Origin of the sequence: Mycobacterium paraintracellulare (assembly GCF_000276825.1) — a bacterium.
GTDB lineage: Bacteria > Actinomycetota > Actinomycetes > Mycobacteriales > Mycobacteriaceae > Mycobacterium > Mycobacterium intracellulare.
Genome location: NC_016948.1, coordinates 1,765,486 through 2,226,858, shown reverse-complemented (window position 1 = coordinate 2,226,858; position 461,373 = coordinate 1,765,486). Strand labels below are relative to the sequence as shown.

425 protein-coding genes, 3 tRNA genes, 1 other RNA gene and 5 pseudogenes (1 of these 434 only partly in view) are annotated in these 461,373 nt (G+C 66.8%); 210 read left to right on the top strand and 224 right to left on the bottom strand.

The genetic code is table 11. The features are described from left to right. Positions 1-41: 41 nt before the first annotated feature. Entirely contained in the window at positions 42-1,601 is a 1,560-nt protein-coding gene (locus OCQ_RS10450; protein ID WP_139826562.1) for an alpha/beta hydrolase, read from the bottom strand. Between the two features lie 137 nt (positions 1,602-1,738). Next, entirely contained in the window at positions 1,739-3,295 is a 1,557-nt protein-coding gene (locus OCQ_RS10445; protein WP_008255962.1) for an alpha/beta hydrolase, read from the bottom strand. 189 nt (positions 3,296-3,484) lie between these two features. On the opposite strand from OCQ_RS10445, the gene panB reads away from it, so the two are divergent. Beyond that, positions 3,485-4,330 carry a 3-methyl-2-oxobutanoate hydroxymethyltransferase gene (gene panB / locus OCQ_RS10440; RefSeq protein ID WP_008255960.1) on the top strand — a complete coding sequence of 282 codons (846 nt, stop codon included), beginning with the start codon at positions 3,485-3,487 and terminating at the stop codon, positions 4,328-4,330. A 187-nt stretch (positions 4,331-4,517) separates the two neighbouring features. After that, a complete protein-coding gene (locus OCQ_RS10435) occupies positions 4,518-5,726 on the top strand; it encodes a glycoside hydrolase 5 family protein (RefSeq protein ID WP_197538614.1) in 1,209 nt (402 codons plus the stop codon). 10 nt (positions 5,727-5,736) lie between these two features. On the opposite strand, the gene OCQ_RS10430 is transcribed toward OCQ_RS10435, so the two are convergent. Then, the gene (locus tag OCQ_RS10430; protein ID WP_026071569.1) at positions 5,737-6,117 is read right to left on the bottom strand and encodes a heme-binding protein; all 381 of its coding nucleotides are present in this window, start codon (positions 6,115-6,117) and stop codon (positions 5,737-5,739) included. 128 nt (positions 6,118-6,245) lie between these two features. Between OCQ_RS10430 and OCQ_RS10425 the strand changes: the two genes are divergently transcribed. From OCQ_RS10425 to OCQ_RS10415, 3 genes are all read left to right on the top strand, one after another. Next, complete coding sequence (locus OCQ_RS10425; RefSeq protein WP_080588010.1) at positions 6,246-7,457, top strand: FAD-dependent oxidoreductase; 1,212 nt, start codon at positions 6,246-6,248, stop codon at positions 7,455-7,457. 105 nt (positions 7,458-7,562) lie between these two features. Then, positions 7,563-7,817, top strand: coding sequence for a hypothetical protein (locus OCQ_RS10420; RefSeq protein WP_008255952.1), 255 nt, complete (start codon positions 7,563-7,565; stop codon positions 7,815-7,817). A gap of 91 nt (positions 7,818-7,908) precedes the next feature. Then, the gene (locus OCQ_RS10415; RefSeq protein WP_008255950.1) at positions 7,909-9,471 is read left to right on the top strand and encodes a CYTH and CHAD domain-containing protein; all 1,563 of its coding nucleotides are present in this window, start codon (positions 7,909-7,911) and stop codon (positions 9,469-9,471) included. 19 nt (positions 9,472-9,490) lie between these two features. Here the strand turns inward: OCQ_RS10415 and rnpB are convergent. After that, positions 9,491-9,892: RNase P RNA component class A (rnpB, locus tag OCQ_RS25660), an RNA gene on the bottom strand. A gap of 87 nt (positions 9,893-9,979) precedes the next feature. Between rnpB and OCQ_RS10410 the strand changes: the two genes are divergently transcribed. Continuing rightward, positions 9,980-10,690, top strand: coding sequence for a 2OG-Fe(II) oxygenase (locus tag OCQ_RS10410; protein ID WP_008255948.1), 711 nt, complete (start codon positions 9,980-9,982; stop codon positions 10,688-10,690). A 3-nt stretch (positions 10,691-10,693) separates the two neighbouring features. Here OCQ_RS10410 and OCQ_RS10405 read toward each other — a convergent pair whose 3' ends face one another. After that, positions 10,694-11,323 carry a class I SAM-dependent methyltransferase gene (locus OCQ_RS10405; protein ID WP_008255946.1) on the bottom strand — a complete coding sequence of 210 codons (630 nt, stop codon included), beginning with the start codon at positions 11,321-11,323 and terminating at the stop codon, positions 10,694-10,696. A gap of 46 nt (positions 11,324-11,369) precedes the next feature. Here OCQ_RS10405 and OCQ_RS10400 point away from each other — a divergent pair, with 46 nt between their 5' ends. From OCQ_RS10400 to OCQ_RS10390, 3 genes are all read left to right on the top strand, one after another. Beyond that, positions 11,370-11,942: a helix-turn-helix domain-containing protein gene (locus tag OCQ_RS10400; RefSeq protein ID WP_014384539.1), complete on the top strand. Its 573-nt coding sequence runs from the start codon at positions 11,370-11,372 to the stop codon at positions 11,940-11,942. 84 nt (positions 11,943-12,026) lie between these two features. Continuing rightward, a complete protein-coding gene (locus tag OCQ_RS10395) occupies positions 12,027-12,869 on the top strand; it encodes a helix-turn-helix domain-containing protein (RefSeq protein ID WP_014384538.1) in 843 nt (280 codons plus the stop codon). After that, on the top strand, positions 12,823-13,227 hold the full coding sequence (locus OCQ_RS10390) for a VOC family protein (protein ID WP_014379932.1): 405 nt from the start codon (positions 12,823-12,825) through the stop codon (positions 13,225-13,227). Before OCQ_RS10395 ends, OCQ_RS10390 begins: the two co-directional genes overlap by 47 nt. Here OCQ_RS10390 and OCQ_RS10385 read toward each other — a convergent pair. From OCQ_RS10385 to cobC, 4 genes are read right to left on the bottom strand one after another with little or no spacing between them, the layout of a single operon-like run. Beyond that, on the bottom strand, positions 13,216-14,355 hold the full coding sequence (locus tag OCQ_RS10385) for a bifunctional RNase H/acid phosphatase (RefSeq protein WP_014384537.1): 1,140 nt from the start codon (positions 14,353-14,355) through the stop codon (positions 13,216-13,218). The genes OCQ_RS10390 and OCQ_RS10385 overlap by 12 nt on opposite strands. Next, on the bottom strand, positions 14,352-15,089 hold the full coding sequence (locus tag OCQ_RS10380; protein ID WP_014384536.1) for a zinc ribbon domain-containing protein: 738 nt from the start codon (positions 15,087-15,089) through the stop codon (positions 14,352-14,354). The genes OCQ_RS10385 and OCQ_RS10380 overlap by 4 nt, the downstream gene beginning before the upstream one ends. Then, a complete protein-coding gene (locus OCQ_RS10375) occupies positions 15,086-16,234 on the bottom strand; it encodes a Nif3-like dinuclear metal center hexameric protein (RefSeq protein WP_041784953.1) in 1,149 nt (382 codons plus the stop codon). Before OCQ_RS10375 ends, OCQ_RS10380 begins: the two co-directional genes overlap by 4 nt. Continuing rightward, a complete protein-coding gene (gene cobC / locus OCQ_RS10370) occupies positions 16,231-17,259 on the bottom strand; it encodes an Rv2231c family pyridoxal phosphate-dependent protein CobC (protein WP_014384534.1) in 1,029 nt (342 codons plus the stop codon). The genes OCQ_RS10375 and cobC overlap by 4 nt, the downstream gene beginning before the upstream one ends. A gap of 90 nt (positions 17,260-17,349) precedes the next feature. Between cobC and OCQ_RS10365 the strand changes: the two genes are divergently transcribed. From OCQ_RS10365 to OCQ_RS10355, 3 genes are read left to right on the top strand one after another with little or no spacing between them, the layout of a single operon-like run. Next, positions 17,350-18,015, top strand: a complete 666-nt coding sequence (locus tag OCQ_RS10365; protein ID WP_029385120.1) for an HAD-IA family hydrolase — start codon at positions 17,350-17,352, stop codon at positions 18,013-18,015. 55 nt (positions 18,016-18,070) lie between these two features. Then, the gene (locus OCQ_RS10360; RefSeq protein ID WP_231119635.1) at positions 18,071-18,505 is read left to right on the top strand and encodes a low molecular weight protein-tyrosine-phosphatase; all 435 of its coding nucleotides are present in this window, start codon (positions 18,071-18,073) and stop codon (positions 18,503-18,505) included. Then, positions 18,505-19,335: an SURF1 family cytochrome oxidase biogenesis protein gene (locus tag OCQ_RS10355; protein WP_041784952.1), complete on the top strand. Its 831-nt coding sequence runs from the start codon at positions 18,505-18,507 to the stop codon at positions 19,333-19,335. The genes OCQ_RS10360 and OCQ_RS10355 overlap by 1 nt, the downstream gene beginning before the upstream one ends. On the opposite strand, the gene OCQ_RS10350 is transcribed toward OCQ_RS10355, so the two are convergent. Next, the gene (locus tag OCQ_RS10350) at positions 19,317-20,261 is read right to left on the bottom strand and encodes a cobalamin biosynthesis protein (RefSeq protein ID WP_014384532.1); all 945 of its coding nucleotides are present in this window, start codon (positions 20,259-20,261) and stop codon (positions 19,317-19,319) included. The genes OCQ_RS10355 and OCQ_RS10350 overlap by 19 nt on opposite strands. A 139-nt stretch (positions 20,262-20,400) precedes the next feature. Between OCQ_RS10350 and OCQ_RS10345 the strand changes: the two genes are divergently transcribed. Next, complete coding sequence (locus OCQ_RS10345) at positions 20,401-20,796, top strand: VOC family protein (protein ID WP_008255921.1); 396 nt, start codon at positions 20,401-20,403, stop codon at positions 20,794-20,796. A gap of 5 nt (positions 20,797-20,801) precedes the next feature. Here the strand turns inward: OCQ_RS10345 and OCQ_RS10340 are convergent, their stop codons facing one another. Continuing rightward, entirely contained in the window at positions 20,802-21,929 is a 1,128-nt protein-coding gene (locus tag OCQ_RS10340; protein WP_008255919.1) for an epoxide hydrolase family protein, read from the bottom strand. A 60-nt stretch (positions 21,930-21,989) separates the two neighbouring features. On the opposite strand from OCQ_RS10340, the gene OCQ_RS10335 reads away from it, so the two are divergent. After that, the gene (locus tag OCQ_RS10335) at positions 21,990-22,727 is read left to right on the top strand and encodes an adenosylcobinamide amidohydrolase (protein ID WP_179960070.1); all 738 of its coding nucleotides are present in this window, start codon (positions 21,990-21,992) and stop codon (positions 22,725-22,727) included. 80 nt (positions 22,728-22,807) lie between these two features. Here OCQ_RS10335 and OCQ_RS10330 read toward each other — a convergent pair. From OCQ_RS10330 to OCQ_RS10315, 4 genes are all read right to left on the bottom strand, one after another. After that, positions 22,808-22,879 (bottom strand) — tRNA-Val (locus OCQ_RS10330). Positions 22,880-22,923: 44 nt separating this feature from the next. Then, positions 22,924-23,385, bottom strand: a complete 462-nt coding sequence (locus OCQ_RS10325; protein ID WP_014384530.1) for a peroxiredoxin — start codon at positions 23,383-23,385, stop codon at positions 22,924-22,926. Continuing rightward, a complete protein-coding gene (locus OCQ_RS10320; protein ID WP_008255913.1) occupies positions 23,385-23,807 on the bottom strand; it encodes a DUF3052 domain-containing protein in 423 nt (140 codons plus the stop codon). The genes OCQ_RS10325 and OCQ_RS10320 overlap by 1 nt, the downstream gene beginning before the upstream one ends. 84 nt (positions 23,808-23,891) lie before the next feature. Then, positions 23,892-24,479: a hypothetical protein gene (locus OCQ_RS10315; protein WP_036390648.1), complete on the bottom strand. Its 588-nt coding sequence runs from the start codon at positions 24,477-24,479 to the stop codon at positions 23,892-23,894. Between the two features lie 183 nt (positions 24,480-24,662). On the opposite strand from OCQ_RS10315, the gene aceE reads away from it, so the two are divergent. From aceE to OCQ_RS10275, 7 genes are all read left to right on the top strand, one after another. Further along, positions 24,663-27,452, top strand: coding sequence for a pyruvate dehydrogenase (acetyl-transferring), homodimeric type (gene aceE / locus OCQ_RS10310; protein ID WP_014384528.1), 2,790 nt, complete (start codon positions 24,663-24,665; stop codon positions 27,450-27,452). Between the two features lie 192 nt (positions 27,453-27,644). Beyond that, the gene (locus OCQ_RS10305) at positions 27,645-28,967 is read left to right on the top strand and encodes a PucR family transcriptional regulator (RefSeq protein WP_008255910.1); all 1,323 of its coding nucleotides are present in this window, start codon (positions 27,645-27,647) and stop codon (positions 28,965-28,967) included. Between the two features lie 143 nt (positions 28,968-29,110). Further along, complete coding sequence (locus tag OCQ_RS10300) at positions 29,111-30,019, top strand: ACP S-malonyltransferase (protein WP_008255909.1); 909 nt, start codon at positions 29,111-29,113, stop codon at positions 30,017-30,019. Positions 30,020-30,094: 75 nt separating this feature from the next. Next, entirely contained in the window at positions 30,095-30,442 is a 348-nt protein-coding gene (gene acpM, locus OCQ_RS10295; RefSeq protein WP_008255908.1) for a meromycolate extension acyl carrier protein AcpM, read from the top strand. Then, on the top strand, positions 30,439-31,689 hold the full coding sequence (gene kasA / locus OCQ_RS10290; RefSeq protein WP_008255907.1) for a 3-oxoacyl-ACP synthase KasA: 1,251 nt from the start codon (positions 30,439-30,441) through the stop codon (positions 31,687-31,689). The genes acpM and kasA overlap by 4 nt, the downstream gene beginning before the upstream one ends. A 135-nt stretch (positions 31,690-31,824) precedes the next feature. After that, on the top strand, positions 31,825-33,084 hold the full coding sequence (gene kasB / locus OCQ_RS10280; protein WP_008255906.1) for a 3-oxoacyl-ACP synthase KasB: 1,260 nt from the start codon (positions 31,825-31,827) through the stop codon (positions 33,082-33,084). A gap of 32 nt (positions 33,085-33,116) precedes the next feature. Next, positions 33,117-34,538, top strand: coding sequence for an acyl-CoA carboxylase subunit beta (locus tag OCQ_RS10275; protein WP_008255905.1), 1,422 nt, complete (start codon positions 33,117-33,119; stop codon positions 34,536-34,538). A gap of 74 nt (positions 34,539-34,612) precedes the next feature. Here the strand turns inward: OCQ_RS10275 and OCQ_RS25640 are convergent. Next, positions 34,613-35,020, bottom strand: a pseudogene (locus OCQ_RS25640) (FAD-dependent monooxygenase); the annotation flags it as partial. A 100-nt stretch (positions 35,021-35,120) separates the two neighbouring features. Here OCQ_RS25640 and OCQ_RS10270 point away from each other — a divergent pair. Further along, positions 35,121-35,552, top strand: coding sequence for a nucleoside deaminase (locus OCQ_RS10270; RefSeq protein WP_008255903.1), 432 nt, complete (start codon positions 35,121-35,123; stop codon positions 35,550-35,552). Here OCQ_RS10270 and OCQ_RS10265 read toward each other — a convergent pair. After that, positions 35,549-37,090, bottom strand: a complete 1,542-nt coding sequence (locus tag OCQ_RS10265) for a glycerol-3-phosphate dehydrogenase/oxidase (protein ID WP_014384524.1) — start codon at positions 37,088-37,090, stop codon at positions 35,549-35,551. The genes OCQ_RS10270 and OCQ_RS10265 overlap by 4 nt on opposite strands. Continuing rightward, positions 37,087-37,653 (bottom strand): TetR/AcrR family transcriptional regulator, encoded by a 567-nt coding sequence (locus OCQ_RS10260; RefSeq protein WP_009957851.1) that lies wholly within the window; start codon positions 37,651-37,653, stop codon positions 37,087-37,089. The genes OCQ_RS10265 and OCQ_RS10260 overlap by 4 nt, the downstream gene beginning before the upstream one ends. Positions 37,654-37,700: 47 nt before the next feature. Between OCQ_RS10260 and OCQ_RS10255 the strand changes: the two genes are divergently transcribed. Both OCQ_RS10255 and OCQ_RS10250 read left to right on the top strand, forming a co-directional pair. Continuing rightward, entirely contained in the window at positions 37,701-39,281 is a 1,581-nt protein-coding gene (locus OCQ_RS10255) for an FAD-binding oxidoreductase (protein WP_085978370.1), read from the top strand. After that, complete coding sequence (locus OCQ_RS10250; protein ID WP_014379915.1) at positions 39,278-40,198, top strand: diacylglycerol kinase; 921 nt, start codon at positions 39,278-39,280, stop codon at positions 40,196-40,198. Before OCQ_RS10255 ends, OCQ_RS10250 begins: the two co-directional genes overlap by 4 nt. A 13-nt stretch (positions 40,199-40,211) precedes the next feature. On the opposite strand, the gene OCQ_RS10245 is transcribed toward OCQ_RS10250, so the two are convergent. Further along, a complete protein-coding gene (locus OCQ_RS10245; protein ID WP_009957848.1) occupies positions 40,212-40,505 on the bottom strand; it encodes a hypothetical protein in 294 nt (97 codons plus the stop codon). Positions 40,506-40,672: 167 nt separating this feature from the next. Between OCQ_RS10245 and OCQ_RS10240 the strand changes: the two genes are divergently transcribed. Then, a complete protein-coding gene (locus OCQ_RS10240) occupies positions 40,673-41,158 on the top strand; it encodes a nitroreductase family deazaflavin-dependent oxidoreductase (protein WP_009957846.1) in 486 nt (161 codons plus the stop codon). Between the two features lie 96 nt (positions 41,159-41,254). Here OCQ_RS10240 and OCQ_RS10235 read toward each other — a convergent pair whose 3' ends face one another. From OCQ_RS10235 to OCQ_RS10225, 3 genes are all read right to left on the bottom strand, one after another. Further along, on the bottom strand, positions 41,255-41,767 hold the full coding sequence (locus tag OCQ_RS10235; protein WP_008255895.1) for a DUF3145 domain-containing protein: 513 nt from the start codon (positions 41,765-41,767) through the stop codon (positions 41,255-41,257). A gap of 152 nt (positions 41,768-41,919) precedes the next feature. Continuing rightward, the gene (locus OCQ_RS10230; RefSeq protein WP_008255893.1) at positions 41,920-42,738 is read right to left on the bottom strand and encodes a serine hydrolase domain-containing protein; all 819 of its coding nucleotides are present in this window, start codon (positions 42,736-42,738) and stop codon (positions 41,920-41,922) included. Next, positions 42,738-43,796: a class I SAM-dependent methyltransferase gene (locus OCQ_RS10225; RefSeq protein ID WP_008255885.1), complete on the bottom strand. Its 1,059-nt coding sequence runs from the start codon at positions 43,794-43,796 to the stop codon at positions 42,738-42,740. The genes OCQ_RS10230 and OCQ_RS10225 overlap by 1 nt, the downstream gene beginning before the upstream one ends. A 77-nt stretch (positions 43,797-43,873) precedes the next feature. Here OCQ_RS10225 and OCQ_RS10220 point away from each other — a divergent pair, with 77 nt between their 5' ends. The 4 genes from OCQ_RS10220 to OCQ_RS10205 all read left to right on the top strand — a co-directional run bounded on the left by OCQ_RS10220 (position 43,874) and on the right by OCQ_RS10205 (position 47,180). Further along, positions 43,874-44,959: an S-(hydroxymethyl)mycothiol dehydrogenase gene (locus OCQ_RS10220; protein WP_008255882.1), complete on the top strand. Its 1,086-nt coding sequence runs from the start codon at positions 43,874-43,876 to the stop codon at positions 44,957-44,959. After that, positions 44,959-45,582, top strand: a complete 624-nt coding sequence (locus OCQ_RS10215) for an MBL fold metallo-hydrolase (RefSeq protein ID WP_008255879.1) — start codon at positions 44,959-44,961, stop codon at positions 45,580-45,582. Before OCQ_RS10220 ends, OCQ_RS10215 begins: the two co-directional genes overlap by 1 nt. Positions 45,583-45,642: 60 nt before the next feature. After that, complete coding sequence (locus OCQ_RS10210; RefSeq protein WP_008255876.1) at positions 45,643-46,737, top strand: class I SAM-dependent methyltransferase; 1,095 nt, start codon at positions 45,643-45,645, stop codon at positions 46,735-46,737. 74 nt (positions 46,738-46,811) lie between these two features. Then, entirely contained in the window at positions 46,812-47,180 is a 369-nt protein-coding gene (locus OCQ_RS10205) for a hypothetical protein (protein WP_014384518.1), read from the top strand. Positions 47,181-47,239: 59 nt separating this feature from the next. Here the strand turns inward: OCQ_RS10205 and OCQ_RS10200 are convergent, their stop codons facing one another. Both OCQ_RS10200 and OCQ_RS10195 read right to left on the bottom strand, forming a co-directional pair. After that, on the bottom strand, positions 47,240-48,943 hold the full coding sequence (locus OCQ_RS10200) for an Hsp70 family protein (protein ID WP_014384517.1): 1,704 nt from the start codon (positions 48,941-48,943) through the stop codon (positions 47,240-47,242). 109 nt (positions 48,944-49,052) lie between these two features. Continuing rightward, the gene (locus OCQ_RS10195; RefSeq protein ID WP_036455157.1) at positions 49,053-50,138 is read right to left on the bottom strand and encodes an NAD(P)H-dependent amine dehydrogenase family protein; all 1,086 of its coding nucleotides are present in this window, start codon (positions 50,136-50,138) and stop codon (positions 49,053-49,055) included. 90 nt (positions 50,139-50,228) lie between these two features. Here OCQ_RS10195 and OCQ_RS10190 point away from each other — a divergent pair, with 90 nt between their 5' ends. The 4 genes from OCQ_RS10190 to OCQ_RS10175 all read left to right on the top strand — a co-directional run bounded on the left by OCQ_RS10190 (position 50,229) and on the right by OCQ_RS10175 (position 52,988). Continuing rightward, positions 50,229-50,576 carry an MmpS family transport accessory protein gene (locus OCQ_RS10190; protein WP_026071561.1) on the top strand — a complete coding sequence of 116 codons (348 nt, stop codon included), beginning with the start codon at positions 50,229-50,231 and terminating at the stop codon, positions 50,574-50,576. Between the two features lie 38 nt (positions 50,577-50,614). Further along, positions 50,615-51,922 (top strand): cytochrome P450, encoded by a 1,308-nt coding sequence (locus OCQ_RS10185; RefSeq protein WP_014384515.1) that lies wholly within the window; start codon positions 50,615-50,617, stop codon positions 51,920-51,922. A gap of 40 nt (positions 51,923-51,962) precedes the next feature. Continuing rightward, a complete protein-coding gene (locus OCQ_RS10180; RefSeq protein ID WP_014384514.1) occupies positions 51,963-52,505 on the top strand; it encodes an ester cyclase in 543 nt (180 codons plus the stop codon). A 78-nt stretch (positions 52,506-52,583) separates the two neighbouring features. Continuing rightward, positions 52,584-52,988 (top strand): septum formation family protein, encoded by a 405-nt coding sequence (locus OCQ_RS10175; RefSeq protein ID WP_225337581.1) that lies wholly within the window; start codon positions 52,584-52,586, stop codon positions 52,986-52,988. A 4-nt stretch (positions 52,989-52,992) separates the two neighbouring features. Here the strand turns inward: OCQ_RS10175 and OCQ_RS10170 are convergent, their stop codons facing one another. Continuing rightward, positions 52,993-54,480, bottom strand: a complete 1,488-nt coding sequence (locus OCQ_RS10170) for a flavin-containing monooxygenase (protein ID WP_014384513.1) — start codon at positions 54,478-54,480, stop codon at positions 52,993-52,995. 66 nt (positions 54,481-54,546) lie between these two features. Then, a complete protein-coding gene (locus OCQ_RS25980; protein ID WP_014384512.1) occupies positions 54,547-54,813 on the bottom strand; it encodes a hypothetical protein in 267 nt (88 codons plus the stop codon). Between the two features lie 220 nt (positions 54,814-55,033). Here OCQ_RS25980 and OCQ_RS10165 point away from each other — a divergent pair, with 220 nt between their 5' ends. Then, positions 55,034-55,792 carry a cutinase family protein gene (locus OCQ_RS10165; protein ID WP_014379904.1) on the top strand — a complete coding sequence of 253 codons (759 nt, stop codon included), beginning with the start codon at positions 55,034-55,036 and terminating at the stop codon, positions 55,790-55,792. Between the two features lies 1 nt (position 55,793). On the opposite strand, the gene OCQ_RS10160 is transcribed toward OCQ_RS10165, so the two are convergent. Continuing rightward, on the bottom strand, positions 55,794-56,540 hold the full coding sequence (locus OCQ_RS10160; RefSeq protein WP_014384511.1) for an Rv3717 family N-acetylmuramoyl-L-alanine amidase: 747 nt from the start codon (positions 56,538-56,540) through the stop codon (positions 55,794-55,796). Positions 56,541-56,619: 79 nt separating this feature from the next. On the opposite strand from OCQ_RS10160, the gene OCQ_RS10155 reads away from it, so the two are divergent. Then, complete coding sequence (locus OCQ_RS10155; RefSeq protein ID WP_014384510.1) at positions 56,620-57,789, top strand: acyl-CoA dehydrogenase family protein; 1,170 nt, start codon at positions 56,620-56,622, stop codon at positions 57,787-57,789. On the opposite strand, the gene OCQ_RS10150 is transcribed toward OCQ_RS10155, so the two are convergent. From OCQ_RS10150 to OCQ_RS10100, 11 genes are all read right to left on the bottom strand, one after another. Next, positions 57,769-58,311 (bottom strand): TetR/AcrR family transcriptional regulator, encoded by a 543-nt coding sequence (locus OCQ_RS10150; protein WP_172417570.1) that lies wholly within the window; start codon positions 58,309-58,311, stop codon positions 57,769-57,771. The genes OCQ_RS10155 and OCQ_RS10150 overlap by 21 nt on opposite strands. A 108-nt stretch (positions 58,312-58,419) precedes the next feature. After that, the gene (locus OCQ_RS10145) at positions 58,420-58,965 is read right to left on the bottom strand and encodes a carboxymuconolactone decarboxylase family protein (protein WP_014384509.1); all 546 of its coding nucleotides are present in this window, start codon (positions 58,963-58,965) and stop codon (positions 58,420-58,422) included. Next, complete coding sequence (locus OCQ_RS10140; protein WP_232065591.1) at positions 58,962-59,483, bottom strand: carboxymuconolactone decarboxylase family protein; 522 nt, start codon at positions 59,481-59,483, stop codon at positions 58,962-58,964. The genes OCQ_RS10145 and OCQ_RS10140 overlap by 4 nt, the downstream gene beginning before the upstream one ends. Positions 59,484-59,529: 46 nt before the next feature. Beyond that, positions 59,530-60,033, bottom strand: coding sequence for an Rv2253/PknI dimerization domain-containing protein (locus OCQ_RS10135; RefSeq protein WP_014384507.1), 504 nt, complete (start codon positions 60,031-60,033; stop codon positions 59,530-59,532). Positions 60,034-60,044: 11 nt separating this feature from the next. Further along, positions 60,045-61,313 (bottom strand): cytochrome P450, encoded by a 1,269-nt coding sequence (locus OCQ_RS10130; RefSeq protein ID WP_014384506.1) that lies wholly within the window; start codon positions 61,311-61,313, stop codon positions 60,045-60,047. Positions 61,314-61,338: 25 nt separating this feature from the next. After that, positions 61,339-61,944, bottom strand: a complete 606-nt coding sequence (locus OCQ_RS10125) for a TetR/AcrR family transcriptional regulator (protein ID WP_041784951.1) — start codon at positions 61,942-61,944, stop codon at positions 61,339-61,341. Between the two features lie 116 nt (positions 61,945-62,060). Beyond that, positions 62,061-63,263: a thiolase family protein gene (locus OCQ_RS10120; RefSeq protein ID WP_014384504.1), complete on the bottom strand. Its 1,203-nt coding sequence runs from the start codon at positions 63,261-63,263 to the stop codon at positions 62,061-62,063. Next, complete coding sequence (locus tag OCQ_RS10115) at positions 63,260-63,682, bottom strand: Zn-ribbon domain-containing OB-fold protein (RefSeq protein ID WP_041784950.1); 423 nt, start codon at positions 63,680-63,682, stop codon at positions 63,260-63,262. Before OCQ_RS10115 ends, OCQ_RS10120 begins: the two co-directional genes overlap by 4 nt. Next, positions 63,679-64,893, bottom strand: a complete 1,215-nt coding sequence (locus OCQ_RS10110) for a CaiB/BaiF CoA transferase family protein (RefSeq protein WP_014384502.1) — start codon at positions 64,891-64,893, stop codon at positions 63,679-63,681. Before OCQ_RS10110 ends, OCQ_RS10115 begins: the two co-directional genes overlap by 4 nt. Continuing rightward, entirely contained in the window at positions 64,894-65,925 is a 1,032-nt protein-coding gene (locus tag OCQ_RS10105) for a phosphotransferase (RefSeq protein ID WP_014384501.1), read from the bottom strand. Then, positions 65,922-67,253, bottom strand: a complete 1,332-nt coding sequence (locus tag OCQ_RS10100; protein ID WP_232065590.1) for an alpha/beta hydrolase domain-containing protein — start codon at positions 67,251-67,253, stop codon at positions 65,922-65,924. Before OCQ_RS10100 ends, OCQ_RS10105 begins: the two co-directional genes overlap by 4 nt. A 152-nt stretch (positions 67,254-67,405) precedes the next feature. Here OCQ_RS10100 and OCQ_RS10095 point away from each other — a divergent pair, with 152 nt between their 5' ends. Next, positions 67,406-67,771 (top strand): hypothetical protein, encoded by a 366-nt coding sequence (locus OCQ_RS10095; protein WP_041785572.1) that lies wholly within the window; start codon positions 67,406-67,408, stop codon positions 67,769-67,771. A 188-nt stretch (positions 67,772-67,959) separates the two neighbouring features. On the opposite strand, the gene OCQ_RS10090 is transcribed toward OCQ_RS10095, so the two are convergent. From OCQ_RS10090 to OCQ_RS10055, 8 genes are all read right to left on the bottom strand, one after another. Continuing rightward, entirely contained in the window at positions 67,960-68,256 is a 297-nt protein-coding gene (locus OCQ_RS10090) for a cupin domain-containing protein (protein ID WP_041785569.1), read from the bottom strand. A 102-nt stretch (positions 68,257-68,358) separates the two neighbouring features. Next, entirely contained in the window at positions 68,359-68,979 is a 621-nt protein-coding gene (locus OCQ_RS10085) for a TetR/AcrR family transcriptional regulator (protein WP_041784949.1), read from the bottom strand. A 62-nt stretch (positions 68,980-69,041) separates the two neighbouring features. After that, positions 69,042-69,470: a nitroreductase family deazaflavin-dependent oxidoreductase gene (locus tag OCQ_RS10080; RefSeq protein WP_014384496.1), complete on the bottom strand. Its 429-nt coding sequence runs from the start codon at positions 69,468-69,470 to the stop codon at positions 69,042-69,044. Continuing rightward, on the bottom strand, positions 69,463-70,713 hold the full coding sequence (locus tag OCQ_RS10075; protein ID WP_014384495.1) for a cytochrome P450: 1,251 nt from the start codon (positions 70,711-70,713) through the stop codon (positions 69,463-69,465). Before OCQ_RS10075 ends, OCQ_RS10080 begins: the two co-directional genes overlap by 8 nt. Beyond that, positions 70,710-71,495, bottom strand: coding sequence for an SDR family NAD(P)-dependent oxidoreductase (locus OCQ_RS10070; protein WP_014384494.1), 786 nt, complete (start codon positions 71,493-71,495; stop codon positions 70,710-70,712). The genes OCQ_RS10075 and OCQ_RS10070 overlap by 4 nt, the downstream gene beginning before the upstream one ends. After that, positions 71,495-72,703: an amidohydrolase family protein gene (locus OCQ_RS10065; protein WP_014384493.1), complete on the bottom strand. Its 1,209-nt coding sequence runs from the start codon at positions 72,701-72,703 to the stop codon at positions 71,495-71,497. The genes OCQ_RS10070 and OCQ_RS10065 overlap by 1 nt, the downstream gene beginning before the upstream one ends. Continuing rightward, positions 72,700-74,166, bottom strand: coding sequence for an aldehyde dehydrogenase family protein (locus OCQ_RS10060; protein ID WP_014384492.1), 1,467 nt, complete (start codon positions 74,164-74,166; stop codon positions 72,700-72,702). The genes OCQ_RS10065 and OCQ_RS10060 overlap by 4 nt, the downstream gene beginning before the upstream one ends. Before the next feature lie 92 nt (positions 74,167-74,258). Continuing rightward, positions 74,259-75,815 (bottom strand): AMP-binding protein, encoded by a 1,557-nt coding sequence (locus OCQ_RS10055; RefSeq protein ID WP_014384491.1) that lies wholly within the window; start codon positions 75,813-75,815, stop codon positions 74,259-74,261. 266 nt (positions 75,816-76,081) lie between these two features. Here OCQ_RS10055 and OCQ_RS10050 point away from each other — a divergent pair, with 266 nt between their 5' ends. The 8 genes from OCQ_RS10050 (at position 76,082) to OCQ_RS10015 (ending at position 86,459) form a co-directional block, all read left to right on the top strand. Further along, positions 76,082-77,347, top strand: coding sequence for an MCE family protein (locus OCQ_RS10050; protein WP_014384490.1), 1,266 nt, complete (start codon positions 76,082-76,084; stop codon positions 77,345-77,347). Continuing rightward, the gene (locus OCQ_RS10045; RefSeq protein ID WP_014384489.1) at positions 77,344-78,369 is read left to right on the top strand and encodes an MCE family protein; all 1,026 of its coding nucleotides are present in this window, start codon (positions 77,344-77,346) and stop codon (positions 78,367-78,369) included. Before OCQ_RS10050 ends, OCQ_RS10045 begins: the two co-directional genes overlap by 4 nt. Then, entirely contained in the window at positions 78,369-79,433 is a 1,065-nt protein-coding gene (locus OCQ_RS10040) for an MCE family protein (protein WP_014384488.1), read from the top strand. The genes OCQ_RS10045 and OCQ_RS10040 overlap by 1 nt, the downstream gene beginning before the upstream one ends. After that, positions 79,430-80,770, top strand: a complete 1,341-nt coding sequence (locus tag OCQ_RS10035; RefSeq protein WP_014384487.1) for an MCE family protein — start codon at positions 79,430-79,432, stop codon at positions 80,768-80,770. Before OCQ_RS10040 ends, OCQ_RS10035 begins: the two co-directional genes overlap by 4 nt. Next, positions 80,767-81,972 carry an MCE family protein gene (locus OCQ_RS10030; protein ID WP_041784948.1) on the top strand — a complete coding sequence of 402 codons (1,206 nt, stop codon included), beginning with the start codon at positions 80,767-80,769 and terminating at the stop codon, positions 81,970-81,972. Before OCQ_RS10035 ends, OCQ_RS10030 begins: the two co-directional genes overlap by 4 nt. A 2-nt stretch (positions 81,973-81,974) precedes the next feature. After that, positions 81,975-83,555: an MCE family protein gene (locus OCQ_RS10025; RefSeq protein ID WP_041785566.1), complete on the top strand. Its 1,581-nt coding sequence runs from the start codon at positions 81,975-81,977 to the stop codon at positions 83,553-83,555. A 135-nt stretch (positions 83,556-83,690) separates the two neighbouring features. After that, entirely contained in the window at positions 83,691-85,256 is a 1,566-nt protein-coding gene (locus tag OCQ_RS10020) for a serine/threonine-protein kinase (RefSeq protein ID WP_041784947.1), read from the top strand. A 318-nt stretch (positions 85,257-85,574) separates the two neighbouring features. Next, positions 85,575-86,459: an HNH endonuclease gene (locus tag OCQ_RS10015; RefSeq protein WP_041784946.1), complete on the top strand. Its 885-nt coding sequence runs from the start codon at positions 85,575-85,577 to the stop codon at positions 86,457-86,459. 37 nt (positions 86,460-86,496) lie between these two features. Here the strand turns inward: OCQ_RS10015 and OCQ_RS26540 are convergent, their stop codons facing one another. The 5 genes from OCQ_RS26540 to OCQ_RS09995 all read right to left on the bottom strand — a co-directional run bounded on the left by OCQ_RS26540 (position 86,497) and on the right by OCQ_RS09995 (position 91,142). Continuing rightward, complete coding sequence (locus OCQ_RS26540) at positions 86,497-87,027, bottom strand: class I SAM-dependent methyltransferase (protein WP_158023542.1); 531 nt, start codon at positions 87,025-87,027, stop codon at positions 86,497-86,499. A gap of 40 nt (positions 87,028-87,067) precedes the next feature. Next, a complete protein-coding gene (gene hxsC / locus OCQ_RS25975; protein WP_232065654.1) occupies positions 87,068-87,928 on the bottom strand; it encodes a His-Xaa-Ser system radical SAM maturase HxsC in 861 nt (286 codons plus the stop codon). 296 nt (positions 87,929-88,224) lie between these two features. Further along, complete coding sequence (gene hxsB / locus OCQ_RS10010; protein ID WP_014384480.1) at positions 88,225-89,688, bottom strand: His-Xaa-Ser system radical SAM maturase HxsB; 1,464 nt, start codon at positions 89,686-89,688, stop codon at positions 88,225-88,227. 287 nt (positions 89,689-89,975) lie between these two features. After that, positions 89,976-90,272, bottom strand: a complete 297-nt coding sequence (gene hxsA2 / locus OCQ_RS10000) for a His-Xaa-Ser repeat protein HxsA2 (RefSeq protein ID WP_139826590.1) — start codon at positions 90,270-90,272, stop codon at positions 89,976-89,978. A 417-nt stretch (positions 90,273-90,689) separates the two neighbouring features. Further along, entirely contained in the window at positions 90,690-91,142 is a 453-nt protein-coding gene (locus tag OCQ_RS09995; protein ID WP_014384478.1) for a VOC family protein, read from the bottom strand. A gap of 155 nt (positions 91,143-91,297) precedes the next feature. On the opposite strand from OCQ_RS09995, the gene OCQ_RS09990 reads away from it, so the two are divergent. After that, the gene (locus OCQ_RS09990; RefSeq protein WP_014384477.1) at positions 91,298-92,566 is read left to right on the top strand and encodes a cytochrome P450; all 1,269 of its coding nucleotides are present in this window, start codon (positions 91,298-91,300) and stop codon (positions 92,564-92,566) included. A 4-nt stretch (positions 92,567-92,570) separates the two neighbouring features. On the opposite strand, the gene OCQ_RS09985 is transcribed toward OCQ_RS09990, so the two are convergent. Beyond that, positions 92,571-93,167 (bottom strand): TetR/AcrR family transcriptional regulator, encoded by a 597-nt coding sequence (locus tag OCQ_RS09985; RefSeq protein ID WP_014384476.1) that lies wholly within the window; start codon positions 93,165-93,167, stop codon positions 92,571-92,573. A 69-nt stretch (positions 93,168-93,236) separates the two neighbouring features. On the opposite strand from OCQ_RS09985, the gene OCQ_RS09980 reads away from it, so the two are divergent. Beyond that, complete coding sequence (locus OCQ_RS09980) at positions 93,237-93,728, top strand: DUF1707 domain-containing protein (RefSeq protein ID WP_014384475.1); 492 nt, start codon at positions 93,237-93,239, stop codon at positions 93,726-93,728. A 73-nt stretch (positions 93,729-93,801) separates the two neighbouring features. Here the strand turns inward: OCQ_RS09980 and OCQ_RS09975 are convergent, their stop codons facing one another. Beyond that, a complete protein-coding gene (locus tag OCQ_RS09975; RefSeq protein WP_041784944.1) occupies positions 93,802-95,283 on the bottom strand; it encodes a serine/threonine-protein kinase in 1,482 nt (493 codons plus the stop codon). Positions 95,284-95,471: 188 nt separating this feature from the next. Between OCQ_RS09975 and OCQ_RS09970 the strand changes: the two genes are divergently transcribed. Further along, the gene (locus OCQ_RS09970) at positions 95,472-96,857 is read left to right on the top strand and encodes an FAD-binding oxidoreductase (RefSeq protein ID WP_014384473.1); all 1,386 of its coding nucleotides are present in this window, start codon (positions 95,472-95,474) and stop codon (positions 96,855-96,857) included. 13 nt (positions 96,858-96,870) lie between these two features. Here the strand turns inward: OCQ_RS09970 and OCQ_RS09965 are convergent, their stop codons facing one another. Together OCQ_RS09965 and OCQ_RS09960 are read right to left on the bottom strand one after the other, a co-directional pair. Then, complete coding sequence (locus OCQ_RS09965) at positions 96,871-97,524, bottom strand: carboxymuconolactone decarboxylase family protein (RefSeq protein ID WP_014384472.1); 654 nt, start codon at positions 97,522-97,524, stop codon at positions 96,871-96,873. Positions 97,525-97,526: 2 nt separating this feature from the next. Next, positions 97,527-97,928 carry a nitroreductase family deazaflavin-dependent oxidoreductase gene (locus tag OCQ_RS09960; protein ID WP_014384471.1) on the bottom strand — a complete coding sequence of 134 codons (402 nt, stop codon included), beginning with the start codon at positions 97,926-97,928 and terminating at the stop codon, positions 97,527-97,529. An 85-nt stretch (positions 97,929-98,013) separates the two neighbouring features. Between OCQ_RS09960 and OCQ_RS09955 the strand changes: the two genes are divergently transcribed. Beyond that, entirely contained in the window at positions 98,014-98,598 is a 585-nt protein-coding gene (locus OCQ_RS09955) for a TetR/AcrR family transcriptional regulator (protein ID WP_041784943.1), read from the top strand. A 236-nt stretch (positions 98,599-98,834) separates the two neighbouring features. On the opposite strand, the gene OCQ_RS09950 is transcribed toward OCQ_RS09955, so the two are convergent. Beyond that, positions 98,835-99,500 (bottom strand): TetR/AcrR family transcriptional regulator, encoded by a 666-nt coding sequence (locus OCQ_RS09950; RefSeq protein ID WP_014382337.1) that lies wholly within the window; start codon positions 99,498-99,500, stop codon positions 98,835-98,837. A 120-nt stretch (positions 99,501-99,620) separates the two neighbouring features. Between OCQ_RS09950 and OCQ_RS09945 the strand changes: the two are divergent. Then, a pseudogene (locus OCQ_RS09945) lies at positions 99,621-100,925 on the top strand (cytochrome P450); the annotation flags it as partial. An 8-nt stretch (positions 100,926-100,933) separates the two neighbouring features. Here the strand turns inward: OCQ_RS09945 and trxB are convergent. Further along, positions 100,934-101,926 (bottom strand): thioredoxin-disulfide reductase, encoded by a 993-nt coding sequence (gene trxB / locus OCQ_RS09940; protein WP_041784942.1) that lies wholly within the window; start codon positions 101,924-101,926, stop codon positions 100,934-100,936. 289 nt (positions 101,927-102,215) lie between these two features. Here trxB and OCQ_RS09935 point away from each other — a divergent pair, with 289 nt between their 5' ends. Then, the gene (locus OCQ_RS09935; protein WP_014379887.1) at positions 102,216-103,883 is read left to right on the top strand and encodes a nitrite/sulfite reductase; all 1,668 of its coding nucleotides are present in this window, start codon (positions 102,216-102,218) and stop codon (positions 103,881-103,883) included. Beyond that, positions 103,880-104,596, top strand: coding sequence for a sirohydrochlorin chelatase (locus OCQ_RS09930; RefSeq protein ID WP_014384468.1), 717 nt, complete (start codon positions 103,880-103,882; stop codon positions 104,594-104,596). The genes OCQ_RS09935 and OCQ_RS09930 overlap by 4 nt, the downstream gene beginning before the upstream one ends. Before the next feature lie 92 nt (positions 104,597-104,688). Here the strand turns inward: OCQ_RS09930 and OCQ_RS09925 are convergent, their stop codons facing one another. Next, a complete protein-coding gene (locus tag OCQ_RS09925; RefSeq protein ID WP_014384467.1) occupies positions 104,689-105,630 on the bottom strand; it encodes a LysR family transcriptional regulator in 942 nt (313 codons plus the stop codon). Between the two features lie 224 nt (positions 105,631-105,854). Here OCQ_RS09925 and fdxA (OCQ_RS09920) point away from each other — a divergent pair, with 224 nt between their 5' ends. Together fdxA (OCQ_RS09920) and OCQ_RS09915 are read left to right on the top strand one after the other, a co-directional pair. Beyond that, the gene (fdxA, locus tag OCQ_RS09920) at positions 105,855-106,181 is read left to right on the top strand and encodes a ferredoxin (protein ID WP_008255784.1); all 327 of its coding nucleotides are present in this window, start codon (positions 105,855-105,857) and stop codon (positions 106,179-106,181) included. Positions 106,182-106,225: 44 nt separating this feature from the next. Further along, the gene (locus tag OCQ_RS09915) at positions 106,226-107,500 is read left to right on the top strand and encodes an alpha/beta hydrolase (RefSeq protein WP_014384466.1); all 1,275 of its coding nucleotides are present in this window, start codon (positions 106,226-106,228) and stop codon (positions 107,498-107,500) included. A gap of 19 nt (positions 107,501-107,519) precedes the next feature. On the opposite strand, the gene OCQ_RS09910 is transcribed toward OCQ_RS09915, so the two are convergent. Beyond that, on the bottom strand, positions 107,520-107,954 hold the full coding sequence (locus OCQ_RS09910; RefSeq protein ID WP_020415603.1) for a protease inhibitor I42 family protein: 435 nt from the start codon (positions 107,952-107,954) through the stop codon (positions 107,520-107,522). A 147-nt stretch (positions 107,955-108,101) separates the two neighbouring features. On the opposite strand from OCQ_RS09910, the gene OCQ_RS09905 reads away from it, so the two are divergent. From OCQ_RS09905 to OCQ_RS09880, 6 genes are all read left to right on the top strand, one after another. Beyond that, complete coding sequence (locus OCQ_RS09905) at positions 108,102-109,706, top strand: Na+/H+ antiporter (protein ID WP_014379881.1); 1,605 nt, start codon at positions 108,102-108,104, stop codon at positions 109,704-109,706. A gap of 33 nt (positions 109,707-109,739) precedes the next feature. Then, positions 109,740-110,918 (top strand): AAA family ATPase, encoded by a 1,179-nt coding sequence (locus tag OCQ_RS09900; RefSeq protein ID WP_008255771.1) that lies wholly within the window; start codon positions 109,740-109,742, stop codon positions 110,916-110,918. A 206-nt stretch (positions 110,919-111,124) separates the two neighbouring features. Next, a complete protein-coding gene (locus tag OCQ_RS09895) occupies positions 111,125-111,757 on the top strand; it encodes a TetR/AcrR family transcriptional regulator (protein ID WP_014384464.1) in 633 nt (210 codons plus the stop codon). Next, a complete protein-coding gene (locus OCQ_RS09890; protein ID WP_014384463.1) occupies positions 111,750-113,276 on the top strand; it encodes an FAD-dependent monooxygenase in 1,527 nt (508 codons plus the stop codon). Before OCQ_RS09895 ends, OCQ_RS09890 begins: the two co-directional genes overlap by 8 nt. 89 nt (positions 113,277-113,365) lie before the next feature. Further along, the gene (locus OCQ_RS09885; protein WP_014384462.1) at positions 113,366-114,505 is read left to right on the top strand and encodes a glycosyltransferase; all 1,140 of its coding nucleotides are present in this window, start codon (positions 113,366-113,368) and stop codon (positions 114,503-114,505) included. A 58-nt stretch (positions 114,506-114,563) separates the two neighbouring features. Beyond that, on the top strand, positions 114,564-115,412 hold the full coding sequence (locus OCQ_RS09880) for a sulfurtransferase (protein WP_014941741.1): 849 nt from the start codon (positions 114,564-114,566) through the stop codon (positions 115,410-115,412). A 1-nt stretch (position 115,413) separates the two neighbouring features. On the opposite strand, the gene OCQ_RS09875 is transcribed toward OCQ_RS09880, so the two are convergent. Both OCQ_RS09875 and OCQ_RS09870 read right to left on the bottom strand, forming a co-directional pair. Then, positions 115,414-116,670: a cytochrome P450 gene (locus tag OCQ_RS09875; RefSeq protein ID WP_014384460.1), complete on the bottom strand. Its 1,257-nt coding sequence runs from the start codon at positions 116,668-116,670 to the stop codon at positions 115,414-115,416. Next, a complete protein-coding gene (locus OCQ_RS09870) occupies positions 116,667-117,239 on the bottom strand; it encodes a TetR/AcrR family transcriptional regulator C-terminal domain-containing protein (RefSeq protein WP_014384459.1) in 573 nt (190 codons plus the stop codon). The genes OCQ_RS09875 and OCQ_RS09870 overlap by 4 nt, the downstream gene beginning before the upstream one ends. 134 nt (positions 117,240-117,373) lie before the next feature. Here OCQ_RS09870 and OCQ_RS09865 point away from each other — a divergent pair, with 134 nt between their 5' ends. Beyond that, entirely contained in the window at positions 117,374-118,252 is an 879-nt protein-coding gene (locus OCQ_RS09865) for an LLM class F420-dependent oxidoreductase (RefSeq protein ID WP_041784941.1), read from the top strand. Then, the gene (locus OCQ_RS09860) at positions 118,252-118,980 is read left to right on the top strand and encodes a hypothetical protein (RefSeq protein ID WP_014384457.1); all 729 of its coding nucleotides are present in this window, start codon (positions 118,252-118,254) and stop codon (positions 118,978-118,980) included. The genes OCQ_RS09865 and OCQ_RS09860 overlap by 1 nt, the downstream gene beginning before the upstream one ends. Here OCQ_RS09860 and OCQ_RS09855 read toward each other — a convergent pair whose 3' ends face one another. From OCQ_RS09855 to OCQ_RS09845, 3 genes are read right to left on the bottom strand one after another with little or no spacing between them, the layout of a single operon-like run. After that, positions 118,981-119,394, bottom strand: a complete 414-nt coding sequence (locus OCQ_RS09855) for an ArsI/CadI family heavy metal resistance metalloenzyme (protein ID WP_036429198.1) — start codon at positions 119,392-119,394, stop codon at positions 118,981-118,983. Positions 119,395-119,396: 2 nt separating this feature from the next. Beyond that, positions 119,397-120,905 (bottom strand): ACR3 family arsenite efflux transporter, encoded by a 1,509-nt coding sequence (arsB, locus tag OCQ_RS09850; RefSeq protein WP_179960067.1) that lies wholly within the window; start codon positions 120,903-120,905, stop codon positions 119,397-119,399. Continuing rightward, complete coding sequence (locus OCQ_RS09845; RefSeq protein ID WP_014384456.1) at positions 120,893-121,249, bottom strand: ArsR/SmtB family transcription factor; 357 nt, start codon at positions 121,247-121,249, stop codon at positions 120,893-120,895. The genes arsB and OCQ_RS09845 overlap by 13 nt, the downstream gene beginning before the upstream one ends. Positions 121,250-121,323: 74 nt before the next feature. Between OCQ_RS09845 and OCQ_RS09840 the strand changes: the two genes are divergently transcribed. Further along, on the top strand, positions 121,324-121,836 hold the full coding sequence (locus OCQ_RS09840; RefSeq protein ID WP_041784940.1) for a lipoprotein LpqH: 513 nt from the start codon (positions 121,324-121,326) through the stop codon (positions 121,834-121,836). Positions 121,837-121,880: 44 nt separating this feature from the next. Further along, positions 121,881-122,870, top strand: a complete 990-nt coding sequence (locus OCQ_RS09835) for an alpha/beta fold hydrolase (RefSeq protein ID WP_014384453.1) — start codon at positions 121,881-121,883, stop codon at positions 122,868-122,870. Positions 122,871-122,882: 12 nt separating this feature from the next. Here the strand turns inward: OCQ_RS09835 and OCQ_RS09830 are convergent, their stop codons facing one another. Together OCQ_RS09830 and OCQ_RS09825 are read right to left on the bottom strand one after the other, a co-directional pair. Beyond that, the gene (locus OCQ_RS09830) at positions 122,883-124,088 is read right to left on the bottom strand and encodes a cytochrome P450 (protein ID WP_014384452.1); all 1,206 of its coding nucleotides are present in this window, start codon (positions 124,086-124,088) and stop codon (positions 122,883-122,885) included. Positions 124,089-124,125: 37 nt separating this feature from the next. Then, entirely contained in the window at positions 124,126-124,788 is a 663-nt protein-coding gene (locus OCQ_RS09825) for a TetR/AcrR family transcriptional regulator (RefSeq protein WP_008255744.1), read from the bottom strand. Between the two features lie 196 nt (positions 124,789-124,984). Here OCQ_RS09825 and OCQ_RS09820 point away from each other — a divergent pair, with 196 nt between their 5' ends. Together OCQ_RS09820 and OCQ_RS09815 are read left to right on the top strand one after the other, a co-directional pair. After that, positions 124,985-125,773: a spirocyclase AveC family protein gene (locus OCQ_RS09820; RefSeq protein ID WP_008255742.1), complete on the top strand. Its 789-nt coding sequence runs from the start codon at positions 124,985-124,987 to the stop codon at positions 125,771-125,773. A 76-nt stretch (positions 125,774-125,849) separates the two neighbouring features. Further along, complete coding sequence (locus OCQ_RS09815; protein WP_014384450.1) at positions 125,850-126,962, top strand: ABC transporter substrate-binding protein; 1,113 nt, start codon at positions 125,850-125,852, stop codon at positions 126,960-126,962. A 71-nt stretch (positions 126,963-127,033) separates the two neighbouring features. Here the strand turns inward: OCQ_RS09815 and OCQ_RS09810 are convergent, their stop codons facing one another. From OCQ_RS09810 to OCQ_RS09800, 3 genes are read right to left on the bottom strand one after another with little or no spacing between them, the layout of a single operon-like run. Then, on the bottom strand, positions 127,034-128,008 hold the full coding sequence (locus OCQ_RS09810; protein WP_014384449.1) for an LLM class flavin-dependent oxidoreductase: 975 nt from the start codon (positions 128,006-128,008) through the stop codon (positions 127,034-127,036). Positions 128,009-128,053: 45 nt separating this feature from the next. Beyond that, on the bottom strand, positions 128,054-129,130 hold the full coding sequence (locus OCQ_RS09805) for an NAD(P)H-dependent amine dehydrogenase family protein (protein ID WP_014384448.1): 1,077 nt from the start codon (positions 129,128-129,130) through the stop codon (positions 128,054-128,056). 13 nt (positions 129,131-129,143) lie between these two features. Then, positions 129,144-129,476, bottom strand: a complete 333-nt coding sequence (locus OCQ_RS09800) for a hypothetical protein (protein WP_051019735.1) — start codon at positions 129,474-129,476, stop codon at positions 129,144-129,146. 153 nt (positions 129,477-129,629) lie between these two features. Here OCQ_RS09800 and OCQ_RS09795 point away from each other — a divergent pair, with 153 nt between their 5' ends. Next, on the top strand, positions 129,630-130,724 hold the full coding sequence (locus tag OCQ_RS09795; RefSeq protein WP_041784939.1) for an NAD(P)H-dependent amine dehydrogenase family protein: 1,095 nt from the start codon (positions 129,630-129,632) through the stop codon (positions 130,722-130,724). A gap of 66 nt (positions 130,725-130,790) precedes the next feature. Continuing rightward, positions 130,791-131,930 carry a MalY/PatB family protein gene (locus tag OCQ_RS09790; protein WP_407937425.1) on the top strand — a complete coding sequence of 380 codons (1,140 nt, stop codon included), beginning with the start codon at positions 130,791-130,793 and terminating at the stop codon, positions 131,928-131,930. Between the two features lie 11 nt (positions 131,931-131,941). Here the strand turns inward: OCQ_RS09790 and OCQ_RS09785 are convergent, their stop codons facing one another. Continuing rightward, on the bottom strand, positions 131,942-132,670 hold the full coding sequence (locus tag OCQ_RS09785) for a DUF2652 domain-containing protein (RefSeq protein ID WP_014384443.1): 729 nt from the start codon (positions 132,668-132,670) through the stop codon (positions 131,942-131,944). Between the two features lie 111 nt (positions 132,671-132,781). On the opposite strand from OCQ_RS09785, the gene OCQ_RS09780 reads away from it, so the two are divergent. The 6 genes from OCQ_RS09780 (at position 132,782) to OCQ_RS09755 (ending at position 137,622) form a co-directional block, all read left to right on the top strand. Beyond that, entirely contained in the window at positions 132,782-133,687 is a 906-nt protein-coding gene (locus OCQ_RS09780; RefSeq protein WP_008255736.1) for a haloalkane dehalogenase, read from the top strand. A 178-nt stretch (positions 133,688-133,865) separates the two neighbouring features. After that, positions 133,866-134,351 carry a MarR family winged helix-turn-helix transcriptional regulator gene (locus tag OCQ_RS25960; RefSeq protein WP_014384442.1) on the top strand — a complete coding sequence of 162 codons (486 nt, stop codon included), beginning with the start codon at positions 133,866-133,868 and terminating at the stop codon, positions 134,349-134,351. Positions 134,352-134,554: 203 nt separating this feature from the next. Further along, positions 134,555-135,271 (top strand): NAD(P)-dependent oxidoreductase, encoded by a 717-nt coding sequence (locus OCQ_RS09770; RefSeq protein ID WP_009952291.1) that lies wholly within the window; start codon positions 134,555-134,557, stop codon positions 135,269-135,271. Between the two features lie 19 nt (positions 135,272-135,290). Continuing rightward, complete coding sequence (locus OCQ_RS09765; protein WP_009952292.1) at positions 135,291-135,659, top strand: DoxX family protein; 369 nt, start codon at positions 135,291-135,293, stop codon at positions 135,657-135,659. Next, positions 135,656-136,081 (top strand): hypothetical protein, encoded by a 426-nt coding sequence (locus OCQ_RS09760; RefSeq protein WP_009952293.1) that lies wholly within the window; start codon positions 135,656-135,658, stop codon positions 136,079-136,081. The genes OCQ_RS09765 and OCQ_RS09760 overlap by 4 nt, the downstream gene beginning before the upstream one ends. Continuing rightward, complete coding sequence (locus OCQ_RS09755) at positions 136,078-137,622, top strand: multicopper oxidase family protein (protein ID WP_009952296.1); 1,545 nt, start codon at positions 136,078-136,080, stop codon at positions 137,620-137,622. Before OCQ_RS09760 ends, OCQ_RS09755 begins: the two co-directional genes overlap by 4 nt. 31 nt (positions 137,623-137,653) lie before the next feature. On the opposite strand, the gene OCQ_RS09750 is transcribed toward OCQ_RS09755, so the two are convergent. Continuing rightward, positions 137,654-138,382, bottom strand: a complete 729-nt coding sequence (locus OCQ_RS09750) for a 3'(2'),5'-bisphosphate nucleotidase CysQ (protein WP_008255731.1) — start codon at positions 138,380-138,382, stop codon at positions 137,654-137,656. A 146-nt stretch (positions 138,383-138,528) separates the two neighbouring features. On the opposite strand from OCQ_RS09750, the gene OCQ_RS09745 reads away from it, so the two are divergent. After that, positions 138,529-139,116, top strand: coding sequence for a hypothetical protein (locus tag OCQ_RS09745; protein WP_008255730.1), 588 nt, complete (start codon positions 138,529-138,531; stop codon positions 139,114-139,116). Positions 139,117-139,167: 51 nt separating this feature from the next. Here the strand turns inward: OCQ_RS09745 and OCQ_RS09740 are convergent, their stop codons facing one another. Continuing rightward, on the bottom strand, positions 139,168-140,343 hold the full coding sequence (locus OCQ_RS09740; protein ID WP_014384439.1) for a thiolase family protein: 1,176 nt from the start codon (positions 140,341-140,343) through the stop codon (positions 139,168-139,170). A gap of 151 nt (positions 140,344-140,494) precedes the next feature. Between OCQ_RS09740 and OCQ_RS09735 the strand changes: the two genes are divergently transcribed. Next, positions 140,495-141,625, top strand: coding sequence for an NDMA-dependent alcohol dehydrogenase (locus OCQ_RS09735; RefSeq protein ID WP_014384438.1), 1,131 nt, complete (start codon positions 140,495-140,497; stop codon positions 141,623-141,625). 29 nt (positions 141,626-141,654) lie between these two features. After that, positions 141,655-142,047 carry a DoxX family protein gene (locus tag OCQ_RS09730; RefSeq protein ID WP_008255727.1) on the top strand — a complete coding sequence of 131 codons (393 nt, stop codon included), beginning with the start codon at positions 141,655-141,657 and terminating at the stop codon, positions 142,045-142,047. A 252-nt stretch (positions 142,048-142,299) separates the two neighbouring features. Here the strand turns inward: OCQ_RS09730 and OCQ_RS09725 are convergent, their stop codons facing one another. Then, on the bottom strand, positions 142,300-142,659 hold the full coding sequence (locus OCQ_RS09725) for a bleomycin resistance protein (RefSeq protein WP_014711398.1): 360 nt from the start codon (positions 142,657-142,659) through the stop codon (positions 142,300-142,302). Between the two features lie 119 nt (positions 142,660-142,778). On the opposite strand from OCQ_RS09725, the gene OCQ_RS09720 reads away from it, so the two are divergent. After that, the gene (locus OCQ_RS09720) at positions 142,779-143,522 is read left to right on the top strand and encodes a sensor domain-containing protein (RefSeq protein WP_008255725.1); all 744 of its coding nucleotides are present in this window, start codon (positions 142,779-142,781) and stop codon (positions 143,520-143,522) included. 44 nt (positions 143,523-143,566) lie between these two features. On the opposite strand, the gene OCQ_RS09715 is transcribed toward OCQ_RS09720, so the two are convergent. The 3 genes from OCQ_RS09715 to htpG form a co-directional block, all read right to left on the bottom strand. Further along, positions 143,567-144,586, bottom strand: coding sequence for a TIGR03617 family F420-dependent LLM class oxidoreductase (locus OCQ_RS09715; protein WP_008255724.1), 1,020 nt, complete (start codon positions 144,584-144,586; stop codon positions 143,567-143,569). 42 nt (positions 144,587-144,628) lie between these two features. Beyond that, positions 144,629-144,844 (bottom strand): hypothetical protein, encoded by a 216-nt coding sequence (locus OCQ_RS09710; protein WP_008255723.1) that lies wholly within the window; start codon positions 144,842-144,844, stop codon positions 144,629-144,631. Between the two features lie 69 nt (positions 144,845-144,913). Then, positions 144,914-146,848, bottom strand: coding sequence for a molecular chaperone HtpG (gene htpG / locus OCQ_RS09705; protein ID WP_008255722.1), 1,935 nt, complete (start codon positions 146,846-146,848; stop codon positions 144,914-144,916). A 115-nt stretch (positions 146,849-146,963) separates the two neighbouring features. Between htpG and OCQ_RS09700 the strand changes: the two genes are divergently transcribed. Continuing rightward, positions 146,964-147,584 carry a TIGR03085 family metal-binding protein gene (locus tag OCQ_RS09700; RefSeq protein ID WP_008255721.1) on the top strand — a complete coding sequence of 207 codons (621 nt, stop codon included), beginning with the start codon at positions 146,964-146,966 and terminating at the stop codon, positions 147,582-147,584. An 81-nt stretch (positions 147,585-147,665) separates the two neighbouring features. On the opposite strand, the gene OCQ_RS09695 is transcribed toward OCQ_RS09700, so the two are convergent. From OCQ_RS09695 to OCQ_RS09685, 3 genes are all read right to left on the bottom strand, one after another. Then, a complete protein-coding gene (locus tag OCQ_RS09695; protein ID WP_014384437.1) occupies positions 147,666-149,207 on the bottom strand; it encodes a class I adenylate-forming enzyme family protein in 1,542 nt (513 codons plus the stop codon). Positions 149,208-149,209: 2 nt separating this feature from the next. After that, positions 149,210-150,052 carry a thioesterase family protein gene (locus tag OCQ_RS09690; RefSeq protein ID WP_014384436.1) on the bottom strand — a complete coding sequence of 281 codons (843 nt, stop codon included), beginning with the start codon at positions 150,050-150,052 and terminating at the stop codon, positions 149,210-149,212. Between the two features lie 100 nt (positions 150,053-150,152). Then, entirely contained in the window at positions 150,153-150,866 is a 714-nt protein-coding gene (locus OCQ_RS09685) for a VIT1/CCC1 transporter family protein (protein ID WP_014384435.1), read from the bottom strand. A gap of 203 nt (positions 150,867-151,069) precedes the next feature. Between OCQ_RS09685 and OCQ_RS25955 the strand changes: the two genes are divergently transcribed. Next, positions 151,070-151,702, top strand: a complete 633-nt coding sequence (locus OCQ_RS25955; RefSeq protein ID WP_014384434.1) for a hypothetical protein — start codon at positions 151,070-151,072, stop codon at positions 151,700-151,702. 96 nt (positions 151,703-151,798) lie between these two features. Here the strand turns inward: OCQ_RS25955 and OCQ_RS09675 are convergent, their stop codons facing one another. From OCQ_RS09675 to OCQ_RS09655, 6 genes are all read right to left on the bottom strand, one after another. Beyond that, entirely contained in the window at positions 151,799-152,434 is a 636-nt protein-coding gene (locus tag OCQ_RS09675; RefSeq protein ID WP_014384433.1) for a class I SAM-dependent methyltransferase, read from the bottom strand. After that, positions 152,431-153,363 (bottom strand): SAM-dependent methyltransferase, encoded by a 933-nt coding sequence (locus OCQ_RS09670; RefSeq protein WP_036455114.1) that lies wholly within the window; start codon positions 153,361-153,363, stop codon positions 152,431-152,433. Before OCQ_RS09670 ends, OCQ_RS09675 begins: the two co-directional genes overlap by 4 nt. A 133-nt stretch (positions 153,364-153,496) precedes the next feature. Continuing rightward, entirely contained in the window at positions 153,497-153,787 is a 291-nt protein-coding gene (locus tag OCQ_RS27035; RefSeq protein ID WP_085318490.1) for a hypothetical protein, read from the bottom strand. A gap of 141 nt (positions 153,788-153,928) precedes the next feature. Further along, the gene (locus OCQ_RS09665) at positions 153,929-154,360 is read right to left on the bottom strand and encodes a nitroreductase/quinone reductase family protein (RefSeq protein ID WP_008255709.1); all 432 of its coding nucleotides are present in this window, start codon (positions 154,358-154,360) and stop codon (positions 153,929-153,931) included. Between the two features lie 87 nt (positions 154,361-154,447). Continuing rightward, positions 154,448-154,765, bottom strand: a complete 318-nt coding sequence (locus OCQ_RS09660; RefSeq protein ID WP_008255707.1) for an STAS domain-containing protein — start codon at positions 154,763-154,765, stop codon at positions 154,448-154,450. After that, on the bottom strand, positions 154,765-157,335 hold the full coding sequence (locus tag OCQ_RS09655; RefSeq protein ID WP_014384430.1) for a SpoIIE family protein phosphatase: 2,571 nt from the start codon (positions 157,333-157,335) through the stop codon (positions 154,765-154,767). Before OCQ_RS09655 ends, OCQ_RS09660 begins: the two co-directional genes overlap by 1 nt. 116 nt (positions 157,336-157,451) lie before the next feature. Here OCQ_RS09655 and OCQ_RS09650 point away from each other — a divergent pair, with 116 nt between their 5' ends. Genes OCQ_RS09650 through OCQ_RS09640 form a run of 3 tightly spaced genes read left to right on the top strand, consistent with a single transcriptional unit; the run spans position 157,452 to position 167,291 of the window. After that, positions 157,452-164,957 carry a BTAD domain-containing putative transcriptional regulator gene (locus tag OCQ_RS09650; RefSeq protein WP_280523836.1) on the top strand — a complete coding sequence of 2,502 codons (7,506 nt, stop codon included), beginning with the start codon at positions 157,452-157,454 and terminating at the stop codon, positions 164,955-164,957. Further along, on the top strand, positions 164,954-165,643 hold the full coding sequence (locus tag OCQ_RS09645; RefSeq protein WP_014384428.1) for a Type 1 glutamine amidotransferase-like domain-containing protein: 690 nt from the start codon (positions 164,954-164,956) through the stop codon (positions 165,641-165,643). Before OCQ_RS09650 ends, OCQ_RS09645 begins: the two co-directional genes overlap by 4 nt. A gap of 46 nt (positions 165,644-165,689) precedes the next feature. Then, positions 165,690-167,291: a bifunctional aminoglycoside phosphotransferase/ATP-binding protein gene (locus OCQ_RS09640; protein ID WP_014384427.1), complete on the top strand. Its 1,602-nt coding sequence runs from the start codon at positions 165,690-165,692 to the stop codon at positions 167,289-167,291. Here the strand turns inward: OCQ_RS09640 and OCQ_RS09635 are convergent. After that, the gene (locus tag OCQ_RS09635; RefSeq protein ID WP_014384426.1) at positions 167,288-168,172 is read right to left on the bottom strand and encodes a TPM domain-containing protein; all 885 of its coding nucleotides are present in this window, start codon (positions 168,170-168,172) and stop codon (positions 167,288-167,290) included. The genes OCQ_RS09640 and OCQ_RS09635 overlap by 4 nt on opposite strands. Before the next feature lie 216 nt (positions 168,173-168,388). Here OCQ_RS09635 and OCQ_RS09630 point away from each other — a divergent pair, with 216 nt between their 5' ends. Then, positions 168,389-169,795 carry an aldehyde dehydrogenase family protein gene (locus OCQ_RS09630; protein ID WP_014379848.1) on the top strand — a complete coding sequence of 469 codons (1,407 nt, stop codon included), beginning with the start codon at positions 168,389-168,391 and terminating at the stop codon, positions 169,793-169,795. Positions 169,796-169,904: 109 nt separating this feature from the next. Here the strand turns inward: OCQ_RS09630 and OCQ_RS09625 are convergent, their stop codons facing one another. The 3 genes from OCQ_RS09625 to OCQ_RS09615 form a co-directional block, all read right to left on the bottom strand. Next, positions 169,905-170,192 carry a hypothetical protein gene (locus OCQ_RS09625; RefSeq protein WP_014384425.1) on the bottom strand — a complete coding sequence of 96 codons (288 nt, stop codon included), beginning with the start codon at positions 170,190-170,192 and terminating at the stop codon, positions 169,905-169,907. Between the two features lie 74 nt (positions 170,193-170,266). Next, positions 170,267-170,806 carry a hypothetical protein gene (locus OCQ_RS09620; RefSeq protein ID WP_041784937.1) on the bottom strand — a complete coding sequence of 180 codons (540 nt, stop codon included), beginning with the start codon at positions 170,804-170,806 and terminating at the stop codon, positions 170,267-170,269. Between the two features lie 15 nt (positions 170,807-170,821). Beyond that, entirely contained in the window at positions 170,822-172,294 is a 1,473-nt protein-coding gene (locus OCQ_RS09615) for a putative alpha/beta hydrolase (protein ID WP_029385664.1), read from the bottom strand. Between the two features lie 170 nt (positions 172,295-172,464). On the opposite strand from OCQ_RS09615, the gene OCQ_RS09610 reads away from it, so the two are divergent. Further along, positions 172,465-172,641: a hypothetical protein gene (locus tag OCQ_RS09610; protein WP_014384423.1), complete on the top strand. Its 177-nt coding sequence runs from the start codon at positions 172,465-172,467 to the stop codon at positions 172,639-172,641. A 160-nt stretch (positions 172,642-172,801) separates the two neighbouring features. On the opposite strand, the gene OCQ_RS09605 is transcribed toward OCQ_RS09610, so the two are convergent. Further along, positions 172,802-175,348 carry an excinuclease ABC subunit UvrA gene (locus OCQ_RS09605; protein ID WP_014384422.1) on the bottom strand — a complete coding sequence of 849 codons (2,547 nt, stop codon included), beginning with the start codon at positions 175,346-175,348 and terminating at the stop codon, positions 172,802-172,804. Between the two features lie 120 nt (positions 175,349-175,468). Between OCQ_RS09605 and OCQ_RS09600 the strand changes: the two genes are divergently transcribed. The 5 genes from OCQ_RS09600 to OCQ_RS09580 all read left to right on the top strand — a co-directional run bounded on the left by OCQ_RS09600 (position 175,469) and on the right by OCQ_RS09580 (position 180,678). Next, the gene (locus tag OCQ_RS09600; RefSeq protein ID WP_041784936.1) at positions 175,469-176,620 is read left to right on the top strand and encodes an alpha/beta fold hydrolase; all 1,152 of its coding nucleotides are present in this window, start codon (positions 175,469-175,471) and stop codon (positions 176,618-176,620) included. 360 nt (positions 176,621-176,980) lie between these two features. After that, complete coding sequence (locus OCQ_RS09595; protein WP_014384420.1) at positions 176,981-177,799, top strand: alpha/beta fold hydrolase; 819 nt, start codon at positions 176,981-176,983, stop codon at positions 177,797-177,799. Between the two features lie 500 nt (positions 177,800-178,299). Then, complete coding sequence (locus OCQ_RS26530) at positions 178,300-179,208, top strand: hypothetical protein (protein ID WP_014384419.1); 909 nt, start codon at positions 178,300-178,302, stop codon at positions 179,206-179,208. 221 nt (positions 179,209-179,429) lie between these two features. After that, on the top strand, positions 179,430-180,032 hold the full coding sequence (locus OCQ_RS25950; protein ID WP_158023541.1) for a DUF4145 domain-containing protein: 603 nt from the start codon (positions 179,430-179,432) through the stop codon (positions 180,030-180,032). Beyond that, positions 179,986-180,678, top strand: coding sequence for a DUF4145 domain-containing protein (locus tag OCQ_RS09580; protein WP_139826576.1), 693 nt, complete (start codon positions 179,986-179,988; stop codon positions 180,676-180,678). Before OCQ_RS25950 ends, OCQ_RS09580 begins: the two co-directional genes overlap by 47 nt. On the opposite strand, the gene OCQ_RS09575 is transcribed toward OCQ_RS09580, so the two are convergent. The 4 genes from OCQ_RS09575 to OCQ_RS09555 form a co-directional block, all read right to left on the bottom strand. Further along, positions 180,675-181,103, bottom strand: coding sequence for a site-specific integrase (locus tag OCQ_RS09575; protein ID WP_014384418.1), 429 nt, complete (start codon positions 181,101-181,103; stop codon positions 180,675-180,677). The two genes, OCQ_RS09580 and OCQ_RS09575, sit on opposite strands and share 4 nt — an antisense overlap. 191 nt (positions 181,104-181,294) lie before the next feature. Next, positions 181,295-182,454, bottom strand: a protein-coding gene (locus OCQ_RS09570) for an IS3 family transposase (protein WP_085978335.1) whose coding sequence is annotated in 2 segments (ribosomal slippage) — positions 181,295-182,163 and positions 182,163-182,454 — 1,161 coding nt in all. Because the reading frame shifts where the segments join, the coding sequence is not laid out codon by codon here. A gap of 100 nt (positions 182,455-182,554) precedes the next feature. Beyond that, entirely contained in the window at positions 182,555-183,100 is a 546-nt protein-coding gene (locus OCQ_RS09560; RefSeq protein WP_014384417.1) for a hypothetical protein, read from the bottom strand. A gap of 263 nt (positions 183,101-183,363) precedes the next feature. Beyond that, positions 183,364-183,633, bottom strand: a complete 270-nt coding sequence (locus tag OCQ_RS09555; protein WP_232065587.1) for a DNA-binding protein — start codon at positions 183,631-183,633, stop codon at positions 183,364-183,366. 216 nt (positions 183,634-183,849) lie between these two features. Between OCQ_RS09555 and OCQ_RS09550 the strand changes: the two genes are divergently transcribed. Further along, positions 183,850-185,025 (top strand): hypothetical protein, encoded by a 1,176-nt coding sequence (locus OCQ_RS09550; RefSeq protein WP_014384415.1) that lies wholly within the window; start codon positions 183,850-183,852, stop codon positions 185,023-185,025. Positions 185,026-185,305: 280 nt separating this feature from the next. Here OCQ_RS09550 and OCQ_RS09545 read toward each other — a convergent pair. Further along, positions 185,306-186,600 (bottom strand): IS3 family transposase gene (locus tag OCQ_RS09545; RefSeq protein ID WP_139826619.1). Its coding sequence is split into 2 segments (ribosomal slippage): positions 185,306-186,327 and positions 186,327-186,600, totalling 1,296 coding nucleotides; the frame shifts between segments, so codons are not numbered across the junction. A 134-nt stretch (positions 186,601-186,734) separates the two neighbouring features. Here OCQ_RS09545 and OCQ_RS27030 point away from each other — a divergent pair. Then, positions 186,735-187,175 (top strand): hypothetical protein, encoded by a 441-nt coding sequence (locus tag OCQ_RS27030; protein WP_232065586.1) that lies wholly within the window; start codon positions 186,735-186,737, stop codon positions 187,173-187,175. Positions 187,176-187,966: 791 nt separating this feature from the next. On the opposite strand, the gene OCQ_RS09525 is transcribed toward OCQ_RS27030, so the two are convergent. From OCQ_RS09525 to OCQ_RS09500, 6 genes are all read right to left on the bottom strand, one after another. Next, positions 187,967-188,040 (bottom strand) — tRNA-Ile (locus OCQ_RS09525). 130 nt (positions 188,041-188,170) lie between these two features. Continuing rightward, a complete protein-coding gene (locus tag OCQ_RS09520) occupies positions 188,171-188,590 on the bottom strand; it encodes a DUF732 domain-containing protein (RefSeq protein ID WP_051019733.1) in 420 nt (139 codons plus the stop codon). Positions 188,591-188,915: 325 nt separating this feature from the next. Continuing rightward, positions 188,916-189,314 (bottom strand): hypothetical protein, encoded by a 399-nt coding sequence (locus tag OCQ_RS09515; protein ID WP_009953104.1) that lies wholly within the window; start codon positions 189,312-189,314, stop codon positions 188,916-188,918. 438 nt (positions 189,315-189,752) lie between these two features. Further along, positions 189,753-190,619, bottom strand: coding sequence for a carboxymuconolactone decarboxylase family protein (locus OCQ_RS09510; protein ID WP_009953103.1), 867 nt, complete (start codon positions 190,617-190,619; stop codon positions 189,753-189,755). A gap of 41 nt (positions 190,620-190,660) precedes the next feature. After that, complete coding sequence (locus OCQ_RS09505; RefSeq protein WP_014384413.1) at positions 190,661-192,034, bottom strand: TldD/PmbA family protein; 1,374 nt, start codon at positions 192,032-192,034, stop codon at positions 190,661-190,663. Then, on the bottom strand, positions 192,031-193,548 hold the full coding sequence (locus OCQ_RS09500) for a TldD/PmbA family protein (protein WP_014384412.1): 1,518 nt from the start codon (positions 193,546-193,548) through the stop codon (positions 192,031-192,033). The genes OCQ_RS09505 and OCQ_RS09500 overlap by 4 nt, the downstream gene beginning before the upstream one ends. Positions 193,549-193,606: 58 nt before the next feature. Here OCQ_RS09500 and OCQ_RS09495 point away from each other — a divergent pair, with 58 nt between their 5' ends. Genes OCQ_RS09495 through OCQ_RS09485 form a run of 3 tightly spaced genes read left to right on the top strand, consistent with a single transcriptional unit; the run spans position 193,607 to position 196,639 of the window. Then, positions 193,607-194,491, top strand: coding sequence for a carbohydrate ABC transporter permease (locus tag OCQ_RS09495; RefSeq protein WP_008255663.1), 885 nt, complete (start codon positions 193,607-193,609; stop codon positions 194,489-194,491). After that, complete coding sequence (locus tag OCQ_RS09490) at positions 194,478-195,302, top strand: carbohydrate ABC transporter permease (RefSeq protein ID WP_014384411.1); 825 nt, start codon at positions 194,478-194,480, stop codon at positions 195,300-195,302. The genes OCQ_RS09495 and OCQ_RS09490 overlap by 14 nt, the downstream gene beginning before the upstream one ends. Beyond that, positions 195,299-196,639, top strand: coding sequence for an extracellular solute-binding protein (locus OCQ_RS09485; RefSeq protein ID WP_014384410.1), 1,341 nt, complete (start codon positions 195,299-195,301; stop codon positions 196,637-196,639). The genes OCQ_RS09490 and OCQ_RS09485 overlap by 4 nt, the downstream gene beginning before the upstream one ends. 8 nt (positions 196,640-196,647) lie before the next feature. On the opposite strand, the gene OCQ_RS09480 is transcribed toward OCQ_RS09485, so the two are convergent. The 4 genes and pseudogenes from OCQ_RS09480 to OCQ_RS09470 all read right to left on the bottom strand — a co-directional run bounded on the left by OCQ_RS09480 (position 196,648) and on the right by OCQ_RS09470 (position 201,117). Further along, a complete protein-coding gene (locus OCQ_RS09480; RefSeq protein ID WP_014384409.1) occupies positions 196,648-198,102 on the bottom strand; it encodes an amino acid permease in 1,455 nt (484 codons plus the stop codon). A 42-nt stretch (positions 198,103-198,144) separates the two neighbouring features. Next, positions 198,145-198,219, bottom strand: a pseudogene (locus tag OCQ_RS27330) (hypothetical protein); the annotation flags it as partial. Positions 198,220-198,229: 10 nt separating this feature from the next. Continuing rightward, positions 198,230-199,084, bottom strand: coding sequence for an energy-coupling factor transporter transmembrane component T family protein (locus tag OCQ_RS09475; RefSeq protein WP_008255659.1), 855 nt, complete (start codon positions 199,082-199,084; stop codon positions 198,230-198,232). Beyond that, positions 199,081-201,117, bottom strand: coding sequence for an ATP-binding cassette domain-containing protein (locus tag OCQ_RS09470; protein WP_232065585.1), 2,037 nt, complete (start codon positions 201,115-201,117; stop codon positions 199,081-199,083). Before OCQ_RS09470 ends, OCQ_RS09475 begins: the two co-directional genes overlap by 4 nt. A gap of 109 nt (positions 201,118-201,226) precedes the next feature. Here OCQ_RS09470 and OCQ_RS09465 point away from each other — a divergent pair, with 109 nt between their 5' ends. The 3 genes from OCQ_RS09465 to OCQ_RS09455 all read left to right on the top strand — a co-directional run bounded on the left by OCQ_RS09465 (position 201,227) and on the right by OCQ_RS09455 (position 206,168). Next, positions 201,227-201,715 (top strand): MarR family winged helix-turn-helix transcriptional regulator, encoded by a 489-nt coding sequence (locus OCQ_RS09465; protein WP_008255657.1) that lies wholly within the window; start codon positions 201,227-201,229, stop codon positions 201,713-201,715. Positions 201,716-201,829: 114 nt separating this feature from the next. Continuing rightward, the gene (locus OCQ_RS09460; protein ID WP_041785548.1) at positions 201,830-204,166 is read left to right on the top strand and encodes an ATP-binding cassette domain-containing protein; all 2,337 of its coding nucleotides are present in this window, start codon (positions 201,830-201,832) and stop codon (positions 204,164-204,166) included. A 49-nt stretch (positions 204,167-204,215) separates the two neighbouring features. Next, complete coding sequence (locus OCQ_RS09455) at positions 204,216-206,168, top strand: acyl-CoA dehydrogenase family protein (protein ID WP_014384406.1); 1,953 nt, start codon at positions 204,216-204,218, stop codon at positions 206,166-206,168. A gap of 44 nt (positions 206,169-206,212) precedes the next feature. Here OCQ_RS09455 and OCQ_RS09450 read toward each other — a convergent pair whose 3' ends face one another. Then, positions 206,213-206,680, bottom strand: coding sequence for an LppP/LprE family lipoprotein (locus OCQ_RS09450; RefSeq protein WP_014384405.1), 468 nt, complete (start codon positions 206,678-206,680; stop codon positions 206,213-206,215). A 329-nt stretch (positions 206,681-207,009) separates the two neighbouring features. Between OCQ_RS09450 and OCQ_RS09445 the strand changes: the two genes are divergently transcribed. Together OCQ_RS09445 and OCQ_RS27025 are read left to right on the top strand one after the other, a co-directional pair. Then, entirely contained in the window at positions 207,010-211,251 is a 4,242-nt protein-coding gene (locus tag OCQ_RS09445; protein WP_014384404.1) for a bifunctional nitrate reductase/sulfite reductase flavoprotein subunit alpha, read from the top strand. A 117-nt stretch (positions 211,252-211,368) separates the two neighbouring features. Next, positions 211,369-211,656, top strand: coding sequence for a hypothetical protein (locus tag OCQ_RS27025; RefSeq protein WP_014384403.1), 288 nt, complete (start codon positions 211,369-211,371; stop codon positions 211,654-211,656). A gap of 13 nt (positions 211,657-211,669) precedes the next feature. Here OCQ_RS27025 and OCQ_RS09435 read toward each other — a convergent pair whose 3' ends face one another. The 11 genes from OCQ_RS09435 to OCQ_RS09385 are packed head-to-tail and all read right to left on the bottom strand — an operon-like array spanning position 211,670 to position 222,423. Beyond that, on the bottom strand, positions 211,670-212,176 hold the full coding sequence (locus OCQ_RS09435; protein WP_041784926.1) for a CAP domain-containing protein: 507 nt from the start codon (positions 212,174-212,176) through the stop codon (positions 211,670-211,672). A gap of 14 nt (positions 212,177-212,190) precedes the next feature. Continuing rightward, complete coding sequence (locus OCQ_RS09430) at positions 212,191-212,766, bottom strand: membrane protein (protein ID WP_014384401.1); 576 nt, start codon at positions 212,764-212,766, stop codon at positions 212,191-212,193. Further along, the gene (locus tag OCQ_RS09425) at positions 212,763-213,401 is read right to left on the bottom strand and encodes a hypothetical protein (protein ID WP_014384400.1); all 639 of its coding nucleotides are present in this window, start codon (positions 213,399-213,401) and stop codon (positions 212,763-212,765) included. Before OCQ_RS09425 ends, OCQ_RS09430 begins: the two co-directional genes overlap by 4 nt. Positions 213,402-213,418: 17 nt before the next feature. Beyond that, positions 213,419-214,888, bottom strand: coding sequence for an MCE family protein (locus OCQ_RS09420; RefSeq protein WP_014384399.1), 1,470 nt, complete (start codon positions 214,886-214,888; stop codon positions 213,419-213,421). Beyond that, entirely contained in the window at positions 214,889-216,010 is a 1,122-nt protein-coding gene (locus OCQ_RS09415) for an MCE family protein (RefSeq protein ID WP_041784925.1), read from the bottom strand. After that, entirely contained in the window at positions 216,007-217,329 is a 1,323-nt protein-coding gene (locus OCQ_RS09410) for an MCE family protein (protein ID WP_407937424.1), read from the bottom strand. The genes OCQ_RS09415 and OCQ_RS09410 overlap by 4 nt, the downstream gene beginning before the upstream one ends. Before the next feature lie 2 nt (positions 217,330-217,331). Continuing rightward, the gene (locus tag OCQ_RS09405) at positions 217,332-218,516 is read right to left on the bottom strand and encodes an MCE family protein (protein ID WP_014384396.1); all 1,185 of its coding nucleotides are present in this window, start codon (positions 218,514-218,516) and stop codon (positions 217,332-217,334) included. Beyond that, a complete protein-coding gene (locus OCQ_RS09400; protein ID WP_014384395.1) occupies positions 218,513-219,541 on the bottom strand; it encodes an MCE family protein in 1,029 nt (342 codons plus the stop codon). Before OCQ_RS09400 ends, OCQ_RS09405 begins: the two co-directional genes overlap by 4 nt. Continuing rightward, positions 219,538-220,806 (bottom strand): MCE family protein, encoded by a 1,269-nt coding sequence (locus OCQ_RS09395; RefSeq protein ID WP_014384394.1) that lies wholly within the window; start codon positions 220,804-220,806, stop codon positions 219,538-219,540. The genes OCQ_RS09400 and OCQ_RS09395 overlap by 4 nt, the downstream gene beginning before the upstream one ends. Before the next feature lie 4 nt (positions 220,807-220,810). Continuing rightward, positions 220,811-221,659, bottom strand: coding sequence for an ABC transporter permease (locus OCQ_RS09390; protein WP_014384393.1), 849 nt, complete (start codon positions 221,657-221,659; stop codon positions 220,811-220,813). After that, on the bottom strand, positions 221,656-222,423 hold the full coding sequence (locus OCQ_RS09385; RefSeq protein ID WP_014384392.1) for an MlaE family ABC transporter permease: 768 nt from the start codon (positions 222,421-222,423) through the stop codon (positions 221,656-221,658). The genes OCQ_RS09390 and OCQ_RS09385 overlap by 4 nt, the downstream gene beginning before the upstream one ends. 532 nt (positions 222,424-222,955) lie before the next feature. On the opposite strand from OCQ_RS09385, the gene stf0 reads away from it, so the two are divergent. The 8 genes from stf0 (at position 222,956) to OCQ_RS09350 (ending at position 231,043) form a co-directional block, all read left to right on the top strand. After that, on the top strand, positions 222,956-223,759 hold the full coding sequence (gene stf0, locus OCQ_RS09380) for a trehalose 2-sulfotransferase (RefSeq protein ID WP_041784922.1): 804 nt from the start codon (positions 222,956-222,958) through the stop codon (positions 223,757-223,759). A gap of 139 nt (positions 223,760-223,898) precedes the next feature. Continuing rightward, the gene (locus OCQ_RS26730; protein ID WP_162130190.1) at positions 223,899-224,051 is read left to right on the top strand and encodes a hypothetical protein; all 153 of its coding nucleotides are present in this window, start codon (positions 223,899-223,901) and stop codon (positions 224,049-224,051) included. Beyond that, a complete protein-coding gene (locus OCQ_RS09375; RefSeq protein WP_036458652.1) occupies positions 224,045-225,175 on the top strand; it encodes a YeiH family protein in 1,131 nt (376 codons plus the stop codon). Before OCQ_RS26730 ends, OCQ_RS09375 begins: the two co-directional genes overlap by 7 nt. A gap of 485 nt (positions 225,176-225,660) precedes the next feature. Further along, the gene (gene cysK, locus OCQ_RS09370; RefSeq protein ID WP_008255646.1) at positions 225,661-226,593 is read left to right on the top strand and encodes a cysteine synthase A; all 933 of its coding nucleotides are present in this window, start codon (positions 225,661-225,663) and stop codon (positions 226,591-226,593) included. Between the two features lie 2 nt (positions 226,594-226,595). Then, positions 226,596-227,279 carry a serine O-acetyltransferase gene (gene cysE, locus OCQ_RS09365; protein ID WP_008255645.1) on the top strand — a complete coding sequence of 228 codons (684 nt, stop codon included), beginning with the start codon at positions 226,596-226,598 and terminating at the stop codon, positions 227,277-227,279. A gap of 142 nt (positions 227,280-227,421) precedes the next feature. Next, a complete protein-coding gene (locus OCQ_RS09360) occupies positions 227,422-228,543 on the top strand; it encodes an LLM class flavin-dependent oxidoreductase (RefSeq protein WP_041784920.1) in 1,122 nt (373 codons plus the stop codon). After that, positions 228,540-229,661, top strand: coding sequence for an LLM class flavin-dependent oxidoreductase (locus OCQ_RS09355; RefSeq protein ID WP_014384388.1), 1,122 nt, complete (start codon positions 228,540-228,542; stop codon positions 229,659-229,661). The genes OCQ_RS09360 and OCQ_RS09355 overlap by 4 nt, the downstream gene beginning before the upstream one ends. Beyond that, the gene (locus OCQ_RS09350) at positions 229,658-231,043 is read left to right on the top strand and encodes an NtaA/DmoA family FMN-dependent monooxygenase (RefSeq protein ID WP_008255635.1); all 1,386 of its coding nucleotides are present in this window, start codon (positions 229,658-229,660) and stop codon (positions 231,041-231,043) included. The genes OCQ_RS09355 and OCQ_RS09350 overlap by 4 nt, the downstream gene beginning before the upstream one ends. A gap of 28 nt (positions 231,044-231,071) precedes the next feature. Here OCQ_RS09350 and OCQ_RS09345 read toward each other — a convergent pair. Beyond that, positions 231,072-231,144 (bottom strand) — tRNA-Asn (locus tag OCQ_RS09345). A 142-nt stretch (positions 231,145-231,286) separates the two neighbouring features. On the opposite strand from OCQ_RS09345, the gene OCQ_RS09340 reads away from it, so the two are divergent. Continuing rightward, positions 231,287-231,565: a hypothetical protein gene (locus tag OCQ_RS09340; RefSeq protein ID WP_009953068.1), complete on the top strand. Its 279-nt coding sequence runs from the start codon at positions 231,287-231,289 to the stop codon at positions 231,563-231,565. On the opposite strand, the gene dnaG is transcribed toward OCQ_RS09340, so the two are convergent. From dnaG to OCQ_RS09325, 3 genes are all read right to left on the bottom strand, one after another. After that, entirely contained in the window at positions 231,549-233,501 is a 1,953-nt protein-coding gene (gene dnaG / locus OCQ_RS09335; protein WP_014382309.1) for a DNA primase, read from the bottom strand. The two genes, OCQ_RS09340 and dnaG, sit on opposite strands and share 17 nt — an antisense overlap. 30 nt (positions 233,502-233,531) lie before the next feature. Continuing rightward, positions 233,532-234,149 (bottom strand): superoxide dismutase[Cu-Zn], encoded by a 618-nt coding sequence (sodC, locus tag OCQ_RS09330; RefSeq protein WP_008255630.1) that lies wholly within the window; start codon positions 234,147-234,149, stop codon positions 233,532-233,534. Between the two features lie 67 nt (positions 234,150-234,216). After that, on the bottom strand, positions 234,217-235,494 hold the full coding sequence (locus OCQ_RS09325) for a deoxyguanosinetriphosphate triphosphohydrolase (RefSeq protein ID WP_014382307.1): 1,278 nt from the start codon (positions 235,492-235,494) through the stop codon (positions 234,217-234,219). An 87-nt stretch (positions 235,495-235,581) separates the two neighbouring features. Here OCQ_RS09325 and OCQ_RS09320 point away from each other — a divergent pair, with 87 nt between their 5' ends. Then, positions 235,582-237,558, top strand: coding sequence for a TPM domain-containing protein (locus OCQ_RS09320; protein WP_014384387.1), 1,977 nt, complete (start codon positions 235,582-235,584; stop codon positions 237,556-237,558). Positions 237,559-237,752: 194 nt separating this feature from the next. On the opposite strand, the pseudogene OCQ_RS27020 reads toward OCQ_RS09320, so the two are convergent. The 3 genes and pseudogenes from OCQ_RS27020 to OCQ_RS09305 form a co-directional block, all read right to left on the bottom strand. Further along, positions 237,753-237,897 (bottom strand): annotated as a pseudogene (locus tag OCQ_RS27020) (hypothetical protein); the annotation flags it as partial. 503 nt (positions 237,898-238,400) lie between these two features. Beyond that, positions 238,401-239,627 (bottom strand): PPE family protein, encoded by a 1,227-nt coding sequence (locus OCQ_RS09310; RefSeq protein ID WP_014382304.1) that lies wholly within the window; start codon positions 239,625-239,627, stop codon positions 238,401-238,403. A gap of 251 nt (positions 239,628-239,878) precedes the next feature. Beyond that, positions 239,879-241,270 carry a glycine--tRNA ligase gene (locus tag OCQ_RS09305; protein WP_041784918.1) on the bottom strand — a complete coding sequence of 464 codons (1,392 nt, stop codon included), beginning with the start codon at positions 241,268-241,270 and terminating at the stop codon, positions 239,879-239,881. 183 nt (positions 241,271-241,453) lie between these two features. Here OCQ_RS09305 and OCQ_RS09300 point away from each other — a divergent pair, with 183 nt between their 5' ends. Further along, entirely contained in the window at positions 241,454-241,879 is a 426-nt protein-coding gene (locus OCQ_RS09300) for an ArsR/SmtB family transcription factor (RefSeq protein WP_173662756.1), read from the top strand. Continuing rightward, positions 241,876-242,271: a Fur family transcriptional regulator gene (locus OCQ_RS09295; RefSeq protein ID WP_008255605.1), complete on the top strand. Its 396-nt coding sequence runs from the start codon at positions 241,876-241,878 to the stop codon at positions 242,269-242,271. Before OCQ_RS09300 ends, OCQ_RS09295 begins: the two co-directional genes overlap by 4 nt. Before the next feature lie 3 nt (positions 242,272-242,274). Here the strand turns inward: OCQ_RS09295 and OCQ_RS09290 are convergent, their stop codons facing one another. The 3 genes from OCQ_RS09290 to recO form a co-directional block, all read right to left on the bottom strand. Continuing rightward, a complete protein-coding gene (locus tag OCQ_RS09290) occupies positions 242,275-242,703 on the bottom strand; it encodes a hypothetical protein (protein WP_008255604.1) in 429 nt (142 codons plus the stop codon). After that, positions 242,703-243,572 carry a decaprenyl diphosphate synthase gene (locus OCQ_RS09285; RefSeq protein ID WP_008255602.1) on the bottom strand — a complete coding sequence of 290 codons (870 nt, stop codon included), beginning with the start codon at positions 243,570-243,572 and terminating at the stop codon, positions 242,703-242,705. The genes OCQ_RS09290 and OCQ_RS09285 overlap by 1 nt, the downstream gene beginning before the upstream one ends. A gap of 165 nt (positions 243,573-243,737) precedes the next feature. Beyond that, entirely contained in the window at positions 243,738-244,535 is a 798-nt protein-coding gene (recO, locus tag OCQ_RS09280; protein WP_008255600.1) for a DNA repair protein RecO, read from the bottom strand. A gap of 62 nt (positions 244,536-244,597) precedes the next feature. Between recO and OCQ_RS09275 the strand changes: the two genes are divergently transcribed. Continuing rightward, positions 244,598-246,088 (top strand): amidase, encoded by a 1,491-nt coding sequence (locus OCQ_RS09275; protein ID WP_008255598.1) that lies wholly within the window; start codon positions 244,598-244,600, stop codon positions 246,086-246,088. A gap of 76 nt (positions 246,089-246,164) precedes the next feature. After that, positions 246,165-247,625: an aminotransferase class I/II-fold pyridoxal phosphate-dependent enzyme gene (locus OCQ_RS09270; RefSeq protein WP_008255597.1), complete on the top strand. Its 1,461-nt coding sequence runs from the start codon at positions 246,165-246,167 to the stop codon at positions 247,623-247,625. Between the two features lie 8 nt (positions 247,626-247,633). Here the strand turns inward: OCQ_RS09270 and era are convergent, their stop codons facing one another. The 8 genes from era to hrcA all read right to left on the bottom strand — a co-directional run bounded on the left by era (position 247,634) and on the right by hrcA (position 255,883). After that, on the bottom strand, positions 247,634-248,533 hold the full coding sequence (gene era / locus OCQ_RS09265) for a GTPase Era (protein ID WP_008255596.1): 900 nt from the start codon (positions 248,531-248,533) through the stop codon (positions 247,634-247,636). Continuing rightward, the gene (locus OCQ_RS09260) at positions 248,526-249,836 is read right to left on the bottom strand and encodes a hemolysin family protein (RefSeq protein WP_008255591.1); all 1,311 of its coding nucleotides are present in this window, start codon (positions 249,834-249,836) and stop codon (positions 248,526-248,528) included. Before OCQ_RS09260 ends, era begins: the two co-directional genes overlap by 8 nt. Positions 249,837-249,874: 38 nt before the next feature. After that, positions 249,875-251,095, bottom strand: coding sequence for a hypothetical protein (locus OCQ_RS09255; protein WP_263646491.1), 1,221 nt, complete (start codon positions 251,093-251,095; stop codon positions 249,875-249,877). A 50-nt stretch (positions 251,096-251,145) separates the two neighbouring features. Continuing rightward, positions 251,146-251,679, bottom strand: coding sequence for an rRNA maturation RNase YbeY (gene ybeY, locus OCQ_RS09250; protein ID WP_008255587.1), 534 nt, complete (start codon positions 251,677-251,679; stop codon positions 251,146-251,148). Between the two features lie 20 nt (positions 251,680-251,699). Continuing rightward, entirely contained in the window at positions 251,700-252,758 is a 1,059-nt protein-coding gene (locus OCQ_RS09245; protein WP_036428749.1) for a PhoH family protein, read from the bottom strand. Positions 252,759-252,871: 113 nt separating this feature from the next. Further along, the gene (locus OCQ_RS09240) at positions 252,872-253,633 is read right to left on the bottom strand and encodes a 16S rRNA (uracil(1498)-N(3))-methyltransferase (protein WP_014384384.1); all 762 of its coding nucleotides are present in this window, start codon (positions 253,631-253,633) and stop codon (positions 252,872-252,874) included. A gap of 13 nt (positions 253,634-253,646) precedes the next feature. Then, a complete protein-coding gene (gene dnaJ / locus OCQ_RS09235; protein WP_008255583.1) occupies positions 253,647-254,795 on the bottom strand; it encodes a molecular chaperone DnaJ in 1,149 nt (382 codons plus the stop codon). 56 nt (positions 254,796-254,851) lie between these two features. Next, complete coding sequence (gene hrcA / locus OCQ_RS09230; protein ID WP_008255582.1) at positions 254,852-255,883, bottom strand: heat-inducible transcriptional repressor HrcA; 1,032 nt, start codon at positions 255,881-255,883, stop codon at positions 254,852-254,854. Between the two features lie 171 nt (positions 255,884-256,054). Here hrcA and OCQ_RS09225 point away from each other — a divergent pair, with 171 nt between their 5' ends. From OCQ_RS09225 to OCQ_RS09215, 3 genes are all read left to right on the top strand, one after another. After that, positions 256,055-256,369 (top strand): type II toxin-antitoxin system VapB family antitoxin, encoded by a 315-nt coding sequence (locus OCQ_RS09225; RefSeq protein WP_008255581.1) that lies wholly within the window; start codon positions 256,055-256,057, stop codon positions 256,367-256,369. Positions 256,370-256,452: 83 nt separating this feature from the next. After that, a complete protein-coding gene (locus tag OCQ_RS09220) occupies positions 256,453-257,049 on the top strand; it encodes a carboxymuconolactone decarboxylase family protein (RefSeq protein ID WP_014384383.1) in 597 nt (198 codons plus the stop codon). Next, positions 257,046-257,957, top strand: a complete 912-nt coding sequence (locus OCQ_RS09215; RefSeq protein ID WP_014379799.1) for a sigma-70 family RNA polymerase sigma factor — start codon at positions 257,046-257,048, stop codon at positions 257,955-257,957. Before OCQ_RS09220 ends, OCQ_RS09215 begins: the two co-directional genes overlap by 4 nt. On the opposite strand, the gene OCQ_RS09210 is transcribed toward OCQ_RS09215, so the two are convergent. The 10 genes from OCQ_RS09210 to OCQ_RS09165 all read right to left on the bottom strand — a co-directional run bounded on the left by OCQ_RS09210 (position 257,951) and on the right by OCQ_RS09165 (position 280,682). Next, a complete protein-coding gene (locus tag OCQ_RS09210) occupies positions 257,951-258,469 on the bottom strand; it encodes a hypothetical protein (RefSeq protein WP_014379798.1) in 519 nt (172 codons plus the stop codon). The genes OCQ_RS09215 and OCQ_RS09210 overlap by 7 nt on opposite strands. 280 nt (positions 258,470-258,749) lie before the next feature. Continuing rightward, positions 258,750-259,286, bottom strand: coding sequence for a hypothetical protein (locus OCQ_RS09205; protein WP_009976241.1), 537 nt, complete (start codon positions 259,284-259,286; stop codon positions 258,750-258,752). Between the two features lie 249 nt (positions 259,287-259,535). Continuing rightward, positions 259,536-259,751, bottom strand: coding sequence for an MbtH family protein (locus tag OCQ_RS09200; RefSeq protein WP_008255573.1), 216 nt, complete (start codon positions 259,749-259,751; stop codon positions 259,536-259,538). Beyond that, positions 259,732-261,018, bottom strand: a complete 1,287-nt coding sequence (gene mbtG, locus OCQ_RS09195; protein WP_008255571.1) for an NADPH-dependent L-lysine N(6)-monooxygenase MbtG — start codon at positions 261,016-261,018, stop codon at positions 259,732-259,734. Before mbtG ends, OCQ_RS09200 begins: the two co-directional genes overlap by 20 nt. After that, positions 261,015-265,454 (bottom strand): non-ribosomal peptide synthetase, encoded by a 4,440-nt coding sequence (locus tag OCQ_RS09190; protein WP_014384382.1) that lies wholly within the window; start codon positions 265,452-265,454, stop codon positions 261,015-261,017. The genes mbtG and OCQ_RS09190 overlap by 4 nt, the downstream gene beginning before the upstream one ends. Further along, the gene (locus tag OCQ_RS09185; protein WP_008255566.1) at positions 265,451-272,026 is read right to left on the bottom strand and encodes a non-ribosomal peptide synthetase; all 6,576 of its coding nucleotides are present in this window, start codon (positions 272,024-272,026) and stop codon (positions 265,451-265,453) included. Before OCQ_RS09185 ends, OCQ_RS09190 begins: the two co-directional genes overlap by 4 nt. A 1-nt stretch (position 272,027) precedes the next feature. Then, positions 272,028-275,075, bottom strand: coding sequence for a mycobactin polyketide synthase MbtD (mbtD, locus tag OCQ_RS09180; protein WP_014382295.1), 3,048 nt, complete (start codon positions 275,073-275,075; stop codon positions 272,028-272,030). Continuing rightward, positions 275,075-276,394, bottom strand: a complete 1,320-nt coding sequence (locus tag OCQ_RS09175; RefSeq protein WP_014384381.1) for a beta-ketoacyl [acyl carrier protein] synthase domain-containing protein — start codon at positions 276,392-276,394, stop codon at positions 275,075-275,077. The genes mbtD and OCQ_RS09175 overlap by 1 nt, the downstream gene beginning before the upstream one ends. Positions 276,395-276,399: 5 nt before the next feature. After that, entirely contained in the window at positions 276,400-277,170 is a 771-nt protein-coding gene (locus OCQ_RS09170; RefSeq protein WP_008255555.1) for a thioesterase II family protein, read from the bottom strand. Between the two features lie 8 nt (positions 277,171-277,178). Next, the gene (locus OCQ_RS09165; RefSeq protein ID WP_014384380.1) at positions 277,179-280,682 is read right to left on the bottom strand and encodes a non-ribosomal peptide synthetase; all 3,504 of its coding nucleotides are present in this window, start codon (positions 280,680-280,682) and stop codon (positions 277,179-277,181) included. 95 nt (positions 280,683-280,777) lie between these two features. Here OCQ_RS09165 and OCQ_RS09160 point away from each other — a divergent pair, with 95 nt between their 5' ends. After that, positions 280,778-282,415, top strand: coding sequence for a (2,3-dihydroxybenzoyl)adenylate synthase (locus tag OCQ_RS09160; RefSeq protein ID WP_014384379.1), 1,638 nt, complete (start codon positions 280,778-280,780; stop codon positions 282,413-282,415). A gap of 139 nt (positions 282,416-282,554) precedes the next feature. On the opposite strand, the gene OCQ_RS09155 is transcribed toward OCQ_RS09160, so the two are convergent. Together OCQ_RS09155 and OCQ_RS09150 are read right to left on the bottom strand one after the other, a co-directional pair. Then, positions 282,555-283,622 (bottom strand): 3-deoxy-7-phosphoheptulonate synthase, encoded by a 1,068-nt coding sequence (locus OCQ_RS09155; RefSeq protein ID WP_009955698.1) that lies wholly within the window; start codon positions 283,620-283,622, stop codon positions 282,555-282,557. 306 nt (positions 283,623-283,928) lie between these two features. Continuing rightward, the gene (locus tag OCQ_RS09150; protein ID WP_014384377.1) at positions 283,929-284,789 is read right to left on the bottom strand and encodes a LysR family transcriptional regulator; all 861 of its coding nucleotides are present in this window, start codon (positions 284,787-284,789) and stop codon (positions 283,929-283,931) included. Positions 284,790-284,895: 106 nt separating this feature from the next. On the opposite strand from OCQ_RS09150, the gene OCQ_RS09145 reads away from it, so the two are divergent. Continuing rightward, positions 284,896-285,606 (top strand): SDR family oxidoreductase, encoded by a 711-nt coding sequence (locus tag OCQ_RS09145; protein ID WP_009976223.1) that lies wholly within the window; start codon positions 284,896-284,898, stop codon positions 285,604-285,606. Between the two features lie 42 nt (positions 285,607-285,648). Beyond that, the gene (locus OCQ_RS09140; protein ID WP_014379789.1) at positions 285,649-286,014 is read left to right on the top strand and encodes a cupin domain-containing protein; all 366 of its coding nucleotides are present in this window, start codon (positions 285,649-285,651) and stop codon (positions 286,012-286,014) included. On the opposite strand, the gene OCQ_RS09135 is transcribed toward OCQ_RS09140, so the two are convergent. The 3 genes from OCQ_RS09135 to OCQ_RS09125 all read right to left on the bottom strand — a co-directional run bounded on the left by OCQ_RS09135 (position 286,011) and on the right by OCQ_RS09125 (position 288,394). After that, complete coding sequence (locus OCQ_RS09135; protein WP_009955693.1) at positions 286,011-286,628, bottom strand: TetR/AcrR family transcriptional regulator; 618 nt, start codon at positions 286,626-286,628, stop codon at positions 286,011-286,013. The genes OCQ_RS09140 and OCQ_RS09135 overlap by 4 nt on opposite strands. Positions 286,629-286,723: 95 nt before the next feature. Next, the gene (locus OCQ_RS09130; RefSeq protein ID WP_041784914.1) at positions 286,724-287,407 is read right to left on the bottom strand and encodes a maleylpyruvate isomerase N-terminal domain-containing protein; all 684 of its coding nucleotides are present in this window, start codon (positions 287,405-287,407) and stop codon (positions 286,724-286,726) included. A gap of 195 nt (positions 287,408-287,602) precedes the next feature. After that, positions 287,603-288,394, bottom strand: a complete 792-nt coding sequence (locus tag OCQ_RS09125) for a hypothetical protein (RefSeq protein WP_041784912.1) — start codon at positions 288,392-288,394, stop codon at positions 287,603-287,605. 109 nt (positions 288,395-288,503) lie between these two features. Here OCQ_RS09125 and OCQ_RS09120 point away from each other — a divergent pair, with 109 nt between their 5' ends. Continuing rightward, a complete protein-coding gene (locus OCQ_RS09120) occupies positions 288,504-290,135 on the top strand; it encodes a diflavin oxidoreductase (RefSeq protein WP_014384374.1) in 1,632 nt (543 codons plus the stop codon). 10 nt (positions 290,136-290,145) lie between these two features. On the opposite strand, the gene OCQ_RS09115 is transcribed toward OCQ_RS09120, so the two are convergent. Next, complete coding sequence (locus OCQ_RS09115; RefSeq protein ID WP_041784909.1) at positions 290,146-291,804, bottom strand: NAD-dependent malic enzyme; 1,659 nt, start codon at positions 291,802-291,804, stop codon at positions 290,146-290,148. A 906-nt stretch (positions 291,805-292,710) separates the two neighbouring features. On the opposite strand from OCQ_RS09115, the gene OCQ_RS09110 reads away from it, so the two are divergent. The 10 genes from OCQ_RS09110 (at position 292,711) to OCQ_RS09070 (ending at position 305,429) form a co-directional block, all read left to right on the top strand. Then, positions 292,711-294,102 (top strand): condensation domain-containing protein, encoded by a 1,392-nt coding sequence (locus OCQ_RS09110; protein ID WP_014384372.1) that lies wholly within the window; start codon positions 292,711-292,713, stop codon positions 294,100-294,102. 33 nt (positions 294,103-294,135) lie between these two features. Further along, positions 294,136-295,782: an ABC transporter permease gene (locus OCQ_RS09105; RefSeq protein WP_014384371.1), complete on the top strand. Its 1,647-nt coding sequence runs from the start codon at positions 294,136-294,138 to the stop codon at positions 295,780-295,782. Further along, positions 295,782-297,128: a condensation domain-containing protein gene (locus tag OCQ_RS09100; protein ID WP_014384370.1), complete on the top strand. Its 1,347-nt coding sequence runs from the start codon at positions 295,782-295,784 to the stop codon at positions 297,126-297,128. Before OCQ_RS09105 ends, OCQ_RS09100 begins: the two co-directional genes overlap by 1 nt. Beyond that, on the top strand, positions 297,125-298,378 hold the full coding sequence (locus OCQ_RS09095) for a hypothetical protein (RefSeq protein ID WP_014384369.1): 1,254 nt from the start codon (positions 297,125-297,127) through the stop codon (positions 298,376-298,378). The genes OCQ_RS09100 and OCQ_RS09095 overlap by 4 nt, the downstream gene beginning before the upstream one ends. Before the next feature lie 195 nt (positions 298,379-298,573). Then, complete coding sequence (locus OCQ_RS25940; protein WP_014384368.1) at positions 298,574-298,903, top strand: hypothetical protein; 330 nt, start codon at positions 298,574-298,576, stop codon at positions 298,901-298,903. Between the two features lie 354 nt (positions 298,904-299,257). Next, the gene (locus OCQ_RS09090) at positions 299,258-300,649 is read left to right on the top strand and encodes a PPE family protein (RefSeq protein WP_014384367.1); all 1,392 of its coding nucleotides are present in this window, start codon (positions 299,258-299,260) and stop codon (positions 300,647-300,649) included. 443 nt (positions 300,650-301,092) lie between these two features. Continuing rightward, positions 301,093-301,578, top strand: coding sequence for a hemerythrin domain-containing protein (locus OCQ_RS09085; protein WP_029248447.1), 486 nt, complete (start codon positions 301,093-301,095; stop codon positions 301,576-301,578). Between the two features lie 130 nt (positions 301,579-301,708). Next, positions 301,709-304,033: a nitric-oxide reductase large subunit gene (locus OCQ_RS09080; protein ID WP_014384363.1), complete on the top strand. Its 2,325-nt coding sequence runs from the start codon at positions 301,709-301,711 to the stop codon at positions 304,031-304,033. Between the two features lie 2 nt (positions 304,034-304,035). After that, the gene (locus tag OCQ_RS09075) at positions 304,036-304,662 is read left to right on the top strand and encodes a hypothetical protein (RefSeq protein WP_014384362.1); all 627 of its coding nucleotides are present in this window, start codon (positions 304,036-304,038) and stop codon (positions 304,660-304,662) included. After that, positions 304,659-305,429, top strand: coding sequence for a slipin family protein (locus tag OCQ_RS09070; protein WP_009976204.1), 771 nt, complete (start codon positions 304,659-304,661; stop codon positions 305,427-305,429). Before OCQ_RS09075 ends, OCQ_RS09070 begins: the two co-directional genes overlap by 4 nt. A 34-nt stretch (positions 305,430-305,463) precedes the next feature. Here the strand turns inward: OCQ_RS09070 and OCQ_RS09065 are convergent, their stop codons facing one another. Next, positions 305,464-306,561, bottom strand: a complete 1,098-nt coding sequence (locus OCQ_RS09065; RefSeq protein WP_041320890.1) for a 3-keto-5-aminohexanoate cleavage protein — start codon at positions 306,559-306,561, stop codon at positions 305,464-305,466. A gap of 330 nt (positions 306,562-306,891) precedes the next feature. Here OCQ_RS09065 and OCQ_RS09060 point away from each other — a divergent pair, with 330 nt between their 5' ends. From OCQ_RS09060 to OCQ_RS09045, 4 genes are all read left to right on the top strand, one after another. Then, positions 306,892-308,415, top strand: a complete 1,524-nt coding sequence (locus OCQ_RS09060) for a PucR family transcriptional regulator (RefSeq protein WP_014384360.1) — start codon at positions 306,892-306,894, stop codon at positions 308,413-308,415. A gap of 180 nt (positions 308,416-308,595) precedes the next feature. Further along, the gene (locus OCQ_RS09055; RefSeq protein ID WP_051019731.1) at positions 308,596-309,216 is read left to right on the top strand and encodes an Rv1733c family protein; all 621 of its coding nucleotides are present in this window, start codon (positions 308,596-308,598) and stop codon (positions 309,214-309,216) included. Positions 309,217-309,351: 135 nt separating this feature from the next. Then, positions 309,352-310,629, top strand: coding sequence for an NAD(P)/FAD-dependent oxidoreductase (locus tag OCQ_RS09050; RefSeq protein ID WP_041784904.1), 1,278 nt, complete (start codon positions 309,352-309,354; stop codon positions 310,627-310,629). Between the two features lie 96 nt (positions 310,630-310,725). Beyond that, positions 310,726-311,193: a GreA/GreB family elongation factor gene (locus OCQ_RS09045; protein ID WP_014384357.1), complete on the top strand. Its 468-nt coding sequence runs from the start codon at positions 310,726-310,728 to the stop codon at positions 311,191-311,193. Between the two features lie 205 nt (positions 311,194-311,398). On the opposite strand, the gene fdxA (OCQ_RS09040) is transcribed toward OCQ_RS09045, so the two are convergent. After that, the gene (gene fdxA, locus OCQ_RS09040; protein ID WP_043954708.1) at positions 311,399-311,752 is read right to left on the bottom strand and encodes a ferredoxin; all 354 of its coding nucleotides are present in this window, start codon (positions 311,750-311,752) and stop codon (positions 311,399-311,401) included. A 52-nt stretch (positions 311,753-311,804) separates the two neighbouring features. Here fdxA (OCQ_RS09040) and OCQ_RS09035 point away from each other — a divergent pair, with 52 nt between their 5' ends. Both OCQ_RS09035 and OCQ_RS09030 read left to right on the top strand, forming a co-directional pair. After that, complete coding sequence (locus OCQ_RS09035) at positions 311,805-312,212, top strand: cupin domain-containing protein (RefSeq protein ID WP_232065583.1); 408 nt, start codon at positions 311,805-311,807, stop codon at positions 312,210-312,212. Positions 312,213-312,328: 116 nt separating this feature from the next. Then, positions 312,329-313,075: a succinate dehydrogenase/fumarate reductase iron-sulfur subunit gene (locus tag OCQ_RS09030; RefSeq protein WP_041784902.1), complete on the top strand. Its 747-nt coding sequence runs from the start codon at positions 312,329-312,331 to the stop codon at positions 313,073-313,075. Between the two features lie 15 nt (positions 313,076-313,090). Here OCQ_RS09030 and OCQ_RS09025 read toward each other — a convergent pair whose 3' ends face one another. Both OCQ_RS09025 and OCQ_RS09020 read right to left on the bottom strand, forming a co-directional pair. Continuing rightward, positions 313,091-313,528 carry a group III truncated hemoglobin gene (locus OCQ_RS09025; protein WP_014384353.1) on the bottom strand — a complete coding sequence of 146 codons (438 nt, stop codon included), beginning with the start codon at positions 313,526-313,528 and terminating at the stop codon, positions 313,091-313,093. Next, positions 313,521-314,255 carry a helix-turn-helix transcriptional regulator gene (locus tag OCQ_RS09020; protein WP_014384352.1) on the bottom strand — a complete coding sequence of 245 codons (735 nt, stop codon included), beginning with the start codon at positions 314,253-314,255 and terminating at the stop codon, positions 313,521-313,523. Before OCQ_RS09020 ends, OCQ_RS09025 begins: the two co-directional genes overlap by 8 nt. Positions 314,256-314,385: 130 nt before the next feature. Between OCQ_RS09020 and OCQ_RS09015 the strand changes: the two genes are divergently transcribed. From OCQ_RS09015 to OCQ_RS08985, 7 genes are all read left to right on the top strand, one after another. Beyond that, a complete protein-coding gene (locus tag OCQ_RS09015) occupies positions 314,386-315,366 on the top strand; it encodes an Acg family FMN-binding oxidoreductase (protein ID WP_014384351.1) in 981 nt (326 codons plus the stop codon). 86 nt (positions 315,367-315,452) lie between these two features. Further along, positions 315,453-318,248 carry an aconitate hydratase gene (gene acnA / locus OCQ_RS09010; RefSeq protein WP_041785536.1) on the top strand — a complete coding sequence of 932 codons (2,796 nt, stop codon included), beginning with the start codon at positions 315,453-315,455 and terminating at the stop codon, positions 318,246-318,248. Positions 318,249-318,292: 44 nt separating this feature from the next. Beyond that, the gene (locus OCQ_RS09005; RefSeq protein ID WP_041785533.1) at positions 318,293-318,619 is read left to right on the top strand and encodes a carboxymuconolactone decarboxylase family protein; all 327 of its coding nucleotides are present in this window, start codon (positions 318,293-318,295) and stop codon (positions 318,617-318,619) included. Between the two features lie 4 nt (positions 318,620-318,623). Further along, complete coding sequence (locus OCQ_RS09000) at positions 318,624-319,757, top strand: mandelate racemase/muconate lactonizing enzyme family protein (protein ID WP_014384348.1); 1,134 nt, start codon at positions 318,624-318,626, stop codon at positions 319,755-319,757. Between the two features lie 89 nt (positions 319,758-319,846). Next, positions 319,847-320,293, top strand: a complete 447-nt coding sequence (locus OCQ_RS08995) for an OsmC family peroxiredoxin (protein ID WP_014384347.1) — start codon at positions 319,847-319,849, stop codon at positions 320,291-320,293. A gap of 37 nt (positions 320,294-320,330) precedes the next feature. Beyond that, the gene (locus OCQ_RS08990) at positions 320,331-320,804 is read left to right on the top strand and encodes a hemerythrin domain-containing protein (RefSeq protein ID WP_014384346.1); all 474 of its coding nucleotides are present in this window, start codon (positions 320,331-320,333) and stop codon (positions 320,802-320,804) included. Positions 320,805-320,841: 37 nt separating this feature from the next. Beyond that, positions 320,842-321,033 carry a ferredoxin gene (locus OCQ_RS08985; RefSeq protein ID WP_041784900.1) on the top strand — a complete coding sequence of 64 codons (192 nt, stop codon included), beginning with the start codon at positions 320,842-320,844 and terminating at the stop codon, positions 321,031-321,033. A 96-nt stretch (positions 321,034-321,129) separates the two neighbouring features. Here the strand turns inward: OCQ_RS08985 and OCQ_RS08980 are convergent, their stop codons facing one another. Continuing rightward, on the bottom strand, positions 321,130-321,897 hold the full coding sequence (locus OCQ_RS08980; RefSeq protein WP_014384344.1) for a DUF2249 domain-containing protein: 768 nt from the start codon (positions 321,895-321,897) through the stop codon (positions 321,130-321,132). 96 nt (positions 321,898-321,993) lie between these two features. On the opposite strand from OCQ_RS08980, the gene OCQ_RS08975 reads away from it, so the two are divergent. Genes OCQ_RS08975 through OCQ_RS08965 form a run of 3 tightly spaced genes read left to right on the top strand, consistent with a single transcriptional unit; the run spans position 321,994 to position 326,376 of the window. Continuing rightward, positions 321,994-322,704 carry a helix-turn-helix transcriptional regulator gene (locus OCQ_RS08975; protein ID WP_041784898.1) on the top strand — a complete coding sequence of 237 codons (711 nt, stop codon included), beginning with the start codon at positions 321,994-321,996 and terminating at the stop codon, positions 322,702-322,704. Further along, the gene (locus OCQ_RS08970; protein ID WP_179960065.1) at positions 322,694-323,785 is read left to right on the top strand and encodes a hypothetical protein; all 1,092 of its coding nucleotides are present in this window, start codon (positions 322,694-322,696) and stop codon (positions 323,783-323,785) included. Before OCQ_RS08975 ends, OCQ_RS08970 begins: the two co-directional genes overlap by 11 nt. Next, positions 323,782-326,376, top strand: a complete 2,595-nt coding sequence (locus OCQ_RS08965) for a multicopper oxidase domain-containing protein (protein ID WP_014384341.1) — start codon at positions 323,782-323,784, stop codon at positions 326,374-326,376. Before OCQ_RS08970 ends, OCQ_RS08965 begins: the two co-directional genes overlap by 4 nt. Positions 326,377-326,387: 11 nt before the next feature. On the opposite strand, the gene OCQ_RS08960 is transcribed toward OCQ_RS08965, so the two are convergent. Together OCQ_RS08960 and OCQ_RS08955 are read right to left on the bottom strand one after the other, a co-directional pair. Beyond that, on the bottom strand, positions 326,388-326,720 hold the full coding sequence (locus OCQ_RS08960) for a cupin domain-containing protein (protein WP_014384340.1): 333 nt from the start codon (positions 326,718-326,720) through the stop codon (positions 326,388-326,390). Positions 326,721-326,803: 83 nt separating this feature from the next. Beyond that, positions 326,804-328,213, bottom strand: a complete 1,410-nt coding sequence (locus tag OCQ_RS08955) for a WS/DGAT/MGAT family O-acyltransferase (RefSeq protein ID WP_041785530.1) — start codon at positions 328,211-328,213, stop codon at positions 326,804-326,806. 322 nt (positions 328,214-328,535) lie between these two features. On the opposite strand from OCQ_RS08955, the gene OCQ_RS08950 reads away from it, so the two are divergent. Next, positions 328,536-329,591, top strand: a complete 1,056-nt coding sequence (locus tag OCQ_RS08950; RefSeq protein ID WP_043954702.1) for an Acg family FMN-binding oxidoreductase — start codon at positions 328,536-328,538, stop codon at positions 329,589-329,591. On the opposite strand, the gene OCQ_RS08945 is transcribed toward OCQ_RS08950, so the two are convergent. From OCQ_RS08945 to OCQ_RS08935, 3 genes are all read right to left on the bottom strand, one after another. Further along, on the bottom strand, positions 329,588-330,784 hold the full coding sequence (locus OCQ_RS08945; RefSeq protein ID WP_014384337.1) for a cytochrome P450: 1,197 nt from the start codon (positions 330,782-330,784) through the stop codon (positions 329,588-329,590). The two genes, OCQ_RS08950 and OCQ_RS08945, sit on opposite strands and share 4 nt — an antisense overlap. Positions 330,785-331,170: 386 nt before the next feature. Beyond that, positions 331,171-331,782, bottom strand: a complete 612-nt coding sequence (locus OCQ_RS08940; protein WP_014384336.1) for a nitroreductase family protein — start codon at positions 331,780-331,782, stop codon at positions 331,171-331,173. Between the two features lie 44 nt (positions 331,783-331,826). After that, positions 331,827-332,912, bottom strand: coding sequence for an NAD(P)H-dependent amine dehydrogenase family protein (locus OCQ_RS08935; RefSeq protein ID WP_014384335.1), 1,086 nt, complete (start codon positions 332,910-332,912; stop codon positions 331,827-331,829). Between the two features lie 123 nt (positions 332,913-333,035). Between OCQ_RS08935 and OCQ_RS08930 the strand changes: the two genes are divergently transcribed. Both OCQ_RS08930 and OCQ_RS08925 read left to right on the top strand, forming a co-directional pair. Continuing rightward, positions 333,036-333,944 (top strand): enoyl-CoA hydratase, encoded by a 909-nt coding sequence (locus OCQ_RS08930; protein ID WP_009956460.1) that lies wholly within the window; start codon positions 333,036-333,038, stop codon positions 333,942-333,944. 43 nt (positions 333,945-333,987) lie between these two features. After that, positions 333,988-334,404, top strand: a complete 417-nt coding sequence (locus tag OCQ_RS08925; RefSeq protein ID WP_009956461.1) for a PaaI family thioesterase — start codon at positions 333,988-333,990, stop codon at positions 334,402-334,404. Here the strand turns inward: OCQ_RS08925 and OCQ_RS08920 are convergent. Next, positions 334,383-335,402 carry an acyl-CoA dehydrogenase gene (locus OCQ_RS08920; RefSeq protein ID WP_009956462.1) on the bottom strand — a complete coding sequence of 340 codons (1,020 nt, stop codon included), beginning with the start codon at positions 335,400-335,402 and terminating at the stop codon, positions 334,383-334,385. The genes OCQ_RS08925 and OCQ_RS08920 overlap by 22 nt on opposite strands. A gap of 104 nt (positions 335,403-335,506) precedes the next feature. On the opposite strand from OCQ_RS08920, the gene OCQ_RS08915 reads away from it, so the two are divergent. Continuing rightward, on the top strand, positions 335,507-336,667 hold the full coding sequence (locus OCQ_RS08915) for an acyl-CoA dehydrogenase family protein (protein ID WP_014384334.1): 1,161 nt from the start codon (positions 335,507-335,509) through the stop codon (positions 336,665-336,667). Here OCQ_RS08915 and OCQ_RS08910 read toward each other — a convergent pair. Further along, complete coding sequence (locus tag OCQ_RS08910; RefSeq protein WP_009976174.1) at positions 336,656-337,450, bottom strand: TetR/AcrR family transcriptional regulator; 795 nt, start codon at positions 337,448-337,450, stop codon at positions 336,656-336,658. The two genes, OCQ_RS08915 and OCQ_RS08910, sit on opposite strands and share 12 nt — an antisense overlap. Before the next feature lie 299 nt (positions 337,451-337,749). Between OCQ_RS08910 and OCQ_RS08905 the strand changes: the two genes are divergently transcribed. Then, entirely contained in the window at positions 337,750-338,937 is a 1,188-nt protein-coding gene (locus tag OCQ_RS08905; RefSeq protein WP_008255450.1) for an amidohydrolase family protein, read from the top strand. Between the two features lie 16 nt (positions 338,938-338,953). On the opposite strand, the gene OCQ_RS08900 is transcribed toward OCQ_RS08905, so the two are convergent. Genes OCQ_RS08900 through OCQ_RS08885 form a run of 4 tightly spaced genes read right to left on the bottom strand, consistent with a single transcriptional unit; the run spans position 338,954 to position 342,864 of the window. Further along, positions 338,954-339,781, bottom strand: a complete 828-nt coding sequence (locus OCQ_RS08900; protein ID WP_009956468.1) for an enoyl-CoA hydratase/isomerase family protein — start codon at positions 339,779-339,781, stop codon at positions 338,954-338,956. Between the two features lie 40 nt (positions 339,782-339,821). Beyond that, positions 339,822-340,901 (bottom strand): hydroxyacid dehydrogenase, encoded by a 1,080-nt coding sequence (locus tag OCQ_RS08895; protein ID WP_009976171.1) that lies wholly within the window; start codon positions 340,899-340,901, stop codon positions 339,822-339,824. Positions 340,902-340,917: 16 nt separating this feature from the next. Then, on the bottom strand, positions 340,918-342,033 hold the full coding sequence (locus OCQ_RS08890) for a TauD/TfdA family dioxygenase (protein ID WP_014384332.1): 1,116 nt from the start codon (positions 342,031-342,033) through the stop codon (positions 340,918-340,920). 42 nt (positions 342,034-342,075) lie between these two features. Beyond that, the gene (locus OCQ_RS08885) at positions 342,076-342,864 is read right to left on the bottom strand and encodes an HpcH/HpaI aldolase family protein (RefSeq protein WP_179960064.1); all 789 of its coding nucleotides are present in this window, start codon (positions 342,862-342,864) and stop codon (positions 342,076-342,078) included. Between the two features lie 89 nt (positions 342,865-342,953). Between OCQ_RS08885 and OCQ_RS08880 the strand changes: the two genes are divergently transcribed. Both OCQ_RS08880 and OCQ_RS08875 read left to right on the top strand, forming a co-directional pair. Then, positions 342,954-344,096 carry an acetyl-CoA acetyltransferase gene (locus OCQ_RS08880; RefSeq protein ID WP_009956472.1) on the top strand — a complete coding sequence of 381 codons (1,143 nt, stop codon included), beginning with the start codon at positions 342,954-342,956 and terminating at the stop codon, positions 344,094-344,096. A gap of 2 nt (positions 344,097-344,098) precedes the next feature. Then, positions 344,099-344,503 carry a Zn-ribbon domain-containing OB-fold protein gene (locus OCQ_RS08875; protein ID WP_023879882.1) on the top strand — a complete coding sequence of 135 codons (405 nt, stop codon included), beginning with the start codon at positions 344,099-344,101 and terminating at the stop codon, positions 344,501-344,503. A gap of 18 nt (positions 344,504-344,521) precedes the next feature. On the opposite strand, the gene OCQ_RS08870 is transcribed toward OCQ_RS08875, so the two are convergent. After that, positions 344,522-346,045: a class I adenylate-forming enzyme family protein gene (locus OCQ_RS08870; protein WP_014941657.1), complete on the bottom strand. Its 1,524-nt coding sequence runs from the start codon at positions 346,043-346,045 to the stop codon at positions 344,522-344,524. Between the two features lie 116 nt (positions 346,046-346,161). Here OCQ_RS08870 and OCQ_RS08865 point away from each other — a divergent pair, with 116 nt between their 5' ends. Next, positions 346,162-347,028: an SDR family NAD(P)-dependent oxidoreductase gene (locus OCQ_RS08865; RefSeq protein WP_014384329.1), complete on the top strand. Its 867-nt coding sequence runs from the start codon at positions 346,162-346,164 to the stop codon at positions 347,026-347,028. A 9-nt stretch (positions 347,029-347,037) separates the two neighbouring features. Here the strand turns inward: OCQ_RS08865 and OCQ_RS08860 are convergent, their stop codons facing one another. After that, entirely contained in the window at positions 347,038-347,871 is an 834-nt protein-coding gene (locus tag OCQ_RS08860; protein ID WP_014384328.1) for an enoyl-CoA hydratase/isomerase family protein, read from the bottom strand. 92 nt (positions 347,872-347,963) lie between these two features. Between OCQ_RS08860 and OCQ_RS08855 the strand changes: the two genes are divergently transcribed. From OCQ_RS08855 to OCQ_RS08800, 11 genes are all read left to right on the top strand, one after another. Then, positions 347,964-349,214, top strand: coding sequence for a hotdog family protein (locus tag OCQ_RS08855; protein WP_014379756.1), 1,251 nt, complete (start codon positions 347,964-347,966; stop codon positions 349,212-349,214). A 4-nt stretch (positions 349,215-349,218) separates the two neighbouring features. Continuing rightward, positions 349,219-350,025 (top strand): enoyl-CoA hydratase/isomerase family protein, encoded by an 807-nt coding sequence (locus OCQ_RS08850; RefSeq protein WP_009956480.1) that lies wholly within the window; start codon positions 349,219-349,221, stop codon positions 350,023-350,025. A gap of 13 nt (positions 350,026-350,038) precedes the next feature. After that, entirely contained in the window at positions 350,039-351,286 is a 1,248-nt protein-coding gene (locus OCQ_RS08845) for an acyl-CoA dehydrogenase family protein (protein ID WP_014384327.1), read from the top strand. Then, the gene (locus tag OCQ_RS08840; RefSeq protein WP_008255430.1) at positions 351,283-352,098 is read left to right on the top strand and encodes an enoyl-CoA hydratase/isomerase family protein; all 816 of its coding nucleotides are present in this window, start codon (positions 351,283-351,285) and stop codon (positions 352,096-352,098) included. Before OCQ_RS08845 ends, OCQ_RS08840 begins: the two co-directional genes overlap by 4 nt. After that, positions 352,095-352,895: an enoyl-CoA hydratase/isomerase family protein gene (locus OCQ_RS08835; protein WP_009956482.1), complete on the top strand. Its 801-nt coding sequence runs from the start codon at positions 352,095-352,097 to the stop codon at positions 352,893-352,895. The genes OCQ_RS08840 and OCQ_RS08835 overlap by 4 nt, the downstream gene beginning before the upstream one ends. Then, entirely contained in the window at positions 352,892-354,355 is a 1,464-nt protein-coding gene (locus OCQ_RS08830; RefSeq protein WP_014384326.1) for a class I adenylate-forming enzyme family protein, read from the top strand. Before OCQ_RS08835 ends, OCQ_RS08830 begins: the two co-directional genes overlap by 4 nt. A 366-nt stretch (positions 354,356-354,721) precedes the next feature. Next, positions 354,722-355,381 carry a hypothetical protein gene (locus tag OCQ_RS08820; protein ID WP_009956485.1) on the top strand — a complete coding sequence of 220 codons (660 nt, stop codon included), beginning with the start codon at positions 354,722-354,724 and terminating at the stop codon, positions 355,379-355,381. A 34-nt stretch (positions 355,382-355,415) separates the two neighbouring features. Then, entirely contained in the window at positions 355,416-355,820 is a 405-nt protein-coding gene (locus OCQ_RS08815; protein ID WP_009956486.1) for a hypothetical protein, read from the top strand. 1 nt (position 355,821) lies between these two features. Beyond that, a complete protein-coding gene (locus tag OCQ_RS08810; protein ID WP_009956488.1) occupies positions 355,822-356,427 on the top strand; it encodes an SDR family oxidoreductase in 606 nt (201 codons plus the stop codon). Further along, positions 356,424-357,182 (top strand): SDR family NAD(P)-dependent oxidoreductase, encoded by a 759-nt coding sequence (locus OCQ_RS08805; protein WP_009956490.1) that lies wholly within the window; start codon positions 356,424-356,426, stop codon positions 357,180-357,182. Before OCQ_RS08810 ends, OCQ_RS08805 begins: the two co-directional genes overlap by 4 nt. A 65-nt stretch (positions 357,183-357,247) precedes the next feature. Continuing rightward, positions 357,248-358,432: an amidohydrolase family protein gene (locus tag OCQ_RS08800; protein WP_009956491.1), complete on the top strand. Its 1,185-nt coding sequence runs from the start codon at positions 357,248-357,250 to the stop codon at positions 358,430-358,432. Positions 358,433-358,451: 19 nt separating this feature from the next. On the opposite strand, the gene OCQ_RS08795 is transcribed toward OCQ_RS08800, so the two are convergent. The 4 genes from OCQ_RS08795 to OCQ_RS08780 are packed head-to-tail and all read right to left on the bottom strand — an operon-like array spanning position 358,452 to position 363,373. Next, positions 358,452-360,014: a class I adenylate-forming enzyme family protein gene (locus tag OCQ_RS08795; protein ID WP_009956493.1), complete on the bottom strand. Its 1,563-nt coding sequence runs from the start codon at positions 360,012-360,014 to the stop codon at positions 358,452-358,454. Continuing rightward, the gene (locus OCQ_RS08790) at positions 360,011-361,213 is read right to left on the bottom strand and encodes an acyl-CoA dehydrogenase family protein (RefSeq protein WP_009956496.1); all 1,203 of its coding nucleotides are present in this window, start codon (positions 361,211-361,213) and stop codon (positions 360,011-360,013) included. Before OCQ_RS08790 ends, OCQ_RS08795 begins: the two co-directional genes overlap by 4 nt. Continuing rightward, positions 361,210-362,169, bottom strand: a complete 960-nt coding sequence (locus OCQ_RS08785) for an acyl-CoA dehydrogenase family protein (RefSeq protein WP_008255411.1) — start codon at positions 362,167-362,169, stop codon at positions 361,210-361,212. The genes OCQ_RS08790 and OCQ_RS08785 overlap by 4 nt, the downstream gene beginning before the upstream one ends. A 7-nt stretch (positions 362,170-362,176) precedes the next feature. After that, on the bottom strand, positions 362,177-363,373 hold the full coding sequence (locus tag OCQ_RS08780; protein ID WP_008255409.1) for an amidohydrolase family protein: 1,197 nt from the start codon (positions 363,371-363,373) through the stop codon (positions 362,177-362,179). A gap of 268 nt (positions 363,374-363,641) precedes the next feature. On the opposite strand from OCQ_RS08780, the gene OCQ_RS08775 reads away from it, so the two are divergent. Together OCQ_RS08775 and OCQ_RS08770 are read left to right on the top strand one after the other, a co-directional pair. Further along, positions 363,642-364,742 carry an acyl-CoA dehydrogenase family protein gene (locus OCQ_RS08775; RefSeq protein ID WP_014384324.1) on the top strand — a complete coding sequence of 367 codons (1,101 nt, stop codon included), beginning with the start codon at positions 363,642-363,644 and terminating at the stop codon, positions 364,740-364,742. A gap of 10 nt (positions 364,743-364,752) precedes the next feature. Next, positions 364,753-365,655 (top strand): TIGR03619 family F420-dependent LLM class oxidoreductase, encoded by a 903-nt coding sequence (locus tag OCQ_RS08770; RefSeq protein ID WP_008255406.1) that lies wholly within the window; start codon positions 364,753-364,755, stop codon positions 365,653-365,655. A gap of 3 nt (positions 365,656-365,658) precedes the next feature. Here the strand turns inward: OCQ_RS08770 and OCQ_RS08765 are convergent, their stop codons facing one another. Further along, positions 365,659-366,105 (bottom strand): nuclear transport factor 2 family protein, encoded by a 447-nt coding sequence (locus OCQ_RS08765; RefSeq protein ID WP_008255405.1) that lies wholly within the window; start codon positions 366,103-366,105, stop codon positions 365,659-365,661. A gap of 74 nt (positions 366,106-366,179) precedes the next feature. Here OCQ_RS08765 and OCQ_RS08760 point away from each other — a divergent pair, with 74 nt between their 5' ends. From OCQ_RS08760 to OCQ_RS08750, 3 genes are all read left to right on the top strand, one after another. Beyond that, positions 366,180-366,791 (top strand): isochorismatase family protein, encoded by a 612-nt coding sequence (locus OCQ_RS08760; RefSeq protein ID WP_009956502.1) that lies wholly within the window; start codon positions 366,180-366,182, stop codon positions 366,789-366,791. A gap of 90 nt (positions 366,792-366,881) precedes the next feature. Beyond that, complete coding sequence (locus tag OCQ_RS08755; protein WP_008255403.1) at positions 366,882-368,075, top strand: amidohydrolase family protein; 1,194 nt, start codon at positions 366,882-366,884, stop codon at positions 368,073-368,075. Next, a complete protein-coding gene (locus OCQ_RS08750) occupies positions 368,072-368,548 on the top strand; it encodes a MaoC family dehydratase (protein WP_008255402.1) in 477 nt (158 codons plus the stop codon). The genes OCQ_RS08755 and OCQ_RS08750 overlap by 4 nt, the downstream gene beginning before the upstream one ends. Positions 368,549-368,570: 22 nt before the next feature. Here OCQ_RS08750 and OCQ_RS08745 read toward each other — a convergent pair whose 3' ends face one another. Next, a complete protein-coding gene (locus tag OCQ_RS08745; protein ID WP_041784892.1) occupies positions 368,571-370,970 on the bottom strand; it encodes a CaiB/BaiF CoA transferase family protein in 2,400 nt (799 codons plus the stop codon). Then, positions 370,967-372,428: pseudogene (locus tag OCQ_RS08740) on the bottom strand (aldehyde dehydrogenase family protein). Before OCQ_RS08740 ends, OCQ_RS08745 begins: the two are co-directional and overlap by 4 nt. A gap of 257 nt (positions 372,429-372,685) precedes the next feature. Between OCQ_RS08740 and OCQ_RS08735 the strand changes: the two are divergent. Genes OCQ_RS08735 through OCQ_RS08700 form a run of 8 tightly spaced genes read left to right on the top strand, consistent with a single transcriptional unit; the run spans position 372,686 to position 379,396 of the window. Beyond that, the gene (locus OCQ_RS08735) at positions 372,686-373,858 is read left to right on the top strand and encodes a cytochrome P450 (protein ID WP_008255399.1); all 1,173 of its coding nucleotides are present in this window, start codon (positions 372,686-372,688) and stop codon (positions 373,856-373,858) included. Next, positions 373,858-375,057, top strand: coding sequence for an acyl-CoA dehydrogenase family protein (locus tag OCQ_RS08730; protein ID WP_008255398.1), 1,200 nt, complete (start codon positions 373,858-373,860; stop codon positions 375,055-375,057). The genes OCQ_RS08735 and OCQ_RS08730 overlap by 1 nt, the downstream gene beginning before the upstream one ends. Then, positions 375,054-375,605: an FAS1-like dehydratase domain-containing protein gene (locus OCQ_RS08725; protein ID WP_009976136.1), complete on the top strand. Its 552-nt coding sequence runs from the start codon at positions 375,054-375,056 to the stop codon at positions 375,603-375,605. Before OCQ_RS08730 ends, OCQ_RS08725 begins: the two co-directional genes overlap by 4 nt. Continuing rightward, entirely contained in the window at positions 375,605-376,018 is a 414-nt protein-coding gene (locus tag OCQ_RS08720; RefSeq protein WP_014711340.1) for a Zn-ribbon domain-containing OB-fold protein, read from the top strand. The genes OCQ_RS08725 and OCQ_RS08720 overlap by 1 nt, the downstream gene beginning before the upstream one ends. A gap of 20 nt (positions 376,019-376,038) precedes the next feature. Continuing rightward, a complete protein-coding gene (locus tag OCQ_RS08715; RefSeq protein WP_009976133.1) occupies positions 376,039-377,148 on the top strand; it encodes an acyl-CoA dehydrogenase family protein in 1,110 nt (369 codons plus the stop codon). Continuing rightward, a complete protein-coding gene (locus OCQ_RS08710) occupies positions 377,145-377,597 on the top strand; it encodes a MaoC family dehydratase (RefSeq protein WP_009956512.1) in 453 nt (150 codons plus the stop codon). Before OCQ_RS08715 ends, OCQ_RS08710 begins: the two co-directional genes overlap by 4 nt. After that, the gene (locus OCQ_RS08705; protein ID WP_014382240.1) at positions 377,594-378,772 is read left to right on the top strand and encodes a lipid-transfer protein; all 1,179 of its coding nucleotides are present in this window, start codon (positions 377,594-377,596) and stop codon (positions 378,770-378,772) included. The genes OCQ_RS08710 and OCQ_RS08705 overlap by 4 nt, the downstream gene beginning before the upstream one ends. Before the next feature lie 21 nt (positions 378,773-378,793). Beyond that, on the top strand, positions 378,794-379,396 hold the full coding sequence (locus tag OCQ_RS08700) for a TetR/AcrR family transcriptional regulator (RefSeq protein WP_009956515.1): 603 nt from the start codon (positions 378,794-378,796) through the stop codon (positions 379,394-379,396). 206 nt (positions 379,397-379,602) lie between these two features. On the opposite strand, the gene OCQ_RS25920 is transcribed toward OCQ_RS08700, so the two are convergent. Beyond that, positions 379,603-380,511, bottom strand: coding sequence for a helix-turn-helix domain-containing protein (locus tag OCQ_RS25920; protein WP_080588007.1), 909 nt, complete (start codon positions 380,509-380,511; stop codon positions 379,603-379,605). An 87-nt stretch (positions 380,512-380,598) separates the two neighbouring features. Between OCQ_RS25920 and OCQ_RS08690 the strand changes: the two genes are divergently transcribed. From OCQ_RS08690 to OCQ_RS08660, 7 genes are read left to right on the top strand one after another with little or no spacing between them, the layout of a single operon-like run. Further along, positions 380,599-381,837, top strand: a complete 1,239-nt coding sequence (locus OCQ_RS08690; protein ID WP_014384318.1) for an alkyl sulfatase dimerization domain-containing protein — start codon at positions 380,599-380,601, stop codon at positions 381,835-381,837. Then, positions 381,834-382,583: an SDR family NAD(P)-dependent oxidoreductase gene (locus OCQ_RS08685; protein ID WP_009976125.1), complete on the top strand. Its 750-nt coding sequence runs from the start codon at positions 381,834-381,836 to the stop codon at positions 382,581-382,583. The genes OCQ_RS08690 and OCQ_RS08685 overlap by 4 nt, the downstream gene beginning before the upstream one ends. Beyond that, the gene (locus OCQ_RS08680; protein ID WP_009976124.1) at positions 382,580-383,785 is read left to right on the top strand and encodes a sulfotransferase family protein; all 1,206 of its coding nucleotides are present in this window, start codon (positions 382,580-382,582) and stop codon (positions 383,783-383,785) included. The genes OCQ_RS08685 and OCQ_RS08680 overlap by 4 nt, the downstream gene beginning before the upstream one ends. 1 nt (position 383,786) lies before the next feature. Next, positions 383,787-384,551 carry an SDR family NAD(P)-dependent oxidoreductase gene (locus OCQ_RS08675; protein WP_029248439.1) on the top strand — a complete coding sequence of 255 codons (765 nt, stop codon included), beginning with the start codon at positions 383,787-383,789 and terminating at the stop codon, positions 384,549-384,551. 25 nt (positions 384,552-384,576) lie between these two features. Then, complete coding sequence (locus OCQ_RS08670) at positions 384,577-385,389, top strand: sugar phosphate isomerase/epimerase family protein (RefSeq protein WP_009976120.1); 813 nt, start codon at positions 384,577-384,579, stop codon at positions 385,387-385,389. Between the two features lie 58 nt (positions 385,390-385,447). Beyond that, positions 385,448-385,933 carry a VOC family protein gene (locus OCQ_RS08665; protein ID WP_009976118.1) on the top strand — a complete coding sequence of 162 codons (486 nt, stop codon included), beginning with the start codon at positions 385,448-385,450 and terminating at the stop codon, positions 385,931-385,933. Next, entirely contained in the window at positions 385,930-386,940 is a 1,011-nt protein-coding gene (locus tag OCQ_RS08660) for a zinc-dependent alcohol dehydrogenase (RefSeq protein WP_014384317.1), read from the top strand. Before OCQ_RS08665 ends, OCQ_RS08660 begins: the two co-directional genes overlap by 4 nt. A 345-nt stretch (positions 386,941-387,285) precedes the next feature. Here OCQ_RS08660 and OCQ_RS08655 read toward each other — a convergent pair whose 3' ends face one another. The 3 genes from OCQ_RS08655 to OCQ_RS08645 form a co-directional block, all read right to left on the bottom strand. Continuing rightward, the gene (locus tag OCQ_RS08655) at positions 387,286-388,518 is read right to left on the bottom strand and encodes a cytochrome P450 (RefSeq protein ID WP_009976113.1); all 1,233 of its coding nucleotides are present in this window, start codon (positions 388,516-388,518) and stop codon (positions 387,286-387,288) included. Beyond that, a complete protein-coding gene (locus OCQ_RS08650; RefSeq protein ID WP_014379739.1) occupies positions 388,515-389,747 on the bottom strand; it encodes a CaiB/BaiF CoA transferase family protein in 1,233 nt (410 codons plus the stop codon). The genes OCQ_RS08655 and OCQ_RS08650 overlap by 4 nt, the downstream gene beginning before the upstream one ends. A 134-nt stretch (positions 389,748-389,881) precedes the next feature. After that, positions 389,882-390,358, bottom strand: a complete 477-nt coding sequence (locus tag OCQ_RS08645) for a nuclear transport factor 2 family protein (protein WP_009976111.1) — start codon at positions 390,356-390,358, stop codon at positions 389,882-389,884. Positions 390,359-390,526: 168 nt separating this feature from the next. Between OCQ_RS08645 and OCQ_RS08640 the strand changes: the two genes are divergently transcribed. Next, on the top strand, positions 390,527-392,146 hold the full coding sequence (locus tag OCQ_RS08640; protein ID WP_009956520.1) for a class I adenylate-forming enzyme family protein: 1,620 nt from the start codon (positions 390,527-390,529) through the stop codon (positions 392,144-392,146). Here OCQ_RS08640 and OCQ_RS08635 read toward each other — a convergent pair. Beyond that, entirely contained in the window at positions 392,136-392,570 is a 435-nt protein-coding gene (locus tag OCQ_RS08635; RefSeq protein ID WP_009976109.1) for a VOC family protein, read from the bottom strand. The genes OCQ_RS08640 and OCQ_RS08635 overlap by 11 nt on opposite strands. 110 nt (positions 392,571-392,680) lie before the next feature. On the opposite strand from OCQ_RS08635, the gene OCQ_RS08630 reads away from it, so the two are divergent. Together OCQ_RS08630 and OCQ_RS08625 are read left to right on the top strand one after the other, a co-directional pair. Further along, the gene (locus OCQ_RS08630; protein ID WP_009976108.1) at positions 392,681-393,469 is read left to right on the top strand and encodes an SDR family NAD(P)-dependent oxidoreductase; all 789 of its coding nucleotides are present in this window, start codon (positions 392,681-392,683) and stop codon (positions 393,467-393,469) included. Between the two features lie 76 nt (positions 393,470-393,545). Beyond that, positions 393,546-394,586 (top strand): NAD(P)H-dependent amine dehydrogenase family protein, encoded by a 1,041-nt coding sequence (locus tag OCQ_RS08625; protein WP_009956524.1) that lies wholly within the window; start codon positions 393,546-393,548, stop codon positions 394,584-394,586. Between the two features lie 145 nt (positions 394,587-394,731). On the opposite strand, the gene OCQ_RS08620 is transcribed toward OCQ_RS08625, so the two are convergent. The 4 genes from OCQ_RS08620 to OCQ_RS08605 form a co-directional block, all read right to left on the bottom strand. Next, complete coding sequence (locus tag OCQ_RS08620) at positions 394,732-395,442, bottom strand: alpha/beta fold hydrolase (protein ID WP_009976107.1); 711 nt, start codon at positions 395,440-395,442, stop codon at positions 394,732-394,734. Then, a complete protein-coding gene (locus tag OCQ_RS08615; protein WP_014379733.1) occupies positions 395,439-396,362 on the bottom strand; it encodes a dihydrodipicolinate reductase in 924 nt (307 codons plus the stop codon). Before OCQ_RS08615 ends, OCQ_RS08620 begins: the two co-directional genes overlap by 4 nt. A 252-nt stretch (positions 396,363-396,614) precedes the next feature. Then, entirely contained in the window at positions 396,615-397,679 is a 1,065-nt protein-coding gene (locus OCQ_RS08610) for a spirocyclase AveC family protein (protein WP_014384315.1), read from the bottom strand. A gap of 1 nt (position 397,680) precedes the next feature. Next, positions 397,681-397,929, bottom strand: a complete 249-nt coding sequence (locus tag OCQ_RS08605; RefSeq protein ID WP_009976100.1) for a hypothetical protein — start codon at positions 397,927-397,929, stop codon at positions 397,681-397,683. Positions 397,930-398,268: 339 nt separating this feature from the next. Between OCQ_RS08605 and OCQ_RS08600 the strand changes: the two genes are divergently transcribed. After that, positions 398,269-399,027: an SDR family oxidoreductase gene (locus OCQ_RS08600; RefSeq protein WP_009976099.1), complete on the top strand. Its 759-nt coding sequence runs from the start codon at positions 398,269-398,271 to the stop codon at positions 399,025-399,027. A 29-nt stretch (positions 399,028-399,056) separates the two neighbouring features. Further along, entirely contained in the window at positions 399,057-399,860 is an 804-nt protein-coding gene (locus OCQ_RS08595; protein WP_009976097.1) for an SDR family NAD(P)-dependent oxidoreductase, read from the top strand. Positions 399,861-399,867: 7 nt separating this feature from the next. Here the strand turns inward: OCQ_RS08595 and OCQ_RS08590 are convergent, their stop codons facing one another. From OCQ_RS08590 to OCQ_RS08580, 3 genes are read right to left on the bottom strand one after another with little or no spacing between them, the layout of a single operon-like run. Then, positions 399,868-400,863, bottom strand: a complete 996-nt coding sequence (locus OCQ_RS08590; protein WP_014384313.1) for a hypothetical protein — start codon at positions 400,861-400,863, stop codon at positions 399,868-399,870. A gap of 34 nt (positions 400,864-400,897) precedes the next feature. After that, a complete protein-coding gene (locus OCQ_RS08585) occupies positions 400,898-401,962 on the bottom strand; it encodes an NAD(P)H-dependent amine dehydrogenase family protein (protein ID WP_031351582.1) in 1,065 nt (354 codons plus the stop codon). Positions 401,963-401,977: 15 nt separating this feature from the next. After that, positions 401,978-403,216: a cytochrome P450 gene (locus tag OCQ_RS08580; RefSeq protein ID WP_009976092.1), complete on the bottom strand. Its 1,239-nt coding sequence runs from the start codon at positions 403,214-403,216 to the stop codon at positions 401,978-401,980. A gap of 131 nt (positions 403,217-403,347) precedes the next feature. On the opposite strand from OCQ_RS08580, the gene OCQ_RS08575 reads away from it, so the two are divergent. After that, positions 403,348-404,406 carry an NAD(P)H-dependent amine dehydrogenase family protein gene (locus OCQ_RS08575; protein WP_014379726.1) on the top strand — a complete coding sequence of 353 codons (1,059 nt, stop codon included), beginning with the start codon at positions 403,348-403,350 and terminating at the stop codon, positions 404,404-404,406. Here the strand turns inward: OCQ_RS08575 and OCQ_RS08570 are convergent. Then, positions 404,398-405,540: an ABC transporter substrate-binding protein gene (locus OCQ_RS08570; RefSeq protein ID WP_009976088.1), complete on the bottom strand. Its 1,143-nt coding sequence runs from the start codon at positions 405,538-405,540 to the stop codon at positions 404,398-404,400. The two genes, OCQ_RS08575 and OCQ_RS08570, sit on opposite strands and share 9 nt — an antisense overlap. A gap of 145 nt (positions 405,541-405,685) precedes the next feature. Here OCQ_RS08570 and OCQ_RS08565 point away from each other — a divergent pair, with 145 nt between their 5' ends. The 5 genes from OCQ_RS08565 (at position 405,686) to OCQ_RS08545 (ending at position 410,870) form a co-directional block, all read left to right on the top strand. Continuing rightward, positions 405,686-406,810 (top strand): NAD(P)H-dependent amine dehydrogenase family protein, encoded by a 1,125-nt coding sequence (locus OCQ_RS08565; RefSeq protein WP_009976085.1) that lies wholly within the window; start codon positions 405,686-405,688, stop codon positions 406,808-406,810. Positions 406,811-406,865: 55 nt separating this feature from the next. Continuing rightward, positions 406,866-407,498, top strand: coding sequence for a TetR/AcrR family transcriptional regulator (locus tag OCQ_RS08560; RefSeq protein ID WP_009976084.1), 633 nt, complete (start codon positions 406,866-406,868; stop codon positions 407,496-407,498). Positions 407,499-407,616: 118 nt separating this feature from the next. Further along, entirely contained in the window at positions 407,617-408,897 is a 1,281-nt protein-coding gene (locus tag OCQ_RS08555) for an amidohydrolase family protein (protein ID WP_009976083.1), read from the top strand. Positions 408,898-408,913: 16 nt separating this feature from the next. Next, entirely contained in the window at positions 408,914-409,684 is a 771-nt protein-coding gene (locus OCQ_RS08550) for an SDR family oxidoreductase (RefSeq protein ID WP_009956543.1), read from the top strand. Positions 409,685-409,706: 22 nt separating this feature from the next. Continuing rightward, entirely contained in the window at positions 409,707-410,870 is a 1,164-nt protein-coding gene (locus OCQ_RS08545) for an NDMA-dependent alcohol dehydrogenase (protein ID WP_009976079.1), read from the top strand. Between the two features lie 10 nt (positions 410,871-410,880). Here OCQ_RS08545 and OCQ_RS08540 read toward each other — a convergent pair whose 3' ends face one another. After that, entirely contained in the window at positions 410,881-412,500 is a 1,620-nt protein-coding gene (locus OCQ_RS08540; RefSeq protein WP_014384310.1) for a thiolase C-terminal domain-containing protein, read from the bottom strand. Continuing rightward, positions 412,497-412,742 (bottom strand): hypothetical protein, encoded by a 246-nt coding sequence (locus OCQ_RS26525; RefSeq protein ID WP_009976077.1) that lies wholly within the window; start codon positions 412,740-412,742, stop codon positions 412,497-412,499. The genes OCQ_RS08540 and OCQ_RS26525 overlap by 4 nt, the downstream gene beginning before the upstream one ends. A gap of 7 nt (positions 412,743-412,749) precedes the next feature. Here OCQ_RS26525 and OCQ_RS26520 point away from each other — a divergent pair, with 7 nt between their 5' ends. Next, on the top strand, positions 412,750-413,013 hold the full coding sequence (locus tag OCQ_RS26520; RefSeq protein ID WP_009976076.1) for a hypothetical protein: 264 nt from the start codon (positions 412,750-412,752) through the stop codon (positions 413,011-413,013). A gap of 624 nt (positions 413,014-413,637) precedes the next feature. Here OCQ_RS26520 and OCQ_RS25630 read toward each other — a convergent pair. The 4 genes from OCQ_RS25630 to OCQ_RS08520 all read right to left on the bottom strand — a co-directional run bounded on the left by OCQ_RS25630 (position 413,638) and on the right by OCQ_RS08520 (position 419,210). Continuing rightward, positions 413,638-414,351, bottom strand: coding sequence for a TetR/AcrR family transcriptional regulator (locus OCQ_RS25630; RefSeq protein WP_080588006.1), 714 nt, complete (start codon positions 414,349-414,351; stop codon positions 413,638-413,640). 39 nt (positions 414,352-414,390) lie between these two features. After that, entirely contained in the window at positions 414,391-417,255 is a 2,865-nt protein-coding gene (locus OCQ_RS08530) for an MMPL/RND family transporter (protein WP_080588005.1), read from the bottom strand. Further along, positions 417,252-417,683 carry an MmpS family transport accessory protein gene (locus OCQ_RS08525; protein WP_014384307.1) on the bottom strand — a complete coding sequence of 144 codons (432 nt, stop codon included), beginning with the start codon at positions 417,681-417,683 and terminating at the stop codon, positions 417,252-417,254. The genes OCQ_RS08530 and OCQ_RS08525 overlap by 4 nt, the downstream gene beginning before the upstream one ends. Before the next feature lie 909 nt (positions 417,684-418,592). Continuing rightward, positions 418,593-419,210, bottom strand: a complete 618-nt coding sequence (locus OCQ_RS08520) for a TetR/AcrR family transcriptional regulator (protein ID WP_041784885.1) — start codon at positions 419,208-419,210, stop codon at positions 418,593-418,595. Positions 419,211-419,512: 302 nt separating this feature from the next. Here OCQ_RS08520 and OCQ_RS08515 point away from each other — a divergent pair, with 302 nt between their 5' ends. Beyond that, positions 419,513-419,842: a DUF732 domain-containing protein gene (locus OCQ_RS08515; RefSeq protein WP_041784884.1), complete on the top strand. Its 330-nt coding sequence runs from the start codon at positions 419,513-419,515 to the stop codon at positions 419,840-419,842. Positions 419,843-420,424: 582 nt separating this feature from the next. After that, entirely contained in the window at positions 420,425-421,480 is a 1,056-nt protein-coding gene (locus tag OCQ_RS08510; RefSeq protein ID WP_139826617.1) for a hypothetical protein, read from the top strand. Between the two features lie 159 nt (positions 421,481-421,639). Here OCQ_RS08510 and OCQ_RS08505 read toward each other — a convergent pair whose 3' ends face one another. From OCQ_RS08505 to OCQ_RS08485, 5 genes are all read right to left on the bottom strand, one after another. After that, entirely contained in the window at positions 421,640-422,707 is a 1,068-nt protein-coding gene (locus tag OCQ_RS08505; RefSeq protein ID WP_051019729.1) for a phosphotransferase, read from the bottom strand. A 230-nt stretch (positions 422,708-422,937) separates the two neighbouring features. Next, the gene (locus OCQ_RS08500) at positions 422,938-423,771 is read right to left on the bottom strand and encodes a hypothetical protein (RefSeq protein ID WP_197748736.1); all 834 of its coding nucleotides are present in this window, start codon (positions 423,769-423,771) and stop codon (positions 422,938-422,940) included. A 113-nt stretch (positions 423,772-423,884) separates the two neighbouring features. Then, complete coding sequence (locus tag OCQ_RS08495) at positions 423,885-425,138, bottom strand: phosphotransferase (RefSeq protein WP_014384300.1); 1,254 nt, start codon at positions 425,136-425,138, stop codon at positions 423,885-423,887. 59 nt (positions 425,139-425,197) lie between these two features. Continuing rightward, a complete protein-coding gene (locus tag OCQ_RS08490) occupies positions 425,198-426,367 on the bottom strand; it encodes a phosphotransferase (RefSeq protein WP_041784882.1) in 1,170 nt (389 codons plus the stop codon). A 12-nt stretch (positions 426,368-426,379) separates the two neighbouring features. Next, complete coding sequence (locus OCQ_RS08485) at positions 426,380-428,089, bottom strand: phytoene desaturase family protein (RefSeq protein WP_041784880.1); 1,710 nt, start codon at positions 428,087-428,089, stop codon at positions 426,380-426,382. Between the two features lie 489 nt (positions 428,090-428,578). Here OCQ_RS08485 and OCQ_RS08480 point away from each other — a divergent pair, with 489 nt between their 5' ends. From OCQ_RS08480 to OCQ_RS08455, 7 genes are all read left to right on the top strand, one after another. Beyond that, entirely contained in the window at positions 428,579-429,259 is a 681-nt protein-coding gene (locus OCQ_RS08480) for a TetR/AcrR family transcriptional regulator (RefSeq protein WP_014384297.1), read from the top strand. 53 nt (positions 429,260-429,312) lie between these two features. Next, entirely contained in the window at positions 429,313-429,870 is a 558-nt protein-coding gene (locus OCQ_RS08475; protein WP_014384296.1) for a TetR/AcrR family transcriptional regulator, read from the top strand. Between the two features lie 128 nt (positions 429,871-429,998). Then, on the top strand, positions 429,999-430,367 hold the full coding sequence (locus OCQ_RS27325; protein ID WP_139826607.1) for an SDR family NAD(P)-dependent oxidoreductase: 369 nt from the start codon (positions 429,999-430,001) through the stop codon (positions 430,365-430,367). 508 nt (positions 430,368-430,875) lie between these two features. Beyond that, positions 430,876-431,565, top strand: a complete 690-nt coding sequence (locus tag OCQ_RS08470; protein ID WP_232065581.1) for a tyrosine-protein phosphatase — start codon at positions 430,876-430,878, stop codon at positions 431,563-431,565. A gap of 224 nt (positions 431,566-431,789) precedes the next feature. Then, positions 431,790-431,990 carry a hypothetical protein gene (locus OCQ_RS26515; protein WP_014384294.1) on the top strand — a complete coding sequence of 67 codons (201 nt, stop codon included), beginning with the start codon at positions 431,790-431,792 and terminating at the stop codon, positions 431,988-431,990. A 58-nt stretch (positions 431,991-432,048) separates the two neighbouring features. Continuing rightward, entirely contained in the window at positions 432,049-432,990 is a 942-nt protein-coding gene (locus OCQ_RS08460; RefSeq protein WP_051019770.1) for a hotdog family protein, read from the top strand. Positions 432,991-433,335: 345 nt separating this feature from the next. Further along, on the top strand, positions 433,336-433,617 hold the full coding sequence (locus OCQ_RS08455; RefSeq protein WP_014384292.1) for a hypothetical protein: 282 nt from the start codon (positions 433,336-433,338) through the stop codon (positions 433,615-433,617). 47 nt (positions 433,618-433,664) lie between these two features. On the opposite strand, the gene OCQ_RS25625 is transcribed toward OCQ_RS08455, so the two are convergent. Together OCQ_RS25625 and OCQ_RS08440 are read right to left on the bottom strand one after the other, a co-directional pair. Then, positions 433,665-434,099, bottom strand: coding sequence for a nuclear transport factor 2 family protein (locus OCQ_RS25625; RefSeq protein WP_051019727.1), 435 nt, complete (start codon positions 434,097-434,099; stop codon positions 433,665-433,667). 90 nt (positions 434,100-434,189) lie between these two features. Beyond that, positions 434,190-435,401 (bottom strand): cytochrome P450, encoded by a 1,212-nt coding sequence (locus OCQ_RS08440; protein WP_041785509.1) that lies wholly within the window; start codon positions 435,399-435,401, stop codon positions 434,190-434,192. A gap of 117 nt (positions 435,402-435,518) precedes the next feature. On the opposite strand from OCQ_RS08440, the gene OCQ_RS08435 reads away from it, so the two are divergent. Next, positions 435,519-436,712 (top strand): aminoglycoside phosphotransferase family protein, encoded by a 1,194-nt coding sequence (locus OCQ_RS08435; protein WP_197748735.1) that lies wholly within the window; start codon positions 435,519-435,521, stop codon positions 436,710-436,712. 84 nt (positions 436,713-436,796) lie between these two features. On the opposite strand, the gene OCQ_RS08430 is transcribed toward OCQ_RS08435, so the two are convergent. Both OCQ_RS08430 and OCQ_RS08425 read right to left on the bottom strand, forming a co-directional pair. Beyond that, the gene (locus OCQ_RS08430; protein ID WP_051019725.1) at positions 436,797-439,337 is read right to left on the bottom strand and encodes a bifunctional FO biosynthesis protein CofGH; all 2,541 of its coding nucleotides are present in this window, start codon (positions 439,335-439,337) and stop codon (positions 436,797-436,799) included. 234 nt (positions 439,338-439,571) lie between these two features. Further along, positions 439,572-440,711 (bottom strand): LLM class flavin-dependent oxidoreductase, encoded by a 1,140-nt coding sequence (locus tag OCQ_RS08425; protein ID WP_014384287.1) that lies wholly within the window; start codon positions 440,709-440,711, stop codon positions 439,572-439,574. A gap of 106 nt (positions 440,712-440,817) precedes the next feature. On the opposite strand from OCQ_RS08425, the gene OCQ_RS08420 reads away from it, so the two are divergent. Next, the gene (locus OCQ_RS08420; RefSeq protein ID WP_041785504.1) at positions 440,818-441,444 is read left to right on the top strand and encodes a TetR/AcrR family transcriptional regulator; all 627 of its coding nucleotides are present in this window, start codon (positions 440,818-440,820) and stop codon (positions 441,442-441,444) included. 127 nt (positions 441,445-441,571) lie between these two features. Here the strand turns inward: OCQ_RS08420 and OCQ_RS08415 are convergent, their stop codons facing one another. The 20 genes from OCQ_RS08415 to OCQ_RS08320 all read right to left on the bottom strand — a co-directional run bounded on the left by OCQ_RS08415 (position 441,572) and on the right by OCQ_RS08320 (position 458,468). Beyond that, a complete protein-coding gene (locus OCQ_RS08415) occupies positions 441,572-442,393 on the bottom strand; it encodes an SDR family NAD(P)-dependent oxidoreductase (protein WP_232065580.1) in 822 nt (273 codons plus the stop codon). Between the two features lie 25 nt (positions 442,394-442,418). After that, positions 442,419-443,504: a TIGR03857 family LLM class F420-dependent oxidoreductase gene (locus OCQ_RS08410; protein ID WP_014384284.1), complete on the bottom strand. Its 1,086-nt coding sequence runs from the start codon at positions 443,502-443,504 to the stop codon at positions 442,419-442,421. Beyond that, complete coding sequence (locus tag OCQ_RS08405) at positions 443,501-444,619, bottom strand: oxidoreductase family protein (protein ID WP_139826612.1); 1,119 nt, start codon at positions 444,617-444,619, stop codon at positions 443,501-443,503. Before OCQ_RS08405 ends, OCQ_RS08410 begins: the two co-directional genes overlap by 4 nt. A gap of 30 nt (positions 444,620-444,649) precedes the next feature. Then, positions 444,650-445,795 (bottom strand): LLM class flavin-dependent oxidoreductase, encoded by a 1,146-nt coding sequence (locus OCQ_RS08400; RefSeq protein ID WP_014384282.1) that lies wholly within the window; start codon positions 445,793-445,795, stop codon positions 444,650-444,652. Positions 445,796-445,860: 65 nt separating this feature from the next. Beyond that, positions 445,861-446,931 (bottom strand): ABC transporter ATP-binding protein, encoded by a 1,071-nt coding sequence (locus OCQ_RS08395; RefSeq protein WP_014384281.1) that lies wholly within the window; start codon positions 446,929-446,931, stop codon positions 445,861-445,863. A gap of 60 nt (positions 446,932-446,991) precedes the next feature. Further along, entirely contained in the window at positions 446,992-447,309 is a 318-nt protein-coding gene (locus OCQ_RS08390; protein ID WP_014384280.1) for a DUF732 domain-containing protein, read from the bottom strand. A gap of 68 nt (positions 447,310-447,377) precedes the next feature. After that, complete coding sequence (locus OCQ_RS08385) at positions 447,378-447,647, bottom strand: hypothetical protein (protein ID WP_232065579.1); 270 nt, start codon at positions 447,645-447,647, stop codon at positions 447,378-447,380. Positions 447,648-447,744: 97 nt separating this feature from the next. Next, entirely contained in the window at positions 447,745-448,272 is a 528-nt protein-coding gene (locus OCQ_RS08380) for a hypothetical protein (protein WP_080588000.1), read from the bottom strand. Continuing rightward, the gene (locus tag OCQ_RS08375) at positions 448,269-448,691 is read right to left on the bottom strand and encodes a hypothetical protein (protein WP_041785496.1); all 423 of its coding nucleotides are present in this window, start codon (positions 448,689-448,691) and stop codon (positions 448,269-448,271) included. Before OCQ_RS08375 ends, OCQ_RS08380 begins: the two co-directional genes overlap by 4 nt. Positions 448,692-448,758: 67 nt before the next feature. Next, a complete protein-coding gene (locus OCQ_RS26510) occupies positions 448,759-449,049 on the bottom strand; it encodes a hypothetical protein (RefSeq protein ID WP_014384277.1) in 291 nt (96 codons plus the stop codon). Between the two features lie 211 nt (positions 449,050-449,260). Further along, entirely contained in the window at positions 449,261-449,764 is a 504-nt protein-coding gene (locus tag OCQ_RS08365; protein ID WP_014384276.1) for a hypothetical protein, read from the bottom strand. A 183-nt stretch (positions 449,765-449,947) separates the two neighbouring features. Then, entirely contained in the window at positions 449,948-450,631 is a 684-nt protein-coding gene (locus OCQ_RS08360) for a hypothetical protein (protein ID WP_014384275.1), read from the bottom strand. Between the two features lie 36 nt (positions 450,632-450,667). Further along, positions 450,668-451,621, bottom strand: coding sequence for an MlaD family protein (locus OCQ_RS08355; RefSeq protein WP_014384274.1), 954 nt, complete (start codon positions 451,619-451,621; stop codon positions 450,668-450,670). After that, a complete protein-coding gene (locus OCQ_RS08350) occupies positions 451,618-452,613 on the bottom strand; it encodes an MlaD family protein (RefSeq protein ID WP_080587999.1) in 996 nt (331 codons plus the stop codon). Before OCQ_RS08350 ends, OCQ_RS08355 begins: the two co-directional genes overlap by 4 nt. Next, on the bottom strand, positions 452,610-453,578 hold the full coding sequence (locus tag OCQ_RS08345) for an MlaD family protein (protein ID WP_232065578.1): 969 nt from the start codon (positions 453,576-453,578) through the stop codon (positions 452,610-452,612). The genes OCQ_RS08350 and OCQ_RS08345 overlap by 4 nt, the downstream gene beginning before the upstream one ends. 119 nt (positions 453,579-453,697) lie before the next feature. Continuing rightward, positions 453,698-454,678 carry an MlaD family protein gene (locus tag OCQ_RS08340; protein WP_014384271.1) on the bottom strand — a complete coding sequence of 327 codons (981 nt, stop codon included), beginning with the start codon at positions 454,676-454,678 and terminating at the stop codon, positions 453,698-453,700. After that, positions 454,666-455,670, bottom strand: coding sequence for an MlaD family protein (locus OCQ_RS08335; protein WP_041784874.1), 1,005 nt, complete (start codon positions 455,668-455,670; stop codon positions 454,666-454,668). Before OCQ_RS08335 ends, OCQ_RS08340 begins: the two co-directional genes overlap by 13 nt. Next, positions 455,667-456,740: an MlaD family protein gene (locus OCQ_RS08330; RefSeq protein ID WP_232065577.1), complete on the bottom strand. Its 1,074-nt coding sequence runs from the start codon at positions 456,738-456,740 to the stop codon at positions 455,667-455,669. The genes OCQ_RS08335 and OCQ_RS08330 overlap by 4 nt, the downstream gene beginning before the upstream one ends. A 49-nt stretch (positions 456,741-456,789) precedes the next feature. Beyond that, the gene (locus tag OCQ_RS08325; protein ID WP_051019720.1) at positions 456,790-457,641 is read right to left on the bottom strand and encodes an MlaE family ABC transporter permease; all 852 of its coding nucleotides are present in this window, start codon (positions 457,639-457,641) and stop codon (positions 456,790-456,792) included. After that, the gene (locus tag OCQ_RS08320; RefSeq protein ID WP_051019718.1) at positions 457,641-458,468 is read right to left on the bottom strand and encodes an ABC transporter permease; all 828 of its coding nucleotides are present in this window, start codon (positions 458,466-458,468) and stop codon (positions 457,641-457,643) included. Before OCQ_RS08320 ends, OCQ_RS08325 begins: the two co-directional genes overlap by 1 nt. Before the next feature lie 1,124 nt (positions 458,469-459,592). Here OCQ_RS08320 and OCQ_RS08315 point away from each other — a divergent pair. Next, on the top strand, positions 459,593-461,113 hold the full coding sequence (locus OCQ_RS08315; protein ID WP_051019766.1) for a PEP-utilizing enzyme: 1,521 nt from the start codon (positions 459,593-459,595) through the stop codon (positions 461,111-461,113). Continuing rightward, positions 461,110-461,373: the 5' portion of a DUF7065 domain-containing protein gene (locus tag OCQ_RS08310; RefSeq protein ID WP_041784868.1), read on the top strand. Its footprint extends 654 nt past the window's final position; 264 of the gene's 918 nt are visible here — the first part of the coding sequence; its start codon is at positions 461,110-461,112; the stop codon falls past the right edge of the window. The genes OCQ_RS08315 and OCQ_RS08310 overlap by 4 nt, the downstream gene beginning before the upstream one ends.

Here is a 461,373-nt window from a genome sequence, read left to right as displayed (position 1 = left end):
GATGCCCGCTCAGAACCGTTGCGATGGCCGCGACAGGCTGGTCAGGACCGGCAGGTGTAGGCGGCCGGCGGCGTGCCCGCGACCAGGTAGCGCACCACGGCGTTGTCCACGCATTGGTCGCCGTTGAACACCGCGGTGTGCTGCGTGCCGTCGTAGGTGATCAGCGGGCCACCCAGCTGGCGCGCCAGGTTCACCCCGGCCTGATACGGGGTCGCCGGGTCGTGCGTGGTGGAGACGACGACGACCTTGCCCGGCGCCATGGCCGGCGCGGCGTGCGGCGCCGACGTCGGCGGCACCGGCCAGAGCGCGCACAAATCGCGGGGAGCGTTTCCGGTGAACGGCCCGTAGCTGAGGAAGGGAGCGGCCTGGCGGATCCGCTGATCCGCGGTCACCCAGCTGGCCTGGTCCGTCGGGTTCGGGGCATCGACGCAGCGGATCGCGTTGAACGCGTCCTGGTCGTTGGAGTAGTGCCCGTCGCGGCCGCGTCCCTGATAGTCGTCGGCGAGCAGCAGCAGGTCGCCGGCGTCGGTGCCGCGCGCCAGGCCGAGCAGGCCGCTGGTCAGGTATTTCCAGTGCGTCGGGGTGTAGAGCGCGTTGATGGTGCCGGTGGTCGCGTCGGCGTAGCTCAGCCCGCGTGGGTCCGCGGTGCGGGCGGGCTTGGTGGCCAGCGGGTCGACCAGGGCGTGGTAGCGGGCGACGAATTGGGACGGGTCGGTGCCCAGCGGGCAGCCCGGCGAGCGGGCACAGTCGGTGGCGTAGTCGTTGAAAGCCGTTTGAAATCCGGCCATTTGGTTGACGTTCTCGTCGATGGGGCCGACGGTCGGGTCGATGGCGCCGTCGAGCACCATCGCCCGCACGTGGTTGCCGAACTTCTCCAGGTAGGCGGTGCCCAGCTCGGTGCCGTAGCTGTATCCCAGGTAGTTGATCTGTTCGTCGCCCAGCGCCTGGCGCACCGCGTCCATGTCACGCGCGACGGACGCGGTGCCGGCGTTGGCCAGAAACGCGCTGCCCATCCGGTTGACGCATTGCTGGGCCAGCTGCCGGTAAAGCTGCTCGATGTGCGCGACACCGGCCGGGCTGTAGTCGACCATCGGTTCGCGCCGGTACGCGTCGAACTCGGCGTCGGTGCGGCAGCGCAGCGACGGAGTGGAGTGGCCCACCCCGCGCGGGTCGAAGCCGACCAGGTCGAAGTTGCGCCGCACGGGCGAGTTCTCCAGGTCCGGCGCCATCGCGGCCACCATGTCGACCGCCGAGCCGCCGGGCCCGCCGGGATTGACCAGCAACGACCCCATCCGTTGTCCGGTCGCGGGCACGCGGATGACCGCCAGTTTGGCCTGGGCGCCCCCGGGGCTGTTGTAGTCGATCGGGACCGACACCGTGGTGCATCGCGCGGCGGGGATATCGCTTGTGTCCGAGACGAATTGGTCGCAGCTCCCCCAGCCCTGCGGCACCGCGGCCGCCGGCGGGTTCGGCGCCGGGGTCTGCCCGGCACCGGGCTCGGGCGTGGCGCCGGCCACCGGCAGCGCGGCGGAACCACCGAGCACCAGACCGAACGAAAGCAGCGCCGAGCTCAAGGGTCTCAGGCGCGACATGGCAGTCATCGTTGCAGCCGCGGGTACCCGTGGCAGCGCGAAACGATTACGCCTTGGTCTCGGCTCTCAACCGGCTCGCGTCGCCACCGAGCGTGCACGCACGGCGACGAATCGACGAAAAACCCGCCGGGAGTGCACGTTCGGCGTCAGCACTTGGCGCCGCTGGGCGGCGTGGTGCCGCCGACCAGATAGGCCGTCACGTAGTTGTCGATGCAGCTGTCGCCCTGGAAGACGACGGTGTGCTGGGTTCCGTCGTAGGTCAGCAGCGAGCTGCGCAGCTGGTCGGCCAGGTCCACGCCGGCCTTGTAGGGGGTCGCCGGGTCGTGCGTGGTCGACACCACCACCGTGGGCGCCAGGCCGGGCGCGGAAATGGTGTGCGGCTTACTCGTCGGCGGTACCGGCCAGAACGCGCAGGTGCCCAGCGGCGCGTTGCCGGTGAACTGCCCGTAACTCATGAACGGTGCGATCTCCCGGGAGCGGCGGTCTTCGTCAATCACCTTGGCGCGGTCGGTGATCGGCGGCTGGTCGACGCAGTTGACCGCCACCCGCGCGTCGGTGGCGTTGGTGTAGTGGCCGTGGGCGTCGCGGCGCATGTACATGTCGGCCAGGGCGAGCAGGGTGTCGCCGTGGTGGTCGACGAGTTCGGACAGGCCGTCGGTCAGGTGGTGCCACAGGTTCGGTGAGTACAGCGCCATGATGGTGCCGACGATGGCGTCGCTGTAGCTCAGCCCGCGCGGGTCGTTGGTCGGGACCGGCCGGCCGATCATGGGGTTGTTGGGGTCGACCATCGGGTCGACCAGGCTGTGGTAGACGTCGACGGCCTTGGCCGGGTCGGTGCCCAGCGGGCAGCTCGGTTGCTTCGCGCAGTCGGCGGCGTAGTTGTTGAACGCGTCCTGGAATCCCTTGGCCTGCCGCAGGTCGGCCTCGATGGGATCGGCGTTGGGGTCGACGGCCCCGTCGAGGATCATCGCCCGCACCTTGTTCGGGAACGCCTCGGCGTACGCCGAGCCGATCCGGGTGCCATAGGAGTAGCCGAGGTAGGTCAGCTTGTCGTCGCCAAGCGCGGCCCGGATGGCGTCGAGGTCCCTGGCGACGTTGACCGTCCCGATGTTGGCCAGAAAGCCCTTGCCCATCTTGTCGACGCAACGGCCGACGAACTGCTTGGTCTCGTCCTCGATGTGGGCCACGCCGGCCGGGCTGTAGTCGACGTTGGGCTCGGTGCGCAGCCGGTCGTTGTCGGCGTCGGAGTTGCACCAGACCGCGGGGCGCGACGCGCCCACCCCGCGGGGATCGAAGCCGACCAAATCGAACCGTTCGCGGACCCGCTTCGGCAGCGACTGGACGACGCCCAACGCCGCTTCAATGCCGGACTCCCCCGGCCCGCCGGGGTTGATCACCAACGAACCGATCTTGTCGCCGGTCGCGGGAAAACGGATCATCGCCAGCGTGGCGTCGTCGCCGTCGAGGTTGTCGTAGTCGACCGGAACCGCGAGCTTGCCGCACAACGCGCCGGCCGGCAGCTTGACCTTCGGGTTCGCGGCCCGGCACGGCGTCCACTCCACCGCCTGGCCCAGCTTGGGTTCGGACATGACGGCGCGCCCCACCACCACGCGCGCGCAGCCCGCCACCAGCAGCGCGACGGCAGCGACCGACGTCCAGATCAGCAGCGTGCGCGCGCGCGTGCCGCGGCGAGTCAAACCCATGCCAACATATGCTGCCAGAGGAAACCTGAGATCCTGATCAGCGGCACCGCCGCGCGCGGAGCATGGCCTGTCTCACACTGTCGCGCCGTTTCAACCGCGCCGAAGAAATGGCAGAATGACACCGTCAGACGAACCCGGGGACCCGCTTTGGGCCACGAGGATCGACCCGACCACCCACTAGGGACAATGATGTCTGAGCACAACGTTTACGGTGCCAACTCGCCTGCGCCCGCGCAGCCGCTCACCAAGATCCGCACCCACCACCTGCAGAAGTGGAAGGCCGAGGGGCACAAGTGGGCGATGCTCACGGCCTACGACTATTCGACCGCCCGCATTTTCGACGAGGCGGGCATCCCGGTCCTGCTGGTCGGCGACTCGGCGGCCAACGTCGTCTACGGCTACGACACCACCGTGCCGGTGTCGGTCGACGAACTGATCCCGTTGGTCCGCGGCGTGGTGCGCGGCGCCCAGCACGCCATGGTCGTCGCGGACCTGCCGTTCGGCAGCTACGAGGCCGGGCCCGCCGCCGCGCTGGCCGCCGCCACGCGGTTCATGAAGGAGGGCGGCGCGCACGCGGTGAAGCTCGAGGGCGGCGAGCGGGTCGCCGAGCAGATCGCCTGCCTGACCGCCGCCGGCATCCCCGTGATGGCGCACATCGGGTTCACCCCGCAGAGCGTGAACAGCCTCGGCGGCTTCCGGGTCCAGGGCCGCGGCGACGCGGCCGAACAGACCGTCGCGGACGCGATCGCCGTCGCCGAGGCCGGGGCGTTCTCCGTGGTGATGGAGATGGTGCCGGCCGAGCTGGCCACCCAGATCACCGGCAAGCTGACCATTCCGACCATCGGGATCGGGGCCGGACCGAACTGCGACGGCCAGGTCCTGGTCTGGCAGGACATGGCCGGCATGAGCAGCGGCAAGGCCGCCCGCTTCGTCAAGCGCTTCGCCGACATCGGCGGGGAATTGCGCCGCGCCGCAACGCAATATGCGCAAGAGGTGGCCGGTGGGGTTTTCCCCGCCGACGAACACTGCTTCTGATCCGGCGCGCCACCGCACGATTCACGGCACGTCCTGCTGCGCGCCGGGACCACCGCGCTGAGGGTCCCGCCTCGTTGACCACCACGTTACCCCGGTCACAACGAAAGTGCCGAAAAACGTTGTGTGGCAGGCATGTACGATCGTTGTTAAGAGACGATCCGGACTCAAAAGAGCAAAGGTGGACCACATCGACCGGGGGGACCGTGGTGGCTTCGTACACCGTCGAACGGTGCTGAAGTTCCCGCTGCTAGTGGCAGGAGGCATCGTTTTGGCCCGCACACCGCACGCGTCCGCGCAGCCGCCGCGCACCTCGCCGCAGGCAAGCCGATGGTCACCCGAGCGAGCCAACCGCTGGTATCAAGCGCAGGGCTGGCCGGTGGGCGCCAACTACATCACGTCCAATGCCATCAACCAGCTGGAGATGTTCCAGGCCGATACCTTCGATCCCGGGCGCATCGACACCGAACTGGGCTGGGCCCAGTCCAACGGGTTCAACGCGGTGCGGGTCTTTTTGCACGATCTGCTCTGGGCGCAGGACCACCGCGGGTTCCAGGGCCGGCTCGCGCGGTTTGTCGACATCGCGGCCCGCCACGGCATCAAACCCCTGTTCGTGCTGTTCGATTCGTGTTGGGATCCGTTCCCGCGCCCGGGTCCGCAGCCCGCGCCGCGGCCCGGCATCCACAACTCCGGCTGGGTGCAGAGCCCGGGCGCCGAGCGCCTCGGCGACCGCGGCTACGTCCGCACCCTGCGCGGTTATGTCACCGGGGTCCTGACCCAATTCCGCAATGACGACCGCATTTTGGGCTGGGACCTGTGGAACGAGCCGGACAACCCCGCGGACACCTACGCCTCAGTGGAGCGCAAGGACAAGCTCGACCTGGTCGCCAACCTGCTCCCCCAGGTGTTCGAGTGGGCGCGGTTGGTCGATCCCCGCCAGCCCTTGACGAGCGGCGTGTGGCACGGCGAGTGGGCCGACCCGGCGCGCCGCAGCGTCATCGCCGGGATCCAGCTCGACAACTCCGACGTCATCACCTTCCACTGCTACGGCGAGCCGGCGGCGTTCGAGAGGCGCATCGCCGAGCTCGTCCCGCTGGGGCGCCCGATCCTGTGCACCGAGTACATGGCCCGGCCGCTGGGCAGCACGGTGCAAAACATCCTGCCGATCGCGAAGCGCACCGGCGTCGGCGCGTTCAACTGGGGATTCGTCGCCGGCAAAACCCAGACGTACTTTCCCTGGGACTCCTGGGACCACCCGAACCCGGATCCGGCGATGCCGCAGGAATGGTTTCACGACTTGCTCGGTCCCGACGGACGGCCGTTCCGCGACACCGAGATTGAGACGATCCTCGAGTTGAGCGACCTGGCGATGCATCTGCGGCCGCCGCCGGCCGGCTGACCCGCAGGCGTCAGCGGCACCGATTCTGGAAGTCGGTGAGCGGCTGGCGAATGCCCTCGAGGTCGGCGTGGGTCTGCGGGTTGGCGTCCATGTACTGCTTCAACTGATCACGCATGTCGCTGCGCGGCTGGCCCTTCAAGCTGGTGAAGTAGTCGTTGACGTCGGGGTGCGTGAACAGGTACGCCGACGTGGCCGCGGCGACGCCCGAGGACACCTGGGCCAGGTCGGCCGCCGTGCAATTGGGTTGCGACGCGGGCGCCGGCTCCGGCTCGTCGGCCGGCACGTCCGCGGCGGCCCAACCCGCCGTCGCGAAAAGCATTGCCACAGTGGCCGCGCAGGCCGCCATCCCGCCGGCAACGGCCCGGGCCGCCGGGCGAACAAAAGACCCCATGCAAACGCTCCTTCGTCGACCATCGCCCAAGGCGAGCGGTATTCGTACCGCAAACCATAAGGGGTTTGCCCGCCGCGCACGCGCGAATCAGGCGGCAAACGAGTGCGCGACCGCGGTAGGGTCGGGCCGTGGCGGAAGTGCTTCAGACCCAGGTTTGCGTAGCCGGTGGGGGCCCCGCCGGTCTCGTTCACGCGCTCTTGCTCGCCCGCGCGGGGATCCGGGTTGTCGTCTTGGAGAAGCACAATGACTTCCTGCGCGACTTCCGCGGCGACACGGTGCACCCGAGCACCCTGCGGATCATGGACGAGCTCGGGCTGGTCGATGAGCTTCTGCGCCTGCCGCACACCAAAGTCGACCGCGTCGCGTTCGACACCGACGGGACGATCCGCACCTTCGGCAACTTCGGCGTGCTCAAACGGTTGGGTTTCAAACAGCCGTACATCGCGTTGATGCCGCAGTGGGACTTCCTCGACTTCCTCGCCGAAAAAGCCTCTGCCTACCCGGAATTCACGCTGATCCGCAACGCCGAAGTCAAGGACCTGATCTTTGACGGCGATCGGGTGATCGGGGCGCGCACGCCCGAAGTGGAGGTGCGCGCCGACCTGGTCGTCGGCGCGGACGGGCGCAAGTCCGCGGTGCGGGCGGCGGCCGGCCTAAGGACCGCCGCCGCGCACTCCCCGATGGACGTGCTGTGGTTTCGGCTCAACTGGCGACCCGGCGATCCGCAGGAGCTGTACGGGGTGGCCCGTCGGGGCCTCACCATGGCGCTGATCTACCGGGGCGACTATTGGCAGATCGCGTATCTGATGCCCAAGGGGTCCGACCCCCGCGACGGGTCGCTGGAGGCGTTCAAAGAGCGCATCGTGGCGGCGCGGCCACAGCTGCGCGAACACGTCGACGACCTTCGTTCCTGGGACCAGACCAGTCAGCTCGACGTGCGGGTGGACCGGCTCGAGAGGTGGTGGCGCACCGGCCTGCTGTGCATCGGGGACGCGGCCCACGCCATGTCGCCGATCGGTGGCGTCGGCATCAATCTGGCTGTCGCCGATGCGGTGGCGGCCGCCAACATCCTGTGCGCCCCACTGCGCGACGGACGTCTGCGCGACGCGGACCTCGCCAAGGTGCAGCGTCGGCGAGAGCTGCCCGCCCGGGTCATCCAGGCGATCCAGGTGTTCGCACAGGACCGGGTGATCGCGCCCAATCTGAACGGCGGTGACCTGTCACCCATCCCGATCCCCGCGATCGTGGGACGGGGCCCGCTGCGCTCCATCCCGCCGATCGCCTTCGGGCGCGGCCTTCGTCCCGAACACGTCCGCACCCCGAACGTGCACACCGCTTAACACTTTTCTGCGGCGGCGTCGGAGGCGGCGTCGATATTCAGATTCCGGGCCCGCCCGCCGCGCTGTGACGGCACAATGCACTGAGGGGTCGGAAGGAGAGTGCAGATGAATCGCCGCCGCGGGCTTGCCGCATTGCTGGTGTTCTCGGGCGTGGTGTCCGTCCCCGCGATTCTCACCGCGGCGCCATCCGCCGATCGGGTCGAAGCGACCGTGTGCGTGGGCGCGGGCCGACGCATCTCGGTAAGCGGCTGCACCAACATCGCCGACAACATCGCCCGCTATGCCCCTCCACCCGCGGTCTATGCGCCGCTGCCGGAGGACGAGACGACGGCTCCGCCCCCTCCTCCGCCGCCGCCATAACGTCGTCACCTCCGTATGGCAGGCTATGGGTCTCATCCCCACCGTCCACCACGTTCAAGGCCGCGGCGACGCGCCCTCAACGGAGCCGAAGATGCCTGCAAAAACGCCGCAGACCTCGCGTCACCTGGAGGTAGAGCGCAAATTCGATGTCGGCGAGTCCACCGTGTCGCCGTCGTTCGAAGGGATCGCCGCGGTCGCCCACGTCGAGAAGGCGCCGACGCAAACCCTGGATGCGACGTACTTCGACACGCCCGCACATGACCTCGCGCGCAACAAGATCACGCTGCGCCGCCGCACCGGCGGCTCCGACGCCGGGTGGCACCTGAAGCTGCCGGCCGGGCCCGACGCGCGCACCGAGGTCCGGGCGCCGCTGGACGCGTCCGGACCCGACGGCAACAACACCGTGCCCGCCGAGTTGGCCGACGTCGTGCTGGCGATCGTCCGTGACCGTCCGCTGCAGCCGGTCGCGCGCATCACCACCGAGCGCGAGAGCCAGGTGTTGTACGACGCCGCGGGCGTCGCGCTGGCCGAGTTCAGCAACGACTCCGTCACCGCATGGTCGACGCGGGGGCCCGATGACAGCTCCGATGAATCCGGTGCGCCGCCCACCGAGCTCGAATGGCGGGAGTGGGAATTGGAGCTCCTCGAAGCGGGCGGCCACTCCAACGGCGCGGCCGGCACCGAACTGCTGAACCGGTTGAGCAACCGGCTGCTGGACGCCGGCGCCGCGCCCGCCGGACACGGCTCCAAGCTGGCGCGGGTGCTCGGCACCCCGCCACCGCCCAACGGCGCGCAGCCGAGCGAGGATCCGTTGCAGCGCGCCATCGCCGAGCAGGTCCGCGAGCTGCTGGTGTGGGATCGCGCCGTGCGCGCCGACGCCTACGACTCCATCCACCAGATGCGGGTGACCACCCGCAAGCTGCGCAGCCTGCTGCGCGACTACCAGGATTCGTTCGGCTTGCCCGACGAGGGGTGGGTCCTGGACGAGCTGCGTGAGCTCGCCGGGATTTTGGGGATGGCGCGCGACGCCGAGGTGCTCGCCGAGCGCTACGAGCGTGACTTGGACGGGCTCGCACCGGAATTGGTGCGCGGTCCGGTGCGCGAACGGCTGGTCGGGGGCGCGCAGCGCCGCTACCAGACCGGCCTGCGCCGCTCGTTGATCGCGATGCGCTCGCAACGCTACTTCCGGTTGCTCGACTCCCTGGAGGCGATCGCGGTCCAAACCCCCGGCGCCGCCGCGGCCGAGGAGCAGGCCCCGGTCACCGTCGAGGCCGCGTACAAGAAGGTCCGCAAGGCCGCCAAGGCCGCCGCCCAGGTCGATCGGGAGAACCCCGGCGACCACCACCGCGACGAAGCGATACATCGAATCCGCAAGCGCGCCAAGCGACTTCGATACACCGCGGCCGCCACCGGGGAAGCCAAAGTGTCCGAGCGGGCCAAGGCCGTGCAGTCGCTGCTCGGTGATCACCAAGACAGCGTGGTCAGCCGGGAACACCTGCGCCAGGAAGCGGACATCGCACACGCCGCCGGCGAGGACACCTTCACCTACGGCCTGCTGTATCAGCGGGAAGCCGACCTGGCGCAGCGGTGCCGCCGCGAACTCGACGGCACGCTGCGCAAGCTCGCCAAGGCGGTGCGCAAGGCCGGGCACTAGTCGCCGAAGGGGCTGAAGGCGGACGAGTTGGCCTGTAAGCCGGATTCTGTTCCCCACCGCCGCGCGTGAGCAACGGCGGTGCGGCGGCGACCATCCATCTGGACACACCGTCACCGGGTGCCTCGAGCGGCCTACCCGCAGGCTCGGGCGAGCAGCCCTCGAACGCCTGCGCGGCCGCACCAGCGGTACGGCCTTCTTGGCCTTGCTTCGGGTGGGGTTTGCCGAGCCACCCCGGTCACCCGGGATGCTGGTGCGCTCTTACCGCACCGTTTCACCCTTACCACCGCGAGGGTGGCGGTCTGTTTTCTGTGGCACTTTCCCGCGAGTCACCTCGGATTGCCGTTAGCAATCACCCTGCTCTGTGAAGTCCGGACTTTCCTCGAACCGCCTTGCGACGGCCCGCGGCCGCCCGGCCAACTCGTCCGCGACGATAAACGGTACCCGCTGCACCCGGCCGGGGCCAGCAACCGTTTACCGTGGACTCGGATCACGAATGGGAAGGCCCGCGATGTCCCGGTGGAAAAGGCGTGTCGATTCAGGCGATTGGGACGCGATCGCCGCCGCGGTCGACGAGTACGGCGGGGCGCTGCTGCCGCGACTGATCACGCCCAGCGAGGCGGCGCGGCTGCGCGCGCTCTACGCCGACGACGCCCTGTTCCGCTCCACGATCGACATGGCGCCCAAACGGTACGGGTCCGGGCAGTACCGCTATTTCCACGCGCCCTACCCGGCGCCGATCGAGGAACTCAAACAGGCGCTCTATCCGCGGCTTCTGCCGATCGCCCGCGACTGGTGTGCCAAGCTCGGCCGGGACGCGCCCTGGCCGGACCGCCTCGACGACTGGCTGGCGGCCTGCCACGCCGCCGGCCAGACCCGATCCACCGCCCTGATGCTGAAATACGGTGCGGGCGACTGGAATGCGCTGCACCGGGACCTCTACGGGGACCTGGTGTTCCCCCTGCAGGTGGTGATCAATCTCAGCGACCCGGCCACCGATTACACCGGCGGGGAGTTCCTGCTGGTCGAGCAGCGACTGCGGGCGCAATCCCGGGGCACGGCAACACAATTGCCGCAGGGACACGGCTACGTCTTCACCACGCGGGAGCGGCCGGTGCCCTCGGCCCGCGGTTGGTCCGCGGCACCGGTGCGCCACGGCGTGTCCGTGGTTCGCACCGGGCAGCGCTACGCCATGGGACTGATCTTTCACGACGCGGCGTGAGGGTTATCGGTCTCGCCGCAAGGCGATCACGTGGTCGGGCACCCTGGCCGTTTCCCCGTTGACGGTCATTTCGCGTTCGACGGCCTCGGCCCGCAGCCGCGTCCAGGCGGCGGTGTCCAGCCGCAACGAGGCGATCACCTCCTCGATGCCGAGGAAGGAGTGATCGTGGTGCTGCGCCCACGGCGGCACCGCCCCGTGGTCCACGATCAGCAGCACGCCACCGGGATTCACCCGTTCGGCGGCGTGCCGCAGCACGTCTTCGCGGTCCAGGCGGGCCGGCGAATGAAAGTACTGGGCGGAGATCAGGTCGAACATCCCTTGCGGGAACGTCTCGTTGAGGTTGTGCCGCTGAAAGTCGATGCGGGAGGCCATATTCCGCGCCGATGCGGCCGCGCGGGCGCGTTGCAGCGCGGTGTCAGAGACGTCGACGGCCACCACCTGCCAGCCGCGGTCGGCCAGCCACAGGGCGTCGGCTCCCTCCCCGCAGCCCAGGTCCAGGGCGCGGCCCGGCGGCAGGTCGGCGACCACCTCGGCGAGCCGGGGGTTGACCCGGCCGCTCCACACCCGCTCGGTCGAACGGTAGCGGTCTTCCCAGAATTGCTGGGCATCATCGGGTTTGCACGAACTGTCCATACCGCGAGCTTGCCGATTCCGCCCCGACTTGCCAAGCTGAATTGCCATGCAGGCAAAAACCCCCGATATCGACCTGGTGGTGCGGCGCAGACTGCGGGAGCTGCGCGCGCAGCGCGGCATGACGCTGCAGGAGGTCGGCGCGCGGGCGGGCATCGACGTCTCGACGCTGAGCCGCCTGGAGTCCGGCAAACGGCGCCTGGCGCTGGATCATCTGCCGCGGCTGGCCCGGGCCCTGTCGGTGAGCACCGACGAGCTGCTGCAGACCTCGTCGGCGCCGGACCCGCGGGTGCGCGGCGCCGCGCACACCCACCACGGCGTCACCTACTGGCCGCTGACCCGTCAGGGTCCCGCCGGTGGCCTGCACGCGTTCAAGGTTCGGGTCAGCGCCCGGCGCCGCAATCCGCCCGCCGAGCTGCCCGTGCATGAGGGGCAGGACTGGATGTACGTGCTCTCCGGCCGGATGCGCCTCATCCTCGGCGACCGCGACTTCACCATCGACCCGGGCCAGGCCGTCGAATTCTCGACGTGGACGCCGCACTGGTTCGGCGTGGTGGACGGGCCGGTGGAGGCGATCGTGATCTTCGGCCCGCACGGCGAGCGGCTGCACCTGCACAGCTGACCGGTGCGGCGTTAGCGTGGAGCGATGGACCGGGGCTCGGAATACCATCTCGCACCGCCGCACAGTGCGCCGGGCGTGACGTCCATGGTCGGATACCGCACGCTCGACGTTCCCGAGACCGTGCACCGCGGCATGCCATCCGCGTTGTTGACGTTCATCGTCAGCCTCGACGACGGGGTGGAAGCCGGCGACAGCGCCGACGCGCTGGCCGTCGCGCGCCCCAACCCGCTGCTGCTGAGCGGGCTGCACGTGCAGGCCAGCCACGTGCGGCAGCGCCGGGGCCAGGCCGGCGTGCAGCTGGCGGTGCATCCGCTCGCATCGCGCGCGCTGTTCGGCGTGCCGAGCGCCGAGCTTCCCGTCGCCGAGTACGACGCGACCGCCGTGCTGGATCGCGGCGGCCGCGAATTGCACGATCGCGTGACCGAGGCGCACGGCTGGCCGGACGTGTTCGCCCTGGTGGCCCGCTACCTCATCGAGGCGCGGCGGCGCCGCGAGAGCGCGAGCGTGCGTCCCGAGGTCGCGCATGCCTGGCACCTGCTGGAGCGCAGCCGGGGCCGGATACCGGTCGCTGCCTTGGCGGAGACGGTCGGCGTGACCACCCGGCACCTGACGACGCTGTTCGGCCAGGAGGTCGGCCGCTCGCCCAAGACGGTGGCGATGCTGATGCGCTTCCAGCACGCGACGGCGCGCATCGCCGCGTCGGCGCGCCGGCACGGACGCGTCGACCTCGCGGGGGTCGCGGCCGCCACGGGGTTCAGCGACCAGGCGCACCTGACCCGCGAATTCGTCCGGTTCGTCGGAGTGCCGCCGCGACGGTGGCTGGCCGACGAGTTCCGAAACATTCAAGACGGCGGCCACTCGTTCGGCGCACAGTGGGACCATGACCGCTTCGAATCCGACCGTCTGGTTGACATTGCAGGCCCATGACGCCCCCACGCTGATCGATTACTACGTCGAGACATTCGGCTTCGTCCTCACGGCGCGCTACGGCCAGGGCGAGACCGTCGATCACGCGCAACTGAACTGGCCGTACGGCTGCGGAGGGATCATGCTGGGCAGCCACAAGCCCGACGCGCAGTGGTGCCGCGAACCGGGCACCGCCGGCGGCTACGTCGTCACCGCCGATCCCGACGCGCTCTACGAACGGGTGCTGCGGCACAAGGCCGAGGTGGTGCGGCCGCTGGCCGAAACCGACTACGGCGCACGCGAATTCACCGTCCGCGATCCCGAAGGCAACCTGTGGTCCTTCGGCGACTACGGCGGCGCGTCGCCCTCAGCCGGCTAGGTACGCCGTCTGGTTCACCAATCGCACCGAAGAGGCTCCGTCGGAATAGAATTCGGCGATGCTCAGCGACGCCAGATCGAGGTGCAGCCGGTACAAGATGCCCGGCCCGGCGTCCAGCGCCTCCCGCAGCAGCATCTTGATCGGCGTCACGTGAGACACCACCAGCACCGTCGTGCCTTGCTGGGTGGCGAGGACGCGGTCACGGATCCGTGATACCCGGTCGTGCACCGCGTCGAAGCTCTCGCCGCCCGGCGGGGCGGTGCTGGTGTCGCGCAGCCAACGACGGTGCAGTTCCGGGTCGCGCTCGGCGGCCTCGGCGAACGTCAGCCCCTCCCAGGCCCCGAAATCGGTCTCGATCAGGTCGTCGTCGACGGTCACATCGAGGCCCAGGGCCTTGGCCGCCGCCGCCGCGGTGTCGTAGGCCCGCTGCAGTGGGGAGGAGAAGACCGCCGAAATCCCGCCGCGCTGAGCCAGATACCGCGCCGCCGCGTCGGCCTGCCGCCGCCCCACCTCGGTGAGCGCCGGGTTGCCGCGCCCCGAATAGCGGCGCTGCACTGACAGCTCCGTCTGGCCGTGTCGCAGTAGCAGCAGCCGGGTGGGGGTGCCGCGCGCGCCGGTCCAGCCCGGCGCCGTCGGCGACGGTGCCGCAACGGTTTTCGCCGTCTCGGCGCTGGGGGGCTCGGGCTTTTCGGCCGGCTCGGGCGTCTCCGCCGCACCGTTGGCCTGGGCCGCGGCGTCCATCGCCTCGTTGGCCAACCGATCGGCGTGCGAATTGCGCTCCCGCGGAATCCACGAGTAGCTGATCCTGTCGAACCGCGCCGCCAGCGCTCGGGCCTGGGCATTGAGTTCGATCAGGTCGGGGTGCTTGACCTTCCACCGCCCGGACATCTGTTCCACCAGCAGCTTGGAATCCAGATACACCGCGGCCTCGCTGGCGCCGAGCTTGAGGGCGTCGTCCAAACCGGCTATCAGGCCGCGGTATTCGGCGACGTTGTTGGTGGCTCGGCCGATGGCCTGCTTGTTCTCGGCGAGGACGGTCGCGCGGTCCTCGGTCCACACCACCGCGCCGTAGCCGGCCGGTCCGGGGTTGCCGCGTGATCCGCCGTCGGCTTCGATGACGACCTTCACTGATCGAATCCCTTGACCCGCAGCAGGATCGCGCCGCATTCCGGGCATCGCACCACGTCGTCTTCGGCGGCGGCCGAGATGCGGGCCAGCTCCCCGCGGTCGATCTCGAGCCGGCAGGCCCCGCACCGCTTTCCCAGCAGCTGCGCGGCGCCCGGCCCTCCCCCGGCGCGCTGCCGTTCGTAGAGCGCGGACAGGGCCGGGTCCAGCGCGGCGCTCAGCGAGTCGCGTTGTGACGAATGCAACTCGCGGGCTTCGGTGAGCTCGGCGAGCGCGGCGTCCAGCGCCTTTCGCGCACCGGCCATTTCGGCCTCCAGGGTTTCGAGGGCCTTCTGCTCGGTGTCCAGCTGGGACTGCAGCTCCTCCCGACGTTCCATCACCTCGAGGAGGGAATCCTCCAGGCTGGTCTGGCGACGTTGCAGGGTCTCCAGCTCGTGCTGCAGGTCCGCCAGTTGTTTGGCGTCGGTCGCTCCCGACTGCAGCAGCGCCCGGTCACGGTCTTCGCGCTGGCGCACCGCGTCGATCTCCGATTCGAGCCGCTTGACGTGGGCGTCGATGTCTTCCAGGGCGATCCGCACCGCACCGATGCGGTCGCCGGCGGCGTCGTATTCCTCCTGCATGCGCCGGCAGGCCTCTTGCTCCGGCAGATGGGCCGCCCGGTGCGTGAGGCGGGACAGCTCGGCATCCAGTTTCGACAACTCGAGCAGCGAACGTTGCTGTGCTACTTCGGCTTTCATGACCCTTCTCCCCCGGACTCGTTGTCACCGCGCTCGACATTCCAAGGGTCGGTGCGAATCGCGCTCACCCGCACCGCAAGCTCCGCACCGAAACGCGACCGCAGCAGGTCGGCGGCCTGTTCGCACCACGGGAATTCACTTGCCCAATGTGCCACATCGATCAGGGCAACGTCCGAGGCGCGGCGGTGCTCGTCGGCGGGGTGGTGCCGCAGATCGGCCGTGACGTAGGCCTGCACCCCCGCGCCGGCCGCGGCGGCCAGCAGCGAATCTCCGGCGCCGCCGCAGACGGCGACCCGCGAAACCGGCATGTCGGGGTCACCCGCGGCCCGCACCCCCCAGGACGTCCGCGGCAACGCGGCGTGCACGCGGGAGACGAAGTCGCGCAACGGTTCCGGTCGGGTCAGCGTGCCGACGCGGCCCAGCCCGGCGTCGCCGGGTGGGGGGACCATCGCGAAGATGTCGAACGCGGGTTCCTCGTAGGGGTGGGCGGCGCGCAGGGCCGCCAGCACCGCGGCCCGGGCCCGCGCGGGCGCGACGACCTCGAACCGGTCCTCGGGGACCCGCTCGACGTTGCCGACGCTGCCCACCGCGGGCGAGGCCCCCTCGTGCGGCAGGAACTGCCCGATGCCGGTGACGGTCCAGCTGCAATGCGAGTAGTCGCCGATGTGGCCGGCCCCGGCGTCAAACACCGCCGCCTGCACCGCTTCCGCGTTCTCGTTGGGCACGTAGATGACCCACTTGTCGAGGCCGGGCGCACCCGTCGCCGGCTCCAGCGCGGCCTCGACCTCGAGCCCGAGGGCGGCCGCCAGCGCGTCGGACACCCCCGGGTTGGCCGAGTCGGCGTTGGTGTGCGCGGTGAACAGCGAACGCCCGGTGCGGATCAGCCGGTGCACGAGCGCGCCCTTGGGCGTGCTGGCCGCCACGGTGTCCACCCCCCGCAACAGCAGCGGGTGATGGGCCAGCAGCAGGCCGGCGTCGGGAACCTCGTCGACGACCGCGGGCGTCGCGTCGACCGCGACGGTCACCGACTCCAGCTTGTCGTCGGGGTCACCGCATACCAGGCCGACCGAATCCCATGCCTCGGCAAGCCGAGGCGGGTACGCCTCATCGAGCACCGCGATGACGTCGGCCAGCTTCACGCTCACCGGCGCACCTCCGAAATCGCCTGCACCAGCAGCGGCCACTCCCGGCGCACCGCGGCCCGCAGGTACTGCTCGTCCAAGCCGACGAACGTATCACAGCGACGGATGGCAATTCCCCTGTCATGCAGTCGTTTTCGCAATGCAACGGCATCCGGCATGCGGAACAGCACGAACGGCGCCCGGCCGTCGACCACGTCGGCGCCCACCGACGCCAGCCCGGCCACCATCTCGGCGCGCAGCTGCCCCAGTCGCGCCGCCCCGGCCGCCGCGTCGGCAACCGCCTGCGGAGCGCAGCACGCCGCGATGGCCGTCAACTGCAGCGTGCCTACCGGCCAGTGCGCCCGTGTGGCGGTCAACCGCGCCAACACCTCCGGCGACCCCAGCGCGTAGCCCACCCGCAGCCCGGCCAGCGCCCACGTCTTGGTCAAGCTGCGCAGCACCAGCACGTCGGGCAGCGCGTCACCGGCCAGCGATTCGGGCTCCCCGGGTATCGAGTCGGCGAAGGCCTCGTCGACCACCAGGATCCGGCCGGGCCGGCGCAACGCGAGCAGCTCCTCGCGGCGGTGCAGCACCGAGGTGGGATTGGTGGGATTGCCCACCACGACGAGGTCGGCGTCCTCGGGGACCACCGCACCCGCGAGGCCGAACGGCGGCCGCAGCACCACGTGGTGCACCGGCACTCCGGCGGCACTCAGCGCCGCCTCCGGCTCGGTGAATGCCGGCGCGATGATCGCCGCCCGCGCCGGGCGCAGGTTGCCCAGCAGCGCGAAGGCCTCGGCCGCCCCGGCCAGCGGCAGCACCTCGTCGCGGGCCCGGCCGTGCCGCTGGGCGGCCGCGTCCTGCGCCGCGTGGACGTCGTCGACGCTCGGGTAGCGCGCCAGGTCGGGCAGCCGCGCGGCCAGCCGCCCCAGCAGCCAGTCGGGCGGTTGGCCGTGACGGACGTTGACGGCGAAGTCCAGCATCCCGGGCGCGACGGCCTGATCGCCGTGATAGCGCGCCGCAGGCGGGCTCAGGTTCAGACTCGCCATCCGTGAAACACTAGTGCGCCGCGCGGGCCGGCCGGACGAACACCGGTAACACCGTCGTACCCGTCCGCGCCCATCGAGGACAATGGTGAGGTGACAGGCGCAACGTCCACCGATCGCCAAGCCCCAGGGGCGCAGCTGGTGATCTTCGATCTCGACGGCACGCTGACCGACTCCGCGGAGGGCATCGTGGCCAGCTTCCTGCATGCGCTCGATCACATCGGCGCACCGGTGCCCCCGGGCGACCTCGTCGCCCAGATCGTGGGTCCGCCGATGGACGACACCTTCCGGTCCATGGAGCTCGGCGACGACGCCGAGGAGGCGATCGCGGCCTTCCGCGCGGAGTACGGCGCCCGGGGGTGGGCGATGAACGCGCTCTTCGACGGCATCGAGGCGCTGCTGGTCGATCTGCGCGCCGCCGGCGTCCGGCTGGCCGTGGCCACCTCCAAGCTGGAACCCACCGCGCGGCGCATCCTGGCCCATTTCGGGCTCGACCACCATTTCGAGGTCATCGCCGGGGCGAGCCCCGACGGCTCCCGCAAAGCCAAGGTCGAGGTGCTCGCCCACGCGCTTTCGCAGCTGGAGCCGCTGCCCGAGCGGGTGCTGATGGTCGGCGACCGCAGCCACGACGTGCACGGCGCCGCCGCGCACGGCATCGACACGGTGGTGGTCGGCTGGGGGTACGGCCGGGCCGACACGTTCAGCGGGGTGACGCACGCCGCGACCGTCGACGAGCTACGGAGGGCCCTGGGTGTCTGAGCGCGAGCCGCTGCACATCACGTTCGTGTGCACCGGCAACATCTGCCGGTCGGTGATGGCCGAGAAGATGTTCGCCGACCAATTGCGCCGCCGGGGTCTGGCCGACGCGGTGCGGGTGAGCAGCGCCGGCACCGGCAACTGGCATGTCGGCGAGTGCGCCGACGAGCGGGCCGCCGGCGTGCTGCGCGCCCACGGCTACCCGACCGAGCACCGCGCCGCGCAGGTCGACGCCGAGCACCTGGCGGCCGATCTGGTGGTGGCCCTGGACCGCAACCACGCCCGGATGCTGCGGCACCTGGGCGCCGACGAGGAGCGCGTCAAGATGCTGCGGTCTTTCGATCCGCGCACCGGCGCGCACACACCCGACGTCGACGACCCCTACTACGGCGACACCAGCGACTTCGAACGCGTCTACACCGTCATCGAGGCCGCGCTGCCCGGCCTGCACGACTGGGTCGACGAACGCCTCGCGCAGAACGGGTCGGGGTGATGCGCAGGTTGGCGTTCGTGCTGCGCCCGGGCTGGATCGTGCTGGCGCTGGTGGTCATCGCGTTCGCCTATCTGTGCTTCACGGTGCTCGCGCCGTGGCAGCTGGGCAAGCACAACAGGACCTCGCGGGAGAACCACCAAATCGAGCACTCCCTGAACACCGCGCCCGTCCCGGTGAAAACCCTGCTGCCGCAGCAGAACTCGGCCGCCCCCGGCGATCAGTGGCGTCAGGTCACCGCGACCGGGCATTACCTGCCCGACGTCCAGGTGCTGGCCCGGCTGCGGGTGATCGACTCCAAACCGGCCTTCGAAGTGCTGGCGCCCTTCGTCGTCGACGGCGGCCCCACCGTGCTGGTCGACCGCGGTTACGTGCGTCCGTTGGAGGGATCTCGCGTTCCGCCGATCCCCCGCCCGCCCGCCGACACGGTGACCGTCACGGCGCGGCTGCGCAACTCGGAGCCCCCCGTGGCGGGCAAGGATCCGTTCGTGGGAGACGGTGTGCAGCAGGTGTATTCGATCGACACCGGGCAGATCGCCGTGCTGACCAAGGTCCCGCTGGCCGGGTCCTATCTGCAATTGGTCGACGGTCAGCCCGGCGGCCTCGGGGTCGTCGGCGTGCCGCAGCTGGACGCCGGCCCGTTCCTGTCCTATGGCATCCAGTGGATCGCGTTCGGCATTCTCGCCCCGATCGGGTTGGGCTACTTCGCCTATTCCGAGATCCGGGCTCGTCGCCAGGAAAAGCAGTCACCCGCCGCCGCGTCGGCGCCCGCCCCCGAGGCGCCGCAGACGGTGGAGGACAAACTCGCCGACCGTTACGGCCGTCGCCGGTAACCGGCCAGCAGCCCGGCCAGCAGCGCGGCGCCCGCTTGCACCAGCGACGACAGCGCGACCGCGCGCCGCAGGTCGGCCACCGTGGGTTCCCGGCCGTCGCCGAGCGTCGGCCGGATCTGCAGCTCGTGACGGTATTGGGTGGGCCCGCCCAGGCGCACACCCAGCGCCCCGGCGAACGCCGCCTCGACGGCGCCGGCGTTGGGGCTGGGGTGGCGGCCGGCGTCGCGCCGCCACGCCCGCGCCGCCCCCGACGCTGAGCCGCCGACCAGGGGTGCGGACAGCACCGCCAGCGACGCCGTCACCCGCGCGGCAATGTAGTTGGCGACGTCGTCCAATCTCGCTGCGGCCCAACCGAATCGGAGGTAGCGCGGCGACCGGTAGCCGACCATGGCGTCCAGGGTGTTGACGCCGCGGTAGGCCAGCACCGCGGGCACCCCGCCGGCCGCCGCGTAGAGCAGCGGCGCCACCTGGGCGTCGGAGGTGTTCTCGGCGACCGATTCCAGTGACGCCCGGGTCAGGCCCGCGCCGTCCAGCGACGCGGGGTCGCGCCCGCACAGCGACGGCAGCAGCCCGCGCGCGCCCTCGACGTCGCCGCGCTCCAGCAGCTCCGCCATGGCCAGCCCGGTGCGCGCCAACGACGTTCCGCCCAGGCAGACCCAGGTGGCCGCGGCGGTCACCGCGATCGAGCACGGCCGGCCGCCGCGCCCGGCGGCCCGTTGCGCCGCCGCTCCCAGCAGTCCCAACGACCCGATCAGCAGGCCGACATGGACGGCGCCGGCGGCCCTGCTCTCGCGGTAGGTCAGGCTCTCCAGCGCGGCGGCGGCCGTGCCGAACGCGGCGACGGGGTGGCCGCGTCGCGGGTCGCCCAGCGCGCGATCGGCCAGGTAACCGACCAGCACGCCGGCCGTGCGGGGCGTCGCAAACACCCCGGCAGCGTCTCACACCGGAGGTGACCGTCCCCACGAGGCGCCCGGCGCGCGACCCGGGTCGCATCACTTTGCCTGTGGGGCAGGCGATCTCGGGCACGTCTGCGCCGCCGGCCCGTCGAGGGTTAGAGTCGACACCATGGCTTTCCCAGCGCTCAACCACGTCGCGGTCACCGTGCGCGACATCGAAGTCAGCGGCCAGTGGTATCGCAACCTGCTCGGCACCGACCCGATGCTCGACGAACACACCGACGCCGGCTTCCGGCACCAGGTGTGGATGCTCGACGGCGGCACCGTCTTCGGAATTCACCAGCACGACCGCCCGGCTACCGACGAACGATTCAGCGAACACCGCGTGGGCCTGGACCACGTCGGCTTCGGCTGCGCCGGCCGCGCCGAGCTGGAGAACTGGGTCACCCGGCTGGGCGAACTGGGCATCGAGCACGGCGGCATCGTGGACGCCCCCTACGGCTCGGGCCTCAGTTTCCGCGACCCCGACGGCATCGCGCTCGAGTTCTTCGCCCCGCCGGGCTGATTCGTTCAGCGCACCGTCGCGAAAAACGCGCGCAGATCCTCGACGAACAGCTCCGGTTCCTCGAACGCCGCGAAGTGCCCGCCGCGCGGCATGTCGGTCCAGTGGGTGATGTTGTAGACCGGCTCGCACCAGCTGCGCGGCGCCTTGAGCAGTTCGCCGGGGAAAGCCGCGACGCCCGTGGGCAATTCGACGCGGTCTCCCCTACCCCACACCGCGAAGCTCTCCCAGTACAGGCGGGCCGAGGACGCGGCGGTGTTGGTCACCCAGTAGACCATCACGTTGTCGAGCAGCTCGTCGCGGCTGACCGCGTTCTCGGGATGCCCGTCGCAATCCGCCCAGTCCCAGAACTTTTCGACGATCCACGCCAGCTGGCCCACCGGCGAATCGGCCAACCCGTAGCCCAGCGTTTGCGGCCGGGTGGACTGTTGCTTGGAGTAGCCGGTGCCCCATTTGCGGTGATTGGCCAACCCGGCCATGGCTTGCCGCTCCTCCTCGGTGGGATTCGACAGCGCTTCCTTGGTGGGCCTGCCGACCGGCATGTTGAGGTGGATGGCCGCGCAGTGGCCCCGGTTGCGGCCGATCTGGGTGGTGACCGCGGCGCCCCAGTCGCCGCCCTGGGCGCCGTAGCGCTCGTAGCCCAGGCGCACCATCAGCGTTTCCCACGCCTCGGCGATCTTTTCCACGCCCCAGCCCGCGCCGTTGGGCTTGCCGGAGAACCCGTAGCCCGGCAGCGACGGGCACACGACGTGGAAGGCGTCCTCGGCGCGACCCGACGCGGGGTTGGTCAGCGGCTCGATCACCTTGTGAAACTCCACGATCGAGCCCGGCCAGCCGTGGGTGATCACCAACGGGAAGGCGCCCTCGTGCGGCGAGCGCTGGTGGATGAAATGGATGTCGAGCCCGTCGATCTCGGTGATGAAGTGGTCGAAGCGATTGAGCGCGGCCTCCCGCGCCCGCCAGTCGTAGTCGTTGGCCCAATAGTCGGCCAGCTCGCGGGTGTAGGCCAGCGGCATGCCCTGGCTCCAGTCGTCGACGCATTCGGCCTCGGGCCAACGGGTTCGGGCCAGCCGCGCGCGCAGATCGTCGAGAACCTCGTCGGAAACGTCGATGCGGAACGGTTTCACGCGCTTCATAGTGCCGCCGTCGGTGACACCGGCGACGCGCGGGGTGGGTCGGCACGCGAGGATGTGACCATGGATCCCAGGTTGACCACGCGAGTGGAACACAGTCGGTCGATCCCGTTGCTCGTCTGGCAATTCCGCGAGCCCCGGCTGTGCATCTCGTCGGGCCCGCTCGGCGGCGGCGTCGGCGCTCGCGACTGGTTGGTCAACGCGACGGTCCCCCTGGATTACGACCGGACCGACCCGGACCGCCACCTGACCGAGATCGGCTCCGCGCTGGGTCTCGCCGGCACCGGCTGCGGGCTGCTCACCGCGGTCGACGTGACCCGTCACCACCTCGCCGCCGACGGCGGTGTGCACGCCACCGCGACGGTCGGGCTGTCCAGCCCCGCCTGGGCGGCCGCGCCCGACCGGCACTTCCGCCGGGAGGTGCCGGCCGGCCTGCGCACGACCGCGTTCACCGACTACGAGATCGTCGAGTACCGGCCGCTCACCGATGGCGACGGGTACCGGGTGGGGACCATCAACATCGTGGTCGCGGTGCCGGTGCGGCTGTCCGGGGCGGCCCTGGTCAACGCCGTGGCCACCGCCACGGAGGCCAAGGCGCAGGCGTTGCACGAGGTCGGGGTGCGCGCCACCGGAACCGCGTCGGACGCGATCGTCGTGCACTGCCCGACGGACGGGGCCGAGGAGACCTACGGCGGGCCGCGCTCGGTGTTCGGCGCCCGGATCGCCCGGGCGGTGCACGCCGCGGTGCTCGCCGGCGCCCGGGCCTGGATTTCGGGGCCCGAGTACCGGCCCTCCGGATAGGGCGCCGCGCACGTAACGGCACGGCGAAAATCGGCGCCTAAAGTCGCCGCCACGTTACGGCCGCGAACCGCCAAAAGGAGTGGGCGCGGACGGTATCGAACCGCCGACCGCTGGTGTGTAAAACCAGAGCTCTACCACTGAGCTACGCGCCCGTTGCTGCGGGCAGGCTACCCGCCCGCCGGCCAAGTCCCCAAAATCAGGCCCGCAAGGCCGCCAGGGCGTCGGTCCACAACCGTTGATCGCGCGACTCACCGGGCTGTTTCATCTCGGCGAATCGAATGATCCCGGCCCGGTCGACGACGAACGTCCCGCGGTTGGAGTAGCCGGCGTCCTCGTTGAACACGCCGTAGCTCTGGCTGACCGCGCCGTGCGGCCAGAAATCCGACAGCACCGGGAAGGTGAAGCCGCTGTCCAGCGCCCAGACCCGGTGCGTGGGCGGCGGGCCCACCGAGATGGCCAGCACCGCGCTGTCGTCGTTCTCGAAGTCGGGCAGATGATCCCGCAGCTGGTCCAGCTCGCCCTGGCAGATCCCGGTGAACGCCAGCGGGAAGAACACCAGCAGCACGTTCTTGGCGCCGCGGTAGGAGCTCAACGTGACGCGTTGTTGATTCTGGTCGCGCAGAGTGAAGTCCGGGGCGGCGGTGCCGACCGACAGCATCAACGCTTCCCGGCCCGGGACTTGGGCTGCACCAGACGGCTGGCGGCCCAATCCCCCAGGTTGACCGACGAGGTCGGCATCAGACCGGCGGTGGGGGCCGCCTCGGCGATCTCGGCCGGCAGCACGTGTCCCGGTTTCCCGGTCTTGGGGGTCAGCACCCAGATCACGCCATCCTCGGCGAGCGGGCCGATCGCGTCCATCAGCGTGTCCACCAGGTCGCCGTCGCCGTCGCGCCACCACAGCAGCACGACGTCGACTACCTCGTCGGTGTCCTCGTCGAGCAGCTCGCTGCCGCAGGCTTCCTCGACCGCCGCGCGGATCTCATCGTCGGTGTCTTCGTCCCAGCCCCACTCCTGGACAACATGGTCGGGTTGGATGCCCAGTTTGCGAGCGTAGCTCGGGGCGTGATCCGCCGCGACCACCGTGGAGCCTCCTTCAATTCCCTCGCGATGTGCGCTTCGGGATTATCGTCGCACAGCGCGAACCCCGTTCACACTTCCGCCTCATTACGTTGCCAAGCAGAGTTTGATCGCCTTCTTTTTCGTGTCGTTGAGCTGATCGACGCGTTTGTTGAATTCCGACGTCCCCGCGTGTGTGCCAATGGCGTTGGCCACCGAGTGCGCGGCGTCGATGTACGCGTTGAACGCGTCCTTGATCTGCTGCGACATCGCATCATTGAAGCTGTTGGCCACCGTGGTGGCGCTGTCGTTGAGGGCGTCGATCGCCGGGCCCTCGGTGGGGCCGGTGCCGCGGCCCGAGTTGAACGCCTGGACGAATTCGTTGGTCTTGTCGATCGCGTTCTTGCTGGTGGTGATCAGCGAGGCGCAGGCGGTACGCACCGCCTTGGTGGTCAGCGACTGCTGGCGCTGGGACTCCCGGACGCTCGACGTCGCCGACGAGGCCGACACCGACGCGGACACCGACTGGCGGTAGGCGGGGGCGACTTTGGTGTCCGGGGTCGCCGTTCCGTTGGTGACGGAGGTGCATCCCACGATGCCCATCAGCGCGGCGGCGACACAGCCCAGGGCCAACGCGCCACGCCGGGGGAAAGCCCCCACCTGCCTCGGGGGGACGGCACGCCACCGGATGAGCACAGGCCTGACGTTACCGGGTGGCTTGTGCACCCGCCCCATACACGCCGAGTTGACGCGCACCGGGCGAGCCTTTGCCGGCTACCAGATGGCGGCTGCCCGCCCGAAACACCCGTGCGGCACGATGGTGGAGAGGGCGCGACCCGCCCTCACGTCACACATCCCGCCAATTACAGGAGTAGTGGGTTGACAACCGAATTCGTGCGCCACGATCTGGCCACAAGTCCCAACAGCGCAACCGAACCCGACCGCGTCCGGGTGATCCGCGACGGGGTGGCTTCCTACCTCCCCGACATCGATCCCGAAGAGACCTCGGAGTGGTTGGAGTCCTTCGATGAACTGCTGGAGCGCTCCGGCCCGTCGCGGGCGCGCTACCTGATGTTGCGGCTGCTGGAGCGGGCGGGTGAGCAGCGCGTCGCCATTCCGTCGCTGACGTCCACCGACTACGTCAACACCATTCCCACCGAATTGGAGCCGTGGTTTCCCGGCGACGAGGACGTCGAACGGCGCTACCGGGCGTGGATCCGCTGGAACGCCGCGATCATGGTGCATCGCGCCCAGCGCCCGGGAGTCGGTGTGGGCGGCCACATTTCGACCTACGCGTCGTCCGCGGCGCTCTACGAGGTCGGCTTCAACCACTTCTTCCGGGGCAAGTCGCATCCCGGCGGCGGGGACCAGGTGTTCATCCAGGGCCACGCCTCCCCCGGCATCTACGCGCGGGCGTTCCTGGAGGGCCGGCTGACGACCGACCAACTCGACGGCTTCCGCCAGGAGCACAGCCACCCCGGCGGCGGCCTGCCGTCCTACCCCCACCCGCGGCTGATGCCCGACTTCTGGGAATTCCCCACGGTGTCGATGGGTCTGGGTCCGATGAACGCGATCTATCAGGCCCGGTTCAACCATTACCTGCACGACCGCGGCATCAAGGACACCTCCGACCAGCACGTGTGGTGCTTCCTGGGCGACGGCGAGATGGACGAGCCGGAAAGCCGCGGCCTGCTGCACGTCGGCGCGCTCGAGGGCCTGGACAACCTGACGTTCGTGATCAACTGCAACCTGCAGCGCCTCGACGGCCCGGTGCGCGGCAACGGCAAGATCATTCAGGAACTCGAGTCGTTCTTCCGCGGCGCCGGCTGGAACGTCATCAAGGTGGTCTGGGGCCGCGAGTGGGACGCCCTGCTGCACGCCGACCGCGACGGCGCGCTGGTGAACCTGATGAACACCACGCCCGACGGGGACTACCAGACCTACAAGGCCAACGACGGCGCCTACGTGCGCGACCACTTCTTCGGGCGCGACCCGCGCACCAAGGCACTCGTCGCGAACATGAGCGATTCCGAGATCTGGAATCTCAAGCGCGGCGGCCACGACTACCGCAAGGTCTACGCCGCCTACCGGGCCGCCGTCGACCACAAGGGGCAGCCCACGGTGATCCTGGCGAAGACCATCAAGGGCTACTCGCTGGGCGCGCACTTCCAGGGCCGCAACGCCACGCATCAGATGAAAAAGCTTGCGCTGCAAGACCTCAAGGACTTCCGCGACGCCATGCGGATACCGATCAACGACGCTCAGCTGGAAAAGGATCCATACCTGCCGCCCTACTTCCACCCCGGCTCCGACGCCCCGGAGATCCGTTACATGATCGACCGCCGGCGCACCCTCGGGGGCTACCTTCCCGAGCGTCGGACGAAGGCCAAGGCGTTGCGGCTGCCCAGCCGCGACATCTATGCCGCGCTGAAGAAGGGCTCGGGCACCCAGGAGGTCGCCACCACCATGGCGACGGTGCGCACCTTCAAGGAAGTGTTGCGGGACAAGGAGGTTGGCCCGCGCATCGTGCCGATCATTCCCGACGAGGCGCGCACGTTCGGCATGGACTCGTGGTTCCCGTCGCTGAAGATCTACAACCGCAACGGCCAGCTGTACACCGCCGTGGACGCCGATCTGATGTTGGCCTACAAGGAAAGCGAAGTCGGCCACATCCTGCACGAGGGCATCAACGAGGCCGGGTCGGTGGGGTCGTTCATCGCGGCCGGCACCTCGTATGCGACGCACAACGAGCCGATGATCCCGATCTACATCTTCTATTCGATGTTCGGGTTCCAGCGCACCGGCGACGGCCTGTGGGCGGCCGCCGACCAGATGACGCGCGGCTTCTTGCTGGGGGCCACCGCGGGACGCACCACGCTCACCGGCGAGGGCCTGCAGCACGCCGACGGGCATTCGCTGCTGCTGGCGAGCACCAACCCGGCGGTGGTCGCCTACGACCCGGCGTTCGCCTACGAGATCGCCTACATCGTGGAAAGCGGGCTGGCCCGGATGTTCGGGCAGGACCCCGAGAACGTGTTCTTCTACATCACCGTCTACAACGAGCCGTACGTGCAGCCGCCCGAGCCGGACAACTTCGATCCCGAGGGCGTGTTGCGGGGCCTGTACCGCTACCATGTCGCCACCGAGCAGCGCGCCAACAAGGCACAGATCCTGGCGTCGGGGGTGGCGATGCCGGCGGCGCTGGACGCCGCGAAGATGCTGGCCGCCGAATGGGACGTCGCCGCCGACGTGTGGTCGGTGACCAGCTGGGGTGAATTGAACCGCGACGGCGTCGCGGTGGACAGGGAGAGGCTGCGCCACCCGGACCGGCAGGCGGGCGTCCCGTACGTCACCCAGGCGCTGTCGGACGCCGTCGGCCCGGTGGTCGCCGTCTCGGACTGGATGCGCGCCGTTCCCGAGCAGATCCGGCCGTGGGTGCCCGGCACCTACGTCACCCTGGGCACCGACGGGTTCGGCTTCTCCGACACCCGGCCCGCGGCGCGGCGGTACTTCAACACCGACGCCGAGTCGCAGGTGGTGGCCGTGCTCGAGGCGCTGGCCCGCGACGGCGAGATCGACCCCTCGGTGCCGGTGGCCGCCGCCCGCCAGTACCGGATCGACGACGTGCAGGCCGCGCCGGAGCAGACGTCGGACCCCGGCGTGGCCTAAGGGCTGGCATAAGGCTGGCATAAGGGCTGGCGCGTGACTCCCCGGGCGCTCCAGCCATCCACCGGCCGCCACTCGCCGAGCGTGCGGCCAGCCGCACATTGAGTGCCGAACGTGCGGCCAGCCGCACGTTCGAGCACGGCGCCACGCGCCTCTTTGGCGGAAACTTCCAGAAAAGTCGCGTACGTTTTAGGGGTGAGTGACAATCCCTTCGCCGGCCCGTTCGCCAAGCACCCCCGGTCGCCGCTGGAAACGCTGGATTCGGTGCCCGACTCCGTGCTGCGCCGGCTCAAGCAGTACTCCGGGCGGCTGGCCACCGAGGCGGTCAACGCCATGCAGGACCGGTTGCCGTTCTTCGCCGAGCTGGAGGCGTCCCAGCGGGCCAGCGTCGCGCTGGTGGTGCAGACGGCGGTCGTGAACTTCGTCGAATGGATGCAAGACCCACACAGCAACGTCAGCTACACCGCGCAGGCCTTCGAGCTGGTGCCCCAGGAGCTGCAGCGCCGGATCGCGTTGCGCCACAGCGTCGACATGGTCCGCGTCACCATGGACATCTTCGAGGAGGTCGTCCCGCTGCTGGCCCGCTCCGAGGAGCAGCTGACCGCGCTGACCGTGGGCATCCTGAAGTACACCCGCGACCTGGCGTTCACCGCGGCGGGGGCGTACGCCGACGCGGCCGAGGCGCGCGGCACCTGGGACAGCCGGATGGAGGCCAGCGTGGTCGACGCGGTGGTCCGCGGCGACACCGGCCCGGAACTGCTGTCCCGCGCGGCCGCCCTGAACTGGGACACCACCGAGCCCGCGACGGTGGTGGTCGGAACCCCGGCGCCCGGGCGCGACGGGTCGACCGGCCCCGGCGACAGTGAGCGCGCGAGCCAGCACGTCCGCGACATCGCCGCGCAACACGGCCGCGCGGCCCTCACCGACGTGCACGGCACCTGGCTGGTCGCCATCGTGTCCGGGCAATTGTCGCCGACCGACAAGTTCCTCGGGGAGCTGCTGGCCGCGTTCGCCGACGGCCCCGTGGTCGTCGGGCCGACGGCGCCCATGCTGACCGCGGCCTACCACAGCGCCAGCGAGGCGATATCCGGGATGAACGCCGTCGGTGGCTGGCGCGGGGCGCCGCGTCCCGTGCTGGCGCGCGAGCTCCTGCCGGAACGGGCCCTGATGGGCGACGCGTCGGCGATCGTGGCGCTGCACACCGACGTGATGGGGCCGCTGGCCGACGCCGGCCCGACGCTCATCGAAACTCTTGACGCTTACTTAGATTGTGGCGGCGCGATTGAAGCCTGTGCCAGAAAGTTGTTCGTTCATCCAAACACGGTGCGCTACCGACTCAAGCGGATCACCGACTTCACCGGGCGCGATCCCATGCAGCCGCGTGACGCATATGTCCTGCGAGTGGCGGCGACGGTGGGCCAGCTCAACTATCCGACGCATCCCGCCAGCGCCGCCAACAACGCCATGCCCGTCGTTCCGCTGCCGGTCAAAGGGGCTGCGGTGGGCCAGATCGGGTGATAGTGACCCAGGCGACAGGTCGCGGGACGATATCAAACCCGTAGCTTACGGAGCCGTTTTGTAGGGTGTACACAAAAACCTAAGACGAGGTTCATAATCTGTTACACCCGCCAAAACCGTTTCCACAGTGTTCTCTTAAACACGTGATTGCATTGCTTGCGCCCGGACAGGGTTCGCAGACCGAGGGGATGCTCTCGCCGTGGCTGGAGCTCGCCGGCGCCGCCGACCAGTTGGCGCTGTGGTCCAAGGCCAGCGGCCTCGACCTCGTGCGCCTGGGCACCACCGCATCGACCGACGAGATCACCGACACCGCGGTCACCCAGCCACTGGTCGTCGCGGCCACGCTGCTCGCACACCAGGAACTGACCAAGCGCGGCCTGCTCGCCGGTGAAGACCTGGTCGTGGCCGGTCACTCCGTCGGTGAGATCGCCGCCTACGCGATCGCCGGCGTGATGGCCGCGGACGACGCCGTCGCCCTGGCCGCCACCCGGGGCGCCGAGATGGCCAAGGCGTGTGCCGTCGAGCCCACCGGCATGTCCGCGGTGCTCGGCGGTGACGAGGCCGAGGTCCTCGCCCGCCTCGAGCAGCTCGACCTGTTCCCCGCCAACCGCAACGCCGCCGGGCAGATCGTCGCCGCCGGCTCGCTGGACGCGTTGGAGAAGCTCGCCGAAGACCCGCCGGCCAAGGCCCGCGTGCGCGCGCTGGGGGTGGCCGGTGCGTTCCACACCAAGTACATGGCGTCGGCGCTCGACGGTTATGCCGCCGCGGCCGCCGCCGTCCAGACGTCCGAGCCCACCGCGACGCTGCTGTCGAACCGCGACGGCAAGCCCGTCGCCTCGGCCGCCGCGGCGATGGAGGCGTTGGTCGCCCAGCTGACCCGGCCGGTGCGCTGGGACCTGTGCACCGCGACGCTGCGCGAGCTGGAAGTCGGTGCGGCCGTGGAGTTCCCGCCCGCGGGCACGCTCACCGGTATCGCCAAACGAGAACTTCGGGGAGTTACGGCTCGCGCCGTCAAGTCGCCCGCAGACCTGGACGCTTTGGCCGAGCTCTAAGTCGGCCGCATCCAGTACAACCACATAGCACGTCAGTTCGACTATCTCACAACACATTACGAAGGGAAGCACGCTGTGGCTGTCAGCCAGGAAGAAATCATCGCCGGTATCGCCGAGATCATCGAAGAGGTCACCGGTATCGAGCCCTCCGAGGTCACCCCGGAGAAGTCCTTCGTCGACGACCTGGACATCGACTCGCTGTCGATGGTCGAGATCGCCGTGCAGACCGAGGACAAGTACGGCGTCAAGATCCCGGACGAGGACCTCGCCGGTCTGCGTACCGTCGGTGACGTCGTCTCCTACATCCAGAAGCTCGAGGAAGAGAACCCCGAGGCTGCCGAGGCGCTGCGCGCCAAGCTGGAGACCGAGAACCCCGACGCGGTCGCCAACGTCAAGGCAAGGCTGGAAGCGGACACCAAGTGAGTAAGCCTTCCACTGCTAACGGCGGTTACCCCAGCGTTGTGGTAACCGCCGTCACGGCGACGACGTCGATCGCGCCGGACGTCGAGAGCACGTGGAAGGGTTTGTTGGCCGGCGAAAGCGGCATCCACGTCCTCGAAGACGACTACATCACCAAGTGGGACCTTCCCGTCCGGATCGGTGGACACCTCAAGGAGCCCATCGACGAGCAGATGAGCAGGCTCGACATGCGACGTATGTCGTACGTCCAACGGCTGGCCAAGCTGCTCAGCACCCAGCTGTGGGAGAGCGCCGGCAACCCGGAGCTCGATCCCGACCGGTTCTCGGTCGTGGTCGGCACCGGCCTCGGTGGCGCCGAAAGGATCGTGGAGAGCTACGACCTGATGAACGAGGGCGGCCCCCGCAAGGTGTCGCCGCTGGCCGTCCAGATGATCATGCCCAACGGCGCCGCCGCCGTCGTGGGCCTGCAGCTCGGCGCCCGCGCCGGGGTGATCACCCCGGTGTCGGCGTGTTCGTCGGGCTCCGAAGCGATCGCCCACGCCTGGCGTCAGATCGTCATGGGTGACGCGGACGTCGCGGTGTGCGGTGGCGTCGAGGGCCCCATCGAGGCGCTGCCGATCGCGGCGTTTTCGATGATGCGGGCCATGTCGACTCGCAACGATGAGCCCGAGCGCGCATCGCGGCCGTTCGACAAGGACCGCGACGGCTTCGTGTTCGGCGAGGCCGGTGCGCTGATGCTCATCGAGACCGAGGAGCACGCCAAGGCCCGCGGCGCCAAGCCGCTGGCCCGGTTGATGGGTGCCGGCATCACCTCGGACGCGTTCCACATGGTGGCCCCGGCGGCCGACGGTGTGCGTGCGGGTCGGGCGATGACGCGGTCGCTCGAGCTGGCGGGGTTGTCCCCCAAGGACGTTGACCACGTCAACGCGCACGGGACCGCCACGCCGATCGGTGACACCGCGGAGGCCAACGCCATCCGAGTCGCCGGTTGCCAGCAGGCGGCGGTCTACGCGCCGAAGTCGGCGCTGGGCCACTCGATCGGTGCGGTCGGGGCGCTGGAGTCGGTGCTCACGGTGCTGAGCCTGCGCGACGGCGTCATTCCACCCACCCTCAATTACGAAACCCCCGACCCCGAGATCGACCTGGATGTTGTTGCGGGCGAACCTCGCTACGGCGATTTCCGTTACGCGATCAACAACTCGTTCGGCTTCGGTGGCCACAACGTGGCACTCGCCTTCGGGCGTTACTAGAGCTGGCGTCCGGCGACGACGCGGGCCGCGAACGGCCCGAGGAGGAGCCGGACACCACGGAAGGTGGCGATCCGCGTCCCGGCCCCGCCGGGTTCGCGGTCACCACTTAGCAGGAAAGGAACGTTCGCAAGACCCATGACAGAGCTGGTTACCGGGAAGACCCTCCCGAACGTGGTCGTCACTGGCGTTGCCATGACGACCGCACTGGCGACTGACGCCGAGACCACCTGGAAGCTGTTGCTCGACAGCCAAAGTGGTATCCGCAAACTCGAGGACCCGTTCGTCGAGGAGTTTGACCTGCCGGTGCGCATCGGCGGTCATCTGTTAGAGGAATTCGACAGCCAGCTGACCCGCGTCGAGCTGCGCCGGTCGGGCTACCTGCAACGGATGTCGACGATCTTGGGCCGGCGGGTCTGGGAGAACGCCGGCTCGCCCGAGGTCGACAGCGACCGCTTGCTGGTGTCGATCGGTACCGGTTTGGGCTCGTCGGAAGAGATGGTCTTCAGCTACGACGACATGCGCGCTCGTGGCATGAAGGCGGTCTCTCCCCTCGGTGTGCAGAAGTACATGCCCAACGGCGCGTCGGCGGCGGTGGGTCTGGAACGGCACGCCAAGGCCGGGGTCCTCACGCCCATATCGGCGTGCGCGTCGGGTTCCGAGGGCATCGCCCAGGCGTGGCGCAACATCGTCTTCGGCGAAGCCGACATCGCGATCTGCGGTGGGGTCGAAACGAAGATCGAAGCGGTGCCGATTGCGGCGTTCGCCCAGATGCGGATCGTGATGTCGACCAAGAACGACGACCCCGTCGGCGCGTGCCGCCCGTTCGACCGCGACCGGACCGGCTTCGTGTTCGGCGAGGCCGGCGCCCTGATGGTGATCGAGACCGAGGAGCACGCCAAGGCCCGCGGGGCCAACATCTTGGCCCGCATCATGGGCGCCAGCATCACCTCCGACGGCTACCACATGGTGGCCCCCGACCCCAACGGCGAACGCGCCGGGCACGCCATGACCCGCGCCATCCAGCTCGCCGGGCTCTCCCCCAGCGACATCCACCACGTCAACGCCCACGCCACCGGCACCTCGGTCGGCGACGTCGCCGAGGGCAGGGCCATCAACAACGCCCTGGGCCCCCACGGCGGCAACGCCGCCGTCTACGCCCCCAAGGCCGCCCTGGGCCACTCCGTGGGCGCCGTCGGCGCCGTCGAATCGATCCTGACCGTGCTCGCGCTGCGCGACCAGGTCGTCCCCCCGACACTGAACCTGGAAAACCTCGACCCCGAGATCGACCTGGACGTGGTGGCCGGCAAACCCCGCCCCGGCAACTACGAGTACGCGATCAACAACTCGTTCGGCTTCGGCGGACACAACGTGGCCATCGCCTTCGGGCGGTACTAAACCGAGCAACACCGGAATATCAGGAGACTGCGATGACTATCACGGCCCCCGAGGCGGTCGGCGAGTCGCTCGACCCCCGCGACCCGCTGTTGCGCTTGAGCAATTTCTTCGACGACGACAGCGTCGAACTCCTGCACGAGCGTGACCGCTCCGGCGTGCTTGCGGCCGCCGGGACCGTGAACGGTGTGCGCACCATCGCGTTCTGCACCGACGGCACCGTGATGGGCGGCGCCATGGGCATCGAGGGCTGCACGCACATCGTCGACGCCTACGACACCGCCATCGAGGAGCAGAGCCCGATCGTGGGCATCTGGCACTCCGGTGGCGCCCGGCTGGCCGAAGGTGTGAAGGCGCTGCACGCGGTGGGCCTGGTGTTCGAGGCGATGATCCGCGCCTCGGGCTATGTCCCGCAGATCTCGGTGGTCGTCGGCTTCGCGGCCGGCGGCGCCGCCTACGGGCCGGCGCTGACCGACGTCGTCGTGATGGCGCCGGAGAGCCGGGTGTTCGTCACGGGCCCGGACGTGGTGCGCAGCGTCACCGGCGAGGACGTCGACATGGCCTCGCTCGGTGGCCCCGAGACCCACCACAAGAAGTCCGGGGTGTGCCACATCGTCGCCGACGACGAGCTCGACGCCTACGAGCGCGGCCGCCGGCTGGTCGGATTGTTCTGCCAGCAGGGCCATTTCGACCGCACCAAGGCCGAGGCCGGCGACACCGACATCCACGCGCTGCTGCCCGAGTCGGCGCGGCGGGCCTACGACGTGCGCCCGATCGTGACCGCGATCCTCGACGACGAGACGCCGTTCGACGAGTTCCAGGCCAACTGGGCGCCGTCGATGGTGATCGGGCTGGGCCGGCTGTCGGGCCGCACGGTCGGCGTGCTGGCCAACAACCCACTGCGCCTCGGCGGCTGCCTGAACTCCGAAAGCGCCGAGAAGGCAGCGCGTTTCGTGCGTCTGTGCGACGCGTTCGGCATTCCGCTGGTGGTGGTCGTCGACGTGCCGGGTTATCTGCCCGGTGTCGACCAGGAGTGGGGCGGCGTGGTGCGCCGCGGCGCCAAGCTGCTGCACGCGTTCGGCGAGTGCACGGTTCCGCGCGTCACGCTGGTCACCCGAAAGACCTACGGCGGGGCCTACATTGCGATGAACTCCCGCTCGCTCAACGCGACCAAGGTGTACGCCTGGCCGGACGCCGAGGTCGCGGTGATGGGCGCCAAGGCCGCCGTGGGCATTCTGCACAAGAAGAAGCTGGCCGCCGCGCCCGAGCACGAGCGCGAGGCGCTGCACGACGAGCTGGCCGCCGAGCACGAGCGGATCGCGGGCGGCGTGGACAGCGCCATCGAGATCGGCGTGGTCGACGAGAAGATCGACCCGTCGCACACCCGCAGCAAGCTCACCGAGGCGCTGGCGCAGGCGCCCGCGCGCCGCGGCCGCCACAAGAACATCCCGCTGTAAGTCACCTACTTACCGCGGACGTAACGCCACGGCGAAAAATCGCGACAGAAGTCGCCGCCACGTTACGTCCGCGGCTCCGTTCCGTAGCGTGCCCCGCTTCCTCGCCGGCGGGTGTCGGCCAGCAGCATCGGCTCCAGCTTGCTCTGCGGACAATACTGCGCGGGGGGTTCCGGGCTGAGTCCCACGAAGGGCGCGAAGATGGCGTCGACGTCGATGGCGGGCGCTTGGTCCACGCTGTTCAGCGTCGGCTTGACCACCATGCCGGAAACCCCATCGGCGACCGCGTGCACCTGATCGCTCAACCCCAGACCGCGCAGAATCTCCAGGCTGCGAAAGCTCAGGTTGCGGGCTTTCGGATAGATGAAGACTTCGCGACGCTTCTCGATCAGCATCGACCGGACCCCATACTTGGCCAGCAGCGCGGAGGTGGCGAGCCCGGCCGCGCCGGCACCGACGATGAGCACGGGAACCCGCGACGCCATCTCGGCCCCTTCCGATGCGACGGATCCCAAGTATCGAGATCGCCTATCCCTGCGCTGCAGCGTAGTGGAGGATGAACGCGTGAGCCTCTCAGCACCGGCAATGCTGGACGTCGCGTTCGAGGAAGCGCGGTCCGGGCTGGCCGAGGGCGGCATCCCCATCGGCGCCGCCCTGTTCACCGCCGACGGCGTCCTGCTCGGGCGCGGCCGCAATCGCCGTGTGCAACAAGGTGATCCGTCGTTGCACGCCGAGGTCGACGCGTTTCGCGCCGCGGGCAGACAGCGCGACTACCGCTCCACGGTGATGGTGACGACGCTGTCGCCGTGCTGGTATTGCAGCGGCCTGGTGCGCCAGTTCAACATCGGCGCGCTGGTGGTGGGCGAATCCCGCACGTTCACCGGCGGGCACGAATGGCTGGCGCAGCACGGCGTGACGGTCACCGTGGTCGATGACCCGCGCTGCACACAAATGATGTCCGCCTTCATCGCCGAGCACCCCGAGCTGTGGCACGAGGACATCGGGCGGGCGCCCTAACCGAACCGCGCCAGAAACTCCTCGGCCACCGCGACGGCCCGGTCCCGATCGCGCGACACCAGGCCGATCCTCGTCCGCCGGTCGAGGAGGTCGGAGACGTCCAGCGCGCCCTCGTGGGTGATCGCGTACTCGAATTCGGCTCGGGTGACGTCGATTCCCTCGACGGCCGGCTCGCTCGGCCGCTCGCAGGCGGCGCTGGCGACGACCTTGGCGGCCTCGGCGCCGTAGCGCGACACCAGCGACTCGGGTAGCCCGACATCCGGCGCCGCGATGATCCCCGGGTTGGCCGGCGCCCCGATCAGCGGCAGGTTGCGGGTCTGGCATTTCGCGGCGCGCAGTCGCCGCGCCCGGACGGCGCGATCCAGCACATCCTGTGCCATGTACCGGTATTCGGTCAGCTTGCCGCCGATCACGCTGATCACCCCGGACGCCGATTCGACGACGGCGTGCTCGCGCGAGACGTCGGCGGTGCGGCCCTCGCCGGTGTCGATCAGCGGCCGCAGCCCGGCGTAGGCACCGATCACGTCGGTGGCGGTGAGGACCGTCCCCAACGCGGTGTTCACCGTGTCGAGCAGGAACGTGATCTCGTCGACCGATGGCTCGGGCACATCCGGGATCGGGCCGGGCGCCGCCTCGTCGGTCAGGCCCAGGTATACCCGGCCCAGCTGCTCGGGCATGGCGAAGACGAAGCGGTTGAGCTCGCCCGGAATCGGAATCGTCAGCGCCGCAGTCGGATTGCCGAACGCGGCGGCATCGAACACCAGGTGCGTCCCGCGGCTGGGCCGCAACTTCAACGAGCCGTCGATCTCGCCCGCCCACACCCCGGCCGCGTTGACGACGGCGCGAGCCGAGACGTCGAAAGACTCGCCCGTGCGCGCATCGGTCAACCGCACCGAGGTGCCGGTGGCCTGCGACGCCGACACATGGGTGAGGATCCGGGCGCCGTGCTGCGCCGCGGTGCGCGCGACGGCGGTGACCAGTCGGGCGTCGTCGATCAATTGCCCGTCGTAGGCCAAGAGCCCGCCGTCGAGGCCGTCGCGGCGCACGGTGGGGGCCATTTCCACGACGCGGCGCGCCGAAATCCGGCGCGACCGAGGCAAAGTCGAGGCCGGCGTGCCCGCCAGCGCCCGCAAAAGGTCACCGGCCAGGAACCCACCCCGCACCAGCGCCCGCTTGCCCGGGCTCATCGACGGCAGCAGCGGCACCAGCTGCGGCATCGCCCGAACGAGGTGGGGCGCGTTGCGGGTCATCAAGATTCCGCGCTCGATGGCGCTGCGGCGGGCGATGCCCACGTTGCCGGTCGCCAGGTAGCGCAGGCCGCCGTGGACGAGCTTGGAACTCCAGCGGCTGGTGCCGAACGCCAGGTCGTGCTTTTCGACCAGCGCGACGCGCAGCCCGCGCGCCGCGGCGTCCAGCGCGATCCCTGCGCCGGTGATGCCGCCGCCGATCACCACGACGTCCAGCGGCTCGCCCTCGGCGAGCGCGGTCAGGTCGGCGGCGCGCCGCGCGGCGTTCAAGGCGGTGGGGTCAGGAATCACGACAGGTATCCGTTCAGCGAGTGGGCCAGCTCGGCGGCCAGCGCGTCGGCGTCGAGCATCGGTGCGACGATGCGCGCCGACTGGATGGTCGACTGCGCGATCAGCAACACCATGGTGGCCATCTGGACCGGGTCGCCGCTGCGGACGCTGCCGTGGCGCTGGGCGACTCGCAGGCGGGCGGCCAGGGCGTCGATCAACATGCGCTGGCTGGTCCCGAGGCGCTCGGTGATGTAGGTGGTCGCGAGCTCCGAGTGCAGGACCGACATCACCAGCGGGTCCTGGCGCAGCAGGTCGGCCACCGTAACGATCTGTCGCACAAGCGATTCCCGGTCGTCGCCGAGCAGCGGCGCGTCGCTCATCACCTCGGTGACGTGCCGGGTCAAGAGCGCCGCGACGACCGAGTGGGTGTCCGGCCAGCGCCGGTACACCGTCGGCCTGCTGACTCCCGCGCGTCGGGCAATCTCGGCGAGGGTCACCCGGTCCACGCCGAAGTCGACCACACAACTGGCGGCCGCCGCGAGGATCCGCTCCCCGACATCCAGCTCGTTACGGATTGACAACATATGTAATACTGTAACGCATGACGCATCCCGAGGGGCTCCTGCCGCCCATGAAATGGAACGCGTGGGGAGATCCCGCCGCGGCCAAGCCCCTCTCGGAAGGGATCCGGTCGTTGCTGCAGCAGGCTGTGGGGGTCGAGGGGTCCCCCGCGGCCGAACTGCAACCCGACCAGGTGGAGCTGCGGCCGTCGGCGTTGTCGCCGATCGACCGGGAGGCGCTGGCCGCCATCGTCGGCGCCGACTACTGCCGCACCGCGGACTCCGACCGGTTGCTGCACGCGGGCGGCAAGTCCACCGTCGACCTGCTCAACCGCAAACAACGCGGGCCGCAGGACGCGCCCGACGCCGTGTTGCTGCCCGCCGACGAGGACGCCGTCGCCGCGATCCTGCGCCACTGCAGCGAGCACCGCATCGCCGTCGTGCCCTTCGGCGGGGGCACCAGCGTGGTCGGCGGGCTGGACCCGCATCGCGCCCAGTTCGGCGCCGTCGTCTCGCTCGACCTCCGTCGCCTCGATCGGCTGATCTCGCTCGACGAGGTGTCCGGCCAGGCCGTCTTGGAGGCGGGCGTCACCGGGCCCGTCGCCGAAAAACTCCTTGGCGCACACGGCTTTTCGCTCGGCCATTTCCCGCAGAGCTTCGAGTACGCCACCATCGGCGGCTTCGCCGCGACCCGCTCGTCCGGGCAGGACTCGGCGGGCTACGGCCGGTTCAACGACATGGTGCGCGGACTGCGGGTGATCACCCCGGTGGGCACCCTGGACCTGGGCCGCGCACCGGAATCGGCCGCGGGCCCCGATCTGCGTCAGCTGCTGATCGGCTCGGAAGGAACCCTGGGCGTCATCACCCGGGTGCGGCTGCGGGTCCACCGCGCCCCGGCGGCCGTGCGCTACGAGGCCTGGTCGTTCCCCGATTTCGAGACCGGCGCCGCCGCCCTGCGGGCCGTCGCCCAAAATGCCACCGGCCCCACCGTCGTTCGGCTTTCCGACGAGGCCGAGACGGGCGTCAACCTGGCCACCACCGAGGCTATCGGCGAATCCCAGATCACCGGCGGATGCCTGGCCATCACCATGTTCGAGGGCACCGAGGAGCACGTCGAGAGCCGGCACGCCGAAACCAGCGCGCTGCTCGCGGCCCGCGGCGGAACCTCGCTGGGCGAGGGGCCCGCGCGGGCGTGGGAGCGCGGCCGGTTCGGCGCGCCCTACCTGCGCGACTCGCTGCTCGCGGCCGGTGCGCTGTGCGAGACGCTGGAGACCGCCACCGACTGGTCGAACGTCACCGCCCTGAAAACCGCTGTCACCCAGGCACTCACCGAATCCCTCGCCGAAACTGGCACCCCGGCGCTGGTGATGTGTCACATTTCGCACGTCTACGCATGCGGCGCCTCGTTGTACTTCACCGTCGTCGCGGGCCAGCGCGGCAACCCGATCGAACAATGGAAGACCGCGAAAAGGGCGGCGTCGGATGCGATCATGGCCACCGGCGGGACCATCACCCACCACCACGCGGTCGGCGCCGATCACCGGCCGTGGATGCGCGACGAGATCGGCGAGTTGGGAGTGCAGGTGTTGCGCGCGGTCAAGGCGACCCTGGATCCGGCCGGAATCCTCAATCCCGGCAAGCTGATTCCGTGACTCCGCTGCGCCGGCGCGAGGTCGGCAAGGTGATCGCGCTGACCAACCCGATCTCGGGGCACGGCACCGCCGTGCGCGCCGCGCAGGTCGCGATCGCCCGGCTGCACAAGCGGGGGGTGGAGGTCGTCGAGATCATCGGCGACGACGCCGACGACGCGCGGCACCTGGTCGGCGCGGCGCTGGACAAGGGCGCCGACGCGGTCATGGTGACCGGCGGCGACGGCGTCGTCTCCAACGCGCTGCAGGTGTTGGCGGGCACCGACATTCCCGTCGGCATCGTTCCCGCGGGAACCGGCAACGACCATGCCCGCGCATTCGGCATCCCCACCCAGGACCCCGAGGCGGCCGCGGACCTCGTCGTCGACGGCTGGACCGAAACCATTGACCTGGGCCGGATTACGGACAGCGAAGGGGTGAGCAAGTGGTTCGGCACCGTGGCGGCCACGGGCTTCGATTCGCTGGTCACCGATCGCGCCAACCGGATGCGCTGGCCGCACGGTCGGCTGCGCTACTACCTCGCGATGCTCGCCGAGCTGTCGCAGTTGCGGCTCTTACCCTTTCGCTTGGTGCTCGACGGCACCACGGAGATCGACGCCGACATCACGCTGGCCGCGTTCGGCAACACCCGCAGCTACGGCGGCGGCATGCGGATCTGTCCCGCCGCCGATTACACCGACGGCCTGCTCGACATCACCATGGTGCACTCGGCATCCCGCACCAAGCTGGTCCGCCTGTTCCCCACCGTGATGAAGGGCACGCACGTCGACCTCGACGAGGTGAGCACCGCGCGCGCCCGATCGATCCACGTCGAGTGCCCCGGCATCAACGTCTACGCCGACGGCGACTTCGCGTGCGCGTTGCCGGCCGAGATCTCCGTGGTGCCAGGCGCTCTGCAGATTTTGCGCCCGGCCCGGTAGCCATGCGCACCGTTCACCGCAGGTTGCCGATTTCGTTACGGACGTCATCGAGGTAATCGTCGTAAGCGGCGATGACGTCGTCGAGGTCCAGTTGCGGTGGTAGATCGTCGGGGCGCTGACGCACCGTCAGATAGGCCATGGTCGCGGCGATGACGCGCGCTTCGTCGGCCTCGGGTCCGGCAATCCGCGCGACGACCTCGGGCGTAGCCCGCACCCGGATGGTCACACGTTCCTCGTCCTGGCCGACACGCACGAGGTAATCGTGATCACCGAGCGCTTCGATTACGGGGGTTTCGATATCTTTCATGGCCGCTTCTTACTTCCCGGATGGCTCGTCGCCTGTTTTCCGCCATGGCTGACTGACCCGTAGCGTTGCCGTCCCGATGTGTGCACCTGCACAAAGTCTATTTTAACGATTATAATCCTTTAAAAGAAGACCTGCCGAGCGCGCGACCCGAACAAGGAACAGAAACAATGTGGCGTTGGCCGGCTAACACTCGCAGGGTCGACGCCAAGCGGCCCCCCGTCCTCATTTCGGTTCTGGCTCCGCGACTCCTGAAATGGGTTTCCAAGGCGAACGTGGCTATTTATCGCGCCACCGACGGCCGCCTTGCCGGCCACGAGTTGGGACTCGCACTGTGCCTGTTGACCACGACCGGCCGCAAGAGCGGGTTATCCCGCACCACTCCACTGATATTCATGGCCGACGACGCGCGACTGGTCCTGGTGGCGTCACAGGGCGGTCTGCCCACACACCCAATGTGGTTTCTGAACCTCCGCGCCAACCCCGATGTGCGCGTCCAGATCCGAGCGCAGACTCGCAGCATGCGTGCCCGCGTCGCCGACGAGACGGAACGCACACAACTGTGGCCGCGACTCACCGCGCACAACCCGCGGTGGGCCAGATACCAATCCTGGACCGACCGGGTGATTCCGGTGGTGATCTGCGAACCGACCTAGCCGTCCGCGGGTTCCGTAGTCGGCCCGGCCTTTTCGCTAGACCGGTCAGCGCCGTTCACTCGGCGCGAAGGCTCTTGCGTCCCACCGCCGGGAAAACTAACCGACCCCCCGGCTCAGCCAGCTCACCTCGCCGCCGTCGCCGCCGTCGCGATACGCCTCGAGCGCCTCGTCCCAGGCCGTTCCCAGCACGGAATCCAGTTCGGCGGCCAGGGTGTCGGCGCCCTGGGCCATCATCGCCCGCAGCCGCATCTCCCCGACCATGACGTCGCCGTTGGCGCTCATCGCCCCGCTCCACAGGCCGAGCTGCGGGGTGTGGCTGAACCGATGGCCGTCGACTCCGGGGCTGGGGTCCTCGGTGACCTCGAACCGCAGCACGGACCAGGAGCGCAGCGCGTTGGCCAACTTGGCGCCGGTGCCGACGGGACCGACCCAGTTGGTGACCGCGCGCAGTTGACCGGGCATCGCCGGCTGGGGCGTCCAGTTCAGGTTCGCCTTGGCGCCCAGGGTCGACGACAACGCCCACTCGACATGCGGGCACACCGCCGCCGGCGAAGCGTGCACGTACACCACGCCAGTCGTCACGTCGGCGAATTGATTCGACGCTCGCATTTCCTGCTCCTTCGGTTCCACCAGGGACGTCTTCCCCAACGACCTGTGGACCCGGCAAGCAGGGCAGCTTGCGCAAAATCTTCGATTATTTGTGTGTCGTGCGTGTCTATTGTGCCTTGTGATACCCGTGTTGCGCTAGTGTGCAGTCCGAATTAGCTGTACTCGGCTATCACGGCATCGGAAATCTCCGGCCAGGGCCGCAGCGCCCACTCCCCGAATTCGCGGTCGGTCAGCACCACCAGCGCGAGCTCGATTTCCGGATCCGCCCAGATAAACCCGCCCGCCTGGCCGAAATGGCCGTACGTTCGCGCCGAGTTCCGCGCGCCGGTCCAGTGCGGCGATTTCGCGTCCCGAAGCTCGAATCCGAGCCCCCAGTCGTTGGGCCGCTGCACCCCGTATCCGGGCAGCACGCCGTCCAGGCCGGGAAACTGCACGGTCGTGGCCTCGGCGTGCAGGCCTGCCGAGACCGTCACCGGGCGCAGCAGGTCCCCGGCGAACGCGGCCAGGTCCGCCACGGTCGACGTCGCGCCGAACCCGGCGGCCACCGCGCCCCCCTCGAGGCGGGTCGCCGCCATGCCCAGCGGCTCGCACACCGCCTCGGCAAGGTAGCGGGCGAAGTCGATGCCGGTCTCGCGTTCCACGGTCTGCCCCAGCACGGTGAAGCCCTGGTTGGAGTAAATGCGGCGGGCACCGGGCGCGGCCAGCACCTTCTCGGAGTGCATCGACAGGCCCGAGGTGTGCGCCAGCAGGTGGCGGACCGTGGAACCGGGCGGGCCGGCGGGCGTGTCGAGGTCGACGGCGCCCTCCTCGAGGGCGACGTGCACGGCCCGGGCCGCCAGCGGCTTGGTCACCGAGGCCAGCTCGAACACCCGCCCGGGGTCGCCGTGGCCGGCCAGCACGCCGCCCGGCCCGACGACGGCGGCGGCCGCGGCCCCGACCGGCCAGTCGGCCAGCACGTCGAGGGGCGCCATCACTTTCGGGCGATGTAGTAGTTGTTGATCGGGTCCGCCTCGATCCCGGCGACCCGCACGTCGTCGAACCCGGCGTCGCCGAGCATCGCGACGGCCAGCTGCGTTCCCCAGGCGGTGCCCAGCCCGGCGCCGTCGAGCGCGAGCGACACCGTCATGCAGTGCATCAGCGACGTCGTGTACAGGTAGGTGCTCATCGGCACGCCGACGTTCTCCTCCAGCCGGCTCGACGCCTTGATGTCGGCCATCAGCAGGACGCCCCCGGGCCGCAGCGCCCGGTAGATGTTCTCGAGCACCCGCGCCGGCCGGGCCTGATCGTGAATGGCGTCGAACACCGTGATGACGTCGTAGGCCTCGGGCTTGTCCAACTCGGACAGATCGTGGCTTTCGAACGTGGCATTCGTCAGGCCACGGTCGGCGGCCTCGCGGATGCCGGTGGCGATGGCCTGCTCGGAGAAGTCGATGCCGGTGAAGCGGCTCGCCGGAAACGCCTGTGCCATCACGTTGACGGCGTGGCCGCTGCCGCAGCCGAAGTCGGCCACGTCGGCGCCGGCGCGCAGCCGCTCGACGAGGCCGTCCACCAACGGCAGCACGACGTCGACGAGCGAGGCGTCGTACATCGCGCCGCTCTCCTCGGCCATCAGCTGGTGGAAGCGCGGGAATTCGCTGTAGGGCAGGCCGCCGCCCGCGCGGAAGCAGCCGATGATCTTCTGTTCGACCTCGCCGAGCAGCGGCAGGAATTGGGCCACCACGGCGAGGTTTTGGGGCCCGGCGGCGCGGGTCAGCACGCCGGCGCGGTGGGCGGGCAGCGAGTAGGTGGCGGTGTCGGCGTCGTATTCCACCACGCGCCCGGTGGTCATGCCGCCCAGCCACTCGCGGACGTAGCGCTCGTCGAGCCCGGCGGCGTCGGCGATCTGGGCGCTGGTGGATGGCGGCAGGCCGGCCATGGTGTCCAGCAGGCCGGTCTGGTGCCCGATGCTCAACAGGATTGTGAGGCTGGCGCCGTCGAGGGTCGCGGCGATGCGTTCGGTGAATTCTTCGGTGGTTTCCCTGGCCGTCACGCCCTGCGACGCTACACCGGCCCGATGGGTGGACGGCCCGCCGCGAGATGTATGGCGGCGATCAGTAGGTTGGAGCCATGAGTCAGACAGTGCGCGGCGTGATTTCACGCAAGAAGGGCGAACCCGTCGAGTTGGTCGACATCGTCGTCCCGGACCCCGGGCCGGGCGAGGCTCTCGTCGACGTGATCGCCTGCGGGGTGTGCCACACCGACCTGACCTACCGCGAGGGCGGCATCAACGACGAGTACCCGTTCCTGCTCGGCCACGAGGCCGCCGGCCGGGTCGAGGCCGTCGGGCCGGACGTGACCGCCGTGGCGCCGGGCGACTTCGTGATCCTGAACTGGCGCGCGGTGTGCGGGCAGTGCCGGGCCTGCAAGCGCGGGCGCCCGCACCTGTGCTTCGACACCTTCAACGCCACCCAGAAGATGACGCTGACCGACGGCACCGAGCTGACGCCCGCGCTGGGCATCGGGGCGTTCGCCGACAAGACGCTGGTGGCCGCCGGCCAGTGCACCAAGGTCAATCCCGAGGCCGACCCCGCGGTCGCGGGTCTGCTGGGCTGCGGCGTGATGGCCGGGTTGGGCGCGGCGATCAACACCGGCGCCGTAACCCGGGACGACACCGTCGCGGTGATCGGCTGCGGCGGGGTGGGCGATGCCGCGATCGCGGGGGCGGCGCTGGTGGGCGCGCGGCGCATCATCGCCGTCGACACCGACAACACCAAGCTGGACTGGGCGCGCAAGTTCGGCGCCACGCACACCGTCAACGCCCGCGAACTCGATGTGGTCACCACCATCGCCGACCTCACCGACGGGTTCGGCGCGAACGTGGTGATCGACGCGGTGGGCCGGCCCGAAACCTGGAAGCAGGCCTTCTACGCCCGCGATCTCGCCGGAACCGTTGTGCTGGTGGGTGTTCCGACCCCCGACATGACGCTGGAGATGCCGTTGGTGGACTTCTTCAGCCACGGCGGTTCGCTGAAGTCGTCGTGGTACGGCGACTGCCTGCCCGAACGCGACTTCCCCACGCTGATCGACTTGTACCTGCAGGGCCGGCTCCCGCTCGAGCAGTTCGTCTCCGAACGCATCGGGCTCGGCGACATCGAGGAGGCGTTCCACAAGATGCACGGCGGCGAGGTGCTGCGCTCGGTGGTGGTGCTCTGATGGCGGCGATCGAGCGCCTGGTCACCCACGGGACGTTCGAACTCGACGGCGGCAGTTGGGAAGTCGACAACAACATCTGGATCGTCGGGGACGACTCCGACGTCGTGGTGTTCGACGCCGCGCACGCCGCCGAGCCCATCCTGGCCGCGGTCGGTAAGCGCAACGTCGTCGCGGTGGTCTGCACCCACGGGCACAACGACCACGTCACGGTGGCCCCCGAACTCGGCGCGGCCCTGGACGCGCCGGTCCTGCTGCACCCCGGCGACGACGTGTTGTGGCGAATGACCCACCCGGACAAGGACTTCCGCACGATCGCCGACGGCGACACGATCGACATCGCCGGCACCGAGCTGCTGGCTCTGCACACGCCGGGGCACTCCCCGGGCTCGGTGTGCTGGTTCGCCCCCGAACTCGGTGTGGTGTTCAGCGGGGACACCCTGTTCTCCGGCGGCCCGGGCGCCACGGGGCGTTCCTATTCGGATTTCCCGACCATCCTGCAGTCGATCTCCGGGCGGCTGGGCACCCTGCCCGGCGATACCGTGGTGCACACCGGCCACGGCGACAGCACCACCATCGGTGACGAGATCGTGCACTACGAGGAATGGGTGGCGCGCGGCCACTGACATCGCCCGGCCCGCTCGCCACGCCGAACTGACCACCAGCCCAACCACTATCGTTGCCCTATGCAGCCTGAACCGCCGATGCCCGAATCGAGCATTGTGGTCCGCCCCGAGCCGACCTTCAGCGAGGCGTCGCGGCTGCGGGCGGCCGGGTTGGCGAAGGCGATCGCGGTGTTCGAGCGGGCCGCCGAACAGGTTGCGCTGCCCCGGTCTCCACAGCCGATGGTCCTCGCCGACTACGGCGCCGCCAACGGCCACAATTCGCTGCGGCCGCTGTCGGCGGCCATCGCGGTGTTGCGCCGGCGCACCAGCCACGACCACGCAATCCTGGTGGCGCACACCGACGTACCGCGCAACGACTTCACGGCGCTGTTCGGCACGGTGGCCGACGACCCCGAAAGCTACCTGCACCTCGACGGGGCCACGTTCACCTCGGCGATCGGCCGGTCCTTCTACAACCAGATCGTCCCGTCCAAGACCGTCAACCTGGGCTGGACGTCCTGGGCGACGCAGTGGCTGAGCCGAACGCCCTGCGAGGTGCCCGATCACGTGCACGTCTCGTGCACCGCCGACGACGCGGTGCGATCCGCCTATTCCGACCAGGCCGCCCTGGACTGGCACAACTTCGTGGCGTTCCGCGGGCGCGAATTGGCGCCCGAGGGCCGGCTGGTGGCGCTGACGCTGGCGGCCGACGAGGACGAGACGGCGGGCTTCGCGCCGCTGCTCGACGCGATCGTCGGCGCGCTGGACGAGCAGCGACGCGACGGCCTGCTGAGCCCAGATGAGCTGCGGCGCATGACAATTCCCACCTTTGCCCGCACCGAGAAGGATTTTCGCGCGCCGTTCGCGCCCAAGGGGCGGTTCGAAGGGCTGATGATCGAGCACCTCGAGATCTTCAACGCCGAGGATCGATTCTGGGCCCGCTTCCAGTCCGACCACGACGCCCACGCCTTCGGCGCCCAGTGGGCCGCCTTCGCGCGGTCCGCGCTGTTCCCCGCCCTGGTGCGCGCGCTCGACGGCGGCATCCACGACCCACGGGCCGGGCAGTTCGTCGAGCAGCTGCAGGCCGCGGTCGCCGAGCGGCTGTCCAGCGCACCCGAGCCGATGCGGATCCCGCAGGCCCTGGTTGTGCTGGTCAAGGGCGACGGGGCGCGCTGAGGAGAGTTTCGGCACAGCCGCGCAACGGGTAATCCCCCGCCATCGTCGAATCTGCGATGCAAGGGGGTAGATGCATGAGCGTGCAGGACGACAAATCGTCCGGTCAGGACGACGAGCAACGACTGACCGAGAAGCCGGAGCCGGACGAGGACGACAAAGAAGAGGCCGCCAAGATGATGGAGGCCTACAAGGACAAGCCCACGATCGTGCTGCCCGGCACCGGCGGGAGCGTGTCCGGCACCGCCGTCAACGAATGGTTGGACGAGGACGGTAACCCGAAGCATGAAGTCGCCGAGGGCACGGACTCCCAGGCCAAGGACGATGACGGCCGCGAGCCGAAGGATCTGCAGGACCAGATCGAGAAGGACAAGGCCCTCAACGAGGTGCTGAGGGAAGCCGCCACCGCGGAGAACAAAGGCGAAAAACGTATCACCGAAAGGTAATTCGTGAACCGGCCCCCGGTGGGCGGGTAAGGGTCGCTCAGCGGGCGGGTAAGGGTCGCTCAGCGGGCGGGTAACGGCCCGAGGGCGTTGACGCCCAGGCCGCCCTGGATCTCCTGAAGGATCTGGTTGACCCGGTCGAGCCCGGGGATGGGCTCGTTGAGCCCGGGAATCGGTGGAATGGGCGGGACGGCCACGCGGCGCGGAGCTGCCGGGCGCGGGGGCGGGGCCGCCTGGGGAGTCGCCCGCGGCGTCGTGGTCGTCGGCGTCTCCGTCTCGGCCGGCGGGTTGGTGTCGGAGGTCGACGGCACCGGGACGTCCACGGGCCCGGGTTCCGCGGTCGCGCTCGCCGGCGCCGGCGGCGTCGTGGTCACCGCCGGGGCGGGTGTCGTCGCCGATTTGTCCGGCGGGTTCAGCCCGACCGCCAGCGCGGCCCCCACCAGCAGCACCGCCGCGGCGGTGACAAGGACGGCGGCCGCCGGCAGCAGGCGCCATCGGGCGAACAGCCCCTTGCGCCGCGCGGCCGGGGCGGCGATCCGGGTGGTCGGTGCCTCCGCGTCGCCGGCCGGCATGACGCGCGACTGATGGGCCGTGGCCGACCAGGCCCGGATCGGCATCGGCGTTGGGCCCGCGGGCGGCAGTTGGGTCGTCGCGGTGCGGTCGGGCCTCGCCGCCCGGGCCGTCGCGGCGGCGGGCACGGCAGGCGCCGCGGACGTCGCATCGCCGGCGCCGCGCGCCACCCGCAGCGCGGCGCCGACCGCCGCGGTGAGTTGCGGCCGCGGCGTGGTGGCGACCGGGACACGGAGATGCCGCGCCAGCGTGGTCGTGATGGCCGGGAGGTTCGCCCCGCCCCCCGACGACACCACCGCGACGAGGTCGCGGATTCCGTTGCGCGCCAACGTTTCATCCAGCCGCGCGAGGAAGCCGGTCAGCGCCGGCCGGATCGCGTCGTCGAGTTCGTGTCGGGCGAGCCGGATTTCACCTTGCGCCCCGGTCAGCCCATTGGTCAGCGTCGTCGCGGCGCTCGAGGACAGCTGTTCCTTGGCGATCCGGCACCCGGTGCGCAGCCGGCTCAGCGAGCCGATCGCCGCCGTGCCCGTCGGGAACGCGCCGGTGGTCGGCATGTTGGCCACCACGACGCCCAGCAGCGCCTGGTCGATCAGGTCGCCGGAGAAGTCGCGGTGCCGCACGGTCGGCGCCACCGCCCGGTAGTCACCGTCGGCGTCCATCAGCGTGATGCTGGTGCCGCTGCCGCCGAAGTCGCACACCGCCACGGTCCCGCGCGCCGGTATGCCCGGGTTGGTCCGCACGGCGAGCAGCGTCGCGGCCGCGTCGGGAATCAACAGGATGGGGCGCGCGCGCCCCGACCATTCGGGGATTTCGCCCAGGGCGGCGCCCAGGGCCTCCACGGCCGGCGACTCCCAATGGGCCGGGTAGGTGACCGCGACGTCGTCGGGCAGCGGGCGTCCGCCGGTCGCGGCGTAGGCCAGCGCCCGCAGCCCGTCGGCGAGCAACACCTCGCCGCGGTGCACCGAGCCGTCGGGGGCCACGACGCCGCGCGGGTCGCCGACGCGGTTCACGAAGCCGGTCAGCACGACACCCGGCCCCTTCAGGCGGGGGTTTTCGGCGGGGATGCCGATCTCGGCGGGCCGGTCCGGATACAGGGTCAGAACGGGTTTGCGGGTGATGGCGTTATCGGAGGTCGCGGCCGCCAGGTTGGTGACACCGATCGATAGGCCCAGTGCGGTCCCAGCTCCATTGGCCATATTTCGATCCCCGTTGTTCGCAGCACCAATTCGCATCCGGCTAGCCGCTATTGTGCCGCCAAATCCTGTATCGCGTGTCGGTGCCGGCTATGTGGCCGCTGTGCGCCAGTCAGCGAATGTTGCCGGCCCCGGCGATGAGTGGCAGGTCGAGCGGGGTGACCCAGCCCGGCCGGAGGTCGTTGACCGCCGGCACGGCGTTGAGGGCCCGCAACCCGGTGGCCAGGCAGCCGGCCGCGGCGGCGTCGCGGCCGGAGCCGTCGGTGAACCGGAACGCGGTCTCCTGGAAGATGCTCGGGGTCCCCTCGATGTCCACGCGGTAGACGTCGTTGTCGTGGCCCCGCGGCCAGTCCGGGGCGGCGTCGAGCCCGATGCGGTTGACGTGCTCGAGCTGGATGCGGGTCTCGCCCTGGTACACGCCGTTGATGGTGAACCGGACGGCGGCGACGTGGCCGGGCTTGATGACGCCGCGGGCCGAGTTGCGCTCCGTCGGCGTCACCCACTTGTCCCAGGTGGTGGTGATCTCGTCGAGCATGATGCCGGCGGCGTGGGCGATCATCGGGACGGTGGCGCCCCACGCGAAGATCAGCATGTCGCGGTCCTGCAGCATCGGCGTGAATTCGGGCTCGCGACCGATGCCCATCTCGAATTCGTAGTCACCCTCGTAGTTGGTGTAGTCCAGCAGTTCCGACGCGCGCACCCGCCGCACCTCCGACGTCAGGCCCATCAACGTCATCGGGAAGAGGTCGTTGGCGAATCCGGGGTCGATGCCGGTGGTGAAGCAGGACGACTCACCCAGTTCGCAGGCCTCGGTGATCGGCTCGATCCAGTTCGGCGGGTTCAGGTGCATCGTCGGCCACACCCACGGGGTCATCGCCGTCGAGCACACGTCGATGCCGGCCCGCAGGAACCGGGTGATCAGCAGGATGTTCTCTTTGGCGTGCATGGCCGTCGGGCCGTAATGCACCAGCGCATCGGGCTTCAAGGCGATCAGGGCGTCGATGTCGTCGGTCGCGAGAATGCCCACTTTCTCGCCCATTCCGCAGATCTCGCCGACGTCGCGGCCGACCTTGTTCGGGTTGCTGACGCCGACGCCCACCAACTCGAACGAGGGGTGTTTGACGATCTCGGGGATCACCATCTTGCCGACGAAGCCGGTGCCGAACACCACCACGCGCTTTGAGCCGTGTCCCGCCATGCCTTTACGCCACCTTTCCACTCACCAGCCCCCGCTTGGAACTTCACATTAAGCTTCCCTACCGTCGCCCGTGGTGACACGATGCAATTCATGACGAAGCACCTCACCGGACCTGCGATCGTGTTGGCCGTCGGTTTAGGGTTCGCGAATGCCGGCGGCGTGGCCCACGCGCTGCCCCAGATGCCGCAGATCCGCTACGAGGTCAACGGGCCCGCGGTCGCCGAATTTATCTACTACCAAACCGACACCGGGCAGCTGCATCAGGTGAATGCGCCGCTGCCGTGGTCGACGGAGTTCACCGGGTTCGGTGGCGAGGTGTTCACGATCAGCGCGCAGGGGCCGGGCCCCATCTCCTGCAAGATCTTGGTCGACGGCAACGTGGTCAGCGCGGCGACGGCCACGGTCGGCACGCCCGCCCGAACGGTCTGCACCCACTGACCGTGCCGCACGCCCCCGCACGACACGAGGAGGTCTAGGTGAGCCTCAAGACGGGTCCCAAAAAGGGCCTGGCGGCGCGGACGAACGGGGCGCCGCCGCCCGAGATCCCGCTGGCCGACATCCACCTCGAGTCGCTGGACTTCTGGGCGCTCGACGACGATGTCCGCGACGGCACCTTCGCCACCCTGCGCCGCGAGGCGCCGATCTCGTTCTGGCCCGCGGTCGAGTACGAGGGGTTCGAGCCGGGCAACGGGCACTGGGCGCTGACCAAGCATGACGATGTGTATTTCGCGAGCCGTCATCCGGACATCTTCAGCTCCAGCCCCAACATCACGATCAACGACAACACCCCGGAGATCAGCGAGTACTTCGGCTCGATGATCGTGCTCGACGATCCGCGGCACCAGCGGCTGCGCTCGATCGTCAGTCGCGCGTTCACCCCGAAAGTGGTGGCGCGCATCGAGGCATCGGTCCGCGAGCGGGCCCGGCGGCTGGTCGCCTCGCTGATCGCGAACCATCCCGACGGGGAGGCCGAGCTGGTCGGCGAGCTCGCCGGTCCGCTGCCGCTGCAGGTCATCTGCGACATGATGGGCATCCCGGAGGAGGACCATCAGCGAATCTTCCACTGGACCAACGTGATTCTCGGGTTCGGCGACCCGGACCTGGCCACGGACTTCGGGGAGTTCCTCCAGGTGTCGATGGACATCGGCGCCTACGCCAGCGCGCTGGCCGAGGACCGGCGGTCGAATCACCACGACGACCTGACCACCAGCCTGGTGGAGGCCGAGGTCGACGGGGAACGGCTCACGTCGGCCGAGATCGCGTCGTTCTTCATCCTGCTGGTGGTGGCCGGCAACGAGACGACGCGCAATGCGATCAGCCACGGTGTGCTGGCGCTGTCGCGCTACCCCGCCGAGCGGGACAAGTGGTGGTCCAACTTCGACCGCCTGACGCCGACCGCCGTCGAGGAGATCGTGCGGTGGGCGTCCCCGGTGATCTACATGCGCCGCACGCTGACCCGGGACTTCAAGCTGTCCGGCACCAAGATGAAGTCCGGCGACAAGGTCACGCTGTGGTACAACTCGGCCAATCGCGACGAGTCGACGTTCGACCATCCCTGGCTTTTCGACGTCGCGCGCACCCCCAATCCCCATTTCGGCTTCGGCGGCGGGGGCGCGCATTTCTGCCTGGGCGCCAACCTGGCTCGTCGCGAAATCCGGGTGGTCTTCGACGAATTGCGACGCGAGATCCCCGACATCGTCGCGACGGACGAGCCCGCGCGGCTGCTGTCGCAGTTCATTCACGGCATCAAGACCCTGCCGGTCGCCTGGACTCCCCCGCGGTAGGTCACCTCCAATCGCGAGGTCGCGGGCTTACGCTGACCACGTGACCATCCCCGCGTTCCCGCCCCCCGAGGTGCTGGCCGCGCGCCAGAAGCTCGTGCTCGACCACTTTCATGACGAGGTCCGCCAGGCATGGGACGACGTCTTGGCGACGTTCCCGCATCCGCGCTACGAGCTGATCCCCCAGATGCTCGTGCACGACGGCGATGCGGCGGTGCGCGGCTACTACGCCGAGACCCGCACGGCGTTTCCCGACCAGGATCACGAAATCATCGCGCTGCGGCACAGCGCCGACGCGGTGATCGTCGAATTCTGGTTGATGGGCACCCACCAGGGCAACCTGGGCAAGGTCCCGCCGACCGGCAGCCGGTTCCGTGTCCGCATGACCGCCTACTTCGTCTTCGACGACACCGAAACCCTTGTCTGCGAACGCATTTACTTCGACAGCCTGACCATGGTCAAACAGCTCCTGGGCGGGCTGGACATGAAAAAGCCGGCGAACTGGTGGCTGGCCGCGCGCTGCGTGCGCGGGTTCCTATCGATGTCGTCGGCAAAACCGGACCCGGCGCTGACCAACACCTCCTAAACTCCACCGCTAAGAGCAACGGAGGCTGCGATGCGCACTTCACCCCTTCACCCGGTGGGCGTCCTCGTCGTCGCGGCCATGTTGGGCCCCTGCGCCGCCGCCATCGCCGCTCCGCTGCCGCCCGGCTCGCACACCGAGAAATGGATCGACCTGCGGGCCGGTGAGTGCGTGGCCGACCTGCCGCCGGCCGACGGCAGCCGCGTCGACGTCACCGTCGTCGACTGCGCGACAGCGCATTTGGCCGAGGTATATCTGCGTGCCCCGATGGCAGTCGACACCGCCATCGCCGCCGTCGCCACCAAGGACTGCGCCGCCGGACTCGCCCCCTACACCGGGCAATCCGTTGACGCCGGCCGGTTTTCGATCACCTATCTGATCGACTCGAACCAGGACCGCACCGGCGCCAACCCCACCCCGAGCACCGTCATCTGCTTGCTGCAGTCCGCCAACGGGCAACCGTTGACCGGATCCGCGCGCCGCTGAGGCGCTAGGCGATCACGTAGTCGCTGAGCGGGAAGGTCTGCGCTTCGCGCACCGAATTGAGCGTCGACGTGGGCCGCAGCAGCGACGCCTCGCCGCTGGGGCTGAAGTAGTATGACCGCGACGTGGCGCAGTCGCCGCTGTAGAACACCGAACTGTCCAGCAGTTTGGTCATGCGCTCCATGAACCGGTCGTTGGCTTCCTCGGTCACCTCGAACGTCGTCGCGCCCCGGCGCTTGACCTCGCCGAGCAGCCGGTCCATGTGCCGCATCTGGTATTCGATGGTGTGGAAGAAGGACAGTCCGGAGAAGGCGAACGGGCTCGCCAGGCCCAGATAGTTCGGGAAGTACGGCACGGAGACGCCCTGGTAGGCCTGGAACCTGGTCTCGCGCCACCACTTACCGAGATTGCGGCCCTTGCGGCCGATCACCTCGATGGCCGGGAAGTTGGCCTCCCACAGGTCGAAACCGGTCGCCAGGACCAGGGTGTCGATGACGGTCTTGCGCCCGTCGGTGGTGACGATGCCGTCCGGCTCGATCCGCTCGATCGAGTTGGTCTCCAGGTGCACGTGCGGCTTGGCGAACGCGGGATAAAAGCTGTTGGACAGGGTGGGCCGTTTGCAGCCGCAGTCGTAGTCCGGGGTGAACTTGGCCCGCAGATCCTTGTCCCGGATCCACCGGAAGCGGTTGATCTTGGCCAGGTCGGCGGCCGAGATGTTGCCGCGCCCTCGCGATTCCCGATAGTGCAGCGCCCCGACGACCATGATGATTTCCAGGATGATGTCGGTGACCCACCGCAGCGCGCGCTGCGAGGCCGGCACCCGGGCGAACAGGCGTCGCACCGCCTGCGGGAACTCGAAGTCGGGCTTGGGCATGATGTGGGTCGCGGTGCGCTGGTAGACGGTCAGCTCGCCGGCCTGCTTGGCAAGCTCGGGAATGAGCTGAACCGCCGAGGCGCCGGTCCCGATGACCGCGATGCGGCGGCCCGTGTAGTCGTAGTCGTGGTCCCAGGCCGTGGTGTGGACGATCTTGCCCTCGAAGCCGGTGATGCCGGGGATGTCCGGCAGGCGCGGCTGGGACAGGAAGCCGGTCGCGGTGATCAGGAAGCGGGTGGTCAGGTTTTCGCCGCCGGCCAGCGTCACCCGCCAGACCGCGGCGTCCTCGTCCCACTCGGCGCCTTCGACGGTGGTGTTGAACCGCATGTGGCGGCGCACGTCGTACTTGTCGGCGACGTCGGCCGCGTACGCCTTGACCTCGGCGCCCGGCGCAAACAACCGTGACCACCCGGGATTGGGCTCGAACCAGTACGAGTACGTGGTGGAGGGGATGTCGACGGCGATGCCCGGGTAGTGATTGACATGCCAGGTGCCACCCAGGTCATCCTCTCGGTCGAGGATGACGAAGTTCTCAAAACCGAGGCGCTTGAGCTGAATTGCGGCGCCGATGCCGCCGAAACCTGCGCCTATGATGATCGCGTCGAAACGGTCCGTTTTCACAGCCTTGCTCCGTGCTACCTGTTTCCATACTTAACGAATCATAAGCTTTCCCTAAGATACGTCACTCTAATAGGGCGCCACGCCGAGCGCACCTGAGCGTTGCCCGTATGTGACCATGCCGACACCTGTGCGCCCGCTCAGCATTTTCGGCTCACGCGGAAACCAATTCGCCGCACCGGCGTCCTCATCGCGGGGCCGGAGGCAATCCCATTCGGTCCCGCGCGGGTTGCGTCGCGCGCGCGGGTCGTCGTCGCGGCCCGATATCACCGAGTGGTGTTGAACGGAAAAGAGATCGAGTGTTACACCGCCGAAACCCGTTTCGCCCGTTGCCATGTCGCCGCCCCTCTGATTGGCAGAGTCCCGCGATCTGCGGCTACCCTCGACAGACGAAATCAAACGACGGCTTAAAGTGTTTTTTGGTAACCAGATGCGCACTGGCCGCGTCGGTCCGATGGAGGCGACGGAGCCGCTATCCACCGCATGCCGGCGCGCGCCGGTATACAGGAAAACATCACGAAATGGTCGGCAAGTTGACAGTTTGGGAGGGGCTCGCATGGGCACGTTGGACGGCATGATCGTGCGTCGCATTGTTCGTTCTTTTGGTCCAGCAGTAGTTATCGCCGCATCGGGCATGGCCGCCTCAGCCGTCTCCGGTTCCCTCATCCCCACCGCCGCCGCCCAATGTCCCGACGTGCAAGTGGTCTTCGCCCGCGGCACCGGCGAAGAACCCGGCGTCGGCCCCACCGGCCAAGCCTTCGTCGACGCCCTGCACCAACGCGTCGGCGACCGCTCCTTCGACGTCTACCCCGTCAACTACCCCGCCACCGACCAATGGGACACCGGCATCGACGGCATCCGCGACGCCGGCGCCCACGTCGTATCCATGGCCCATGACTGCCCCAACACCAAAATGGTCCTCGGCGGCTACTCCCAAGGCGCCGCCGTCATGGGCTTTGTCACCTCCGCCGCCGTCCCCGAAGGCATCGACCCCGCCACCGTCCCCAAACCCCTGTCCCCCGACGTCGCCAACCACGTCTCCTCGGTCGTGCTCTTCGGCATGCCCAACGTGCGCGCCATGAACTTCCTCGGCGAACCCCCCGTCGTCATCGGACCCGCCTACCAAGACAAAACCCTCAAAGTCTGCGCCACCGAAGACCCCGTCTGCTCCGACGGCATGAACTTCGCCGCCCACAACACCTACGCCGACGACGGCTCCATCATCGACAAAGGCGTCGCCTTCGCCTCCAGCCACCTCGGCCTCGGCGGCCCCGCCCCGGCGCCGCCACCCGCGAGCGGAGGCTTCGGCAGCTGAGTCAGCCGGCCTTGGCGCCGAGGAAGGCGACGATCCCCCGGGTGACTGCGGCGGCGTAGGCCGCCCGGCCGTCCGCGCTTTCCATCCGCGCGGCGTCGCCCGCGTTTTTCATGTTGCCGAGTTCGACCAGCACCGCCGGGTATTGGGCCAGGTTCAGCCCGGCGAGGTCGTCGCGGCCGTACAGGCCGTCGGAGCCGATGTAGTTCGCCGGCTGTAACCCCGACTGGGCCAAGGCATCCCGCATCGCGTGGGCCAGCTGCACGGCGGGCCCGGCCTGAACATCGCCCAGTGGCGGGCTCGAGTAGTTGACGTGGAATCCGCTGCCCGACGGCGGTCCCCCGTCGGCGTGGATGCTCACGATCGCGTCCGGGCGCATGGCGTTGGCCGCGGCCGCGCGTTGGTCGATGCACGGGCCGACGCCGCCGTCGCCGTCGCGCGAGAGCTGGGTGCGAACGCCCATCTGGTTCAACTGGTCGGCGATCAGCCCCACCACCGCCCAGGTGAACGCGTGCTCGGGATAGCCGTCGCCGGCCGCGGCGCCCGAGGTCTGGCACGGCTTGGTGCCGCCGCGGCCGTTGGGCACCTGCTGATTGATCGAGGCGTCGTTGACGGCGTTGTGGCCGGGATCGAGGAAGACCGACATCCCGGCGACACCGGCGGTCGCGCGCGGGGCGGGCAGGACGGCGGCGGCGCCGAGGATCGCCGGCAGGACACCGGCGATCTTCAGGACGTCGCGGCGTGATCGCATCCGTCCCGGGCGATCGCTCACCGGGCGATGGTAACAACCGGCGCCGCTACATACTAAAAAGTATGTTACGGTCGTCGGCATGTCCGTGGTCGACAGCCGTCCCCTGCACGGCATCACCGACGAATTCGTGGCGCGGCTGGCCGAGCGCGCCGAGGAGGCCGAGCGGCTGCGGCGCCTCCCCGCGGCGACGGTGAGCGATTTCCGGCAGACCGAGCTGTTCCGCCTGTTGCTGCCGGCGCGGTTCGGCGGCCTGCAGGCCTCGTTTCCCGAACTGCTGCAACCGATTCGGCGGATGGCGCACGGCTGCGCCTCGAGCGCCTGGACGCTGGGTTTCTACGCGCTGCACAACTGGATGCTGTCGTTGTTCGATCCGCGGGCGCAGGAGGAGGTGTTCGCGTCCGGACCGGTGCTGGCGCCGGCGCCCCTGGCCCCGACCGGCCGCGGCGTCCCGGCCGACGGCGGGGTGCGGGTGACCGGCAGGTGGGCGTGGGCGACGGGGGCGATGGACGCCGATTGGATGATGGTCGGCGCGCTGATCGAGCGCGCGGACGGGATCGACCCGGCGCTCGTCGTGCTGCCCGCCGACCGGGTCGAGGTCGTCGACACCTGGCACACGGCCGGCATGCGCGGCACCGGTTCGCATGACCTCGTCGTCGACGACGTGTTCGTCCCCGAGCATCGGTTGGTCGCGGTGGCCGACATCTACGGCGGCACCGCACCCGGCGCGCGGGCGCACGGGGTCCCGACGTATCGGTGGCCGATGGTGCCCGCGCTGGCGCTGACGGCGTCGATGCCCGTGCTCGGGGCGGCCGAACGGGTGACCGAGCTGTTCGCCGAGCGGCTCGGCGGGCGGGTGCTGGCCTACAGCGGGGTGGCGCAAAAGGATCAGCCCGCCGCGCAGATCCGGCTCGGCGAGGCGCGGGTGCGGCTGAGTGCGCTGCGGGCGTTGATCGCGGCGACCGCCGACGAGATCGAGGCGATCGTGGTCAGCGGCGGGCGGGTGAGCCGGTCGGTGCGCGCCGATGCCCGGCTGGCGGCCGCGCGCACGGTGCACGAGTGCCGGGCGATCATCGCCGATCTGTTGGAAGCGTCCGGAGCCAGCGCTCATTTCCTGTCCAGCCCGTTGCAGCGCGCCAAGCGCGACGTGGACATCGCCGCGGGGCATGTGGTGTTCGACTACGACACGAGCCGAGAGTTGGCCGGGGCGTTGGCGATTGGCGCGAAGATCTCACCCATCGCCATGATCTGAGCCGGCGGTTCCCGCCTCGCCCAGCATCACGGCCAGGAATCGTTCTCGCTGGGACAGCGATTGGGCCTGCTCGGCCGAGCTGGTGAGGTGCAGCAGGCCGATTCCCGCGGCGAAGGTCAACTCCGCGCGCAGCTTGGCGTCCTCGAAGCTGAACCCGTAGTCGCAGTAGGCCTTCACCACGGTGCGCAGCAAGAGCCGGTCGGCCGCGCGGATGTTTTCGGCCGCGACCGGGTCCAGGCGGGCCCATTCGCGCATCGCCCGCTCGAGCATCCAGTACTGGGGGCTGACCAGCGTGCGCGTCAGGGCCAACAGGCGCTCCCGGGGTGGCAGCTCGTCGAGCTTGGACAGCGCCTGGCGGTCGCGTTCGAGGAATTTGTTCCAGGATTCGACGAGCGCGGCCCGGTAGTGGTCGATGTCCTCGAAGTGCCAGTAGAAGCTGCCGCGCGTGACGCCCGCCTGTTGGCAGAGGCGTTCGACTTTGAGTGCGCGCACACCCTCCTCGGCGAGCACGGTGTAGCCCACCTCGAGCCAGTCCTCGGCCGACAGGCGGGTCGACGGCTGCTTGCGCACCACCACACCGTGGAGATTACGGGAAGGCCGATTGGCCGGTGGGGGAACCGCGGGTTACCGTCATTTTGTTGGCGGTATCGGCAGTCGGGCGGTCTCATCGAGGTCCACGTCGAGCGCGTTGAGCATCAGCGCCAGGCCCGCGTAGCGATTGATGACCATCAACGCCTCCATGGTGGCCTCCGAACCGAGGGATTCGTGCACCTGAGCGAAAAGCTCGGCCGCGACGCGCCGGGTGGTGACCAGCTCCGTGGTCAGGTTTAGCACGGCCAGCTCCGTGGGGTCGAAATCGCCGGTTTGCCAATCGGATTCGGAGGTGAGCGCCGCGATGCTGTCGCTGTTTAGGCCGGCCGTTTGGGCGACGTCCTTGTGTTGGCCGAGCTCATAGGCGCAGTCCATGAGATAGGCGGTGCGCAGGACGATGAGTTCGCGCAGCCTCCTCGGCAGCACCGGGCTGGTCAGGGCGGCGTCGCCGGCCACCATCCAGCTGGTGAATACGTTCTCGGCGTTGGCCAGCGCGCGGTAGACGTTGAGATTGCCGCGCCGCGCGGTCAATTCGCGGGCAAGCTCGGGCATGTCCTCGGGTTCGCGGTACGGGATGCGGGTCATGCGGGCGCGTCGATGTCGAGGTCGACGGCGTTGAGCACCAGCGCCAGGCCGTAGTAGCAGCTGACGATCATCAGCATCTCGGTGAGCGCCTCGTCGCCGAGGAGTTTGTGGGCTTGGGCGAAGGAGCCGTCGCTTAGCCGGCGGGTGGTGCACAGCTCGGTGACGGCGTCGATGACGAGGCGTTCGCCGCTTTCGAACCCGGCCGCGTCCAGGTCCGCTTTGTCCTGGAGGGCGTCGACCTGCCGGTCCGTCAGTCCCGCCTTTCGGGCGAAGACCACGTGCTGGGCGAGCTCGTAGGGCGACTCCTGCAGGTGGCCCACCCGCAGGATGATGACTTCGCGCATCCGTGGGGTGAACGTCGGGCTGTCAAAAAGCTGCCCGGCCATCTGCGCCCACTCTTCGAAGACGTTGGGGGCGTTGGCGATCAGGCGCAGCACGTCGAGCGTTCCGGGGCGTTCGAGCAGCTGACGGATGCTTTCGGATTGCTCGTCCGCGTTGGCGAGCGGCATGCGGGTCACGCGTTCTCCTTTTCACCGGGGTAACTCGACCCTAGCCGCGCCGAAATCAGCTCACCTTGTCCAGCCGGAATGGCAGCGAGATCACCAGCGCCTTGTTGATGCCGCACGCCCCGCTGTCCCCCGTCGTCTGGTCCACGCCGGCCAGCGTCGTCACGGTGGAATCGGTTGCCACCCAGCCCCTCTCGTCGACCGGATAGAACCGATAGATCTGGTGTCCGGTTCGGGCGGCACCGTTGGGGCACGGCTGCCAGTTGGGAATGTCGCGTTTGACCACGTATTCGCTGCCGTGCAGGCCGACGTCGGCGCTCCAGCCGAGGTCGCTGGTCACCCGGCCGGCGCATTCCAGCGGCGTGCTGCATGTGGTGGTGATCGTCCACCTGCTTCGCACGGTGGCCTCATCGTGGTAGATGTCGTTGGTTTTCGCCCAGTCGCCGTTCGATGTCGCCTGGTAGGTGCCGTTGAGCCCCCACTCGTCACCCGAGGCCGTCGGCGCCGCGCCGCCGGCGAGAACCACAGCCGCAAGCGCCACCACCGAGATCAGCCGCCGCACTCCGTCACCGCCTAGGCGATAGGCGTGAACTGGAGGTGCAGCTCGTTGAGCCCGCGCAGGATGTAGGTCGGCGCGTAACTGTAGCGGCGGTCGCCCGCCGGGCCGTGGATGGCTTCGTTGACCCGGATGTCGCCCATCCGGTCCAGGATGCGCTCCAGCGAGACCCGGCCCTCGACGCGGGCCAGGGGCGCGCCCGGGCAGCTGTGCACGCCGCGCGCGAAAGCGATGTGCTCGCGCACATTGCTTCGGTCGAGCCGGAATTCGTGCGGCTCCTCGAAGCGGTCCGGGTCGCGGTTGATCGCTCCCGGGCACAGCATGACCGTGGTCCCGGCCGGGATGTCGACGTCGCCGACCCGGGTTGCCTTGCGCGCCAACCGGAACGTCGTCTTGACCGGGGCCTCCATCCGCAGCGCTTCCTCGATGAAGGCGGGGATGAGGCTGCGGTCCTTGCGCAGCGCCTGCTGCAGTTCCGGCTTGTCGCACAGGATCTGCAATGCGGCGCCGAGCAGCTTAGCGGTGGTTTCCTGGCCGGCCCCGAACAGGAACGTGGCGGATCGCACGACGTCGACAACCTCGGGCGTGGATTCGTCCGGGTACCGCGCGGCCGCGAGGTCGCTCAGCACGTCACCGCGCGGCTCGCGGCGACGGTCCTCAATGTAGAAGCTGAACTTCTCGTCGAGGAATTCCAACGGGTTGATCGCGGCCGGATCGTGGTCGAGGTTGCCCGCGGTATGCGAATTCGCCAGTGCGGCGCGGAATTCCTTGTGATCCGCTTCGGGCACCCCGAGCAGGTTGGCGACAGCCAGCAGGGCGTAGGGCTTCGAATACGCGTCGAGAAACTCGCACTCTCCGCGTTCCACGAATTCGTCCAGCTGCTGGTCGGCCAGGCTCCACAGGAAGTCCTGGTTCTCCTTCAGGCGCGCCGGCGTAAGCAGGCGGCTCAGCACCGATCGGGCGCGGGTGTGATCCGGCGGGTCCATCGTGACCATGTGCTCGTGCAGCGGCATCTGCGCGCGGTGCTCGTCGATCAGCCCGCTGATGTCGTCCCCGACGGGCTCGAACGGCAAGGGCGGAAACGGGCCGCCCACCGCGATGCAGCTGGAAAACGAGTCGACGTCTTTGTACAGCGCCATGGCCTCGTCGTAGCCGGTGACGGCGACCACCCCGTGGTGGGGCTCGGTGACCACCGGGCCCTTGGCGCGCAGGTAGTCGAAGTAGGGGTGCGGGTTGGGGACGAGCGTCGGGTCGGTGAAGAAGTCGAAGTCGTCAAAGTCATTCACTGGCACCCTCCTTGGCGATCGGCGGTCATGCGCGCGCCGCTCCGAGCGCGGCTTGGCAGAATTCCCAAAGGTTTTCCTCGGTGGCCTTGAGGTCCTCGTCGGTTTTTGCCGCGTAGGCGTAGTAGTGGTAGATCGCGCGCTGTAACTCGACGATGAACCAGGTGTCCCAGTCGGGATTTCGCGGACGCAGCAACCCCTTCTCGGCGGCGGCCGCGACCTCGGCCCGCAACAACTCGACGAACGGCTGCTCGGCCTCGGCGAGTTCGGTCGGGAAGATGCGGTGCAGGTGCCAGTGTGCGGAGACGATGAACCGGATGCCGGCCGCGTCCTGGCTGTCGCCGTGGAACTGCTGCAGCGGGGCGGTGATGTAGGAACGCAGACGCGCCATCGGGTCTGACATTTCGGCGGCGGCTTTGGCCCAGCGGTCGCAGGCCTCGGTCATCGCGTCGCCGATGACCGCCAGCAGCAGTTCGTCTTTGGAGGCGAAGTACCGGTAGAACGTCTGCAGCGCCACCCCGGCCTCGGCGACCAATTCCTGGGTGGTGAAGTCGTCTTTCGTCTGGATGAGCCGCCGGGCGGCGTCGAGCATCAACCGCACCTGATTGGCGATGCGGGTGCGGGAGCGCTGCACGGCCGCTGACCGATCGACAGCGCGCTCCACCCAGGACTCCGACGGGACTGTCACAACGACTCCCTAAACGCCAGTAACAGTAGAACGATATTCTCCTGCACCGGAGAACGCAACTCTCAAAACGGCTCGGAGCTGTAAACCACCGCCCCACCGAAGTGAGGCGAGGAATGGCAGGCCAGCCCGGTGGTGACGCGCTCGCGCTGCCGGTCCCCCGCGCGCCGGGCCAGCTGCAGGTAGCACTCGAGCATCTGCGGGATGCCGTGCATGCGCCCGTTGCCGAGGGCGCCACCCCCCGACAGCGCGGGGACGCCGTCCGGGCGGTCGCTGTCGATGCCGCCGGTTTCGACGAAGCGGTGCGCCTCGCCGGGCGGGCACAGGCCCAACACCTCCAGCCAGAGCCAGACGAACAGCGAAAAGCCGTCGTACACCTGAGGCAAATCGATGTCGGCGCCCGACATTCCGCTGTGCTCCCACAGCCGCCGCGCGGTCTGGACGCCGCCCTCGACGATGTCGTCCAGCGGCCAGTGCAAGGGCAGACGCCGACGGGTGGGCATCCCGGAGGCGTATCCGGTGATGTACACCGGGCGGTGGGGGAGGTCCTTCGCCCGGTCGGCCGACGTGAGCACGAAGGCCGCGACCCCGTCGACCGGAATGTCGCAGTCGTAGCGGCAGACCGGGTCGAAGAGCATTGGCGCGGACAGATATTCGTAGGCGCTCAGTGGGCGATCGCGCCAGAACGACCACGGGATGCGCGCGCCGTTCTTGCGCGCCTCCACCGCCACGGCCGCCATCGATTCCCGTCGCGCGCCGAAGCGCTGCAGATACTCGTTGTGCGGCAGGGCGATCATCGCCAGCGGCCCGAAAAAGCCTTGGGGCGCCGTCCATTGCTGAGGGCCGCGCGCCTCGCGCATCGGGTTGGCGTGGTAGCGCCCGGCGGGGTTATGCAGGGCGCGGTGCAGCAACACGTAATCCGCGGCGCCGCTGGCGATGGCGTTTACGGCGATGCCGACCGAACCGGTGACCTGGCCGATACCGTCGAACCCCGCGACGTAACGCGGTACGGCGCCAAGGTTTTGGGCGAGCCAGGACGAGGACACCGTGCTGACGCCGTCATCGGTGGACTGGCCACCCGCGCTGGGTAGCAGGCTCGAGCTGACGAACCCGTCGATCTGGTCGAGGCGCAGTCCCGCGTCCGCGATGGCGGCCCGGGCGGTGTCGAGGGCCAGCACCCCCAGCGGCCGCTCGGCGCGGCGGCACACCTGGCTGTGTCCGTAGCCGACGATGGCGACCTTGTTGCTCGCCGCGAATCGGGCGCTCACGCCAGCTCGAATGCCGGGACGGCCACGCCGGGCGCGAGGTCTTCGAAGGCGACTGCGACCGGGTGACCGACGTGCAGGCCCGCATCCAGGACTTTGGGGCCATCCAGCAAGCGGCCGATGAGCCGCAGCTCGGCCTGTTCCGCGAGTTCGACGTCGACGAGCACGAAGGGCAGGTCCGCGTCGAAGCCCGGCAGGAAGGCTTGCCGCACCACGGTCCAGGACCGGACGACGCCGCGCCCGCTGACCGGGGTGAATCCGAAACCGGGATCGGTTGCGTGGCAATGGGGGCACGCCACATCGGGGGGCATGCTGAACTTTCCGCACCGCCCGCAGCGGGCCACGGTGAGGACGTGGTCGGCGGCGGCCGACCAGAAGGGCGCCGACGACTCGTCGGGCACCGGCAACGGCCGTGCGCTCACGGGATCACGCCCTGGTCGGCCAGCTCGGAGATCCGGTCCCAGTCGTAGCCGAGCTCGGCCAGCAGCGCCTCGGTGTGCTCGCCGTGCTCGGGCGCGCGCCGCAGGGGCGGCGTCTGCTCGTCGAGTTGCACGGGCACGGCGGGCAACCGGTAGGCCTGGCCACCTTCGAGCCGCACCTCCCCCACGTAGCCGTTGGCGAGCACCTGCGGGTCCTCGACCACCTCGGACACGGATTGCACTGCGGCCCACGGGGCGTCGAGCTTGGCCAGCAGCTCCTTCCATTCGGCAAGGGTGTGGCGGGCGAACACGGCGTCCAGTTCGGCCACGCAGGCCGCGGCGTTGGCGCGCCGGGCGGCCATGTCGGCGAAGCGCGGATCGTCGATCAGGTCGTCGCGGCCGACCAGGCGGCAGAACTCGGCCCAGTAGCGGTCGCCCTGTAGGAACATCAGCTGGATGTGGCGGCCGTCCCTGGTGCGGTAGTTGCCGGTGAGCGGGTTGACCTGCGGGCCGCGGCCGCCCACGGGTCCGGCCTCGCCGCCGTTGAGCACGGCGAGCAGATCCGAGGACAGCATCCACATGGCGGTGGCCAGCAGCGAGACGTCGACGATCGACCCAGCGCCGGTGTTCGCGCGCTTGAGGAGGGCGGCGGCGATACCGAAAGCCAGTGCCATGGCGCCGATTCGGTCGCCCATCGCGCCGCGCTGGCTGATCGGGTAGTCGCGTTCGGGCGGGGTCAGGATGTGGCCCACTCCCCCGCGCGCCCAGAACGCCGAGCTGTCGTAGCCGGGCTGGTTGGCGTCCGGGCCGCGTGTCCCGAAGCCGTGCCCGCGGGCATAGATCAGGCCGGGGTATCGAGCGCGCAGCGTGTCGGCGTCCAGGCCGAGCCGGGCCAGCGCGCCGGGGCGCAGGCTGGTCAGGAAAACGTCTGCGGTGGACAGCAATTCGTGCAGGACAACCATTCCGGAATCGTGCCGCAAATTCAACGCTATTGATCGCTTGCCGCGATTAGCCAGCGCCATCGAGAGATTCACGCCGTCGCGGTCGGTGCCGATGCCCTGCGTCGCCAGCCCCCGGTAGGGGTCGCCCTCGAGGCGCTCGATGCGGATGACATCGGCGCCCCAGTCGGCCAGCAGCGCGCCGGCCACCGGGACGAAGACCCATTGCGCCAGCTCGACGACGCGCAGCCCGTGGAAGGCATCGGATGCGTCCATCTATTTCCTCCTCAAAGCGTCGTGGTCGGCCACCGCGGTGCCGAGGCGGTGCAGCAGGGTGGCGATGATCGCGGGCTGCACTTTGGTCGTGATGCTCCACAGATAGAAGCCGTGCACCATGCCGAAACCGATGGCGCGCCAGGCCTCATCCCAGGGCGGCGGCGTGACTCCGTGCGAGGCGAGCGCATCGAGGTAGTGCCGCAACAGGTCTCGCTCGGCGCGCCGGCGGTCGTCGACGGCCAGGGTGGACGCGATGTGGTAGCCGACGTCGAGGTTCCAGCCGCCGCGCTGGACGAGTTGCCAGTCGACCAGGCATCCGGCGCCGCGTGCGTCGAGAAAGACGTTGCCCACGTGGGCATCCCCGTGGATCACGCACCAGGGCTCCTGCGCCTCCCTCTCGATAAGGGCGCGGTAGGCGTCGACGACGCGTTGGGGGTCGCTTACCGAGGCGGGGATCCGTTGCCCATTGGAGCCGTCGAAGTTGCGGCCGATGATGTCGAGGGTGGCCGACAGCCCCCACACGTCGAGCGCCCGCCCCAGCCGAGGCGCCAGCCACGGCGCGTCGGTGCAACGCGGCGAGCCCCAGGTCGCGGCGTGCAGCCGGGCGAACTCGCCGAGTGTCTGCGCGGTGCGGTCGGGTGTGTACGGGCTGTTGCCGTCCAGGAACGTAGCGCCCTGCGCCACAACGTCGTCGGTGATGATGACGCCGTGTCGGGTGTGCGGATCGATGTCGGCGTACACGCTATGCAGGGTGCGCACGCCGGTCGCGGTGGCCAGTTCGCGGTAAAAGTAGGCCTCGGGAGCCCCGACGTAGCGGGCGGCCCGGCCGATCTCGTTGAAATAGCCCTTGACGCATAACTTCTGCGAACGGCCGTCGGCGCAGCGGATTGTGAATCTCGCATTAGTGGAGATCCGATCAACGATCGGACCGGGCGTTACCTCAACGACGTCGGTGCCCAGGGCCGCGGTCAGCCATTCGACCGACAGCGCCTGCTCGAGGCTGTCCGGCACGGGCACGGTCGCCACGCTCATGCCGGTGCGGCCGTCCGGGCGAAGGCCGCGTGCGCCTTGGCGGTCTGGTCTTTCAGGAGTCCCGCGCGGTCTTCCTTGAGGAGGTAGCCGGCCCGAATGGTGGCGTCGAGGCTGATCGTGAACTCGGCGAGGTAGGTCTGCAGGTCACCGTAGCGCTCGGCGAGCACCTCGTACGGCAGGGGCACCTCGCGGCCGGCGAGCTTGCACAGCGGCCCCGGGGTCGAGTGCGCGTCGTAGCGGGCGAGCGGCGCGTCGAGGAAGGGTGACGGCACGCCGCCGATCGCGTTGCCGAATCGGTCGACGTCCGCCTCGGCCACCTGGCCGCCGACGCGCAGGGCGATGCGCGGCGCGCTGGGCGGCGCGATGCCGTCCTCGACCCACCGGAACAGGTTGCGCAGTGCGGCGCGCACGAACGCCGACACCGGAAAGCTCGAGCCTTCTCCGTCGCACCCGGGGACCTTGGCCGCATGGGGCGCGCCCGCGATTTCGTACAGCCGGAACCGGTCCCCCGGTTCGTCGCCGTCCGCGCGCCGCACCGAGGCGCTGCCGGGGTTGACGAACCCGTCGACGCCGAATCCCTCGACGTCGCTTTGGGGTTGGATCTCGACGACCGGAGCTCCGGCCCCGCGTATCGGCGCGTACTCGAAACGCGGCAGGCCTTCCCCCACGGCCAGGGGCGTCAGGCTCGCAGCGTGGCAGGCCGGGAAGTACCCGTCGTAGGCGGGTCGGGTGAGCGCGCCGAAGGCCGCGGCGAAAGTGGCGGTGTCGACGCCGCTTTGGGAGTAGCCGCCGAGATAGACGTGCCGGACCGGCAGGTGACGCAACGGGCTGTGCTCGCCGCCCTCTTTGAGGGTGAGGCCGATCGCCCGCAGCAGGTCCCAGGCGAGGTCGTTGGAGCCGATTTCGAGGTCGGCATAGCGACCAGGGTCGGAGCCCTTGAGTTGCGTTGCCGACGTGGCGCGTTCGGTGATGCCGATCCAGGCGTCGCCCTGCGCCTGCAGCAGCCCGCCGACGTGTAACCACAACGCGTCGCGGTCGACGCCGTAGGTGGTGTTGAACGGCTCGACCACCACCCGTCCGCTGAAGCGGGACGGGTCATTCGGGTAGCGGGTCAGCACCCGGGTGACGTAGCGGTGCCCGTCGCTGACCACCGTGGGGGGTCCGATCGCGGGACCGGTGTAGCGATTCGCCGTGCCGACGAGCAGATACTCGACTTCGGTGTAGTCCGTGCAGAATTCCGGGAGATCTTCGTCGAACCCGGATGGCGGCCGGGTGGCGCTGGTCTCGGGAACGCCTGAGCCGCTTGGAATCCCCAGCAGTCGGGTCACGTCGTCAACCATCTATCGAAAAAGCCGTTGCCCAAGTAAAATTGGGGACTCGAACAATGAGGAGCGTCATGGGATTCAAACTGTTCGCAGGCAAGGTTTCGGCGCTCCTCGGGATGCTGGCCGTCGTCGCCGCCCCGGCCGCCCGGGCGGGTATGCCGTTCGGCAACTACGACCTTCACGTCGAGGGCCGATACGACTTCCACACCTGGGTGTGGGCGATCACGGCGTGCCCCGGTGGCGGGTGCGTGCATGTGAACGCGATCGCCCGGCCGGTGGCCAAGGCCTTCCCCTACACCGGCGACGCGCACCTGACCGACGGCCGGTATGTCTTGCCCGTCGACGTTCCGGACGGCCTGAGGTGCGACGACATCTATTACGGCCCAACGCTTCCCACGCACGACGTGTACACGTGGGACGCGGTCACGCTCGCGGGCGAGCTGCAATCGTCGTTCGACATGGGTTGTCATGGTGCGCCCGCCGGCTCCGCTACGTATCCGTTCACGCTGTCCCGGCTGTAGCCCCGCCGCCGGCGGGTCGGGCCGGGCATGTCGCTCTGGTCACATCGGCCACAGGCGCCCCCGGCTGGAGGCACAAGGCGATTTGCCCACCTCTCAGCGACAATCATTGAATCGTCCGAGCTGTCGCTGGGAGGTGGGCAATTCGTCACATGCCTTCCGGACCGTGGCCAGTGCGACCGGTGGGGTTGTCATGACTGCCCGACCCGCTGCATCGCGTCCATGCACTGCTGCAGCGCGAACGCAGGATTCAATTCGAGCGCGCGGGTCCGTTCCGGATAGATCAGGATGTGGCCGGCCGGAAAGAAATACACCTCGCCGGCGGCCGCCGTCTCGTCGGGCCAGTCGGTGTTGGGATAGGTCGCGCGGATCGAGCCTTCGAAGATGAATCCGTAATGCGGACAGGGGCATACGCCGCCGGGAAGCCCGCCGACCTGGTAGAGCTGCGTGCAATCCAGCGGCCCGGTGGTCGTGTAGCCGACCTCCATGTCGCCCCACTGCACCGACCGGAAGTTGTCGCCGGCCAACGGCCACCGTCCCCCTCCACCGCTGGGCAGTTCGTCGGGTTTCGCATGGGGCATGACGTACCTCTATTTCGTTCGGCTACCGCGCGACTTGCGTGCCGTCCCGCCCAATGCGGTCAGGCAGAACTGCCACAGTTGCTCTTTGACGTCGACCTGGCGCGGCGCGTAGGCGTAGTAGTGGTACACCGACCGAACCAGTTCGGCGATGAACCACGCGGCCCATTCCGGGTCCGCCGGCGCCAGCAGCCCGGCCTCGATTCCCGCGTTGATCTCGCCGAGGAGCAGATCCACGAACGGCTTCTCGGCCTCGGCGAGTTCGTCGGGAAAGATGCGGTGCAGCCGCCAATGCGTCGAGACGACGAACTTCGCGGTGCCGCCGTCGCCGCCCTCGCTGTCGAGCACCTCGATGACCGCGGTGACGTAGAAGCGCAACCGCGCGACCGGATCGGGCAGGTCCCGGGCGGCGTCCGCCCAGCGGGCGCAGGCGTCGGTCATCGCGTCGGCGATCACCGCCAGCAGCAGCTCGTCCTTGGTGGCGAAGTAGCGGTAGAAGGTCTGCAGCGCGACGCCCGCCTCTTTGACCAGCTCCTGGGTGGTGAAACTGTCGCCCTTTTCCCGAATCAGCCGCAGGGCGGCGTCGAGCATCAGCCTGACTTGATTGGCGATGCGCTCGCGCGAACGCTGCACCGCCGCCGACCGCTCCGCGGCCCGTTCTTCAGCACGTGACACCGAAGAAATGCTAGCCGTGCTCATGCCGGTGTGAGGCGAACGACGGGAATGTCGCGCTCGGTCCGCGACTGGTAGACGTCGTAGTTGGGCCACCGGTCGGTCATGATCTTCCACAGCCGCGGCTTCTCGGCGGCCGTCGAGGTGCGCGCCACGACCGCGAATTCGTCGGCCCGGACCTGAATGCCGGCCGCGGGATTGGCTTGCAGATTCAGATACCACGCCGGGTGCATGGGCGCGCCGCCCATCGAGGCCACCACCAGATAGTCGTCGCCGTCGCGGCCGAAGATCAGCGCCGACGTGCGTTGTTGCCCGGTGCGGCGCCCGGTCGTCGTGAGCAGCAGGGTCGGCACGCCGTTCCACAGGTAGCCGGTCTCGCCGCCGGTCTCCCGGTAGGCGCGGATGTGGTCCTCGCCGAGCAGGGTCAGGTCGGGCTGCTGGTAATCAGACATCGAACACCACCGGGATGGCCGTCGCCCCACGCTCGTACATCCCGACGAAGCGGGGCGGCTCGGCGTCGGGGTCCAGGCGCAGGTTGGGCAACCGGTCGAGCAGCGCCGAGATCGCGATGGTCATTTCGGCGCGGGCCACGTGCATGCCGAGACAAATGTGCGCGCCCTGCCCGAAACCCAACGACGGCTTGAACTTTCGAGTGATGTCGTACTCGTCGGGCCGTTCCCACCGCGCGGGATCCCTGTTGGCGGCGCCAAGCGCGAGGTGCACGACGGACCCGGCGGGGATCGCAACGCCGGCCAGTTCCGTGTCGGCCATGACCCAGCGGGAGAACATCGGGTCGGTCGGCATCCAGCGGATCGCCTCCTCGATGGCGGGTCGCAGCAGGGTCCGGTCGGCCCGCACCGCCTCGAGGAGTTCGGGACGCTGCAACAGCGTCGTCAGCGTGGTGCCCATCTGCTTCCAGGTGGTGCCCGAGCCCGCGCCGAGCAACAGCAGTACGAAGGAATCGATTTCGCGATCGGTGAGCCGGTCGGTGACGCCGTTGTCGTCGGTGAGCTCGGCCTGGATGAGGATGCTGATCAGGTCGTCGCGGGGGTCCTCGCGGCGCGCGGCGATCACCGGCTTGAGGAGGTCGACCACCTTCTGCGGATCCCGCGCCAGCGCCTCCCGGATGTCGAGGGCCTGCTCGACGGGTACGCCGAAACTGCCCGTGATGGTCAGCACCGGGATGGCCGCGCAGAAGTCGACGTTGAGTTCGGCGCGGCCGTCGTGGGCGAGCCCGTCGACCAGCAGGTCCACGGTCTCGGAGATCCAATTGTCAATCCACCACTTGCTGTTCGCCGGCAGGAACGACGGTTGCACCAGCGCGCGATAGCGCTTGTGCTGCGCGCCGTTCATCGACAGCATGCTGTTGGTCAGCCCGAGCGGCCCGTTGTCGAGGTCGACCGGCTCCGGGGACGAGGCGAACACGTCCGGGTTGCGGTAAACGACCATGCAGGTGTCGTAGTCGAACACGGTGAAATGCGGGCTGTCGGGATACGGCAGCCCATGGAAGAACATCGTGTCGGTGCTGCCGGTCAGCTCGTGCAGCACGCCGGGCAGCACCGGCCCCTGCTCGCGCAACCGGTGCCAGGCCGGGTACGGATCGTCCTCGTAGGCACCACCACTGAACGCGTTGTAGGAGCTGCGCAGGTCGAACAGCTCACGCAGCCGACCGCGATCCAGTGCGGGGGCGGTCATTTCGCCACGAATCCGCCGTCGACGGGCAACGCCACCCCGGTGACATTGCGGGACGCGTCCGAGACCAGATACAGCGCCGCCTCCGCACAGTCCTCGGCGGTGATAGCGCGCCCGAGCGGATGCTGCCCGCCGACCGACTCGGCGATCGCCGCCTGCTGCTCCGCGTCGACGTGAAGCCCACCCGCCGCCATAAACCCGGTCAGCGGCATGGCGGCCGGGCAGATTGCGTTGACGCGAATCCCGAAGGGGGCGGCCTCGATTGCGACCGCCCGGGTGAGCTGGATGACCCCACCCTTGGTGGCGCCGTACACCGAGCCGCCCCAACCGACCAGGCCGGCCACCGACGCGGTGTTGAGGATGACGCCACCGGAGCCCTGCTCCTTGAAGCGCAGCACCGCGTACTTGCAGCCGAGGAAGACCCCGCCAAGGTTGACCGCGACCAGGCGGTTGAAGTCGTCGAGGGTGTGGTCCTCGAAGATCATGCCGAGGCGCGGCGTCGGGATGCCGACGTTGTTGAACAGGATGTCCAGCCGGCCGTACTGATCGACGGCGGCCCCGATCATCGCCTGGACCTGTTGCTCGTTCGCGACGTCGGTCCCGACAGCGATCGCGGTGCCGCCGGCCGATTCGATCTGGCGCACAGTGTCTTTCGCGTGGTCGACGTCGATGTCGGCCGCCACCACGCGCGCGCCCTCCTCGGCGAACCTCAGCGCCGACGCCCGGCCGACCCCGGAGCCGGCCCCGGTGACGATGGCGCTTTTGCCGTCCAGTACGCCCGACATCAGGCGTCAGCCCGGACGGGGGGCTCGGCCGGGGTGAACCGGTACAGGCGTTCGGCGTTGCCGCGCAGCAGCTTGTACTGCACGTCTTCCGGGAGGTCCTTCATGGTGTTGCGGGCGACGCCGATGCAGTCGGGCCAGGTGGAGTCCGAGTGCGGGTAGTCGGTCTCGCACATGATGTTGTCCTCGCCGAGTTCGTCCAAGCTCTTGACGGCGTGGCGGTCTTCGATGATGCAGCCGTAGATGTGGTTGCGGAACGTCTCGCGGATGTCGAGCGTGTCGAGGTCGATCGCCTTGCCCGCGCCGGCGTGGGTGTCGAACTTCGCGCCGCGCATCACCCAGTACCGCTGCTTGTCCAGCACCTGCTCGGCGCGCTCCAAAAAGTAAGGCATCCAGCCGACTTCGCCCTCGGACAGCGCGATCTTCAGGTTGGGGTAGCGCTGGAACATCCCGCTGAACAGCCAGGACAGCATGGTGCCCGAGGTGCGCGAGGCGCCCCAGGTGAGGTTGGCCATGAACGGTGCGTCCGCGCAGATCTTGGGCAGCGTCGACGAGGAGCCGACGTGCATGCTGGCCACCATGTGCAACTCGTTGGCCGCCGCCATCACTGGCTCCCAGTAACCGTCGGCGTCGTGAATCGTGGGCAGCCCCAATGGTTCCGGGTTCTCGGAGAAGGCGAACGTCGTCACGCCCCTGGCCGCCATGCGTTCCATCTCCTTGGCGGCGAGCTTGGGATCCCACATCGGGATCAGCATCAGCGGGATGTAGCGGCCGGGCGCCGCGCCACACCATTCCTCGACCAGCCAGTCGTTGTAGTGCTGCAGGCATTCGAAACCGAACTCGCGGTCGCTGGCCTCCATGAACAGCTGCCCGCAGAACCGGGTGATCGTCGGAAAGCACAGCGACGCAAGCACTCCCGAGCGGTCCATGTCTTCGACGCGGGCCTTGGCGTCGTAGCAGCCCGGCCGCATCTCCGAATACGACAGCGGTTCGGGGCTGAACTCCTCCTTGGACTTGCCGACGACGGCGCTCAGCCCGGAGTTCGGATAGCGCTTGCCGTCGTAGACCCAGTTGTCGATGCCGTGGTCGTCCTTCTCCATGTGCGGGGCGCGGTCGCGGTCCTTGGCGGCCACCCGGTCGACCCACAGGTTGGGCGGCTCGAGGATGTGGTCGTCGACCGAGATCAGCCAGTTCAGGTCGTATTCGCTCACTTCAGCTCTCCGATCGACATGTGCTTGACCTCCTGGAATTCGCGGATGCCGTCCGGGCCTCGTTCGCGGCCCAGCCCGCTTTGCTTGTAGCCCCCGCTCGGGGCGTAGGCGGAGAAGACACTGGTGTTGACGTTGACCGCGCCGGTGCGCAGCCGGCGCGCCACCTGCAGGGCCGCGGTCGTGTCGCTGCCGTACACCTGGCCGGACAGGCCGTAAATGCTGTCGTTGGCGATGGCCACCGCGTCGTCGATATCGCGGTAGCCCAGCACGCCGATGATCGGGCCGAAGATCTCTTCCTGCGCAGCGGGATTGGCGTTGCTGGGCAGGTCGAGCACGGTGGGCTCGAAGAAGTAGCCGCGGTCCAGGCCCGCCGGGCGGCCGCCGCCGCAGAACACCTTGCCGCCGTGCTCTTCGGCCAGCTTCACGTACCGCTCGCATTTGTCGCGCTGGGCGGCGCTGATGACGGGCCCCATCATGGCCGATTCGTCGCTGGGCGGCCCCACCTTGATCGACCCGTAGGCGCCGCTCACCGCGTCGAGCACTTCGTCCTTTTTGTCCTGCGGCACAAGCATTCTCGTCGCGGCCACGCACGCCTGTCCGGCGGTGGACAGGACCACGATCATCGCGCCGCCGGCGGCGCGCTGCACGGCGTCGGGCAGGTAGATCTGCGCAGACTTGCCGCCGAGTTCCAGCGAGACCCGTTTGACGGTCGGCGCCGCCTGCGCGAGGATCTTGCGGCCCGCGACCGTCGAGCCGGTGAACGACACCATATCGACCCCCGGATCGCTCGTGAGCAGTTCCGCCCCGGCGATGCCCGATTCCACGACGACGCTCAGCACGCCGGGCGGCAGGCCGGCCGCGTCGGCGGCCGCCCCGAAGATCAGCGACGAGATCGGCGTGAGCGGGCTAGGGCGCAGGATCACCGAATTGCCCGCCATCAGCGCGGGAATCAGCTTCTGGAAGCCCATGATCAGCGCCGCGTTGTACGGCGTGATGGCGGCGACCACGCCGACGGGTTCGTGGCGGCGAACGCTCAAAGCGACCCGGCCGCGCACCAGATCGTCGACGGGTACCGGGCTGGCTTCCTCGTGGGCCATCGACCGGTAGAGGTCGATGGTTTGACGCGCGATGGCCGCACCGGCGCGCAGTTGCGTCATCTCGGCGAAGAAGGTCGACTGGCCGGCCTCGGCGACCAGGGTGGGAACCAGCGTGTCGCGGGCGGATTCGACGTGGTCGACGAACGCGTTCAGGATTCGCGCCCGCTCGCTCGGCGCCGCGTCAGCCCAGACGCCGTCGTCGAAGCTGCGGCGCGCCTCGGTGATCGCCCGTGCCACCTCGGCCAGCGGTGTCACGGTGACGTCGGCGACGTGGCTTTCGTCGGCGGGGTTTTCGACGCTGACCACGTCGTCGCCGGTGACCCAATCGCCCGCGACATAGGTCCGCTGCTCCGCGACTATCGCCACGTCAACTCCTAAATATCAGGTGACGGTAGAACGATATTCTTCTTTTGCCAGATATTCAACTCTCATCTACGAATCGGTCGGAGCGGCCACCGCTACCGCGCTTCCGTAAGCTTGTCCCGAATGCTTTGTCGGACAACGTACTTCTGCACCTTGCCGCTGGCGGTGCGCGGATAGTCGTCCACCTGGTGCAGGGATTCGGGCCATTTCTGCTTGGCCACCCCGGCGCGTTCGAAGTGCGCGCGGACCTCGCCCAGAGTGGGCATGACCTGCCCTGCCTTGATGCGCAGCACCGCCGCGGCGTGTTCACCGAGCCGGGCGTCCGGCGCGGAGACCACGACCGCCTCGGCGACCGCGGGCATCCCGAGCAGGACCTCCTCGACCTCCAGGGCGCTGATGTTCTCGCCGCCGCGGATGATGATGTCGGACTTGCGGTCGGTGATGGTCAGATAGCCGTCGTCGTCCATGACCCCGATGTCGCCGGTGTGGTACCAGCCGTCTTCGTCGAACGCGCGGGCCGTCAGCGCGGGGTCGGTGTACCCGACGAATAAATCCGGTCCGCGCGATAGTATTTCGCCGTCGTCGGCCAGGCGGACCTCGACGCCCGTGCGCGCGTTGCCGTCGGTGAAGAGCCGCTTATCCTCGGGCGCGGTGTAGTGCGACCCGGTGATCGACGGGTGTTCGGAGCTGCCGTAGGAGCGGGTGACGAGGATCCCGAGGTCGGCCAGGCGCCGGGTGACGGCGGCCGGGACGGTGGATCCGCCGAGGCCGATGTGCGTGATGTAGCGCAGGTGCTCGGCGGTGAACCGGGGGTGGTCGAGCAGGCTGGTGACGAAGTAGGGCGGCCCGCCGCCGAGCGCGACGCCGTCGGAGTCCATCAGGTCGATCGCGCGGTCCGGGTCCCACACGTCGCAGAGGTCGATCGGGGCGCCGTCGAGCACCGGGATCAGGAACGCGCCGAGCATGCCGATGAAATGCCCGACGGGCAGCGCGGTGAGTTGCCGCCCGCGCCCCGGCGGGTAATTTGCCAGCAGCTGGCGCGTTTCGAAGCCCAGCGTCTGATGGCTGTGGATCACCCCCTTGGGGTTGCTGGTGGTGCCCGACGTGAACGCGATCAGCGCCGGACCGTCGGGGTCGGCCGCCAGCGTGCCGGCCATCGGCTCGTCGGCCAGCAGCGCCGCAAAGCTTTCGCCCACCACCGCGACGATCGGCACATCCGCGCAGACTTCCGGGTCGTAGGTCATCCGCCCGAAGCCCTCGGCGGTGACGAAGACCCGCGGCCGGACGCTGGAGAGGATGTAGCGCAATTCCTTCGGGCCGTAGAAGTGGACGATCGGGACGACCACGGCGGAAAGGAACGCCGACGCCCAGAACGTGACCGCCGCCTCCACCCAGTTCGGCAGCTGGAAGGCGACCACATCGCCCGGGCCGACGCCGCGCGCTCGCAGGCCCGCCGCGAGCCGGCGGGCCATTAGTTCGACGTCGCCGAAGGTGCCGGTGAACGGCCGCACCGACGAATGGACGCGAAACGCGGTGTCCTGGTTGCCTTTGAGGCCGCGGGCCACCAGGTCCCCGAGCGTGTCCGGGGTCCACCAGCCCTGCTCCTCGTAGTGCTGCGCCAACTCGGGCGCGACCACACGGATACCGGTCACATTGCTCCTCGGGCGACGCTTCAGCCGTGGCCAGCGTAGAACGGCACTCTCGTGCTGACCAGTATTGAAGTTCTAGTAATGCGGATGTATCGTTCTGCTCGCTACTACGTGAGATTTGTATCACACCGCGGACCGGTTGGCTTGGAATGACGATGGATCGGGACAGCGTTATGGGGGACTGTAGCCGGCATGGCCATGCGACTTCCCTTGCCGCACCGGCTATCTCGCGCGGCCTCCCGAGCCTCTGCTGCGGCGAAGGGGCCTAGGTGACCAGACGTTTCCAGGCGCTCCCGGCGGGGCACCGACCGCCGTCGGCGGACCCGCCGGCCACCGCCGAACGCCGGACCACCTTCCGCTACGCGCGCCCGCTGGCGGGATTGGTGACCGTCATCGTCGCCGCCGCGATCGTCGGCCTGGCGGTCACGCAGTTCCGCGGCGGCTTCACCACCACGGTGCCGGTGACCGTGATCGCCGGGCGGGCGGGTCTGATGATGAACCCCGGCGCCAAGGTCAAGCTGCACGGCGCGCCGGTGGGCAGCGTCGCCTCCATCCAGGATTCGCCCAACGGGCAGGCGGCCATTCGGCTGGCCCTCGAGCCGTCCCGGCTGCAGCTCATCCCGGCCAACGTCCTCGTCAACATCGTGGCGACGACGGCGTTCGGCGCCAAGTTCATCCAGCTGATCCCCCCGGAGAGCCCGTCGCCGCAGCGCCTGCGTGCGGGGCAGGTGCTCGACGCCGGACGGGTCACCGTCGAAATCAACTCGGTATTCCAGCAACTCACCTCGGTGCTGGCGAAAATCGACCCGGCCAAACTCAACGAGACGCTCGGCGCGATGGCGACCGCGCTCAACGGCCGCGGGGCACGGCTCGGCCAATTGTTCAGCGACCTGAACGCGTTTCTCGGCAAGCTCGAGCCCAGCCTGCCCAACCTGAGCCACGACATCGAGGCCACCGCCGACGTGTCCAGCGCCTACGCCGACGCCGCACCGGACCTGGTCACCGTCGCGGACCGCACGACGCGCATCAGCCAGACCCTCGTCGACGAACAACAGAACCTCGACGCGTTGTTGATCAGTTCGATCGGCCTGGCCGACCTCGGCAACGACGTCCTGGGGGCCAATCGCGAAAAGCTGGCAGCGGTAACGCATCTGCTAGTGCCGACGACCGATCTGACCAACGAGTACCACCAGGCGTTGACGTGTTCGCTCAAGGGCATGTTTCCGCTGGCGCTGCAGCCGCCCACGCCCGTGCCGGGGCTCGAGGTGCTGGGTGGCATCACGCTGGGCGCCGAGCGCTACCGGTACCCCAAGAACCTGCCCAAGGTCGCGGCCAAGGGTGGCCCGCAGTGTGAGCACGAATTGCCCGTCCCCTACAACACTTTCCCGCCGTTCGATGTCGCCGACATCGGCGCCAACCCGTGGCAGTACGGCCAACAGGGCATCCTGCTGAACTCCGACGCGCTCAAGCAGTTCCTCTACGGCCCCCTCGATGGGCCGCCCCGCAATACCGCGCAGATCGGCCAACCGGGATGAGCGGCACCGGCCGCATCGCGGTGAAGTTCGGCATCTTCGCCGCGGTGATGCTGACCCTGACGACCTGCCTGTTCTTCATCTTCGGCCAGTTCCGCAACGGCCCCACCCACCGGTACTCGGCGATCTTCGTCGACGCCTCGCAACTGAAGCCCGGAGATTCGGTGCGGGTGGCCGGAATTCGGGTCGGAACCGTCAACGCCGTCGCGCTGCAGCCGGACAACAAGGTGCTGGTGGGCTTCGACGCCGACCAGGACGTCGCGCTGACCACCGGCACCCGCGCGGCCGTGCGTTACCTCAACCTGGTGGGCGATCGCTACCTCGAACTCATCATCGGGCCCGGCTCGATGCGAGTGCTCCCGGCGGGGTCCCGGATCCCCATCGACCACACCATGCCCTCGCTGGACCTCGACCTGTTGCTCGGTGGGCTGAAACCCGTTATCCGGGGCCTGAATCCGAGCGACGTCAACGCGCTGGCCGGCGCGCTGCTGCAGGTGTTCCAGGGGCAAGGCCAGACGTTGCAGTCGCTGCTGGCGAAGACGTCGTCGTTCTCCAGCGACGTCGCCGAGAAGAACAAGGCCATCGAGAGCCTGATCGACAACCTCAACACCGTGGTGCGCACCCTCGCCGACCAGGGGGGCCAGTTCTCCGGGGCGATCGAGCGCCTGCAGCGTCTCGTCAGTGAGCTTGCGCAAGAACGCGATCCGATCGGGGACGCCATTCAGGCGCTGGCCACCGGCACCGCGTCGGTCACCGACCTGCTCAGCGCCGCGCGCCGGCCGCTGGCCGGAACGGTCGATCAGCTCAACAGGCTGGCCCCCTTGCTCGAGCACGGCAAGGGACGCCTCGACGATGCGCTGCAGCGGGCGCCCCACAACTTCCGCAAGCTCGCCCGCACCGGGGCCTACGGCAGCTTCGTCAACTACTACATCTGTGGGCTGACGTTCCGCGTCACCGATCTGCAGGGCCGCACCGCGGTCTACCCCTGGTTTAAGCAAACCGAGGGAAGGTGCGCGGAGCCCTGATGTTGAAATACCGTGGCGCAAAACTCATTCGACCGGGCTTCATCGGGACGGTGCTGATCCTGCTGGTCGTCTTGGTCGGGTTGGCCCCCGACCGGGTGGTGTCCTGGGCGACGACGGTCCGCTACGAGGCGCTGTTCTCCGAGGCCGGGGGGCTCGAACCCGGAAACAAGGTCCTGATCTCCGGGGTCAACGTCGGTACGGTTTCCGCGGTTTCGCTCGACGACGACGGCGCGGCCGTGGTCAAGTTCAGAGTCAACGGCACGGTGCGGCTCGGGCCGCTGACCACCGCGCATATCCGCACCGGTTCGCTGCTCGGCGCGCGCGTGCTGACCTTGGAGTCGGCCGGCACAGGGCAACTGCGTCCGTCGGATGTCATCCCGCTGGCGCGGACGTCGTCGCCGTATTCGCTGACCGAGGCCGTCTCGGAGGCGACCACGAACCTGGCGGCCACCAGCACCGACACGCTCAACCAATCGCTGGACGCACTCTCGGCGACCATCGACCAGATCGCCCCGCAGCTGGGCCCGACGTTCGACGGGCTGACCCGGCTGTCGCGGGCGATCAACAGTCGCGGCGAAACCCTCGATGCGCTGCTCAACAGCGCCAACGACGTCACCGGCATCCTCTCCGAGCACAGCCAAGGCGTGAATTCGCTGATCCTTGACGGCAATGTGCTGCTCGAAACGTTGGTCCACCGGCGCGACGCGATCGGCGAGCTGCTGGCCAACGTCTCCGCGGTCGCCAAGGAGCTGACCGGACTGGTGGCCGACAACGAGGCCAAGCTCGCGCCGACGCTGGACCGGTTGAATTCCGTTGCGGCCATGCTGGAGAAGAACCGCGACAACCTCTCGAAGGCGCTGCCCGGCCTGAAGAAGTTCGAGATCACCTCCGGCGAGTCGGTGTCCAACGGCTTCTACTACAACGCCTTTGTGCCCAATTTGGCGATCCCCGAGCTGATTCAGCCGTTCTTCGACTACTACTGGGGGTTCCGGCGCAACGACCCGAACATGCCGCGGGCGCTGTTCCCCTGGCCGCACAACGGCATTCCGGGTGGTTCGCGATGACCGCGCGCCGACTCGTGGCCGCGCTGTTGGCCGGGGTGTTCCTGGCCGCGAGCGGATTCCTGGTGCGCGAGGCGTTCTTTCGTCCGCTGACGATCACGGCCTACTTCCCGTCGGCGACAGGGATCTATGCCGGCGACCAGATCCGCGTATCCGGCGTCAAGGTCGGGACCGTGGCCTCCGTGCAGCCGCAGCCCAGCCGGGCCAAGCTGGTCTTGCACGTCGACCGCCGCGTGTCGATCCCGGCCAACGCCAAGGCGATCATCGTCGCGCAAAACCTGGTGGCCGCGCGCTACGTCCAGCTCTCCCCCGCCTATCACCGGGGCGGCGGGCCGAAGATGGCCAGCGGGGCCGTGATCGACGTCGACCGCACCGCGATCCCGGTCGAGTGGGACCAGGTCACCGAGCAATTGACCCGGCTCGCAACCGATCTCGGGCCGGCCGGTGACGTGTCGTCGACGTCGGCGAGCCGGTTCATCACGTCCGCCGCCAACGCCCTGGACGGCAACGGCGAAAAGCTGCGCCAGACCCTCGCGCAGCTCTCGGGGATCAGCCGGATCCTGGCCAACGGCAGCGGCAACATCGTCGACATCATCAAGAACCTGCAGAACTTCGTCACCGCCCTGCGCGAGAGCAATCAACAGATCGTGCAGTTCCAGAACCGGCTGACGACGCTGAGCACCGTGCTCGACGACAGCCGCTCGGATCTGGATGCGGCGCTGTCGAACCTGTCGGTGGCCGTCGGTGAGGTGCAGCGCTTCGTCGCCGGAACCCGGGACATGACCGCCGAGCAGATTCAGCGGCTCACCAACGTCACCCAGGTTCTGGTCGATCACCGGATGGATGTGGAGAACATCCTGCACGCCGCGCCGACCGCGTTTTCCAACGGCTACAACATCTACAACCCCAACACGCCGGGGGCCATGGGCAGCTTCATCATCAACAACTTCTCCAACCCGGTTCATTTCCTGTGCGACGCGATCGGGGCGGTCGCGAACGTCACCGCGACGGAATCGGGGAAGCTGTGCGCGGAGTACGGCGGCCCGGGGATGCGGACGGCGAACTTCAACTACCTGCCGATCCCGACGAACATCATCCTGCAGCAGATCGCCACGCCCGGGAAAATCATTTACGCCGAGCCGCGTTTGGCGCCGGACGGCGAAGGGCCGTCGTCGATTCCCCCCGAGACCCCGCCGGCGGTGTCGGCCTATACGAGCATCAACGGTGATTCCGCGCCGCACAGCCTGGAGGACTTGCTGCTGCCCGACCACAGCCGACCCGCACCGAACGATCAGCCGGCGGCGGCCGGCCTGGGGGCGCCCGGGGGGGCGCCGCCATGACCAGGCTTCTCGGGCTTTGCCTTGTGGCGTGCTTCGCTCTTTGCGGTTGCGCATTTCAGGGGGTGAATTCGCTATCGCTGCCCGGCGCGGTCGGGCGCGGGCCGCATGCGAGCGTCTATCACGTCGAGATAGCCAATATCGGGACGCTGGAATCGAATTCGCCGGTGATGATGGCCGATGTCGTGGTGGGCAGCGTCGGCAAGATGCGGGTCAAGGGCGATCACGCCGACGTCGAGGTCTCGGTCAAGCCCGATGTGGTGGTGCCGGGCAACGCGGTGGCCGCCGTCGGGCAAACCAGCTTGTTGGGGTCGATGCACGTGGAGCTCAATCCCCCGCTCGGCCAGCCCCCGCGGGGACGCCTGCAGCCGGGGGCGACGATTCCGTTGGACCGGTCGTCGTCGTATCCATCGACCGAGCAGACGTTGTCGGCGTTGTCGGTGGTGCTCAATTCCGGTGGCCTGGGCCAGATCGGCGACATCGTCCACAACTTCAGCGCCGCGCTATCCGGTCACTCGACCGATGTGCGCCAGCTGTTGACGCGCCTCGACGAGTTCGTCGGCGTGCTGGATCAGCAGCGCGACAGGATCATGGCCTCGATCGATTCGTTGAACCGGCTGGCCAGCACGTTCGCCTCGCAGCGGACGGTGATCACCCAGGCGCTGCGCAAGATTCCGCCCGCGCTCGACGTGCTGATCCGCGAACGCCCGCGCATTACCGCGGCGCTGGACAAGTTGCGGGTCTTCAGCAACACCACCACCCGGCTCGTCAATGACACCCAGGCCGATTTGGTGAAGAACTTGCGGAACCTGGAGCCGACGATCCAGGCGCTCGCCGAGGTGGGCCCCGACCTCAGCACCGTGTTGGGGTATGTGCCGACGTTCCCGTTCACGCAGAACTTCATCGACCGCGCGGTGCGGGGAGACTACTTCAACGTTTTCGCCGTCATCGACATGACCATCCCGCGGCTCAAGCGGACGCTGCTGGCCGGCACTCGCTGGGGTGACCCGGATGCGCCGCTGGTGCCCGCTCCGGGTGATCCCTGGTATGGCAACTACACCTATGACCCGCTGGGGTTCGGCGTCGCTCCCCCTTTGCCGGCGCCTGGTCCTCCCCCGCCGGCCGGCCCGCCCGCTCCCGCTGTTGTGGCCCCCGATCTGAGTGCCATTGCGCCCGTGGATGAACCGTCGCGGGGCGGTGGCTGATGCTGCTGACGCGTTTCGTCCGGATGCAGCTGACCATCTTCGCGCTGGCCTCTGTGGTGGCGATGGGGTTCATGTTCTTCCAGTACATGCAGGTTCCGACGCTGCTCGGGGTCGGCAAGCTCACCGTCACGTTGGAGCTGCCCGATACCGGTGGGTTGTACCGGTTCAGCAACGTCACCTATCGGGGCGTGCAGGTTGGCAAGGTGACCGCGGTCGGCCCAACCGCCGTCGGCGCGAAAGCCACACTGGCCATTGACACTTCGCCGAAGATTCCCGCGGACGTGCACGCGGCGGTGCGCAGCATGTCGGCCGTCGGCGAGCAATACGTCGACCTGGTGCCGCGCTTGGAGTCGGGCCCTTACCTGCGCGACGGGTCGGTGATCGCCGCGCGCGACACCAGCATTCCGCGGCCGGTGGGGCCGATGCTGGACAAGCTCAGCGCGCTGGTCAAGAGCATCCCCAAGGACAAGCTCGGGCAGTTGCTCGACGAGACGTTCACGGCGTTCAACGGAGCGGGGTACGACCTGGAGTCGATGCTGGATTCGTCGGCCAAGCTGTCGCACGACGCGTCGGCGGTTGTCGACCACACCCGCGCGCTGGTCGATGACGGTCGGCCCTTTCTGGACGCGCAGGCCCAGACTGCCGATCAGACGCGGCGGTGGGCGCGCAACCTGACCGGGTTTACCGATCAGATAGTGAAGGACGACGCGCAGTTTCGGAAGCTGGTGCAGACGGGACCCGGCTTCGCGCAGGAGGTTTCGCGGCTGCTCGATCAGGTAAAGCCGACGCTGCCGGTGTTCTTGGCGAACCTGACCACCATCGGGCAGGTCGGGGTGACCTATCATCCGGCGTTGGAACAGTTGCTGGTGCTGCTGCCCCCGTCGGTCGCGGCGTATGGGTCGTATGGCGTCACCAACAATCCGACCGGCCTGGCGGTCGGCGGGTTCACGCTGACCATCGCCGACCCGCCGGCGTGCACCGTGGGGTTCCTGCCGCCGTCGCAGTGGCGCTCGCCGGCTGATGTGAGCGAGGCCGACACACCGGACAATCTCTATTGCAAGCTGCCGCAGGACTCGCCGATATCCGTGCGCGGCGCGCGCAACTATCCCTGCATGACCAAGCCTGGAAAGCGCGCTCCCACAGTCGAAATCTGCAACAGTGATAAGCAGTACGTGCCGCTGGCGGAGAGGCAGCACGCGCTGGGGCCGTATCCGTTGGATCCGAACCTGCTGTCGCAGGGGCTCCCGCCGGATGATCGGGTTGGTATCGAGCAGAGGACTTTTGGTCCGGTCGACGGGACGCCGTTGCCGCCGGGAGCGGCGCCCGTCGGAACACCGCCGGGGCCGGTTGCGCCGGGGACGGTCAACCAGCCGCCGACAGCGCCCGATGCGGGTGCCGTGCCAGCGGCGCCAAGTGCGTTTGGCGCCAACGGTTCTGGTGTGTCGCCGTCGGTTGCGGTGTTGCATTACGATCCCGGCACTGGGCGGTATGTTGCGCCTGATGGCGCGCTTTATCGGCAGTCGGATTTGGTGCGGTCGAAGGGGCCGAAGACGTGGAAGGACATGCTGATTACGCCAGCCTGAAGCCGAGACCCTTGGGGAACTTGAACTTGGTTCCGCGCATTACCCCAAAGATAAATACAAAGCTTTCTAGGTAAAATCCCTGCGCAGCCCAGCCCCTCGTCAGATACTGATCGCGGTGGTAAAACGCAGGAGGGTCTGGTGTCGCTCGTCGGCAGCAAGTTCGGCAAATATGAAATCAAGCAGCTGCTTGGCGAGGGCGGCATGGGTGAGGTCTATGCGGCCTACGACACCAACAAGGGCAGAACAGTTGCCCTAAAAATACTCACCGATAGATACGCCAGTGATGAAACATTTCGTGCCCGGTTTTTGCGCGAGTCCCGCGCCGCGGCGATCCTGCAGGAGCCGCATGTCATCCCCATCCATGACTGGGGCGAGATCAACGATGTTCTCTACATCGATATGCGACTGGTCCAGGGCCGGACATTGCACGAAATGGTCAAGAAATGTGCGCTTGAGCCGGAGCGGGCTACCGACATCATCCGGCAGGTCGCATCGGCTTTAGACGCTGCCCACGCTGCAGGGCTGATTCATCGTGATGTGAAACCCCAGAACATCATCGTCACGCCAGACGATTTCGCTTATCTGGTCGACTTTGGCATCGCCGAAACGAGAGGTGACACGCACCTGACCATGGCGGGATATACAGTCGGAAGCTTCGACTACATGGCTCCCGAACGATTCGGCGACGACGAAGCAACGTCAGCGGTCGATGTCTACTCGCTAGCATGCGTCCTTTACGAGGCACTCACGGGCGCCAAACCGTTTCCGGTTCACAGCGCCGAGCAGGCCATCCGCGCCCACGTGTCGTCGCCGCCACCGCGGCCAACTGCCGTGAATCCACGCGTTCCGGCGTCCTTTGACGAGGTCATTGCTCGCGGCATGGCAAAGCACCCGGATGACCGTTACGGCAGCGCCGGGGCGCTGGGACGCGCGGCGAAGCGTGCGATCGCACCGGATCCGACCGTCTCGCCCGGCACAGACACACTGCTGGGGCCTCAGTACGTCGTTGCGCCTCCTAGTTACCCGCCGTTCAATGCCCAATATCTTTATCCCGCAACGGATCCAACAGGCACAGGTGGCGCAGAGCAAGGCTCCTCGAAGAGATTAATTGTGTTGACCGCTGTGGGGATCACGGTGGCGCTGTTGTTGGGCGGCGTGGGACTGGCCGTCGGACTTCTCGCCCATGAAAATTCGAGCAACTCGGAGCCATCCACAGCGCCCCCTGCCACCTACACCAACCCCGTCACTACGTACGAGACTGAGTCACCACCCTTGGCTACCCAGCCGGCTCGAGTGCCCAATACGGTCACATCTGCGCCGCAAGATCCCCTGCAGCAGCTACACCAGATCGCGAATGACGATCGGTCATACGTCAGCGCGCAACTCGCCGACTACTGGGTTCCGCAACTCAGCTCCAAGCGACCCGGCGTCGTCGACAACGGCGTTGTATGGGACAACGCGATGACGCTCCGGGAACATCTGCAGCTAAGGCAGCGCTACCCCAACGTGAGATTGCTTTGGTCAGGTGATTGGTCAACATTTTCGGGGCCGGACTTCTGGGTTACCGTCGCGGGCATTACCTTTACCGACTCTGCCGGTCCAATGGCCTGGTGCCGGACCCAGGGATTTGATCGGGATCACTGCGCTGCCAAGCTGATCAGCACGACGCATCCCGAACCGGGAAGCACGGCATATAACTGATTAGTTGTCACCCGCGGATGTCGTGATTAGTTATCACCCGCCGATACTGCACCGATAAGCATTGGCTTGAAGACCATCTCCCTAACCGTCGAGTCGACTGTCGCCGTCAGTTCCGATCTTTAGTTAACGGCTCACCACAACATGACGACCGCAGCGTTGCCACCGCTGCCGTTGCCCGACCTCGCAGGGCTCAGCCTTACCAGGCGTTCGAAAGTTGAATCACGCCGCGAACGCAAGAGCCGAGACGGCCACCACCAATGTTGAATCGTCGGTGGCAAACCGCCTTTCATCCAGCACGCTCTGTGACAAACTCTTTGCGTGGATAGCGAAGTCGAGCTGCATCTCCGTCATCTCATCTTCGACAAACTGTCCGAACTCGTCGCAGAAAGCGGTGTTGTCAGTAGGACCCAACTCGAATCTCTGCAGGTGGGAGACGAAAGGCATCGCCTCATCGATCAAGGGCGGGGCATTAGAAATCCGAGATACATGCTCGCCACCCTTTCCGTTGTGTCTAGTCCCGATGGCCCCTACGCGGACACCCAAGTTGGCAATGGCCTCCTAGCCTACGATTACCGAAAGGGCAGCACCGATGGCGACAATCGGAAACTACGTCGAGCGGCCGACCTCGGACTTCCTATCATATTGCTTCGCAAAATCCAGGCCAGCCTTTATGTCCCAGTGTTTCCCGCATACGTCATTAAGGATGATGCCGCTAACCGGCAATTCTTGATTGCCTTCGATGAGAGCTTTCGATCTGTAGCCGATCCGTTCCATCTCGAGCCGATCGAGCGCGAATATGCAGAGCGCGCGATAAGACAACGATTGCATCAGCCCGTGTTCCGGGGTCGAATCATGCTTGCGTACGAGCAGCAGTGCACCGTCTGCAAACTCCGGCACGGCAAGCTGCTCGATGCCGCACACATCATCGGTGACGACAAATCACACGGGCTTCCACTGGTCGAGAACGGACTAAGCTTGTGCAAGATCCACCACGCGGCCTATGACGCAAACCTGCTAGGGATCTCGCCAGATTATACGGTCCGAATAAACAGCGAGATTATGGACGAAGTCGACGGGCCAATGCTTTTGCATGGTCTACAAGAAATGCATCAGCGGATGATCGCATTGCCGAAGCGGCGCGCTGATCGGCCGTCCAAGGACAGGCTGGCCGAACGATTCGACGAATTCCTAGCTGCAGGTTAATGCACAAATAGCGCAATAAAGTTACCAGATGATTTCTTCATTTCTTTTGAGCAAGCATTCGGACGGTAACTTTACCACTATCAATCGGGCCGGCGCGCCTTTCTTTTATATATAGATAATCAAAATCATCTCCAAATATGCGCTGGATTTCGCCGGCCTGCGGGAGTTGTATAAAATTACCTTTTCTGTTTGTAACTGTTTCGATATAGACCAAACCACCTGGGTCCAAAGAGTATGCGATGTTACTTAACAACTTGGCCCCATGGAAATGGATGTTCAATGCACCACTGAACTGGCCTTTTTCGAACGGCCAATCGTCATTAACCACATCGACCCTAAATAGTTCAAGTTCTTTTCGCCCATCTGCCGCGGGAATCTCATTCAAGCACGCCAGGTGCTCGAGAGCTTTATCGTCAATATCTACACATGCGACCCGGCAGCCAATCTCTTGCAAGGAAAGCGCATGGCGGCCATAGCCACACGGTGCATCTAATATTGGTCCGTCGAGCGCTCCAAAAAGGGGCATAAACTCTCTGAATTCTGGAGTCAAGGACCTTTCCAACGTCACGTCCATAGGATAGGAATGCCTCGTCGTGTTATTCGGTGAATTAAATCGGAGCTATCCCGCGACTGAATTTTGGTCGCCCTGTCGAGAAGAAGCCTGCGCATTCGCGGCGAGCTGAGCAGTCATCGCATTCTGCCACATACGCGTTCTTCCAGTCTGAGATGGATTGCACCGAGAACTGTCGAATGCTGGGATCAAGCACGCAGAGGGGCAAGTTATAAATCGAAACATTGACGCCGGCCGCCGAGAGTACATCGATCCCAGCCGCTAACTGTTCTTGATAGTCGAGCGGATCGATCCAAAGCACACCGTCGTTGGCGATGGCAAAGCCGGTATTTTCCAGGCCCATCAGCGCAACATGATCCACGAAGGGCAGATTTCGAGCGATCCACGAGCAGGTTTCGCGTAGGCGAGGTGCAGTGATGGCGTGGAGGACAATGCGAATTTCAACTCGTTGACCGCGGTCCTTTAAACGGAGCACACCAAGGAGAGTCTGGTCGAAAGCTCCCCTCGCTTGTACGACGTAATCGTGTATGTGATCGACGGCGGCATATATTGGTATGCCTGCGGAGAGCTTTGGATGGCGAACCGCTGCCCAGGCGCTCGCAACGTCGGGAGAGGCGAAGGCGCGTCCATTAGTTAACACATGGACCGCCGTGTCCGGGAGCAGATCACGTGTTAGCTCCAGGACAGTGATGAACCTGCGCCATTCCGTGAGAGGTTCGCCGCCGGTGAATGTCAGTGTGGGCGTCGAGGGGTCGATTAGCGGCAGAGTGTCCTCGATCTCATCCATCAGCCAGCCGTCATCGACCGACTTAGGGGGCTGCGAGCACATCAGGCAGTAGTTGTTGCAGCGTTCCGTCACGAGGAAAAAGTTGTGCCTAGAGGACCGGCGGTAGAGCACCCGAAGTCGGCCGTTTCTAGGTTGGATGCGTAGCACATCGCCGTCGCCAAGCTCGGCGAATCCAGCGGGTAAGCGAACGTAGCTCAACGAAACCTGGGCGGGAGGTTCATCACGACTGATGGCGAGTCGGTAGCCATGAGCTTGGGCCAGTCTCCAATCGTCTGGTACCGCAACTAAAGCGGCATCCCGACCGTCCGCTGGGAAACTCGTCGGCGACCGAAGCCGCCAGGACTGCCGCTCCCCGCTTAGCTTGGCGAGGTCGGCTGCTGGCGCGCGCCCCGATAAAAGAAGCGGTTTCACTGTGCCCACCTCCGAAGGATTGCAGCATCCTCCGGGGAATATTCCAGTAGCTCGAACAGGTGCGTGATCACGCCTTTCTGCCGTTCGCAGAACTCCGACAGCGGCTTGATCCCTAACGAATCATTCTGCGTCGCATGGTGATAGACGGGATCAGCCCCGCAGTGGGGCTCAAAGACACAGCTTGAGCACTGCGGCGCCGTTTGCGTTAGTGAATCGGCGACTGCCGTAACCAACGTGTCAGACAACACCAGGTCCCGATAGCTATGCTCATGTACGCTGCCTAGTTCAAAGGTGCGGTCTCCCATCTCTGCAAGCATCCGAGCCTCATCGGAGGCGAACACTGCGCCGTCGTAGTTGTAGACAAGGGCTCCGAGGCCGGCCCCGGCCGGGCTTCTCAGATCGACATATCCGATAGGCACATCGCTCAGCATCCGGCGAAGGATCAATGCCGAATAGAACTCGGGGAAATGTCGGCCGGACTTATTGATCTCGAGGATGTAGCGGAGGCCGCGTTTCCAAAATCGGAGCCAATCCTGGGCTCGATACTTGTGAAACTGCTTCGTCTTGATCGCGTACCCGTAGGGAGACATCGGCCGAAGGAAGATCCCGTCGAGACCCTGCCGCAGATATTCGTCGACGATCTCCTCGACGCGGTCCAGGCTTGCCTCGGTTGTGGTCATCAAGGCACCGACCCTTCCCGGCCCGAGGCGCTTTTTGATGCGCTCGATCCCCGCCACCGCGAGTTCATAGCTGTTCTGTCCCCGGCGCGGTCGGTTCTTGTTGTGGAGGTCACGAGGCCCGTCGAGTGACGTCGACAAAAGGACGTCATGCTCAGCGCAGAAGTCCAGCACCTCGTCATTGAGCAGCGCCAAGTTAGTCGTGATTACGAACTGCAGCACCTTCCCGCGGGGGGCTGCTCGCTCCTTCGCGGCCAACACAATCCACTGGATCAGGTCAAAATTAAGGAGCGGCTCCCCTCCCTGGAACTCGATTTTGATCAGCGGAGCCGGTGCGGACAGCGCAATGTCCAGTGCCTTCGAAGCCGTCGCTTGGTCCATGTCGTAGCGCGCGCGGTCCTTACTTTGCCGAGACACTTGGCAATAAGGGCACGAGTGTTCGCAACGCAGCGTGACGACAAACAGGTGAAGAGGCGTCGCCGCTCGCAAGAAACTTAGGCGGCTACGCAAGCGGAGCGCTAGGAGCTGCCGCTGGGCAGTTTGCTCAACCGATCCGATGAGTAGGTTCTCAAACGCTCGCTCATATAGGCCGTCGCCAGGCGCAAGGTCGAGCGCACAAAGGCGGTCCAGTTCGGTTTGGGTCATCTCAGTCATGTCGCCAACCAAGTTGCCAACAATGAAGCGATCCGCGCCGAGCCGTTCGAAGCGGATAGGCAGGAGTTGAAGCGTCGACGCCGTAGGCAGAAACGAATCCGGTGGAGCGAAGCCTGCCACAATCGTCACTGTTCCTCTGCCAAAGATCCGAACGCTAGAGCGACAATTACGTCGCGGAGCCGGTCAGTCTCTCGCCTCACCTTCTCCCGAAGGTTCTCGTCTGTAACCAGATTTAGGAAGTGGGCACGCAGCTGGTCGTCATCAACCCCCGAAACCCGTGGTGAGAGCCAGCAAACGTATCGCCCATCCGCTTCGTCTATTCGGCAAGCGGCCTGGCCGATCAGGCGATAGGCAGCTTCCTGCAGTGCGCCGAGCGACTGCGTGGACGAGCTGAAGTCAACGACGATGTCCGACATTTAATACGAGCTGGACGCGTGCGATGCGTGCGATGCGTGCGATGCATGCGATACGTGCGAAGAGTGCTGCGGCACCATCATGCCGTCGCTCTTCTGGTCAACGGTGAAGCTCATAAGTGCTCCGCCACGCGACGACTCAAGCTCGGCCTTCGTCTCAGTTCCGACATCGGACGCCGCCGCTTCGGCGATACGAGCGTCGTCGGACTCGGCGGCATTCGCGACTGCGGGTGCGGTGGCCGGGGCCGCGAGGGCGCTGAGCGCGGTAGCAAGATTCAAAACTTTCGTAGTCTTGCGCATGTACATCCTCTCAGCTCGCCTAACCCGCGTTTGGCGATGCTCATCTCTTGCGACTTGGCCAACTGCTCGATCAGAGCGTAGACAGTTCCGCGCTTTTATGCACCGACAATTGTGAAAATTCCGGTTGCAGTGGTAACTCAGTCGGTCAACTCGCGGCGTCCATCGAAGGGCCATGCCCGCCGCGTCCGGGCCAAAGGTCTCGGGTATCGCCCTGCTAAAGGCCGCTGTCCGCAGCGTCGGGAAGAAGTGGCAAGCCTGGTTCACTCATTCGCATCGAGTAGGTCGACGCAAGGAGTAGGGGTGGCCCTCGGTGAGCGACGACCCGCGTCTTAATCAAGGCGGCAGTTCTCTCGGACGGCAAATTGGCCGTCTGCCGGCACCTGGCAGCTCGAGCTGCCAGAGTCATACTTTTCCGCCCTACGGCCGCGCCGGCAACGCCTTCAACCACCCATCCGAAAGCAACTCCAACAACTGCCCGTCCGGATCCCGGATCATCGCCGCGCTGGCGGACACTGACGAATCGACCACCGATCCCCCGAACTCGGCCACCCGAGCCAGCACTCCGGGAAGATCGGACACCGAGAACGAGATGTGCGTCAGCCCGATCTGGTCCATCACCCGCTCGGAGCCGGCATGAACCTGACGCTTCGAGTAGTCCATGAGTTCGAGCACGAACCCGTCCCGCACCAGATACGTCGCGTGCACGCCGAGCGGCTCGGGCAGCCCCACCAGCTGGGCTGTCGCCCCATCGGGCGGGTCGAGTTCCCACCAGAACTGGAACCCCAGCAGTCCCTCGTAGAACCGGCGCGACCGTTCGCGATCGGTGACGCATAACCCAACGTGATTGAAAACCGTTCGATGACTACTCAACCCAACCTCCGCAGCAAGTCAGACCCCTAATGAACGCAATCGCTACCGCCCTAAGCAAGCTTCTCCACGCCACTCAAAAGCGCAATAATGCAAAGATAAACCAATAAGCGCCCGTCACCGCCAACTAAGCAGACCGCTTCCGTGAAAGAGCTTCGATGGTCACACGCCCGAAGGTCCGGCCCGACGCCACCGTCGACTTCGACCATCATTCCGACGCGTTCAACCTCAACGAGCTGGCCGTCAATGCCGAACTGCGGCAACGATGTCCGGTCGCCTGGAACGAGAACTACGACGGCTTCTGGTACCTCAGCAGCTACGACGCCGTCAGCCACACCGCCCGCGACGGCGACACCTTCGCCCACAAATACGAACCCAACGCCGAAGACGGCGTCGACTACCAGGGCGAGATGGGCGTCCCGCGCCCCGACGGCCAACCGGCCCTGGGCATCGGCGAAGTCGACGGCCCCTACCACCAAGCCCTCCGCCACGCGCTGGCCCCGTTCTTCTCCCCCGGCGCCGTCGAGAAACTCAAGCCGTTCATGGAGCAGTCCGCGCACTGGTTCCTCGACCAACACATCACAACAGGGCAGATGGACCTGGTGCTCGACTACGCCAGCCCGGTCCCGGCCATCCTGACCATGAAGCTGATGGGCCTGCCCTACGACAATTGGCACTTGTACGCCAACCTCTTTCACTCCGTCATGGCCGTCCCGCAGGACAGCGACGAGTACGCCGACGCGATCGCCAAAGTCCCCGCCATGATGCAAGAAGTCATCGAATTCGCCACGGCCAGACGCAGCAACCCCGAAGACGACCTGACCAGCTTCCTGCTGCAATTCGAATTCGACGGCCACCGCCTCACCGACGAACAGCTGCTCAACATCCTGTGGAACCTCATCGGCGGCGGCGTCGACACCACCACCTCGCAAACCGCACTGACCCTAAGGCACCTGGGCACTCACCCCGACCTCAGACAGCAACTCATCGACCATCCCGAGCTCTACCGCACCGCCACCGACGAATTTCTGCGCTACTTCTCGGTCAACCAAACCCTCAGCCGCACAGTCACTCACGACGTCGTCCTCGGCGGCCAATGCCTCCGCAAGAACGACAAAGTCGTCCTCAGCTGGCTCTCGGCCAACCACGACGAAACCGAGTTCGACCGGCCCGACGAGATCATCCTCGACCGCGCACCCAACCGCCACGTCGCGTTCGGCCTGGGCCCGCACCGCTGCATCGGATCGCATCTCGCCCGGCTGATGTCGGCAGTGATGGTCAAGGCCGTCCTCGACCGCATCCCCAACTATCAGGTCGACGTCGAAAACGTCCACCAATACCTGGGCAACCCGAGCATGACCGGGCTGGGCAAGCTCCCGGTCACCTTCACCCCCGGAACCAGCCGGGAAACAGAACGACCGTGGTGATCACTCAAAGCACTTGCGCCACAACGCCGTCGACCAGTTCGTCGGGAGCCTGGGCGATGCCGACAGCCTGCAGGTGCCCGCCGATCGCAAGCGTCGCGATGCCGTGCACCAGCGACCAGAGCGGCCCGGCCACCTCGCGGGGATCCTGAGCCGCGACGATCCCGGCCTCCTGGCACCGGGTGATCGCGTCGAGCAGGTCCCCGAACGCCTGCTCGCCGGCTATCGCAAGGCCCTGCTCGGCCTTCAGCGACGCCCCGAACATCACCTGATAGTGATCGGGATGGGCGATGGCCCACCGCACGTAGGCGCGGCCGAGCTCGGTCACCCGTTCCTTCGGATGCGACGCGCGATCGGCCGCCGCGGCCAACTCGGCGTGCAGGTCGCGGAATCCCTGTTCGGCGACGGAGGCCAGCAGCTCGGCCTTGTCGGCGAAGTGCCGGTACGGCGCCGCGGCGCTGACCCCGGCGCGGCGCGCCGCCTCCGTGAGGGTGAACCCTTTCGGCCCCTTCTCGGCCACCAGCGACAGCGCGGCGCTGGTCAGCGCGCGCTTGAGATCACCGTGGTGATAGCTCTCCCGCCGGCGCACGGTCGACCGCTTCACAGCCATGTTGACGAGATTAACATTAGGGTCTATGTTAATGGCATTCACATCGGCGACCAAGGAGGCGACATGACGAATCTGCTTGAGACCACATCCACGCTCGCCGGCACCCACGACCGGGAGAAGACCGCCGACCTGCTCGGCCAGGCCCTCGCCCAGGGCTACCTGCAGATCGACGAGTACGACCGACGGCTACAAGCCGCTTTCCAGACGCAGACCGACCACGAACTCCGCGAACTCCTCGCCGACCTGCCGGTCGATCGCATCCGGCGTCGCGACCCCCGCCGGCGCGCCGCCCGCGTCGCCGCGGCCCGTCGCGGTGTGCGCGCCCACCTCGCCGCATACCTCGCCATGGTCGTCATCGTGCTCACCGTCTGGACGGCCGTCGCACTGACGACCGACGCCACCTACTTCTGGCCGATCTGGCCCATCCTCGGTGCGGGAATCGGACTCGGCAGCCACGCCGTGTCGATCCCGCGGCTCAAACAAAGCCGTTGGCAACCAATGCTTTCGGCCGTGCTTGCACCTGGTTCGTGCGCAAACCGCTATCACATCCGCTAGCGCGTTCGAAAGACATGTGGCTCCCGCCGCGTTGGCACGGCCCGGTACGCCGAAGACGTTGGCTTCCCAGTGATTACGACGCCGTCGCGTACTGCAGCACGGGTTCCGACGAATCGACGTGCCCGTAGCTGATGATCCGCAGCCGGTGCGGGCGGACCTCGTAGACGACGCCATCGACCGGATTGGTGACATCGAATCCGTCCTCGACGGGCTTGGCGTTGGAAAGCTCGATGTGGGCGCCATCGCGAATCCGCTCGCCGCGGTAATAGTAAGTCCCGCTGAGGTTTTGACACACCACCGCCAGCGACTTGGCGGTGCGTACCACGGCGGCCGGCGGGTTGCCCGGGTCGCAGCGGGCCGTCTCGCCGACGAACCCGAGCCCGTCGGCGCCCTTCACCGGACGCGACAACGTCGGCGTCAGCGGCGGCGGTGAGCTGGACGGCGCGGGAGGTGCGGCCGCTCGCGCTGACGACGGCCCCGGCGAGGCCGAACTGTTGTGATGAGTGCCGACAACGGATTTCACCGACAACACCAGGCCGGCGATCAGCAGCACCGTCGCCACCGCGGTCACCACGAGCGGCGCGTGGCCTACCATCAGCCGGCGCGCGGGCCGCGGCGACGCAGGGGGCGGCTCGGGGGCGTCGCCGTCGGGGCCGGTATCCGGAAGCGCCACCGCCGGGAACGGACGGGTGCGCGGGAGCGGGAGCTGGCCGGCCCCAACGGAAACCGGCTCGTACGCCGCGAACACCGCTTCGCTGGCGGCCCGGGCCAGTGCGCCGGCCGAGTCAAATCGCGCCGTGCGCTGTTTGGCCATGCCCCGGGTGATGATGTCGTCGTAGTCGCGGCCGACGCCGCGGCGCATGATGCTGGGCCTCGGCGCCGGCGACAGCAGGTGCGCGCTCTTCAGCTCCCCCGCGTCCTCGGTCTCGAACGGCGGCTGCCCGGTGAGGCACTCGTAGAGCACACACGTCAAGGAGTAGACGTCGGTCTGCGACCCGATGCGTCCGGTGGTGAATCGCTCGGGCGCCATGTAGGTCCGCGAAAGGGACTCGTCCCCGGCGGCTTCGGCGATGCCGAAATCGGCCAGGTAGGTGAAGTGGTCGTGGGTGAGCAGGATGTTTTCGGGTTTGACGTCGAGGTGCACCAGCCCGGCGGCATGTGCGGCGTCCAGGGCGCGCGCCACCTGGGCGGTGATCGATGCCGCACGGGAGGGCTCCAGCGCACCCTGCTCGCGCAGCAGGTCCTTGAGGCTGCCGCCGTCGTCGACCAGGTGCATGTCGATGAAGGGCACCCCGTCGATCTCACCGAAGTCATGCAGCGGCAGGACGTGGGGCTCCTGCAGCCGCGTCACCTTGCGGCATTCGCGCCAAAGTCGTTGCTGGAAGCCAGGGTCCGCGGCCGTCTCGCCACGTAATAGCTTGAGCGCGACCATCCGGTCCTTAACCGTGTCGTAGGCCCGATAGACCTCGCCCATTCCCCCGGCACCGATCAGTGATCGCAGCTCATACGGCCCGAACCGGGTACCGAGCCGCGAACCGCGGGACGAGGAGGCCACTGCGCAATCCTTTCGCAACGTCGAAGACAGTCCAGCCCGCGTGTTCCCGAATCGGGCGTCGACATAACGTGCGCAGGCTCACGCGTGTCGCAACCGCACGGCAGCGCCGCCCCCAACTACGGTGCGCCGCCGTCCCCCACACTCCCGATACAGTGAGTCACTGTCCGACGGGAGAAGGTGGGCCTTCGATGACCGACATGACAGCGCGGTTCGCGACGATCGTCGGCGCGCACCACATCCTAACGGGCGACGCCATCTCCGACGACTACGCACACGACGAGGTGCTGACCAAGCCCCCGCAACGACCCGCGTACCTGGCCAAGCCCGCGACCGCCGACGAGGTGGCGCAACTGCTCAAGGCCGCCACGGAACACCACGTGCCGGTGACGGCCCGCGGCTCGGGAACCGGCCTGTCGGGCGCGGCGATCCCCCGCGCCGACGGCCTGCTGATCTCGTTCGAGCGCATGAACGCCGTGCTCGAGGTCGACGTCACCAACCAGGTCGCCGTCGTCCAGCCCGGCGTGACGCTCACCGAGCTGGACGCCGCGACCGCCGGCACGGCGCTGCGGTACATGGTCCACCCCGGCGAGCTGTCGTCCAGCGTTGGCGGCAACGTCGGCACCAACGCCGGCGGCATGCGCGCGGTCAAGTACGGCATCGCCCGCCACAACGTGCTCGGACTGCAGGCCGCGCTGCCCACCGGCGAGATTATCCGCACCGGCGGCAAGATCGCCAAGGTCTCCACCGGCTACGACCTGACCCAGCTCATCGTCGGCTCCGAGGGCACCCTGGCGCTGGCCACCGAGGTGATCGTCAAGCTGCATCCGCGCCTCGACCACAGCGCCACCGTGCTCGCGCCGTTCGCCGACTTCGACCAGGTCATGCAGGCGGTGCCGAAGATCCTCGCCAGCGGCATGGCGCCCTACATCTTGGAGTACATCGACAACGTGACGATGGCCGCGCTCGTCCATACCCAGAACCTGGAGCTCGGCGTTCCCGACGACGTCCGCGACAGCTGCCAGGCCTATCTCGTTGTGGCGCTTGAGAACCGGACCGTGGATCGGCTGGACGAGGATGTCGAGGCGACGGGTGAGCTGCTCGCCGAGCTGGGTGCCGTCGACGCCTATGTGCTCGACGGCGGCGCGGCGCGCAAGCTGATCGAGGCGCGCGAGAAGGCGTTTTGGACGCTCAAGGCGGTGGGCGCCGACGACCTCATCGACGCCGTCGTGCCGCGCGGCGCGATGCCGAAGTTCCTGTCCACCGCACGCGATCTGGCAACGGCGGCCGGCGGTGCCGCAGCGGGATGCGGGCACGCCGGCGACGGCAACGTGCACCTGGCCATCTTCTGCCCGGACCCAGTCACGCGGAAGAAGCTGTTGACCGACATCTTCGCGCTGGCAATGGAATTGGGTGGGGCGATCTCCGGCGAGCACGGCCTCGGCCGCGCCAAGGCCCCGTACTTCGTCGAACTCGAGGATCCCGTCAAGGTGGACCTGATGCGCCGCATCAAGGCCAGCTTCGACCCGGCCGGGATCCTCAACCCCGACGTCGTGTTCGCTTCGGGCGACGCGTAATTCGCCAGACGCCCTAGCCGACTAACACGTCGTCAAGCGCCCGCAGGGCCGCCGCGGCGCGCCCGACGCCGTACTCGGCGCAGAAGCGAATCACGTCACGGACGTCGTCGGCGCTGAGACCGGCGTCGAGCGCGAGTTCGACGTGGCGGCGCAGCGACACGTCGAGATCCCGCTGGCCGACATCGGAGGTCAGCGCCATGATGGCGCGCTCGCGCCTGCTCAACAGGTCCTCCGACCACGCCCGGGACAGCTGCCAGTCGACGAATTCGGCGGCCCATTCGTCGGCGATGTCGGGGCGCCCCGCGGCGTCGCTCACCGCGCCGGGCCCCGGTTGCTCACCGAGATCACTTGTGTCCACTCCGGTTTCGACCGCGATCTCGGTGAGACGGGCCAGCGCATCCGCCGCCGCGGGGTAGCCCGAGTACGGGGCGACGAACCGGATCGCGGCCAACAATTCGGCGTAGGTAACACCGTGCATCGTCGCCGCCGTGACGTGCATCCGGAAGGCGAGGCCCAGATGGGCGCGGCAGATGTCGAGCGTCACGGTCTGCAGCAGCTTTTCGCGAACGCTCGTCCCCGGCAGCCCGAACGTGAACGCGGCCACCTCCAGTCCGAGCTTCTCGAATTGCGGATCCAGCTCCCCCAGCGGGCTGCTCGGCAGGTCCATCGTCAACGCGCCGCTGCCAATTGGCTCACGATGTCGAGGCGGAGGAACTCCGGTGCCTTGATCACCCTGCGCAGCATGAACCGGATGAACGCCGGCATGTCGGTCGCGTCCTCGTCGCGGAACACGACCGGGGCGCCGAGCTGATACCGCCGGCGCCGGGTCTGCAGTTCGCAGCCCCCCGCGGCGAGAACGTTGCGCACCCAATCGGTTTCGGGACCGTACGTCAGCGCGATCACAAATCCGTTGCCGCGCCGGAAGGCCCACAGCGGGGTGCGGAAGGTGCGCCCCGATTTGCGTCCGCGATGGACGACGATTGCCCATCCCGGCGCCCACGGGGCGATGTACTTGGTGAACCGATTGAGGCCGATCTTGTTGGCCCGGGCAACCCATCGCGGTGCTGGCATCTCCTTAACTCCTCACTTGGGGAATTTATGAGTCCACGGTAACGCCGCAGCATTCGGAAGTCAACGCCTGTAGAATTTCTGGATTGTGCCCCCCATTGGACGACGCCCGGGCAACCCCGACACCCGGAACGACATCGTGGCGACCGCTCGACGGCTGTTCGCCGAGTCGGGATACGACAAGACCTCCGTCCGCGATATCGCCGCCGGCGCCGGCGTCGACCCGGCGCTGATCCGGCACTATTTCGGCAGCAAGGCCGAGCTGTTCCGGTCCACTATGGGGTGGCCGTTCGACCCGGCCGAGGTCAGCGCGCGCATTGCCGGCGGCGATCGCGAGGAAATCGGCGCGCGCCTTACGCGGGTGTTCTTCGAAGCATGGGAGCGGCCGGACTCGCGCGCTTCCCTACTGGCGATCCTGCGGGGCGCCGCGACCCACGACGAGTCGGCCGCCCTGGTGCGTCAGTTCATTCAGGGCCAGCTGTATCCGCAGATGGCCAAACTGCTGACGGGATCGGATGCGCAACTGCGTGTCGATCTGGCCATGGGCCAACTCCTGGGCATCGCCTACTTGCGCCACGTCCTGCAGGTCGAGCCGATCTCGTCCGCTCCAGTGGACGAACTCATCGCGCGGGTCACCCCGATCGTCACCGCGCATCTCACGCCGCGGGATTAGACGACCTCGGGACGCCGCGGGCGGTAATTCGGTGCCGTCGCGGGGCGGTATTCCGGTGCGACGCCGGGCGGTATTCCAGTGCCACCGCGGTCCGGACGACCATACGAAGTGCCCACCTCCGAGCGACAACGCACTGCCGCGCATCGCGTTTGTCGCTCGGAGGTGGGCAAAAGGTGTGCCGCCTCGCGGAGAGACGAAAGTGGCGGATGTGACTCACCCCGGTCAACGGCAGCCGACTAGCTCGGCCCGGTGACCATCGGCATCAGGTAGTTGCGCACGTAGGTGCGGGTGTCGTCGATGGTGGCCAGGTTGATGCCGGTGTGCGGGGTGACGATGAATGACAGCGTCAGCCGGGTGTGCAATTCGGCGACGGTGCGAAGGTGGCGCTCCTGGGCTGCCGTGGTTTTCGACGTGCCGTAGAGCGCGGCGCGCAGCAGCCCCATGGCGTGCTCGGTGGCGAAGTCGAGAATGGCGCCCGCGTCGATGGTCAGGCTGGGCAGAATCGTTTCGGGCTCGGTGCGGAGCAGCTTCTTGAGCAAGGCGTGTTCGCGCATGAACGTCACCGAGAACAGCGTGCTGTAGACCATGCGCTCTTCGAGTGTCGTGCCACGCGCCCAGGCCTGCGCGTCGCCCTCGAGGAAGCGGCGCGCCTCGGCCAGCACGACGGCATCGACGAGCGCCGCCTTGGTCGGGAACCGCCGATACAGGGTGGCGCGCCCGACGCCGCTGCGCCGCGCGACATCTTCCATGGTGGTCCGGCGCATCCCCACCAGCTCGGCCTGTTCGGCGGTGGCGGCCAGGATGCGGGCGGTGATCTCGTCGGGGTTGTCGACCTGCGCAAGCACGACGGGATCGGGCTCGGTGAGTCGCCGCACGAACTCCGCCGTTCGCGTCGAGGTCACGAATCCCTCCTTGCCCGCTCGTCGCGGTCGTCGTATCGTAGCGATCGGAACATACGAGACATTTAGGGTCTCATTGTATCGCAGGGTGCAAGCGGGGTTGAGGTTCCGGGAGGGATCCGTATGCGTGTCGGACTCAGGGCCCGGTGGGCGGCCATGCACGGCGTGCCGCGGGCGTACTTCGCCGTTCAGGCCCGCCGCGGCGACCCCCTGGCGCGGCTGCTGCGCAGCGGAACGGCCGATGACCGCTATGCGCTGATGGAGCAGATCCGGGCGCGCGGACGCGTGGTGCGCTCCCCGTACGTGTGGGCCAGTGTCGACCATGCCGTGTGCCGACAAATCCTGCGGGACAAGCGCTTTGGTGTCACCGCGCCCAGCGAGATGGAATTGCCCCGCCCGCTGAAGGCGCTCATCGCCAAAACCGACCCCGGCGTGGCCAACCCGGTCGAACCACCCGCGATGGTGATCGTGAATCCGCCCGATCACACCCGCTACCGGCAACTGGTGGCACAAAGCTTCACCCCGCGCGCGATCGACTCACTGGACACCCGGGTCGCCGAAGTGACGATGGAGTTGATCGAGCGCACCGCCGCCATCCCGCAGCCCGATTTGATCGCCGACTACGCGATGCAACTGCCGGTCGCTATCATCGCCGAAATCCTTGGCCTGCCGCCTGATTCGTATCCGCGCATGCTGGGGTGGGGCCGCAGCGGTTCCCCGCTGCTGGACATCGGGATCGACTGGAAGACCTACCGCGACGCCATCGACGGACTGCGCGGCGCCGACGATTACCTGCTCGAGCACCTCCACAGACTGCGCGCCGGCCAGAAGAGCGACAATCCGTTCGGCCGCATGGCCGCCGACGGCTCGCTGACCGATCGCGAACTCACCGCCAACGCCGCGCTGATCGTCGGCGCGGGATTCGAGACGACGGTGAACCTGATAGGCAACGGCATCGTGCTGTTGCTGCAGCACCCCGAGCAGTTGGCGCTGCTGCACGACAATCCGGACCTTTGGCCCTCCGCGGTCGAGGAGATCCTGCGGTTCGCCAGTCCGGTTCAGATGACCGCGCGCACCCCGAACTGCGACGTCGAAATCGCCGGGGCCCACATCGCGTCGGGCGACATGGTCGGACTGTTCCTCGGCGGCGCCAACCGCGACCCGAAGGTGTTCATCGATCCAACGACTTTCGATATCACCCGGGCCAACGCGCGCGACCACCTCGCGTTCGCATCCGGCATCCACGCCTGCCTCGGTGCCGCCCTGGCCCGCATCGAGGGAGCGACCGCCCTGCGCGCACTATTCGAGAGTTTTCCCGATCTGCGCCTGACGGCTCCCCCACAACCGCGAGGGCTGATCAACTTGCACGGATACACCCGGCTGCCGGCCCAACTCGGCGGTCGCAGAACGACTCCGCCAAACTTCCCGTCTAAACCTCAGTTACGCAACGGTTCTCGACCTATAGCCGGCGTCACGGACGCGTCCACGTCGGTTTCCTCGTGGTCGGCGAGCCAGCGTTCGGCGTCGATGGCGGCCGAACAGCCGCTGCCGGCGGCGGTCACGGCTTGGCGGTAGGTGCGATCCACCAGATCCCCGGCGGCGAACACCCCCTCGATCGAGGTACTGGTGGTGCGGCCACGCACCAACACATACCCGTCCGCGTCGGTGTCGAGTACCTCGCGCACCAACTCTGAGCGCGGGTCATGCCCGATGGCCACGAACACCCCGGTCACCGCCAGCGTCGACTCCGCACCGCTCACCGTGTCACGCAACCGCAACCCCGTCACCGTCTCGGCGCCCTCGACCGCCTCGACCGCCTTATTGGTCAGGAAGTTGATCTTGTCGTTGGCCCGGGCCCGCTCCAACATGATCCGCGAGGCCCGGAACTCCTCACGGCGATGCACCAACGTCACACTGCGGGCAAACCGGGTCAAAAACGTGGCCTCCTCCATCGCCGAATCCCCACCACCGATCACCGCGATGTCTTGATCCTTGAAAAAGAACCCATCACAGGTCGCACACGAGCTCACCCCACGCCCCAGCAACTCCTGCTCCCCGGGCACCCCCAAATAGCGGGCCGCCGCGCCCATCGCCAAGATCACCGCCCGTCCGCGCACGGTGTCCCCCTCGCTGGTGGTCACCGACTTCACCGCGCCCTCCAGCGACACCGATTCGACGTCTTCCATGCGCAGATCAGCACCAAACCGCAACGCCTGCTCACGCATCTGATCCATCAACTCCGGACCCATGATCCCGTCGCGAAAACCCGGGTAGTTCTCCACCTCGGTGGTCGTCATCAACGCCCCACCAAACGACGTCCCCTCAAACACCACCGGCGCCAACTGCGCCCGCGCCGCATACAACGCCGCGGTATACCCAGCAGGACCCGAACCAATAATGATCACGTCATGGATGTCGGAGGAGCTCATAAGCGGCCACACTACTGTGAGTCCGGCCAATCCCTCTGGCCGCCAAGGCAACGCCGTGAAGCAGCGCACACAACGCGAGGTTGTGCCCTCACAACATGTGACCTCTACTGACGCCGGCGCGACTCGTGCACTATGGAATCGCGCCCCGTGGGTCCAATGACGAACCTGCGGGTGCCCACAGACCCAACATCATCGCGAATGCCCGGTAGCCGAGAAGGCCCGCAGCCCGCCTCCGGCCGCACGCCGCCAATCTGAGCCGCCGCGACGAAGTTCGCGAAGGAGCACGCATATGACCACCGCACGTCCCGTCAAGACCCGCAACGAGGGTCAGTGGGCGCTGGGGGATCGCGAACCCCTCAATGACACCGAGAAGATCAAGAACGACGACGGGCCGCTGAACGTCCGCGACCGCATCATCAACGTCTACTCCAAGCAGGGCTTCGACAGCATCGACAAGTCCGACCTGCGCGGACGGTTCCGCTGGATGGGCCTCTACACCCAGCGCGAGCAGGGCTACGACGGCAGCTGGACCGGCGACGAGAACACCGACAAGATCGAAGCCAAGTACTTCATGATGCGGGTCCGCTCGGACGGCAAGGCGATGACGGCGCACACGATGCGCACGCTGGGCCAGATTTCGACCGAATTCGCCCGCGACACCGCCGACATCAGCGACCGCGAAAACCTCCAACTGCACTGGGTCCGCATCGAGGACGTCCCCGAGATCTGGCGGCGCCTCGACTCCGTCGGACTGCAGACCACCGAGGCCTGCGGCGACTGCCCGCGCGGCATCCACGGTTCGCCGCTGGCCGGCGACTCGCTCGACGAGGTGCTCGACCCGTCGGCCGCGATCGACGAGATCGTCCGCCGCTCGCTGAACAACCCCGAGTACGCCAACCTGCCGCGCAAGTACAAGACCGCGGTCTCCGGGCTGCAGGACGTCTCCCACGAGACGCACGACATCGCGTTCGTCGGCGTCCACCACCCCGAACACGGCCCCGGCCTTGACCTCTGGGTGGGCGGCGGCCTGTCGACCAACCCGATGCTGGCCCAGCGGCTCGGCGTCTGGGTTCCGCTGAACGAGGTGCCCGACGTCTGGGAGGCCGTCACCCAGCTGTTCCGCGACTACGGCTACCGCCGGCTGCGCGCCAAGGCCCGGTTGAAGTTCTTGGTCAAGGACTGGGGCGTCGAGAAATTCCGCGAAGTCCTCGAAGAGGAATACCTCAACCGCCGGCTAATCGACGGCCCGGCCCCCACGCCCGTCAAGCACACCATCGACCACGTCGGCGTGCAGCGCATCAAGAACGGCCTCAACGCCGTTGGCGTCGCACCGATCGCCGGCCGCGTGTCGGGCAGCACCCTGTCGGCCGTGGCCGACCTGATGGAGAAGGCCGGTTCCGACCGGGCGCGATGGACCCCGTTCCAAAAGCTGGTCATCCTCGACGTCGCCGACGACAAGGTCGACGAACTGGTGGCGGGGCTGGACGCGCTCGGGTTGCCGTCGCGGCCGTCGTCGTGGCGCAAGAACACCATGGCGTGCACCGGGATTGAGTACTGCAAGCTGTCGTTCGCCGAAACCCGTGTCCGCACCCAGACTTTGGTGCCCGAGCTCGAGCAGCGCCTGGCCGACGTCGAGTCGCGACTGGACGCGCCGATCAGCGTGCACCTCAACGGCTGCCCGAACTCGTGCGCCCGAATCCAGGTCGCCGACATCGGGTTCAAGGGCCAGTGGATCGACGACGGTGACGGCAATTCGGTCGAGGGCTTCCAGGTGCATCTGGGCGGCGGCCTGGGTGAGCAGAGCGGCTTCGGCCGAAAACTGCGCCAGCACAAGGTCACCAGCGCCGAGCTGGGCGACTACATCGACCGGGTGACCCGCAAGTACCTCGAAAAGCGTGACAGCGGTGAGGCTTTCGCGTCGTGGGCGCTGCGCGCCGAGGAGGACGACCTGCGGTGAGCACGCTCGTCCTCACCGCGCACGGCAGCCGCGACCCCCGGTCGGGTGCCAACGCCGAAGCCGTGGCCGACCGCCTGAGGCGGATGCGGCCGGGCCTCGACGTGCGGCTGGCGTTCCTCGAGCTCAACGCCCCGAACTTCGTCGACGTGCTGGCCGGGCTGCCCGAGAGCCGCCGTGCGGTCGTGGCCCCGTTGCTGCTGGCCAGCGCGTATCACGCGCGCCTGGACATCCCCGAACAGATCGCCCGCGCCGGCGCTCAGGGCATCCGGCAGGCCGATGTGCTCGGCGAGGACGACCGTCTTGTCACCGTCCTGCGCGAGCGTCTGACCGAGATCGGCGTGTCGCCCCTCGACCAAGATCTCGGGGTGCTGGTCGTCGCGATCGGCTCGTCGAACCTGGCCGCCAATGCCCGCACCGCGAAGGTGGCGTCTCGGCTGGCCGCCGGCACCCGATGGGCCGGGGCCGCAACGGCGTTCGCCACCCGGCCCGAGGCGTCGGTGGCCCGGGCCGCCGACCAGTTGCGCCGCCGCGGCGCGCGCCGGCTGGTGATCGCGCCGTGGTTCTTGGCGCCGGGATTCATCACCGACGGCGTGTCAACCTTCGCCCGGGACAACGGGATTCGGATGGCCTCCCCGCTGGGCGCGCACCCGCTGGTGGCCGAGACCGTGCTCGACCGCTACGACGAGGCGCTGGCCGCCGACGCCGCGGCCTGAGCCCTGCCTCTCTCCTTCTTCCCGCCGAACGTCGAGTTGTTGCGGCAAAACGCCCGGAAACGCAGCAACAACTCCACGCTCGGCCAAGCGTCCTACGCCGTCGTGCGGTTGATGATGTGACTCAACAGGTCGCGGATCGCCCCGGCGGGCGGGGTACGCCCGCCGACCCAGATGGCCCGAAACTTGCGGCGCAGATCCAGCTTTGGAATGTGGACCGCGTGCAGCCGGCCGACCGCCAGGTCGTCGGCCACCGCCAGCCGGCTCATCGCCGCCGGGCCCGCGCCGGCCAGGACGGCGGCGCGCATCGCCGCCGACGAGGTCAACTCCAGCACGGGTGCGGCTTGCTGCATGTCCTCCCCGAGCACCTGGCGCAGCGCCGCCGCCAGCGAATCGCGGATGCCGGAATGGAGTTCGCGGGACACCAACGGCGTCTGCGCGAGCTCGCGCGCGGTCACGATCCGCGACCGTCGGGCCCACTTGTGGTCCGGCGGGACGACGATCACCAGCTCGTCCTCCCCCACCACGCAGCTGCCCAAACCCTTTGGTGTGCCGGGGTTTTCGACGAACCCGAGGTCGGCGGAGCCGTCGCGCACCGAGGCGATCGCGTGGTCACTGTTGGTGGCGGTCAGGATGACCTGCGGCGCGGTGTCGCCGCGCCGCGCCGCATCGGCCTGCAGGGACAGCAACCAGTGCGGCATGAGTTGCTCGGAGATCGTCTGGCTGGCCGACACCCGGATGCGTTCGCGGCCTTCCTTGCGCAGCGAGCCCAGCCCGGCGTCGACCTCATGGGCGACGTCGAGGAGGCGGGTCGCCCAGTCCGCGACGATCAGGCCCGCGGGCGTCAGTTGGGAACCGCGCGTGGTCCGGACGGCCAGGGTGACGCCGATCTGGGCCTCCATGGTGGCCAGGCGCCGGGAGATCGCCTGCTGGGTCAGCCCCAGCTCGCGCGCGGCCCGGCCGAGGCTGCCCGTCTCGGCGATCGCCAAAAACGCCTCGAACGAGGCCAGTTCGGGCAGCCGCGGGCTGAGTGGCATGATGCAGCGCTCACAATCAAATCGTGTGGCCACAACTATAGCTTGTGACACCACAACGCCAAACCTCTACTCACGCCCCGCGCGGGCCGGAAGCATGGGAAACATTGCCGCCCGAAAGGGCCGGTGAGCCGCGCGGATGCCGCCGCGCTAAATTAGCCAGCCTGACCGAGTTGCTGCGGCCCGCAGCCGGCTGACCCCGCTAGCCAGACGGAAGGACAACATTCGTGGCCTACGTGATCGCCGAACCCTGCGTCGACATCAAAGACAAGGCATGCATCGAGGAATGCCCCGTCGACTGCATCTACGAGGGCGCCCGGATGCTCTACATCCACCCCGACGAGTGCGTGGACTGCGGCGCCTGCGAGCCGGTGTGCCCGGTCGAGTCGATCTTCTACGAGGACGACCTGCCCGACGAGCACAGCGGATACCTGCAGATCAACGCCGACTTCTTCGCCGAGCTCGGCTCGCCCGGCGGAGCCGCGAAGGTCGGGCTGACCGAGAACGACCCCGCCCCGGTGAAGAACCTCGAGAGCAGGGCAGAGGCGTCGTAGCCCGCTAATCCGAGACGAACCCACCCGTTTCGTAAGGTGAGGCAATGCGGACAGCTCGAATCATCCACCTCGCCCGGCAAATCGGGTCGCTAGCGGTCACCGCGGTGACCGCGGCGTCCACACTCAACGCCTACCGCCCCCTGGCGCGCGGCGGCTACCCGTCGCTGTACTCGTGGATGGTCGGGCTCATCGTCACCGAGTTGCCGCTGCAGACGCTGGTCAGCCAGCTCGGCGGGCTGGCCCTGACGGCACGGCGCCTGACGCGGCCCGTGCGCATCACCGCATGGTTGGTCGCCGGGCTCTCGGCGCTCGGCTTGCTCAACCTGAGCCGCGCCGGCCATCGCGCCAACGTGCCGCTGACCGAGGCGTTGGACAGCGGGCTGGGAGCCGACCGGCTCACCGAGTCGGCGAGCCTGTGGCGCCGGCCGAGCGGCAGCGGCACCGCCAAGACGCCCGGACTCCTACGGATGCTGCGGATCTACCGCGACTACGCCCACGACTCCAACATCAGCTACGGCGAATTCGGCGGCGCCAACCGCCTGGACATCTGGCGGCGCCCCGACCTCGATCCGGCCGGCAAGGCCCCGGTGCTGTTCCAGATCCCCGGCGGCGCCTGGACGACGGGAAACAAACGCGGACAAGCGCATCCGCTGATGAGCCACCTCGCCGAACTCGGCTGGATCTGCGTGGCGATCAACTACCGGCACAGCCCGCGCAATACCTGGCCCGACCACATCGTCGACGTCAAGCGCGCCCTCGCCTGGGTCAAGCAACACATCGCCGAGTACGGCGGCGACCCCGACTTCATCGCCATCACCGGCGGCTCGGCCGGCGGCCATTTGTCGTCGCTGGCCGCGCTCACCCCAAACGACCCGCAATTCCAGCCGGGCTTCGAAGACGTCGACACCCGCGTGCAGGCGGCCGTGCCGTTCTACGGCATCTACGACTTCACCCGGTTCGACAAGTCGCTGCACCCGATGATGCCCGGACTGCTGATCAAGTCGATCATCAAACAAAAGCCCGCGACCCACCGACAGACGTTCGAAACCGCGTCGCCGGTCAACCACATCCATGCCGACGCCCCGCCGTTCTTCGTCCTGCACGGCCGCAACGACTCGCTGGCCTACGTCGAACAGGCGCGCACCTTCGTCGAAAAGCTGCGTCAAACCAGCGCGCAGCCGGTGCTCTACGCCGAATTACCTTTCACCCAACACGCTTTCGACATCTTCGGCTCGGTGCGCGCCGCGCACACCGCGGTGGCCGTCGAGCAATTCCTCGCCGAGATCTACGCCCGACAGCGCCAGGTCGCCGTCGCGTAACCGCTGACGCCACAAGGACTTATCGCACGGTCACGGTCAGCGTATAGACGCACCCCGGCTTGGCGTCCTTCTCCACAAAGCTGTTGTACGTCGCGACGATGGTGGTGGTCCCCGGCCTCATGGCCGCGAACGTCCACGTCTCGGTGCCCGGCGCCCCCAAGGCATCGGAGGCCGGCGGCACGAACTCGTGACTGAGCTGCCTGATGATCGCCGAGTCGCCGATCTTGGTGTCGGGCGTCCACCGGTAGGGCGTGGTGTAGTTCGAACCCAATTCCACGACCAACGTGTTGCCGACGTCGAGGGTGATGCTCTGGTTGATCTCGCTCTGGGTCAGCACTTTGGTCATCGGGACCTGGAGGGTCTTGGTCGACGGCGGATTCCTGGACGCGAAATGGCAGCCCACCACCGACGACAACATGAGCACGGCGACTGTTGCCAGCAGCCTCACCTTCACCAGGTCCCCCTTCAATTCCGCTCCGGAGCCTATCGGTCTGATCCAGACCGAAGATAGGCGCCGACGCCATCGTGCGTGACCGGGCGGGCCGTCAGACGTCGAGCGGCCCGCGCAGCCACCGACCGCGTCATCCGGCAGGATGGGCTGGTGTTTGGCCTCGAACTGATCGTCGCCCTGGTGTCCACCGTCATCGTGGGGACGGTCATCGGGCGGCGCTATCGCGTGGGTCCCCCGGTGCTGCTCATCTTGATGGGCGTGCTGCTGGGTCTGGTCCCCCATTTCGGTCATGTGCGGGTCAACGGCGAAATCGTGTTGCTGCTGTTTCTTCCCGCGATCCTGTACTGGGAGGGCCTGAACACCAGCTTCCGCGAGATCCGGGCCAACGCGCGCATCATCGTGTTCCTCAGCGTCGCCCTGGTGATCGCGACCGCGGTGGCGGTGTCGTGGACGGCGCGGGCGCTGGGCATGAATCCGCACGCGGCGGGCGTCCTGGGCGCGGTGCTCTCGCCCACCGACGCGGCCGCGGTCGCCGGCCTCGCGAAGAAGCTGCCACGCCGGGCGCTGACCGTGCTGAAGGCCGAGAGTCTCATCAACGACGGCACCGCCCTCGTCTTGTTCGCCGTCAGCGTCCACGTCGCGATCGGGGGGGCCGCGATCAGCCCACCCGAAGTGACGGCCCGGTTCATCGGCTCCTATCTCGGCGGCATCGCCGCCGGGTTGCTGGTCGGCGGCGCGGTCACGCTGCTGCGCAAGCGAATCGACGCGCCCCAGGAGGAGGGGGCGCTGAGCCTGGTGACGCCGTTCGCGGCGTTCTTGCTCGCGCAATCGATGGAATGCAGCGGGGTGGTCGCGGTGATGGTGTCCGCGCTCGTGCTGGCCTACGCCGGACCCGTGGTCATCCGGGCCCGCTCGCGACTGCAATCCTCGGCCTTCTGGGACATCGCGACCTTCCTGCTCAACGGCTCGCTCTGGGTGTTCGTCGGCGTCCAGATCCCCGGCGCGCTGCGCGGCATCGCCGGCGTCGACGGCGGAATTCGCCACGCGTTGTTCGTCGCGCTGGTGGTCACCGCCGTCGTGATCGTGTCGCGCATCTTCTGGGGCGAGATCACCACGCTGCTGATCCGGCTGATCGACCGGCGTCAGGTCCAGCGCGAACGTCGGGTCAACTGGCGCCAGCGCTTCGTCACCGTCTGGGCGGGGTTCCGTGGGGCCGTATCGCTGGCCGCCGCGGTCGCCGTGCCGATGACGACGCTGAGCGGCGCGCCCTTCCCGGACCGCAGCCTGTTGATCTTCATCGTGACCGTCGTCATCTTGGTGACCGTCCTGGTCCAGGGCAGCACCCTGCCGGCCGTGGTCCGATGGGCGAAAATGCCCGAGGACGCCACCCACGCCGAGGAACTGCAACTGGCTCGTTGTCGGGGGTCCCAGGCCGCGCTCGCCGCGCTGCCGACGGTCGCCGACGAGGTCGGCATCAGCGACGATCTGCGCCGGCGGCTGCAAACCGAATACGAGGAAAAGGCCGCGCTGGTGCTGGCCACCGAGGACGGGTCGACCGACCACCGCATCCTCAAGGGCCGCGAGAAGGTCCGCCAGGTGCGCCTGGGCGTGCTCGAGCACAAGCGCCGGGAAATCACCGCGCTGCGCAACCAGAACCTCATCGACGACATCGTGCTGCGCGAGCTGCAGAACGAGATGGATCTCGAGGAGGTGCAGCTCCTCGCCGCCGCGGCCGACGAGGACGAGGGCGACTAGGGCCAGTCGGTGGCCGACCGTACAGTCGGCCGCATGCTGCAGACCGTCGCGATCCGCGGATATCGCTCGCTGCGCGAGGTGATCCTGCCGCTGGGCCGGCTGTCGGTGATCACCGGCGCCAACGGATCCGGCAAGTCGTCGCTGTATCGCGCGCTGCGGCTGCTGGCCGACTGCGGGCGCGGCGAGGTGATCGGGTCGCTCGCGCGCGAGGGCGGGCTGCAGTCGGTGCTGTGGGCCGGCCCCGAGCAGGTGGCCGGGGCCCGGCGCACCGGCAAGACCGAGGGCACGGTGCGCACCCGGCCCGTGTCGCTCGAAATGGGCTTCGCCGCGGACGATTTCGGATATCTGGTGGACCTGGGCATCCCGCAGTCCGCCGGGAAGTCGGTGTTCGCCCGCGATCCGGAGATCAAACGGGAAGTGTTGTTCGCCGGCCCGGTGCTGCGGCCCAGTACGACGCTGGTGCGCCGGTCGCGGGTGTTCGCCGAGGCCCGCGCGGACTCCGGTGGTGGGTTCGACGAGTTGTCCCGATCACTGCCGTCGTATCACAGCGTGCTGGCCGAATACGCCCACCCGCACGCGCTTCCCGAGCTCGCGGCCGTGCGAGAACGGCTGCGCGGGTGGCGGTTCTACGACGGCTTCCGGGTCGACGGCGGGGCGCCCGCGCGGCACCCGCAGGTCGGCACCCGCACCCCGGTGCTCTCCGACGACGGCAGCGACCTCGCGGCCGCGATCCAGACCATCCTCGAAGCGGGGTTCGACGATCTGGGCCGCGCCGTCGCGGAGGCGTTCGACGGCGCCACCCTCTCGGTGGCCATCCACGACGGGCTGTTCGACCTTCAGCTGCGACAGCGCGGCATGCTGCGCGCGTTGCGCGCGGCCGAGTTGTCCGATGGCACACTGCGTTTCCTGCTGTGGGCCGCCGCGCTGCTGAGCCCGCAACCGCCCTCGCTGATGGTGCTCAACGAACCCGAGACCTCGCTGCACCCGGACCTGGTGGCGCCGCTGGCGTCGCTGATCCGCACCACCGCCGCCAAGACCCAGGTTGTGGTCGTCACACATTCGCGCGTCCTGCTCGAATTCCTGGACGCGGCGCCGATGGGCGAAGACTCCGACGGTGCCATCGAGATCGAGCTGTACAAGGACTGGGGCGAAACGCGCATCGGCGGCCAGACCCTGATCACGACCCCGCGGTGGGATTGGGGCGCGCGCTAGGCGCGCTTGGCTTGGCGTGCTCTCTGCGGCGTTCGCCCCGCCTGCGCGGCGAGTGTGAATCCTGGGCGTTACGAGTTAAACCTGGGCGGGCTTCACCGGCGTGTCGCCGCCGTGGCTTCACTCCGAAAGCCCTCAGTGCACACTCGACGTTAATTGCCTACTAGGCAATATTGCCTAGTAGGCATCTTTTGCGTACGGTGGCGCCTATGTCCGGACTGCGCGAACGCAAAAAGGCCGACACCCGGCGCGCGCTCAGCGATGCCGCGCTGCGCCTGGCTTTCGAGCGCGGGCTGGACAACGTGACGCGCGAAGACGTCGCCAACATGGCGGGCGTCTCACTGCGCACGTTCAACAACTACTTCAGCGGTAAATACGAGGCGCTGGCCTACCGGCAAGCCGAACGCCTGCGTCGCAGCGTCGCATTGCTCCGGGAGCGTCCCGCCGACGAGCCGCTCTGGACGGCGATCGCCCACGCCGTGCTGGAGCCCTTGGAGGACGACTTCGGCGACGTCTACGGCGACGAGAACCGGGCACCCAGCCGCCAGGAACTCGTCGAGGTGCGAAAGCTGCTCATGCAGCCGCAAGTTCGAAACTCGGTGCCGCAGAACCTGTTCGACGAGTTCCTCAGCGTGATCGCCGATCGCACCGGCACCGACCCGAAGCATGACCTGTACCCGCGACTGGTCATGTCCGTCGTGCGGGCCGTCGGCGACGCCGCGGCCGACGCCTATGCATGGGCCGACCCCCCGGTGGCGATCACCACATTGATCCGCTCGGGCTTCGCCGCCGTCGAGGCGGGGCTACCGGAACCCACCAGAAAGAAGGCAGCCCATGGCTGACGAACACGCCGACGTCGTCGTCGCCGGCGCCGGCCCCAACGGGCTGATGCTGGCCTGCGAGCTGGCGCTGGCCGGTATCAGGCCCGTCGTGCTGGACGCCCTGCCCGGCCCCAGCCCCGAGCCGAAGGCCAACGGCCTTGTCGGACAGGTCGTTCGGATGCTCGACATGCGCGGGATGTATCGGGACTTCACCGGTGACGAGGGCCCCCCGCGGCCCAGCCCGGGATGGATGTTCGCGGCCATGCCGCTGATCTTCCCCGAGGGCCGCGACAACCCGATGTACGCGATGCTCATGCCCCAGCCCCGGCTCGTGCGGCTGCTGGAGAAGCGGGCCCGCGACCTCGGCGTGGATGTGCGCTGGGGCCACGAACTCGTCGGGATCGTGCCGGGGCCGGAACCCGTTGCGCTGCACGTCTCGTCACCCGGAAGCGACTACGCCATCGCCGCCGGTTACGCGGTCGGCGCGGACGGCGGGCGCAGCCTGGTGCGCAAGTCCCTGGGCATCGACTTTCCCGGCACCACCTCACCGATGGTCGCTCGGCTGGCCCACGTGCACATTCCCGACCAGTACCGCCGCCCGGACATCGCCAGCATCGAGGTCCCGGGATTCGGTCCGCTTCGCTTCGGGCACAGCCGCTTTGACCGGGGCGGGATGATCTATGCCGAGTTCGAGCCGGGCCGCGCGCTGCTCGGGACCATCGAATTCGGCCCGCCGGTGGACGAGGTGCCGATGAGTCTGGTCGAGTTGCGCGAGAGCGCACGCCGGGTGCTGGGTGTCGACGTTCCGTTCGAGGAGCCGAAAGGCCCCGGGCCCCACGCGCTTCGGCGCATCAACGGACAAAACACCCGGCATGCCGAACGCTACCGGGTCGGCCGCGTCCTGCTGCTCGGCGACGCCGCGCATGTGCACAGCGCGATGGGCGGCCCGGGCCTGAACCTGGGGTTGCAGGACACCATGAACCTGGGCTGGAAGCTGGCCGCCGAGATCAACGGAACGGCGCCGGCCGGACTGCTCGACACCTACCAGTCCGAGCGCCATCCGGTCGGCCAGCGCGTCATGATGCACTCGCTGTCCCAGATCGCGCTCATGGCGCCGGGACCCGAAGTCGCCGCGCTGCGAACGCTGTTGGGCGAGCTGTTCACCTTCCCGGACGCACAAAGGCACATGGCGGCGCTGCTGGCCGGCTCCGACGTGCGCTACGACGTGGGCGACGACCACCCGCTGTCGGGCCACCTCGTGCCCGACCTGACCCTCGATGGCGGCCGACGGGTGGCCGACGTACTCCACGATGGCCGTCCGGTCCTGCTCGACCTCGGCGGCGGCGTCGCGAACGCGGCGCAAGGCTGGGCCGCTCGGGTCGACGTCGTCACCGCAAGTACCGCCGAGCGCCCCGCCGCGGCGATGTTGATCCGGCCGGACGGCTATGTGGCCTGGGCGGCCGACGAATTCGGCAGCACTCACCAAGAGGCGCTGCGCGCGGCGTTGCGGCGCTGGTTCGGGCCGCCGGCCAACGGATAGCGGCACCCGCGAGCGAAATTCATACAGTGTTCAGGCGCGCGTCGGTTCGGCATTGATGTGCGCACACGCGCACCGCGTGTCCTCGCGTTATGCGCGTTGTACAGGTCGCCAATTTCTACGGCCCTCGCTCCGGCGGCCTTCGCACCGCGATCGACCGGCTGGGCGCCGAATACTGCGCGGGCGGTCACGAGGTCTTCTTGATCGTTCCCGGACGGCGCGCCGGGCACGTCCAGCTCTACACCGGCGTGGTCCGAATCACCCTGCCCGCCAGGCTGATTCCCTTCACCGGCGGCTACCGCGCGGTGATGCCGGGTCCCGTCAAGGCCCTCCTGGCAGCGTTGCGGCCCGACGCGCTGGAGGTGTCGGACCGGCTCACGCTGCGATCGCTGGGCCGGTGGGGCCGCGACCACGGTGTCACCACGCTGATGATCTCCCATGAGCGCCTGGATCGCCTTGTGGGCCAGGTGCTTCCGCGCCGGGCCGCGCGGAAGTTCGCCGATGTGGCCAACGCACGCACCGCCGCGAACTACGACACCGTGGTGTGCACCACCGGTTTCGCGCGCGAGGAGTTCGACCGGATCGACGCAAGCAATACCGTCACAATCCCGCTGGGCGTGGATCTGCAGACGTTCCATCCGAGCCGCCACTCGCATCTGGTGCGCCGGCGCTGGGCGGCGCCGACGCAGCTGCTGCTGGTCCATTGCGGTCGGCTCTCGGTGGAAAAACGTGTCGACCGCAGCATCGACGCGCTCGGCGCCTTGCGCCACGCGGGCGTCGACGCGCGGCTCGTGGTCGTGGGCGAGGGCCCGTTGCGGTCCCGGCTGCAGCGCCAGGCCGCGCGCCTACCGATCGACTTCACCGGTTTCGTCTCCGATCGCGAGGTCGTGGCGCAGCTGCTGGCCTCGGCCGACGTGACGCTGGCCCCGGGCCCGCATGAGACCTTCGGGCTGGCCGCGCTGGAGTCGCTGGCGTGCGGAACACCGGCCGTGGTCTCTCGCACGTCCGCGCTGACCGAGATCATCACGCCCGACAGCGGCGCGGCGGCCGACAACGACCCGGCCGCCATCGCGGCCGCGGTCAGCTCCATCGTGGGCCGACCCGAACACCAGCGCCGCGGTGCCGCGCGGCGCCGCGCCGAGGATTTCACCTGGCACCGGGCGGCGGCCGGGATGCTCGCGTCGATGGGCGCGCCCGCCGCTACCGGCGGCGCTTCCGAACGGACGGCATAGCCGCTCACACCGTGCCATTCGCCTGGCTAGTCTCGATGCAGACGACAAGGAGGGGCCAGTGCAAGCACGCGATCGGGTGTTGATCAGCGCCACCGAGTTAGCCGGCGTCATCGACGCCGGCGATCCGGTGAGCGTCGTGGACGTGCGGTGGAGGATCGACGAAACCGACGGGCGCGCGGCGTACCTGGAGGGGCACATACCGGGCGCGGTGTACGTCTCGCTCGAGGACGAACTCAGCGACCACTCGATTTCCGGGCGGGGCCGTCACCCCCTGCCGTCGGGCCGCGACCTGGAGGTCGCCGCGCGCCGCTGGGGAGTCCGGCAGGACACCCTGGTGGTGACCTACGACGACTGGAATCGGGCCGGTTCCGCGCGCGCATGGTGGGTGCTGACCGCGGCCGGACTGGACAACGTCCGCATCCTCGACGGCGGTTTGGCCGCGTGGCGCGCGGCCGGCTACCGCCTCGAGACCGGCCCCGTCGAACCGGCGCCAGGCAATGTGGCTGTGCCGCACGATGATCTGTATGCCGGAAGCCTTCCGACTCTGACGGCCGAGCGGGTGGCCGAGGGCTCGGTGCCGCTACTCGATGCGCGAGCGCCGGAGCGCTACCGCGGCGACGTGGAACCCCTCGACGCCGCCGCGGGCCACATTCCCGGCGCCAAGAACCTTCCCAGTGTCGCCGTCTTGGCGGCCGACGGCACCTTCCTCGACGACGACTCGGTCGCCCGATTGTTGTCCGATCAAGGGATCGAGCGTCACGACACGGTGGGGGCCTACTGCGGCTCGGGCGTCACCGCTACGGTCGCGATCGCGGCGCTCGCCGCGCTGGGCCGAGAGGCCGCCTTGTATCCCGGGTCGTGGTCGGAGTGGAGTTCGGATCCGTCCCGCCCGGTGGAACGCGGCTGAATCACGTTGTGCACGGCAGTCTTTTGATGCCGTGGAAGAACGACGAGCGCAGCCGGTCCGGCGGTCCGGTGACGGCCAGGCCGGGCACGTTCGCATAGAGCTCTTCGAGCATGACGCGCAGTTCGAGCCGGGCCAGTTGTGCGCCGAGGCAGAAGTGCACTCCCCCGCCCCCGAACGCGGCGTGGCCGGCGTCGGGGCGGGTGACGTCGAACTGGTCCGGCCGGTCGAAGACCTCCTCGTCGCGGTTGGCGGACAGGTAGTGCATCAGCACCCAGTCGCCGGAAGGGATTCGCTGCCCGCGGATCTCGACGTCGCGGACCACGGTGCGCCGGAAGTGCATCACCGGGGTCGCCCAGCGCAACAGCTCTTCCACCGCGGGCTTGATCGCCGCGGGATCGCGGGCGAGCAGCGCTTGTTGCTCGGGGCGCTCGGCGAGCGCCAAGATGCCGTGGCTCAGCGTGTTGCGGGTCGTTTCGTTGCCGGCGATGGCCAGCAGTAGGAAGAACTCGTTGAGTTGGTCGCGGTTGAGCTTTTCGCCGTCGACCTCCGCGGCGAGCAGCGCCGACAAGATGTCGTCGGTGAGGCCGTGCTTGCGGCGATGCTCCACCAATTCCCCGCAGTAGGCGAACATTTCGGCCGCGGCCTGGCCCAGTGCTTCCGGCGTGGGGGCGTAGTCGGGATCTTCGATGCCCAGGCTTCCGATGGCGTTGCTCCAGCGGAAGACGTCCATCCGGTCCTCGGCCGGAACGCCGAGGACGTCGGCGATCACCTGCAGCGACATCTCGGCGGAAATGTCTGTCACGGCGTCGAATTCGCGCTTGTCGGTGATGGCGGCGACGATGCCGCGCGCCACCTGCCGCATTTTCGGCTCCAGCCGCTGCACGTTGCGGACGGTGAAGCCCTGGTTGATCAGCTTGCGGAAGTGGACGTGACGGGGCGGATCGATGCCGGGCAGCATCGCCGAGTTCGGCCCGGCCTCGGCCTCCACCAGTGTGTTGCCCTTGCTGCTGGTGAAGGTGTCGGTGTCGCGGCTGACCAGGCGCACGTCGGCGTGTTTGGTCAACAGCCACGCCCTGGGCAGCCCGGGCAGCTGCACCGGGTGCACCGGCGAGGTGGCGCGCAGCCTCGTCATCGCGTCGTACGGTGCGCCGGTGACGAAGGTGTCGGGATCGAGCACGGCGGCCGCGTCGCGGTCGGCGGCGGTGTCCAGGTTCTGCGGGACCAGGGATTTCACCAGCGTGGGTTTGGCAATGCTCACGACGGCGCCGATCCGTCCGGTCGCGAGGCCCCGATCCCGGCGATGATCACCTCGAGGCCGGCGCGAAAGTGGTTGGCGGCCTGGCGCTTGCCGCGGTGGGCGGGCCGCGTCTCCTGCAGGCTCACCGAACCCAGCAGGTAGGTGTACAGCACCGAGTGGGCCGCCGCCGCAACCGGTTTGGTGAGGCCCGCCTCGGCGAGCAACGTACGGCTGAGCTTGTCGAGCCGACGGGCGGAGTCGCCTCCGCCGCCGGTTTGCAGGACGCCCGCGATGCCCGGCACCGACAGGATCACTTCACGGGCCGCGCGATAGAGTTCGGCCAGCCGGGTGTCCCAGGACCCGGTCTCGACGACGGGGATCTCGGCCAGCACGGATTCGGCGAGCAGGTCCAGGGCCGCCTGCTTGCCCGGCACGTGGTAGTAGACCGAGGGCACCGCGGCGCCGAGTTCGGCGGCCAGCTCGCGCATCGTCACACCCTGCACACCGACGCGGCGGGCCAGGTCGCGCAGTGAGGTCACCACGCGGGCGCGGTCGAGTTCGCCATAGGGCCGGCGCACCGCGGCCGTCATCGCGGCACCCGCTTACCCACGGCGGCGGTTCGACTCCCGCCAGATTCGAGCACTGTTAGAATCTACCCCCGCATGAATCATCCTGGGAAGACCACGTTATGCATCCCCGTCGACGCCGGAGGATGCGTGCACCGATGAGCGGTCACGCCAAACTGTCGGTCGCCACCCCGGTCGTGACGATGTTCCCTCACAGCGCCGGCGACTGGGAGAAGGACGCCACCATCGAGGACCTGGCGCGGATCGCCGAGGCCGCCGACGGGCTCGGCTACCACCACCTGACCTGCAGCGAGCACGTCGCCCTGCCCGCGACCGAGACGGGCCGCCGCGGCACCCGCTACTGGGACCCGCTGGCGACCTTCGGCTACCTGGCCGCGCGCACGCGACGAATTCGGTTGGCCACCAACGTGCTGGTGCTCGGCTACCACCACCCGCTCGATATCGCCAAACGCTACGGCACCCTGGACCGGATCAGCGGCGGCAGGCTGATCCTGGGGGTCGGCGTCGGCAGCCTCAAAGAAGAATTCGACCTGCTCGGCGCGCCCTACGACGACCGCGGCCGGCGCGCCGACGACGCGCTGCGGGCCCTGCGCGCCGCGCTGTCAACGCCCGAACCCGAATACCACGGCGAGTTCTACTCCTTCGCCGGCATGGTCGTCGACCCGTGCGCGGTCCAAGACCGCGTCCCCCTCTGGATCGGTGGGCAAACGCTGCGCTCACTGCGCCGGGCCGCAACGCTGGCCGACGGCTGGGCGCCGTTCAACGTGAGCCTGCGCCAGGCGCGAGACTGGCTGAGCCGCTTCGACCTCGGCCCTGGTTTCGACGTCATCCTGCCCACGCCCTCGCTGCTGGACCCGATCGATGCACCGGAACGGACCCGCGATCTCGTGGGCGAAACCGCCGCGCACGGCGCCACCATCGTCAGCGCCGCGTTCCGGCACACCTCGCTGCCCCATTACCTGGAGAACCTGCAGGCCCTCGCCGAACTTCATCCCCCGTCCGGCGGTGCCACGTAATGCGCGTCAAAGCAGGCATATTCAGCCTCACCGCCGCGGCGCCACCCGACGATGACGGCAGCTACCTGCGTTGGCACCTGCTGGATCACATGCCCGAGCAATTTCAGCTGTCGGGCATCGTGCATGGATTGCGCTGGATCGCCGACGGCGACTACGCCGACCATCGCCTGGCCGCCCACGGACCGTTGGGCGACATCGGCAACGCGGTGCACTATCTGGTCACCGACCCGGTCGAAGAGACCTTCGACGAGTTCGTCACCCTGGGCCGCGCGTTGCGCGACAACGGCCGCTTTCCCGTCGTGCGGCCGTCGCTGCAAGTGGCGGGCTTGCGCCTGCTGCAGTGGCGGTCCTCGCCGCGCGCGCTGATCTCGCGCGAGGTGGTGCCGTTTCGGCCGCACCGCGGCATCGTGCTGCTCGTCGAGGAACCCAGCGACGGCCGCCCGGACGAATGGCTGCAATGGCTGCACGCCGAGCACTATCCGGCGCTGCTCGCCACCCCGGGCACGGCCGGCGCGTGGACATTCGGATCCAGCGCCGGGTGGAGCCACTTACCCCGGGGGTGGCGCACCGACCACCAGTACATCAGCGTCGTCTATCTCGACGAGGATCCGCTCGCCACCGTCGAAGTCTTGGCTCCGCTCATCGAAGAACGTTGGCGCTCAACGGCTGTGCGGCCGGTGTTCGCCGGGCCGCTGCGCAGCATGATCGCCTGGGAGGCCTGGCCGTAGCTACGAGGCGCAGCAGGTGGACTGCGATTCGTCGGCCGGCCCGAAGGTCTCGGAATCGGCCTTGACCGTGTAGATCTCCCAGCGTTCACCGCCCGGGCCGCTCACCCACACCTTGTCCTGGGTGGCATAGCAACAGGTCGAGTCGATCTCTTCGTCGGTGAGCAGACCCGCCTGCGCGAGCCGGCTGTTTTCGGTGAGCACGGCGTCGCTGGTGGGAACCTCGACGCCGAGATGGTTGAGGGTCCCGCCCTGGCCGGCGTTTTCCAGCAGCACCAGTTTGAGCGGCGGGTCGGCGACGACGAAGTTCGCGTAGCCGGGTTTGACCTTGGCCGGCTCCACGTCAAAGAGTCTGGTGTAGAACGTGATCGCCTCGTCGAGGTTGTCGACGTTGAGAGCGAGTTGGATGCGCGACATGATCACTGTCCTTTCGTGGCGGGCACATCGATCGTCATCGTGATCCCGAGCAGCTCCCGGATGAGGGCATAGACATGCTCGGCGATGTCCTCGCGGATTTCCCGCACCGTCTCGACCGGCTGACCGGCGGGGTCGCGCAGGGGCCAATCGCGGTACGAGACGCCCGGGAAGAACGGGCAGGTATCACCGCAGCCCATGGTGATGACGACGTCGCTCGTCCGCACCACGTCGGCGTCGAGTGCTTTCGGGACGTCGGTGATATCGATGCCCCATTCGGCCATCGCGGCCACCGCCGCGGGATTGATCTGATCGGCGGGTTCCGTTCCGGCGGAACGGACGTCGATGCGGTCGCCGGCCAGGTGGCGCAGCAGCGCGGCGGCCATCTGGGAACGACCGGCGTTATGCACGCAGACGAACAGGACGCTGGGCCTGTCGGCGCTCGACCGCGAACCGTCGGCCGCACCAAAGAGCCGGGGCCGCAAGGCCAGGGAAACGTAAACCAATGCGACCAGGATCGGCACTTCGATCAGGGGTCCCACGACGCCGGCCAGCGCCTGACCCGAGGCGGCGCCGTAGGTCGCGATCGCCACTGCGATCGCGAGCTCGAAGTTGTTGCCGGCGGCGGTGAACGCCAGGGTGGTGGTGCGCGCATAGCCGAGCCGCAGCAGCACCCCCAGCGCGTATCCGCCGGCCCACATGATCGCGAAGTACGCCAGCAGCGGCAGCGCGATCCGGGCGACATCCCAAGGACGGGACGTGATTTGGTGGCCTTGCAGCGCGAAGAGGATGACGATGGTGAACAGCAACCCATACAACGCCCAGGGCCCGATCCGCGGCAGGAAGCGATTTTCGTACCAGCCGCGGCCCCTGGCGCGTTCGCCGAGGTGGCGCGACAGGTACCCGGCCAGCAGGGGCAGCCCCAGGAAGATGAGCACCGATTTGGCTATCTGCCAAGCGGATACGTCGATGCCGGTCGTGCTCAGCCCCAGCCACCCCGGGAGCACGGACAGATAGAACCAGCCCAGGGCGGCGAACATGACGACCTGGAAGATCGAATTCAGCGCGACCAGGACCGCCGCGGCCTCGCGGTCCCCGCGGGCGAGGTCGTTCCAGATGATGACCATGGCGATGCAACGCGCCAGCCCCACGATGATCAGCCCGGTGCGGTACTCCGGCAGATCCGGCAGCAGGAGCCAGGCCAGCGCGAACATGACGGCGGGTCCGACCAACCAGTTCAACGCCAGCGACGTCGCCATCAGTTTGCGGTCCGCGGTCACGGTATCGAGCTGGTCGTACCGAACTTTGGCCAGGACCGGATACATCATCACCAGCAGCCCGATCGCGATGGGCAGCGAGATCCCGTCCACTTGAACGGCGCTCACCGCCCCTCCCAGGCCGGGGACAAGCCGGCCCAGCAGCAGGCCGGCGACCATCGCCATTGCGATCCATCCGGGCAGGAATCGATCCAGCGTCGAAAGCCGCGCGCTCACCGCCTCGTTCATGAGCGGCATCCCGCGCCCGACAGGGCGTCGACGTGCAACACCGACGAAAGCTGTTGCAGCGCTTCGGGAACCACCCAGTAGTACACCCACGTGCCGCGCCGTTCGCAATCCAAGAGCCCCGCCGACCGCAGCGTTTTCAGGTGATGGGAGATCGTCGGCTGCGACACGTCGAACGTCGGGGAGATCTCGCAAACACAGGCCTGACCGCCCGGGTGGCTGGCGACCAGGCTCAACAGCCGCAACCGCACCGGATCGCTGAGCGCCTTGAACATCGCCGCCAGTTCCGCGGCTTGCGGCTCGGCCAGCGCGGCCGCCCCCAGCGCCGGGCAACACGCCGTGGTTTGATTCGACATGCATCTATATAAACGCATATCGAATCAGAAGGCAAGGTTCTATAGTCCTCATGACCGTCTAGCGGAGGACCGATATGACACACCCTCGGCCGTGGATCGTTCGTGCGGGTTCCGCGCTCGGCGCGCTGGCGCTGGGGGCGAGCCTGCCGGCCTGTTCGGGCAAGGAGAGTCAGCCGGCGAGTCCCCCCAGTTCGACACCGGCTTTGACGAGCACGACCGTGATGATCGATGGGAACAAGCACACGCTCATCGCCGCGGTCGACTGCACGAGCTCGGCGGCCCAGCCGAATGCGTCGCCGCCGGAATCGGGAGATCTCACGACCCGCATCAGCGTGCACGACGACGCGGCGTCGGTGTCGCTGGCCGTCTCGGACGAACGGCCCCCCACCGTCGACGGGTTCGCGATTTCACTCAAGCTGCCCAATGGCCAATATCAGCTGCCCTATCAAGGCACCAATTCGCCGACGCAGGTGCAGGCGACCAAGGACGGCAAGGGCTACACGATCACCGGAACGGGCCAGGCGACCACGCCCGGGCAAAGCGGCGTGCGCGACGTGAGGTTCGGGATCCACGTGACGTGCCCCTAGCCGCCGTGGTTGTCTGCCGCGGCCCCCTCTGAGAGGCTGACAGCTTGGACATCTTCGCGCAGTGGCAAAACGGCGGCACCCAACTTCGTTGGCGGTCGACCACCGCGGCCAACGAGGCCAGAGAAGTCACGATCTTCAGCCGCCGTTGCGGCACGCCCGGCGCGCCCGCGCTGGTGCTGGTGCACGGCTTTCCGACGTCGAGCATCGACTACTTCGCGCTGGCGGCCGAACTGCGCGCGGAGTTCGACATCTACCTGCTCGACTTTCCCGGCTACGGCCTGTCCGACAAACCGCCCGAGCCGTATGTGTACTCGCTGTACGACGACGCGCGGCTGCTGGTCTACGCCATCACCGAGGCGTGGCAGCTCACCGACTACCGCATGCTCACCCACGACCGCGGCAGCAGCGTGGGGATGATCGCGCTGGGCATGCTGGCAGCCCTTGATCCGCCGTCGCTGCCCGCCGACCTGATCGTGACGAATGCCAATATCTACCTTCCCCTTTCGAACCTCACCGCGTTCCAGACCGCGCTGCTCGATCCCGGGACCGGGCGCGCCACCGCGGCGGCGACGACGCCGGAGATGCTGGCGGCCGGTTTGGGCGCCAGCACGTTCATACCGCGGCGGACATTGGACGATCCGGAGATCGCCGCGCTGGCCAAGTGTTTTGCCCACAATGACGGAATCCGCGTGCTGCCCGATACCATTCAATACCTCCACGAGCGCGCCGCCGACGAAACCGGTTGGCTGGAGGCGCTTTCCACCAGCGAAGTCAACACCACGGTGGTGTGGGGCCTCCACGACAACGTGGCCCCGTTGCGGGTTCCCAACCACGTCTGGCAGACCTATCTGAAGAACAAGCCGGGCCGCAATCGCTACTGGGTGGTGCCGGGCGCCGACCATTGTCTGCAGTGCGACGCCCCGGAACAGCTCGCGCAGATCGTGCGCCTCACCGCCGACGGCGGGGACATCCCGCTGCAGACGCTGGGAAACCGGCCCGACGGCGCGGTGTTGGTGGACCGGAGCGAGCCCTAGCGGTGCCCCGGCTCAACGAGTGACCACCGGCAGGCGCGCCCATCCGCGCACGCTCGCGGTGTGCGCACGCTCGGCGTTGGCGTAGTCGACCTCCCAGTCCGGCCAGCGCTTGAGCACCTCCTCGAAGGCCACCCGCGCCTCCATCCGGGCCAGCGCCGAGCCCAGGCAGAAGTGCAGGCCCTGCCCGAAGCTGAGGTGGCCGCCCGCCTGCCGGTGGATGTCGTAGCGGTCCGGATCGGCGAACCGCCGGGGGTCGCGGTTTGCGGAACCGTTGAGCAGCAACATGAATGACCCCTCGGGGACGACACGGCCGTACTGCTCGGCGTCCTGGGCCACGTAGCGTGCCTGCACCGGCGACGGGGGTTCGAAACGCAGCGTCTCCTCGATCGCGCCCGGGATCAAGGACGGGTCGGCGACGAGCTCGCGGCGCTGCTCGGGATGGTCCGACAGCAGCTGTCCCATGAAACCGATGAGCCGGGCGGTCGTCTCGTTGCCGGCGCCGGCGATCATGGCGGTGTAGGCCAGCACCTCGGTGCGCGACAGCGGGCGCCGGGTGCCGTCGGGCTCGTCGATCTCGGCCCGCAGCAGCTCGGTCATCAGGTCGTCGGAGGGATGACTGGCCCGCCACTCGATGTACTCGGCGAACAGGGCAATGGAGTTCGCGAAGATGTTCGCGTCGACCGCGGCGGGGTCGCTGTCCGTGGACAGTTCGATGTTGGCGACGCTGCGGTCGCGGATCTTTTCCTGGTCGGCCTCGGGGATGCCCAACAGGTAGCCGATGGTCCGCATCGGCATCATCGCCCCGAGGTCGGCGATGAAGTCGAAGCCGCCGGCGCCGACGAGCGGGTCAAGCTCGCGGACGCAGAACCCACGCACCAGGTCTTCGACGGCCAGCATGCGCCGGGGCGTGAAAACACGCGAGAGCAGGCGGCGGTGCAGATCGTGCAGCGGGGGGTCCTCGAACAGCAGAATGCCGGGCGGCACTTCGATATTGGCGAACAGGATGTCGGCGGTGGTGCCCCGGCCGGATCGGTAGGTCTGCCAGTTGGGCAGTTCGCGCGCCACGTCTTCGTAGCGGCTCAGCGCGTAGAAGTTGTACTTCTCGTTGTAGTACAGCGGCGCTTCTTCGCGCATCCGCTTCCATACCGGGTAGGGGTCGTCGTCGATGACGGAGTCGAAGGGGTCGTAGTACAACTCGATCGCGCTGGTGTCTGCCATGAACCAATTCCTCTGAGTAGAGCGGTCTTTCGAAAGCTCAGCCGTTCCTGTGCAGGAAGCCGTGCAAGATGGCCTGGATGAGTTCGTCGACGATGGTCTCCCTCGACGGCGGCTCGGTCCCGAAGTAGGTCGACCGCAACGCCGCCATGCCGGCGATCATCGCCACCGTCGAGTGGGCGGGCAGGTCGGGATGGTCCGAGCGCAGCCCGCGCAGGTGCATGCCCTCGGCGCTGATCTGCCCGAGCGCCGTGACGGCCTGCCGGATCTCGGCGATGCCGGCGTCGGCCTTTTCCTCCTCGGACAGCGCCTCGGATGCCATCAGGGTCAACAGCAGGCCCTGATGCTCGACGAACACGTCGTAGAGCTGCCCGACGAACCGGCGCGCCAACTCCTCCTCGTCGGTCTCCTCCGGGACGACCGACTGCCAGGTCCGGCGGAACTCCTCGACGAAATCGGTGAAGGGCAGGACGAGCGCCTCACGGAACAACGCCGCCTTGGAGCCGAAGTGGCGAAACAACAGATGCTCGGTAACGCCTGCGGCCTGGGCGATTTCGCGCGTCGTCGTGCTGCGGTAGTCCTGGCGAGCGAAGCGGGCCCGGGCGGTGTCGAGCAGCAGCTTGCGCGGAGCGCCGCGGGGCCGGCGCACCGAGGCCGACGCCTCCGCCGCGCCGCGTTTCGTGCCGGACGACCGCTGAACCACGTCACTGCCTCCTCACCCGATGGTTGACTCCCTTTAGGATAGTAGGCACTATCTAATCAGTCGAGCTCGAATCGGAAGGGATTGCGACTGTGGGCGCTGTCATCATGCTGGGCACGCTGTTCGGCTTGATCGTTGTGATCTTCGGGCTGGTGCTGCGCTTCGACCCGCAGGCACGCCGGAGTCAAGGGGTCGACCGGTGAGCTCCCAGATGACGCCGGTGATGCAGGCGGCCAGCGATTTCGCGCTCGTCGGCGGCATCACGTTCACCGCCCTCGGGATCTATCTGAGCGTGCGCCAGCGGCGCGTGCACCCCCTTCTGCTGCTGTGCATCTCGGCGATGTCGTTCTCGTGGATCGAGGCCCCCTACGACTGGGCGATGTACGCGCAGTTCCCGCCGGCCATCCCCCGGATGCCGTCGTGGTGGCCGCTGAACATGACGTGGGGCGGGCTGCCGCTGTTCGTTCCCGTCGGCTACATCTCCTACTTCGTGCTGCCGGCCGTGACCGGCGCGGCCCTGGGCCGATGGGTGGCCGCCCGGTTCAACTGGCGCAGACCCCAGACGCTGTTGGTGGTCGGACTGATCGTCGGCTTCTGCTGGGCGCTGTTCTTCAACGGGTTCCTGGGCGCCAAGCTCGGCGTGTTCTACTACGGCCGCGTGATTCCCGGGCTCGCGATCCGCGAGGGGACCCTGCACCAGTACCCGCTCTACGACTCGCTGGCGATGGGCATCCAGATGATGCTCTTCACCTACCTGCTGGGCCGGACCGACGACCAGGGACGCAACGTCATCGAGATGTGGGCGCAGAACAGGTCGAAGAACCGCGTCACCTCCTCGATCCTGTCCGTCGTCGCCGTGATCGTCATCGGAAACGTCCTCTACGGCGCCGTTTTCGCGCCCCACCTGGCAACCAAGCTGGGCGGCTGGGTGACCACCGAGCCGCCGGCGGGCGAGCTGTTCCCGGGCGTCCCGAACCAACCGCGCTAGCGACGAACGTGGAGTTGTGGCGCGGAATCGCGACCATTTCGCGCAACAACTCCACGCTCGGCACCAAGGAGTTCAGATGAGCTACGAAAGCAAGGCCGAGCCGATCAAAATCGGCTACCTGATGGACTTTCGGCTGCCCGAGGGCTTTCCCACAACGTATTTCGAGGACCTGACGCAGCCGTTCGACCTGGTCTTCGGCAAGGGCGTCGAGCAGGGGCTGATCGATCGCCCGATCGAGATCGTCTACCGCGAGGTGGAGGGGTTGCCGAAGGGATCGGTCAAAGCGGTCATCGACGCCTACGGCGAGTTGTGCGACGAGGGCTGCCTGGCCGTCTTCGGCCCCAACATCGGCGACAACGCGATCCCGACGCGAGAGGCCATCGAGGAGCGTTTCAAGGTTCCCTGCATCAGCGTCACCGGGTCCGACGTCGCGCTCGGCGAATGGTTCTTCGCGTTCCCGATGGGCTCGCACACCGACGAGCCGATCTTCTGGTCCGACCTGCTGGCCAAGGGCGGCCACACCGAGATCGGCGTGCTCGTCGAGCAATCCCTGGTCGGCGAGGCCTACCTGAAGAACCTCCGGGATGCCTGCCGCCGCAAGGACATTCGCATCGTCGCCGAGGCGCCCATCGCGCAGACCGCCGGCGACGTGACCGCCGCCGTGCGGGCGCTGCACGAGGCGAAGGCCCAGGCCATCGTGCACTGCGGGTTCGGCTTCGGGATCGTGTTCGTCAACCCGGCGCTCGACGCGCTGGGTTGGGATCCGCCCCGGTTCTGCGGGACCGCCTTCCAGAACGCATGGCTCAACCCGGTGATGTGGAACGCGTTCATGGGCTGGACCGGGGTCGACCAGTACGACGAGGGCAACGTCGTCGGGCAGAAATTCCTGGACGAATACCAGCAGGCCTACGGGCGGCGCCCGGAATGGTGTGTGCCGGTGGTGAATCGCGACGTGGCGTTCACCCTGTTGCGGGCGCTCGCGGACGCGCACCCGTTGAGCCCGCGGGGGGTCAAGGAGGCGCTCGAGCGCGTCAAGATGATGCCGGCCGCGTCCGGCGCCCCGGGAACGCGGGTGTCGTTCGGCAACTGGTCGCGGCGCGCCTGGGTGGGGGCGGGGTACCTGGTGGCGCGGCGGCTCGACGCCGACGGCGTCAATTCACACCTGGTCGATCGCTTCGGCGAGGAGTAGCCGCCGAGCGTCGAGTTGTTGGGCGAAATCGCGAGCATTTCCCGCAACAACTCCACGTTCGGCACGAAAAATTACGACAGGGCCTCCGGGAGCACGACCTCGCCCACCCGCTTGAGATAGGGCCACGCGATGTCCGGTGGCAGCCCGCCGCACAGTGGCGACAGGTTGAGCACCTGACCGGCCTTCACCCGCGAAACCGCCTCGGGAACAGAGATAATCACGTGTGACGTTCCGGTCTCGCGTAGCTCGTCGACGGTGTTCACGTGCGAGAAGCCGGCCGTCGTCTCGTCGCCGGGGTTCCACGCGGCGTAGGTCCGCACGTCGTGCAGCAGGTGGTCGCCGATCTCTTTCCACGCCCGATCGACGTCGTCGGCGACGAACACGACCGACGGGGTGTTGCGGTCGGGAAACATGGTGGGGCCCGGCGTGTGGCCGTGCTCGCGGCAGGCCTCCTCATAGGCCTCCCGGATGCCCGGGGCGTTGGCGTTGCCCAGCATGCCCAGGCCGTACCTGCCGGCCCGGCGGGCCGCCGCCAACGTTCCCCCACCCCACATCAGCCCCGGGCCGCCGGGGGTCAGCGGGCGCGGCGTCACGGTGATCCGCCGCCCGTCCTCGATCACGGTTTCACCGGCGAGCAATCGCCGCAGCAGCGCGAGTTTCTCGTCGCAGACGCGACCGCGCTTCTTGATCGGCACGCCGAAGTGCTCGAACTCCTCGGGCCGGTAGCCCAGGGCCAGGATGTACGACGCCCGGCCATTGCTGATGATGTCCAGGACCGCCATGTCCTCGGCGAGGCGCACGGTCTCGTAGAACGGCAGGATCAGGATCAGGCTCAGCGCCAGGCGCTGCGTGCGCGCCGCCACCGCCGAGGCCAGCAAGAACGGTGACGGCAAATACCCGTCCTCGGAGCCGTGGTGCTCACACAGCACGGCGGCAAGACCGCCGTGCTCCTCGGCCCAGGCCGACATTTCGGGCGCCGCGGCGTACAGATCGGTTGGGGCCGCGGCCCATTCGGGATCGCGCATGTCGAAGCGCAGTGTGTACACGGCAAACTCCTAGGTGGCCTAATCTTGGTGATGCACGTTACACCTTCAGTCGAAGGCGTAAAGCGGCAGCGTCATCGGAATGTCCAGCGAGCTCAGCAGGCCGGCGGGTGCGGTGACCACATACGGGATCGCGTTGACCACCCGCATCGCCGTCGACGCCATGGCGGCGTGCCCCGCGCCGTGGCCTTCGGCCTCCCCCATCCTCATCTCGCAGTGGACGTCGGGATCGCCGTCGATGTCGACCCGATAGGTGGCGTCGGACTCCGAGGTCGGCCAATCGGGCGCGACGTCGCGGGCCATCCGGATGACGTGTTCGATCACGATGGCCTCGCGACCGTTCACCACGCCCGCCGCCCGGGTCCGCACGGCGCCGCAGGTGCCCGCCTTGATGGTGCCGAATGCCACCTCGATGTCGCGGTCGGCCAACCGTCGGTCCAGGGAGCCACGCACCTCTTCCACCTCGACCCCCAGGCCGCCGGCGATCAGGTATATCGGTGCCTGCCAAGCCATTTCGATGAAGCCGGGCGTGGCGAGCATCGGCTGAAACTCCAGCGGGTGGCCGAATCCCATCCCGTTCATCATCACGTCGGCCACCGGGTAGTGGTCGTTGAGCGCGACCTCGCTGGCCGTGATGGTCCGGATGCGCTTCGACTGCGTCGTCATCAGCAGCGCGAGCTGATCGGAGGCGAAGCCGGGAAAGATGCCCGACGCGTAGAACGAGGCGCCGCCTGCGGTGGCCGCCGCCTCGAGCTGGTCGCGCCAGTCCGGGGCGAAATACGACGGCGGATGCACCAGGCTGGTCGACGACGTCGACACGACGTTGATGCCGGCCGCCAGCAGCCGCAGATAATCGGGCACCGCCCCGTCGCGCTCGGGACCGCTGGCCGCATACACCACGCAGTCCGGCTTGCACGCGATCAGGGCCTCGGCGTCGTCGGTGGCCGCCACCCCGAGCGGGTCGCCACCGGCCAGCTCCCCCGCGTCCCGGCCGACCTTGTCCGCCGAATGTACCCATACCCCAACGAGTTCCAGGTTTGGGCGCCGGTTGACGGCGTCGATCGCGACCTTGCCGACGCCGCCGGTGGACCACACGACGACACGCAGAGGCTGTTGGATCGACACCGGTGCTCTCCTTTTATTGGGTGGCGGCGCGCGCGGCGCGTTCTAGGTAGGGCCAGGCGACGTCGGGGGCGCTGCCGCCGCACAGCGGGTGCAGCGGCAGCGGCCGGCCGCCACGGACGTACTCGGTTGCCTCGGCGGTGGTGAAGATGCGGTAGGGGCCGCCCTCCGCGCGCAGTGCGTCCCCGCCGTCGGCCCGGGTGATGCTGGCCACCCGGTCGTCATGGGGGCGGTAGGACGCGGCCATCACCGCGTCGTGCACCAGGTGCGGGCCCAACTCGTCCCCGGCCCGGCCCACGTCGTCGGCCACGACGCCCGGAGGCGCGAAAAACTCGGATTCGGCCCTCACCGCTGCAGACTAACCTAAAATTTGTTCGTTAAGATAGTGTCTGCTTTCTTAAACCTGACCGCTCGAACCGGCCGCGCGCGTCGCGAACACACGAAAACCGCGGCGGCCGTTGGTCTTAGACCAGCGGCTGATATGGACTTGAGGAGAAACGAGATGACGACTCATCGCGTGGTGGTGTGGGCGACCGGCGGCATCGGCTCGATCGCCATCCGCGCCCTCGCCCGGCGCCCGAATCTGGACCTGGCCGGCGTCTGGGTGCACTCGGACGACAAGGTCGGCAAGGACGCGGGCGAACTGGCCGGCGGGGAGCCGATCGGCGTGGCAGCCACCAACGACGCCGACGCGCTGATCGCGTTGAAGCCCGACTGCGTCATCTACGCGGCCAGCGGCCCGGAGCGCGACGCGCTGGCCATCCCGGACTACGTCAAGCTGCTCGAAGCCGGGATCAACGTCGTGACGACCAGCACGACGCGGCTGGTCAACCCGCACGCCTACGAACCGGCGGAGTGGCGCGACCAATTGGTCGCCGCCGCCAAGCGGGGCCAGGCATCGCTGTACGCGTCCGGGATCGAGCCGGGCTTCGCCGCCGACTACCTGCCGCTGGTGCTGTCGACCCAGTCGTCGGTCATCGAAAAGATCCACTCGTTCGAGATCGGCCTCTACGACGATTACGGGGTTCCCGACATCATGAGCGACGCGCTGGGTTTCGGCCGCCCGCTCGACTACCAACCCTGGATCGGCTTTCCCGGCGCGATCGCCGGCGAATGGCAGGGCCAGATCCGGTTGATCGCCGACGCCCTCGGGGTCGAAGTCCAGGAAGTCCGTGAGGGTTTCGATCGCGCGGTCACCAACCGGACGCTGGAAGTCGCGATGGGCACCGTCGAGTCCGGAACCTGTGGCGCGCTGCGGATGCAGGCGATCGGGGTGGTCGACGGCCGCGAGGCCATCGTCATCGAACACGTCACCCGGCTCGCCCACGACGTCGCGCCCGACTGGCCCATCGGGATCGGCGACCTGTCCTATCGCGTCGTGATCACCGGCGACCCCGACCTCGACTGCACCCTGGCGGCGACGCTGCGGGATCCCGGCCGGGCCGGGATCGCGGGCATGACCTCGGGGGCCGGCGCGATGGTCGCCACCGCGATGCGCGTCGTCAACGCGGTGTCGTATGTCGTTGCCGCGAAGCCGGGATTGCTCAGCTCGGTCGACCTGCCGTTGACGATTCCGAAGCACGCGTTCGCCACATAATCTGCCCGAGTGACTTTTAATCCCTTCGAGGAGCTCACGCTCGAGCAGTTGCGGCTTCGCACCAGCATGAAATGGCGGGCGCATCCCGCCGACGTCCTGCCGCTGTGGGTCGCCGAGATGGACGTGCACCTGCCGCCGACGGTGGCCGAGGCGCTGCGCAGGGCCGTCGACGACGGCGACACCGGATACCCGTGCGGCACGGCGCTGGCGGAGGCGGTCAGCGAATTCGCGGCGCGGCGCTGGGACTGGGACGACTTGGAGGTGGGCCGCACCGCGCTCGTTCCCGACGTCATGCTCGGCATCGTCGAGGTGTTGCGTCTGGTCACCGATCGCGGTGACGCCGTCGTCGTCAATCCCCCTGTGTACGCACCGTTTTACGCGTTCGTGGCGCACGACGGCCGCCGCGTGATCGAAGCGCCGCTCGCCGAGGGGCGCATCGATCTGGGCGCGTTAGCGGAGGCCTTTTCCCGGGCCCGCGCGACGCACGGGAACGTGGCCTACCTGTTGTGCAATCCGCACAACCCGACCGGCACGGTGCACACGCCCGAGGAGCTGCGCACGGTGGCCGAACTCGCGCGCGGATACGGCGTCCGCGTGGTGTCCGACGAGATCCACGCGCCCGTCATCCTGCCGGGATCGCGGTTCACCCCCTTCCTGACCGTCCCCGGAGCGGAGAACGCCTTCGCCCTGACGTCGGCGTCCAAGGCCTGGAATCTGTCCGGGCTGAAGGCGGCGGTGGCGATCGCCGGGCCGGAGGCGGCCGCCGACCTGGACCGGATGCCGGAGGAGGTCAGCCACGGGGCCAGCCATCTCGGCGTCATCGCGCACGCCGAGGCGTTCCGCAGCGGCGCCGACTGGCTCGACGCGACGCTGTCCGGCCTCGACGCTAACCGGAAGCTGCTGGGCGAGTTGGTCGCCGTGCAGCTGCCCAGCGTGAAATATCAATGGCCACAAGGCACTTACCTGGCGTGGCTGGACTGCCGGGCACTCGGTATCGACGAAGAGGAAAGCGATGGCCTCGCGGTGGTCGCCGACCTGTCCGGACCCGCCCGCTGGTTCCTCGAGCACGCCCGGGTGGCGCTCAGCTCCGGCCACGTGTTCGGCACCGGCGGAGCCGGGCACGTGCGGCTGAACTTCGCCACCTCACGCGCCATCCTCACCGAGGCCCTGTCGCGCATGGGCCGCGCCCTCGCCGGCGCTCAGTAGCGGCGCGGGGGCTACGCGGAGATTTCTTCGGTCCCGCGCCCCAAGTTGCGGAACCCCTCGCCGGGCTCCCGCATGCCCAGGGTGAACGGCAGGGTGTTGAACTCCAACTTCATCGTCGCGCCGAGCCGGCGCAAGAAACTGCGCTCGGACTCCACGGCGGGAACCTGCAACGACGCGAGGTCGATGTAGTGCGTCGACGTTTCGCCGATGCCGTCGAACACGTGCAGCATGGGTGTGCACAGCCCACGCATCGACTCGTCGAGGCATTCCGCGACGGGATCGGTCATGAGCACGTATTCGGCTACCGGCACCATGTTTTTCAGCATTCGGTGCACCAGGATTACATCGAAGCCGGCCAGCTCGACATGGCGCTTCACCTTCTGATCCGCCACCTCGCCCACGTGCACGACGAACTTGAGCGACAGCTTCTCCAGCTGCGCGCAACTCGCGCACTGGCAGGCGATGTCGTTTTTCATCCGCTCCCGCCGCTCCAGGAACGACGTGCGCATCCGTGACAGCCGCTCGCACACCACCACTTTGGCGTTGGTGTCCGGCGCCCAGAAGAACGCGGCGTCGCCCTCGAGCTTGGCCAGCTTCAGCCCCTTGGCGGCGTTGATGACCGACTCCAGCAGGCCCGCGACCGTCAGCTGGGCGTGGGCAAGGTGCGTCCGGTTCCACTGCATGTAGTGCGTGTAACCACCGATGTCGGCTATGAGCAGAACCGCGCGCCGAATTGCCATGAATAAGCCAGTTTAATGGCCAGCGCGGCCCAGCTCAATGAATCTCCCACTAGACGAATGCGCCTCGGCGAGAGAGGCTAGCAGAGGTGCCGGTTCACCGGAGGAGCTGATATGCATGTGCTGCGAACCCCGGACTCCCGTTTCGAAAACCTGGAGGGCTACCCGTTCGTAGCGCATTATCTCGACGTCACGGCAAGCGACACCCGGCCGCTGCGCATGCACTATCTCGACGAGGGGCCGATCGAAGGGCCGCCGATCGTCCTGCTGCATGGCGAGCCCACGTGGAGCTATCTGTACCGCTCCATGATCACGCCCCTGACCGACGCCGGGAACCGTGTGCTGGCACCCGACCTGATCGGTTTCGGCCGGTCGGACAAGCCCAGCCGCATCGAGGATTACACCTACCAGCGGCACGTGGAATGGGTGGTCTCGTGGTTCGAGCACCTCAATCTGTGGGATGTCACGTTGCTCGTGCAGGACTGGGGATCGTTGATCGGCCTGCGCATCGCCGCCGAGCAGCCCGACCGCGTCGGGCGGCTGGTGGTGGCCAACGGTTTCCTGCCCACCGCGCAGCGGCGCACCCCGCCCGCCTTCCATGCCTGGCGCGCCTTTGCGCGCTACTCCCCCGTGCTGCCGGCGGGACGCATCGTGGGCGCCGGGACCGTCCGCCGGGTGTCGTCGAAGGTGCGGGCCGGGTATGACGCCCCCTTCCCGGACAAGACATATCAGGCCGGGGCCCGCGCGTTCCCCCAGTTGGTCCCCACCTCGCCCAGCGATCCGGCGATTCCGGCCAACAGGAGGGCGTGGGAGGCGCTCGGGCGCTGGGAGAAGCCGTTCCTGGCCATCTTCGGTGCGCGCGACCCCATCCTCGGGCAAGCGGATACCCCGCTGATCAAGCACATCCCCGGCGCCGCGGGCCAGCCGCACGCCCGCATCAACGCCAGCCACTTCATCCAGGAGGACCGCGGACCCGAACTGGCCGCACGCGTCCTGTCGTGGCAGCAGGCCCTGCTCTGAGAGACCTTTATGCGCAGCGGCTCTTGCGGGGGCGGGCGCGGCGGGATCGACACGCCACGGCAACGGTCAAGAACTGTACCGGCCGATGACGATCTTGTAGGATGATAATCCCTGCACTGGCAACGCTTCGTACGTAAAGCGTTGCGGCGCAAACAGTCCAGTAGTCGAGGAGCCGACGTTGCCCAAGCCGCCGAGTGAACATCACTCCGGCATTGCTGAACTCGACGAACGAATCCCGTTTCTCCTCGCGCAACTCGGCGCCCATATCAGCAGCGACTTCCAGCGCCGGCTTTCGTCGATAGGGGCCGACCCCCGCACGTACGCAGTTCTGCTGGCACTCGCTAGTGCCGACGGCCAATCCCAGCGTCAGCTCTCCGAACGCCTCGGGATCCACCGCAATGCCATGGTTGTGGTCATCGACCAGCTTGAACAGCGAGGACTCGCAAAGCGGTTACCGCACCCCGAGGATCGGCGCGCGGTCGCTGTCACGCTCACCGCCAAGGCCCGCCGCCTGCTGCCCGCGCTGCATGAGCAGGGCCGCGACCTCGAAAACGAAATAGCCGCGCCCCTGTCTGCGAAAGAACGCGACACGCTGCGCCGCCTTCTTCAGCGCGTCGCCGCGGGGGCAGGGCTCATTCCCGGAGTTCATCCCCAACTGGCGTGATCGCCGGTCATTGACCAATCGGCGGGCGCGACGAGGCAACGCGCTCGTCGGCCGCATTCCCTAAGCCATACGGCGCGAAGTCACGACACCGTGCTGCCGGCGCCGGGCAGCGCGGCTTCAGTCTCCTTACATTCAGTCTGGCACCGTGCATAATCGTCATGTACCGTGATAATCACTAGTTGTGACAAATTGGGAAGTGAACGATGAAGACGGTCATCTTCGGAGCCAACGGGCCAACGGGCCGACTCGCCGTCAGATGCGCGCTGACCGCCGGGCACGCCGTGGTCGCCGTGACCCGACATCCACGCGAATTCCCCATCACGCACCCGCAATTGACGGTTGTGGCGGCCGACGTGCGGAACGACTCCGCGGTCCGTGCAGCCATCGCAGGGGCCGATGCCGTGGTCTCGGCGCTCGGGGTGCCCTTCGCCCGCCACCGGGTCGACACCTATTCGACCGGAACGACCAACATCGTCAACGCCATGCGTGCGTCGGGGACGCGCCGCCTGATCGTCGTGAGCTCCACGTCGGTACATCCCACGCGACGCCTGCACGCCCCGCGCTTGCTGCGCCTGATCGACCCCATCATCAGGACGACGATCGGTAAGACGGTGTACGACGACATGCGCCGCATGGAAACCATCGTGTGCGGCAGCGGCCTCGACTGGACGATCGTTCGGCCCTCCGGCCTGTTCGACCTGCCCGAACCGACCGACTACATCAGCGGACCCATCGAGCCGGTGGGCGCGTTCACCGCACGTATCGACTTGGCCGACTATCTGATTTCCCTCGTCACCGACTCGGCTTCCCTCCGGCGCATCGTGGTCATCTCGACGACCCAGTCCACCCCGACCCTGTGGCAGATGGTACGTCGAGAGGCACTGTCGGCCAAAGACTCTGACTCGATACCGACGAGATGAATTCCCCGGGGAGGACACGGTGCACACCGCATATTTGATCGTGACATTCACTGCGATCGCCTTCGATGGATTCTCGGGTATCGCGGCGCTGGTTCACTTCGCGCCGATTCTGCCCGGGATGGCGAGCGCGGGCGTGCCGGTGTCGTGGTTGAGGTTTCCTATCGGCACCCTGAAGACATTGGGAACCGTGGGACTCATCGTGGGCCTGTGGATACCGGCAATAGGCATTGCCGCCGCTGCGGGGTTGGTCATATTTTTTGTGTGCGCCGTGTACACCCATGTGCTGGCCCACGACATCACGGGCCAGATGATGTTCGGCGGATTCCTGCTGGCGCTCAACTGCGCCGCCCTCGGCGTGGCGATTGCAGCACACCCGGCGGTCCTGTGAACGCCGGTGGCCGGCGAGGCCCGACCACACGGGGACCGCTGCTGTTGGCGCGTGCCAGCACCGCATCGATGGTGGTGCTCGCGCTCGCGCAGGCCACTTTGGCGGGCAATTTTCTCGGCGGCCAGTACGACGCGCTGATGCTGCACTCGCTCGGGGCGAAAGCGATCACCCTCACCTCTGCGGTGCAAGTCGCTATCCTCGCCTGGATCTGGCGTCTCGGCGGCCCGCGGGGCGCGTTCTTGGGCGGCGTGGCGCAGACGTTGTTGCTCGTCGCCGAGTTCGCCGCAGGCGAACTGCGACTGACTGCCGTACACGTTCCGCTGGGCGTATTGCTCGTCGTCGGGATTGTCCAAGTGGCGACGGTGATTTGGCGCACCCCGCTGCCGGCTCGGCGCGCCGTCGACGGCGAGGTGGCACCGTGAAGCGGCGCACCCTGCTGCGCGCCGGCTTGCTCACGGCGGGCGTCGGTGTCGCAGGAGCGGGATGGCCCGCGGCGCAGCTGGCGCTGGGTCCCGCCGAGCCCGGCAAGCTGCTGCGCAGCCAGGTACCATTGCCGCCGCTCTACCGGACGCGGTTGCCGATCCCAATTCGGCTGGCCCCCGTCGCCAGCGACGCCGCAAGCGATTACTACGAGATCACCCAGTGCGCCGCCGATCTGCCGATACTGCCCGGCCTCACGACGCACGCCTGGACGTATGGCGGAACCTTTCCCGGTCCCACAATCGTCTCCCGGTCGGGTCGGCGCACCGTGATCCGCCACCACAACGCGTTGCCCGTTCCCGTTGCTGTGCACCTTCATGGCGGCCATACCCCGCCCGACAGTGACGGTTATCCGCTCGACCTCATCGAACCACAGGGCCCGAAGGTCACTCCCGGTGACGGCGGCATGGCGGCGGGAATGTCACGCAATTCCGTTGTCGGGCAACGCGAATACGTCTACCCCATGCAGCAACGCGCGGCGACGCTGTGGTATCACGACCACCGAATGGGCTACACCGGCCAAGCCGTCTGGCGTGGGCTCGCGGGATTTCACCTCGTTCACGACGATGAAGAGCTGGCCCTGCCGCTGCCGAAGGGTGATCGCGACATCGCGCTGATGATCACCGATCGATCGTTTGCCGCGGACGGCTCGTTCCAGTACCCGCTCGCCGACGGCGGTGAGGTCGCCGCCCCCTATATGAACGGCGTGCTCGGCGACGTCGTACTGGTCAACGGCGCGCCATGGCCCGTGCTCGACACCGATCCCGCACGGTATCGATTCCGAGTACTCAACGCCTCCAACGCCCGCCGCTACCGATTGCGGCTCGACCCGCCACCACCCGAGGGACCGCCGTTCACCCAGATCGGAAGTGACGGTGGGCTTCTGAGCAGTCCGATCACGCATGACGCGATCGACATCGCGCCGGCCGAACGCTTCGACGTCGTCGTCGACTTCTCCCGCTACCGTCGCGGCACCCGGGTACGGCTCGTCAACACCCTTGGCGCACAGTCCACTACGGAGGTCATGCGCTTCGACGTCCTCGGCACCGACCGCTCAGACGAATCAAGCATTCCCGAACGGCTCAGCGAAAGCGTTGCACCCCTGGACCGGAGGCGTGCCACGACCACCCGCACCTTTCTGTTCGGACAAGGCCGGGCCGGTGTGTGGACGATCAACAACAAACCCTACAAGCCCGGCACTCCGGTTGCGACGCCGCGCATCGGCGATGTCGAAGTCTGGCGCTTCATCACCGACATCCGGCATCCAATCCACGTCCATCTCAACCCGTTTCAAGTCTTGTCGCGCAACAACAAGCCGCCCGGGCGCTTCGATCACGGTTGGAAAGACACCGTCGACGTGGCCCCGGCCGAAGCCGTGGAAGTGATCGTGCGGTTCACCGACTATCGCGGAACCTATCTGGTCCACTGCCACAACCTCGAGCACGAGGACATGGCCATGATGGCGGATTTCGTCACGGTCTAGCGGTCCCCTGGACGCAGGCCGGCGCGGCCGGTCAGCCGGTAACCGCGAGTACGGCCTCCGCGAGCTCGGGACGACACACCACGAGGTCCGGCAGCTTCGGGTCCGGCTGGTTGTAGGCCAGAGCGGACCCGTCGATGCGGGAGGTGTGCAGCCCCGCGGCGCGCGCCACCGCCACCGGGGCGGCGGAGTCCCATTCGTACTGCCCGCCGGCGTGCACGTACACATCGGACAAGCCCTGGACGATCGACGCCACCTTGGCGCCGGCCGAACCCATTTCGACCAGAACGCCGTCCAGGGCGTCCCGGACGTTCAGCGCGATGGCGGGCGGGCGGGTGCGCGAGACCACGATCCGTGGCTTGCCCGGCGCCGCCGGAGGCGACGCGATGTCGGGCGTGGCGAACGTGATGCCCTGCGCCGGCAGCGCCACGGCGCCGGCAACCAGCTCGCCGGCCTCCCATAACGCGACGTGCACCGCCCAGTCGTCGCGCCCGAGCTCGGAGAACTCCCGCGTCCCGTCCAGCGGATCGACGATCCAGACGCGCTCCGCGCGCAACCGCACCGGGTTGTCGGCGCCCTCCTCGGACAGCACCGCGTCGCCGGGGCGCTGCGCGGCGAGCGCAGCCATCAGAAAGTCGTGGGATCGCTTGTCCCCCGCGGCTTTCCGTTCGTTCGCTTCCGCGTCGGCGAACTCCTGCCGGACCCCGAGCAGCAGCTGGCCCGCGTCGGTGGCCAACCGCGCGGCCAGGTCATGGTCATTCATCGGCATCTCCACGGAATCCTTGATAAGTTGGCAGCGATGACCAACTTTACCCTGAGAAGCCATCGCGGGTTGCCACCCCCGACCAGAAACTGGTCCGTAATCTGGTGGTTGTGAGCGGCAACGCCAACGTCCCTACATCGAGGCGGTTGCGGCACATCTCGCGGGGGCGTTTGATCGCGATCGGCATCGCGGCGGTCGTGCTGGTCGGGGTTTTGGCCGTCGTGGGGGTGCGCGTAACCGAAGGCAACCACAGCGCGACGGGTCCCACCACCAGCCCACCGCTGTCGGCACCGGAGAGCTTCGCCATCCCCGGCTGCTACAACCCGTCCGTCCCTCCGGTCGCGCGTCCCAAGAAGCTCAACGTTCTGGGGTGCGCCAGCGTGGCGGTTGCGCTGCAGGACATGTCGTGGAGCTCCTGGGGACCGCAGGGCGCCGACGGGACCGGCACGGCCGTGTTCAAGCTCTGCGACCCGAATTGCGCGACGGGATCTCAGCTGACCGAGCCGGTCGTGGTGCACGCGTGGAATCCACAGCCGCCCCGGCGCGAAGCCATCTGCCAGGCCGGCCTGGAGATTTTCGCCGACATGATCCTGGCCTTCCCCAAAGACGTCCCGCCGCCGTCCGTGCAGCAGATGAACACGCAGTACGACGGAAAACCGGCCGTGCACTTCGCCAACTACGCCAGCGGCGACACGCGCGGCACCCAGTTCATCGGCTACACGTTCTGTAACTGACGCCGCTAGACCTGATGGCGGCGACCCGCTTTGCCGCCCTCGCGATCGCCGCTAGACCTCGATGACGACAGCGCCGCCCTGGCCGCCGCCGGCGCACATCGCCGCGACGCCGATGCCGCCGCCGCGGCGGGCCAGCTCGTAGGCCAGCGTGGTCACCATGCGCGCGCCGGAGGCCGCGATCGGGTGGCCCAGGCTGCAGCCGCTACCGGAGAAGTTCACCTTCTCCTCGTCGAGGCCGTATTCCCGGCACGCCGCGATCGGCACGGACGCGAACGCCTCGTTGATCTCCCACAGCGCCACATCGCCGGGCGACAACCCGGCGCGCTGCAACACCTTTCCGATGACCTTGACCGCACCCAGGCCGCAGTCCCGTGGCGGCACGCCCGCGGCGGCCCACGCCCTGACCGTGCCCATCACGTTGAGCTTCTCCGCGTCGGCGTACTCGCGGTCGACCAGCGCGACCGCGGCCGCGGCGTCATTGGTGCCGCTGCTGTTGCCCGCCGTGATCGAGAAGCCCTCGATCTCGGGGTGCAATACCTTGAGGCCGGCCAGCTTTTCGACGGTGGTGTCACGGCGGGGGTGCTCGTCGACGGCGAACTCGATGACCGAACCGTCCGCCTGCGAAATCTTCAGGGGCAGGATCTCATCGACGAACTTGCCCGCGTCCTGCGCCGCGACGGCGCGCTGATGCGAGCGGGCCGCCCAGGCGTCCATCTCCTCGCGCGTGATGCCGACGGTCTGGGCGGTGTTCCAGCCGACCGTGATCGACATGTCCTTGGCCGGCGCGTCGGGCGTCTCGACGTGCGTCGGCGGCATCCACCGCTCCTCGAACTTCAGCTCGGGTCCGGGGATGCGCCAGTTGGTCAGCGGCGTCATCGACAGCGACTGCACGCCGCCGGCGATCAGCACCCGCTCCATGTCGGAACCGATCTGCGCCGCCGCGTTGCCGATCGCGGTGAGGCTGCCCGCGCAATGCCGGTTGACGGATTGACCGGGGACATGTTCGAGGCCGGTCGCGGTGGCCGCATACCGCGCGAGATCGCCGCCCCCGTAATGGGATTCGGCGAAAATGATGTCATCGATGGCGGCCGGGTCCACACCGGACCGGCGCACCACCTCGGGAAGGACCGCGGTGATCAGCGTCTCGGGCGGCGTGTTGACGAGCGTCCCCTTGAAGGAACGGCCGATCGCCGTTCGGACGGCTCCAACGATGACGGGTTTACCCATGTTTACAACCTCGAGCGGTCTGGCGGCGTTCAGTCGCGGCGAATCGTTTCAAATACTGTATAGACAATAGTATTGGTCTAAGTTCGGTGGGGGCCGGTCTGTGACCGCGCTAACAATTAAGCGGTTAGTACACGTTCAGGAGGCCTCCCCGTTGAAAACCAAAGGCGCCCTGATCTGGGATCTCAACGAACCCTGGGTGATCGACGAGATCGAGATCGGCGATCCCCGCCCCGGCGAGGTGACGGTCCGGTTGGAGACGGCAGGGTTGTGCCACTCCGACCACCACCTGCTGACCGGTGACTTTCCCATCCCCTGCTTCCCGGTGCTCGGCGGGCACGAGGGCGCCGGGATCATCACCGAGGTCGGCGAGGGCGTCGAGCACCTAGCCGTCGGCGACCACGTGGTCATGTCGTTCATCCCCTCCTGCGGCAAGTGCACGCCGTGCCAGACGGGGCTGCGCAACCTGTGCGACCTGGGCATGGGATTGCTGTCGGGTCAATCGGTGTCCGACGGATCGTTTCGGGTCACCGCGCGGGGCCGCGACGTCATCCCGATGTCACTGCTGGGGACGTTCGCGCCGTACGCGGTGGTGCACCAGACCTCGGTGGTCAAAATCGATCCCGCGATCCCGTTCGACGTGGCCTGCCTGGTGGGCTGCGGGGTGACCACCGGCTACGGCTCGGCGGTGCGCAGCGCGGCGGTCGCACCGGGTGAGGACGTCGCTGTCATCGGCATCGGCGGCGTCGGCGTCGCCGCGCTGCAGGGCGCCCGCATCGCCGGGGCCCGACGGATATTCGCCGTCGATCCCTACGAATGGAAGCGCGAGCAGGCGCTCAAGTTCGGCGCCACAGCGGCTTTCGCGGACGTGGGCAGCGCCGCGGCCGGAATTGCCGAGGCGACGCGAGGCATGATGTGCCGCAAGGTAATCGTCACCGTGGGCCACGTGGAGGGCAAAGACGTCGAGTCGTGGATGGCGCTGACGGCCAAGGGCGGAGTATGTTGCCTCACCGGCATGGCCAGCGTGTTGGCCAACGACGTCACCCTCAACCTCGCCGGGCTCTCGCTGCTGCAGAAGAGCTTGCAGGGCAGCATTTTTGGTGGCGGCAATCCCCAGTACGACATCCCGGCGATCCTCGAGTTGTACAAGCTGGGGCAGCTCAATCTCGACGACATGGTCACGCGGGAGTACACCCTCGAGCAGATCAACGACGGCTATCGGGACATGCTCGAGGGGCGCAACATTCGCGGCATCATCCGCTACACCGACGCCGACCGCGGGTAGGCCGTGGCCGCAATGGGCACAATGTCTCCATGACAACGAGACCCCTCGCCGGCCGTGACGCCACCCAGCGACTCGCCTTCCGCGTCGCGGCGATGCTGCTCGGCATCGGCACCCTGCACTTCGTGGCGCCCAAACCGTTCGACTCGATCATCCCCGTCGAACTGCCCGGCAGCCCGCGGCTGTACACCTACGGGTCGGGAGTGGCCGAGCTGGCGATCGGGGCGCTGCTGGTGCCGCGACGCACCCGGCGAACCGCCGCGCTGGCCGCCGTCGCCCTGTTCGTCGGGGTCTTCCCGGGCAACGTCAACATGGTCCGGTTGTGGTGGGACAAGCCGTGGGCGATGCGGATCGTGGCCCTGGCCCGGCTGCCGCTGCAGATTCCCATGATCACCACCGCGCTCAGGATCCGGCGCGAGAGCTGACGCGCGCGTCGCGGCATCACCGCTTGTTGACCACGGCCGTCACGTAGGGAGCTTTGGCGCCGCCCGGGGAGGATGACCGCAAATGCCCACCTCCGAGCGACAACCGCGCGGGGTGGTCCGGTGTTGGGGCGGTGTCCCGCCGCTCCCGCTCGGATTGTCGCTCGGAGGTGGGCATTTCGTCTGTCGCCCGGCGGAGGGACGCGTGTTGCGCCTGTGACCACTGCGCCACGAAGCCGGCGCGACGGCCGAAGATCAGGTCAGGGGCGAGCCGACCCGGTGCGCGGTCCCGTCGGGATCGACATAGGCGAACTCCCGCAATCCGTAGGGCGTGTCCTGCGGCGCGATCAAGCGGCCCTCGAGATTCTCCAGCGCGGACCACTCGGCGTGCAGCGCGTCGGCGTCGCTGACGTAGAAGTACACGCTCGCGGCGGTGCGCAACGGGTCGTGTTCGTCCCACTCGGTGAGGTGCAGCGACACCGACCCGCGGTCGACGAAGCCGTAGCGGTCCGGGCCGTCGTATGCGCGCGCGTCGAACCCGAGCCGCCGGTAGCGGTCCAGGGCGACATCGAGATTCCGAACGGGGACGATCGGCGCGACGGACGCGAAGTTCACTGCGGACACCCCGCGAAGATAGCGCTTCGCGCCGAACCGGCGCGCCGCGGCCAGTGCTGTCGTATGCTCCACCGCAAACGACCCCTGAGGAGTCGGCTCAAGCAGGAAGGGCACCCACCATGCGCCAGCTAACTGCCGCCGTCGCCGTCGCCGGGCTACTGGTCGCCGGGTGCGGTGACAGCAGCGCAGGCGACACCGCGGCGTCGTCGAGCACGACCACCACGGCGTCGCCCAAGACTCCCCTCGCGAAGGCCGCGCTGCCCGACCTGATGCTCAGCCCCGACGACATCGACAGCGCGCTGGGCACCCGGGGAACGACGAGCGACCCGCCGTTCACCAACCTCGGCGAGGACCCGGTGCACCGCACCGACTACACCTTTCCGCCCGAATGCAAGTACACGATCCATGCCGGATTGGCGTCCGAATACGCCGACAGCGGAAGCACCGGCGTGTACGGCTACCACGACATCGCACCGACGCCGCCCCGCGGCAACCAATTGGAAAGCCCCGACGTCTACCAGTTCGTGGTGTTGTATCCCTCCCCCGAGCAGGCGAACGCCTTCTTCTCCACGTCATCTCAGCGCTGGCCCGCCTGCGCCAACCGCCAGGACACCGTCCCCGCCGACGGCACCCACCCCGAGCTTCAGTGGAAGGTGAGGCAGGTGTCCAACGCCAATGGGGTGCTGAGCACGTCGGTGATCGTGACCGTCAACGGGGACGGCACGAACGTCACGATGCCCTGTCAGCGGGCGCTGACCGCCCGCCGCAACGTCGTCATCGACGTCGACGTGTGCCGCAAGGATGTCGGGGACCTCGGCGTCAACATCGCCAATCAGATCGCCGCGAAGGTCGACAAACAGTAGCGGACTCCGATGCTCGACGGCCCCGATAGCCTTCTGCCGTAACGCTATTGGCGGTGCCGTATCCGCCGCGCCACCTCGCCGTAGCGCTCGAAGCGGTCCTGGTCGGCCACGGAGTTGTACATCACCAAACGCGTTGCCATGCCGGCGTATTTGTCGGTCAACGCGTCGGCCAGGCCGTCCCAGCTGGACTCGGTGGCGAAGACGGCGATGTGGTCGTCGCTGACCTGGGCGGCCATGCCGGCGAAGTCTCCGGCCTTTTGTTTCTCCCGGATCCGGGCGGTCGTGCCCTCGAAACCGGCCTCGTCCCAGATGAACGCGTAGTTGGGCGTGCTTCCGTAGAACGCCATGCTGGCGCGCACGACTTCGCGCTGCTTGTCGCGCTCCTCGTCGCTGTCACCGACGATCGTCATGACGGGCACGATGATCGCGAGGTCCGACACCGAACGCCCGGCCTTGGCCGCCCCTTCGGCGACCGTCGGCAGGACGTGGCGGGCCAGGTATCCCGGTTCGCCGATCGGGTGGACGTGCACCCCGTCGGCCACCTCGCCGGCCATCCGCAGCATCCACGGATTCACCGCCGCGATATCGACTTTCGGGTCGACAGCGCCGATGGGTCCCGGGCTCCACTGCGGGGTGATGAAGTCGAGATCGTAGAAGTCGCCGTGGTGGTCGAGCGTCCCGGAGCGAAAGGCCGCGAAACACGCCTTCACGGCGAGCAGGTAGTCGCGCAGCCGCGGCCCGGGCCGTTCGAAGGCCGTGCCGTAGCGCCGCACGACGTGGGTGCGCACCTGAGTTCCCAAACCCAGCCGGAACTTTCCCTCGGTCGCTTCCTGCAGTTCCCACGCCGCGGCGGCGGTGACGAAGGGGCTGCGCGGGAACGCCACCGCGACACCCGTGGACAGCTCGAGACCGGGCGCGGCCTGCGACGCGACCGCGGCGTTCAGGTAGGCGGTGCGGCCCGTCTCGGTGAACAACAAACCGGAGAAGCCGGCGGATTGGGTCCGGCGGGCAAGTTCGCCGATTTGAGCGAGCGGCTGGGGCGTCGTCATCGCGTCGACATGCATGGTGGGAGCCTACGTGGCCGGCCGCGCGCGACGATCGTTGATTCAGCGCTTCGTCGGCCGTCGGCTCACCGGGGCGGTAAAGCCTTCGGTGTCATCGAAGAAGGCCCACTGCCCGTCGTCGTTGACCTCCATGCGCCAGCCCAGCTCGGTGTTGCCGCCGACCGAGTGGACGAACCATGCGTGCGCGGCCTCGGCGTTGGCGAAATTCTTCGTCGCGACCACCCGCCCGTGAGGGTCGATGACGCGGAACTCAGCCATGGGACCTAATTATCCCCACCCGCGGCGTTTCAATCCGAAAAACTTCGGCATCCGGCGCCCAAGCCCGGCCTACACCGTGCGGGCCAACCGATCGGCCAGCATCTCGGCAAACCGCGCCGGATCGTCGAGCGCGCCGCCCTCGGCGAGAAGCGCTGTGCCGTAGAGCAATTCGGCGGTCTCAGCGATGGACGGGTCGTCGCTGCGGTCCTGGTGTGCCTGGCGAAGGCCCGTGACCAGCGGGTGGTTCGGATTGAGCTCGAGGATCCGCTTGCCCACCGGGATGTCCTGCCCCGAGGCGCGGTAGAGGCGCGCGAGCGCGGGCGTGATCCCGAACGCGTCGGTGATCAGGCAGGCGGGCGAGTCGGTGAGCCGAGTGGAGAGCCGAACCTCCTTGACGTGATCGGCGAGGGTGTCCTTCATCCAGGCGAGCAAATCGGCGAATTCCTTCTGCTGCTCTTCGCGCTCGGCCTCGCTCTCGTCGCCCTCGGCGCTCAGGTCCACCTCGCCCTTGGCGATCGACTGCAGCGGCTTGCCGTCGAATTCGGTCACCGTTCCCACCCAGACCTCGTCGACCGGGTCGGTGAGCAGCAGCACCTCGTAGCCCTTGGCTTTGAACGCCTCGAGGTGCGGCGACTTCAGGATCTGCTGACGCGTCTCCCCCGTGGCGTAGAAGATCTGCGTCTGGCCGTCCTTCATGCGCTCCACGTACTGGGCGAGCGTGGTGGCTTCCTCCTCGCTGTGCGTCGAGGCGAACGAGGAGATCTGCAGCAGCGTCTCCTGGTTGTCGAAGTCCGACAGCAGACCTTCCTTGACGACGCGGCCGAATTGGGTCCAGAAGGTCCGATAGTCGTCGGGGCGCTCGGACTGCAGATCCTTGATGGTGGACAGGACCTTCTTCGTCAACCGTCGCCGGATGGCTTTGATCTGCCGATCCTGTTGCAGGATCTCGCGAGAAACGTTGAGCGACATGTCCTGCGCGTCGACCACACCCTTGACGAAGCGCAGGTATTCGGGCATGAGCTGATCGCAGTCGCCCATGATGAACACGCGCTTGACGTAGAGCTGGATGCCGGTCTGGGCGTCGCGGTTGAACAGATCGAACGGCGCGTGCGACGGAATGAACAGCAGCGCCTGGTATTCGAAGGTGCCCTCGGCCTTCATCGCGATGACCTCGAGCGGGTCGTCCCAGGCGTGCGCGATGTGCTTGTAGAACTCCTTGTATTCCTCCTCGGAGACCTCGTCTTTGGGCCTGGCCCACAGGGCCTTCATCGAGTTGAGGGTCTCGGTCTCGATGGTGACGGTCTCCTCGCCGCCCTCCTCGCTGGCCGGTTCCCGGCGCTCGACCTGCATGCGGATGGGCCAGGCGATGAAGTCGGAGTACTTCTTGACCAGACCCCGGAGCTTGAACTCCGAGGTGTAGTCGTGCAGCTCGTCCTCGGCGTCTTCGGGCTTGAGGTGCAGGATGACCGACGTCCCCTGCGGCGCATCGTCGATCGATTCGATCGTGTACGTGCCCTCGCCGCTCGATTCCCATTTGGTGGCGTCGCTCTCGCCAGCCTTACGGGTCAGCAGCTCGACCTTGTCGGCCACCATGAAGCTCGAATAGAAGCCGATGCCGAACTGGCCGATGAGTTCCTCCGACGCGGCCTCGTTCTTGGCGTTCTTGGCCTCGCGGAGTTGCTGGCGCAGCTCGGCGGTGCCCGACTTGGCCAGCGTCCCGATCAGGTCGACCACTTCGGCGCGGGTCATGCCGATGCCGTTGTCGCGGATGGTCAGGGTGCGCGCCTGGTGGTCGACGTCGATCTCGATGTGCAGGTCGGAGGTGTCGACGTCGAGGTCCTTGTTGCGGAACGCTTCGAGCCGCAGCTTGTCCAACGCGTCGGAGGCGTTGGAGATCAGCTCCCGCAGGAACGAGTCCTTGTTGGAGTAGACGGAGTGGACCATCAGATCCAGCAGTTGCCGAGCCTCTGCCTGAAACTCCAACTGCTCGACGCGCGCGTTCATGACTTCTCCTATATCTCCTTTCCAGGGCCGGACGGTCTCAAATTTACCGAGCCGCCGACCGTCGGTGTGTGGTGGACCCGTCCTCTTCGGGGGTGACCGGCTCTACGCTGAACCCATGTCTGTTGCTCAACGCGAACGCGCCGCCCTGGTGGACACCATGCGCGAGGTCGGTCCGGACGCTCCCACCCTGTGCGAGGGCTGGACGACGCGGGACCTGGCCGCTCACCTGGTGATCCGGGAGTATCGGCCCGACGCCGCCCCGGGCATCCTGATCCCGTTCTTCGCCTCCCACACCGCCAAGGTGCAAAACCAGGTGAGCGAGCGAAACGAGTGGGACGAGCTGGTCGGCAAGGTCGCCGCCGGCCCGCCGGTCTACTCCCCGCTCAAGCTGCTCGACCCGGTCGCCAACGTCGCCGAGATGTTCATCCATCACGAGGACGTGCGCCGCGCGCAGCCGGGCTGGCAGCCGCGCGCGCTGGAGCCCGCGCTGAGCACGATGCTGCGCCGCACCCTGCCGCTGATGGCCCGGATGACGCTCGCCAAGGTGCCCGCCCGGGTGGCGCTGCGCACCCCGGAGGGCAAGACGTTGCTCACCGCCGGTCAGGGTCCGGCGGTCACGGTGACCGGCGCGCCCGCCGAGCTGTTGCTGTTCTCCGTCGGGCGCGCGGCGCAGGTCGAGTTCGACGGCGACGCCGCGGCGGTGCAGGCGGTTCGCGACGCGCCCAAGGGGTTATAGCATCGCGCCGCGGGCGTAACGCCACGGCGAAAAATTCAGCGGAATCTCGCCGTGGCGTTACACGTGCGCGAATAGGGAAGGTCACCCAAACGCCGCGCGCAGGTCCTTTTTGATCACCTTGCCGAATTGATTGCGCGGGAGCGTGTCGACGACCACGAGATGTTCGGGGTGCTTGTAACGGCTCAGCCCTCGCGATTGGCAGTGTTGCACAAGGGATTCCAACGTCACACCGTCGGCGGTGGCGGGCACCACGACGGCGCAGACGCGTTCGCCGGTGCGCGGGTCGGGGATCCCGATGACGGCGACGTCGGCGACGGCGGGATGGGTCGCGAGCGCATTCTCGATCTCGAGGGCGGAGATGTTCTCCGCGTTGCGGATGATCGCGTCTTTGGTGCGACCGGTGACGCGGACGTTGCCGCCCGCATCGATCAGGCCGAGATCGCCTGTGCGCAGCCACCCGTCGTTGTCGAAAGCCTCGGCGTCCAGCGAAGGATCGGCGTAACCGAGGAAACATTGGGGGCCCTTGAGTCGCAGCTCCCCCTCCTGGCCGGCGCCCAGTTCGACCTCGTAGTTGTCGACCACGCGAACCTTGACCCCGGGCACCGGCGGGCCGACGGTGTGGTCGAGCACCTCCGGCGGGGCGGTCAGGGGCGGCGAAGTCGCACACGGAAACTCGGTCATCCCCCACGCGTTGGCGATCCCGGCGATGCCGAAGGTCTCCCGGACCTGCCGTCCGAGTTCGGCGGTGATGGGCGCGCCTCCCGCCAGGCCACCCCGCACGGACGGAAACAACGGCCGATCACCGTGGGCGCGTTGGGCTTCCAGGAACGCCACGAAGAACGGGGTGGCGGTGCCCAGGAACGTCGGGTTGTGGGCGGCGATGGCCAGCGGCGTCGTCGCGGGGTCGAACGACGCGAACAGCGCCAGCCGCATGCCGGTCAGCAGGGCCGTCGCCAGCATCGCCGCCCCGCCGATGTGAGCGATCGGGAAGGCGATGGGGTCCACGTCGCTGCTCGTGGCCCCGACCATGCCCACCACCCCCGCCGAGCCGGCGATGACCGAGGTATCGGTGTGGCGGATCCCTTTGGGGTCCGCGGTGGTCCCGGAGGAGTAGTAGACCCAGCGGGCGTCGTCGGCCGATCGTGGGGGCGCGGGCAGGGATCCGTGGTGGGCGCCGGGCAGCCGCAGCCCGCCGGACGGAGGCGTTTCCAGGTCGAGGGTGATGACCTCAAAACCCTTGTCCCGCGCCAACTCGCGGGCCAGGCCGCCATGGTCGAAGCCGCGCCAAACATCTGGTGCCACAAGGAATTCGGTGTTCAACTGGCCGGTGATGAAGCCGACTTCGCTCTCGCGCAGCAACGGGATGATCGGGTTTTGCACCGCACCCAGCCGGGCCAGCGCGGACATCACCACCAGGGTTTCCAGCGTGGTGGGCAGCTGCCAGGACACCACGGTTCCCGCGCGGACACCCCGTTCGGCGAAGGCGGCGGCAGTGGCGCACGCGGCGTCGTGGAGCTGGCGTGCGGTCAGGCTGCGACCGTGCTCGTCGGCGAGAAGCGGCCGGTTCGATCCACGTTGCGCCGCATCGGCAATCAACGCCCAGAACGTGCCGGCGCCAGCCAACGTCAGCGAACCGTCGGGTCGGTGGAGGGCGGGCGAAATCCCGAATGCGCGACGGCGACCGACACACCGGTGCCGATCGGGCCCTTCTCGTCGACGAGTACCGCGGAGCCGCTGGCCACCCCGTCGTGGCTGTGATGCATGAGGGAAGCCAGCCCGATGTGCGGTCCCTCGGGCAGCCGGGTCAGCGTCAGCGTGTAGTCGACGTTGATGAATTCCAGGGAGTTGGTGCCCCAGTTGGCGATCGAGGCCGTGATGTCGCCCGCCATCGCGGCGCGGGTGAAGGCGGACAGCGGTTCGTCGTCGATCAACGGGCGGTTCTCGTGCAACCAGCTGTATTTCGGGCCGTCGGTCTGGGGCCAATCCGGCTCGGGGTTCTGCACCTCCGAGCCCCAGCCGTAGGTGCGCATGAAAAGCGTCGGGGAAGTCTCACCCAGCGGCATCGGCGGCATCTGTACCGGCGGTGACCAGATGTGTCCGTCGGGCTGGGGACCGCGCCGCACGAACAGCGCGCTGGCCTGTGCCACGGGGGCGCCGTCCTGGATGATGACGGCCTCGACCAGCCGCAAACGCCGCCGGTCCTGGCGCACCTCGGTGTGCACCTCGAGCGGTTTGAGCGCCGTCGGCCGGGGCAGGTCGACGGTGAGCCGCGCGGGTTGCAGGTGCGCGTCCGGCGCGGCCCGCTCGACCGCCCACGCCAAGAGTCCGCCGACGACGTGGCCGCTGAGCGATGGGCCCCATCCGCCGCGCGCGATTTGTGTTGGTACGAAATGTTTTTCGTCGCGCACGAAATACGGCGCCGGTTCCGCCCATTGGGCTTCATCCGGAACGAAATTGGGCTCGGCCACTGCATGACCCTTCGCGTGAGGGGATCGCGGAACCCTGCTGAGATCCGCAACGGTGAATGTTACAGTTGCGCTTCCAGTCGCTGGATGCGCACCGTGCCGGTCAGTCGATGGCGGCGCCCACCAGGTGACCGATCACGTAGGTGACCGTCAGTGCGAGGCTGCCCCCGATGGCGTTGCGCAGCACCGCGCGAAGCTTCGGCGCCCCGCCCAGGCCGGCCGAGACCGCTCCGGTGACCACCAGCGCCATCAGCACCGCCACCATGGTGACGGGGATCCGCCACGTGGTCGGCGGGGCCAGAATGGCGATCAACGGCAGCAGGGCGCCGATCGCGAAGGACAGGGCCGACGACGCCGCCGCCTGCCACGGATTCGTCAGCTCCTCGGGATTGATGCCGAGTTCGACCTCGGCATGGGCCAGCAACGGATTCTGATCGGTGAGTTCCTCTGCCACGGTGCGCGCGGTGGCGGCCGTCAGGCCTTTCGCTTCATAGAGTTCGGCGAGCTCGTCCAGTTCGGCGGCCGGATCGTCGCGCAATTCGCGACGCTCCTGGCGCAGCAACGCCCTTTCCGTGTCGCGTTGGGTGCTGACGGATACGTATTCGCCGAGCGCCATCGACACCGCTCCGGCGACCAGCGCGGCGCTTCCGGCGGTCAAGATCGGCGCTCGCAGGGTCGTTGCCGCCGCAACCCCGACGACGATGCCCGCGGTGGAGACGATCCCGTCGTTGGCGCCCAGCACGCCCGCGCGCAGCCAATTCAGCTTCGAGGACACCGATCCGACATGCGGTTCGGCCGGATGTGACGTAGTCGACACGGCGGCAACGATATAGAGGAAAACCCTGGCCGACTAGCCAACCTAGCCTTGCCAAACCGGTGCGTGTCGATGCCCCGCCCAAGCATTGCATGGGCCAGACACAGCTAGTCCATAGGGAAGCTATCTAGCGTCTGGGTTGTGTCGGGGGGAGGTTCCGAGCACATCCCTAGTTGAAGAAGTCCCTAGTGGATAGGTGAAGCACCATGAAGTTGAAGCAGCTTGTCGGAGGGGTGACCATCGCCGGCGCGCTCAGCGCCGCGGCCCTGGGAATGGGCGCCGGGTTTGCCAACGCCGCGCCGGGCGGTCCGCCGCCCGGTCCCGGTGGTCATGGCGCACCGCAACCCGGGGGCTTCCACGCCCCCACCGGGCCCAACGATCCCGGCGGACCCGGTGGTCCTGGCGGTCCCGGTGGTCCTGGTGGTCCGCCCGGGGGCCCGGGTGGACCCGGTCATTCCGGTGGGCCTGGCGGGCCTGGCGGCCCCGGCGGCCCCGGTCCCGATCACCCCGGCGGTCCGGGCGGTCCGGGTGGTCCCGGCGGCCCCGGTCCCGATCACCCGGGTGGACCCGGTGGTCCGGGCGGACCCGGTGGTCCGGGCGGCCCGTGGCACGGCGATGACCAGCGCGGCTACTTCCACGGCGCCCCGTGGGGCGACGGGCCCGGCCCGTGGGGCCCGGGCGCACCGCCGCGGCCGGCGTGGGATCGACCGCTCCCCCCGCCCGGCGGTCACTGGGTTTACGGCCCGATCGACTACTGGGGCTACCAGGAAACGCCGTACTGGAACCCTCGTTTCAACCAGTGGGGATTCGACTTCTTCGGGGTCTGGATTCCGCTGTAAAGATCGCTGAACGCGATGCCCGCCTCGCCGATCGGCGACGCGGGCATCGTCGTTTAATGCGTTGGCGGCGAACGCTTCCGCGGTTCGACGCGAGTTTCAGCGTTTGGTGCCGACGGTCAACAGGTCGGACACGAGGCGGGTCCAGACCGGCCGCGGGATCCGGTGCTGATCGCTGATCACGAACCCGGCGTCTTCGAACAGCGCCCGCATCTCGGGCGCCGACGTGTTGTGTTGCGGCTTCCACCGGTTCTGCGCGGAAGACTGCAGCCGCGGTTGCCGCGTGCTCAGGGCCGACACGGCCACCAGGCCGCCGGGCGCGAGCACGCGATGGAATTCGCGCAGCGCCGCGGGCTGATCGAAGAAGTGGAACGCCGAGGTCGTCACGACCGCGTCGAGCGCACCGTCGTCGAAGGGAAGCTGTTCGGCCGGGCCGCGCAACCACTGCACCCGATCCGATTTGGCCCGGGCCTGGCTGAGCATGCCGTCGGACATGTCGACGCCATAGATCTCGTCGGGATTCAGTTCACGCTGGATCCGGTCACTGAGAATCCCCGTGCCGCAGGCGATATCAGCGATCTTTCGCGCTCCGTGGTTGCGCAGCTGCGCGATCACCTCATTGTGCGGCGGCCGGTATACCCACTGCTGCAGGAACGGCAGGTCGTAGGCCGGCGCGAGGAGGGTCCACATCCGGGTGACGGCTTCGTTGAGCCCGCGGCGCTGCGGTGCGGTCACTTGGCCAGCACCGAGCTGAAGTAGACGGTGTCAGCCACCGAGACCGAGTCGTTGGTCTGCGGGATCGAGTCCAGGCCGAAGTCCGCCAGCAGCTCACTCATCTGGACGCCGACCGAGCGCCAGCCCAGGTTGTCGAGGTACGCGGCGACGTCGCTGCGCTCGCCCTGGTAGCCGAGATCACCGAATTCCAGGTCGAAGCCGTGCTCACGCCATTTCGCGGTGGCCCTGCGCATCATTTCCTGAGCTTTCTCGGTGTCTACCTCGGACATGTCCGGAATAGCTTCGCACGCCAGCCGGCTGCCCTCGGCGCTGAGTGCGGTGATGTTGTCCAGCAGGCGGTCCTGCGCCTCGGGCGGCAGATAACCGAAGAGCCCTTCCGCGATCCACGCCGTGGGCCGGCTCTTGTCGAATCCCGCGTCCGCCAAGGCTTTTGGCCAATCGTTGCGCAGATCGACGGGGACCGTGCGCAGCTCGGCCTGCGGGGCGGCGCCCAGCTCTCCCAGGGCGGCGGCCTTGAATTCGATCACCTGCGGCTGATCGATCTCGAACACCGTCATGTCGGCGGGCCAGGGCAGCCGGTAGGCGCGTGCGTCCAGGCCGGACGCCAAAATCACCGCCTGCCGGATCCCGGCCTGCGTCGCGGCCTGGAAGAACGAGTCGAAGAAGCGGGTGCGGGCGGCCATCGCGGCAGGCATGTGTTCGAGCTTCCAGCCGGACTCGTGGTCGTCGACATCGGCGGCGACCAGGTCGCCGGAGACCCAGCGCGTGAAGAAGTCCACGCCGACGGCACGAACCAGGGGCTCGGCGAATCGGTCCTCGATCAGCGGGTTGTCGGCGTTGGTCGCGATCGCCCGGGCGGCCGCCACCATCGTGGCGGTCGCACCCACACTGGTCGCAAGGTCCCAGGTGTCGTTGTCTGTGCGTGGCATGCGGCTGTTGTCCCCCTCGGAATCGGATTACTTAGCCGGTATAACGACCGGCGGGCGGGTGGAGTTCCCGCGCGCCGACCATCCGGCGATGTCGCCGATTCCAGGCGGGCGTTGCCGCAGCTAAGCGGGCCTTTTAGTGCGCTCCTGGGTGGCCGGGCGCACCGGGTCCGCCGGGCCCACCGGGGCCTCCGGGCCCACCAGGACCGCCGGGCCCGCCCGGTCCACCGGGCCCCCCGGGGCCTCCCGGGCCATTTGCGGCCGGAAGCAAGAACACGCACTCATTCAGCTCGACGCTCCAGCCCCAGCCCGGGGCGCATTCACCGTCGGCGCGGGCGATCGCGGACGTCCCGAGCACCGTCACCGGCAACCCCGCCAGCGCGAGGGCGAACACGCCGATCAGGGAGCGCCGCAGATACCGTCTCATCGCCGACCTCACTTTGTCCTTGGGGCAGGGCGCGCGGCGTTGGCCGTCGCATCAGGCCGGACCCGCGCACATCATTGTGCGGCAATCGACGCGTTAGCGTGCCGAATCGGCGGACCTGAATGTTGTTGGCGGCTCGCGCCTTCAGTCGGTCATCAATTCGAAGACCGGGATGACGCGATCGGTGCGTTGCTGGTATTCGCCGAAGCCGGGAGCGCGCTCGACGATCACGGGATAGATCAAATCCCTTTCCTCGCGCGGCAATTCGCGCGCGGTCACCGACTTGGGAGCGTCGGAGCCGATCTCGACGGTCAATTCGGGGACGGCGCGAATGTTGTGCACCCACGCGGGATGGTTGTCCCGGCCGGCCGCCGAGCCGACGATATAGATTTTGCCGTCGATGTCGAAGTAGGCGACCGGGTTGACGCGTTGGGCGCCGCTGCGCGCACCCTCTGACGTCAGCAACAACAGCGGGAAGCCCTCGAACTGTCCGCCGACCTTGCCACCATTGCGGCGAAACTCTTCGATGTTGTGCTCGTTGAAGTCCCGTTCCGAGCTCAGCGCGTCCTCACCCATTGCGCCATCGTGGCACGCAGGAGGCACATGGGCCAGTCATAACAGGTTATATGTTGCGCCGCAAGGATATTCAACACCGAGAAAGTGTTAGCGCTTCTCGGTCGGCGGCGCGGGGACGATGGCGGTGAGCTCGGTCAGGCCGCTGACCTTAAGGACGGGCATCAGGATCGGGTGCGCAACCAGCTCAATGCGGTCGGCGTGGGCGGCCAGGGCATTGATGGCGGCGCTGTCGAGGTACTCCACGGCGCTGAGATCGACAAGCACCGCCCCGTCGCTGCCGGTGGCGGCGGTGGACAGGGCCAGGGTGAAGGCGTCGACATTGGTCAGGTCGATTTCCCCCGATGCGACCAGCACGAGTTTCCCGTCGCGCCCGCGCGCGGTGTCGAGCGTGAGCGGCGTGGTCATCAGGTGATCCGCGCCGATAGGTGAACGGTGGTTCCGTCGTGCGCCGGTCGGATGTCGACGTCGTGCATCAGGCTTCGCATCAGCGGGATGCCCCGGCCGCGACGATGATGGGAGGCCGGCTGCGGAGCCTTCCACGAACCGGTGTCCGTGATCGTCAACTTCACCTCATCGCCCACCGCGACCGCGCCGAGCCGAATGAGGCCCTCCGGTCTGTGCCGGTGGCCGTGCTCGATCGCGTTGGCGACCGCTTCCCCGGCGGCAACCAGCACGTTCAAGGCCTCCTCGGGGCCCACCCGGACGCGGGCCAACCACTTACGCAAGGCGTTGCGGGTGGGCGCGAGCTGGCTGACATCGGCGGGGAAGTTCAGCTCCAACGGCGCCGGATGACGGTAGAGCAACAGGACGACGTCGTCCTGGTACCCGCCCGGCGGCGCGACGCGGGTCATGACCTGGTTGGCCAGATCTTCCAGTCCCAGCGTTCGAGCGTCCTGCGCGACGTCGGCGACGCGAAAGATGCCCCGATCCAGTGGACTGCGGCGACGCTCGACCAGCCCGTCGGTGTAGAGCAGCAGGGTCGTGCGCGCCGGTATGGTCACGCGGGCCTCCGGGCGCGACCAGTCCCCCCGTATTCCCAAAGCAATGGTGTGGCCGTCGTCGAGCAATTGGGTGCTGCCGTCGCCGTGCACCAGGATGGGCGGCGGGTGCCCGGCGCTGGAGTAGACCAGTTCACCGGTGTCGGGGGTCAGGACCGCGCACACCGCGGTGGTGCATTGCGCGCCGGGCAGCCGCGCGGCGAAGCGATCCAACCCCGCGAGAGCTGCAGCGGGGCTTGGGTTTTCGAACAATAGCGCACGACAGGCGCTGCGCACCTGACCCATCACCGCGGCAGCGGCGAGGCCATGGCCGACGCAGTCGCCGACAACCAACGCGATGCGCCCGTCCTCGAGGTCGACGATGTCGTACCAATCGCCGCCCACTTGCAACGGCCTTGTGGCGGCCTGATAGCGCACCGCGAATCCGCTGGGCAGATCGGCCGGGCCGAGGATCGCGTGCTGCAGGGCCAGAGCGGTTTCGCGCTGCTGGTCGACTTGGTGCACCCGCTGCAGACCCTGGCCGAGGCGGCCGGCCAGCACGGTGAGCAAGGTCTGGTCCTCCAGGGTGAACGGGCGTTGCTCGGCCAGGTCGATCCAGACGACGAGCACGCCCTCGGGGTGCTGCAGCGCGATGCCCGCCGTCCCCGGCTGCGTCGTCGTCGGGGTGAGTAAGTCGCCGTCCCGCAACGAGCTGAGCGCCCCTTGGGTGTCGGACGGCAGGTCGGCCCACTGCGCGGGCTCGCCCACCGACACCACCTGCGGCGCGCCGAAGGCCGTCTCCGTAGACGAGCCGTACGCCGGAAAGGTGACGGCCAGGACCCGGCGCGCCCGCCACAGCCGGCGCAGTTCTTCGGCGGCGGTGTGGACCGCTTCCTCGACCGTATCGGCTTGGGCCAGTTCCTGATTGAGCGCGTGTTCGCGGCCCACCGCCAGCGCCAACGCGATCGCGGCGTGCCGGGCGAAGTCGCTGACGAGGTCGAGGTAGTCGTTGCCGAACGGGGGCTGGCGCGGGTCGCGCGCGACGGCGATGACACCGAGCACCGCGCCGTCCGCGATGAGCGGGATGACTATCGCCGGGCGTTCACCGACATCGGTGAAGCCCTCGATCGGGTATTGGAAGGAATCGGTGATCAGCGGCAGACCGCGTCGCGCCACACCGCCCGTGGTCGAGCCCTCCATCGGTACCTGCCGACCGATCACTTCCGACGAATAGCGGCCCGCCGTTGCGGCCACCACCAGCGTGTCGGCCTCGTCGGCGACCGAGTCCGGCTCCCGGGGCACCAGCAAGATCGCCTGCTCGGCGCCGGCCAACTCCAGCGCCCTGTTCACGATCAGCTGCAGCGGCCCCGTCTGCGGGTCGCCGGACAGCAGCGCGGTCGTGATCTCACGACTGGCCGTCGTCCATTTCGCCGTTTCACGCTCGCGCTCGAAAAGTCGTGCGTTGTCGATGGCGGCGGCGGCCGCCGTGGCCATCGCTCGTACGGCACCCTCTTGCGAGTCGGTGAAGACGCGCCCGGGCCGGTCGTCGGCCAGGTAGAGGTTGCCGAAGTTGGCCGCCCGCACGGTGATCGGGATTCCCAGAAACGCCCGCAACGGTGGGTCCTGTGCGGGCAGCCCGGCGGTCTGCGGATCGGCGCTCAGATCGTCGACGCGCAGCCCGTCGCCGACCGGGAGGTCGCCGAGCCGTCGCGCTGCCTCCCCGTCGATGCCCGCGTGCACGAAGGACACGAGGCTGCCGTCGGGGGCGCGGATGCCCAGGGCGGCGTAGCGGGCGCCGGTCAGCTCCATCGCCGCTTTGAGGACCCGGTGCAGCGTCACGTCCAGGTCCAGATCGGAGCCCAGTTCGACGATGACCTGCACCAGTTGTTCCATCTGGTCGCGCGCCGCCACCAGCTCATCGAGCTGGTCGTGCATCTGGCCCACCAGTTCGCGCCGGCCCTGCCAGGTGAAGGCGGAGTCACTCCGGTCGCTGTCCATAGGCACCAAGGTAGTGCGTGGGGTTGCCGGCGCGCGGGCGCAGCGGCCTTTACTGAATCTTGACCGGGTATTGAATTGCCCCGCCGACGATAGGCAAGGTGAGTACCCTTTTGGCGGTGGAACTGGGGGTTTTAGGCCCTCTCCAGGTCCGGCGAGGCGGAGCGGCCGTCGGTATCCCGGGCGCGAAACCTCGCGCCATCCTCACCATGCTCGGACTGCACGACGGTTCCGTCGTGCCGGCCGACACCCTCGTCGAGTTGCTGTGGGGCGAGGATCCGCCGCGCACCGCTGACAAAGCCCTGCAGACCCACATCTCCGCGCTGCGCCGCACGCTCGGTGACGGCTTCGTCCTGACACAGGGCGCGGGTTGGGTCCTCGCCGACAGCGAGGTCGATGCCTCGCGGTACAAGACGGCCACCCGCCTGGGACGCGCTGCCGCCGCCGCCGGCGACACGAGCCAAGCGGTGGCCCGGTTCGACGAGGCCCTCGCGCTGTGGCGCGGAATCCCCGAACTTCCCGATGGCCGGCGCGGCACGTCCGAAAAAACGCGGTGGATGGAGGGCCACGCCGCGCTGGTGGAGGATCGAGCCGACGCGTTGCTGGCGACGGGCCGCGCCGCGGAAGTCATCGGCGATCTGGAGGCCGCGATTGCTGATGCTCCGCTGCGCGAAAGGCGGTGGGGCCAGCTGATGCTCGCCCTCTACCGCGCTGGCCGGCAAGGCGAAGCCCTCGGCGCGTACCAACGGGCGCGGGCGCTGCTTGCCGACGAGCTGGGGGTCGATCCCGGACCGGAACTTCGCCGGCTCGAGGCCGCGATCGTCGCGCAGGACTCGTCCCTGGACATTGCTGTGGCACAACATGTTCCGTCGGTGACCCGCGCGGTGACGTTCCTTCTCACCGATATCGAGGGGTCGACGGCCGCCTGGGAGGCGGAGGCCGGGGCCATGGCGGCAGCCCTCGCCCGACACGACGAGTTGATCGAGCACGTGGTCACGTCGCGTGGCGGTCGGCTGATCAAGACGCGCGGCGAGGGCGATGCCACCTTCTCGGTTTTCGAACGGCCGTCTGCGGCGGCCTCGGCAGCGGTCGAGTTGCAGGACGCGATCGCGCATGAACCCTGGGCGCTGCGGCAACCCATCCGCGTCCGGGTGGCGCTGCATACCGGCGAGGTCGAGCTTCGCGACGGCGACTACTTCGGCCGGGCCGTCAACCGGGTCGCGCGGCTGCGGTCGCTGGCCGAGGGTGGCCAGATCCTGTGCTCGGGCGCGACCGCCGAGCTCGTCATCGACTCGCTCGCCGACGACGTGGTGCTCACCGACCTGGGGATGCGCCAGTTGCGGAATCTCGCACGGCCCGAGCACGTCTTCGAGTTGCGACTGGAAACCGCTGAGCAGCGTCCGCAGCCGGCGGCGGCCGAAACCCCGATGGAGCGCCCCGGGCTTCCGGCGGTGCTCGTCGGCCCCGGGCCGTTCGTCGGGCGGGGCCGCGAACTCGAAGGCCTGCTGTCGGCGTGGCAGGGTGCACTGACGGGGGGCGTGCGCACGGTGCTGATCGCCGGCGAACCCGGCGTCGGCAAGACCCGCCTGGCCGGTGAGTGGTCGCAGCGGGCCTATGAAATGGGCGCGGTCGTGCTGTACGGCCGGTGCGACGAGGACCTCGGAGCGCCCTATCAACCGTTCGCGGAAGCGCTCCGTGCGCTCGTGCCGTGTATGGGCGCTGGGCGGCTGCGGGGACTGCGTGGTATCGAGGCGTTGCTGCCGCTCGTGCCCGGGCTGGCCGATGCGGTGCCCGACCTCGCTCCCCCGGCGCACGCGGATCCCGACACCGAGCGATACGCACTCTTCGATGCCGCCGTTGCCCTGCTCGAAATCGCCTCCGCGAGCGCACCGGTGCTCTTGATCCTCGACGACCTGCACTGGGCGGCCAAGCCGACGCTGCTCCTGCTGCGGCACCTGCTGCGCTTCGGCGACCACGCCCGCGTGCAGATCGTCGGCACCTACCGCAGCACCGACCTCGACCGCTCCCACCCCCTGGCGGCGATGCTCGCCGACCTGCACCGCGACGGCACGGCCAACCGGCTCAACCTCGGCGGCCTCGACGAGGACGACGTGACCACTTACGTCACCGAAGCCGGCTACGACGACGAAGAACTCGCGCACGCGCTGGCGTCGGTCACCGCCGGTAACCCCTTCTTCCTCATCGAGGCCTTGCGTCACGTCGACGAGAGCGGCGGCGTGTGGGACCAGAGCACCCTTCCTCAGGGCGTACGAGAAGCCGTGAGCCGCAGGCTTTCTCGTCTGCCCGTCGAGACCAATAAGGCGCTTGCCGCCGCCGCCGTCGTCGGCAGCCGGTTCTCCCTGGAACTGGTGGAGCAGGTGGTCGGCAACGACCTCATCGACGCGTTCGACGAAGCGCGCAACGCCGGCATCGTCATCGAAGAACCGGGCGGCAACTACCGGTTCAACCACGCCCTGGTCCGGCAGTCGCTGCTGGCCGAGTTGGCGTCCGTGCGGCGCATGCGGCTGCACCAGCGCATTGCGACGACACTGGAGGCGATGCCGGGCGCCGACGACGAACTGCTGGCCGAGTTGGCGCATCATTACTTCGAATGCGCTTGGGCGGGAAACGCGGCCAAGGCAGTCTTGTACTGCCGGCGCGCGGCGGACCAAGCGATGGCACGACTGGCCTACGAGGGCGCGGCCGACCTGTACCGCCACGCGCTGCACGCGCTGGAAGAGCTCGATGATGAGCTGCCCGATCGCGACGATCAGGTCGCCGAGCTATTGGTCGCGCGTTGCGAGGCCTTGTTGGCCGCCGGTGACGTGACGTCGGCCGCGGGTGCGGTCTCCCAATTGCGGGCGGCGACAGTCGATTCGGCCCGGCTCGCGGCGTGGGCGACCTGCTTCGACGGGCAGCTGTCGATGCTGATCCACCCCGAACGGTTGGACGAGGTCGAAGCCGCGTTGGCCGTGGCCGCCGCCAAACTCGCCGAACAAGACGACGCCGCCGGAGAAGCCACGGCGCACACCGTCCGCGCTGGGTGCCTAGCCCGTCTCGGGCGGATCGCCGATTGCGAGGGCGCCCTCGACGACGCGCTGAACGCGGCGCGTCGCGCGCGCGAACACCGCCGCGTGAACGCGGTTTTGGCGGGTGCTCCCCTCGCGGCGCTGTGGGGCCCCAACCCGGTGCCCCGTGCGGGCGGGCGGTGCCTGGACGTGGTGCGGCTGCTGCGGATCACGACCGACTCCCCCGCCGTCGAAGCCACCTCGACACGATGCCAGGCCGTGTTGGAGGCCTTTCGCGGCCGCGCCGCGGCGGCCCGTCGGATGATCGACTCGGCCCGGCGCACGGTGAGCGAGCTCGGCTTGCGTCATGCGCTATTGGAAGTTGAGCAGTTCGCCGGGATCGTCGAGCTCATCGTCGACGATCCGGCCGCAGCCGAGTCGCATCTGCGCAAGGCTTACAACGGCTTTCGTCGCATGGGCCTGGACGCCGACACTGCCGAGACCGCCGCGTTGTTGGGCCGCGCATACCTTGCACTCGGGCGCGAATCCGAGGCAGACGAATTGTGTTCGGAGAGCGAGCGTCTCGCTGGGCACGCGCTGAAGGCGTCGATCGCGTGGCGTACCCTGCGTGCGCACTTGCTGGCGCGGGGCAACGACCACGACGGGGCCCGGCGGATCGCCTCAGAGGCGGTCGCTCTGGCCGAGCGCACGGACGCCCTGGTCGATCACGGCGACGCATGTTTCACGCTGGCAACGGTGTTGGGGGCCGCAGGCGACGTGGCCGGGGCCCGGGCCGCCGCCGAGCAAGCGGTCGAACTGTATGAGCGCAAAGGCGCTGCGGCGCTTGCGGAGAGGGCGCGGGAAGTCCTCGGCAGGCGCGAGGTGCCTACCCCACCGATAGCGCCCGCACCTGAAGCGCCACGCGTCGAACTCGACAACGCCTGCGTGCGAGCGATTCGCCAGATAGACGCCGCCTACGATCGCGAAGCCTGGGACGAGATCGGGCAGCACGTCGCAGCCGTCGTCACCTGTGAAAGCCGCCGGAAGATAGTTGGCCTCGGCCGTCATGATCTTTCTTATGACGAATGGGAATGCGAAGCCAGACGTCTCCGCGAATTATTGGCCCCAGTGCGGTACCACCACGTGGTTGTCGCCGTGCGTGGCGAGCGCCTGGCTCTCACCCGGTTAGAGGTAGGTCCTGCAGACCAGAGCCCTGGGGCACCGCGGGACGAGTGGCTTCAGCTATACGGCCTCGACCAGGAAGGTCGAATTGCGCTGCATGTGTTTTTCGACCTCGAAGACATGGACGCCGCACTCGCCGAGCTCGATGCCACGCAGGCCCGATTCGAGACAGAACATCCTCGGGCGCGGCTCGAGAACGCCGCGACGCGGGTATACGAACGCTTCTGGTCGCACTTCGCCGCCCGCGACTGGGCTGCCGTAGGAACCATTGTCTCCGAAAGCCTTTCCGGCGCCGATCACCGACGGGTCGTGAATGCCGGGGACCGAGGCAGCCGAGAATCCGTGATCGAGGATCTGCAGGTGGCCGCCGACCTCGGGTTCACGATCGGGATGGCCGACGTCGTGGCGATCCGCGGCGAGCGCCTCGCCCTCACACGGGTGCGGGCGGCCGGCCGCGACCCGGAAACGATTCAAAACGATGCGATCAATGTCGTCGAGATCGACGCCGACGAGCGACTCACGTTGATCGTCGTCTACGACCTGGACGACTTCGACAGTGCCATAGACGAACTCGACGCTCGCTATCTTGCCGACGAGGCAGCACCGTACGCAGACGCATGGTCGGCCATCACGCAGGGCTACGGCCCCTTCAACCGGCGCGAAGGGATTGCGACGACGCCGGATTGGGTCAACATCGACCACCGGCGGGCTGTAGCCGTCGCCCCCGGCGAGTTGACTGACTACGTCCATGCCGCATGGGACCTCGAACAAGATGTCAGCATCTATATCGAGGCCGTGCATCGGCTAACCAACCGTGGGGCGGTCATCAGCCATGCGACGCGTGCCACCTCGCGGGAAGGCTTCGATGCCGAGTGGCGGATGGTACTTCTGGTGGCGGTGGACGGCGTGGTCAACCACTGCGAAGTCTTCGATGAGGGAGACCTCGACGTCGCGCTAGCGAGATTCGATCACCTCAACAGACCGGCACAGCGGCTGGAAAATGCTGCGAGCCAGATAGCGGAGCGCTTCTTTGCGTACTTCGCAGCCTGCGATTGGGACTCCTTGGCGACGACACTGGCCGACAATGTCTCGCACGACGATCGCCGGCACGTGGTTAACGCTGGGGTCCTACACGGTCGAGATACGCAAATTGCGAACCTGCAAGCTATCGCTGAGGTCGGTATCACGGATTTTTCGTCGACAGTCATCGCGACCCGCGGCGCGCGTCTCGCCCTCGTCCAAACCCGTTCCTCGGGACCAGACCAGGTTTCCGACGGCGTCCTCACTGAGGAACTCGGAGTCGTCGAGATCAACTCCGACAACCAGATGGCAGCCTACGTCACGTTCGACCCCGGCGACTTCGACTCCGCCGTCGCCGAACTCGACGCCCGCTATCTCGCGGGCGAAGCCGCTCCTTACGCGCGAACGTGGTCGTTCATCACGCGAGCCTATGCCGCGGTCAATCGAAACGAACTGCCCGCGATGACACCGGATTCAGAGTTCATCGACCATCGAGCGGTCTTAACAGCCGAGCGGGAGGATCTGACGGGATATCTTCCCGCCCTGTGGGACCTCACGCCAGATGTCAGAGTCTACGTCGAAGCGGTGCATCGGCTGAATGAGCTGGGAGCGGTCATGACCCATACTGCGCGCGGCACTTCGCAGGAGGGCTTTGATGCCGAGTGGCGGACGGTCGTCGTTGGCGTAACCGACGGCGATCTCTACCACCGCGTCGAGGTCTTCGACGAGTCCGACTTAGACGCCGCGCTGGCGAGATTCGAAGAGCTGCACCGGCAGGCACCGCGGCTGCAGAACACGGCAAGCCAAGTCAGCGACCGCTTCCTGGCGCACTTCGCGGCGCGCGACTGGGGTGCGATGGCCGAGATGACGGCCGACGACTTTTCGAGTGACGATCGTCGTCGCGTAGTGGGCGCGGGAGTCCAACTAGGCCGGGATGTCGATATCGACAATATGAGGGCGTGGGCCGACGTCGGGATTGCGAGCATGACATCACACGTCATCGCGACCCGGGGCGACCGCCTTTTCCTTGGCCGCACCCGTTTCTTCGGCCCTGAGCAAGGGCCCGACACGTTCCACAGCGAGGTGGTCGGCCTCGTCGAGATCGACACCGAAAACCGAGTCGTCGCGCGGGTCGTATTCGAGGCGGACGAACTCGACGCGGCCATCGCCGAACTCGATGCGCGATACCTCGCCGGGGAGGCCTCCACCCGCTCCCACACCTGGACGCTGGTGACGGAAGCCTTTGTGGCGCTGAACCAGCGGAAAATCCCTGCGACGACATCAGATTGGGTAAACATTGATCACCGACGACTGGTGCCGATCGGCACGGGTGATCTGGCGGCATATCTCTCTGTCGCGTGGGAACTTTCGCCGAAGTCCTACCTCTACGTTGCCGCCGTGCACCGCCTGAGCAGCCTTGGCGCGGTGATCACTCATGTCGCGGCTGGGACTTCGCCCGAAGGGCTCGACGCCGAGTGGCAGGTAATCGACGTTATGACTTTCGAAGGCGATCGGATCAACCGCTGTGAGCTTTTCGACGAGTCAGACCTAGACACCGCGCTCGCCAGGTTCGATGAGCTGCACGGCCAGACGCGGAAGCTGGAGAACGCGGCAAGCCACGCAGAACACCGACTCTTTGATCGCTCGAGCACCCACGATTGGGCGGCGATAGCCGAAATCTTGGCGCCGGACAGTTTCGTCGACGATCGACGTCGAGTGGTGAATGTCGGCTTCTGGGACGGTCGCGATGCCGTGATGGCAAATATGCGAGCACTGGCCGAGGGCCTTGCGCAGGTGTCCTTGACGGTGATCGCGACTCGTGGAAAGCGCCTCTCGCTCGCCCGCGTCCGCTCGTTCAATCCCGACTCCCGGCGGGAGGGATTTGCGGTAGAGCTGCTGGGAATCGCCGAAATTGACACCGACGGGCGGATCGCCGCCCACGTCTTTTTCGACGCCGACGATATCGATGCTGCCTTCGAGGAACTCGATGCGCGCTACCTCGCCGGCGAAGCGGCCGCGTACGCGCACACTTGGTCGGTGACTTCAAGGGCTAACGCCAAATTCAATCGTCACGAGCTTCCCGCGACGACGCCGGATCCGGTTTACATCGATCATCGATCGCTCGTATCGATCGAGGGGGTTGATCTGGCCACATCCGTGGGTGCCCTGTGGGACCTCACTTCGGATACCAGCGCCTACATCGAAGCCGTGCATCAGCTCACCGAATACGGAACCGTCACTACTCAAGTGCTGAAAATGACCTCGCAAGATGGATTTGACGCGGAATTGCGGTTGACCTACGTGATCGTGGTCGAGGGAAACCTGCTTAGCCGCGTCGAAGTCTTCGAGGGGTCAGATCTCGAGGTGGCCCTTGCGCACTTCGATCAGGTTACTTGCAGAGACCAGCCGAAGTGACAGCGCCACAACGCCAACCGCTCTACCTGCTAGCGGATAGTCAGCTGCTGTTCTGGAAGCGCGACGGCCGCCCGCTACTGGAAACGGCGCTCGACGGATTGGCTCGAGACAAACCGTTGAGCGCCGCCTACATCGGGGCCTCCAATGGCGACCGGCCGGAGTTCTACGAAATCTTCGAGGCGGCCGTGGACGCCGTCGGGATCACCGACCGTCGCATGATCCATTCGTCGTTCGGCCGGGCCGACCGCGCCTTCCTCGAAGGCGCCCAGGTGATCGTCCTCGCAGGCGGCGATGTCCGCCTCGGCTGGAACACCTTCGAGAAAACCGGCATGAAGGAGACGATCCTGAACCGCTACGCCAAAGGCACTGTCCTCGTGGGTATTTCGGCCGGCGCGGTCCAGCTCGGACGCTATGGAATCCTCGAGCTCCCAGGCACCGAACTGCTCGACGTGTTCGGCCTCGTCCCCATGGTGATCGACGTGCACGACGAACGCACCGAGTGGGCGCGGCTGACGCGGACAATCCAATCGCTGCACGGAGAAGCGACCGGGCTCGGCATCCCCACGGGCGGCGGAGTCGTCGTCCACGCGGATGCCAGCATCGAACCCCTGCGCCATCCCGCGCACATAGTCGCTTATGACGGCACCGCCGTCACGCACTCACTGTCGCGACCGGCGCGAACCTGACGTTCCTTGACGGCCGCCCTGCCCGCCTGTAATCGTCGGCGGGAGCATGACACACGCCTTCGACCCGAGCGGACCCGACGGCCACCCGCGCATCGTCGCCGACTTGCTACGGCCCGACGCGTACGACCCGCCGGCCCACGACGTGCGTCTTCACGAGACGCACAGCTCATGGGTCCTGCTCGCCGGCCCCTATGCCTACAAGCTCAAGAAGCCGGTGGACCTCGGGTTTCTCGACTTCACCAGTATCGAGCGGCGCCGCGCCGACTGTGACGAGGAGCTGCGCCTCAATCGGCGGTTCAGTCCCCAGATGTACTTGGGCGTCGTCGAAGTCACCGAGCAGGACGGCCACTACCGCATCGACGGCGAGTCCGGCTCGGGCGAGCCGGCGGTGTGGATGCGCCGCCTGCCGGAGGAGGGCATGCTGCCGGCCAAGCTCGCGCGCGGCGAGGTCGACCTTCGACTCGCGCGACGAATCGGCCGCACGCTGGCCAAGCTTCACGGCAGGACCGAATCCGGCCGCGACATCGATGCGTACGGCAGCCCGTCCAGCGTGGCCGCGAACTGGCAGGAGAACTTCGATCAGATGGGCCCGTTCGTCGGCCGGACCATCTCAAGCGACGTCAACGACCACATCCGACGCTACGTCGACGAGTTCCTGCGAACGCGGGCGCCGGTGCTCGAACGACGCGTGGCCGACGGGCACGTGCGCGATGGCCACGGCGACCTGCACGCCGCCAGCATCTGCATCGACGACGGCCAGATTCTGCTGTTCGACAGCCTGCAATTCGCGCCGCGTTATCGTTGCGCCGACCTCGCCTCCGAAGTCGCCTTTCTGGCAATGGATCTCGAATACCACGGTCGCGCGGATGTGGCGTGGGGGTTCGTCGATTCCTACGTGCGGGCCAGCGGCGACGACGGTCTGCTCGACCTGCTCGACTTCTACGCCTGCTACCGGGCCTACGTTCGCGGCAAGGTCCGCAGCCTGCGCCTGGCCCAGACGGAACAGGCGTCCGGTGGTGACAACCGTGAGCTCATCGCCGAGTCGCGCGCGTACTTCGACCTGGCCTGGGCGCACGGGGGTGGGCTGCCCCGCCCCCCGATGGTGGTCACCATGGGTCTGCCGGCCAGCGGCAAGACCACCCTGGCGCGCGCGCTCGCCGGCCGACTCGGGCTGGTGCATCTCTCGTCCGATATGGCGCGCAAGCGGATGGCGGGCATCGAGCCCACCCAGCGCGGCAGCGACGAATTCGGTTCGGGGCTCTACGATCCGGCGATGACGCGCAGCACGTATGCCGCCCTGCGCCGTGATGCCGCGCGCTGGTTGCGTCGCGGCCGGGGCGTAGCCGTCGATGCGACGTTCGGCAATCCGCGCGAGCGCGCCCAGATGCGGCAACTGGCGCACCGCCTCGGGGCCGACCTCCGCGTCGTGCTGTGCGACGCCGACGACGCCACCCTGATCGCGCGACTCGAGCGGCGCGCCACGGAGAAGGGCGTTGTCTCGGATGCGCGGATCGAGCTGTGGCCCGAGCTGCGCGCCGCATTCACGCCACCCGACGAGCAACCGTCCGTTCTGCGGGTCGATGCGACGCGCGACAGCGAGGAGACCGTCGAGCAGGCGCTGGCGCTGCTGCGCGCTTCCTACCGCTAACGGCGCCGTCGCGTGCCATGGTGTCCTAGCACGTCGGCGTTGGCCAGCGTCTGCGCCTGAGCGGCCAGCGTCGACGCCCTGTTGGCGTGCGCGAGCGCCTCGTCGTCGTTAGTGGATTCCTTGCCGCGCGCCGCCGCCAAATGCCGCTGGGCCTCGTCGAGCCGGGCCTGGGCCTCGGCGCCGACGCTGTCGCGATGCCGGGCCACATAATCCGAGATTTGGCGCACCCGCGCATCCGCGGTGGACAGCGCCTGCGGCAACGAATCACCGTGCCCCGCAACGCTGCCCGGCGCGCGCCGGCGCCGACGTGCGCGATAGAGCACGAACAGCAACAGCAGAACCACGACGACGATGACGCCGATCGCGACCAGCGGCCAGATCGGCTTCGACGAGCTCGCCGGCTTGGCCGAACTCGCCAATTTATCCAACCCGTCGGCCGCGGCGACCGCCGCTCCGCTCCAGTCCTTGGCGCCCAGCACGGGTTCAATCTGGTTGCGCCGCAGGCTATCCAGCCCGGCAGCGGTCGGCCCCTGCACCTGCGGCGGCACGGTGAACGAGTACGCCTTGGTGTTCGTGGCTATGGCCAGCAGCGCATCCTGGCCGCCCAGCCCGCTGGCGCTGCGGGTGCGATCGGCCCAGTTGTCGGGCTTGAAGCGAGAGAAGTTGTCGGTGTAGACCACCCAGAGTTGGATGTGACGATCGCGGTACAGCCGATCGATCGCTTCGCTGACCGCCGCGCGACCGGAATCGGTCAACACCCCCGTGGTGTCGGTGACGTGATCCGTGAGCTTCGACGGCGGTTGCGCGGCGGCGGGGCTTACCAGCAGCAAGCCCGCGGTGAGGATCGTCAGGACGGCACCGAACAGGCGAATAACCCGCATACAGGTAACTTAGCCGCCAATTCGCGTTGGGTCAGGAGGGCGCCGCATCCGCGGCCAACGGGGCCCGTATCGCTCTGCGCACGTCTGCGACCAGCAGAATCCGCCCAGAACCCCCGCCCACCACGACCCCCGCACGCACTGGACACCCACTGGTTACGCGCGTAACCTCTGTCGCGCAACGACAGCATTCTCGCGAGCGAAAGGCCACTGAGAACCGTGAGTAACGCCATTAAGGTCTTCAACCCGTCCACCGAGGAGCTGATCACCGAGGTCCCCGACTCCGACCAGGCGGCCGTCGACGCGGCGGTGGCCCGCGCGCGTGAGACCTTCGAGTCGGGCGTGTGGCGCAAGGCGCCGGCGTCGCACCGGGCCAATGTCCTCTTCCGCGCGGCGCGCATCATCGAGGAGCGCACCGACGAGCTCGCCGCGCTCGAAGGCCAAGACAACGGCATGAACCTGACGGCCGCGCGGCACATCATCCCGGTGTCGGTCGACATGCTGAAGTACTACGCCGGCTGGGTCGGCAAGATCCACGGTGAGTCGGCCAATCTGGTGTCCGACGGCCTGCTGGGCACCTGGGAGACCTACCACACCTTCACCCAGCTCGAGCCGGTCGGCGTCGTCGGCCTCATCATCCCTTGGAACGGCCCGTTTTTCGTCGCGATGCTCAAGGTCGCGCCCGCCCTCGCGGCCGGCTGCAGCGCCGTCCTCAAGCCCGCCGAGGAGACGCCATTGACCGCGCTGAAGCTCGAGGAGATCTTCCGCGAGGCGGGCCTGCCCGACGGCGTCCTGAACGTCATCACCGGCTACGGCGAGACCACGGGCGCCGCGCTCACCGCGCACCCCGACGTCGACAAGATCTCGTTCACGGGGTCGACGGAGGTCGGGCGGCTGATCGTCAAGGCGGCCGCCGGCAACCTCAAGCGGCTGACGCTCGAGCTCGGCGGCAAGTCCCCGCTGATCATGTTCGACGACGCCAACCTCGACAAGGCGATCTTGGGGGCGGGCATGGGCCTGCTCGCCGGTTCGGGGCAGAACTGCTCGTGCACGTCGCGCATCTACGTCCAGCGCGGCATCTACGACGACGTCGTGCAGCGGCTGGCGGAGTTCGCCCAGATGCTGCCGATGGGTGGCAGCGAGGATCCCGACTCGGTGTTGGGCCCGCTGATCAGCGACAAGCAGCGCAAACGGGTAGAAGGCATCGTCAATGACGGCGTGGCCGGCGGCGCGCAAATCATCACCGGCGGCAAGCCGATGGACCGCAAGGGCTACTTCTACGAGGCGACAATCATCACCAACACCACGCCCGACATGCGGCTCATCAAGGAGGAGATTTTCGGGCCGGTCGGCTGTGTGATCCCGTTCGACGACGAGGACGAGGTAATCGCCGCCGCGAACGACACGCACTACGGGCTGGCCGGGTCCATCTGGACCGAGAACCTCTCCCGCGCCCACCGGATGGTGAATGAGCTTCGGGCGGGCCAGGTTTGGGTGAACTCCTCACTCGCGGCCGACCCGTCGATGCCGATCAGCGGCCACAAGCAGTCCGGGTGGGGCGGCGAGCGCGGCCGCAAGGGCATCGAGGCCTACTTCAACACCAAGGCGGTCTACATCGGTCTGTAACCTGCTGCCCCGGGCGGCCGCGCGCGTAACGCCACGGTGGAACTATTGCCGATTTTTCGCCGTGGCGTTACGCCCGGGCCATCCCGGAGACTTTGGGCTACAGCGGCTTTCAGTGGGACGCTACGAGGGCACGGCCCTCGTCGGTGCATCCGGCAATGAAGTCAGGCGCCGAGTCCACTTGAGCGATCTTCCCGCTTTTCAGATCGCTCTGAAGGACCCTCTGGCAGTACTGGTTCCAATCGGTGTCAGCATTCAGCTGCACGTGATAGTGCTGAATCTGCTCATCGATGGCCTGTTTGCCTTGGTTGTACGAGGGCGACCCGGGGTCGGCGTCCGCGCCGGGCGCGAAGACAACGGCGGCGGCACTAAGCACCGCTGCCAACGTCAACCCGCGCATGCGACTCACGCCGACAATCTTACGTGGATTTTGCCGCCAGCACATCCGCCTCGATCGCGGGGGACGGCGGCGGGTTAGAACGTCCACGAGCCGGCGGACTGAAGTACGAAGCCACGGTTGAGGATTGGATCGATGCAGGCGGTCAGGCGGTCAGCGCCCACGACGCATGTGATGTCGCCTTTGGTGAGCTTTTGGCCGACGTTGAGCAGCGGCGAGGTGATGATCGGGCAGCCGGTGCCCTTTTGAAAGCTGTACGGGTTGAGGTCTGTCGGAAGCGATGACGGCGAGGCGACCACCGAGCAGCCGTCGCTGCCGACGGGGGCGTTGTCCGGCAGACCAGGCAGTGGCCCATCGCAGCTGGCGCTGACGTGATCGCCCGGCTTGGGCGGGTTGGGGAGGATGCACTGCAGCCCATCGGGTGTCGCGAAATAGGCCGCGCCGCCGGCGCGGGCCGCGGCGGTATAGGGCGCGGCGTCGACCGCTTGAAATGCGTTCAGATCGGGAAATTTCGGCGGCGGCGTGGCCGTCGCGACGCCGGGGGCGTTGCGGGAACATGCCAGGCTCAGGACCGCAACGCTCGCGGTGATCACCGCTAGGGTCACCCTGCTCAGCATGTGGTGTCCCCCTTCCTAGTGTTGGACGCCAAAGGTTGTCGTCCACGTGTTGGGATCATAGGTCGGCCCGGGCGGCCAGGTGCTCACTCGAAGCTGAATCGTCTCAAGGCCGGTCGCGGGGTCGAGCGTCGTGCCCGTGATGGTGGGGCCGTAGACGGTCGGAAGCTGGTTGGGGGCCACCAGCGTTTGGGGTGTCGCCCCCATCAGCCCTTGCGGTGTGGCGGCGGTGATGCCCTGCACGGGGCCGCCATTGGTCGCGCCGACGAGCATGAATCCACCACCTTTGAGCGAGACCAGTTGGCTTTCACGATCGCCGGGGAGGCTGACGGTGCCGACGCGCTGCAAGTTGTTGATCCAGCTGTTGGGTTTGGCCGGATCGATGGGTCCCGACACCCACATGCCGCGGGTGGTGTCGCCTACCCGGTTGCTGGTGTTGCCGACGATCACCATCTGGTTGGTGGCGGGATCGTAAACGCCGCTGGCCTGGTAAATCCCCGGCAGCTCACCGACTTTCACGGGATGGGTGGGATCGGTGTAATCCCAGACCGACCCGTTGGTCGCGAATTCGTTGAACCCGGGGGTCACGGACCCATCCGGGTGGCTGAAAAACGCGTAGCGATGGCCGTCGGGCCCCAGCGCGGTCCCTGTCGGCAGCGGGCGGGTGCCCGGCGGCCCTTGCGCGAGCTCCGATGCCGGGCTGCGGGGGAAACCGTCTCGGGGGTCGCCGCCAAAGGTGGGGCCCTGGCCGTCTTGGAACTGGTCTTGGAGGTCGTAGGTGTTTTGCTCGTGTTGGGGCGGGCCGGCCGGTCCGGTGATCCTGGGGTCGCTGGGCGGAGCGTCTTGCCCGTCCCCGAAGCCCGCCGGCTTGAACTCGGCGACCGCGGCGGCATCTTGCGGGGTGAGGTGTCCGTTCGCCTGTGCTTCACGCAGCGATTTCGTGTAGGTGTCGCGGATCGAGTTCATCTGCTTGAGGGCGTCCCGCGTGTCATCGGCGGCGTCGGCTTTGGCGTCCTTGATCAAGGTCTCGAGCGCCCGGCGGCTCTTCGCATCGAGGGTGGGGTCTTGCAGATCCTTGGTGGCCGCGCCGATCAGTTTGTCCAGCAACTGCAGTTGTCGTTCCAGCGTGGCGATCTCCGCGGAGCCCTCTTTTTGCGCGGCGGCCAGCATGGCGGCGATGTTTTCCAGGTCCGCGGCGATCTTGGGCAACTGGTCGGTCTGCAGGCGAAGCGATTTGGTCAGCCGCTGCACTTCTTCTGAGCCGTTGATCGGATGGTCGCCGTTCTGGTGGTTCCAGGCCTGATCGAAGCGCTTGCGGGCCTGCTCGAACTCCTCTTGGGCGGCGGTGGAGCACCGGCCCGCCGCGTGGAAGGCCTCCGCCAATTGGGAGATCTGAAAGGGGTTGCCGGCCTGCAAACTGCGGTTGACCGCCCAGGGATCGCCGCCGGCCTGGGCAATCAGATCGGCAACGCTCAACCAGTTCAGCTGCATCGCCCCGCCCATTTGTGCTTTTGACCAGCTTTGACGCTACCTCCGCTGGGTCCCCTGTCCCCCTATTCCACCCGAAAAGGCGCTGCAATTCACTTCAGTGCGCTCGGCGCGGAGCTAATCGGGGACACGTGGCGAGGGGCGCGCTTCAATAGCATTGCGACCAGGAGGACATGATGGCGCGCTTCAAAACCGAAATGGAAGTCTGCCCGCACTGCCGGCGCTCGGCGGAGGCCACGGTCGAATACAGCTACGACAACGACGGCAAAGTCACCGCCAGGCGGGTGCGGGACGTCAACTGCCGGTATGCGGACTGCCCGGGTAGCGAGGTGCCGCCGCACTGGGGCTAGGCGATGTCGGTCGCCCGCTGCTTCGTGTCGGACTCCTTGTCGGAGAGAAGATCCCCTTCTTGGGGCATTCAAAGTTTGGCGACGCCGCCGATTCCACGCTCAACTCGCTACGGGCGTCCAGGATCACCCGCCGCGCCGAGCCCGCGGTGAGACAACGTCTTCACTGGGTGCCAGACGGCGCCAACCGCTTCGCCAGGTACGGCGCCGTGCGGCTCTGTTTGGCCCGTGCCACCTGCTCAGGTGGCCCCGCCGCGACGACCCGGCCGCCATCGCTGCCGGCTCCCGGTCCCAAGTCGATCACCCAATCTGCACCCGCGACCATCCGCATGTAGTGCTCGGCCACCACCACGGTGTTGCCCGCGTCGACCAGGCGGTGCAGTTGACGATCGAGCAGATCCACATCGGCGGGGTGCAGCCCGGTGGTCGGCTCGTCGAGGACGTAGAGGGTGTGCCCGCGCCGGGGTCGCTGCAGTTCGGCCGCGAGCTTGATCCGCTGTGCCTCGCCGCCCGACAGCTCGGTGGCGGGCTGTCCGAGACGGAGGTATCCGAGCCCGACCTCTTGCAGCGTGGTCAGGCTGCGCGCCGCGCTGGCGACGTCGGCAAGAAACTCCGAAGCCTCATCGACGGTCATCGCGAGGACATCGGCGATCGTACGGTCGCGATAGCGAACCTCGAGTGTCTCGTCGGAGTACCGCGCTCCTTGACACGCCGGGCAGGTGGCGTATGTGCCTGGCAGGAACAATAATTCGACCGACACGAAACCCTCCCCCTGACAGGTGGGGCAGCGACCGTCGGCCACGTTGAACGAGAACCTGCCCGCCGTCCAACCGCGGCGGCGCGCCTTCGGGGTCGCAGCGAATTCACGGCGCACGGCGTCAAACAAGCCGGTGTAGGTCGCCAGCGTCGAGCGCGGCGTGCGTCCGATCGCACGCTGGTCGACCGATACCAGCCGGTTGATGTTTTCGGCCCCCTCTGCCGTCACGCCGATACTCGCGTCATGATCGAGATCGACTATCCCGCTGTCGGTTTCGTCGTCGTCGGGTTCGGCAGGCTCGACCGCTCGTCCGGTGCCGAGCTGGCTGTGGACGACATCGCCGAGGACCTTGACGACGAGTGTCGACTTGCCGGAACCGGACACCCCGGTGACCGCGGTGTACACGCCGAGGGGCAGGTCCACGTCGAGGTCTTTCAAATTATGGAAGCAGATCCCGCGCATCCGCAGCTGCCCGGACGGCGTACGTGGTTGTCGACGCGGCGGCCGGGCACCGTCGAAAAGGTAGTGACGAGTGACGGACCCCTCGATGTCGGCGAGGCCGGACACCGGCCCGCTGTAGAGCACGCCCCCACCGAGTTCTCCGGCCCCGGGCCCAACGTCGACGATCCAGTCGGCACGGCGCACGACGTCCATGTCGTGCTCGACCACGAATAACGAATTGCCCGCGCGCCGCAGGCGATCGAGCACCTCGAGCAGCGGCTCGGCGTCGGCCGGGTGCAGGCCGGCCGACGGTTCGTCTAACACGTAGAGCACGCCGAACAAGCCGGCGCGCAGTTGGGTGGCCAGCCGCAACCGCTGCAGTTCGCCGGGTGACACGGTCGGGGTCCGGCGACTGAGCGTGAGATAGCCGAGGCCGAGATCAATGAGTACCTGCAGGCGTGCGACCAGGTCGGCGGCGATCATGGTCGCCACTTCCGTCAGCTCGCCGGATGTCATGGACTCGTACGCGGCGGCGGCGTCGGTCCGAGAAGCCGTCGGGCGCAACGTGTCCGCGAGGTCGCCCAGTGGCATGGCCGTGTAGTCGGCGATGGTGCGGCCGGCGAAGGTCACCCGCAACGCCTCCGGCCGCAACCCAGAGCCGTCGCATACCGGGCATTCGACGGTGTCGACGAATTGCAGTACGCGGCGGCGCATCATCGCGCTATGGGAGTTGGCCAACGTGTGGCGGACATGGCGTTCGGCGCTGGAAAACGTGCCGTTGTAGTAATAATCGGCTTGCACGGGGTGCTGGCTCGGATCGATTTCGACGGTCGGCTGCTCCTCGGTGAACAGAATCCAATTGCGTTGCCGCTTAGGCAGTTTCCGCCATGGCTTGTCGATGTCGTAGCCCAGCGTGACGAGGATGTCGCGGAGATTTTGGCCCTGCCACGCGCCGGGCCATGCGGCGACGGCGCCTTCGCGGATGGTCAGCGAGGGGTCCGGCACCAGTGTCTCTTCGGTCACCCGATGGATTCGTCCCAGCCCGTGACATTCGGGGCACGCCCCCACCGCGGTATTCGGCGAGAACGCATCGGAGTCCAGTCGTTCCGTAGCCCCCCGCGGGTAGGTCCCGGCGCGGGAGAACAGCATCCTCAACAAGTTCGACAGGGTGGTGACGGTGCCGACCGTCGACCGCGATGTCGCCGAACCCCGGCGCTGCTGCAGTGCAACGGCAGGCGGTAGCCCGGTGATGTCATCGACCTTTGGCGCGCCGGTTGGCAATAGCAGGCGACGGGCGTACGGAGCGACCGATTCGAAGTAGCGGCGCTGGGCCTCGGCATAGATGGTCCCGAAGGCTAGCGACGATTTGCCGGATCCGGAGATTCCGGTGAACGCGACCAGCGCGTCACGCGGCGCTACGACGTCGACACCCCGCAGATTGTGCACCCGCGCCCCGTAAACGCGCACAGAAGGATCGATTTCGTCGGTGCGTCGATACGGGATTTGCGTCATCTTGCTCAGCCGAGTACCCCCGGTTGCGGCCGCACAAGCCTGCGCTCCCCGGCAGCGACCAGCGAGGGCCTGTCGGCAATCCGTTTTGACGCCCCGCCGGCCGGGAATTCCGCCGTGGCCATGACGGAAACATCACCAAGCCGGATCCGCCTGAGCCATCACGTCGTGGAACTCGATGACGGGCGGCGGATCGGGCTTTCAGTCGGCGGCCGCGGAGTGCCGTTGTTGTTCATGCACGGGCTCCTGCTGAGTCGGAAGGCCTATCTGCGGATGCTCAGCCGGATCGCCGGAATGGGATTCCTGGTCGTCGCCGTCGATGCCGCCGGTCACGGAGATACCGGGCGACTGCCCAGCGACGCGTGCGGCTTCACCGATCGCGCCGATTCGGTGTTGCGCACGCTGGACGCCCTTGGCATCGGGCAGGCGTTGTTCGTCGGCCATTCGATGGGCGGGCGAATGACCATCCAGCTGGCCGCACGCGCGCCTGAGCGGGTACTCGCCGCCGTGCTGTTCGACCCGGCGGCCGGAGCGCGGTTCGACACGACCATCCCGAAATTGGTGAGGTCCCCAACCAAGGCGTTGGGCGCGGCCTACACCGCTGTCCGCGACACACTGGGCGACCCGACGCAGCTCTCACCCAGCGAGCAACTCGGATACTTCCGGGTGCTGGCCGCGGTGGCGGTGCCCAACCTGCGTGATCCACTCGCGGCCGTCCGGACGATCAGGGCCATCGTCGAGTCCGGTGATTACACGCCGATGCTGCACACCATGCGCGACGAGGGGATGCCCACGATGGTGGTGCACGCCGAAAAAGACATGATCGTGCCGTTCCCGCACGCGCGCGAAATCGCCAACGAGGCCGACGCGACGCTGTACAGGGTGCCGGACGCGTATCACTCGTGGATGATCGCCAATCCGCGCCAGGGCGCCGATGCGTTTCGCCAACTGCTCGATGGCGAATTGGGCGAGGTGCTTCGCGACGCCGCCGACACGATGGGCATCGCCGACCTCGATGACCACGAGGCGTGGGAGCGCGAATTGCTGGACCCCGATGCGCTGGTGTTGCAGTTCATCCACGGTCGCGACCGAATCGAAATCGGAGCCGAGGAGCTTGACCATGTCGACCTCGAGCTGGTGCGCCGTACGGAGCGCTCGCAGGAGCGGCTGTCCTGGGCTCGACGGACGTATCGCCGGTGGGCGGCCAAGCACCTGCATCAGGCGCGATCGCTGATCCGGCAGAGTACCCGGATCGAGCCGGAGCACCACGAATAGCTACCGGCGGAACTGAGTGGGGCGGGCGGGGCTCGAACCCGCGACCAACGGATTATGAGTCCTTTTCCGGCGCTCCGCCGACCAGCCGAAACGGGTTAGCCGCTCGCAGTGAACGCCTGCAAGAAAGGGCTTTTGGGCGTTGCCAGTACGGCCGGGTTACGCCTTCGGTACGGCTACAAATCGCCCTCGGTCGCCGGTATGTCGCCGGTACGAACGTATTAGCTAACGGTGGGACGAGAGCACGCGACAGCTCGCAGCTGTCGACTTGCGGACAGCTCGCAGGAAAAACTTGTGGCTTGCGGTTAACTAACTACTCGATCGCGGGTGGCGCCCGCGACAGCGACTGCGGGAGGAACGACTATGCCCACCATCACCACGTCGGACGGTGTCAAGATCTTCTATAAGGACTGGGGCTCTGGCCAACCGATCGTTTTCAGTCACGGTTGGCCGCTGACGGCCGACGACTGGGATGCGCAGATGATGTTCTTCCTGCACCAGGGCTATCGAGTGATCGCTCACGACCGGCGCGGGCATGGCCGATCCGAGCAAGTCGGGACCGGCAATGACATGGAGCACTGGGTGGCCGACCTGGCCGCGTTGACCGAGCAGCTCGACCTGCGGGGGGCCGTCCATATTGGGCACTCCACCGGCGGCGCGGAAGTGGCCTGCTACGTCGCGCGCCACCAGGAGCGAGTCGCCAAGGCGGTACTGGTGTCCTCCCCGACACCAAGCATGCTGCAGACCGAGAACAATCCAGGCGGCCAACCCCAGGAGTGGTTCGACGCGGTGCAGGCGGGTGTCTTGGGGAATCGATCGGAGTTCTTCCGCGCCGTGCCAGAGGGTCCGTTCTACGGATTCAACCGTTCAGGGGTAGAGCTGTCCGAGGCGGTCATCGCGAACTGGTGGCGACAGGGCATGTCCGGCAGCGCCCACGCTCACTATGAGACCGTGTTTTCCTGGCTGCAGGACTACACCGAGGATTTGCGCACAATCACCCTTCCCGTCCTGGTGATGCACGGCGACGACGATCAGATCGTGCCATTCACCAGCGCGGTGCCCCGAGCGGTCGACCTACTCCAGAACGGCGCATTGAAAACCTATGCCGGCTACCCGCACGGAATGCCGACCACGCATGCGGATGTGCTCAACCCGGATCTGCTCGCGTTCATCGCGTCCTGATCGGCAGCGTTCGCCGGACAAAGAGATGCGCGGCTTAGCATGGGGCCAATTGCAGACCACGTGCGCTTAACTCCCTTATCTTGGCAGTGTCAAGGAACGACCGAAAGTAACTGTCAGCCATCACCCGAAGACGAAATGTCAAGCACCAACCGACGTCATCCACCCTTGCTTTGTGAGTGGGGCGGGCGGGGCTCGAACCCGCGACCAACGGATTATGAGCCCCTAGGTCTGGCTAGATAGCAAACTCAGCTGGGTCCGAAATTTGCCCGGCAGCGGCTCCAATCCCCTAGTTTTCCAGCGCTTCTGTTCAAAAACCGGGCCCAGCAGCGGCTGCTATCGGGTTGCGGCAAATCAGCAGGTTAGGTCACGTTTGTGGACGCGGTGTGGACGCGGGCAGGTCTGCAGACGGTTGTTGCAATACAGGGCGTGTCAGCTTGCATCGAACAGATGTTCGCCTACGCTGGAGCGAGCCAGAAGCCCCTACAAGCACAGCAGAGTCCATGACAGAACCCACCGACGACTACCAACACCCGAAGTGCTACGCGAATGCGCGCGGCGGATGCTCCACCAAGATTTCCGGTGAACACTATGTGTCGCACGGCCTCATCAAGCTGTACGGCGAAAACGATCCGGCTTTCACAGTTCAGCACAAAACCGGCAAGGGTGTCGGCCACCCCGTTACGCCAAAGAACTTCAAGGCGAACATCTTGTGCCAAACGCACAACACGGCCTTGCATCCAGCAGACGATGCCGCGCTGGCGTTCGCAACGTTTCTGCGCCGCATCGCAATTCAGTACGACGCTGGTGCCGGAGAGTGGGGTGAAGCGGAAGAAATCACTATCTCCGGTAATGATATGCAACGGTGGGTGCTCAAGATATTCTTGAATCACGCTGTGACAGGACATTTTGCGGAGCAACAGGACCGCGAGGTCAGTTTTCCGGCTGCGGCGATTGATCTGCTACTAAATCGCACGCCTTGGCCTGCAAACTGGGGCATTGCGGTGCCAGGTGAAACGCGTAGCAGAGACTTTCGGGCTTGCCCGTTTCAGCCGATAGATGTTGTCAACAGCCATTGGTGGGGTGTAAGGCCGTTCGTACATAAGGACCGCACTTGGATGGGCGGCGCGTTAGTTGATCTCGCGCACCTGAGTTTTGGGCTGACGTTGTTTGACGACGCGGGTTGGCGGGCACCAGGCTACTTCGAGGACAATCCCATCAATCCGATAGGCGGATCGTTGCAGAATCCGGCCCACATCGGGTGGGAAATGAACGGCGTTGAGAAGCGCATCAATTTCACCTGGGACTACCCATTGCACCACATAGGTCTGACGTACCAGCTGCGGCCTCAGAACAAGGCCGACCGATTAGCAGGGAAATTGCCTGTTGGACAACAGATTTGGCTTGAGTAGACCGTGAATACCGCGTTATTAATCGCACAACACTGCATGGCGTCAAGACTGCTCGCACACAGTTGGGTAGCATCCAGCCGTCGAACAGCTAAGCCAAGAATCAGGGCATGGTAATGGACATACTGGAGAACATTTCGACTGTCAGAGGCCATCACCTCTATGCCGCGACAGATACGCAGGCTTGGTCAGCTGCGACGTGCCCAAATTGCCACAATCCAAATATGCTGACCGTCGCCATACGTGAAAGGGAAGTCTACTATTCACACGGCTATGCACTGAACGCCTGGCTACTCTGTGTCAGTTGCGGGACTGGTGCCGTGGCCGACGAATACGGCCGAATTTCGCCTAGCATCAAGGAGTTTCCAACACCTGATGGCACTCCAAGCGCAGAGAAGAAAGTATGGGAAGAGGTGCGCGACTGTTTGGCTGTCGGCGCCTACAATGCGTCGGCAATGCTATGCCGTAAACTGTTGCTACACCTAGTGTTTACGCACGAGAGAAGCCAGGACCCAGGGGCGACGGCCCGCAACATTAATTTTGCGCAGGCGGTCCAATACCTTGTCGACCGAGGAGTCATTACTGCCGCGTACGGGCCTCTTGCAACGGAAATCAGGAACATCGGAAACCGGGCGAACCATGAGCTTCCCGACATAACGCGAGACGAGGCCCGAAAGATCGCACTGTTTACTCATCACATGTTCGTGAGTGTGTACGAGATGCCCAAGAAGGCTAGTATCTCTACTGCTTTCGTAGGCGCCGCGGCAGAACCCTACGAGGGTGACCTCGAACCCGAAGCAACACCGGCAGAGGCTGGTGGCGAGTAATATGTCATGGCTGGAGTTCGTCGTTCAGATGTCGAGCGCCTTGGCCTGGCCCGCTGTGGCAAGTGGGGCAATTGTTCTCCTGAGAAAGCAGATCAAAACCGCTGCGACGGCATTGGTTGAACGCATCGGTGAGATAGCAAATCTGAAGGCGCCCGGCGTATCTATCGAGTTTAGGCAAGATGTCGAAAAACTCGCCGAATCCACCGACAGCCTTGTCGGCGATAAGGGAATGCCAGCCATTACCGCCGGAACATCACCAAGAACCGTTGTGCTGCCACAAGAAACGACTGACGAACGCTACATGCGGTACCTAGAGGTGTCAGCGATCGATCCCAAGGCCGCGGTTCTTTGGGCATTCGCGGACTTCGAATCGCTACTGCGAGTCCAGTACAAGCGGCGCTACCCTAACGAGAGACCCAACGTCGGCTTCCGCCAGATAATAAACAGGTTTGCCGGTGACGGCTTACTGACGGAGGACTTGTACGGGTCGATGCGGGAACTAAGCAACCTTCGTAATCGTGCGGCCCATGAAGACACCGCCATAGATGCAGCCACCGTGTACTACTACCTGCAATCAGTCGGCAATGTCGTTAGAACACTGGAAGGTAAAGGGTTCTTCGTTGGCGAGTCTGAGCCGCAGAATTAGTTCGTCTTCCGGTTCAACGGCACTACCGTATGCCTTTCCTTCACCTCGGCAACGGGTCGCGCAAACTTAGGTGCTGCCGTGTCATCCTCTCTGATGTAGTCCGCATAGGTGGTTAGCGTGAGCACGAAACTGGAATGCCCCAGCCACTTCGACACCTGCATGTAGTGCTCCCCCGCCGACAGCGCCAGTGTGGCGAAGGTATGGCGCAGATCGTAAAACCGAACGCTCCCAAGACCTAACGCCTTGCAGGCAGGCTGAAAGTAGTTGTGATAGATGTTGTCCACCACTATCGGCTTGGCCCAATCGAAGTCCTCTACCGACACCGCCGCCTTACCCGCGCGGGTGCGCTTACCCGGGAACAGCGGCGCATGGGCAATACGCTTCTTGCCGGCAAACGGGTGGACTCGAGACAAGTAGTCCCGCATATCGTCTGCCAACCATGGCGCAAGCGGGATGGTGCGGTCAGTTGAGGCATCACCTTTTCGGCGTGCCTTCAATCCACACCAACGGCTCTGGCTTTCGGTATCGTCACCTTCGCTGACAGCGCGGGCCTTCTTCTTCGTACGAGTTACACGTGGGACTGCCCCGCATTCAGTTGACTCGCGGGGTGGGATTTTCAGGCCGCGGTTGCGGCTTGTGTGTGGAGCAGTTCGAACTCTATCGGGGTGAGTCTGCCGAGTGCGCGTTGCCGGCGGCGTCGGTGGTAGGTCCGCTCGATCCACGACACGATCGCCAGGCGTAGTTCGGCTCGGGTGGACCAGCGTCGCCGGTCGAGCACGTTGCGTTGCAGAAGGGCGAAGAACGACTCCATGGCAGCGTTGTCACCGCACGCGCCGACACGACCCATCGATCCGTGTAATCCGTTGTGCGACAGTGCATGGACGAACTTTCGTGAGCGAAATTGGCTACCCCTGTCCGAATGAACGATCGTCGCGGCAGGTGAACGCAACGCCACGGCGTGATCGAGGGCGGCCACTGCCAGCGAGGACTTCATCCGCGAGTCCATCGAGTAACCCACGATCCGGTTGGAATAGACGTCTTTGATCGCGCAGAGGTAGAGCTTGCCTTCATCGGTGCGGTGTTCGGTGATGTCGGCCAGCCAGACCTGGTTGGCGGCCTGGGCGCTGAACTGACGCTGCACGAGGTCGTCGTGAACTGGCGGCCCGGATCTGCGGTTCAGTCCTCGCTTCTTGGCGAAGACCGACCAGATGCGCTCCTGGGAACACAACCGTGCGACACGGTTCTCGCTGGCGAAGATACCGCGTCCGGGAAGTTCGTCGGCGATGAATCGGTAGCCGAATGCGGGGTCGTCGGCATGGATGTCGCGGGCGGCGTTGATCAGGTGCGCATCATCCCAATCTCGCTGCGATAGAGGTGCTTTGCGCCATTTGTAGAACGCCTGGGTGGAAAATCCCAGGACCCGGCAGGTCACCGTGACGGGCACGCCGTCATCGGCAAGGTCGAGGACCAGCGGGTACATCATTTTGGGTTGGCATCCCGGGACAAGTAGCCGACCGCGCGACGCATCACTTCAGCCTCCTGCTCGAGGAGCTTGATCCGCTTATGCGCCTCGCGCAGCTGCGCCGACACATCCTCAGAGACCGCCGCAGGCGACAGCCGGTTGGCACCGTCCTCGCGGTCGGCGATCTTAAGCCAGCGATGCAGGCAGGCCTCCGAAATCCCGAAGTCCTTCGCGATCTGGCGCAACGGCGCCTCACCCTTGCGGGCCACAGCGATGACATCGGCTCGGAACTCGGCGGGAAACGGTCTCGGCACGAGGTTGATCCTTCCAGCAAGGACGAATCCTCACAGGTCAGGAGTCAACCAAACCGGGGGCAGACCCCTCGTTCGCCGTGGACCAGTTCAAGGGGTCCGGTCAATCGGGATCATCTACGCCAGCACCGATATCGATGTGCAGCAGGCAGTGATGGCACGCAGTAAACACGCAGATGTACTCGCCGCGCTTGATGGCCAGAAACTCGACGGGGTACTCCGCGTTTGAACCGCCAGTTTTCCGGCCGCAGTGCCGGTTCACGAGGGTGTCGCAGCGCCAAGCTCCCCGCATGTCTTTCTTGATCTCGCGCAACTGCTCGATATTGCGAAGAGCTATCGCGTATGCCGAGTCGTAGCAAGGACCTAACACATACAAGGTGGCCTCTGATTCAGGGCACCACCCTTCGTAGACCAATCGCCGCTTGCTCGCATCACAGGCCTTGCTGTGGGCCTTGACGACCTGTCCGGCGATACGCCGTGCCACAGGGTCGCGGTCGTACGGAAGCTCTAAGCAGATCGCATCGTCCATGGCTTGCGCGGCTGCCCAGTCGTCGGGCATCACACAGGTTTGACCTGTCTCCGCGTACATCTGGTTAAGCCGGTGCCAAAAGCTTTGGTCATACAACTTGCCGTTGCCGTCCTCCGACATGTGTTCCTCCTACTCATCCCAATTCGGTACTGGGTCATCGAAAGCGTTATCGTCGCGGTTGCTTGGCGACAGGGATTGCATCTTCACGTGATATCGGCGTAGATCGGCACCGGTGGAGCACGGCGCGTTTGCCGTGAATCTGACTGCAGCGTTTAGCCACTGATGGTGGTGGACCGCACCGCAATACGGGCACAGCACGTCCAGGCGGACAATCCCTGGCTCGCGGTCGACAGAAACAACCTGCGCTACAGGCAGTTCCGTCATCACAGCGCCTCCACCAACGCATCCAACGACTCGCGACTCCAATGCGCCTTACGGCCAACGATCTTCGGACGGGGCAGCTTGCCGGTGTAGTAAGCGTGATACTTGACGGTTTCGACCGTGGCCGCAGCAAAGCCAAGGGAGTTTAGGTACCTGACAGCCTCTTGCAGGTCGAGGTACTGAGCGAAGGTCGCGGTGCGTGTCATGATTGTAATGCGCTCTCTGGCAATAGTTTCCGAAATCGACTGCGGCACTTGGTCGCTGGTGCCCATGATAGCCCACGCCAGCCCACGCGTCCCGCCCAAAATTGGGTGGTGCGCGCCGAATGCCGGTGCGCTATAACTGGTCTCAGCGGGCGGCGGCATGGACCGCGTAAGTTCCTGTACGGCGTGAGTCGGCACCTAGCGCAGGCGCGGCTGAGATTCCTTTCAGTCCGGGCCGCGCTTGCGAGCCTGGTGTTACAGAACAACTTTGGAAAGGCTCGCACAATGAGTGCTCTTACGACTCCCCGAATCAACCCCGATGTCTTGCAGTCGCTTACGCATCTGCCGCCGTTTGGCGCGGAAGGCGGTTACGCCACCGAAGGCGACGTGCTGGTCAACACCACCGCCGACGGCGTAGACCTGAATGTCATCTGGGACGAAGTCGCTTCAGTGGTGAGGGCTTGGAACGCCGAACGCAGCGCCCTGACAAGCCTTCTGACGTTCAACACGACCAATACCGCCGATGCCATCCCGCAGAGCCGGTCTAGCGATAGCTTCGAGGAAGCTTCTGAGTTCGGTGAGCCCGAATCTATCCGCCCACCAGCCGATTACGCGTTGATGGGCTACACGTTCAAGGACTACGACAAGGCTTCGCGCTGGACCTGGAAGTACCTTAGGGACTCTACGGCCGAGCAAGTCCGCGCGGTGGCCAACTATGCGTTGGAAGCCGACAACAAGCTGACCACCGGAACGATTTTGCAGCGGCTGTTTGATCCTGCGCAGGGAACTAACGAGTGGGGCCACACGGTTTACGGTTTGTACAACGGTGATTCGATGGTCCCGCCCGCGTATCTAGGCAAGGATTTCGCCACAGCTCACCAGCACTACCTGGTGTCTGGTAGCGACACTATCGACTCCGGCGACCTAGAAACCGCTATCCGCCAGGTCACCGAGCACGGGTATGGAACCGAACCCAACTCAAAGCTTTTGGCGCTTATGAACCCCGCACAGGCGGAAGTGGTGGCGTCGTTCAAAGCTGGCGTGCAGAACGCGCCGGACATCATCGCCAAGCACGACTACATTCCGTCCGCTGGCGCTCCGGCCTACTTCTCGCCTGACGAGATTGTTGGCCAGGTGGCACCGGAATCGTACAACGGCCTGAAGGTTCAGGGCAGTTACGGTCCCGTGTGGGTGATTCAGAGCGACTTTATTCCTGAGGACTATTTCGCCGTGGTCGCCACCTACGGAGCCAACAGCCCTGACAACGCCATCGGCTTCCGCGAGCACGTGCAGCGTCAATATCAAGGCCTGCGAACCATTCCCGGTTTGGTGCCGGGCTATCCCATCAACGGAGCATTTTTCCAGCGCGGCTTTGGAGTGGGCGTGCGCCGTCGCGGCCAGGCATCCGTAACGCAAATCAAGGCCACGGGTACCTACGACGTGCCGGTGATCCCGCGATGACCCCGTCAGATTGGCTGCAAGCCAACCTGTCGGCGGTCATCGTCGCGGTGGCAACCGCGAATGCAGTCCTCGCCGGCGTCGAGAACCGTAGTGCTACAACCGCGCCTCAGGAAGGTGCGCACGATGCCGGGAGTATCTGACTACAATCCTCGGCACGCCATGGACTGGGGTGCCATGGACTCGGAAGCGTCCGAGTTTTCCTGGGGATCAGGTCTGGAGCCTAAGGGCCTAAGGGGTGCCCCGCCGTCGGAAGGTGGCCGGTATTGAACCATCCCGAGTTTCATGCACCCTCGGGGTTCTGTGAGCCGGCCGATTGGTCGGTCACGAGTTGGGAATAGTAGCGGGTCTCGGCTTCGGCGGGTGGGATGCGTCCGAGGCGGTGCATGAGGCGCTGCTGGTTGTACCAGGCGACGTAGTCGGCGGTGATGTACTCGACGTCGCCCACGGTGTTGAGCTTGCCGCGGCGGAACGGGGAGTCGGCTCGGACGCACTCGTTTTTGTAGAGCCCGATCGTGGTCTCGGCCAACGCGTTATCGTAGGCGTCACCGACACTACCGACCGACGGTCGGATCCCCGAAAGACTCAGTGTCTCACCGAATCTCACGCTCGTATATTGCGACCCGGCATCGCTGTGGTGGATCGCACCGTCGATCGGATGCCCCTGGCGGCGGCGTAGTGCGGCGGCCTGACGGATGGCTGATTCGACGAAGCGGGTGTGCTTGGAGGCCGACGCCTCCCACCCCAAGATGGCTCCGGCATAAGCGTCGATGACAAACGCGACATAGACGAAGATCCCGGTCACCAACTTCACGTAGGTGAAGTCAGCCACGAGCAGCAGGTTGGGAGCGGGCACGGCGAACTGGCGGTCCACCAGATCCGGTGGCCGCACCGCGGCCGGGTCCGGGATCGTGGTGCGCACCTTCTTGCAGCGTCGCACGCCCTGCCAGCCGTTTTTACGCATCAGCCGTTCCACCGTGGACTTGGCCACCGGGATGCCCTCGCGCTGCAGATGGGCCCACATCTTCAGCGACCCGTACAGCGACTCCGGTTTGCGGCGGCCCTGCTCGTCGGGCTCGTAGCAGCCGGCCAGGATCTGCGTGATCGTGGCATCCCACAGGGCCCGTTTCGAGGGCGCCCGCGTAGCCCAGGCGTGAAACGTTCTCGGGGCGATCGGCATCCCGTGCTCGGAGAGCACGCGGCAGATCGGAGCGACCCCGAAACGGTCCCTGTTCTCGGCGATGAACTCGCAGACCGTGGCTGTCAGCGGCGGTTGCGCGGGTCGCTCTCCCGCACGAAGAAACTCGTTGCCGCTTTGAGGATTTCGATGGTCTGCTCCAGCTCGGCGTTACGGCGCTTGAGCGCGCGGATCTGCGCCGCAGCGTCACTGGACACACCGTCGCGCTCACCCTCGTCGACCTGATGCCGACGGATCCAACTTCGCAGCGTCTCGGCGGTCATCCCCAGCCGCTGAGACACCGCAGTGATCGCCGCCCACTCGCTTGGATAGTCATCACGATGATCCAGCACCAAACGCACAGCCCTGGCCCGGGTCTCCGGGTCGTACTTGCTCGCCACGACATGCACCTTCCCAAGAAGAGAGGTGCGCATCAAACGCGGGACGGTTCATATCGCGGTACCAGTCCGCCGTGCGAGAACCGCATCGGCTAATGCCTTCGCGGTTTATGTCGTTGCTGCCCTCCACTTGGGCCATGTCCGGTGGCGATCACTACCCACTTGACTTGCTGGGTGTTACGCACGGGTGGCGGTGGTACCGGGTGGAGGGCGGCAAGCTGCATTCGCCTCTGCAGGGCTATCCACTACAGCTACCACGCGATGGCCATTTGCCCGGTGCCTACTTCATTCCCAGTGCAGTCCGAATGTGGCCGATGGTGCTTATGCTGCGCGACAAGCGTTGGTACGACTTCGCTTTGACATTCGGCACCGTATCCGGCCCTTTTCAACGGGACTTCCAAATGCCGCGCGTGGGGTCCATGTCAGCCAGCGACTATCAGGCCCAGGTGATCCTGTCGGACGGCAACGTTGATATCGATGATGAGTGGTATGACCTTCCCGTTTTCCAGCAGGAAATCGAGCTGGACATGTTGAAGCGCGTCGAATCTGCCGTAGGGCGCTTGGCCGATACCTCCTGACGGGCGCCATCGCGGGGTGTGTGGCGAAGGCAGATGCCGGGGTGGGTTCACTGTGAAGTTGTCAAGGTGCTGGCCTAAGCGATAGGCGTGCTGTGCCAGTCGCGGAATCGAACCGCGATTCGGGCAATAGGAAGCCGGAGACCCCAGTCTGGCTAGAAGCCTTAGCGCTTCAACTCCGTAACCGGCGGGAAACCGCCACCCTGCGCGGCCTTCGGAAGCAACGTTGTCACCACCTGGTACCACCGGTCCCCGTCGCGATCTGTGTAGGCGGGCGTGAAATGAATCGAATGCCCATCTTCGGCGAAACATCTGACGAGCTCTCCAAGCTCTCGATCACTGTCAAACGCGCAGTAGAAGGATGAATGCGCGCCAGTGCGAGCCTTGCTGTCGGTAGTCATTGCTATCCCTTCGGTGTGAACGGCCGCTCTTTAGCGGCCATCTCCACGGTAAGCAGGTTGCGCTTTGCTGCACAAGGGATTTCGGCCGGAGCGATAGGGCTTTGAACAGCTATTACCGGCGGAATGGCGTTACCGTAGCTATTAGCTGCTGTACGGCACTTGGGCGGTTTAGCGGCTGAATTGGCAACAAGGGTGCTGCAGCAGCTGCAGGAGGGGTGACTGTGGCTGGCGGGCCTGCTTGAGGTGAGGCTGGCCAGTGGGGTCACCGGAAGGCAGCCCGGCGATCAAAAGCCGTCGGAATGTGGACGCGGTGTGGACGCGGCGCTGTTTTCAGGCAGACGCGGCACACAGCGACAGAGCCGAAAATATGCCTCTACCTGCAGAAACGTGAAGTGGGGCGGGCGGGGCTCGAACCCGCGACCAACGGATTATGAGTCCGCGGCTCTAACCAACTGAGCTACCGCCCCCGACGGGGTAGTTCCGTAGGAAACCGTAGCCGAAGACCGGAATCAGTGTCCGTCGGGCGGCAGGCGCCCACATGGCAGGTCACACAGCGATGGGCGCCACGTCGCGGTGGCGCCCATCGACAAAACGCACTCAGGCGGGCGACGACGCCTGTGCCGCCTGTCCCTTGATCGCGGGGATCATTTCCGGCGCGTAGACGAAGATCGCGGACTCGACCTCCCACTCAGCCTGCTCCGGCTTCAGCGGGGTCGTGTTGGTCACCATGTTCACGAGCCGTTTCCCGGCGGCCAACGGATTGTCAGCGCTGCGGACCTGGTCGGCGAACCAGCGGCCCTCGGCGGTCATGTTGCAGTCGTTGAACTCGGCGGAGTGGATCATCTTGTTCTGCGCAAGCAGGTTGATGTACTGGTCGTCCTTCGGGGTCATGTTGCAGGCGGCCGCTGCCTGCGGCGCGGACAACAGCGCTCCGCCCAGCATCGACGTCGCCACGACGGCGCCGGCCGCCCCCAACGCCAGCATCTGCCCGCACGAGCGTGTACGTCTGATGGTCATCTTTCGAACTCCTTCGCGTAGATATTTGCTGATCCACCTGTCGCACACCAATGGGTACACGGACAGAGAGCACGACAAACGGCGGGAGTACAAACAATGGATGAACAAAGAAGGCTGAAAACACTAGCGCGAGAAGCTATTTGAGCGACCGCTCCGCTCAGGGATCGACGAGCTTCTCCACCGGCACGGCGGCGTCCGGCATCGCCGTCAGCGGTTCAATGTGCCGCTATTCAATTAGCTGACAGCATCAAATACAGCGGATCAAATTCAAAGCCGTTGCGGCCGTTGGATATTCGTTAGGCAGGGCAGACGCGGGCCCGGGGGATCAAGACTCCGTCGGCCAGTTTTGCTTGGCGGCCTGGTCCTTGATCTTTGGGATCACTTCCGGCGCGTACACATAGATCGCCGACTCGACTTCCCACTCGGCTTTGTCGGCCTTGAGCGGCGTCGTGTTGGTCACCATGTTGACGAGTTCTTTGGCCCGACCGAACGGATCGGACGAGCTCTTCACCTGGTTGGCGAACCACCGGCCCTCGGCGGCCTCATGACAGTCGCTGTACTCGGCGGTGTGCACCATGTTGTTCTGCGCGAGCAGGTTGATGTATTGGTCATCCGCAGGGCTCAAGTCGCACGTCGCCGAAGCCACGGGCGCTGAAAGCACCGCTCCGCCGAACATCGAGGCCCCCAGCGCGACACCGGCAGCCCAGACCGACGACACCCGCATGCGCGAGCGGGTACGGGTGCTTGTCATGTTCGAACCTCCCTCTGCGCAGGAACTCGATTGGCTCCGACGCAAACCCAAGCTACGAATGCTGCAAACAACGAACCGGGAAATCCATCGGCATGACGGCTCATGACGTACGTCCCATGGCCACCCGGCTGGGGCCACGCTGCCATTTCGCTACCGTCACGTCTCAGTGGTCATTTCAGTGTCGGCGACGGGGCTTAAGTTATCCAACGACCCCCGCACACAGCGAAAACGCACGCTTGCGCGTCGATGTACGAATGGTTAACATTTCGTGCCCTCGCGCCCGGATGAGCTCCTGGCTCACCCGCCGGCCACGTCGCGGCGCAAACGTCGCAGAGCCCTGCCGCCGGGCGTCGCGGTCCGCGCAGCTAAACGGCGGGCGGCAATCGACTACCGGGTTAACACCGGCCGCGGTCAGCTAAATACCGTGTGCCCCTCGGCGTCGATCAGATACCGCTCGGTGCCGCTCTCGACGCGTGGGGCGTCGGCGCCCAATGACACGGCGACTTTGTTGCTGGCATTGCGCATGATGTCGAAGGTGAGCTCGACGGATTCCGCCTCGGAGAAGCGGGAGCGCACCTCGGCGGCATCGTCGGCGGCGAGGTGCGCAGGGGTCCAAATTAACCCATCCGCATAGCGCAGCGCTGCTTTTGCGCGGTCGTCGAGCAAACCCGACGATTCGAACCGCTCGATCTCCTCGTACAGCGTTTCCGAACCGCCGGCGTCGAGCGCGCCGCCCTCGCGTAGCGAGTTGCACAGCCGGCAATTGTGTTGCGCCGCGCCCCGCAACCGCACCAGTTCGGAGGTGACCGGGTCCAGCGCACGCATTCGCGCCACGGCGATTAAAAAGTCGTTGAACACCAGATCCGACGGGTCGGTGGTGTGATCCCAATTGATCGGTCCGGCCGCCCAGCCCAGGTACTGCGAGCCGACCCCGAGCGCTTCCAGCCCGGCCCGCACCCGCGGGACGAAGTCGGCGATGTACATCTGCACGACGACCCCAAAGGTGCGGTCCCCGAGGTGTTTCGACAACCGGGACCGTTGCTCGGCGGTGATCGCCGCGACGTCGGCGCTGAATTGTTCGGCGAAGTCGACGACGGCCGCCTCGGCGTCGGATTCCGGCTCGCCCACCTCGACGGCCGAGGGCAGCGGCGGCAGCGACACCGTCTGCGCGCACACCCGCCGGATCAACGCCGCGATGCGCGCGTCGGCGGGCGCCGCGGGAAACAGCGCCACCAGGCGCGTGAGCTGGTCTTCTCGAACCGAAACCGGGGCCGCCATTTGTCACACGCTAGAGCGCGTGCCGCCCGGCGGCAATGGATCTATTGGGCCTGGCTCACCGAGGACATGTGGAAGTCCGGGATCCGCAGCGACGGCATCGCGGCGCGGGTCGCCCAATCTCCCCATTCGCGCGGCAGCGTCTTCTCGCTCGCACCGGCCTCGGTGGCCCGTCGCAGCAGGTCCAGCGGGCTTTCGTTGAACCGGAAATTGTTGACGGCGGCGGTCACGCGTCCGTCTTCGATGAGGTAGACGCCGTCGCGGGTGAGTCCGGTGAACAACAGGGTGGTGGAGTCGACGACCCGGATGTACCACAGCGTGGTCAACAGCAGGCCTCGCTCGGTGGCCGCGATCATCTCGTCCTGGGTGGCCGTCCCCCCGGTCATCACCAGGTTGTCGGCGGCGACGGCGACCGGGGCGTCGTACTTCTCGGCGGTGGCCCGCGGGTAGGCCAGCGCGTTGATCGCACCGTCGCGGATCCAGTCCACCTGGGTGATCTCCATGCCGTTGTCGAACACCGACAGCGTCTCCGAGGAGCTGCTCGCCGCGACGAACGGCGTGCAGGCAAGGCCGGGCGCCATCGGATCGGAGAACAGGGTCAGCGGCAGATCGGTGAGCCGCTCCCCCACCCGGGTTCCACCGCCGGGCGCCGAGAACGCGGTCCGACCCTCCTGCGCGCCGCGGCCGGACATCGACCACGCCATGTAGATCATCATGTCGGCCACGGTCGACGGCGGCATGATCGTCTCGTAGCGCCCCGCCGGCAGCTCGACGCTGCGCTGCGCCCAGCCCAGCCTGGTCGACAGCTGCTCGAGCAGCGAATCGATTGGCACATCGACGAAGTCGGGTGTCCCGACGCCCGCCCACGCGCTGGCGTCGCCGCGTTTGGCGTTGATCTCCACCGCCCCGGTGGGTTGGCTGAAACGCCGCCGCAATCCGGTCGACGATGCCAGGAACGTCGTCGAAACGCTATGGTGCGCAAAGCCGTAGAGCCGATCCGCGCCCTTGAAGCCGCGGCTCAGGGAGTCGGCCGCGTCGGCGAAGACCAGCGGCCCGGTCCCCGGCACCGGCGCGTCCCAGTCGGCGGGCACCCCGCTATCGGCGAGCAGCGGCGCGGCATCGCCGGCCTCCGGCGCCGAGCTGGCGGCCTCCTGCGAGGCCGCCACCAGGCCGGGGAGCACCCGCGGATCCGCCTCGGCGGACACGACCGTGCCGATGCGCGCGCCGCCGCCCCGACGCACCACGGAGATCACCGATACGCTGCGGCTCACCGAAACCCCGTTGGTGGTCATCGAATTGCCCGCCCAGCGCAGGGTCGCCTCGACCTTGTCGGTGACCAGCACCATCGTCTCGTCGGCGCCGCCCAGCTTGGTCGCCTCGTCGAGCACGATGTTGACGACGTGCTGCGGGCGGATCATCGCCCGCCCTCCGTCCGGGTGTTCAGCACGTTGACGCCGCGGAACAGCGCCGAGGGACAGCCGTGGCTTACCGCCGCGATCTGCCCCGGCTGGGCCTTGCCGCAGTTGAACGCCCCACCCAGGCGCCAGGTGGACCGGCCCCCCACGGCCTCCATCGAATTCCAGAAGTCGGTCGTGGTGGCCTGATAGGCGACGTCGCGCAATTGCCCGTCGAGGCGGCCGTCGCGAATGCGGAAGAACCGTTGGCCGGTGAACTGGAAGTTGTAGCGCTGCATGTCGATCGACCAGGATTTGTCGCCGACGATGTAGATGCCGTCCTCGACCCGGCCGATGAGCTCGTCGGTGCTGATGTCCTCGGGGGCCGGCTGCAGCGACACGTTGGCCATGCGTTGGATCGGCACGTGGTGCGGCGAGTCGGCGTACGAGCAGCCGTTGGAGCGCTCATGCCCCAGGCGCCGCGCGAACACCCGGTCGAGCTGATAGCCGGTGAAGATCCCGTCGCGCACCAGATCCCAACTCTGCGCGGCAACTCCTTCGTCGTCGTAACCGATGGTGGCCAAACCGAATTCGTCCGTCCGGTCCGCGGTCACGTTCATCACCGGCGACCCGTACCGCATGGTGCCCAGTTTGTCCGGTGTGGCGAACGACGTTCCGGCGTAGGCGGCCTCGTAGCCGATCGCGCGGTCGTATTCGGTTGCGTGACCGATGGATTCGTGAATCGTCAGCCACAGGTTGGTCGGGTCGATCACCAGGTCTGTGGGACCCGGAACAACGGTGGGCGCCTTCACCTTCTCGGCCAGCAGCGCCGGCAGCTGCGCCAGCTCGTCGGTCCAGTTCCAGACCTCGTCGCCAGTTAGGACCTCCCAACCCCGGCCCATCGGCGGGATCAGCGTGCGCATCGAATCGAAGCTGCCCGCCGCGGGGTCGACGGTCACCGCCTCCAGGGTGGGCTGGATGCGGACGCGCTGCTGGGTGATCGAGGATCCGAACGTGTCGGCGTAAAACGTCTGCTCCTTGACCGCGGTCAGCACGGCTGAGACGTGATCGATGCCGTCGGCGCTGAGCAGCCGCCCCGAGTAGTCCTCGAGCACGGCGATCTTGTCGGTGGTGGAGACGTCGAACGGGTCGATGCGGTAGTTCGACACCCAGGTCGCGTCGGTGTAGACGGGTTCGGGCGCCAGCTCGACGCGCTCGGTGCTCAGCATCGCCAGCGTGGTGGCGACCTGCACCGCGTGCCGCGCGGTCTCGGCGGCGACCGACGGCACCAACTCGGCGTGCGAGGCGAATCCCCAGGTGCCGTCGACGATCACCCGCACCGCCAGCCCGACCTCGCGGTTGATCACCGACGTCTCGAGCGCGCCGTCACGCAGCTGGATGATCTCGGTGGTGATGCGATGAACGCGCAGGTCGGCGTGCGTGGCCCCGGCCGCGGTGGCCGCTGCAAGCGCGGCGTCGGCCAGTTCGTGGCGCGGCAGGCCGAGGAAGTCGGCATCGATCCCCCGGTTCGGTGTCACGGCTCCACCGTAACGGCCGCTCACCCCAAACCGCGGCAGCGCCCGCTTTAATTACCCCATGGCCGGCGCCGCACGCAGGATTCGTCCTCGATCGACCGCGCTGGGCTATGCGCTGCTGGCGCCGAGCCTGTTCGGGGTCCTCGCCTTTCTGCTGTTGCCCATCCTGGTCGTGATCTGGCTGAGCCTGTGCCGGTGGGATCTGCTGGGACCGCTGCGCTTTGTGGGCCTGTCCAATTGGCGGTCGGTGCTGACCGACGGCACATTCGGCAATTCGCTGATCGTCACCGCGATCTTCGTGGCGATCGTGGTGCCGGCGCAGACGGCGCTGGGATTGCTGGCCGCGTCGATGCTGGCCCGCCAGCTTCGTGGCACCGGCCTGTTTCGCACCGTGTTTGTGCTGCCATGGATTTGCGCCCCGCTGGCGATTGCGGTGTTGTGGCGGTGGATCCTGGCTCCCACCGACGGCGCCGTGAGCACCGTGTTGGGACACAGCATCGAATGGCTTTCCGATCCTAGCTTCGCGCTGCCGCTCGTGTCGGCCGTCGTGGTGTGGACCAACGTCGGATACGTCTCGCTGTCGTTCCTGGCGGGCCTGCTGGCCATCCCCGACGAGGTCCACGCCGCCGCACGCACCGACGGCGCCAACGCGTGGCAGCGGTTCTGGCGCATCACCATACCGATGTTGCGGCCGACGACCTTCTTTGTGCTGGTGACCGGGATTGTCAGCACCGCACAGGTTTTCGACACGGTGTACGCCCTGACCGGCGGCGGGCCGGCGGGCAGCACCGACCTGGTGGCCCACCGCATCTACGCCGAGGCGTTCGGTTCGGCGGCGATCGGCCGGGCGTCGGTCATGGCGGTGGTGCTGTTCGTGATCCTGATCGGCGTCACGTTGCTTCAACATCTGTATTTTCGGCGACGGATCAGCTATGACCTCACCTAGCCGCGCCAGCAACGCGCTGATCTATTCCGGGCTGACCCTGGGCGCGTTGATCACGTTGGCGCCGTTCACCCTTGGCTTGATGACCGCGTTTACCTCGGCGCACCAATTCGTCACGGGTACGCCGCTGCAGCTGCCGCGGCCACCGACGCTCGCAAACTTCACCGACCTCGCCGGCGCCGGGTTCGGCCGCGCGGCGGCGGTCACCGCGTTGATGACGGCGGTGATTCTGGTGGGCCAGTTGACATTTTCCGTGCTGGCCGCGTACGCCTTCGCGCGCTTGCAGTTTCCCGGGCGCGACGCGCTGTTCTGGGTGTACATCGCGACGCTGATGGTGCCGGCGACGGTCACGATCGTGCCGATGTATCTCATGATGGCCCAGCTAGGCCTGCGCAACACGTTCTGGGCGCTGGTGCTGCCGTTCATGTTCGGCTCGCCCTACGCGATCTTCTTGCTGCGCGAGCACTTTCGCATGATCCCGAACGACTTGGTCAACGCCGCCCGCCTGGACGGCGCCAACACGCTGGACGAGATCGTGCACGTGGTGATCCCGTCGAGCCGGCCTGTCCTGGCCGCCCTGGCGCTGATCACCGTGGTCTCGCAGTGGAACAACTTCATGTGGCCGTTGGTGATCACGAGCGGCCACAAGTGGCGGGTGCTCACCGTGGCGACCGCCGACCTGCAGTCGCGGTTCAACTCCCAATGGACGCTGGTGATGGCGGCCACCACCATTGCCATCGCCCCGCTCATCGTGCTGTTCGTGGCCTTCCAGCGCCACATCGTCGCCTCGATCGTCGTCTCGGGGCTCAAGTGACCCGGCCCCGGTTTTCCACGCTGGTCGCCGGAGCGCTCGGGGCGGTTGCGGTGTTGCTGGCGGCGACGGCGGTGCTGCTGGATTACTCGGGTCAGCCCCATGGCGGCAAGACCATTGTGACGGTGCGTATCTGGGGCGATCAGATCGCCGCGGCCTATCGGCAATCGTTCCAGGAGTTCAGTCGCGCCCATCCCGACATCGAAGTGCACGTCAACTTGGTGGCGTATTCGACCTACTTCAATACCCTGCGCACCGACGTGGCGGGCGGCAGCGCCGATGACATCTTCTGGCTGTCCAACGCCTACCTCGCGGCGTACGCCGACAGCGGCCGGTTGCTGGATATCGGTGCGGCGCTGGGCCCCACCGCCGCGTCGGACTGGGAGCGACCGGTCGTCGAGCAGTTCACCCGCAACGGCACGCTTTGGGGCGTGCCGCAGCTGACCGACGCCGGGATCGCGTTGTACTACAACGCCGACCTGCTGGGCGCGGCCGGCGTCGACCCTGCCCAGTTGAGCACGTTGCGATGGGGTCCCGACGAGCGGGACACGCTGCGGCCCGTCCTCGCCCGGCTCACCGTCGATGCCGACGGAAACCGCGGCGATAGCAAGGGATTCGACGCCGGGCGGGTGCGGCAGTGGGGATACAACGCGGCCAATGACCCCCAGGGGATCTACCTGAACTACATCGGGTCGGCCGGCGGTGTGTTTCAGCGTGGCGACGAGTTCGCGTTCGACAATCCCGGGGCCGTGACCGCGTTTCAATATCTGGTCGACCTGATCAACCGCGACCACGTCGCGCCTCCCGCCGCCGACACCAACGACAACGGCGACTTTTCCCGCAACCAGTTCCTGGCCGGCCGGATGGCGCTGTTCCAGTCCGGTACCTACAACTTGGCCCCGGTGGCCCGCGACGCCCGCTTCCATTGGGGTGTGGCGCTAATGCCGTCGGGCCCGGCGGGCCGGGTCAGCGTCACCAACGGCATTGCCGCGGCGGGCAATGCGGCATCACGGCATCCCGACGCGGTGCGCCGGGTGCTGGCCTGGATGGGCAGCAGGCAGGGCAACGAATACCTGGGCCGCCACGGTGCGGCGATCCCCGCGGTGTCGTCGGCCCAGCCGGTCTACTTTCACTACTGGGCCACCCGGGGCGTCGATGTCACGCCCTTCTTCACCGTGCTGAACGGCCCGCGCATCGCGGCGCCCGGCGGCGCGGGGTTTGCCGCGGGCAATGACGCCCTGCAGCCGTATTTCGACGAAATGTTCCTGGGCCGCGGCGATGTCGCGTCGACGTTACGGCGCGCTCAGGCGGCGGCCAACGCCGCCGCGGCGCGTCAGTGAGCGCCTGATCACGGCGAGCCGCTCGAAACCTCGCCGACCGTCTCGTCGTTGAGCGCGCTGTGGTGGCGGCCCCAGACGAAATAGAAAACCAACGCCAGCACGACCCAGCCGCTGAACGCGACCCAGGTGTACCAGTGCAGGCTGGCGAGGATGTACCCGCAGGCCGCCACCGAAAGGACCGGCGTGACAGGGTAACCCGGGACCTTGAAGCCCCGCGGCAAGTCGGGCTCGCGCACCCGTAAGACGATCACTCCGACAGAAACCACCACGAACGCGGTCAGGGTGCCGATGGACACCATGTCCGCGAGCTTTTGCAGCGGGACGAAGGCGGCCAACGTCGAGGCCGCGAGCGCGACGATCACCGTGTTGTTCACCGGGGTCATGGTGCGCGGGTTCACTTTTGCGAACCTCGCGGGCAGCAGGCCGTCCCGCCCCATGGCGAACAGGATGCGCGTCAGGCCGTACATGGTGACCAGCGTGACGCTGAAGATCGAAATGACCGCGCCCGCAGCGAGGATCGAGCCAGCCCAGCTCCCGTGGGTGACGTTCTCGAGAATCGTTGCCAGCCCGGCCTCCTGCTGTCCGGCGAAAGCTTGCCAGGGCTGCGCGCCCAGTGCGGCCACCGCAACCAATACGTAGACGCCGGTGACGGTCAGCAGCGCGGCGATCAGCGCGCGCGGCATGGTCTTCTGCGGGTTGTTCACCTCGTCACCCGCGGTGGACACGGCATCGAGGCCGATGTAGGAGAAGAAGATGGTGCCCGCGGCCGACCCGATGCCCGCGACGCCGAACGGCGCGAAGTCCCGCAGGTGGTGCGCGTCGAACGCGGTGAAGGCGACGATCGCGAACACGACGAGCACGCCGAGCTTGATCATCACCATGATGGCGTTGACCTTCGCCGATTCGCTGGCGCCGCGGATGAGCAGCAACGCGCACATCCCGATCAGCGCGATCGCCGGCACGTTCAAATAGCCGGGCTGCGCGTCCCACGGCGCGGCCGACAAGGCATGTGGCAGTTGAAATCCCACCACGTTGCTCAGCAGCCTGTTGAGGTAGCCGCTCCAGTTGACCGCGACAGCGGCGGTGGCCACCCCGTATTCCAGAAGCAGGCAGGCCGCCACGCCCATCGCCACCACCTCCCCGAGCGTGGTGTACGCGTACGAGTACGACGAACCCGAAACCGGCACCGCCGAGGCCAATTCGGCGTAGCACAGGGCCGCGAGGCCGGCGGCGAGGCCCGCCAGCAGGAAGGAGACGATGACTCCCGGCCCGGCCTCGGGCACGGCCACGGACATGACGAAGAAGATGCCGGTGCCGATGGTCGAGCCGACCCCGAACATGGTCAGCTGAAAGGTGCCGATGCCGCGCTTGAGGCCCTCCGCGGCACCGGGCGCGACGTGCGCGCCCACCACCGGGCGGCGCCGCAGCAGCTGCTCCTTCAGGCCAACCGACGTGGCTGCCAATTGCGCCTCCTGTTTCCGGTTCGGCGATCAGCGCCGGCGAAGCCCTCCGGACCCGTCGGCCGCCAGGTGGCGCACCCCGGGCTCGGTCCAGGTGCCCGGATCGTCGAAGGCGCGCACGGCTTCGCGCCTAGTGAAGCTGGAGGATCGAGTCGACGACCACGCCGGCGGCGCCGGCCGCGGCGGTGATCGCCAGTGTCACCCAGTCCGCGAGCTTCGGGCGTCCGGGAGCGGCCGAGAGCTGACCGATTCCGCCACGCGCGGTGATCGCATCGCCCATTTCGTCGGCGCGCCGCAACGTCACAACGATTGCCGCGGTGAGCAAGTCGATCATGTCCCGCGCCTGCTGGCGCCGGCGCGCCCGGCGGCTGCGCGGAGTCTCGTTGGGACGCAGCCGCCGGGCGGCGTAGAGCACCTGGAACTCTTCGATCAACATCGGGAAGGCGCGCAGCGCGAGCGCCAGGGCAACCGCCCATTCGTCGCTCGGGATCCGCAACCACCGCAAGGGCCGGCCCAAAGCGGCTAGCGCCGGCCCCATTTCGGCGACGTTGGTGGTCCAGGACAGCATCGCCCCCAACCCGATCAACACGATCGACAGCGCGGTGACCCGCACGAAGTGCAACGTGCCGCCCAGCCCGATATGCACGCCGGCAATCGAGACCACGGGGCTTCCGGCGCCGAGAGCGGCGGTGATGCCGCCCACCGCGAGGACGATCCATATCCAGCGCCGCGGCGAGGGCAGCGCGCCGCGGGGAATGTGCGCGAGCCGGGCCGCCGTGATCAGCAACACCAACATCAGCCCGACGCTCGCCCAACCCGGGTAGAAGGTCAGCAGTATCGAGACGCCCAGCACCACCAACAGTTTGGTGCCGGCCCACAGTTCGTGAATTTTCGACGTTCCGGGCACCGGCACCAGCAGGACGACCGGCCGGGGAGTGCGCCGTGTTTTTCCCTTCGCCGACTTGGCGTCCGCGGGCGCGGTCATGGCATGCCCCCCGCCGCCGTCGACGCCGTCTCGAGCACGCCGTTGCGCAGATACAGGGATCGCGGGCAGAGCTCCTCCAGCCCGACGATGTCGTGGGAGATGACCACCAGCGTCAAACCTCGTTCCCTGCGCAGGTTTTCCAGCAGCCGCAGCAGGCCCCGCTGACTGCCGACGTCCAATCCCGCCAGTGGTTCGTCGAGGACGAGCGCCCGCGGGGAACGGGCCAGCAGCCCGGCCAGCACGACACGGCGCATCTGGCCGCCACTGAGTTGATCGATGCGCCGCGTGCCCATCGCCGGGTCCAGGCCGACCGATATCAGCGCCTCGGCCACCCGATCTTTGTCATGATGCGAAAAGCCCGCTGCGGAAGCGACTTCGGCGTCGACGTGGTCGCGCATCAGCTGCAACCGGGCCGACTGGAACGAGAGCGCGACCTCCCCGACGTGCTCGTGGGTGGGCTCGCCGTCGATCAGGCAGGTACCGCTGGTCGGAGTCGTCAACCCCGCCATGATCCACGCCAAGGTCGATTTGCCCGACCCGTTGCCGCCGTGGATCAACACCCCGTCACCCTGCTCGACCACGAAGCTGACATCGCGCAGGGCGACCTTGGCCCACGGTGTGCCGCTGGCGTATTCGTGGCTGACGTCGACGAGCTCGAGCACCGGCGTGCGCGACGGGGCCGCGACGTGAGGCGCCTGGGCGTGGGTGGCCGGGGCCTCGGCCTTGGCGGTGTTATCCGGTGAATCGCTGAGCGTGATGATGCGGTCGGCGGAGGCGGCCTCGTTGTCGTAATGGGTGATGTGCACCAACGCGCTCTGGTGGCGTTTCGCGAGACCAGAGAGCACGCCCAGCAACGCATCTCGCCCCTGCTGGTCGACCATCGTGGTGACCTCGTCGGCGATGAGCAACGCCGGATCGCGCGCCAGCGCCGCCGCGAGCGCAAGGCGCTGCAGCTCTCCGCCGGACAGGCTGCCGGTGTCGCGCTCGGCAAGTCCCTCGAGCCCGACCTCGCGCAGCAATCCGCCCACATCGATCTCCGCCCCCGGCGGCAAACCCCACACCACGTCGTCGGCGACGCGCGTGCCCAGAACTTGACTTTTGGGGTGCTGCAAGACAATTGCGGTGCCGCCCATTTCGCCCAGCCCCACCGCGCCGGGGCGGTCGATGGTTCCCGACGTCGGCTCCCGGCCGGCCAGCATCAACATCAACGTGGTCTTGCCCGAACCGTTGGCCCCGGTCACGGCGATGTGTTCGCCGGCCTGGACGGCGAGGCTGATCTCGCGCAGCGCGTCCCGGTCGGCGCCGGGATACCGGAACGACACCTTGTCAAGCCGCACGGGGACCGGCCCCACCGGAGCACTGCCAGCACCCTCGGAGACGTCCAACTTGTGCACGTCGGGAATCTTGCGCATCCGCTCCAGGAGGCGAGACAGCGCCGACCAGCTGATGAACGAAACGATGACGACCAACAAGACCATGTACGGGAAAATCAGTAGCTGCCAGTGGTGTATCCCGTTGGCGACGTATCGCTTCAAAGCGTCGCCCACGCCCGGCAGCTGTACCCAATTCAGGAATGCCGCGACCCCGTTGGCATTGGCGGTGATGACGTCGAAGAACAGCTGCCGCAGCCGCGTCAGCACCGCCAGGACCGCGACCCACCCGGCGCCCCACAGGACTCCGGCGATCAACGACAAGAAGGCGACCGTCGGCGTGCCCCGGCCCTTGCGCTTGACGATTCCGCACAGTCCGCCGACCCAGGCGCAGTCGACGAGCATGAACAGGCTGCCCAGTCCGGCGATCAAAAAGGCGATCACCCCCCCGGCTACGGTCGCGGCCATCAGGGCGCGGGGGCGGTAGCGGTACGCCAGCAATCCCATGGGCACGGTGCCCAGCACGCCCAACCCCTGAGCGAATGGGATTACCGCGGCGAGGATCTCGATCGCCGCGCAGAGGGCCCCCATGACCGCGGCCTGTGCCAACTCATTCGGACGCAGGGCCCCTTCCCCGGGTTGCCGAATACGCAGCAAGGTCACTTGGGCGATTCTGCCAGTCCCGCGAGGGGGTGTCCGCTGAAGAAGGGTTTTGGCGCGGCACGCCTGGTCGCTTAGCCCTCGCTTAGCAAAGCTATGCAACCATGGATACATGGACAATGTCGTCGACACCGCAAAGCTCGAGGGAGCGCAGGGGCTGGGGGCCGATCTGCTCGCCGTGGTCGCGCGGCTCAACCGCCTCGCCACCCAGCGCATCCAGATGCCGCTGCCGGCCGCGCAGGCAAGGCTGCTGGCCACCATCGAAGTTCACGGCGAAGCCCGAATCGGTGACCTCGCCGCCGTCGATCACTGTTCGCAACCGACGATGACCACGCAGGTGCGTCGCCTCGAGGAAGCGGGTCTGGTGACCCGCATGGTCGACCCGGGAGACGCGCGCGCCGTCCGCATCCGCATCACCGCCGAGGGCAGGCGCACCCTCAACGCGGTCCGGGCCGACCGCGCCGCCGCGATCGAACCCCAATTGGCGCTGCTCGACGCCGGTGACCGCCAGGTGTTGATGCAAGCGGTCGACGTGTTGCGCCGACTGCTCGACGATGCCACCCTGGCCACCTCGCTCGCGGGCCGCCGTACCTCGCTGTGAACGTCACAATGCTGGAGAGCGGACCGCGAGCGCGGGTAGACACGTAACCGAACGGGCGACCGGCGCCTGACGGCGAGACCCAATCGAGCTGACCGGTGACGAAAGGTGGCGGCCATGCCGACCGAGGCTTCGGCCGTTCCGGCCTCCCCGCTGACCGTGTGGGCCGGACCGAGCAGGTATGTCTTTTCGCCGGGACGCGACGTGCTCGTCGGCTATGGCCCGGGCTGCGACATCCCGCTGGAGCGCCTCGGAAGTCCCGCGCCGCCGCCCGCGCCCCATCCGGATGTGGTGCTCCGGTTCACCGGGGCCCAATGGGTGGCCATCGATCTGAGCCACCGCGGCATCTTCCTCGACGGATTTCGCGTGCCGACGGTCGAGATCCGCGACGGCCTGGGGATCACCATCGGCGATCCCCAGCACGGCCCGCGGCTGATTTTCCAGCTCGCGCCCGCCCCCGCCGCACCGGGACACCCGCCGCCCGGCGGGCCCGATCCGCGGGTCCCCACCCAAAGCGCCACCCAGCGCATGCCCGTGGTGGCGCCCCCACCGACCCCGGCGCCCCCACCCCCGCCAGTAACGCCGCATCCCGCGGCGCTCCCTCCCTTTCAGCCACCGGTCGCACCGACGCACCCGCCCGTCGCACCGGCCGAACAACCAAAAGGCCCGGGCCTGATCGAGCGGGTGATCACCTCGAAGCTGCGCGCCCAGCGCCCCTCCATTCGCAGCGACGAGGCCAACTCCACCTTCCGTCTGCCGCTGCGAACCGCGGCGCGCACCACCGGGGTGACGGCGTACCAGCTGGGCCTTGCCGTCGACGGGCGGCAGATCCTGTCGGACATCTCGTTCGGGGCCCGTCCGGGCACCATGACCGCCGTCATCGGGCCCTCCGCCGCGCGCAATTCCGCGCTGCTGGCCGTGCTGGCCGGCACCAGGGCACCCAGCTCCGGGCGCGCCACCGTCGATGGGCACGACGTGCACGCCGAACTGCAAGCCATGCGCAGCCGCATCGGGATCGTCGCGCGTGACGACCGGCTGCACCGCCAGCTCACGGTCGAACAGGCCGTGCAGTACGCCGCCGAAGTCCGGCTGCCACCGGAGGCCTCGGCCGAGCAGCGCGAGCGGGTTGTCGGCCAGGTGCTCGACGAGCTCGACCTGACGCCGCACCGCGCCACCCGGATCCGCAAGCTCGCCCCCGAGGTGCGCCGGTGCGCCGCCCTGGCGATCGAGCTGATCACCCGGCCGAGCCTGCTCGTGGTCGACGAACCCACCGCCGGGCTGGACCCGGCGCAACAGCGCCACGTCATGGCGGTGCTGCGGCGCCAGGCCAATATCGGCTGTGTCGTCGTCGTCGCGATCTCGGCGCGCGCGTCGCTCACCGACGTCGACACGTGCGATCAGGTGCTGGTACTCACCGGGACGGGCAAGGTCGCGTACCTGGGCACACCCCTCGACGCCGGATCCGCCATGGGCGCCACCGACTGGTCGCAGGTCCTCGCCCGGGTGGGCGCCGATCCCGACGGAACGCACGCCGCATTCCGCGCGCGGCCGCAGCCGTTGACCGCCCCGCCCGAGGTCGCCGCGCCGTGGACGCCGCCGGCCGGGCTGCCCCGGCACCGCCAGATCCGGTTGCTGGCCCGACGGGAGGTCCGCCTGCTCCTGGCCCATCGCAGCTACTTCGCGTTCCTGGCGATCCTGCCGTTCGCGCTGGCGGGGCTGACGCTGCTGATCCCGGGCGACGCAGGCCTGACGCGGCCCGGGCCGAGCGGCGCCAACGGGCACGAAGCCATCGAAATCCTCGCCGCCCTCAACGTCGGCGCGGTGATCCTGGGCACGGCCCTGACCATCCGCGCCCTGGTCCTCGAGCACCGCGTCTTCCGCCGGGAACAACAGGTAGGACTGTCCGCGCCGGCCTACCTGGCCGCCAAGCTCACGGTGTACGCGCTGGCCGCCGCCCTGTGGACCGCCGTCATGTTCGCGATCGTCGTCGCCGTGCGGGGCGGACCGGCGGGCGACGCCGCGTTGCTGCGCAACGCCACGGTCGAGCTCTACGTCACCGCGGCGGCCACCGCGATCGTGTCCGCGGTGATCGGCCTCACCCTCTCGGCGCTGGGCACCGCGCTCCGGCAAGTCCTACCGCTGGTGGTCCCGGTGATCCTGGCGTCCGCGCTCTTCAACGGGAGCCTGGTGCAGCTGGTGAGCCTGTGGGGGTTGCAGCAGATCAGCTGGTTCGTCCCGGCCCAGTGGGGCTTCGCGGCCTCGGCGTCCACGGTGAATCTGCGCAGGACCGACGCGCTGGCCGCCAACGTCTTGACGTGGACCCACTACAGCGGCTGGTGGGTCTTCGACATGGTGATGCTCGGCCTGTTCGGTGCCGTCGCGGCCGGGTTCACGCTCTACCGGCTGCGCTCGCCGCTGCCCGGCCAGCACCGCCCACCGGTCCGCGGCACCTGAACCGTCGTTCTTGTTCCCCGCGGCGCGAGCCGCGCATTACTGTCGGCTTATGGCGCCACAAAAGACAAGCACCGCAGAACATCTCCGCAACGCGCTGGACGGCCGGTGGCGTGACGTCAGAAACCGGATGCGGACGACGCTGACCGAGGACCTGTTCCGCCCGCACTACACCCCCAACACGGTGATCGCCCGCACCAAAGTGGCGGAGCAGATGAGGATCATGGCGGCGTTCGGCGCGGCCGCCGACAGCTTCCGCAAAGAACATGGCGGCACCGGCGACGTCGGCGCGGCGATCACGATGATCGAGATGCTGGCGATGTCGGACCTCTCGCTGATGGTGAAGGCCGGGGTGCAGTGGGGGCTGTTCGGCGGTGCCGTGGAGAACCTGGGCACCGAGCGCCACCACGAGACCTACGTGCCCAAGATCATCAGCCTGGAATTGCGCGGCTGTTTCGCGATGACCGAGACCGGGCACGGCAGCGACGTGCAGTCGCTGGAGACCACCGCGACCTACGACGCCGAGACGCAGGAGTTCGTCATCGACTCCCCCACCCCGTCGGCGCGCAAGGACTACATCGGGGGCGCGGCCGAAACCGCAACCATGGCAGCGGTTTTCGCGCAACTGATCACCACCGAGGACGGCAAGCCAGTCAATCACGGCGTGCACTGCGTGCTGGTCCCGATCCGCGACGAGGACGGCAACGACCTGCCTGGGATCACCACCTCGGACTGCGAATACAAGGGCGGGCTGCCCGGAGTGGACAACGGCCGCATCGTGTTCGACCACGTTCGCGTCCCGCGGGTGAACCTGTTGAACAAGTACGGCGATGTCGCACCCGACGGCACCTACAGCTCGCCAATCGAGAACCCCAACCGCCGCTTCTTCACCATGCTGGGCACTTTGGTCCGCGGCCGGATCACCGTGGGCGGCAGCGCCGGCGCCGCCGGCCGGGTGGCACTGGACATCGCGACCCGATATGCGTTGCAGCGCAGGCAGTTCAACGCCCCCGACGACGGTTCCGAGGTGCTGATCATGGACTACCTGGTGCACCAGCGTCGGCTGTTCCCGCTGATCGCGAAGTCATACGCCCTGCAGTTCGCGCAGAACGAACTGGTCAGCAAATGCCATGACGTCCAGAGCGCCGACGCACCCGACGCCGACGAGCAACGCGAGCTCGAAGCCCGCGCGGCCGGGCTGAAGGCCGCCAACACCTGGCATGCCAGCCGCGCGATCCAGGAATCCCGCGAGGCGTGCGGCGGCGCGGGCTACATGGCCGAAAACAGGCTGATCGGGCTGCGCGGCGACACCGACGTCTTCACCACGTTCGAGGGCGACAATCACGTGCTGACCCAGCTGGTGGCCAAGGAACTGCTGACCGCGTACGCCGACGACATCAAGAGCATGAGCCCGGTCGAATGGGTGCGCTTCGCCGCCAACACCGTCGGTGAACGCGTCATCAAACGCACTGCGGCAGAAACCATTATCCAAACCATTGTGGACACCCGCCAGGACAGCGAGGAAGAGGGCAGCCTGTTCAACCGCGGCACGCAAATCAAGATGTTCGAAGACCGCGAGGAATACCTGCTGGCGTCGGTGGCGCGCCGCCTGCAGGCGAAATCCAAAGAGATGTCGGAATTCGACGCGTTCAACTCGGTGCAGGACCACGTGCTGCACGCGGCGAGCGCCCACATCGACCGCGTGGTGCTCGAAGCGTTCGTCGCCGGGATCGACGGCTGCGCGAACGAGGAGGCCCGCGAGCTGTTGGGGATCCTATGCGACCTGTACGCGTTGTCGGTGATCGAGGACGACAAGGCGTGGTATATCGAGCACCGGTACCTGTCCACCGAGCGCGCCAAGGCCGTCACGCGGGGAATCAACGACCGCTGCCGGGCGCTGCGCCCGCACGCCGCGACACTGGTCGACGGCTTCGGGGTTCCCGAGCAACTGCGTTACGCCGAGATGCTGCACCCGGAGAACTTGGCGGACGCCGTCACAAGCTGACGGGCGAAGCCGATCGGCGTCGTCGAAGTCGTTGGCCCGACTCGCTATTGGTTCGGAACCTTACCGACGGTTTGCAGCTTGCCGTCCGGGCCGATCCGGAACTTCACCGTCCCGATCCCGCTGGGACAGCACAGCTGATCATTTCCCTTCTGCCACTGGTACTGAACGGTCACGGTGTCATCCGAGGGCGCCAGCACGGTGATGTACGGCTTTGGGTTCGGGGTGGCGGTCCCGAGCGGCCTGTTGTGGTCGAAGAAGAGCAGCTGCTGGGGAGTCGACTCATTCGCGATCGTGGGGATGATCTGCACCCACGACAACCGGCAGTTGCGGGTATGGCCGCGCCCGATTTCAACCCAGATGGTGCCGGGGATCGCGATGGGGACCGCGGTGATCGCCTGGCGCACGGTGTCGGCGGTCGGCCCGTCGGAGGCCTTGCAGGTGTCGGGCTTGGCCTGCGGTGGCGCGGGCGCTTTGCCGCCGCAACCACAGGCCAGCAAAACCAGCAGGATCACAGTGAGCCGACGCACGCGGTGAGCTTAGCGAAGACTGTGAATGTTCCGTCGGTTTGGTCGGAAAGCCCGTTCTGAGAAGCGTCGTGCGGGGTGCGCGACGTAACCTCGTGCGGGGCGGGTGGTCAACGGTGACCTGCGGTAACGCGATCCCCCGCCGCGAATTCCCCCGGCGATTTCACAGCGGCGTGTCGGCCGGTGAGAGAAGAAAGTAAACGGGGGGAAATTTCGGGGAGCGGCGGCGAAACATGCCTGCTCCACAATGAACTCACTCGATACGGAGCTAACCCGTACGCACTCGACGGAGGGACGTGAGCGTGGCCACGGAGTCCATGGCGGAGGACAACGCCGTGAACACCATGTGCGCGTATTGCGGCGTCGGTTGCGGCATGGTGTTGCAAATCACAACGGACCCGGAAACGGGTCGCGGTCACGTCACCAAGTCGGTTGGCAACAAAGAACATCCGGCCAACTTCGGCCGGCTGTGCACCAAGGGCGCCACCACCGCGGACATGCTGGGCGCCCCCGGCCGCATGGACTCGGCGTACGTGCGCACCGATCGCGGCGAACCGCTGCAGGCCATCGACACGGATCAGGCGATCACCCAGTGCGCGAGACGGTTACGGGCGATCATCGACGAACACGGCGCGGACGCGTTCGCGATGTACGTGTCCGGCCAGATGTCCATCGAGGCGCAGTACCTGGCGAACAAGCTGACCAAGGGCTTCATCGGCACCAACCAGATCGAGTCGAACTCGCGACTGTGCATGGCCAGTGCGAGTTCTGGCTACAAGCTTTCGCTGGGCGCCGACGGCCCCCCGGGTTCGTATCAGGACTTCGAACACGCCGACGTCTTCTTCGTCATCGGCGCCAACATGGCGGACTGCCACCCGATCCTTTTCCTGCGCATGATGGACCGCGTCAAGGCCGGCGCAAAACTGATCGTCGTCGACCCGCGCCGCACGGCGACCGCCGACAAGGCGGACCTCTTCCTGCAGATCGCCCCGGGGTCGGATCTGGCGCTGCTCAACGGCCTGCTGCACCTGATCGTCGAGAACGGCCACACCGACCCCGAATTCATCGCCGAGTTCACCGAGGGCTGGGAGGTGATGCCCAGCTTCCTGGCGCAGTACACCCCCGACAAGGTCAGCGAAATGACCGGCATCCCCGAAGACGACATCCGCGCCGCGGCCCAGATGATCGGCGAGGCCGACAATTTCGTGAGCTGCTGGACGATGGGGCTCAACCAGAGCACCCACGGCACCTGGAACACCAACGCCATCTGCAACCTGCATCTGGCCACCGGGGCCATCTGCAAGCCCGGCAGCGGTCCCTTCTCCCTCACCGGGCAGCCCAACGCGATGGGTGGCCGCGAGATGGGTTACATGGGACCCGGCCTGCCGGGGCAGCGGTCGGTCGCCTCGGCCGAGGACCGCGAGTTCGTCGAAGACCTGTGGGGCGTCCCCCGCGGAACGCTGCGCACCGAGGTCGGCACCGGCACCATCGACATGTTCTCCCGAATGGCCGCCGGACAGATCAAGGCGTGCTGGATCGTCTGCACCAATCCCGTTGCCTCCGTTGCCAACCGCAAGACGGTGCTGGCCGGACTGGAGCGCGCCGAATTGGTGATGGTCCAGGACGCGTTCCTCGAGACGGAGACCGCCGAATACGCCGACGTGTTATTGCCGGCGGCCCTGTGGGCGGAGTCCGAGGGGGTGATGGTCAATTCCGAGCGCAACATGACGCTGTTCCAGCCGGCGGTCCCCGTACCGAGTCACGCGATGCCGGACTGGCGGATCATCGCCCGGATCGCCTGCGAGATGGGCTTTTCGGAGGCGTTCAGTTACGACTCCGCCGAGGAGGTCTTCGAGGAAATCAAGCGGTTCTCGAACCCGAAGACCGGTTATGACCTGCGCGGGATCAGCTACGAGCGGTTGCGCCGGAGTCCGGTGCAGTGGCCGTGCGCGCCGGACAGCGAGGCCGATCGCAACCCGATCCGCTATCTGAACGACGGTGTCAGCCAATCACAGTTGGTCCGCGACGACGGCACGGTGCCGCGACTGGCCTTTCCGACCCCGAGCGGCCGTGCGGCGTTCTTCGCCCGCCCGCACCTGCTGCCCGAGGAGATGCCGGACGACGACTACCCGTTCCTGCTGAACACCGGCCGGCTGCCGCACCAATGGCACACCATGACCAAGACCGGCAAGGTCGCCAAGCTCAACAAGCTCAACCCCGGACCGTTCGTCGAGATCCACCCCGACGACGCCGCGAGGCTTGATATCGCCGACGACGATCCGATCGAAATCGCTTCTCGCCGCGGCCGCGCGGTGCTGCCCGCGGTCGTCAGCGATCGGGTGCGTCCGGGCAACTGCTTCGCGCCGTTCCACTGGAACGATGCCTTCGGCGAGTACCTGTCGATCAACGCCGTCACCAACGACGCCGTCGACCCGATCTCGAACCAGCCCGAATTCAAGGCGTGCGCCGTCACCTTGACGAAAGTAGCTGTCTCCCAACCCGATCCGGACACCACGACGACGGCGAACACCGACGCACCGGACGCCGCGGCCAGGGAGGTACGAGAAATCAGCGTGCCCCAACTCGACACCCTGGGCGAATTGCTCGGCGTCACAACACTGCCCAAGCCGGAATTCAACGAACTCGGCCGCGCCTACCTCGCCGGGATGCTGACCGGGCTCCGCTCGGACGCCGGCCGCCGCGCCGCCGGGGTGCCGACCTTGCCGCCGAGCGCGCCGTTCGATTCCGGCACCCGGTTGTGGGTGGACGGCCTACTGGCGGGATTGTTCTCGCGCGCCGACGGACCCAAGCCGGTGGCGCTGCCCGTGGCGCCCCCATCGGCTCCGGCGCCGGCCGTTGGGCAGCCGCCCGTCGCGCCGGCCGGCCCCCCACCCGCGCCCGAGCGCGCTCCCGTCGTGGTGCTGTGGGCGTCGCAGACGGGGACTGCGGAGGAGCTCGCCGCCGACATCGCCGCCCGACTGGCCGACGCCAAGCTGCCGGTCTCATTGCACAGCATGGACGACTTCCCGGTGGCCGAGCTGACGAAAACGCGGGAGCTATTGCTCATCACCAGCACCACCGGTGACGGCGACGCGCCCGACAACGGTGCCGGCCTGTGGCGGGCGCTGACGTCCGAGACCGCGCCGCGATTCACCGATACCCGCTACGCCGTGCTCGCGCTGGGCGACTCCAATTACGACGACTTCTGCGGCCACGGACGCAATCTCGACGCGCGGCTCGCCGAGCTGGGCGCGACCCGCCTCACCGGCCGGGTCGACTGCGAACCCGACTACGACGACTCCGCGGCGAAGTGGCTTGGCGACATCATCGACGCCCTGACCCGGACCCCCACCTCCGTCGGTGGCGACGGCAGGGCGGCGGCGCCGGCCCGCGCCTCCACGGTGGTGGCGCCGTCGCGCCCGGGCCCGCCCGCGCCGAGCACGTACAGCAAGAAGCATCCGCTGATCACCGGCATGGTCCGCAACACCGTGCTGAGTCGGCCGAAATCGGCAAAAGACGTGCGGCACTTGGTTTTCGACCTGCCGGAAGAAACCGTGACCTACGAGGCCGGTGACGCGCTCGGGGTGTGGCCGCGCAACAGCGACCAGCTGGTCGACGAATGGCTGTCCGTCACCGGGCTGGACGCGCAGACACCCGTCGAGGTCGGCGAGCACGGGCTGATGTCGTTGCGCTCGGCGCTGACCGAGCGCATCGAAATCGCCCACATCAGCCGGGACCTGGTGCGGTTCGTGCAGGAGCGCACGGGCGATGCGAAACTCGCGGAGCTGCTGAAGCCGGAAAACAAGCGCGCCCTGGCGGATTGGTCGTGGGGCCGGCAATCCATCGACCTGCTGGCGCAGCTGCCGGTCATCGCGTCGGCCCACGAGTGGCTGCGAGTGCTCAAACGCCTTCAGCCGCGGCTGTACTCGATCTCATCGAGCCCGAAAGAGTGCCCGGGCGAGGTTCACCTGACGGTCTCACCGGTGCGCTACAACTTCCAGGGCGTCCCGCGCCGCGGGGTGTGTTCGACCTACCTCGCCGACCGTTCCCCTGGCGATCGAGTCGCCGTGTACCTGCAGTCGTCGAGCAATTTCCGCCCGCCGAGCGACCCGGACACGCCGATGATCATGATCGGTCCGGGCACCGGCATCGCGCCCTTCCGCGGCTTTCTGCAGGAGCGGCGCGCGCTCGGCCACACCGGACCCAACTGGTTGTTCTTCGGCGAGCAACATGCCGCCACCGACTACTACTACCGCGACGAACTCGAACAGATGCGTGACGACGGCTTTCTCACCGAGTTGGACCTCGCGTTCTCCCGGGACCAGCAGCAAAAGGTCTACGTGCAGCACCTGATGCGCAACCGCGGCGCGCAGCTGTGGAGCTGGTTGCAGGACGGCGCCCAGCTCTACGTCTGCGGCACCGCCGACCCGATGGCCAAGGACGTCGACCGCGCGCTGTGCGACATCGCGGCCGAATTCGGCAACCTCGACCCGGACGCGGCGCAGGCGTACGTGCAAGGGCTCAGCGCCGAAAAGCGCTACCACCGCGACGTCTACTAGCGCCGATCCGCCGCTGACATCGAACTTGTAATACGGCGGAAACATCGCGCATCCGCCGATGAAACATCCGCGTCGCACGATGCAGTCAGAAGGTCGCGCACCTGAAGGGGTCGTCGTATGACTCGGGATTGTGATGGACCCGATCGGGTCCTCGAGAACGGCTGCCGGCTGCAATGCCGCCTGCGGAACGCCGACGCGGCGGAGGGGCCGGCCGCCGACCGGGTGGATTGGGCGGGGCTGCCCGTCAACCTGGACTTCGCGTTCTCGCGTGATCAGCGCGACAAGGTTTACGCCCAGCACCTGATGCGCAGGCGGGGCACCCAGTTCGGGCCATGGCGGCGCGGTGCCTCCGTGTGCGTCTGCGAGATCGCGACCCAAGCCGCGGATACGCTACAGGTCACCTGAAGACTGACCGCGCCTAACGCCTGGGTGGATCCGGCTGCCCGTACACCGCCACCACCACGGTGCGGTCCACGCTGTTGGCCGACCACACCCCGATCGCGGTGTTGGCGCAGTCGCGGATGATCGCCATGTCGTCGGGGTTATAGTACCACTGGTTGACCAATTCGAGGCTGCTGATCGCGATTGCCGAGTTGATGGCCACCGTCTCGGCCGCCCTGCCGCGGAAGCCGGCGGCGTTGGCGCGGTCCTGCGGCGTCGATCCGTCGGAGCCATTGTCGCCGTTGATGTTTCGGTTGGCGATCATGTCTTCGGCATGCCATTCGGCGGCCAGGGTAAGCGCGTTGTTCCTGACGACGTCGTTCGTGCAGCCGGCCTGATGCTGCAGCGTGTAGACGGCGGAGACCACCGCGCTGTTGAGCCGCTTGTTGTCGGCGTGCGCGGCCGGGGCCACCAACGTTGCGGCCCCGGCGAGAAGGACGGCGGCGGACAGCGCGCGGGCTGGGCGGCGAATCGGCACGGACATCGCGGTTCCTCGGATCACACGGGGTCGAAGCGCGAAACCAGCCATCGGCCGTTGACCTTGTCCAAGGTCATCCGCACGACGGGCTGGGTGTCGGTGGGGGCACCGTCGCCGATGGTGACGGTTTGGTCGACGAACACCAACGCCACGGCGTGGTTCGCGGTCACCGAAACCGACGCCGCCGCATTGGCTTTCGCCACCGACGAGATACGCTTCTCCTTCGCACCCGGAATGACGACCTGCCGGGTGAGCTCCCCGTAGGCATCTTTGAACTCACCGGTCAGCCGCTCGCGTGCCGCGGCGAGATCCTTGTCCACCGAGTCGGCGCGATAGGACAACAACGCGACCGCGTCGTCGCGGGCGGCCTGCACCGATTCGGCGCGGGCCGCGGTGAGGTCGGCGGACGACCCGGCCCACCACCTGAGGTAACCCGCGCCCAGCGCCAGCACCAGCGCCAATCCCGGCAGTATCCCGTAGGCGACGATCCGCGACCAGGCGACCGGGCGCCTTTCCCGCGTGGGCGCCGCGGTGTCGTCGATGCCCGGTTCCGCCTCGGCCGCAGCGGCTTTCACATCCTCGCTCAGCGCGGTCATGGCACGAACACCACGTTGGAGACCTTGGCGTCGGAGGCGTCCGGGCCCACCGATCGGACCTCGATGCGCATCCGCCATTCCCGCGGCGCCTCCTCGCCGCCGGCGGTGCTCGACTTCACCGCGACCGCCACCAGCACCTGGGCCGAGTCGTCGCGTTGGGATTCCAGTCCGGCGTCGGTCACGGTCCCTTCGGATTTCGACTGCGCCGCCGTGACGACCTCCATGAACGGTTTGGACCGCTGTTCGAAGTCGTCCCGGAATGCGCCGGTGGCCGAATCGAGGATGCGCTGCACGTCGGCGTCGACCCGGGTGTAGTTGATCGTGGTGAGGTTCACCGCGCCCTGGCGGGCGGTCGCCAGGTAAAGGTTGCGCCGGGCCTGGGCGTCATGCTGTTGGTAGGCGCGGTAGCCGAGCCAACCGCTCAGGCCGGCCAGTGTCGCGACGATGAGGCCGCCGGCGACCAAGGCGGTTCCGACGGCCGAAAGCCGCCGCCGCTGAACGCGTTCGCGCCAGCGCGTGAACCTGCCTCGTGGGCGGCTTTCGCCCGGATCGTGGTCGGCGATGCGTTCTTCGGCCTCGGCCGGGCCGGGGTGTTCGGCGACGTCGGTTGCCGCCGAATCGTTGTCGTGTGTCATCGTGCTCCTTCGAATTCTCAGGGTTGCGGGACGAGCAGTGATTGCCAGCTCTTGGCGCGCGGGTGGGCCAGGTCCGACTCGGTGTAGCGCCGCCCGTCGGGCCCGATGTAGTCGCCGGTGGCGGGGTCATAGGTGGCCACGGCGATCGGCGCCGGCGGTGGCGCGGTGCCCCGCGGCGCCGGCAGCCGCGGATCCTGCCCCGGGGGATACAGCGGCACGCCCTGACCGCTGGTCGTGGCGTTCGGGTCGCCCTTCCAGTTGTAGCCGTCGTTGAGCGGCACGTACTCTTCGTCGCTTTCGCACAGGTCGACGGTGGGCGCCCTTTTCCACGGCTTGCTCTCACACGGAATGTTGCGCACCCCACGGACATTGAACTCCGAGTCCTGCGGCACCCGGCAGAACAGGTCGGCCGCCGGCCGGTCCGGGGCGTCGACGCTGGCGGGTGAGCGCCGCTGCTGCGGCGGCAGATACCCCGTCGTGCACGGGGGCGGCAGGTTGAGGTTGAGGTTGAAGTCCAGCTGGGCGCCCCGGTACTCCTGTTTGGTGTTGGAGCTCGGCACGATGATCGCGGCCATGGCCGCGATGCCCTGCGGGAGCAACACCAGGAGTTGCTCGATGTCGTGGCGGTAGACGACGGCGATGTCGCCGAGGCTCACCAGGTTCGCGAACAGCACTGGCAGCGCGGGCGTCACCCGATCCAGGAGCGCGCGGCCCTCCTCGATGCCGGAGGCGCCGTTCGTCAGCAGATCTCGCACCGCGGCGTCCTGAGCCTTGAACTGCGCCATGATGGCCGCGGTGTGGCCGGCCCACGCGGCGATCGCGCCCGACGTCTCGACCTGGGAGTTGAGTACCGCCGGGGACTGGTCGATGAGGGCGGCGAGCGGGTCGACGGTCCGGCCTCCCGCGATGGCCAGCGCGGTCGACCCGTCGACGATGCGGGACAACTCGGGTCCCAGGCCGCCGACCGCGCGGTTCGTCTCGTCGATCACCGTCCGCAGGTTGTCGCGCGGAATCGCTTGCAGCGCGTGGTTGGTCATGTCGAGCAGGCGCCCGATGTCGACGGGCACGTCGACATGGCCGGCGGGGATGACGTCACCGGCCCGCAGCGGTCGGGCGTGTTCTCCGCCGTTGCCGTGCTGTGGGGTCAGCTCGATGTACTGCTCGCCGATTGCCGAGCGGCTGTGCACCGACGCCTGGACGTCGGAGGGCACTGTGACCCCTGACCTCATGGCGAGCACGGCGCGCACGCCGGTGCCGGTGACGTCGACCGACTTGACCTGCCCCACGTCGGTGCCGCGGTAGGTGACGACCGAGGTCTGGTAGAGCCCGCCCGATTGCGGCAGGTCCACGGTGACCTGGTATTCGCCGATCCCGAACAACGTCGCGGGTAGCTTCATGAAGTTGAATGCCATTGCGCCACAAGAGACGATGGTCACCAGCGTCAGGATCGACAACTGGATCCACGTCCGCCGGGTCAGTCGGAGCATTCAGTACCCCCCGAAATGGTAGGGGTAGGTCAGCGGGTTGCCCCCGGTGACCGGGCTCGGCTGCATGCCGATCGTGCGTCCCCACTGCAGCTCGAGTTGGGTGAGGTTGCCTTCCCAGCGAGACCCGGTGAAAAGCCCTTGGTCGATGCGGCTCAGCGTCAGATCGACCACCAGGGTGAGGTTGGCGTAGTCGCCGCGGAACCAATTCCGCACGGTCGACGCCGGCCAGGGATAGGTCGCCAAGCCGTCCAGGCCCCGGGTGAGCGAGGGCCCGGCGTCGGCGAGCGAGCGCAGCACCGGCGCGATGTTGCGCAGGTTGTGCACCAGCGATTCCCTGCTCTGATGGACGGTGTCGGCGGCGATCGCGCTGAATTTGCCTACCTGGTCGATGGTCTCGGCGATCTTGGCCCGTTCCTTGGCCAACACGTCCAGTGCCTTGGGCACGGATGTCAGGGCCTTGTCGACGACCGGGTCGTTGCCGGCAACCTGGCCCGCCAGAGCGTTGAGGTTCTCGGCGGCGGCGATGATGTCATCGGTCTGGCCGTTGGTGCGGGCGATGAACTCGTCCAGCTGGCCCAGCAGACTGCGCATGTCGTTTTCGCGGCCGGCGAATGCCTTCGCGACGGCTTGGTTGATTTCCTGCAACTGCCCGATTCCGCCGCCGTTGAGCAGGATCGACACCGACGCCAGCGTCTGCTCAGTGGTGGGGTACAGGCTGGCGCGTGACAACGGGATGACCGACCCGGCTGCGAGCCGGCCGACCGGCGGTTCGTCTTTGGGCGGAGCGAGTTCGATGTGCATCGAGCCGAGCAGGCTGGTCTGCCCGAGCTTGGCCGTCGAATTGGCCGGCAGGTGGACGTCGCCGTCGATGCGCATCGTGACCAGCGCGTGCCAGTCTTGCAGCTCGATCTTGGTGACGTTGCCGACGTTGACGTCGTCGACCCGGACCCGGGTGTTCTCCTGGATGGTCACCACGTCGGGCATTTGGGCCTGAATGGTGTAGGAGCCCGGCCCTCCCCCGGCCGTGCCGGGCAGGCTGAACGAATTCAAGCCACGCCACCCGCACGCCGAAAGCGCAGCGACGCAGAGCATTCCGACGATCGCCGCGGCCGCGCGTCTCATGACGGCCCCGTCGGGAGCATCAGATCCTGCAGGACCTGAAGCGAGTTGGTCGTCGCGGTCGGTGCCGGCGGCGCCGGAGGGGGCGGCGGCTGGTCGGCCGGCGGCGGCTGCTCGGGCGGGGACGGAGCGTCCGGGGGCGGGGGCGGCGTATAGCCGGGTCGCAGCCAGTCCTCGCTGTAGGTGATCTCGCTGGGGCGGGCCTGCGTCCCGACGAACGGATTGATCCCCGCCGGAATGTAGTTGTAGATGCGGTTTTTGATGATCGGGTTGAGGTACTGCAGGCACAGTTTCGAGACGCGGGCCAACCGCGCCCGCGACGCCGCTTCGATCGAGCTGCAGATGAATTGCGGGATGTCGGCGAAGTTGTTCAGCGCCAGGATGCCGGTCATCGCGCTTTGCGCCGGCTGGTAGATGTTCAGGAAGTTCTGAAACACGGTCGGGGCGATATGCAGGATCTGCTTGATATCGCCGCGGCTGTCGTTGAGCGCGGTCGTGATCGAACCCAGCCGGTCGACCGTGACGCCCATCGCTTCGCGGTTCTCGGAGACGAAATCACGCACGTCCGTCAGCGCGCCATCCAGCGACTTCAACGCGGAGCCGACCTCGTTCGGGGTGTTCGACAGCAGGGTCGTCACGCCGGCCATGTTCTGGTTGAACGAGGCGAGCAGATCGCTGCTGGAGTACAACGCGGACACCAACAGCTGCAGGTTGCGGACCGTGCTGAAGATGTCGTCGGCGTGATCGCCGAGCGTCGAAATCGCCTGGGACAGCTTGATGACGGTGTCGCGGGCCGTGTCGCCCTGGCCGCGCACGTTGTCGGCCGCCGAGTCGATGAGCTCGCCGACGGAGTTCACCCCGCCCGGGCTAGCGGGTTGCAAGGCGTCGGTCAGCTTTTCCAGCTGCCGGCGGAAGTCATCCCATTCGACGGGAACCGCGGTGCGGCTGAGCGGGATCGACGCGCCGTCGCTCAATTTCGGGCCGCCGGAGTAGGCCGGGACGAGTTGGATCGCCCGCGACGTCACCAGCGATGGGGACAAGATGGCGGCGCGCGCATCGGCCGGGACCGAATACTGCTTGTCGACCGAGAACGTCACCTTGGAGCTGGTGGGCTGGGGCTCGATCTTGTCGATGATCCCGACGGCCACGCCGAGGATCCGGACCTCATCCCCGACGAACAGGCCGTTGGCCTCCGCGAAATACGCCGAGTAGGTGTTCTTCTCGACGTCGTCCCACAGCTTGCTGCCGACCAGAACCGACGCCACGGCCAGCGTCAGGATCAGGCCGATCGCAGTGCCTTTGCGAAGGGTGCTCCGGCTCATGTTCACGGCTCGTCGAAATCGTGGGGCGAGGGCGGGGGGATGGTCCGCACGGGTGGCGTCGACGGTGGCGGCGACGGCGGCTGTGACCACAGCGGCACCGGCGCGTTCTCGGGCGGCACGGGCGGGGTCCCGGTGGGCGGATCGACCACCTCCGAGGGCAGCTTCTGGTTGGGGTCGAGGAAGCGGTCGTACATGTCCGCATCCAGGACGGGCCCACCGATCTGTCCGGGGACCAGGTTGGCCACATAGGCCTTGAAAAACGGCCCGGAGCCCAGGCATTCGCCGAAGGACATCGCGTACCGCTTGAACTTGGGCAGCGTCTTGCGGATGTCTTCTTTGCGGTTGTCGAGGATTTCGAGCACGCCGTTGAGCTTGTCGAGTGCGGGTTTGAGTTGGCTTCGGTTGTCGTTGACCAGCCCGGAGATCTGGTGCGACACCGCGGTGAGGTTGTTCATCAGCGCGTCCAGCGAATCGCGCTCGTCGAGCAGCGCGGCCAGCAGCGCGTTCGAGTTCGCGACGAGCCCGGCGATCTGCTGGCTGCGCTTGCCCAGCACCGCCGAGACCCTGTCGGCGTTGCCCAGCAGGCTCCTCAGCTGCGCGTCGCGGCCGTTGAGGGTGTCCGAGAACCGGGCGACTCCTTGCAGCGCGGGTTTGAGATCCGCAGGCGTCGCCTTCAGGGTGTTCGCCAATGTTGTGAGGGCCGTGGACAATTGGGCGGTGTCCAGCCCGCTGATGGTGGTCGTCAGATCGCCCAACGCGTCCGGGAGGTCGTAGGGCGAGGTGGTGCGTTCCAGCGGAATGGTGCCCGAAAGCCGCCCGTCTCCACGTGGAGTCAGCTCGAGCATCTTGGCGCCCAGGATGGTTTCGGTTTTGATCGCCGCCTCGGTGCGGTCGCCCAGTTCGATGCCCTTGCGCACGGTGAAGCCCACCCGAACCTTGGTGCCTTCCAGCCGGAGATCGGAGACCCGACCGACGCCCATGCCGGAAACCCGCACCGCGTTACCGGGTTTGATGCCGCCGGCCTCGGCGAAGTACGCGGCGTAGTCGTTCGTGTTCTTGATGAAGGGCAGCCTGTTGTACTGGAACGCGACGACGGTCACGCAGGCCAGGATGACGGTTCCCATCACGCCCAACACGAACGGGTTGCGCGGGCCGGGCGACGTGAGCTTGCGGATCTTCAGCCTCATCGCGGCGTGCACCGCCCGCTGGGCTGGCCCAAGAGTTTGACCAAGATCGGGTTGCCTCCCTTGCCGTTCAACTTGAGCAACACTTCGCAGAAGTAGAAGCCGAAGTAGTCGCCGTTGAGTCCCTGCCGGGCCAGCACCTGGTAGATGTCGGGGAGCTCCTTGAGCAGGTTGTCGACGTAGTCGCGGTCGGAGAGTACCTGTGCGGACATGCGATCCGTCTCGTGCACAACGTCTTTGATCGGCTGGCGGGACTGGCCGAGCAGATCGGTGATCGAGCCGGCGGCCGCGTTGATGTAGGCGAGTCCGGTGGAGATGTCGTTTCTGCGCTGCGACAATCCCTCCACCAGCTGGGCGAGCTTGTCCAGGCCGTCGGAGAACTCGTGGTCGCGAGCGGCGAAGGTGTGCAGCACGGTGTTCAGGTTGGTGATCAGCTCGCCGATCAGCTCGCTGCGCCCGGCCAGGGTCGAGGTCAGTATCGAGGTCTGCGACAGCACCGAGGCCAGGGTTGCGCCCTGCCCCTGGAAGATTCGCAAGAGTTGGCCGGACAGGGCGTTGACCTGATCGGGATCGAGCGCGCGGAACAACGGGCGGAATCCGCCGATCAGCGCGTCGAGGTCGAGCGCCGGCGAGGTCCGCGCCAGCGGAATCGTCGCCCCCGGCGGGAGTCGCCGTGGTGGTCCCGGGCTCTCTTCGAGCGCGAGATAGCGGTCGCCGATCAGGTTTTCGTACCGCACGACGGCCTTGGTGCCCTCGGTGAGTCGCACGCCCTTGTCCACCTCGAAGCCGACGGTGACCGTGCCGTCGTGATGCAGGCGCAGCTCGCCGACCTTGCCGACTTCCACCCCGGCGATGCGCACGAAGTTGCCGGACTTAAGGCCGGAGATGTTCGTGAACACGGCCTGATACCCGGTGCGATCCTCGAAGCGCAACTGGCCGAACACCGCGACGAGCGCGAAAGTGAACAGCAAGCAGACCGTCGTGAAGATCCCGACGCGCAGGACGATGCTGGAGAGCTTTCTTCTCATGGCGGCGGCTGCCCTCCGCGCCAGAAGTAGCGCGGCGCCTCGGGTGGGTTCTTGGTGGTGGGGAACCAGTTGGCCCACCACGGATTGCCCGCGGCCACGTTGGTGCGGATCTCGTTCGGGGCCGCCCCCCAACCGGTGTCGGTGACCAGCGCGCGCACCGGGAAGTTCGCGCTCGGGTCGGGCAGCGATCCGCAGCTGGGCTTGCCGCCGGGACCGCCGGTGGCGTTGACCTTCGGCAGGTGTTGGGGAAATCGGTAGGGGTCGTCGCCGAAAAGCAGCGCGGCGTCGAGGATCACCGAGTACCCGTTGCCGCCCAACGCATCTCGGCCACCGTGGTCCACATACCACTGGGCGCCCTGGAACAGGCACGTGTAGGTCGGTGAGTACTTCTGCAACAGCGCGATGGTGGGATCGAGCAGGTTCATGGACCGCACGATGTTCGACTCGTTGCGGCCCACGACGTTGATGCCGGTCTGGCTGAAGCCCACGGCCGACAACAGCAAGGAATCGAGTGAGCGCTGCTCGTCGGTGACGGCTGCGCTGGTGGTCGTCGCCGAGTCGAGGATCGACAGGATGTCCTGCGCCGCATCGGAATAGATGGCAGCGGTCTTGCCGAACAGCCGCCAGTCCTTGTGAATCGTGTCCATGCGCGGGTTGACGGTGAGCAGGACGTTGTTCGCGTCGGTGACCGCGTGTCCGATCCGATCGCCCTTACCGCGCACCGATTGCGCGAAGGCCGACAAGATCGCGTTGAGTTTGGCCGGGTCGAGCGCCTTCACCACCGATTGCAGGTTCTCGAACACGGTGTTGACCTCGACGGTGACATTGCGCGAGCGCAGCACCGCCCCGGGCTTCAGGGCGGTGGCGCTGGGCCGGGCGGGGACGATCAGGTCGACATACTTGGATCCGAACGCCGTGGTCGATTTGATCTCGGCCTCGAGGTTGCCCGGCAGGTATCTGAAGGCATCCGGGCGGATCTTCAGCTGCAGCCGGGCCGTTTTCACGTCGGTGCCGATCGAGGCGACCTGGCCGACCTGGACGCCGCGCAGCTTCACCTTGGCGCCGTCTTCCATCACCAGTCCCGCCCGGTCGGAGACCAGCGTGAGCGGGACGAAGGCCGCGAACTTGCCGGAGAACGACGCCGCGGTCAGCGCGACCAGGCCACCGATGATGATGAACAGCGTTGGCGCCCACCAGATTGGGTCAATCCTGCTGGTGCGGGTCCGGTTTCGTTGCGATCGCCCGCTGTGCGTATGGTTGCTCATGAGGCTAGCCGGACAGGTTGAAGTTGCCGGACTGCCCGTAGACGGACAGTGAAATCATCAGGCACACAAACGCGGTGACGATCATCGACGACCGGACCGAGCGACCGACGGCCTCGCCCACGCCGGCCGGACCGCCGGTCGCGGTGAAACCGTAATAGGTGTGCACGACCATCACGCCCGTCGCCATCGTCAGGGCCGACAGGAACGACCAAAGCAGGTCGTTGGGGCGCAGGAACGTGGCGAAGTAGTGCTCGTAGACGCCTCGCGACTGCCCGTAGACGTAGATCGTGAGCAGTTTCGCCGCGATGAACGACATCAGGACGGCGACGGCGTAGAGCGGGATGACGACCAGGATGCCGGCGATGATGCGGGTGGAGGCCAGATAGGTGACCGCGCGGATGCCCATGACCTCCAGCGCGTCGATCTCCTCGTTGATGCGCATCGCCCCCAATTGCGCGGTGGCGCCGGCGCCGATGGTGGCCGCCAACGCCAGACCGGCCGTGCAGGGGGCGATCATCCGGACGTTCAAGAACGCCGACAGGAAGCCGGTCAGCGCCTCGACGCCGATGTTGGACAGCGTGTCGTAGCCCTGCACCGCGACGAGGGCCCCGGTGGTCAGCGTGAGGAAGCCGATGATGCCGACCGTGCCCCCGATCACGGCCAATGCGCCTGTGCCCATGCCCATCTCGGCGATCAGCCGCAACAGCTCTCCGGGGTATCGGCGCACCGCATCGGCGGTGGAGGCCACGGACTGGCCGTAGAACACGGTCTGTTCGCCCAGCTTGCGTGTAGAGCCCACCAGCCTGGGTCCCAGGGTGACGAACCACGACGGTTCGCGTGCGGCATCGGTCATTTGGCCGTCACCTTCACCCCGAGCGCGGTCGTCAGGATGTTGATGAAGAAGAGCGCCATGAAGGAGAACACCACGGTCTCGTTCACCGCGTTGCCGACACCGGTGGGCCCTCCCCCCACCGATAGTCCCTTGTAGCAGGCGATCAGGCCCGCGGACAGGCCGAACAGAGTCGCCTTGATCAGTGAGATCACGACCTGCGGCAGCCCGGTGACCAACGTCATTCCGGCGATGAACGCGCCGGGCGTGACGTGCTGAACGAACACCACGAAGATGTAGCTACCGGTCAGGCCGGTGACCGCGACCACCGAGTACAGCAGGACGGCCACGAACGTCGCCGCGATGATGCGCGGAACCACCAGCGCCTGAACGGGATTGACGCCGATCACCTTCATCGCGTCGATTTCCTCGCGGATGGTGCGCGCGCCTAGATCCGCGCACATGGCCGTCGACCCGGCGCCCGAGACGACCATCGCGGTGACCACCGGGCCCACCTGGGTCACCGAGGCCAGACCGGCGCCGGCACCCGAAAGGTCTCCGGCGCCGATCTCGACGAGCAGAATGTTGAGCACGAAAACAATCAGCACCGTGTACGGAATCGACAACATGATGGTCGGGAAGATGGAAACCCGGGCGACAAACCAAATCTGCTCGAGCACCTCACGCCACGCCCACGGACCGCGCACGGCGGCAACCAGCGCCTCGGCGCTGAGCAGAAAGAATTCCCCCAACGCGCTCATGGGCTTCGCCACGGTCGTCGCGTTCACGCTGTTCGCCCACCCCAACGGCGGTCCTGATGACTCAACTCGACCCCATGTTCGTAACAGACGTTTATGCGTTCGTAATCCGCTGGCGCTCAAGCAAACAGCGCTTTAACGCGCCGTCCATGCCTGCTTATACGCGCAGATCAGCGAATGTACGGGCAAGACAATGCCCGGCGTTAGGTTTGCGATCAACAAGAAGAAATGTGGCCGGGGCCGGTAACCCAATCGACGAATTGCCCACGGCGGCGCGCGGGGTCGGTGGCGGCGGCGCGCGGCCGGCCTCCCATCGTCACCGGAACCGGGGTGCGACACAGGGGCGACGCGGCACGCGTCGGTCGCGACGCGGCACGCGTCGGTCGCGACGCGTCGCGTCTGCTCCGAAAATCGTTGCGCACTCACGGCCACCGTCCCGTTCGGCTGTCCCCGCCGAACGCCACGGTTCGGGCAAGTGTGGTTCAACGCAACGGTTTCGCTCAGGCTGACGGTGATCGCCTTACCGGAGATGGGATGCCGCGTTTCTGGGTAGACTCTGCGGGTGACAAAGAGTCCGTCGTCATACCTGGTGTTGGCGTCGCAGCGCAGCGGCAGCACGCTGCTGGTCGAATCGCTGCGCGCGACCGGCGTGGCCGGCGAGCCGCAGGAGTTCTTTCAGTATTTGCCGGCCACCAGCCAGTCGCCACAGCCACGGGAGTGGTTCGCCGGCGTCGACGACGAGTCGATCCTGAATCTGCTTGACCCGCTGGACGCCGGGACTCCGGACCTCGCGCCGCCCGAGATCTGGCGCGCCTACATCCGTACGGTCGGACGGACGCCGAACGGGGTGTGGGGCGGCAAGCTGATGTGGAACCAGACACCGCTGCTGCTCGACCGCGCCAAGAACCTGCCGGACCGAAGCGGCGACGGCCTGCTCGCGGCCATCCGCGACGTGGTGGGCGAAGACCCGCTACTGATTCACGTCTACCGGCCCGACGTGATTTCGCAGGCGGTGTCCTTCTGGCGCGCGGTGCAGACCCGCGTCTGGCGGGGCAGGCCCGACCCGGCCCGCGACGCGCGCGCCACCTACCACGCCGGGGCGATCGCTCACGTGGTCACCATGCTGCGCGCGCAAGAAGAGGGCTGGCGGAACTGGTTCGCCCAGGAGGGCATCACGCCCATGGAGATTCCGTATCCGGTGTTGTGGCGCAACCTCACCCAGGTGGTGGCCTCCATCCTCGAGGCGCTGGGTCTCGACCCGCAGCTGGCGCCGGAGCCGGTGCTCGAACGCCAGGCCGACCATCGCTCCGACGAGTGGGTGGACCGCTACCGTGCCGACGCCGAGAAGCGCGGCCTGCCAACCTGATCGACCGCCCCGGCGAGCTAAATTCTGCCCGAGTCAATCACTTGGACGCGCCGGACCCACGGGCCACGATTCCCCTCAACGGGATGCGGCTGCGCAAGCCGCCACTGTCGCCCGGGGAGTCGCGTGAGGAGTGGCCATCGTGGGTGAGGGCGTGCCAGAGGACGACGCGCTGCGGGGACCGCGCTGGACCGCGAGGCTCGGCGCGATATCGGTGGACTGGTGGGCGACCGCGGTGGCCGGCGTGATCGTCGCGCTGGCGGTGGCCGACGTGCTTCCGAAGGTTCCGTGGTGACCGGCGTGAGCACGGTGCGCGTCGAGCCCGGCGAAGCATCTGCCGAAACCACGTTCACCAGTACCCGTCCGCTCGACTATGTCCCGGGCATCCTGCTGCTGATCGGCGTCGGGGTGCTGGGCAAGTACGCCCAGATCTGGTGGAACGCGCTGGCCAAACACGAGCACTGGACGGTGCCCGACATCGAATACGTGTTGTGGGCGATCGTGATGGGGCTGCTCATCACCAATACCGTTGGCCTGCACCCGATCTTTCGCTCCGGCGTGCTGACCTACGAATTCTGGCTCAAGGTCGGCATCGTGGCGCTCGGTTCGCGTTTCGTGCTGGGCGACATCGCCAGGCTCGGCGGGATCAGCCTGGTGCAGATCCTGGTGGACATGACGATCGCGGGGACGATCATCATCGTCGTGGCCCGCGCGTTCGGGTTGTCGGGCAAGCTCGGCTCGTTGTTGGCGATCGGCACGTCGATCTGCGGGGTGTCGGCGATCGTGGCGGCCAAGGGCGCGATCCGGGCCCGCAATTCCGATGTCAGCTACGCGATCGCGGCGATCCTGGCGCTGGGCGCCGTGTCACTGTTCGTGTTGCCGCCGCTGGGCCACGCGATCGGGCTCACCGATCACGAATTCGGTTTGTGGGCAGGGCTTTCCGTGGACAACACCGCCGAAACCACCGCCACGGGCTACCTGTACTCCGACCACGCCGGCAAGATCGCGGTGCTGGTGAAGTCGACCCGCAACGCGCTGATCGGTTTCGTCGTGCTGGGCTTCGCGCTGTATTGGGCCGCGCGCGGGCAGGCCGACGAGATCGCGCGGGGCGCCAATGCCAAGGCCGCGTTCGTCTGGAACAAATTCCCGAAATTCGTGCTCGGCTTCCTGGCGGTGTCGGCGATCGCCACCGCCGGCTGGCTGACCAAGGGCCAAACCGCCAACCTCGCCAACGTGTCGAAATGGGCGTTCCTGCTGACCTTTGCTGGCGTGGGCCTCAACACCGATATCCGTCAGATCGCGCGCACCGGCTGGCGCCCGCTGGTCGTCGCGGTCATCGGGCTGACGGTCGTCGCCACCGTCTCCCTCGGCATCGTGCTGCTGACGTCGCGGCTGCTCGGGTGGGGTGTCAGCGCCTAGGCACGGCGCCGACACATGCGGAGACCCTCGCGCCGAGCCGATCGAAGCGATGACCAGCCCAGACGGCGCGGATCCCGGCTGAGCCCAACGGGCGAAAACCTCGCCTGTCCTATAGTGGACGCATGCAACACTCCGTACAGCTGCGCTTTGTCCCGTCGCGCGTCGCGGACTGTTCGTGTCGCTGTTGTTGATCCGCACGCCTCTGACACTGTAGAAATCCGCGCGCTAGCCCATGTCAGGGCGGTTTCGGTGTATTTGTCCGGCGGCGTCAAGACGCGGGCTCACGGAGATTTTCAGGAAAATTAGCGACCGATGACCGTATCGTCCGAGCCGATTCACGCCCTGGCGGGAGCTAGCCGCAGCGGCCCTGATCAGGCTCGACTCGATTATGCGGCGCTAGCCATCCCGACCGAGATGAACATAGAGTTCGATATTAGCTGGCAGGCTGAGAGGCCTGGTCCTACATCGTTGGAGACAAAAGGTAGATGAGCATCGCCGAGAACGTCACGGAACTGATCGGAAACACCCCGCTGGTCCGGCTCAACAGGGTCACCGACGGTGCGGTCGCCGACGTCGTCGCCAAGCTGGAATTCTTCAACCCGGGAAACAGCGTCAAGGACCGCATCGGGGTCGCGATGATCGACGCGGCCGAAAAGGCGGGCGTGATCAAGCCGGACACGATCATTCTCGAACCGACGAGCGGGAACACCGGCATCGCGCTGGCGCTGGTGGCGGCCGCACGCGGCTACCGCTGCGTGTTGACCATGCCGGAGACGATGAGCGTCGAGCGGCGAATGTTGTTGCGCGCGTTGGGCGCCGAGATCGTCTTGACACCCGGTCCGGAGGGCATGCCGGGCGCCATCGCCAAGGCCGAGGAATTGGCCAAGAGCGACCAACGGTACTTCGTGCCGCAGCAGTTCGAGAACCCGGCCAACCCCGAAATCCACCGTAAGACAACGGCGGAGGAAGTCTGGCGCGACACCGACGGCAAGGTGGACATCTTCGTCGCCGGGGTCGGGACCGGCGGCACCCTCACCGGGGTGGCTCAGGTCATCAAAGAACGTAAGCCCTCCGCACAATTCATCGCCGTCGAGCCGGAGGGGTCCCCGGTGCTCTCCGGTGGACAGAAAGGGCCGCACCCCATCCAGGGCCTCGGCGCCGGTTTCGTCCCGCCGGTGCTGGCGATGGATCTGGTGGACGAGGTCATCACCGTCGGCAACGAAGAGTCGATGACGTTGGCCCGGCGGCTGGCCGCCGAAGAGGGACTGCTGGTCGGCATCTCCTCGGGGGCCGCGCTGGCGGCCGCGCTGAAGGTCGCCCGCCGCCCGGAAAACGCCGGAAAGCTCATCGTCGTCGTGCTGCCCGACTTCGGCGAGCGCTACCTGAGCACGCCGCTGTTCGCCGACCTGGCCGATTAGTCATGCTCGACGCCATTCGCACCGACATCCGGGCCGCCAGGGAGCGAGACCCCGCCGCCCCGACCACGCTGCAGGTGATCTTCGCCTATCCCGGGGTGCACGCCATCTGGCTTCACCGCATCAACCACTGGCTGTGGCTGCGCGGGGCGAGGCTGATCGCGCGCATCACCGCCGAGATCACCAGGATCCTGACCGGCGTCGAGATTCACCCCGGCGCCGTCCTGGGGCCCGGGCTGTTCATCGATCACGCCACCGGCGTGGTGATCGGCGAGACCGCCGAGGTCGGCGAGGACGTGACGATCTACCACGGCGTCACCCTCGGCGGCAGCGGCAGGGACACCGGCAAGCGCCATCCCACCATCGGCGACCGGGTGATCATCGGCGCGGGCGCAAAGGTCTTGGGCGCGATAAAAATCGGCGACGACAGCCGCATCGGCGCCAACGCCGTGGTGGTCAAAGAGGTTCCGTCCAGCGCGGTGGTCATCGGGGTGCCCGGACAGGTCATCAGCCGTAGCCGTCCCGGCAGTCCGGATGACTCGATGATGCCCGATCTCGTCGGTGTCAGCCTGCAGTCGCTGCTGACCCGGGTGACCAAACTCGAGGCCCGGGCGGACGGCGCGCAGACCAACCACGTCATCCGGCCCCCCGAAGCCGGAGTCTGGTACGGCGAGGACTTCTCCATCTGATTCTTCGGCGATGAACTCGGCAGAGTATTACTCACGCTGACGTTAACTCCGCCCCGGAATGCATTGCCGCGCTGAGCGTTGCACAGTGGGTTATGGACACGATGCACGACGGCGTCCCGACGGCAGATTCCGCGGCCCGGTCATGACCGAGCTGCATCTGGCCGTGGGGCTCGACGGCTACGGGTGGCACCCCCACGCGTGGCGATACGCCTTCGCGCACAACGCAACCGGCGGCGGGCAACTCAGCGGGCGATACTGGGCCGCGCTGGCCGCCACCGCCGAACGTGCCCTGCTGGACTTCCTGACCATCGACGACAGCCTGGATGCGCAGCCGGGCCGCCGGCCCGAGATCTCGCCGCGGCGCCTGGCGGGGCGCGCCGACGCCACGCTCGTGGCCGCGCGCATCGCGCCGGTCACCGCACACATCGGACTCATCCCCGTCGCGACGGTCACCCACACCGAGCCGTTCCATGTCTCGAAAGCGATTGCGACGCTTGACCATATTTCGCACGGCCGGGCCGGCTGGCAGGTGCGGGTGAGCGCGACGGCACACGAGGCGGCGCTGTTCGGCCGGCGATCCGCCCCCGACGGCGACGAACTTTTCCGCGAGGCCGCCGACGCCGTGGAGGTGGTGCGCCGCCTCTGGGACAGCTGGGAGGACGGCGCCGTCATCCGCGACGTGGCGACCGGCCGCTACATCGATCGCGACAAGCTGCACTACATCGACTTCGCCGGCGAGCACTTCTCGGTCAAGGGACCGTCCATCACCCCGCGCCCTCCCCAGGGCCAGCCGGTGGTGGCGGCGCTGGCGCACGCGCCGCGCGTCTACGAATTCGCCGCCGCCAGCGCCGACCTGGTGTTCGTCACCCCACGCGACGAGGAATCGCTGCGCGCGATCCTGGCCGAGGTCGGCCACGCGCAGCGTGCGGCGGGCCGCACGATCCAGGCCTACGCCGATCTGGTGGTGTCGCTGGGTGAGGATCCGCTGACGCCGGGCGCGGCCATCTCCTCCGACGCGCACGTGTTCCATGGCCGCGCAAGCGATTTGGCGGAGCTGCTGCTCGCCTGGCAGGACGCCGGGGTCGACGGGGTGCGGCTGCGGCCCGCGGTCAACGCGATCGACCTGCCCGCGATCGTCGACGACCTGGTGCCGCTGCTGCAGCGCGCCGGGCGGTTCCGCACCCGCTACCGCGAGGGCGAGACGCTGCGCGACCGCCTTGGCCTGGCGCCCGCCCCCAACCGCTACGCGACGGCGCCGTCATGAGCCTCACTCCCCTGTCGATCCTGGACCTGGCACCCATCAGCGCCGGCAGCGACGCCGCGACGGCGCTGCGCAACACCATCGACCTGGCCCAGCACGCCGAACAATGGGGCTACAAGCGTTACTGGCTCGCCGAGCACCACTTCGTCGCGGTGGCCAGCTCGTCACCGGTGACGCTGATCGGCCAGATCGCCGCGGCCACCGAACGCATTCACGTCGGATCGGCCGCCGTGCAGGTCGGCCACACGACGGCGCTTGCCGTGGTGGAGAGCTTCGGCATCCTCGACGCGTTGCATCCCGACCGCATCGACATGGGCCTGGGCCGCTCCGGGCAGCGGCGGCAAGAGGCCGCGACCTCGCGCGCCCCCCAGCCCGACCGCGCGCCCGAGCCGTGGCGGGACGTCGACGGCCTGCTCGTCCCCACACCGTTCGACCAAACCCCGCTGATGAGATCCGAACGGATGCGGGCGCAGGCGTCGGTGCTCGCCCAACCGTGCGCGCAGCCGGCGGATTTCGCCGACCAGGTCGCCGACATCGAAGCGATGCTGGACGGCACCTACGCCGTCGACGGCCATCAGCTGCGGGCGGTTCCCGGCGAACACGCGCAGCTGACACCGTGGATCTTCGGCAGCACCAAGGGACAGAGCGCCGAGGTGGCCGGCGCCCGCGGGCTTCCGTTCGTCGCCAGTTACCACATCACCCCCGGCACCGCGCTCGACGCGATCACCGCGTACCGCAACGCCTTCCGCCCCTCCGCCCGGCTGGCGCGGCCGTACGTGGTGGTGTCGGCCGACGTCGTGGTCGCCGAGGACAGCGCCACCGCGCGCTACCTCGCGTCCAGTTACGGCCACTGGGTGTATTCCATTCGTAGCGGCCGGGGCGCGATCCCCTACCCGGATCCCGACTTCTGCGAACCCCTGACCGAGGCCCAGCAGGCATTGGTGGCCGACCGCACTTCAACACAATTCGTCGGCAACCCCGATGAGGTCGCCGACCGGCTCGAGCTGCTGCGCCGGGTCACCGGTGCCGACGAACTTGTCATCACGTCCGTCACCCACCGGCACGCCGACCGGCTGCGCTCGCATGAACTGATCGCCAAACGATGGGGGCTGACCGGATGACCGTTCGAGATGCGGGACAGCGCAAGCAGATACACCTGGGCGCCCACTTCCCCGGGGTGAACAACACGACGGTGTGGTCGGATCCGAGCGCGGGCAGCCAGATCGCGTTCGAATCGTTTGTGCACCTTGCCCAGACCGCCGAGCGGGGGCTGTTCGACTTCTTCTTCCTTGCCGAGGGGCTGCGGCTGCGCGAGCACCGCGGCAAAATCCACGATCTCGACGTCGTCGGCCGTCCCGACACGTTCACCGTGCTGGCCGCGCTCGCCGCGGTGACCGACCGACTCGGCCTGGCCGGCACCATCAACACCACCTTCAACGAACCCTTCGAGGTGGCAAGGCAATTCGCGACGCTGGACCACCTGTCCGACGGGCGTGCGGCGTGGAACATGGTCACCTCCTCCGACGCGTTCACCGGGGAGAACTTCCGCCGCGGCGGATTCCTCGCCCACGCCGACCGATACCACCGGGCCGAGGAGTTCATCCGCGTCGCGCGCAAGTTCTGGGACAGCTGGGCACCCGACGCCGTGATCGCCGACGTCGACGCCGGCACCTACGCCGACCCGACGCGCATCCACGTCGTCGACCATTTCGGTCCGCAGTTCGGCGTCCACGGCGTGGCCGCGCTGCCCGCCGGGCCGCAAGGCCACCCCGTGCTGTTGCAGGCCGGTGACTCCAGCGACGGCCGCGACTTCGGCGCCAGGCACGCCGACGCCCTGTTCACGCTGCACGGTTCGCTCGAGGCGGGGCAGCGCTACTACGCCGACGTGAAGGGCCGCGCCGCCGCCCACGGGCGCGACCCCGACCAGCTCAAGGTCCTGCCCGGCGCGACGTTCGCGCTGGGAGACACCCCCGACGAGGCGCAGGACAACGCGCGCCACATCCGCGAGCAGCAGGTCAGCGGTCCGACCGCGATCGCGTTTCTCGAGCAGGTGTGGGGCGTGGACCTGTCGGCCTACGATCCCGACGGACCCCTGCCCGACGTCGACCCCGTCGAGAACCCGAACATCACGAGGGGACGCGTCCGGCACGGCGATCCCACGACGGTCGCCCAAACCTGGCGGGCGCGAGCGGAGGCCGAAAACCTCTCGATCCGGGAGCTGATCATCGAGGTGACCAGCCGCCAGCAGTTCGTCGGAACGCCGCAGCAGGTGGCCGCCGAGATCGACCGCTACGTGCAGTCGGACGCCTGCGACGGCTTCATCCTGGTGCCGCACCTGACGCCGCACGGCCTCGACGAGTTCGTCGACAAGGTGGTCCCGCTGCTGCAGGAGCGCGGCAGCTTCCGCACCGAGTACCGCGGCCACACGCTGCGCGAGCATCTGGGTTTGTCGCCGACGCCGGGATGGGCGGGAAATCCGGCCGGTATCGCGAGCGGGCAGTGACGGCCGGGCGGCCCGCTGAATTTTGCTGCTCCCCCGCCTGGACTCGAACCAGGAACCCTTCGGTTAACAGCCGAATGCTCTGCCAATTGAGCTACAGGGGACTAACCCGATCGCGGGACGACTCTAGCGTACTGGCACGACCGCGCCCAACTGGCGCGGGTCGCCACCGTCTCACCCGGTCGACCGCGCACGCACCCCACCCGGTGAGGCAGGATGGAGCCATCGATAGTCGGGAGGAACGCTTTGATCCGGTATGTCGTGGTGCTGGGACTGGGTTACGTGCTGGGCTCGAAAGCCGGTCGTCGGCGATACGAGCAGATCGTCGGCACCTATCGAGCGCTGACCAGCAGCCCGGTGGCCAAGTCGATGATCGAGGGGGGACGCCGCAAGATCGCGAACCGGATCTCCCCGGACGCCGGCTTTGTCACGCTGGCGCAGATCGACGACCAAACCGCCATCATGGAACGCGACGTCGAGCCGCTGCCCGACGAGGAGCTCGAGACCTCTACTCGTCGCCGCTAGCCTGCTCCAGCAGGCTGCGCCGGTAGGCCTCCATCGCTACCAGGTCGCCGAACAACGCGTGATACTCGTCGCCCTGTTCGATCGGCGACATGCGCTGCAACTTCGACTTCACCTCGGCGATCTGCCGGCCCATCCACACCTCTTGCAGGCGGGCCAGCACGCCGGCGATGTAGCGCGGCATTTTCTCCTCGTCGACCTGGATGGCCTCGACGCCCAGCTCGCTGATCAGCGCGGCCGTCAAGGGCGACGACGCCCGATCGCGCACCACCTCGAGCCACTGCGCCCCGGTGACCCCGCTCGACGTGCCGCCTGCGGTCTCGATCGCCGCGCGGATGGCGGCGTAGCCGGGGTGGGTGAAGCTCTCGACGGTCAGCGTGTCGAAGACCGGGCCGGCCAGCGCCGGATACTGCAACGCCGACTTGAGTGCCTCCCGTTGGGGCCACAGGGTGGGGTCGCGGGGGTCGGGACGGCTGGCCGCGGCATGGGCCGCGGCGGCGGGTTGCTCCGCGCGCCGCGACGCCTTGGGTCCGGCGCCGCCGCGGGCCGGGATTTTGGCGTTCTTGGATTGGCCGCGCACCCGGTCGATGACCTGCGCGACGTCGTCCCAGCCGACCCACCCGGCGAGCTGGCGGGCGTACTCGTCGCGCAGCGTGGGGTCCTTGATCTGGCCCACCATGGGCACGCAGCGCCGCAGCGCGGCCACCCGGCCCTCGGCGCTGTCCAGGTCCATCTCGGCGAGCGCCGACCGGATTGCGAACTCGAACAACGGCGTTCGCCGGGCCACCAGGTCGCGCAGGGCGCCGTCGCCGGACTTCAGCCGGAGATCGCAGGGGTCCATGCCGTCCGGCGCGACGGCCACGAACGATTGACCCGCCAGGTTCTGCTCGCCGCCGAACGCCTTGAGGGCGGCGGCCCGCCCGGCCGCGTCGCCGTCGAACACGTAGATCAGCTCGCCGCGAAAGAAGCTGTCGTCCATCATCAGTCGGCGCAGCATCGCCAGGTGCTCGTCGCCGAACGCGGTGCCGCACGACGCCACGGCGGTGGTGACCCCGGCCAGATGCATCGCCATCACGTCGGTGTAGCCCTCCACGACGACGGCCTGATGGCCCTTGGCGATGTCGCGTTTGGCCAAGTCGATGCCGAACATCACGTTCGACTTCTTGTACAGCAGCGTCTCCGGGGTGTTGATGTACTTGGCTTCCATCGGGTCGTCGTCGAAGAGCCGCCGGGCGCCGAAACCGATCACCTCGCCGGCCGAGGAACGGATGGGCCACAGCAGGCGGCGGTGGAAGCGGTCCATCGGCCCGCGGCGCCCCTGCCGCGACAGGCCCGCCGCTTCCAGCTCTTTGAACTCGAAACCCTTGCGCACCAAGTGCTTTGTCAGTGAGTCCCATCCCGACGGCGCGAACCCGCAACCGAAGTGACGGGCCGCCTCGGCATCGAAGTTGCGCTCGGTCAGATACTGCCGTGCCGGCGCCGCCTCGTCGGATTCCAGCGCCGCGGCGTAGAACTCTGCCGCGGCCGCGTTGGCCGCGACGAGCCGGCTTCGGCTGCCGCGGTCGCGCTGCACGCTGGTCGCCGGGCCGGAGTAGGTGATGGTGTGACCGATCCGGTCGGCGAGCAGCTCGACCGCCTCGACGAAGCTGACGTGCTCGATCTTCTGGATGAAGGCGTACACGTCGCCGCCCTCGCCGCAGCCGAAGCAGTGGAAGTGGCCGTGGTTGGGGCGGACGTGAAACGACGGCGACTTCTCGTCGTGAAACGGACACAGCCCCTTGAGCGAATCCGCGCCCGCGCGCCGCAACTGCACGTAATCGCCGACCACTTCGTCGATGCGCACCCGCTCGCGGATGGCGGCGATGTCGCGGTCCGGAATCCGGCCGCGGCCCCGGGCGCGCGCGTCGCCGTCGCTCCGTGAACTTGCCGGGCTTGACATCGGCTCAGTCTAAGCGCGCGGCGGCGAACGCTATCCCGTTCCGATGACGCCGCACGCGACGCGATCCATCGCGTTCTCGGTGTCCTGGGCGCCGTGCAGCATCAGCGCGGTCTTGGTACCGGCCAGCAGGTCGTCCCGGGTGAACGAATCGGTGGTGGTGACCAGGTAGGCCGCGCCGTCCTGGCGCACCTCGAGCGTCGCCAGGTCGCCGCTCTCGGGCTTGCCGGTGTGGCCGGGCGCCTGGTAGTGGCCGCCGGCGGACAAGAAGTTGCCCGGCGCACCGCCGGTGGGGGCCACCGAGTTCGGCTCGCACTTGCCGATCTCGTGGACGTGCAGGCCGTGCAGGCCGGGGGTCAGGATGCCGGTCGCCACCGTCTTGACGGTGACGGTCACATAGTTGCCGGTGAAGTCGAAGGTCGCGGTGGCCGCCGTCCGGCCGTCGGGTGTCTTCAACTCCGCGCTGAGCGAGCCGCCGGCGGGTGCCGGGGTCGTCGCCTCCCCGGAGGACGTCGGTGCGGCGGTTTTCACCGGCGGGGTGGTGCCCGGCTGGCTGCTCTCGTGCTGCGGTGAACTGCAGGCGGTCATGGCGACGACGGGAAGCCCCATCAGAAGGGAGGCCATCAAAGGCGAGCCGCTGAATTTCTTCATGTCGGGCAGCCTAACTCGCGGCGGCCGCGCCGATCCCCGGGCCGGACGAGTTGCGCCCCCCGACCCGCTACGGGCCGGCCTGGCGGGCGTCGATCCGTTCCAGCCGGCCCTCGGTGTAGGAGGCGATTTGATCGACGATGACCCGCCACCGGGCGCCGTCGTCGGCCGCGGTGTTGAAGGCCGCAGCGAAGACCGGGTCGAGGGTTCGGGGGGCTCCCGCGTACAGCCAGTGGGCCACCCGGTGGATGCGCTCACGCTGACCGGCCTGGGTTTCCTGATGCCGCGGATCGGACATGATGAACTGCAGCGCCAGGATTTTCAGCAGCGCGACCTCGGCCCGCACCAGATCGGGAACCTGCAGCTCGGCCCGGTAGCGCACCAACGGTCCGGGTCCGGCCGCCGCGCGGGTGGTGGCGATGGCGGCCGAGGCGAACCTCCCGACCAGCTCGCTGGTCAGCCGCTTGAGCGCGACCGACGCCGCGAGCGTGGCGTCGTACTTGCCCACGGCGGCGACCACCGGCAGCGCCGACAGCCGTCGCGCGGCCGCCATGAAATCGTCGGCGCGCACCCGGGAAAATTCGGTCTCGCCGAGTTTGGCCAGCGCGGCCGCCTCGTCGTCGTCGGCCAGCACCCGCAGGTCGATGCGTTGGGAGACGACGCCGTCCTCCACGTCGTGCACCGAATAGGCCACGTCGTCGGCCCAGTCCATCACCTGCGCCTCCAGGCACATCCGGCCCTCCGGGCCGCCCGCGCGCATCCAGGCCGCCGCCTCGCGGTCGGCGTCGTAGAACCCGAACTTGCGCGCCGCGCTCCCATGGCCTTCGCCGCGGAACCACGGGTATTTGGTGACCGCGTCCAGCGACGCGCGAGTCAGGTTCAGACCCGCGCTGTTGCCTTGGGCGTCAAGCACTTTGGGCTCGAGGCTGGTCAGGATTCGGAAATTCTGGGCGTTGCCCTCGAAGCCGCCATAGTTCGCCGCGACCTCGTCGAGGGCGCGCTCGCCGTTGTGGCCGTAGGGCGGGTGGCCGATGTCGTGGGCCAGGCCGGCCAGGTCGACCAGGTCGAGGTCGCAGCCCAGGCCGACGGCCATTCCCCGCCCGATCTGGGCGACCTCGAGGGAGTGCGTCAGCCGGGTGCGCGGCGTGTCCCCTTCCCGCGGCCCGACGACCTGGGTCTTGTCGGCCAGCCGGCGCAGGGCGGCGCTGTGCAGCACCCGGGCGCGGTCGCGGGCGAAGTCGGTGCGGTGCTGACCTTCGGTGCCCGGCAGACCCGCGGTCTTCGCGGCTTCGGTCACCCGTCGCTGACGGTCGAAGTCGTCGTAGGGGTCGCGCTGATTCCTGGTCACCGACGCACAGTCTGCCAGGGAATGCCCGCCCAAGTCCGGCTCGACTCGGGCCCGCTGGCGTGTGTCGGCCGGGGCTAGATTGGCCCTATGCGCACCGCTCGCCTGCTCGCCGTGCTCGCGACGCTCCTGACGGTCGGCCTCGGCGGCGGGCTGCTGTCGGCACCGGCCGCCGGCGCGCAACCATCATTCCGGTTGGCCGACTACGTCACCGACAACGCGGGGGCCCTGTCGGATTCCGGTCGAAGCACCGTCACCGCCGCCGTCAACAAGCTCTACACCGACCGCCACATCCGGCTGTGGGTGGTCTACGTCGACGACTTCTCCGGGCAGAGCCCGACCGGGTGGGCACAAGGCACCGTGCGCGCCAGCGACCTGGGCGGCTACGACGCGCTGCTGGCCGTCGCGACCACCAGCCGCTCCTACGCCTTCCTGGTGCCGTCCACCATCAAGAGCGTCAACGCCGGTCAGGTCGACAGCTTGCGGCGCAACAAGATCGAACCCGCCCTGCACAACGGTGACTGGAGCGGCGCCGCGGTGGCCGCGGCGAACGGGCTCGACGCGTCGCCCGGTTCGTCGGGGCGGGTGATCCTGCTGGCCACGCTGGCGGGCATTCTCATCGCCCTGGCCGGCCTGCTGCTGGTGATGCGTCATCGCGGGCAGCGCCGACGGGCCGCGGCGTTGGCGGCCGCGCGGCGCGTCGACCCCACCGACGTCGACGCGCTCGCCGCGCTGCCGCTGCAGACGCTCGACGACCTGTCCCGCGCGCTGGTGGTGGACGTCGACAACGCGCTACGCACCAGCGCCAACGAATTGGACCTGGCGGTCGGCGAATTCGGCGAAGAGCGCACCCGACCCTTCACGAGCGCGGTGGCCAACGCCAAAGCTGCTCTGTCCCAAGCGTTCACGGTGCGCCAACAACTCGACGACTCCACACCGGAAACGCCCGCCCAGCGGCGCGCACTGCTCACCCAGGTGATCGTCTCGGCGGCGCGGGCCGACCGCGAGCTGGAGTCACAGACCGAGGCGTTTGAGAAGCTGCGCGACCTCGTGATCAACGCCGCGTCGCGGCTGGATGCGCTGACGCGGCAGTACGTGGAACTCACCACCCGTCTGGCGCCGGCGGAGCAACGGTTGGCGGCGCTGCACCACGACTTCAGCGCTGCCGCACTGACTTCGGTGTCCGGCAATGTCACGACGGCCAAGGAGCGGCTGGCGTTCGCCGACCGCAACATCGGCACCGCCCGTGAGCTGGCCGCCCACGCCGTCACCGGTGGGCAGGCCGGCTTGGTCGACGCGGTCCGGGCCGCCGAGTCCGCCCTCGGGCAGGCGCGGGCCCTGCTCGACGCGGTGGACAACGCGGCCAGCGACATTCAGCACGCGATCGACGGGCTGCCGTCGGCCGTCGCCGACACCAAGGATGACATCGCATGCGCCAACGAACTGCTGCAGAAAAAACCCACGCGCAGCGGCGATTTGGTGGCGGCCCGCGACGCGGCCACCAGGGCCGTCGAGGGCGCCCGCGCCGGTGGATCCGAAGATCCGCTGGCCGCCTTCGGACAGGTGACCAAGGCCGACGCCGCGCTCAACGGGCTGCTGGCCACCCTGGCCGAGGAACAGGCCACCGCCGAGCGACTCAACCGATCGCTGGAACAGGCCTTGTTCACCGCGCAATCGCGGGTGCGCGCGGTGTCCGACTACATCGACACGCGCCGCGGCAGCGTCGGCCCCGACGCCCGCACCCGGCTGGCCGAAGCCAAGCGCCACCTGCAGGCCGCGCAGGACAAGGGCGCGACGAACCCGAGCGAAGCGATCGCCCACGCCAATGCGGCGTCGACGCTGGCCGCTCACGCTCAGTCACTGGCGAATGACGACGTGCAGGCGATGCAGCGCGCCTACACGCGTGGCGGCGGCAGTGACATGGGCGCGATGCTCGGCGGCATCATCATCGGCGACCTGTTCAGCGGGGGGATGCGGGGCGGATTCGGCGGCTGGAGCCCGACGTCGTTCGGTGGCTCGCCGGGTTCTTCCGACGGCGGGTTCATGGGTGGTGGCGGCCGATTCTGACGCGCCGCGCGCGGTGACCGCGGCGGCTTTCGGTTCTCTACCTACCGGTCTTCAGCCGGCGGCCGGGGAATGCGGGATCACGCCCACGGGCCGTGCCCCGGCTTCGCCTTCCCACCCGCTCCAGACGCCGTCGGCGACCGCCGTCGGGCGGGGCGCGTCGAGTGTCTCCTCCGTGGTGTCGGCGCTCGCGTCCGACTTCGGCGCCCAGTGGTCGTAGTCGTCGGGCGGAACGACCACCCCCCACTTGAGTGGGACCGATAAACCGCCGAGCACACCGCACTCACCGCGTACTGCCGCCACCGTGTCATCGGGTAACGGCGAACCGAGAGGCAAAAGCACCCCTGCCCCCTTCCACAGCCGATCTAAGCGTTCGGGCGCTGTGGCGAACCTATTTACACCAACCGGTGACATCGTAAGACAAACCGAAGAAAATATGCGGGAATTGCCAATTTTCCTTAATTTGAGCGTGTATCGGACCACGCGGGCCTCTCGCCGACCGGTAAGGGGACCGCCGCGCGGGCCACGCGGGCCGGCGACACCGGGGAACTCGGGCGCCATCCCGGACGATCGGCCGTCGATTCCTACGGACAAACTCCTTGCCGCACAGCACGTTAGGTTAAACCGTCGTGATCGGATCGAGCGGTCGGCCGCGGGTGCGCAGGGGGTCCGGCTCCGCGCTTCCCGCTCGGGGCAACGCATGCGAGCGCGCGTTGTTACGGGACGAATTATATGAATTCGCATATTGCGGTACGGCGTTGCTTGGCCGCCCCGGCCAACCTAGTCGGAATTTCCGGTTTCTCACGCAGTGCACTCCATGCACATCCGCAACAGCGGCACCGCGATTATCGGGTTCGCGGCACCACTTTGGGCCGTGACCGCACCACCTCCGCCTTGGTGCCGCGCTTGTCCCCCTCGGGCCCCTTGTCGCCCACCGGCATGGCCGTCATCGGCACGCCGTTACCCGACCCGGCCGCGGCCGACGTCGCCGCGGGCGCTCCGGTGGCCACACCCGACACCGCCGGTGCGGGCACGTACGCCGGCATCGACCCTTGCCACGCCGCGGGCACCGACATCGCCCCGACGAACCGCGCGGTCCCCAGGCCCGCCGACGCGACGCCCAGCGCGCCCAGCCCCCCGCCCGCCAGCGGTTGCAGGTCGGACAGCACGCTATGGGCGCTGCGCGGGGCCTCGGCGGCGGCCACGTTGGTGGCGCTGAGCAATATCGGCGCCGGCGCCGCCGGCGCCGCGGCCGCCACCGGGCCGGTGCTCTGGGCCAGCGCCACCATGGGCGGCATCAGCGCGCCGGCCGGGTACATGCCGGCCTGGGCCACCGTCGTCAAGGTCGCCACCGGCGTCGAGGTCATCAACGACGTCAGCGACGAGACCGCCGGGGAGAGCGCCATGAACACCGACTGCAGCTGCGACGCGAACGCGGTCCCCAGCGAGGACAAGCCCTGGAAAAACTGGGACGCGAGCGTCAGAGGCGCCGTCACCAGGTCGGCCAGGCCCGCCAGGCCCGCGGACGCCGCGCCGCCGCCGAGACCCGCGGGCGGCGGGGTGAACGCCGGCAACGTCTCCACCAGCGTTTGGGCCCCCGCGTGATAGCCCACCATCGCGGCCACATCCTGCGCCCACATCTCGACGTACTCCAGCTCGGTCTGCGCGATCGCCGCCGTGTTCTGGCCGAAGAAGTTGGTCGCGATCAGGATCAGCAACCGGGCACGATTCGCCAGCACCGCCGGCAGCGGCACCGTCGCGACCACCGCCCCCTCGAACGCCAGCGCCGCCAGCCGGGCCCGGATCGCGGCCACCTCCGCCTCCGCGGCGGCGATCAGCAGCCATTGCACGTAGGGCGCCGCGGCGGCCGTCATCGATGCCGACGAAGGACCCGTCCAGGGGCCCGCCGCCAGGTCCGTCACCACGGTGTTGAACGAGGCCGCCGAGGACGACAGCTCCGCCGCCAGTCCGTCCCACGCGGAGGCCGCCTCGAATAGAGGTCCAGCACCGGGGCCGCCGACTATCAAGGCCGAGTTGATTTCCGGAGGGAAGAACAAAAACGCGGGAATCATCCACACCCCAACCGACCGAGTCAACGGCTCCAGCGACAGACGCCCGACATCCGCCCATGGCTCAACTAGCTATCTACTTATGCCCCACGGCAGATCCTAGGGCACCGCCACCATCGCGGCCCGATTTTTAAGCAAACCTTATTTCGCAAATGCGAACCGGCGACGGCGCATCATTCACGGCGGCGCGAGTCGGCCAGACGCGCACCGACGCAACGGGACCCGATATGGCACCGCCGACGGCGGCCCGGTGATTAGCAGCCTTTGAGCCGTGCCGCCAGATAATCGGCCACGGTGTTCATCGCGACGCGTTCCTGGGTCATGTCGTCGCGCCGGCGCACCGTCACGGCGTTGTCCTCGAGTGAGTCGAAATCCACCGTCACACAGAACGGCGTGCCGATCTCGTCCTGGCGCCGATAGCGCCGCCCGATCGCGCCCGCATCGTCGAAATCGATATTCCAAAACTGGCGCAGTTCGGCCGCCAGATCGCGGGCCTTGGGGCTCAGGTCGGCGTGCCGGGACAGCGGCAGCACCGCCGCCTTGACCGGGGCCAGCCGCGGGTCCAGCCGCAGCACCGTGCGCTTTTCCATCTTGCCCTTGGCGTTCGGGGCCTCGTCCTCGACGTAGGCGTCGATCAGGAACGCCATGAACGACCGCGTCAAACCCGCCGCGGGCTCGATGACATACGGGATGTAGCGTGCGTCGGTCGCCTGGTCGTAGAAGGACAGGTCGACGCCGGAATGCTTTGAATGCGTCGCCAAGTCGAAATCGGTGCGGTTGGCGACGCCCTCCAGCTCACCCCACGGGTTACCGGCGAAGCCGAATTTGTACTCGATGTCGACGGTGCGATCGGAGTAGTGCGACAGTTTGTCGGCCGGGTGTTCAAACAACCGCAGGTTCTCCGGATCGATACCCAACTCGACATACCATTGCAGCCGGGTGTCGATCCAATACTGATGCCATTCCTTCGCGGTCGAGGGCTCGACGAAGAACTCCATTTCCATTTGCTCGAACTCGCGCGTGCGGAAAATGAAGTTGCCCGGGGTGATCTCGTTGCGAAAGCTCTTGCCTATCTGGCCGATGCCGAAGGGCGGTTTCCTGCGCGCGGTCGTCACCACGTTGGCGAAGTTGACGAAGATGCCCTGCGCGGTCTCCGGACGCAGATAGTGCAAGCCCTCCTCGGTCTCGATCGGACCCAGGTAGGTCTTGAGCATCATGTTGAATTCGCGGGGCTCGGTCCACTGCCCGGGCTCGCCGGTGTCGGGGTCGCGGATGTCGGCCAGTCCGTTGGGCGGCGGGTGGCCGTGCTTGGCCTCGTAGGCCTCGATGAGATGGTCGGCGCGGTAACGCTTATGGGTGATCAGCGACTCGACCAGCGGGTCATGGAAGACCTCGACGTGGCCCGAGGCCACCCACACCTGCCGCGGCAAGATGATCGACGAATCCAGGCCGACGACGTCGTCGCGCCCGCTGACCACCGCGCGCCACCACTGACGTTTGATGTTCTCTTTGAACTCCACACCCAACGGGCCGTAGTCCCACGCCGACCGGGTTCCGCCGTAGATCTCTCCCGAGGGAAAAACGAAGCCGCGCCGCTTGGCCAGGTTCACTACGGTGTCGATGACGGACGCCACGGGGTGGTGCACTCCCTTTCCGGGGTTGGGTGGGCGCGCTTGGCGGCCGACCGCCGTGCGCAGAGCATCAGTCATGGTAGCGATCGGCGCCGCGGTCTTTGACATGCGTCATCATGCATGTGACAGTGGAGTGCAGCCGATACGGCGGATACTTTCCCACTACCTGGCACTTCTCGAGGTGATGCCGCTCCCATGATGTCCCCCTCACGTTCTGCGTCGATGCCGTCCGCCACCGACGGCGACATGGGAACGGACCTGGACGCGGTCACCCACGACCACGGCGGACTCGGCGCCGGTGGGCACTCCGTACTGGCCGATTACCCCGTCCCACCCCCGCGGGAGATCCTCGACGCCGCGGGCGAGTTGTTGCGGGCGCTGGCGGCGCCGGTGCGCATCGCCATCGTCCTGCAGCTGCGCGAGTCGCATCGCTGCGTGCACGAGCTGGTGGACGCGCTCGGCGTGCCCCAGCCGCTCGTCAGCCAGCACCTGAAGATCCTCAAGGCGGCGGGCGTGGTTGCCGGCGAGCGGTCCGGGCGCGAGGTGCTGTACCGGCTCGCCGATCATCACCTCGCGCACATCGTGGTGGACGCCGTCGCGCACGCGAGCGAGGACACCCCGTGACCTCAGGAGCGAGCGTTCGCTCGACCCGTCAGCGCGCGGCGATCTCGACGCTGTTGGAGACACTCGACGAATTCCGCTCGGCGCAGGATCTGCACGACGAGCTGCGCCGGCGCGGCGAGAACATCGGGCTGACCACCGTCTACCGGACGCTGCAGTCGATGGCCGCGGCGGGAATGATCGACACGCTGCGCACCGACACCGGCGAGTCGGTCTACCGCAGGTGTTCGGAACACCATCATCACCACTTGGTCTGCCGCAGTTGCGGATCCACGATCGAGGTGGGCGATCACGAGGTCGAGGAGTGGGCGACGGCCGTGGCCGCCAAGCACGGCTTCTCCGACGTCAGCCACACCATCGAGATCTTCGGCACCTGTTCGGAGTGCATGCCCTGACGATTACGCCGTCAGCGTGCGGCGTACCTGGGCGCCGGTGTCGAGCACCAGCAGGATCAAGGTCCTCAGCGCATCGTCGGTGAGGCCCGCGCCGGGAAAGTTGTAGCGCAGCATCACATCGGCGTTCTTGGCCGCGCCCTTGCCCGAATTACGCTGCACGGCTTTGTCATTGACCTTCTCGATCAGGCTGACGCTGCCGAAGTTGCTGTCGCGCGCCTGCTTGGCCACCTGATCGCTCAGCTTCTTGGTCAGCGGCAGATCCCACGCCAATATCTGGGTGAGCGATACCAGGTCAAGGCCCTCGGCGATGTTCACCACCCGCAACGAGGCGATGGTGCCGTCATGGTGAACGGTCAGCGCGCCGTCGGTCTCCTCCTGCAGCGCAAGGACATCGCGGAGGATCGACGCCAGACGCTCCTGTAGCGATGGCACTATGCGCTCCCGAATCGGCGGTTGCGCGAGGCGTATTCCTCGCAGGCGGCCCACAGGTCGCGACGGTCGTAGTCGGGCCACAATTTGTCCTGGAAGATGTACTCGGCGTATGCCGCCTGCCACAGCATGAAATTGCTGGACCGCTGCTCCCCCGAGGTCCGCAAAAACAGATCCACGTCGGGGATGTCGGGCCGCTGCAGGTGGTTCGCCACCGTCGACTCGGTGATGCGCTCCGGGTTCAGCCGTCCGGCCGCGGCCAGCCGTGCGATTTCCTTTGTGGCTTCGGCGATTTCGGCGCGGCCACCGTAGTTCACACAGTAGTTGACGGTGATGACGTCGTTGTCCTTCGTCATGTCTTCTGCGATCGCCAGCTCATTGATCACGCTGCGCCACAGGCGGGGCCGCGACCCGACCCACCGGATCTTGACCCCGATCGCATTCAGGTTCACCCGGCGCATCCGCACCACGTCGCGGTTGAAGCCCATCAGGAAGCGGACCTCTTCGGGCGAACGCTTCCAGTTCTCGGTCGAGAAGGCGTACAGGCTGAGCCACTTGATCCCGATTTCGATTGCACCACAGACGATGTCGATGACCACGGCCTCCCCGGCTCGATGACCGTCGGTACGGGTCAGCCCCTGCTGGGTGGCCCAGCGGCCGTTGCCGTCCATGACGATGGCCACATGGTTGGGCAGCCGGTCGGCCTCGATCCTGGGCGCGGCCGCCTTGGAGGTGTGCTGCGGCGGCCGGCACGGGCCGCCGTCGGCGGACGGCGGCAGCTCCGGAAACACGACGGGCCAGGTCGACTTGTCGGGAAAGACCGGATAGTCGTCGGGCGCGGGGGGCAGCTGCGGGAAACCGCGGTGTGTCACCAGCGCCCCACTGGCCTCGGTCGCAGGGCGTGTGTCTTGTGCCCACCTCCGAGCGACACGTTCGGGTGACCCGCTTTTGTCGCTCGGAGGTGGGCACAACACATGCCGGTTGACGCAGATGCGGGTGTGACGGATGTGATCACCGCCCGTCCGCCGGCCCAGACTTTAGCCACAGTCCATATCCTGCCCGATCAGCGTCGCGCGCTGATCGGCGATGGTGCGGTCGACGTGATACGTCCGTTCGACGAGCGGCAACGTCTTGAGCTGCCGCTCCAAATGCCATTGCAGGTGCGCCGCCACCAGACCGCTGACGTAGTTGCGGTGCGACTGCGGCGTCTTCTCGGCGAAGTCCCAATCGCCGTCGTGCAGCGCCGACATCAGGTCCAGCACCCCCGGCGGCGGCGTCGTCGAACCGGCCGGGCGGCAGTGGGTGCAGACGCTGCCGCCAGCGCCGACATGAAACGCACGATGGGGACCGGGCGTGGCGCAACGGGCGCACTCGTTCAGCGCCGGCGCCCAACCGGCGATGCCCATCGCCCGCAGCAGGTAGGCGTCCAGCAGCAGGCCCCGGGACCGGCGGCCGTCGGCCACCGCCCGCAGGGCGCTCACCGTGAGCCCGTGCAGGGCCGGGGCGGGCGCCCGCTCCTCACCGGCGAGGCGTTCGGCGGTTTCCAGCATGGCGCACCCGCAGGTGTAGCGGCCGTAGTCGCTGACGATGTCGGTGGCGAACGCGTCGATCGAGACGACCTGGGTGACGATGTCGAGGTTGCGGCCGGGATGCAACTGCGCGTCGATGTGCGCGAATGGCTCCAGCCGCGCACCGAATTTGCTGCGGGTACGACGAACGCCCTTGGCCACCGCGCGGACCAGCCCGTGATCACGGGTCAGCAGGGTGACGATCCGGTCGGCTTCGCCGAGCTTGTGCTGGCGCAGCACAACAGCTCGGTCTCGGTATAGCCGCATCCCCATAGTTTTGCACCCCGCCGCGACATTGCGGGTATCCGCGCCGTCTAGTCTCGTACCCCGTGATTGGCGCTTCGGGGTCGGGAGTCGGGTCCATTTCCGGGTCCGGCAACCAGCGCCTGCCCACGCTGACCGACCTGCTCTATCAGTTGGCCAGCCGCTCGGTGACGTCCACCACCCTGGTGGGTCGTTCGCTGCACGCCATCCACGCCAGCCAGCCCACGCTGAACGCCTTCCGGGTGGTGCTCACCGAGTCGGCGCTGGCCGACGCGGCCGAGGCCGACCGGCGCCGCGCGGCCGGGGACACCGCCCCGCTGCTGGGCATCCCGATCGCCGTCAAGGACGACGTCGACATTGCCGGCGTGCCCACTGCGTTCGGCACCGAGGGGACGGTTCCGCCGGCGACGCACGACGCCGAGGTGGTGCGCCGCCTCAAGGCCGCCGGCGCGGTGATCGTGGGCAAGACCAACACGTGTGAGCTCGGCCAGTGGCCGTTCACCAGCGGACCCGGTTTCGGGCACACCCGCAACCCCTGGTCGCGGCGGCACACCCCCGGCGGGTCGTCGGGCGGCAGCGCCGCGGCGGTGGCCGCGGGCCTGGTCACGGCCGCCATCGGGTCCGACGGCGCCGGCAGTATCCGCATCCCCGCGGCATGGACGCACCTGGTGGGCATCAAGCCGCAGCGCGGACGGATCTCGACCTGGCCGCTGCCGGAGGCGTTCAACGGCATCACGGTCAACGGCGTGCTGGCCCGCACGGTCGCCGACGCGGCGCTGGTGCTCGACGCCGCGTCCGGCAACGTCGAGGGGGACCGTCACAAACCGCCCGCGATCACCGCCTCCGACTATGTGGGCAAGGCGCCCGGCCCGCTGAACATCGCGCTGTCAACCCGGTTTCCCTACACCGGTTTCCGGCCCAAGCTGCACCCGGAGATCCTGGCGGCGACGCGCGCCGTGGGTAACCAACTCGAACTGCTGGGCCACACCGTGGTGTCCGGCAACCCCGACTACGGCATGCGGTTGTCGTGGGACTTTCTCGCCCGGTCCACCGCGGGCCTGCGGGATTGGGAGGAGCGCTTGGGCGACGGCGTCGTGCTGGACCCCCGGACCCTGTCCAACCTGCGCATGGGCGCCGCGCTGGGGCAGGCGATCCTGCGCAGCGCCCGCCGCCACGAGGCGGCCGACCAGCGCCGGGTCGGTTCGATCTTCGACATCGTCGACGTGGTGTTGGCGCCGACCACCGCCCAGCCCCCGCCGCTGGCGCGGGCCTTCGACCGGTTGAGCGGCTTCGGCACCGACCGGGCCATGATCGCGGCCTGCCCGCTGACGTTCCCGTGGAACGTCCTGGGGTGGCCGTCCATCAACGTTCCGGCGGGCTTCACCTCCGAAGGCCTGCCGATCGGCGTGCAGCTGATGGGCCCGGCCAACAGCGAGGGCATGCTGATCTCGCTGGCCGCCGAGCTCGAAGCCGTGTGCGGATGGGCCAGCAAGCAGCCCCAACCCTGGTGGCACCAGAGCGCGGACACCCCTCCGGCGCCCGCGCCCAGCGGCTGAGATCACCGCCGCGTCCCGCCGTCTGGGCAGGTCGGAGCGGTGAATTTCCTGCCGACGAGGCGGGTACACGTTCGCCATGGACCAATCCGACGCCCCACTGCTCGATGCGCTGGCCGACTATCGGGAAAAGAACCGATACGGGTTCACGCCGCCCGGCCACCGGCAGGGCCGCGGCACCGACGAGCGGGTCCTCGCGGTCCTGGGCCGTGAACCCTTCCTCGACGACGTACTGGCCAGCGGCGGCCTGGATGACCGCCGGACCAGCAACAAGTACTTGAAGAACGCCGAAGACCTGATGGCCGAGGCAGTGGGCGCGGACACCGCGTGGTTCTCCACCTGCGGCAGTTCCCTGTCGGTGCGGGCGGCGATGATGGCGGTGGCCGGCGGCGAGGGCAGCCTGCTGGTCAGCCGCGACAGCCACAAGTCGATCGTGGCGGGGCTGATCTTCTCCGGCGTGCAGCCGCGCTGGATCACCCCCCGCTGGGACGCCGCGCACCACTTCTCTCATCCGCCCTCGCCGGAGCAGGTCGAACAGGCCTGGGACAAGCACCCCGAGGCCGCCGGCGCGCTCGTCGTCAGCCCCAGCCCCTACGGCACCTGCGCCGACATCGCCGGGATCGCCGAGGTGTGTCACCGGCGCGGAAAGCCGCTGATCCTCGACGAGGCGTGGGGCGCACACCTGCCGTTCCACGAGGACCTGCCGACCTGGGCGATGGACGCCGGCGCGGACGTCTGCGTGGTCAGCGTGCACAAGATGGGCGCCGGTTTCGAGCAGGGTTCGGTGTTTCACCTGCAGGGCGACCTGATCGATCGGGATCGCCTGTCCGCCTGCGCGGATCAGCTGATGACCACCAGTCCCAGCGTCCTGTTGTACGCCGCCATGGACGGCTGGCGCCGGCAGATGGTGCAGCACGGTCATGAATTGCTCGGTGCCGCACTCGATTTGACGCGACACGTGCGTGAGGAGATCGAACTCATCCCGGATGTGGAGGTTCTCGACGACGAGTTGCTCGGCGCGCAGGCGTCCCACGACCTGGACCGGATGCAGGTGCTGATCGACGTATCCGCAACGGGCACTTCGGGTTATCAGGCCGCCGACTGGCTGCGGGCGCACGCGCACATCGACGTGGGGATGAGCGATCACCGCCGCATCCTGGCCACCCTGTCGATGGCCGACGACAAGGAGACCCTGGGGCGTCTCACCGACGCGCTGCGCGCGTGGCGCACCGCCGCCGACGACTTCGAGCCGCCGCCGAGCATCGCGCTGCCCTCGCCCGACGAGCTGCAACTGGAGTCCGTCGAGTTGCCGCGTGACGCGTTTTTCGGGCGGGTGGAAACGGTGTCCACGGACAGCGCCGCGGGCCGCATCGCCGCCGAGCAGATCACCCCCTATCCCCCGGGCATCCCCGCCGTCGTGCCGGGTGAGCGTCTCAACGATGCCGTGCTGGACTATCTTTGCTCGGGCGTCAATGCCGGCATGAATCTGCCCGATGCGGCCGATCCGTCGCTGAACACCATCCGGGTGCTCGCCACGTAGAAAGCCCGCTAAAAGCCCAGCCGGCCAAGCTGTTTGGGGTCGCTCTGCCAGTTCTTGGCGACCTTGACGCGCAGGTCGAGGTACACCTTGGTGCCCAGCAGCTTCTCGATCTGGGCGCGCGCGGCGGTGCCGACGTCGCGCAGCCGGGCCCCGCCCTTGCCGATGATGATGCCCTTCTGGCTGTCGCGTTCGACGTAGAGCAGCGCGTGCACGTCGATCAGGTCGTCGCGGTCCTCCCGCGGGCTGACCTCGTCGATGACCACGGCCAACGAGTGCGGCAGCTCGTCGCGCACCCCCTCCAGGGCCGCCTCCCGGATGAGCTCGGCCATCAACACCTCTTCGGGTTCGTCGGTCAGTTCCCCGTCGGGGTAGTAGGCGGGCCCGGGCGGCAGCGCCGCGGCCAGCACGTCGATCAGGACGTCCATTTGCGTCCCGGCCACCGCCGACACCGGGACGATCTCGGCCTGCTCGCCGACCAGCGCGCTGACCGCGACCAACTGCGCGGCGACCCGGTCCTTGGGCGCCTTGTCGATCTTGGTGACGATGGCGACCAGTGTCGCCTTGGGCGCGGTCGCCCGAATCTGCTCGACGATCCACCGGTCGCCCGGGCCGATCGCCTCGTCGGCCGGGATGCACAGCCCGATCACGTCCACCTCGGCGTAGGTGTCGCGCACCAGGTCGTTGAGCCGCTTGCCCAGCAGGGTGCGCGGGCGGTGCAGACCCGGCGTGTCGACCAGGATGATCTGGAAGTCGTCCCGGTGCACGATCCCCCGGATGGTGTGCCGGGTGGTTTGTGGCCGTTTCGAGGTGATCGCGACCTTGGTCCCGACGAGCGCGTTCGTCAGGGTCGACTTCCCGGTGTTGGGCCGGCCGACCAAACATACGAAGCCGGAACGGAATTCAGTCATGCTGCGGGGGTTCCTCGCCATCGGGTGAGCCGTCGGATTCGACGGGGCTGAGCAGGACGGTGCCGATGCGTACCCGCCCACGGTGATCCGTGCCGCCCTCGGCGTGCAGCCGCAAACCGTGGGAGATCACCTCGGCGCCCGGCAGCGGCACCCGGCCCAATTCCAGGGCGAGCAGCCCGCCGACGGTGTCGACGTCGAGGTCGTCGTCGAACTGCACGCCGTACAGTTCGCCGAGGTCCTCGATCGGCAGCCGAGCCGACACCCGAAAACGCTTGTCGCCCAGGTCTTCTATCGGCGCCGTCTCCGCCTGGTCGTACTCGTCGGCGATCTCGCCGACGATTTCTTCGAGCACGTCTTCGATGCTGACCAGGCCGGCGATCGCGCCGTACTCGTCGACGAGCAGGGCCATGTGGTTGCGGTCGCGCTGCATTTCGCGCAGCAGGGCGTCCAAGGGCTTGGAGTCCGGCACGAAGACCGCCGGCCGCATCACCTGCGCCACCGGGATGGTCCGCCCGCCGCCGCCCGACAAAAACGTCTGCTGGACAAGGTCTTTCAGGTACACGACGCCGACGATGTCGTCGACGTTCTCGCCGATCACCGGGATGCGGGAATGGCCGCTGCGCACCGCCAGGTTGATGGCTTGGCTGGCGAATTTGTCGCTTTCGATCCAGATCATCTCGGTGCGCGGGACCATGACCTCGCGGGCCGGGGTGTCGCCGAGTTCGAAGACCGACTGGATCATCCGGCGTTCCTCGGCGGCGACCACGCCACGCTGCTGAGCCAGGTCGACGACCTCGCGCAGCTCGATCTCCGAGGCGAACGGCCCGTTCCTCAACCCGCGCCCCGGGGTGACCGCGTTACCCAGCACCACCAGGAGCCGGCTGATCGGCATCAACAACCACGAGATCGCTTGCAGCGGAAGCACCGTCGTCAACGCGATGGAATAGGCGTGTTGGCGGCCGAGGGTGCGCGGGCCCACCCCCATGACGACGAAGCTGGTCACCACCATGATGGCCGCGGCGCCGAACAATCCCCACTTCAGCCCGAAGTTGTCATAGAGGAACACCACCAGCAGCACGGTCGCGGTGATCTCGCAGGTGATCCGCAGCAGCACAACGAGGTTGATGTAGCGGGGACGCTCCGACATCACCTTGGACAGCGCCACCGCGCCCGGCCGCTCGTCGCGCACCATTTCCTGAACACGGGCCAGCGACACCGTGCTGATGGCCGCATCGATCGCGGCGAAAAGCCCGCCCAGCGCGATCAACGCGACCGCGGCGAACAGCTCAGACCAGCCGGTCAACGGTCATCCCTCGACGTGGTCACTATTCCCCTGTGGCATCACGAGGACTCAGCGGCGTCGTCCTCGCTGCGGTTCCGGCGATTGAGCAGCCAGGCGACCAGGCCCACCACCACGGCGAACCCACCGAAGCGCAGCGCCATGGTCCACACGGATTGGTGGGGTTGGCCGGGCTCCGGGTGGTGAACGGCGAGCAGCACCAAGAAGCCGCCGTCGTCGGTGAGGCCGACGCCCGGCGTCGGCTGGGTCTTGATCACCCGGATCTGGGCGGGCGCGCTGCTGGAGTTGTCGATCTGGCCCCAGGCCAGGGTGGAGTCGTCGAGCAGGAACGTGTCCTGGCTCCCCGGGGATTGGCTACCGTCGTGGCCCACCACCGCCACGTGGCCCACTTCCACGGTCTCGCCCTTGGCGGGAACGGACACGACGACGTTGTCGTACAGCTTCGGGGGCGCCGGCGGCTTGTAGTCCGGCGGCGGTGGCCCGTTGTATCCGTTGAGCGGTAGCGAGCCACCCCCGTAGAAGCTGCCCGAGGCCACATAGCTGTCGCCGACCGCGGTGAACGGGACGACGCCGACGGTCGCGGCGTCGAGCACCATCCGCGCTCCGCGCGGGAGGTACAGCTGCTGGTAGGCGCCGTTGTAGAAGTAGCGGAACGTCATCGCCTGATTGAGCGGGTTGTAGAGGGTTGGGCGGCGGTAGGCATCGTCGTAGTCGACGTAGTCCCAGTGGCGCGGCCGCACGAACCGGTGCTCGTCGATCTTGAGGATGTCGACGTTTTGCCGGTGGGCATTCACCACGTTTTGCACCTGCTGGTTGAAGTCCACCTCGGTCGGCGGCTTCGGCGGGTTGGCGGGGTCGGCGCGGGTTACCGGCGCGGCCTTCGCCGCTGCGATCGCCACCGAGGGCGCATCCAGCCCTCGCGGCGGCGCGACCACCGGGGCGTTTCGCGGCGCATCGGGGCCGGGCGGATTGATCTCGAGCACCGGGACGGTGTTTTGGCCCGCGTTGGGCGGCGGCAGGACCACCGGTTGCTGCACCGGCGGCGGAAGCGGGGGCGGTTCGTACGCCGGGATGGGCACCTGCGGAACCGGTGTCGGCGCGTTGCTCGCGGGCCCCTGGACGCCGCGCTTGTCCTCGTTGCACACGTTCGCCGTGTGATAGGCGTTCACGTAGAACATGCAGCGCTGGCAGGACACGGGGTTCGAGCCCGCGCCGGCGCAGGGCGCCGCCTGTGCCACCGTGCCGGGGATGGCGACGATCATCGAGATCGGCGCGAACGCGATGGCTGCCGCCACCAGGATCCTGAGTCGGCTCAATTGTCGAAATACCTTGACTTGTCAAGCAATCGGCGATCGCGCTCTTCCTGGCGGTCCTGGCGGTAGGCCTCGACCTGGTCGGCGACCCACTCCTCGAGCAACCGGTCCTGCAGCGCGAACATCTCCTTTTCCTCGTCCGGCTCGCCGTGGTCGTAGCCGATCAGGTGCAGCACCCCGTGGATGGTCAGCAGCGCCAGCTCGTGCCCCAGGCTGTGCCCCGCCGCGGCGGCCTGACTGGCCGCGAATTCCGGGCACAGCACGATGTCGCCCAGCATCGAGGGCCCGGGCTCGGGGGCGTCCGGGCGCCCGCCCGGTTCGAGCTCGTCCATCGGGAAGCTCATCACGTCGGTGGGCCCGGGCAGGTCCATCCAGCGCATGTGCAGGTCGGCCATCGCCGCGGTGTCCAACAGCACCATCGACAGCTCGGCCGCCGGATTGACGTCCATCTTGGCGATGACATGCCGCGCGACGCTGATCAACTCGGCCTCGGAGACGTCGATGCCCGACTCGTTGGATACCTCAATGCTCATGGAACCCGCTCACCGCACCATCATCGGCGACCGCGCGAGCCCGACGCCCGCCTGGCCGCCCGGTTCATCGTCAGGTCGGGCTCTTCGAACTTGGCGTAGGCGTCGACGATTTCCGAGACCAGCCGGTGGCGCACCACGTCCACGCTGGTCAGTTCCGCCACGTGGATGTCCTCGACGCTGTCGAGGATCTCCATCGCCGAACGCAGACCCGACCTGGCCCCGCCCGGAAGGTCGACCTGGGTGATGTCGCCGGTGACGACGATCTTGGATCCGAAGCCCAAGCGGGTGAGGAACATCTTCATCTGCTCGGCGGTGGTGTTCTGCGCCTCGTCGAGCACGATGAACGCGGAGTTCAACGTCCTACCACGCATGTACGCCAGCGGCGCCACCTCGATGACCCCCGCCGACATCAGCTTGGGGATCAGCTCGGCGTCCATCATGTCGTAGAGCGCGTCGTACAGCGGCCGCAGGTACGGGTCGATCTTCTCGCTGAGCGTGCCCGGCAAAAAGCCAAGGCGCTCACCGGCTTCCACGGCCGGGCGGGTCAGGATGATGCGGCTGACCTGTTTGGTCTGTAAAGCGTTGACCGCCTTGGCCATTGCGAGGTACGTCTTGCCGGTGCCGGCCGGGCCCACCCCGAAGACGACGGTGTTGGCGTCGATGGCGTCGACGTAGCGCTTCTGGTTGAGCGTCTTGGGCCGGATCGTCTTGCCGCGTCGCGACAGGATGTCCAGCGTGAGCACTTCGGCCGGTGACTCGTTGTCGGTGCCGGCCAGCATGGCGACGCTGTGCCGGACCACCTCCGGGGTCAACGGCTGCCCACCGGCGACGATCGCGATCAGTTCGGAGATCACCCGTTCGGCGAGCGCGACGTCGGCGGGCTCACCGGAGATGGTGACGGTGTTGCCGCGCACGTGCAGATCCGCGTCCAGGGTGCGTTCCAGCGAGCGCAGGTTCTCGTCTGCCGAACCCAGCAGGCCCATGACGGAATGGGGCGGAACGTTGATGCTGCTGCGAACTTGAGCGTCGGCCTGGAGGGGTCCGGCTGCGTCAGCAGCGCTGGTCTCGCGGGGCGTCACGTGGTTTTCGATGCCTGCCTTGTGTGAAGTGCTCGCCGATTCCGGCGTTTTCTAGCGTTTTTATCCTACCGCCGGGTCGACGCTGGCCCCAATGTGCAGCGCGCGACGAGTCTTCACAGGCTCGACGGGTGGTCCCATCGCGGGGTCAGCACCCCCAGCGCACCGAGCGCCACGGCCGCGGCGGTCGACGTCCGCAACACCTGCGGACCCAGCCGCACCGCCGTCGCGCCCGCGTCGGACAACACCGCCATCTCGTCGTCGGCGATCCCGCCCTCGGGGCCGACCACCAACAACACCGACGGCGCTCCCGCGAGGTCGGCGTGGGCGAGCCGCTCGGTGGCCGACTCGTGCAAGGCCAGCACCGTCGCGCCGCCGGCCACCTCGTCGCGGATGCGCGAGGTCAGCGCCGGGGTGGACAGCACCCCGTCGACCGGCGGGATGTGCGCCCGGCGCGATTGCCGGGCCGCCGAACGGGCGACCGCACGCCAGCGGCGCAGACCTTTCTCGACCCGGGCGCCCTGCCAGTTGGCCACGCAGCGGGCGGCCTGCCAGGCCAGGAACCCGTCGGCCCCCGCCTCGGTGGCCAGCTCGATGGCCAGCTCCGATCGCTCCGACTTCGGCAGGGCCTGCACGACAGTCACCGGCGGGGTTCCGGGCGCGACGCTCCAGCGCTTGAGCACCCGCGCCCGCAGTCCGTCACGCCCGGCGTGCTCCACCTCGCAGTGCGCCAGGCCGCCGGCGCCGTCGCCGAGCACCAGTTGCTCACCGGGGCGGATCCGCCGCACGCTGGCGGCATGAAACCCCTCGTCACCGCCCAGGACGGCCAGCGCGCCGGTCTCGGGCAGCGCGTCGGCGTAGAACAGGGTCGCGACCATCGGCGCGCCTTGACTAGCGTCCGGTGAACGTCTCGCGGAGGCGGCTGAACAGGCCGCCGCCGGCGTGGGTCGAGCGCACCTCGGGGACGTCGCGGCTGCGGCGGGCCTTCAGTTCGCGCAGCAGTTCGGTGTCGCGGGCGTCCAGGCGGGCGGGGACCACCACCTCGACGTGGACATGCAGATCGCCGCGGGTGCCGGTGCGCAGGTGCGGCATCCCGTGGCCGCGCAGTGTGATGACCGAAGCCGGTTGGGTGCCCGGCGGAATGGTGATCTCGCTGACGCCGTCCAGGATGGCGTCGACGGTGACGGTGGCGCCCAGCGCCGCGTCGACCATCGGCACCGACACGGTGCAGTGCAGGTCGTCGCCTTCGCGGACGAAGACGTCGTGGCTCTGCTCGTGCACCTCGACGTACAGGTCACCGGCCGGCCCGCCGCCGGGTCCCACCTCGCCCTGGGCGGCCAGTCGCACGCGCATGCCGTCGCCGACACCGGCGGGGATCTTGACGCTGATCTCCCGGCGGGCGCGCACCCGGCCGTCACCCATGCACTGGTGGCACGGGTCGGGGATGACGACCCCGACGCCGCGGCAGGTCGGACACGGCCGCGACGTCATCACCTGCCCCAGCAGGGAGCGCTGCACGGTCTGGACCTCGCCGCGACCACCACACGTGTCGCACGGCACCGGAGCCGAGTCGCCGTTGGTGCCCTTGCCCTGGCAGCGGTCACACAGCACTGCGGTGTCGACGGTGACCTGCTTGGTGACGCCGGTCGCGCACTCTTCGAGATCGAGCCGCATCCGCAGCAGCGAATCCGAGCCGGGCCGTACCCGCCCGATGGGACCTCGGGAGGTCGCGCCGCCACTGAAACCGCCGCCGAAGAAGGCCTCGAACACGTCGCCCAGGCCCCCGAAACCGCCGCCGAAACCGCCGCCGGCCGCGGCCGCGTTCTCCATCGGATCGCCGCCCAGGTCGACGATCCGCCGCTTCTCGGGGTCGCTCAGCACCTCGTAGGCGACGCTGATTTCCTTGAACTTCGCCTGCGCGGCCTCATCGGGATTGACGTCGGGATGCAGTTCGCGCGCCAACTTGCGGTACGCGCGCTTGATCTCCGCGTCACCGGCGTTTCTGCTCACGCCGAGCAGCCCGTAATAATCGCGTGCCACGCCTGACTCTCCTATACCTGGTCTTCTCCGCGCCTACCCACACTGCGGGTGCGCGTTCATCGAGCACCCAGGACTTCGCCGATATATAGGGCAACCGCGGCAACGCTGGCGATAGTTCCCGGATAGTCCATCCGGGTGGGCCCCAGCACACCCATTCCCCCGTACACGGTGTCGGAGGTGCCGTAGGCGGTGGTCACCACGGAAGTGCCCAGTATCTGATCGGCGGCCGTCTCGTGGCCGATGCGAACCGTCACCTTACCGGCTTCCTGCTGGGCGGCCAGCAACCGCAGCACCACCACCTGCTCCTCGAGCGCTTCCAGGATGGAGCGCAGCGAGCCGCCGAAATCGGCGGCGTTGCGGGTCAGGTTGGCGGTGCCGCCCATCAGCAGGCGTTCCTCGGTGTGCTCGACGAGTGACTCCAGCAACACCGTCGCCGATCGGCCCACGGCGTCGCCCAGCCCTTCCGGGCTGCTCAGCTGCCCGGCGAGGTCGGCCACCGCGACCGAGGCGGCCGACAGTTTCTTGCCCACCAGCGCCTGGCCGAGCATCTCCCGCAGCTGGGAGAGTTCGTGGTCGTCGATGACGTCGCCGAGTTCGACCACGCGCTGGTCCACCCGGCCGGAGTCGGTGATGACGACCATCAGCAGCCGCGCGGGCGTCAGCGCGATCACTTCGAGGTGGCGCACGGTCGACGACGACAGCGTCGGGTACTGCACGACGGCCACCTGCCGGGTCAGTTGCGCGAGCAGCCGCACGGCGCGGCGCAGGACGTCGTCGAGGTCGACACCGGACTCCAGGAATCCCTGGATCGCGCGCCGTTCGGCCGAGGACAGCGGCTTGACGTCGTCGAGCCGGTCGACGAATTCGCGGTAGCCCTTCTCGGTGGGCACCCGCCCGGAACTGGTGTGTGGCTGGGTGATGTAGCCCTCGGCCTCGAGCACCGCCATGTCGTTGCGGACGGTGGCCGACGAGACACCCAGGTTGTGGCGCTCCACCAGCGTCTTGGAACCGATCGGCTCTTTGGTGGCGACGAAATCAGCGACGATGGCCCGCAGCACCTCGAACCGTCGGTCATCGGCAGTTCCCACTGGTCGTCACCTCCTTCGATACCGCTTTGACCCGGTTCATTTTACGGTCTCGGGCGCCGTCGCCCGCACCGGTGGAGCGCAAGCGTCTGCTCGCCGGGACGGCCGGTGTCCGGCTAGCCTTTCCAGCATGAACCGGTCGGGCCACAGCTATGCGTCGGGGGAGATCGGCCAATGATTTTCAAGGGCGTGCGCGACGGCAAACCGTATCCCGAGCACAACCTGTCCTATCGGGATTGGTCCCAGATACCGCCGCAACAGATCCGGCTCGACGAATTGGTCACCACCACAACGGTGCTCGCGCTGGACCGCCTGCTCTCGGAGGACTCCACCTTCTACGGCGACCTGTTCCCGCACGCGGTGCGGTGGAAGGGCACCACCTATCTCGAGGACGGCCTGCACCGCGCGGTGCGCGCCGCGCTGCGGAACCGCACCGTGCTTCACGCCCGCGTGTTCGACATGGACATGCCCCTGGGCCAGCCCGGGTGAGTTAGTGGTCACGTTTGGGCCTTCCCGCGTGTCGACCTAGTGAGGACGTTGGTTCACGACCACAACTTGCCGGGAGGATCGCCATGCCACGGCTACAGGGAGTCTCCGACCGCGACGCCGGCCTGGGCGCCAAGATCGCCTTCTTCTTCACCAGGCGCAAGCTCGCGCAGATGACCGGGCTGGAAACCGCGGGAATGCTGGAACCGCTGCGGATGTATGCGCACATCCCGAGACTGCTCAACGCCTACGGCAAGTTGGAGCAGGCCGAATCGAAGCTGGACGTTCTCAGCCCGCGCCACCGAGCGCTGGCGGAGCTGAAATCGGCGACGACGGTGCGCTGCGAATACTGCATCGACCTCGGCTCGCAGATCGCCCGGCAATGGGGCATCACCGACGAAGAGCTGCTGGGGATGGCCAATTATCGGGACGCGCCGTGCTTTTCCGACGTCGACAAACTGATCCTCGAATACGCGACCGCGATCAGCCGCACCCCCGTCGAGGTGAGCGATGAGCTTTTCGAGGCGCTGCGCGCGCACTTCGACACCGCCCAACTGGTCGGCCTGACCCACGTCATCACGCTGGGCAATCTGCGCGCCCGCTTCAACATCGCGCTCGACATCGGGTCGTCAGGCTTTTCCGGCGACCGCGTGTGCGCCCTGCCGGAGACTGGTCGCCCGTGACCAATCCCGATGCGTCTGCGCCGTCATCGCCGTCACTGCGGGCATTGACGGCGCGCTTCGAGGCGGCCCGGCCGCGGTTGGGCGCCCTCGCCTATCGCATGCTGGGCTCGTTCGAGGACGCCCAGGACGCCGTGCAGGAGGCCTGGCTGCGGTTGAGCGGCAGCTCCGGGGAGATCGTCAACCCCGACGCGTGGCTGACCACCGTGGTCGCCCGCATCTGCCTGAACATGTTGCGCGAGCGCCGAACTCACGGCGGCGAGGAGCTGAGCGTCCGCCTGCCCGACCCGATCGTGGAAGCCGACGAGGAATTCGATCCCGAACACCGCGCCATGCTGGCCGACGCGGTGGGGCTGGCGCTGTTCGTGGTGCTGGACACGCTGCCGCCGGCGGAGCGATTGGCCTTCGTGCTGCACGACGTCTTCAGCGTGCCGTTCGATCAGATCGCCACCATCGTCGATCGGACGCCGGAGTCGGCCCGCAAGCTGGCCAGCCGCGCGCGCCGGCGGATCGAGCGGGCCGATCCGGTTCCCGACGGCGACCTCGCCGCCCAACGCGAGGTGGTGGACGCCTTCTTCGCGGCGGGCCGCAGTGGTGACTTCGAGCGTTTGGTGTCGGTGCTGCATCCCGAGGTGGTGCTGCGGGGTGACTTCGGCCCGCCCGCGGCGGCGTTCCGGGCCGACGGTGCGGCCTCGGTGGCCAGGCTGGCCCGAAGCTACGCCGGGCCCGACCGCGAGGTGCGCGCCGCGACCGTCAACGGCGCCGCCGGCGCCGTCATCTTCGTCGCCGGACGCGCGGCGTCCGTCATGGGATTCGTGGTGCGGGGCGGCCGGATCCGGGCGATCGATGTGCTGGCGGATCCGGCACGCATCGCGAAATTAGGCCTGCGCGCGCCCGGCGCCGATCACTGACCGGCGGCCTGCAGCAGCTCCATCGCCGAGGCCCGGGACAGCACCCAGCCGCCCTGGTTGACGAAGGTGACGTTCTGGGTGACCGGGGACGTCAGCTTGGGACCGGAGACCGACACGTCGGCGGTCGCCGAGCCGGCGGCGGTGGGTTGGATGTTCGTCACGTCGAACGACAGCGGCAGGTCACCGTTTTTCGCGGCCTTCTGCAGCTTCTTGTCGGCGACGTGCGCCTCGATGCCGCTGATGCCGCCCTGCACCAGGTTGCTCTTGTTGCTGAACGACACGCTCGGGTCGGCCAGGCTGTTGAGCAGGCCGGTCAGCTGATCGGGCGTCGGGACATTAGCGCCCGCGATTGGCTGCGCCGGCGGCGGATCCTGCGGAAGCGGCGCGCCGATCGTGGCGAGCTGCACCCCCACCTGCGGGCTCGGCTCCGACATCGAGGTCAGGCCGGCGGCCGCGCCGCCGACGATCGCCAGAGCTGCCACGCTGGTGGCAAGGGTTTTGACAGTGTTCATGGTTCCCCCTTCGGTGGGCACGAATCTCGACGCTCGGGTGGTGTCAGCGTGCCCGTTGCGTCTCGTACTTCGTGTCTCGGCACCGATACGTTACGGCCGCCCGTTGTGCGAACGACATGAGCACCCTGTGCGCCGGCTGTGCGGGCGCCCTTGCCGGTGGCCGCAGATGCCAAACCCCATGCGCCGCCAGAAGGCGACGCATGGGGTGTCCTCGAGTATCGGAACGTCCGGCGAATGCGCCAGACCGCCTTCGGTTTGCGCGGTAGGCACCGCGCGGTCATCAGTTGGTGGCGGTCGCGGCCTGTATCAGCGCGATCGCCGCGTCGTGCTGCAGGACCCAGTTCCCACCCTGGTTGACGAACGCGAGGTGCTTGGTCACGGGGCCGGCGAACTTCGGGCCCGTGATGGCGACGTCGGCCTGGGCCATGTTCGGACCCGCCGGCGCGATGTTCGTCACGTTGAACTGCTCGGGAAAGTTCCCGTTGCGGTAGGCCTTTCGCAGGTCATGGTCGGCCACCATGCCCTCGTTTTGGCTGACGCCGTTTTCAACGAAGTTGGCCTTCTCCCTGTAGTTGACGCCGGGGTCGGTTACCTGGTTGCACAGAGTGGCCAACTGATCGGCGGTCGGCAACTGGCCCGGCGCACCCGGCGGCGGGGGCGGAGGCGGTGGCGGGTCCTGCGGCAGTGGCGCGCCGACCGCAGCCAGTTGCACATGATCCAGACCCATCGGTGCTGCAATGGAAGCCACACCGGCGGCGGCGCCGCCAATGGCGGTCAGCGCCGCCACGCCCGTGGCAATGGACTTCACGGAATTCACAGGTCCCCCTTCGATACACATGGACCGTGGCGGAAATCTTGGGGATCGCCGCACACGGTCACACGTCTTCATGGTTGAAGATGGTGTAAGTGTGCCCTGTGACTCCGGAATTTGCGTCTCAACTTGGTCACGTTACGGCGACGCTACGGCGGCGACGCGGGACATACCCCGAATAGCCTTGTACCGCAGGCGTGTAGCGGCTGGGAAATCGTCCCTGCCTGCATAGTGCAAGGACCCCGCGGTGGGCCTTTACTCCCCCGCGAGCGCCTCAATCAGGCTCTTGGGGCGGATATCTGACCAGTTCTGCTCCACGTACTCCAGGCAGTCCGCGCGGCTTGCTTCACCGAAGACCACCCGCCAGCCGGACGGCGTGTCGGCGAAGGTCGGCCAGAGGCTGTGCTGGTTCTCGTCATTGGCGAGCACCACGAAGGTGGCGTTGTCGTCGTCAAAGGGGTTGGCGCTCATCATGTCTCCTTCTCAGGGGATACGCGGACGGGCTGACGGTGGAACCCAACACCCGATCGGATAGCAGCCCCAGGCAGCTCAGGTTCGGGAATCCGGGGCCCTGGGTGAGTCCGGACAGGTTGGGCAGGAACAACTTAGGGGTGACGTCTGTGACGGACAGGTCATAACCTATCGCCTCCTGCAGCCGCTCCGAAGTCAGGGGCCCACCCAGACCGAGTTCGAGCAGATCAAGCGCGTCCTGGCTGAACAACGGTGCGAACCACAGCGAGTCGGCGCCGGAGCCGTCGATGACGAGATCAAACCCGTGGACCGTCTCGAGGTTCTCGCTTCCTCGGTTGGTGGACAACGTCAGCCGGATCTGCCCCTGCCTGCCCACCGCGTGGGCGACGCGGCCCCGCAGGTGGTGGATGCGGTCATCGGCCAGCAACGCCTCCTGCACGTTCGACGAAAACACGCCCCGGTCCGTGCGGGCCAAGGCATCTCGACGTTCGGCCAGGGTGAGGGCCGGCCAGTTGGTCGGATCGGAGAACAGCGAGTTCTCGAAATACCCCTCGCCGCGCGTGAACAGCGTCGCCTGCGGGGAGATGACGGTGATGCTCGAGACCCGGTGCCGGAACAGCTCATTGAGCATCGCGGCGGCCGTCTCACCGCCGCCGATCACCGCGACCCGCTCCGCGCTGATCCGGTCGTGATTGGCGGCGCGGTCCCAGAACTGGGCGATCGAGAGCACGCGCGGATTGCCCGGAAGCAACGATTTTTCGGCCTGGCCGGGCCCGGTGATCATCAACGCGTCGGCGTGCACGGTGGTCTCATGGGTGTGGATCGCCCAGCGGTCCCCGGTGACGGCCAGCCGTTCGACCTCGCCGTGCACCACATTCATGCCCACGTGGTCGGCGACCCAGCTCAGATACTGGCTCCACCGCCGATGCGGCGGCGCCGGCCTGCCGCGGTCGATCCACTCGGCGAACGACGCCGTGGCGATCAGGTAGGACTGCCAGCTGTAGCGGGTCATCCGCTCGTCCAGCTCGGCGTTGCGGCGCGGCACCAGCGCCGAGCGGTAGGGAAAGCCGACGTCTTTTTCCGGGCTGGTGCCCAGCCGGTGCGCACCGTCCGTCCAGCCGCCGCTGGCCTGCCAGTTCGCCGCGACGCCGATGCGTTCCACGGCGACCACGTCCGGAACCTCGACGCCCATGTCGCGCAATACCGACGCCTTGGCGGCGACGGCCACCGCCTTGGCGCCGGCGCCCACGATCGCCAGTGTGCTCATTTCACCACCTCCCGCAGTGAATCGATCCAAAGTCCTTGCAGCGCGGTGATGTCCGCGTCCGTGAGAATGTCGGGCAGCGCGCGCCACTGGGCCGCCAGCACCCGCTCCCCGCCGTATGTCAGCACCATCGCCGCGATGGTGAGCTCGTGGCGCACCGCCAGCTCGGGCTCGGGCACGGGCGACACCCCGGCGAGCAGCTCGCGCTCGAGCGTCAGCCCGGTGCCGCCGTCGGTGTGGGCGGCGCCAAGGTAATTCAGCAGCAGTTGCGGCGGCGGGAAGCCGGCGAGCCGCGCGGCGGTGTCGTCCCGCAGGTAGCGCAGCAACCCGAAGTCGAGGCCATCGCCGGGGATCGAGGCCAACTTCTCCGCCACCTTGTGCGGGTCGTCGGAGTCCAGCCGCACCGGGTAGATGGAGCTGAGCAGGCCGACCGTGTCGCCGGTGTCGATGGTGTGCGCGCCGGGCCCGTCGACCAAAGTGTCCGCGCGGCCATGGGTTTCGAGCGCCAGCAGCGGAGGCGGGGTCGCCTGACCGCGTAGCCGGCGCCAGCTGGTCACCGTCGCCGCGGTGGCGGCGACCAACAGCGTGGGCAACGCCAGACCCGAATTCAGCAGCCGGCGAGTGAGGTCGGCGTCGGTCGCGACGTTGCGGACGATCAGATCGCGGGCCCGATCGCGGTCAGGGTCGAGCCGCCGGGCGCCGAGGTCGGGGTCGTCGCCGTCCAACTCCGACGCCCAGTACGGCGTGGTGTCCAGGCCGTGCGCCCGCGCGGTGAGCGCCTCGGCCCAGCGCCGATAGCTGGTGTGTTCCCGTACGGGGGCCGGTGAGTGACCGGTCGCCGCCGCAGTCAGGGCGGCACCGAGTTCACCGAGGATCACCCGCCACGACGCCGGGTCCAGCGCCACGACGTGCGCGGCCAGCAACAGCACGCTCTCGCCGGCCGGGGGCCGGAGCCACACCGCGGCCAGCAGCGTTCCCCGTTCGGGGTCCAACCGGTCGACGGCCCGGGCGACGTGGGCCGGCACCGCCGCGGCCAGCTCTGCGTCCACCTCAACTTCTTCGAGTGCCCCCAGGACGTCGGCGTCGGGCACCGGAACCAAGGTCATCGTGGAGCGGTCGACCCGGGTGCGCAGCACCTCGTGGCCGTTGATGATGCTTGCCAGCGCGGCGTCCAGCTGTTCGCGGCGCAGCGTCTCGGGCAGCCGGATGGCCTCGGTCTGGGCGAGCCGGCGCGGGTCGCCGTGCTCGTAGAGCCATCGGCCGTTGGGCAGCAACGGCATTGGCCCGCTTGCCTCGTCCACCTGCTGGGCCGCGGCAGTGGTTTCCGAGTCGATCGCTTCGGCCAGTTCGCGGATGTTGGTGCAGTCGAGGATGAGTCGGGCGCGCAGCGCCATTCCGCGCGCCCGGGCCGCCTGCACCACCGACAACGCCATGATGCTGTCCAGTCCCAGCTGCAAAAAGTCCGCGGTGACGTCGACGCTCGGGTGCCCGAGCAGTTCGGCGAGCAGGTCGGCCAGCGCGGATTCCGTGGCGGTCTCGGGTGTTGCCGCGCCGCCGGCTGATTCGGCGACGTCGGCGGCGGCCAACGCGGATTCGTCCAGTTTCCCGTTGGGGGTCAACGGGATTTCGTCGACCAAAACGATGCGCTGCGGCACCATGTAGCGCGGCAACCGGGTGCCGAGCATGGCCCGCAGTTCGGTGGCCGTCGGCTTGGCCCCCGCGGTATCGGTGGTCGCCACGTACGCGGTCAGCCGCGGGGCTCCCCGGTGCTGATGTACCAGCACGCCGGCGTGCCGGACGGCGGGATGCGATTCGAGGGCGGCGGCGATCTCCCCGGGCTCGACGCGGTGGCCACGGATCTTCACCTGGGCGTCGGCGCGACCGATGTATTGCACTGTGCCGTCGGGCAATCGGCGCACCAGGTCGCCCGTGCGGTACATCCGCTGCGCGGGCGCGAAGGGGTCGGCGACAAAGCGCGCCGCGGTCTCCCCCGCGCGGCCGATGTAGCCGCGAGCCAGCTGGGCGCCGCCCAGGTACAGTTCGCCCGTCGCGCCGCACGGCACCGGGCGCAGCCCGGAATCCAGCACGTATCCGCGGGTGTGCCGGGTCGGTCGGCCGATGCAGGGCTCGTCGTGCTCGGCGATCGCGGCGACCACCGCCTCGACCGTGGTCTCGGTCGGCCCGTAGCAGTTGTACGCCGTCATCGACGTGGCGTTGCACGCCTCGCGGATTCGGTCCCAGGCGGCGCTGCCGAGCGCCTCTCCCCCGAGCGCCAACACCGTCAACGGCACGTCGGTCAGCAGGCCGAACGCCTGCAGCTGGGCGAACATCGACGGGGTGGTGTCGATCATGTCGATGCCGTGCTCGGCGATCAGCGCGACCAGCGCCTCGGCATCGGTCTGGGTCTGCTCGTCGACCACATGCACGCCATGGCCGTCGAGCAGGGCGACCAACGGCTGCCAGGCGGCGTCGAAGGCGAACGACCAAGCGTGGGCGATGCGCAGCGGTCTGCCCAGTCTTGCGGCCGCGGGCCGCAGCACGCGGTCCAGATGGTCATCGGCGTACGCCCCCACCGCGCCATGGGTTCCGATGACGCCCTTGGGTTCTCCCGTCGTGCCCGAGGTGAACACGACATACGCGGCCCGTTCGGGCGCGACGTCGACCGGCGTGAATTCGTCGTGCGGCCGGCCGGCCTCGAGGAGCTGTGCGGTCAGCTCGTCGTCCAGGACGATCGACGCGCCGGATTGGCGCAGGATCGAGGTGACCCGCTCCGGGGGCATCCCCGGCACCAGCGGCACGCACATGCCGCCGGCCTTGAGCACCGCGAGTATCGCGACGACGTACTGCGGATCGCGGAAAAGGCTTATGGCGACCGGTGTTTCGGGCGCGACGCCCTTGCGGACGAGCTGGGCGGCCAGCCGGGTGGACCGGTCATCCAGCTCGCGATAGCTCAGCGTGCCACCCGCCCAGCTGACCGCCGGGCTGTCGGGCGCGCTGGCCACGACGTCGGCGAACCGCGCGTGAATGCTCCGCGGTGACGTCGCGGCGGGCGCCCCGGCGGCACGCAGCGGGGCAACCTCGTCGTCGAAGAGGACGCTGATCTCGCGCAGCGGCCGCGCCCAGTCCCGCAGCAGCCGCTCGGCGGTGGACAGCACCCGACGACCGAACGTGGCCGCGGGAATGGCGCCCAGCGCGCCGTCGATCACTTCGATCAGCACCACCAGCTCGCCGGCATCCATGTGGGCGGCGACGGCGATCGGGAAATGCGACAGGGTTTGCAGGGCGGATGGCCGGAAGGTCGCACCGCCGGCGGTCAATTCGCCACTGGAGGACAGCCCGTTCATCGGGAAGTTCTCGTAGACCAGCAGGGTGTCGAACATCTCCCCGACCCCGCCGAGGGCACGCAATTGGGCGTGCCCGAGATAGCTGTGCTCGCGCAGCAGGGCGGCGTCGCGCTGCACGGCGCGGCATTGTTCGCCGGCGCTGGCGGCCGGGTCCAGCCGCACCCGCAGGGGCACGGTGTTGATGAACAGACCCACCATGGTCTCGACGCCGGTCAGTTCGGGCGGCCTGCCGGACACCGTGACCCCGAAAACCACGTCGTCGGTGTCGGTGAGACGGGACAACACCAGCGCCCACGCCATCTGCATCAGGGTGTTGACGGTGATGCCACGCGAACGGGCCTCGTCGACCAACCGCGCGGTGGCCTCGGCCGGCAGGCGCAGTTCGGTGGTGCGCGGCAGCGCCGTCTGCCGTCCCTGCGTCGTCTCCACCGAGCCCAGGGCGGAGGCCAGCAGGGTGGGGCCGGCCAGGCCGGCGAGGTGCCGCCGCCAGACCTGCTGGCTGGCCTCCGGGTCGCGACTGGCCAGCCAGCCGATGTAATCGCGGTACGGCCGCGGCGCCACGGGCAGCGCCGACAGGTGCCCGCCCGCCTGGTACAGGATCATCATCTCGTTGATGAACACCGGCATCGACCAGCCGTCGATCACGATGTGATGGGCGGTGAGCACCAAACGCCATTGCGCGCCGGGCAATTCGATCAGCAGGAAGCGGATGGCCGGCCCGTGTTCCAGGTCGAAGGGCCGGCGGCGTTCGCCGGTTTCCAGCGCCGGCACGTCCTCGCGCGCGGCGCTGACGGATCGCCACGGCAACTCGACGCGGGAGGGCACGATCTGCACCGGCCGCGGGATGCCGCGGCTGAAGAAGCTGGCCCGTAGGTTCGGGTGGCGCACCAACATCTTCTCCGCGCACTCGCGTAGCAGCGCGACGTCGAGTGCGCCGGAGATGTCGGCGGCCATGCCGATCACGTACGGGTCGTCCGCGGCTTCGCCGTCGGCGAACTCGGCGAGCGTGGTCAGCGAGTACAAGCCCTCCTGCAGGGGGCTCAGCGCCATCACGTCCTCGATGTCGGGCGCGACGTCGGTGTCGGCGGCCGTCATGTCGTGCCCTCACGTGACGACGACCAAAGTTGGGTCACCGCAGCCAGATCCGTGGACGAGAGGCCGGAGGTGCTCATCGGCTCGAAACGGACGTCGGCCGCCTGGTCGTCCCGCTCGGTGTCAGCCTGCCCGTTCCCCAGAGCGTCCACGGCGGCGGCCAGCTGCTGCACCGTCGGATTCTCGAAGATCATGCGCGGGCTCACGGCCAGGCCGACGGCGCGCGCCCGCGAGGCCAGCTGCACGGACAGGATGCTGTCGCCGCCGAGGGCGAAGAAGTCGTCGAAGCGCCCCACTTCGGGGGTCGAAAGCAGTTCGGCGAACACCTTGGCCAGCGCCCGTTCGGTGTCCGTGCGCGCCGGTTCGGTCAGGCCACCGGTGCTGACCGCCGGGAGCGGCAGCCCGGGCCGGTTCAACTTGCCGGACTCAGTCTTGGGCAGGACGTCGAGAACGGTCAGCGACGACGGCATCATGTAGCCCGGCAGGGTCGTGGCGATCGCGGCGCGCACCTCCCCCGCGAACGCCGCCTTGTCGACGTCATCGACGATGGGCCGTTGGGGCACAACATATCCGGCCAGCGACGTGCCGCCGTGCACCTCCCAGGTGCGCGCGGCCGCGGCGGCGACGCCGTCGGCCGCCGCGAGGGCCGCCTCGACCTCGGCCAACTCGACCCGGAAGCCGCGGACCTGCACCTGGTGGTCGGAGCGTCCGACGAATTCCAGTTGGCCGTCCTCGGTCCACCGAGCCAGGTCACCGCTGCGGTACAAGCGCGAACCGGGCTCCCCGCCATAGGGGTTGGCGACGAACCGCGTCGCGGTCAGGGCGGGCCGTTTCCAGTACCCGCGCGCCAGCTGGTCACCGGCGTAGTACAGCTCGCCCACCACGCCGACCGGCACCGGACGCAGCCCGTCGTCGAGGAGGTAGGCCTGCGCGCCCGGGACCGGCTTTCCGACAAGCGGATTCGGCAGGCCCAACGGCCCGCGGGAAACCGCGCCGGAGGTCTCGGTGGAACCGATGTTGTTCAGCAACTCGGTCGCACCGTCGTCGGCGCACACCGACACCAGCCGTTGCAGCAGCGACGTGCTGACCGGCTCGCCACCGCACACCAGCCGCGACAGCGCGCGCACGGCGTCGGGCCGGCTGTCCACCAACGCCGAGACCAGGCTGGGCACGGCGGTCACCTGGGCGACCGAATACCGGGTCATCAACTCCCCGAGGGCCTCGGGGTCGCGGTGCTCGTCGTCGTCGGCCAGGATCATGGTCGCACCGGCGGCCAGGCCGGCCAGCATCTCCATCCCGCCTTCGAGGAAGGTGATCGACGCCTGCGCCAGCCGCACATCCTCGGTCCTCGGCGGGTAGTGCCGCAGCTGCCAATCCAGCCGGGCGGCCATCGAACGATGGGTGCCCACCGCGCCTTTCGGCTTGCCGGTCGATCCGGAGGTGAACACCAGATACATCGGGTCGTCGGGATGGGGCCGCGGCAAATCCCGCGACTGGGGATCGACGTCATCGCGGTCCACCAGGTCGCGCACGTGGGGATCGTCCAGCGAAATCAACTCGACTCCCGCAACGTGTGGCATGGTCGCCACCGCTTCGGTCGTTGCGACCACCACCGGCGGCGCGACGTCGTCGAGCATGAATTGCTTTCGCGCCAAGGGGTAACCGGGGTCGATGGGGAAGTAACCGGCGCCGGCCTTCATGATGGCCACCAGCGTCACGACCAGGTCGATGCTGCGGCGGGTCGACAGCCCGACCAACGCGCCCGGCCCCGCCCCGTTCTTGGCGAGCAGCGCGGCCAGGTTGTCCGAACGGCGGTGCAGCGCAGGGTAATCGATCCGCTCGTCCCCGCAGCGCACCGCGATCCGATCCGCGTCCCACGCCCGACTCGGTTCCAGCAGCTCGGGTATGGTGCGCGGCCTGTCGTGCGGTGCCGGCGCGCCGCGGCTCCAGTCCTGCAGGATGCGGTGCTGTTCTCCCGCATCGATCAGCGCAACGTCGCGCAGGCTCAAGTCGAGATCCTCGGCGAACGCGGCGACCGCCCGCGACAGCCATTGCGCCAACCGCTCGATGGTCGTTCTGGCGTAGAGCTCGGTACGGAAGATGACATTGCAGTTGTAGCCGACGTCGTCGGTGCCGTCGGTGCCGAAGAAGTTGACGCTGAGGTCGGCGTGGGCCATGTCGAAGATGGGGTCCAGCGACGTGCACACGGTGTCGCGTCCATCGCCGCCCGCGGGGGCGGTTTCGATGACCCGCGTGGCGGACAGGTGATCCCGGACGTGCACGACGACCTGGAACAGCGGGTTGCGCGACAGCGAGCGCACCGGGCTGACACTGTCGACCACCCGGTCGAACGGCAGGTCTTGGTGGGCGTAGGCGGCCAGGGCCGTCTCGCGGGCCCGTTTCAGCAGTTCGCGCAGCGTCGGATTGCCGTCCATGTCGTTGCGCAGCACCAGGATGTTGACGAAAAAGCCGATCAGTTGGTCCAATTCGGCTTCGGTGCGGCCGGCGACCGGGGTGCCCAACGGAATGTCCACGCCGCCACCGGCCTTGTGCAGCACCACTGCCACAGCCGTTTGCAGCAGCATGAATTCGGTGATGCCCAGCTCGCGGCACAGCTCGCCGAGCTTGGCGCGGGTGGCCGAGTCGATCTGGAAGTCGACGGATTCGCCCTCCCCGCTGGGCACCGGCTGGCGGGGGAAGTCCGGGCGCAACCCGGTGTCCTCCGGCAGCCCGGCCAGCTTGCGGGTCCAGTACTCCCGCTGCTCGGCGGCGATAGCGGACTCCTGGCCGCTGGCGTCCCCCAAAAACGTGCGCTGCCATGCCGCGTAGTCGGCGTACTGCACGCGCAGCGGCGCCCAGGACGGCGCTTCGCCACCGCGTCGGGCCCGGTAGGCCGTCATCACGTCGGAGAACAGCACACCCGCCGACCAATGGTCAGAGGCGATGTGGTGCACGACCACCGACAGCACGTGCTCGTCCGCGTTCTCGGTGCGCAGCACCGCGACCCGGATCGGCAGTTCCGAGTCCAGCTCGAAGCAATGGCGCCGCTCGATGTCGAGCTGCTCTTGCAGCCACGCCTCGCCGACGCCCTCCGCGCGGCGCACCGGAACCTCGACCCCGACCGGGCCCACAACCTGATAGGGCACGCCGTCCAGCTCGACGTAGCTGGTGCGCAGGATTTCGTGCCGCGCGAGGACATCGCCGACGGCGGCGATCAGCGCGTCGACGTCCCACGGACCGGTCAGCTTGGCCGCGAAGGGAATGTTGTTGACCGGGCTGGGCCCGTCCAGGCGGTAGGCGAACCAGCTGCGCAGCTGCGACGCCGACAGCGGCATCGGCTCGTCGTGTGCGGTTGCGATCAGCCTGGGGCGCGACTGCGTCAGTTGGCCCGAGCTCAGCTGGTCGATCCGCTCCGCCAGCAGGCCCACGGTGGCGAGCTCGAACACGTCGCGGATGCCGAGTTCCACACCGCACTCCGCGCGGATCGCGGTGACCAGCTTGGTGGCGACCAGCGAGTGGCCGCCCAGATCGAAGAACGAGTCGTCGACGCCCACCCGCTCGTGTCCGAGCAGCCCCGAGAACAGCTGGGCGACCCGGATTTCGGTGGGGGTCGTCGGGTCGCGGTACTCGGTGCCGGCCGCCAGTTGCGGTTGCGGCAGCGCGGCGCGGTCGATCTTTTGATGGGCGGTGATGGGGATCTCGTCGAGCACCACGTAGGCGGCAGGGGTCATATAGTCCGGCAGCGCGGCGGCCACCCGGGCGCGGATGCGTTCGACGTCAACGGTTTCCGTGCCGGCGCCCTCGGCCGGAGTCACGTATCCCACCAGGCTCTTGCCCAACTGCGGCAGGTCCATGGCCAGGACGACGGCTTGCCCGACACTGGGGTCGACCGAGATGGCGGCGGCGATCTCGCCCAGCTCGATGCGGAAGCCGCGGATCTTCACCTGCTCGTCGGCGCGGCCGACGAACTCGATGTCGCCATTGGCGTTACGCCGGGCCAGGTCGCCGGAGCGGTACATCCGCCCGCCCGGGGTGAACGGGTCGGCGACAAAGCGCTCGGCCGTCAGCTGCGGCCTGCGGTGGTATCCGTGCGCGACATGTGTTCCGGCGATGTAGATCTCACCGATCACCCCGGCAGGGACGGGCCGCAGCGCGTTGTCGAGCAGGTACACCTGGGTGTTGATCTTGGGCCGGCCGATCGGCACTATGCGCGTGCCCTGGGCGCCTTCCACCGGGTAGCTGGTGCAGTTCACGACCGTCTCGGTCGGTCCGTAGAAGTTGTGCAGCGACGCGTCGAAGGTGGCGTGGAACTTGTCGGCGATCTCGCCGGGCAGGGCCTCCCCGCCGATGGGCACCCGCCGCAACGTGCGCCACTGGCTGACACCGGGTAACGACAGGAAGAGTCCCAGCAGCGACGGCACGAAGTGCATCGACGTAATGCCTTCGCGCGCCAGAAGATCGGTGAGGTAGCCGATGTCGCGCAGTCCGTCCGGGCGCGGAATCACCAGCCGGGCACCCATGATCAGGGTGCCGAAGATTTCGCCCATCGACACGTCGAAACTGGGCGACGCGACCTGCAGCAGCCGGTCGGTCTCGTCGATCCGGTACTCGTCGCCGAACCAGACGAAGTACTCGGCGATGGGCGCGTGGGGCACCGGCACGCCCTTGGGCAGTCCTGTCGAACCCGAGGTGTAGATCAGGTACGCGGTGTTCTGCGGGCTCAGCGGCCGCAGCAACGCGGTGGGCGCCGTGGTCGGATAGCTCTCCAATCCGGAAACCGGTTCGCGCAGCACCAGTTTGGCGTCCGCATCCCCGAGAATGAAACTCAGCCGGTCCTCCGGGTAGGTGGGATCCACCGGAAGGTAGACGCCACCGGCTTTGAGCACGCCCAGCGCGGTGATGACCAGTTCGGGTGACTTGTCCAGCAGGACCGCGACGCGATCCTCGGTGCCGATTCCTTGCTCGATGAGCCAGTGCGCCACGCGGTTCGACTCTTCATCGATTTCGCGGTAGGTGTAGGCGCGCCCTTCGTAGACGACCGCAACGGCGTCGGGCGTGCGCGCCGCTCGCCGGCTGACCAGCTCGGACAAGGTGCTGGCCGGGGTGACGAATTCTTCACCGGTCGACACGGACCGCAGCCACTCGGCGTCTTCGTCGTTCATCAGCGCGCACGCCGACAGCGTCACGTCGGGGTCGGACAGCACGCTGTCCAGCAGGGCGGCGTAGTGGCGCAGCAGTTGCTGCACCAGCTGCTGATCCAGCACCTCGACGAGGTACTCGGCCTCGATGACGCCGCCGCCCAGGCCATCCGGCGTGCGGTTCAACTCGACCATCAGACTCAGCGGCAGCTGGTTGAAATGACCGCGCAACTCGGCGCGCTCGCAGCGCACGCCCGGCGGGCAAAAGCCGGCGCCGTCGGGCTCCCGCTGTCCGAAGCTGACCCGGGTCATCCGGTCCGCGCCGTGCCGGCGGTCCGGATTCGACTCACGCACCAGCCAATCCAGGTCGGCGCGCGAATGAGCGAAGGCGCCCACCGCGCCGTCCCGGGTCTGGGCCAGCAGTTCGCGGAACGTCTGGTGTGGCCGCGGCCGCAGCCGGACCACCACGGTGTTGCCGTGGTACCCGATGACATCCTCGGTTCCCACCCCGCGGTTCAGCACCGGGGCCGCGAACAGGAAGTCCGTCGACTGCGTGTAGCGGTGCACCAGGGCGCCGAACGCGGCCATCAACACCATGTAGGGCGTGGCGCCCGTCTCGCGGGCCAGCGCGGCCGCCCGGTCGACGACGTCCGCCGACAGTGGCGCGGTCGCGCGTTGCGCGCGCCAGGTGCTGGGCACCACCGACCCATTGGGGCCGGGAAGTTCCAGTGGCTCCGGGAGATCGGCCATCAGCGGCCGCCAGTAGTCCAGATCGGCCTGACGGATCGCGGTCGGGTCGGTGGCGAGATCCGGCAGCGCCGGCGCCGCGGCAAAGCCGTCCGGGTCGGTGTACGCACGGGTCAGGTCGGCGAAAAACGGCGCCCACGAGCCGTCGTCCCAGGCGATGTGATGCGCGGTGATCAGCATTATCAGCTCGTCGGCGCCCAGGTGCGCCACGGTGACGCGCAGGGGTGAATCCTTGCTCAGGTCGAACGGACGGCGAAAGTCCCGCTGCGCCAGCACATCCAGCCGCAACCGGCGGGCTTGATCGGCCAGTCCGGACAGGTCGTGCTCGGACCATTCGGGGTGTAGGTCGTCGCGGACGACGGGCCGCGGGTCGCCGTCACCGTCGGTGTCATACGTCGTATGCAGTACGGGGTGACGCGCGGCGACGGCGTCGACGGCGCGATGTAGCCGAGCGGCGTCCACGGCGCCGAGGAGGCGATAGGAGACGCAGATGTTGAGCAGCGCGCTGTCGGGATCGACCGACTGCACGAACCACATCCGGTGCTGGCCGGCGGACATGCGCGGCTCGTCGTAGGTGGCCACGGAAGCCGCGCCCGTCGGCCTGGCCAGGCCGCGTTCAGCGAGCTTGCGGCGCAGCAGTTCCAAGCGTTCCTCGTCGAGACGGGTGCCGGCGCCGGTGGTGTCTGTCACGCTAGGAGTCCAACCTTTCGAGCATCGCGAGCGTTGAGTGGTGCGCACCGTTGGCGGCGCCGGTGCGCTCGATGGGCGGCGGCGTGGGGCCACCGGGTGAGTCGGCGCGCAGCGCGTCGATCAGCTCGTTGACGGTGATGCCGCCGAGCATGCGCGCCACCGGAACCGAGTTCCCGACCGTCCGCCGCAGCCGCTTACGCAAATCGAGGGCGAGCAACGAGTCCACCCCAAGGTCGATCAGGGAGGTGCCCGGGTCGATCGACAGCGAATCACCCAGATGCAGCGTCGCGGCCAATTCGGCCCGTACCACCTCGGCGAGCGGCTTCGCGACGGCGACGTCTTCTTTTGCGCCGCCGTCACCGCTGTGCGAAGCACTGAACGGCATTGGCATTCCCTGGCTTTCGAAGAACACCTGCAGCCGGTCGAAGTCGGCGTCGAAAATCAGCGGGTCGCCGTCGTAGCGGTGCAGGCTGGCCTCGATCGCCGCCTCCGGCTCCATCGCCACCAGGCCCGAGCGTTCGGTGCGGGTGATCTCGTTGCCGACCACCACACCGGCGCCCTGCCACAGCCCCCACCGGATTGCCGTGCAGTCGCGGCCGTCGGCCCGCAGCTGGGCGGCCAGCACATCGAGCATCCGGTTGGACGCCGCGTAGGCCGCGTGGCCGTAGCCGCCCCAGGTCCCGAACACCGACGAGCAGGCGAGGATTCGGCAGTCCGGCCGCAGCGGCCAAACCTCGGCCATCAGCGCCAAACCGCGGACCTTGGCGTCGCACACGGCCGCGACATCGACACCGGTGAGGTCGGCGCGCGAGCGTGCCTGCGCGATGCCCGCGGTGTGGATCAGCAGCGACGCCCCCGAACCCGCGTGCGTCGCGGCCACGGAGGCCAGCGCGGCGCGGTCGGTGATATCGCATTGCGGGGCACGCACTTCGGCGCCGTGGCCGTCGGCGAGCTCGCGCAGCGCGGCCGGGTCCACGCCGGTGCGGCTCAACAGGGTGACGGTCCGCGCCCCGCGTTCGAGGCAGTACCGCGCGTACTGCAGGCCGATCGCCCCGCTGCCGCCGGTGATCACCACGTCGTCCAGGGCGGCGGCGTCGAGGGCCCGGCTGGTCGCCGATTCGCGGCATTCGCGGAATGTCCGTACGTGGCTTCGAACATGGCTCAGCGGCGGCTCGCCGCCCCGCAACGCCACCTCGGCCGCCTCGCCCGAGAGCGCGTCGGCGACGGCCCGCGCGGTCGCGGCGTCCACATCTGCCCGCTCGAGGTCGAGATGTCCGAAGGCCTGGTCGGGGAATTCGAACCCGACGCTGCGATGCATCGCCGCCAGGGCCGCCTGCGCCGGCGAGAGGTTGGTGTCGTCTCGATCGACCTGTTCGGCGCCGACGGTCAGTAGCCAGACGGCCCGGCATCGCGGCCCGATGAGCGCGGGGTAGTCGGGTAGGCCGGCATCGGGACGGGCGGCGATCTGCTCGATGGCGGCCGTGGCGTCGTGCTCGTCGAGACGCGGCGCCACGATTGCCAGGACCTCCGCCTCGTTCGGTGCCACCACGCGGCAGTCGCCTTGCGCCGCAACGGCATCGGCGAGCGAACGGGCGAGAGCGTCCGTACCGAAGAAGCCGATGTCGGGACGTGTCGCAACGGTGTGCGAGGTGGCGTGCTGCCAGTCCTCGACGGCCACGGTCGGCGCGGACGGTGAGGCCGCTTCGGTCACTCGTTCCGGCGCCGCCCAGAGGTGCACCGCGCGCATCGGCGCGTTCGGGAAGCCCCGCAGCGGAGGCTGATCAGCGTTCGGGACGGCATCGGCCCACCGGCAGCCGGGGTCGGCGGTCGCGACCGTGGCGATACTCGCCGAGAGCGACTCGGTGACCGGCCGCTCGCGGTGGCCCGAGCCGACGACAACCGACTCGTCGCCGACGATGTCGCCCAGCGGATAGAGCAGTGAGGGGTGCGCCGAGAGCTCCACGAACGTGTCGGCCCCGCAGGCGCGGGCGTACTGCACGGCAAGATCGAAGCGCACGGTGCCGCAGAGGTTTTCATACCAATAGTCCGAGAAATCGGTCCCTTCGCCCAACTCGGCACCGCGGGTGGAACCGACGAAGCGCACCGGCCCGTCCCGGAACGCCGACCGCGGCGTCAGCTCGGCCAGGCTGGCACGCAATGGCCGCAGCGCACTGGTGTGGCCCGGATAGTCGACGGACAGTTGATGGGTGAACACGTCGCGCCGTTGCGCCAGGCGCACCGCGGCGGCCACCGCGTCGTGATCGCCGGCGACCACGGTCGACGACGGGCCGTTGACCGCCGAGACCTCCACCCAGCCGGGCGCCTCGGCCAGCAGCGACTCGGCGACGTCGAGGCCGGCGCCCAGCACAGCCATCGCGTAGCGGCCCGTCAGCCGGCCGACCACGGTGGCGCGGGCGACCACGAGGGCGACGGCGTCGGGCAGCGAGATCGCCTCCGCCACATAGGCCGCCGCCACCTCGCCGAGGCTGTGGCCGATGGCGATATCGGGCAGCACACCGCAGCATCGCCATGCCTCGGCCAGGCTGACCGCGTGGGTGAACTGCGCTCCCTGAATTTCGGGACGTGACCAGCTACGCTCTTCCTCCCCCACCAGATATGGCAGCGGAGAGGCGAATCCGGCGACGACGAACTCTTCGGCGCACCGGTCGGCCGCCTCCCGGTAGGCGGGCAGCTCCCGGTAGGCGCCGGCGCCCATCGCCTGCCATTGATTTCCCTGGCCGGGGAACACGAACGCGATGCGCGGCGGCGTGGTCTTCGCGGAGTGCGTGACCAGCTCGTGTTCCTCGCCCCGCGCGATCGCCGCCAGCCCGGCGGCCAGCTCGGCGGCGTCGGCCGCGCGCAGCACGGCGCGGTGCCGGCGGGGGCGCCGCAGCCGCAGCAGGGTGGATGCGATCGCGGCGGTCGCGTTCGGCGAGTCGATGCGGCCCAGGTAATCGAGGATCGCCGCGGCGTCCCGGCGGATCAGCTCCGGGTCGTGGGAACTGAGCAGCACCGGGATGCGCCCGTCCGGCAGATGATGGGTGAGCATCAGGCGACCTCGGGAACGGAGACGATCAGATGCGCGTTGGTGCCGGCGATCCCGAATGCGGACGCCGCGGCGATGCGCTGCCCGTCGGTCGCGGGCCACGGTGTCAGGGTCTGCGCCAGCCGCAAACCCTGTTTGTCCCAGTCGATTTCGGGGCTTGCGTTGTCGGCGTGCAGCGTGGGCGGGACGGCCCCGTGTTCGGCGGAGACGAGCACCTTGGCCAGTCCCAGCGCGCCGGCGGCGGCCAACGAGTGGCCCACGTTGGACTTCACCGACCCCAGCAGCGCCCCGGCGCCGGCCTCGGTGTCGCCGTAGGTTTGTGCCAGCGAGCGCAATTCGGTGCGGTCGCCGAGCCGGGTGCCGGTGCCGTGCCCCTCGATCATGCCCACCTCGGCGGGCTTGATCCCGGCCTGGGTGATGGCCCGTTGGAAGAGGCGGACCTGGGCGTCGCCACTGGGGGCGCTGAGCCCGGCGCTGCGCCCGTCCTGGTTGATGGCGGTGGCGCGCACCTCGGCCAGGATCCGGCGGCCGGCGCGCACCGCGGCCGATTTGCGTTGCAGCACGAACATCGCCGCCCCCTCGGCCCACACGGTTCCGCTGGCCTGCGCGCTGTAAGGGCGGCAGTAGCCGTCATCGGAGAGGGCGTGTTGTTTGGAAAACTCGACGAAGAACCCCGGTGAGCCGAGCACATTGACCCCGCCCGCGATGGCCATGTCGCAGTCGTCGTTCTGCAGGGAACGCACCGCGACGTGGAAGGCCACCAGCGCGGACGCGCACGAGGAATCCAGGGTCAGTGCCGGGCCGGCCAATCCCAGCGTGTAGGCGATGCGGCCCGAGATGACGCTGAGGGCGGTCCCGGCGAGCAGATGGCCGCTGTGTTCGGAGAACCTGGCCATCTCGGGCCCGTAGCCCGTGGCGGAGGCGCCCACGAAGCACCCCACGTCGTGGCCGGCAAGGTCGTCGGGATTGATGCCGCTGTTTTCCAGGGCGCGCCAGGCCACGCGGAGCGACACCCGCTGCTGCGGGTCCATCACCACGGCCTCGCGGGGCGAGATGCCGAAGAATTCCGGGTCGAATGTGGTTGCCCCGCTGAGGAATCCACCGCGATCGTGAATCGCCTTGAAACCGCTCCGGCGCGAGCCGGCGAGCAGTTCGCGCACGGCCCACCCGCGGTCGGTGGGAAAGGGTCCCAGTGCCTCCCGGCCGTGCACCAGCAGATCCCAGTACCCTTCGGCGTTTTCGATGCCGCCGGGCGCCTCGACACCCATTCCCACGATCACCACGGGGTCGACGCTCTCGGCGTCATACGCATCGTTCGACATCGGTATCACCCGGCATTCACCTGCGCGGCGACCGCGTCGACATGGTCGTAGACGTAGAAGTGCCCGCCCTCATACAGCGACACGGCGAAGGATCCCGCGGTGTGTTTTTCCCACTGGCGCAGCACACCGGTCCCGATGCGGTGGTCGTCATGTCCACCCAACACGTGGATGTCGGCGCCGATGCGGACGTCGGGGCTCGGGTCGTAGCGGTTGAAGGCCTCGTAGTCGGCGCGCACCGCGGTGGTCAGTAGTTCCGAGAACTCTTCGTCGGCAAGCAGTTCCGGGTCGGTGCCGCCCAAATCGGCGATGTCCGCCAGCAGCCCGTCGTCGCTGGTCGGCAGTTCGGGCATGTCGGCGACGACGCACGGCGGCGGACCCGCCGATACCCAGAGTTTGCGGACGGCCGCACCGTGCGTCTCGGCGACGCGGGCGAATTCGAAGGCGACGACGGCACCCATGCTGTGGCCGAACAACGTCAGCGGTGCGACGCTGGGCCATGGTGCGGCCTGGAAGAGGCCGGCGGCCAGGTCGTGCACGCTTTCGTGTGCGGGCTCGCTGAGGCGGTCGGCCCGCTGTGGATACTGCACGACGTAGGTGTCGCCACCGGCGGCCAGCGCCGCCGCCAGCACCCGATAGCTCGCGGCGGCCGCACCGGCATGCGGAAATACCACCGTGGCGCCCGCACGGCGGTCCGCCGACCCGTCGTTGCGGCCCCGGGTCAGCTTGATCCAGGACGGGAACGTGGAAGACACGGTGATCAGATTATTCAATGTCATTGCACCGTTTACGATTTCGCGGGTTGCTGAGAGGCCGCCAGAACCGATTCGGCGTCCATGCCGATAACCTCCAGATATAGCTCGGCGACCTGGTCAAGCCGGCCGGGGTCGCGCTCACCGGCCCCGAGGACCGCGGCCAGCGCCGACACGGTTCGGTTGGCGAAGATGTCGGCGACCATGATGTCCGGCGCGTCCAGCCAGGCCCGAATTCGCGCCACCGCCTGTGTGGCCAGCACCGAGTCACCGCCGAGGGCGAAGAAGTCGTCGTCGATACCGATGTTCTGGCGGCCGAGCAGGTCGCCCACGATCATGGCGAGCGCGGATTGAAGTGGCGTCGACGGCGCGCGGTGGCCCGGCCGCTGCGATTGCGAAACGGCGCTTTCCAATTCGCGCGCCACGGCGCGCCGGTCGAGCTTTCCGGCATCGGTGAAACCGATCCGCTCCACGACCGTGATGTGGCGCGGAATCATGTGCGCGGGAACGAGGTCGGCGAGAGCCTGCCGGATTCCCTCGGCGGTCACGGAGGCATCGTCCGCGCACACCTGCGCGGCCAGCACATCGGATTCGCCGGACACGGCGATCAACGCGGCCACCGCCGTGCGCACCCCCGGCACGCGCCGCAACGCGGTCTCGACCTCGCCGAGCTCGACGCGGTACCCGCTGATCTTGACGCGGTGGTCGGCTCGGCCGACGAATTCGAGGGTGCCGTCGGGCCAGTAGCGGACCAGATCGCCGGTGCGATACCAGATTCGGCCGTCGTGTTCGACGAAGCGTTCGGCGGTGAGATCGGGGCGTCCGCGGTAGCCGCGCGCGATGCCGCGGCCGGACACCCAGTACTCGCCGGGCACCCAGTCGGGACAGTCGGCGCCGGTGTCGTCGACGACGCGGCAGGCGTTGTTGGGCAGCGGGACGCCGAACGGCAGCGCCGTCCAGTCGTCGGGTATCGGCTCGGTCACCTCGAAAATGCTGTTGTGCACCGGGGTTTCGGTAGCTCCCCCGAGGCCGGCGAACCGGAGGTTGGGGGCTTCGGCCCGCAGCCGGCGCACCACCTCGGGGCGCACCCAGTCGCCTCCGGTGGGCACCACCCGCACCGAGGACAGCCGCCCGCGGCCGACCTCGACCAGCATCTCGAGCCAGCCGGGCATGAAATGCAGCACGGTGACCTGGTGGGCGTCGATGAGCCGGGCCCAGGCGTCGGGATCACGTCGCTGGGCTTCGTCGACCACGACGATGGAGCCGCCGGTGCGCAGGGTGACGAACACGTCCATGACCGAGATGTCGCCCTCGAGGGTCGATAGGGCCAGGCATCGATCCGCGGGGCCGATGTCGAAGTGGCGGCCGATGAATTCCACGGTGTTCATCGCCGCGTCGTGGGTGACCTCGACGCCTTTGGGTTCGCCGGTGGAGCCGGAGGTGAACAACACGTAGGCGAGCGCGGCGGGATCGACTCTCGCTGAAGTGATCTCGGTGCTCGCGGGCGCGCCGCCGAGGATGTCGGCGAGCACCACCTCGGGCACCGGCATGGACAGGCGTTGTCCTCCGCACACCACGGCCAGGCTCACCCCGCCGGACTCGAGGATGCACTCGGCGCGGTCGCGTGGCTGGTCGACGCCGATCGGCAGATAGACGGCACCGACGGACAGGATGCCCAGCAGCGCGGGAATCTGCTCGGCGGTTTTGGGGCCCATCACCGCGATGGTGTCCCCGGCGGTGACGCCGGCCGCACGCAGCGCGGCCGCCACGGCCAGCGCCTGGTCGCGTAGCTGCGCGTAGCTGAGGTCACCGGAACTGGCGAAGACCGCCGGCGCATCGGGTCGCTGCTCGGCTTGCCGAAAGAACCCGTCGTGCAAGGCTTCTCCGCTCGGTTCGGCGGTGCGGCCGTTGGCCGCCTCGCGCACCGCGCGCTGAGCCTCGGGCAGTGCCGGGGGGCCCGGCGCCTCCCAGGCTTCGTCGGCGGAGGCCAGCCGGAGCAGCTCGTCGATGTGATGCGCGAACATCGCGTCGATGACGCCGGCAGGGAAGACGCCTTCGCGCACATCCCAATTCACCAGGACGCCGCCGTCGAATTCGGTGACTTGCGCGTCCAGCAGCACCTGCGGCCCCTGGGAGATGATCCATCCCGGTGTGCCGAATTGGCCGGTCACGTCGGAGCTGAACAGCTCGCCGAGTCCGAGCGCGCTGGTGAAGACGACGGGCGCGAGCACCTGGGTGCCGCGATGACGGCTGAGGTCACGAAGGACCGCCAAACCGGGATAGGCCGAATGGGCGGCGGCGGTGCGCATCGCGTCCTGCACCACCTGGGCCCGTGCCGCCGCGGTGTTCGCGCGGGTGAGGTCGACGTCGAGCAGCAGCGAGGAGGTGAAGTCACCGACCAGGGAGTCGACGTCCGGGTGCAGCGCCTGGCGCCCGAACAGCGGGACGTTCAGCAGGAAGCGCGAGGTGGTCGACCAGCGCGCCAGCGTGTTGGCGAACCCCGCGGCCAGCGCCATCGCCGGGGTGAACCCGCGGGCCTGGGCGCGGGCGAAGAGCGCATCGCGGGTGTGCGGGTCCAGCCAGTGCCAGCGCCGGGTGCTTTGGTTCTCGGCGCGGCCCCCGGTGGTCGGCAGGGCGGGCGGGTCTGGCAGCTCGGGAAGGCGCCGCGCCCACCAGGCGCGGTCCGCGTCGCGGGCCGGTTGCGGCCGCGCGTCCTCGGCCTCGATGGCGTGGCGGTACTGCCGGTAGGTGTAGCCCAGTTCGGGTAGGTCGCGGCCGAGGTAGAGCGCCGCCAGGTCGGCCATCAGGGTGCGGTAGCTCATCGCGTCGGCGGCCTGCATGTCCAGGTCGACGTGCAGCCGCGACCGTTCGGCCGGCAGCAGCGTCACCGCGAGCTCGAACACCGCGCCGTCGAGCTGCTGGTGTGATTTGGCGGCGCGGATGGCGGCGAGCCGCCGGTCGGCCTCGCCGGTGCTCCGCTCGCGCAGGTCCTCGACGTGGACCGGGAAGGGGCCGAACTCGTCGGCCGGGGCGATGCGCTGGGTGCCGTCGGGCAGGAACCGCACCCGCAGCATCGGATGGCGCCGTGCCAGCGCGGTGGCCGCGGCGCGCAGGCGTTCCGGATCGATTCCTCCGCCGTCGAATTCGACGTAGAGGTGTCCCGCGACGCCGCCGAGCTGCTGGTTTTCCTGGCGGCCGACCCACATCGCGTGCTGCATCGGGGCCAGCGAAAAGGGCTCGTCCTCCCCGGACCGCGCAGCGTCCGCGGGTGCATCGGCGGGCTCGGCCGGCCGATCAGCGCTCGGCTTGCCGGCGTTGACCAATTCCGCCCAGGCCTCGACCGTCGGCGTTTCGGCGAGCGTGGCGAAGTCGACGGCGATGCCCTGGCGGCGCCAGCGCCCGGCCAGGGTCATGATCCGGATCGAGTCCAGGCCCTGACCGATGAGGTTGCTACCCGGCTGAACTGCATCGGCGTCGACGCCGAGGAGTTCGGCCACCTCCGCCCGGATGTCCTCCGAGCGTGCCGGGGCGTGCACCACAGACCCTCCCTGAATTAGCACAGGCTGCCCTAATTTTTTGGTTACCCTATCCTTACTCCGTGCATCCCCGCTACTAAGCCCCCGTCTAAGGAGCCATGACCCCGAACACAACGCCGCCGGCCGGAGTCCTCGACGGGTTCGTGCCCTTCCCCGCTGATCGCGCCGCCGCCTATCGGGCGGCCGGCTATTGGGCTGGACGGACGCTGGACACGATCCTGACCGACGCGGCTCGGCAGTGGCCCGATCGAACCGCGGTGCGCGACGCCGTGGGCGGTACCGGCTTCAGTTATGCGGACCTCGACGACCAGGCTAACCGCGCGGCCGGCGGCCTGCGGGCACTGGGTATCGCGCCGGGCGACCGGGTGCTGCTGCAGTTGCCGAACAGCTGCCAGTTCGCGGTGGCCTTGTTCGGGTTGCTGCGGGCGGGGGCGGTCCCGGTGATGTGCCTGCCGGGACACCGGGCCGCCGAGCTCGGGCATTTCGCCGCGGTCAGCGCGGCCACCGGTCTGTTGATCGCCGATACCGCGGCGGGTTTCGACTATCGCACGATGGCGCTCGGCCTCATCGAGGAACACCCAACGCTGCGGCACGTCATCGTCGACGGCGATCCGGGGCCGTTCACCTCGTGGGCGCAGTTGTGCGAGCAGGCGCCCGGCCCGCCGTCCTCGGCCGACCCGGGATCGCCTGCGCTGCTTCTGGTTTCCGGCGGGACCACGGGCACACCCAAGCTCATCCCCCGCACCCACGACGATTACGTGTTCAACGCGACGGCCAGCGCCGAACTCTGCCGGCTCACCTGCGATGACGTCTATCTGGCGGTGCTGTCGGCCGGTCACAATTTTCCCCTCGCCTGTCCCGGCCTGCTCGGCGCGATGACGGTGGGCGCCACCACCGTCTTCGGCACCGATCCCAGCCCCGAGGCGGCCTTCGCCGCCATCGACCGCCACGGCGTCACGGTCACCGCCCTGGTGCCGGCCCTGGCCAAACTGTGGGCGCAGGCCTGCGAGTGGGAACCGGTGACTCCAAAAACCTTGCGGCTCTTACAAGTCGGTGGCGCCAAGCTGGAGCCCGAGGACGCCCGCCTGGTGCGCACCGCCTTGACGCCGGGCCTGCAGCAGGTGTTCGGGATGGCCGAGGGGCTGCTGAACTACACGCGCCCCGACGATCCGCCCGAACTCACCGAGCACACGCAGGGCCGGCCGTTGTCCGCCGCCGACGAACTGCGCGTCGTCAATGCGGCCGGTGAGCCCATGCCCCCCGGCGAGGAAGGCGAATTGCTGGTCCGCGGACCCTACACGTTCAACGGCTACTTTCGCGCCGAGCGCGACAACGAGCGCTGCTTTGACGCGCAAGGTTTCTTCCGCAGCGGTGACCTGGTCCGGATCACCGACGACGGCTACGTCGTGGTCACCGGCCGCGTCAAAGACGTCATCTGCCGCGGCGGCGAAACCATCTCCGCGGCGGACCTCGAGGAGCAGATGCACAGCCACCCGGCGATCTTCTCGGCGGCCGCGGTGGCGCTCCCCGACCCTTATCTGGGCGAGAAGATCTGTGCGGCAATCGTTTTCAACGGCCCTGAGCTATCGCTCGCGGAGCTTAACGGCTACCTCGACGGGCGTGGCGTGGCCGCGCACGCGCGTCCCGACGTCTTGGTTCCGATGACCACGCTGCCCACCACGCCGATCGGCAAGATCGACAAAAAGGCGATCGCCGGCCAGATTTCGGCGCGCTAGCACCACGCCGTGCGTATGGTAGCCGCGATCACTAGTTGGTTTGCAAGGGCGCTGGGTTCACCGAGTGTATGGACGAAAAATGAACCAAATCCGTGCCTAGGCCCCACACTCGGCGCGGCCCTGTCCGCCTCAGGGCCACCTACCCGCGATCACCCATCGCCGCGTAAAGCTTCGCCAGCAATTCCGCCGTGGTCGCGAAGTCCATGCAGGCGTCGGTGACGGATTGGCCGTATGTCAGTTCGCCGCTGAGCGATTGGGCGCCGGCCACCAAAAAGCTCTCCAGCATCAGGCCGGCGATGCCGCGCTCGCCCGCCGCGATGCGCGCGCTCACCTCGGCGGCGACCTCCGCCTGTCGCACGTGGTCTTTGGCGGAGTTGGCGTGTGAGCAGTCGATCATGACCAGCTCGGACAGCCCGACCTTGCGCAGCCGTTCGATGGCCGTGACCACCGAGGCCGCATCGTAATTCGGGCCGGCGGTACCGCCCCGCAGGATCACGTGGCAGTCGGGATTGCCCATGGTCTCGACGACGGCCGCGCGGCCCACGTCGTCGGTCCCGAAGAAATGGTGGGGCGCCGCCGCAGCTTTGACGCCGTCGATGGCGACTTGGATGTTGCCATCGGTGCCGTTCTTGAATCCGATCGGCATCGACAGCCCCGATGCCAACTGGCGGTGCACCTGCGACTCGGTGGTCCGCGCGCCGATGGCGCCCCAGGCGACGGCGTCGGCGATGTACTGCGGGCTGGTGGGCTCCAAGAATTCGCAGCCCACCGGGAGGCCGACGTCGATGATGTCGAGCAGCAACCCTCGTGCGGTGCGGATCCCACGTTCCACGTCGAAGCTGCCGTCCATGGCGGGGTCGTTGATGAGCCCCTTCCACCCGACGGTGGTGCGCGGCTTTTCGAAGTAGACCCGCATCACGATCTTCAGCCGTTCGGCGTACCGGGTCGCAAGCGGGGCGAGCCTGTGTGCGTAGTCGAGCGCGGCGGCCGGATCGTGCACCGAGCACGGGCCGACCACGAGTAGCAGGCGGTCGTCGTGGCCGGCCAGGATCGCCGACACCTCGTCGCGGTCGCGCTGGACGGCCTCGGCGCGCGCGGGTGTCAGTGGCAGTTCGGTGCGAATCGCGGCCGGAGCCGAGAGTTCTCGGAACGAGACGATCCGATGGTCGGACGTGTCGACAGCTGTGGTGACGTCGGTGAGGGACATGGTGGGTGTGTCTTTCTGTGTTGGCTGCCAGGGCACGCCGCTGGTTCCCGATGCCCTGAAAAGCGAAAAGCAGCGACCGTGTGGTCACTGCTGGGCTCCGGGTCTCAGTCGTGCGGGTGCGTCAACCAGACGCCTCATCGCCGGCTCCGCCCGGAGCCTCGATAAAGCGCCAATACGCGCGCACGCCGATGTTCACGACGGCGAACATACCACGTGGGGCTCGACCACTTGACAGCCCGTTACGGCATCCGAGGGCAACAGACAGGCGTGAAGCCATGTGCGACCGCAAAGCCGTTGTCACCGAGCCTAATCCAGATCGAGTGCGGCGATCTGGTCGAGAAAAGCCCGTGCGGGCGCCGACGCACTCGCGGACACCGCGATGCCCAGACGCCGTTCGGTCAGGGGCAACAGCGGCCGCACTACGACACCGGGCAGCTCGGGGAGGCCGGCGCTGGGCAGGATGCTCACGCCCAACCCGGCTCGCACGATTTCGAGCGTCGCCCCGATCTCGCGGGCTTCGAAGGCCAGGTCGAATTCGATGCCCTGCCGCCGCGCAATCGGCATGAACACATCGGCGCAGCCGCCGGTGCCGCGAACAAAAGGCTCCTTGGCCAGGTCGGCGTAGGTGACGATGTCCTTGGCCGCCAGCCGGCTGTCGGCCGGCACCACCGCGACCATTTCTTGCACGCCGAGTACCGCCGCGTCGAGGCCCTTGCTCGGCAAGCTGACCACACCGGCTTCGGCTGCGCCTTGGTCGAGCCAGTCCAAGATTTCTTCCTTGCTCCCCTCCAGCAGCCGAATGGTGACGGCCGGATGCCGCCGGGCGAAGGTCCTTAGTTGCGGCGCGATGAGCGTGGCGGTCGCTGTCGGCAGACTGGCCAGACTCAGCGTCCCGGTGATGTCGCCCGCCAATCCGGCGACTTCGGTGCGCATCAACGTCAACTGCCGCACCGCTTCCCGCGCATGTGTCAGCGCAACGGCTCCGGCTTCGGTCAACGCGAGGCCATCCCGGCGGCGCATGAACAGCGGCAACCCCAGTTCTTTTTCGAGGGTGGCGATCGTGCGGCTGACGGCCGGCTGCGAGAGCCCCAGCCGTCGGCTCGCCGCCGTGAAGCCGCCCTGGTCGACCACCGCAATAAACGTCTTGAGCTGCGACAACGTCGTCATCCGTCCTCCATAAGGCCAAAGTCATCAGCCATATCAACAACGTTATGTCTGATTGGCTTTCCAAAATGTTTAAGTAATCATCGGAATACGTGCCAAGGAGGACACCATGACCGCAAAGCGAGTGCTGATCACCGGGGCGTCGAAGGGAATCGGCCGGGCCGTCGCCGACCGTCTCGCGGTGTCGGGCGACATGCCGGTTGGCCTCGCGCGCGCCAGGCCGGACGACTTCCCGGGTGAGTTCTACGCGGTGGACCTCACCGACCGCGCCGCCACCGACGCGGTACTCGAGCGAGCCCTGCGGGATGGGCGCGTCGACGCCGTGGTCAACAACGTCGGCGTCGCGCGGTTCGGCCGGATCGGTTCGATCGAGTTGGATGACCTGTTCACCACCTACGACCTGAACGTGCGCACCGCGGTGCAGGTCGTGCAAGCGGTGCTGCCCGGGATGCTGTCGGCCGGGTGGGGCCGCATCGTCAATGTCACGAGCATGACGACACTGGGCACCGCGGAGCGCACGCCCTACGCCGCCACCAAAGGGGCGCTGGAAGCGTGCACGCGGATCTGGGCGGGAGAGCTCGCGCAGTCCGGCATCACGGTCAACGCGGTGGCGCCCGGGCCGATCGAAACCGAGATGTACCGCGAGCTCAGTCCGGCCGGATCCGAGCGCGAAGCGCGTCTCCTGCAAACCATTCCGCTGCGCCGGCTTGGCGCACCGCGCGAGATCGCGCACGCCATCTGCGCATTGCTGGACGAGGACGCCGGCTATATCACCGGTCAGATCATTCGCGCCGATGGCGGCGGCAGCATTGCCGCGTGACGATGCCGGGGCACCAAGGCTTTCGCTGCGAAGGAGAATCCCATGAGCCACAACGTGTTACAGAATGTCATCGCACCCGAGGAGATCGTCTGGCACGAGACCGGTCTGGGACCGAGTTTCTGGGTCAGTGACGAGCTGGCCGGCGATAACTACTCCACACGTTTCAGTGCGCAGTTGACGAAGTTCGGCCCCGGCGGGGGATCCTCGCCGCATCATCACGATTACAACCATGCTTTCTGTTTCCTGCGCGGGGCCGGCCTCGTTCAGCTGGGCGAGCATTGCTGGGAGACCAAGGCGGGCACCTTCGTCAAGGTGCCCGCCTACGTCGTGCACAGTCTGAAAAACGTCGGTTCTGACGAACTCGTTTTCCTGGTCATCTACGACCCGCCGCACGTGGCGACAGATTAGCCAATCGCGTTGGTGCGCAACGCGCTAAGGAGTCTGTCCATCACCACGCCGGCGTCCGCCCGCGCCTGGTGGTAATCGTCCGCACGCGCGATGTAGAGCGTCGCTTCGCGCAGCGCCCCCATGATCGTCAGGGCCGTCGCCTCGATCGGCTGGCGCGGGATGCTGCCCGACTCAATGGCCTCGGTCAGCAGCGCCGTGACGAATCCGATGTTGTACCGGTGCCCGATGGCGCTCCAGCGTTCCCATCCCAGCACCGCCAGCGCCTCGAGCAAAACGATGCGTTGAATCTCGGGATCGGCGCACGCGTCCAACCACAGGGCGGCGCACAGCCGCATGATCTCGACGGGATCGCCGTGCCCCGCCGCCGCGACGGCGTCTCCCATTCGGGCGGCCATCTCCCCCTCCACCTGCTCGAACACCGCCGCGAATAGCTCTGTCTTGTCGGCGAAATGGTGATACAGGGCGCCGCGGGTCACCCCCGCGTTGCGAACGATCGTTTCCAGGGATGCGTCGGCAAACCCCAACGACGCAAACAACGGCCGGGCGGCAGCGACCAGCGCTTCACGCGTGCCGGCCGCGCGCTCTGCCTGTGTGCGACGACCGCCCTTCGCCATCAATCCCCGCCTCTCACGTGTGCATTCTCATACATACCGCGCGGAGGTCGTGGGATGTCCCGCCCGACGGCGTAGCGTCGAGGTCCGCGGTGGACTCAAAACACCCTGAGCCGGCGAATCACGTTCAGAGTCGATGGATCCCCTTCGGCTTGAACGCCCAAGCTTTCCCAGGTACCGCGCTGGGTAACCCACCGCACGAAAGCTTGCGAATCAGACGTGATGTGCGAGGCGACATCGTCGTGGTCGCCGATGCGGAGGATCCGAGCGCACAGGCCGTCGAGGCGAAGCTCCACGCCTGTCTGTAACTCGTTGAGCAGACTCGTGTTCTGCTGCGGCAGGGCCGCTTCGATCCAATCGAGGGTGGGCGCGAGCCGTAGCTGGTCGACGGGCGGCGGTGCACCTTGCAGCGGCCCACCCGGAGAAAAAAGGTCGTACCGGATGTGGACGAAGGCTTCGAAGACGAAGGTTGTCGGCACGACCGACGCCGGATAGGTGCCGACATCGCCTATCGGAATGTCGACGTCCTGACCTTCGATGGCGGCGAGCACCTCTAGACCCCGCGCGCTCACCGATTCGTAATCGGCCACGACCTCTTGGGGGGTCATCGAGCGTCGCGACTCGACATAGATGTCCGCCGCGCGCTCGGCCGGCAAATCGCCGGGATCGGGCAGGGCCGATGGGTCGACCGCCAACCAGAAGCTGCACGCCATATGGGACACGAGATCCTGCACCGACCAACCCGAACACCCACTGTCCTTGGCCCACATCGAATCCGGCATCTGCGAGCAAAGCTCCAAAACGGTCCTACGTTCTTCCGCTATGGCCTCGAGCACGGCACTCATGATCCCACCTCCACATACATACAGTATGTATTAACATACACACGGTATGTATGTGGTTCAAGGGGAACATCGAAGTTGGTATCGACCGGCCAAAGACGTCGGCCTTCCCGCATTCGTAGGGGGCCGCCCGTGTCAGATTGAGCCGGCGTGTGCGGCGACCAAAGCCGCTGTCGCGCGGCGTGATCGGCGTACTGGCAGCCCGAATCCGACCATCGCATCGAGGATGGCCTGGCTTCGGCGGGTGATCACATGGTCGTCCACGGGCGCCGGGCGCGGGATCTGGGCGGCCACCCCGATGATCGCCGACCCCACGATGTGCCACATCGCCGTGACCGCGACGGCGCCGTTGCTGATTGCGTGCACGGAGTCGAACAGCCGCGACAGGCTCCGGTGGCAGCGATGCGCCACCCAAATCGCCAGTGCCGCTTCGTTCGGCAGCGTGAGCACGCCCTCTCGGCGCGGGCGCCGCCCGAAGGCATCGCCACTGCGCGCGGCCGCGCAGGGATCGTCGGGCAGCACGCGCAGCGTGGGGTCCACCACCGCGGCCCAATCGATTGCACCGTCGCGATCGCGGTGCAGCCAGAGATTCTCCAGGCCGACGTCCCAGGCTCTTCCTTCCAGCAGCACCAGCGGCAGCATCCGACCGATGATCTCGTGGATGAAGCTGGCCACCAGTTGCCGCGCGGCGGCGTGGGGACCGATGTTTTTCGCCGCATCGTCGAACATCGCCCGCAGCAACGCGTCGGTCCGCTGTGAATCGAGAGGCCACCAGCGCTGCCGCGAGACATCGTCGAGCACGGCGATGCCATACACCAAGGGACCCCCGGGAAAGAGTGCACGCAGGCGACGGCTGGACTCATGCACCGGAAGCTCCCGGCGGATGTCCATCCCCGATACCAGCGGATGGTGAATCGCGGTGCGCATGTGAGCAACCTCCATGTCAGTTAGGTTAGGCTACCCTATGCTAGGCCTGGGTCGGGCGGTGCTCCCGCCCGGTCGGCGACACAGGTCCGCGCACACAGAGGAAGCGACCATGACCGCCCAACCGAAGTTTTCACTGATCGTGGGCTACGGCACCGACATGGGTAACGCCGAAGACGCGGCCATGTCGTTCGCCGAGGCCGTCCAGGAAGCCATGGGCATCGAATCGGAAGCGGTGGAACTCAACCAGGTCGAAATCGCCGACCTGCAATCGGCGAGCCATTTCATCGTGGTCACCTCGACGTTCGGCGACGGCGAGTTCCCCGACAGCGCCGCGTTGTTCTGGGAGGCGATCAGCGCCGAAAGCGCCGACCGGCTCGACCATTTGAAGTTCGCCGTGCTGGCGCTCGGCGACAGCAGTTACGAACTGTTCTGCAATGCCGGCCGGCTCCTCGACGAGCGCCTGCAAGCGCTGGGAGCGGTCAGGCTGACCGCGCGTGTCGATGTGGACGGCGCCTACCAGCAACTCGCGACGGCGTGGACGGGCGACCTGGTCAAGCTGCTGGCCGCCGACCGCGCTCATGCGGGACCGCGTGTCGCGACGGTTGCCAAGGAGGCAACGGCCGCTCCTCCCCCGCCGAGCCGGGATCACCATCAACGTTTCGAGGCACCGATAGTCGTGAACCGGCTGCTCAGCGCGCCGGGTTCGGAGAAGGAGGTTCGTCACTACGAGTTGGACCTCACCGGCGCCGGAATCGCCTACAGCGCCGGCGATTCGATCGCGGTGCATGTCGCCAACGACCCCGACTTGGTCGACGCAGTGCTCGCCGAACTCGATGCGGGCCCCGACCATGCGGTGGCCGGCTACGACGAGCCGCTCGGCGTCCTGCTGACCCACCACCTGGATATTCGGGCTCCGTCGCGGGCGCTGCGGGCGCTGGTGGCATCCCGCGCCGGGGATGCCGACGCGGTCGCCGCCCTCGCCGGTGACGGAACCGCGAAGCCCGGCACGTGGTTGTACGGCAGGGACGTGCTCGACCTGATCAGGCTGGGCGAGCTGAGTGTGGACGAACTCGTGGACACCTTGCGTCCCTTGCAATTCCGTGACTATTCGATCGCGTCGAGCCCGGTGGTCCATCCCGATCGCGCGCATTTGACGGTGGCGACGGTGCGGTACACCGCCCGTGGGCGCCGGTATGGCGGGGTGGCCTCGACCTTCCTGGCCGACCGCAGCGAGACGGCACGCGTGCACCTGCGACCGAATCACACCTTCCGCCTGCCCGGCGCTGACGTCCCGATCATCATGGTCGGTCCGGGGACCGGCATTGCGCCGTTCCGCGGCTTTCTGCAGGAACGGCAGGCGGCCGGGGCGCCGGGTCGGGCGTGGCTGTTCTTCGGCGCGCGGAATCGGGCGCTGGACTTCCTCTACGCCGACGAGCTGCACGGCTTCCGGGAATCGGGCGTGCTCACGCGACTCGACCTGGCGTTCTCCCGCGACGGAAACAAGGATGCCACGAAACAGTATGTGCAGCATCGCATGTGGGAGAACGCCGCGGAAATCTTCGGCTGGCTCGAAGAGGGTGCGCACGTGTACGTGTGTGGCGACGCCGAGCGAATGGCCAAGGACGTCGACGAGGCGTTGCGAGCGCTGGTGGCCCACGCCGGCGCGATGGAGGCCGAGGCCGCCCACGCCTATGTCAACGAGCTGATCAAGAATCACCGGTACGTGCGCGACGTCTACTGACGGCCGGTGTTCACTGACTCACGGCGGTGGGATATTCCGGGCGCCAACGCACCTCGGCGATACGGTCGGCGAGCTCCGCGTCGCCGCGCGTCGGGGCGACGCCGTCCACCACGGCCTGCATGGCGACCGCGTGCGCGATGCGGACGGCGACATCGGGCACGTCCGACCACGCGGGCAGCAACGGCCGGTCGGGGTCCGCGAGGGCGGGCGACGCCTCGCCCAACGTCTCCGCGGCGACGCGCATCATCTCGTCGGTCACCCGGGTCGCCTGGGCAGCTGTGACGGCCAAACCCATCGCGGGGAAAATATAGACGTTATTGCATTGGGCGACAGGGCGTTCCACCCCGTCGCGGCGCAGCGGCGCGAACGGCGATCCGGTGGCGATCAGGGCACGCCCGTCGGTCCACCGATCCAACTCCGCCGGGTGCGCCTCGGCCCGGCTCGTCGGGTTGGACAGCGGGAAGATGATCGGTCGGTCAGTCTTGCCCGCGAGTTCCCGCACGATCGCTTCGGTGAACGCGCCCGCGGCGGTGGACAAGCCGAGCAGCACGCCGACGTCGACACGGTGGACGACATCGGCGAGCCGGGCGCGCCCGGACACGCCCCAGCCCGCCACCCGGGCGGCCGGCTGGGCAAACCCGCGCTGCGCGGCGGACAGATCGGTGCGGTCATCGGTGAGGAGCCCTTCCACGTCGACGACCCAGATGCGCTCCGAGGCAGCGCCTTCGGACAATCCCTCGTTCACCATTTGGCGGCGAATCATGTCGAGCACACCGATGCCGGCCGAGCCGGCGCCGAGCATGACAACCTGTTGCTGCGACAGGGGGCGTCCCGCGACCTTGGCGGCACCGTGCAGCGCCCCAACGGTGACGGCGGCGGTCCCCTGGATGTCGTCATTGAAGGTAAGGAGTTCGTCGCGGTAGCGAGCGAGGATCGGCTGCGCATGTGTGGACGCGAAGTCCTCCCACTGCAGCAGCACATGGGGTAGCTGCTTGCGTACCGCGGCGACGAACTTGTCGATGAACGCGTAGTAATCGTCGTCGTCGACGCGTCGGTGCCGCCATCCCAGGTACCGAGGGTCATCAAGCAGTTCGCTGTTGTCGGTTCCCACATCGAGCACGATCGGCAGTGTGCGAGCGGGGTCGATGCCGCCAATGAGGGTGTAGAGGGACAGCTTTCCGATCGGGATGCCTATGCCGCCGATGCCCTGATCGCCCAGGCCGAGGATCCGCTGCCCGTCGGTCACCACGATCACGTCGACCTCGCGCTGGGGCCGATTGTTGAGCACCTCGTCCAGGCACTCCCCCTCGGCGTAGGACACGAATAATCCCCGCGGCCGGCGGTAGATCTCGCTGAAACGCTGACAGGCCTCCCCCACCGTGGGCGTGTAGACGATCGGCAGAGCCTCGGGGATGTGGTCGAGCAAAACCCGGTAGAACAACGTCTCGTTGCGGTCCTGCAACGCCCGCAGGTAGATGTGTTTGTCGAGATCGTCGCGGCGCGTGGAGAATTCGTGCCAGCAGTGCTCGGCCTGTTGCTCGAGGGTCTTGACCGTCGTCGGCAGCAGACCCATCAGGCCCAATCGCCGTCGCTCGTCCTCGGTGAAGGCGGTGCCCTTGGTGGTCAGGGCATCGAACAACCTGGCCGGCCCCCGGAGCTCATCGGGCATCGTCAACGTCCCTTCTGTACGAATCTCGCGGGAGGGGAACGAGGGAGTGTCCGAACCATCATCGATGATCCCGGGCTGTTTGTCTGCGCGTAACCCGGCGCCAAAGCCGTCAAAGTGTCAGTGCGCTGCCAAAACGACCTGGGCCTGGGCTCGTCGAATGCCTTGAGGGGCATAGGGGAACGATGCGTTCTCAGATGTGAGGAAGCCCGCGACGCCCCCTATTGACCGGATTCCCAGTTGGCCGCAGTTTGCTGCCGGAGTCGGGAATCGGCCCGAATCCCATGCGAGGCTTCGCATCAACGGGAGCATGTGATGCAGCGCCGCGGAACTTATGCGGATCGTGTGATTGTTTGCCCGACTCACCGGTGCAAGAAAGGTTTTGCTGACACTATTCCAATACGGCCATACATCACGATATGGTAACCGAAGCGCCGTTTCGGCAGGCCCAGCATCGTCTCGGGTGGCCTCGCCGAGACAGCGCCGCTCTGTGGGTGGGAATCGACAGATTGGGTCATCGCGTCGAGAGAAATGCTTGTTCGGCCAACGGTTCTGTGTTAACCGCGCGATTTAATTCGGCTCCCTGTCGTTGACTACCTCACACGGGCACACCATGGGTTGTCAGAAGTTCCTGAGAGATTGCTCGGGCCCGAGAGGGGAATTCTATGATTGCGCCGCGGGTGCGCCGGCGGGTCATGACTTTGCGCCGCTTGACAACATGCGGGTCGCCAACTCACATCACGGTGAACGTATTCCCTCGCGCGCATTGGTCGACGCATCCGGCGGTGCGGCGATCGGGAGGCCCGCGTAACGGGGCTCCTCGGGTCCTCAACTTGTTCAGCAACTCATGCGCTGTGCCATTAAGGTCATCCGAACTGGCGTCACCGGCTGACGGACGAAAGGTAGCGCATGTTCTTGGGAACGGTTGAGGACTGGACGGCCGAGGGCACCGTCGTATCCTGGTACCCCACCGCGACCACCTACCGGCGTGTTGCCGAAGCGCAATACCATCCGGCGCCGGTGAGTTATCAGCAGTCGCAGCATCTTCGATACTACCGACGCCAGGTCAGCCGGGGTCGTGATATCCCACGGTTGTGCATTGGGGCCTGGGAAATCAGCGGTGTCTGTGATATCGATGCGATGACCTACGCGGTGAATGCGCACCTGCGGCGGCACGACACCTACCACGACCGGTTCGCCTTCGGTGACGACGACGAGGTCCTTCGCTACGTCATTGCCGAGCCGGAGGTCATCACTTTGGCGCCAACGGATCTCGGAAAGATGGGACCGCCGCAGATCCGCAAACTCCTGCTCGACACGCCCGATCCCCTGCAATGGGACTGCTTCACCTTCGGCGTCATCCAGGGTGATGACCGGTTCACGGTCCTGATCGCCGTCGACCACCTGCGCGCCGACGGTATGTCGGCCGGGGTGATCTTCCTCGACATCCAGACGATGTACTTCAGCGCGTTGCAGCAGGCACAGTGTCCGCTGGCACCCGCCGCCAGCCATCGCGAATACAGCGCGAATCAGCATGCGTACACCAGGGGCCTGACCGAAGAGTCACCCGAGATCCATTCGTGGCGAGCCTTTCTCGCGGCGAACAACGGGGCGCTGCCGAAATTTCCGCTGGAACTTGGCGAGGCGGCCGCCGATACCCCGGGGGCCATCGACGTGTTCGACCTGATCGATGACGACCAGGGACGGCGGTTCGAAGCGGCGTGCCGCGCCGCGGGCGCGCGTTTCAGCGGTGGCGTGTTCGCCTGCGCCGCCCTGACCGAGCACCGGTTGACGGGCGCCGCAACGTATTTCGGCCTCACCCCATTCGACAACCGGCGGGATCCCGCCCACGCCACCGCGGTCGGATGGTTGGCCAGTTTTGTCCCGTTGGCAATTCCGACCGCCGGCGCTTCGTTCGACGAGGTCGTCAGCGCCGCCCAGGCATCGTTCGATGCAAACACGGCTTTAGGTGCCGTGCCGTACTACCACTTGCTCGAGTCGCCTGACGGATCGTCAGGCCCCATCGAGGTTCCGGACCGTCCGGTCCCGATGCTGTCGTACATCGATATTCGCAAGTTGCCGTTCGGCGACTACTTCGACGGTCTGCGTGCCGGGGTGTGGGGCGATAACAGGCTGTCGGAGACGGTGTGCATGTGGGTCAATCGCATGCACGACAAAACGCAGCTGGTGGTCGCCTACCCCGGCACCGACGTCGCGCGTAGGTCGGTCTCCCGCTACGTCGAGACGATGCGCGCCGAGTTCACCCGGGTGGCCGACGCCGGGCTGAACACCGATGCGTGACGCGGAATTGTCTCCGCCGACCGAGGTCTCGGCATGAGTGCCTTGGCGGCACTCACCTTGCGCACACTATCCGGCTCCCGGCGCGATGCCGACCTGCTGTTCGCGGCGCTGGCGCCCGTGGGCTGCTTCCTGGGATTCACCTTGGTGTTGGGCAGCCTGATCCATCCCGGCTCGATGACCTATCCGCAATATGTCCTCCCGGTGGTCATCGTGCAGGCGATGCTGTTCGGGGCGATGACGACCGCGGACCGTGCCGCACGAGACCGGCTCTCCGGCTTCGGGTCTCGTCTCAAGACTTTGCCGGTTCCCGCGGCGGTGCCGCTGGCCGCGCGGATGCTCTATTGCTTGATACGCTCGGTCGTCGCGCTCGTCGCCGCTGTCGCCGTCGGGTGGTCGTTCGGCTTCCGGATGGCCGGCGGTCCGGGCGACACGGGCCTGTTCGTGATCATCGTCGTGGCGTTCGCGATGGCGGTGTGCCTCGGCGCCGACGCCCTCGGCTCGCGGGTCGGCTCCGTCGAATCGTCGAGCCAATTGCTGCTGCTGCCCCAGCTGGTGCTGGTCCTGTTGTCCACGGGTATCGCTCCCGCGGAGTCGTTTCCAGCCTGGCTGGGCCCGTTCGTCCGTCATCAGCCGGTCTCCCGGGTCACCGACACGTTGCGCGGACTCGCCGCCGGTCACGCAACGGGTAGGGATCTGGCGGCGGCATCGGCGTGGTGCCTGGGGCTGCTGCCGTTGTTCGGCGTTTTGGCGGTGCGGATGCAGCGACGCGTCGGCGGCGGACGCCCCCGCGCGCCCCGCACGGTCCGGATCCCGTCTCAGGGCGCTCGACAGGCGCGGGATGCGTCCGCGCGGCCGTCGCGGGGCGCAGTGGCTAGTTGTGCGACGCAACGGGTTTCGTATGCACCGTCACTGACGGCCTTCGTCAGCCACAGCGCGTCGGAGGCCGGCCGGCTCCTGCGCCGCTGGCGGCGCGACCCGATCGTCGCGGTGCAGGCCCTGCTGTTCCCGGCCTTCCTCCTCATCGTCTACAAATTGCTGATCGGCAAAGCCGTTCTGGCCGTCACCGGACACGACAGCCTGTACGGGCTGGTTCCCATGTGTGCGGTGGTGGGCGCCGTGTTCGGAACCCTGGGTGCCGGTTTGGCTTTGCCGGCGGAACGAGAGTCGGGCGTACTGACGAGGTTGTGGGTGCAGCCGGTGCATCGGGCCAGCACGGTGGCGGGTCGGCTGGTCGCCGAGGCCGCCCGCACCACCGCGTCCGCCGTTGTGCTCACCATCTTCGGTGTCGCCCTGGGGCTGCGATTCAGCTACGGCTGGATCGCGGCGCTGGCCTTTGTGCTGGTGCCCGTGGCGATTTCGGCCGGGATGGCGACGTTGGTGATCGCGATCGCCGCCCGCGCGGACGGCAAAGCCATGGTGACCTGGCTGGGTGCGGGATGCGTGCTGCTGCTGTTCCTCAACACCGGTGTCGCGCCCGCCGGGGTCTTTCCGGGCTGGCTGCAACCGGTGGTCCGTTTTTCGCCCATATCGCCGACGATCGAGGCGATGCGCGCGCTCGCAGAGGGCGGGCCGGTGCTCTCGCCGCTGTGGCAGGCCGCCCTGTGGGCCGGCGTCCTGGTCGCGGTGTTCGCGCCGGTGGCGGTGCGCGGATATCGCGCCGCGGCCGAGGCGGGGTGCTAGTGACGAGGCTGGCACTGTTGGACCAGGCCGCGTTTCTGCGGCTGCGCGCCACCGGTCAAGGGAGCACGGTGCAATGCACATGGGTCTATGACCGCGCCGTCGATATCGACGAATTGCGGTCCTTCAGAGACAATCTCGGTGCCGGTCTGCTCGGGCGCCGGATCGAGCGTTCGCCGCTGCCGTTCGGGCGCCATCGCTGGGTGGCCGACAGCCGCTCACCGGACATCGCGTGCGAACCGCCGCGCCCACGGAGCGAGATCGGCGCGTGGATCGAAAGGCGCGCGCGGGTGCGCGTCGACCCCGAGCACGGGCCGACATTTCACCTCGGCGTGCTGCCGTTGGACGACGGTGGGGCGGCGGTCACCCTGGTGGCGTCACACTGCGTTGTCGACGGCCTCGCGATGGCAGCGGCCGTCACCGAAGCGGTCAAGGGAGAACCGCTCAATCGCGGCTACCCACAGCCGAATTCGCGTGGCCGGTGGCGCGCGATTCGTGAGGACCTGTCCCACGCCGTTCTCAGCCTGCCGGCGGCCGTCCGGGCGCTGATCGCGACGCTGGCGATACTGGCCAAGGCTTCGGCGGATCGACAGGCTCAGCCGCAAACGCGCGCACCTCGGGCGTCCGGCCCAATGGGACAGCGCCAGAACGGATTCGGGTCGGTGACGATTCAAACCGATGCCGCGGCATGGGAGGCACGTGCACGCAGCCTCGGCGGGAGCAGCAACACGCTGTGCGTCGCGTTCGCCGCTCGCCTGGCGCACCGGATGGGCAGGGTGCTCCCCGGCGAAAACTCCGTGACGGTGGTGCTTCCGGTCAGCGATCGCACCGCCGATGACGACCGCGCCAACGCGCTGACCTCGATCACGCTCACCGTCGACGCCCACACCGTGGCTGGCGACTTGAGCGGCGTGCGTGCGGATGTCAAAGAGCTGTTGGCGTCTTTGGCTCGCCAACCCAACGAGATGCTCGCCGGATTGCCACTCATTCCGTTCACGCCACGATGGCTGGTCCGTCGCGCCGAAGGCATCGCCATGTCGGCCGGCCAGCTGCCGGTGGGCTGCTCAAACCTCGGCAGCCTCGATGCCGCCGTCGGCCGCATCGACGGTGCGGACGCCACCGAGTTCTCGATGCGGCTGGCCGAGCAGGGCATCACCCGGTCGCGCATCGAGCAAACACACGGCCAATTGTTCTGCGGCACAGGAACGGTCAACGGCAGCCGGTTTCTCACCATCGTCGGCTACCACAGCGCCGCCCACCCCATCACCGCGGCCACGAGCGAGCTCGCATGCGACGCGCTGGCCGACCTGCGTTTGTCCGCCACCACGGTCTATGGGGACGGGTCGTGACGGTGGAGGACCTCGCCCTCGAGGCCGATCAACGCGCGCGTCGCATTCACGTGGGTGTCGCCGTCGCGATCGCGGCGTGGGCGGCGGCCGTGTTGTGGTTCGCGATCAAGGTCGTTCCCCTCGACGTGTACTGGATGTCGTATTACACGGCCGACTACACGCATGGCTTCGTCCGCCGCGGGCTCGCCGGTGAACTGGTCCGGCTGGCCCCGAACCACTACTTCGCGGCCACGCTCGGTCTGCGCTGGCTGTCCACGCTGGTCTATTTGGGCGGGCTGGCAACGGTTGCCGGTGCGGTGGTCTCGGGTCGCCATCGGTCTGAACGCAGACTGATGCTCGCGGCGGTATTGCCGCTGTTGCCATTCGGTGTCCCGTTCGCGGCGTTCTCGGCTCGGCCGGACCTGTTCGGTGGGGCGGCCCTCGCGGCGTTCAGCTCGGCGTTGGCGCTCACACGATCCCGGCCCGTCGCGACTGTATGGTGCGCCGCCTACGGCGCCGTCATCGCCGCCTTGACGCTGGTGCACGAGGCGGTAGGGCTGCAGTTCGCATTGGGGGCATTCCTGGCAATCATCGTCCTCGGCGGGGCCCTGGAAACCACCTGGCGCCGTGGCATGCTCCTGGCCGTGCTGCCGGGAGTCCTCACCACGGCTGCCGTGGCGGCGTTCGGTCGCCACGACATCGCCCCTCAACTGTGCGCGGCGGTGCCACACCACCCGGTGCCCAACCCCTTTGCCACGGTCACATCGCCCGCGACGCTGATGCACTACGTGCTTGCGGGACAACCGAGCCAAACCGATTATCACGACTGGGTGTGCCGCAATGTGATGCCCAACTACGCCAACGGAATCGCGGACGCAATCCGAACCGTCGGCCACATCGGCGCACTCGGCCTCACCGTCTCACTGCTCTTCGGCGCCGGTGCCGCCGCGGTGACGGTGTGGGGTCTCAGCGCCCTTTCGGGCGTCCCGCTGCGCGCGTTCGTCGACGCCTTGCGCGGGCGAACTGCCTGGGTAATCGCCGGCCTGCTGCTGGTCATTCCGGTCTTTCTGACCGGGTTCGACTGGACCCGTTGGCTGACGATCGTAGCGTTCGACTTCGCGATCGTCTTCCTCCTTTTCGCGGCGCGCAGGCCCGAGATCGATCGGCGACCTACACCAAAGACGGTGCGGCTGTTCATCCTTCTCGTCATCGCGCTGGCACTGATCCCGGTGGGCGCGGTTCCGGGTTTCGGCGGACCACGGATGGTCTGACGAGGGCGCCCGATCGGGTTTTGCTGGACGTGACGCGTTGCCTGTCGATGTATCGCGGCTGGTAGAGTGCATGGCACTGTGAATTTCGGAGTTGGACTGCTTTCACGGTGGCCGCGACGGCAACCCGCGTTGGCCATCGTTGCTGCGCTGGCGCTCGTTGCAGCTGTACTCGGTTGCGGGGCTTTGCGAGCCGAAATGGCCGCCAACGCCTCGCCGCCCGAGGCGGCCGCCTCGTCGGTCAGCCCGCTTTCCAACCCCGTGCACTCCGACCACGAGTCGGTTCCGGTACGTCGCCTCGGCGTCGGATCCACGGTGAACGACGACAAGGCGTTCAAGAGCGTCGCGTTAAAGCGTGATCGTGGAAGCACTTTCGCTCTTTCCACGCCTCGGCAATCCGGATCGTCCGCCCCACCCACCCTCGGCATAATTTGGTCCCAGCAGCGCGTCGATACGCCGGCACGCGCGCCGGCGTCCAGCCCCGCCGGGCACAATATTTTGATTCAGTTCTGCGTCGCCCGTTGCTGATCGGGCGCGTCACCTCGCCGGCGCGCAATACCCGCCCGCGGCGGATCAGACACTAGCCGCGATCAGCTCCGGTGCCCCCGGCATCTGCTGATCGGCGCGTCTGGGCCGTTCAGCAGATGCGTTGTGGCCATCACACACACCCCGGTGCTGCCGGGAAACGGGTGTGCCAAATTCGCGCAATGGCGAGGTCAATCCAACGAACCCGGGTAATGCGGGCTCACCAGGTCGCGTCGCGTGATGCGTTGGGCACTTGGGCTTTTCATCACCACATCGATTGCGTGACCGGATGTCGTGTGCGACCGCCGCGGCGTCAGGACGGTCCGCCCAGAGAACTGACAAGGGACAGAGACAGGCATGGATTTTGGCGCGTTACCACCGGAGATCAACTCTGGTCGGATGTATTTGGGGCCCGGTCCCGCAAGTTTGCTGGCCGCCGCGGCGGGATGGGAGACGCTGGCGGCCGAGCTGACTGATGCCGCCGGCAGCTACCAAGCCGTGATCGCCGTCCTCACCGACGAGTCCTGGTCGGGACCGGCGTCGATGTCGATGGTGGCCGCGGTCATGCCCTACATCGCGTGGATGACGGCGACCGCCGAGCAATGCCAGCAGGCCGCCGCCCAGGCCACGGCCGCCGCGGCGGCCTTCGAAACCGCGTACGCGATGACGGTCCCCCCTCCGCTGGTCGCGGCCAATCGCATTCGGCTGCTGGCGCTGATCCAAACGAACATCTTTGGACAGAACACGCCGGCGATCATGGCGACCGAAGCCGAGTACAGCGAAATGTGGGCGCAAGACGCGACCGCGATGTACGGCTACGCCGCCAGTTCGGCGTCGGCCTCGGCGCTTTCGCCCGTGGCGTCGCCGCCGCCCCAAACGGCGACTTCGACCGCCGTCGCCGGCCACATCGGCGCCGTCACCCACGCGGCGCTGCAATCCGGCAGCACCGCCCACGCGACGGCGACACAGTGGGCCTCCTCGGTGCCGCAAACCCTGCAAGGCCTTTCGACACCCGGCTCGTCCTCGAGCACGGGGCTGTCGCAGGCGGCGATGGGCACGGGCGCTTCGCTGGGATCGTCGGGGGCCACCGCCCCGCTCAGCGCGCTGTCGGGTCTGACCAACGCCTCCGGCAAGGGCGCGACGAAGAGCGCGAGCACGGGCGCGGGCGCCGCGACGGGACTGGCCTCCACACTCGCCGCCGCGCCGGCGCTCGACGGCGGTACGGGCGCGCTGGCGGGCGAGGCGGCGGGTTTCGGCGCCGACGGCGCAGGCCTGATCGCCGACACCGGAGGAATCGGCATAGACCTCTACGGGCTCGATTTGGATTACCAGGGGCTCGGTTTGGACTACCAGGGGTTGGCGCTGGACTACGCGGGCGCCGGTTCCATTTTGGGGGCCGAGGGCGCCGGCGGCGTGGAGGGCATCAGCGGTATGGGCGCCGCCGCGGGTCTGGGCAATCTCCCGCCGGTCGCGGGATTGGGTCACGGAGTTGCGGCGGGCGTGGGCCAAGCCAGCTCGCTGAGCACGTTGTCCGTGCCCCCGAGTTGGGCCGCCACCGTTTCGTCGGTCACGCCCCTGCAGGCCCTCCACTCCAGCGCCATGCCGGGCGGATGGGCCGCGGCGCCGGCCCCCGGCCCGACCGTGTCCAAGCTGCCCCTGGGCGGCATGGTCGGTCGCGAGTCCGAGGGTGCGGTTCAGCGCGTCGGTTTGCGTGTCTCGCTCATCCCGCATTCGCCGGTGGCCGGATGATGCAGGGCCCCCGTCCGCAGCCCGTCCCGGGAGGCGCAAGCTCGTCGAATCCGAAGGAAATCGCAATGGACACACCCACACCACACCGGTCTGCGCACCGGCCGCCGAACCGAAAACCTTTGGCGCTCCTGACAAACGCGGCGATGTGCGCCGCGGTCATCGTGGCGCTCGGGGCGTCGACGCCGATACACGCCGGCGCCGACCCGGATCCGGGTGACGACGGCCCCAATCCCTTTGGCGGCCTCAGCTGCAGCTGCGCACAGACCAGCCCTGCCGGCGCCCCCGCCCAGCGACAGCAGCTCATCGGGGGCTTACAGCAGGGACTCGCTGTCGGGCAACGGGAACCGAACCTTGCCTCGTCGCCGGCAACACCACCGGCTTGACCCGCCACCTTCTGCGAACTGGCCCGCCCCGATCTGCACATTGACGTAGAGGAGCACGTGATGCCCGACCGGGTGTTATCCGCCGAACTCATGCGGCAACACCGCGAAATAGGCGCTGCGATCGAATGTTTCGTCGGAAAGCTCGACGGCGGCGACCGGCAACCCGAGCTGCTGAGGGCGACGATGGACGCGCTGCGCCGGCACATCTACCTGGAGGAGACCTTCCTGTTCCCGCCGATCCGCAAGGCGGGGATCATGATGCCCGTCTTCGTGATGATGCGTGAACACGGCGAGCTATGGCGGACGATGGAAGCCCTGACACGACTGCTCGCCGACCGGACAGGCGGTCCACTGCTCGACGCCACCTGCAACCAGCTGCTGGACCAACTGCACGGGCACAACTTCAAAGAGGAGCCGGTGGTGTATCTGCACGCCGACTACGATTTGCCGGCGCCGACGAGCGCGCAGCTCACCCGGTTCGTCGTCACGGGCCGCATACCCGATGGATGGGTTTGCCAGCAGGCGGGCACGAAACGCGGTCGCTAGCCGGCTAACCGGGGTCATGCGCCCCCGCACTCGGGCGTGATGCAGCTCATAGTGAATTTCTACAATCGCCATTGTGTAATTACCCGGACACGTTTCCCTCCCTCACTCAGCCCGAGGAGCGCACCGGCACATGGCAATCCGATCAGCACCGTCACGACCTTCCACACCGGCACCCGCCGCGTCGTTGATCGGCAAGGGCTGGGCTCAGGGCGTGGCGCTGGTGATGATCTTCGGGTTCTTGGTGATGGGCATCTTGGTGTACCGGACCTACACCGCCTCAATGCCGTTGCCGGCCAACGTTGTTAGTGAGTCGGGCAAGGTGCTGTTCACCGACGCCCAGATCACCCGCGGCCAAGAGCTCTATCAGGCGCGCGGCCTGATGCAGTACGGGTCGGTGCTGGGGCATGGCGCTTACCTCGGTCCCGACTACACCGCGGAATATCTGCGCATGTCGACCAACGATGTGGCCGCGCAATGGCGGGCACAGGGGGCGGCTGACGCGAAGGAACGGGTGGTGGCCGAGTTTCGCACCAACCGCTACGACGCCGACACCAAGACGTTGGTGTTCACCGATAAGCAGGCGGCCGCCTTCGACCATCTCCAACAGCATTACGCGGATTACTTCGGCGAGAACTCCACCAAGTACGGGTTGCTGCCGCACATGATCACCAGCACGGCCGACATCCATGACCTCACCGCGTTTTTCGCGTGGACGGCGTGGGCGTCCGCGGCCGAGCGCCCGGGTCACAGTTACAGCTACACCAACAACTGGCCGGCCGAGCCGCGGGTCGACAATGGGCCCACCGCATCGATCGTGGTGTGGTCGGTGTTGTCGCTGGTCACGTTGCTGGGCGGGACCGGCATCATGTTCGCCGTGTACGGGCGGTGGAGCCAGAAGATCGGGTGGCACAGCGCGGAGGCATCCACGTTGTCGTTCCGCCAGCCCGGCGAGGTGGGACTGACCGCCTCGCAGCGCGCCGCGATCTGGATCTTCGCGATCGTCTCGGTGCTGTTCTTGGCGCAGACCCTGATGGGTGGCGCCGTCGAGCACTACCGCGCCGACCTGTCGGCGTTCTACGGGCTGGATCTGGCCAAGCTGTTACCCTTCAACCTCGCCCGCACCTGGCACGTGCAGTTGTCGCTGTTTTGGACGGCGGCCGCGTTTCTGGCGGGGGGAATCTTCCTGGTGCCCTTCATCAGCCGCCGGGAACCGCGACGGCAGAGTTGGCTGGTGTACGGGCTGCTGGGCGCGCTCGTCTTGGTGGTGGGCGGCTCATTGATCTGCGAGGCCCTCTCGATCTACGGGGTGATTCCCGCGGGTGGCTTGTTCTCCCAGCAGTGGGAATTCCTCGACCTGCCGCGGCTGTGGCAGATCCTGCTGACGGTCGGCCTGTTCCTGTGGATCGCGATCATCTGGCGCGGCATCCGCGGCAAGCTCAAGGGCGAGTCGAAGATGAACCTGCCGTGGATGTTCTTCTTCACCGGCCTGGCGATCCCGGCCTTCTACGCCGTGGGCCTGTTGGCGGGCCACGACACCCACTACTCGGTGGCCGACTTCTGGCGGTTCTGGGTGGTCCACCTGTGGGTGGAGGACTTCCTCGAGCTGTTCACCACCGTGATGGTGGCCTACATCTTCGTCCTGCTCGGGGTGGTGCGCGAGCGGATCGCGCTCGGAGTGATCTTCCTCGACATCATCCTGTACTCCGCCGGCGGTGTGATCGGGACGATGCACCACCTGTATTTCTCCGGCACGCCCGTGGAACACATGGCGCTGGGCGCGTTCTTCTCCGCCGCCGAAGTGATCCCGCTGACCTTCCTGACCGTCGAGGCCTGGGCGTTCCTGCAGCTGGGATCTCGCCAACAAAGCCACGAAACACCGTTCCCGCATCGCTGGGCGGTCATGTTCCTGGTGGCGGTTGGATTCTGGAACTTCTTGGGCGCGGGCATCTTCGGGTTCCTGATCAACCTGCCCATCGTGTCCTACTACCAGATCGGCACCGCCCTGACCGCCAACCACGCCCATGGAGCGATGATGGGTGTGTACGGCATGCTCGCCGTCGGGCTGGCCATGTTCGCCTTCCGTTACGCGATCCCGGCCGACAAGTGGCCGGAGAAGTGGGCGCGGCTGTCCTTCTGGTGCATGAACATCGGGCTGGCGTGGATGGTGTTCGCCACCTTGCTGCCGCTGGGGGTGTTGCAGCTGTACCACTCCGTGAGCACGGGGTATTTCGAGGCGCGGTCGCTGGGCTACCTCACCCGTCCCGGCAACTCGCTGATCGAATGGCTGCGGCTGCCCGGCGATTTCGTCTTCATCCTCGGCGGTGTCTTGCCGTTCGTCTGGATCGCGTGGACCGCGATACGCAACGTCCGACGCGCGCCGACCAGCGACGAGCTGCACGAACATCCGCTCTACACCGAACTCGACCCGACTCCGGCTGCATCGCAGAAGGGTTGACGATGACATCCCCCACCGCCGCGGCATGGCTGGTTGCCGGGTACGCACTGGCACTGGTGGCCACCGCCTGGGGTGTCGACGCGATGGCACGGCGCGTGTCGCAGCGCGCCGCGCAGTGGCGTAGCGGCCAATTCCGCTACCACGCCGACCATGACGCGTGGGTGTGCCCGGAGGACCAGTGGCTGTGGCCGAGTTCCTTCGATCCGAAGCACCGGGTGATGCGTTACCGGGCCAAGCCCAGCGTGTGCAACAGCTGCCCGGTCAAATCGACCTGTACGACTTCGGCGCACGGGCGCGAGATCAGCCGCGAGATCGACCCCTGGCCGCATTCCGAAGCCGGACGCTTTCACCGCGGCATCGCTTGCTGCGTAGCAGCTTTGGGGGTGGTGATGCCGCTGGTGATGCTTGCCAGGCTGCACTCCCCCGCCGACCTGCTGGTACTGATCGGCGTCATAGCCATCGCGCTGGCGGCGGGGACGCCGCTGGCGGGCCATTTGTGGCGTACCCCGTCCAACGCTCCCGGGCACGTGGCGCACCGCTCCGCGCTGGAAGACCAGGCGGCTCTCGCGGTCGACCGCTATTCGACCCGCTGGGGCGCGGGCCGACCGGAGAAGGACGCGGCGACGTGAGCGCGCTGCTGTGGGTGGCCGGGGTGACAATCGCGGTGCTGGTGGTCGTGCTGACATTTCTTTCGCTTGCGGTGGTGCGCGAGTACGAGCGTGGCGTGGTGTTCCGGATGGGCCATGCCCGCCCGTTGTACGGGCCGGGCCTGCGGTGGTTGATTCCGTTGGTGGACAAGATGATTCGGGTCGATCAGCGGGTGGTGACATTGACCATCCCGCCGCAGGAGGTGATCACCCGCGACAACGTGCCCGCCCGGGTCAATGCGGTGGTGATGTTTCAGGTGGTCGACCCGCTCAAAGCGATTCTCGCCGTGGAGAACTACGCGGTGGCCACCTCACAGATCGCGCAAACCACCCTGCGCTCGCTGCTGGGCCGCGCGGACCTCGACACCCTGCTGGCCCAACGCGAGGACCTCAACAACGATCTTCGGACCATCATCGAGGCGCAGACCCGGCCCTGGGGGATCGAGGTCCGGGTCGTGGAAATCAAGGACGTCGAGATCCCCGAATCCATGCAGCGGGCGATGGCCCGGGAGGCCGAAGCCGAGCGTGAACGCCGCGCCAAGGTCATCAACGCCCGCGGCGAACTACAGGCGTCCGACGAGCTGAGCCAGGCCGCCGAGACCCTGTCGAAGAATCCGGCCTCGCTTCAACTCCGGTACCTGCAAACACTTTTGGAGTTGGGCGCCGATCAGAATTCGACCGTGGTTTTCCCACTGCCCGTCGACATACTCACGCCTTTCCTGCAGCGCTCGGTGACACCCCCGCCGTGATCCTCGCTGGGCATCGTCCGGCCGCGAGGCGATGTCACACCTCGACGCGGATCGCCCGTTCCGGGCAGCTCCCCGCGCCCTCGAGGGCCTTCTCCAGCAGGCTGGGGTCGACGTGGGGCTTCACGACGACACAGTAGCCCTCGGCATCGGGTTGGTAGATCTCTGGCGCGTGCGAGTAGCAGACGCCCCATCCCATACACCGGTTCCGGTTGACGACGACCCTTACCAACTCGCTTTCATCCACCTCGGCCGCGGCGAAGCGGGCGCGTACGTCATCCTGCGTGGCGGGCGTGAGTTCCCGTTTGGTCACGAGGTTGACCGCGCGATCCACCAGCTGGGCGTTGGTGGTCGTCCGCGATATCGTCGGGCAATCCCCGATGCCCACCCGGATGCCGAGCCCGCGGTTGAGCGCATGTTCCCAAAGCTCTTGGCGCCGTTCGGCGGAGCTCATCGCATACGGAACGACAACGATCTCGTGGTCGATCCACTTCGGGATGCGCGAGACCAGGTAATCGAGGACATCGGGGTCGGGATCGTTATAGGAGACCCAGCGATCGGAAAAGAACAACTTGATGTTGAGCGGTTGCCGCAAGATCCCGATGCGGGCCGCCAGTATCACCCAGCGCAAGTCGACGTCGTTGAACACACCGATGCTGGGCACCAGGCCCAGCTTGGTGAACCGGTCGAGTTCGGGCGGGTAAGACGGCTGCGAACCGTTCGAATCGTCGAAACCGACCGTCTTGAACTGGTTTTCGTCCTCCTGCCACAGCACACGCTTGACGTGTTGGGCGGGGTCGAACGGCGCGAGCAGCAGTCCCGTACCGGCGGGTGGGTGCTCGGCCAGCGCCCAGATGTGGTCGAGGCTACCGGCGTAGCCCGGGTAGGCCAACGGGTCGACGTCGCGGGCCGCGGCAGCCAGGATGGTGCGGGAGAGCTCGTCGTTGGCCCACGCCTGCCGGCCGTCGTCGTAGCGGGCATGGAATTGGACGGCGGTGGCTCCGCGCTGCATGCACTCGACCACGTCGCGCGCCGTCTCTTCGGCGCCGTAGGGCACATTCGGGTTTTCATCCTTGCTGGCGTCTTCGTTGACCCCGACTTCGAGGTACACCTTGCCGTCGTCGCGAAAACTCATTGCGCCGCTGCCCTTTCTTCGCAGATGCCCATCGCCGGCCGGTGGCTGATCGCGGCCCGCGCGGCACATGCCCGCCCTATGTTTTTACAAATGAAATTGTGAAAAGTCTAGACGTCGTCGGGCGCGTTGACCAGAACGGACCGCATGGGACGGCTGGCGCGGCGTAATGGCTTGCCTCACTGCGGCTGACCGCGTAGGGCGGTCCGGCCGAAACCCGCGGTAGACCGCTGCGAATTCCGACTCCGCAGCCACAATCGGCTTACCGCTCGCGATCCGGGGCACAATACAAGGCACCTACCTCTCGTTTCTGCACACCGTTGGAGCCGGCGCATGATCACACTGGACCGCCTGGTGAACGTCCTGGGTGGGTATGGCGTCCGGTTGCGTTGGTCGTCGGTGCCCCGCTCGACCGAGCTGCGCAGCGTGGTCGTCCACGAGCCGCCCACCGAACGGCCGGTCGTCGGCGACGTTTTGCTGGCCATCGGCGCCGGCTCCCACGACGAGGCGGTGCGCTGGGCGGCGTCGGCCCGCGCGATCGTGGTGGTGCTGCGCGACCGTGACGCACCGGTGACCTTTGACAGTGACGCCGGTGTCGGCGCGGTGATGGTCATCGACGAGGCGGTGTCATGGAGCGCGGTCGCGGCGGTGGTCTACGGCCTGGTGCTGGAAGGTCGCGAGACGGAATCCGGCCGCGGCCCAACCGATCTGTTCGCGCTGGCCGATAGTTTGGCAGACGCGATCGGTAGCGCCGTCGTCATCCACGACCGTCTGTTGCGGGTGTTGGCGTACTCGAGGCTGCAGCAACATGCAGACCCGGCACGGGTCGAGACGATCCTTGGACGGCAGACGCCGGAACCACTACGCGCGCTGTTCGAGGCGCGTGGGGTGCTGGCTCACCTGGCGGTCTCCGACGAGCCGCTGTTTATCGCCGAGGCCCCTGACCAGGGCCTGACCGGACGCATGGTGGTCGCGGTGCGATCCGGCGCGGAACTGATCGGGTCGGTGTGGGTGGCATGCCCGGCGCCGCTGGACGACGCGGCGCGCGGGGCCCTGGCCGATGGCGCGCACACCGTGGCCCTGCACCTGCTGCGGTCGCGCGCGAGCGCCGACCTGGAGCGCCAGGTCGAGTCCGAACTGGTGATCCGGTTGCTGGAGGGCGCGGCCGACGCGTCCACGGTGGCGAGCAGGCTGGGCCTGGCGCACAACGGTTTGCGCGTGATCGCGGTGCAGGCGTTCGTCGGGGCCGACCGCGATGCGGCGTTGCTGTTGGCGTTCGAGCGCGCCACCACGGGGTTCGGCTGGTCACGGCCGGGGCGCAGCGCGTTGGCGGGCAATATCGTCTACACCGTGCTCCCCGGCGAGGACGCGGCGACGGCGCGGCGCTGGGTGACGACTTTGCACGCGGCCCTGCCCGAGCGGGTGACGGTGATCGCCGGGATCAGCGGGGTGGCCGAGCTGGCGGACCTCGCCGCCGCCCGCCAGGAGGCCGACGAATGCCTGGCATTGCACGAGATGTCGCCGAACGCCGCGCCGCCGGCCTACGACGAGTCGTGGGACGACATCCTGCTGCAGCGGCTGCGAGCCGCGGCACGCTCAGGGCGCGCCCCGACCCGCGGACCGGTGGCCGAACTGCGCCGCCACGACCAGGCCAACGGCACGGACTACGTGCTCACGCTGCGAGCGTGGCTACAGGCCCAGGGCGACCCGACCGAGGCCGGCGAACGCCTGGGAGTGCACGAGAACACCGTCCGTTACCGGCTGCGCAAAATGGCCGAGCTCACCAACCTGTCGTTGGACGACGCCAGAAAGCGGCTGGCGATGATGATCGAGCTCGCGGCAACCGACACCGACTGACCGACGGGGCTGTCGGGATCCGACAAAGCGCCGCGGCCCGGTTGTCTTGGCTCGGCAAACCCTGTGGCGATCATGCCCGCCATCATGAGGTTGTCACCCGTGGCCGGTTTCAGTGGCGGCGTGTTTCCGGCTGCCGTGTGCGATCAAAGCCCGCGCCGACCCGTCGATAGGAAACATCCGATGAGCACCCACCGTCCCGATCATCTTCGGCCCGCAGGCGACCCGGACGATGGCGCCGCCATGGAGAGCTTCACCGTGCCGTTGCCGCGGGGACTGTCCTCGCGGCTGTTCGGGCACAACCCGCTGATACGCGCCAGCGACCGGGTGGAGGCGCTGGTGTTGGTGTTGGCCGTCGCGATCTCGCTGCTGGGGGTTCCCATCGGGGCTGCCGTGGGCACCGCCGTCCACGAGTCCAGCAGCCGCGTTCACGCCGAGCAGGCTCGCCGGCAGGTGACCGCGACGTCCATCGGCGACAGCCACTCGCGCAGGGATCTCGAAAGCCCAACGGTGACGGTGCCTGCACGATGGTCGGTCGACGGGATCGAGCACACCGGTGACGTTTCCGCGCCGTTGAACGTGAAGTCCGGTGACGCGTTTGAGATTTGGGTCGATGGCAAGGGCGCCCCGGTGCGCCCAGCGGTGCGGACCGCTGTCGACGCGGGGGTGGCGTTCGCCGTGGCGACTTGGTCCACCGTGAGTTTGTTGGCGGCGGGCTTGTTCGGCGTCGTCCGTGTCGCCCTCGACCGGTCGCGCTACGCCCGATGGCAACGGGACTTCGACAGCCTGGTTGGGCATCGATGAGGTAACGGCAGCAACGGCGTTGTCGGTTCGGCACAACGGCCCAGTCCCGCATTGTCGGATTCCGGCAACCACCGCGGCACCCGTCCACACCACCATGGACTTCACCAGTCAGAAGATCAGTTGCGGAGGTGCGCGATGGGTGGCGTCGAATCTATTGACGGCGGGCCCAGATCCGTGATCGTCGTGGGCGCCGGCGTCGCCGGGTTGTCCACGGCGTGGTTCCTCCAGGAACGTGGTGTCGACGTCACGGTGGTCGACCGCGCGGGCGTTGCAGCGGGCGCGTCATGGGGCAATGCGGGATGGATCGCCCCGGCACTGACTTTTCCGCTCCAGCCCGCCGGCGTGCTGCGCGACGAATGGCAGGCCGTTCGCGAGCCGGCCATGCCGCCGCAGCTGCCGTCGACCCTCGGCGCGCACCTGGGGGCCATTTTCATGCAGCTGTCCGCGCCTCATCGGCGTGCGTCGTCGCAGCGGGCCCTGCGCGCCGGCGTGGCGCTCAACGAGGACTGCATCGAAGCCTTCGACGTGCTGATCGCCAACGGGGTCGACGCACCGGTCACCGACGCGCCGATCACCGCGCTGTTTCGCAGCACCAAAGAGGCGCAGCGCATGCTGGAATCGCTGCAGCAGCTCGAAAACGCGGGACAGCCAATGTATGTCACCGCGCTCTCCGGCGCGGCGCTGCGCGAGCAAGTGCCCCTGGCCTCCCCGGAAGTCACCGCGGGGCTGAACATCAATGGACAGCGGTTCGTCGACCCGCGACGGTTCGTCGAAGCCCTGGGCCGCTCGGTGCTGGCCCGCGGGGCGGCGATGCACAGGCTGGAAGTCGACGACGTCCACGGCTGGAATCACGGGGCCGTGGTGCACCCGCGCCGCGGCGACCCGCTGACCGCCGATGCCGCGGTCATCGCCACCGGTGATCGGTTGTCGCGGCTGGCCGGCCGCTGGCTGCGCGTCCCCGTCCAGGCCCAGAGCGGCTACTCGTTCACCGTGCCGGTGGACCGCCCGATACTGGCGCCGATCTACCTGCCCGACATTCGCGTCGCGTGCACGCCCTACAAAGGGGCGCTGCGTGTTTCAGGCGCGTTGGAACTCCGCCGACACCACCAGCCGCACCCACGCGAGCGGGTGGAGGCCATCGCCGACGACGCCAGTTCCCTACTCGACGGGGTGGATTGGGCCGCGCGCAGCAATGTCTGGGCCGGTGCTTGCGCGGTCCCCGCCGATGGCCGCCCGCTGATCGGTGAGCTGGTGCGTGGCGTGTATGTGGCCGGCGGGCACGGCATGTGGGGTTTGGCACACGGCCCGGTGACCGGGCGGCTGTTGGCCGAACAGATCACCACCGGCAAGCAGCCCCAGGCTCTCGCGGAGTTCGACCCGCGGAACAGAACCCTCCGCAACGCCACCCGATAACCCCCACGTCAAACCTTCGGCGAGGGCTCGCCCGCGCCGGCGGGACCAACCCCACATTCTCGCGCACTCGAACGCTGTCAGAAGAAAGGGAAAGATATGACCAGCACTCAACCCGCATGGATTTCGCCGCAGGCCTATGAGCGGCTCCAACGGGAACTGGCGACGCTGCGGGAGTTGTGTGACACCAACGCCGTCGGCAGTGCCAATGACGACAACTCGATCGCTGTCCAACGCGCGTGGCAGGTCCGCATTCGACGGATTCATGAGTTGTTGGTCGACGCGGTCGTCGGTGAGGATCCACCCGACGACGGGATCGCCGAGCCCGGCATGGTTTTGACCATCCGCTACGACGACACCGGCGAGGTCGAAACCTTTCTGTTCAGCGTGCGCGGCGCCGAATACGGTGGCATGGAGGTCTATTCGATCCGATCACCGCTGGGCGCCGCCATCGCCGGTGCGCGTCCAGGCGAGCAGCGAAGCTATACCCTGCCCAGCGGTGTCGCACTCAGCGTCACCCTCCTGAAGGCCGTCCCCTACGGCGTTCACCTCGCGGGCCTCAGCTGACGGCGATCCCATGATTTTCGATGTGATCGACCCGCTGGCGACGATGTTTCTTCTGGTCGCGGGGATCTTTCTTCTGATGGCCGTCGCGTACGGGCGGATGTGATGGGCGAGGCGAGGATCACGTCACGAGGCGACGAGCAGCGGCACGCCCGCGACATTCACCCCGAGATTCCCCGCGGCGCCTCGCGTGGCATGACGACCGCGCTCACCCTTCCTCGGGTTCCTGCTTGGGCAGGCTGGCCACCAGCGGTGTGTCGACGCCGAGCGGGCCGATCTTGGCGGCCCCGCCCGGCGACCCGAGAGGCCCGTCACGGCCCTCCAGCGTGTCGGAAAAGAACGCCGCGTTGTCCGCCTGATACGGCTGCAACTCCTCGGGCAGGTCATCCTCGTAGTAGATCGCCTCGACGGGGCAAACGGGTTCGCACGCCCCGCAATCCACGCACTCGTCGGGATGAATGTACAGCGCGCGGCCACCCTCGTAGATGCAGTCGACCGGGCACTCCTCGACGCAGGCCCGATCCATCACGTCCACGCATGGCTTCCCTATCACATATGCCATGCTGTAGAGTTTACACAAGTGCGGTTGTATAAACCAGATGGAGTGGGCGCCGATGACCGACAACGCGAAACCCCTGGCCGACAACGAACTCGGCGCCGCGCGGCTGCCCAAGGCCGGCACGCGATCGACGGTCCTGGCCGCCGATGCCGGCTTGCCGACAGGCCGATTGCCCGAAAACGCCCGAGTGGCCAAGCGGTCCGGCATGCGCGAACAACACCTGGACTGGAACATTGTCACGCTGCCGCCCGACGGCGAAATCGACGCCCCCGGAACCGAAGTCGACGCCATGATCCACGTGCTGTCCGGTAGCGGCCGGCTCACCACCGCAAAGAACACGATCCAACTGGCGCCCGGCGCCGTGTTATGGCTCCCAGGTCGGGCGCGTCCGCAGTTCATCGCCGGCCCGGACGGACTTCGCTACCTGACGGTGAACCACAAGTGGAAAATCCTGCCGCCGTAGTTGAAGGACGCGATGGCAACAATCCTTGATTTAAGGAAGTTGTCGGCTCGCTGGCTATTTCCTGCGCGGCAGGGACCGATTGGATGCATAGCCTACTGACGGGACGGAGGCGTTTGATGACTTACAACGGGAATATTCGAGTGTGGCGCGGCGACGAGCACGGGGGCGAATTCCACGAGTTCTCCGTCGAAGTCAACGAGGGCGAGGTCGTACTTGACATCATCCACCGGCTGCAGGCCACGCAAGTTCCCGACTTCGCAGTGCGCTGGAACTGCAAAGCGGGCAAATGTGGGTCGTGCTCCGCGGAGATCAACGGCTACCCGCGGTTGATGTGCATGACCCGCATGTCGAGCTTCACCGAGAACGAAGCCGTCACCGTCACCCCGATGCGAGCCTTCCCGGTAATTCGCGATCTCGTCACCGATGTCTCGTTCAACTATGAAAAGGCCAGAGAGATACCGTCTTTTGCACCGCCGAAGGATCTTGGTCCCGGTGAGTACCGGATGGCCCAGGTCGACATCCAGCGCTCGCAGGAGTTCCGCAAGTGCATCGAATGCTTCCTGTGCCAGAACGTCTGCCACGTGATCCGTGACCACGAGGACAACAAGCGAGCGTATGCGGGACCACGCATGTTCATTCGCCTCGCCGAACTGGAGATGCATCCCCTCGATACCGCCGATCGACGAGACCTCGCCCACGATCAGCAGGGACTGGGACTGTGCAACATCACCAAATGCTGCACCGAGGTCTGCCCGGAGAACATCAAGATCACCGACAACGCCATCATTCCCATGAAGGAACGCGTCGCCGGCCGCAGATACGACCCGGCGGCCTGGCTGGGGCGCAAATTCTTTCGCCGGTAGTACGCCCCTCGGCGTTCAGCGCGGGACCAGGCTGTCGAGTTCCGGCGAGTCCGCGCCCGTCAGCCGTCGGTGCATCGCCCAGGCGATGCGGGCGCCCTGGATCTTGGCGCGCTCCGCGATGGGCCCCCGGAACATCTCATCGACGGTGTCGTTCCAGACGGTCAGCCAGCGGACAAAGTGACGGTCGCCCAACGGGATTCGTTCGTGGACGTGCCGGTGGGCGTGCAATGCGCTGCCGCGGTACAGTCCGGCGCGGAACAGCACCGTTTCCCAGAAGTTGGCCATCACCGGGATGTGCGACTCCAGGCCCTTGCTCCGCAACTCCGAGAAGGGTTCGGCGAGGGTGTCGTCGAACATCACCCGGCCATAAAACCGGCGCAACAGCGCCTCGATGTCCGCGCGGGCGACCAGATCTGCGTCCGCCTGGCCAACGGGAACACACAACTCAGTCATGCGCGATCACCGTGGCCAGACACAATTCGGGTTCGACGAACGGCTCCAATTCGACCTCCATCCCCGGCGCCGAACCAACCGGCTTCGTCGGGCCCGCCAGGCCCTGCAGCAGGCCCCGGTGCAACGCGCAGGCCACCTCGGGATGATCACGAGCCAGATCACGGACCGGGCAGCTGTGCAGGCGAATGGTCCGCTGGTCGCCACGGGACGATCGTCGAGCGGGAACCGGTTCGGGACCGAATCCCATCCGTTCGAACATCGTCGTGATCATCGCCGACCGCTGCTCGACGGCCTCCTTCGGTGCGGTGTCGGCGCGAACATGTTGTCCCGCAGCGTCTTCGTCCGGGCCGTCGTCGGTGATCCGTTCCGCCCAGCGCCGGCCGGCGGCTTCGGCGCGGCGGCGCCTCTTGTCGGCGGTGTCACCGAGCTCCAAGGCCAATATTTCGGCAAGGATTCGATAGTCCAGTCGCTCGCGCACCGCGCGGTAGCCGGTGCGGGGCCGGCCCACACCGGTCCTCGTGATCCGGGTCCGCTCGACCAGTCCCTCGGCGCACAACGCGTCGAGATGAAAACGCACCGTCGTCGTGTGCAGCCCAAGCCGCGCGGCGAGTTCGGCCGCATCGACCGGTTCGCCATGCTCGCGCACCAGTTCAAGAACTCGTTGGCGCTGCCGGTTCTGTGCCGCGCGGTGCGGCCGTCCGGCCTCGTCTCCGTGCTGCTCGCCCACCCCGTCCGTCCTCTCGTCCGGTTGCCTTCCAGCTATTTCGATGATATTATTCATTAATAATAGCACCACACGCCCCACATGTCTTCGGTAGCGAACGACATTGGGACACCAGAGAAACCGGAGGTGCGCCGTGTTGGACACCATGGTGGAAGCCCAGGTCATCGAGAACGCGGTCCGGTTGGCATGCCGCGCCCCGTCCCTGTACAACACCCAACCGTGGCGGTGGGTGGCCGATGGCCCCCGGCTGGACCTGTTTCTCGATGTGACCCGTGTCGTACACGCGGATCGATCGATGCGCGAGGCCCACATCGGCTGCGGCGGTGCGCTCGAACACCTTCGGGTGGCGATGGCCGCCGCGGGCTGGAGCGCCGAGGTCGACCGGTTTCCCGATCCGGACAATCCCGCGCACCTGGCCCGGGTGACCTTCGTCCCCACGGACGCAGTGACGGACGAGCAGCGGCGACGCGCCGACGCGATCCTGCGACGCCGAACCGATCGGCTGCCGTTCCTCGCGCCCGTCGACTGGGAATCGTTGGAGGCCGCGCTTCGCGGCCGGCTCGGCACCGGCGCGGTGCGATTGGATGTACTGCCGGAGGAGATGCGCCCGCGGTTGGCCGAAGCCGCCGCGTTCACCGAGTCGCTGCGCCTGTATGACTCCTCGTACCATATCGAACTCGACTGGTGGACAGCGCCGTTCGAAGCATCGGAAGGGATCCCCTACAGCTCGTTGATTTCGGCCGCCGAGTCGGAGCGGGTAGGCGTCAATCGCCACTTTCCCTTCACCCGCAATCTGGACAGGCGCGGCGGGGTGACGCGGGATTTCTCGAAGATCCTGATGTTGTCCACCGAAGATGACAGTCACGCCAACGCGCTGGCGTGCGGCGAGGTGCTGTCGAGCGTCCTTTTGGAATGCACGATGGCCGGTTTGGCCACCTGCCCCGTATCGCAACTGACCGAACTATCGGTCAGCCGTGAACTACTCGCGGCACTGACGGGCCACACCGACCTCCCCCAGGTGTTGATCCGAGTGGGTGTCGCACCGGCACTCGACGCGGCACCACCACCCACGCCGCGGCGCGCGCTCGCCGACGTCTTGCGGCTGACGAGTTGAGTCTCGCCCCCGCGACCACTGTCCTTTGATCCGCTTCTTTGACTACGGTGGTGAAGGGGTCGCCCACAACCGGTGAGGTGAATGCGATGGCATTGAACAGCTTTGGAACCCTGGACCGGCTTACGGTCGACGAGCAGACATACCTCATCCACCGCCTTGATCGAATCGACGGTTCGGCCCGGCTGCCGTACAGCCTGAAGGTTCTGCTGGAAGATCTGCTGCGCAACGAAGACGGCCATCTGGTGACCGCCGAGCAAGTCCAGGCACTGGCAGATTGGGATCCGGCCGCCGAACGTGGGCGGGAGATCGCCTACACCCCCGCCCGTGTCTTGATGCAGGACTTCACGGGCGTGCCATGTGTGGTCGACCTGGTCGCGATGCGCGACGCCATCACCGATCTGGGCGGCGACACCAAGAGGATCAACCCGCTGTGCCCGACCGAGTTGGTGATCGACCACTCGGTGATCGCCGATGTCTTCGGACGCGCGGACGCGTTCAAGATCAACGCGGAGCTGGAGTTTCAGCGGAACGCTGAGCGCTACCAACTGCTGCGCTGGGCGCAGCAGTCATTCGACGACTTTTCGGTAGTGCCTCCAGACACCGGCATCTGCCACCAGGTCAACCTGGAATACCTGGCCCGAGTGGTGTTCACCCGCGACAGCGCGGACGGCCCGCTGGCCTACCCCGACACCCTGGTCGGCACCGACTCGCATACCCCGATGGTCAACGGCCTGGGGGTGCTGGGCTGGGGCGTGGGCGGCATCGAGGCCGAGGCGGCGATGCTGGGCCAGCCGATGAGCATGCTGCTCCCGCCGGTCGTCGGCCTCAAACTCAGCGGCGAACTACCGGCCGGCACCACGGCCACCGACCTGGTGTTGACCGTGGCCGAGCTGCTGCGTCGTACCGGCGTGGTCGGCAAATTCGTCGAATTCTTCGGTCCCGGGGTGGCCAACGTGCCGCTGGCCAACCGGGCCACCATCGGCAATATGAGCCCGGAGTACGGGGCCACCTGCGCGATCTTCCCCGTCGACGCCGTCACGTGCGACTACTTGCGGCTGACCGGCCGCTCCGAACACCAGATCAAGCTGGTCGAGGCTTACACCAAAGAGCAGGGCATGTGGCACGACCCCGACCGCGAGCCGACGTACTCGCAAGTCCTCGAGTTGGACCTGGGCAGCATCGAGCCGTCGATCGCCGGGCCGAAACGGCCGCAAGATCGCATCCCGCTGCGGTTGGCGCCGCAGACCGTGTGCGCGCTGCTCGGCGGGGCGAAGACAACCGAGGAGGCCTTGTCCGAACTCGATGAGGCTTCAGCAGACTCGTTCCCGGCCAGCGACCCGATCGCGTTCGGCAACACCAGCAGCCCTGCGGGCAGACCGCGTACGCCGGACACCGACTGCGTCGAGGGTGAGTGGCTATCGACCGCCGTGGCCGTCGAATTGTCCGATGGCACCCGCACCGAAGTCGACAACGGTCACGTGGTGATCGCGGCGATCACGTCGTGCACGAACACCTCCAACCCGTCGGTGATGGTAGGCGCCGCACTACTGGCCAAGAAGGCGGTGGAGAAGGGGCTGTCGCGCAAGCCCTGGGTGAAGACGTCGCTGGCGCCGGGTTCGCGGGTGGTCACCGACTACTACGAAAAGTCGGGACTGACACCGTATTTGGACAAGCTCGGCTTCAACCTGGTGGGCTATGGCTGCACCACGTGCATCGGCAACTCTGGCCCGCTGATCCCCGAGGTGAGCACAGCGGTGACCGACAATGACCTGACGGTATGTTCGGTGCTATCGGGCAACCGCAACTTCGAGGGCCGCATTCACCCCGAGACCAAGATGAATTTTTTGGCCTCCCCACCGCTGGTGGTCGCCTACGCGCTGGCCGGTACCTTGCACACCAACCTGCTGAGCGACCCGATCGGCACCGGCAGTGACGGCGAGTCGGTGTACCTGCGCGATATCTGGCCGTCGGCGGACGAGGTCGCCACCGTCGTCGGCGACAACCTGCAGGCCGAGATGTTCGCGGCCAGCTACGCCGACGTGTTCACCGGCGACGAGAACTGGCGTTCCCTTCCGGTTCCGGACAGCGACACCTTCCAATGGAATGCCGGCTCCACCTACGTGCGACAGCCGCCCTACTTCGACGGCATGACCCCCGAACCCCAGCCGGTCGCTGACATCACCGCCGCTCGGGTGCTGGCCAAGCTGGGCGACTCGGTCACCACCGACCACATCAGCCCGGCCGGCTCGATCAGGTTCGATTCGCCGGCCGGAAAGTATCTGTCCGAGAACGGCATTGAGCGCAAAGACTTCAACTCCTACGGATCCCGGCGCGGCAACCACGAGGTGATGATCCGCGGGACGTTCGCCAACATCCGGCTGCGCAACGAACTTGCCCCGGACACTGAAGGCGGTTTCACCCGCGACTTCACCCAGTCCGACGGGCCGGTTACCACCATTTACGACGCGTCGGTGAACTACATCGCAGCCGGCACGCCGCTGGTGATCCTGGCGGGTAAGGAATATGGCTCGGGCTCGTCGCGAGACTGGGCGGCCAAGGGTACCCTGCTGCTGGGCGTGCACGCCGTATTGGCGGTTTCCTATGAGCGCATCCACCGCTCCAACCTGATCGGGATGGGAGTGTTGCCGCTGCAGTTCCCGGACGGACAGGATGCCGAGTCGTTGGGACTGACCGGTGAGGAAACCTTCGACATCACCGGTGTGAGTGCATTCAACGACGAGCTGCCCGACACCGTGCACGTCAAGGCCGGCGACATCGAGTTCGACGCCAAGGTAAGGATCGACACCCCCGGTGAAGCCGACTACTACCGGCACGGCGGCATCATGCAGTACGTGCTGCGGAAACTGCTGGGCAAAAAGTAGTCCAAACTGCCCGCCGGACAACACAACTCGATAAGGAGATGCTCATGGCAGACGGAATGTACCCACAGGCCACCCAGGAGGTCTACAACCGTCGCAAAGAACTCGCCCCGCATACCCACGAGGCCTTCGAGGCGTTTTCCCGCGCGGTGTTCGCCGAGGGCGCCCTGCCGGAGAAGACCAAACAGCTCATTGCCGTCGCGGTGGCACACACCACCGAGTGCCCGTACTGCATTCAGGGCCACACCAAGCTCGCGCACCGCAAAGGCGCCAGCGACGAGGAGATCATGGAGGCCGTCTGGGTGGCCGCCGAAATGCGCGCCGGCGGCGCCTACGCCCACTCCACCCTGGCCCTCACGGCACTCGCCAAATAGTCGCATGCCTCCGATCGCCCGCGACCGCGCCGCAGTCATCGCCAAGGTCGAGACGGTTCCACTGCGCATCCCGCTCAAGGTGGACAGCACACCCGGAGCGTCCCTGTGGGGAGACACGCTGACTGCCGCAGACTCGCTGCTCGTCAAGGTGACGACCCGCGACGGGGTCGAGGGTTGGGGGGAAGCCTTCGGCTTTCGCGCCGTCGATTCGGCCAAACTTGCTGTCGAGCAACTGATCTCACCGCTCTGCATCGGCCAGGACGCTGCGCGGATCGCGCCCCTGATGCTGGCGGCGCAAAAGAAGCTGCACGTTTTCGGGCGCGGCGGCGCGTTGACCTATGGGCTCTCGGCGGTCGACATCGCCCTGTGGGACATCGCCGGTAAGCTCGCCAACGCTTCCGTCTGCCGGCTTCTCGGTGGCGGAGCCGCCACCATGCCGTGTTATGCGAGCCTGGCCTGCTATTCGGACCCATCGCTGGTGCGCGCCGTGGTCCGGCAAGCAATCGACGCCGGCTTCCGCGTGCTCAAGCTGCACGAGGCGGGCATGCCGGCAATCCGCGCGGCCCGTGAAGAAGCCGGCCCCGACGTCGAGCTGATCGTGGACGCCGGATGCCCCTGGACCTTGGCCGAGGCCGGTGCCGCCGCTGGCGAACTCAGGCAGATTCGGCTCAAATTTCTCGAGGAGCCGCTGTGGCCGCCGGAAAACTTCGACGGACTGGCCGAACTGCGAAGAAGAACCGGCATTCCGATCTCGTCCGGCGAGAACGCTTCGACCTTACTGGAATTCGAGCGGATGCTCAGCGCGGGGGCGGTGGACTTTGTGCAGCCGAGCCCGGCCAAGATGGGCGGCATCAGCGAGTTGTGCAAGGTGTTTCCCATCGCGGCCGTCCACAACATTCCCGTGATGACGCACTCCTTCTACGACGGCCCCGGGTTGCTCGCGGCGCTTCATGCGACCGCTGCGCTGGGCAACGTCGACTCCATGATCGAGTGGCGCTGGTTCGAGCTGGAAGCGTCCGTCTACGGCGATGCCCTGAGCCCGAAAGGGGGCCGGATTGCGGTCCCGCAGGGTCCGGGCCTGGGAATGGACCCCGACCCGGACGTCATCAGCGCTTACCGTCGGCAGACGACACCATGACGGCGCTCTGGCCAACACACGACGGAACGGTCTAGAGTTTACACAATTGGACTTGTGTAAATGGCAGGCAACAGAAAGAGGTCGAAGATATGAGCATCGCAGAACGGGCCGCACGGACCACCTGGGAAGGCCCGCTGGCATCCGGCGAAGGCACGCTGTCGCAGGGCAGCAGTGGAGCCCTTGATGGGTTGCCGCTGACCTGGGCCTCGCGCACCGAGCAGCCCGGCGGCAAGACCAGCCCGGAAGAATTGGCCGCGGCGGCGCACTCGTCGTGCTTCTCGATGGCGTTGGCCTTGAAGCTGGGTGAGAACAACACGCCGCCACAGCGGCTCGACGTCACGGCCACCGTGACCTTGGACGCGGTCGATGGCGTGCCGACCATCACCACATCGCAGTTGAAAGTCATCGCAAGCGTTGCGGGGCTGGACGCCGAATCCTTTGCCGCCGTGGTCGATCAGGCCGCCGCCCTGTGCCCGGTATCGCGATTGTTCGCCGGCGCCACGATCAGCGTCGACGCCAAGCTCGACGAGACGTAACCCGCCCGTCCCGCGGGCTGACGCACAGGAGGCACGAATGACCAGCCTGACATTATCCGCCGAGCTGACGCGAGAACACCGCGAAATCGATGATGCGATAGAGGCTTTCATCGAAAAGCTCGACTGTGGCAGCGTGCAGCGCGAACTAATGACCGACACGCTGGAGGCGCTGCGCCGGCACATCTACCTCGAGGAGGTCTTCCTGTTCCCGCCGCTGCGCGAGGCCGGGATCGTGATGCCGATCTTCGTGATGATGCGTGAGCACGGCCAGCTGTGGCACACCATGGGCGAGTTGGCCGAGCTGCTCGCTGACGGGAGCGACAGTCAGCGGCTGAGGGATACGTGCACGCAGCTGTTGGACCAGCTTCACCAGCACAACTCCAAAGAAGAGCCGGTCATTTATCCGAACGCCGACACCGACCTGCCGCCGCACACGAGCGCGGAACTGACCCGGTTCATCGAGACCGGACGCACTCCCGAAGGATGGGTGTGCCAGCAGGCCAGTGCGTGAGGCTTTCATCCCGCTGAAGTACCGAAGAAGATTCTCAATGCGCGTGGTAGTGGACCGTGATCGCTGTGAGGGCAATGCCTTCTGTGTGAACATCGCACCCGATGTGTTCGAGCTCGACGACGACGAGTACGCCGTGGTCAAAACCGACCCCATCCCCGCTGAGCAGGAAGCACTCGCCGAGCAGGCCATCGCCGCGTGCCCTCGCGCGGCGCTATCGCGCGAAGACTAGAAGCCACGAGGTCTGGCCTGACTCGTCGAGCCTGCAGCCTTACGAATTACCCTGACAACCAACGGGATTCAGGCTGCTTCTCAAACATGTCGCCACTCACCCCTTGATCAGCCGTAACCGCCACGCCTCCGGCCCGCGCTGCTCGTAGTAGACCTCAAGCCGCCCCGACGCGCGGTCGTTGAGCTGGTGCAGCAATGGGATCGGGTCGTGGGGCGCCACCAGCACCAGGGCGCCGCCGGGCGGAACGGCATCGAACGCACCGAACACGGTGGCGTGCCGGATCGAGTGCGGCACCTCGCGGACGTCGAGCACGGGATCGTCGACATCGGTCTCGCCGCAACCGCAGTTGTGTGAGTGCTCGTCGCCGTTGGCGGAGGGGGCATAGCCGAGGAGTTCGTTAATGCCCTCGGCCACCTCCATCAGGGAGATATCCGGGTCGGCGGCGACGATCGGCAGGATCCGCTCGTTCTCGTCAACCAAATGTGCGTCGAACAGCACCCGCAGGGCGTGGGCGGAACCGGCCGCGCGCACCGGCGGTTCCGTACGGATGCCGTCGACGAGGGAGCCGATGATGCGGTGCGCCGCGATCATCGATTCGATCAGGGGCCGCGCACGTTGGGTGTGGGTGGCGGCCGAGTACAGCCGCTCCTCTTTGGCGGCGGCAATGGGCAGCAGCTGATCGGCCAGGAATGCCAGGGTCGAGGATCGCGCCGACTCGAAGTCCGCACCGCGCTCGAGCGCCGACACCATCGCATCGGTCAGCACCGCGAGCTGCCCCGCGAGCTGCGCGTTGTGGTTGGTGATGGCTTCGACCGCCGCGGCGTCGGCAGCTGTGGACGCCACGATCACATCGTTGGCTGGCATGTTTTGGTTCCTTTCCGTTGAGCCCGGTCGCTCCGCTGAGCGAATGTGACTCATTGCCCTATGTGCATCGTCCAATAATTTACTACAGTAAATTCCATGAAAAAAGAGCCTATCGTCCTGGGCCCCCGCCCCACGCCGGTGCTGGAGGCGCCGGTGGCGCTGTCCGGGCAGCGGCTACGGGTGCTCGAGTACGTGCGCGCCCACTCCCCCGTCCGGGTCGCGGAGGCCGCCGCGGCGCTTGACCTGCACGCCAACACCGTTCGCGAACATCTCGACGCGGTCGTCGAACTCGGGCTCGTCGAACGCTCCATCGCCAGGACTTCCGGGCGCGGACGTCCGGCCACGTTGTATCGGGCGTCGGCCGCCGACCCCGCGGTGGCGATACGTGACTACGCGGGCTTGGCGACCGCGCTGGCCGGACAGCTCGCTCGCACCAGCGCTCACCCGGAGCGCGACGCGCGCGCCGCCGGCGTCGAGTGGGGCCGCGAACTCATCGACGAGTACAGCCAGACCGGCGGTGATGCGCGGCAGTCCGTGCTCGAGGCGCTGGCCCGCCTCGGCTTCGCGCCGGATGACGACCCAGACGCGCTGAGTGCGCACCGAGGCATCGCGCTGCGCCGCTGTCCTCTGCTGAACGCGGCCCGTCGCTACCCGACCATCGTCTGTCAGGTCCACCTCGGCATCGTCGAGGGAATGCTGGAGCGGCTCGGCGCCGCCGACACACCGGGGCTTGGTCTCATCCCGTTCGCCGAACCCGGCGCCTGCCGGCTGTTCTTACCCGATCCCGTTGTGCGGCATGATGACTGACCGAGCCCTCCCGCCCCGGGCGCTGCTGCTGGTGCCCGGCGGGTTCGCGCTGTTGGCCGGGCTTGACGCGGCGCTGATGCTGCTTGGCCTCCCCGCACCGATCGAAACCACCCGGCTGACCGAGGTGCACGGCATCCTGCTGGTGCTCGGGTTCGTCGGCACGGTGATTGCGCTGGAGCGCGCCGTGGCCGCGCAGCACTGGTGGGCCTACCTGAGCCCGCTGTTTCTCGGCGCCGGCGCGGTGTTGCTGGTCACCCGGGTACCCCGCAACCTCGGCGGCGTCCTGTTGCTCGCCGGATCCGCGATGTTGGTCGCGGTGTACGTGCCGCTGTGGCGACGGGCCGCCGATGTGTCGGTTCTGGTCCAGGTCGGCGGTGCCGTTTTGGCGACCGGCGCGGCACTGTTGTGGCTGGGCGGCGTGCCGATCCCCGATCTGTTGCCCTGGCTGTCGGGATTTTTGATCCTCACGATCGTCGGGGAGCGCCTCGAACTCGCCCGCGTCGCCATGCTCGGCACCCGGGCCGAGGCGCTGCTCACGGCGATCGTCGTGGCGATGGTCGCGGCCACCGTCGCCGCGCTGTTGTGGCCGACGTTCGGCTATCCGCTGCTCGGGGCGACGCTGTTGGCGACGGTGGCGTGGCTGGGTCGGTTCGATGTCGCCCGCCGCACCGTGCGCGCGACGGGGCTGCCCCGATACATGGCGGTGTGCCTGCTCGCCGGCTACGGATGGCTGCTGGTACCGGCGTCGACATGGCTGCTGGTCGGCCAAACACCTGCCGGCGCAAGCTATGACGCGGTGGTGCACGCGGTGATGCTGGGCTTTGTGCTGTCGATGATCATGGCGCACGCACCCGTGATCCTGCCGGCCGTGTTGCGCCGCCCACTGCCCTACACCCCCCTGATGTACGGCCCGGCCGCGGTGTTGCATGCGTCGCTGCTGCTGCGACTGGCGGTCGGTGACGCACGCGGCGTCCACTGGGCGCTGCAGGCGGGCGGCGTGCTGAACATCGTCGCCGTCCTCGCATTCGTTGCCGTCGCCCTCAATTCGGCCCTGCGCGCGGCCCGTCGGGTGCCGGCATGAATCGTTCGGGATGGCACCTGCGCGCCGGTGCGGTCGTGTTCGCCTGGCTCGCCGCGCTCGTCGTGGTGGCGGCCGCGCATCGATTCATTCCGCTGTCCGGCTGGCTGTTGGTCCATCTGCTGGCCCTGGGCGCCGCCGGCAACGCGATCCTGATCTGGAGCCGCCATTTCGCTGATGCGCTGCTGCGCCGGCCGCCGGATCCGGCGCGGACGGCGGAAGTGTTGCGTATCACGGCCTTTAACGCCGGTGCCGTCACGGTGGTCGCCGGCATGCTGGGCCGGTGGTGGCCGGTGGTGCTGGCGGGCGGTGTGGTGGTCGCCGTCGCCGCCCTGGCGCACGGCGCGACACTGCTGCAGCAGATGCGCACCGCGCTACCCGCCCGCTTCGGCGTCACCGTGCGCTACTACGTCGCCGCGACGGTGTGTCTGGCCCTCGGCGCGGGATTTGGTGTGGCGATGGCGAATTCGGCGCTCCCCGGCCGCGTCCACGAGCGATTCGTCATCGCGCATGCGGCGGTGAATTTGTTCGGCTGGGTGGGGCTCACGGTGCTGGGCACGCTGGTCACGCTGTGGCCGACGATGCTGCGCACCCGGATGGCCACCGGGGTCGAGGTGGCCGCTCGCCACGGCCTGCCGGCCCTGCTGACCGCGCTGGCCGTGACCGTCGGCGGTGCGGTGGTGGGATCACCGCCGATCACCGGACTGGGCGCCCTCGGGTATCTCGGTGCCGCCGGGATCGTGCTGCGGCCGCACCTCGACGAGATCCGCCGCAAGCGCCCCAACGACTTTGCAACCCTCTCGGTATTGGCGGGTGTGGCCTGGCTGATCGGGTCGCTGGCCTTCGCCGCCGTCGCACTGGCCATCGCGCCGAGCTGGCCGGCGGCGGTCGCGGCAGCCGCTGAACTCACCGCGCCGGTGCTGGCCGGCTTCCTGGTGCAGGTGCTGCTCGGTTCGCTGACCTATCTGGCGCCGGTCGTGATGGGTGGGCGCGCGTCGACGCTGGCCGCCGGCGCAGAGCTCGAGCGCGGGGCGCCGTGGCGGCTCACCGTCGCCAACGCCGGGCTGCTGCTCTGTGTTCTTCCGGCTCCCAGCCTGGTGCGGGTCGCGGCTTCGATTCTGGTGCTGGTGTCCTACGCGGCCTTCCTGCCGCTGCTGGTTCGGGCGGCGTGGCGGGCGCACCGGGACCGCGACAAGCCCACGACCCCGGGCCAGCCGGAGGGGGTGCCCCCGCGCCGGCGCCGCGGCGTCGCCGCCGCCGGACTCGGGGTTGTCGTGCTGTCGACCGCGGCCGGCGTGGCGGCCGACCCGGCGTCGTCGCTCGGTATCGGCACCTCACCCCGGGTGGCCGTGGCCGCCACCGGACACACCACCACAGCGTCGCTCCGAATCGAGGGGATGCGCTTCGTGCCGGACACGGTCGAGGTTCCCGCCGGTGACCGGCTGCAGATCACTCTTGCCAATACCGGCACCGACCAACACGATCTGGTGCTGTCCAACGGCACTCGCACCGGACGGATCTCACCGGGCGAGTCGACCGTCCTGGATGCCGGGGTGATCGGCTCCAACCTCGACGGCTGGTGCGCCGTGGCCGGACACCGACAGATGGGTATGGTCTTTTCGGTCCGGGTGACCGGTGCGCCGATGCCCACAACGCATTCGGTGCATCCCGGTCACCACGGGCCGGCCCCCGGCGCGACGATCCCTCCCGGCGACATCGCCCGCAGCCTCGGTGCCGACCGCGGGCCGGGCTTCACCCCGCGTGACGCCACGCTGCCCCCGGCAACGGTCGAGCATCGCCTGACGCTGCCGGTGACCGAGATCCAACGGGAGGTGTCACCCGGGATCACCCAGCGGCTCTGGACATTCGGTGGCACCGCCCCCGGACCCACGTTGCGCGGCAAGATCGGTGACGTCTTCGAAATCACCCTCGTCAACGACGGCAGCACCGGGCATTCGATCGACTTCCACGCCGGGGCGCTGGCCCCCGACCGACCGATGCGCACCATCCAACCCGGCCAGCGCCTGGTGTATCGGTTCACCGCCACGCGGGCGGGAATCTGGCTGTATCACTGCTCGACGATGCCGATGTCACTGCACATCGCCAACGGCATGTTCGGGGCGGTGATCATCGACCCGCCGGACCTGCCGCGCGTGGATCGCGAATACCTGATCGAGCAGTCGGAGATGTACCTCGGCCGGCCCGGAGGCGAGGCCGACGCCGACAAGGTCGCCAAGGACACGCCCGACCTGGTGGTGTTCAACGGCTACGCCCGCCAATACGACCACGCGCCGCTGACCGCTCGGGTGGGCGAGCGCGTTCGCATCTGGGTGCTCGCCGCGGGACCGAACCGGGGCACGTCCTTCCACGTCGTCGGGGGGCAGTTCGACACCGTGTGGTCCGAGGGCGACTACCGGCTGGGCGGTAAGGGAGGCCCGGGCGCGGGCGGCGCGCAGACGCTCGGATTGTTCGCGGCCCAAGGCGGATTCGTCGAATTGACCTTCGGCGAGCCGGGTCGATACCCGTTCGTGTCACATGCGATGGTCGACGCCGAACGCGGCGCCCACGGCATCATCGAGGTGGCCGGGCGGTGATCGGGCGACCGCTAAACGTGTTTGGCGACGGTGAGCAGGACGACGGAGTCTTCGACGGCCTGTAGCCCGTGGCGGGTCGGTGGGATCACCAGGTGATCGCCCGGGGCCCCGTCCCAGCTGGTCTCCGGTGACGTCAGGCGGACGCGTCCGTGCAATACCTGCAACGTGGCTTCGCCGGGGCTGTCGTGGTCGGACAGCGCCGATCCGGCGGTCAGGGCGACCATGGTTTGCCGCAATGTGTGTTGATGACCGCCGTACACCGTATGCGCGCTGCGGCCGCTGGCCGCTCGGTGCGCGGCCGCCAGCTGCTCGCGCGCGAGAGCTGTGAGCGAGATCTTGTCCATCGGTCAGGCTCCTTTCTCGTCGCACAGCATGGCACACGGCGACGGCGCACCGGCGGCGACCAACCAGTCATCGTGGGGTCCTGTCAGCTGTTGGCGACGAGCGTCAGCCCTCGGCGACCATGTATTCGTTTGCGCTGCTTACTGATCGCCACCAGGTGGGCCACCGCCAGCTCGATTCCGCGGCCCAGTGCGTCGATGTCGGCCACCGCCTCGTAGTCGGCGAGGACGCCGAAGAACAGGTCCTCGGCATAGCTCAGCATGGCCACTCCGGTTCGCAATTGCATCGCAATCGGCGGGACCGGGAACACGCTGAGCACCCGTTGCCCCATGAGCTGCAACGGCTGACGGGGCCCCGGAACATTCGTTGCCAGGGTGGTGACGCCACGCTGCGGCAGCTGGGTCAATAACCGGACCGCCCACGCGGTCAGGGGAAATGGAATGCGATTGGCCAACGACACGAAGGCGTGGCCCGCCTGGCGCTGACCGTGAGACTTCGTGCGGTCCAAGCGGGAGTGGACTGTCCGCAGCCGCTCGATCGGGTGCTCCTCGTCGACCGGTAGGTACGGCAGCATCACCGACACCCGGTTATCGGTTTTGTCCAACGCGTCGACGGACCGCATGGACACCGGCACCAGCGCGCGAAGCGCATCCGGTAGCGGTGCCTCGCCTCGCTGAACGAGGATGTTGCGGTAGCTCTCCGTGATCGCGGCCAGCGCAACGTCATTGATGGTGACATCGAAGGTCTGGCATACCTGCGCTATGTCGGCGAGTGGCACGCGCGCGACGCCGTACCGGCGCAACGTGGTGATCGGCCCGTTCAGAGACGTCGTCGTAGGGCGCAGCAAGCCCACGGCGATTTCCGCGGCGCCCAACGCTGTGCGGGCAGCGGTCGCCGTGATGGCCGTCGACGCATTCCACAGGCCACCCAGCATGTTAAATGGATTGAGTCCCGGTCTGCTGCGTGAAACCCCTTGCGCTTCAGGTTCTTTAATGGCACGGATATGACTTGCGTAGCTCTCGCCGATGCCGTCATCGCACAGGCCGGCAAGCATGTGGGTGGCGGCAATTCCGTCGGCCATGCAGTGGTGGATCTTGGTGAGCATCGCCCACCGGTTGTCACTGAGGCCTTCGATGATCCAGATTTCCCACAGCGGGCGATCGCGGTCCAGGCGCCGGGAGATCACGTCGGCGGCAAGCTGGAAGAGCTCTCGGTCGCCGCCGGGCCGCGGGAGGGCGACGTGCCGGACGTGACGACCGAGATCAAAGTTTGGATCGTCCACCCATTCGGGCGCACCGAGGTCGAACGGGCGCGTGCGCAGGCGCTGCCCGAATCGGGGGCACGCGCGGATCCGCAGCGCGAGGGTCGTCATCAACTCGTCCCGGTCCGGGATCGGGCCCTCGATCACGGCCAGACCGCCGATTGCCAAACTCACGTGCCGGTCGGCGTCTTCCGCCTTGAGAAAACCGGCATCAAGAGTGGTCAATTGGTCCACGGCCGCCACCTCCCAACTTTATATGCAACTGTTCGTAACACCATTATCCGTTGCGCGGGACCGTCGACAGCAGGGCCAAAAGTCCCAAGTCCGGGCGCTCATGCACCCAGATGGGCGGCGGCACCGGCGTTATCCCCCACTCAAAGGCGTGTCGGCGCCGCCGATAACCCCCGGTGCCGTGAGTTTCAGCGAGTGTTGCCGTCCTGGTGGACATCCGACCCAAGCGCCTTTCGTGCTTGCAGGTGTGCCTATTTAGAGGATATTATTCACTTATATAGACTTTGCGCAAGCAGGGCTCGGTCATCGGAGATCGGAGGCAGTCGTGTTGGATACGGTGAAAACGAAGGCCTTTGCCGAGAACGCCCGGCCCTTTCCCGATGCGCAGGTCGTCGACGCCGTCCTCACGCTGGCAACCCGGGCACCCTCGATCGACAACACGCAGCCGTGGCGGTGGCGGGTGGATCGCACCAGCCTGCACCTCTACACCGATCCGGGCATGCGGTTACCGAGTACCGACCCGGACGGCCGCGACATGATCCTGAGTTGCGGTGCAGCACTTCATCATTGCGTTGTCGCTCTGGCGGCGATGGGCTGGTGCGCCGACGTGCGCCGCCTCCCCGATCCGGCCGACCCCAGCCAGCTCGCCGCCATCGAGGTGTCCCCATCCACACCCGATCGCAACGACCTCCTCCTGGCGGCGGCAATCCCGCAGCGGCGAACCGATCGGCGGAACTACAGCGCACGCCCGGTCGCGGCGCGCGATATCGCCGCGATGGCTGCCGTGGCCGCTCGAATGGGAGTGACGCTGCGCGTCGTCGACGCCCGGGAAAGGCTGCACGAGATCGTCAAGCGAGCCGCGCTGTCCCACGCGACCGACCGAGATTACCTTGTCGAACTCGCCAAGTGGAGCGGCCGATACGGGTCGCGGGCCGGCGTGCCTGCCCGCAACATCCCCGAACACGATTGCGGCGCACCGATCCCCGGCCGCATCTTCGCCGGACCGGGCCTGGCGCAGCCGCCGGGCACCTCACCCGCCGAGGACAATGCCATCATCCTGGTGCTCGGCAGCGAGGCCGATGACCGTCTGGCTCAACTCCGCGCCGGTGAGGCCACCAGCGCGCTGCTGTTGACGGCGACGGCGATGGGGCTGGCGTCTTGTCCGATCACCGAGCCCCTGGAAATCCCGGAAACGCGCGACGCCGTCCGCGACGACGTGTGGGGTGCGCAGGGCTATCCGCAGATGCTGCTTCGGGTGGGATGGGCCGCGGACAGCGCGGCCGCCTTGCCGCCCACGCCGCGGCGCGCGCTCTCCGACGTCGTGCAGTGGTCAGACGTCGTGCAGTGGTCAGACGTGCAAGCGACGTGCACTGCGCGTTAGGAACGGGAAACCAACGTAGGCATGGCCGCCCAGCCGCGGACCGCGGCGGTCTCCGACGGCACCGCGTTGGCCCAGTCGACCTCCCACGCCGGGAAGCGCTTGAGGATTTCCTCCAGCGCAATACGGCCCTCCAGCCGTGCCAGCGCGTTGCCCATGCAGAAGTGCGTGCCGGCGCCAAAGGTCATGTGCGAGCGCTGTTCCCGGTGAATGTCGAAGACGTCACCGTCCGGTGCGAACCGGCGGTGGTCGCGGTTGGCCGCGCCGACGAGCATCAGCATCGCCGAACCCTCCGGCACGGTCTGGCCGTAGTACTCGACATCGCGGGTGACGTAGCGGGCGATCTGGAGCGCTGGCGGTTCCCACCGCAGAATCTCCTCGATCGCCTGAGGAATCAGTCCCGGGTTCTCCACCAGATCACGGCGCTGATCCGGGTAGTCGGCCAGCGTCTTACCGGCCCAGCCGATCAGCCGGGTGGTGGTCTCGGAACCGGCCGTGGCGATAACCGTCAGGTACATCAACAGCTCGTCACGGCGCAGCTTGCGCACCGTGCCGGTCTCATCCTCGAACTCGGCGTTGAGAAGGTCGGTCATGATGTCGTCGGACGGGTGTTCGGCGCGCCAGTCGACGAACTCCGCGAACACCTCGCCGGTGGCCAGCGCGTCGACGGTCTTCCCCTGCAGGGTCTCCTCGCCGTGGTCGGTGATCTGCCGCTGCCGGTCTTCCGGGAGCCCCAGCAGCATGCCGATGACGCGCATGGGCATCTGCTCGCCGAGGTCGTTGACGAAGTCGAACCGACCCGACCCGACCAGCGGATCCAGGCACCGTGCGGTGAACTCGCGGATCTGCGGCTCGAGTGCGAGCACCTTGCGCGGAGTGAACACCCGCGACAGCAGGTTGCGGTGAATGTTGTGGATCGGCGGATCCTCGAAAATCAGTGTGCCCGGCGGTATTTCCATGCCCGACTTGATGATCTCGAGCAGGGCTCCGCGCCCGGAGATGAACGTCTCGTGGTTGATGACCGCCTTGTTGACGTCGTCGTAGCGGCTCAGCGCGTAGAAGTCGTGCTGTTCGTTGTAGTACAGGGGCGCCTCTTCCCGAATCCGGGCGAACACCGGATAGGGGTTCATGTTGAGGTCGATGTTGTAGGGGTCGTAGTACAGGTCGGATTCGGTGGGGGCGGTGGGCACGGTCATCAGAACTCCGTCGGGGCTGCAGGGCTGTTCAGCTGAATGGGACCGACGCCGTCGGCGCCGGGCTGCACGATTTCGATGTCGAATGTCGCGGTGTAAGCGAAGTGCTCATGACTTCGCCGACGTCGTTGTGGCTCCCTGCGGCGATCTCGGCAGGCATGACTTGCTCAGCGGTCATCAGTTTCCCGTCGGCCCGTTGCGACAACGCAGTTACACTAGCACAGGCAAATGTAACGCCAGCCGTGCTCACTCACCCCCCGCTGGGCAGTAGGTGGGGCGGCTCATCTCGCGTCCCGTCGACCGGGTGAGGCGCGTCAGACCACGCGGCCGCCCGCACATTGGCGACAGGAATGCTGTTGAAGCAGCGCGATTTTCTACCGCTGGGTGCCTCACGCCATCCTCTTGCTCCAGGATTGATCCCAACGATCGATCGACGCCACCTCATCAAGCGGTTTGCGCCGCACCGCGTGGTGCCCGCCCTTGGGCCAGCCCACCGTGAGCAGAGTCGCGATGAGCCAGTCGTCAGGGATTGCGACCATGGACCGCAGCTGATCCTCGCAGGGCCCGTGCCACAGGGTGATCGCCGCGCCCAGGCCTTGCGCCCGCGCCGCCAGCAGGAAGTTCTGGACGGCGGGAAAGATCGACCCTCCCTGCTGTAGTTCGGTGGTTCCCCGCTGCGGCTGGACACAGAACAGCACCAGCACGGGCGCCGCGCCTCCGACGCTCATGTGCTCAGCCATCGCGCGCAGCACGCGCGACTTGGGGTCGTCAGCCTCGTCCTCGGGCATTGAAAGCCGATAGAACTCGGTCATGACGTCCCATGTCTTGTGAGCCGCCGCCGTGACCACGTCGCGCAGAGGGCTCGATCTCAGCACCACAAACTTCCACGGCTGCTGGTTGCCGCCGGACGGAGCCCAACTCGCCGCACGCAGACAAGCGTCGATGGCCTCGTCGGAGACGGGTTCGTCGCGATAGCGCCGTACCGCCGACGCGGTCCGCATGACCTCCCATAGATCCACCGATGCGGGCGGGACCGGTTGTTCGCTCACAGCTTCGCCTTTGCGGGCAGCACGCCCCGCCAGGTTCCACCGCGCACGGGACCGGTGACCAACGGCAGATCGAGGGTGGACAGCAAACCAACTGGTGCGGCCATCACCGCGGGGATGGCATTGAGTTCGCGCATAACCGTCGCGTAGGTCAGGCCGCGCATGTTGTCCCCGCGGCCGTGCATCTCGATGTCGACGGTGTAGGTGGGCAGGCCGTCCACGATGACCCGGTAGCCACCGAGCGGTGATGGATGCCGCGGCCAATCCGGCGCGGCACCGTCGCCCATTCGGGTGATGTGTTCCAGCACAACGCGTTCCTCTCCACCGGCCATTCCGGCGAGCTTGAATCGCATTCCTCCCATGGTTCCCGGTTCGATCCACCCCGACGCCACTTCGTAACGCTCTGTCGCCAACCATTTCTCGATCGTCGTCTCGACGCGATCGAGTGGCAGGCCAACACCATCCGCGACCAGATGCACGGTGGGTCCCCACAACGCGGCGAGGCGGTCGGGGTCGAAGAGCGGCGCCGGATGATCGGGGGTATGCCCGAACCCCATGAAGTCGAACATGATGTCGGGTTGACGGATCGGGCCGTAATCGAGCATCTCGAGCATGGTGATGCCGTCGACACGGCTGCTGAAGCCCGTCATCGTCAGCGCGATCACATCGTTGGCCCAGCCCGGATCGACACCGCTGTTGAAAAAGCTGGTCCCGCCCTCCGCGCAGGCCGCCTCGAGCAGTTCGACGGTTTCCTGGTCGGCAGCGGGCGGATAACACATGGGCACCAACGAGGTACACACCACGTGCTTGCCAGCGCGCAGGCAGCGGGCGATGTCCACCGCCGCGTCGTGGTAGCGATAGTCACCCGACGCGAAGTAGGCCACCACGTCGGCGTCCACCGATAGTGCGGCACCGATGTCCCGCGTGGCGATGACGCCGGTCGCGGGCATCCCGCACAGGTCGCCGGCGTCCTTGCCGTCCTTGGCTTCCGCGTGCACCACGACGCCGGCCAGCTCCAGGCCGGGATGGGCGATGACGGCACGCAACGCGCCGATGCCGACCTGACCAGGACCCCACAGGATCACTCGTGGCTTACCTCGACCGTCCGCCATCGGCACCCCTTCCGGTCGTCGCCCGCCGACCTGTGAGAACATATCTTCTCATATAGAGATAACACCATTACCGGATGCGGGACGAAGGGGCGAACGGTGAGCGATTACGAATTCTTGAAGTGGGAGACCTTCGACGACGGCATGATCGTTCGGATCTCGCTGAACCGCCCCGACCAGCGCAACGCCCAAAACCGCGGCATGCTGGTCGAACTCGACGAGGCGTTTGCCCGCGCCGAATCCGATGACAACGTCCGCGTCGTCGTCTTGGCCGGCGAGGGCCCGATGTTTTCGTCGGGCCACGATATCGGCTCCAAGCAGGCGCGTGCCGAGTTCGGCCCCGGGCCCGGCCAGCACCCCACCGTGACCATCAACGGCGGTACGCGCGATGGAGCAGAGCGGACCATGCTGCAGGAATGGCACTATTTCTTTCAAAACAACCTGCGCTGGCGCAACCTACGAAAGATCACCATCGCCCAGGTGCACGGCGACGTGTTCTCGGCGGGACTCATGCTGATCTGGGCCTGTGACCTCATCGTGGGCAGCGAAGAGGTGCGCTTCGCCGATGTGGTAGGCACGCGGCTGGGCATGTGCGGCATGGAATACTTCGGCCATCCCTGGGAATTCGGACCGCGGCGCACGAAGGAGCTCATGCTCACCGGTGACGCGATCGGGATCGAAGAGGCCTACCGGCTCGGCATGGTGAGCAAGATCTTCCGGCGCGACGAACTGGCCGAACGCACTCTCGAGTTGGCGCGACGCATCGCGGAGGTGCCCACGATGGCGGCCCTGCTCATCAAAGAGTCGGTAAACCAATCAGTCGACAACATGGGTTTTTACAACGCGCTGCAGTCGTGTTTCGCGTTGCACCAATTGAATCACTCGCACTGGGCCCAGATCCGGGAGGACAAGCTCCCCACCGCCGGCGAGGCGCAAGGGGTGCCGAACTGGCGGAGCGCTCCCCCGGTTGTCTTGGCCGTGAAAGATCAGGTCCGGTCCAGCGTCTAACGTTGTGCCGGTGACCAATAACTCGCCCGCGGCGCCACGCCCTATGGACGTCACCGTTCCGGGACATCTTTTCGCCCAGCTGCCGTTCTACGACGTCGTCGACACCGATGACTCGGTCGTCGTTGACCTGCACAACCGAGGAGACCTGAGGAACATTCGCGGCGCGCTGCAGGGTGGGCTGGTAGCCACTCTCATCGATGTCGCCGCAGGGCGCCTTGCGGTCAAATATGCCGGCGACGGCGACGGCGCGGGAACCGCGGACATGTCCATCCATTTCCTGGCACCGATCGTCGATGGCCCCGCGCGTGCGGTCGCCACGTTGGTGCGCGCGGGAAAACGGATGATCGTTGTTGCCGTCGACGTCTTCGACGTTGGCCGCGACCGACTCGCGGCGCGTGCGACGCTGAGCTTCGCGATCCTTGCGCGTCGCGATTCTGTTCACTCCGCGGCGGCGCCATAGCGCGCATCGGCCACCCGGTCCAATGCGACCGCGGGTTCGCCGAAAACCATTGCCCATCCCCGAACCCGGCGATAGTAAAGCTGGATGTCGCCCTCCATGCCGAACCCGTATCCGCCCTGAATGTGCAGGCTGCGCCGAGTGGCGTCGCGCGCCGTCTCATAGGCGAATGCGAACGCCATCGCAGCCAGTTCGCGAACGCAATCCGGCTCGTCGGCGAATGCGCACGCGGCCTTGAGCCCGAGCAGCCGCGCCCCATCGGCGGCGGTGGCGCTGTCGGCCAGCGGGTGAGACACCGCCTGGAACGAGCCGATCGCGGTTCCGAACGCATGACGTTGCTGGGCGTAGTCGACGCCGATCTCCACGGCCCTCTTGGCCGCGCCCGCCAAAGCCGCGGCGGTCAGCGCGAGCCACAGGTCAAGGGCGCCATCGAATAGGCCGCGCGCCTGCGGCCCGTCCGCAAGGACGACGGGACCATCGTCAATCATGATGTCCGCCAGCGGCATTGACCCAAGGTTTTCCACTATGGTGCGGTTCTCGCCGATCGGCACCACCAGCAGCCGCCCCTGGGTCAGGGCGATGACGTGGTCTGCCACCGCCCCGCCGGGCACCAACCCCAACCGACCACCGCGACCGGTGCGGGGCGCGAACGTGACCAGCTGCTCACCGGCGAGGACCTCATTCAAAAGCCCGGTACCGGCCTCGCCGGACGCCGCCAGCAGCCGCGCGGCAACCTGCGCTTCGATGACGGGAGCGGACGCGACCGCGCGTCCGAACTGTTCGGCAATCAACGCGAGTTCCAGTTCGGGCGCGCCCCATCCGCCGGCCGCCTCGTCGACCGCCATCTCCACCGCCCCCGTCTCCAGCAGGGCCTTCCACAGCTTGAGGTCGAAGCCCAACGGCTCGGCCGCCCGGACTCGTTCGGATGTCGACTCGCGCGCAAACAGCGCGGCGAACGAATCCACCAACTGTCTCTGTTCGCCCGTCAGGCTCAGGTCCACGTTATCGCCCCGTCACGTGCGGATATGGTTACTCTCAAAATTGAGATTAACATTGCCATGCGTACCGTCCTGGGCCGCGTGCCACGACAGATTGGCGTGCATACATGCACTTTCAGCTCGATACGGAGACCGAGACCTACCGCGACGGACTCCGTGCCCACTTGCACGACGTGTTGACCCCCGAATTCGAGGAACGCATCTACCGCAGCGGGGTCGCACACGACGACGAGTTCGCCAAAAGTCTCGTCGACAAGGGCTATTTCGCTCCGGCCTGGCCCGTCGAGTTCGGCGGACAGAGCCGCAACGCATGGGACGATCAGGTCGTCAAAGAGGAACTGATGCGGTATGACGCGCCGGTGTACCTCTCCGAGACAACCAGGATGGTTGCGGCGATCATCCGTGAGATCGGCACCCCCTTCTTGAAGGACCGCATCCTCACCGGAGCCATCAACGGCGACATCACCATTGCGCTCGGCTTCACCGAACCCGAATGCGGGTCGGACGTCGCGGCGGCCGCCACCCGCGCCGTGCGCGACGGCGACGGGTGGGTGATCAACGGCTCCAAGATGTTCACCACCAACGGTCACCTCGCCGACTTCGTGTTCCTGCTTGCGCGCACGAACCCGGACAAGCCGAAACACAAAGGCCTGACGATGTTCCTGGTGCCGGGCGACTCTGATGGCTTTGCGGCACAAGCCGTATGGACGCTTTCCGGGGAACGCACCAACATCACCTTCTACAGCGACGTCCGGATCGGCGACGAGTGGCGCATCGGCGAAGTCGATGGCGGCTGGCAGGTGCTCAGCCTGTCGCTGCAAGACGAGCACGCGTCCGGATGGGGGCCCCACCTGATCCGGCTGCTGCACCATGCCGAGCATTGGGCAACCACCAGCGCGTCCGGCGACGGCTCACTGCCGATCGCCAATACCGACGTCCGGCGCCGGCTCGCCCGCGTCGCGATGCAGGCCGAGGTGTCGATGCTGCTGCAGCGCCGGTGCGTGTGGATGGTCGAGCAGGGCGACATACCGGTGGCCGAGGGGTCAATGTCCAAGGTGTTCAGCACCGAGGCGCTCGAGCGTGCCAGCCAGGACGTGTTCGAACTCGTCGGCCCGGACGGTCTACGCAGCTACCTCGAGCCGACCGCTCCCGAACGCGGGCGGTTTGACCACTCGCTGCGATTCTCGTTGGGCACGACGATCTATGCGGGCACCAGCGAGATCCAGCGCAGCATCATCGCCCAGCGCGGGCTCGGCCTACCCCGTTAGTTTCTTCGGCCGTCCGGCCCGTCCGCCGGCTGCGGCACGCGGCGCCTTGCGCGCCGGCTTGGCTTTGACGTCCGACGCGGGCGGCGTGACGGCCTGTTTGCACCACGCCCACAACTGGTCCTCCGTCAGCTTGGAACCCTTGCCGCCCAGATGAAAAACGCCGATTTGAGCGAGCGCCGTCAGCGTGGTGTTCAGCAACGTGGTCAGCTGCGCGGGGGTCAGATCCGTGCGTACCAATCCGGCCCGAGCACACGACGTGAGGATCTTCGTCAGCAGCTTCAGGTGCGGCTCCCAGACCTTTGCGAAGTCGTCCGGCCGCTCGATCTCCAGGCTCAGGTTGTAGATCGTCATGACCCGGCCCCCGACGGCTTCCGACGACTCCGCGCGGGACAGAACGCCCCGGCAGAAAGCCTCGAGTTGCTCCATCGGACCGTCGGCGGCCGCGACATCGTGGCGAATGTCCTCGGTGAACTGACTCGTGACGTTCTCATAGAGCGCCAACATCAGTTCTTCTTTACCCGCGAAGTGTTGGTAGAACGCTCGCAGGCTGAGATTCGACCTGTCGATGAGGGTCTGGATCGTGAAATCGGCCTTGCCCGACTCCTCTACCAATTCCAGCGCGGTGGCCAGGAACCGCGAACTGCGCGCGAGTGCACGCGCTCTGGCAGAACTCAGACGCCGCTCGATCGTGCGTTGCTGCCACGAGCCGTGCAGCTCGACGTTGTTGTCGACCAATTCCAAGCCGGTTTCGGTTTCGGGACCGGCGGGCTTCTTCGTAGGCATAATGCGGAAAGACTACCCGCCCGACGCGGAAAATGTGCGATCTACCTACACGTGCATGTTGATTCTCACTGCAGGTAAGTGATTACTGCCGGCATCGGCCCCGAAGGTTCGACGGCGGCCCGCACTGGGGCGGTTCTCCCAGAGCCGGTACGCCTCCGAGGAGCCTTGGTCCGACGGCAGTCCAGAGGTGCCCCGGCGCGCCGGGCCGCCTGATGCGGTACCGTGGAAACGGTCATTCTCATTTCTGAATCCGTGTGCCACTCACTGAAGCCATGGGCCGTTTTCGAAGGAGTGCAGCGTTGAGCGCAGACATCCTCATCGTCTCGCCGGACGACCATCTGGTGGAGCCGGCCGATTTGTGGACCAGCCGGCTGCCCGAGCGCTATCGCGACATCGGCCCGCGGATCGTTCGCACGCGCGGGCGCATGGATCCATCCGTCACGTCCGATGTGGCTTTCGTCGAGGACGACGAGGGCCGCGACGCGGACATCTGGCACTACGAGGACGCCGTTATCCCGATCCCGCTCATCAGCGCGGCCGCCGGCTATGAAATCGACGAACTCACCACCGACCCGATCACCTATGACGAGATGCGCCCCGGCTGCTACCGTCCCGCGGATCGGCTCGCGGACATGGACATTGCCGGCATCGAAGCCTCGGCCTGCTTTCCCAACACCCTCGTACGCTTTTGCGGCCAACGCTTCCTGTACGGCAAGGACAAGGAGCTCGCCAGGCTCTGTGTCGAGGCCTACAACGACTTCCAGATCGACGAGTGGGGTGGCAGCTCGAACGGTCGGCTGATCCCGCTCGGCATCATCCCGCTCTGGGACGTCGAGCTTGCCGCGAAAGAGGTCGAAAGGGTGGCCGCCCGGGGGATGCGCGCGGTGTGCTTCTCCGAGCTGCCCTCTCGCCTCGACCTGCCGTCCATTCACAGCGGCTATTGGGACCCGTTCTTCGCCGCGTGCGAGCGAAACCAGGTGGGGATCATGCTCCACATCGGATCGAGTTCTTCGCTGACCAAGTCCTCTCCGGACTCCCCGCATGTCGTGACGAGCGCACTGATGGCCGTCAACTGCACCATCGCCATGGTCGACTGGCTGTTCTCCGGCAAGCTCATGCAGTTCCCCGGCCTCAAGCTCGCGTTCGCCGAGGCGCAAGCGGGCTGGATCCCCTACTACCTGCAGCGTGTCGACGAGGTCTGGGAGGACCGGCGCGCGTGGGGCGGCATACACCCCCTCTTGACCGAACCGCCGAGCAGCCAGGTGCCCGGACGAGTGTGGTTCTCCACCTTCGGCGATCCGGTCGCGTTCCGCATCCTGGATCTGGTCGGGCCGGACCAACTCATGTTCGAGACCGATTACCCGCACAACGACACGAACTGGCCGCGGAGTCTCGAGGTCGCAAACAAGGCGACGGAGGGCCTGGACGAGGACACCAAGCGAAAGGTGCTATCCACCAACGCAAAGAACTTCTTCGGGATGGTGTAACGCAGCCGGTCGAGCCCTACAGCGCCTTCCACTGCGGCTGGCGCTTCTCGAGGAAGGCGCGCGGCCCCTCGATGGCATCCTTCGTCAGCGCCACCTTCATCCGGTAATTCTCGGCGAGCAGTTCCGCCTCGTATATGGGCATCGTCAGACCTTTGCGCACGGCCATACGTGAACCACGCACCGCCAGCGGTGCATTCGAATTCACGATGTCGGCGATCTCCCAGGCGCGCGCCATGAGCTCATCGTGCGGGACCACTTCGGTGAAGACGCCCAAGTCATAAGCGCGCTGCGCGTTGAGCTTTTCGTGTTTGCCCATCAGGATCAGCCGCATCGCCACGGGCAGCGGGAGCACACGGGCGAGCCTGACCCCTTCGCGCCCGGATGTCACGCCGATGCTGACATGCGGGTCCATCAACGTCGCGCGCTCGGACGCGATGGTGATGTCCGCCGTGGTCACCAGGTCCATTCCCGCCCCACAGGCGATGCCGTTCACCGCGCAGATGATCGGCTTGGTCATCTGCAGCCACGGCGGTGTCGCCTCCTGCGGGGCGTCCCACTGCCGCATCGAGCTGAGGATGGGTTCGCCCTGGTTGTCGATGCCTGCCGCGTTCTCCATGTCGTGGTCGGCGGCCTTGTTGACGTCGGCTCCGACGCACAACGCACGGCCGGCACCCGTGATGATCACGGTCCAGATATCTTGCGAGCGTTCGATTTCCGCATAAGCCACGGCCAGTTCGGCGATCATCTCGTCGTTGATCGCGTTGAGCACCTCAGGACGGTTGAGGGTCACGCAGGCGGCATGGCCCCTGACCTCGACCTCGATCGTGTCGTAGTGTGTCGCCAAGTCACGGTCCTTCTCTCACACTCGTTGGGGGGTAGTCGTTTCACTCCGCCGCCGCGGGGACGCGCGCGGTCGGGTGAACACCAAGGATGTCGTGGAATCGTTCGCAATAGCGAGGCCAGACTTGCGGGTTTAACAAGCGAGGCGGCATGCGGCCTTCGAAGATCGTCTGCCACTGAGTCGCGGTGGCGACGGCGATGTCCCGCGCGGCCTCCACCGTGATGCCCGCTGTGTGCGGCGTCGCAACGACGTTGTCGAGTTGCAGCAGCGGGTTGTCCTGCCGGGGCGGCTCCTCGTGGAACACATCGAGGCCCGCGCCGGCGATTCCGCCGCTGACGAGCGCGTCGAGCAGCGCCGCCTCGTCATGGACAGGCCCGCGCGCCGTGGTGATGAAGAAGGCGGTCGGCTTCATCGCGGCGAATTGCGTTCTGCCGATGAGTCCGCGCGTCTCGCTCGTCAGAGGGCACGTAACCTGCACGAAGTCCGAACGTTCGACGAGCTCGGCGAGCGTCACTTGCTGCACACCGCGAGACCGCGCGGTCGTCTCGTCGAGGTATGGATCGAAGACCAGCACCTCCATGCCGAACGGCGCACACAACTCGACGAGGCGGCCCCCGATGGCACCGAGCCCGACGACACCGAGCGTCTTGCCGAACAGCTGAGTTCCCCGCAGGGCCAGCCGATCGCGAAGCGGACCGCTCCGTAGCGCGCGGTCGGAGACGGTGATCTTCTTGGCGAGGTCGAGCATGAATCCCAGGGCGTGCTCGGCCACCGCCTCCGCTCCCGGCCCAGAGTTGTTACACACCGCTATCCCCGCGCGGGTGCAGGCATCGACATCGATGACGTCATATCCGGCTCCTGCCGAGCAGACGGCCAGCAGGCACGGGCAGCGCGCGATCAATGCCTCACCGGCCAGCCACTGTGCGCCGTCGGCCACGGAGGCAACATCGGTTCGCGTGGCGACTTGGTAGCCGTGCGCGGACTCCAATGCCGCCCAGCCTGATTCGGCGGGTGCGGTCAGATCGAGTTTGACGATGTCGATGCCGGACAGTTCCAGGACGTCCGCCGCGGCGGGGTCAGTCCACCGCTCGACGACCAACCGCGGTCGTAGCGCGCCGGTCATCTTTGTCGTGCGCCTTTCATGGCCGTGCCTTGGGTTTGGCCTGTGCCGCCTTGAACATGTCGGCCAGCGCCGTGTCGACGTTGCGGTAGTCGTTGCGCGCGATCGCGCCGTCGCGCCCGGGCACCACGTCGTACCCGAGCCGCAGATCCTTGTTTTCCATGTGGAAGTACTCGCGACCGATCGGCAGCCGACGATCTTCGCGCGGGACCTCCATCCAGGCGCGCAGGAAGCAGCGGGCCTTCTTGGGGTCGTCGCTGCTGACAAAGTCCGACCGGGAGTGGCACATCGCGAAGTTGTTCGCCACGGCCGCTTCCCCGGACTCCAAACGGAATTCGACCTGTTGGTCGACGAGTATGTTGCGCAGCAGTTCGATGGCCTCCTCTTGCTTCGGGGTGAATTCACGCCCGAGCGCCTTCATGGCCGGCAGGATGCTGCTGTAGGTGAAGTTGATGCAGATTCGCCCGTTGATCTGGGAGAAGACCGGGACGTTGTAGGGCGTGACATCGGGCTGGTCATCGGGTTGTTCGCTGCGTCGGTGGTGCGGAAAGCCCTCGTAGAGCACGTCGAGCAGGTCGGGGCGTTCGGCCAGGATCCGATTGTGCGCGGCCGGGCCGCTGGCGAACTGGCTTTCGCCGCCTTGGGCCGCCGGGTAGACGCACAGCAGCGACAGGATGTCGGCGGCGTCGTTGTGCATCGCGAGTTCGGCACGAGACTTCGTGCCGCGAGCGGGCTGCACGCCGCCCGGCAGGATCTCTTCCTGAACGCGCACCATGCGGTGACCAAAGGAGTTGTTCGACACCAGATAGCCGAGGTGCGTGCAGAACGCCCAGTAGATGCGCTCGAGGTCCTCAATCGAATGCTGCTCGACCGGGAAGCCGCGCACGCAGGCCAGACCCTTGCCGAACATCAGATCGTGGTAGAGTCGCGCCAGATCGTCGTCGAGGTCGGGGTGCCGAGCATCCTGTGGCGTGATGTCATCGCGGTCCTTGTTCGCCGTCTTGGCCAGGATCGATTCCAGCGCAGCCACATTGCGGGCGGACAGGTCGAAGGCGAAGTCTTCCTTGCTCGTGAAGTCCGCGCCGGTCCACGCCATTGGGTCGGTGACGCGTTCGGTGTAGATGGCTGTCGGCATCCGGTCCTCCTGGTGTGTGGGCGTCGCTTTCGGTTGTCGATGTCAGTCGTCGCGGTGGCTCTGCAGTCCGCGAAGCGCTTGCGCACGGGCTGAGGCCGCCTCGGTCATCATCCCGACATCGGTCCCCGCCGAGATGAATCGCAATCCCAATCCCACGAATCGATTCAGCAGGTCAACCGACTTTATTCCGGCGATACCGAGCGCCACGCCGTGACTACGACAAGCCGCCGCGACCGATTCTACTGCACTGTGGAAATGCTCATTCTCATACTGTCCATGGATGCCCATTTCGGCGGTCAGATCGCTCGGTCCGATGAGAATCATGTCGACACCGTCGACGGCCGCGATGGAGTCGGCTGCCTCGACGGCTTCCGGGGTCTCGATCATCACGGCCACGACCGTGCGCCGTTCGAGCAGCTCCACCAATTGGGGCGCTGTTCGCGGTGCGTATCCGCTGACCGCGTTGGGACCCGAAATGGACCGGTTGCCGATCGGTGGAAATCGTGCGGCCTGCACGACTCCTTCGACCTCTTGTTTCGAATTTATATGTGGCACAATAACTCCCACCGCGCCGGCGTCCAGGACGCGGGCGATGACACTGGGATCGTTAGACGGCACCCGCACCAGGCCGGAGATCCCCGCGCCGAGCGCGCTCGCGCACAGCATCTGCGCGGTATCCAGGGACGTCGATGTGTGTTCGAGATCGACGTATACCGCGTCGTATCCACACGCCGCAGCGATCGCCGGAACGTCGGGCGTGCGCGCGTGGAGCAGCGCGAGGCACAACACCAGCGTCTCTGCCCGCAAGGCGTCCCGCAGCGCCGTCGTCATAGGCTCACGGTAGCCGACCGAGAATAACGTTTCCACAATATTGTCAACGGTCGTTATCGGACGCCACGTCGATGTGATAACCATGAGCTATGTCATCGAACCGCGTCGCCATCGTCGGCGCAGCCTTGTCCGACTGCGGCCGGGTGCCCGACAAGACCGCCATGGCGCTGATGGCCCAGTCCTCGCGGCGGGCGGTCGCCGATGCGGGGCTCACGAAGGAGGACATCGACGGTTTCGGCGGGCACGGAACATTGCTTCCCCCCGTGGAAGTCAGCGAGTACCTCGGCCTGCGGCCTACCTGGGTCGATGCGACCAATGTCGGCGGATCCTCCTGGGAAGTGATGGCCGGCCATGCCGCCGCCGCGATCGCGGCCGGCGAAATCGAGGTCGCTCTGTTGACCTACGGATCGACCGCACGCTCCGACGTCAAGCGACAGCTGCGCGCGTCGGCTGCCGCGATGGCAACCGGCGGTGCCCTGCAGTACGAGGCCCCCTACGGCGCGACCCTCATCGCCAAGTACGCCATGGCAGCCCGGCGCCACATGATCCAATTCGGCACCACCGTCGACCAACTGGCCGAAGTCGCCGTCGCGGCCCACGAGTGGGCAGCCATGAACGACAACGCATTCGAGCGAGACCGCATCACCGTTGCCGACGTCGCAGCCGCGCCGCTACTGGCGGACCCGTTCACCTCCAAGCATGTGTGCCTGCGCACCGACGGTGGCGGTGCCGTCGTGCTCGCCAGCGAGCGCGTCGCCAGAGATTGCGCGAAGGATCCGGTGTGGATTCTTGGCACGGCCGACGCGGCGTCGCACGTCAGCATGGGCCAGTGGCCCGATTTCACGACGTCGCCGGCGGCGCGCTCGGGGCCACTCGCGTTCGCGCGGGCGGGGGTCAGCCCGGCCGACATCGATGTGTGTCAGCTCTACGACTCCTTCACGTCCACCGTCCTGCTGACCGTGGAGGACCTCGGCTTCTGCGCCAAGGGAGAAGGCGGCCCCTTCATAGAGTCCGGAGCGCTTCGCCCGGGCGGCTCGCTGCCGACCAACACCGATGGCGGGGGCCTGGCGTCGTGTCACCCGGGTATGCGAGGAATGTTCCTCATGGTGGAGGCGGTGCGGCAGTTGCGCGGTGAATGCGGAGCGCGTCAGGTCGCCGACGCCAGGTTGGCATGCGTCCACGCGATGGGGGGCTTTTTCACCCACAGCGCCACAATGATTCTCGGAAGGTAGCGATGACGGCTCCTGATCGCCCCACGATCGACGCCGATGGTCAGGCGTGGTGGTCAGCCACGCAGGACCGGCGGCTGTTGGTGAATGCCTGCCGGTCCTGCGGTCGCAAATCGTTGTACGCCAGGCCGTTCTGTCCGCATTGTTGGGCTGAGGACGTCGAGTTGGCGCCGGCAACCGGTCGCGCGCGGCTCTACACGTGGAGCGTCATCCACCAAAACGCCGCACCTTTCGACGTGCGCATGCCGTACGTGCTGGCGATGGTCGACCTCGAGGAGGGACCGCGGCTGATGACGGTCGTGGAGAATTGCCGCGTCGAAGATTTGCGCGCCGACATGCAATTGGTGATCGCCTTCCGCGACGACGAAGACGGATTCGTCGTCCCGGTCTTCCGTCCCGCTGCCGACTAGGTTCGGCGGCGGGATCTCTCATCCGGTAGTGGCGAGACGGTCGGCGAGCAGCCGCTGCCGCCCGACCGACCGCGCTTCGAGTTTGGAGCGGTCGACTTTGCCGTTGGCGTTGACGGGCAGCGGCTCGTCCCAGAAGACAAGTTCTTCGGGCAGTTTGTATTTCGGCAATCCCTCCGCGCCCAGGGTCCGGGCGATCTCGGCGAGCGAGATCTCGACGCCGGGTTCGAGCACGACCGCCATAGCCAATCGCTCACCGGTGGTGGGATCGGAAACGGAATAAGCGGCGCATTCGCGTATCCCACCGATCCTCGAGACCGCTTCCTCCACTTCGGCGGCCGGGATCTTCAGCCCGTTACGAATCACGATGTCCTTGATCCGGCCGACGATCCGAACCCGGCCGCCGACCACCTCCGCCACATCACCGGTTCGGAACCACTCCCCCTCGAACGCGTATTCGTCGTCCTCGGCGTCGGTGTAACCGAGAAACGTGTGCGGACCCTTGATGCAGCACTCGGTGGGTTCGGACTCGGATCCGACGCGCACGTCGACGTCGCCGAGCGCCACACCGTCGTCGGCATGGCGGATGTCTCGGGGTTCGGTCCGCAGACCGGACGTGCTGACCGGGGTCTCCGAGGATCCATAGGCGCGCATCACAACGATGCCGAACTCGTCTTCGATGCGTTCGACGATCCGCCGGTCCAGCATCGTGCCGCCCAGATACACCGCGCGTAACGGGACGACGGCGCCGCGCGCCACGGCCTGGTCGAGCATCCGGTCGAGCAACCGGTCCGGGCCCCCGTACCACGTCGCACCCGAGCTGACCAGGAGGTCGCAGGTCGCCGCCGGGTCCCAGCGATCTTCCAGAATCACTGGAGCCGCCAGCATCGGACCGATGAACAGCGCCTGCAACACCCCGGTGACCGACGCGAGCGGGCTGATCAAGAAGATGCGGTCGTCGGAACCCAGGCCCGCCGCCGCAATGTAATTCGCCGAAGCCTTGGCCAGCGTGCTCAGCGAATGAATCACGCCCTTGGGCCGAGCGGTTGTGCCCGAGGTGTAAAGCACAAAGCACGGCTCATCGGCTGACCGCACCGGCCGCGGCGGCCGGGTGGTACCCGTTCGGCCATCGTCACCGAGTTCGATCCAATCGCAGAGACCGGACAGCTCCGCGTCGGCGATCGTCGCCCAGTTCGGCGCTACGCCGAATCGTGCACCGGTGCGGGTGAGGATGTCGGCGATCTGCGTCGCCCCGGCACTGCGCGGCACGAGCAGAACCACCGCGTCCACCCGCAGCGCCGCGTGGACCGACACCACCGAGTCCACGTCGTTACCGACTACCGCGACGATTGCGCCACCCGGAGCAAGGCCGGCGTCGACCATCGCTCGGGCGGCCGAGTCGATGCGCTTGTCCAGTTCGCCGTAGGTCAGTTCGGCGCCGCGATCCGCGACGGCAACCCGGGCAGGGTGCCGCGCCGCGGTGGGTCCCACCAGGTCGATCGGCTCCGCCGTCCAGAAACCGGCCGCTCGGTAGCGGGGCCGCAATTCTTCGGCTCTGCGGCGCGCATGTCGTAGCAACTCAGCCGGGCCAGTCATGAGCCTCCTCCGACGCCTCAGATGCAAATGGTTGTTCTCGGTTAGGTAAATGTAACCTCTCACCCATGCATTCAATGACTTTCGACAACCAGGTAGCCATCGTCACGGGGGCCGGCGGCGGACTGGGTCGCTGCCATGCACTCGAGCTCGCCCGCCGCGGCGCCCGGGTCGTGGTCAACGACCTGGGCAGTTCGGTGGACGGCGACGGGGCGTCGATATCGGCGGCCCAGGCCGTGGTCGACGAGATCACCGCGGCCGGGGGTACGGCGATCGCCAACGGTGACTCGGTGGCCACCGAGGAGGGCGGTGCGGCGATCGTGGCCGCCGCGCTGGAGGCCTTCGGGCAGGTCGATGTGCTGGTGAACAACGCGGGGATTCTGCGCGACGCGGCGTTCAAGAACATGACCGCCGAGCAGGTCGACACCGTCATTGCCGTGCACCTCTCCGGCGCATTCAACGTCACGCGGGCGGTGTGGCCGATCATGCGGGCGCAGAATTACGGCCGAATCGTTCAGACGACCTCGGGCACCGGCCTTTTCGGAAATTTCGGTCAAGCCAACTACGGCGCCGCCAAGATGGGCCTGGTCGGCATGATGCACGTTCTCGCGATCGAGGGCGCCCGCAACGGCATCGCCGTCAACGCCATCGCCCCGATAGCGCGGACCCGGATGACGGAAAACATCATGGGTGACGCCGGCAAGGCCATGCATCCCGAGCTCGTCACGCCCGTCGTGGTCTATCTGTGTCATCGGTCGTGCGACCGCACCGCGCACATCTACTCGGTGGGCGCGGGCAAAGTGTCACGCGTGTTCATCGGTGTCACCAAGGGAATCGAGGACACGGCGCTGACCGCGGAGTCGGTGGCGTCGTCTATCGACGAGATCGACGACAGCGCCGCGTTCACCATTCGGGGCGGACCCATCGCGGGCTGACGCGGAAGGTCAGCGGCCGAGGAACTTGGGCTTCCGGCGTTCGGCGAACGACACCAGGCCTTCTTGCAGGTCCGCCGTGCGCGACACCACCTCCTGCGCCCAGGCCTCCTGCTCGAATGCGCGGTGCCGATCCGACTCCGACGACACCGACAGCAGCCGCTTGGTCAGCGTCAGCATCACCGTCGGGCCCGCGGCCAACCGTCCGGCGAGTTCCTCGGCGACCGCGTCGGTGTCGTCCGGCGCGGTCACCCGATTGACCAGTCCCAGCCTTTCGCAGGCGGCCGCGTCGACCGGCTCACCGAGCATCAGTAATTCGGTCGCCTTGCGCAGGCCGACGATCCTCGTCAGGAGGTGGATGGCGCCGGAATCCGGCAGGATTCCACGATGCACAAACGCCTCGACAAGCTTTGCCTCCGTTGACATCACGACGAGATCGGAAGCCAGAACCAAGCTCGCGCCCGCCCCGGCGGCCGTGCCCTTGACCGCCGCGACCACCGGCTTGTCACAGTCGAGAATGGACGCGACCAGCCGCTGCCAGCCCTGCTGAAGCATCCGCGCGATGTCACCCGGACGCTTTTGCACCGGCTCGACGGCGGCCCCGGCGCCCGCCGGTTGCGGTGCGAGGCCGGCCCCGGCGCAGAAGTGCCGGGTGCCGCTGGCGCTCAACAGCACCGCGCGGACGGCGGGGTTGTCATTGGCCCGTACGAAGGCTTCGGTTAGTTCGTCACGCGCCAACGGAGACAACGAGTTTCCCGTTTCCTGGCGATCTATTGTCACCCGCGCGACGCCGTCGGCGCCGATCGCACACACGATTCCGGATGCTTGTTCTGACATCTCGTTCACCCCTGCGTTAACGGCGTTTCCGTTTTTCGGGTATCTTAATTTCCACCTTGTCCGGGCGACGACACGGGCCGCCACAACGAGGAGGCAATCCGATGGGGCAGACGGGGCGGATCACCGACGAGGGATTGGCCAGGTTGCGGGCTACCATCGGCATTGCCGTCCCGCACACGCAGCCACCGCACTACTACCGCCCCAACGAGGACACGTTTCGTCACGTCGCCGAAAGCTACGGTGACGCCAACCCGCTGTGGGCCGATCCCGAATACGCCGCGAAGTCTGTATGGGGAGAGTCTGTGGCCCCACCGGCCCTCGTCGGCGGCGACACGCTGATCGGGGAGGACGAAGTCACGACACTCTCGGACGAGGACCGCGCACTGACCAAGGGCGATCCACTGCGCGGGGTGCATGCCTTCTACGCCTCATCTGCTCGGGAATGGTGGGCGCCGCTGCGCGCCAACCACCGCGTCTTCAGGCGCAATGCCCTGGTGGCCGCGCTCGACAAGAGCAGTGAGTTTGCCGGCCGCGCCATCCACGAATGGTCCGCCCAGGTGTTCCGCGACGACGAGGGCACGATCTTGGGCGGCCAGTACCGCAACATGATTCGCACCGAGCGCAGCAAGGCGCGGGGCCGGAAGAAATACGAAGCCGTCCAACTCAAGACGTGGACCGCTGACGAGATCGCCGAGCTCGACGAACGCTACGGGCGCGAAAGCCCGCGCGGCGCCGAGCCGCGGTGGTGGGAAGACGTCGACGAAGGCGACGATTTGGGGTCGCTGACAAAGGGCCCGCTGACGGTCACCGACATGGTCTGCTGGCACGTCGGCATGGGTATGGGCATGTACGGTGTGCGTCCGTTGAGACTGGCGTGGCGGAACCGGCAGCGCATCCCCCGCTTCTACACGCCCAACGAGTACGGCGTCCCCGATGCCCAGCAACGCGTGCACTGGGAGCCCGACGCCGCGCGCAACGCGGGCAATCCCACCACGTTCGACTACGGGCGCATGCGCGAGACGTGGTTGATCCACTTGTGCACGGACTGGATGGGTGATGACGCCTGGCTGTGGAAGCTCGATTGCGAGTTTCGTCTGTTCAATTACGTCGGCGACGTCCACACCGTCACCGGTACCGTCGTCCGCAAGTACCTCGCCGACGGTGAACGCCCCGCCGTCGACCTCGAACTCGCGGCGACCAACCACCGCGGCCAGATCACCGCGCCGGGACACGCGACCGTCCTGCTGCCCAGCCGCGACCGAGGGCCCGTGCGCCTGCCCGACCCGCCGGGCGGCGCGACGAACCTCGGCGAATTGCTGACCGCCGTAACGGAACAGTTCGCCGAGCGCTGAGCACATGAGTTACCGCAGTGTTCCCGGCCTTCTGGCCGAACAGCAGGGCCCGACCCTGCGGCTGACCCTCGACCGCGCCGAACGCCGTAATGCCGTCAACGACGCGATGCTGGACGCGATGATCGGTCATCTGGTCGATGCCGGCACCGACGAATCGGTGCGGGTCATCAGGATCGACGCCACCGGACCGGATTTCTGCGCGGGCGCGGACCTGATCGCCAACAACGCAAAATCCGAACGGAAACCACGCGTGGGCAGCACGCAGCGCCGCCTACCGAACAAGGCAAATCGGCTGATTCCGTTGATGCTTCAGACGCAGGTGCCCATTGTCGCCGTGGTCCGAGGTTGGGCGATCGGCCTGGGCTTCCACATCGCGCTGGCATCAGACTTCTGCGTCGCCGCCGACGACGCCCGGTTCTGGGAGCCGTTCATGGCGCGCGGCTTCACCCCCGACAGCGGCGCAGCCTGGTTGCTGCCACGGCTCATCGGATTGGTACGCACCCGACAGCTGCTGATGCTCGGCCGGGAAATCGACGGAACGTGCGCCGCCGAGTGGGGCATCATCCACGGCGCCTGCGCATCCGACGAATTGCCCTCGGTGGCCGAACAACTCGTCAGAGAACTGGGTGAAGCGCCCACGGTTTCGCTCGGACTCACCAAGTGGTTGCTGCACAGCGCAAACGGCCTCGACCTTGACCGCCATCTCCAGAACGAGGCATTGGCACTCGAATTGTCTAGTCGTAGTGAGGATTTCAAGGAAGGCTTGGCGGCCTTCCGCGACAAACGCGGCGCAGCATTCAAGGGCCGCTGAAGAGGTTGAGATCATGACGCAACTACCGATCCGCCCTGACACGCCGGTCGACGATGCGGTCGCGGCGGTGCGGCAGTGGATCGAGGCCGAGGTTCCGGCCGCCTGGCGCTCGGCCGCGGCCAAGGACCCCGCGACCCTGCGGGCGGTCCGCAGCCCTGCGGATTACCAACAGTGGTATCCGACCTTCGCCGAATCCGGCCTAGTCGTACCCACGTGGGCGCGTGAACACGGCGGCCTGGGTGTTGGCAACGAAGTCGCGCGCGCGATCGACGAGGTGCTCCGCCCGCTTCGCCTGACGCGTCTGAATCCCTTGGGGCTCAACAATGCGGCGGCAGCATTGTTCAGCCACGGTACCGAGGATCAGCGGCTGCGCTTCCTGCCGCCGATCGTGCGCAACGAGGAGAAGTGGTGCCAGCTCTTCAGCGAGCCTGGCGCTGGCTCCGACCTCGCGTCGTTGGCCACCCGCGCAGTGCGCGACGGTGACTCCTGGGTGATCTCCGGTCAGAAGGTGTGGACCACGTGGGCCGATCAGGCGGATTTTGCGATCCTGTTGGCGCGGACGGATCCCGAACAGCCCAAGCACAAGGGCATCACGTACTTCCTGCTCGACATGCACCAGCCGGGCGTCGAGGTGCGACCGCTTCGCCAGATCACCGGCGAGGCCGAATTCAACGAGGTCTTCCTCGACGGAGCGCGGGTGCCCGACGTCCACCGCGTCGGCGCCGTCAACGACGGCTGGCGCGTGAGTGCGTCGACGCTGTCCAGCGAGCGACAGATGGTGTCGGGTTCGGGCTCGGGTGGGATGGGCCGCCTCGGCGGGTCGAGCGCCGAACGACTGATCATCCTCGCCAGGGAGACCGGACGCTGGGCAGATCCCGTGATCAGGAACAAGGTGATGCGCTTGTGGGCGCAAGAGCGGGTACGCGGCTGGACCAATGAGCGCGTGCGCGCAGCGCTTTCGGCCGGCCAGTCCCCCGGCGCGGCCTCGTCGATCGGCAAGGTGCACCAGGCCACCATCAATCAGCAGATCCAGGACCTCATGGTCGATCTGCTGGGCACGGATGCGATCGCCTGGCCTGCCCACGACGATCCGGACGCTCTGCCGCGGGATGTGCAGGGCATGATGCGCAGCCTCGCCAACGGCACCGAGGGCGGCACCACCGACATCAACAAGAACATCCTCGGCGAACGCGTGCTCGGCTTGCCGAAGGAGCCGGACCCCTGGAAGGGCAAGCCCTGGAAGGACATTCCCCGTTCGTGAGCGCCTATGAACGCTTGATCGTGTCCAAGGCCGACGGGATCGGCTGGTTGATCCTCGACAGGCCCGAGGCGGGCAACGCCTTCGACGCGCTGATGCTCGACGAGCTCGAGGCCGCCTGGGCCGACCTCGATACCGATCCGGACGTCAAGGTGATCGTCAACGCCGCCAACGGCAGGGCGTTCTGTACCGGGATGGACGTGGTCCAGGTCGCGCGGGACAAGGCGGCCATGCGACGACACTCCCGCCGAACCAGGGATGCCGAGCTGAAGATCTCGTCCTGGCACTGCGACGTGTGGAAACCGGTGATCGCCGCGGTCAACGGGGTGTGCGCGGGAGGGGGCCTGCATCTGGTCGCAGACGCCGACATCGTCATCGCCGCCGAGCAGGCGTCCTTCACCGACCCCCACGTCTCCATCGGGCAGGCCGTCGCGTACGAGGCGATCACGCTGCTGCGCAAGTCGCCGATGGAGGCCGTTCTGCGAATGACACTGAGCGGCAAGGGTGAACGCATCTCGGCGCAGCGTGCCTACCAGTTGGGCATTGTGTCCGAGGTGGTGCCGGCCGATCAGCTCCGCGCGGCGGCGGGCCGTCTCGCGGCCGCGATCGCCACGAATTCGCCGACCGCGATACGCACCACGAAGAAGGCGCTCTGGCACAGTTTGGAAGTCGGAATGACGCAGGCGCGCAGCGACGCCGCCGAGGAGATCTGGCGGCTCCGCAATCACCCCGATCATGCCGAGGGTGTCCGGGCGTGGCGCGAGAAGCGTGCGCCGCAGTGGCAACCGCTGCCCGACGTAGCGGAGGTTCCATGACATACCACAGACTCATCGTTGAACGACGGGGTCCCGTCGGATGGATCATCAACGACCGCCCTGACCGTCTCAATGCCTACGACGCCGTGATGCGCGAGGAATTTCCCAGGGCGTGGGCGGAATTGAACGCCGATCCCGACGTCCGCGTCATCGTGCACACCGGGAACGGCCGGGCGTTTCAGGTGGGCGCCGATGTCGAGGACCTCGACGGCGAGGCCGTGCTGCAATTCCAGGAGACCATGCGCACACTGGATCTGAAGCTGAGCGCCTGGCACTGCAATGTCGAGAAGCCGGTCATCACTGCCGTCAATGGGGTGTGCGCGGGCGGCGGGCTGCACTGGGTGGCTGACGCCGACATCGTCATCGCGTCGTCGGATGCGACCTTCGTCGACCCCCACGTCTCGATCGGTCAGGTCAGCGCGCTGGAGACCATCGCACTGATGCGAAAGATGCCCGCCGAAGCGGTGTTACGGATGGCACTCGTCGGCAGTCACGAACGGCTCACCGCCCAGCGCGCCTACGAACTCGGCATGATCAGCCAGGTGATCGACCCGCCCGACAAGCTGCGTGACGCCGCCCAGGAGCTCGCCGAGAAGATCGCCAAGAATTCGCCCTCGGCGATGCGCGCCACCAAACGGGCACTATGGGGCGCGCTCGAATACGGCCTCACCGATGCGTGCCGCGAAGGTGCGAAACACCTGACATCGATGTGGGGCCATCCGGACCAGAACGAGGGCCCTCTGGCCTTCGCGGACAAGCGAACTCCGAACTGGGCTCCCCTGGAGGCTGATTCGTGAACCTCGCAACGCTGCTGGACGGTCTACCCGACGTCGCGGTGCACACGGTCGGCGCCGAGGTATCCCGTGACGAGCTGTCGGCCAGTGCCCAGCGACTCGGCAAGCTGCTCGCCGAGTCCGGGCTGGCGACGGGACAGGTCGTCGCCGCGATGCTGCCCAACGACGCCACCACCATCGCCGCGCTGTTCGGCACGTGGCACGCCGGCGGCGTGTACACACCGCTAAACCCCAGGGCGGCCGATCCCGAGATCCTCGCCCAGCTGGAAACGCTGCGCCCCGTTGCCATCATCACGACCCCCGCACTCGCACAACGTTTCTCGACTCATCACCTGCCCGTAATCACCGGCGAGGCGCTGTCGTGGACCAGGGTCGCGTCGTCAGGCCATCCGGCCGGCGAGCCGTGCTACGACGACGACGTCGCGCTGCTGCAGTTCACTTCCGGCACCACGGGACCGCCGAAGCCGGTGCCGCTTCGTCACAGCACGGTGCTCGATCTGATCGACCGGCTGCTGGCCAAACTTCGCGGCACGAAACCTGGCTTGGAAAATGCGTCGGCCCCACCGAAGAGGCCCCCCATGCCGAACCTGGTGCCCTTGTCCTTGTCGCTGTGGGCCGGCATCTACCAGGTGCTGTTCGCGTTCCGGGCCGGTTCGGGCGTCGTGCTGATGGACCGGTTCTCACCGACGGATTTCGCCGCGCTGGTCCGGCGCCACCAGCTGCGATCCACGGTGCTGCCGCCCCCGGCGCTGACCATGGTTCTGCACGACGACTCGCTGGCCGACCTCTCGCCACTGAAGATCGTGCGGTCGATCACCGCTCCCCTGTCGCCCGTGCAGGCGCGCCGGTTCCGCGACAAGTTCGGGGTGATCGTGCTGAACTCCTACGGCCAGACCGAACTCGGGGGCGAGGTGGTGGGCTGGTCGGCCGCCGACGCCCGGGAGTGGGGCGAGACCAAACTGGGTTCGGTCGGCAGGCCGCTGCCCGGCATCGACGTCACAATCGCCGACGACGAGGTGATGGTCCGCACGCCCACGACGGCCGCCCGGAAGATCGATCCAGCCTTCCTGGACCGGCTGACCGACGACGGCTGGTTCCACACCGGCGACCTCGGGTGGTTCGACGACGACGGCTTTCTGTGGCTCGACGGCCGAGTATCGGACATGATCAATCGTGGTGGCCTCAAAGTGTTTCCCGGCACGGTAGAGGACGTCTTGCTGGCCGCCGACGGGGTGCGCGAAGCCGCCGTCGTCGGCGTTCCGGACGAGCGGCTCGGGGAGGTGCCGTGGGCGTTCGTCGTCAGAGGCGATGAGTCGGTCTCCGAGGCCGGCCTCGTGTCGTGGTGTCGAGAGCGTCTGACGCCCTACCGGGTTCCGGTACGCATCGTGTTCGTCGAACAGCTGCCCCGCAACGATGTCGGCAAGGTGGTCAAACGCGACCTCGCTGCGCTCGCGGACGTGTGACCCTTTCCCTCCAACGCCTACGCGACGAAAACGATTGTTCTCATTTCTGAGAGTGATGTTAACGTTTGGTGGCAAGTCGTCACCCCGCTAGGAGGGTCTCATGTGGCAGGAACTGGTAAGACTGGCTGTGACCTGGGCAGTGATGTGTGGCCTTGTCGCATTCTTCTACTGGATGCTGGCCAACATCGGCACCTTCTGATAGACGCAGGAGACACAGTGGACGAGCAGGATCGACGACGCAAACGTGGATTGATCGCGTTCCAGGTCTTCATCTACGGAGTGCTGATCGCGATGTTCGCGATCCAGCTCCAGATGTATCTCACGAGGGATTGGTGATCAATGACGAGTCCAACCCGATCGACCGCCATGGACGAGCACGAGGCACAAACGCGTGAGATGCAACGGCGCGCGGATCGATGGTGCATCGCCGGCACCGCGCTCATGGGCACCCTCGTCCTCGGCATCGTCGGCCTGCCCATATTTTGCCGAGGGATCTATCTGTTGAGAAAGGCGCAGCGCGACGGGCTGTCGGTTCGGCCAATGATGGTCACGCTCATCGGATACGTCATCATCCTCGACGCCGCGCTCAACAGCATCGGCTGGGCGCTCGATTTATTCGCCAACCACGCCCTGATCACCCGCACGGTCTTCACCGCATGGGGCAACCTCATCGACGCCGGCTACTTCTGGCACTACAACGAACTCTGGATCGGCGGAGCCGCTGCGCCAGGCGAGAAGGCCTGGGTCATGGTCTGCGTGCTGATCGCCTTTCCCATGCGCATCGCCGCCGCCATCGGGCTGCTCCAAATGAGACGCTGGGGCCACCAGTGGACGATCGTGACGTGCTGGTTCGGAGTGATCGTGTGGACCGGCTACATCCTCAACATGACGATGTACGCCGACGTCCGCTATACGGCAGTCGGGCTACCGGTTCTCGGGTGGTGGGCATTCAACATCTTCTACGTGACGCCGTTCCTCGCGATCCCGTACCTGCACACCGTCAACCGAGAGATCTTTTCCGACTAGCACCGAAGGAGGGACCGCCGTGTCTAATTCCAGTGTGGGGACCGAGGATTCGGTCGAGCCGTTGCCGGTCGGAACCACCCCGACGTGGGCGCGAATGCACAAATGGCTCAAACGCGGGCTGTACGTCTGCCTGTTCGGGCTGGTCATCGAGGGCTCGTTGACCGTACCTGTGATGGCGGTCTGGTACGGCTGGCCGACGCTATCGCTGACCGAGATCTGCAGTGAGCTCATGAAGGTGCGCTTCTCCGACGACAGTCTCCAGTGCCAACAGCCCTATCCACTCGGTGGGCCCCCGTTCGGGGGAGCACCCGAAGCGGCCGGCCAGCACACCGCCCGCGACGACTGGGGCATCCAACCCAAACCCCGGTACGTACGTATCGGGTTCAGGGAGTTGGTGAAAATTCACGATGACCGCCTAGCGCGCCAGCCGAGTCGATGACGTGGCGTCGTCCACAGTCGTCTTGGGCGCGGCCGACGGTCTGGCGCGCGAGCTGGCAGACGGACTCGACGGCATCGTCGCGGTACCCGGACGTGGGCTGGCATCGGGCATCACCGGAGCGGTCGTAGTCGTCGGTACCGATCCGGCCCCGCGGCCGTCCGACGCGGCCGGCCTCAGTGGCGAGGAATGGGATCACATCGTCGACGGGATGATGTGGCCCGCCCTCGCTGCGCTCCAGCGGGCACGGTCCGCGTTAGCACCGCACGGGGGACGAATCGTCGTTGTCGTGCCGACAATCGGCATGGCGGGCGCGGCCCGACTGGTGGCGTACACCACCGCAGTGGAAGGCATCCGCGCGATGGCGAAATCCGCTGCGCGGCAATGGAAGCGCGAAGACGTGTCCGTCAACCTGGTCGCGGCCCCTCTGCGACTGTTCACGCCCGAGATGGACTCTTTTACCGCGCACCTCACCGCGGCTGTGGTCCACGACGATTCGACGCTTCTCCACACCGTCGTCGAGGCGGTGAAATTCCTCTTGCGGCCGGATATCGATCACCTCGTCGGCGAGACGATCGTCGCCGACGGAGGGGCGGTGATGCTGCCATGAGCCTGCACGGTCTCACCGCGCTGGTGACTGGTTCGGGCGCCGGGGTTGGCCGCGGCATCGCCATGGCTCTCGCCTCGGCCGGGGCGCACGTCGTCGTCGCCACCCGGTCCGAGACCGGGTTGGCCGTCGCCGAGGAAATCACCGCGCGGGGCCACGATGCGACGTGGGCACGATGCGATGTGACCGACGGTGACGCAGTGGCGGGCGCGATACAGCTGTCCCTGGCGACCACCGGGCGGCTCGATGCCGTGGTGCACAACGCCACGAGCAACGCCTCGAGCCAGCCGCACCAACTGGCTGATGTCGATCGTTCCGTTTGGGGCGACCACTACTCGGTGTCACTTCGTGGAGCGCACTTCTGCGCCGTTTCAGCATTTCCCGCGTTGAAGAAGCGGGGCGGCACCTTCCTCGTCATGACCTCGCCCGCCGGCATCGAAGGCAGCGCGACCCTGCCGCTCTACGCCACAATGAAGGGCGCGTTGCGCGGTTTCGCCAAGAGCCTCGCGCGGGAATGGGCCCCTCACGGCATCACGGTGAATGTTGTTTCACCGCTGGCATATTCACCCGCGATGACCTTGGCGATAAGCGCCGAGCCGGCGATGGAGGAAAGGCTGGCACGCCGAATCCCGCTGGGACGCATCGGAGACCCCGAAATCGATATCGGCTCAGCCGTGGCATACCTTATCGGTCCCGCCGCTCGCTACGTCACCGGGCAAACCCTCGGTGTCGATGGCGGCCATTTCATGAACCTCTGAGCCCGTTCGCTGCAGATACCAACGTTCGCTATGATTGAGAATCAATATTCTCACGCCTGCTGGAGGTGCTGGTGAGCGACGACAAAGCGTTTGAGGTCTGGGACGCCGACAACCACATGTACGAGACGATCGACGCCTACACGCGATATCTGCCGGAGAAATACTCCGAGGCGCTGAAATTCATCGACGTCAACGGGCGCAAGAAGTTGCAGATCTTGGGCACGGTCACGGAGTGCATCCCCAACCCGACATACGAGGTGATCCCCACACCCGGCGCCTGGTCCGATTACTTCCGGGGCATAAACCCAGAGGGCAAGACGTTGCGGGAGCTCGCCGAACCGATCCGCTGCCCCGATGAGTTCAGGCGGCCCGACCTACGCCTGGCGCTGATGGACCGGCAGGGCGTCTACGGCGCCGTGATGTTCCCGACGACAGCGGGCATGCTCGAAGAACGGACCAAATCCGACACCGAGCTCACCCACGCGGTCACGCATGCGTTCAATCGGTGGTTACTCGACGACTGGACATTCAACTACCAGGACCGGATCTTCCCCGTTCCTGCGATCTCGCTGAACGATCCCGCGCTGGGCGTGCAGGAACTCGAATGGTGCCTGAACAATGGCGCCCGGACGGTATTGATCCGGCCGGCACCCGTTCCGCGCGAGGACGGCACGTCGCGGTCACCGGCGCTGCCGGAGTTCGACGATTTCTGGCGACTGGTCGAGAATTCGGGTATCTCGGTGCAGATGCACAACTCGGACTCCGGCTATGAGCGCTACGTCGACGACTGGGAGGAAGCCACGGAGTTCAACGGATTCGCGCTGAGCAAGCTGCGTGGTTTCATCTACGAGGAGAGCCGAAACATCTTCGACACTCTTGCGGCGTTCATCGCGCACGGGGTGTTCGAGCGCTTCCCCGGGGTACGCATCGGCGTGGTCGAGAACGGCGGCTCGTGGGCACACCGCCTGTTGGACGTGTTCGACCGCGTATACCGCAAGAGGCCATACGACTTCAGCGAGCATCCCTGCGATGTCTTCCGCAGACACGTGTGGATCAATCCGTTCCACGAGGAGGACATGTCGCACCTCGTCGACATCCTGGGTGCGGATCGGGTGATGTTCGGCTCGGACTACCCGCACCCCGAGGGGCTGGCCGAGCCCGCGGATTTCGTCAAGGAACTCGAGGATCTTCCGGAGGACACCAGGGCACGAGTGATGGGCGGCAACCTCAAGGAGCTCATCGGCGTCTAGCCGGGCCCGATGAAGTGCTTCAGCCGAACCGCGCCCGCAGCTCGGTCTTGAGGACCTTGCCGGTGCTATTCCGGGGCAGCGCATCCACGATTTCGAGTCGTTCGGGCGTTTTGTGCTTGCTCAGTCCCCGCGCTTGACAGTGATCGAAGACCGACGAAAGCGTCACCGCCACACCCGGGCGCGCGACGACGACAGCGCAAACACGCTCGCCGGTCCGCTCATCCGGCACCCCGATGATCGCCACGTCGGCCACCGCCGGGTGGCTGGCCAGGACACCCTCGACCTCCAAGGCCGAGATGTTCTCCGCATTGCGGATGATCGCATCCTTGATCCGGCCGGTGACGACGACGTTGCCGTCGTCGTCGATGCGGCCCAGATCTCCTGTGCGAAACCATCCTTCGGCGTCGAACGCGTGGGCATCCAGAGTTGCGTCGACGTAGCCGAGGAAGCACTGCGGCCCCTTGAGCCGCAACTCCCCCTCCGTGCCACGCGACACCTGCTGTCCAGCTTCGTCGACGACCCGTACCGCAACGCCGGGCACCGGTTTGCCGACGGTGTGATCCAGCAGCTCCGCCGGACCGTTCGGCGCCTGAGAGGTGGCGACCGGAAATTCGGTCAAGCCCCACGCATTGGCCACGCCGTCGACCGAAAGCGTTTGTCGCACTTGGTGACCGAGCTCGGCGGTGATTGGCGCACCCCCTCCGACGCAGCCCCGCAGATCGGGGTAGAGCGGTTCGTCGCCATGCTTCGCCTGCGCCGCCATGAAGGCGACGAAGAAAGGCGTCGCGCTGCCCAGCAGAGTCGGGCGGTGCGCCGCGATGGCGACAGGGGTCTCGACGGGGTCGAAGGCGTCGAACAGCACCAGCTTCATCCCGGTGAGCAGGGCCGCGGCGAGCATCGCGGCGCCTCCGATGTGCGAAACCGGAAACGCGATGGGGTTGACGTCGCGACTGGACGCCCCGACGATCCCGATGACCCCTGCCGAACCGGCGATGACCGACCGGTCGCAGTGCCGCGCTCCTTTCGGTGCCGCCGTCGTGCCCGACGAATAGTAGATCCACCGCGGTTCCTCGCCGCCGCGCGGCGGTGGAGGCAGCTCTTTTGGTTCCCCCACCGGCAGCCGAAGCCCGCCGGTGACGGGTGCGTCGTGGTCGACGACCACGACGGACATGGGCCGCTCACCGGCACGTTCACGGGCGAGCTGATACGCGAGCGCGGTGTGGTCGAAGTCGCGCCACAATCCCGGGACGATGATGACTTCGGTCCCGAGTTGTGCTGTCACAAACCGCAGTTCGCTCTCCCGCCATATCGGCAGCACCGGGTTCTGCACCGCACCGAGGCGCGCCAGCGCCGTCATGACGACCATCGTCTCCAGCGTGGTCGGCAGTTGCCAGGACACCACCGTGCCCGCACCGATCCCCCGCTGCGCCAGCGCCGCCGCACAAGTCAGTGCGGAGTCCCGCAGCTGCGCGCACGACAGGCTGCGCCCATAGTCGTCCGCGAGGACAACCCAGTCGGGGTGCGCCCGCGCGGCGGTCTCCACCAGGGACCAGTAGGTCTGCGCCGCAGGACGTGAGGTCATCGGCTCGGCAGGTGCAGTCGGCGCTTGGCAAGAATGTTGCGCATCATCTCCGAACTGCCGCCCGAAATCGTGTAGGCGCGCGACCACAACCAGCATTCCCGCAACCGTTGTTTGGCGTTCTGCACCTCCGGGTCCGCGACCCCGGCGACGGTCGCGGACGCCGCCAACTGGGCGCCGTAAGCCGCGACGCGGTGGTATGTCTCCGCAAAACTCAACTTCGCGATCGAGCCGTCACCCGGTCGTTCGTCGCCCGATGTCAGCCGCTCCACGTGATCGTCGATGAACGCCTTGGCCACTTCGACCTCCACGGCCAACTCGGCGACCTTCTGGCGTATGTCGGCGGACTCCAGCGCGGGTGCGCCGTCGACCTGCGCGTGGCGGGCCACGACGACCAGATCATCGATCAACAGTTCCAGCAGAACGACGTTTCCACCGATGCCGAATCGTTCAAAGTCCAGGCCCGCCATGATGATTGACCAGCCGTCGCCCGCTGCGCCGATCAGGCTCTCGGCACCGACGCGGACTCCGGTGAGGAAGACCTCATTGACCTCGATCGCATCACCGATCGTGCGGATCGGACGAACCTCGACGCCGTCTGCCGAGAGCGGCACGGCGAAGACCGACAGGCCGTGGTGGCGCGACGACGCCGGGTCGGTGCGCATCAGAGCGAGGCCCATGTCGGCCCAGTGGCCGTCGGTGATCCAGGTCTTCTGCCCGTCGAGGCGCCAGCTGCCGTCGTCTTGCCGCGTACCGCGGCTGCGCACTCCGGCGATGTCGCTGCCGGCGTCGGGCTCGCTGAGCAACTGGCACCAGACATGTTCGCTGCGCCGAATCGATGGCAGCAGCATTCGTTTCTGCTCGTCGGACCCGAAGTGCAGAAGGACATGGGCGGCCAGGTTCACCTGGTCCACCGGGCGCGGCGCGCGGGCGCGCAGGATCTCCTCGCTCACGATGCGGTCGTGCAGCGGGTGGTAGTCGTCGCGACCGCCGTATTCGACCGGCCAGTCCGCACCGGCAAACCCCGCCTCGAACAAGCCGGCGAACCACGTGCGCAACAGGGCTTCCTGCTCGGCGGTCTCGGGCGCTCGGTGGCCTTCGCGCGCCTCGATCGCCGGTGCGTGTTCGGCGATGTGTGCCCTGACGCGATGCCTGAACTCGGTCAGCTGCGCCTCGGTGGGCCGGTTGACGAAAGCGCTCACCAGCCGGACACCTCCGCCAGCAGCGCGCGACTCGACCGCGCCGTGCCGATCAGGTGAGAGTTGGTGAAGACGCGACGCAGTTCGTAGTGCAGCGGGTACTCCCAAGTGAATCCGATGCCGCCAGACAGTTGCATGCATTCGTCCACGGCGGCCGATGCTTTCGCCGCCACGAACGCGTGCGCGGCCGCCGCCAGGGCGGTCGCCCTTTCGTCGCCGGAGGCTATGGCGCGCGCCGCTTTCATGATGACGGCCCGGGCTTTGACCTCGAAGACCAGCAGCTCGACGAGCCGGTGCTGAATCGCTTGGAAGCTCGCGATCGGCGCCCCGAACGCCACGCGCTCCCGCAGGTATGCCGTCAGACGTTCAAGGGTCATCGAGGCGGCGCCCAAGGAGTCGGCGGAAACGAGCAGCCGAGCCACGGCCATCAGCTCTGTGGCCCTGCCGGGCGGCCCGATCAGGGTGCTGGGCGCGTCGGTGAGGTCGATACGCCAGACCGTTCTGGTGACGTCGAGCAAGTCGCCGTCCAGCACCGTCCGCGCGGGATCCGGGTCACGAATCAGGTGAATTCCGTTGCGTCCCAGAAGCACAATGATGTCGACTTCATTGCCGCGAATGATCCGTGCGGAGGCGTCCGCGGCGGCGAAGCCCGCTACCGTCGTGCCGGCGAGCAGACCGGGGAGCAACTGTTCCCTCACATCGGCGGGCGCCGAGGCAAGCGCGCCGGCCGACATTGTGGTACCGAACCATGCCGACCTGTCGTTCGCTCGTCCGAGTTCTTCGGCTATGACGCACGTTTCGACGGGACGCCAGCCTGCGCCACCCGCCTCCTCACCGACGAGCAGCGCGGTCCAGTCCATCGCGGCAAGGTCCTTGACGGATTCCTTTTCGCCGCGCTCGGCCAAAAACTCCCGCGCAGACCCGCGCAGCAGGTCGAGGTCGACGTCGTCGTCTGCCATCGGGCGGTTAGCTCCGGGAGAGCAACTGGTCGGCGTTGTCACGCATGATCCGCCGCTTGGTGGCGTCGTCGAGCGGGTCGAGCAGCTTGGCAAATTCGGCCGGCACGGCCAGGCCTTCGGCGTGCGGGTAATCCGAGCCCATCACCAAGCAGTCGTCGTATCCCAAGCCCGCGACGATTCCTGGGATGTCGTCCTCGGGGTACGGCACGACACGGACATGACGGCGGAAGATCGCCGAAGGCCGCTCCGTCAGCTTCCCACCAATCCAAGGCCCGTTGCGGCCCATCCCTCTGCTCTTGTCCATGTGTTTGACGAAGAACGGCACCCATTCCGCCCCGTGCTCGGCGACGAGGACGTTCAGGCCCGGGAAGCGACCGAAGAGGTTGTCGAAGATGAGAGCGGACAACGTCTCCTCGATCGGGCGCTGGCCGTAGACATTCATCCACTGCCACGCCGACATGTGCCAAGAAGCCGGGTCGGAGTTTTGTCCCCAGGCGGGCGAGATCGCATTGAAGTACCAGAACGGCATGATGTGGAACACCAGGATGCAGCCGGCCTCCTGCAAGCGTGCATAAATCGGGTCGAAGTACGGGTCGCCAGGCGATCGACCGTAAGCCGGCCCGGTCGGCAACAGCACGAACTTTGCGCCCTGCGCGATGATGGCCTCCGTCTCGGCGATCGCAGAATCCAAGTCGCGCAACGACATCAGCGCCGTGGCGAAAATTTTGTCTTCGTAGTTGAAACCCCACTCTTCGTCGAACCATCGGTTGAACGAGCGCAGGTTGGCGTACAGTGCCGCTGTGTCGTCGACGTAGTGTTCGGCGGCCAGGGCCATACCGCTGGGATAGATGACCATACGCTCGATGTTCTGCTCCGCCATGACGGCAAGGCGTGCACCGCGCTCGATGAATTCCGGTTGCATGGGTTGCGGCTCGTAGGACTCCTCGGGGTTGCCCGATCCCATCTGCTTGAGCATCTCCTTGAGCGAGCCCGGCCGATAAGCGACATCGAGGCCCAGTCCCCCTTCGCTGTTGAACGTGGCGACCCGATGTCCCGCAAGGATCACCTCGACGCCGTCCGCTCCGCGCACGGTGGTGATCGCCCGGTCCCGAAACTCCTCCGGCAGATAACGGGTGAACGCGTCCCGCGTCTCGTAGCAGTGGGTGTCGCAGTCAAAGATGCCGTAGTCGAGTTTCGTCGTCACCGCTTCGCTCCTTAAGCGCGAGAATGATTATTCTCTATTTTCACAAAACATACTATCCTGATCCGACAATGGCCATCTCGCGCGGGATGGCCAGGCGCCCGAGTGAGGGACGCCGGCGTCAGCCGCGATCGCGCAAAGGAAGACATGACTCCATCAAAACCGCTGTACGACAACATGATCGGGTGGGCACCGCTGAGCGTTCGGTCTGCCGCGTTGCGTATCACAGATCCCGCAGCAGCCCGGGTGAGGCCGAACCGGGAGGCCCGGCGTGCCGTCAAGTGAGGTCGACGAACTTCGCAGCGTCGTCCGCGACTACTTGAGCGCGACATCGCCCAGCGAGACCGTTCGCAAGCTGATGGCGACGGACATCGGGTACGACGAGGCGTCGTGGCGCCAGATGGCGGGCGAGTTGGGACTGCAGGGCATAGTCGTGCCGGAACGATGGGGCGGGGCCGGTGCCGGTGTGGTCGAACTTGCGGTGGTGTTCGAGGAAATGGGACGCGCGCTGGTGTGCTCCCCCTTCTTCGCCACCGTGGCGCTGGCGACCCAGGCCATTCTCGCCAGCGAGGACGACGCGGCGGTGGAGCGGTTCGTTCCTGGGTTCGTCGACGGTTCCACCACCGCGACGCTGATCCTCAACGGCCAACTCGGCGCGTGGGACCCGGATGCCGTGAGGTTGCGGGCCGACCGCCGGGGCGCCGGTTATCGGATCCGTGGTGAGGCGCCGCTCGTTATCGACGGTCACACCGCGGACGTCGTCTTGGCGCCGGCCATCACCGACGCGGGCGTGTCGTTGTTCGCGGTACGTGCCGGGCCAGAGGGGCTTTGTCGCACGCCGTTGGCCGGACTCGACCGCACCCGCAAGGTGGCGCGGGTGCAGTTCGACGGCGCACCGGCGGAGCTGATCGGAACAGACGGTGGTGCCGCGAACTTCCTTGCCCGCACATCGGACCTCGCGCTCGTCGCGCTGACGGCCGAACAGGTCGGCGCGGCGCAACGGTGCCTCGATATGGCCGTCGACTACGCCAAGAATCGAATTCAGTTCGGTCGGCCGATCGGTAGTTTCCAAGCGGTGAAGCACCGGTGCGCGGACATGTTGGTTCAGGTGGAGGGCGCGCGATCGGCCCAATCGCATGCGGCCGCAGTGGCCGGCACCGATGATCTCCCGACCGCCGCGTCGGTCGCGAAGATGGTGTGTTCGGAAGCCTTCCTGCAGGTTGCGCTCGACAACATGCGCATCCACGGCGGAATCGGCTTCACCTGGGAACACGACGCCCATTTGTACGTCCGGCGCGCCAAGGCCAGTCAGCTGATCTTCGGCGACCCGGACTACCACGCGCAGCGCCTGGCCACGCTCGTCTCTGAATGAAAGGATCCTCGTGACCGTCTCCTTTTCCCTCGAACTGCCGACTCATCGTGTCGAAACGGTCGATGAGTTCGTAACCGCTGAAGCGATCGCCGAAATCGCGCGAGTGGCCGAGGAGAGCGGGTTCGCAGCCGTCCACGTCACCGATCACCCCGCACCCGATGCGAAGTGGCTCGACCACGGCGGCCACCACGCCCTTGATCCGTTCGTCGCGTTGGCTTTCGCGGCCGCCGCAACGACCGACGTCAAGCTGTTGACCAATGTCTACATCGCCGCTTACCGCAATCCGTTTCTCGGCGCCAAATCGATCCAGAGCCTCGCGGCGTTGTCCAACGGGCGCCTCATCCTCGGAACTGCCGCCGGATATCTCAAACCCGAATTCAAGGCGCTCGGAATCGATTTCGACAACCGCGGCGCTCTGCTCGATGAGGCGCTGGACGTGCTGGACAAGGTGCTCACCGGTGAGGACATCGCCTACCAGGGGACGTCATTCGCCGCCCGCGGTGTTCGGCTGCGCCCGCTGCCGACGACTCCCCCACCGGTATGGGTCGGCGGCAACAGCAAGCCGGCCGTGCGCCGGGCGGTATCGCGCGCTCAGGGGTGGGCGCCGTTCAACACGTTCGGCTACGCCGCCGCATCGCGCACCGCGGAGATCTCGACCATCGAGGATTTGGAGGTCGCGATCGGCTGGGCCAAGCAGTACGCGGCCCAAATCGGCCGCACCGCACCGCTGGACATCTGCTTCTCCGCGGGAAACCTCTTGGAGGACAGCAGATCGGCCGACGAACGTCACGCCATCATCGCGCGGCTCGCTGCCGCCGGGGTCACCTGGTTGACCATCGCCCCGTCCGGCTCCGACCGGAGCGAACTCATCGAACGTTCGCGCGCTTTCGCCAAGGAGTTCATCACGGCATGACCCTTAGGCCATCAGGCTGTCGGCCGCGAACGCGTCCACACTGATCCGGCGATGGGCGAACAGCCACCGACCATTCAGGGGCACAAGAACGTCGCGGTAGCGGCCCCAGTGGTCGAGTCCGATGTCGGTGTGGACCGCGAAGTAACTGCTGACCTCGACCCTGGTGTTTGCCACCGACCCGAACCGAATGCTGGAGACATGGTGGCGGACGTGGGTCGGAGCGCGCCGTGCCGGCTGGCCCGGTGTCGAAGGCCGGGTCACCGCGGCGCCGAGGCCGGCCTCGATTTGCGCGGGCCCCGTCAAGCGCTCGGCACCGCCGGTGAATTCCAGCACTCCCTCGTCGCAGAAACACGCCGCCAGCGCACGAAGATCGAATCGATCGGTGGCGGCGGTGTAGTCGGCCAAAGTCTGCCGTACCGACTCCCGCACTTCAAGCTCCCAAGCCTCCATCGGTCCTCCTCGTGGAAATTGAGTTCCAGCACACGATAACGTCTATTCTCATGCCACAACCCAGCCTTCAAGCCATGCTCGATCCCGCAACCACCGCGCTGGTGACCCAGGAGTGCCAGGGCGGGGTGATCGGGCCGCAGGCCGGCCTTCCATTGCTCGCCGAAGAGGCCCGGCGCGAAGCCATTCCCAACATCGCCAGGCTGCTCGGCGCCGCCAGGGCGGCCGGTGTCGCGGTCGTGCACTGCCTGATCGAGAAGCGCCCGGACAACCGGGGATCGAACAGCAATGCCCGGCTGTTCATGGCCGGAAAATCGTTCGCCGCCGACCTGACTCCCGGCAGCCCCGGCGCATCGGTCCTGCCCGAACTCGGTCCGGTACCCAGCGACCTCGTGCTGACCCGCACCCACGGCGTCGGACCGATGACGGGTACCGATCTTGACTCGGTGCTGCGGAACATGAACATCAAGACCATTGTGGGAGTGGGCGTTTCGGTCAACATCGCCATCCAGAACTTCGCGATGGACGCGGTGAACCGCAGCTATCAGTTCGTGTTGCCGCGTGACGCGGTGAGCGGGTATCCACGGGAGTACGCCGAGTCCATCATCGATAACACGCTGTCCCTGCTCGCCACGGTGACCACCACCGATGCCGTGATTGACGCGTGGAAAGGGATCCCGGCGTCCTGACCCCGTCTGGATGTTGAAAAGCCAAAGTGATAACGTCGTTCTCACTTATCGTAAACGATCATATTCGCTGCTCGGAGGAGGGATAGCCTCATGTCACCCCGGTCTCTGCCGTACCCGGTTTTCGACATCGACAACCACATGTACGAGACGACGGACGCGCTCACCAAGTACCTGCCGAAGGAGCACCGCGGAAAGGTCGGCTACGTCGAGGTCAACGGCCGACCCAAACTCGTCGTCAAGGACCACATCAGCCACATGATCCCCAACCCGACGTTCGAGCGAGTCGCCAGGCCGGGCAGCGCGGAGGACTATTTCCTGGGCAACAATCCCGAAGGCCTCAACTTCCGCGAATTCATCGGCGAGGCAATGGATGTCATCCCGGCATACCAGTCACCCGCGCCGCGACTGGAACTGATGGACGAACTCGGCATCGATCAGTGCGTCATGTATCCGACGCTCGCCAGTCTCATCGAGGAACGCACGACCGACGACGTCATCCTCACGCACGCGATCATTCATGCGCTCAACGAGTGGATGCACGAGCACTGGACGTTCAACTACCACGACCGGATCTTCGCCACCCCCGTGATCTGCCTGCCCCTGGTGGACGAAGCCATCAAGGAATTCCACTGGGGCCTCGAGCGCGGCATGAAGACATTCCTGGTGCGGCCCGCACCCGTGCCCAGCCGGTTCGGCGGTTCGCGCTCCATGGGCCTCCCCGAGTTCGACCCGTTCTGGGAAGAGGTCGTCAACGCCGGCATGCCGGTCACCATGCACGCCTCGGACAGCGGCTACCAAAAACACCTCATGGAGTGGGAAGGCGGCGACGAGTATCTGTCCTTCAAGCCGAGCGCGTTACGCGAAGTCGTGATGGGCCACCGCGCCATCGAGGACACCCTGGCCGCGATGATCTGCCACGGCGCGTTGTCGCGCTTCCCCGATCTGAAGATCTTCTGCGTCGAGAACGGCAGCGGGTGGGTCCGCAATCTGCTCGAGCAGCTCAACACCGCGTACAAGATCATGCCCAAGGAGTTCGACGAGCACCCGGTCGAGGTGTTCAAGCGAAACATCTACATCCATCCGTTCCTCGAGGACGACCTCAAGGGGATTATCGACATCATGGGCGAGGATCACGTGATGTTCGGCTCCGATTTCCCGCACCCCGAGGGCATCGGTGATCCGCTGAGCTTTGTCGACCGGCTCGACGGTGTCTCCGAGGCCGCCAAGGCGAAGATCATGGGAGGCAACGCTATCGAGCAGTTGGGGCTCAAGGTTCCGGCATGACCCGGGCGCGCACATCCCCGAAGGTTTACGACGGAATCGCCGACTTCGAGGCTCACGTCGGCGAGCACCTTGGTTTCAGCGACTGGCGCCAGGTCACGCAGAAGGAAATCGACTTGTTCGCCGAGGCGACCGGTGACCATCAATGGATCCATGTCGACCCTGAGAAGGCGGCCGCCGGTCCCTACGGCAAGACCATCGCCCACGGCTATCTGACCTTGTCGCTGGTACCCATTCTCGTGCAACAGATCTACCGGGTAACCGGCTTGGCGATGCAAGTCAATTACGGAAGCGACAAGCTGCGCTTCCCCGCCCCGGTACCGGTCGATTCCCGCATCAGGGCTGGCGCCGAACTGCTCAAGGTTGAGCGCAACGACAAAGGCGGCCGGGCCACGGTTCGCGTCACCGTCGAAGTGGAGGGCAGCGATCGCCCGGCGTGCGTCGTCGACACGATCGCCGCGATGATCGACGCCTGACCGAACGGGCCGAGTTCATCGACTATGCGTTGAGAACGCGTTCCCCGATCACTCGTTGCTCCCGCAACGCGGCAATCTCCTGAGCGGAAAGTCCAAGCGCTCCAAGCACCTCGGCGTTGTGCTGCCCGAGTGTCGGCGCGGCGGCCCTGTGCTGGTGTATGGGTCCCGGCGAGATGCGAAAAGGCCAGCCGGGAAACCTCTGTCGGCCGGTGATCGAATGGTCCAGGTCCTGATAGAAGCCGCGCGCGTCGAGTTGCTCGACGTCATACATCCGATCGGCCGTCAACAGTCGCTCGGCGGGCACACCATGCCGGCCAAACGTCGCCACGACCCCCTCCGCGGTTCGCTCGCACGTCCAATTCGCCAGTACCTCGTCGAATTCGTCGTGGTGTTCCCGGCGCGCTGCAGCGGAGGCGAATCTCGGGTCGTCGCGCAGGTCGGGGCGGTCAATGGCGTCCAGCACCGCTCGCCAGTCATCGTCATGACGCACCGAGAGCGCGACCCACTCGTCGACATTGCCGGTCGAATAGACGCCCTGCGCGTATTCGCGGTGGCGGTTTCCCTCACGCGGGCGCACCGATCCCGTCAACGAGTATTCGATGACGGGTTCGGCTGTCACCGCCGCGCCGACCTCGATTTGCGCCGCCTCGATCAGCTGCCCCTCGCCGGTGGACCGCCTGTGCTCGAGGGTGGCCAGCAGCGCGACGCAGGCGTGTACGCCGGCGATCGGGTCGGCGGGCCCCTGCAGATTGCACGGCGGGCCGTCCGCATAACCGGTCGCGGCCGACATGCCTGACACCTGTTCGATGTTCAGCGCCCAGCCCACGTAGTCGCGCCACGGCCCCTGGAGCCCGAACCCGGGCATCCGCACCATGATCACGCCGGGATTGACCCGCGCGATGGAGTCGTAATCCAGTCCGAATTGTTCGACGACGCGCGGCGAGAAGTTCTCCACCACCACGTCGGCCTCCGCAGCCAGTCGCAGCGCCAACTCTCGACCGGTGGCAGAGGTGAGATCCAGCGTGATGTCGCGCTTGTTGAGATTGGTTCCCTGCCACAGCGGCCCGCGCTCGTACCAGTCGTCGCCCTCGCGCAGCAGCGAGCCCGAGTAGCGGTGTCCGTCGGGCCGCTGAATGGATTCGACCTTGATCACGTCCGCCCCGAACGCACCGAGGTAGCACGTCAGATACGCGCCCGCCCAGAAAGTGCTCAAGTCGAAGACCTTCAACCCGGCGAACGGCAAAGAGACGTCGGCGACGTCACCCGTCGGGCGCGGTGCGTCGCGCTTGCTCCACTTGGCCTGCGCTCCGTTTGTTCGGAGGGCGGGAGCGGGCAATGGCGGCGGTACCGGGGTCTTCGAGAGCCGGAACGGCGCGCCTGGCCTGGTGAATCGCCATCCGTCGGTGGCCGCGTCGACGAAAAACCCTCGCTCCGCATACTGCGGGCAGCCCAGGATCGTGTCGCCGTCGGTGATCGGCGCCGCGGGTATGCGCATGGCCTGGCTCAATTCGACCAGATCGGCGACGGACATCGATTCCAGGAACGGCTGGGCCTTGGCGAAGAACTCGTCGCGCTCGGGCCCGCCGAGCATGATCGCGAGCTGGTGGTCGCCGAACTCGGGCAACCCGACCATCGCGCAGACGTCCAGCCAATGCTGACCGGTCAGGCAGTTGATCCCGATCCAGCCGTCGGAGGCACGCACAATACCCAGCATCGGCGCGGCTTTGGAATTCGTCGGCAAGCCAAGGCTTTTCAAGCGGGCGGCCATCAGCATGGGATAGGGCAGCGTCGCCAACAGCGACTCGAACATCGACACGTCCACCTCGACCGGCCGGTGCGTTTCGGCCGTGGCGACGCGTAGGGCCGTCAGCGCGCCGAGGGCCGCGTATCCGCCCGCGATGTATTCCGGGATGCGGGCGCCGGCCTGTAGCGGCGCCCGGCCGGGCTCGCGCACGTTGATCCAACCCGCCGCCGCCTGCAGGGTCAGCGGAGTCGTCACCCGGTCACGCAGTGGCCCCTCCTGGCCGAAGCTGGAGATCCGGACCACGACGAGATCCGGGTTGACCCGGGCCAGGGTTTGCGCGTCCAGACCCCACGCCCGGCGCTCAGGTGCGCCCCCCGGTAAGTCTTCGACCAGGACATCCGCCTGCGAGATCATCTCGCGCAGGACCTCAAGGCCACGTTCCTGCGCGAAATCAACCGTGGCGCCGCACTTTCCGGCGTTCAGGTACTCGAACAGCCCGCTTCGCTCCGGATGAGGGCCCTCTGGGGGAAAGGGACCCCAACGGCGCAGTGGGTCACCTGACGGGGGCTCGACCTTGCGCACGTCGGCGCCCAGGTCCACCAGCAGCTTCGCGCAATAGGGACCCGCGATCTCGGAGGCCAACTCGACGACGCGCAAGCCCGCCAGGGGTCGGTTCACGCGGGTATCCCGATGGCCTTGGGCTCCATATAGGCCCGCAGTCCCATCACGCCGCCCTCCCGACCGATGCCGCTCTGCTTGAAGCCTCCGAACGGCGCGTCTCCGGGGATTGTGCCGTTGACCGATACCTGTCCGGTCCTCATCCGCCGGGCGATGGCCACCGCGCGGTCGATGTCGCTTCCCCACACCGCGCCGCCGAGGCCATAAGACGAATTGTTGGCGATGGTCACCGCGTCATCGTCGTCGCGATACCGCAAGACGGTCAGCACGGGACCGAACACCTCCTCCTGCGCGATATACGAATCGGCGGCGGCATCGGTGAGTATCGTTGGCTCGAAATAGAAACCGCTGTTCAGATCCTTCGGGCGGGCTCCCCCGGCCACGACGGTCGCACCGTCGGCTTCGGCGCGTTTGACGAAGCCCTCGACACGGTCGAGGTGCTCGCGGCTGATCAACGGACCCATGGTGACCGCCGGATCGACGGGATCGCCGATCACGACTTCGCGGGACAGTGCGGCGAGCCGGTCCACCACCTCGTCGTGGATCGCCTCGGGCAGCAGCAACCTGCTGTTGAGAATGCAGGCTTGACCAGCATGCATCGTGCATCCCTCGAACAACAGCCGTTCCAACAGGTCGTCGGTGACGTCGACGTCGGGCAGCAGGATGGTCGCCGACTTGCCCCCGCATTCCAGCAGAACGCGCTTCATGGTGGTCGCCGCTCCCGCCATCACGTCGCGGCCGACGACAGAGCTACCGGTGAAGCTCACCATGTCGACCCTGGGATCCAGGGTCAGGCTCCTGCTGGCCTCGACGCTGGTCGGCGTCACCACGTTGACGACGCCAGGGGGAATGTCCGTGTCCTCGTCGATGATTCGCGCCAACGCCAGCCCGGCCAGCGGTGTCAGCGGGGAAGGCTTGAGCACCAGCGTATTTCCCGCCGCCAGTGCCGCGCCCAACTTCATGACGTTGAGGGTGTGCGGGAAGTTCCACGGCGTCATGGCCGCCACCACACCGAGGGGTTCGTAGCGCAGCAGTGTGGTGCCCGCGGCCCCCCAGGCATCCATCGGTGCCTCGGCGGGCTCCGCCGCGAGCTCGGCGGCAATGGCCGACCATGAATGCCGGTCCGTCGACGTGAATCAGCCGTTCGTTCGCGGAACAACCCCACTCGGCCAGCGCGAGTGCGTAGATCTCCTCGCTCCTGGCCATCAGCGCATCGCTGAGTTGTTGCAGGCATCGGGCCCGTTCCGCGGGCTCTGCCGCGGGCCACGGGCCCGTGTCGAAGGCGGACCTGGCCGCTGCGACCGCCTGCCGGACCTGCGCCACGCTCGCATCGGGCGCCGTTTGGATCACCACCTCGGTGGCGGGATTGACGACGTCGTAGCGTCCGCAGTCCGGGTCGGTCCACTGGCCGTCAATGTAGTGACCGTAGGCCTCGAGGAGCGAACCCGACCCAGCCATCCTGCCTGCCTTCCTGACTGCACGATCGTGAAGCAGCGCGGGCGACGCCACCGAGATAACTTACATACTCAACCTGTGTGTACACGCCGACCGCGACGCCGTCAACGGCTAATTTGAGCCAGTTTTAGCCCAATATGCGGCGATTGACAGATGATCTGGCTCTCCTGTAGACAGCATGGAAACGGACATTCTTGCGTTATCTGTCCGGCCAGCCCAGTGTCCAAGGAAGGCATGCGGTGCCCACTACTACTGTTCCCTTGCACTCTCCGGACTTCTACGCCGGCGATCCCTACCCGGTCTACCGGGAACTCCGCAACACGACGCCAGTGGTGTGGAACGACGTCACGAACTTCTGGGCGCTGTTGAAGTACGAGGACGTCCGCTACGTTTCGGGCCACCCACTGACCTTCTCGTCGACGAAGGGCATCACGATTCCGGATCCCAGCCAGCCTGAACCCGTTCAGGAAGGCAACCTCATTTTCACCGACCCTCCCCGCCACCGGCAGCTCCGCAAGCTCATCAACTCCGGCTTTTCCCGCCGGCAGGTGCAGTTGCTCGAGCCCAAGGTGCGCCAGATCGTGAAGGGCATCGTGGACAGTGTCGAGCCGTCGCGAGAGTACGAGTTCGCCGAGGAGATCGCCGCGCCCCTTCCCACCCGGATGATCGCCGAGATGCTCGGTGCCCCTCCCGAAGACTGGGAGCAGTTCCGCGCGTGGTCGGACGCGGCGGTCGGCACCGCCGACCCGGACATCGAACTGGACTCGATCGTCGCCCTCGGTGAGCTGTACGAATACTTCACCAAGCTCATCGCCGCGCGGCGGTCCGGCGAGGTCAGCGGGCAGGACGACCTGCTGAGCATCCTGGCCGCGGCCGAGGTCGACGGCGAGCGGCTCACCGACGCGGATCTGCTCAACTTCTCCTTCCTGCTGTTGGTCGCCGGCAACGAAACCACACGCAACCTGATCGCGTTGGGCACGTTGGCGCTGATCGACCACCCCGACCAGTTCGCGCTGCTGCGATCGGACCCGTCGCTGCTGCCCAGCGCGGTCGAGGAGATGCTGCGATTCACCAGCCCGGTCACCCACATGGCCCGCCGCGCGACCGAGGACGTCGAGATCCGCGGCCAGCAGATCAGGGCGGGCGACACAGTGGTCATGCTCTACGGCTCCGCCAACCGCGACGAAGAGATCTTTGGGCCCACCTGCGAAGAGTTCGACATCACCCGTAATCCCAACCCGCACATCGCGTTCGGGGCCGGGGAGCACGCGTGCCTTGGCGCCCAGCTCGCGCGCCTGGAAGCCAGGGTGATGTTTGAGGTGCTACTGGGCGCCTTTCCCACGATCGAGCTCACCGGTGACGTGACCCGGCTGCGCGCAACCATGGTGCCGGGCGTGAAACGCATGCCAATCCGACTGGGGGCGGGCAACTGATGGACTTCGACTACACGCCCGAACAGGAGCAGCTCCGAAAGGACTACCGGACGCGCCTGGAGGCGGTGATGACCCCGGAGCGCCGCGCCGCCGTCGCCAACCTCACCGAGGGGGGCGCCGCGATGACCGAGTGCCGGCGGGCGCTCGGCGATGCCGGGTTGCTCGGCGTCGCCTGGCCGGTCGAATACGGTGGCGGCGGGCTGACCGCGTTGGAGCAGTACATTTTCTCGGAGGAAGCGCGCAGGGTCAACGCACCGTTGCCGTTTGTCACCCTAAACACTGTGGGCCCCACGCTCATTCAGTACGGCACCGAGGAGCAGAAGGCCAAGTTCCTCCCGGCGATCCTCAAGGGCACCGTTGATTTCGCGATCGGTTACTCGGAGCCCGGCGCCGGGAGCGACCTCGCCTCGCTGCGGACCACCGCGGTCAGGGACGGCGACGAGTTCGTCATCAATGGTTCAAAGATGTTCACCAGCGGCGCGGAGTTCGCCGACTACATCTGGTTGGCGGCGCGCACCGACCCAACCGTCAAGAAACACAAGGGAATCACCCTGTTCATCGTGCCGACGGACTCGCCCGGGTTCTCCTGGAAGCCGCTACACACCATGCCGGGGGTGTCCACGTACTACACGTTCTACGATGACGTCCGGGTACCCGAGAGCGCCATCGTGCTCGGCGAAAACCAGGGTTGGACGCTGGTGACGAACCAGCTCAACCTCGAACGCGCCGCCCTGGGCAACCTCGGTGCCCTGGAGCCGCTCTTCGCCAAGACGCTCAAGTGGGCGTCGACGACACCGCTCGACGACGGCATGGTCATCGATCAGCCCTGGGTGCAGCAGGCCCTGGCCCGGGTGGAAGCGCAGGTCGCCGCCTACCGGCTGCTGAACCTGCGCGTGAACGCGACGATGAGCTCGGGTGCCCTCGGTATGGGCGAGGCCTCGGCGGCAAAGGTTTTCGGCACCGAACTCACTCAACAGGTCGCCCGCGAGCTGCTCGAAGTCGTCGGGCAGGCGGGTGTCCGCAAGGACTCGGCGGCTCCGCTCAAGGGCGAGCTGGAGAGCGCCTACAGGCTGGCGGTCATCAACACATTCGGCGGCGGAGCCAACGAACTTCAACGCGACATCATCGCTATGGCCGGCCTCGGGATGCCCCGCGCACCCCGAGACGTGCGGGCCTCCGGAAAGGAGAAATCCACGTGACAGAGCTAGCCAAAGACGACCTGCGCGAGCGCCTCGACGCGTTGATCGGGACGCCCACCGACGGAGTCGGCAGACCCTCCCGCGCCCCTGATCCGGTGAACGCCGCGATGATCCGGCACTGGGCGTACGCGTTGGACGACATGAATCCCGCCTACCTTGATCCCGAGTTCGCGGAGAACTCCCGCTACGGTGGCCTGGTTTCCCCGCCGGTGATGCTGCAGAGCTGGACGATGCCGCCGCCCAAGCTCGCCGGCATCCATGAGCGCGGCGGCGTGCCGATCGAGATCAAGACGAACCCGCTGCAATTCCTCTCCGACGCCGGTTACACGGGCATCATCGCGACGAACTCTGAGTTTGAGATCGAACGCTATCCCCGCGTCGGCGACGAGATCACCGGTGAGACGGTGTTCGACTCGATCTCCGACGAGAAGACGACCGCGATGGGCAAAGGATTCTTCGTCACGTGGGTGACCACCTACCGCGATCAGAACGGCGAAGTCATCGGCCGCCAATGGTTCCGCACGCTGCGATTCAAGACGGGAAGCTGATGGCGACCAGACTTGCTCCGTCGATCAGCCCGGACACCGAATTCTTCTGGTCGGGCCTCAAGGACCACAAGCTGCTGATCCAGCGCTGCGCCGACTGCAAGACGTTGCGGGTGCCGCCCCGCCCGATGTGCGGAAATTGCCAGTCGCTCAACTGGGATTCCATCGAATCAACCGGGCGCGGAACGGTTTACAGCTTCGTGATGCCGCAATACCCGCCGCTCCCCTTCCTCCAATACCCCTACGTCGTGGCACTGATCGAGCTCGACGAAGGTGTGCGCATCGTGTCGAACCTGTGCGATATCGAACCGGCGGCCATCGACGTCGGTATGCCCGTCGAGGTCTTCTACGAGACGTTCGAAGCAATCCCGAGCGGGGACGAGCTGGTGCTGCACCAGTTCCGGCCCGCCCGCTGAACACGAGGCACCAGGCGAACATGGATTTTTCCTTCACCGAAGAACAAGAGACCGTCGGCAAGGTGGCCCGCCAGCTCTTCGAGCACCGCGCCACCACCGAGCACCTCACCGAGTTGGAATCGGGCGAGATTCGTTTCGACCCCGCACTGTGGCGTGAGCTGGCGGCGTCGGACTTGCTGGGCATCGCGCTACCCGAATCGGTTGGCGGCAGCGGTGGCAGCTTCCTCGACCTCGGCGTGCTGCTCGCGGAAGTGGGCTGGAGTGTTGCGCCGGTGCCGGTCTATGCGACCCTGGTGCTCGGCGCGGATACGATTGCGCGGCACGGTGACTCGACCACTCAGCGACGGTACCTACCGAAGGTGGTGGACGGAAGCACGATACTGACCGCCGCGCTCGCCGAACCGGGAAGCTCCGACCCGGCCGCCCCACGCACCACCGCACGGCCCGATGGCGACGCCTGGATCCTGGACGGCGTCAAGGAACTCGTGCCCGCAGCGCAGCTTGCCGACGCCATCGTGGTTTCGGCACGCGCGGACGACGGACCGGGCCTGTTCGTCGTCGAGACGGCCACCGAGGGCGTCGTCGTCACACCGGCAATCACCACCAACGGTGAGCCCTACGCCGACGTCGAGTTCGCTGGGGCCGTCGCGCTCCGACTCAACGAGGCCGGTGGCCGGGATGCCGTCGACTCGCTGTACACCAGGGCGCTCGTCGGACTGTGCGCCATGCAGGTCGGGGTGACCGAGCGCGCGTTGAAGATCGCGGCGTCCTACACCGGCGAGCGCGAGCAGTTCGGCAGGCCGATCGGCTCATTTCAGGCCGTGCAGCAGCGGTTGGCCGATGCATTCATCGACGTCGAGGCGATTCGGTGGACCACCTGGCACGCGGCGTGGCTGATCGCGGAAGGCCGACCCGCCGCCCGCGAGGCCGCCATCGCCAAATTCTGGGCCGCCGAGGCGGGTGCACGGGTCGTCGCATCAGCCCAACAGGTCCACGGCGGCATGGGCATCGACGTCACCTACCCGCTTCATCGCTATTTCCTGTGGGCCAAGCAGATCGAGCTCTCGCTCGGCTCTGCCCCCCAACAACTCGCCCGGCTCGGCGCGACATACCCGGAAGGAAACGCATGACCTCCACCGTCGACCGCACCACCACGCGCGCATGGAATTCCATCAACGTGGGCGAGGAAGTCACCCCGATGGACGTCCCGGTGACCACCACACTGATCGTCGCCGGGGCCATCGCGTCCCGCGACTACATGCCCGTGCACCATGACCGCGACTTTGCGAATTCCCAGGGATCCAAAGACATTTTCTTGAACATCCTGACGACTAATGGGCTTTGCGTGAAGTTCCTTCATGACTGGGCGGGCCCCGAGGCGATGATCAAAAAGTTGTCCATTCGCCTCGGCGTCCCGGCCTACCCGAATGATCCGATGCGCTTCACCGGATCGGTCACGGACAAATCGTCGGCCGACGGCGAAGGATTCATCGAGGTCACGTTCAGGGGCGCCAACAGCCTCGGCGACCACGTCTCGGGAACCGCGGTGCTCAGCCTGCTCGAAGGCGTGGATGCATGAACAGGGGCTCCTGCGGGATTGGCGGCAAGGCCGCGCTCGTCGGGATCGGGCAAACCGAGTTCTCCAAGGAATCGGGCCGCAGCGAGATGCAACTGGCCTGCGAGGCAGTCAAAGCCGCCATAGGCGACGCCGGTCTTCGTCCCGCCGACATCGACGGCATGGTCACCTTCAGCGTCGACGACAACGAGGAGATCGAGGTCGCCCGCAATGTCGGGATCCGGGACCTGACGTTCTTCACCAGGGTCCCCCACGGCGGTGGCGCCGCCGCGGGAACGGTGATGCAGGCCGCGATGGCGGTCGCGACGGGCGTGGCGGAGGCGGTGGTGTGCTACCGAGCGTTCAACGAGCGCTCCGGGTTCCGCTTCGGTGGCGCCGGCCGTCAGCCGGGAGTGACGCCGCTGTGGATGGCTCCCTATGCGCCGTTCGGGTTCATGACGCCGGCCGCCTGGGTCGCGTTACACGCGCAGCGCTATATGACCACATACGGCGTCACCAACGCCGATTTCGGGAAGATCTCGGTCATCGACCGCAAGCACGCCGCGAACAACCCCGACGCCTGGTTCTACCAGAAGCCGATAACCCTTGAGCAGCACCAACAATCGCGGTGGATCATCGAGCCCGTGCTGAGGCTGCTCGACTGTTGTCAGGAAAGCGACGGGGGTGTCGCCATGGTGGTGACGAGCGTCGAGCGCGCCCGCGACCTGGCCAAGCCGCCCGCCGTCATCACGGCCGCCGCGCAAGGAGCCGCCTACGACGGCGAGGTGATGACCAGCTACTACCGCGAGGAGATCACCGGCCTGCCCGAAATGGGAGTCGTTGGCGACAAGCTGTGGCGGGATTCCGGTCTTAAACCGCAAGACATTTCGACGGCTTTCCTCTACGACCACTTCACGCCTTTCGTCTTCACTCAACTCGAGGAGCTCGGATTCTGCGGCCGCGGGGAAGCCAAGGACTTCGTCTCGGTCGAAGAACTGTCGCTGGGCGGCCGGATGCCGATCAACACCAACGGCGGGTTGCTCGGCGAGGCTTACATTCACGGCATGAACGGCATCACCGAGGGCGTCCGACAGGTGCGCGGCACGTCCCACAATCAGGTGGACAACGTCGAACACGTGCTGGTCACGTCGGGTACAGGCGTTCCGACGAGCGGACTGATCCTCGCGCCCGATCGCTGAGCGGGGAAGCCGGGAATCGAGATGACGTACGCGACGGCGGTCGACACCCGCGAGGTGCTCATCTCGGCTGCGTTCGCCTGTTTCCGCACGCACGGGTTGCGGAAGACGACGATCGTCGACATCGCACGTGTCGCGGATGTGTCCAGGAGCACGTTCTACGAGTACTTCCGGGACAAGGAGACGATCGTCGAAAGCTGTGCGGAGGCGGCGTCCCAGCGCTTCTATCGCAGGCTGGCCACGGCGATCGATCGGCACGGCGGCAGCACGCTGGAGGAAAAGCTAACGCGTGCAGGCGTTTTCGTCGCTCAGGCGCGCCGAGTCGTGGAGCCCGAATCGTATTTCGACCAGGACGAGGTCAGCTTGATGTTGACCAAGAATGCGTCGACCCTCCTGCGGGAATGCAGCGAGTTTCTCGCACCGTATGTCTCCGCGGCGCGGCTGACCGGCGAGGTCCGCGGTGACCTTGACATCCGGTCGGCGACCGAGTGGTTCGCGCGGATGTTGTTCTCGTTGTTCACCACCCCGTCGCCCTATCTCGACATGGGCGACGACGACGTGGTCGCCGACTTCGTCCGTGCCCACGTCGTGCGGGGATTCCTGAGTGACGGACTCAAGAGGCGCTAGTGTCGAGAGTCGTTAACTCGCATTCGGATCGTAGGCTTGGCGTGTGCCGGGCCCCGTTGCTGCGTCTGTGGCTTTGTCTAGTGCCTAGCGTGAGCAGTTGAGGGCGTGGACCCGCCGTGAACTACTGCAAGCGAATTGATGACTCACGACACTAGAAAATTCTGGCGAGACGGTCAGCTCACACGGGAATTTGTCCGGTGCCGCATTTACGTCGCCTCGTAGCGAGCAATGACCGTTTCGAGTTCGGCGGCGGCGTGACACATTCGCTGACCTAACTCCTTCACGGCGGTCGCTTCCAGCGACGCGAAGGGGATCGCCGAGACCGACATGACGACCGCGCCGTCGCTGTTCCGCACCGGGGCCATCACCATGGCCACTTCATTCAATTGGCCAGGGGGAAGCTCCGCGGTTAGGAAGTCGACCACGGTGCCGTCGGCGATGGCAGTGGCGAGGCTGGTGGTCACGATGTCGATGTCACCATGCCCGCTCAGCGCTTGAAGCGCAGTGTGCACCCGCAGCCATTCAGGGCTCAGACGCTCGATGGCGTAGCCGCGGTCGCGTACGTCGGCCAGTACTTCGTCCATGCGAGAACGAAATTCGGGCCTCGCCGATTTCAAGCGTGCGAGCCAAGCTCCATGCGTTTGGTCATCGGCCCACGCGACGAACTCGCGGCCGAAAGGGGCCAGGAACGGGATGTGGAAGCCAAGGCCTACCTGGGCAGCCGTCGCCGTCTGGCCGGCGGTCTCGATCACCGTCATGTCGGTTCCGTTGCGCCGTACCAGCAGAACTTGCATCTGAAGTTCAGTCGCCAGTTCGGCCAGGCGGGCCCGCACGAGCCGTCGTCCTGCTCCGGAAGGACGAGCCAATGCCTCGATGGCCGGGCCGCAACTGAATTGACCGGTCTCGGGGTCCCGGATTACCCAGTCGTGAACGGCCAATGCATTCAGCACTGCGTGTGCGGTCGCTCTGCTGATCTCCAACGCTCGGCCGACTTCGGTCACCGTGAAGCAACGGTCGGGGGCACCACCCAGCAGGCTCATGACGGCGACCACCCGATCGGTGGGTGGCGAAACGGATTGACGCGGTTGGGAATCCAAGGTTACGCTCGGTGTCATGATATCGATGCTATATCGAATATTCAATATAGCAAAGTCCGGCCGGCTGAACCACGCCGCGCGGCTGGCGGAGAGGAAGTACGGCGTATGGGGTCAATTCATCACCGCCGACCCGGCGTCGAGGCGATTGCTGCCGCATCGGGTCAGCCAGCGACGTCGCTGGGCGATGGCATCTGGATGTCACCGGGAGTGTCGAACACCTATGCCGTAGAGACCGGCAGCGGGCGGATCATCATCAACACCGGAGTTTTCTACGAGGGGCCACTGCATCGCGACGCCTACCAGGCGGTGCCGGGGCCGACCCACACGATCATCGTCACGCAGGGCCACGCTGATCACTGGGGCGGAGCGGCCGCGCTCCGAGACCCGGACACGGCGGTGGTGATGCACGCCAACTATTACTACTGGCGCGACGACAACGAACGACTAATGCCGGCCCGTGTGCGCAACACCGCCTTCGCCTTCGAGAAATTCACCAGGGCAACCCTCGAACACCTCAAGGACGTCGACATGTCGCTCTTCGACATGTCTTTTCCTGAACCGACTATCACGTTCGATCGTCACCTGGGTCTGAACGTCGGCGGGAGGCAAGTGGACCTGCACTGGACGCCCGGAGGCGAAACCACCGATGCACTGGTCGCATGGTTACCAGACAGCCGAGTCCTGTTCACCGGTAACCTGTTTGGCCCGCTGTTCGGTCACGTGCCAAATCTCGTGACGATCCGCGGTGATCGGTATCGCGATCCGATCCAGTACATCGAGGCGCTCGATCTGGTGCTGTCCCTGCAGCCCGATCGCCTCATCACCGGGCACTTTGACCCCATCGAAGGTGCCGACCTTATCGCGACCGAGGTCACCGCCATGCGCGATGCCATGCAGTGGGTACACGACCGCGTCATCGATGCCATGGTGTCGGGCTCCGATATCTACAGCCTGATGAACGAAATCCGGCTGCCCGAACGTTTCGACGTCGGCGAGGGTTATGGGCGGACCACGTGGAACTCCCGCGCCATCTGGGAGCTCTACGGCGGCTGGTTCCACCACCGCTCCACCACCGAGCTGTTCCCCATCCCGCCGTGGTCGGTCGCGCCGGACGTCGTGGCGGCCGCTGGCGCCGAAAGGCTCGTCGCGGCCGCCCGCTCGCGTTTAGACGCCGGCCAGGCGGTCGAGGCGCTGCACCTAACCGATCTAATTCTGGCCGGCGACGACACCAACGCGGCCGCCAAGGACGTCGCCATTGCCGCACACGAGCGTCTGCTCAGCGATGCAGACAACTTCTGGGTGAAGGCCTGGATCCAGCACTCCATCAAAGGATTATCGGCATGAACGCGGTCACCTTCGACTTCGCCGGCGCCAAGGTTCTCGTCACCGGTGGCACGAGCGGCATCGGACAGGAGATTGCCACCCAATTCGCCAAAGCGGGTGCCGCCGTGACCATCACCGGGACCCGTGCCTCCACCGAAGACTATGACGATGACCTGAGCGCATTCACCTACCGGCAATGCCAGATCCGCGACGAAAAATCAGTCGACGACCTCGCCGCGTCGCTTGGAGAACTGGACATCCTGGTCAACAACGCGGGCGGTCCATTCCCGGAGTGGAAGGATGAATGGACCCCCGAGGGCTTCGCCCTATCCCTGACGCAGAACCTCTTCGGAGCGATGCGTTTGACTATGGCATGCGAGGGTCTGCTCAAGAGCAGCACGGCACCCGGCGGAGCCAACGTCGTCAACACCACCTCGATGTCGGCCTTCCGCTCGGCGATCCTGTCACCGGGATATGGATCGTCGAAAGCGGCACTCACCGCACTGACGTGGAATCTCGCGCGACGCTGGTGCAACGACGGCATCCGCGTCAACGCCGTCGCACCTGGCCTCATCCACACGCGACTGAGCGACCCCGGTATCAATCTCCCGCAAGTCGTCGATGTTGAAATCGGATTCCATACTCCGCTCGGGCGTCCAGGAAAGCCTGAAGACTGTTGGGCGGCAGTGCTTTTCCTGTGCAGTGAACCGGCCCGGTACATCACTGGGGCCACCATCGCCGTCGACGGAGGGTACCTGACGGTATGAGCACCGACACGCCGTCCGCGGTGGATTACCGTGCGGTCCGCAGCCCCGATGACGTCCTGCGCCTCGCGCAGCAGCGCAGCGGTTTACACGAAATCGATTCCGATTCCTGGCGCGAAGGATTGGCGATCCTGCTCGACGAAATTCACTCCTCGCCGCTGGTCACCGACTCCGGTCGCGAATACCTGATCAGCAACTTCGCGCGGGTCCTCGCGAGCCGCCTGGAAGTGCACGACTACGCGAAGCGCCACCCCGAAGTGCGCGAGCAGGAGATCAAACGGCCCCTCGTCACCCTTGGGATGCCGCGCACAGGTACCACCGTGATCAGCTATTTACTGGGCGAAGACCCGGCACGCCGCTCGCTGCTGCACTGGGAGTGCATCCACCCGGTGCCGCCCGCGACCACTGCAACTTTGAAGAGTGATCCGCGATGCTTGGCCCTCCTTGAAGAGCAGCAGGCGATGCTGAAGATGGTGCGGAAGGCCAAAGTTGCCATCCCGCACTGGGAAGACGCCGATGGTCCGACCGAGGACATGTTCATCCACGCCGCCGATTTCAAGGCCCTGTCGTGGGAATCATGGCAGCCCACTGCTCGATACTCCGAGTGGCTCATCGGCGAAGCGGACATGACGAGCACTTACGAGTATCAGAAGTTGGTGCTGCAAATCCTGCAGTCGAAGGCGCCTGGCACCTGGAACTTGAAAATGCCGTCGCATGCGGTGCACATCGAAACCCTGCTGACCGTATTCCCCGACGTGCGTATGATTTGGGCCCATCGTGACCCGTTCAAGGCCACGGGTTCGCTGTGCAACCTGCTGATGATGCCCCAGCAGGTGGTGATGCGTGAAGCAGACATCGACCGCCGCGCGCTCGGCCGCAAGGCCACGGATCAGATGCGCGCGCACGTCACCCGCCCGCTTCGAGTCCGCGAGCGCATCGGAGATGACCGCTTCTTCGACATGTACTACTCGGAGATGATGCGTGATCCGATTTCAGTGATGCGCAGTCTGTACGACTGGGCCGGCGATGAACTCACCGATGACACCGTTCAGCGGATGCGTCGATGGCTTGCCGAACATCCTCAAGATCGGTTCGGTTCTGCCGCCTACTCATTGGAGCAGTACGGCTTGACCGTCGACGGGATCCGGCCCGTGTTCGACGAGTACTTAGCCGCCTTCGACATCGAACTTGAAGGGACTCCGTGACATGCCCGGGACAGGTGCGAACATATCCGGTCGCAGACGAGTCTTGGTTACCGGCGCGGCCACGGGCATCGGCGCGGCCATCGTCGACGTCTTCGTGAATTCCGGCGCCGACGTTGTCGCCACCTTCCATGAGGCGCCGGCTCCCGAGCGATCCCCAGCCTCCTGGCTTCGCTGCGACGTCACCAGTGTCAACAGCGTGGACGAGACGGTCGACGCAGCGGCGGCAGCCATGGGGGGCTTGGACGCCGTCATTCATGCCGCCGGCCTGTGGCTACCGGGCATCGCGGGAACGATTACCGACGCGGACATCGATCGGCTCGTGTCGATCAATGTGCGCGGGACCATTCACGTCAATCAAGCCGCTCACCGCATCATGCAGGGCTCAGGAGGCCGGATCATCAATTTCGGCTCCGCAGAAGCGGTCATGGGCAGTCCCATCTCGGCGGTCTACGCGGCCACGAAGGGAGCGGTACACGCGTGGACGCGCTCCGCCGCCAAGGCCTGGGGCAGTGAAGGCATCACCGTGAACGCGATCGCGCCGGCGATGCAGACGCCCGGAGCCGACCGCCTGCGTAGCTTTCTCGGTCCGGAAGGTTCGGCGTTCATGGACGAGAACCTGAAGTTGGCCATCCCATTGCGCGGAGCCCTCGGCGACCCGGCCACAGACCTTGCTCCGCTGCTGGTTTTCCTAGTCGGCGAGGGGTCTGGATTCATCACCGGCCAACTGCTCGCCGTCGATGGCGGCCTCATCATGCTGGGCGCCTGAGAAATCACACCGATCGGAGTACACCATGGACCGGCTGGGCATCGAATTCCTGAGCATCTTCGGCATGCCGCCACTCGAATTCATCTCTCTCACTGCGGAGTTGGGCTGCCACTACATCTCCACGGCGCTGTACGGGGTGCCGCTGCCCGAATTGGGTTACCCGACGTATTCGCTCAAGGACGACACACGTCTGCGGCGCGAGGTGATCGCCGCCCTGGCCGATACCGGTGTGAAAATCTCGTTGGGCGAGGGACTGCTGATCCTGCCCGAACGCGACTCCGCCAGTCTGGCAGCCGATCTCGACCTGATGGCCGAGCTCGGCGCCCAGAAGGTCAATGTCGTGAGCTTCGAACCCGATCTACGCCGAAGCTGCGACGAGTTCGCCGCGATCACCGAGATGGCTGCCCAGCGTGGAATGAGTACAGTCACGGAGGTCGTGCCGGGCTTCACCATCGGTGACCTCCGCACGGGCATGACGGTGGTCGAGTACGTCGACCGGCCCGAATTCCGCCTGCTGATCGACACCATGCACATCGCCCGGTTGGGCACGCGACCCGCAGACCTCGCAGAAATTCCGGCGGCCTGCATCGGATACATCCAGCTGTCCGATACCACTATGACCAGCCGATTCGACGACTACAACTTCGAGGCCATGAACGAGCGACTGGTCCCCGGCGCCGGTGAGGTGCCCCTCAAGGAGTACCTGGCCGAGCTCCCCAGGGACGTCGTCGTCGGCCTGGAGATGCCGCAACGCGAGGCGGCCCTCGCCGGTACCGGGGCAGCCGAGCGACTGCGTCCCGGCATCGAAGCGGCGCGGCAACTACTCGCGTCCATCTGAACGCCGTCCCACAACGCGCACGAAGAAAGGCAATGAAAATGGAAGAAGGGCAACGAGAATGAAGGCAGACGATCTGTACCACTGCGGACTCGTCGTCGAAGACTTCGACGCCGAGATGGCTTTCCTCACCGACGTAGTCGGTCACCGGTGGACTCAGGCTTTCGAGGTGGACCAGACGGTCGAACTCGACGGCCGGGTCGACACCATCCCCCTACGGCTGGCGTTCTCACTGACCGAACCACGACTGGAACTCGTCCAGGCCGTTCCCAACACCCTGTGGACCCCTTCGACCTCGGGCCTACACCACCTCGGATACTGGTCCGACGACATCGATGACGACATCGCGGCGCTGCGAGCAAATCACTTTGCTGTCGAGGGGCGGGGTCTAACCCCCGAAGGCGAAACGCTCTGGGCGTACTGCAAAGGACTGATCGGTCCCCGGATCGAACTCGTCAACCGCGTGATGCAGCCCGTAATGGAGAGCTTCTTCGCCATGGGGGCGGCCGATCCTGCGCGCGTTGACGGCGATCGGCCGATGCCATGAAGCAAGCGACAGTCATTGCCGTCGGCGAGACGGGGTTACTCGATGTTCCGAAGCCGCAAACCGGACCGAACGACGTCCTGTTGCGAATGCGTGCCTGCGGCGTGTGTGGGTCCGACGGGATTTACATATCCATGGGCGGGGTCCCACCGATGCAGGGTCGCATGCCTCTGGGCCACGAACCCGCCGGTGAAGTCGTCGAGGTGGGCGCGGACGTCGTAGGGATCCAGGTCGGCGATCACGTGGTCGTCAACCCGATGAGCGCCCCGAGCGGCATCATCGGAAACGGCGGCACCACAGGGGCGTTGGCACCGTACCTACTCATCGAGAACGCGGCGCGGGGACGCAGTCTCGAGGTCATACCCGACCACATACCGTGGGAGGTCGCAGCGCTCAACGAGCCCATGGCCGTCGCCCTGCACGGCGCCAATCGCTGCAACCCTCGAACCGGAGACAAGGTCGTCGTCTTCGGCGCCGGACCGGTGGGCCTCGGGGCAATACTGGCGTTCAAATCGCTCGGCGTGGGCCACGTGGTCGTGGTCGACCCAATTTCGGGCCGTCTCGAAAAGGCGCTGCAGGTCGGCGCCAACGCCGTGATAGATCCCACCGAGGAGGACGTCGTCACCCGGCTCTTGGAACTGCACGGCGAGGGCGAGTCGATGTTCGGCGGTCGGGTCGGGACTGATGTCTACCTCGACGCTGCTGGCGCGAACGCCGTCGTCGACACCGTCCTGTCGGCGGCGAAGCGGGACGCGCGATTGACCATCGTGGGCGTCCACAAGGAACCCGTGTCCGTGGAGCTGCTCAACGTGATGGGCAACGAAATCGAGATCGTCGGATCCTGTGGATACCCGGACGAAATCTTCGAGGTGACAAAGGATCTGGTGGCCAACTGGCAGAAGTACGCCGTCATCATCAGCCACACAATTCCGTTCGATGACGTCGAGGAGGCACTGCGGCTGGCGGCCACCCCCGGCGCCGCGGACAAGGTCGTCGTGACGTTCCCCTGACGTCGCGCACGATCATCTTTGGGATTCGATCGCGTTTAGCGTCGGATCGCAGCGGCCGGCCCTGGGCCTCCGTCGACTGTGTGCTGTCAGCTCGACTCCAGCCCATTCACGCTCGCCGACCCCGGCTCTTGTTGCACGATTCGAGTTCTCGGGCGAGCTGATGCTTGTTCAACTTTCACGCGTCGGTGCGCGGGAGGCACCGCGTGAATGAAATCGACCGAGGCACTTGTATCTCGCCAGCCGCGCGTACAGCCACGCCAGCAATTCTCCGGCGATCACGTCGCCGGCGTCGGCGAGGTCGGCCAATTCGATCACCGCCTGGCCAATGTCGGCGTCCGCAACACTTCATCTAATTCTGCGCACGGGGACATTGGACCACCCGCAAACATTGGACATTGCCACCCGCCGCAACCCGCTGCGATCGACTTCGTACTCGGGGAGGAGATCGAGCAGCGCGCCTAGGGCGATGCGGCTCTCCATCCTCGCCAACGCGGCCCCCAAACAACTGTGTATGCCGTAGCCAAAGGCGAGATTGAAGCCCATTTTGCGCTCCCTGTCGATGTCCAATCGGTCAGGATCAGGGAACATCCGCTCATCGCGCGTCGCTGAACCCGTGACGAGCAGGACGGCGCTACCCTCGGGAATTGTCTTGCCGTGCAACGTCACATCGCGGGTAGCGGTGCGGACCTGGTACTGTGACGGCGCTTCGTAGCGCAGCAACTCTTCGATCGCGGCCGGAATCTTGCTACGGTCCTTCTGCAACTTCTGCCACTGGTCGGGAAAGTCGGCGAAGGCGACCATGGCATTGCCGATGAGCTTGGTGACGGTCTCCGCGCCCGCTCCCCCGAGCATGGTCGCGAAGCCGGTGATATCCACATCGGTGAGCTTCTCGACCTGCCCGTCTCGCTCGATCTCGGTCTCGATGAGCCGGCTGATCATGTCGTCGCAGGGTTCGGCACGGCGCTTCTGCACCAGGTTGTAGTAATAGATCCCCGTCTTCGTCGAGGCCTCGAAACCCTCTGCGGTGGTGGCGATCTCACCGGGGCGCCGTTCAAGCAGCAGATCGAGCCAGAGACGAATCTGGTCGCGGTCCTGCTTCGGCACTCCCAGCATGGTGGTGATGACCTCGTTCGGAAACAGGGCCGAGAAGTCGGCTACCACGTCGAAGGAGGACGGGTCGAGCGCATGAATGCGCTCGTAGACCTTCTCGCGCACCATGTCTTCCAGCGCGGCGATGGCGCGGGGGGTGAACACGTTGCTCACCAGCCGGCGCATCTTCTGATGTTCGGGCGGGTCCATCGAGATGATCACTTTGGGCACCGGCAGCGCATCGTCGTGCGCCTGCACCATGTCCAGCGTGGCGCCCTTGGCAGACGAGAAGGTTTCGTAGTCTTTGGTAGCGGGCGCCACGTCGTCGTAACGGGTCAAGGCCCAGAAGTCCCACTTTGCGTTGTAATAAACGGGAGCCTCGTCGCGCAGCCGACGGTACGTGTCGAACGCTCCATTGAAGAAGTCGTCCGAGAACGGGTCGAAATCAACAGGATTCTCAGAAGCGATCTGCGATGGCGTTGCACTCATAGGATCGCCCCGGTTTCCTTGTAGGTCGCGATGGTGTCCCAGTCCAAGCCTGCCTCCATCAAGACCTCTTCGGTGTGCTGGCCGTGTTCGGGTGCGCCCGGCGGGACAACGGCCCGTTCGTCGAACTGGACGGGGTTTGTGGGCAACGAGTATGGCGAGCCGTTCATCGTGGCGGTGTTCGCGACATAGCCGTTGGCGGTCACCGCCGGGTCATCACAGAGTTCTCCGGGGGTTTGGACAACCCCCCAGGCGCCAGAGAGTTCGGCCAGCTGTTCGCGCCATTGCGCGAGTGTGCGTTTTGCGAACACCTCGTCCATGAGCGAGATGAGTTCCGTGCGGTTGGCGAAACGTGCTGCGGGACTGGCAAACCGCTCATCCTCGACCAATTCGGGCAGGCCGATGGCGCGCATCGCTTCCGGGTAGAACTTGTCGAGTTGCAGCATCATCAGCTGGACGTAGCGGTCGTCCTTGGTGCGGTAGGTCCCCACCAGAGGGTTGGGTGCGTCGGCGTGGCTGTACTTCGGGATCGAGCTGCCACCGTGAATCTGGCTCACCGCGACGTCGGGGCTGAGGTTCCACGCGGCCAGCCCGAGCAGGGAGACATCCACCACCGAACCCTGGCCGGTGGTCGCCTTCCTGTACAGAGCGGCCGCGATCCCGCCGGCGATCGCCATGCCCCCGAGGAGATCTCCGAAGGCGGGCCGCGACCGCACCAACTCGTCGCCGTCTTCGGTGAGCATGGCGGCGATGCCGCCGCGCGCCCAGTAGGAGACGCCGTCGTAGCCAGGCTTGTCCGAATCGGGACCCTTCGGGCCGTGGCCTGACCCGCGCACGTACACGATGCCGGGATTCGCTGCCCTGATGTCGTCGACGTCGATGCCCATCTTCTTGCGGCGAGTCGGCAGATAGCTGGTGAGGAATACGTCGCACGTGGCAGCGAGCTTACGGATGACGTCCTGGCCGCCGGGTGTGCTCAGATCGACGCCTATCGACTTCTTCCCCCGATTCGGTATCTCGATCATGTAGTTGACCGTGCCGCCGCCCTCGTCCACGATGCCCATCGTGACCAGGCCACGCTGTGGATCACCGCCCTCGCGGGGCTCGACCTTGATAACCTCGGCGCCCCACTCGGCGAGCACGGCGCCGGCCGACGGGACGAAGGTCCACGCCGCGACCTCCAACACGCGGACGCCGCTGAGCACTTTGTCGTCGGAAATGACGGCCTCCATTGGTCTCAGTGGTACGGGTGCGAGCGCACCGGCAGGCTTGCAACGGCGAAAACGCACGATTGCATTATGTGAGAATGTCAGTTTCGAACGGATTTGTAAACCGCGTCGGCGCGTGAGGCAACCGGCGCCGGAGGCTATGGGCGCGCCGATAACCGCTCGGGCAGCGCGGGATCTCCGTCGGCCCAGAAGGCCCGCCACGTCGGCATGCGCTGGGGCATGGCCGCACGCAACCGAACGTCGGTCGGCCAGCGCATGAATTCCGGACCCGGGCGCTCCGTCACGTCGACCGAGTACCAAGGATGCTCCCGCCGCTTGACGAAGCACCACTGGCCGCCGCGGCGCTCGTAGACGTCGTCGTAACGCATCGTGATCACAAACCACCCGTCGCCGTCCTCGTGTTCGGCGCGGCAATACACCGATCCGGTCGCGTGGTCAGGGTCGATGAAATCGAACTGGTGGCCGCAGATCAGGTGGATGCTGCGGTAGAACCGCCGAAGTACCCGGTCGTACCAACGCTTCAGCGCATCCCTGCCGTGGCCCTCCGCGCCGGCGTCGACGTCGTCGACGAACAACGCCACCAGCGCGTTGAGATCCCGGGCGTCGAGGGCCATCGCGTATCTACTGGGCAGCTGGCTGATCGCGAGACTCGATTCGACCCGGTCCAAACGATCGCCAGTGGACCGACGCCCCGCTTCTGCGGCCATGGCGGAATTGTAGGCCGAAAGCAACGAATGAGAACCTTTGTTCTCGTTTTCTGCAAAGGCTACTATCCTGCGCTCATGCCCTTCCCGAAGATCTTGCCCACGATTCCCGCTCTGGTGAGATCCTGCGCGGCACGTTTCGGGGACAAGCCGTTCCTCATCGCCGATGGTCAGGAATTGACCTATATCGACCTCGACCGGCGCTCGGCTGCGCTGGCGATCGCCCTGCTGGCGGAGGGTATAAGCAAGGGCGATCACGTCGGAATCTTGATGCCGAACAGCGTCGATTGGGCCCTGGCCTGGTTCGCCACCACACGCATCGGCGCGGTCGCGGTGCCGCTCAACACCTTTTACCAGGCGTCCGAACTCGCCTGGACCGCACGCCATGCCGACCTGCACGCGATCCTGACGTGGTCGCGGTTCCGCAATCACGACTTCCTCGCCCGCCTCCGGGAGGCGCTGCCGGGGCTGTCGGATCAGCGCGAGCCGGGCCGCATCGCCGTACCCAAAGCGCCGTTCCTGCGGACCGTTGCCGTGTGGGGGCCATCCGATCAGGCCTGGACGACAACGATCGACGGCGATGGCAACATGTCGGCCAGCGACACCGACTTCCTGGTCGATGTGGAACTGTGCGTAACGCCGGCCGACGACGCGACGATCATCTACACCTCGGGCAGTACCGGAGACCCGAAGGGTCCCGTCCACACCCACGGCGCGCTGGTGCGGCATACCTACAACCTCACGTTCACCTATGGGGTCACCCACGACGACGTGATGTTCACCGCCATGCCCTTCTTCTGGGTGGGAGGTCTGATCACCGGATTGCATGCCGTGATCCACCACGGCGCAACGCTGGTCACCCAGCCCGCGTTCGACGCGGCCGAGGCCCTGGAACTCATGGAGCGCCACCGGGCGACGATCACGCTGGGCTGGCCCCAGCAGGGCAAGACTCTGGCCGAGCATCCCGATTTTCCTGGACGCGATCTGAGCTCGGTGCAACGGACCAGCATGCCCGCGATGGTGCCGCCCGCGCGTCGACCCAAGGGACCTAACGCGCTGGGGATGACGGAACTGTGCGGCAACCACATTGGGGTCGACCCCTATGTGCCGCAGCCGCCCGAGCGGTCCGAAACCGGTGGCGTATCCATCGAAGGGCTGCACCATCTGATCGTCGACCCTGACACGGGGCGGCCGGTGCCCGTCGGCGCGCCGGGCGAAATCTGGGTTCGCGGATACTCGTTGATGCAACGCCTGCACAAACGTGAGCGCGAAGAGGTGTTCACTCCAGACGGCTACTACCGGACGGGCGACTGCGGCGTCGAGTACAACGACGGTTGGATCAGGTTCACCGGTCGGTTGGGCGATCTGATCAAGACGGGTGGCGGCACCAACATCACACCCAGCGAGGTCGAGCGGGCGCTGGCCGACTGCGACGGCGTGCTGGAGGCATACGTGGTGGGCGCCGAGAGCGAGGAGCACGGCACGGTGGTCGCGGCGGCGGTGGTACCGCGCGGCGACTCGGCGCTCGACGGCGAGTCCTTGCGGGCGCAACTGCGTGGCCGGTTGTCGGCGTACAAGGTTCCGAAGTTCATCTGGGTCACCGCGAAGCAAGAACTCCCTTTCACCGCGAGCGGAAAGGTCAAGAAGTCGGAGCTGGCGCAACAGCTCAGCGAACTGTTGGCGCACCCTAAGGGGTGACCGGCTGCCCGTCTGCCATATTCGTGGTCATCAGTGTCAACGGAATGCCGAACAACGGCTCCAGCTTGACTTCGGTCAGCTCGAAGCCGTCACCTTCGTGCCGCTGCCGGAAGTCGGACTTGACGCCGTATCGCGCCGCGATGTGTTCGCCAGCATCACAATCCGCGGTACGTATCACGACAGAGAACAGGCCGTCGCCGTTGCGGGACAAGAACTCCGCCGCGGTGCCCCCGTCCGTCGGTGCAGCCGCGGTGGGAGCGATGAGCTCGAAACCGCGGTCCCAGTCGAGTCGGATTTGCAGGCCGAGGTGCTCGAGCTCGAAAGCCTCGAACTGAAAGCCCAATGCGCTCAGGTACTCCGCAGCGCGGTCGAGCCGCTCGAGGCCGATCGCGAACACGACGTGGTGCAACTGTGGCTGCGGCATACGAACGACTCTACGACACCCTAAAGGGCGCTTTCCGATAACCGGAAATATTGATTCTCATTACGGTAGATTCGCCGCTGCGAACCCAAAACCCGTGCGGAGAGGCGCTCATGGCACTCGAACAATTCAAGCTGGACGGTCAGGTGGCGATAGTCACCGGCGCCGGACGCGGCGTCGGCGAAGGCATCGCCAAGGTACTCGCAGAAGCGGGCGCCACCATCGTTGGCACGGCACGAACTTCGTCCGAGGTGGAAGCGACGGTCAAGGATATCGAACTAGCCGGCGGTACAGGCCTCGCGCTCACTGCCGATGCACTCAAACGTTCGGACAGCGAACGCGTGGTGCAAACCGCCGTCGACAAGTTCGGCCGAATCGACATCCTTGTCAACAACGTTGGTTTCGCAACGTATGGCCCATTTCTGAGCCTCACCGACGACAACCTTCGGCAGACGTTCGACTACTGCGTCACTTCTGCCTTCATCATGAGCCAGCTCGCGGTGCCCCACATGTTGAAGGTGGGACGGGGCTCCATCGTAAACATCTCCTCCGGTGCAGGTCGATTCGGAATCCGTGGATTGTTGCCCTATTCCGTGGCCAAGGGCGGGCTCGAAGCTCTGACCCGAGCCATGGCGCAGGAGCTCGCCCCCAAGATCCGGGTAAATGCCATCGCCCTGGGCGCCTTTATGACGACCGGACTGCAGTCAAGCTTCGACCTCATGCCGGGCTCCGAGGAGAAGCTGAAGGAGCTGACGCCCCTGCATCGTATCGGCGACGTCGCGGACCTCGGCCGACTGACGCTATATCTGTCCACCCGCGATTGCTATGCCACCAATTCGACCTTCATCGTCGACGGTGGCCTCCAGGGGCCGAATTCGTCCCTGCCAATTCCCGACCTGTAGCGCAAAAGCACCCTACGAAGGAGCAATTGACGTGGTAGACCAAATCTTACGCGTCGCAGTCATATCCACCGGTGGAGTGGGCAGCATCGCCTTGCGCGCGATCAACCGCCGCGCACACCTCGACCTGGTCGGCGTATGGGTGCACAGTCCCGAGAAGGCGGGCCGCGACGCCGGTGAGGTAGTCGGGGTCGGCCCCATCGGCGTCACGACCACCGCCGATCTCGACGACATCATCAAGCTCAAGCCCGACTGCGTGGTGTATGCGGCCATGAGCGACGAAATGGATGCGGCCGCGGTGCGCGACTATCTCCGCATTTTGAGGGCCGGCATCAATGTGGTCACGACCAACACGCCCGGAATGATGTTTCCCGACCGGTGGATTCCCAACCTGGCCGATCAGGTGCGGGCCGCGGCGCTCGCCGGCGGCGCCACGATATACACGTCCGGTATCGAACCCGGCTTCGCCGGCGACCAGTTCGCCGTCATACTGTCCACCCTGTCTAACACGATCCGCTCGGTCCGTGCACAAGAGATCTTTGACTACTCGGCCTATCCCAACGAGTACCTGATGTTCGACGCCATGGGTTTCGGTCGCCCACTGGATTTCAAACCGATGCTCGAACTCGAGGGCGCACAGCAGTTCGCCTGGGGACCACCGATCGGTCTCGTCGCCCGCGCCCTCGACGTCGAACTCGACGAGATCACCGAACGCTACGAGCGCGTGATCACGCCACGCGACCTACACGTGGCGTGCGGCTTGATTCCGGCCGGCACCTGCGGAGCAGTGAGGGCCGAGACCACCGGGGTAGTCGCCGGCCATCCGGTGATCACCATCGAGCACATCAACCGCATGGCTCCCGACCTGGCGCCGCAGTGGGCGTCGGCGCCACACGGCACTTACCGCATCGTGATCGAGGGTGAACCGCACATCCACTGTGACCTTCGCTTCGGTACCGAAGGCACCGCGGCATCGGCGAATGACAACGCCATGGAGGCGACGGCCATGCGCGTTGTCAACGCCATCCCGTACGTCATCGATGCGGCTCCCGGCATCGCCACATCACTGGATCTGCCGATCACCGCGCCCCGCAACGCGCTGGATTTCGCGAGACGGTGAACATCGGACCGCGCCGTTACCCTCATCGACAATACGGCTTCACCAAGCAACTGCTGCCTACGCGGTGACGATGCCCGCGGACGTCGCGAACGCGGTTGCGTGGCTGGCATCAGATGAGTCGAAGTTTGTTACCGCAGCTGCAATTTCAGCTGACGTCGGGGTCGTCCAAGCTTAGCAGCACCGCACTCAGCTCGGCCGGACGGGCAAAGAACGGCGAGTGGCCGCCGTCCAATTCGACGACCCGTGCCCCGATCCTGCCGACCGCGTTGCGCCGAGCCCACGACTCCCCCACGGCGCGGTCGTCCCGCATGAGCACGTAGGTCGACGGCGTATCGGGCCAGCGGCTGATCGGGCAACGCTCCGTGAACACGGTGAACGCCTGGTGCCGTAGTTCGCTGAACGCATGACGTGCCATCGATTCCGGGCAATCATGGTAAAAGCCTTCCCGCACCGATTCCCAGGTAAGACCGAACGGTCCGGTACCTTGTTCTTGCGGCTCGGGAAATGTGATCGCATCGGGGTTGGCGGCCAGGTGTTCGACGAACGAGTGGCCCGGGACGGGCAGGAGGCCACCGACAAACACCATTCGGCGCACCGGGTACAGCGTGGCGATGACCGGTGCGCAAAGTCCCGAAATCGAGTGCGCGACAACGACAACGTCGTCGGATGCGCCGTCAGCTTCTCGCTCAATCGCAACGATCGCCACTTGCGCCCACTTCAGCGCCCCGGCCGAGTCGTCGTCGACTGGGAGATCAGGTGCGATCACGCGATGGCCTCGCCGCGCCAGCTCCGTGGTGACCGCATCCCAGCAGGAGCCGTAATGCAGCCCGCCGTGTAACAGCGCGAATAGGGTCACCGTCCGGTGCGGGAGAGTCGAGTAACGATCTCGGGTCCGGCCAGGGGCCATTCGATGACGCCAGGCGCTGCGGCCACCACGCGAGGAATGGCATTCACCGCGGCCATCGCGGTGGCCGTGATTCCCGGATTGACGTGATTTTCCTTGGACGGTTCGAGGTACAGTTCCAGGCTCATGCTGGGATTTCCTTCGACACGAAAGACCATTCCGCCCTGTTCCACGCGCGAGGGCTTCGGCCAGTGTTCGGGCCACGGTGTCGAACTCACCGTCGCGAAATATTGGACTGCCACTACTGGCCGGTCGTTGGCGACTCCGGAAAGCTGCCAGCGATGCCCGCAGATCGTTCCCGACGGCACCACGCCCACAGCAGTTGGTAGATCAACGGGAGCGAGCAGAGTCTCCCAGTCGAGTTCCACACGGTCGAGTTCGATCCCAAGTACGTCCGCAAGGTAACGCACGACCGCCTCCCAGTCGTGATTCACCTTGCCCGAAGCTATCCGGGCGGGTACGTGGCCATCCGGCTTGCCGAAACCCATTGACTCGTGCAACACATCCCAGATCGGATAGGACTTGTCCAAGTCCACCGCGTACTCGTCCATCCGATACGAATCGACGGTGCCCGCGCCGGCGAGCAGGGCGGTCGGAAGGTTGAGGCTTATGAATCCGGGTTCGCTACCCGTAGCGTAAAGGGTCGAATTGCCCTTCTTCGCGGCCGAATCGAGCGCGGTACGCCAGTGTTTCGGCGCAGCCGGCGGGTAGACCATCGGGATGGTCGAGATTGTAACGACGTTGATCCCTGATTCCAGCAGCGCGGCAATATCCGCGATCGCGTCCTCCTCCCGCCGCACCGCCGTCGCACAGTAGGACACACAATCGGGCTTTAGCGCAATGATTTCCGCCATGTCGTCGGTGGCCGTCACTCCCACGTCCGCCACCCCGCAGAGCCGACCCGCATCTGTGCCGACCTTGCTCGGTGTCGACACCTTTATCCCGACAAGGTCCAGTGCCGGATCGAGAATCGTGGCCCGCAACGCTTCTCTTCCCGTGAGACCCGTACCGATGTGGACGACTCGATGGCGGCCGAAACCGTGGTCAGTCATCACCGCTGCCTCCGATCAACGAAATTGCGATTATCGATTCGACACGCTGGTGGGGGACCCTTCGGATCGGGCTCATGTGTAGAAGGGCCCCGGCTTGCCCGATTCCTCGAGATGCCCATACGGGTCGTATACCTTGACATTCGGATACGGGTTCTGCTCATATGCGGGTGCGGACAGCCCCGCGACCCGTAGCCCGGACAACACCGCCAGCGGTACCCCGAACGATACGAGGCCCGCCGAAGCCGAAACGAGGAGCTGGCGCGTCAGCGTGACCTGTTTGCGGCCCGACCGCGCCGGAAGCCGGCGGGCGATCCGGTTGATCAGCACCAGCTCGCCCCCTTGGTCGCGGACACACATGACGGCAACCATCGCGAAGATGAACGAGTCGTACACCGCCATGATGAGCGGGAAATGGATGTGGCCGATCCGCAGCGTCGGGCCCACCGCCTCGGAGTAGTAGAAGATACCGAACCTCAACCAGCTGAACTGGACGAACCCGTTGAGCGGTATGGCGATCACGAACGCACCGAAGAAAACCGCGGCAAGCCGATGGCGCGCAAGCCAACTGGTTCTCCGGACCATAGGATCCAAGAAGCGGTCGTGCAGTTGCAGGATTCCCAGCCCATTGAGTAGGTAATAGGCCGCGTAACCCCCCAGGAATGACAACGCGGGCTCCAGGTTGGGCGAGATGTTCATATACGGCCATGACCGCGGGAAGTGCAGCATGCGCGGGTCGAACATCGCGAACGTCGCCCAGTTAGCCAACGGATCCAGTGCGCCGGTGATCAGGCCTGCGAACGCGATTACCACCGCCCAATGCAGCCTGCGCTGTCGCACCGAGAGCCACACCAACGATCCGATCAGGCCGAGCGCCATCGGAATGGAACTGAAGGCGACTACCAGCGGCCAGTTATCGAACCCGAGGAAGGGCGGATATGGCACGGGGCCCGGGGTGGGATTGGTGGTGCGGGGATCCCCGTGAGTGCCCGTTTGAACGGTCGCGACGGTCAATACCGCGAAGGCCAGGTAAGCGACGGTGAAAAGCCCCCACCCGGCCCTGGTCAGCAGCGTTGACGCGCTGGCATCAACCGGTTCGACGGAGCCCGTAGCAGTGTTGGAGTCAACGGTATTCGCCACGTCATGACCTCGCAGGGAGGGAGGCCTTGAGGATGACTTCGATGATGGTGCCCTTGCCCGAGCGGTAGTCGTCGCAACTGGTGAGATCGCGCGCGACGCCCTCGGATCGGCTCAGCGCACAGAATCCATACTTCTCGTGGTGGTAGAGGGGCAGGGCATCACGCATGCGCTGCCACACCGGATACGGGGCGTCGTCGATCTCGAAGTCGGACGGGTGGAAGTACGGCTGGCCGCCCACGGTTTGCGTCACGCGGTCGTCCTTCCTTACCCGCCGAGCAGGTCGTCTCGTCGAGAGTATTCGCTATCGCAAATCGCAAACAAGCCTTCCGCCCAGTTTGGTCAGACTTTGCCCGTGACCTCCGCGGGTTTGCCGGCGGTTTCTTTTGCTGACGGACACGCGTCCCGTTCGTCGCACCGCACATGTCAGCGCCGATCGACGAAAGGCAGCACAGCTGCCCCGGAACCGGCCGTTTTGCCCGAGTCGAGCGCGGCCGATCCGGCCCGCCTGAGAATAATGATTCTCATATGCGAGAATCAAGGTAGTGTCGGCGCAGCCGTCAATCATGAAAACATCCAAAGGAAGCAGGCAATGAGCGACCGGCACTCCAGCATCGCGGGGACGCGGATGTTGATCATCGGGGCATCGTCCGGCATCGGGCAGGCGTTGGCCCTTGCCGCCCACTCCAGGGGTGCTGCGGTGGCCCTCGCCGCTCGGCGGGTAGACCGCCTTTCGGAACTAGCTGATCGGCTCGGTGGAACGGCCCACGAACTCGACGTGTCCGATCCGCGCGCCATCGAATCCGTCATCAGCGCCGTTGCCGCCAACTTCGGGAAGCTCGACGCAGTGGTTTTCACCAGTGCAGTGGTGCCGTTCGCGCTGATCGAAGAGACCGATGTGGAGACCTGGCTGCACGCGTACGCCGTCAACGCCGTAGGGGCCTCCCACGTACTGCGGACGGCCCTCCCCCACTTGACCGACAGCGCGACGGTCGTCATCGCGTCGAGCCACGATGTAGGCCGCCCCCGCGCGGGTGTGGCCGCGTATCACGCGAGCAAGGCCGCGCTCGACGAGATCTTGCGCTCCTGGCGGGCCGAACATCCCGAGATCGCCGTGATCCGGGTCAGCGTCGGCCCCACTTGTGACACCGAGATCCTGCGCGGAGCCGACCGGGACCTGCTGGCCGATCTATACCGCGCCTGGGCGCACGGGGGTCAGATCCCGGACGAGATGTCTACGGTGGAGGACGTGGCCAACGCAATGCTTTCCCTGATCGCGATGTCGCGCGCCAACCCGACAGTGGTCAGCGAGATCGTTCACCTGGCGCCCCGAATCATCAAGGGCCAGTAGCCCTTCACAGCACCTCAGAGGACGGCTCAATGGACCTGGGTTTCGCCGGCGCCACCGCGGTTGTCACCGGAGGCAGCAAGGGAATGGGGCTGGCGATCGCCGAGGGGCTCGGCGCCGAGGGCGCTTCCGTGGCGATCATGGCGCGCGGCCAGGCCGCCTTGGACTCGGCTGCGAGGCAAATCCGCAGTGCGGGAGCTCCCGAAGTGCTGACGATCAGCGTCGACATGTCCGACACCGAATCCATCGCATCGGCGTTCGCGTCCGTTGGTCATGCCTGGGACAGCCTGAACGTCCTGGTGCACACCGTCGGACCGAACGCCGGCGCATTCGAGGATCTCGATGACGACGACTGGCACGCCGCGTTCGAACTGGGAACGCTCTCCGCTGTGCGCTCGGTGCGGGCCGCACTGCCGATGTTGCGAGCCGCCGAGTGGGCCCGCATCGTCACCCTCTCGGCGCACTCGATCCAGCGCCAGAGCCCGCGCCTGGTGGCTTACACGGCCACCAAATCAGCCCTGTCCAGTTTCACCAAGAACCTGTCTAAAAGCCTTGGCGCCGAGGGTATCCTGGTCAACTGCGTCTGTCCCGGAACCATTGTGACTGCTAGTTTCACCGAGACGCTGAGGGAAGTGCTTGCCGCAGGGGGGCTGGACTCATCGGATCCCAAGCATGTGATGACATGGGTCGAGCGGACGTACGGCCATCCCTGCGACGTCGGTCGTGCCGGTTTGCCCGAAGAGGTCGCATCCGTCACCGCCTATCTGGCGTCACGACGAAACGGCTACGTGACGGGGGCCACCGTCAACGTCGACGGCGGGTCCGACTTCATCTGATCCGTGGTCAGCCGAGTCCGCGCGCCAGCGCGAACACGGCGGTGGCCGCGTCGAGAAGTTCCGGTGTCAGCATGTTTCCGGCGTACTCGACCCAGCACCAGCTTCGCGCCGGCCGCGCACCCGACGAGATTGCGGTCACGGAACCGAAGACGTGCAGCGGGCTACCGCTGGATTCGAAGGTGAAGGTGTAAGAATCGGCGCCGATGGTCGCCTCGAGCGCGGACATCCTTCCGGCCTGGTTGAAAGTCGGCTTCGCAACGATATCCGTATGCACCGTGGTGACACCGTCTTTCAGCTGATAGCCCGGCCCGAAAGCCACGCCGTCGCGCCCCTGCCAGAAGCTGCCGCCGCCCAACTGCCCATCGTCGAACTCATGCAGCCAAGACACCCACATGCCTTGCAGGTGACGGGCGATCGGGAGTTCGGTGTACACCTTTTTCGGCGGACCGTACGCGAAGTCCTGGTGTGCGTAGCCGGACACCTCGACACCGTCGACCCTGCCGGTGGCGTACATCAGCTCATGGCGGTAATAGACATCGTCGTCGATGCCGCCCTGGGCGGGCACGTGGGTGAGGACGATGTCGCTGACCGTACGACCGTGGATCTCCCATCGATTGCTGGCGTCATACCAGTGAAACTCGTTGGCGTCGCGTTCGATTCGCCCGCTCGGATACGATAGCCGCACCGCCTTACCATCGTCGACGTACTGCAGCGGCTCGAACCAGTCGAGCGTCGAGTACTCCGGATAGAGGTGGGGCGCCTCGGCGCCAAGGTCTTTCGGAAGCGAGCGAAAGCCGCAGACCGGAGACACGACGTGGGTCATTCCGGTGAGGAAGTCGTCGCATCCCCGCACCCCCCAGTAGTTCTGACCGGATGCGTCGGCGACGACTGCGCCGAGCCAGATTCCCGACAGTCCCATGCCGGGACTCGGGACCCATTCGCGCCGGTAATGGGTCAGGGACGGTGCCTCGCGAAGGACCTGGAAATCAATCGATTTGAGCACTCAACTCTCCTCGCATAGTTGTAGGTGTGGGCGCCTACGTCGCGGGCACGACGCCGCGCTCAGTCCAGTGCGCGACGAACGGGGTGATCGTCGACAAGTCGTAGAGCCCCGGCTCAGCCGCGATCACGGCGGGGATGGCGTTGATGGCGTGCATGGCGGTGGCCAGACAGCCCTGCTCGGCATGATCCTCCCCGTGGGAGCCGATCACGAGTTGAAAAGTCATGTTGGGCTTGCCCTCGAAGGTCACCGCATAACCGATCTCCGTCGGCCAGTCGGGGGCCAGGTCGTCGGCCATCCTGGTGAGGTGTTCGACGGCGAGGGTGGTCTCGCCGCAGTCGACCACCACTCCGAAGCGCATGGCGCCCACGGTTCCTGCCGGAATCTCCCCGGCGGCCACCGTCAGCGCCCTCGGCGTCGTCACGACCTCGCGGAACCCCTCGACGGACCGGATATGGAGTCCGAGCGCCTGCGCAAGGACCGTCGCGCTGCCGATCCATGCGCTCGCGGCATAGTCGGTGTTGGTCAGCAACGGGGCGGGATCATCCGGCGCATGACCGAAGCCCATCGCATTGAAGATCAGGTCGTGGCTGGCATAGGTCGAGTAGTTCAGCACCTCCCGCACACTGATCCGGTTGGTGCGCTCGGTCAGCCGGGACAGGATCGGCGCGAGCGACTCACCGACGAAGCCCGGATACAGGCCTAGCCCCAGAAACGACGAACCGCCGGTGCGGCAAGCTTTTTCGATGGCGTCGGCCAGCGATTCGTGCAGTGAGCGGGGATGAACAAACCGACTGCCGGTGGCTACGACATTTTTGCCCGACGCCAAGAGATCACAGACATCGGCGAAGCAGCCCGGCGTGTCGGTCTCGACTTTTCCCATGTAGAGCACCACGTCGGCATCGGTTCCGATGATGGTGTCGCGATCGGCGGTCGTCAACACTCCCGCTTCGGGGACCCCGCACAGCGCGCCCGCGTCGACCCCGGCTTTGCCCGCGTCGTAGACCCGCACGCCGACCAGTTCCAGGTCCGGCCGGCTCAAGACGTGACGCAAGGACATCGTTCCGGTCACCCCGGTGGCCCACTGGATCACGCGAGTCATGTCAGGCGGCTTCCTCTAGTCCCATACCACGTCGAGGCGCGACGGTGATCGAAACATGGTGCCGGTCACGTAGGGCGGCGGGGCGTCGGGGTCCAGCCGCAGCCCCGGGAGTTCGTCGAGCAAGGCGTCGAAGATCTTGGTGCTCTCCAACCGCGCCAGGTGCATTCCCAGGCACACGTGCGCGCCATGACCGAACCCGATGTGCGGCTTGCGCTCCCGGAAAATGTCGAAGGACTCGGCGTCCTCCCATCGCGTCTCGTCATGGTTGGCACTGCCGAGGTTGACCATCATCGTCGAACCCTTCGGGATATGGAGCCCGAAAAAGTCGATGTCGGCAGTGACCTCTCGGATGAAGTTGAGCAGCGGCGTCTCCCACCGGATGCCCTCCTCGATCGCCTGCGGCAACAGGCTGCGATCGGCGCGCAGCGCATCGAGCTGGTCGGTGTGGGTCAACAGACCCAGCGCGAGGCTGGCTGTCGAGCGCGACGTGGTCTCTGCTCCCGCGGGCAAGAGATTGCGCATGAATCCGTAGATTTGTTCATCGGACATTTTGACGCCGTCGATCTCGGCCCGAGACAGGATGGTCACCATGTCGTCCTTCGGCGACTTGCGCCGGTCGGCGAGGACTCCGACGAAATACTCCTTCATCTGAGCCGAGGCCTTCATCGCCGTTTCCATGTCGGCACGAAAGCCCAGCAGGTCGATGGCCAGCCGGTGAAACTCGCCGACATCGGATTCGGGCAAGCCGAGCAGGGCGGCGATGATCCGGACCGGGATCGGCATGAACACCGCATTGACCACGTCGGCGCGCTTGTTGTCGCGGAACTTCGCGATCGTGCGGTCCACTAGGGGCCCAACGAGTTCGGTGTCCCAGCGTTTCATCGAGGACCTGGCGAACGCGAATTCGTGCAATCTGCGATACGTCGCGTGTTCGGGTTCCTGCATTTCCAGGATCGTCGGGCCTTGCAGCGGTCGCACCATGTCCTCGTAGATCCGGGTGCTGAACGTGATGTTGTCGGTGAAGACGGCCTTGACCGCGTCGAACGAGTACGCCGTGAATGTCTTCGTGCCGTCCGGTCCGTCCTCGGGGACGCCCATCTCCGGCCAGCCGGGGTGAACGGCCGCCTTCCGCCGCAACTCGCGCAGCAGCGGGTAGGGGGTCGCGGCGCCGTCGGCGCCCATTCCGGCGTTGAACTTCTCCTGCGCATCACGGATGCGCTGCTCGATGTCGCCAGCAACCGCAGGCTCCGTCACGTGCCCACCTCCCGTACGACCGTTCAACCTACACCTTGTCGGTTGCAAACCTACATCATGTAGGTTGAACCAACCAGAACTCGGGGAAGTCCGAAAGAGCAACCTGGAGCGTTCGATTGGTTATTCGAGTCGTGCAATGGGCGACCGGCGCCGTCGGCCGGGCCGCACTGCAGGAGCTTATTGAAAACCCGCGTTATCAGTTAGTGGGCGTGCTCGTGTACGACCCGGCGAAGGCCGGCCTCGACGCGGGTGTGCTCTGCGGGCGGCCACCGACGACGGGTGTGATCGCCACGACGGACAAGGACGAGATCATCGCCCTGGGCGCCGATGTCGTCGTGCACGCGGCCAGCAAGGCCCACGCCGTCGAGACGAACGCTGCGGACATCTGCCGCCTGCTCGCGGCGGGTAGCACCGTCATCACCACCACGTCGTACAACCACCTACCCACCTACGGCGAAGAGACCGAGGCAATGTTCGCCAGGGCGTGCCGAGCGGGCGGGTCACGCTTTCACGCGGCGGGTGAGAACCCCGGTTTCATGTTCGAGCGGCTCGTCGCGACGGTGACGGGGCTGAGTAAGTCCATCGACCGCATCGACCTCTACGAGGCCACCGACGTCTCCGCCGTGGACAGTCGGCCGATGCTCGTCGACCTGATGGGCATGGGCAGACCGCCGGAAGACGTCAGCATTGACTCCCCGATCATCAAGAAGCTCGACATGGCCTACCGCCAGGCCCTCAATGCGACGGCCGACGTCCTCGGGATCACCCTGTCCCACATCGACGTGGCGGTCGACGCCACCACACTGCCCCACGACATCGACGTCCTGGCCGGCACGATCGAGGCGGGAACGGTTGTCGGGCAGCGATTCTCGTGGGTCGGCCACTGGTCGGGACGCCCGTTGCTGGCCATTCACGAGGAGTGGGTGCTCACCCGCGACCTTCCACAATGGGGCATGGCTCCATTGGCGCCCGGCGAAAAGGCGCCGCTGATCCGCGCGGTCATCAAAGGTGAGCCCAGCTTTGAACTCCAGCTCGACGTGGCATTCGACGGCGCGCCATCGACGGGCCAGCACGCCATGCCAGGTCACCTGATGATCGCGATGAGCGCGGTTCGCGCCATACCGTACGTGCTGGCCCGGCCACCCGGTGTCGTGACAGCACCGGTGTTCGGCGCGATCCAACTAGCCTGAGGCACCACCGACCGCGCGGGCGATGTGGTCGCTGGGCGCCGCATGGAAAACGTGCGCGCTGCCGTCGGGCAAAACCCTTCGGGCCACGAGATAATCGGAACCCATCCACCCCTGTCGGATGAACCGGCCGAATCGCAGGAACGTTCCCGGCGCGCCGCTGGCCGACGGGACGAGCTTCACCTGCTCCATCCCGTTCTTCACACCCTCCCCGGTCAACGGCCGTGCCGCGGCGAGACCACGCACGATCACGGTGGCCGCGTCGTGCGACAGGCCCGGCATCGAGTGTCCGGGCCGGCGACCGTATCGCGCCTCGAAGCGGTCGAGGAAGGCCTGTCCGACCGTGTTGCGCTCGTCGTAGCTGTCCAGGCCGATCCATCCGGATAGGTGCCGCCTCCACTCCGCGCTGATGTGTGCCATTTCGAACGCCGTCGTCGTGTATCGCGGCGGATCCCAGCCCGCGGCGCGCAGCGCATCCGTGAAGCCCCACAGCCCGTGCCCGAACCCGACGTGCACCAGCGCGTCGGGTTCCGCCGCACGCAACGCAGTGACCGTCTCGGACTTGTCGGCTTCGACCTGGGGAATCGCCACGGTCGCAACGACCTTCAAACCCGCGGCGTCGTAGGCTCTCTCGGCGAAGGCGAGGTACTCCTTACCGATGAGCGATGCCTCGTAGGCAATGGCGATGCGCGATCGACCGTCGCCGATCATCACCGCGGCCAGCATCACCGGCTCCTCGGGCATCGAGCCGTTGTTCAGTGCGAAGCACCAGTCGCCGAGCGCTCCCTCCGATCCCGACAGAGTGACGATCGGAACCCGCGCGGTGGCCTCGACGTGGGAACGCAGCGGCACCACGTTATCCGACACCCACGGCCCGAAGATCGCCAGGCAACCCTCCGCGACGAGCTCGTCGAAGGCCCGCTCGACCACTTGGTAGGTCCCGTTGGGCAGGCCCACCACATTGCGGGTGACGAGTTCGATCGGCCGGTCGATCAGTCCCGAGGAAAGGGCTTCATCCATCACCAGCCGCAGCGCGGCGACGCTGTCGTTGTCGGTGTCGCCGGACGTCGGATAGTCGTTGAGCAAGCCGACTTTCAGGGGAGCGACCGAACCGTATGCGCGAACCTCGTCTGCCATAGCGGCAACATACAGTATGGAGGTTGAGGCCCACCGCGCCACCGCAAACTCGCACCCGCCGAAAATGGTGGTTTACGAAAAGTGCAAAGCGAACTTTCGGCATGTTAGTTTTTCCGAGCGGGGGATCACATCCGGAGGAGACGGAATGACGCTCACATCGACGCAGGAGTCCCACGCGCCGTCAATCCAGAAGAAGTACCGCGTGATCCAGTGGGGCATGGGTAATGTCGGCACGATCGCACTGCGCCACTTCGCACACAACCCTCTCTACGAAGTGGTCGGAGTGCTTTGTAATCGCCCGGAGAAGGTCGGTAGGGACGCCGGTGAACTCGTCGGGGTAGGACCGATCGGGGTACACGCAACCACCGATAAGGCCACCTTGGAGACACTCGACGCCGATTGCGTGTTCTACGCGCCGCTCTGGTCGGACGTCGACGAGATCTGCCGACTGCTCCGCGGAGGAAAGAGCGTCGTTGCCTCGGGTGGTGCGTGGTGGCATCGGACCGAAACCAACACCGCGGACATCGACAAGATCGAAGCGGCGTGCCAAGAAGGCGGTACTTCGTTCCACGGAGGTGGCATCCACCCCGGCTACGCCGCGGACCTTCTCGTTCTGACGCTAGCCCGGATCGTCGGCAAGACCGACCACATCCACATCTACGAGGCGGTGAACTTCAATAAGGACACCCTGAAGTACTTGGACGAGATGGGGTTCGGAAAAACCCCGGTCGAATTTGCGAAGGGAAATCTCTTCCAAGACGCGTGGTCGTTGTTCGCACAGTCGCTGACGATGGTTGTCGAAGGGCTGGGTAAAACCGTGGAGAAGTTCACGACAGACGTGCAGCTCGGCACGGCCACCCGCGATATCCCGTACGAGGGATCCCCGGACATGGACATGCCCGGCCTCAAAGGTGTGATCAAGACGGGCACCGTCGCGTCCCAGCATCATCTCTGGACGGCGTGGGTGGACGGCAGGCCATTCATCACGCTGCACGAGCTCTACTCGTTTGTTGAACACGACGCCATCGAGCCGAAACCTGATTGGGAGCCCTACTACCACTACCGCGTGGTGATTGACGGCGACCCGGGAACCGAGCTGATCCTGCGGGGCAGCGAAGATGCACGAGACCACGCGAAGCCCGGCTATATCGGCTACGCCTGGACCGCGATGGAACCAGTGAACGCCATCCCCGCCATCTGTGATGGCCCGCCGGGTTTCAAGTCCCACGCCGACCTTGGGCTCATGACTGTTCGCGGGATCGTGCGCTGATAACACCTGGGCACGCCCCTCAACATGCAGACTGAATGTTGCTACGATCATCGGCATGGCGCAGCGCGGTGGTGCGGACGATGATCGGCGTGCCCGTGGCGAGCAGACTCGCCGCGACCTGATCGAGGCGGGCCGGGAACTGTTCGTGGAGCACGGATTCTTCAACACGAGCATCGGTGACCTCGTGGCGAAGTCGGGCGTCGGCACGCGCGGTGCCTTCTACCACCACTTCAAGGACAAGGCCGAGCTGTTTCGGGCCGTGTTCGAAGACGTTGAGAACGACCTTACGCTGCGGTCCATCGCCACTCCCCCGCCCGGCACGGACCCGTGGGAACGGCTCACGAGCGGTCTGCACGGATTTCTCGAAGCCGCAACGGAGCCCGCCGTGCAGAGGGTGATACTCGTCGACGGTCCGGTGGTGCTGGGCTGGCAGACCCTGCGCGAAATCCAGGAGGGCAACAGCATCGCCCTCATCAACGAGTTGGTCCGCGAGGCGATCGCAGAGGGCATCATCGACGACCAGCCCGTCGGGGAGCTGACGCACATGCTCGTCGCGGCGCTCGAGGAGGCTTCACGTCTGGTCGCGCATGCCGCAAATCCCGCCAGGGCACGCCGCCGAGCCGCCAAGGTCCTCGACCGGCTGTTGCTCTCGTTCGCCGTAGCGCCCCGAAAAATATTGCGGCGGTAGCGTTTCTGGATTTGCTCATGGTCAAAGGCTACCGTTCTGAAAATGTACATTTCCGTAATTGAATATAGTTCCTCTACAACCTGATAGTCTCGCTCTCAACCTCTGCACAAGGAGTCCCATGCAGCCCGAAGAGATGATCCTGGTGAGCGTCGACGACCATCTGGTGGAACCACCGAACCTGTTCGAGGGCAGGGTTGTGAACACGTACGCCGACGAGACGCCCCGGGTGATCCGGCAGTCCGACGGCTCGGAGGTCTGGACGTTCAACGGCGCGATCATCCCCAACATCGGCCTCAACGCCGTGGCGGGCCGCCCGCGCGAGGAGTACGGCATCGAACCCACTGCCTTCGACGAGATGCGCCCGGGGTGCTACGACATCCACGAGCGAATCAAGGACATGGACGCGGGCGGTGTGCTCGCGTCCATGTGCTTCCCGTCCTTTCCCGGCTTCGCGGGCCGGCTGTTCGCCACCCACCCCGATAAGGACCTCGCGCTCGCCGTCACCCAGGCGTACAACGATTGGCACATCGACGAGTGGTGTGGGTCGTATCCCGGACGCTTCCTGCCCATGGGATTACCCGTACTTTGGGATCCGGAGTTGTGCGCCAAGGAGATCCGTCGCAATGCCGAGAAGGGTTGTCACTCAGTGACCTTCACCGAGAACCCCGCCACCCTCGGCTTCCCGAGCTTCCACGACGACTATTGGGATCCGATGTGGCGGGCGCTGTCGGACACCAACACGGTGCTCTCGGTCCACCTGGGCTCGTCGGGCAAGATCACGATGACCGCCGACAACGCGCCCATCGACGTGATGATCACGCTGCAGCCGATGAATGTCTGCTCGGCGGCCGCAGACCTGTTGTGGTCGCGAGTCATCAAGCAATTCCCCGACGTACGGTTCGCGCTCTCGGAGGGCGGCACCGGGTGGATCCCGTATTTCGTCGACCGCCTCGACCGCACGTACGAAATGCATCACCTGTGGACGGGCCAGGACTTCGGCGACAGACTGCCCAGTGAGGTCTTCCGGGAGCGCTTCCTGACCTGCTTCATCGCCGATCCGATCGGGGTCAAGCTGCGCCACGACGTCGGCATCGACAACATCGCCTGGGAGTGCGACTACCCGCATTCCGACTCGTCGTGGCCCGCGGCGGCCGAGGAACTCGCCCTCGTCATGGCTGGGCTGCCCGACGACGAGATCAACAAGATCACCTACGAGAATGCGTGTCGGTGGTATTCGTTCGACCCGTTCGAACACCGCACCCGAGAGCAGTGCACGGTGGGCGCCCTGCGTGCCGGTGCCGGTGACCACGACGTCGAGATCCGCAGCTTCGACCACGGTCGGTTCGAACGCACCGTGGGCTCGACCCTCGGCTCCGTGAGTGCCAAGCTCGATGTCTGACAACGGAAATCAACCGATGCGGGTCGCCGTCGTCGGCGCCTCCGCGGGCCTCGGCCGATGCATCGGCACCGGGCTCGCCCAACGCGGTGCGCACGTCGCGCTACTGGCGCGTCGATACGACCGGCTGGTCGAGGCCGCCAAGGATGCCGGCAACGGCGCGGTCGCCATCGCGTGCGACGTCACCGTCACCGACAGCTGCAAAAAGGCGATCTCCGAGGTTGTCGGCGCGCTCGGCGGTCTTGACGCCTTGGTGTACACGACCGGCATGGGTGTGTTGGCTCCACTGCGCGAGGTGACCGCGGAACAATGGGCACAGTTGTTCGCGACCAATGTCACCGGCGCCGCGCTCGTCACCGCGGCCGCCGCCCCGCATTTGGCGGCGACGGCCGGCTCTGCCGTATACCTGTCCTCACTGAGTGCGTCCTACACGACGCCGTGGCCGCTGCTCGGGGCCTACTCGGTTACCAAGAGCGCCTTAGACAAGCTCGTTGAGGCCTGGCGTATCGAACATCCGGAGATCGGCTTCACCCGTCTCGCCGTGGGCGACAGCCTCGGCGGCGCCGGCGACGCGCAGACCGAGTTCAACAAAAGCTGGGACCCCGACGCTCTGGAAGCGGCCATCAGGTACTGGATGGAGAACAAGTACATGGTGGGGGGCCTCGTTGACGCGGAACACCTGACCGAGGTCGTCCATTCCGTGATCCACTGCGGCAACAGCAGTTTCATCCCTTACCTGACACTGGCCCCGCGCGCCTCCGACGCGGTGAAGGAACTCCGCCAATGGTGAAACCCCTAACGAAAGAGACGCAATGAAGTCCAAAGCAGCGGTGTTGCGCGGTGTCGGTGTGGATTGGGAAGTCACCGAAGTGGAGCTCGATCCGCCGCACGCGGGCGAAGTGCTGGTCAAGATGGCCTATGCGGGCATCTGTCACTCCGACGAACACTTCTATACCGGCGACAGTGTGCCGACAGCGGAGATGGAAGAGATGATGCGGGCGTCTGGCCTTCCGGTGCCCGAATGGTTCCCCATGCTCGGAGGACACGAGGGCTCCGGTGTGGTCGAAGCGGTCGGGCCCGGGGTGACATCACTGAAGCCCGGTGACCATGTGGCCATTTCGTTTCTGCCCGCCTGCGGCAATTGCCGATGGTGCGCCAGTGGCTACACCTACCTGTGCGACGTGGGCGCCGACATCTACAGCAAGGCGATGACCACCGACGGCACCCGCCGTCGCCACCTCGGCGGCGAAGACCTCATGGCGATGATGCAGGTCGGCACCTTCTCCGAATACGTGGTGGCCTCCGAGCGCTCGCTCGTCAAAGTCCACGACTGGATCCCCCTAGAGGCCGCCTCGCTGGTGTCCTGCGGGGTGACAACAGGATTCGGGTCGGGATCGGTCGCGGCGGGTACCCAAGCCGGCGATACCGTCGTCGTGGTCGGTGTCGGCGGAATCGGCATGAACGCCGTGCAGGGCGCGAAAGTCGCCGGCGCCAAGCACATCGTCGCCGTGGACCCCAACGAGTTCAAACGCGAGATCGCGCCGACGTTCGGGGCCACCCACGCCGCTGCCGACATCGGTGCCGCGCTGGAACTGGTCAAGGAGATCACCTGGGGGGTGATGGCCGACCGGGTCGTTCTCACGCCCGGGGTCGTTCCGGCGGACATGATAATGACGGCGATGATGTTGTTGCGCAAGGGCGGAACCTGCGTGCTGACCGGGATGCCGAAGATCACCGACCTGATGGTGCCGATCGTCCTCACTGACATGGTCAGTTCGTGCAAGACGTTCAAGGGGGTGCTCTACGGCGAGATGAACCCCCGCGAGGCCATGCCGAAACTATTGGCGATGTATGAGGCGGGGCTGATCAAGCTCGATGAGCTGGTCACGCAGAAGTACAAGCTCGATGACATCAACGAGGCCATGAAAGACCTGCGCGCGGGCAAGAACATCCGGGGCGTCATCGCCTTCGAATAGCGTCGCGACGTCACGTCGCGCGGTGCAACAGCATGACGCCGGATGGAACTCCCCCACCGGTACTGACGACGGCGGTGCGTGCGTCTTTGACTTGGCGGTTACCGGCCTGGTGGCGCAATTGCAGCACCGCTTCGTAGAGGAAGCCGAATCCGTGCAGGCGTCCCTCGGACAGCTGGCCGCCGTGCGTGTTCAGTGGAAGCTCGCCGTCCAGCGCAATGCGCCGGCCGCCATCCAGCCATCCCTGGGCCTCGCCGAAGCCGCAGAAACCCAAGGCCTCGAGCCACGACACGCAGTTGAACGTAAAGCCGTCGTACAGCAGGGCAAGGTCGACGTCCTCGGGCCGCAGATCAGTTCTGCTCCACAAATGCGCGGCCTGGCCGATGACCTGGGGCTCGTGAGTGAGCGTCCCCTGATCCCACGAGATACGTTCGGCCACTTGCGTTCCGACGGCCTCACAGCGTATGGCCGGTCGCGGCAGATCACCGCCGATCGACGCGTTGGAGACCACGACCGCGATCGAACCGTCGCAGGGAACGTCGCAGTCGTAGAGGCCGAACGGTGACGTGATGGGCCGCGCGGCGAGGTAGTCGTCCATGGTCATCGGTTCGCGGTAGATGGCCGACGGGTTGAGCGCGGCATTGCGCCGCGCGTTCACGGCGATCATGCCGAAGAGTTCCCGATTCGCACCGTATCGATGCAGATACTGGTTGGCATTCACACCGATCCAATTGGCCGCCGAGGCGGCGCCAAACGGCAACGACCATTGCTGGGGCCCCGATACCCGTCCGCCGCCCCCGTGTAGTCGAAGCGCGGCATACGTCGATTCCCACACCGTCCGAAAGCACAGGACGTGTCGGCAAAGGCCCGCGGCCACCGCCATCATCGCGGCTATGATCGCGCCACCCTGGCCGGGTAGATCCATGCCGCCGTTGATCCACGTGGGATGTATGCGCAAAGCCTCCTCGACGGCAGCGATGCCGCCTTCGCTCATACCCATGCCCACGGGTCCCGGGTACGTCGAAAGACCGTCAATATCAGACAGTTCCAAACCGGCATCGGCAACCGCGGCAAGACATGCGTCCATCGTGAGCGACAACGGATCGACCATCAGCCGGCGGCCGGTGGCTGACCGGCCGATGCCCGATATCACGGATCGATGCTCAAACCGCTCCGTCGTTACCGGCTGACGCGGAACGGGAGAAGCGGGCGGCCCCAGCAGGTCCCGCTCATCGGTGCCACCCGTGGGTTCGAACAGCGGGATCCAGACGTCGTCAATGTTGTCGAATCGCACGGAGACGCGCTGGCCGACGTGCACCTCCTCGGGTGAGCAGCCGACGATGTTGGTCGTCAGGCGCACCTCGGCGCACTCGTCGAGTGCGACCACCGCGATGACGTAGGGCGGCTCGAATCCGGGAAGCCATGGATGCTCGTTGACCGTGTAGCCCACCACCGTCGCACGACCGGAAACCACGGCGGGTTCAGCCGATGTCGCCCGGCATGATGGACAGATCGGCACCGGAGGGTGCACGTACGTATCGCACTCGCTGCAGTGCTGGATGCGTAGATGGCCATCCTTGCCGGACGTCCAGAACCATTGATTCCACGGTGTGAGCTGCGGCAGCGGTCTCATGCCTTGCCCCCGGGCGCACGCCGGTCGCGAAGGCCGTCAGCTTCCGTGAGTTGCCGCCGCGCTATGGGAGGCATCCGCGCCGGGTAGCTGCGAATATATTCATTCTCATAATTGCAATTGCCCATTGTCGCCATAGTCTCACATCGGTCGGCCCAGCTACCGGCCGGCTGGCCGATGCGCATCAATTCGAGGTTGTCGTCGTCCATGGTCAACGAATGATCAGCGACGACCGGCTCGAGCATCGGCCGGTTGCAGTGGGTATTGGTCGGGCTTAGTCGTGGCCTTGACCTGAACGTGGTGGACCGCAACATCATTCAATTCGATCGCGAAATCGACGATGTCGTCGTTCGCGTCATCGGTATCTTTGAGCATCGGTTCCACGACCAGACCCGCGCACGGAATCAACTCGGGGTGTTCGCGCAGGTGTCGCAGAAAATACTCGAGCGTCGCCAGGTACTGATATTTGAGGCCGTAAGCCGCAGCAGAACCTCCGCCCCAGTAGTCATGAGCTGACTTGTCTTACGGCCAGACGACGATCCACGGGTTCAGCCGTCTCACTCAAATGTCCAATTGGACATCAAGTGGACATTTCATTTGAGAATTGGAAACGGGATTTGAGAACCTACAGCTTTCGTCGTCGTTGTAGGTTCTCATGTCAGATGTCATATCGTGCTCCTCCGACCTGCGGTGATGCCAGTTGTCTCACATCGTGTCATCTGCGTTTTGTCTCATATTCGTGTCATTTTTTCAGGGGACTGCATTTGGGTCGCTTCGGCAAGCCCTGGTCATCAATCGGCGCGGCCGTCAGCATGAACACCATTGCGTCACGTGACAGCGGCTAGAGGGTGGACACTTCAGCGCAGAAGTTGGTGAACGTCGCACTACATTATGGTAGCTGAAACACGTTGTCCGAGAACGGTTCAGCGCCATGATTCAGGGCCATAGATATCTACATTATCCATGGCAACCCACCGCCTTTTGCATCAGATGAATCACTTGTCGTGTGCCAGGAACTGCGGTTAGGGCCCTCAACCACCACCGAGTTGGCCGCCACCGTGGTCGATGCCATCGACAACTTTTGTGACGCCGAACGCCGCCACAGCTAACTCGGTAACGTCCGCCTACTCGATCCCTCAACTACTCGCATAACCATGGCTCGAGACAGCGGGGGCAAATCAAATGAAACTCATTCAGTGGGAACAGGCCAGGTTGCCCAGCTAGTGGGTTATTGACCGCGGGCAAGATGAGCGTATCGATGGCCTGGCGCACAAATTCGGCACCGACGGTCTGTCCGCTGACGACGCGTAGCAGCCCCATCGCGGTTAGGACGTCGGTCACTAGAGACCAGTCGCGTGCAGAGGATATTTCGCCTCGGGCCGCGGCCTGGGCCAGAACGGCCGAAAGGACGCGTCTGCCTTTGAACAGAATCAGGTCATCGAGCGCAGATGCGAGGTCGGGGTCGTGGGAGGCCTCCAGCGCGACTCGCAAGACGAGGTCGTTGCTGACCAAAGTGTTGTCGTTACGCTCGGCTCGTTCGACGATGGCATCGAGGTCGCCTGCCAGGCTGCCGGTGTCAGGTGCGTCGGTACTGAGCAAATCGGGTCGCCAATACACGAGAGCGTCTGTGATCAAGGCGGCTTTCGAGCACCATCGCCGGTAGATTGCAGCCTTTCCCACACCGGCACGCGCGGCGATGTCGTTCATGTTCGTGGCGTCATATCCGTGCTCTGCCAGAGCAGCCAGCGCGGCGTCAAGAATTGCTGGGTCGCGTGAGCGGTCCAGTCGCCCGACAGTGCGTTGGCGCAGCTTGAATTCCGGTTGCGCCAGAGGTTCGGACCTGTCAGCTGGCAACGTCGTTCTCGTCAGCAGAGCAGAGCGGCGTAGCGGGTTTCACCTTGAACTTAATTGTGGAATGGGGGCGGTGCGCGCGTCCTCCTCGGGTCCGTCAATCTTCTTGGTGCGGAAGGTGTTGAGCGGCCACCAGAACCAGTGGCCTAGCACCGCGGCGATCGCCGGTGTCATGAAGGCCCGCACGATGAACGTGTCGACGAGTAGGCCCATCCCGATCGCGGTGCCGAACTGCCCGATCACGCGCAGGTCGCTGACGATCATCGATGCCATGGTCGCTGCGAAGATCAGGCCGGCCGCGGTGACCACCCGGCCCGAGGCGCCCATACCCCGGATGATGCCGGTCTTGAGGCCGGCCGGGATTTCTTCCTTCAGCCGGGAGACTAGCAGCAGGTTGTAGTCGGACCCCACGGCCAGCAGGATGATGACCGTCAGCGGCAGCACGATCCATTGCAGTCCGAGCCCAAGGATGTCCTGCCAGAGCAGCACGGACAGACCGCAGGCGGTGCCCAGCGATGCCAGCACCGTACCGACGATCACCAGGGCGGCCACCAAGCTGCGGGTGATCAGCAGCATGATCGAAAAGATCAAGATCAGGGTGGCGATGCCGGCGATCGTCAGGTCGATGATGACGCCGTCCTGCATATCGCTGTACATCGATGCGGTGCCCGCCAGATACACCTTCGCGGACTCCATCGGAGTGCCCTTGATGGCGTCGGCAACCGCCTGCTTGATTCCCTGGACGTGCCGGATGCCTTCAACCGAAGCGGGGTCGCCCTGGTGGGTGATGATGAACCGCACGGCCGTGCCGTCTGGCGAGACGAACATCTTCAAGCCGCGTTTGAAATCGGGGTTTTTGAAGACTTCTGGTGGCAGATAGAACGAGTCGTCATTCTTGGCTTCGTCGAAGTACTGCCCCATCAGGGTGGAGCCCTCGGCTCCCTCCTGCATGTGTGCCTGGATGCCGGCCATCGTGCTGTGGGTGGACACCAGGAAATCGCGCATCGTTTTCATCGAGTCGATGGTCGCCGGGAAATCGGCCAGTAGTTTGGGCATCAGCTGGTCGATGCGGTCGAGATCGCCGGTAAGACCTGATATTTGGTCGGCAAGCTCGTCGATGCCGTCCAGCGTGTCGAAGAGGGAACGCAGAGACCAGCAGACGGGAATGTCGAAACAGTGCTTTTCCCAATAGAAGTAACTGCGAATCGGTCTGAAGAAGTCGTCGAAATCGGAGATGTGGTCGCGCAGCTCGTTGGTGGTGTCGACCATCTCGTGCGTTTTGCCGACCATGCTGTGTGTCGTGGCGGTCAAGTCTTTCATGACCCCGTACATGTGCTCCATGATTGCGATGGTGTGGCTCAGTTCGTCGGCCTGTTGCAACATCTGCGCCGTGTTGTCGTTGTTGAACTTGGCGGTTTGTAGTGTGGCCGAATTTTGCATCGCGATCTGAAACGGGATCGAACTGTGCTCGATCGGCGCACCCAACGGTCGGGTAATCGTTTGCACCCGCCCGATTCCGCGTTCATGGAAGACGGCCTTGGCGATCCTGTCGATGACCAGCATGTCCGATGGATTGCGCACGTCGTGGCCGGCATCGACCATCAGCAATTCCGGATTCATCCGGGCAGGGCTGAAGTGCCGCTCGGCCGCCGCCTGGGCGACGTTCGCCGCGATGGTCGGCGGGGTGTATTTCCTGTCGTTGTAACTCGGGATGTAGGTCGTCAGGCTCACGAAACCGATTACTGCGATAAAAAAGGTCACGACGATGATTGGTTTCGGCCACCGGGTCACGAAAGTGCCGACTCTGCGCCAACCGCGTTCGGAGACCTCACGTTTCGGATCGAAGAACCCGAACCGGGACGCGACCGCGAGTAGCGCGGGCGCAAGTGTCAGGCCCGCCAGCATCGTGACCACCAAGGCGATCGCGCACGGGACTCCCATGGTCTGGAAATACGGGAGCCGGGTCGCGGTCAGGCACAAGCAGGCGCCCACGATCGTCAGACCCGAGCCCAGGATGACGTGCAACACGCCGTGGTAGGCGGTGTAGTACGCCTGTTCTCGATCTTCGCCACGAGACCGTGCCTCGTGGTAGCGGCCCAACAGGAAGATGAAATAGTCGGTCCCCGTGGCGATGGTCAACATGGTGACCATGCTGACGGCGTACGGGGTAAGGCCGATGATGTCCAGATTGCCGGCGGTGGCCACTACCCCTTCGGCGGCGTAGAGCTCGAAGCGGACCAGTACCAACGCGAGCAACGCGTTCTTCAGCGAGCGGTAGATGAAGAGCAGCATCACGAAAATGACAGCGATCGTAACGGTCGTCATCAGGTCCATGCTGTTGTGCGCGGCGATGAGTGTGTCGGTATTGAGCACGGTGTTGCCGGCCACATAGGCCTTGACGCCCGGCGGTGGCGGCACGCTCTTGACGATCTTTCGCACCGCAGCCACCGAGTTGTGGCTGGGCGTGGTGCCCTGAGCGCCGTCGAGGAAGACCTGCACATAGGCGGCCTTGCCGTCCGGGCTTTGGGAGCCGGCAGCGGTCAGCGGATCACTCCAGAAATCCTGGACGTTCTGCACATGCTTGTCGGCCTTGAGCTTCGCGACGATCTTGTTGTAGAACACGTGCGCGCTGTCGGCGAGCTTGTCGTCGCCTTCCAACACGACCATCGCCGTGGAATCCGTATCGAACTCTTTGAACTTGTGGCCGATGGTCATCATGTCTTTAAAGGCGGGCGCCTGCACCGGAGTCATGGGCACCGAGTGCTTGCCCGCCACCTCGCCAAGCGACGGCGTGAACAGCGTGGTGCCCAGCGCGACGAGGAGCCAAAACAAGATGATCGGCACCGCCAGCACGCGGATCAGACGGGCAATGCGGGAGCGAGAAGGTTGCGCTGTTTCGTTGCTCATACCGATTTCACCAAGCAGTAAACGAAGGGAAGGAATTCATCGGAGCTGCGGTCGTCGCGGACCTGGTCGTCGACGATGACCCGGCATCGAAGGTGACGCATGCCCGTGCCCTGGGCAACGATGTTGGCCGACATCGACGGCAGAGTCGTCACGATCGTGTACGACCACGGCAGTGCGGCGTTCTCGACGAGATGGGGTTGTCCGTTTTCATCAAGATAATTCGCATTGACAGTCCCCCCCGCTGGTGCCGTGATCTCGTAGGTGATGTGCTTGGGATTGAAAGGCTTCGTATCGGCATAAACGTCGCCTCCCCCGACAGCGGTATTGGCACCGAAACTGGCACGGACGCGCAGGACCACATAGGAGCCGAGCGCGACCACGACGACAAGAAGCAGCGGTATCCACGCCTTCTTGAGCAGTCGAAACACCCACCATCTCCTCACTAACGGCTACCGAAAAAACCCACAAGTCATCGGCGCGTGGTTCGAACAGGCTCGACGTACCCGACCGCACCGATAACGGAACCTGAGTTCCATCAGCGGTTGCGCCAAGGACTTTACCGCATCACCGAGCGCTCCGCCGACGAAGGCCCGTTCGGCCGTCCTCCGCTGACTGTTCAATGTCGTTCGGGCAGTAGCGATTCGCTGTTACAGGCACCTGTTGTGCATTAGGCGGCTCAGCGCCGGTCTTGCATTTTCGAACGTCACCGCCCCGCAGTTCTACCCGCGAATGGTTCAGCTACTGCGACTGCCTCACCGTGTTCGACGTACGTCCGCCAACACTCAGGGCATTGTGAAATCTATTGCGCGCTAGCACAACTGATGGTCTGCACACAGCACGTCATCAGAGATGAGGCGCTCATCTACTGGAGGCGCTTGACCCATCATTGACACACTTCATCGAAGAAGCATCCGTGAAGCGAAAACCACAACGACGAGCAGACTAACATATTTTCTAGTTTTTGTTAAAAACTCACGGGCTGCCGAAGTGGCGTGGACACCTACGTCGTCGTCGTGGGCTTCTCTGCCGAACGGCGCGAAGGTACGCGACGGACAACCTGATCCGAAACAAAATCTACGACTGGGAAGCCACCGCGCGCTCTTCGCATAATCCATCGACCATCCCACGCTGCCGACAATACCGAACATCGATTAAAAAATTGGGGCGACGAACGTCGGATGTTTCCGACCGTGATCGCCTGCGACTCGCACTCATCGGCGCAGCAGCCGCACGCAGCATCGCCGGCACATGATGTGGCGACCGCTCGTCAGGCATCGTTGCATGGCGATGCGCCATCAGCCGTGCGTTGGTCAATTTCCGGGTGTGGCCCCCCAGAGTCAACCTTCTAAAAGAACCGGACGTACCCGGTCGATAACGGCGAGCATCCCCTGATAGTCCTCAACGTAACCCGCGTAAAGACCCAACCCGCAAAGCATCACCAACAGCGCTTCGGCCAACGCCGACGCGTCGATATCCGTGGCGATGTCGCCGCGGTCCACTGCGTCGGTGACAACGTAGTTAAGAAATTCTCGGCAGATCCGCACAGTATCGTTCTGGGTGCTGGTCCACTGCGGATGGCGCTGCGATTCGAGTATGCCGTTGACTAACAGCGCCGATCCGGCAGGACAAGCCAAGTTCGCGCTCACCGCCGCGGAGATGAACGCATTCAGCCGGGCCGCAAGCGTGGTCTCGCGTTGCGCGTGGTTGATACCGGCCCCAAGGACAGATTCGTTCGTGGCGTTAAGCACCACGCGGTACAGCGCTTGCTTGCTCGGAAAGTAGTGGTTGATCGCCGGTCTGGTCAGTCCGGCGCGTGCCGCGATGGCTTGAATCGTTGCACCCTCGTAGCCCCGCTCGCTGAAAACTGAGCGCGCGGCTTGCATGATCCGCGAGCGCGTATCGTCAACCCTCGCGGCTGGCGGACGCCCTGGCCCTCGTTTCCCCGATCCCGGCATCGGTTGAGTTTGCCACCTGCGCGGTGTGGCGTTAACGCATTGGGCGCAATCCCTTTTAACGGTTCGTCCTGGCATTCAGCGGCCACCAGAACCAGCGGCCCATGACGGCCTCGACGCATCATGAATGACCGCACGATGAGCGTGCGCCATCTGACAGATTCGAAAACGCATTCGAATTTTGCAGATGGCGCACCCTCGGACCTCGTACGCGGCGCCGACTGCGCACTGACGAGTCGATCTGCGGACACGTACTGCACCGAATTCGCGCCAATCTGGGGGCGGATGGTCGTAGGATCAGTTGCATGCGAAGGAAGCTCGCGGCGATCGCCGTTCTACCCTTGATGATCACGCTTGCGGTGCCAGTACAGGCGGAACCCGATGACACTGGAAACGTCGCCAACTACCGCGTCTTCCTTCAGGCGATCGCTCAAGACGGCATAGTGATCGACGCCCATCAAGCGATCCGTGAAGGCCAGGCCGTGTGCAAGGCCATGGCACCGCCCGACGGTGCTTCGTTGTGGGATGCCGGGCAACAGGTGAAGTCGATGCATTCGGACTGGAACATGGACACGGCCTTGCACTTCGCCGACCGGTCCGTTCAGAACATCTGCCCGAATAGGGGTACGTTCTAGCAACGGATCTGGGCGCGCCTCCGGCGAAGCCTAATCGGATCGGTCCGGCGCCGTCGATCACCTTGGGCACGAGACGGAGTCGACGATCATGCGGCTGATCGTCTCCGGTTGATCGATCATCGGTCGTGGCCGACGTGGTGAATCCGGATCAACTCAGCGCCGGGCACTGGCGCGATGATCGGCCTGTCGCCACCGCGTTGGAAAGGTCGCTCCGATGACGGTGCCCGGCCCGAAGAAGCGTCGAACAGCGCCGAACTGCGGCACCGAATTACGGTCGACCAATCCTCGCCGAGGCCTGTCTGGAAACGCCAGGTTCACTAGCAGTCGTTCGACGGCCTCGAGTAGTCTTGAGCCAGCATGTCCCCGGGGCATCGCCGAACGCGCCATGCCATGCGGCGACGCGCTCGGCCCTGTCGGGTTCCCTCGATGGTGCGCCACGTGGATCATCATAGGGATGGGAGCCGAGCGGATACAACCTAGATGAATCGTCTGTTTTGAACCTAGAATAAACCGCGGCCGAAAGCCGCAGGGCCGCGTGGCCTCGGCTCGGTGCTTCAAATTGCAAGCCAAATGGAGGAAGTGATGTCGCCAACGCCCCCAAAGCGAGTTCTGCGGGGACCGAACCCCTTCGGGGTTCTCGGCGAATACGATCTCCTCCATCCGGTTCAGCACGACGTTTCCGACTGGAGCGAGACCATGTACTTCCACATCTGGTCACCCGCGGAGGGCGTCGGGTTATTCGTCCACATCGGGAGATGGCCCGGAGATCTCGATCTGTGGTGGGGACAGGTCATCGCGATGCTGCCCAACGGAGAGCTGCTCGCAGACCGCTCCTGGGGGCGAGCGGCCGACGGCCGGGGGCCGGCGACCGGAAACGTGAAGGTGACGTGTGTTGAGCCGCTGAAGAAGTGGAAAGTCACCTTCGACGGTGCTGGAGAACCGACCACCAGGGCCCGGATGGCGGTGGGACCGGTCGGCGCCGGTAGGGCCACCGCATTTCGTTTCGACGTCGAGCTGGACGCTGCGGCCCCCGTGTGGGATATGCACGCCGCCTTGGGTTTTGAGAATCTCAGTTGGGCGGCGTTTCATCACACCCAGGGCTTTCGGTGCCGGGGGTCACTGAGCGTCGAGGGGGACCGCCAATGGTCGCTGGACGGCGTCGCGCATCGCGATCACTCCAGCGGCCCGCGGCACTTAGCCGACTTCGGTGGGCTGAACTTCTTCGTCGCGGTATTCCCTGACTGCGGGCGAGTCGCCAACGGTCTGGTGAACTGGCGGCGCGAAGGCCAGGTCGACATCCGGATCTCCACCGTGCAGCAGGACGAAGTGTGCACGATCGGTACCGACCTGACGATCACGGGTCTGAGCGACCTGGCCACGCACGAACCGCACCACCTGACGCTGACCGTCGGTGTCGACCCGCCAGAGGTATACACCGCGGAGTTCCTTCACGGCTACACGCTGACGCTGCTGGAACCGAACGTGAACGTCAACGGAGCTGCCATGGAGGAGGAACACGACCCACTGCTCGTGACACAGGGCGCAATGAAATTCACGGCCCCCGACGGCCAGGTGGGATGGGGCGTCGTCGAACGGGACTACCGGCGCTCGTTCCTGCCGTCTCCCGAGGCGCGCTGACTGCGGCGAGTCGGCCGCGGAGTCGGCCTGCCCTTGCGGCCGGTCGGAGCTCGATCGATCGAACCGTACGTCACGGGGTGCCGTTTGGATTGGACGAGTGATTCCACGAAAGTTGTTGCGCGCAAACGGATTTAGCGTGGCCAGCAGAACACGGGCGTCTCAGAACGCGCTCAGCGCGTCCGTGTCCTCGATCGCGGTTCCGACGCGTTCGACCAGGGTCCGCGCAAGGTCGGCGGGCTGGGTGTCGGGCATCCAGGCCGGGGCGCCGAGCACGGTGGCCCAACAGAAGAACGGGTACATCAGGCTGCGGCGGTAGAGATTCCAGGCATCGGCGAACCCAGGAGGGTCCCCACCGGCTTCGCGGAGCCGCTCGAGGTAGAAGACGAGGAGATCCCGCTCCCAGTTCCTCCGGTCCTCGATCGTCAGTGCAGTCGAGATGACGTCGGCGACGTCGTACGCGAAGCCGCCCTGCATCACCACTTGCCAGTCTGCAAGAGCGACCGCGCCATCACGGGTGCGGTACGTGTTGCCGACGTGTGCGTCGCCGTGCAGGAGGGTCGGTGGTCCGCCGTGACTCAACTCTCGCATGGACGATGCGAGGGCAGTCCACAGTTCGTCTTGTCTGCTACGCAGGGCCGAGGGAAATCCATCCGTGCGTTGAACGCCGATCCGGCTCCGCTTGCGGGCGTTCAAGAACACGTCAATGTTTGCAAAGTGATCTTCGGGCCGCTTCAACGGGCTCGCCGCGACGGCTGGATGCCCCCAATACTGGCCGTGATACGCCGCCATGGTGGCGAGAAGCGATTCGATCGCGGCCCGGTCGAACGTCGTCGTGGCGTGGCAGAACTCGGCGCCGCGTGTCGCAACGATGTCTTCGATGACCGTTGCACACGCCCACGACCGACGATCCACGGCGCCGAAGTATCCGTGCGGGCACTCGAACTCGGCGAGCCGTCGCAATCGGCCGTAGAACTCGGCCTCACCGTCGAGGATGCGAATGAGACCAGCGAAGAGTCGCTGCCGCGTGGTCGCCATCAGCTTGACGAACACATCAGCAGGGGGGCCGCCGGGGCGATCCTCGGAGTACGAGATGTTCAGTGCAGCGCGGGACGTCGTCTGAGAAGTCATATCGTGGGCCGTGTACGAGGTCACCCGCAACCCGGGATGATCGCGGCACAAGACGGCGGTCAGCCATTCTTCGTTGATCGCCGATATGGTCCCGGGCACGTCCTCGACACGACGAATCCGCTTCGGCCGAACGTGCTCAGATAACCGGGCCGACGCCGTGAGGCCAGCACGACCCACGGCGCGACCGATCGACGCCGCCCGAGCGTCAACCATGCTTCCGCACTTCTGATCCGGCAACCTGGGCCACGTCGAGTCGGGCCATCGTGGCGAGCGACCGGCTCACACCCGCGAGCGCGACGATCATCGACTTACCGTCGCGAGCACACGATTCAGCCATTGGGCGCCAAGTCGCGGCGCCGGCGAACGCTCGCATGGGATGGCGACACCGGTGCCCCAGCGGGCGCGACCAGCAACCTACCTAAGAGCGCGACCGTGCTCGCGATGCCGCCCACGACCGTGAGCGCGGCTAGGTGGACCAAGAGCGTCGAAGGATTCTCGAGGCCGTGTCGCACGGACAGGTAGACGATGCCCGAACCGAACAACCCCGCAGCAAAGGCTATCGGGACGAGTGGGATCAAGGACAGGTAACCCCAGCCCTTGAGCAGCGGCACTAAGCGATATACGAGGATGCCGCTGACGAGGGCCGACATCGCATTCGTGAACCCCAGGAAAATCGGGTATCCGAAGACGACGAATGGCTGGCTGTCTTGATACTCGTACACCCGCAGGATGCTGACGTAGGTCATCTCCGCGGCGATCGCCATCACAACGATGAATCCGTACATCTGCCATACCGAGCGCATCGTCGGCCGACGCTTGAGGTATCGAGCGATGTAGACGGTGGCCCCTCCGTAGAAGGTCAGGTACGCCGCCGGGAGCCACACAGGCTGCGAGCTTCCAAAGGTGGTGTAGAGGTGCCACTGGCCCTGTTCACGAAACCACAGACCGTATAAGTGATCGAAAAGTGGCTCCATCAAACAGCCAAGCGTGCCGCTCACAGCGACGCACAGAGGCCAGATCGTCCGCTCGCGCCGGCTCAAAGTCACGATCCATACCAACACGAACAAGCCCAAGCCCCACGTCAATCCGGTGGCCACCCACTGCCCCACCTCGTTGACGGGAGAATCCATTCCATGCGTTTCTACTGGGGCCATCGATGACATCAACAGGCTCCTCACAATTTATTCCACATTAGAAAGCAATGTTTCCAGCATACGACTACCTATGGCGAGCCCACCAGAGTTTTGCCGGATCCGGAGACGACCGGGCACGTTATTCACCAGCGCGGTGGGCGGTGAAGGCTGTCGAGCGATTCGAGGTCCACCATTGCTTGGGCCGTCCGTTGCACCACCTGCCGTACGTGAGCGTCCGGCTGGAGCTTCGAAACCCTTCCCACGAGGAAGGTGTAGGTCCAATAGATGAAGCCGCGAAACATTTGTTGCCGATAAGCCAAGAATGCCTCGTCGACGCTGGGAGGCCGACCACCGTTGAGGCTCAGCTGATCGACGTAAAGTCCGATCAGGTCGCGTTCCCAGTCGCGGCGATCTTCGACGTCGAGCCCAGCGCTAAGCGCATAGCTCAAGTCGAGTGCCCACCCGCCGGTACCGATTCCTTGCCAGTCGTAAAGGTGCAGTGAACCGTCGGGGAGGGTGAACCAGTTATTCGGGTGAACGTCTTGATGCAGCAGCGTGAGCGGCCCGCTCACGCTGTACTCCAGGGAACGCATCAGCCCGCTGCGGATCTCGGATTGCCGGGCGTGCAACTCTGCAGGTATGAGGTCGGACAACATGCGCATGCCGACCAACGCACCGCGATCGAAGCCGATCCGAGCATTGAACATGCGCTGCCAGTCGTCGGAACGCATCAGCTTCCACTCGCCGGCCAAGCGCGCGTCTTCCCACATCGTCCCGTGCACGCGCGCGAGCTCGGCGATCATCGACTCAGCCGCATCGCGTGTCACCTTCAACTGGGTGGCATCGGCGAAGGTGGCGCCGCGCGTTGCGGCGATGTCCTCGGTCAAGACCATGGACCGACAGGTCCGCGGATCCCACGCACCGTGATATCCCGCCGGCGCCCCGATGTCCAGGTGTGATCGGATCTTGCCGTAGAACAAGGCCTCCGCGCCCGCGGCTCCGGTCACCCCGACGAGCAGACGATTGAGAAGCGATGGCGTCGACTTCGAGTACACGTCGCGCGGCAGTCCCGCCTCGACGCCAGCTTGATTCCAGTGCACCGTAATCGCTCTTCGAGTGCTAGTGCCCGCCGATCCCTCCCCGAGTTCGAAGGCGTTGACTGTCGCGCCTGGGGTGCCGTCCGTCAGAACGGCCGTGAGCCATTCCGCAGTCAATTGCTCGACGGCCGCAGGGACTTGGTCAGCGCGCGTCACCGGGTCACGTCCACGGATGCGCTCGTCGGCCGATACCGCCGTGAGCCATAGCGCCTGGGCCGCCACCTTCATTTGATCCACGATCATCTCGTTCGACTTTCCTCGTTGATTGCCACCGATCTGCGGAGCAGGAACCGGATCCACGCGTCGTCCGCCCCAGTAGTCGGCAACGCAGACCTCGGGTAGCCTTCGGGGTCGTCTCATCAGTCCAAAGAACCAACGGCATCGAGATCGTCGATGGCCGCCGCCGTGCGACGGACGACTGCCAGGCACGTGTCGACGGGTTGCATCTTTGGTTGGTATGGTGCCCGACCAATCGTGAAAGCCCAAGCGGTGTATGGCCAGAACGACTGCTGCCGGTAATTCAGCATGGCGGCATCGAACCCGATCGTTGGGCCGCCGGCTTCCTGCAACGTCTGCACGTATCGGCGGAGCAAGTCCTCTTGCCAGAGCCGACGGTCCTCCGGCTCGCAACCAGAGTTCACGAGGTAGGCGAAATCGAACGCCCAGCCACCCTGAAGGACTGCCTGCCAGTCCCCCAAACCCATCTTGCCCGAAGAGGTGACATAGGTTTGGCCCGCGTGCGCGTCACCGTGCAGCAATGTGCGTGGCATGCAGTGACTACTGAGATCCATCGACCGAACCGTTGCTTCGAAGAGTCGATCGCTCTGCCCGAGGAGACGCCGGGGTATGACGCGCTTCGCGCGTTCCATGCCCACGTGGCAGCGCTTCTTGATGTCCAGGAACACCCGTGTCTTCGCCAGGTAGTCGGCGGGTGTCTTGAGCCCCAGAATGTCGGGATCACCCCACAGAGGAGCGTGCAATCGGGCGAGTTCGTCTACCAGATCGGCGATTTGCGCGTAGGTGAAGCCCGTCGTCGGCGTGAGGAAGCGAACTCCCTTCGTCGCGGTGACGTCCTCCATGATGGTGATCGACCGCCACGACACGGGGTCCACTCGACCCCAGTAGCCCATGGGTGCCTCAATCTCCGCCTTTGGCCGGAGTCGGGTGTAGAACTGGCTCTCCCCGTTAATCGCTCCAGCGCCGCCCAGTGTCATGCGTTGACGAAAGTGTTTGGTGGACTTGGTGAACAACGCCGTGGGCAGATCAGCTGCAGATCCATTGGCGTCGTATTGGACCCGTAAGGCAAGGCGCTCAGACGTTCCGCTACTTCCATGCGCAGTGCTGAACGACACGACTCTGGCACCCGGCGTGTCGTGACAAAGCACCGCCGTTAGCCAGTCGACGTTGAGGTCCGCACCCGAAGTCGGGACGTGCTCGGATGTGCTCAGTGGGGGTGGTCGGAACTTCTCGACCAGACTATGCACACCGACCACGGCCGCCTTCTTGGCCAGTCGGAGCTTGGGATTCATTGGCACGTGGGATTATGAGCGGCCGGGGAGGGGGTCGTTTTGGCCGCTGGTGTAGGGATCGGCATTCAGTTCGGCACGCCGACGCTCCTGGAACAGCCGGTGGGTCAGGGCGCCGAGCCGGCCGCCCTTGTCTTCGAGACGGAACTGCTTGAGCATGGTGCGGGCGGCATTTTGGCCGGGCATGCCACTGATGCCGGCCACCGGGTGGGTGCCCGAGCCGGTGAGGAACAGGCCCTCGACCGGGGTGGTGTAGCCGGCGAACCCGACGACGGGTTTGTTGGGTCCGAAGCGGCTGATGGTGGGGTCGACGTGGTAGACCGAGCCGTCGATGGCCCAGAATCGTTCCTCGATGTCGGGCAATACCAGCGGGCGGACGGCGACTTGCAGGTCTTCGACGCCCTTGTAGTACTGGTCGGCGTCCTTGATGATGCTGTCGGTGATCTTCTTGCGAGCCACGTCCCAGCCGTCCACGGGGAACGACGGGGTCAGCCCGGTCCAAAACCACCACAGGTCCTTGCCCTGGGGTGACATCGACGGGTCGAAGGCGTTGGTCACCTGCGCCAAACCGGGAATCGCGTCGGGCACTTGGCCGCGCACGCACGCCTTGGCGGCGTCCTTGGCCTCTTCGTAGGTGTGGTAGCAGTTGCACGCCAGGCGCATGTCGATGCCATCGCCGCGCCACTTCTCATGCTTGGACATGTCGATGCGCCCAGACAGCGCCACGTTGACCTTCGCATCGGCGATCCCGCGCTTGCGGGTCGGGATGTGATCGGCGGCGTTTTGCTTCTTGTGGTCCAGGATGCCGCGCGGCAGCAACCGGGTCAGCGTGGTCTTGGGGCTGCACGCGGTCAGAACCCCGCGGCGGGCGTGGACCTCTACCCCGCCGCGGATCCGCACGCCGGTGCACCGGTTGTTGGTGACAATAAGTTCTTCGACCGGGGAGTTGGTGACGACCTGGCCGCCGTTGTCGCGGATCACCGAGATCAAGGCCTTAGGTAGGGATCCGGTGCCGCCGTGAAACATCGCCACGCCGTACTTGGATAGCACGCCCAGGTAAATCAGCGACCAGCCCGACATGTCGGCATCGAAGGGCATGAACGGCAGCGACGAGAGCAGCGGCGCCCGAATCATGTCGTGCTCGAAGCTCTCCTCGACCGCCTCGGTCTGCGAGCTGGCCATCCACCGCCCGATCGCGGAGAGTTGCTTGCGGTTCTTAGCCACTCCCTTGGCGGCCTTGAGGATCGCCGAGATGTCGGGCGCGACCACGTTGGTCTGCATCATCGGCAGACCGATCTCCACCGCGGCGTCGATCACCTCGTAAAGCTCGATGAGCGCGCGTGCGTCCTTCTTGGAGAAATACTCCAACTCCGCGGCGGTCTTGCGCGGATCACGCCACAACCCCAACGACGCACCATCGGCCGACAATTGGAAGTGCGCCGGATCGATCACCGTTTGCCGCAACCCATATCGGGTCGCCAACTCCAAGTCGGCGTTGATTGTCGTAGTCCGGAACAACGACGCCTGAATCGAGGCCTCGTTGATCGTGTATTCCGGCGCCTCCGGGGCAAATGAATTCGTCGAGGTCATCCCACCGGCGGTCGGCGATGCCTCCACGACCAGGACGTCCAAACCCGCCTTGGCAAGGTATGCAGCGGCAACGAGACCGTTGTGGCCAGATCCCACCACCACCACATCAGCGACACGGGGCAGTTCATCCTTCATGGCAGATCCTTCCGTCTTGGGCAGCGCGAGAGCGCTCACGGCGGAGATCGCAGATCTCCGGGGGGTGATCGGGCGCGTCGTGGCAGCACACGAATCGATGCTTCGCATGCCGTCGGTTGCGCGTCGCGCGGTTGACGAGGCTCTCGACATCGCAACCGCAACGACTAGACACACTGTATGCGGCGTGAGGTATGGAACACAATGGGCAATTCTTTTGACGTGATTCACCTGGCCGCCCGCGCAACGTCGGCGCGCGCTCCCATCGGGATTTCCCTGCATCAAACAGCCTTTGAGCTCGAGGGCGAAGGACGACGGCGTCGAACGTCGCTCCGCGGTTTCGTGGGCGTCGAAGGTCGTGGTAGCAGTCGTGACGCATGACCCACCCCGGGGCCGGGTGGAACCGTGCCTCGCCTCACGGTCCCGAGCGCCGCGATCGTCTCCTGGTGCGACCGTGTGCTTGGCGTGAAGTGGCGCTGTGAGCAGCGGCGCATGGTTATCATCGGCGTCGTGAGAGCTCAACCGTCGAGTTCGCGACGGCGTGCGGAACTCGTCGTCAAGCGAAATCCCACTGCGGCCGCAAAGTTTCAGCGCCGGCTTGCAGACGCGATCGAGCGATTGGTCGACGACGAGACGAGCTACGGCGAATTGAGCGTCGATCAGCTCATCGGCGAGGCGGGTGTCGCGCGCTCGACATTCTACAAATACTTCGGCGACAAGAGCGGCTTGCTCTCCAGTCTCGTCGGTGCCGTACGGGACGACTTCCTGCACGCTGCCACTTCGTGGCTCGCAATGACAGCTGGCGGCACCAGGGCGGAGTACGAAGAATCGTTTCGAATCATCTTCGGCGCCTATCGATCACATCGGGTCGTCATGCGGTGCATCGTCGAACAGTCGACACAGGATGACGTCATCGGAGCGCACTTTCGGGAAATGATGGCCGTCTTCGTCGCCGCCGTGGAGCATCACGTCCGGGAGGGGCAACGTACTGGCGTCATCGCCGCAACCCGTTCGGCGAGCGATCTCGCCATCTGGCTGACCTGGATGTTGGAGTACGGGCAGATGCAGCTGATCGGACCTGCCGACGAGCGGACCGTCGAGAAGTACACCGCCGCAGTCACCGACATCGTGTGGCGAACCTTGTACACGTCGCCAGTCCACGGTGTGCGGTGACGAGGCCAGAACGGCGCCGTCTTCCCACCCGGTCGGCCCGCCGGGCCGATGCGTTGCGCGCCCTCGCCGACGCGGCGGCGGCTCTCGTCGCCGAGGGGAGCACATTCGCCGATCTCAGCGTGGATCGGCTCTCTCGCCGCGCGGGCATGTCGCGTGCAAGCTTTTACCTCTACTTCGAGGACAAGGGTGAGCTCGTTCGTGGATGGCACCACGCCCTCGACGCCCGCCTCGACGACGTGCTCGCCGAATGGTGGGAAGCGACGAGGCCGGGCGCCGACCTGATTTTAAGGGTCCTGACCGACCTCGCCTCGGTGCACCGCGACGAGCACGTCGTGGTGAACGCGATCCAAGACCTGGGCGCGCGCAGTCCCCTGCTGCGCCGTACCCGGGACGATGCGTTCCAGCGTCGCGCCACCGCCCTCCGCAGACACATGGTGCGCGGCCAGCGAGCTGGATGGGTTGACGCAGAACTCGCGGCCGCCACGACGGCGCCGTGGCTCGTGGCCATGGTCGATCGCGTCATGCAGCAGGTGGTGCCCAATCAGGCCATCGACGCGTCATTGTTGGAAACCGGTACCGAAATCATTTGGAAGACTTTGTATTCCTCGTAGCGGTCCACCCAATCACGTCATGCGGGCAGCGACCCCGGTGGCCGATGCAACGCGTCTTCGTGACGACGTAGCGTTCACCCTCGTCGAGTAACACGCTGGCGCCCGTGGCTCGCGCGTTTACTCCGCGCATGATCGATCGAAGGTCTGGCGCGGTGGCCATCTTCTTATCCCTGGCCGGCATCCTGAGTCCCCCTGTGAACTTCGCAGCATACGGCGCCAGTAAGGCAGCCACACCTCGAAACGCGCACGCACTGCACTACGAGATTGCGAGAGTGGGGATTTCGGTGACCGCGCGCTGGACAGGGCCGGTAGACACCGAATTCGGCGTCAGCTCGGGACTGGAGGCGACATGGTTGCCATGCCGAGTCGCTTCAAGGCCACCCGGCGATTGCGTGGCGGTCATCTGGGATGCCCTCGAGCGCGGCGAGGCCATATCCAACGCCTCCGTCCGCGCTGCGGGGCCCGTCACAGGCCCGACGCGCGTTGCTGCCGACTGATGCGACGATTCTCACCTGTGGCCGGTGACCCACTCGGTCTCCGCCCCGGGTGGATCGAAGCCCTGGAGCGACACGAGGACCACCGACGCGGGGTTGGTGCGGGCATCGGATCGTCGAGCGACCCAAGGCCCTGGTCCATTAGCTCGAGCGCCACACGCATCATGACGATGAAAGGCGGGCCCGGACCGTTCACTCCTTCCGTAACCCTTCATCGATTTCTATTTCGTGTTAGAATCAACGAAACCAGCGGGCTAGCAGGCCCGTACGCCCCGGACGATGTCGGTCGTGAAGCATAGCGAGCCATCGGAGGGCGTTGGCGCGAGGAATCGAGGCTTACGTTCGAGCGCACGTCAGCCGGCGCCTCGGGGACGGACCGTCGGTCTCGGGGGGCGCGTGACGACGCCAGCGGTTCGCGCCGCACCATGACCGAACTGGAGACGGCTTGACTACGCCCAAGGCACCCCCTGGATCGCAGAATCTGCGCGAGGTCTCGGGTCAGGAGTCGCTCGTGGGAGGTCGGGTCCGACCGCATGCGTTATTCCGCGGCGACGCTCCCGCTCAGAGCGATCCCCCGCCATCGCTTCCGGGGTGGCCGCCCGCCACGGTCGTCGACCTCCGCTCGGTGTCCGAGTACGTCGGTCCGCACCCGCTGACCGAGTTCGGCGCCACCATCCATCGAGTGCCACTGTCCAAGAAGCTCAACGTTCTCGACTTCGACGCCGACGACATCTTGAAGCATGGCGGACTGGCTGGGCTCTACGAGTACACGATCGACGGGGCGGAGCAGGCCATCGTGGAGGCCGTCGACGTCGTCGCGAAGTCCGAACATCCCGTTCTCGTGCACTGCACCTTGGGCAAGGACCGGACTGGAATCGTCGTGGCGACGATCCTCGGCGCGATCGGGGTGTCCGTCGCCGGAATCATCGCCGACTACGTCGAGACCGGCCCGAACGTCCACCGGATCCTCGCGCGCCTGGCTGCGCTCGATTCGCCTGCAGCGGTGCGTATTCAAGATCTTGCCGGCACCTACCCGGAAGCGCTCGAGGCGAGCGCCGAGGCCATCGAGGCCGTGCTTCGGCTCCATGCCGAAGCTGGTGGGGCCGATCGGTGGCTGCTCGCGCACGGCATGACCACCGACTCACTGGCGCAACTGCGCGCCCGACTTCTCACATCATCTAACGGAGAGGAAAATCCATGATCGAGCTCCGATCGGTTCGCGGAGCCCGGGCCCTGGCGCTGATTGTCGCGATCAGGCTCGGTGCCGGTCTTGCGGCGGTCACGGCACCACGCGTCGTGTTGAAGGCTCTAAGGAGCCAAGACTCGGCGGCCCTCCTCGTGACCCAGCTGTTCGGTGCGCGACAGGTTAGCTACGCACTGCTTGTCCTGCTCACCCGAGGAAGAGCCCGACATAGAGTCGCTCACGTGGGAATCGTCACCGATCTCGTCGACTCCTACGTCGCAGCGAGCGCAATCCGCCGAGACGAAGCGGTGCTCCCGAAGATCGTGATGGCCTCGATCAGTCTCGTCGCGGCGCTGCTGGGTGTCGCCTCACAGGCCCCCGCCCCCGGCGATTCGCGGGCGCGAGTTGACCCGGCGGCGGAGCAGCCGGGTGGGACGCCCTGACGTGGCCGGCCCAGGGCATCGCACGGGCGGACCGTTCTTCGACGATCTCTCCCCGGGCATGGTGTTCGATTCGGCGCCCGCCATGACGCTGAGTAGCGGCGCAGCAGCAGTCCATCAATCGATCCTTGGCGACCGACTGCGATTGCCGCTCGACGAAACGCTCAGCCGTGCCGTCACTGGATCGGCGTCGGCGATAGCCCACCCAGGCTACGTGTGCGACGTCGCCATTGGACAGTCGACTCTGGCCACGCAACGGGTGAAGGCCAATCTCTTCTACCGCGGCCTCGCCTTCCACCGATTCCCCGTCCTCGGTGACACGCTGTGCACCCGAACCGAAGTCGTCGGACTTAAACAGAACGCCACGAGGTCGGACCGCGCCGCAACCGGGCTGGCTGCGCTTCGCATCACCACCGTCGATCAGCACGGACGGCTCGTCCTTGACTTCCATCGCTGTGCGATGCTGCCGCTGAGCAGCAATGCGGTCGACACGGGATACGACGATGACATGAACGGGATCGGAAGCGCCGGCGCTTCGACGTCCACTGCCACCGCGGAATGGGACGACGACGCGTTCCGAACCAGAGTGCCCGGACCACGCTTCGACGAGGCCCTGGCAGGCAGGACGTGGCGCAGCACTGCAGACGTGGTCAGCGGCGCCCCAGAACTCGCTCGAATCACGCTCAACATCGCTGCCGTACATCATGATTCGCGAATGAGCGGGACTCGCCTGGTTTACGGAGGACACACGATCGGGTTGGCACTCGCCCAGGTGTCGCGGACGCTGCCCAACATCGTCACGGTATTGGGCTGGACGTCTTGCGACCACACCGGGCCGGTGCACGAAGGCGACACCCTTTACAGCGACATCTCCGTGGAGTCCGCGCGACCTCGCGCCGACGGCCGCGGCGGAGTGCTCAGCTTGCGGTCAGTGGTCTACGCGGTGAGTCAGGAGCAAGACCGTCGCGTTTTGGACTGGCGTTTCGACGCATTGCACTTTTAAGGTGTGCCCGTTCAGGACCGAGTGCCGAACGGCTCCAAATGAACTCTGCGGACCAACATTCGGTCTTGACAAGGCGGGCAGATCACTGTGAAATTGATTCTCAATTAAAAATATCGCGCAGAATTGACTGTCCTGCGAGTGTCGACGTGCGCCGCGCAATTCGAAGAAAGCAGCCCGGATGGCTTCTCCCTCGGTGTCATCGGACGCCTTGATCGCTCAGGCGCGCACTCCATGCTGACACGACACGACCATCAGCGCAGGTGGCGCACGATAATGGTGCGGCCCAATTCCCCAGAACAGGTTGCGCCGCGTGATGTTTCGGGCCGACGCCGCAACTACCGTCCGATGACGACGAGCGACGAAGTGCGCTTCGCCTGGGCGCTGGCGACCGTCACCGAGTCAGTATTGACGAGCCAGGAACGAACCTGGTTGTGCGTGACGCTGGGGGCAGGTGATTCCGCCCAGGCGGTCGAGGAACTGCTCACGGTCATCGCTGATCGCGGAATCGCATTGACCGATGACCTTGTCGATTCGGCGGCTGATTGGCTCGGGGGTTTTGCGGGCACCACCGCCGAGCCGCGGTTGAAGTCGCTCGTCGCCGGACTGACGATAAAGCATCCGCAGTAGCCCTGCGCTCGACGACTGGCGATGCCTTAGTCCATCCAGACCCGTGATCAGGCCCTGCCCTCGGCGTCCGTGGCCGACGGTGTCAGCGGCGCTCCGTCGGTCCAGACGAAGCTCAGGACCATCTTCTCGACCATCCAACGGCCGTCGACGCGTACCCACTCGTGGTCATACCACCCGCCGATATCCGCGTGCTGGCTTGGGTCCGCCGTGTCCGTCACGTGAATCGCCTGGAGATAAGCGCGAGACCGAGCGCGGTCACCGTCGATCGTCACGGCATGGTTGGTGATGGTGTGATGAGTTGCCGCGAAGGGAGCCATCAAATTCTCCGCGTAGCGCGGATACTCGCGCGCCGGGAAGCTCCCCAAGGGAGACTCGACCACTCCATCGGTGACGAAGAGTTCGGCGATGCTTGCCCAATCCCGCGCGTCCGCGCTCAAGGCGTAGGACGTGAGGAGATCGCCGATCTGCGCGCGATCGAGCAACCATCGGAGCTGAGCGTCGGGTGTCGACGGTGGCGTCTGCGGCATGTCGTCATTCCCTCTTCTCTTGGGACTTGGCGGTGCGGGGTCTCGTTACGCGACGCGAACTGGCTCGTAGACGATCGGCACCGAGCCGACCGCATGGAAGAACGTATGCGGAATGATCGACGGGTCGCCGTCGAACCTCAGGCCCCGGAGGCGTTCGATCAAGATGGGCAATCCGATGCCGAGCTCGAGCCGCGCAAGGCCCGCGCCGAGGCAGAAGTGTCTACCGCCACCGCCGAACGACATATGGCGCGGATCTTTTCGGCGGATGTCGAATCGGTCGGGGTCGGCGTGGATTTCGGGATCGCGGTTGGCCGAACACAACCACATCGCGATGCGCTCACCCCCGCGCAGAGTGCGCTGGCCGATGGTGACGTCCTTGGTGACGGTACGGGCTTGATAGACGTTGGGCGTCCAGTAGCGCAGGACTTCCTCGACGGCGTTGCCGGTGAGGCTCGGATCCTCGCGCAACAGTTCGAACTCGGAGGGATGCTCGAGGAGCAACCAAATCGCCGCGGCGAGCGTTGTGCGCACCGTCTCATTCCCGGCCACCATGAGTTCGGCGAACGAGACGAGCAACTCGTTGTCGGTCAATCGTTGACCGTCGACCTCCGCATGAATCAGCTTGGAAATCAGGTCGTCCTTGGGGTCGGCGCGGCCCGACGCGATGAACGCGACCAGGTACGCGCGCATCTCGTTCATGGCCGTCATCAGCTCGCCAGCCGAGTCCTCACTGCCCTGGAGTTGGCCGATGGCGTTGGACCACCGCAGCAGGTCGTGCTGGTCCTCCCCTGGGACGCCAAGCATCTCGGCGATGACGAGCAGTGGATATGGCGCGGTGACGTCGGCGACGAGGTCACACCGACCCCGTTCCTGCACGCGATCCAACAGCCCGTTGAGCACCGCGGTGATCGCAGCGGTCTGACCAATCACGGTGCGCGGTGTGAAGACCTTGTGGACGATCGCTCGGCGCGCAGTATGATGCGGCGGATCTTGGCTCACCATCATCAACTTCTGAAGATCACCGAGCGCCGCGGTACCGGGAATGGTCGACCCACCGGTGGAGGAGAACGTGTCGGTGTCCTTGCTCGCCATCGCACAGTCTTCCCACCGCGTGAGCGACCAGAAGGACTCGCCTACGAAGCCAACGGGGTTCAAGTGCACCGGATCCCGTTCGCGCAGGGCGCTGAACACCTCGAACGGCGGGCCACTGCGAAAGTGCTCGGGATCGCTCAGATCGGTGTCGATCAAGTCGTTCATGTTGTCGTTTCCCAACTTCGACTGCTCCAACGGTCGGCGCAGTTCGAGTCATCCGCTGCCAACCTTCATCCCAAGAATACTCTAAATTGATTAAAATAGATTAGATTTGCTGAAGTCGTGGAAGGAGTTCGCATAAATCCGCGAGTTGAATTCGCAGTCACGACAGGTCGAGTCGGCTTCAGCCGTGTCCGGGAGCGGTTAACTAGTCCGCGTCCCACGACATTGCGCGATGTTCCTCAAGGTCCCGCACACGTCACGAAGGAATGGCTGACGCTCGCGTTGTGCGACGGGGTACCCGGCGCCCGCGTCACGAACTTCGAGTTCGGCAATCGCGACGACGGCGCGACGTCGCGGTGTCCTCTCGTCGTCACCTACAACGACGTCGGTCGCACGGCTGGACTGCCCGATCAGCTGTTCACGAAGTCATTGCCCACCTTCGCAACGCGGCTGTTGTCGGCGGCTGTGAACCTCAGCGAGGTCGAGGCAACCTTCTATTCGCAGCTTCGTCCTGAGTTGTCGATCGAAGCTCCGCAAGCGCGTTACGCCGCCTACGACCCGCATTCGGAGCGGTTCTTCCTGATCGTCGAAGACGTCGCCAAGGCGCGCGGCGCGACGTTCGGCACCGCTCTCGATCGTACGCTTACTCGAGGTCAGGCCGACGATCTCGTCGACCTCTTGGCCGAATTGCACGTCACCTTCTGGCAGCGCCCATTGATGTCGAGATTCGGTCATTGGCTTCGGAATTCGGTGGAATACGTCGAGCGCCTCAACGTGACCCTGCCCGCCCGCAAGCGCATCGCCGTCGGATGCGAACGCGCTCGTTCGGTCTTGTCGACGGAGTTCTTCGAACGGCGCCACGAGATCCACCCGGCATTGATGCGCGCGATGGCAAGGAACGTCGAAGGACCTCAGACGTTGCTGCACACCGACGTTCATCCTGGCAACTGGTACGTCACCGCCGAGGGGCGAATGGGTCTCTACGACTGGTCGTGTCTCACGACGGGCGGCTGGGCTCGCGACGTGGCGTACGCGCTGGCCACCCACCTACCGCCCGAGGATCGCCGAGCGTGGGAACGAAAACTGCTCGCGCGATATCTCGGGCGCTTGCAGAAGGCGGGCATCGAGACGCCAACTGACGACGAAGCATTCCTGCTTTATGGCCAGCAGATGATGCATCCCTTGCTGATGTGGCTGGGCACACTGGGTTTGAGCAAGCTGATGCCGTCTACACAGCGCGCCGACGTGACGCTGGAGACCGTGCGCCGCGCGGCGATCGCGGCTCAAGATCTTCGCACGCTCGACACCGTATGACAGTTGACGCCGCGCGTCCGCAGCCCATGCGCGATCCGTTCCAACCGACGTCGGTGGGGCGCGGCGCCGGCTAGATCCGAGTCGCTAAGACGCGAGGAGTGTGTAGTCGGTGGTGCGCTGGCGGGCGGGTCGCCCGATGCCTTTGGCGATCGCGGTCAGCTCGGCGACCGTCTTGGCCGACCCGTGTTCCGAGCCGGCCATCCGCGAGATGGTCTCCTCCATCAGCGTGCCGCCCAGGTCGTTGGCGCCGCCGTTGAGCATCACCTGCGTGCGCTCGACACCGAGCTTGACCCAGCTGGTCTGGATCTGGGAGATGCGGCCGTGCAACATGATTCGCGCCAGCGCGTGTACGGCCCGGTTGTCGCGGTGGGTGGGCCCGGGCCGGGCCGCACCGGCCAGATACAGCGGTGAGCTCTGGTGCACGAACGGCAACGGCACGAACTCGGTGAAACCGCCGGTGCGGTCCTGGATGTCGCGCAGCACGTTGAGATGGCCGACCCAGTGCCGCGGGCTGTCCACGTGGCCGTACATCATGGTCGACGACGACCGCAGCCCGACCTCGTGCGCGGCGGTGACGATCTCGATCCACATCGAGGTCGGCAACTTGCCCTTGGTCAGCACCCAGCGCACTTCGTCGTCGAGGATCTCGGCGGCGGTGCCGGGGATGGTGTCCAGGCCCGCTTCGCGCAAACTGGTGAGCCACTCGCGCACGCTCAACCCGCTCTTGGTCACCCCGTTGGCGATCTCCATCGGCGAGAACGCGTGCACGTGCATCGACGGCACCCGCGCCTTGACGGCCCGGACCAGGTCGGCGTAGCCGGTGACGGGCAGCTCGGGGTCGATGCCGCCCTGCATGCACACCTCGGTGGCGCCCTCGACGTGCGCCTCCCAGGCGCGGTCGGCGACCTCGTCGGTGGACAGCGAATACGCGTCGGCGTCGCCCTTGCGCTGCGCGAACGCACAGAACCGGCACCCGGTGTAGCAGATGTTGGTGAAGTTGATGTTGCGGTTGACGACGAACGTCACGTCGTCACCGACGGTGTCGCGGCGTAACGAATCCGCCAGTGCGGCAACCGCTTCCAGCGCGGAACCGTCGGCGGTGGCCAGTGACAGGTATTCGTTGTCGCTGCACCCGGCGGGGTCGCGTTCCGCGGAGCGCAGCGCGGCAAGCACGTCGGTGTCCAGGCGTTCTGGCGCTTTGGCGCCCTGCGCGGCCAGCTCGTGGACGTGCGCCCGGATCGATTCCCAGTCGCCGAACGCGCTGTCGATATCGCTGCGGGTTTCGGTGTTGCGGCCCTCGCTGTCGATCGCCGCGTTGAGGTCGACCCGGCCCACCGAACCGACGTCGTCGGGCTCCTGCCACGGCAACCCGACCGGGTTGACGTCACGGGCCAGGCCGGTCGCCGGGTCGGCCAGCGCCGCCACGTGTCCGGACACCCGCGGGTCGATCCAGGCCGCGCCGCCCTGCACGTATTTGGGTTGCGCGGTCAACCGCTGGACCAGCTCGTAACCGGCTTCGGCGGTGACGGCGGCCAATTCGTCCAGGGCCGGCCACGGCCGCTCCGGGTTGACGTGGTCGGGCGTCAGCGGCGAGACACCGCCCCAGTCGTCGACCCCGGCGCCGACCAGCGCCAGGCACTGCTCGCGCGAGACCAGGTTCGGCGGCGCCTGGATACGCATCCCCGGGCCGAGCACCAGCCGCGCCACCGCCACCGTCGCCAGGTAATCCTCGATGCCGGCGTCGGGGACCGCGGCCATGGCGGTGTGTTCCTTGGCCCGGAAATTCTGCACGATCACCTCTTGCACATGGCCGAACTCCTTGTGCGACTTGCGGATCGCGTGCAAGGTGTCCGCGCGTTCGGCGAGTGTCTCGCCGATGCCGACCAGCAGGCCGGTGGTGAACGGAATCGACAGCCGGCCCGCATCGGTCAAGGCGCGCAACCGGACCGCCGGATCTTTGTCCGGGCTGCCGTAGTGCGCAAGCCCTTTCGTCTCGAACAGCCGCCGCGAGGTCGTCTCGAGCATCATGCCCATCGACGGCGCCACCGGCTTGAGGCGGGCCATTTCCGACCAACTCATCACGCCGGGGTTCAAGTGCGGCAACAACCCGGTTTCCTCGAGCACCCGGATCGCCATCGCCCGCAGGTAGGACAGCGTCGAATCGTAGCCCCGTTGACCGAGCCACTCACGCGCCTCCGGCCACCGATCCTCCGGCCGATCCCCCAGCGTGAATAGCGCTTCCTTGCAACCAAGTTCGCCGCCGCGGCGGGCGATGTCGAGGATCTCGTCGGGCTCGAGGTACATGCCGGCGCCCTGGGCGCGCAGCTTGCCCGGCACGGTGACGAACGTGCAGTAATGACAGGTGTCGCGGCACAGATGGGTGACCGGGATAAAGACCTTGCGGGAGTACGTGATCGGCAGCCCGCCGCCGGGGCCGCGCCGTCCGGCCGACTCCAGGCCCGCGTCACGCACCCGCGCCGCACTCGCGCACAGGTCGGCCAGATCCGCGCCGCGCGCGGTCATCGCCACCGCGGCCTCGTCGACGTTCAGCGCAACGCCATCCCGCGCCCGCCGCAACGTGCGCCGCAAGGCGGCGGGATCGACCACCTGCGGTCTAGGAACGATCGCAGGGCTGTAGTGGCACGGTGCGCGAGCAGTCGTTCACGAGACCCCACCTCCTATCGATCGATGCCCATCTCGCCGCTGGCCCGCCTGCGATTCCGTGCGCTTCGGGACGATGGCCTCGCGGTCCGGCAAGTGGTAAGGCGGTGTCACCGGCGGACGTTCTCGATCATGGACGCGGTCCGTTCGCCGGACATCAACTCTCGCGGCGCGAAGGCCGGCGGCAGCTCGCCGTCGTCACGCCTTAATGAGACGACAGATCTCGGCCGAGGCCTCGATGATCTCCTCCGGGACGACCGGCATGAGCATCGGCGCGAAGTCCGCCACGAGGTTGATCGTCGCACCTTGCTCGACGAATGGCTTGATCTCGGCCGCGATGTCGTCGGGCGTGCCGTAGAAGAACGTCTTGCGGACCATCTCCGGCGTCACGCGATCGGTGACGGCCTTGAAGTCGTCGAGCGTCATCGAGTTGGGCCTCATGTGCAGTGCGTAGTGCCAATCGCGGGGCATGACCGGCTCGATGCCCTCGGGGTCCCAGTCGTTCTGGTTGATGCGCCCACCGGTCGCTGCGTACCACTTGACCAAGGGGTTGTCGATGTACTGTTCGAAGTCGTCCTTGTTCTTGGTGATGAAGCAGATGTGGTGCAGGCCGAAGTGGAAGGTGTCGTCACCGCGCCCGATTGCCTTCAGGGTCTCCCGGTGGCCCTGGACGACCTTTCCGTAGGACTCCGGGTCCGCATAGACGAAGGGCGCACCAGTTCCGAAGCCGTCGGCGTACTTCAGCGCCATGTCGACGAGTCGCGGTCCCCCACCCATGGCGATGACCTCGGGCCGGCGATCCTTTGCAGCGTTGCCAATGAAAGCGTCCTTGAGGTTGAAGAACTCTCCCTCGAAGCTCACCGGTTCGCGTTCGGTCCACAACAGACGTAGCACTTGCAGCGCCTCGTTAAGCCGCTTCAAGCCCTGCGACCGCTTGCGCCCGAATGGCCCGATGTGGCGTACCTCGCCGGCGCCGAGCGACAGCAAGGCGTGGCCCTCGGTTGCGGATGCCAGGGTGAGCATCGTCTGAGCAAGTTCCGGAGCGTCGCGGCGCGTGGCGTCGGTACAGATGGCGAAGCCCAGCTGGTCAACCGCACTCATGGCGAACGACATGGTGACGAAGGGATCCTGGAGTGAGTCGATGTCCGAGAACTGCTCCGCCAACGGCGTGTTCTCGGGCGTGAAGAGCGCGTTGGGAAACCAGCTGGTGAGCTGATCCCAGATCGTCGCGTAGTCGATCTGGCCGGTCGCCTGCAGCGCCTGTGCGTACGGGCCGGCCGTCTTCGGGCTAACGTGGCGGGAGGCCCAAATCGCTATTCCGGCACGAACATTCGGCATCTATCACTCCCACGTTATGAGTCACTTCGAAGCGACTTCGAGACCTTTGACACTACGGACTTAATGACATTACATAGATAGCAGTTTGTCAATACACAATGTGTTGATGCGCGACGTGACTTACACTCCGCATGTGCCGAATCCGACCGGAACTGCCACCTCGGCGCGCGAGATCGCCCGAGGCCAGATCCTGAAGGCGGCCCGCGAGTGCTTTCGTCGGGAGGGCCTTCGGGCCACCACTATGGATGATGTCGCCAAGGCCGCCGGGGTGTCGCGCCAGACCGTGTACAAGAGCTTCGCCTCGCGTCGCGATCTCATCAATGCAGCCATCGCGGAACGGATCTCAGAGCTCGCCGACGATATTCTCGGCCAGACGTGGGGGGAGGAGTCTCTGATTGAAACATTCATCCAGCGCGCGACCGCGGTAGTGGACGCCGTGGGCAGCGACGCCGAACTGGCGCTCTTGCTCGGCGAGGATTCGCCAGTCACCCTCCACCAGGCGTTGTGGCAGCCGTCAGTACACGACCGGGGGTTTCGCGACTGGCAACCTTGGCTTCGTCAAGCGCGCAGGGAGGGTGTCGTCCGTTCCGATGTCACGGACGCAGACATCTACGAGTGGATGCAGACGGTACTCACCTCCCTCATTTTGCGACCCGACCCAGACCCCGAGCACCGTCGGGCCCTCATCGAAGTGTTCCTGGTGGATTCACTCGGACCGCGGACTGGCGGATGACCGAATCGCTTGAGGGAGAAGCTATTCGCGCCACCACGGCAAAGACGTTTTCCGAAGGGGCGAACGTGGAGTCCGTCGAACGGGACGTTTGCCAGACGGCAGGCGCCCGAAACCTGGCGGGTAGTGGTCAAACCGCGGTGTAGCCGCCGTCAACGGGAATGACCGCGCCGGTGAGGAACGTCGACTCGTCACTGGCGAGGAACACCGCGACCGAGGCAATCTCCATTGGCAGCCCCAGCCGCCCGAGCGGCGTCGTGGTCTTCGTGGTGTGCAGTAACGCTGTGAGTGCCTCGGGGTGGCGCTCCTCGAGCTCGGTGAGCATCGTGGTCTTCACCACCCCAGGGCAAATTGCGTTGCAGCGCACTCCGCTTCGGCCGTATTCGACCGCGGTCGACCGCGTTAGACCGATAACGGCGGCCTTGCTGGCGCAGTAGGCCGATAGGCCGGGGAAGGCAATGAGTCCAGCAACCGATGCGGTGTTGACGATCGATCCACAACCTTGCGAGATCATGATGGGCAGCGCGTACCGTGTGCCGCTGAAAACCGCGCGAGCATTGACGGCGAGAACCCGATCGAATTCCTCGAGCGTGTAATCAGCTAGCGCACTGAGGTTCCCGTCGATTCCGGCGTTGTTGTACAACGCGTCGAGGCGACCGAACTCGGACACCGTTCGGCTGACGAGTGCTGCGACGGCGCTGTCGTCGGCCACGTCTGTCGACACCGCGATCGCGCCGTCGCCCAACTCCGCCGCCACCGCCTCCTCCCTGCCACTGATGTCGGCGATCGCGACCAGCGCCCCCTCGGCGTGCAGGACCTGGGCGATGGCAGCTCCGATACCGCCGCCGCCGCCGGTGACGATGGCGACCTTGCCAGCCAGACGTCCATCCGTCATGCGCTCTCCTAGATCCCGTGCCGTAGATCGATCAGGCGGCCGGCGTCGGCTGGCCATCGGCCCGCCTCGCCGCATCCCCGGTTCACACCGAGCTCCGTCCATACCATTCGCTGGCCAGCGGGCGGTTCTGTCCGGGCGTCGATCCGTAGGTCACGACTTCGTCGACTCCGGCATCTCGGTAGCGCTGCAGTTGGTCGGCGCATGCCTCGACGGATCCAATCGCACAGGAGTCGTACATCCACTCGTCTGGCACCAATTTGGCCGGCTCGGCGAGTTCGGCTCGGTGAAAGACGCTGTCGGCGATCGTGTCGTGACCCTGAAGCTGGGCGTGCGAACGAATCTCGGTCAAGGTGGCCGTCGACCAGCCATTCATCTTGACCAGGGTGTCTCCCCAGCCCGGTGTCTGCAAGTAGGTGAGTGCGCGTGCGTGACAGATCTGTCGCGTCTCGAAGTCGCACAGCTGCGGCGCGGTGACTACGCTCTGCGCGATGCGCAGCGTGGCGGGGTCACGCCCGGCTCGCTCGCAGGCGGTGCGGATTCGCACGACCGACTCGTACGTCGCGTCAGGCGTGAGGTTCGGGATGAGGAGCACGCCGTCCATGCATTCCGCTGATAGCCGTGCACCTCGTTCCATGCCGAAAGATCCGTACCAGATCTCAGGATCCGGCCCGTCGTGTCGATCGTCCATGCACATGGGGCCGAATGTGCCTGCGGGTCCGTCGTATTCGACCTTCTCGCCGCGCCACAGCGCACGGATGATGCCGACGTAATCACGTAGTGCGGAATAGCTCGCCGAGCGAATTTTGCCGTTGACGATCGTGTCGGCCCCGCCTCCTCCCAGGCCGAGACCCAGCACGAACCGCGGCCCGTAGGCGGCCTGCATCGTCGATGCGAACGACGCGGCATGAAGTGGGTGGCGACCCGATGGCGGAATGACGCCGGTCGCAAGGCCGATGGTGGACGTCCGGGCACCGACGCCGCCGAGGAGAGCGCCCGCCTCCTTGAGGTTCCACCGCTCCGACAAGAACACCCGACGGAAACCGATGACTTCTGCATCGACGCCGTCTTGGACGCCCTGGCGTGGTGTTCTAGCAGCGGTTTCGGGTCCGTCACCCGGATTCGCCCGCACCCGGCCAGCGATGATGAAGGCGCTGAGATCGTCGATCATAGCGTTTCGAACGCGTCGAGTGCCTCGATGTGTTTCAGGCAACGCAGCACGCTGATCTCGCCGAGGCCGCGTCCGTCGCCGGTGTCGAGGGCTCCCAGCATCGCCAACCCCTGCCCGAGGGGATAGATGATGCTCTGCCGGTAGTGCTGAACGCACTGTTGATGGGTGTAGTCGCTGACACCGCCGGCGACCAACCCGTCGTGATAGCGCGTGAGCAGGCTCTCCCAATGCCGTTCCAGGTCAGCAGTGTCCATCGATCCAGCCAGGAGGTTGGCGACGTCTTGGGTGCCACGCGTGACAGCAGGGACTTGCCAGTCGATCAGGTAAGGAGTCACGGTGCCGGATGCCGGAGCGTCGTCGAAGAAGATGTTGTCGAGCCGACAGTCGTTGTGAGTGAGCGTGCGAGGGCCTTCCGCGCAGCCCTGCAGCACGTGGTTCCAGTTCTGCACCGCGTCGGCAACCGCCGCAAGCGTGCCGTCGCCGACGCGTCCCGCGAAACGTGCCACCAGCCCGGCGGCACCGCTGGTGACGACCTGGACGATCGTTTGGCTGTAGACGCCCTCGGTCGGAGACACCAGCCAATCGGCGTCCAATTCGGGCGACTGCCAGAACGCGGCATGCAATGCGGCGAGGCTGTCCATCATGGCAGCGGCATCGTCGACCTCGAGCCCGCGGCGCTGATCTCCCATCCGCAGCTCTCCCAGGTCCTGCAGGATGAGCGGGGTCGTGTCGCCGTCGCCGGCGTACATCAGGGCCGCGGTGCGCACCGGGACGCGAGTCGCCAAGTCGGCGTAAAACTTTCGCTCTCGGTCGAACAAACCCATCGCTCGATCCATCTGCACCTGAACTGGTTTCGAGCCACGTATCTTCGCGACGAGCGATTCGGGTCCCGCTGAGTCGGCGTCGGCGTAGGTAATGCGCAGCCGCGCCATGTCAGTCGTTGCGCCACTGATGGCAACGGCTTCAACGCGAAGATCGGTGATACTGCTCTGGTGGTGCCCACCGTCCCGTAGGACAGCGTCGAGCCAAGCTCGGTCCATTCGGATGAGCGTTTCATTGACACTCATGTCCCTGCCCTTCGAATGAAGCGAAAAAGTTTCGAGCCATCTCGACACGCCTTACGCAGCTGAGGGAAGCCGAGACACTCACGCCGTCGCATTCTTTAAACGCGAACAGATTTCGAGGCTGCGGGCGAGACCCTTCTGTGCATCCTCAGGCTCGAGAGCGAGAGGCAAGATGTCGCATACGCTGACCCAGGTAGCTCCAGCGTCGACGTAGGGCTGGACTTGAGCCGCCACCGATGCCGGCGTTCCGTAGACGAACGATCGCGCGGCCATCTCGTCGGTGACCTTCGAGAGCAACTCTTTCACCTCACCGTCGGACCACTTCACGGGCAACAGTTTCGTGGCGTAATGCCAGTCGTCGGGCAGTGGCGGCTCGAAGCCCTCGGTACGCCACGCCGGCATCTCGAGGCGGCCGTAGATTCCGGCCATCCACCGGAAGAAGCGACTGGCCAAGGCTCGCTGGATGATCTCCTGATCTTCGTGCACGAGCGCCATGAACCAGATGCCGAAGTGAAAATCCGCCGGGTCGCGGCCCTTCTCGGCGAGGTCGGTCTTGAGGGCATCCACTGACACCTCGAACGCCTCCGGCGTGGGGAACACGCACGGCACGATCGCAGCCATCCCATCGGCGTACGTCGTGCCAAGGTCCAGAAGCTTCGGTCCGCCACCGAGCACCCATACCTGCGGCCGCGTACCGCGAGCGGATCCCATCCAAGCATCTTTGAGGGACCAGTGATTGCCGTCTCGGGTCACCGGCTCGGTGGCGTTCCACAAGGCGTGGAAGGTCTTTAGTTGGTCCTCGAGTCGCTTGATGCCTTCCGAGCGCTTCCACCCGAACGGCGTCACCTGCTTGGCCTCCCCCGCGCCGATCATGACCATCGCCGTCCGGTTGGTCATGTTCTGCAGCGTCGACATCGTTTGGAACATCTCCGCCGGTCCGCGGCGGATCGCGTCCGTGCTGATCGCCACCCCAAGGTCCGGCGTGGAGGCCAGAACGTAGGCGCTTACGGCGAACGCGTCGGCGTAGGAATCGATGTCCGGCAACACTTTTGCCATCGGCGACTCCTCCGGAGACCACAGCTGGCGCGGCCAGAAATTCGTCATCTGATCCCAGACCAACAGCTCGTCCACCACGCCGCTCTGCGCTGCTGCCTGAGCCTGGGCAGCGAACGCCGACGGATGCGTGAATCGATCCGAGATCAATGGGATCGACGTCTTGACGGTCATACAACACTCCTGGACACATAGGTGTTTCTCGATTGGACGAGCCATCGCAGTGGCAGCGGCGCGCCCTAGCTTGGACCAAGGTCGGATAGGACCCGCTGTAGCGGGGCGGTGTCGTCGCTATCGCCACTCGCTCTGGTGCACGACGTTTCATGCCGGTCGCCGCCGTCGAGGTCGGCGCGGATGGCTTCCTGGGCGTTCTTGGGCAGGGTGTGCAGGATCTCGCGCACCCGGGCCTGGCGACGTGCGACGGCCTTGCGCTCGGGCATGCCGGGGGTCGCGACGATCTGCGGGGGCACGCCCTCGATCTCCTCGACACCGCCCGCATGCTGTCCGGCGTCCAGCGCCGCCTGCTCCTCGGCCATGGTCGCCTCGTCCTTTTCCTCCGACATGCCGATCGGCCCGATGCGGCGGCCGTTGAGGAACTGCCGCACGACCGGCTCGTCACTGGTCAGCAGCACCTCGCGCGGGCCGAACATGACCAGCTTGCGGCGGAACAGCATGCCCATGTTGTCCGGCACCGTGCGGGCGATGTTGATGTTGTGCGTCACGATCAACACCGTGGCGTCGATCTGGGCGTTGATGTCGAGGATCAGCTGGCTCAGGTAGGCGGTACGAACCGGGTCCAGACCGGAGTCGGGCTCGTCGCACAGGATGATCTGCGGGTCCATCACCAGGGCACGGGCCAGGCTGGCACGCTTGCGCATACCGCCGGAGATCTCACCGGGGAACTTCTTCTCGTCGCCGCCGAGCCCGACCAGGGTCAGCTTCTCCATGACGATGTCACGGATCTCGCCTTCCTTCTTCTTGGTGTGCTCGCGCAGCGGGAAGGCAGCGTTGTCGAAGAGGTTCATCGACCCGAACAGCGCGCCGTCCTGGAACATCACGCCGAACAGCGTGCGGATCTCGTAGAGCTCCTTGGCCGAACACTGCAGGATGTCCGTGCCGTCGATGACGACCGAGCCGCGCTCCGGGCGCAACAGCCCGATCAATGACTTCAGGAAAACCGATTTGCCGGTACCCGACGGCCCCAGCAGGACGCTGACCTCCCCGGCGGGCAGGTCGAACGTCACGTCCTCCCAGATCGTCTGTGAACCAAACGATTTCGTCAGACCTTCAACCTGGATACCGATACCCACGCAAAATCCTCACTTTGTACTTGAACCCTGATGTGTGCTGAGAGAAGGCGCTGACGCCGGTCACGGTCCGACGACACCCGCGTACTGAGGACAGAACTCGTTGACCGCCAAGACGAAAAACTCGTGGGCTTGGCCGGGCTCAACCCTCGTGTACCGCAGAATCCGCGCTTCTATCTCGTCGGGAGGCCGGTTGTTGTAACTGAGCATGTTGCAGGCAGATTGCGCAATGGACTTCAGATTCGTTGGAGCAAAGGGGAAGCCGATCGCCTGGACGGACTTGACGAAACTGTCCTCGTCGGCCTGCGCCGTCGGTGCACCCTGGAATGCGAGTGTGAATCCGATTGCGAGGCAACCGAGAATCGTAACGTACGTTCGCATTGGGGTTCCGTTCTCCTGGGTTACAGCACTGAGATGCGATCTGACCGTTGATATGCGGGAGTGGCCGATCATTCCGGGCACAAGTAGATGAACGCCAACTGGGTCAGCGCCGGGTTCACAAAGGTGCCCGAACTTCCGATCATTCCGGTAGGCCGTCTGTCACAGGCGTACCTGCCGTCCGTCAACAGCCGCCCATCGCCACGGAACGCCATAGGGTCGTGCGTCATGGCCAAGACCTTGTGGGCCTGCTCCAGGTACTGGATCTCGTTGGGGGTCAGCGGGGTCAACGGGTCGGCGTGCGCGGACTGGGCACCGATCATCTCGACTGCCGATGTCACTAAAAGCCCTGCCGCCAAGGCCTTTCGTCGGTTCACCTCGTCCTCCTCACTTGCGCCCTTCTTCCGCACGGCTCGTACTGAACTCTTGACCTGGTCGTCACTGTGGACTCAGCCAGGTATGAGTCGGTGTCACGAAGAACCTGAACTGACCACGCGAGCAGTAGGTGCTCGTGTCCGCCATGGTCGCGCACGTCGTCCCGTTGTACTCGATGTAACTGCGCGGGGGCAGCTCTCGCTCCCCCCGGCCAGGGGGAGTCAGGAAGGCGAAGCCCGGATCGGTGCGCATGCGGATCTGTCCACTGACCCACCCGATGTTCGTCGTCCCCGGCGCACCGCGAATGTCTCCGGCGCATCCGAAGGCCCCCCTATCCCAGATTCCGCAGTTAAGTCCCAGCGGGGTCAAAAACCACACTCCCCCAGCACTATTGGTGAAATAGTCGTCGAACCTTACCTTGTCGTAGTAACGCAGAATGAAGTACGTTGCCGGGAATGGACTGGACGGGTCGCCCCCGTTCGGCTCGGCGTGCGATGCCGCCGGGATGGCGAACAACTGGGCGATCGCGCATCCAATCACCGCCAGCCCACGAAGAACCCAGCCGACTCTGGGCCAACACCGAGCCGTCATGGCAGGTTTCCCGGAGACGACTCGTTTTCCGCAGTGTGCGGAACGTTCCCGTAGCAGGTGGCGTTTCCGACGTCGAGGATGCTCTCGCAGAGCGTCTCCCCTCCTCTCGAGATGCGGACCGTCACGAAATGGCCCTGCAGAACTCGTCCGACGGTTGCCGCTGTACGAAAGTCCGGTCGCCAGTCCGCGCGCAGTTCGGCGCCGTCCGCCGTCGAACTCGTCGCCTTGACCACCGGGACGGTCAGGGTCCACGGCAACGGCACGTCCTGTAGCAGGTGCTTCCCCGACGTGTCGCGGTATTCGACGCCCGCCAATTGACCGACCGATTCGGAAAATATGTCGTACGTGACCAAATCCTCCGCGCGCGCCACCGGCGCGTGCAGCAAACCGCCGAGGCCGACGGCCAAGATTGCAGTCAACGAAATGTGCTTCACGTGGCGCCTCTCAAGTTCAGACGGACAGGTCCGAGCATTGGTGGGAGCGCTTTCAACCAGCAAGCACTGCAGTCATCAGGAAGATCTCCTTTTTGGCGTTGTACGTCGTGGCCACGCCGAACGATGTGTACGAGCAATCCGGGATCTTGGCGTAGCCCTGGAGCATCAGGGCCTTTACCGCAGTGCCCACGTCGTTCGTAGCGCTCGACAGGATCGCCGCCTTGTCGGCTGCGTAACCGAGATCCCGCAATATGGGAACCGCATCGGTTTCGGGAACTGCGCGAGAAGTGTGGTCGAGCCAGACATCCGTCGACTTGTTGACGCCATGCGCCGCCTGGTCCACCGTGGGATCCGACCGCAGTGGACCACACGAAGCGGCGCCACGCGCTGCCACTAGAGCGGCCCTCAGGCTCTCAGTCGGATCCGCCGCCGCACAGGGCGACGCGCCGGCAAGCCCGACGGTCGTGAATACCGTTGCAAAAGCCGCCGTTACGCGCCGGCTCGGCATGCGAAACCGGAAGTCCGACCTCTCGTCAATGCGCACCGCACCTCTCCTAATCACACACGTGGGAGCGGTGGATGTCGCTACCCCATCGCTTCGCCTTCTGCACCGACGGCCCGGTGAACCAGGCGGGTTGATGCGCCAGAATCCCGTTGTTGACGTTCGACAACTGCTCCCAGAGCTTGTAGAAGGCCTCACCCTCGTAGATCGCGAAGTAGTTGTCCCCGTATGGGTTCTGCGCCTGAGTCAGTGACTGCGCCCGCGGTCCCAGGAAGTCGACGGCTTGACTGATGTTGCCGGAGACGATGTCGACCTGCTGTTGGATGTTGCCCCTGGTGTAATCGTAATCTCGGTCGTCCGGGCCGATCCGGTTGAACTGCAACCGGTCGATCTGGGCGCGAAGAGTTGCGTATTGAGCGGAGTACCACTGACACATCTCGCCCATCGCCCTGATGTCGGTACCCGTGACCCGGTCCCGGATCTGGTCGTAGGGAAAGGGATACTTCGGGGCCCAGTTCGACGCCCTCGGCGTGATGACGGGTAACGGAGTGATCACGGCGCTATCAGGGGGAGGTTCGGGGAGGGGGATCTGATCATTGGGATCCGCCCCTGCCGGTGGTCCCGTCAAAACGCCCATCGCCGAGATGGTCACTGCGCATCCCACGGCCGCGATATGGCGTCGTATTCCAGCTATTGACGTCACGGCCGCCGCCTCGATTCGTTCGCTGTCGGCATGTTGCTACTTGGATCCCATGGCCGAGCCGATTCCGCCGACATCGGTAATCTGCCAGTTTTTGTTGCTGTCGATGGTCGTGCTGTAGGTGGCCGTCGACTGCAACGCTTCGGGCGCCTGTACCGTCTTCGTTTGCACGCTGACGAAGCTGTCCACGACGTAGATGCCCCCATTGACGGATCGCACCTTGGCGACCAAGGGTTTTGCGGACGAGCTCCACTGCAGGGGCACCAACACCTGTTCCATGGAGGTGCCGGCGTCGGAGAGTTTCTTGCTGAGTTCGGGGCTGGTTCCCGCGACGAGTTTGACACGCCAGCCCTGCATGTCTTTGAAGTCCATTGTCGCCGCGTTCACCGCGTAGTCGAGTGCGACCTTCTCAGCGTGGGCGGCGTTATCCGCTTGGGTGGCCTGAACGTTGAGCTGATGCTTCGCATCCAGGTACAGCCAACTCAACACGCCCACGGCGACCACCAGTACCGCGACCACGACTGCGCCGATCAGACCACGCAGACTGATAGACACCGACCTTCGTTCCCGTTTGGGCGCAACATCGTCGGCCGCCTTGGTGTCCGCTTCGGCCACTTTGCGTGACTTCGTCTCGCCCGCAGTGGCGTTCGCATCCGACTCGTCGGCAGCGGTGACGCCCTCAGGTCCAAACGCTTCCTTTGCTTCGGTGTCACTGATGCTCATGTTCCAACCTTTCTCCTTGGAGTCCCTGGTGCCGAGTCACGGCCTCACACGCAGCGTGATGGCTCCTTCAGCAGGCACTTGCTGGAGGAAGTGATCCAGAATTTGCCCGCTGTCGAAGTTCATCAAAGTTGCGCCGATGTCGTTGAGCTTCGGCTGCAGCGCCTCGCCCAGTACTTTCAAATCGCCGCCATTGGTGTCCAGCAGGCCCTGAATTCGCGCAACGAGATTGTTGAGATTTCTCATGCCTTGGGGCATATCGCGACTGAACAGCATCGGCAGGTGCTTGAAGAAGTCCTGCCAGTAAACACCGGTGTCGATGCCGTTGGGGACAATCGCAAGCAGGTCGGGGTTGACCCATTCGGCGTTCCGGAGCAATGTCTGGAAGTTGCCGAGCAGCACGCGCCCTTGGCCGTGCCTGTCGTTGATCATGTTGTTGAAGAGGGTGCTCGCCCGTGACAGGTTGGGCAGCACGACATTCGGATCCGGCAGAGCGGTGTCTGACTCGCTGATGATGCGCCCGACGGCGTCGGGATTGAGTTGATTCAGCACTCGGACCACGCTGGTGGCCAACTCCGAAATGGACGGCGGCTGAATCACCGACTCGCTCGAAATGTGCTGATCGTTCTTCAGCATTTGCCCGCCGTCACTGCGAGGCGTCAGCTCTATGTACGACTCTCCCAGCGCAGACAGGTTTTCCAACCGTATCTCCGTGTCCACGGGTACCCGGTACTGCCCGTCGACATAGAAGCCGACCGTCGCGGCGGCGACGGACGTCCGGGTGTCCGTCACCTTGCCGACCGGTACGCCACGCAGCAGCACGTTTGATCCGACGACCAGTCCGTTCGTCTCGGGAACGTCCATAGTCAAATTGGTTCGGTCATCGGGTGGGCCGATCCGCAGTCCGAGCGACCAGAAGTAGGCCAGCACTATCGTGATGATGACGCCGAATGCCAGATAGGACACGACGTCGCGCAATCTCACCGCATTCATGGCGTCGCCCCGAGGATTCTCAGTACATCTTGGACGTTTCCGGATAGTTCACGCCCGTCGGGCCCGACTATCGAGGTGATGTTGATGGCTGGATATTTGTCGGCGGGAAGGAAGTAGTCGGTGAACAAGCGCCGGTACTTTGGTATCTCGGCTTCGCCGGCCACCTTCGACAGCTGCAGCGCACCCGTTGCGTCTGCCAGCGAAGTCAGGAGGGGGACCAACCAGTATCCGCCGAGAGTGATGCTGCCGAATCCCGGAAGCACGGTCGCAATGTAGTTCGAAACGGCGACAGTCTGATCGAAGCCGCGTTGCCCCGTCGGCGAGAACCAGTATTGCAGTTGGGGAATGTAACCGTTCACGACGGCGGCGGTCTTCGACACGCCGTCGAGTAGCTGGTCGACTCTGTCGATGTTCGCCGACAGCGCGGATAGATCGGTCTCGACACGTGCGGTCAGCGTTCGTACCTCGTCGCTGGACGGCACGACTCGATTCAGCCGGATGATCGTGTTCTGAGCCCGCTGAATCGATCCGCTGGAGACGAAATTCGCGAGGCTGGCGATGGTGTCCTCCAACTGCGGAGGGGACGTGGTCTGGGCTACGGGAATGACACCGCCCGCTTTGATTGCGGGCGCCGGCGTGTCGTTCGCCGGCGGCCGTTCGAGGGCCACGTAGATATCGCCGAGCACGGTGGCCTGCTGCAGTACGGCATGGATGTTTGACGGGATGGTTACCCCGTGCGCGACCCGCGCGGTGACGTCGACGCTGTCCTTGGTGAGCGACATCTTGGACACGACGCCGACGGTCACGCCATCGAGCACCACCTTCGCCCGTTCCGGAAGGTTCAGCGCGCTGGCGAAGCGCATCACGACGTCGTAACCGTCGTCGTAGGAGGCGCCCGGCGCTGGTATCGCGTTGACGTTGAGGGACGCACACGAGGTGAGCGTCACGGCACAAGCGGCTGCGGCGATGGCTGCTCGGAGGCGCGTCGTCATCGCTTCGCCGCCTCGGTGAGCACGTACTGCAGTAACGCGACGTCCACTGCGTACGGCGTACCCTTGACGTTCGCGCAGCTACCCGGCATCGAGGCGTTCATGATGTTGCATTGGGCAACTCCGTTGGGGGTGCGGAGCCGATACATCGGCGGCCGATAGTGCAGGGTGAACTCGTGGTTGTTGGCGAGGTTGATGAGTCCGTTGATCACGCGAGGCGCCACGTTGAGCAGGCTGGCGTAGTAGGGCGCGCGGGGGCTGAGCTTCCTGAGCATGACCGAGACCGCATCGAGCAGTTGCTGGATCTGCGGACCGAGTTCCCTCTCGATGGCCGAGGCGGCCTCGATGATCGGAAGGAGCCCTTCGAACGCGTCGGTGGCGCCTTTGAAGGAGTCGGCTACCTCTCGCGATACGGAGACGGCACCGTCGTCGAACACTCCCTTAAGCGTCGGATTGATGTCGACGAGCATGGTCGTCAACTGGGTGAGGTTCGCGGAAATGGAGCCCAGGTCGCCGATGGCCTGGTCGGGTGAGTCCAGTACCGACGACGTGGTGGTCAAAAGCTTGTTCGCGTTCGGCCCCTGGTTGTGTACCGCCTGATCGACGCCGGCGACCACTCGGCCGATGTTGTCCGATCCCGCGGGGTTGATGGAGTTGATGAAGTTGGTCGACGATCCGATCACTTCGGACAGGCTCTTCGGCGTCAGCGACCGGTTGAGCGGTATGCACCCTCCGGGGGACATGTGCGCACCGGTTTCGTAGTCACCGACGAGTTCCAGAGCTCGGTCGGCGAGAATGGTCGTGGACCGGGTAACAGCTTTTGCGTTCTTCGGGATCGCCCGTCCACCGTCGATGGTGAAATCCACTCGGACCGATTGTGCCGATGGGGTGATCGCGGAGACTTTGCCGATGGGGTAGCCGAGGTGGGTCACCGGGTTGTTCACGTAGAGCCCGACGCTGTCGGGCATGATCGCGCAGTACCCGACGGACTCCGACGTCGCGGAAGTGGTGCACGAGGCGCTGCTCAGCGCCATGAAAATGGCGACGGAAGCAGGCAACGCGCGCCGGACAATCTGAGGCATGGACATCAGCACGCGCTCCCCGGAACCGGGACGCAAATGTCGGTCGCCAAGAGACCCGGTGGCGCGTTCTGAGCGTTCAGCACCCGATCGAACAGATTCTGAACCCGCCGCAGCGCCTTGATCGTCACGCCGTTGTGTTCTATGAACAACCGACCCCTTTCGAGGAAGTTCCGCACTTTCTCGATAAATTCGAGACTGTGCGCCTCGTAGAAATCGCCGAGTGGTTTCAACGCGAGGAGGACGTCGCCGAGGCCCTGGATCGTGTTGGAGAAGCCGTGGTCGTAGATCACCAGGGTCTGGGTCAGAATCGACGCTTTCCGGACGAGTTGAGCGAATTTGTCGCGGTAGTTGGATAACGCCCTGATGTATTCATCCGACAGGTTGAGAATGCTCGTGACTTGGCCTCGTTGTCGTTCCACAGTGGACATCAACTCGTTGCCGGCGTCGATGACAGTGGAGATCACTTGCACATTCGTGCCCGACAAGCCTTGCGAAATCTGGTCAAGAGACTCGTTGATGGCTTTCGTGGAGACGTTGTCGGTGATCTTGGTCGTATCGGTGAGGGCGCGAATGAGGCTGTATGGCATCATCACCCGCGATCGCGGGATGGTTCGCGAGCCCAGAGCGGTGCTGCCCATCGAAGCGATGTTCACGTAGTATCCGCCGACGACGGTTAGCATTCGCACGTCGATCTGGGACTGATCACCGACGAAAGCGTCATCGTCGATCTTCGCGGTGACCAGGACTTGGCTCGGCTCGAGTTTCAGATTGGTGACCGTCCCCACCTTGATCCCGGCCATTCGAACCTCGTCTCCCGTACGGATCGCGTTCGCATCGTCGGTGTAAAAGGTGACAATCTTGCTGGTACCGGGGGTGTTGTAGTAGATGTACGCCAGCACCAGTGCCACGACGAGGGCGAATGCGATCGCCGCGAAGCCCCAGGCGGTCTGATTGCGCGCGAGCTTTCCGAGATTCAGCGATTGCACAGCACCACCCGCTGTCCGTTGAGCAGCACGTCCATCGTCTCCGGTAGCTGGAAATTGCCGCGCGAACATGGCTCGATCTCTGTTCCTTCGTTGCCGGGCGGTGGGATGTTCTCGTTGATCACCGGCACCAACTTGAACGCGTCGAAGAAGTTGTCGAGATTACTGAATGCGCGGTCGAACGCCTCATCAATATTGACTCCGTTCCTGAAGCCGGCGTTGTGGAGCAATCGAATTGTGGGATCAAAGAAGTCCTTGCTGTACACGAGGTCCTTACGGAATTCGTCCAGAATGGTCAGGGCACCGTCGATAGGCTGATTCGCCAGGTCGACGAGGTGGATGAACTTGTCGGACGTGCCTCCGATGCCCTTGGAGATGTTCGACAGATTCTGGATCAACGTCGCCACCACCTGCTGGCGCTCCGAGACGAATTCGGTCAGCCTCCGGATGCTGTCCAGTAGCGGCTTCAGTCCACTTCCATCGCCGGTCAGGAACGATGCCGCGTTCGCGGTGAAGGTGTTGATCTCTTCTGGACTCAACGTGGCGAGCACGGGTTGCAAGCCGTTGAAAAGGGCTGTCACGTCGAACGAGGGCTGAGTCATCGACGTCGGTATCTGCGTCACGACGTCGCCGGTGCGGTACCCCTCTGCGGGATTGGTGACGTCGATGTAGCGGACACCGGTGAGGGCCTGGAATTTGATGGCCAGCCTCGTGATCCCCACCACGCCGTACTTCTGGTCCAAGGTCATCTGAACCCGTGCGACGTTCTGTCCATTGATCCTCGCCAGGTCGACGGACTTCACTTTCCCCACCCGGACACCCCTGACACGTACGTCGCCGTCGGGATGAAGCCCGGACGCGTCCGTGAAATCCGCTGTGTACGCGCGGGTGTCGACAGCGACCGGATTGGTCAGGGTATTGGCGAGCAGGATGAACAGGACCACCGCAAGGGCGAGTGCTACGCCTATGCGCCAGGTTGCGGCCAATGGTTTCATGGCGTTCCCTCCGTGGTGACTGCCAGCGGCGCGGCTACTCCGGGAAGGCTGTCGAGCAGGATTCGGACCGAAACCGCGCGCTGGTCACCGTTTCCCGCGTAGAGCTTCTGGAAGCGATCACGCAATTCTGCGAGCTTCTGCGCGACGTCGTCCGGCCGCAGCAAGACCGGTCCCGTATCGGTGATGGCCTTGATTCCGCTGATCAGCGGTGTCAGGTCATCGACGTGGCTGCCGACGAGTTTGCCGACTGCGGCGAAGAGACCGTTCTGGATGAGGTCCAAGGTGACCTTCCAGTGATCGTGGAAGTACTCCGGAGACAAATCGCCGATATTGGGTGTCTTCGCATTAACTACGTAGGGCCGCTGCAGCACTGGGCCGGAGGTGGCCGGGTCCTGCACTGCTTGACCGGGGTAGTAGTCGTATCTGACCACTCTCGTGCCTGCCTCCACCACCGCGTCGGTGAATGCCGGGAACGCGGCGATCGACGTTGACAGATTTGTGAGGAGTTGTTCGGTGGGAACCGTTTGGACGGCATCGACCGCTCTTGTCACCGTCACAGCCGTTTCGATTGTCGGGTTGAGTGCATCGGTGTAGCGAGTGACGCGTTCGATAACGCTGATGAGCTGTGGGGTAAGGGAACTCGCCGAGACGTCCCCCAATTTATTGAGCAGCTCCGAAAGGGTGAAGTTTCCCGTCGGCTGTAGAGCGAGTCGGCTACCATCGCGAAGCGCGTGGCCGCCCGAGTTCGGGACCAGGTTGATGCCTGGGACACCGAAGTAGTTGATGGGCCGGAAGTCGATGTTCATCGCGTCGGTGAGGCCGCGGGTCGGCTGTGACTGCAATTCCGTCGCAAGTTGGACTTTTCCGCCGGCGGTGTTGGTGACGTTCGTGACTTCACCAACCTTGACGCCGTGCAGGACGATGGCGGTGCCGGTTTCGACGCCTTGTCCGACGTACGGCGTGATGATCGAAATGGAGTACGTCCCTTTGGCTCTCCCACCGAACGGGTTCGTGACGATGGCGGCGGCGACTAGGGCGATACAGGCCACCACGGCGGCGCCGATGGTCATCAACACCCGTTCTTGGCGTTGAGTGGAACCTCTTAGCATGTGTGGGCCACTATCCTTTGAACACGAACACGGGCTTGATGCCCCACAGAAGGACGGTTGTCAGGAAGTCCAGGACGACGATCGTGACCAGACTCGCGCGCACGGCACGTCCCGACGCCTGGCCCACTCCGACCGGCCCGCCCGAGGCAAAGTAGCCGTAGTAGCAGTGGATCAACGTCACGGCGACGCAGTAGATGCTCAGCTTGATCACCGAATAAAGCAGGTCGATCGGCGTCAGGAACTGCACGAAGTAGTGGGTGTAGGTACCTCCGGGTTGACCGTTGAAAAGAACGGCCACCGCCTCCATCGTGTAGAAGACCCCCAAAAGGGTCAGAAGGTAGCCGGGCACGACCGTCGTGAGTGCGCCGATCAACCGGGTGCCGACGACGAATGGAATTGGCCGCAAGCCCATCGAGTCGACGGCGTCGATCTCCTCTGAGATGCGCATCGCCCCGATCTCGGCCGTCATGCGCGTACCCGCCTGCGACATGAAAGCGATTCCGGCGACGATGGGTCCGAGGATGCGAACTGCGCCAATACCACCGATGATGCCGGCCAGCGACCCGAACCCCAGGATGTTCAGAATCGCCAACGCCTCAATGGCCAGCGAGGCACCCGTGGCGACACCCAGGATCAGCAGAACGCTGATCGTGCCGCCGTCCACGATCAGCGACCCCCGACCCCACGCCATGTTGAGTGTCGCCGCCAATGTCTGCCGGTAGTACTTGCGAACCGTCAGCGGTAGGTACCAGAACACCTGGGCGATGAATAACGTCCACTGTCCAAACCCTCGCAGCGGTGTCGTGACCGACCCAACGGCTGCCTTACGCGTCCGCCCCAGGACGGCAGAAGGAGCTGACATCACGCCACCGCCGTGGGGAAGAACATCGTCTGAATCTGGGTGATGATCAAATTCGCGAAGAGAATCAGTACGACGTTGATGACGACAGCCGCGTTGACGGCGTCAGCCACGCCCCGCGGACCGCCCTTGGCCTCTATTCCCCGCATTGACGAAATGACCGCCACGATGGCCGCGAAGACGAGACCCTTCGCAATCGCGAAGTAGACGTCGACCATCTTGGCGAAGGTCCCGAACGAGTTCCAGAAGCTCCCAGGTGCTACATCGCTCACCGTGACCGACAGCAGATACGCCGACGCCGTGCCGGACGCGATGATGACGAGGGTGAGGACAGGCGCGATGAGCAGTAGCGCCAGGAATCTGGGCACTACCAGACGCCGGACGGGGTCAACGCCGAGCACGCGCATCGCGTCGAGTTCCTCTCGAATGGCACGCGCTCCGAAGTCCGACGCGATCGCCGAGGCCGCGGCACCGCCCATCAAAAGGCCTGCGGTGACGGGCGCACCCTGACGTAGAACGCCTACGCCGCTCGCCGCGCCGAGGAGTGCGGTCGCGCCCACCTCGGCCACGAGTCCCGACGTCACGACCGTGACGATTCCGCCGATCGGTATGGCCATCAGCACGGCTGGAGTCGCGGTCACTTTCAGCAGGGTCCACGCCTGCCAGAGGAACTCCGCGACGGGGAGGCGAAGGGTCAGTGTGTCTTGCAAGGCGTAGCGGAGCACCGAGACGGCGAGATGAATGCCGCGGCCGGTGGTGCCTGCAGCTCGGCCGGGAGCGGCGCCGAGTTCCGCGACCTTTCGTCCGACAGCTGTTTGTGACCACCGCATCCGTGGTGGCTCGTGACCGACCGACCGTTCGGATACCGAAGGTGGCGTTGCGATCCCTACCATCCGGCGGCCGCCGGCGTGGTCGAAGGCGCAACAACAAGTCGAGTCGAGGACGCCGGTGTCGCCACCCCATCCTGGACGGTTCTCGACCACGAACGATGCGTGGGTAGAACCAACGAATATTCTTCTAATTCAAAATAAATTATGATGCCAAAAAATTTTCTGACGCAACGGATTTCGCGGAATCCGACCTTGCGGTGACGTGTGGGTACCGATTCGCCCACAATCGCGCTGCCCATCGTTTGATTCCCCGACCTTCCATCCGGACCCGACAGGGTTCGCTGTTCCGCCCCCGCCGTGGCGAAGTTGCTCGAATTACGAGCTAGCCCGACACCATAGAACACAAGCTTGTTCGGGCCTCATGACCGCGCCCATAGTATGAGCTGAGTCACTCCGGGTCAACTAGGTGTTCGCGGACACGTCGAACCGGTCTTCCCGCAGTGGTTGTGCGCCAGCGGAACTCCCGTCATCCGGTGTCTCATCCGCACCCACCGGCGAGCGGCGGTTCGGACGCGACGCCCTTCAGAGCCCTTGGGCGAAGCGTGCCGCCCTCGCAGACGCCGGATCGGGCGCTCGCCGATCGCACCGCCGGTGGAGACTCGACTTGGGCTCTCAATCTGCCTCTTCGGGACGTCTGGAAGGCGACGCATTCTCGCGACGCGAGAGCGGGACCGACGGTGCCACCCCCGCTCGTCGGGATTTCGAACTTCCCGTAATCCCGTTGCGCGGCGCCTGGGCAAGATCGTTCGGTCAGGCCGGGCCCGGTTGGGCGGTCGACGATCGTCGACTTCTGCCGGCTCTGGTCGGCGTGCTCGCAGCGCAGAAACCTCGTCGCTGGAGGGCCCACCTAACGCAGGTTGCGGCGAATCAAGTACACACCGTAGACTTCGTTTTTATTTCAGGTTCGAAAAGTGATCGGAGTCTGGATGCGCTCGGAATCGGCGTTGGATCACACCATGCCTAACGCGCTCCACGCGATGTCGATACCGACCGCCACCTGGAGTTCGATCAACCTGGCAGAAGCCGTGCCCGGTGTGATGACGCCGTTGTGCGCCAGCGTTTGGGTGCCTGCGAGCGAACTCGGCCTGCGCCAGCCGTTCCTGGCCATGGGTGCGTTGCCCGCTGACCTCGGGGGCATTCCAGCCGATCCCGCTGACCGCATCACCAACGCCTTCTTCGGGCGCATGGCGGTGCGCGTGGACTTCTTGTGCGAGATGGGCGATCTGCTTCCAGGACAGTCCGGCGAGGCGCTCTCGCGGGACTTCTTCGGGTTCGTACCCGAGGATTTTCGCAGCCGACCGTCTGTCAGACGGTTGCCACACATCCTGGTTCGCTACCCGCGCGCCGTCGCCACCATCGGCCGTCGGGTCAGGCGACTGCGCGGCGACATCGACACCTGGTGGCGGGCCGAGACGAGCCGAATGACCGATCTCGGCTATGGGGAGGCGCAACGCGTCGCGGCCGCCGCACGGGATCGATTCTTCGATGCGCTCGCCGCACAGGCGGTCATATCCGCCACGGTCATTCAGCCGCTCCAGGAGCAGCTGGCCACCGTCTGCCGCCATGCCGGCGTGGACGCTGCAGTACTGCTGCGCGGAGCCTCGCACGAGGAGGGCGCCGTCCTGGACGACCTTTGGGCGGTCTCCCGCGGCACTCTCGACGTCGAGCAGTTCGTGCTCAGGCACGGCTACCACGGCCCTGGTGAAGGTGAACTGGAGACCCGCGTGTGGCGGGAGGATCCGGCCGCGGTGAACAGCTTGGTTCGGCGCTATCAGGCGAAACCGGACACGGAGTCGCCGAGCGCCCACGCCGACGCGCACCGTGACATGCGGCAACGGGCCGAACGCACGCTGCTCTCTGCGTCCGGGCCGCTGGGCCGGCTTCGATCGCGGACCGTGCTTGGCCTCGCCCGGCGCTACATCCCGTTGCGCGGTACCGGCAAGGTGTCCTATCTGCAATGCCTCGACGTGCTCCGGGCCGCGGCGCGACGCCTCGGGTCGTTGATGGTCGCCTCCGGGCGGCTGACGGTGCCGGACGACGCGCTGTACTTGACGATCGACGAATTAAGCGGTCCGTTCGCCGCCGACCCCGCCGTCGACATTAAAGCCGTCGTCGCAGAGCGACGCGAACTCCGGCGCCGTTATCAGGCGATGACGCTCCCCACCACCTGGACCGGGCAGCCGGTGCCTCGAATCGCCGACGAGGGCACGGAGGTGAGGCCGACCTCCGCCCTATCCGGGGTGGGCGCGTGCGCAGGCGTCGTGGAGGGCCGTGCGGTCGTGGTCGACGATCCCGCGGAGGCGGACGTCGACGACGGTGACATCCTCGTCGCCCGCACGACGGACCCGTCTTGGGTATCACTGATGTTCCTGAGTTCCGGACTAATCGTCGACATCGGCGGTCTGATGAGCCACGCCGCCGTCGTGGCCCGCGAACTGGACATTCCGTGCGTGATGAACACCGGCATCGGCACCAGTGTGCTGCGTACGGGCGATCTCATCAGGATCGACGGAGCGGCGGGAACCGTTGAACTACTCCGCAGGGCCACGGGCCCAACGACAGACGACGAAAGGACTTCATTATGAGCGACCTCCTCAACAGCGACGCATCTCCAAGTGCGGGCGGCACGGCGGCGTGGGGGCCGTTGGCCACCGCAGTGCACGCCGACACCGCGGGGCCCAACGACCCGACGTGGAAGGACAACGCGTACCTATCCTTCTGGGACGTCGATTCGAACGTCTACGGAACGATGCACGTCTCCACGTCGCCCAACGACGGCAAGGCCCGTCGCGCGAGATTCTCGGTGAGCTTGCAGGGACGAGTGTACGAAGTCATCGAGGAACTG

Bases quoted from the DNA above. Each gene is read 5' to 3' on its own strand.
- OCQ_RS09425 (WP_014384400.1), bottom strand. From the start codon at position 213,401: ATGACACACGACAACGATTCGGCGGCAACCGACGTCGCCGAACACCCC.
- OCQ_RS08880 (WP_009956472.1), top strand. From the start codon at position 342,954: ATGTCATCGAACCGCGTCGCCATCGTCGGCGCAGCCTTGTCCGACTGC.
- htpG (WP_008255722.1), bottom strand. From the start codon at position 146,848: ATGAACGCGCGCGTCGAGCAGTTGGAGTTTCAGGCAGAGGCTCGGCAA.
- OCQ_RS08330 (WP_232065577.1), bottom strand. From the start codon at position 456,740: ATGACCATCGGCGCCGCCGTGGTGGCCTGTATCGCCCTAGTCGCCGCC.
- OCQ_RS09510 (WP_009953103.1), bottom strand. From the start codon at position 190,619: ATGGCGGCCCCGGTTTCGGTTCGAGAAGACCAGCTCACGCGCCTGGTG.
- OCQ_RS08915 (WP_014384334.1), top strand. From the start codon at position 335,507: ATGCACTTTCAGCTCGATACGGAGACCGAGACCTACCGCGACGGACTC.
- OCQ_RS08765 (WP_008255405.1), bottom strand. From the start codon at position 366,105: ATGGAGGCTTGGGAGCTTGAAGTGCGGGAGTCGGTACGGCAGACTTTG.
- OCQ_RS08995 (WP_014384347.1), top strand. From the start codon at position 319,847: ATGAGCATCGCAGAACGGGCCGCACGGACCACCTGGGAAGGCCCGCTG.
- OCQ_RS09855 (WP_036429198.1), bottom strand. From the start codon at position 119,394: ATGTCGCGCATCCAACTCGCTCTCAACGTCGACAACCTCGACGAGGCG.
- OCQ_RS10205 (WP_014384518.1), top strand. From the start codon at position 46,812: ATGAGCGTGCAGGACGACAAATCGTCCGGTCAGGACGACGAGCAACGA.
- OCQ_RS08720 (WP_014711340.1), top strand. From the start codon at position 375,605: ATGGCGACCAGACTTGCTCCGTCGATCAGCCCGGACACCGAATTCTTC.
- OCQ_RS08360 (WP_014384275.1), bottom strand. From the start codon at position 450,631: ATGAGCATCAGTGACACCGAAGCAAAGGAAGCGTTTGGACCTGAGGGC.
- panB (WP_008255960.1), top strand. From the start codon at position 3,485: ATGTCTGAGCACAACGTTTACGGTGCCAACTCGCCTGCGCCCGCGCAG.
- OCQ_RS10075 (WP_014384495.1), bottom strand. From the start codon at position 70,713: ATGACCGCCCCCGCACTGGATCGCGGTCGGCTGCGTGAGCTGTTCGAC.
- OCQ_RS09445 (WP_014384404.1), top strand. From the start codon at position 207,010: ATGGCGGAGGACAACGCCGTGAACACCATGTGCGCGTATTGCGGCGTC.
- OCQ_RS09610 (WP_014384423.1), top strand. From the start codon at position 172,465: ATGATGGCGCGCTTCAAAACCGAAATGGAAGTCTGCCCGCACTGCCGG.
- OCQ_RS08970 (WP_179960065.1), top strand. From the start codon at position 322,694: ATGATGACTGACCGAGCCCTCCCGCCCCGGGCGCTGCTGCTGGTGCCC.
- OCQ_RS09115 (WP_041784909.1), bottom strand. From the start codon at position 291,804: ATGCCCGATGAGCTCCGGGGGCCGGCCAGGTTGTTCGATGCCCTGACC.
- OCQ_RS08425 (WP_014384287.1), bottom strand. From the start codon at position 440,711: ATGCCGAATGTTCGTGCCGGAATAGCGATTTGGGCCTCCCGCCACGTT.
- OCQ_RS08705 (WP_014382240.1), top strand. From the start codon at position 377,594: ATGAACAGGGGCTCCTGCGGGATTGGCGGCAAGGCCGCGCTCGTCGGG.
- OCQ_RS09885 (WP_014384462.1), top strand. From the start codon at position 113,366: ATGCGCGTTGTACAGGTCGCCAATTTCTACGGCCCTCGCTCCGGCGGC.
- OCQ_RS10230 (WP_008255893.1), bottom strand. From the start codon at position 42,738: ATGGCGCCCCTCGACGTGCTGGCCGACTGGCCGGTCGGGGCCGCGGCC.
- OCQ_RS09515 (WP_009953104.1), bottom strand. From the start codon at position 189,314: ATGCGGGTGTCGTCGGTCTGGGCTGCCGGTGTCGCGCTGGGGGCCTCG.
- OCQ_RS08530 (WP_080588005.1), bottom strand. From the start codon at position 417,255: ATGAGCAACGAAACAGCGCAACCTTCTCGCTCCCGCATTGCCCGTCTG.
- OCQ_RS10445 (WP_008255962.1), bottom strand. From the start codon at position 3,295: ATGGGTTTGACTCGCCGCGGCACGCGCGCGCGCACGCTGCTGATCTGG.
- OCQ_RS08850 (WP_009956480.1), top strand. From the start codon at position 349,219: ATGAGTTACCGCAGTGTTCCCGGCCTTCTGGCCGAACAGCAGGGCCCG.
- OCQ_RS09600 (WP_041784936.1), top strand. From the start codon at position 175,469: ATGACGGAAACATCACCAAGCCGGATCCGCCTGAGCCATCACGTCGTG.
- OCQ_RS08440 (WP_041785509.1), bottom strand. From the start codon at position 435,401: ATGAACGACTTGATCGACACCGATCTGAGCGATCCCGAGCACTTTCGC.
- OCQ_RS10165 (WP_014379904.1), top strand. From the start codon at position 55,034: ATGGGCACGTTGGACGGCATGATCGTGCGTCGCATTGTTCGTTCTTTT.
- OCQ_RS09970 (WP_014384473.1), top strand. From the start codon at position 95,472: ATGACCGACATGACAGCGCGGTTCGCGACGATCGTCGGCGCGCACCAC.
- OCQ_RS08885 (WP_179960064.1), bottom strand. From the start codon at position 342,864: ATGACGACGGCGCTGCGGGACGCCTTGCGGGCAGAGACGCTGGTGTTG.
- OCQ_RS25940 (WP_014384368.1), top strand. From the start codon at position 298,574: ATGGCCGCCAACGCCTCGCCGCCCGAGGCGGCCGCCTCGTCGGTCAGC.
- OCQ_RS10110 (WP_014384502.1), bottom strand. From the start codon at position 64,893: ATGGACGCATCCGATGCCTTCCACGGGCTGCGCGTCGTCGAGCTGGCG.
- OCQ_RS25980 (WP_014384512.1), bottom strand. From the start codon at position 54,813: ATGGCAACGGGCGAAACGGGTTTCGGCGGTGTAACACTCGATCTCTTT.
- OCQ_RS09990 (WP_014384477.1), top strand. From the start codon at position 91,298: ATGGTCACACGCCCGAAGGTCCGGCCCGACGCCACCGTCGACTTCGAC.
- OCQ_RS25955 (WP_014384434.1), top strand. From the start codon at position 151,070: ATGAAGTTGAAGCAGCTTGTCGGAGGGGTGACCATCGCCGGCGCGCTC.
- arsB (WP_179960067.1), bottom strand. From the start codon at position 120,905: ATGCCGCTCATGAACGAGGCGGTGAGCGCGCGGCTTTCGACGCTGGAT.
- OCQ_RS08795 (WP_009956493.1), bottom strand. From the start codon at position 360,014: ATGACCTCACGTCCTGCGGCGCAGACCTACTGGTCCCTGGTGGAGACC.
- OCQ_RS08600 (WP_009976099.1), top strand. From the start codon at position 398,269: ATGAGCGACCGGCACTCCAGCATCGCGGGGACGCGGATGTTGATCATC.
- OCQ_RS09140 (WP_014379789.1), top strand. From the start codon at position 285,649: ATGAGCCACAACGTGTTACAGAATGTCATCGCACCCGAGGAGATCGTC.
- OCQ_RS09075 (WP_014384362.1), top strand. From the start codon at position 304,036: ATGACATCCCCCACCGCCGCGGCATGGCTGGTTGCCGGGTACGCACTG.
- OCQ_RS09815 (WP_014384450.1), top strand. From the start codon at position 125,850: ATGAGCTACGAAAGCAAGGCCGAGCCGATCAAAATCGGCTACCTGATG.
- OCQ_RS10395 (WP_014384538.1), top strand. From the start codon at position 12,027: ATGGTCGGATACCGCACGCTCGACGTTCCCGAGACCGTGCACCGCGGC.
- OCQ_RS08560 (WP_009976084.1), top strand. From the start codon at position 406,866: ATGGCGCAGCGCGGTGGTGCGGACGATGATCGGCGTGCCCGTGGCGAG.
- mbtG (WP_008255571.1), bottom strand. From the start codon at position 261,018: ATGAGCACACTGGCGATCGTGGGCGCCGGCGCCAAGGCGGTGGCCGTC.
- hxsA2 (WP_139826590.1), bottom strand. From the start codon at position 90,272: ATGCGCAAGACTACGAAAGTTTTGAATCTTGCTACCGCGCTCAGCGCC.
- OCQ_RS09730 (WP_008255727.1), top strand. From the start codon at position 141,655: ATGACAACGAGACCCCTCGCCGGCCGTGACGCCACCCAGCGACTCGCC.
- OCQ_RS10345 (WP_008255921.1), top strand. From the start codon at position 20,401: ATGGCTTTCCCAGCGCTCAACCACGTCGCGGTCACCGTGCGCGACATC.
- OCQ_RS08555 (WP_009976083.1), top strand. From the start codon at position 407,617: ATGCAGCCCGAAGAGATGATCCTGGTGAGCGTCGACGACCATCTGGTG.
- OCQ_RS08865 (WP_014384329.1), top strand. From the start codon at position 346,162: ATGCATTCAATGACTTTCGACAACCAGGTAGCCATCGTCACGGGGGCC.
- OCQ_RS25920 (WP_080588007.1), bottom strand. From the start codon at position 380,511: ATGACACCGAGCGTAACCTTGGATTCCCAACCGCGTCAATCCGTTTCG.
- OCQ_RS09550 (WP_014384415.1), top strand. From the start codon at position 183,850: ATGAGTGCTCTTACGACTCCCCGAATCAACCCCGATGTCTTGCAGTCG.
- OCQ_RS08845 (WP_014384327.1), top strand. From the start codon at position 350,039: ATGACGCAACTACCGATCCGCCCTGACACGCCGGTCGACGATGCGGTC.
- OCQ_RS08520 (WP_041784885.1), bottom strand. From the start codon at position 419,210: ATGCCGGGATCGGGGAAACGAGGGCCAGGGCGTCCGCCAGCCGCGAGG.
- OCQ_RS10355 (WP_041784952.1), top strand. From the start codon at position 18,505: ATGCGCAGGTTGGCGTTCGTGCTGCGCCCGGGCTGGATCGTGCTGGCG.
- OCQ_RS10380 (WP_014384536.1), bottom strand. From the start codon at position 15,089: ATGAAAGCCGAAGTAGCACAGCAACGTTCGCTGCTCGAGTTGTCGAAA.
- OCQ_RS09200 (WP_008255573.1), bottom strand. From the start codon at position 259,751: ATGAGCGCCAACCCCTTTGACGACGACAACGCCACCTTCGTGGTGCTC.
- OCQ_RS09605 (WP_014384422.1), bottom strand. From the start codon at position 175,348: ATGACGCAAATCCCGTATCGACGCACCGACGAAATCGATCCTTCTGTG.
- OCQ_RS08630 (WP_009976108.1), top strand. From the start codon at position 392,681: ATGGCACTCGAACAATTCAAGCTGGACGGTCAGGTGGCGATAGTCACC.
- OCQ_RS08650 (WP_014379739.1), bottom strand. From the start codon at position 389,747: ATGGAGGCCGTCATTTCCGACGACAAAGTGCTCAGCGGCGTCCGCGTG.
- OCQ_RS09915 (WP_014384466.1), top strand. From the start codon at position 106,226: ATGCGGACAGCTCGAATCATCCACCTCGCCCGGCAAATCGGGTCGCTA.
- OCQ_RS08700 (WP_009956515.1), top strand. From the start codon at position 378,794: ATGACGTACGCGACGGCGGTCGACACCCGCGAGGTGCTCATCTCGGCT.
- OCQ_RS09320 (WP_014384387.1), top strand. From the start codon at position 235,582: ATGCGCACCGCTCGCCTGCTCGCCGTGCTCGCGACGCTCCTGACGGTC.
- OCQ_RS09080 (WP_014384363.1), top strand. From the start codon at position 301,709: ATGGCAATCCGATCAGCACCGTCACGACCTTCCACACCGGCACCCGCC.
- OCQ_RS10245 (WP_009957848.1), bottom strand. From the start codon at position 40,505: ATGAAAGATATCGAAACCCCCGTAATCGAAGCGCTCGGTGATCACGAT.
- OCQ_RS09150 (WP_014384377.1), bottom strand. From the start codon at position 284,789: ATGACGACGTTGTCGCAGCTCAAGACGTTTATTGCGGTGGTCGACCAG.
- OCQ_RS08350 (WP_080587999.1), bottom strand. From the start codon at position 452,613: ATGACGACGCGCCTCCGAGCAGCCATCGCCGCAGCCGCTTGTGCCGTG.
- OCQ_RS08855 (WP_014379756.1), top strand. From the start codon at position 347,964: ATGGGGCAGACGGGGCGGATCACCGACGAGGGATTGGCCAGGTTGCGG.
- OCQ_RS09355 (WP_014384388.1), top strand. From the start codon at position 228,540: ATGAGCCTCACTCCCCTGTCGATCCTGGACCTGGCACCCATCAGCGCC.
- OCQ_RS09035 (WP_232065583.1), top strand. From the start codon at position 311,805: ATGACCGACAACGCGAAACCCCTGGCCGACAACGAACTCGGCGCCGCG.
- OCQ_RS08460 (WP_051019770.1), top strand. From the start codon at position 432,049: ATGGTGTTCGATTCGGCGCCCGCCATGACGCTGAGTAGCGGCGCAGCA.
- OCQ_RS09465 (WP_008255657.1), top strand. From the start codon at position 201,227: ATGGACAATGTCGTCGACACCGCAAAGCTCGAGGGAGCGCAGGGGCTG.
- OCQ_RS09030 (WP_041784902.1), top strand. From the start codon at position 312,329: ATGACTTACAACGGGAATATTCGAGTGTGGCGCGGCGACGAGCACGGG.
- OCQ_RS09005 (WP_041785533.1), top strand. From the start codon at position 318,293: ATGGCAGACGGAATGTACCCACAGGCCACCCAGGAGGTCTACAACCGT.
- OCQ_RS08550 (WP_009956543.1), top strand. From the start codon at position 408,914: ATGCGGGTCGCCGTCGTCGGCGCCTCCGCGGGCCTCGGCCGATGCATC.
- OCQ_RS09175 (WP_014384381.1), bottom strand. From the start codon at position 276,394: ATGTCGAACGATGCGTATGACGCCGAGAGCGTCGACCCCGTGGTGATC.
- OCQ_RS10200 (WP_014384517.1), bottom strand. From the start codon at position 48,943: ATGGCCAATGGAGCTGGGACCGCACTGGGCCTATCGATCGGTGTCACC.
- OCQ_RS10335 (WP_179960070.1), top strand. From the start codon at position 21,990: ATGGATCCCAGGTTGACCACGCGAGTGGAACACAGTCGGTCGATCCCG.
- OCQ_RS27035 (WP_085318490.1), bottom strand. From the start codon at position 153,787: ATGAGACGGTATCTGCGGCGCTCCCTGATCGGCGTGTTCGCCCTCGCG.
- mbtD (WP_014382295.1), bottom strand. From the start codon at position 275,075: ATGCTCACCCATCATCTGCCGGACGGGCGCATCCCGGTGCTGCTCAGT.
- OCQ_RS09310 (WP_014382304.1), bottom strand. From the start codon at position 239,627: ATGATTCCCGCGTTTTTGTTCTTCCCTCCGGAAATCAACTCGGCCTTG.
- OCQ_RS09160 (WP_014384379.1), top strand. From the start codon at position 280,778: ATGACCCCGAACACAACGCCGCCGGCCGGAGTCCTCGACGGGTTCGTG.
- OCQ_RS09455 (WP_014384406.1), top strand. From the start codon at position 204,216: ATGGCGCCACAAAAGACAAGCACCGCAGAACATCTCCGCAACGCGCTG.
- OCQ_RS09640 (WP_014384427.1), top strand. From the start codon at position 165,690: ATGACACACGCCTTCGACCCGAGCGGACCCGACGGCCACCCGCGCATC.
- fdxA (WP_043954708.1), bottom strand. From the start codon at position 311,752: ATGGCATATGTGATAGGGAAGCCATGCGTGGACGTGATGGATCGGGCC.
- OCQ_RS08875 (WP_023879882.1), top strand. From the start codon at position 344,099: ATGACGGCTCCTGATCGCCCCACGATCGACGCCGATGGTCAGGCGTGG.
- OCQ_RS10155 (WP_014384510.1), top strand. From the start codon at position 56,620: ATGTCCGTGGTCGACAGCCGTCCCCTGCACGGCATCACCGACGAATTC.
- OCQ_RS09595 (WP_014384420.1), top strand. From the start codon at position 176,981: ATGCCCACCATCACCACGTCGGACGGTGTCAAGATCTTCTATAAGGAC.
- OCQ_RS09655 (WP_014384430.1), bottom strand. From the start codon at position 157,335: ATGGACAGCGACCGGAGTGACTCCGCCTTCACCTGGCAGGGCCGGCGC.
- acnA (WP_041785536.1), top strand. From the start codon at position 315,453: ATGGCATTGAACAGCTTTGGAACCCTGGACCGGCTTACGGTCGACGAG.
- OCQ_RS10360 (WP_231119635.1), top strand. From the start codon at position 18,071: ATGGCCGAGAAGATGTTCGCCGACCAATTGCGCCGCCGGGGTCTGGCC.
- OCQ_RS10405 (WP_008255946.1), bottom strand. From the start codon at position 11,323: ATGGACAGTTCGTGCAAACCCGATGATGCCCAGCAATTCTGGGAAGAC.
- OCQ_RS09350 (WP_008255635.1), top strand. From the start codon at position 229,658: ATGACCGTTCGAGATGCGGGACAGCGCAAGCAGATACACCTGGGCGCC.
- OCQ_RS08670 (WP_009976120.1), top strand. From the start codon at position 384,577: ATGGACCGGCTGGGCATCGAATTCCTGAGCATCTTCGGCATGCCGCCA.
- OCQ_RS09560 (WP_014384417.1), bottom strand. From the start codon at position 183,100: ATGTCGGAGGACGGCAACGGCAAGTTGTATGACCAAAGCTTTTGGCAC.
- OCQ_RS09665 (WP_008255709.1), bottom strand. From the start codon at position 154,360: ATGGGTGAGGACGCGCTGAGCTCGGAACGGGACTTCAACGAGCACAAC.
- OCQ_RS09505 (WP_014384413.1), bottom strand. From the start codon at position 192,034: ATGATCCGCCCGCAGCACGTCGTCAACATCGTGCTCGACGAGGCGACC.
- OCQ_RS10275 (WP_008255905.1), top strand. From the start codon at position 33,117: ATGACTATCACGGCCCCCGAGGCGGTCGGCGAGTCGCTCGACCCCCGC.
- OCQ_RS08690 (WP_014384318.1), top strand. From the start codon at position 380,599: ATGGGGTCAATTCATCACCGCCGACCCGGCGTCGAGGCGATTGCTGCC.
- OCQ_RS09795 (WP_041784939.1), top strand. From the start codon at position 129,630: ATGACGACTCATCGCGTGGTGGTGTGGGCGACCGGCGGCATCGGCTCG.
- OCQ_RS09865 (WP_041784941.1), top strand. From the start codon at position 117,374: ATGAGCGGTCACGCCAAACTGTCGGTCGCCACCCCGGTCGTGACGATG.
- OCQ_RS09715 (WP_008255724.1), bottom strand. From the start codon at position 144,586: ATGCATGTCGACGCGATGACGACGCCCCAGCCGCTCGCTCAAATCGGC.
- OCQ_RS10090 (WP_041785569.1), bottom strand. From the start codon at position 68,256: ATGGAGGTCGGCTACACGACCACCGGGCCGCTGGATTGCACGCAGCTC.
- OCQ_RS10235 (WP_008255895.1), bottom strand. From the start codon at position 41,767: ATGCGAGCGTCGAATCAATTCGCCGACGTGACGACTGGCGTGGTGTAC.
- OCQ_RS08990 (WP_014384346.1), top strand. From the start codon at position 320,331: ATGACCAGCCTGACATTATCCGCCGAGCTGACGCGAGAACACCGCGAA.
- OCQ_RS08400 (WP_014384282.1), bottom strand. From the start codon at position 445,795: ATGACCGTCAAGACGTCGATCCCATTGATCTCGGATCGATTCACGCAT.
- OCQ_RS08945 (WP_014384337.1), bottom strand. From the start codon at position 330,784: ATGACCGTGCCCACCGCCCCCACCGAATCCGACCTGTACTACGACCCC.
- OCQ_RS08760 (WP_009956502.1), top strand. From the start codon at position 366,180: ATGCTCGATCCCGCAACCACCGCGCTGGTGACCCAGGAGTGCCAGGGC.
- OCQ_RS08595 (WP_009976097.1), top strand. From the start codon at position 399,057: ATGGACCTGGGTTTCGCCGGCGCCACCGCGGTTGTCACCGGAGGCAGC.
- OCQ_RS10080 (WP_014384496.1), bottom strand. From the start codon at position 69,470: ATGTCTGATTACCAGCAGCCCGACCTGACCCTGCTCGGCGAGGACCAC.
- OCQ_RS09000 (WP_014384348.1), top strand. From the start codon at position 318,624: ATGCCTCCGATCGCCCGCGACCGCGCCGCAGTCATCGCCAAGGTCGAG.
- OCQ_RS09925 (WP_014384467.1), bottom strand. From the start codon at position 105,630: ATGCCACTCAGCCCGCGGCTGCCCGAACTGGCCTCGTTCGAGGCGTTT.
- dnaG (WP_014382309.1), bottom strand. From the start codon at position 233,501: ATGTCAAGCCCGGCAAGTTCACGGAGCGACGGCGACGCGCGCGCCCGG.
- OCQ_RS10390 (WP_014379932.1), top strand. From the start codon at position 12,823: ATGACCGCTTCGAATCCGACCGTCTGGTTGACATTGCAGGCCCATGAC.
- kasB (WP_008255906.1), top strand. From the start codon at position 31,825: ATGACAGAGCTGGTTACCGGGAAGACCCTCCCGAACGTGGTCGTCACT.
- OCQ_RS09790 (WP_407937425.1), top strand. From the start codon at position 130,791: ATGAAATGGCGGGCGCATCCCGCCGACGTCCTGCCGCTGTGGGTCGCC.
- OCQ_RS10270 (WP_008255903.1), top strand. From the start codon at position 35,121: ATGCTGGACGTCGCGTTCGAGGAAGCGCGGTCCGGGCTGGCCGAGGGC.
- OCQ_RS08645 (WP_009976111.1), bottom strand. From the start codon at position 390,358: ATGGCCCTCGACGCCCGGGATCTCAACGCGCTGGTGGCGTTGTTCGTC.
- OCQ_RS09155 (WP_009955698.1), bottom strand. From the start codon at position 283,622: ATGTCCCTCACCGACGTCACCACAGCTGTCGACACGTCCGACCATCGG.
- OCQ_RS10240 (WP_009957846.1), top strand. From the start codon at position 40,673: ATGTGGCGTTGGCCGGCTAACACTCGCAGGGTCGACGCCAAGCGGCCC.
- OCQ_RS08835 (WP_009956482.1), top strand. From the start codon at position 352,095: ATGACATACCACAGACTCATCGTTGAACGACGGGGTCCCGTCGGATGG.
- OCQ_RS10260 (WP_009957851.1), bottom strand. From the start codon at position 37,653: ATGTTGTCAATCCGTAACGAGCTGGATGTCGGGGAGCGGATCCTCGCG.
- OCQ_RS09890 (WP_014384463.1), top strand. From the start codon at position 111,750: ATGGCTGACGAACACGCCGACGTCGTCGTCGCCGGCGCCGGCCCCAAC.
- OCQ_RS08785 (WP_008255411.1), bottom strand. From the start codon at position 362,169: ATGGCAGACGACGACGTCGACCTCGACCTGCTGCGCGGGTCTGCGCGG.
- OCQ_RS09135 (WP_009955693.1), bottom strand. From the start codon at position 286,628: ATGGCGAAGGGCGGTCGTCGCACACAGGCAGAGCGCGCGGCCGGCACG.
- OCQ_RS09125 (WP_041784912.1), bottom strand. From the start codon at position 288,394: ATGCGCACCGCGATTCACCATCCGCTGGTATCGGGGATGGACATCCGC.
- OCQ_RS09025 (WP_014384353.1), bottom strand. From the start codon at position 313,528: ATGACTGAGTTGTGTGTTCCCGTTGGCCAGGCGGACGCAGATCTGGTC.
- OCQ_RS09620 (WP_041784937.1), bottom strand. From the start codon at position 170,806: ATGCTGAGCAGGGTGACCCTAGCGGTGATCACCGCGAGCGTTGCGGTC.
- OCQ_RS08390 (WP_014384280.1), bottom strand. From the start codon at position 447,309: ATGCGAACGTACGTTACGATTCTCGGTTGCCTCGCAATCGGATTCACA.
- OCQ_RS09270 (WP_008255597.1), top strand. From the start codon at position 246,165: ATGGACCAATCCGACGCCCCACTGCTCGATGCGCTGGCCGACTATCGG.
- era (WP_008255596.1), bottom strand. From the start codon at position 248,533: ATGACTGAATTCCGTTCCGGCTTCGTATGTTTGGTCGGCCGGCCCAAC.
- OCQ_RS08640 (WP_009956520.1), top strand. From the start codon at position 390,527: ATGCCCTTCCCGAAGATCTTGCCCACGATTCCCGCTCTGGTGAGATCC.
- OCQ_RS08895 (WP_009976171.1), bottom strand. From the start codon at position 340,901: ATGACCGGCGCGCTACGACCGCGGTTGGTCGTCGAGCGGTGGACTGAC.
- OCQ_RS09050 (WP_041784904.1), top strand. From the start codon at position 309,352: ATGGGTGGCGTCGAATCTATTGACGGCGGGCCCAGATCCGTGATCGTC.
- OCQ_RS26525 (WP_009976077.1), bottom strand. From the start codon at position 412,742: ATGCTCGAGCCGGTCGTCGCTGATCATTCGTTGACCATGGACGACGAC.
- OCQ_RS09625 (WP_014384425.1), bottom strand. From the start codon at position 170,192: ATGCGCGGGTTGACGTTGGCAGCGGTGCTTAGTGCCGCCGCCGTTGTC.
- OCQ_RS09490 (WP_014384411.1), top strand. From the start codon at position 194,478: ATGACCTCACCTAGCCGCGCCAGCAACGCGCTGATCTATTCCGGGCTG.
- OCQ_RS08585 (WP_031351582.1), bottom strand. From the start codon at position 401,962: ATGACTCGCGTGATCCAGTGGGCCACCGGGGTGACCGGAACGATGTCC.
- OCQ_RS10450 (WP_139826562.1), bottom strand. From the start codon at position 1,601: ATGACTGCCATGTCGCGCCTGAGACCCTTGAGCTCGGCGCTGCTTTCG.
- OCQ_RS09660 (WP_008255707.1), bottom strand. From the start codon at position 154,765: ATGACCACGCCGCTCACGCTCGACACCGCGCGCGGGCGCGACGGGAAA.
- OCQ_RS09145 (WP_009976223.1), top strand. From the start codon at position 284,896: ATGACCGCAAAGCGAGTGCTGATCACCGGGGCGTCGAAGGGAATCGGC.
- OCQ_RS10105 (WP_014384501.1), bottom strand. From the start codon at position 65,925: ATGAGCGTGGCGACCGTGCCCGTGCCGGACAGCCTCGAGCAGGCGCTG.
- OCQ_RS10175 (WP_225337581.1), top strand. From the start codon at position 52,584: ATGTTGGGCCCCTGCGCCGCCGCCATCGCCGCTCCGCTGCCGCCCGGC.
- OCQ_RS09935 (WP_014379887.1), top strand. From the start codon at position 102,216: ATGACCACCGCACGTCCCGTCAAGACCCGCAACGAGGGTCAGTGGGCG.
- OCQ_RS09700 (WP_008255721.1), top strand. From the start codon at position 146,964: ATGTCTGTTGCTCAACGCGAACGCGCCGCCCTGGTGGACACCATGCGC.
- OCQ_RS10095 (WP_041785572.1), top strand. From the start codon at position 67,406: ATGCCGTTCGGCAACTACGACCTTCACGTCGAGGGCCGATACGACTTC.
- OCQ_RS08480 (WP_014384297.1), top strand. From the start codon at position 428,579: ATGGTTATCATCGGCGTCGTGAGAGCTCAACCGTCGAGTTCGCGACGG.
- OCQ_RS10410 (WP_008255948.1), top strand. From the start codon at position 9,980: ATGTCCCGGTGGAAAAGGCGTGTCGATTCAGGCGATTGGGACGCGATC.
- OCQ_RS08680 (WP_009976124.1), top strand. From the start codon at position 382,580: ATGAGCACCGACACGCCGTCCGCGGTGGATTACCGTGCGGTCCGCAGC.
- OCQ_RS09670 (WP_036455114.1), bottom strand. From the start codon at position 153,363: ATGCCACGCACAGACAACGACACCTGGGACCTTGCGACCAGTGTGGGT.
- OCQ_RS08750 (WP_008255402.1), top strand. From the start codon at position 368,072: ATGACCCGGGCGCGCACATCCCCGAAGGTTTACGACGGAATCGCCGAC.
- OCQ_RS27025 (WP_014384403.1), top strand. From the start codon at position 211,369: ATGACTCGGGATTGTGATGGACCCGATCGGGTCCTCGAGAACGGCTGC.
- OCQ_RS09710 (WP_008255723.1), bottom strand. From the start codon at position 144,844: ATGGCTGAGTTCCGCGTCATCGACCCTCACGGGCGGGTGGTCGCGACG.
- OCQ_RS08490 (WP_041784882.1), bottom strand. From the start codon at position 426,367: ATGAATCCCAAGCTCCGACTGGCCAAGAAGGCGGCCGTGGTCGGTGTG.
- OCQ_RS09785 (WP_014384443.1), bottom strand. From the start codon at position 132,670: ATGGCAATTCGGCGCGCGGTTCTGCTCATAGCCGACATCGGTGGTTAC.
- OCQ_RS09360 (WP_041784920.1), top strand. From the start codon at position 227,422: ATGACCGAGCTGCATCTGGCCGTGGGGCTCGACGGCTACGGGTGGCAC.
- OCQ_RS08500 (WP_197748736.1), bottom strand. From the start codon at position 423,771: ATGTCATCGATGGCCCCAGTAGAAACGCATGGAATGGATTCTCCCGTC.
- OCQ_RS09520 (WP_051019733.1), bottom strand. From the start codon at position 188,590: ATGACCATCAGACGTACACGCTCGTGCGGGCAGATGCTGGCGTTGGGG.
- OCQ_RS08485 (WP_041784880.1), bottom strand. From the start codon at position 428,089: ATGAAGGATGAACTGCCCCGTGTCGCTGATGTGGTGGTGGTGGGATCT.
- OCQ_RS09830 (WP_014384452.1), bottom strand. From the start codon at position 124,088: ATGGCAGACACCAGCGCGATCGAGTTGTACTACGACCCCTTCGACTCC.
- OCQ_RS09120 (WP_014384374.1), top strand. From the start codon at position 288,504: ATGACCGCCCAACCGAAGTTTTCACTGATCGTGGGCTACGGCACCGAC.
- OCQ_RS10340 (WP_008255919.1), bottom strand. From the start codon at position 21,929: ATGAAGCGCGTGAAACCGTTCCGCATCGACGTTTCCGACGAGGTTCTC.
- OCQ_RS08910 (WP_009976174.1), bottom strand. From the start codon at position 337,450: ATGCCTACGAAGAAGCCCGCCGGTCCCGAAACCGAAACCGGCTTGGAA.
- OCQ_RS10030 (WP_041784948.1), top strand. From the start codon at position 80,767: ATGACCAGGCTTCTCGGGCTTTGCCTTGTGGCGTGCTTCGCTCTTTGC.
- OCQ_RS09240 (WP_014384384.1), bottom strand. From the start codon at position 253,633: ATGGTCGCGACCCTGTTCTACGCCGACGCGCTGCCCGAGACCGGCGCG.
- OCQ_RS08565 (WP_009976085.1), top strand. From the start codon at position 405,686: ATGACGCTCACATCGACGCAGGAGTCCCACGCGCCGTCAATCCAGAAG.
- OCQ_RS08345 (WP_232065578.1), bottom strand. From the start codon at position 453,578: ATGCCCGACAGCGTCGGGCTCTACGTGAACAACCCGGTGACCCACCTC.
- OCQ_RS08355 (WP_014384274.1), bottom strand. From the start codon at position 451,621: ATGAATGCGGTGAGATTGCGCGACGTCGTGTCCTATCTGGCATTCGGC.
- OCQ_RS09405 (WP_014384396.1), bottom strand. From the start codon at position 218,516: ATGAGGCTGAAGATCCGCAAGCTCACGTCGCCCGGCCCGCGCAACCCG.
- OCQ_RS08665 (WP_009976118.1), top strand. From the start codon at position 385,448: ATGAAGGCAGACGATCTGTACCACTGCGGACTCGTCGTCGAAGACTTC.
- OCQ_RS10210 (WP_008255876.1), top strand. From the start codon at position 45,643: ATGCAGCCTGAACCGCCGATGCCCGAATCGAGCATTGTGGTCCGCCCC.
- OCQ_RS08890 (WP_014384332.1), bottom strand. From the start codon at position 342,033: ATGCCGACAGCCATCTACACCGAACGCGTCACCGACCCAATGGCGTGG.
- OCQ_RS08685 (WP_009976125.1), top strand. From the start codon at position 381,834: ATGAACGCGGTCACCTTCGACTTCGCCGGCGCCAAGGTTCTCGTCACC.
- OCQ_RS10160 (WP_014384511.1), bottom strand. From the start codon at position 56,540: ATGCGATCACGCCGCGACGTCCTGAAGATCGCCGGTGTCCTGCCGGCG.
- OCQ_RS08545 (WP_009976079.1), top strand. From the start codon at position 409,707: ATGAAGTCCAAAGCAGCGGTGTTGCGCGGTGTCGGTGTGGATTGGGAA.
- OCQ_RS09555 (WP_232065587.1), bottom strand. From the start codon at position 183,633: ATGGGCACCAGCGACCAAGTGCCGCAGTCGATTTCGGAAACTATTGCC.
- OCQ_RS10070 (WP_014384494.1), bottom strand. From the start codon at position 71,495: ATGTCGGGCGTACTGGACGGCAAAAGCGCCATCGTCACCGGGGCCGGC.
- OCQ_RS08925 (WP_009956461.1), top strand. From the start codon at position 333,988: ATGGACGTCACCGTTCCGGGACATCTTTTCGCCCAGCTGCCGTTCTAC.
- OCQ_RS09770 (WP_009952291.1), top strand. From the start codon at position 134,555: ATGAAGACGGTCATCTTCGGAGCCAACGGGCCAACGGGCCGACTCGCC.
- OCQ_RS09225 (WP_008255581.1), top strand. From the start codon at position 256,055: ATGATTTTCAAGGGCGTGCGCGACGGCAAACCGTATCCCGAGCACAAC.
- OCQ_RS09895 (WP_014384464.1), top strand. From the start codon at position 111,125: ATGTCCGGACTGCGCGAACGCAAAAAGGCCGACACCCGGCGCGCGCTC.
- OCQ_RS09430 (WP_014384401.1), bottom strand. From the start codon at position 212,766: ATGACCGCGCTGAGCGAGGATGTGAAAGCCGCTGCGGCCGAGGCGGAA.
- OCQ_RS08710 (WP_009956512.1), top strand. From the start codon at position 377,145: ATGACCTCCACCGTCGACCGCACCACCACGCGCGCATGGAATTCCATC.
- OCQ_RS09900 (WP_008255771.1), top strand. From the start codon at position 109,740: ATGCTGCAGACCGTCGCGATCCGCGGATATCGCTCGCTGCGCGAGGTG.
- OCQ_RS09415 (WP_041784925.1), bottom strand. From the start codon at position 216,010: ATGAGACGCGCGGCCGCGGCGATCGTCGGAATGCTCTGCGTCGCTGCG.
- OCQ_RS08510 (WP_139826617.1), top strand. From the start codon at position 420,425: ATGTCGCCAACGCCCCCAAAGCGAGTTCTGCGGGGACCGAACCCCTTC.
- OCQ_RS08325 (WP_051019720.1), bottom strand. From the start codon at position 457,641: ATGTCAGCTCCTTCTGCCGTCCTGGGGCGGACGCGTAAGGCAGCCGTT.
- OCQ_RS09870 (WP_014384459.1), bottom strand. From the start codon at position 117,239: ATGACGGCCGCGGTGCGCCGGCCCTATGGCGAACTCGACCGCGCCCGC.
- OCQ_RS08675 (WP_029248439.1), top strand. From the start codon at position 383,787: ATGCCCGGGACAGGTGCGAACATATCCGGTCGCAGACGAGTCTTGGTT.
- OCQ_RS09300 (WP_173662756.1), top strand. From the start codon at position 241,454: ATGTCCCCCTCACGTTCTGCGTCGATGCCGTCCGCCACCGACGGCGAC.
- OCQ_RS08380 (WP_080588000.1), bottom strand. From the start codon at position 448,272: ATGACGGCTCGGTGTTGGCCCAGAGTCGGCTGGGTTCTTCGTGGGCTG.
- OCQ_RS09475 (WP_008255659.1), bottom strand. From the start codon at position 199,084: ATGACCGCGCCCGCGGACGCCAAGTCGGCGAAGGGAAAAACACGGCGC.
- OCQ_RS09615 (WP_029385664.1), bottom strand. From the start codon at position 172,294: ATGCAGCTGAACTGGTTGAGCGTTGCCGATCTGATTGCCCAGGCCGGC.
- OCQ_RS09090 (WP_014384367.1), top strand. From the start codon at position 299,258: ATGGATTTTGGCGCGTTACCACCGGAGATCAACTCTGGTCGGATGTAT.
- OCQ_RS09400 (WP_014384395.1), bottom strand. From the start codon at position 219,541: ATGAGAAGAAAGCTCTCCAGCATCGTCCTGCGCGTCGGGATCTTCACG.
- OCQ_RS10145 (WP_014384509.1), bottom strand. From the start codon at position 58,965: ATGACCCGCATCCCGTACCGCGAACCCGAGGACATGCCCGAGCTTGCC.
- OCQ_RS08415 (WP_232065580.1), bottom strand. From the start codon at position 442,393: ATGGCCAGCCGACGCCGGCCGCCTGATCGATCTACGGCACGGGATCTA.
- OCQ_RS08635 (WP_009976109.1), bottom strand. From the start codon at position 392,570: ATGCCGCAGCCACAGTTGCACCACGTCGTGTTCGCGATCGGCCTCGAG.
- recO (WP_008255600.1), bottom strand. From the start codon at position 244,535: ATGCGGCTATACCGAGACCGAGCTGTTGTGCTGCGCCAGCACAAGCTC.
- OCQ_RS10400 (WP_014384539.1), top strand. From the start codon at position 11,370: ATGCAGGCAAAAACCCCCGATATCGACCTGGTGGTGCGGCGCAGACTG.
- OCQ_RS09575 (WP_014384418.1), bottom strand. From the start codon at position 181,103: ATGCGGGACTACTTGTCTCGAGTCCACCCGTTTGCCGGCAAGAAGCGT.
- OCQ_RS09720 (WP_008255725.1), top strand. From the start codon at position 142,779: ATGCGCCAGCTAACTGCCGCCGTCGCCGTCGCCGGGCTACTGGTCGCC.
- OCQ_RS09740 (WP_014384439.1), bottom strand. From the start codon at position 140,343: ATGGGTAAACCCGTCATCGTTGGAGCCGTCCGAACGGCGATCGGCCGT.
- OCQ_RS08455 (WP_014384292.1), top strand. From the start codon at position 433,336: ATGACGACGAGCGACGAAGTGCGCTTCGCCTGGGCGCTGGCGACCGTC.
- OCQ_RS09420 (WP_014384399.1), bottom strand. From the start codon at position 214,888: ATGCTCCGACTGACCCGGCGGACGTGGATCCAGTTGTCGATCCTGACG.
- cysK (WP_008255646.1), top strand. From the start codon at position 225,661: ATGAGCATCGCCGAGAACGTCACGGAACTGATCGGAAACACCCCGCTG.
- OCQ_RS09170 (WP_008255555.1), bottom strand. From the start codon at position 277,170: ATGACATTGAATAATCTGATCACCGTGTCTTCCACGTTCCCGTCCTGG.
- OCQ_RS09960 (WP_014384471.1), bottom strand. From the start codon at position 97,928: ATGCCAGCACCGCGATGGGTTGCCCGGGCCAACAAGATCGGCCTCAAT.
- OCQ_RS10035 (WP_014384487.1), top strand. From the start codon at position 79,430: ATGACCGCGCGCCGACTCGTGGCCGCGCTGTTGGCCGGGGTGTTCCTG.
- OCQ_RS08540 (WP_014384310.1), bottom strand. From the start codon at position 412,500: ATGAGACCGCTGCCGCAGCTCACACCGTGGAATCAATGGTTCTGGACG.
- OCQ_RS08655 (WP_009976113.1), bottom strand. From the start codon at position 388,518: ATGAGTGCAACGCCATCGCAGATCGCTTCTGAGAATCCTGTTGATTTC.
- OCQ_RS08985 (WP_041784900.1), top strand. From the start codon at position 320,842: ATGCGCGTGGTAGTGGACCGTGATCGCTGTGAGGGCAATGCCTTCTGT.
- OCQ_RS09965 (WP_014384472.1), bottom strand. From the start codon at position 97,524: ATGGACCTGCCGAGCAGCCCGCTGGGGGAGCTGGATCCGCAATTCGAG.
- OCQ_RS09860 (WP_014384457.1), top strand. From the start codon at position 118,252: ATGCGCGTCAAAGCAGGCATATTCAGCCTCACCGCCGCGGCGCCACCC.
- OCQ_RS09255 (WP_263646491.1), bottom strand. From the start codon at position 251,095: ATGATCGTCGCCATCCCCGGCACGGTGGCACAGGCGGCGCCCTGCGCC.
- OCQ_RS09130 (WP_041784914.1), bottom strand. From the start codon at position 287,407: ATGCCGGATTCGATGTGGGCCAAGGACAGTGGGTGTTCGGGTTGGTCG.
- OCQ_RS09055 (WP_051019731.1), top strand. From the start codon at position 308,596: ATGAGCACCCACCGTCCCGATCATCTTCGGCCCGCAGGCGACCCGGAC.
- OCQ_RS09085 (WP_029248447.1), top strand. From the start codon at position 301,093: ATGCCCGACCGGGTGTTATCCGCCGAACTCATGCGGCAACACCGCGAA.
- trxB (WP_041784942.1), bottom strand. From the start codon at position 101,926: ATGAGCTCCTCCGACATCCATGACGTGATCATTATTGGTTCGGGTCCT.
- OCQ_RS10255 (WP_085978370.1), top strand. From the start codon at position 37,701: ATGAAATGGAACGCGTGGGGAGATCCCGCCGCGGCCAAGCCCCTCTCG.
- OCQ_RS09410 (WP_407937424.1), bottom strand. From the start codon at position 217,329: ATGAGCCGGAGCACCCTTCGCAAAGGCACTGCGATCGGCCTGATCCTG.
- OCQ_RS09060 (WP_014384360.1), top strand. From the start codon at position 306,892: ATGATCACACTGGACCGCCTGGTGAACGTCCTGGGTGGGTATGGCGTC.
- OCQ_RS10325 (WP_014384530.1), bottom strand. From the start codon at position 23,385: ATGCTGTCGGTCGGCACCGCCGCCCCGGACTTCACTCTGCGCGACCAG.
- OCQ_RS08940 (WP_014384336.1), bottom strand. From the start codon at position 331,782: ATGCGGACCGCGTCGGCGGTACGGCGCTATCGCGACGAACCCGTCTCC.
- OCQ_RS08805 (WP_009956490.1), top strand. From the start codon at position 356,424: ATGAGCCTGCACGGTCTCACCGCGCTGGTGACTGGTTCGGGCGCCGGG.
- OCQ_RS10420 (WP_008255952.1), top strand. From the start codon at position 7,563: ATGAATCGCCGCCGCGGGCTTGCCGCATTGCTGGTGTTCTCGGGCGTG.
- OCQ_RS08335 (WP_041784874.1), bottom strand. From the start codon at position 455,670: ATGAAACCATTGGCCGCAACCTGGCGCATAGGCGTAGCACTCGCCCTT.
- OCQ_RS09460 (WP_041785548.1), top strand. From the start codon at position 201,830: ATGCCGACCGAGGCTTCGGCCGTTCCGGCCTCCCCGCTGACCGTGTGG.
- sodC (WP_008255630.1), bottom strand. From the start codon at position 234,149: ATGAAGAAATTCAGCGGCTCGCCTTTGATGGCCTCCCTTCTGATGGGG.
- OCQ_RS09395 (WP_014384394.1), bottom strand. From the start codon at position 220,806: ATGAGCAACCATACGCACAGCGGGCGATCGCAACGAAACCGGACCCGC.
- OCQ_RS09495 (WP_008255663.1), top strand. From the start codon at position 193,607: ATGGCCGGCGCCGCACGCAGGATTCGTCCTCGATCGACCGCGCTGGGC.
- OCQ_RS09635 (WP_014384426.1), bottom strand. From the start codon at position 168,172: ATGCGGGTTATTCGCCTGTTCGGTGCCGTCCTGACGATCCTCACCGCG.
- OCQ_RS10215 (WP_008255879.1), top strand. From the start codon at position 44,959: ATGGCGGCGATCGAGCGCCTGGTCACCCACGGGACGTTCGAACTCGAC.
- OCQ_RS09390 (WP_014384393.1), bottom strand. From the start codon at position 221,659: ATGACCGATGCCGCACGCGAACCGTCGTGGTTCGTCACCCTGGGACCC.
- OCQ_RS08715 (WP_009976133.1), top strand. From the start codon at position 376,039: ATGGATTTTTCCTTCACCGAAGAACAAGAGACCGTCGGCAAGGTGGCC.
- OCQ_RS09210 (WP_014379798.1), bottom strand. From the start codon at position 258,469: ATGAACACTGTCAAAACCCTTGCCACCAGCGTGGCAGCTCTGGCGATC.
- OCQ_RS10195 (WP_036455157.1), bottom strand. From the start codon at position 50,138: ATGGCGGGACACGGCTCAAAGCGCGTGGTGGTGTTCGGCACCGGCTTC.
- OCQ_RS08730 (WP_008255398.1), top strand. From the start codon at position 373,858: ATGGACTTCGACTACACGCCCGAACAGGAGCAGCTCCGAAAGGACTAC.
- OCQ_RS08755 (WP_008255403.1), top strand. From the start codon at position 366,882: ATGTCACCCCGGTCTCTGCCGTACCCGGTTTTCGACATCGACAACCAC.
- OCQ_RS08570 (WP_009976088.1), bottom strand. From the start codon at position 405,540: ATGGCAGACGAGGTTCGCGCATACGGTTCGGTCGCTCCCCTGAAAGTC.
- OCQ_RS08420 (WP_041785504.1), top strand. From the start codon at position 440,818: ATGCGCGACGTGACTTACACTCCGCATGTGCCGAATCCGACCGGAACT.
- cobC (WP_014384534.1), bottom strand. From the start codon at position 17,259: ATGGCGAGTCTGAACCTGAGCCCGCCTGCGGCGCGCTATCACGGCGAT.
- OCQ_RS08965 (WP_014384341.1), top strand. From the start codon at position 323,782: ATGAATCGTTCGGGATGGCACCTGCGCGCCGGTGCGGTCGTGTTCGCC.
- ybeY (WP_008255587.1), bottom strand. From the start codon at position 251,679: ATGAGCATTGAGGTATCCAACGAGTCGGGCATCGACGTCTCCGAGGCC.
- OCQ_RS10040 (WP_014384488.1), top strand. From the start codon at position 78,369: ATGTTGAAATACCGTGGCGCAAAACTCATTCGACCGGGCTTCATCGGG.
- OCQ_RS08515 (WP_041784884.1), top strand. From the start codon at position 419,513: ATGCGAAGGAAGCTCGCGGCGATCGCCGTTCTACCCTTGATGATCACG.
- OCQ_RS08320 (WP_051019718.1), bottom strand. From the start codon at position 458,468: ATGCGGTGGTCACAAACAGCTGTCGGACGAAAGGTCGCGGAACTCGGC.
- OCQ_RS09105 (WP_014384371.1), top strand. From the start codon at position 294,136: ATGAGTGCCTTGGCGGCACTCACCTTGCGCACACTATCCGGCTCCCGG.
- cysE (WP_008255645.1), top strand. From the start codon at position 226,596: ATGCTCGACGCCATTCGCACCGACATCCGGGCCGCCAGGGAGCGAGAC.
- OCQ_RS10415 (WP_008255950.1), top strand. From the start codon at position 7,909: ATGCCTGCAAAAACGCCGCAGACCTCGCGTCACCTGGAGGTAGAGCGC.
- OCQ_RS09435 (WP_041784926.1), bottom strand. From the start codon at position 212,176: ATGTCCGTGCCGATTCGCCGCCCAGCCCGCGCGCTGTCCGCCGCCGTC.
- OCQ_RS09750 (WP_008255731.1), bottom strand. From the start codon at position 138,382: ATGAATGACCATGACCTGGCCGCGCGGTTGGCCACCGACGCGGGCCAG.
- OCQ_RS08975 (WP_041784898.1), top strand. From the start codon at position 321,994: ATGAAAAAAGAGCCTATCGTCCTGGGCCCCCGCCCCACGCCGGTGCTG.
- OCQ_RS09845 (WP_014384456.1), bottom strand. From the start codon at position 121,249: ATGTCGAATCAAACCACGGCGTGTTGCCCGGCGCTGGGGGCGGCCGCG.
- OCQ_RS27030 (WP_232065586.1), top strand. From the start codon at position 186,735: ATGTCCGGTGGCGATCACTACCCACTTGACTTGCTGGGTGTTACGCAC.
- OCQ_RS10430 (WP_026071569.1), bottom strand. From the start codon at position 6,117: ATGGGGTCTTTTGTTCGCCCGGCGGCCCGGGCCGTTGCCGGCGGGATG.
- OCQ_RS09780 (WP_008255736.1), top strand. From the start codon at position 132,782: ATGCATGTGCTGCGAACCCCGGACTCCCGTTTCGAAAACCTGGAGGGC.
- OCQ_RS09065 (WP_041320890.1), bottom strand. From the start codon at position 306,561: ATGAGTTTTCGCGACGACGGCAAGGTGTACCTCGAAGTCGGGGTCAAC.
- OCQ_RS10045 (WP_014384489.1), top strand. From the start codon at position 77,344: ATGAGCGGCACCGGCCGCATCGCGGTGAAGTTCGGCATCTTCGCCGCG.
- OCQ_RS09190 (WP_014384382.1), bottom strand. From the start codon at position 265,454: ATGACGGCCGCCGACACCGACGTCGCGCCCGACATCGAGGACGTGATG.
- OCQ_RS09840 (WP_041784940.1), top strand. From the start codon at position 121,324: ATGACACACCCTCGGCCGTGGATCGTTCGTGCGGGTTCCGCGCTCGGC.
- OCQ_RS09110 (WP_014384372.1), top strand. From the start codon at position 292,711: ATGTTCTTGGGAACGGTTGAGGACTGGACGGCCGAGGGCACCGTCGTA.
- OCQ_RS09045 (WP_014384357.1), top strand. From the start codon at position 310,726: ATGACCAGCACTCAACCCGCATGGATTTCGCCGCAGGCCTATGAGCGG.
- OCQ_RS10190 (WP_026071561.1), top strand. From the start codon at position 50,229: ATGACGAAGCACCTCACCGGACCTGCGATCGTGTTGGCCGTCGGTTTA.
- OCQ_RS08660 (WP_014384317.1), top strand. From the start codon at position 385,930: ATGAAGCAAGCGACAGTCATTGCCGTCGGCGAGACGGGGTTACTCGAT.
- OCQ_RS27325 (WP_139826607.1), top strand. From the start codon at position 429,999: ATGATCGATCGAAGGTCTGGCGCGGTGGCCATCTTCTTATCCCTGGCC.
- OCQ_RS09980 (WP_014384475.1), top strand. From the start codon at position 93,237: ATGACGAATCTGCTTGAGACCACATCCACGCTCGCCGGCACCCACGAC.
- OCQ_RS25950 (WP_158023541.1), top strand. From the start codon at position 179,430: ATGCTGACCGTCGCCATACGTGAAAGGGAAGTCTACTATTCACACGGC.
- OCQ_RS08820 (WP_009956485.1), top strand. From the start codon at position 354,722: ATGGACGAGCACGAGGCACAAACGCGTGAGATGCAACGGCGCGCGGAT.
- OCQ_RS08980 (WP_014384344.1), bottom strand. From the start codon at position 321,897: ATGCCAGCCAACGATGTGATCGTGGCGTCCACAGCTGCCGACGCCGCG.
- OCQ_RS08410 (WP_014384284.1), bottom strand. From the start codon at position 443,504: ATGATCGACGATCTCAGCGCCTTCATCATCGCTGGCCGGGTGCGGGCG.
- OCQ_RS26530 (WP_014384419.1), top strand. From the start codon at position 178,300: ATGACAGAACCCACCGACGACTACCAACACCCGAAGTGCTACGCGAAT.
- OCQ_RS09220 (WP_014384383.1), top strand. From the start codon at position 256,453: ATGCCACGGCTACAGGGAGTCTCCGACCGCGACGCCGGCCTGGGCGCC.
- OCQ_RS08960 (WP_014384340.1), bottom strand. From the start codon at position 326,720: ATGGACAAGATCTCGCTCACAGCTCTCGCGCGCGAGCAGCTGGCGGCC.
- OCQ_RS10220 (WP_008255882.1), top strand. From the start codon at position 43,874: ATGAGTCAGACAGTGCGCGGCGTGATTTCACGCAAGAAGGGCGAACCC.